Below are 443,526 nucleotides of genomic sequence, written 5' to 3' on the forward strand. Positions count from 1 at the left end.
ATTCGTCGCATCGACGTGGCGGCGCGAGGCGACGGCCGGCACAGTCACGCCATCGACACCGAGTCCGTTGCGTTTCAACCCTTCCAAGGAGCATCACCATGCTGATCCAGATCCTGACCCACACGCCCAAGTGGGTGTTCGTCACCTTCGCCCTGCTCGTCTGGCTCGGCGCCAGGCAATTGCTCGCCGGCAGCGTGAGCCTCACCCGTGTGACGATCATGCCGGTCGCGATGGCCGGCCTGTCGCTCTACGGCGTTGCTTCGGCCTTCGGCGATGCGCCCGCGGCACTGTCGGGCTGGGCCGCCGCGGCCCTGGTGCTGCTGGCTTTCGTGCTGCAGCGCGGCGTGCCGGCCACCACGCGCTACGACGCCGCGTCACGCACCTTCCACGTGGCCGGCAGCGCCGTGCCGCTGGTGCTGATGATGGGCATCTTCTTCACCAAGTACGTCGTCGGCATCCTGCTCGCGATGCACCCGCAGCTGATGCACCAGGCCTCGTTCGCGCTGGGCATCAGCACGCTCTATGGCGCCTTCAGCGGCATCTTTGCAGGCCGCGCCATCCGGCTGTGGCGCCTCGCCATCCAGCACGACCGCGCCGCGATCGCGGCCTGAGACAACAAGCACCCGGCAAGGAGCATCGCCATGGACACCACCACGAACGACGACATCGGCCGGCTGGCGCGCCGCCGCGCCAAGGGCAAGCTGGCCTGGTTCAGCCACGCGGCGGTGTACCTCGTGGTCAACCTGATGCTGGTCGCATTCTCCGTGGCCAGCGGGCGCAGCTGGGCGATCTACCCGGCGCTGGGCTGGGGACTCGGCCTGCTGCTGCACGGCATCTCGGTCTGGGCCTTCGCGCCGGGCGGCGGCATGCTGGAACGCATGGTCGAGCGGGAACGTGCCGCGCTCGCCCGCGCCCGGGGAGACCGGACATGAAAGCCTTCGGGCTGCGGAAGCTGACGCTGGCCGCGGCCTGCCTGCTGGCTGCGGCCGCGCAGGCAGCAACCCGCCTGACCATGCTGCGGCCACCGGCCGACAGCGGCCCGATCACGGTGTTCTATCCCACGGACGCGACCGCCACGCGCGTGCAGCGCGGGCCCTTCACGCTCACGGTGGCGGTCGATGCCGCACCGGTCGCCGGCAACCATCGGCTGATCGTGATGTCGCACGGCTCGGGCGGATCCGGCTGGGAGAATTCCGATCTTGCGCAAGCCCTGGTCGCGGCCGGTTTCACCGTCGCCATGCCGGAGCATGCCGGCGACAACTGGCATGACCACAGCGCGGTCGGCCCGCCGTCGTGGAAGCATCGGCCGCGCGAGGTGTCGCAGGCCATCGACGCCATGGCGGCGGATGCGCGCTTCGCGCCGCTGCTCGACGGGCAGCACGTCGGGATGTACGGCATGTCGGCCGGCGGCCTGACCGCGCTGGTGCTCGCCGGCGGAAGCTGGTCGCCCGCGCTGCTCGCCCGGCATTGCGAAGCCCACCTGGCGGAGGACTTTCCGACCTGCGTCGGCCTCAGCAGCGAACTCGACGGCAGCGCGCTCGATCCGGTGCGCATCGCGGTGGCGCGCCGGATCATCCATTACAAGTTCGACGAGGACACCACCTTGCAGGAGGGGCACGACGCGCGCATCGCCGCCGTGGTGGCCGCGGTGCCGATGGCGGCGGCGTTCGACATGCACTCGCTGGCGCATCCGCGCGTGCCGCTCGGCCTGGTGCGCGCCGGCCGCGATGCGTGGCTCGCGCCGCAGTGGCACATCGACGCGGTGCGCGCGGCCTGCAACGGCTGCGTGCTGCTGGCCGACATGAAGGACGCCGGCCACGGCTCGATCCTCTCGCCGCCGGTGCCCGATCTGCCGCCGCGCGCCGCGCGCCTGCTCGACGACCCGCCGGGCTTCGATCGCCGCACGCTCGACGGCGTATATGCAGCCATCGTGCGTTTCTTCGTCCAGAATCTGCAGCCATGAACGTCCTGATCCTGATCCTCAAGGCGGCGGTGGTGACCGTGCTGGTGGCCTCGCTGGCCGAGGCGCTGGTGCTTTCGTGGCTGCGGGGCCGCGCGAACTACGACTGGAAGGCGGCAGGCATCTCGGTGTTCGACTTCCTGGTGCGCGAATATCCGATCCGCATCCTGCTGCCGGCGGCCTTCTACACCGATGCCATGGGCTGGCTCTACGCACACCGCCTCTGGACCTTGCCGATGAACCACTGGTCGGGCTGGGTGGCCTGCTTCATCGGACAGGAGTTCTGCTACTACTGGTACCACCGCGCGGCCCATCGGGTGCGCTGGTTCTGGTGCACGCATGCGATCCACCACTCGCCGAACCAGCTCAATCTCTCGGCTGCCTACCGCTTCGGCTGGACCGGCCGGCTGACCGGCAGCCTGGTCTTCTTCATGCTGGCACCGCTGCTCGGCATGCCGCCCGGGATCATCCTGCTCATGCTGGCGCTCAACCTGCTCTACCAGTTCTGGATCCATGCCACCTGGATCCCGCGGCTGGGCCCGCTGGAATGGATCCTCAACACGCCGTCGGCCCACCGCGTGCATCACGCCTCGAACCTCGAATACCTCGACGGCAACTACGGCGGCGTGCTGATCGTGTTCGACCGCCTGTTCGGCACCTACATCGCCGAGCGCGCCGAGCTGCCCTGCCGCTACGGGCTCGTGACGCCGCAGACCACCTACAACGTCCTCGAGATCGAATTCGCGCATTGGCGATCGCTCTGGCGCGATCTGCGCTCGGCGCGCAGCCTGCGCGAGGCGGCCGGCTATTTCTTCATGCCGCCGGGCTGGTCGCCCGACGGTCCGGGCGAGACCACCGAAACGCTGCGCCGGCGCGCGGCCATCGCGGCGCCGAGTGCCGCGACCGGCGAGAGGGGCGTTGCGTTCGTGGACTCGGTCGCCGCCGAGCTGCCGACCGCGCAATGAACATCCGCTGGGGCGATGCCGCCCGCCACGCTCTTCAGGTCGCGGCCTTCTGCTGCGCGGTCGCGGTGCTGACCACGTCGATATGGCCGAACAGGACTTATTGGGAACAGGTCGGCTCTGCCATGTGCATCGGCTTCACCACCTGGGGCGTGATCGAATTCGGCCGCTATCTGGTGGACGAGCGCCACTGCCACCGCGACGGCTCGGGCGGTCACGGCTGGCCCATGGGCTGGCGCGGTGTGACCCTGACCGGGATCGGGATCCTCTGCGGGTTCTTCTTCGGCAGCAGGCTCAGCGACTTGGCCTTCGGCAGCAGCGTCGGATACTCCTCGCGCGACGGCGTCATCGGCCTGGTCATCACCGTGCTGTCGGGTGTCGTCGCCAGTGCCTATTTCCATTCACGGGGTCGCGCGGCCGCACTCGCCGCCAAGGCCAGCGCCGCGGAACGCGATGCCAGCGAAGCCAAGCTCAAGCTGCTCGAAACGCAACTCGAGCCGCACATGCTGTTCAACACGCTGGCCAACCTGCGGGCGCTCATCGCCACCGATCCGCCGCGCGCGATCGCGATGCTCGACCATCTCAACAACTACCTGCGCATGACGCTTGCCGGCTCGCGTTCGCTCTCGCATCCGCTGTCGGCCGAATTCGAGCGGCTCGGCGACTACCTCGAACTGATGTCGGTGCGCATGGGCCCGCGCCTGCGCTACAGGCTCGATCTTCCCGACGAACTGCGCGATGTTCCGGTGCCGCCGCTGATGCTGCAGCCGCTGGTGGAAAACAGCATCCGTCATGGGCTCGAACCGCAGATCGAAGGCGGCGAGATCGCCGTGCGCGCCCGGCGCGACGGCGCGCGCCTGGTGATCGAGGTGCGCGACACCGGCGTCGGCGTCGAGGCCGGCACGACATCGTCGGCAGGCGGCGGCTTCGGCTTGGCGCAGGTCCGCGAACGGCTCGCGACCGTCTACGGCACGCGCAGCACGATGGAGCTGAATGCGACCGCGGAAGGCGGGACTTGCGCCGCCATCACCTTTCCCTTGTCCTCCCCATGAAGCCGACCGCCCTCATTGCCGAAGACGAGCCTTTGCTGGCCCAGGCGCTGCGCGCCGAACTCGCTGCCGCCTGGCCCGGGCTGGACGTTCTGGCCACCGTCGGCGACGGCCGCAGCGCGGTGCGCGAGACGCTGCGGCTGCTGCCGCAGGTGCTGTTCTTCGACATCCGAATGCCCGGCCTCGATGGCCTGGGCGCCGCCGCCGAACTGGCCGACGCGTGGCCGACCGGCGAGGCGCCGATGCCGCAGCTGGTCTTCGTGACCGCCTACGACGAATACGCGGCACGCGCCTTCGAGGCCCAGGCGATCGACTATGTGCTCAAGCCCGTGCAGCCCGAGCGCCTGCGCCGTACCGTCGCGCGCCTGCAGCAGGCGCTGGATGTGCGCGACACCGCCGCCGTGCCATCCGACGAAGCACTGGCCGGCACGCTGGCGCAGTGGCGCAAGCTGCTGGCGGCGGCCGGTGAAGGCGCCGTCGCCCCGGGCGCTGCCACGCCGCTCAAGCTGATCGCGGCCAGCGAGGCCGGCTCGTCGGGCAGCACGGTGCGCATGGTGCCCATCGACGAGGTGCTGTATTTCGAAGCTGCCGACAAGTACGTGCGCGTGCTGACCGCGGCACACGAATACCTGATCCGCACGCCGCTCAAGCAATTGCTGCCGCAGCTCGACGCCGATCTCTTCTGGCAGGTGCACCGCGCGGTGGTGGTGCGCAGCAGCGCGATCGAGGCCGTGCACCGCGACGATGCCGGCAAGCAGCACCTGACCTTGCGCGGCCGCGGAGAGAAAATCCCGGTCAGCCGCCTGTATGCCCATCTGTTCCGCGCCATGTGAGCACCCATGAAAAAACCGGCCCCTTCGACAGGGGCCGGCTTCTCATGTGACAGCAGGCAAGCTGGTAGCGACTTGACGGCCGCTCAGCGCCAATGACGGTGCGGGCCGTAGTGGCGGTAATAGCCGGGCGCCGGGCGGTAGTACACCGGCGGCGCGTAGTAGACGGGTGCCGGGCGGTAATACACCGGCGGCGCGTAATAGGCAGGCGCGGGGGCGTAATACGTCGGTGCCGGCGCGTAATAGACAGGTGGTGCAGCCACGCCGACCGCAATGCCAGGGGCATTGATGCCGACCGACCAGGCCACGCCGGCGCTCGCCGACGTCGCCGCGAAGAGCGCGCCTGCGGCGACTGCACCGGCGGCGGCCCATTTGAAGAAAGTTGCACGAGTGGGGTTCATGGTGGGACTCCTGTATTGGAGGGCGGAAACCGCCCATGCCCGTATTGAACGCTGCAAGTGTCAACAAGGTGCACCTCGCTCTGTGAAGAACGTTGCAAGAAGTAACCCATCAGGGGGTACACCTAAAATGAACCGATGACATCCCCTGCAGACCCTGACACCGCCAAGCCCAGCAATTTCCTGCGCCATGTGATCGAGAGCGACATCGAACAGGGCGTCTACGCGGGCCGTCAGTGGGGCGGCACGCCCGGCGATGCCGCGCACCATGCCCAGGGCATGCACGACCCGGCCAAGGTGCGCATGCGCTTTCCGCCCGAGCCCAACGGCTACCTGCACATCGGCCACGCCAAGAGCATCTGGCTCAACTTCGAGCTGGCCAAGGACTATGGCGGCGTCTGCCATCTGCGCTTCGACGACACCAACCCCGAAAAGGAAGAGCAGGAATACGTCGACGCCATCCGCGACGCGGTCAAATGGATGGGCTATCACCCCGTGCTGGCCGACAATCCCGCGCGCCCGGGCGTGCCGAACCCGCACGTGTACTTCGCGAGCGACTATTTCGACTTCATGTACCGCGCCGCCGAGTACCTGGTCGAAGCCGGCCTCGCCTACGTCGACGAGCAGAGCGCCGACGCGATCCGCGCCACCCGCGGCGACTTCAACACCCCCGGCACCGACAGTCCCTTCCGCACCCGCACGCCGGCCGAGAACCTGGAGCGCCTGCGCGCCATGCGCAACGGCGAACTCGAGGACGGCGCCGCCGTCCTGCGCGCGAAGATCGACATGGCGAGCCCCAACATCAACATGCGCGATCCCGCGCTCTACCGCATCCGCCGGGCGACGCACCACAACACCGGCGACAAGTGGTGCATCTATCCGATGTACACCTTCGCGCACCCGATCGAGGATGCGCTGGAGCAGATCACGCACAGCATCTGCACGCTCGAATTCGAGGACCAGCGCCCCTTCTACGACTGGCTGCTCGACCGGCTGGCCGAAGGCGGCCTGATCGCCACGCCGCACCCGCGCCAGTACGAGTTCGCGCGCCTCAACGTCACGCACGTGATCACCAGCAAGCGGCGGCTGCGCCAGCTGGTCGAGGAAGGCCACGTCGAGGGCTGGGACGATCCGCGCATGCCGACCCTGGCCGGCCTGCGCCGCCGCGGCTACACGCCCGCGGCGCTGAAGCTGTTCTGCGAACGCTCGGGTGTCACCAAGTCAGGCGGCTGGATCGACTACGCGAGCCTCGAAGCCGCGCTGCGCGACACGCTGGACCCGGTCGTGCCGCGCGCGATGGCGGTGCTCGATCCGGTACGGCTCGTCATCACCAACTGGGACGAACTGATGGGCGCGGGCTTCCTGGACGACTGCTCGGCGCCCGTGCATCCGCACCAGCCCGACATGGGACGGCGCCACTTCAAGTGCGGCCGCGATCTGTGGATCGAGCGCACCGACTACGAGGACGTGCAGCCCAAGGGCTTCTTCCGTCTGTTCCCCGGCAACAAGGTTCGCCTGAAATACGGCCACGTCATCGAATGCACCGGCGGCACGAAGGACGCCGAAGGCCGCCTCGTCGAGGTGCAGGCGAAGCTGGTGCCGGACACCAAGAGCGGCACGCCGGGCGCGGATGCGATCAAGGTCAAGGGCAACATCACCTGGGTCGCGGCAGCGGATGCGCTGGAGGCCGAGGTGCGGCTCTACGAGCGCCTGTTCGCGGCACCGCAACCCGGCAGCGGCGAGCTGATGGACGAACTCAACCGCGCGAGCCTCGTCAAGGCCAGCGCGTACGTCGAGCCCTCACTCGGAACCGCCGAGGCCGGCGAGGCCTTCCAGTTCGAGCGGCACGGCTACTTCGTGGTCGACACCGGCGCGCAAGCCACGGGCCGGCGCGTGTTCAACCGCGCGGCGGGCATGAAGGACAGCTGGGGCAAGTAGCCAGCGGCGCGCCGGAGCTGCGGCCGGCCTCATGGCCGTCCGCTTCCTGATCGCGCGCGCTGCGCGTGCGCAGGGTTTCATCGATCAATGCGGCAACGGCTTCGTCAGATAGACCGCTTCGCGCCCGACGATCGGCGCCCGTGTCGGCATGAAGACCGTGCAGTCGTCGCAGGGCGCGCGGATCTCGTCCGGCCCATCGGTCGCGATGAGCTCGCCCTTGGCAAAAGTCTCGAAGCCGATCACCGGCCGCGCGAAGACGAAATCCACGGTCTTCACCATGCGTGTCTCCAGCAGCTCGAAACGCCGTTGCGGCCCGGGCGCAGGTGCCGCAGGATCGCGCTCGATCAGCCCGAAGCAGGCCAGGAAATCCATCGTCACCGCGATCGCCAGATCGGCCGCGGACTTCGCGAAGTGCTGGCCGCATTCGACGACCAGCGCCACGCCGGCCGTGCCCTCGGCCTCGCCGTGCCGGCCATGCTGGATCAGCGGCGTGCCCGAGCCGAGGCCCTGCGGCATCACCAGGTGCACGGCAGGCCGGCCGATCGCCAGTGCCGCCACGGCGTTGCGCTCGAAGGCGGGATAGACCCAGAAGGGCTCGACCGGCTGGCTGGTCGAATGGATGTCCAGGATGTGGTCGGCCGCCGCCACCACCGGGCGCAGTTCGCGGGCGCGGCGCAGTTCGGGGCTGTCTTCGGTGCCGCCCAGCAGTTCGTCGGACCAGATACGGTTCAGGTTGTGGACGATCTGGCGATTGTCGAAGGGCTTCTCGGGGTCGAAGGCGTCATAGGCCTCCACGTGGGCGAAGCTCACCGTCAGCGTGCCGATCTTCGGCCGCACGCCGGTGTCGAGCAGGTGGGTCGCGGCCACCATGCCACAGATCTCGTTGCCGTGCGTCAGCGCGTTGATCAGCACGTGCGGCCCGAGCCGGCCGGACGCGAAGCGATGGACGTAGTCGATGCCGGCGTTGCCCTGGCGATAGGCGGAGATATCGCGCGGGAGAACCTCGAAGGCGGGAGAACTCTGGGTCATGGGGTGCTTCTTCTCGGGAGCTGTTTCGAAAGACGGGTTCCCCGAGTTTCCTACACTCGCCCGTTCGGCAAGCCCCCATTTGCCTCGTAGACTCCCGCGTCGCCCGCACAACCATTCCAACGCCACGTCCTCATGCCCCTGACCGCTGACATGCGACGGTCGATCGACCAGATTCGCGACTACCTCTTCGGTGGCGGGTACCCCGACCCGATGAGCAACGCGGAACAGCTGTCGTTCCTGTTCTTCTTCTACCTCTTCGAAAGCATCGACGACGAGAACCAGCAGCGGGCCGCGATGCTGAACCAGCCCTGCACCAGCCTCTTCAGCGGCGACTGGACCTTGCGCAATCCGGCGACGAGCGTGATGGCCTCGTCGGTGCGCGAAGGCAGCCTGACCGCGACCGTGTTGCAGACCGGCACGCCGACCGTCCCGCGCAGCCTCTTTCGCTGGTCGGTCTGGGCGGCCGATCTGTCGGGCGATGCCCTGGTGCACTTCGTGCGCGACGAGGTGTTTCCCTTCTTCACCGAGATCGGCGAGGCGGGCGCGCACAACTTCATGCGCGGCGCGCGCCTGGGCATCAGCGAGCCGACGGTGCTGGCCCAGGTGATCAGCCTGGTGGATGGCCTGGGGCTGGACCAGGCCGACTCCGACACCAAGGGCGACCTGTTCGAGCATGTGCTGCGCCAGATCAAGCAGGCCGGCGAGCTCGGCCAGTTCCGCACACCGCGCCACATCATCCGCAGCATCGTCGAGATGATCGATCCGCAGGTCGGCGAGACCCTCTACGATCCGGCCGCCGGCACCGCGGGTTTCCTGGTCGCGGCCTACAACCACATCCGGCTCACCCACTCCTCGCCCGAGGCGATCGTGGAGGCCGAGGTCGAAGGCAAGCTCCAGCGGCGCGGGCTGGGCGACCGGCTGCAGCCCGATGCGCTGCGCACCTTGCAGGGCGCCACTTTCTTCGGCAACGACGTCGATCCGAAGATGGTGCGCCTGGCGACCATGAACCTCGCGCTGCGCGGCCTGCCGAACGTGCGCATCCTGCAGCGCAATGTGCTGACGACCGCGATCGACGAGGAGCGCCGGGCCGAACTGGGCTTGCCGGCCGAGGGCTTCCACGTCGTGCTGGCCAATCCGCCCTTCTCGGGCCGCGTCGACAAGGACCGCATCGTCGAGGAGGTCAGGATCGGCACCACCAGCAGCACCGAACTGCTGTTCCTCAAGTACATGCTCGACAGCCTGCGCCCCGATGGCCGGGCCGCGGTGATCGTGCCCGAGGGCGTGCTCTTCGGCTCGACCGCGGCCCACAAGACGCTGCGCCGCCAGCTGGTCGAGGACAACCGGGTCGACGCGGTGCTGAGTCTTCCGGGCGGCGTGTTCCAGCCCTACTCGGGCGTGAAGACCTCGGTGCTGTTCTTCCGCAAGGGAAGCCGCACGCGGCACGTGCTGTTCCTGCACACCGACGACGACGGCTACGAACTCGACGCCAACCACGACACGCCGATCGCGGCTGACGACCTGCCGCATCTCTCGAACGTCTACGCCCGGCGCGAAGAGGCATGGACCCGCTGGGAGGCGCGCGAACCCGCCGCCGAGTGGGACGAGAAGTGGTGGTTCGCCGACGCGGCCGCCCTCGGCGACAACGACTACAACCTCTCTGCCGGCCGCTACCGTCCGATGAGCGAGGCGCAGGCCGAGCACCAGAGCCCGCGCGAACTGCTGGACGAACTCTCGGCGCTCGAGGACGAGATCGCCAAGGAACTGGAGACCCTGAGGATCGCGATGCAGGAGTTCGGGCCATGAGCACGCCGGGCCGCCCCAAGGGCGAATACCGCAGCGCGCAGCGCGAAGGTACGCCAGTGAGCACGCCATGGGTCGCGCTGCGCGATGTCGTCGAACCCAGGCCCGGAACCCTGAACCCGGCCGCATGGCCAGACGATCCGTTCACCTATATCGACGTGGCCGGCGTCTGCAACAAGCAGAAGGCCATCACCGGTGCGCGCACGCTGAAGGGCGCCGAGGCACCGAGCCGCGCACGCAGGCAGATCCGCCACGGCGACGTGCTGGTGTCGACGGTCCGCCCGAATCTCAATGCCGTGGCGCTGGTGCCGGAATCGCTCGACGGCGAGGTGGCGAGCACCGCGTTCTGCGTGCTGCGCGCGACGCCGGCCGTGCTGCCGCAATACCTGTACTTCTTCGTGCGCTCGCGGCTGTTCGTCAGCCGCCTGTGCAAGCTGGTGGCGGGCGCGCTGTATCCGGCCGTGACGGATGCCCAGGTGCTCGCGCAGACGCTGCCCTTGCCCGACCTGCAGCAGCAGCGCCGCATCGTCGATCTGCTCTCGTGCGCCCAGAGCGTCCTGCGCTTGCGGCGCGACATCCAGAAGAACACGGCGCGGATGATTCCGGCCCTCTTCAACGACATGTTCGGCAACTCGATGACCAACCCGAAGGGCTGGCCCGTGGTGTCGCTGGGAAGCCTGCTCCAGGAGAGTCCGCAGAACGGGCTCTACAAGCACAAGTCGGCCTACGGCTCGGGCACGCCGATCCTGCGCATCGATGCCTTCTACGACGGCGAGATCTGCGACCTGACGGCGCTCAAGCGGCTGCGGCTGGACGACGACGAGGCCCTGCGCTTCGCGCTCGCGCCGGGCGACATCGTGATCAACCGCGTCAACAGCCCGGAGTACCTGGGCAAGAGCACGCTCATCCCGGCGCTGGCCGAGACCACGGTGTTCGAGTCGAACATGATGCGGCTCAGGCTGGACACCGCGCAGATCGATCCGCGCTACATGATCTCGATGCTGCAGACGCAGCGCGCCAAGCAGCACATCCGCGCCAATGCCCGGCGTGCCATCAACCAGGCGAGCATCAACCAGCAGGACGTGAAGTCGATGCCCGTGCTGCTGCCGCCCCTGGCCCGACAGAGCGCCTTCGCGCGCTGTGCGGATGCCACCACCGCCGTGATCGCCAAACAGGCGGAGGCGCTGATCGCCGCGGAAGCGACCTTCGAGGCCTTGTTGGCGCGGGTCTTTCAGCCGATGAAGGCGGCTGCCGGGACGGCCGCATCGGCTTGAGCCGCGGCGGCTAGTGCCCGCCCCCCAGATAAGCCGCCTTCACGCCCGGATCGTTGCGCAGCTTCTGCGCCGGTCCGTGCAGCGAGATGCGCCCGTTCTCCAGCACATACCCATAGTCGGCCACCCCGAGCGCCGCGACCGCGAACTGCTCGACCAGCAGCATCGTCACGCCCTCCTGCTTGAGCCGTTCGATGATGCGGAACACCTCGGCCACCAGGATCGGCGCCAGCCCCATGGACGGTTCGTCGAGCAGCACCACCTCGGGGTTGAGCATCACCGCGCGCGCCATGGCCAGCATCTGCTGCTCGCCGCCCGACAAGGTGCCGGCCAGCTGGGTGCGCCGTTCCTTCAGGCGCGGGAAGAGTTCCAGCGCACGCTCCAGGTCCGCGGCCACGTCGCCGCGCGGACGGCTGCCCGTGAGCCGAGGAAAAGCGCCCAGCGTCAGGTTGTCGGTCACCGTCATGGTGGCGAACACGCGCCGGCCCTCCGGCGAATGCGCAAGGCCCAGCTTGGCGATGTGGTACGACTCCAGCGTCTCGATGCGCTTGCCGTTGAGCGTGATCTCGCCCGCGGTCGCGCGGATCATGCCGGACACCGCGCGCATGGTCGTCGTCTTGCCCGCGCCGTTGGAGCCGATCAGCGTCACGACCTTGCCCTTGGGCACCTCGATCGAGATGCCGTGCAGCACCTGCACCTTGCCGTAGCCGGCGGAAAGATTGTGGATGGTGAGCATCTTGTCGGTCCTCACGCGGGCTGCGCGCTTGCTTCTTGTCCGCCCAAATAGGCCTCGATGACCTTCTCGTCGGTCTGCACCGCGGCGGGCTCTCCTTCGGCGATCTTCTGGCCGAAGTCGAGCACCGAGACGGTGTCGCACATGCTCATCACCACGTCCATGTGGTGCTCGATCAGGATCACGGTCACGCCGTGCTCGCGGATCTTGCGGATGATGGCGATCAGCTCCTTGATGTCGGGCGCGGTCAGCCCGGCCGCGGGTTCGTCCAGCAGCAGCAATTGCGGGTCGAGCGCCAGCGCGCGCGCGATCTCCAGCAGACGCTGCTTGCCGTAGGGCAGGTTGCGCGCCTCCTCTTCGGCGAAGTCGCCGAGGCCGACGAAGTCCAGCAGACCCTGCGCCCGCTTCACCGCGCCGGCACTCTCGCGCCGGTAGCGCGGCGTGTGGACCGCGACGTCGACGAAGTTGCTCGCGAACGTGTGATGCAGCCCGACCTGCACGTTCTGCAGCGCCGTCATCTCGCCGAAGAGCTGCACATTCTGGAAGGTGCGCGCGATGCCCGACAGTGCGATGTCCGACGAGGTGCGGCCCACCACCGAACGGCCGGCGAAGGAGATGGCACCGGCGGTCGGCACGTAGATGCCCGTCAGCACGTTCATCATCGTGCTCTTGCCGGAACCATTGGGGCCGATCAGGCCATGGATGGTGCCGCGCCGCACCACGAGGTCGACGTTGTTCAGCGCCTTCAGGCCGCCGAACTGCATCAGCACGCCCGCCGCCTCGAGCACGCGGTCGCCGGCGCCGGCCGCCTTCGCCACCGCATCGGCCGCCGGAGCGCCCTCCACCATGACGTCGACCTGTGGCTTCGGCCGGCGCAGGTTGAGCGCGCTGCGCACGAAGCCGACGATGCCGTCCTGCAGGTAGTAGACGACGAACAGCATGATCACGCCGAAGATCGACAGGCGCCAGTCGGTCATGGTCTCGAGCCAGAACGCGAGCCCCGCGAGCGCGACGCTGCCGGCGACCGGGATGGCCATCTGCACCGGCGTCGCGCGGCCGCGCCGGATCGCCACCACGGCCGTCGCGATGACCATCGCCGCCAAGGCCACCGACACGTAGCGGAACAGCACCACGTCGTCGAGCAGCTTGGGCAGCAGCACGATGATGGCCGCGCCGAGCAGCGAGCCGATGCGGCTCTTGCGCCCGCCCATGATCACCGCGAGCAGGAACAGCACCGTGAGCTCGAAGTTGTAGGTGTTGGGCGAGATGTACTGCTCCGAATACGCGTACAAGCTGCCTGCCAGCCCCGCGAAGCCGGCGCTGATGACGAAGGCATAGACCTTGTAGCGATAGACCGAGACGCCCATGCAATCGGACGCGACCGGGCTGCCGCGCAGCGCCTCGAATGCGCGCCCGAGGTGCGAGCGCAGCACGCGGTGCACGACGATCAGCGACAGCACCAGCAGCACGGCGACGAGCCAGAAGAACTCGCGCTCGTCCAGCTTGTGGCCGAACAGCGGCGGCTTCTCGAGCTTGATGCCCATCGGGCCTTCGGTGAGAAAGCTCATCTCGTTGATGAGGATCTGGATGATGGTGCCGAAGGCGAGCGTGACCATCGCCAGGTACGGCCCCGTCACGCGCAGCGCGGGCAGCGCAAGCAAGGCGCCGAAGACCGCGGTGACGCCGATGGCCGCGATCAGCGCCACCATCAGCGGCGCGCCGAGCTTGAACACCAGCACGCCCGCCGTGTACGCGCCGATGCCGAACAGCCCCGCGTGCCCCAGCGAGACCTGCCCCGTGTAGCCGACCACGATGTCCAGCCCGAACAGCAGGATCGCGTAGATCATGATGGTCTCGAGCAGGTGGATGTAGTACGGGTTGGCGATGGCGATCGGAAACAGCAGCAGGGCCGCGACGGCGACGATCGCGAGAAGGAGGTGACTCTTTTTCATGTTCTTGTGCGTGCGGGCGCGGGCCTCACACCTTCTTGATGGCTGTCTTGCCGAACAGCCCCTGCGGCCGCACCGCGAGCACGATCAGCAACAGCACCAGGCCCGGCACGTCCTTGTAGCCCGTGCTCAGGTAGAAGCCGGTGGTGGTCTCGGCGACGCCGAGGATGATGCCGCCCACCACGATGCCCATGCCGCTGGTCAGGCCGCCGATGATGGCGACCGCGAAGGCCTTGAGGCCGAGCACCGCGCCCATCGTGGCGCCGGTCAAGGTGAGCGGCGCGATCAGCACGCCGGCGAAGGCCGCGGTCAGCGACGACAGCGCGTACGAGAAGGTGATCACCAGCCCGGTGTTGATGCCCATCAGCTTGGCCGCGTCGCGGTCGTTGAAGGTCGCGACCACCGCCTTGCCGTAGATCGAGCGGCGGTTGAAGATCTCGACCGCCAGCATCATGAGGATGGCACCGACCACCACCAGGATCTCCATCGGCAGCACGTTGGCGTTGAGGAACTTGATCGGCGACTCCGGCAGCGGCGACGGGAACTTCAGGTCGTCGCGGCCCCAGACGTTCTCGGCCACGTTCTTGAAGATGATGCCGAGCGCGATGGTCGACATGATCCAGCCGAACTCCGACTTGATCTTGATGGCCGGCCGCACGGCGATGCGCTCGACCACCGCGCCCTGCAGCGCGCCGAACAGGCACACCAGCGGAATCATCAGCCAGTAGTTCACGCCCAGACCGACCAGCGTGAGGCCCACCAGCGCGCCGAGCATCAGCGCGTCGCCCTGGCCGAAGTTGAGAGTGTCGGAGGTGGCGAAAGTGAGCTGGTAGCCGAACGCGATGACGGCATAGATCATGCCCAGCGCGATGCCGCTGAAGATGAGTTGGGTCAGGATTTGCATGGCGGGCCTCGCGAAGCGTGACAACAAAAGGCGCCGCTGCGGACGATGCCGCGGCGGCGCCAGGCCTTGAGCGGGCTTATTGCTTGGGCATCAGCGCCGCATTGGCGGCCGGGTCCTTCAGGCGCACCTTGGAGGCGTTCTTCTGGTCGTCCGCGCTGGCGAACACCACGCGCCCGCTCTTGACTTCGCCGAACACCGGGATGTTCGCGGTGATGGCGTCATGGTCGGTCTTGGTGAAGGGCTTGTTGTAGGTCGTCACCACGCCCTCGACCGGCGTCGACAGGTCTTCCAGCGCAGCCCTGATCTTCGGGCCGTCGGTGCTGTTGGCCTGCTTGATCGCGGCGGCCAGCAGGTAGATCGAGTCGTAGCCCTGCGCGGCCGACACCGGCGAATCCATGCGGTTGTTCTTGGGCTTGAACTTGGCGATGAAGCTGTCGATGAAGGCCTTGCGCTTGGGCGTCGTCGGCTCCTGGATGAAGGTCTGCGGCATGCGCGCGCCCTCGCCGCCGGGGCCGGCGTTGTCGATGTAGTTGGCCATTGCGAGCGTCCAGCTGCCGACCATCGGCACCTTCCAGCCGAGCTTGGTCATGCCGTTGGCGATCTGCGCCAGCTCGGGGCCGATGCCGTAGGTCAGCACGACTTCGGCGCCGGCTTCCTTGGCCTTCAGCAGCTGGGCCGTCATGTCGACGTCCTTGATGTTGAACTTCTCGACCGCGACCGGCGTGATGCCCTTGGCCTTGAGTGCTTTCTCCAGGTCCTCGCGGCCGAGCTGGCCGTAGTTGGTGGAGTCGGCCAGGATCGCGACCTTCTTGTAGCCGCGGCGGGTGATCGCCTCTTCCACGATCATCGGTGCCTGGATGCTGTCGTGCGCGGCGTTGCGGAACACGTAGTTGTCGGGATCCTTGTCGAACTGGTGTGTGACGATGGAGCCGGTCGCCACGTTGTTCAGCACCGGGATCTTGGCGTCCTGGAAGAAGCGCTGCGAAGCCAGTGCCACGCCGGTGTTGATGTAGCCGACCGCGGCCACCACCTTTTCCTTGTTGATGAATTCCTGCGCGATCTGCACGCCGCGCTCGTTCTTGGCTTCGTCGTCGCGCTCGACGAGTTCGATCTGCCGGCCCATCACACCGCCGGCCTTGTTGATTTCCTCGGTCGCGAGGCGCACGCCGTCGCGCATGCTCACGCCCATCGAGGACGAACCGCCGGTGAACGGACCGTCGACACCGATCTTGATCGGGTCGGCGGCCATGGCGAAAGTGGCGAGTGCGGCCAGCGCGACGGCCGTGGCGAATTTCTTCGGAAAGCGGGTCAAGGTGTTGTCTCCTGCGGTGAATGGGATGCGTGCCGCGATTGTCTGTATCCGGACGTTGCCGCCTATTCGCATCATTGCGGGGATCGACTGCGTAATACTGCCTACGGGAAAACGCGGATGCGCCGAAGTGACGCTCATCCGGCGCCGCGGCGATCACAATCGCCGCCATGAAACCGAAGGCCAAGCTTCTCCTGCTGGCGGTGGCGCCGCTGCTGCTGGCGATCGTGCTGATCGGCGGACTGCTGGGCGTGGAGACGCAGCACCTCGAGCGGCAGCAGTCGCAGGTGCTGGAAGACGCCCTGCTCACTGCCAAGCGCGAGGAGCTGCGCAACTACGTCGCCCTGGCACTGACCTCGATCGACAACCTGTACGGCGCCGGCCGCGACGACGAGGCGGCCAAGGAACAGGCCAAGGCCATCCTGTCGAGCATGAACTTCGGCAACGACGGCTACTTCTACGTCTACGACCGCGAGGGCCTGTGCCTCGTGCATCCGCGCCAGCCGGACCTGATCGGCCAGAACCTCTGGGACCGGCGCGATGCCGACGGCACCTACATGATCCGCGAGCTGATCGCCCGTGCGCACGAGGGCGGCGGCTTCACGCGCTACCTCTGGCCGAAGCCTTCGAACGGCCGCGTCGAACGCAAGCTCGGCTACTCGGTCGAGCTGCCGCGCTGGGGCTGGATGCTGGGCACCGGCATCTACATCGACGACGTCGATGCAGCGGCGGCGCGCCTGCGCGGCAACCTTTTGGCGAGCGTGCGCCAGACGCTGCTCGGCCTGGCGGCCGTGGCCGTGCTCGCGGCGCTCGCGGTGTTCGCCGGCGGCCTGGTGCTGAACATCAGCGAGCAGCGCCAGGCCGACCGCAAGCTCAAGGCACTGGCGCACCGCGTCGTCAGCTCGCAGGAGGAGGAACGGGCCCGCGTCTCGCGCGAACTGCACGACCACATCTGCCAGTTGCTGGTGTCGATCAAGTACCGCTTCGAGCTGATCGGCCACCGGCTGGCCCATCCGGGCGACGAACCGGTGACGGCGATCGACACCGAACTCGGCGCCTTGTCGCAGGCGATCGGCGAAGTGCGCCGCATCTCCCACGACCTGCGGCCGGCGCTGCTCGACGACCTCGGCCTGCCGGCCGCGCTGGAACACATCGGCAACGAACTCGCCGAGCGCAGCGGCCTGAAGGTGCAGGTGTCGCCGCACCTGAACGAGGAACGGCTGTCCGAACTCCAGGCGGTGAGCCTGTTCCGCGTCGCGCAGGAGGCGCTGCGGAATGCGGAACGGCACGCACAGGCCAGCCGCATCGACATCCGCCTCGACGATGCCGGCGACCGGCTCGCGCTGCGCATCACCGACGACGGCCGCGGCTTCGACGTGCAGCACGTCGAGCTCAGCAAGGACCGCGGCATCGGCCTGACCAACATGCGCGAACGCGTGGAGCGCAACGGCGGCACCTTCCACATGGAGTCCCGTCCGGGCCACACCTCGCTGACCGCGAGCTTTCCGCTGACGGGTGCGGCATGAACGCAGAGACCGCCCTGCCCCGGATCCGGCTGGTGCTCGTCGACGACCACGCGCTGGTGCGCGACGGGCTGTGCGCGCGCCTGGCGGTGGTGCCGCATCTGCAGGTGGTCGGCGAGGCCGCCAGCGGCGCCGAGGCGCTGCAGCTGGCCGAGTCGCTGGTGCCGGACCTGATGCTGATCGACGTCGGCATGCGCGGCATGAACGGGATCGAGCTGGCCACCGCCTTGCGCGCACGGCATCCGTCGATCCGCGTGCTGATGCTCAGCATGTACGACAACCGCGAGTACGTGCAGAGCGCGATCCGCGCCGGCGCGCTCGGCTACGTGCTGAAGGAATCGCCGACCGAGGAGATCCTGGCCGCCATCGGCGCGGTGTGCGTGGGCGGCCGCTATTTCAGCGCCCAGGTCTCGGGGCTGGCGGCGCAGTCGGGCTCGGACGTGCCGCAGCTCACCGCGCGCGAGCACGAGGTGCTGGTGCTGCTGGCCCATGGGCGCAGCAACAAGGTGGTCGCGAAGGAGCTCGACATCAGCGTGCGCACGGTCGAGACGCACCGCTTCAGCCTGCGCCGCAAGCTCGGCGTGGACTCCGCAGCGGAGCTGCTGAAGATCGCCGTCACGCACGGCTGGACGACGTTGTAGGCCATCGAACGCCGCTCAGTCCGCGCCGGACGGCGCCGCCGGCGGCGCACCGCGGTCGGGCCGCGGATGCTTCTTCTGCGCCCGCGCTTCCTTCTTCGCGCGGCGCTCGGCTTCCAGCAATTCCCCGGCGGCCACCCAGGCGGCGAACTCCTGCGGCGTCTCGAGCGTGATGCGTCCGAGCTTGCCGCTGCGGAATTCGTTCATCACGATCTCGGCCGCCTTCTGGAGGTTGACGCGCCCTTGCCCGAGCAGCGCGCCGCGCTTGCGGCCGATGGCTTCCAGCAGCCGCTCGTCGGTCAGGCCATCGACCGCATCGAGGCTGAAGCGCGCCTGCACCAGGGCGGCATAGTGCTGCCTCAGGGCGTCGAGCAGCTCCAGCGCCACCTCTTCCTCATCGAAGGCATTGCGGCCAATGGCGCCGCTGGCGGCCAGGTTGTAGCCGCTCTTGGCGACGATGATGCGCGGCCACAGCATGCCCGGCGTATCCCACAGGTAGAAGTCGTCAGCCAGCGTGATGCGCTGCTCGAGCTTGGTGATGCCGGCCTCGTCGCCGGTCTTCGCCTTGCGCCCGCCGATCAGCGTGTTGATGAGCGTGGATTTGCCGACGTTGGGAATGCCGCAGATCAGCACCCGCATCGGCTTGGCCATGCCACCGCGCGAGGGCGCGAGTTCATGGCAGGCGTCGATCAGCCGGCGCGCGGGCGTGGTCTGGCTGGCATCCAGCCCGATGGCCCGCGTGGCGGGCCGGTCGTTGTAGTGCGCGAGCCAGAGCGCGGTGCGTTCCGGGTCGGCCAGGTCCTGCTTGTTGAGCACCTTGAGGCCCGGCTTGTGGCCGGTGAGATCGGCCAGCATCGGGTTCGCGCTGGAGCCCGGCAGCCGTGCATCGAGAAGCTCGATGACGACGTCGATGTCCTTGACCCGCTCGGCGATGGCCTTCTGGGTCAGGTGCATGTGACCGGGGAACCACTGGATGGCCATCGGGGCGTTCTTTCTTTCGGATTGGCTACGGATTGTCGCCGCAGCCAGGGCGGGCGCCCCGCCCGCTACGCGGTGCTCAGCGCCAGACGTAGTGACCGGGCACGCGATGGCCGTGCTGCCAATGCGGCGGAACCCAGCGCCGATGACGCCGGTGCTCCCAGCGAACCGGCACCACGTCCGCGCGATCGACGACGACGGTGCTGCGCTGCGAAGACGGCGCCGGCTGGGCCAGCGCGGTACCCGACACCAGGGCGCATGCGGCGAGTGCGAACAGGATCTTCTTCATTTGGCTTTCCTCATTGATTCTGGCGTGCCGGAATGGGCACACGCCGAAACTACCGCAGCCCCGGCACTTCAGCGTGTAGGCCAAGGGGCTATCGCCGCGTCACCGGACCGGGCGGGCCGTCGGCCTTCGTGCACCGGCACGCTGGTCCAAATGCTTACGCACAGCCGGCCGTTATGGGCGCAAAGTCGCATTGTGCTCAACGACGCGAAAAGGACAACGCATGCAGATTCAAGTCAACACCAGCAACGGCATCGAGAACAAGGACGCCCTGGAGCGCTGGGCCGACGGCGAAATCCGCCAGACACTGGGCCGTTTCGCAGCCGACGTGACGCGCGTCGAGATTCACCTGAGCGACGAGAACCACGACGCCAGCGGCGGCGGCGCCAGGCGCTGCGTGATGGAGGCCCGCCTCGTCCATCACCAGCCGGTGGCGGTGACGCAGCATGCGCCGAATCTCGACGAGGCCTTTCGCGGCGCATCCGACAAGCTCAAGCGGGCGCTCGACAGCGCACTCGGCCGTCTCAACAACCACCGCGACCGCGATTCGATCCGCAAGGATGGCGGCGCGGTCGCCGAATGACCCGCGGGACGGCGCTCAGCCGCGGCGCCGCGCCATCGCCTTGCCGACCTCGTTGCTGCCCTGGGCCGCGCCGCTCTGCGGCACGATCTCGCCGCTGCGGCCGGTCACCTCGGCCAGGCGCTCTGCGAGCTGCTCGGGCGCATCGGTGTCGAGGCCGATCCAAGCGCCGTTCGTCAGCGTGATGTGCGCGGCCTCGAAGGTGCCGGCGCCGGCGCAGAGGATGGTGCGGTTGGGCGCGTCCTGCGCGGCCAGCACCAGCATTGCGGGCACCACGGCTTCGGGCTGGAGCGCGGCGAGCACGTCCTCGGGCATCAGGTCCTCGGTCATGCGCGTCGCGGCGGTGGGCGCGAGGCAGTTGACGCGGATGTCGTTCTTCGCGCCTTCGATGCTGAGCGTCTGCATGAGTCCGACGAGCGCCATCTTGGCCGCGCCGTAGTTGCTCTGGCCGAAGTTGCCGTAGAGGCCCGACGATGAGGTGGTCATCACGATGCGGCCGTACTTCTGCGCATTCATGACCGGCCACACGGCCTTGGTGCAATGGACGGCGCCCATCAGGTGCACGTCGAGCACCAGCCGGAAATCGGCGAGCTCCATCTTGGCGAAGCTCTTGTCGCGCAGGATCCCGGCATTGTTGACGAGGATGTCGACCCGGCCCCATGCATCGACCGCCTGCTGCACCATCGCCTGCACGGCCTCGAAGTCGGTGACCGAGGCGCCGTTGGCGATGGCCTCGCCGCCGGCCGCCCGGATCTCGTCGACCACGGCCTGTGCCGCGCTCACCGAGCCGCCGGAGCCGTCGCGCGCGCCGCCGAGGTCGTTGACCAGAACCCGGGCGCCGCGCGCGGCCAATGCCAGCGCATGCTGGCGACCCAGGCCGCCCCCGGCGCCGGTCACGATGGCCACGCGGCCGTTGAAGTCGATGCTGCTCATGGAATGATTGCTTTCCGAAGTCGATGACGCGTGGCGTTTTACCTCAGAAAGCAGGCGCCCGGCCCGCAAGGCGTGCGGCTTCAGTCGTGCCGGCGACTCATCTTCTCGCAGTAGTCGAGCAGCAGATCGATCTCCGCCGACTTGTCGAAGAAGGCGTCGGCGCCCAGCGCCTTGGAGCGGGCACGCATGTCGGGCGTGGCGTAGTTGCTCAGCACGACGACCTTCTGATGGGCCGCCCGCCTGCGGCACGCATCGACCACCCCGAGCCCGTTGCCCTCCTGCAGGAACAGGTCGACGATGGCCATGTCCCAGCTGTCGCGGTGCGATCCCAGCCATGCCACCGCTTCGCTTTCCCCGCTGGCATGCGCGACCACCGTGGCGTCGGCGATGTCCTCGAGGAAGCCGACCAGGTTCTCACGGATCACTGCGTTGTCTTCGACCAGATAGGTCTTGAAAGTCATGGGGCGGTCGATCAAGGGACTGCGAACTGTCGGGATGGATGACGCCATCATGCAACCCGCTCGCTTCGCCGCGGTGGGCCATGTCGACCAATGAAGGTAGGCGCGGACCTACCCGAATCGCCGCCGCGCGCTCAGGCGGTGCCCTGGGCCACCGCCGCCGGCACCTCGGACCAGTGGTTCTTGAAGCCGAGCCGCGCGGGCGAGACGTACTGCTCGCGATAGACCTCGAAGGGCATCGTGTCGGTCTCCTCGATGCGCTTCTGGGCCGCGATCGACACCAGCGTGGCGCGCTCGAACTCGACCTCCGCCTCGGCCGACAAGGGCAGCGCCAGCAGCGTCTCGCGGGTCTGCGCGGACTGCGCGCGCACGAAGTCGATGAAGGAATTGCCGTGCGTCTTCGCCATCGCCTCCAGCACCCGTGCCGAAGGCAGGATCGCCGGCGCGTGCAGGGCCGCTTCGGCGGCGCGCACCGCCTCGGCATGCGCATTGCCGCCGTGCACGGCATCGAGCGCGGCCGCGATGGGCCCGAACTGCTCCAGCAATTCGGCACCCCACGCCACCAGCTTGAGGTCGCGCCCGCCGCGCTGCAGATGCAGGCCGGGCTCGCGCCCGCGCGCGGCGGTGAGATGCTGGTTGTGCGCGAGTTCGGCGATCTCCTCGCGCGTGTCGGGCGGACTGTCGGCCAGCAGGCAATGCAGGAGGAACACGTCGATGAAGCGCATGGTCTCGGCCGTGATGCCGACGGGCTCGAAGGGATCGAGGTCCATCAGGCGTACCTCGACGTATTCCACGCCGCGCTCGCGCAGCGCATGCAGCGGCCGCTCGCCGGGATAGATCACGCGCTTGGGCCGGATGGTGCCGTAGAACTCGTTCTCGATCTGCAGCAGGCTGGTGGCGAGCTGGTTGTAGTCGCCGCCGAGGTTGCGGATGCCGATCGCCTCGTAGGCCGGCCAGGGCCGCGTGAGCGCATCCTGCAGCGAGGCGCCGTAGCCGTCCAGGCTGTTGTAGCTCACGGCCAGCGAGGCCTGCGCCTCGCTCTGGTAGCCCAGCCGGCCCATGCGCAGCGAGGTGCCGTGCGGCATGTGCATGCTGCCTTCGCCCAGCGGCAGCAGTTCGTGCGGCCGGCCGTCGACGAAGGTCGAACACAGCGCCGGCGAGGCGCCGAACAGGTAGAGCAGCAGGAAGGCGTGGCGGCGGAAGTTGCGGATCAGCGCGAAGTACTGTTCGCTCGACACGTCGGGCATCGACCAGTTGTAGTGGATGCCCGAGATGGTCTGCATGCGCCGGCCGTAGCGATGGCTCAGGCCCATGCGGTAGACGCTCTTGGCGCGCCCGACATTGGACGAGCCGTAGCGGCCGATCGGAATGGTCTCGTCGGGTGGCAGGCCGCAGGGCATGCTCGAGACCCACAGCCTTTCGTCGCCGGCCTGCGCCAGCACGCGGTAGGTGAACTGGTGCACGCGCGTGAGTTCTTCCAGGGCGGCCTCGACCGTCGTGTGGGCACCGGTGATGAGTTCGAGCTGCGATTCGCTGAAGTCGGTCGTGATGTGCGGATGCGTGAGCGCCGAGCCGAGCGCCGCCGGATGCGGCGTCATCACCAGCTTGCCGTCAGGCTGGGCGCGCAGGCTTTCCTTCTCGATCCCTCGCCGGACTCCCTTCAGCCTCGCGGGCGAGAGCGCGTCGAGGCGCTCCTTCAGTTTGCTCATGTTCGTATGACCCATCGTTCTTTGTGGGGCTGGAAGGTAGCACGGGCGCAAAAGACTCGCAGGCGGGCTGGAATGGCCGCAAATCTCAGCCCAGCACGCGCAGCAGGAAGCGGTTCAGATCGGCGATTTCCTCCATGCAGACCGAATGCTCCATCGGATATTCGTGCCACTCGACGGCGTAGCCGAGCGCCGTCAGCGCATCGCGCGTGGCGATGGCGCGCGGGATCACCACCACGCCGTCGCGCTGGCCGTGGGCCAGGAAAATGGGCGTGTCCCGGTTGGACGCATGGCGCTCGGCGGCGGTGGTCGCGGCCAGCGGCAGATAGCCCGAGAGGCCGACGATGCCGGCCAGGCGCTCGGCATGGCGCAGGCCGGTCATCAACGCCATCGCGCAGCCTTGGGAGAAGCCGGCGATGACGATCCGGCGGGCGGGAATGCCGCGCGCCTTCTCGTTCGCGATCAGGGCTTCGATGGCCGCCTGGGAGCGGCGCAGCCCGGCTTCGTCCTCCCGCTTGACGAGATCGGTTCCCACAATGTCGTACCAGGCCGGCATCGCATAGCCGCCGTTGATGGTGACGGGAATCACCGGCGCATTGGGAAACACGAAGCGCACCGGACCGACACGGCCCAAGTCGAGTTCATTGGCGATCGGCACGAAGTCATTGCCGTCGGCGCCCAGGCCGTGCATGACGAGGACGGTGGCCGTCGGGTTCGGGCCGGTTTCGATTTCGATGGGAGGAAGTGACATGGCCCCGAAGTTACCGCAGAAATGGCGAACGGTGAGTCTGTGCGCGCGGCGGAAATCTGCTTCGAGGACGACGCGGATGCGGTGGCGAAGCGCTGGGCGAAGGATGTGGGCTGAGGCCGCGCGAAGGTCTGACAGCGGCATTAATGCCGCGCAACCCTGACGAATTGTTGCAGCGCAGGCGCATTGCGTCACGCGCGTCGCAGTATTTCGAAACATCAGGACTTTCCAGGCATGGACAACATCTGCGACGTCGCCGCGAGGCCGCGAAATCTTTCTCCCATCTCCCGCGGGCGCTCGAGGCGCACTCGCACCTTGCTCGTGCTGCTTGCCTTGAACGCAGGTTTCGGCACGATCGACGCGAACGCCGCCAACATCGCATCGACGCCCAAGGCGCCCGTCGCGACGCCGCCATCGGTCACACCGAGCACGAACCAGACCGACCTCAATGGCGGCGCGAGGTGCGCGCAACAGCTGGACAATCGAATGGTCGCCGTCGAACAGACGATCAACGGTGATTCCGCCGCTCTGCTGGCCACCCAGGCTGCGGCGGTAGCCGCCGATATCGTGGGTCTGGGTCTCGAATTGGCAGCGGACTCCACCGTCATCGTCACCAGTGCCGTGGATGCCGGCGTCGCCGCCCAGGTCGCGGCCGCGGCGGTCAATGCGGCAGGTGTAGGCGTCGCCATCAAAGCCGAGGTCGACAACACAGAATTGACCAACCTCGACGCCAAGGCACGCGGCCTGCCCAGCTGCGACCAGAAATTCGTCGGCACCGTGCAAGTCTCGGCCGGCGGCACGAACGTCACGGGCGATTCGATCTTCAACAACAAGCTCGCCGTGGCGGGCCAGCTCGACGCGGCAGGCGCCGTATCGGCCAACTCGCTCGATGCGGCGCAAGGCATCTCCGCCCTGGGAGGGCAGATCCGCCTCGGCAACCCTGATGGCACGACCTACGCACCGGGCATCACGCTCGGCGGCGGCGCGGTGTCCGGCCTCGGTGGAAGCGGCCACGCGCCGGCACAAACCGGCGACCCCGATGCCATTGCCATCGGCAACGCCAGCATCGCCAGTACAGCCACTTCCACTGCCCTCGGCACCGCTGCAAGGGCAACGGAAAACGACACTACAGCAGTCGGCGCAGGCGCACAGGCCACCAGTGCCGGCGCGACCGCCGTCGGATCCGGCGCCTTGGCGACCCAGGCCAATGCCTCCGCGCTCGGGTATGGCGCACATGCCAGCGGCACCGATTCGACTGCCATGGGCCAGGACAGCCTGGCCTCCAACGCCCAGGCTACCGCCAGCGGGCAGCGCGCTCGAGCCACAGGTCCGAAGGCCACCGCCAACGGGCAAGGCGCCGAGGCCACGGCTGCGGCTGCCACAGCGATCGGCCAATCGAGCCTCGCCGGCGCCGAGAACACATTGGCCATCGGCCAAGCCGCCCAGGCCACTGCGGCGGACGCCAGCGCCCTTGGCACGGGTTCACGCGCGACACAAGCCGGCACCGTCGCGGTGGGCAACTCGGCCCTGGCAACGGGCACGCGTTCGATCGCCGTCGGCGCGACAAGCACCGCGAGCGGAGACGACTCGATTTCGATCGGCAACGCATCGACCGCGGCTGCAGCAGGCGCGGTCGCCATCGGCAATGGCAGCCAGGCGCACACGCTCGACACGGTGATCGGCTACCAGGCCTCGGCCGCCGCCGATGGCGCATTCGTCGGCGGTGCGCGGGCCGGTGTCGCTTCGCCGGGCGGCGTTGCCATCGGCTTCAACTCGATGATTGCAACGTCGGCGCCTGCGGCCATTGCCATCGGCGCGCAGTCGAGCGTTGCGCCGGGCGCAGCCGGCGGCATCGCCATCGGACGCGACGCCCAGGCCTTCGCACCGCAGTCCGCGGCCTACGGTGCGGGGGCGGCAGCCATCGCCACGAACAGCGTGGCGCTGGGGGACAGCACAGTGGCGACACGCCCCAATACCGTGTCGGTCGGCAACCTGGGCGCCGAGCGGCAGATCACCAACCTCGCACCGGGAACATCGGGCACCGATGCGGTGAACGTCAACCAGCTGCAGTCCGTGGCAGCCAATGCATACCGCGGCGTGGCGATGTCCGCGGCGCTCGCGGAGAGCGCCCCCGAACTCAAGGCAGGCGAGACCGCAGGCTTCGCGGGCATCGGCTCGTACCACGGCTACGGTGCGATCGCGATCGGGCTGATCCACGTCGCATCCGATGCGCGCATGCGGTACAGCCTCGGCATGGGTATCACGGACAGTGGCGGCGGCGCGGTCGTACGCGCGGGCTTTTCCTATCGCTTCAGCGAGTGAGCGTCGCGGCGCGCGTGGACAGGCCGTCGTTCAAGCGCCATCCCTGACGCTGCCCGCGTGCAGACCTGGCGCTGCCGATGCACGCTGGATGCATTCAACGAACTGCCGCGCCGCCGGCGTCAGCCGATCGCCCTTGCGCCGGATCACGCAGACGCGCAGCGCCGGCAGCTTTTCCTTGATCTCCAAGCGCTTGATGCCGTGGTTCCTGAACGCGAGGCCGACGAGCGGCTCGACGAACAATCCCACCAGGTCCATGTGGCCGACCAGGCCGAGCGCCACTGTCACTGACTGACCCTGGATCACGCGCGCAGGCGGCGCCATCCCGAGCGGCGAGAACAGCGGCGCCACCGATTCGCGGTCGAGATCGCCATCGCCGGGCAGCACCCATTCGGCCGCATGCAGCAGGCGCAGCGAACCGCAGTGGCGCAGCGGATGGCGGGCGCGCGCACCGACCACGAGTTGCACGGGATAGAGCTCGGTGCTCTCGAAGTCCTCGCTCAGCGTGCCGGGCACCACGTGGGCGACGGCGAAGTCGAGATTGCCGTCGCGCAGGCGCGAGAGCATCCAGGGCAGCACCGCCTCGCTGAAATGCACCGCGACGGCCGGCAGGCGCGCATGGAATTCCTTGAACGCCACCGGCAGCACCGTGAGCGCGAAGGAGGTGCTGACCGCGACCGCGACCTTGCCGGTGGCGCCGTCGCGGATCTGCGCGATCTCGTCGCGCGCACGGCGCATGTCCGCCAGCAGCAGGCGCGCGCGCGGTGCGAAGGCCTCACCGTATTCGGTGAGCCGCACGCCCTTCACGCTGCGTTCGACCAGCGGCGCGCCGACCTCGCGCTCCAGCTCGCGCACGATCTTGGTCACCGCGGGCTGCGAGATGCCGAGCGCGCGCGCCGCGCCGCGGATGCTCATCTGTTCGACCACCGCGACGAAGGCCAGCAGTTGATTGGGTTTCATGAAAACCAAAAGTTATCGTAACCACCCAATTATTGTCTTTTCATGTGCGAGCCGACTCTCTAGCATCCCGGCGCGACAACCCCACGACACAGGACCTCGATGACCCTCACCCGCACGCGCCTCAGCCGGCGCCAGACCATCGCTGCGACCACCATCGGCAATGCGCTGGAATTCTTCGACTTCACGGTCTACGGCTTTCTCGCGCTGGTGATCGGCAAGCTCTTCTTCCCGACCTTCAATGCCTACGGCCAGCTGCTGCTGACGGTGGCGAGCTTCGGGGTCGGCTTCATCATGCGGCCGCTGGGCGGCATCATGATCGGCGCCTACGCCGACCGCGTGGGGCGCAAGAAGGCGATGACGCTGACGATCTTCATGATGGCGCTGGGCTGCGCCATGATCGCCTTCGCGCCGACCTATGCGCAGATCGGCGTCGCGGCGCCGCTGCTGATCGTGGCGGCGCGGCTCATCCAGGGCTTCTCGGCGGGCGGCGAAGTCGGCGCCTCCACCACGCTGCTGGTCGAGCACGCGACACCGGTCAACCGCGGCTACATGGCAAGCTGGCAATTCGCCAGCCAGGGCCTGGGCATCCTGATCGGCGCCGTGGTGGTGGGCATCCTGTCGACCGTGCTCGGACCGCAGGGCATGGAAAGCTGGGGCTGGCGCGTGCCCTTCTTTCTCGGCATGCTGATCGCACCCGTCGGCATGTACATCCGCCGCCACCTCGAGGAATCGCTCGAGATCAAGGACGAGCCGGCCGGCGCGGCACCGCGCCGCAGCAGCCTCGCCGAGGTCTGCGGCGACCACGGCAAGACCGTGCTCGCCGGCATCCTCACCACCATCGGCGGCACCGTCGCGGCCTATGTCGTGACCTTCTACATGCCCACCTACGCAATCCGCGAACTCGGCCTGCCGCCGCCAGTGGCGTTGTTCGGTGCCGCGCTGGTCGGGCTGCTGTCCTTCGGGCTGGCGCCCTTCATCGGCCGCTGGTCCGATCGCGCCGGGCGCAAGTCGCTGATCGTCTGGGCCCGCGTGGCGCTGCTGGTGCTGATCTATCCGGGCTTCTTCTGGCTCAATGCATCGCCCACGCCGGCCGTGCTGTTCACCGTGGTCGGCGTGCTGAGCTCGCTGCTGGTCATGCAGACGGTGCCGGGCATCACGATGCTGCCCGAGATGTTCCCCAAGCATGTGCGCGCCAGCGGCATGTCGCTGGTCTACAGCGTGGGCGTCGCGCTGTTCGGCGGCTTCTCGCCCTTCATCAGCGCCTGGCTGCTCAACGCCACCGGCAACAAGCTGGCGCCGGCCTGGTACCTGCTCGCGATGACGCTGGTGTCGCTGCTGGGCCTGCTGTGGCTCGAGGACTTCACCGGCAAGGACATCGATGCCGCCGGCGCCCACCAACCCGCTCACTGAACCGTTTCGAGGACCGACCATGTACAGCACGTCTGCCACCCGCCATTTCTCGGGCACCTATGCCGAAGCACGGCGCAAGTTCCTCGATGCCGCCGCCGGGCGCGGCGCGGGCATCGAATCCTTCGTTCTCGAAGGCCATCAAGGCGCCGCCGGCGAAACGCTGGCCATCGATGTCGCCTGCCTCGGCACGCCGGACGCGGACAAGCTGCTGATCGTCACCTCCGGCACGCACGGCCCCGAGGGCTTCTGCGGCTCGGGCTGCCAGATCGCGACGCTGAACGATGCCGACCTGCTGTCGCGCCTCGCGCAGGCGAACATCGCGCTGCTGCTGATCCATGCGGTCAATCCGCATGGCTTCTCGCACCTGCACCGCACCAACGAGGACAACGTCGACCTGAACCGCAACCACATCGCCTTCGATGCGCCGCCGCCGGCCAACACCGCCTATGACGGCGTCGAAGCCCTCGTGCTGCCGGCCAGCTGGCCGCCCACGGCCGAGGACGACGCGGCACTGGCCGCCTACATCGCGCAGCACGGCATGCGCGCCTTCCGCGCCGCGGTGACGGCCGGTCAATACCACTCGCCCGACGGCCTGTTCTATGGCGGCCAGGCGCCGGCATGGAGCAACCGCACGGTGCGCGGCATCCTGCGCAAGTACGGCGCCCGGGCCCGCCACATCGGCTGGATCGACATCCACACTGGCCTCGGTCCCTACGGCCACGGCGAGAAGATCTATCCGGGCCGCAATGCGCCGGCCGACATCGCGCTCGCGCACGCCTGGTGGGGCGCCGACGTCTTCGCGCCCTTCGACGGCCAGTCGGCTTCGGCCGACGTATCGGGGCCGGTGGTCTCGGCGGTCTACGACGAATGCCCGCAAGCCAGCGCGACGACGATGGGCCTGGAGTTCGGCACCCTCCCCGACCAGGAAGTGCTGACCCGCCTGCGCGCCGACACCTGGCTGCGCCGCCATCCCGAAGCCCCGCCCGAACAGCAGCGCGCCATCCGCCAGGGCGTGCGCGATGCCTTCTATTGCGACAACGACGAATGGAAGGGCATGGTGCTGGGGCAGACGCGCGTGGTGCTGCTGCAGACGGTGCAGGGCCTCAAGAGCGCCAAGCCGCTGGGGGGTGGCTGACTCTCACAAGAGCGCGGTGGCCTCCATTTCCACCTTGAGGCCGAAATGAAGCGACCCCGTCGGGATGACAGCCCGCGCGGGACGCGAGCTTCCGGCCCACTGCCGGTACAGCCTGTCGAAGGCCGGCCAGTTGGCGATGTCGTCCACATAGACCCGCACCTGCACCAGGCGGTCGACGCCTGAACCGGCCGCCAGCAGGGCCTCCCGCACGTTCGCCAGAACCTGCACGGCCTGGTCCTCGAACGAGGCATCGACCCTGCGCGTGCCATCGGGCGCGATGGGAAGCTGGCCCGAGATGAAAACCCATCCGCCACCCGTGCAGGCATGGCTGTAGTGGCCGCCCGGCTCGGCGAGCGAAGGAACCTCGACAGGGACCGGGCCGGGCGAACTGCCAGGCAGAGCGGCGTCGTCACCAGCCATGAAAGCGTCCCCAGGTCTGCACGGAGCCGTCCTCGGCCAGTGCGTGGTATTCGGGAAACTGCGCACCGGTGGCGCATGCGTGGTTGGGCCATATCCTCAGCCGTGTCCCCATGGGGAAACGGCTGACGATGTCGGTGTCCACCGGACCCTCGTGCGAGACGATGCCGTGCTCCTGGTTGGCGGCCGACAGCAGATAGCCCTCGAGGGGTTGTCCATCCAGGGTGCAGACCTGGCCGTAGCCGTAGTCGCGTTGCTGCCTGGCCGTGCCCGTGTCGCGGCTCATCGCCATCCAGCCCGCATCGACGATGGCCCAGCCCTTGTCGGCCTGGTGACCGATGACGGTGGTGAGCACGCTCAGCGCGATGTCCTCTTCGCTGCACACGCCGACATTGCGCATCACCAGGTCGAAGAACACGTAGACGCCGGCGCGCAGTTCGGTCACGCCTTCCAGCGATCGGGCCTCCAGCGCCGTCGGCGTGGACCCCACCGAGACGACGGGGCACGGCAGCCCGGCGCTGCGCAGCCGCTCTGCGGCCCGCACGCAGCCAGCGCGCTCCTGCTCGGCCAGGTCCGCGATCGCCTGCGGCGTGTTCAGCTCGTAGCTGGACCCCGCATGCGTCAGCACGCCAGCCAGACGCATGCCGCCCTCGTGCAGCACGCGGCCCACTTCCAGCAGACGCTCATCTTCCGGCTCGATGCCGGAGCGATGGCCATCCGTATCGATCTCGACGAGCACTTCGAAGGCATGCTCGTGTTCGCGGCCGAAGTCGACGATGGCCTGCGCGCCTTCGACGCTGTCGGTCAGGATCTGAAGCGCGCAGCCTCGCTGGCGCAAGGCCAGCGCATGGGCCAGCCGGTGCGGCGCCATGCCGACGGCATAGAGGATGTCGGCGACGCCCTGCGAGAAAAACTGTTCGGCCTCTTTCAAGGTCGAGACGGTGATGCCGCTCGCACCGGCATCGCGCTGCGCTGCGACCACATGGGCGCATTTGGTGGTCTTGACGTGCGGGCGAAGGCGCACGCCCAGCGCATCGGCGCGTGCCTGCATGCGTGCGATGTTGTGCTGCATCCGCCGCAGCGAAATGAGGGCCGCGGGTGTGTCCAGAGTGGCGAGAGTGTCTTGCATGGTGTTCGCTTCAGTCGAGGTAGTCGCCCTTGGCCTTGAGCGCCGGTACGTCCTCGCGGATGCCACGCGCGATGAGGCCGCTGACGGCGGCGGGCGTGGTATCGGCGGGCTTCGGCAGCTCGACGCCCAATCCTTCCATCTGTTGGCGCAGCGCGGTGTCGGCAACCGCATGTTGCAACGCGCTGGTCAACCGGGCCAGCACAGGCTGCGGCGTGCCGCGCGGGGCGAAGAATGCGTTCCAGGAGCGCACATCCAGCGGATAGCCGGCTTCGGTTGCCGTGCCGGTCCGGGGCAACTGCGCCAGGCGGGTCTTCGATAGAACGGCGATGGCCTTGATGCGCCCGCCGGCAATCTGCGGCAGCGCGGTCGTGGTCTGGTCGCACATGAAATCGGTCTGGCCACCCATGAGGTCATTGGCTGCGGGAGCCACGCCCTTGTAGGGGATGTGGGTGACGTTCTGACCGATGGACGACAGCAGCAGCACGCAGCCGTAGTGCGAGATGGAGCCGACACCCGCGCTCCCGTACGAGGCCTTGTCCTTGTTCTTCGCCACCCAGGCAACGAACTCGCGCAGGTTGCCGGCCGGAAGGTCGGCACGGGCCAGGAGCAGCATGGGCGCCGCGCCCGCAGGGCCGATCGGCGCGAAATCCGCAACAGGGTCATAGGCGAGCTTCTTGTAGAGGGCGACGTTGGCCACATGCGTGCCGATGCCTCCGAAGGCGATGGTGTAGCCATCGGCGTTGGCCTTGATGGCCTTGGTCAGCCCGATGACGCCGTTGGCGCCTCCCAGGTTCTCGATGACGATCGGCTGGCCCAGGTTCTCCCCCATCTTCTGTGCCACGGCACGTGCCAGCGCATCGCTGGGGCCGCCGGCCGGGAACGGAACGATCAGAGTCACCGCATGGGTGGGGAACGCTGTATCGGCCATGGCGGCCGGTGCGGTCAACAAAGTGGCACACAAGGCCGCAAGGCCGGCGATCAGGCGTATCGAGAGTTTCATGGCAATGTCGTGAATGGAAAAGAGGCGATCAGGAAGCGGCAAGGCGGAAGGTCCGCAGCCATGCCAGCGCGCCCTCCAGCGTGGGCGATTCAATCTCTGCGGGCGGTGCGCCCTGGGGACGCGGCAACCCCACGCGGTTGTGCCAGTAAGTCCGCAGTCCGACGCTGGCGGTGCCGAACATGTCGTAGCCCGACCCGGCAACGAATGCGGCGTCTCGTGGCGCCACGCCCAGCCGATCCAGCGCCAGTCGGTAGGGCCGAGGGTCCGGCTTGTAGAAGCCCGCTTCCTCGGAGCTGACAACCACGTCCCAGTCGATGCCCAACCGGGCTGCGGCACGCGCGCCCAACGCGCGCGAGCAGTTGGTCACCACGCCCAGCTTGCAGTGCGGCCCGAGCGCCCGCAGGAGTTCGGTCGCCCCGTTCCAGACAGGCAGTTCATCCCAATGGTCTTCCAGCGACTCGGGTGCACGTGCGGGCAGCCCCACGGTGGCGGCGGCTTGGCGCACGAGGTCTTCGTAGGGCACGTAAGCGCCGCAGCCATACGTCAGCCGCAGGTATTCCGCGCGCCAACGACGGCCCATGGGTTCGGAGCCCGCAGCAGCGTTCCAGACGCTCCAGGAGTCGAGCAGCGCGGTGAGCAGATCGAACAGCACGGCGCGGGGGTAATGGTCGCCCGTGGCGACGGCGGTGGAGGCATCTTGCATGCGGCCACTGTAGGTCCGGCAACCGCTTTGCGTTCTTCACTCTTGCGTCATCAATAGTTAAGATGAAGTGAACAATGCAGATCGAAGACCTCCGACTGGCCGCCGCGCTGCTGCGCGAACGCTCTCTCAGTGCCGCAGCGCGTTCGCTGGGCGTGACGCCCCCGGCCTTGTCGATGCGGCTGCGCAAGCTGGAAGCGACGCTCGGCCTGGCCCTGGCCCATCGCACCGCGCGCAAGTTGCAGTTGACCTCCGAAGGCGAACGGTTCGGCCGCGAGGCGTACGAGCTTCTGCAGAAGTTCGACAGCCTGCGCGAATCCCTGCAGGCCGATGACAAGCGGCTGACGGGCACGCTGAGAATCGCCGCGCCTTTCGGGTATGGACGCACGCATGTCGCGCCGGTGCTCTCCCGGTTCTCGCGCCTGCACCCCGGCTTGCGCCTGCAACTCGACCTGCGCGAGACCCCCTGGCCGGACCGGCACGATTCCGATGCCGTGGTGCACGTCGGGACGGTCAGGGACTCATCCTGGGTGGCACATCCCCTGGCAGCCAACGAGCGATGGCTGTGCGCGAGTCCTGCCTATCTTCGAGAGCACGGCACGCCGCGCAGCCCTTCGGACCTGGCCTACCACTCGTGCATCTGCATCCGCGAGAACGACGAGGACATGGCGCTGTGGCACGTGCGTTCCGTCGGCGGCAGCCGCAAAGGCGAGACCCTTCGCATCAACCCCGCGTTCATCACCAACGATGGCAGCGTGGCGCGGCAGTGGGCTGAGGACGGCATGGGCCTCGTGCTGCGCTCGCAGTGGGATGCGGCTGGGGCGGTCGCGGCCGGGCGCCTGGAACGCGTGATGGCTGACTGGACCTTCGGTGCCGCTCCGGTGGTGGTGCTCGTGCCGACGCGCAAGGGCCGCAGCGCTCGGACGCAGGCCTTCGTCAGTTTTTTGGTGGAAGCGGCATCGGCGACCGAGACTTGAAGTCGCAATGCCATGGGCGGCAGGATGGCGTCACCGCTTCGAGTAGATGGAAAGCTCCTGGGTCTCGCGCACGGCATCGAGGTCACGAACGGCCGTGACGCGCTCGATGGCCGCGATATACGCGGGCGGAAGTCCGCATTGCCTGGCGCCGTGCAACACGTGATGCATATACCAAGTGAAAGGTCTCAGCGCGGCGTCCTTCCTGGTTGCCAGGTAGGTCAGCGCCGAGGCGACGCCTGAATCGGTATCCACGCCGATTTCGAAGGCATCGTAGCCGTTGCCAAGGCCCTCGGCGCGATCCAGTGCCGGGCGGTCGCCGAGGGCAATGCGGAACAAAGCGCCATGGACAACATCCGTCGGCGCACCGGTGCGTTCACAGTCGGCCTTGCCGGACCCATCCCTGCCCACCTTGTCAAAGACCAGACGGTACCCGGCGACGCGGGCGGCCCCCATCCATTGGGCGGAGGGCGTCCGGTCCGCCGCCAGCAGGCGTGGTGCGCTCATGTTGGAGCCGTACGCGAAGTACAGGAAGGTCCCTGATTTCATCGGTTTGAGATCGGTGGATGTGCCCTCGATTGTGTGACCTCCGTTGTCTATCGCGCAGCCAGCTTGTCCATTCCGTTTGTGTCTTGCGGAAGAAGGCAGTCACAGACGGCCCGACACGCACTTGCAAGACACCAAGGATCGCCACGAGAGGTCGGCCCGCGACGCCGCGCCGGAGAAGAAGCGCAACGCGGAATGGAAGGTCAAGCGCAAGAAGGAAATGGACGCGGCTAACGGCAGTCGTAGCTGGCAGCGGCCTTGACCGACCCAGTTCCCGCATAGGTCGCCTTCTGCGGATACATGCACAGCGGCATGGCGATGCTGCCGTCCGCCGAGCTCACATCGATACGGATCGGTGCAACGCCTTGCTCCACCCAGTTGCGCAAGGCCAGGAAGAGTTCGTCGCGGCCGTTGACGTACTGCGGCAGCGGCACCTTGGCGCCGGCGAGGTTCGCGTTGGTGGAGGGGTCTATCGACGCGCTCGTCGAGAATGTGCTGTCGTGTGCGAGGCCGGGAATCAGGAACAGTCGATCGAAGGTCTGCACGGCGGCCGTTCCGCCCATCGTTGCTGCGACGCGCGAGAAGTAGTTGAGCGAGCCCTGGGGCATGATCTTGTCGTCGGCCAGGCCGTGATAGGTCAAGATCTTTCCGCCCGCATCCCGCCACGCGCCGAGGTCCGGATTGTCCGTGTTGATGTTGCTGAACGCGCTTTGCAAAGCAACGCCTCGTGCGGATGCGGCCGCCAGCGCTGCGTAGTCGAGCGACTTCCACTTGCTGGTTCCGTTGCCCGTCGCATTCGTGAACGTGTTGCCCGCGTAGGCCGGATCCTGGAGCTCCAGCGCCACCTGGTCGGTTGCGATCGGGAACGGCGTCGCGCCGGCCAACGACAGGGCCAGGTTGGTCCCGCGCGTCAGTCCCCACCAGAGCTGATCGGAACTGCCTTGCGCGGGGCCGGCGCCGTTGTCGGTCGAGGGATCGGGGAAAGTGCCTGTGATGGTCTGTCCGTACCAGATCTGGTTGATCACGCGCGCTTCGGCGAGGCTGACGCACGACGCATTGGCGCTCGCGCCCGTCACGCCGTTGCCGGCCACGCCCGCGCACAGCACGTTCGCGTCCTTCGTCGGGTCGTAACGGCATTGCAGCGGATCAGCCAGGAAGCCCAGGCCCAGCGTGTCGCACGACGTGACGGCCGCGCCGCTGACGAGGGCGATCTTCGACGCGGCCATCGGCGCGCCCAGTTCGCGCTGCATCGCCACCTGCGGGTAGAGCTCGGCCGTGATGAACTTTGTCCAATTGAAGGCCGGCGCGCCGGCCAGGATGCCGTTGAAGTCGTTCGGATATTTCTGGGCCAGCTTGAAGCCCTGGCGTCCGCCCGTCGAGAAGCCATCCCAGTAGGCATAGGTTGGCGCTTCGCCATAGTAGGCCTTGGCGAGCGCCTTGGTCTTCACTGCCATCTCGTGCAGGCTGCGCTCCGCGAAGTCCTGCCAGAGCACCGTGTTGATGGTGCCGTCGGGGTTCATCGCGAAAGAGCCGTTGTTGAGCAGCGCATGGCCGTGATCGGACGCCGCGACGACGTAGCCCTTGTTGACAGCCGGCAGAAACTGGGCGCGCGAGCCGATCTGCGCCGGGTCGGCGTGCGTGCCACCGGCCCAGCCGCCGCTGCCCATCGCGCGAATGACGTGGTTCCACGCCGACGGTGCAGGCAGCCACACCTCGATGCCGATGCCCGCCGAAGTCGACGGTGCACCGGTGGCTCCGGGGTTGCCGGGACCGACGAGCAGCTTGACGAAGCACATGTCCACGCCCGCGACCGGCGGCGTCGGAGACGCCGGCGTGCCGGAGAGCGCGATCGGGTCACCAGCCTTGAACGCATGCACGGCGAGCACTGACGTGTTGGCGTCGGGCTTGAAATTGGCGGCGATCGAGTCGTCGCAGGTGGGCTTCATCGCGACCGGCGGCGTTGTTGCAACGGGCGCCGATGTCATGGGCGAGACGACAAAGGGAAATCCGGCACCGCTGCCGCCACCGCCGCCACAGGCCGCGATCGTTCCCGCGACGGTCACCATCGCCAGCAGCTGCTTCCATGTCCTGTGCGTGGGCAGCACTACGCGGTTCAGGCCCCATCGGGCCGATGCTTCGTATTTCATTTGTCTCCTGTGTCTGGAATTACCGGGGGCCCGCGGAGTGTTCGAGATCCGCAGACAGGTGACAAATCGGAAATTGAAGCGAGCTATTCGAATTGCCTATGGCTGGTGGTCGGGATGGCGGCCAAGAAGCGAAGCATGCGCAAGGCGGAGTCGCGCGATTCCCCGTGCCGCGCGAGCACGCCGAGCCCGGGCATCGGCGGCACACCAGGCAGCGGCAACTCCGTTATCGCACCAGCGTCCAGCAGGTCGCGCACGAAGCTCCAGGGCACGAAACCCAGCAACCCTTCCTCGTCGAGCAGCCGGCGGATCAGCGTGTGGCTGCGCGTGACGACCGGATGGGTGCTGACGTCCGCGGGCGCCTGTTCGCATAAGCCGTCGAACACCTGCCGCGCGATCGAACCCGCAGGCGACAGCAACCATCGTTCACGCCATGCGATGCGCCACGTGACGCGGCGCATCGCCGCCAGGCGGTGGCTTGCTGCGCAGATCACGGCCAGCCGGTCGTCCTGCACGGGCATGAACGACCAGCCGTCAGGAAGCACGGCGGGCCGCCGACAGACCACGACGTCGACCTCACCCCGCGTCATGGCCAGCAGGAGATCGTCGCCTTCGGCCTCGCGGATCTGGATCCTGATCGCCGGCGATGCGCGGCAGAGCGCCGGCAGCGTGTTCAACAGAATCCCGTTCATCGCCGAGGCCGACGCCACGACCCGGACGACGCTCGCCCCTTCGTCCTGTCGCGCGAAGACGATCTCCGCGCCTTCCGCGGCGCCCTGCATCAACTGGCGCGCGACCGGAAGCAGGTCGAGGCAGGCCGGGGTCGGGCGGACACCGCGCGCATGTCGTTCGAACAGCGTCGTCTGCAACAGGCTTTCCAAGCCGGCGAGGGTTTGCGTTACGCTGGGCTGCGCCATCCCGATCTGCTCGGCGGCGCGCTGGACGCTGCCCAACTCCGCGACCTTGAGCAGGACCTGGATGTGGCGGAATTTGCCGCGCGCAAGTATTCGATTGAGAAGAACCGAGGCTGTCTCTCGCATGGAATTGATTCGAAATCAGAGGTTGGATGCGACGGCCCCGATCCTAGGCCCAACGCACATTCGCCGGCAGGATGGGCTGCGGCGCCGCGCAGCGGTCGTCACACTGCTGGGCCTTGTCACAACGGGCGCAGTGCGGGCGCCGAACGCCTGGGCAGGCGGCACGGGCATCGTCCGCCTCGTCGTCGCCGCACCGCCGGGCGGCTCTTCGGACCTGCTCGCACGTCGACTGGCCCGGGACATGCAGCCGGCCCTCGGGCGGCCGGTGATCGTCGAGAACCGGCCCGGCGCGGGCGGCGCCATTGCCGCGGCATTCGTCGCACGCGCGGCACCCGACGGAAACACGGTGCTTCTGTCGTCGTCCGGCGATGCCGTCCGTCAAGCGCTCCACCCGGAACGCGCCATCGACATCCGCACCGACTTCGTCCATGTCACGCAGGTCGCAGCCACCACGAACGTGCTTGTCGTGCATCCCTCGCTGCAGGCCCGAAGCCTGGCCGCACTCGTCACCGAAGCGCGTGCGCATCCGGGCCGGCTGTCGTACGCGAGTGCGGGGAACGGATCGTCGGGGCATCTCGCCATGGAAATGCTCAAGCAACGCGCGAACATCGACATGGTCCACGTGCCCTACCAGGGAGGGGCGCCCGCCTTCAACGAGTTGTTGAGCGGCCGTGCGCCCCTCATGTTCACCAATCCCGACCAGGCACTGCCATGGATCCGGCGGCAACGCGTGCGCGCACTCGCCGTGAGCAGTCTCCAGCGCATTGCGGTCCTCGACACAGTCCCCACCGTCAGCGAGTGCGGGTTCCCCGGCTTCGAGGCCACTGCATGGGCCGGGCTGTCCGTGCCACGGGGAACGCCTGCATCGCGGGTCGGCGCATTGCACGATGCGGCGTACATAGCGATGAACGGCGCCATGCGCGCGGAGGAATCAAGTATCGGCATTGATGTCGTGAGCTCATCTCCCGAGCGCTATGACGCATTCATCCGAAGCGAGGTCGGCAAATGGGCCGAACTGATTCGGCTGACCGGCCTCGATCTGGATTGAGGTCTGTGGCCTCACACATTCTGAAGGCCGGAGATGGCATCCATGAGTTTGAGCGGTCGACCGCCCTTGATGCATTTGAATGGCCCCTTTGCCGAGGCCGACTTTCCGCGCAACGGCGGACATCAGCCGCATGCCATCGGCATACGCCATCGATCACCCTCCCCGCTCGACCCACTGAGCGCGCCAGGCGGGGGCGTCGAAGGGATCGGCAAAGTATTGCGTCTCGCGCGACACCTTTCCATCCCGGAACTCCATGATGCTCACGGTGCAAACGCTCTGGCCCTCGTAGTCGATCACGTACTCGGTGACCCAGAGATGGCCTTCTCCCGTGATGCGCCGGACCACGAACCCCGATGGCTTGCCAGGATGATGGCTGCGAAGCGCCTGCAGGTTGTGGCGGCCGCGGATGAGCTCGCCCGATTGCGGGTACGCGCACACGGCATCGTCGTGATAGATCTCATGCTCGACGACCTGGTCGCCTGCAGCGGATGCAGCCCAATGCCGATCAATGGCCATTCGAAGGGTCTGCTGTTCCATCATCGATCTCCATTCGGTCCGGGTGAAGCGTGCGCAGCCTCACTGCTGGCGCGCGGCCAGTTCGCGGCATTTCTGCAGGTTGGCGTTGAAGCGCGCCGCCAGCCCGGGCTCGCAGGTGTCGCTGGTCGTCATGATGCGGCACATCCCCACCACCAGAAAATCGGACACGGCTTCGGTGCACATGGGATAGCGCGTCAGCGCCGGGTTGTCCTGCGACTTGAAGCCCCAGCTGTTCGAGAAGTCCAGCATGCGGCCCATCGCATTCTCGAAGTAGTCCCGATCGCGCTCCGTGATGGCCGTTTCCATCGCGGGAAGTTCCTGCCCCAGGAAGCCCATCGCAGCGGCCGGAAAACGGTCCGTGTCCTGCTGCGCGCCCGCGCCGGATGCGGCGACCGCGAGCAACAGGGGCGCGACGGCGCGCAGCGAACGGGCGAGGACGGGATGGCGTGCAGCAGATTCCATGGCGTGCGGTCTGGCGAGGGTTTCGATGGCCGCCCGATGCAGGGACGGACGGCCGCTGGAACGCTATTTGAACCGAAAGCCACGGGCCGGCCCGTAAACTCGGGCCATGGCTTCCAGACCCTCCAGAACGCCGCGCATGCTTGAGCGCGGCATCCTGTGCATCCTCATCGGCGCGGCGGTATTGCTCGCGCCGCGCTTCCTGTCGTCGCCCTCCTGGCAGGAGATGGTCGGCGGCGCCTATCTGGTCGGCTGGTTTGCGCTGGTGCTGGGCATTGCGCTGGTCGTGGTCGACCTGCTGCAGCGCACCGGGTCCGGGAGATCCTGACGCGGGCGAACGCCTAGACGGCCGCGCCGCGCTGCTTCGCGCGCAGCTTCTTCACCCACTCGACCGCCGCCAGCACCACGGCGCCGGCCACGATGCCGATGCCCGCATGGGCCCCCATCGAGCCCAGGCCGCCCCACGGGCCGCCTGCCTTCGCGGTCCACGCGTCGATCGCATGGCCGAGCGCCGGCACGCCATGCACCAGGATGCCGCCGCCGACCAGGAACATCGCGACCGTGCCGGCGATGGAGAGCGCCTTCATGAGCCAGGGCGCCATCCCCAGCAGGCCGCGGCCGAGCACGCGCGCGGCCGCGCCGTCGCGCCGGCTCAGGTAGAGCCCGGCGTCGTCGAGCTTCACGATCCCGGCGACCAGTCCATAGACGCCCACGGTCATGACGACCGCGATGCCGACCAGCACGATGAGCTGGGTCAGGAAGGGCTGCCCCTGCACCGTGCCCAGCGTGATCGCGATGATCTCCGCGGAAAGGATGAAGTCGGTGCGCACGGCGCCCTTGACCTTTTCCTTCTCGGCCGCGACGACGTCGATGGCCTCGTCCGCCGGGGCCCGCGCGTGGCGCGCAGGGTCTGCCGCATCCTCGCTGCCATGCAGGAACCTGTGCGCGAGCTTCTCGCAACCCTCGAAGCACAGGAAGGCACCGCCGATCATCAGCAGCGGCGTCACCAGCCAGGGCAGCCAGGTGCCGATCAAGAGCGCCGCGGGCACCAGGATCGCCTTGTTGACGAAGGAGCCCTTGCACACGGCCCATACGACCGGCAGCTCGCGGTCTGCCTTGACGCCCGCCACCTGCTGCGCATTCAGCGCCAGATCGTCGCCCAGCACGCCGGCCGTCTTCTTCGCCGCGACCTTGGTGAGCAGCGAGACATCGTCGAGCACCGACGCGATGTCGTCGAGCAGGAGCAGCAGGCTGGCGGCCATGATTCATCGTCCCAAAATCGTTGCAAGCAGGACCAGAAACACCGCGGATCCGGCTTGGCCGGGCCGCCGGTGTTGCCCCCTGCAAGGGGGAAGGCGAAGCGACACGAAGTGCGCGAAGCCTGGGGGTGTGCCTAGACTTCGCGTTTGAGGCGGATCTCCTCGATCTTCACGCCGCCGATCGCCGTCGTCTTGGCGGTCTTCATCTCGCGCTTGAAGCCGGCGAGTTCGTGAAAGCGCATCGCGCGGTCGTTGCGCAGCGGCACCCAGACCGTGACCAGCGTGCAGCCCTCCTCCTCGAGGCCGTCGCGCGCGGCATCCCACAGCGCCACGCCCACGCCCTTGCCCCAATGTTCGGGCTTGACGTAGATGGCCCAGATCTCGCCGGTGGTCGAGGGCGTCTTCGCATCGCGCGAGCGGTCGTAGCCGACGAAGCCGACGACCTCGTCGCCGAGCACGGCCACGTGCACCTGCGGTTCGCTGAATTCGATCGCCTCGCGCCATTTGGCCTCGCGCGTGGCCGGCGCCAGCGCGCGCAGCTGGTCGTCGGGCAGGATCCCGGCATACGCGGCCCTGGCGGCTGCGGCGTGGACTTCGGCGATGGCTTTGGCATCGTGCATCGTGGCGGGGCGGACTTCGTAATCGGACATGACTGCAGGGGAACGAGCGGTAAAGGGCCGTATTGTCGCCGCGCCGGTAAACTGGCCGCTGTATTCGCATCTATCCGGAGAATCATCATGGCCAAGAGTCAGCAGCGCAGCAACAAGGAAGCCAAGAAGCCGAAGAAGGACACCTCGCCGCCGAAGCCGCCGGGCGCCGGCATCGAACCGGTGCGCACCATCACGACGGCAGTCATTCCGCGCGGCAAACTCAAGAACAAGTGATGAGCGCGTCTGCGCAGCCCACGGCAACGCCTTCGCCACAGCCCCGCAATCCCTTGCACGGGCTCACGCTGGAGGCGATCGTGACGGCACTGGCCGCGCACTACGGCTGGCAGGACCTGGGCGAACGCATTCCGCTGCGCTGCTTCACCAGCGATCCGAGCGTCGCGTCCAGCCTCAAGTTTCTGCGCAAGACGCCCTGGGCGCGCGAGAAGGTCGAGAGCCTCTACCTCTTCATGCTGCGCGAGCAGCGCAGGCAATCGTCGGCCCGGGCGCCCCGATGAAGGCGCGCATCGAGCCCGGCGGTTTCAGCTTCGACACCGAGACCGGTCGCACGCTGCTGCAATCGGCCGATGCCGCGGGCATCGAGCTGCCCAGCTCGTGCCGCAACGGAACCTGCCGCACTTGCCTGTGCAAGCTGCTGGAGGGCGAGGTCCGCTACCGGATCGAGTGGCCCGGCATCAGCGTCGACGAGAAGGCCGAAGGCTGGATCCTGCCCTGCGTGGCCGAGCCGCTCGGCGACGTCAGGCTCGACGTGCCGTACGCGTACGCGGTGTTCTAGGATCTGTCGATCCGGTCGCGCCGTGCCAGCGCCGGAAACAGCCGGAACCAGGCGAGCGCCACCAGCATCGTGCCCACGCCGCCCAGCACCACGGAGCCGACGGGCCCGAGCAGCGCTGCCGTCGAACCCGATTCGAACTCGCCAAGCTGGTTGCTGGCACCGATGAAGATCGAGTTGACCGCGCTCACGCGACCGCGCATGGCATCCGGCGTTTCGAGCTGCACCAGCGTCTGGCGGATCACCACGTTGACCATGTCCGCGCCGCCCGAGACCGCCAGCGCGACCAGCGACACCGCGAAGTTGCGCGAAACGCCGAACACCACCATGCACAGGCCGAACAGCGCCACCGCCATCAGCAGCGCACGGCCGACGCGGCGCTCGATCGGCCGGCGCGTCAGCGTGATCGACATCGCGAGCGCACCGACCGCCGGCGCGCCGCGCAGCAGGCCCAGGCCCCAGGGCCCGGTGTGCAGGATGTCCCGGGCGTAGATCGGCAGCAATGCCACCGCGCCGCCGAGCAGCACCGCGAAGAGATCGAGCGACACGGCGCCGAGCACCGGCTTGTGCTTGCGGATGAAGTCGACGCCGGCCAGCACGGTCGACATCGTCACCGGTTCGCGCGGCAAGGGCGTGTAGACATAGCGCAGCCGCGCCGCGAGCACCGCCGCGATGACGAACAGCAGCACGCTCGCACCGTAGACCACGCCCATGCCCGCCACGAACAGGAGGCCACCGAGCGCCGGCCCGCCGATGATGGCGCCCTGCATGCCCGCCGAACTGAAGGCCATCGCGCGCGGCAGCATGAGCGGCGGCACGAGCAGCGGCGTCAGCGCCTGCTGTGCCGGCATCTGGAAGGCGCGAACCGCGCCCAGCACCAGCGACAGCCCGAGCAGCAGGTTGCGCGAATCGTGCGCGGCCTGCACAGAGATCAGCAGCACCAGCGCCACCGCGCCCTGCACGGCGAAGCAGCCTGCGAGGATGCGGCCCCGGTGATGGCGGTCGACCACATGGCCCGCCAGCAGCGCCAGCAGCAAGGCCGGCACGAACTGGTAGAGCCCGACCAGGCCGAGATCCCATGCGCTGCCGGTGAGCCCGTACATGTGCCAGCCGATCACGACCAGCAGCATCTGGCTGGCCGCAGTGCCGAACAGCCGTGCGACCCACAGCCGCATGAAGGGCCGCTCGCGCGTCAGGTCGGAAAAATTCGGTGAACCGGGCGAAACGGCGGCAACGGGCATCGGATCGAGGATAGCCGAGCCGGGCCTTCTAGACTTAGCGCCGGATGACAACCCTGCACGCGATCCACGAAGACCCCCATCTGCTGGTGCTCGACAAGCCCGCCGGCCTGCTGTGCGTGCCCGGCCGCGGCGAGGACAAGCAGGATTGCCTCAGCGCGCGCGCCCTGGCGCAGTGGCCCGACGCACGGATCGTGCACCGGCTCGACATGGCGACCAGCGGCCTGGTGCTGATGGCGCGCGGCGCGGCGATGCAGCGCGCGCTGGGTGAGGCCTTTGCACAGCGGCATGTGCGCAAGGGCTACGAAGCCATCGTCGATGGGCTGTTGCCGGTGACCGGCGAGTGGGCGCTGATCGACGCACCGCTGGCCGCCGACTGGCCGCGCCGGCCGCTGCAAAAGGTCGATGCGGGCGGCAAGCCGAGCCAGACGCGATGGCGCGTGAAGCACCGGCTGGCCGACCGTCATGCCAGCCATCTGTGGCTCGAGCCGCTGACCGGGCGCAGCCATCAGCTGCGGGTGCATCTGCTGTCGATCGGCCATCCGATCCTCGGCGACACGCTCTATGGCGACGAAGAGGCGCAGCGCCGCGCGCCGCGCCTGATGCTGCACGCGACATGGCTCGAGTTCGCGCATCCGGCCGACGGGCGGATGCTGCGTTTCGAGAGCCTGGTGCCCTTTGCCTGAAGCGAACTGCTAGCCCTTGACCACCAGCACCGGCACGCGCGAATCCTGCAGCACGCGCTGGGTCACGCTGCCGAGCAGCAGTTTCTCGATGCCGGTGCGCCCGTGCGAACCCATCACGATCAGGTCGGCTGCGATCGCGTTGGCGGTGTCGACGATGCCCTCGTGCACCACGTGGCCGTCGATCACGCGCTGGTCGCTGTGCAGCCCCTCGGCGGCCAGCGCCGCGACACCCCGTGCCAGTGCGGCATTGGCGCTGCTGGTCGCGGCCGCGAGATATTCGTTCTGCCCCAGCGCATAGTCCGCGCCGACACCGATGAAGGGATAGTTGTCCACCACGTGAATCAGCGTGATGCGGCTGCCGAAGGCGAGTGCCAGTCCGCTGGCCTTGCTGACCGCGAGCATGGACGTTTCGGACCCGTCGATCGGAACCAGGATGTGATTGAACATGGCAGACCTCATTTGTTCGCAAGGCTCGCAGCCGAACCGGGGCTCGAATTTACATCCAAGGCGGCCGCACGGCTGTAGGACGGCTACGGCCCGCCCCGGGGCCGTCAGCCGCCCTGAAAACCACCTGCGCGGCAGGTCAGGACCAGCGTGTCGCGCCAGCCCGGCTCGGCATCGGCGAGCGGCTGGATCGGCGTCGATTCGTGGATCACGCGTGCATCGTCGAGCAGCAGCAGCGTCCACGGCTCGGTCATGGTGAAGCGCTCGCCGCGCCGGCCCGCCGCTTCGAACACGCGCGTCTCGCCGCCCTTGACGTTGTGCCGGCCGACCAGCGCGACCGCCACCAGGTCGACGCCATCGCGGTGCGCGCCTTCCGGCGTGGGCCGGCCGATGCCGTCGGCGGTGTCGATGCGGAACTGGTGCGCCTCGATGTGCCAACGCTGCGCACCGCGCAGGCCGGTCGCGGCATCGCACAGCGCCAGCATCAGGTGGCGCCAGACGGGCTGCGCGACGGTGTTCGCCTCCATCGGCGCGAACCAGCGCTGCATGCCGCCATGCAAGGCGTTGTATTCGACCGGCTGCCAGTGCGCACGGTGCGGCACCTGCTGCACCGCGGCATCGTCGACCGTGAAGCAGGCATGGCGCCGGGTGCGGTAGTGGCCGCCGTCCTTGAGGTATTCGTCGAGCGGCAGATGGTCCCAGTCGGCATGCAGCGCATCGAGCTCGGCCAGCGGCGAGCCCAGCCACTCGGCCACGCCTTGCGGGCTCAGGACGGCATAGCCATCCTGCTGCAGGGTCGGAACCAGTCGATCGGGCGGCGTGAACGGAGGGCTGAAGGCCCCGCTCATGAAACGCTCATTGCGTCACCTTCACGCCCTTCCAGAAGGCCACGCGGTCCTTGACCATCTCGGCTTCGGGCTTGGGATCGGCGTAGTACCAGGCGGCGTCGGTGTTGAGCTCGCCGTCGACCAGCAGCGAGTAGTAGCTGGCCGTGCCCTTCCACGGGCAGGTGGTCTTGTGGTTGCTGAAGGTCACGTAGTCGCGATTGAGCGCACTCTCGGGAAAGTAGTGATTGCCTTCGACGAGCACGGTGTCGTCGCTCTCGGCGATGGTGGCGCCGTTCCAGGTTGCTTTCATCCGGTTTCTCCATGCCCGCCGATCGCGGGCAGTCCCCTCATTGTGCCGCGGGCGCCTGCAGCCAGTGCACGCTGAACAAGCGCTCGGGATCGGTCCACACCGCGGCCGGCCGAAAGCCTGCCCTGACGGCGAGCGCGCGCAGGCCTTCGACGGTGAACTTGTGCGAGTTCTCGGTGTGGATCGTCTCGCCCTCGTCGAAGGCGAAGCGCTGGCCGTCGAGCGTGACGGTCTGCGCGCGGCGGCTCACGAGGTGCATCTCGACGCGCCGCAGCGGCGAGTTGTAGAACGCCGCATGCGTGAAGCCGGCCAGATCGAAGTCGGTGTCGAGCTCGGCATTGGCGCGGCGCAGCAGGTTGAGATTGAAGGCCGCCGTCACGCCCTCTGCATCGTTGTAGGCGGCATGCAGCAGCGCCGGGTCCTTGACCAGATCGACGCCCAGCAGCAGCCCGCCGCCGCGCAACAGGCGGTGCGCGAGCTGCAGGAAGGCCAGCGCTTCGTCGGGGCTGAAATTGCCGAGCGTCGAGCCCGGAAAGAAGCCGACCCGCTGCCCCAGGACCTCGCCGCGCGCCGGCAGCACCAGCGGCATGGTGTAGTCGGCCACCACGGGCTGCACCGCGAGCCGCGGGTAGTCGGCGCGCAGGCGCTCGGCGGCCGCTTCGAGATGTTCGCCGGAGATGTCGATCGGCACGTAGCGCCTGGGCGTTTCGAGCGCATCGAGCAGCAGCCGCACCTTGGTGAGCGAGCCGGCGCCGAATTCGATGATCTCGGCATCGGGCCCGATCTGGGCCGCGATCTCGGGCGCGCACTCGGTGAGGATGCGCAGCTCGGTGCGCGTCGGGTAGTACTCGGGCAGATCGCAGATGCGATCGAACAGCGCCGAGCCCGCGACGTCGTAGAAGAACTTGGGCGAGATGCTGCGCGCGCCGAGGCTCAGGCCCGCGTACAGCTCGCGGCCGAAGTCCGACAGCGGCGCGGCGCGCTGCGCGGTGCGAAAGGCATGGAGGTTGAATGCAGTGTTGCCCATCAGAGATCCTTGGCGAGCCGCAGCCCCGAGAACTGCCAGCGCGCCGCCGGCGGGAAGAAATTGCGATAGCTCGGCCGCGTGTGGCCCGCGGGCGTGGCGACGCTGCCGCCGCGCAGCACGAGCTGGCCGACCATGAACTTGCCGTTGTATTCCGCCGCGATGCCCGCGAGCGGGCGAAAGCCCGGGTAAGGGTCGTACGACGAACGCGTCCATTGCCACACATGGCCGCTCATCTGCGTGATGCCGGGTGCATCGTGCGCGGCCTCCCATTCGAATTCGGTCGGCAGCCGCGCACCGGCCCACTCGGCATAGGCCGCGGCCTCGTAGAAGCTCAGCTGCGCCACCGGCGCCTCGGGCGCCATCGGCCGCACGCCGTGCAGGCCGAAGACCTGCCAGCCCGCCGCCGGCCCCTGGTGCGAGAGACGGGGGTCGTCCGGTGCCAGCCAGTAGGCGGGCGAGCGCCAGCCCTGCGCCTGCACGACCGCCCAGCCGTCGGAGAGCCAGAGCTCGGGCCGCTGGTAGCCGCCATCGGCGATGAACTGCGCGAACTCGCCGCCATTGACGAGCCGGTCGGCGATCGCATGCGGCTGCACCAGCGCCGCATGGCGCGGCGTCTCGTTGTCGAACGCGAAGCCCGGACCCCGATGGCCGATCTCGACCATGCCACCGGGCCGCGCCAGCCACTGCATCGCGGCCGGCGTCGTCGCCAGCCGCAGCGCCGGGCCAGGTGCGGCGCGGTACGCAGACAGCAAGGGATTGCACGACAGCGCATGCAGGATGTCGGTGACGATCAGTTCCTGGTGCTGCTGCTCGTGATGCAGCCCGAGCGTGACGATCGCCTCGATCGCCGGCCGGTCGCATTCGGCATCCGTCTCGAGCAACGCCAGCACGGCTTCATCGACATGGCGGCGATAGGCATGCACCTCGTCCAGCGAAGGGCGCGTCAGCAGGCCCCGCTGCGGCCGCGGATGGCGCGGGCCCAGCGCCTCGTAGTAGGAGTTGAAGAGAAAGTGAAAACGCGGATCGAACACGCGATAGCCCGCCGCATGCGGCTGCAGCAGCACCGTCTCGAAGAACCAGGTCGTGTGCGCCAGGTGCCACTTGCTCGGACTGGCGTCCGGCATGGACTGGATGCACTGGTCCTCCGCCGACAGCGACGCGGTCAGCGCCAGGCTTTCGGCGCGCACCGCGCGAAATCGCTCGCGCAGGTCGTCCGCGGCGGACGAAGCCGGCCGGGTGATATTCATGGGATTCCCGCTTTTCTTGTGTTGGATGGTTTTTTAGCCGATTCACACCGGCGAACGCCGTAGGACAAACGCGCGCCGCAAACCTGGATTCGAAGCAGCCAGGCAGCCGAAACCGACCACTGTGACACAAGCTTTCGCCGCCTGCCAGAGGCCTGCGTATCATCCCGCGCATGAGCATGACCACCACCTCCGGCCGCCCCCGCGTCGTCATCGTCGGCTGCGGCTTCGGCGGGCTGGAAGCGGCGCGCAAGCTGCAGGGCGCGGCCGTCGACATCACCATCGTCGACAAGACCAACCACCACCTGTTCCAGCCCCTGCTCTACCAGGTGGCGACCGCCGGCCTGGCCGCGCCGTCGATCGCCGCGCCGGTGCGCCTGCTGTTCCGCCGCCAGCCCAACGTCACCACGCTGCTCGGCGAGGTGACGCGCATCGATCCGCTCGCGCACGAGGTGCATCTGGCCGACGGCACGCGGCTGGGCTGGGACCACCTGATCGTGGCCGCGGGCGCCACACACAGTTACTTCGGCAACGATGGCTGGGCCTGCCTGGCACCGGGGCTCAAGACGCTGGCCGACGCCTTCGAGATCCGCCGCCGCGTGCTGATGAGCTTCGAGGCGGCCGAGATCGAGACCGACCCGGCGCGCCAGCGCGCGCTCCTGACCTTCGCCGTGATCGGCGCCGGCCCCACCGGCGTCGAGATGGCCGGCACCTTGGCCGAGATCGCGCGCCACACGCTGAAGGGTGAATTCCGCCGCATCGATCCGGGCAGCGCCGAAGTGCTGTTGATCGAAGGCGGTCCGCGCGTGCTGCAGGCCATGCCGCCATCGCTGAGCCAGCGCGCGATGGAGCAGCTGCAGCGCCTCGGCGTGCAGGTGCGCCTCAATGCGAAGGTGACGGACATCGATGCCACCGGCCTGCAGGTCGAATCGCCCTTCAGCGATGGCGGCGCCGGCAAGGGCAGCCACCGGATCGATTGCCACTGCGTGATCTGGGCAGCCGGCGTCGCCGCCTCGCCGCTCGGCCGCCTGCTGGGCGAGGCGACGGGCGCCGAGGTCGACCGGGCCGGGCGCGTCAAGGTGCTGCCCGATCTGAGCCTGCCCGGCCATCCGGACATCAGCGTGGTCGGCGATCTGGCGGCGGCATTCAGCCACCGCCGCGGCAAGGAGCCGACACCCGTGCCGGGCGTGTCGCCCGGCGCCAAGCAGATGGGCCGTGCCGCGGCGGCCAACATCCTGCGCCGGCTTGCGGGAAAGGCGACCGAGCCTTTTCGCTACCGCGACTACGGCAATCTCGCGACCATCGGCCGCAACTCGGCCGTCGTGGACCTCGGCACGCCGCTCGGACCGCTGCGTTTTTCAGGACGGATCGCGTGGCTGTTCTGGCTGTTCGCGCACGCCTATTTCCTGATCGGATTCCGCAATCGCATCGTCGTGCTGATGGACTGGGCCAGCGCCTACTGGAGCTTTCAGCGCTACGCGCGGGTCGTGGCGGACGTGCGTGCGAAGGCGGGTCCCGAGGCATAGACTTCGACCCGCGGCACCACGCCGCTTTTCAAACCGAAAGGGGACCCGATGACAACGATGGAGATTGCACGGAAACTGGTCGAGTTGTGCAGGCAGGGAAAGAACGCCGAAGCGCGCGACACGCTGTTCTCGCCCGACGTGGTCAGCGTCGAGGCCGGCGCCCCACCGGGGCAGCAACGCGAGGCAAAGGGCATCGCGGCCGTGAAGGCCAAGGGCGACTGGTGGTTTGCCAATCACGAGGTGCATTCCGCCTCTGTCACGGGACCATGGCCGCACGACGACCGCTTCGTGGTCGGCTTCCAGTTCGATGTCACGAACAAGCCGTCGGGGCAGCGGATGAAGATGGACGAGGTCGCGCTCTACACGGTCAGCGGCGGAAAGATCGTGCGCGAGGAATTCTTCTACGACATGGGGATGTAGCAGGCCGCGATCGCACCAGACCGCATCGTGCTGCGCCACGTCGTCGCACCGCATTGTCGGAGGACGCTCACGCTCGATGAGCACGGCACGCTCAGCCGGCCGCGTTCTCCGCCTCCTGCAACAAGCGCCACATCACCTTGCCGCTGCCGCTCTTGGGCAGCGCATCGACGAACTGCACCACACGCGGGATCTTGTAGACCGCCATGTTCTCGCGGCACCAGTCGATGATCTCTTGCGCGGTGGTGTCCTTGTGCGTCGCGCGCAGCACCACCACGGCCTTGACCGATTCGCCGCGGTAGGCGTCCTTCATGGAGATCACGCAGGCCTCCTGGATCGCAGGATGGCGGAACATCAGCAGCTCGACCTCGGCCGGCCAGACCTTGAAGCCGCTCGCGTTGATCATGCGTTTGAGGCGATCGGTCATGAAGAAGTAACCGTCCTCGTCCATGCGGCCCATGTCGCCGGATCGGAAGAAGCGCCTGCCCTCGAACTCGATGAAAGCCGCGGCCGTCGCATCGGGCCGCTTCCAGTAACCCTGGAACACCTCGGGCCCGTGGATGATGATCTCGCCCGATTCGCCGATCGGCATCTCGGCGAGCGTCTCGGGGTCGACCACGCGCGCATCGGTGCTCATGTAGGGAATGCCCAGGCATTGCTGCTTGGGATGCTCGAACGGATTGGAATGCGAGGGCGCCGCGGTCTCGGTGAGGCCGTAGCCTTCCTGGTACTTGAGGCCGTACTGCTCCAGCAGGCGCTGCGCCACGGCCTGCGGCATCGCGGCGCCGCCGCCGCCGATGTAGCTCAGGCTGCTCAGGTCGAAGCTGGCGAAGTTGGGGCTGCCCATCAGGTCGATGACCATGGTCGGGATGTTGGTCCAGCTCGTGACCTTGCGGCGCGAGATCAGGCGCCCCGCCACCTCGCGGTCCCAGCGCGGCATGATGATCAGCGTGCCGGCGACCAGGATCGCGGTGTGCATCATGCTCACCACGCCCGTGATGTGGAACATCGGCACCACGGCCAGCACCACCGCTTCGGACGAACCCAGGCCCCAGAGCTGGCCGGCGCAGGCGTTGTGCATCAGGCTCGAATGGTTGTGGACGCATCCCTTGGGCAGGCCGGTGGTGCCGCTGGTGTAGGGCAGGAGCGCCATGTCGTCGGCGCCGACGACATGCTCGGGCGGTGCATGCCCGGCATCGAGCGCGTCGGTCCATGCCATCGCCTCGCCGCCGTCCAGCGCGGGCAGCGGATGGCGCGTCAGCAGCCAGTCGCGCCAGGCCGGCGCGGGCGCCTCGTCACCGGTGACTTCGGGATCGAAGGCGTCGGTGAACTGCGTCACGATCAGGTGCGCGAGCCGATCCTTCGACGCCAGCGCGTTGCTGGCCCGGGCCAGCTCCGGCGCGAGGTCGCCGGTGGTGATCGCCACCTTCGCGTCCGGGTCGGTGATGTAGTGCTTGAGCTCTTCGGCCCGGTTCATCGGATTGACCGGCACCACCACCGCATTGGCGCGCAGGATCGCGAAATGCGCGATCACCAGCTGCGGGCAGTTCTGCATGTCGAGCAGCACGCGGTCGCCGCGCCTCACGCCGAGCGCATGCAGCGTGCCGGCCAGGCGCTCGGCTTGCGCGGCGAACTCGCGGTAGCTGATCTCGCGGCCGAAGAAGACCAGCGCGGCTTTGTCCGGATAGCGCGCGGCCGCGGTGGCCATGTTGTGCCACAGCGAGGTCGCCGGCACGGTGATCGAGCGCGGAAGGCGCTGGGGCCAGAACTTGTAATGCGGGCGGTCCATGGAATCTCCAAACGGTGTGGGAGCCTACGACGGCGCGCTGCGGCTTCGCATCGGGGAAGCCCCGAGCGCGTCGCGTCGGCGACTCCGCCGCACGGTCGAGCTCGCGCCGCCGGCCGACAGACGCGGCGGCCGATCTGCCGTACAAGAGCAGATTCTTCACCCACCCCCAAGGAGATCCCATGGCAGCAGACAAGCACGCAAGCGTTCACTGGGAAGGCGCCGGCAAGACCGGCAAGGGCCGCATCAGCACCGAGACCGGCGCATTGAAAGACGCGCCCTATGGCTTCGCCAGCCGTTTCGAGGACGACCAGCGCGGCACCAACCCCGAGGAAATCCTCGGCGCGGCCCATGCCGGATGCCTGACCATGGCCTTTGCCTTCGCGCTCGAAGGCGCCGGGCTCACGGCGACGTCGATCGACACCAAGGCCGCCGTGCGCCTGGCCAAGGACGGCGCGGGCTTCAAGATCGACCGCATCCAGCTCGAACTCGAGGCCGCAGTGCCGGGGCTCGACGAGGCGAAATTCCAGCAGCTCGCGGCCGGCGCCAAGGCCGGATGTCCGCTGTCGAAGGCGCTCGCGAGCGTGCCGGAGATCACCCTGAAGGCCACGCTGAAAAGCTGACGCGTGGATCGGCAGGCAAGGGGAACCCGCCGGCCATGGCAAGCTCCGACCGGTATGCGCAACCGCTCTCCCCTTCCCCTTCCGTCCCGACGCCTTGTGCTGCGCACGCTGCTGGGCGCTGCCGCGCTGCCGGCGCCGTTCGCGGCGCTGGCCGGCTTCAATTTCTTCACCAGCGAGTACACCGCCACCCGGCAGGAGCTGCAAGCCCAGATCGCCAGGCACTTTCCGGTGCAGCGGCGCTATGCCGAGATCTTCACCGTCGGCCTGCGCGATCCGCAACTCGGGCTCGACGCGCGCAGCAACCGCGCGGCGATCACCGCGGCGCTGTCCATCGAGAGCCCCTTGCTACGGCCGTCGCCGGTGGAAGGCATCGTCACGGTCAGCAGCGCGCTGCGCTACGACCCGGCCACCCGCGCGCTGCGGCTCGACCATCCGCAGGCCGAGCGCTTCGAACTGCAGGGCGTGACAGGGCGCGACGCCGAGCGGCTGCAGCAGATCGGCACGGTCGTCGCCCAGGAACTGTTGCGCGACCAGGCCCTGCGCACCTTCACCGCGCAGGAACTCACCGTGGGCCGCAAGACCTACGAGATCGGCGACATCACGGTGCAGGACGACGGCATCACGGTCCAGCTCAAATGACCCCGGAGACCCGATGAAGGATTTTCTTTCCCGCGCAGCCCTGCGCCGCGGCGCGGCACGCTGCGCGCCCTGGCTGATGGCTGCATCGCTGCTCGCAGGCTGTGCGGCCTCGGGGCGCGACGCGCCCTACCGGCTCGATCTGGAAGCGCACCGCGGCGGCCGCGCGCTCGCACCCGAGAACACGCTGACCGCGTTCTCCAACGCGGTCGGCATCGGCGTCACCACGCTCGAACTCGACATCGGCCTCACGGCCGACGGCGTGGTCGTGATCTCGCACGACATGGCGCTCAACCCCGACCACACGCGCGATGCGACCGGCGCCTTCCTCAAGGGCAAAGGGCCGCCGATCCATGCGCTCACGCTGGCACAGCTGCAGACCTACGACGTCGGCCGCATCGATCCCGCGAGCAGCTACGGCAAGCCCTTCCCCCATCAGGTGCCGCACGACGGCGAACGCATTCCGACGCTGGCCGCGCTGTTCGAGCGCATGCATCAGCTCGGCGCGAACCAGGTCCGCTTCAACATCGAGACCAAGGTCGATCCCACACAGCCCGATTTGACTGCGGCGCCGGAGCCGATGGTGCGCGCCCTGCTGGCCGAGATCGACAGGGCGGGCGTGGCATCGCGCGTGACGATCCAGAGCTTCGACTGGCGCACGCTCGCGCTGGTCGGCCAATGGGCGCCGCAATTGCCGCGCGCCTACCTCACGAGCGCGCGAACCGTGCAGGACAGCCGCTGGACCGCGGGCCTGCGGCTCGAGGACGCAGGCTCGCCGCCGAAGCTGGTCCGAAAGGCCGCCGGCGACGGCAAGGGCATGGTGGTCTGGTCGCCGTCGTTCAACGACCTCAGCGCACCGCTCGTGCAGGAAGCCCATGTGCTCGGCTTGCAGGTACTGCCCTGGACGGTCGACCGCCGCGCCGACATGGAGCGGCTGATGGACTGGGGCGTGGACGGCATCATCACCGACGATCCCGTGCTGCTGCGCGAGGTGATGAGCGATCGCCGCATCGCGCTGCCGGCCGCACTCGGCCGCTGAGCGACGCGGACCGGGCTCACACGTGGCGCGCGGCTCGCGTGCGCGGCGCGCCTGCGAGCGGCTGCCGGTCGGCGCGCGCGTGCAGCGTCTCGATGATGTGGCAATGCGCGTCGGTGCCGTCGCAGCAGTCGCGCAGCGCGATCAGGTCCTTCTCGAGCGAGCGCAGCTCGCGCAGCCGCTCGCGCACATGGCCCAGATGGGCGTCGAGCGCCACGCAGGCCGCATCGCAGTCGGCCTTGCGGCGCAGGTCGAGCCCGAGCAGCGTGCGCACTTCGTCGAGCGACATGTCCATCGCGCGGCAGAGGCGAATGAAGCGCAGCCGGTGCACGTCGGCATCGGTGTAGAGCCGGTAGCTGTTGTCGCCGCGGGCCTGCGGCGCGATCAGCGCTTCCCTCTCGTAATAGCGGATGTTGGCCGCGGTCACGCCGCTGCGGGCGGCGGCCTCGCCGATGCGGTAACCCTGCGCGGCGGGCGGCTTTGCGACTGACATGGCTTGACCTTCGAGTGGCTTCAACGTTTCCAATGGTGGCAGCTCCGGAGAAACCATGTCTGCAAATTGCCATCACGACGGTTGTCATGACCACGAACACCTGTCGGCCGCCGACACGCCACGCTACCGCCGCGTGCTGTGGATCGCGCTGGCGCTCAACGCCGCCATGTTCGCGATCGAGATCGGCGGCGGTTTCCGCTCCGGCTCGGTCTCGCTGCTGGCCGACGCGATCGACTTCTTCGGCGATGCCGCGAACTACGGCGTGACGCTCGCGGTGTTGTCGGCCGGCCTCGCATGGCGCGCCCGCGCGGCCGTGCTCAAGGGCGGCACCATGCTGCTCTTCGGCCTCTTCGTGGCGGGGCGGACGATCTGGTCGGTGATGCATGGCGTGCCGCCCGAACCGCTGACCATGGGCGTGATCGGCACCGTGGCGCTGGCGGTGAATCTGGGCGTCGCCGTGCTGCTCTACGCCTTTCGCGAAGGCGACGCCAACATGCGCAGCGTCTGGCTGTGCTCGCGCAACGACGCGATCGGCAATGTCGCGGTGATGATCGCCGCGCTGGGCGTCTTCGGCACCGGCACCGCATGGCCCGATCTCGCGGTGGCCGCGGTGATGGGCGCGCTGGCGGTCAGCGGCGGCGCGTCGGTGCTGCGGCAGGCGCGCGGCGAGCTCGGCCTTGCGCAGGGCGGCGACAGGCGAAGCCGCGTGTAACGCCGACGTTCGCGCGGCGTCCGATAATCGCCGGCGATGCCCGAACAATCCAGCTCCCCGACCTCGCGCGCGCGCGCCGGCAACGACGCACGCCGCGATGCCGGCGCCATCACCGATGTCGCCGGCATCGAGGTCGGCCATTTCAGCGACACGCGCCGGCCGACCGGTTGCACCGTGATCATCGCGCGCGACGGCGCGGTGGCCGGCGTCGACGTGCGCGGCGCGGCGCCCGGCACGCGCGAGACCGACCTGCTGGCGCCGGGCAACCTCGTGCAGCAGGTGCACGCCGTGATGCTGGCCGGCGGCAGCGCCTGGGGACTGGCCGCGGCCGACGGCGCGATGCGCTGGCTCGAAGAGCGCGGCGTCGGCCTCGACGTGCGCTTCGGCACGCTGCCGATCGTTCCTGCGGCCGTGCTCTTCGATCTGCCGGTCGGCGATGCGCGCATCCGGCCCGATGCGGCCGCCGGCTACGCGGCCTGCGAAGCGGCGTCCGGCGCCGCGCCGGCCGAAGGCAATGTCGGCGCCGGCAGCGGCGCGCTGGTGGGCAAGCTGTTCGGCCTGCATCGCGCGATGAAGGGCGGCATCGGCAGTGCATCGGTCACGGTGAACGGTGTCACGGTCGGCGCGCTGATCGCCTGCAACGCGCTCGGCGACGTGATCGACGCCGACACCGCGCAGATAGTGGCCGGCGCGCGCACCGAGGATGGCCATGCCCTGCTCGACACGCGCCGCGCGCTCTTGCGCGGCGACCTGCCCAAGCCGTTGCTGGCCGGAACCAACACCACGATCGGTGTGATCGCCACGGATGCCGTGCTGACCAAGGTCCAGGCCAACCGGCTCGCAACCGTCGCGCACGACGGCCTGGCCCGCGCGATCAACCCGGTCCACACCATGAGCGACGGCGATACGCTGTTCGCGCTCGCCACCGGCCGCGTGCGGCTCGAAGGCGACGCGCCCGGCATGACGGTGCTGAGCACGATGGCGGCCGAGGTGGTGGCGATCGCGACCGTGCGCGCGGCGCGCGCGGCGCGTTCGGTGCGGATCGGGGAGAGCTACTTTCCCTGCGCGTCCGATCTGGGCTGAGCGGCACGTCATGCACCGATCCATCCGCCTCTCCCTCCTCGCGATCCGCGACCTGCTCGCCTCCGCCGGGCCGATCGTGTTCATCGCCGTCGGGCTGCTGGTCGCGGTCTACTGGTGGCTGGATCCGCAGCCGCCCAAGCATGTGACGCTCGCGACCGGGCCCGCGGGCAGCGCCTATGCAGAGTTCGGCATGCGCTACGCGAGTGTCCTCAAGACCGAGGGCATCAGAGTGGATCTGAAGCCCACGGACGGCTCACTGGACAACCTGCAGTTGCTGCGCAACGGCGAAGCCGACGTGGCTTTCGTGCGCGGCGGGAGTGCCGATCCCGTGAAGGACGAGCAAGCCGGACTGACCTCGCTCGGCAGCCTGTTCTACGAACCGCTCTGGTTCTTCTATCGCACTGATGCGGCACGCAGGATCGACCGCAAGACCGCGACGCTGACATCGCTCACGCAGTTCAAGGACCTGCGCATCAACGTCGACAAGCCCGGCAGCGGCGTGCCCGACATCATGGACCGGATGTTCCGCGCCAACCACATGGACGTGAAGACGCTCGAGCTGTCGAATCTCGAACAGACACCCGCGACCGAGGCACTGCAGGCCGGTCTGCTCGACGTGGTCGTGCTGGCTTCGGCGCCGCAATCGCCCCTGGTGCAGCGCCTGCTGCGCGCGCCCGACATCCAGCTGATGGACTTCGGCCAGAGCGATGCCTACTCGCGCCGCTTCGCCTTCCTGCAGCCGGTGACCCTGCCGCGCGGCGTGGTCGATCTCGCGGCCGATCTGCCGCCGCATGACGTGTCGCTGCTCGCCGCAACGACCTCCCTGCTGGCACGCGAGCAGACGCACCCGGCGCTGCGCCAGCTGTTCGCGCAGGCCGCGCAGACACTGCATGGCGATGCCGGCTGGTTCCACCGCGCACGCGACTTTCCCAACACCCGCACCAGCGAGCTGCCGGTGAGCCCCGAGGGCGACCGCGCCATCAACGGCACGCCGGCCTTCTGGCAGCGCTACCTGCCCTTCTGGGCCAGCAACCTGGTCGAGCGCATGTGGCTGGTGCTGGGTGGGGTGCTGGTGCTGATGCTGCCGCTGAGCCGCGTGGTGCCACCGCTCTATCAGTTCCGTGTGCGGCGGCGCGTGTTCCGCTGGTATGCGCGGCTGCGCGACGTGGAGCACAAGCTCGAAACCCACACCCACGCCCCCGATGCCCTGCTGAAAGAGCTCGCAGAGCTCGATCGCGTGGTCAACAGGGTCGCCGTGCCGCTCTCGTACGCCGAAGAGCTCTACGCGCTGCGCAACAACATCGAGGCCGTGCGCCGCCGCGTGATCGCCAGCGCCCGACGCCCCGAGCCCGCCGCGCAAACGCCGCGCCCGACCGCGTAGTAACTCAGCACCCCGATCAAGGCCGGCGAAGCCCGGCCCTTCGTGAAACACCGCGGATCCGGCTTCGCCGGTCCGCCGGTGTTGCCCCCGGTAGGGGGTAGGCGCAGCGACACGAAGTGCGCGCAGCCTGGGGGCGAGCCTACTTCAAGGCTTTGAAGCGCATGCGGTGCGGCTTCGCGCCCTCTTCGCCCAGCCGCTTCTTCTTGTCGGCCTCGTACTCCTGGTAGTTGCCGTTGAAGAAGGTCCATTGGCTGTCGCCTTCGGCCGCCAGGATGTGCGTGGCGATGCGGTCGAGGAACCAGCGGTCATGGCTGATCACGAGCACCGAGCCCGCGAATTCGAGCAGCGCGTCTTCGAGCGCGCGCAGCGTCTCGACGTCCAGGTCGTTCGACGGTTCGTCCAGCATCAACACATTGCCGCCCGCGATCAACGTCTTGGCCAGGTGCAGCCGGCCGCGTTCGCCGCCCGACAGCGTGCCGACCTTCTTCTGCTGATCGGCGCCGTTGAAGTTGAAGCGACCCGCATAGGCCCGGCTCGCCATCTGGAACTTGCCGACGTTGATGATGTCGAGGCCGTTCGAGATGTCCTGCCACACCGTCTTGTCGTTCTCGAGCGCGTCGCGGTTCTGGTCGACGAAAGCCATCTTGACCGTCTGGCCGACCACCACCTCGCCGCTGTCCGGCTTTTCCTTGCCGGCGATCAGCTTGAACAGCGTCGACTTGCCGGCGCCGTTCGGTCCGATGATGCCGACGATCGCGCCCGCGGGCACTTCGAAGCTGAGGTTGTCGATCAGGAGCCGGTCGCCAAAGGATTTGCTGACGTTCTTGAACTCGAACACCTGATTGCCCAGCCGCTCCGCCACGGGGATGAAGATCTCCTGCGTCTCGTTGCGCCGCTGGTATTCGAAGTCGCTCAGTTCCTCGAAGCGGGCCAGACGCGATTTGCTCTTGGCCTGGCGCGCCTTCGGGTTCTGGCGCGACCATTCGAGTTCCTTCTTCAGGGCCTTGGCGTGGGCTTCCTCGCTCTTCTGCTCCTGCGCCAGGCGTTCGCCCTTCTGCTCGAGCCAGGTGCTGTAGTTGCCCTTCCAGGGAATGCCGCGGCCGCGGTCGAGTTCGAGAATCCATTCGGCCGCGTTGTCGAGGAAGTAGCGGTCATGGGTGATGGCCACCACGGTGCCCGGAAAGCGCTGCAGGAAGACTTCGAGCCACTCCACCGATTCGGCGTCCAGGTGGTTGGTCGGCTCGTCGAGCAGCAGCATGTCGGGCTTGCTGAGCAGCAGGCGGCACAGCGCGACGCGGCGCTTCTCGCCACCGGACAGCACGCCGATGTTGGAGTCCCAGGGCGGCAGGCGCAGCGCATCGGCCGCGATCTCGAGCTGGTGTTCGGAGTCGGTGCCTGCGGTCGCGATGATGGCTTCGAGCTCGGCCTGCTCGGCGGCCAGCGCGTCGAAGTCTGCGTCTTCCGCACCGTAGGCGACGTACACCTCCTCGAGGCGCGCCTTGGCCGCATAGACCGCGCCCATCGCCTCTTCGACCGATTGCCGCACGGTGTGATCCGGGTTGAGCTTGGGCTCCTGTTCGAGGTAGCCGATGGTGAGGCCGGGCATCGGCAGCGCCTCGCCCTCGATCTCCGTGTCGATGCCGGCCATGATCTTGAGCAGCGACGATTTGCCCGAGCCGTTCAGGCCGAGCACGCCGATCTTGGCGCCGGGGAAAAACGACAGCGAAATGTCCTTCAAGATCTGCCGCTTGGGCGGCACGGTCTTGCTGACCTTGTTCATGGTGTAGACGTACTGGGCCATCAGATTGCTTGCATTCAGAAGGTGGAGGAGTTGCGCGAGCACCCGGAAACGGGCGCGGCAAAGCGCCGATTATCGACTCATGCGACAATAGCGTCTGTTGCCGGGTCCAGTTGCCCGCAACGCCGGCTCTCCGCCGGGGACAAAGAAGGCCCTTCCTCCTCCAGGAAGACGGGCTCTCGGGCTCCCACTCCTGACCTTCATCTGCCCTTACTGGCCCGACGTCGACACGACGCCCGGGCGGGCCGATACCACCGCGCCGTGTAAGGCGCTTATTGAACTCAATGAACTTTGATGAACTGAAGCTGGCCCCGGCCATCTTGAAGGCCGTGCACGAGCAAGGCTACGAAACTCCCACCCCCATTCAGGCCCAGGCCATTCCCGCAGTGCTCGACGGGCACGACCTGCTCGGCGGCGCGCAGACGGGCACCGGCAAGACGGCGGCCTTCACCCTGCCGATGCTGCACAAGCTCTCGATGGCCCGCAGCGCCATCAACAAGTTCGGCGGCACCGGCATCCGCGCGCTGGTGCTGACTCCCACGCGCGAACTCGCAGCGCAGGTCGAGGAATCGATCCGCACCTATGGCAAGTACCTGCAACTGAGCTCCACCGTGATCTTCGGCGGCGTCGGCATGAACCCGCAGATCAGCAAGCTCAAGAGCGGCATCGACATCCTGGTTGCCACGCCCGGCCGCCTGCTCGACCTGCAGCAGCAAGGCATGCTCGACCTCTCGCAGGTGCAGATGCTGGTGCTCGACGAGGCCGACCGCATGCTCGACATGGGCTTCATCCACGACGTGAAGAAGATCCTCGCGCTGGTGCCGAAGGAAAAGCAGAGCCTGCTGTTCTCCGCCACCTTCAGCGACGAGATCCGCGACCTCGCCGCCACGCTGCTGAAGAACCCGCAGAGCATCCAGGTCACGCCGCGCAACACCACCGTGCAGCGCATCAGCCAGGTGATCCACCCGGTCGGCCGCGGCAAGAAGAAGGCGCTGCTCGCGCACATCATCAACGAGCACGACTGGAGCCAGGTGCTGGTGTTCACCCGCACCAAGTTCGGTGCCAACAGCGTGGCCGAATTCCTCACCAAGAACGGCATCGAGGCGATGGCGCTGCACGGCAACAAGAGCCAGAGCGCACGTACCCAGGCGCTGGCCGGCTTCAAGAGCGGCGATATCCGCGCGCTGGTCGCCACCGACATCGCGGCGCGCGGCATCGACATCGACGAACTGCCGCACGTCGTCAACTACGAGATCCCGAACGTCAGCGAAGACTACGTCCACCGCATCGGCCGCACCGGCCGCGCGGGCGCGAGCGGCGAGGCCGTGAGCCTGGTCTGCCTCGACGAGGAAGGCTTCATGCAGGAGATCGAGCGCTTCACCAAGCAGGACATCCCGGTCAAGGTGGTCGAGGGCTTCGGCCCCGAGGAAGGCGAACGCGCCGAGCCCATCGCGATGGGCCGCCAGACCATCTGGGGCGGCGCCGGCCGTCCGCCGAGCCGCGAAGTCATGCAGGCCGCGGCCAAGGCGGCACGCACCGAGATGCTGCAGCGCATGCGCGACAACAAGGCTGGCCAGGGCGAACGCTCCGGCGGCGGTGGTGGCAATGGCAGCGGCGGCGGTCAACGCCGCGGCGGCGGCAATGGCCAGGGCCAGGGTGCACCGGCCGGCCGCAACGCCGGCGGTGGCGGTCAAGGCCCGCGTGGCCAGGCGCCGGCACGCGGCCCGCAGGGACCGGCGCGCACGCCGCATCACGCGCAGCCCCATCACCATGCGCAGAACCATCTGCCGCACGAAGAACGCCAGCCACGCCATCACGGCAACACCCACAGTCCGACGCAAGCCGATGCCGTTGCGCATCTGCGCGCCGAAGCGATCGCGGGTGGAGAAGGCCAGCCGGATCCGTTGCGCACCAGTGTCGACAGCCTGGGCGGTGGCCGGGGTCGCCGTGGCGGCGGTGGTGGCGGCTACGGCGGCAATCGCTCCGGCGGTGGCGGCCGTTCGGGCGGCGGACGCTCGGGTGGCGGCTACGGCGGTGGCGGCGGCGGTGGTTATGGCGGCGGCGGCGGTGGTCGCTCCTTCGGTCGCTGAGCACGCGACCTTCCTGCAACACAAGGGCGCTTCGGCGCCCTTTTGCTTTCCGGCCGCGACGTGCAGGCTGCGTTCAGGCCATGCGCTTGCCGCGCTGCCGGTCGAACAGGTGCACGCATTCGCTGTCGATCACCAGGCCCACCGTCTGGTCGGGCTTGGCATCGACCCGCCCATGCACGGCCAGCGTGAGCTTGGCCTGCCCGACCTCCACCAGCAGTTCGGTCTCGGCGCCGGTCGGCTCGACCACGATAACCCTTGCCGGCACACCGCGGGCTGCATCCGCCAGCGTGATGTCGCCGGGACGCACGCCGTAGTGCACCGGCTGGCCTTCCGTCGCCGCGGTGCCGGCCGGCGCCGGCCATAGCGCGCCCTGTGCCTCGACACGCCAGCGCCCTTCGACGCGCCGCGCGACGCCTTCCAGCACGTTCATCGCCGGCGAGCCGATGAACTGGGCGACGAACAGGTTGTCGGGCCGGTCATAGAGCTCGAGCGGCGTGCCGATCTGCTCGACCGCGCCATCGTGCATCACCACGATGCGGTCGGCCATCGTCATCGCCTCGATCTGATCGTGCGTCACATACACGGTGGTGGTCTTGAGCCGCTGATGCAGCGCCTTGATCTCGGCGCGCATCGCGACGCGCAGCTTGGCATCGAGATTGGACAAGGGCTCGTCGAACAGGAAGACCTTGGGATCGCGCACGATCGCGCGCCCCATCGCCACGCGCTGGCGCTGTCCGCCCGAGAGCTCGCGCGGATAGCGCCCGAGCAACTGGTCGAGGTTGAGGATCTTCGCCGCATCCGCCACGCGCTGCTCGGTGACCGATTTCTCGGCATTGCGCAGCCGCAGGCTGAAGCCCATGTTCTCGCCGACCGTCATGTGCGGATAGAGCGCATAGCTCTGGAACACCATCGCGATGTCGCGGTCCTTCGATTCGAGCTCGTTCACCACGCGGCCGTCGATCCGGATCTCGCCGCCGGTGATGTCCTCCAGCCCGGCCAGCATGCGCAGCAGCGTCGACTTGCCGCAGCCCGACGGGCCGACCAGCACCACGAACTCGCCATCGGCGATCTCGAAGCCGAGCCGCTCGATGATCTGCGTCTTGCCATAGGACTTCTGAACGTTGCTGAAGCTGACGGATGCCATGTCATTTCCTCTCAAACCGATATTCGGGAAACACCGCAGAACCGGCTTTGCCGGGCTGCAGGTGTTGCCCCCTGCAAGGGGGTTGGCGTAGCGACACGAAGTGCGCGAAGCCTGGGGGGTTAGCTCTTGACCGCGCCAGCCGTGATGCCACCGACCATGTAGCGCTTGAACGCGTAATAGATCGCCGCAGGCGGGAGCGCATAGATCAGTCCCGTCGCCATCAACAGCTCCCATGGCGAATCGTCGGCCGCGAGGAAATTGCCGAGCGCCACCGCGAGCGTCACGCTGGTGTCGTTCGACAGCAGCAGGAAGGCGTAGAGGTATTCGTTCCATGCCAGCAGCAGGGCATAGGTGCCGACCGCGACCAGCGACGGCACCATCAGCGGCAGGTAGACCAGCCGGAACAGCTGCAGCGGCGAGGCGCCGTCCATGCGCGCCGCCTCGTCGAGTTCGTAGGGCAGCTTGTCCGAGGCCTGCTTCAGCACCCAGATGCAATACGGCGAGGCGATCGTCACCATCGCGAGGATCAGCGACCACTGGCTGTTGAGCAGTCCGTAGTTGCCCATGGTCTTGTACATCGGCACGGCCAGGAACGCGGCCGGGATGAAGTAGGTGAACAGCGCCAGGTTCATCACCGTGCGCCCGCCGCGCACGCGCAGCCGGCTGATCGCGAAGGCCGCCGTGGTCGCCACGAACAGCGTGATCGCACCGACCGCGAGCGCGATCGCCACCGAGTTGCCGAGCTGCACCCAGAAGTGGTCGAGATAGAAATGCTTCTGATAGAAGACCGTGCGGAAGTTGTCCAGCGTCGGCGACTTCGGCCACAGATGACCCGTCGTCGCCGTGCCTCGCGGCGAGATCGCGAACATCAGCATGTGGTAGACCGGGATGATCGTCCAGATCAGCACCGGGATGCCGATCAAGAGCAGCTTGGCTTCGGTGCCCGCGGATTTGAGGGTCCAGCGCTTCATTTCGACAGCCTCTTCATCATGAAATAGACAAGGGGCAGGACCAAGGGCATCGCGACCACGATCGACGCCATCGACAAGTCGACCTGGTCGAGTCGCAGATAGCGAATGCCGAGCGTGGCCAGCACATGCGTGAGGTCGGCCGGGCCGCCACCGGTCAGCAGATAGACGCTGTTGAAATCGCCCAGCGTCCAGATCATCGAGAGGATCAGCGAAGTGACGTAGAGCGTGCGCAGCGCCGGCCAGCTGATGAAGCGGAACTTCTGCCAGGAGCTCGCGCCGTCGACCGATGCGGCCTCGTACTGCTCGGTCGGGATCGCGAGCCGCCCCGCGACCAGGATCAGCGTCCAGAAGGGCAGTGACTTCCAGATATGCATCAGCATCGCAAAGCAGAGCGCGAGCGTCGGATCGTTGAGCCAGTTCGGTCCGTCGAGCCCGGTCAGATCGAAGATCGCGGTGTTGATCACGCCCCACTCGGGATTGAGCATGAAGCGCACCGACAGAATGGTCGGGATCGACGGCAGCGCCCACGGCAGGATGAAGATCCCCGAAAGAATCTTGATCCACCACCGCGACTCCACGAAGAAGCCCGACAGCACCAGCGCCACCACCATCTTGAGATTGATCGCGACCACCAGGAACAGGATCGTGTTGATCACCGACCGAAAGAAGATCGGATCCTGCACCAGATGCACATAGCTCTGCGGATGCCGCGCCAGCCAGAGGCCGTAGCACACCGGATAAAGCACGAACACCAGGAAGATGACGAGATAAGGCACGACCATCAGTCGCCCCCAGCGCTGCCAGCGATCGCTGCGCGCAAGCGGCAGCGTGCTGGTGACTACGGTGCTTGCAATGCTGCTCATGCAGTCTCCTTCCCTCGGCAATTCAATTCAAGAAACACCGCGGAACCGGCTATGCCGGGCCGCAGGTGTTGCCCCGGTAGGGGGTTGGCGAAGCGACACGAAGTGCGCGTAGCCTGGGGGCGAGCGTTACTTCCACACGAAGTGCGCGAAGCCTGGGGGGAGCTATGAGCCCGCTACGGTCTTGATGCGCGCGATCATCTCGTCGACCGCCTTGTCCACCGGCACCTTGTCGCTGACGATGCGGTTCATCGCCTTGGCCCACACGTTCTCGTTGTTGAGGATGGTGAACTTGTAGTTCCTGGTGAATTCGAAGGTCACCGTGCCGGCCGCGTACTGGTTGAACACCGACCTGCGGTGCGAATCGGCCTGCCAGAACGGCCGCGCCTGCCCGGCCTTCGTCACCGGGAACCAGCGGCCCAGCGAGCCTTCGACATACGGCGTCAGGTTCTCTTCCTGCAGCAGGAAGCTCACGAACTCCTTGGCGCGCGCCTTGTTCTTCGCGTCCTTGAACACCACGCCCGTCTTCACCGCCGTGCGGTAGACCATCTTGCTGCCGTCGGGCTTGTTCGGAAAGCCCGCGGTGCGGATGCGCTCGGTGTAGTTCTTCTTGGCTTCCTCACGCTGCTCGGCGGTGAGCGTGGTGTTGGTCATGTCGTCGAGCCACTTGGCCGGCAGCGAGATGGTCGCGTTGTGCGTCATCACGGTCGTCTTGTTGTGGAAGGCGACATTGTTGTCCGGGTCCTTCCAGCTGGTGGACGACGGCGGCGTGCAGCCCGTCAGGTAGGGCTTGGTGTAGTCCGTCATCGCATTGATCAGGCCGGCGCGCACGGACGGATCGTCGACCAGCAGCTTGCCGCTGTCGTTCACCAGCTTCACGTTGTACGCATCCATGAAGGTCAGGAACGAATAGAACGAGTCGCTCGAATCCACGCCCATCGGCATGCCGATGCCGAAGGTGCGCTTGCCGGTCTTCTGGCGGCTGGCCGGCTGCACCTTCTCGCACCAGAAGGACCAGTAGTCCTTCCAGTTGGTCGGGATGTCCGACTCCTTGAAGCCCGCATCGGCCAGCATGTCGATCCAGTATTCGATGTGCATCGTCTGCTGCTTGATCGGGAAGGCGTAATAGGCCTTCGACTTGGTCTTGTCGTTGTAGAGGAAGGTGGTCTCGACCGTGTTGGGCGCGAAGCGCGACTGCATCGGCGCGATCACGCTGCTCAGGTCTTCCAGCTTGCCGTCGAAGGCCCACTTGCCGGTGACCTGGAAGTCGTAGACGTCGGCATACGCGACGTCGGGCGGGCTGCCCGAATCGAGCGCGGACACCGTCTTGGGAATCATGTCCTGCACCGGGTACTGCGACAGCTCGACCTTGACGCCCTTGTGCTTGTCCTCGAACTTCTTGATGGCGGCGAACAGCGCGTCGTCCTCCGCCTTGTAGAAGCCCTTGACCCACCAGACGGTGAGCGTTTCCTGCGCCGCCGCGTGGCCCGCGACGGCGAGGCCGAGCGCCATCAGGACCGGGACCACGAATGCCTTGAGTTTCATGCTGTTGTCTCCTCTTTTTCGATGAAATGCTCGTTGCGCGAGCGGGGTGGGAAAAGCAAAGCGTGCAGCCGGCCCGGCGTAGGTTCAGGCGGCCTTGAGGCGCGGCGGCGGACGGCCGAGGCGCGGCAGGCGCCGGCGCGAGGCAAGCACTTCCTCGATGTCCGCGTTCGCGCCCTCGATGAGCTTGATGATGGCGCGCTCGGCACGCGCCGGGTTGTGCGCGATGACGGCGTCGAGCACGGCACGGTGCATCGGCAGCGACATCGCCGGGCCGTCCTTCTTGATGGTGGAGATCTCGAAGCTGGTGCGCAACAGCGCATGCAGCGCCTTGCTCATCTGCGCCAGCATGCGGTTGCCGGCGGCGCGCAGCAGGCCGTGGTGGAAGCGCAGGTCGAAGGTCACGTAGTCCCCGCCGAACTCGACCGCGTGCTTCATGCCGGCGAAGGCGGTCTCGATCTCCTCGATGTCGGCCGCCGATGCGCGCTCTGCCGCCAGCCGCACGGCCGCCGGCTCGACCACGCGGCGCAGATCCTGCAGGTCGCGCAGGAACTCGGGCGTGAGGCCGGCGCGGGCCTGCCAGGTGATGACGTCGGGATCGAACCAGTTCCACTGGTCTTCGGGCAGCACGCGGGTGCCGACCTTGGGCCCGGTGAAGATCAGGCCCTTGGCCACCAGCGACTTCACGGCTTCGCGCACCACGGTGCGGCTGACGCCGAACTCCTCGCACAGCAGCGGCTCGGCCGGCATCGGCGCGCCGATGGCGTAGCGCCGCGAGACGATCGCCTCACCGAGCAGGTCGAGTGTGCGGCCGTGGGTGTTCTTGGTCATGGTCGCGGCTTATCATATGATGATTGAAATTCGGCCCCGGCAGGACAAACCCTGATCCGTCGCGGTGCCATTCACAACCATGGAGACGTCGGATTGACATCGCTGGTCGCCATCGATTGGGGCACGAGTTCATTGCGCGGCGCGCTGCTCGATGGCAAGGGCCGCGTGGTCGAGGAACGCCACCATGCGCGCGGCATCCTCAGCGTGCCGGCCGGCGAATTCCCCGCCGTGTTCGAGTCCTTGTTCGGCGACTGGATGCAGCCCGCCGGCCGCTTGTGCCTGATCTCCGGCATGGCCGGCAGCCAGCAGGGCTGGGTCGAGGCGCCCTACTGCCCCTGCCCGGCCGGCCGGGTCGAGGTCGGCAGCCGGATCGTCGACATCGTGCCGGGCCGCATCGCGATCGTGCCGGGCCTCAGCGACATGCACGACGGCGTGCCCGACGTGATGCGCGGCGAAGAGGTGCAGATCCTCGGCGCCATGGCGATCACAGGCCTTGCCGACGGCCTGTTCGTGCTGCCCGGCACGCACAACAAGTGGGCCACGGTGAAGAAGGGCCGCGTGACGGGTTTCCGCACCTTCATGACCGGCGAGTTCTATGCGCTGCTGAGCCGGCATTCGATCCTCGCGCGCACGCTCGACGTGCAGGCACCGCTGGACGAAGCCGCATTCCTGCAGGGCGTGACGCAGGCCGACAACGGCCAGGGCCTGCTGCACAACGCATTCGGCGCGCGCACCCTCGCCTTGTTCGAGCGCATGTCGGCCGGCGAGCTGTCGAGCTATCTCTCCGGCCTGCTGATCGGCGAGGAGTTGCGCACGCAATCCACGCATGCAGGCGGCGAGCTGGTGCTGGTCGGCGCGCCCGCGCTGACCGAGCGCTACCTGCTGGCACTGCGTGCTTCCGGCGGCAGCGCACGCACGCTCGGCGCCGAGGCCACCTGGGCCGGGCTGCATGCGCTCTCGGCGTTCATCCCATCGAACAGAATCCGACCATGACCACCCCCTTCGACAAGTTCTCCGAGGCCATGCGGCAACTGCCGCTGGTCGCCATCCTGCGCGGCCTGACGCCGCCCGAAGCGCTGGCCGTCGGCGATGCGGTCCTCGGCGCCGGCTTCCGGCTGCTCGAGGTGCCGCTCAATTCGCCGCAGCCGCTCGAGAGCATCGCGCGGCTGCACGAGCGCTTTCCGACTGCGCTGGTCGGCGCCGGCACGGTGCTCGATGCACGGCAGGTGCGCGAGGTGCATGCGGCCGGCGGCGAGCTGATCGTCGCGCCCAACTTCGATGCCGAGGTCATCGCCGAAGCGAAGCGGCTCGGCCTCGTCGTGCTGCCTGGCGTGATGACGCCGACCGAGGCCTTCGGCGCGCTCGCGGCCGGCGCCACCGGACTCAAGCTGTTCCCGGCCGAGCTGGCGACGCCGGCGGTGGTGAAGGCGCTGCTCGCCGTGCTGCCGCCGGGCACGCCGCTGATGCCGGTCGGCGGCATCACGCCGCACAACATGGGCGACTGGCGCGCGGCAGGCGCGGCCGGCTTCGGCATCGGCTCGGCGCTCTACAAGCCGGGCAAGAGTGCGGCGGCGGTGCGCGAAGCGGCGATGGAATTCGTCGCTGCGTTCCACGGCAGCGTGCGCGCCTGATGCGCGAGGTCGTCACCATGTCCGCCGAATCCCACTACGCCAGCCCCCGCGTGCGCGCCCTGCGCGAAGACCTTGCGCTGGCGCTGCGCGCGGCCGCGCACCACGGCCTGTCCGAAGGCGTGTGCAACCATTTCAGCGTCGCGCTGCCCGGCGCGCAGGACCGCTACCTGATCAACCCGCGCGGCCTGCACTGGAGCGAGATCGGAGCGGACGACATCGTGCTGATCGACGTGCACGGCGAGGTGCTCGCCGGGCGGCATCGCGTCGAACCCACGGCGCTGTTCATCCATGGCGCGGTGCATCGCCTCACCGGCCATGCGGTGGTGCTGCACTGCCACATGCCCTATGCGACCGCGCTCACGCTCACGGCCGATTGCGCGCTCGACCCGACGCTGAGCCAGAACGCGATGCGCTGCATGAACCGCATCGCGATCGACGCCAGCTACAACGGCCTCGCGCTCGACGATCGCGAAGGCGAGCGCATCGCCGGCGCGATGATCGGCAAGGACATCGCCTTCCTCGCCAATCACGGCGTGATCGTGGCCGGCGCGAACATCGCGCATGCCTACGACGATCTCTACTACCTCGAACGCGCCTGCCTGCACCAGGTGATCGCGCAATCCACCGGCCGGCCGCTGGCGCCGGTCGATGCCGAACTCGCAGCGCGCGTGGGCGCGCAGATCCAGGGCGAGCGCGAGCAGTCGGACCTGTTCTTCGAGGCGCTGCGGCGGCTGGTGCCGGCGCCGCGCTGAGCGGCACCGCGCCTTCAGACCCCGCCGACCGCGGACCGCACCGCATCGGCCGCGGCAGCGATGCCTTGATCAGACAGATCGGGGGCGTCCACGCGCAGACGCGCAGGCCATGCCTGGAAATGACGCGCCTGCGAGCGCTCGTAGTGCGGGTCGTAGTGCAGCGCCATCAGCTCGGCGAACAGATGCGGCAGGTCGCCCGTGCGCGCCCAGGCCTGCCAGCGCTGCACCGTCTCCTTGCCCTGCAATTCCTTGAGCATGCCCAGCCGGCTGGCGAGCGCTTCGCGATCGTCGCCCAGGTAGGCATAGTCGCGCAGCAGGTAGGCAAGCCGCGCCTCGGGCGTAGCCACCACTTCGACACAGGGCGCCGCGCGCATCCGCGCCACCAGCGGCAGCGGCACCGAGAGCCGCCCGATGCGCGCGCTCTCGCCCTCGACATAGAGCGTGCGCGAAACATCGAGCGATTCGAGCACGCTGGCGATGCGCGTCTCGAAGCGCTTTTGCGAAGGCTGCGCAATGCCCGGCAACGCGCCGAGCAGCGAGCCCTTGTGGCTCGCGCAATCCTCCAGGTCCAGCACCTGTTCGCCACGCGCGGCCAGCTGCGCGAGGATGCGCGTCTTCGCGCTGCCCGTCGCACCGCAAAGCACCTGCAGTTTCAGTTGCGGAGAGAGCGCTTCGATCTGCGCCAGCACATGGTGGCGAAAGCTCTTGTAGCCGCCGGCCAGTTGCTGCGCATCCCAGCCGACCAGCCGCAGCCATGTGACCATCGAGCCGCTGCGCAGCCCGCCGCGCCAGCAATAGACCAGCGGCTTCCAGTGGGCGGGCCGGTCTGCGAAGCGCTCGCGCAGATGGCGGGCCAGGTTCGCCGCCACCATCGCCCCGCCCACGCGCCGCGCCTCGAAGGCACCCTGCTGCTTGTAGATCGTGCCGACGATCCGGCGCTCGTCGTCGTCGAGCACCGGGCAGTTGATCGCGCCCGGGATGTGGTCGAGCGCGAACTCGGCCGGCGAACGCGCGTCGATCAGCGTGTCGAAGGCATGCCGATCGGCCACGCGGACCGGCGGGCGATGCGTCACCGACATGCCGATGCGCGCGGCTGCGCCGAACCGCCCTGACAGGCACAATTCCGGGCAGCCCCGCACGACACCCGAAAGCTCATCTTCATGGAATCCATCGCTCTCACACAGTTCTCGCATGGCGGCGGTTGCGGCTGCAAGATCGCACCCGGCCTGCTGGCGGAGATTCTGGCACGCGCGCCGCAAGGCCTGGTGCCGCCCGAACTGCTGGTCGGCACCGAGACCAGCGACGATGCCGCGGTCTACCGGCTCAACGACAGCCAGGCCCTGGTCGCGACCACCGATTTCTTCACGCCCATCGTCGACGACCCGCACGACTTCGGCCGCATCGCCGCGGCCAATGCGCTGTCGGACATCTATGCGATGGGCGGCACGCCGATCATGGCGCTGGCGCTGGTCGGCATGCCGATCGCCAAGCTGCCGCCGGAGGTCATCGGCCGCGTGCTCGAAGGCGGTGCCAGCATCTGCCGCGAAGCGGGCATCCCGATCGCGGGCGGTCACAGCATCGACGTGCTCGAACCGATCTACGGCCTGGTCGGGCTGGGCCTGGTGCATCCTCAGCGCGTGCGGCGCAATGCGGATGCACGCGCCGGCGACCTGCTCGTGCTCGGCAAGCCGCTCGGTGTCGGCATCCTGTCGGCGGCGCTCAAGAAGGGCGTGCTCGATGCGGCCGGCTATGCCGAGATGATCCGCCACACCACGCAGCTCAACCGGGTCGGCATCGAACTCGCCGGCATCGGGGGCGTGCATGCGATGACCGACGTGACCGGCTTCGGGCTGGCTGGGCACCTGCTCGAGGTCTGCCGCGGCTCGAAGCTCTCGGCCGAACTGCGCCTCGCGGACTTGCCGATGATCGCGCGTGCCGTCGACTTCGCCAGGAAGGGCATCGTGACCGGCGCCTCGGCGCGCAACTGGCATGCGTATGGCGACCAGGTCCGGTGGCCTGCGGACGCGCAGGAATGGCAGCGCGCGCTGCTGTCCGATCCGCAGACCAGCGGCGGGCTGCTGGTGAGTTGCAGCCCGGATGCACTGGCGTCCGTGCTCGGCGCGTTCCGTGCGGCCGGGTTCCGGGATGCCGCGGCGATCGGCGAACTCGGCGCGCCGACCGACGCTGGCGCGACCCTCGGCTTTACCGCACGCTGAGCCTCAGCGGCCTTCCGCCGCGGCGCGGTCCGCGAGTTCCCGGATGCGCAAGTCAACCAGCGAACGCCAGCCCTTCAGCGCCGAACGCAGGCCGTACTTCGCCTCGACCTCCCGTTCGGCCTGGGCGCCGAAGCGCCGCCTCGCTTCGGAGGGCGGCCGCGGAATCTGCGCGCGCGGCTGCACCGGGCGGCGACTGCGAGGCGCGACCGCAGTGCGCTCGCCGGCGGCCCGTTCCGCCTCGAAGCGCGCGATCAGGCGGGCCGGGTCCTTCACCAGCAGCAGGTATTCGCGCTCGGTGAGCGGACGGCCGTTCGGGCTGCCGTACAGCGGCCAGTCGCGAACGTTGCCATGGAAGATCTTCTGGTAGCAGCCGACGCCGACCACGCACAGCGCCCCGTCCTGGCTGACGACATGGAGCCGCCGGAAGACCGTGCGGCCGCAGCCCGGGGCCTGGCAGGCGAAACGCTTGCTCTGTGCAACTTCCACCACCGCAAGGAGTTTCTTCGTGTCCACGGCCCCGGCCTTTGCCCACAATGCGCTTGTAAAAGTATGTGGTCGGTGCGGCCTTTTGTCCGCTGCACTTGTGGCTTAGGCCGGAAGAGGGGCATCGCCGCCGGCGCGGCGCCGCTTCAGCCGATCACTTCCGGCCACTCGGTGTGGAAGAACTTTCCTTCGGGCTGGTCGATGCGCTCGTAGGTGTGGGCGCCGAAGAAGTCGCGCTGCGCCTGCAGCAGGTTGGCCGGCAGGCGCTCGGCGCGGTAGCTGTCGTAGTAGGCCAGCGAGGCGCTGAAGGCCGGCACCGGAATGCCGTTGGAGACGGCCAGCGCCACCACCTCGCGCCAGCTCTGCTGGGTGCGGTTCAGCAGCTCCTTGAAGAAGGGGTCGAGCATCAGGTTGGCCAGCGCCGGCTGGTTGCGGTAGGCCTCGGTGATGCGGTTGAGGAAGCGCGCGCGGATGATGCAGCCGCCGCGCCAGATCGATGCGATGCCGCCGAAGTCGAGGCCCCAGCTCTTCTTCTCGCCCATGGTCTTGATGAGATCGAAGCCCTGCGTGTAGCTGATGACCTTCGACGCATAGAGCGCATCGTGCACCTTGGCGACCAGCTCTTTCTTCACACCGTCGAGCGCGGGCTTCGGCCCCTGCAGCACCTTGCTGGCCGCCACGCGCTGCTTCTTCTGCGACGAGAGCACGCGCGCCTCGACGGCGGCATTGATGGTGCTGATGACGACCGCATTCTCGGCCGCGTTGATCAGCGTCCATTGGCCGGTGCCCTTCTGGCCGGCCTTGTCCAGGATCATGTCGACCAGCGGGCGGCCGGTCTGCGGATCCTTCTGTTCGAGCGCCTTGCCGGTGATCTGGATCAGGTAGCTCTGCAGCTCGCCCTCGTTCCATTCGTTGAAGATCGCCGCCATCTCGTCGGTCGTGAAACCGGCCGCCTGGAACAGGCTGTAGGCCTCGCAGATGAGCTGCATGTCGCCGTACTCGATGCCGTTGTGGATCATCTTCACGTAGTGGCCCGCGCCGCCGGGACCGATGTGGATCACGCAGGGCTGGCCGTCGACCTTGGCCGCGATGCTCTCGAAGATCGGCTTCATCACCTCCCAGGTCGAGAGCGGGCCGCCCGGCATGATCGCCGGCCCCTTGCGCGCACCCTCCTCGCCGCCCGACACGCCGGCGCCGACGAAGCGCAGGCCCTTGCTCGCGAGGTGGGCATCGCGGCGCTCGGTGTCGGTGTAGAGGCTGTTGCCGCCATCGATGACGATGTCGTCTTTCTCCAAGAGCGGGATCAGCTGCTCGATCACCTGGTCCACCGGCGCGCCGGCCTTGACCATGATCTGGATCTTGCGCGGCCGCGCGAGGCTCTGCACGAAGTCCTCCAGCGTGTCGCAGCCGACCAGCTGCTTGCCCGGATGCTTCGCGACGAACTCATCCGTCGTCGCGGTGGTGCGGTTGAACACGCTGACCTGGAAGCCGCGGCTCTCCACGTTCAGCACCAGGTTCTGGCCCATCACGGCCAGGCCGATCAGTCCGAAGTCGCTCTTCTTTGCGGTCATGGTTCGTTGCGCGCGGCGGCAGCTCGCGCTGTGGGTTGAAGGAAGCGTCCATTGTGCCGGGCACGGCCGGGCGATGCGACGCCTCAGGGATACCCATGAGAGCCAGCATGTCCGTAGCTTGCTATGGTGTCACGCACCCCTGCCCGCCCGAGCGTGCGGTGCATCGCGCCTCTGCGGCGCCATCAAGGAAACAAGCATGGACAACAACCGACGCAAGATCCTGTGGGCCGGTGCGGCCGCAACCATGGCGCCGCTCGCGCCGATGGCGTGGGCCCAGGCCGGCAGCCTGAAGATCTCGCACCAGTTCCCCGGCGGCACGCTCACCGAAGGCGATTTCCGCGACCGCCTGTGCCGGCGCTTCGCGGCCGACATCGAGAAGCAGAGCAACGGCGCGCTCAAGGGCGTGGTCTATCCCGGCTCCTCGCTGATGAAGACCAACTCGCAGTTCTCGGCGCTGCGCAAGGGCGCGCTCGACATCGGCCTGGTGCCGCTCTCGTACGCAGGCGGCGAAGTCCCCGAGACCAACATCGGCCTGATGCCGGCCCTGGTGCCGAGCTACGAAGTCGGCGCCGCCTGGAAGACCGGCGAGGTCGGCAAGCTGCTCACGAAGATGCTCGACGACAAGGGCATCATCGTGCTGAGCTGGATCTGGCAGGCCGGCGGCGTGGCCAGCCGCGCCGCGCCGCTGGTGGCGCCCGAAGATGCCAAGGGCCAGAAGGTGCGCGGCGGCAGCCGCGAGATGGACATGATGCTCAAGGCGGCCGGCGCCTCGGTGATCTCGCTGCCCTCCAACGAGATCTATGCTGCGATGCAGACCGGCGCGATGGACGCGGCGATGACCTCCTCCACCAGCTTCATCTCCTTCAAGCTCGAGGAGATCGCCAAGAACCTCACGACCGGACGCAACAAGGCCTACTGGTTCATGTTCGAGCCGCTGTTGATGTCCAAGGACATCTTCGCCAGGCTGCCCAAGGCACAGCAGGACATCATCATGGCCGCCGGCGCCGCGCAGGAAAAGTTCGCCACCGATGCCGCGCGCGCCGACGACAAGATCGCGGCCGATGTCTACACCAAGGCCGGCGCCAAGGTGTTCGATCTCGACGAGCCGACGATGCGCAAATGGCAGGCGATCGCGCGCGACACCGCATGGAAGGACTACGCCGCGCACAACGATTCCTGCAAGGCGCTGATGGCGGCTGCGCAGAAGCTCCTGTGAGTGCGGGCGTCGAACGCCGGCCCGCGCCGGCCGGCCTCGGCGCTGATGCGATCGACCCTGCGACGCCGCGCATGCTGATGCCGCTGGCGCGCGCGCTGCATGCGCTCAACCGCGTGCTGATGGGCATCGGCATGGTCGCGCTGCTGGCCGCGTCGGTGGTGCTGACCACCAGCGTGGTCTCGCGCTACTTCCTCAAGGCCTCGACCGACTGGCAGGACGAGGCGGCCGTGTTCCTGCTGGTCGGCGCGACCTTCACCTGCGGCGCCTTCGTGCAGTCGATCCGCGGCCACATCGGCATCGAGGCCGTGGTCGGCGTCCTGCCGGTCGCCGCGAACCGTTTGCGCATGGCGTTGGTCGATGTGTTCTGCCTCGCCTTCTGCGCCTTCTTCGCGTGGAAGTCGTGGACCCTGCTGCACGAGGCCTGGGTCGACGGCCAGACCACGTCCTCGTCGTGGGCGCCGCCGCTGTGGATTCCCTACGGGCTGATGTCGATCGGCATGACGCTGCTCACATTGCAGCTGCTGGTGCAGGCCTGCGCGAGCCTCAACCGCCTTTCGGGCAAGGCACGGGCGCTCTGATGTCGATGCTTTCGCTCGGGCTCCTGTTCGGCGCCGTCACCCTGTTCGTGATGTTCTCGGGCGCGCCGATCGCGTTCGCGCTCGGCGGCGTCGCGGTGCTGTTCATGGCCTTCTTCATGCCGGCCTCCTCGCTCGACACGGTGACGCAGAACGTCTACGAGGAGATGTCCAGCATCACGCTGCTGTCGATCCCGCTGTTCATCCTCAAGGGCGCGGCGATCGGGCGATCCCGCGCCGGCCAGGACCTGTACGCGGCGATGCACGTGTGGATGCACAAGGTGCCGGGCGGCCTGGGCATCGCCAATGTCTTCGCCTGCGCGCTGTTCGCGGCCATGGCCGGCTCGAGCCCCGCGACCTGCTCGGCCATCGGCAGCGCCGGCATTCCCGAGATGCGCAAGCGCGGCTATTCGCCCGGCTTCGCGGCCGGCATCATCGCGGCCGGCGGCACGCTCGGCATCCTGCTGCCGCCCTCGATCACGATGATCCTCTACGCGGTCGCGGCCGAGCAATCGCTGGGGCGCCTGTTCCTCGCCGGCATCGGACCGGGGCTGCTGCTGGTGTCGCTGTTCGCGGCCTACGCCGTCGTCAACTACCGCAAGGAACATCGACGCGCCGTGCTCGCCTTCGAGCGCGACGGCACGGCCTCGGCGCTGCTCGATGACGAGCATTTCACGCTGCGCCAGAAGTTCGAGATGCTGCCGCGCGTGGTGCCCTTCGTGCTGCTCTTGATCGGCGTGATGGTCGCGCTCTACGGCGGCTTCGCGACGCCCTCGGAGACGGCCGGCCTCGGCGGCCTGCTGGCGCTGGCGCTGATCGCCGCGATCTACGGCGTCTGGCGCGTGCGCGACCTGGCGCCGATCCTCGGCCAGACGCTCAAGGAATCGACCATGCTGATGTTCATCATCGGCATGTCGCTCCTGTTCTCGTACGTGATGAGCTACCTGCACATCAGCCAGTCGACCGCGCAATGGATCGTCGGACTGCATTCGTCGAAGTGGGTGCTGCTGGCCGCGATCCTGGTGCTGGTGATCGTGCTGGGCTTCTTCCTGCCGCCGGTCAGCATCATCCTGATGACGGCGCCGATCTTTCTGCCGCCGCTGAAGTCAGCCGGCTTCGACCTGATCTGGTTCGGCGTGCTGATGACCATCGTGATGGAGACCGGCCTGATCCATCCGCCGGTCGGCCTCAACCTCTTCGTCATCAAGAACATCGCGCCCGACATCCCGCTCTCGGACATCGTCTGGGGCGTGCTGCCCTTCGTGGTGCTGATGCTGCTGGCGGTGGTGCTGATCTGCATCTTCCCGGGCATCTCGACCGTGCTGCCGGATCTGGTGATGGGGCCGCTGCCGGGCGGCTCCTGACCGCCCGGCCGGCACCTCTCGGCCGGGCTCAGTCGGAGGTGCTGAGGATCTCGCCGAAGCCCTGCCACAGCGTGCCGGTGAAGCGCGCGAGCTGGCCCTGCTTGACCAGCGCGTAGTCGGTCGGCGAGCTGTTCAGCGACATGCCGGTCAGCAGCAGCGGCAGCTTGAGGTTCTTGATGTTGGCGGCCTGCCGCATCACGTTCTCGCGCGTGAGGTCGTTGCCGCACTGCTTGAGGATCTGGACCATGATCTGCGCCGCCAGGTAGGCGTAGAGATTGGACGCGTCCTTCGGATCGCCCTCGCGGTAATAGCGGCCCATGAAGGCGCGCCATTCGAGCATCGCCGGGTCGTCCTTCCATTGCGGATCGTTTGGGTCCTTGTAGTACTGCACGGTGAGCAGGCCGACCGACTTGTCCAGCCCGGCCGGCGTCAACACCGAGCCCACCGAGGCGCCGACGTTGTTGATGATGTGCAGCGGCTTCCAGCCCGAGTCGAAGGCCTTGCGGATCGCCTGGGCCGAGAACTTTGGCGTGGTGATGTCGATGAAGGTGTCGGCACCCGATCCCTGCAGCGTGAGGATCTGCGAATCGACGGTCGGGTCGGTGACCTCGTAGCTGGCCTCGGAGACGATCATCTTCGCGCCCTTGGCGCCCAGCCCGTCCTTGACGCCCTTCAGCAGGTCCTTGCCGTAGTCGTCGTTCTGGTAGAGCAGCGCGATCTTCGCGTTGGGCTTTTCCCTCAGCAGGTACTTGGCGTAGATCGTGCCTTCGGCCTGGTAGCTCAGGTTGAAGCCGATGGTCCACGGGAAGTGCTGCGGGTCGGCCCACTTGGTGGCCCCGGTGGCCAGCAGCAGGTGCGGCACCTTCTTCGCGTTGACGTACTGGTGGATCGCCGAGTTGCTCGGCGTGCCCAGCGTCTGGAACAGCGCCAGCACCTCGTCCTGCTCGACCAGCTTGCGCACCTGCTCCACCGCGCGCGGCGGGCTGTAGCCGTCGTCCAGGCTGATCAGGTTGATCTTGCGGCCGTTGACGCCGCCGTTGTCGTTGACCATCTTGAAGTAGGCCTGCTCCAGCTTGCCGATCGTCCCGTAGGCCGATGCCGGGCCGCTGTAGGGCATGGTCTGGCCGAGCTTGATCTCGGTGTCGGAGGCGCCCGGACCGTATTTCTTCTGGGCGATCGCCGGGGTCGAAACGCCTGCAAGCACGGCGGCGCCGGCGATCAGCGTGGCGCGGCGGTTGTGACTGAACTTCATGGTTTCTCCTTCGCTGTCAGCAAACACAGATCGGTGCAGCCCGCGGGCCTCGCACCGGACGAGAACACGCAACGTTCAACGGCTGCCGCGCCATCGCCGAAGCCGCGCGGCGACGACGTGCAGCAGGCCGGCCACCCCGGTCGGCATGACATACATGAAGACGATCAGGAACACGCCGTAGATCGCCCAGGGCGCGGCCTTGGAGATCTGGTCGGCGATGTTCGGAATGAACTGGATGAAGACCGCGCCGTAGATCGCGCCCTGGATCGACGCCAGCCCGCCGACCACGACACCCACCACCAGCGAGATCGACAGGAAGAAGTTGAACGAGTCCGGCGCGACGAACTGGACCACGATCGCGCCGAGCGCGCCCGCGATGCCGGTGTACATCGCCGACACGCCGAAGGTCAGCGACTTGACCATGGCGATGTTCACGCCCATCGCCTTGGCCGCGATCGGCTGGTCGCGGATCGCGACCATGGCCCGCCCCATGCGGCTGCGCAACAGGTTCCAGCCGATGACGAACAACACCAGCAGGCACGCAAGCACGAAGAAGTAGAGCCACTGGTCTTGCGTGAGGCCGCTCCAGTCCGGCGCATCCGGCTTCACGATCACGATGCCCTGCGCGCCGCCGGTCCATGCTTCGAGATGCTTGTACTTGAGTATCTGCGGCATCGCCACCCCGAGCGCGAAGGTCGCAAGGGCCAGGTAGAGCCCCTCGAGGCGCAGCGCCGGCAGGCCGAACAGGAAGCCCGCCACCAGGCATACCGCGCCGGCCACCGGAATCGTCGCCCAGTAGGGCACGCCGAACTTGTTCATCAGGATCGCCGCCGCGTAAGCACCGATCGCGTAGAAGGCGCCGTGGCCGAGCGAGATCTGCCCGTTGTAGCCGGTGAGCATGTTCAGCCCCAGCAGCGCGATCGCGTAGACCAGCGCCAGCGTGAACTGGAACACGCGGTAGTTGCTGACGACGAAGGGCAGCACGCAGGCGACGGCGAGCACCAGCAGCCATGCGGCCAGCGGCGCCTTGCTCGAGGCGCGACGGACGGGGTCGTTGTGCATGGCCATCGTTCAGACCCGCGTGACATGGACCTTGCCGAACAGGCCGGACGGCCGGATCACCAGCACGCCGACGATCAGCACCAGCGCGACGGTGAGCTTGAGTTCGGTGCCGAGGATCATGCCGACCACGTTCTCGAGCACGCCGACGATGAAGCCGCCGAGCACTGCGCCGCCCGGGCTGTCGATGCCGCCCAGCAGCGCCGCGGCGAAGGCATAGAGCAGGATGCCGGCCATCATGTTCGGCTCCAGGAACACGGTGGGCGCGACCATGATGCCGGCGATCGATCCGATCGCCGCCGCGAGCCCCCAGCCCAGCGCCAGCATCCATCCGACGCGGATGCCCACCAGTCGGCTCGACACCGGGTTCTGCGCCGCCGCGCGCATCGCCAGCCCCAGCGGCGTGAAGCGGAAGAACGCGAACACCAGCGCCAGCACCACCAGCGTGATGCCGACCGAGCCGAGCTCGTGCGACGAGAAATACGAATTGCCGAACAGCGGCTCGGCCGGGAACGGACTCGGGAAGGGCTTGATGGTGTAGGAGAAGATCCAGCCCGCGAGGCTGTTGAAGATCACCAGCAGCCCGATGAACACGATCACCACCGACAGGATCGGCGCCTGCTCGACCGGCTGCACGATGATGCGTTCGATCAGCACGCCGATCACGAACGCGATCGTCACCGTGAGGAAGAACGCCGCCCAGTACGGCAGGCCGGCCTGCATCAGGCTCCACGCGATGTAGGTGCAGAACATCGCGAGTTCGCCCTGCGCGAAGTTCACCAGGTGCGTGGCCTGGTAGATCATCACCAGGGCCAGCGCCACGCTGGCATAGATGCCGCCGGTGGCCAGACCCGAAAACACCTGATGGAGCAGGACGTTCATCGCATCAATAGCCCAGGTACGAGCGCCGCACCGCCTCGTCGCTGCGGACCGCATCGGCGGTGCCGGAGATCACCACACGGCCGGTCTCCAGCAGGTAGGCGTGGTCGGCGAGGCGCAATGCCAGCGCCGCGTTCTGCTCCACCAGGAGCATGCTCACGCGGTCCTTCCGGTTGATCTCGCCGAAGATCTCGAACAGCTCCTGCACGATGCGCGGCGCGAGGCCGAAGGAAGGTTCGTCGAGCAACATCAGCCGCGGCCGCAGCATCAGCGCGCGCGACACTGCGAGCATCTGCTGCTCGCCGCCCGACAGCGTGCCGGCCTGCTGGCGTCGGCGCTCGCGCAGGCGCGGGAAGTAGCCGTAGATGCGCTCGAAGTCGCCCGCCACCTCGGCCTTGTCGCGCCGCGTGCAGGCGCCCAGGCGCAGGTTCTCCTCCACGCTGAGCTCGACGAAAGTGCCGCGCCCTTCCGGCACGTGCGCCACGCCCAGGCGCACGATCCCTTCCGTCGCGCGGCCGTCGATGCGGCCGCCGGCGAAAGCGATCTCGCCGCGCGTCTTCACCATGCCGCAGACCGCGCGCAGCGTCGTCGTCTTGCCCGCGCCGTTGGCGCCGAGGATGGCCGTGATGCCGCCCTCCTCGACGCCGAAGTCGATGCCGTGCAGCACCCTGCTCGCGCCGTACTGCGCATGCAGGCCGCGCACATCGAGCAGCCGGGCCATCAGGCGGGCTCCCCCAGATAGGCGCGGATCACCTCGGCATGGCCCTGCACCTCGGCCGGCGTGCCGTCGGCGATGACGCGGCCGAAGTCCAATGCCACCACCTGGTCCGACACCCGCATCACCAGGTTCATGTGGTGCTCGACCAGGAGCATCGTGAGCTGCAGCCGGTCGCGCACCTGCTGCAGCAGCGCGATCAGCGCGCCGACCTCCTCGTGGTTCAGTCCGCCCGCCGGTTCGTCGAGCAGCAGCAGCTTCGGCTCGCTTGCCAGCGCACGCGCGAGCTCGACGCGCTTCTGCGTGCCGAAGGGCAGATCCCGCACGCGGGTCTGCGCCACGCCGCCCAGATCGAGCAGCTCGACGAGCTGGTCGGCGCGGGCCGCCAGCACCTGCTCTTCGCGCCGCACCGAAGGCAGGCGCAGCGCGCCGGCGAAGAAGCCGCTGCGCGTGCGGCAATGGCCGCCGAGCAGGATGTTCTGGCGTGCGCTCATGGTGCCGAACAGCGCGAGGTTCTGGAAGGTGCGCGCGATGCCGAGCGCGGCGATGCCGTGCGCCGGCGTCGCCAGCAGCGAACGGCCTTCGAACAGGATGTCGCCCTCGCTGAAGCCATAGAGCCGCGACAGGCAATTGAACAGCGTCGTCTTGCCGGCGCCGTTCGGCCCGATCAACCCGACGATGCGGCCGGCAGCGACCGAGAAGGACACGCGGTCGAGCGCGGTGATGCCGCCGAATCGCATGGTCACGCCTTCGACGTTCAGCAGTTCGGCACGGTTCGCGGTCGACACGGAGTTCGGCTCCTTGCACGATGAACGAGCTCCCTGCGACGGCGAACGCGAGGCCCGGTCAGGACCGCGGCGCCGCCTGATACAACAAGATACCGGGATCGCGAAGAAGCCGAAGCGGGCTTACCCTTGCTTTGCGGCGCCGCGCGCCGCGGCTCGGCCAGAATGCGGCATGACCGATACGCACGCCGGATCCTCCCTGCTGCGGACCGCCGTGCTCGCTGCCGGCGCGATGCTCGCCTTCGCCGCCAACTCGCTGCTGTGCCGGCTCGCGCTGCAGCATGGCGGCATCGATCCGGCGAGCTTCGGCAGCATCCGGCTGGTCTCGGGTGCGATCACGCTGGCCGTCGTCGTGCGCCTTCGATCGGCACCGCCCGCCAGCCGCGCGAGCTGGCTCGCCGCGGCCATGCTGTTCGCCTACGTCGCGTTCTTCTCCTTCGCCTATGTCAGCCTGCCCGCGGGCACCGGCGCGCTGATCCTGTTCGGCGCGGTCCAGGTCACGATGCTCGGCGCCGGCCTGCGCGCCGGCGAACGCTTCGGGCCGGCCGGATGGTTCGGCCTGGTGCTGGCGATCGCGGGGCTGGCCTACCTGGTGTCGCCCGGCATCGCCGCCCCGCCGCTGCTGGGCGCCGCGTGGATGGCGGTTGCCGGCGTGGCCTGGGGCGTCTATTCGCTGCTCGGGCGCGGCGTGGCCGATCCGCTGGCGGCGACCGCACGAAACTTCGTGCGCGCCGCGCCCTTCGCGCTCGTGCTGAGCATCGTCTTTGCCGCCAGCGCGCATGCCGATCGCGCCGGCATCGCGCTGGCCATCGCATCCGGCGCCCTGAGCTCCGGCATCGGCTACGTGATCTGGTATGCGGCGCTGCCGCGGCTGTCCGCGATGCGGGCCGCGACGCTGCAGTTGTCGGTGCCGTTGATCGCTGCCTTCGGTGGTGTGCTCTTTCTTTCGGAGGCGATCACGCCGCGGCTGGCGGTGGCGTGCGTGATGATCCTTGGGGGGATTGCATTGGTGTTGACGGGCAAGGCGCGGACGTAGCGGCATTCACCCCGCGCTGGCGTACCCGCTACAGATCGAGCACCAGCACCGGCGACAACGCCCGCGAGACGCAGATCATCATCGACTTGCCCGCATCCCGCTGCTCCTGCGACAGCACATAGTCGCGGTGCTCGACCAGCCCTTCGCAGACTGCCGTCTCGCAGGTGCCGCACAGACCCTCGCGGCATGAGAAAGGCACGTTCATGCCATCGGCTTCCAGCACCTCAAGAATGCTGCGATCAGCGGGCACGGTCAGCGACTTGCCGCTGCGCCGCAGCTCGACGCGGAAGGCGCCGGCCGGCATCGCATCAGCGGCCGGTGTGGCGGGCGCGGTGAAGTATTCGAAATGCACCCGCGATGCCGGCCGGTGCGCGGCGTGGTCCTGCACCGCCTGCATCAGCGGCTGCGGCCCGCAGCAATAGACATGCTCGCCGCTGCCCTCGCCCGCCAGCCACTCGCGCACGTCGAGCACCGTGCCCGCGAGGTCGTCGAAGTGGAAGTGCACGCGCTCGCCATGTGCGCGCAGCGTCTCGTAGAAGGCGGTGCGCTGGCAATTGCGCGCCGCGTAGACCAGGCGCCAGGGCCGCGACTGCGCCTCGCACCAGCGGATCATCGCCATCATCGGCGTCACGCCGATGCCGCCGGCGATGAACAGGTAGCTGTCGGCCTTCGGATCGAGCGCGAAGTTGTTGCGCGGCGCGCTCACCGCCAGCTGCATGCCGCGGCGCAGCGACTGGTGCACGAAGGCCGAGCCGCCGCGTCCGTTGGCCGCGCGGCCAACGCCGACCACGTAGCGGTCGCGCTCGCGCCAGTCGTTGGTCAGCGAGTAGTGGCGCACCAGGCCGTTGGGCAGATCGATCTCGAGGTGCGCGCCGGGCTCGAAGGGCGGCAACGCCGCGCCGTCCGGCGCCTTGAGCTCGACCAGCACCACGTCGCGCGCCTCGGCCTGGACATCGGTGACCTGCAGCAGTTGCCGGCCATTGGACAGCGCGGGCATCGCCGATGCCATCAGGCCGCGACGGGCGCCGACTGGCTGCGCTCTTCCTGCAGCCGCTGGCTCAGCGTCCAGCGGAAGTGCGACAGCGGCGCATCGGCAGCGATCGCCAGCAGCTTGAGATCCGGGTCGCGGTCGAACAGCTTCTGCTGCGCCTCGATGATGGCCTTGTCCTCCATGAAGCCCTCGCGCAGGCTGTTGCACAGCGACAGCGCGATGTTGGGATCGTCGAGGTCGAAGTTGTGCAGGTAGTTCCAGAAGAAGTGCGTGCTGCGGCGCGTCTCGGGTGTCATGAACTGGCAGTTGCGGTACTGCCGCGCGCCGTCGATGTGGCCCTTCTCGGCGCCGGAGCCCGCGGGCGCGAACATCGATTCGAGGAAGAAGATGCCGGGCACGTGCATGTGGCCGATGTTGCGGCGGTCGACCTTGGCCGTCTTGTCGGGGATCACCTTCTGGTGGAAGGGCGGCGAGTCGCTGTTCATGTGCCAGCGCTCGACGCGAAAGCCGTTGGGCAGGCGCTCGATGTTCAGCGGCTTGGTCTGGTAGGCGTATTCCTCCGAGCCGCCGAGCGTCTTGGTGTGCACGAAAGCCAGGTGCGCGAAGTCGCTCAGGTTGTCGACGATCAGGAGCCAGTTGGCGTCGTAGTGCATGTACGCGGGCATGCCCTTCCAGCCCGGCTCGTGCAGCGGCGGGTAGTCGATGATGAGCGCAGGGTCGGCCTTGTCCGCATCGCCCATCCAGATCCACACCAGATGGTCGCGCTCGACCACCGGATAGCTCCTCACGCCGAGCTTCGGCGGGATCATGTCCTGTCCCGGGATCTGGATGCACTTGCCCGAGGGCTCGAACTTCATGCCGTGGTACATGCAGCGGATGCAGTCGCCTTCGATGCGGCCCATCGACAACGGCGCGCCGCGATGGCAGCAACGGTCGTCCAGCGCCACGACCTTGCCGCTCTCGCCCTTGTAGATCACGACCGGCTTCTCGAGGAGGGTGCGTGCGAGCCTGGTGCCGTCGATCAGCTCGTGGTCCCACGCGGCCACGTACCAGCAGTTCTTCAGGAAGATGTCATCGGTGTCTGTCGTCATGGAAGGTCTCCTCAATGGGCTTTCAGCTTAGCGATGCGGGTGCGCGCGATAAATCACCCGGGGCCGAACAAACTGTTCGGATCGCTGGACAATGACGCCATGAACTGGGATGACTACGACGTGTTCTGCCACGTCATCGAACACGGCGGCTTCTCGGCCGCGGCACGCGCGATGGACCGCCCCAAGTCGACCGTGAGCGCATCGATCGGCCGGCTGGAGACCGAACTGGGCACGCGCCTGCTCGAGCGCACCACGCGCCAGGTGCGCCTCACCGAGCCCGGCGAGACGCTCTACCAGAGCATCGGCGTGCTCTTCACCGGCCTGCGCGAGGCCCGCACCGACGCGCTGGCCCAGGGCGAGGTGGTGGCCGGCACGCTGCGCATCGCGACGCCCTACGAGTTCGGCGCCCATCACATCGGCCCGGTCGCCTGCAGCCTGATGGCGCGCTATCCGCAGCTCAAGGTCCGCATCGATGTCGAGCACCACGCGGTCAATCCGCTGGAGCACCGCTACGACATCGCGTTCGCGATGCTCGACGCCGGGCTGCCGGCATCGAGCGTGGTGCAGCGGCGCATGTTCACGCTCGAACGCGGCGTGTTCGCTTCGCCCGAATTGCTGCAGCGCCTGGGCGAGCCCGTGCTGCCGCAGGATCTGTCATCGCTGCCGCTCCTGTGCGGCTCGGCCGACACCAAGTGGACCTTCACCGCCGCCGACGGCACCAGCGAGGCCGTGCCGACGCCGACCTCGCGCCTCAACAGCGGCAACGCCGACGTGCGGCTGCAGGCGGCCTGCGCCGGCCTCGGCGTGGCGCGCATCACCGCCACCTTCTGCGAACAGGCGGTGCGCGCGGGCAAGCTGCGGCGCCTGCTGACCGACTACACCTGTGCGCCGCTGCGGGTCTATGCGTTGCTGCCGGGAAAGCGGCTGATGCCGGCGAAGGTGCGGATGTTCCTGGATGCGCTGGGCGAGCAGGCCGGGATCGAGATCTGAGGCTTTGCGCCCGCCCCTTCGCCACGGACCGCCTGCGGTGCTCGCTTCAGGCGGCATGGCCGGCAAGCCCTGTGCACGCGGGGGCCTCCGTCGCAGAGGGCCGCAGGGAAATGAGGGCATCGACCGCCACCGCGCGGCCGTCGGAAATCACCAATGGATTGAGGTCCAGTTCCTCGATGGCGTCCGCGCCATCGGCCAACAGTTCGCTGACCCGGGCCACGATCGACGCGACCAGGTCCACATCCACGGCCGGCGCACCACGAAACCCATCCAGCAATGCCCGGCCGCGCAGTCGGTCCAGCATGGCTCGTGCTGCTTCCTGCGATACGGGTGCGAGCGCGACCACGCTGTCCTTCAGCAACTCGACGAAGATGCCGCCGAGGCCGACCACCACGGTGGGACCGAACAGCGGATCGCGGCGGCCGCCGACGATCAGTTCAAGATCGCGCCGCACCATGGGCTGCACCAGGATGCCGTCGATCCGCGCATGAGGCGTGTAGCGCGCGACACTGGACAGGATCTCTTCGTAGGCGCGGCGCACCTGCTCGTCGCCGAGCACGTCGAGCCGGACGCCGCCCGCCTCGGTCTTGTGGGGGACATCGGCCGACTGCACCTTCAGGACGACCGGGCCACCCAGGCCGCGGGCCGCGTCGACGGCCGCAGCGACGTTCTGCACCAGGCGCTCCGGAACCACGGGGACGCCATAGGCGGCCAGCACGCGCTTGGCAGCGCTTTCGGTCAGCACGGTCGCGCCGGGCTGCATCATCGCCTCGAGCACACCGAATCCATCCGTCTCGCTCAGGCGCCGGGATTGCTGCCCTTGCAGCACGAATTGCTTCTCGTACAGGTGCCAGGCCCGAAGCGTGGCCATGCAGCGGTCCATCGACCGGAACAGCGCCAGGCAGGGGCTGGCTTCGACCTCGATGGCGCCGGGCCCGTCGAGCCATTGGGACAGCCAGACGCAGCAGATGGGCTTGCCCGTGTCGCGGCCGACAGGTTCCAGCGCCTTCAGACGCTCCACGCCCGGTGCGTAGGCATACGGATGTGGAATGACCAGCGCGCCGTAGGCGGGGTCGGCCAGCATGGCGCTCGCGCACTCCGGCAGCGAACGCGGGTTGCTGAGGATCTGGGCCGTGACGTCGCAGGGATTGCGCGCGGACCCGAACTCCGGAATGTGCGATCGCAGCAGGGCGCTCACCGCTTCGCCGGGTTGCGGCAGCGGCACATGATGCAACTCAGCCTTGTCGGCCACCATGATCGTTGCGCCACCCGAGGTCGAGAGGGCCGCGACGCCGGTCGCGCGCGGCCGTCCGGCCTTCGCGAAGAAGGCGGCGGTCTCGACGAGTGCCTCGAAGTCATCGACCTCCACGATGCCGTGGCCCTCGAACGCGGCGCGGTAGACCGCCGCCGAACCCGCCAGCGAGCCGGTGTGCGACATGGCAGCCTGCATGCCTTCCTCGCCGGTGGCGAGCTTGTGCACGATGACCGGCTTGCCGGCCTTCATGGCCAGGCGACCGGCTTGCAGCAGCCGTTGCGGGTCGGCCATTCCCTCGAACAGGCAGGCGATGACCCGGCAGTCCGGATCCTCCACCAGGTAGGCGATCTGGTCGGCCACATCGACGTCGCACGAATTGCCGGCCGTCAGCACGTGCGAGAACGCATGGCCATGCCGCGCGGCCTGCGCCAGCGCCAGGCCGAGGCCGCCCGATTGGCTCACGAGGCCGATGGTGGCGGGGTACGGCTGGTTCAACGCCGGCGCTTGCGCGAACGTCATTCGCAGGCGGCCGCCTGCGGACAGGATGCCGATGCAATTGGGGCCCAGGATGTGCATGCCGCTGTCCCGCGCGAGCCGGGCCAGCTGCTCCTGCAGTTCGCGGTGGTGCGGGTCGCCGGTCTCGGCGTAGCCTGAAGCGTAGACGATCGCGCCCTTGATCCCCTTGCGCGCGCAGTCGGATGCGACCTCGTACACCGCATCGCGCGGCACGGCGATGATGGCGCAATCCACCGCAAGGGGCAGATCCTCGATGGAGCGAAACACGCCCCTCGCAGCATCGGGACTCAACTTCGGATTCACCACGAACACCTGGATTCCGGAATCGGCAAGGTTGTGCGTGGTCCGGGCTCCGAACGAGGAAGGTTTGGAAGAGAAATCGATGACGACGACACTCCCCGGATCCAGAAGGGGTCGTAGCTCGGAGGCAGGAAAGAGACCGCGGCTTTGGGGCATGGAAGAAGAAGATGAATGAATGGAGGGTGTCTCTGGAGGCCGCACGGCTACTCGGGCTTGATGCCCAATGTCTGGATCAACTCGGCCCAGGTCTTCATGTCCGCACGGATGTCGTCCTTGAAGTCGGCAGGTCCGCGCCAATGGACGGTGACGTCGCGTTCGCCCCATTCCGCCTTGAACGCCGGATCCTGCGCGACGGCGCGGCTGGCTTCGGCGAGGCGATCCAGGACGGGTTGCGCGGTCTTCGCCGGCGCGAACACGCCCAGCCAGACACCCGGCCAACGATAGCGAGGCATGCCTTGCTCCATCAACGTCGGGACTTCGGGGAATGACGGGCTTCGCGTGGTCGACAGATTGCCGATGGCCCTGAGCTTTCCCGCTTTCGCCAGCGACTTCACACCCGGAACGGAAAAGAAGCCGCCCTGAATCTGGCCGCCGACGACATCGGTGATCGCCAGGGCTTCGCCTTTGTACAGCACCACGGGCATGTTCAATCCCTGCTCCTTGACCATGAGCTGGCTGAAGACCGCACCCGCGGAACCTGCCGCGTAAGTACCCAGCGCCCATTTCCCGGACGTCCTGGCTTGCGCGATGAATTCCTTCATGTTCGCGGCCTTCACCTCGGGATGAACCACGAAGATCAGACCGGTGGTGCCCAATTGCCCGACGGGCGCGAAGTCGCGTTGCACGTCGTAGGACATGTTGGCCGTGAGCGCGGGCAGCTGGATGTGCGTACTCGTCGTGAAGAGCAAGGTGTAGCCATCCGGATCGCTCTTGGCGACGACGCTCGCGCCGACCTGGGTGCTGGCGCCGGGCCGGTTTTCCACGATCACGGCCTTGCCCAGCGTGGCCGACAGCCGTGCGGCGAACAGACGCGCCCAGGTATCGGTGCCGCCGCCAGCGGCAAACGGCACGATCAGCTTGATCGGTCTGTCGGGGAATGCGGCCGATGCACTCCCGGCACCCAGCACGGCGGCCAGGAGCATCGAGCGGCGGCTCAGCTTGCGCACGGGATTCATGATTTCTCCTTGTCGTTGGTCATGTCCGGTCATCACATCGGTTCGCCCTGGAACAACTCGACCGTCGTCTCGAGACGGCACAGCGAGGATTCGAAATTGGGCATGAGCGTGCCGGCGATGCCTTCCACCGTCCAGCCTTCGGCCATCTGCGCGCTGCGCAGCGGACGGGGCTGGCTGTAGAGGATGATTTCGTTGCCCCGCACGCCGAAGATCTGGCCGCTGGCCGTGCAGGCGTCGCTGGCGAGGTAGACGGCGAGCGGCGCGATCTTGTGCGGGGCCATGAGGCGCTGGCGTTTCTCGGCCAATGCCTGCTGCTCGGGTGTGTTGCTCGGAATGGCGGCCACCATGCGACTCCACGCCACGGGTGCGATGCAGTTGGAGCGCACGCCGTGATCCTTGAGTTCGAGCGCAATCGAACGCGACAGGCCGACGATTCCCATCTTCGCGGCCGAATAGTTCGCCTGGCCGATGTTGCCGATGAGACCCGCGCCGGAGGTCATGTGCACCAGGCGCCCGTGCCGCTGCTCGCGCATGTGCGCCACGGCGGCGCGACTCACGTTGAAGCTGCCCTTGAGGTGAACGGAAAGCACCGCATCCCACTCCTCCTCGCTCATCTTGTGGAACATGCGGTCACGCAGGATGCCGGCGTTGTTCACGACCGCATCGACTCGGCCGAAATGGTCCAGCGCCGCCTGCACGATGCGGCCTGCTCCGGCGGCGTCGGACACGGAATCGGCATTGGCCACCGCGCTGCCGCCGGTCTGCCGGATGTCCAGCGCCACCGCTTCGGCGGCGCTGGCGTCCTGCCCCTGGCCGTTGAGGCTGGTGCCGAGGTCATTGACGACCACCCGGGCTCCGCGGCGGCCGAGCTCCATCGCGATCGCCCTGCCGATGCCGTTGCCGGCGCCCGTCACGATGGCCACCCGGCCCTGGACCGATGCATCGGCTGGTGTGCTGACGTTGCTCATTTCGACTGTCTCCGAAGGTCATTCTCTAAAATGGATGACCCATTTTCGAACAGCGGCGCTGCACCTGTCAACAGCGCGGCGGCCTCTTCGGCTTTTCGTTTGACGCTGGCATGCCGGCTCGGGCATACTAATTGGGTCACCCAAAATAGCGGCCGCTCGACAGACGGCGAAAGGCAGAAATTGAGCATCAAGGACAAGGCTTACCTGGTCGGGGCCTATGAGCATCCGACCCGGGAGGCAAAGGACAAGTCACTCGCGCAACTGCACGCCGAAGTGGCCAGGGGCGCACTGGAGGACGCCGGCCTCAGCCATCGCGACGTCGACGGATTCTTCTGCGGCATCGATTCGCCCGGCCTGGGTCCGATGTCGATGATCGACTACATGGGGCTGCGGGTGCGGCACCTGGACTCGACCGACATCGGCGGTGCCTCCTATCTCTCGCACGTCAACCACGCGTCGCAGGCCATCGCCGCAGGCAAGTGCAACGTGGCGCTGATCACGCTCGCCGGCAAGCCGCGTTCGTCCGGCTGGAGCGGAACGCAGGCGCGCACCTTCGGCGACGAGGCGCCCGACGCCGCGTTCGAGTACGCCTACGGCATGGGAACGGCCAACGTCTACGCCATGTCGGCAAAGCGGCACATGCACGAATTCGGCACCACCAGCGAACAGCTCGCCTGGATCAAGGTCGCCGCTTCCACGCATGCCCAGCACAACCCGCATGCCGTGCTGCGCAAGGTCGTCACGGTGGACGAGGTCGTCAATTCGCCCCTGGTGGCCGATCCCCTGCACAAGCTCGACTGCTGCGTGGTGAGCGATGGCGGCGGCGCGGTCATCGTGGCGCGCCCGGAGATTGCGCGTTCGTTGAAGCGTCCTTTGGTGAAGCTCATCGGCGCGGCCGAGACGCTCAAGGGCCTGGAAGGAGGCGACATCGACGTGACCCGCACAGGCGCCCTCTGGAGCGGCCCGCGCGCCTTCGAAGAGGCGGGCGTGAGGCCCGCCGACATCCAGTACGCGTCCATCTACGACAGCTTCACGATCACGGTGCTGATGCAGCTCGAGGATCTGGGCTTCTGCAAGAAGGGCGATGGCGGCCGCTTCGTGGCCGACGGCAACCTGATTTCCGGCGTCGGCCGCCTGCCCTTCAACACGGACGGCGGCGGCCTGTGCAACAACCACCCGCGCAACCGCGGCGGCATGACCAAGATCATCGAAGCCGTGCGTCAATTGCGCGGCGAGGCGCATCCCGCCGTTCAGGTGCCCGACTGCAGGCTGGCGCTCGCGCAAGGCCTGGGCGGCTTTCTCGCGGGCCGACATGGAAGCGCCACGCTGATCATGGAAAGGGAGTGACACGCATGACGACCATCGCCCGGGATCGCGAACTCCCCGCGCCCGCCATTTCCCCGGAGAACCAGCCCTTCTTCGAGGGCACGGCCCAAGGTGTCCTCCTGCTGAAATTCTGCGACGGCTGCGGGCGCCATCACTACTACCCGAGGACGATCTGCCCGCATTGCTTCAGTGACCGCACCCGCTGGATCGAGGCCAAGGGCTCCGGCAGCATCTATACGTTCAGCGTGTTGCGGCTGGGCACCCCGACGCCCTTCGCCCTGGCCTACGTCAAGCTCAGCGAGGGTCCGACGATGATGACGAACATCGTCGACTGCGACCTCGATGCCCTGGAGATCGGGATGGCCGTGCGACTGGTGTGCAAACCGGCCACGGATGGCACCATGATCCCGATGTTCACGCCGGGCGCCATCGCATGAAGCGCGAAGGTGAAGAACTCCGGGCGTTGCGCTCGGAGGTTCGCGCCTTCCTCGACGCCGAATTGGACCCGGACCTGCGTGCCCGCTTGCGGCGCGGCGAGTTCCCCCGGCGGCAGGACCTGGTGGACTGGCAACGCAAGCTGTGCCGGCGCGACTGGGGCGCACCCAACTGGCCGCGCGAACTCGGGGGTACCGGCTGGAGCGATATCGAGCAACTGGTGTTCCTGGAGGAGTGTTCCGCTGCGCCGGCGCCTGCGCCGCACGTGTTCAACATCACGATGCTCGGTCCGGTGCTGGTCCGCTTCGGCGCACCGGCCCAGCGAGACTTCTGGCTGCCTCGGCTGCTCTCGGCCGATGTGCTGTTCTGCCAGGGATTCTCGGAGCCGGGTTCCGGTTCCGACCTGGCCTCGCTGCGAACCTCCGCGGTCCGCGATGGCGGGGAATACGTCGTCCATGGTCAGAAGATCTGGACGACGTCCGCGCACTATGCCGACTGGATCTTCTGCCTGGTGCGAACGGATCCCGCCGCGAAGCAGCAACGGGGCATCTCCTTCCTCCTCATCGACATGAAGTCGCCCGGGATCACGGTGCGGCCCATCGTCTCGATCGACGGGCGGCACAGCCTCAACGAAGTGTTCTTCGACGGGGTGCGCGTCCCGGCCGCCAACCTGGTTGGCGAGGAGAACAAGGGCTGGGACTGCGCGCGCTTCCTGCTCGGCAACGAGCGCGCCAGCATTGCCGGCGTCGGCCGAACGCGCGAACGCCTGGCCTATGCCCGCGAACTGGCCTCGCGCACTGCGACGGGCAGCGGGCTTCTTGCCGACGATCCACTGCTGCGGGCCGAACTCGACCGGCTGGAGGCTGAACTGGAAGCGCTGGACCGCACGCAGTACAGACTGCTGAGCCAGCAGGATGCCGGTCCGGCCAAAGTGGCCGGCGCATCGGTGCTCAAGGTCAAGGGCACCGAATTGTTCCAGCGCGTGCTGCACCTGCTGGTGCAGATCACCGCCACCGCCGGACTTCGCCTGCCCGCCGACGAGGGATTCGGCGCGGATCCGCGCGAGCCGCTGGGTGTCGCCCATCTCTATTCCCGGGCCGCCTCCATCTACGGCGGTGCCAATGAAGTGCAGAAGAACATCCTCGCGAAGCACGTCTTCGACACCACGCCATGAGCACCCTGTCCCACGACGAACGGGCGTCGCTGGCCGACGCATTGAGCCGTGTGCTGGCGCGCCAGTACGGCTTTGCGAGCGGACGACGCCAGAATCTCGCCATCGCCCCAGAGCAATTGCCGCCGATCTGGTCGACGCTGTCCGAACTGGGGCTGCATGCCGTCATGGTGTCGCCGGATTTCGGTGGCTTCGGTGGCGGCGCGGACGAAATCCAGTTGGTGCAGCGGCAATTCGGGCGCTCTCTGCTGGTCGCTCCCTGGTTCCAGGTGGCGATCTGCGCCCATGCCGTCGCGCGCGCCGGCTCACCGACTCAGCAAGGCGCGTTGCTGCCGCCGTTGTCCGATGGCAGGGCAGTGATGGTTCTCGCTGACCGCGATGCCGTGGAACTCGACGCCGAGCCGAAGGTGACGCAGGCCCATGACACGGCACGCGGATGGCGCCTGGAGGGCCGCAAGACGGCGGTCCTGCATGCGGGGCTCGCCACCCACTACCTCGTTCCCGCAGTGACGCCCAACGGGGGCACAGGACTGTTCGTCGTGGATTCGAGCGCCGTCGGCATCGGGTGCCACCTGAGCCGGTTGGTGGACGGCTCATGGTCCGGCGATCTCCGTTTCGAATCCGTCGATGCGCAGCCGCTGGAAGGCTTGTCGCTGCAGCATCATGGCGAGGTGTACCGCTCGACGGAGGCACTGGCGATCGCAGGGGTGACGGCAGACGCGCTGGGCGCGTGCGAAGCGGCGCTGGAGATGACGGTGCAACACTTGCGCACGCGCAAGCAGTTCGGCCAGTCGCTAGGTGACTACCAGGCACTGCGGCATCGCGTCGCGGAGATGTACATCGAGCTCGAACAGGTGAAGAGCGCCTGCGACCTGGCGGCGGAAGCCGTCGAGGGCGTGGACAGCGTGCAGCCGACGCGCGGCACCGCCCAGGCCCTGCTCGTGATGTCGCAGTCCGCCACCTGGATCCTGCAGCAGGCGATCCAGCTGCACGGCGGCATGGGCATGACCGACGAGGTTGCCGTCGGCCACTGCTACCGCCGGATGCTGGTGCTGAATGCGCGCTGGGGCGACACGCGCGAAGCGCTGGCCCGCCTGCGCGGGGACGGGATGACCAAGGAGATGCCCGGTGTCGCTGGATCCTGAAACTCTGCGGGGGTTGAGTCTTCCTCTCGTCGAGCAGACCTACACCGAGCGCGATGTCATCCTGCATGCCCTGAGCGTGGGCTTCGGCCCCGACGAGACGGACGCCCGCGAGTTGGACTTCGTGTACGAGAAGGAATTGGCGGTCGCGCCTTCCTTCGCCCTGACTGTGTGCCACCGATCCATCGCAACCCTCGAACTGGGCATCGATTACAGGAAGGTGGTGCACGCGTCACAGGCATTGGCGTTGCACGCGCCGCTGCCGGCCCAAGGCACCTTGATGTGTTCGAGCCGGGTGACCGGTGTCTGGGATCTGGGTGAGCACAAGGGCGCCCTGTTGGAAATCGAGCGCCGGCTGCACGAGAAGCGCAGCGATCGGCTGGTCGCCACCACGCGCATGGGTGCTCTGTGCCGGGGGGACGGCGGGTTCGGCGGCGAGCCGCCCCCGCCGAGAAAGAGCATGCCGAACTCGGCTGCGCCTGATCAGGTGTTTCGCTGGCAGTCCTCGCCCGGGCAGGCAGCGCTGTACCGGCTGCAGGGCGACACCAATCCCCTGCACATCGATCCGGAGCGCGCCCGGCTTGCCGGCTTCGAACGGCCGATCCTGCATGGTCTCGCGACATTCGGCGCGACGGTGCGCGCCATCCTCGCCGTCGTCCTGGGCTATGCCGCCACCAGGCTCGAGGTGATCGAAGGCCGATTCACCGCGCCCTTTTTTCCCGGCGAGACACTGCAGGTGGAGATCTGGCGCAATGGCCCCGCGCTGCAATTCCAGGCGCGGGCTGTCGAGCGTGACGTCCTGGTCATTCGCGACGGCATGGCGTGCATCGCGGAATGAACACAGCACCTGCCCCGAGTTCGGCTGGTCCGGAACCTGCGGCTCGCGCCGGTGAACTGAGAAGGCGATTGCGCCGTGCTGCGGAAATAGGAGGACAAGCCCTCTACTTCTGCAACTTCCAGGCGCCGTCCACGATCCGCACCAGCACCTGCGACCGCTGATCCGATCCGTTGTGATTGGTCTCGCTCATGCTGAACACGGCCTCGGGCGTGACCACCTCCTTCATCGATTCCAGCGCATCGCGCAGCGCCGTCCGAAACTCCACCGTGCCGGGCTTGGCCTTCTTCAGCGCCTGCGGCACCGCGGCTTCGAGCCACATCACGGCCGTCCATGCCGAAGCACCGAACAGCGAACGCGAGCCGGTGCCGTTCGCTGCCTCGTAGCGCTTGACGTAGTCGAGCGCGGGCTTCTTCAGCACCGACGAATCCGGCAGCTGCTCGGCCACCAGCACCGGCCCGACCGTCATGTAGCCGCCCTCCACGCCCTTGCCGCCGACGCGCAGGAAGTCCGCGTTGGCCACGCCTTGCGTCTGATAGATCGACCCCTTGAAGCCGCGCTTGGACAATTCGATCGGCGGCAGCGCGCCCGGCGTGCCCGAGCTCATCACGTACACCGCATCGGGCTGCGCCGACAGCAGGCGCAGCGTCTGCGAGGTGACCGAGGTGTCGGTCTGGTTGTAGCGCTCGACGGCCACCACCTGAATGCCCTTGGCCGGCGCCATCTTCTCCAGCGTCTTGGTGTAGCCCTCGCCGAAGCTGGTGGCCAGCGCGATCACGCCGACCTTCTTCACGCCCTGCGCCACCATGTGGTCGAGCGCGAGGCTGACCGCGATCGATTCGGGCGGTGCCATGCGGAAGGCCCAGCGGCGCGGACCGTCCGGCGGGTCGATGATGGCGCCGCCGCCGGCCAGCGAGATCATCGGCGTCCTGGCCTGCGCTGCAATGTCGAGTGCCGACAGCGAGGTCGGCGTGAGCGAGGGGCCGACGATCACGTCGACCTTGTTCTCCGATGTCAGCTTGGTCGCGTTCTTGGCCGCGGTCGTGGTGTCGGATTCGTCGTTGAGGATCGTGACGTTGAGCTTCTGCCCCGCGATCTCGGTGGGCCAGAGCCTGGTGGTGTTGGCCTCCGGAATGCCGAGCGTCGCGCCGGGGCCGGTGGTCGAGACCATCACGCCGACGTTGATGTCGGCGTGCGCGGCGAGCGCGAAGGCCATCGCGGCCGCGAGGGCTGCCAGCTTGGGGATCGATGTCATGGTGATGTCTCCTTTTGGATTGAAACGCGGGGAAAAACTGGGGTCCGAGGCGATGGCGTTCAACGCGCCGCCACGGTGCCGAGGTAGGTCTCGACCACGCGCGGATCGCCGGCCAGCTCGGCGGCCGGCCCTTCGAGCACGATCTCGCCCATCTCGAGCACATAGCCGTAGTCGGCGACCGCAAGCGCGGCGCGTGCGTTCTGCTCGACCAGCAGCAACGTGACGCCGGTGGCGCGCAGGCTGTCGATGGTGCGGAACATCTCCTGCACCACCAGCGGCGCGAGGCCGAGGCTGGGTTCGTCGAGCATCAGCAGCGCGGGCTGCGACATCAGCGCGCGGCCGAGCGCGAGCATCTGCCGCTCGCCGCCCGACAGCGTGCCGGCGAGCTGCACGCGGCGCTCCTTGAGGCGCGGGAACAGCGCGTAGATCTTGTCGAGCGCCTCGTCCATTCCGGCGCGGCCCTGATGCCGCTGCCGCCATGCGCCCAGGCGCAGGTTGTCTTCCACCGGCATGCTGCCGAACAGCGCGCGCGTCTCGGGCACCAGCGCGATGCCGCGCATCACGCGTTCTTCGAGCGGCAGCTCGCCGATCGGCTCACCGTCGTGGCGCACCTCGCCGCGCATCGGCACCACGCCCATCAGCGCCTTCAGCAGCGTCGACTTGCCCGCGCCGTTGGGGCCGATGACGGTGACCACGCGCCCCGCATCGGCGCGCAGGTCGAGGCCGTGCAGCACTTCGGCGCGGCCGTAGCCGGCGTGCAGGTCGCTGACCCGGAGCATCTCGCGAGAGGTGTCTGTCGTCATGCTCATCAAGTGCCCAGGTAGGCCGTGCGAACGGCGGGGTCGGCCTGCACCTCCGCCGGCGTGCCTTCGGTCAGCTTGGTGCCGAACTCCATCACCACGATGCGGTCGGTCACGTCCATCACGAGGTCCATGTCGTGCTCGACCAGCAGGATGCTCAGCCCCTCGCTGCGCAATTGCCGCAGCACATCGGCGAGTGCCTGCTTCTCCTTGTGGCGCAGGCCGGCCGCGGGCTCGTCGAGCAGCAGCAGGATCGGGTCGGCGCACAACGCGCGCGCGATCTCCATCAGCCGCTGCTGGCCCATCGCGAGATTGCCGGCCTGATCGTGCATGCAGTCGGCGATGCCGATGCGGCGCAGTTGCAGCTCGGCCTCGCGGAAGAGGCGACGCTCCTCCGCGCGGTCCAGCCGCAGCATCGCGCCGAGCGGGCCCGCATGGCCGCGCAGGTGGGCGCCGAGCGCCACGTTCTCGAGCACCGTCATGCCGGGCAGCATCTTCACGTGCTGGAAGGTGCGCGCCACGCCGCGCCGCGCGATCTCGCGCGAAGGCAGGCCGCGGATCGGCGCGCCGCACAGGCTGATCTCGCCGGAGCTCAGCCGCAGCACGCCGGTCAGCAGGTTGAAGGTGGTGGACTTGCCGGCGCCGTTGGGGCCGATCAGCCCGAGGATCTCGCCGGCGCGCACCTGCAGGCTGACGTCGTTGACGGCCACCAGCCCGCCGAACTGCTTGCGCACGGCGCGCGCATCGAGCACCACCTCGCCGCGTGCCGGCCGCTCGCGCGCGGGCAGCGGCGGCGCATCGGCCCAGTCGCGCCGGCGTTGCAGGCGCGGCAGCCGCGCCTCGACCGCGGCCCAGAGGCCATCGCGCCCATAGCGCAGCGCCACCACCAGCAACGCGCCGAACAGCACCGTTTCGTAGTTGTTGGTGACGCCGAGCAGGCGCGGCATCCATTGCTGCAGCTGGTCTTCGAGGATCTTCACCACGGCCGCACCGGCCAGCGCGCCCCACACATGGCCGACGCCGCCGACCACCGCCATGAAGAGGTACTCGATGCCCATGTTCAGGCCGAAGGGCGACGGGTTGACCGTGCGCTGGAAGTACGCGAACAGCCAGCCCGACACGCTCGCCAGCAGCGCCGCCAGCACGAAGGCCATCACCTTCACGCGGAAGGTGTCGACCCCCATCGCCTCGGCCATGGTGGTGCCGTTGCGCACCGCGCGCAACGCGCGGCCCATGCGCGAGTCGAGCAGGTGCGTGGTCATCACCGCGGCCACGATCACCAGCGCCCACAGCAGGTAGAAGAAGTGCCTGCGGTTCTCCAGCGGGAAGCCGAAGATGCTGACCAGGGGCACGCCGGTCAGCCCGTCGAACTTGCCCAGTGCATCCAGGTTGCCGAGCAGGTAGTAAAGACTCAGGCACCAGGCGATGGTGGCGAGCGGCAGGTAGTGGCCCGACATGCGCAGCGTCACCCAGCCGAGAATCAGCGCACCCACTGCGGTCACCGCGAGGCCTGCTGCCAGCGTGAGCCACGGCGACAGGCCGTACTTGAGCGCGAGGTAGGCCGCCGTATAGGCACCGAGCCCGACGAAGGCCGACTGGCCGAACGAGATCAGCCCGGCCACGCCCGTGAGCAGCACGAGCCCGATCGCGACCAGCGTGTAGAGGCCGATGTAGTTGGCCTGCGTGATCCAGAACTCGGGCACGGGCAATTGCGGCAGGAGTGCCAGCGCGAGCACGAACAGCAGGAGGACGACGCGACGCAAGGTCATTCCTCCTCCTCGTCCGGCCCATGCTTGAAGCTGCGCCACAGCAGCACCGGCAGGATCAGCGTGAACACGATCACTTCCTTGAAGGAGCTGGCCCAGAAGGAGCCGAAGGATTCCAGCAGGCCGACGAAGAGCGCACCGAGCGCCGCGCCCGGATAGCTCGCGAGGCCGCCGAAGATCGCGGCGACGAAGCCCTTCAGGCCGATCAGGAAGCCGGTGTCGTAGGCCATCGTGGTGGTCGGTGCGATCAGCAGGCCGGCCAGCGCGCCGATGAAGGCGGCGAGCGTGAAGCTCAGCCGGCCGGCACCGACCGTCGAGATGCCCATCAGCCGCGCGCCCAGCCGGTTGACGGCCGTCGCGCGCAGCGCCTTGCCGCGCAAGGTGCGCTCGAAGAAGAGCCAGAGCCCGACCATCAGCGCGATCGAGACCATGAAGATGATCACCGCCTGCCCCGACAGCAGCACGGCGCCGAAGCGAAAGTCCGTGTCCCAGAAGCTCGGTGCGCGAAAGCCCTCGGCGCCGAAGAAGCCGAGGCCGAGCCCGGTCATCGCGAAGTGCACGCCGACCGAGACGATCAGGAGCACCAGCACGCTCGCGTCCGCGACCTTCTCGTAGGCCACGCGGTACAGCAGCGGCCCGAGCGGCGTGACGATGGCCAGCGTCAGCAGGCTCTGCAGCATCAGCGGCATCTGCTGCGCCGCGGCCCAGAGGCTGATCAGCACCACCGGCAGCGGCACCGCGAGCGGTTGGAGGAAGGCGCTCGCAATGCGGGCCGCGCTGCGGCGATGGCGCAGCGCGTCGATGCCGTCGAGCATCGACACGCCGAGCGCCAGCGCCAGCAGCAGCCAGACCGTGCCCGGCACCCGGCCGAGCTGCAGCATGGCGAGCGTCAGCGCGCCGTAGGTGGCGAACTCGCCCTGCGGCACCAGGATCACGCGCGTGACCGCGAACACCAGCACGATGGCCAGCGCGAGAAGTGCATAGATCGCGCCGTTGCTGCTGCCGTCGAGCAGCAGGATGCCGGCGATGGACAGGTCCATGGGCCGGCCGCGTCAGACCAGCGAGGCCGCGTCGATGCGGCCGCGCCGCAGGACGCTGGTGAACAGCATGCGTTCCAGCGCCTCCTTCGGCTCGAAGGCGCGGGCGTCGCGCGCGCAGGCGACGCGCACCTCGTCGGTGAGCGGCACGTTGGGGCCGCGCAGGCTGTCGGCCATCACCTGCACCTCGCAGGCGCGCTGCAGCGTCCACATCCAGCGGAAGGCATTGAAGACATTGCCGCCGGTGACCAGCATGCCGTGGTTGCGCAGGATCATCACACGCCTGGCGCCCAGGCTCGCGACCAGGCGCGGGCCTTCGTCGTCGTGCACGGTGATGCCCTCGAAATCGTGATAGGCCACGTCGCCGAACAGCTCGGCGCCGTAGAAGTCGTCATGCCCCAGGCCCTCGCGCTTGCACGCGATCGCCATGCCGGCCGTGGTGTGGGTGTGCATCACGCAATGCGCGTCGGGCCGCGCCGCATGCACGGCGCTGTGGATCACGAAGCCCGCGCGATTGACATGGTGCAGCGTCGGCTCGAGCGGCACGCCGTCGTGGCCGACCTTGACGAGGTTGCGCGCGCTGACCTCGTCGTAGTTGAGGCCGAAGGGATTGATCAGGAAGGCGGGCCGGTCGCCGGGCACCCGCACCGTGATGTGATTGAACACCAGCTCGGTCCAACCCAGCTGGTCGAAGACGCGGTAGCACGCCGCGAGTTCGACGCGCGCCTGCCATTCCTGGGGGTGCATGCCCTCGGGGCACAGCGCCTGGGCCTGGCCCACGATGTCTGTTTGCATGAAAGCGAGGTCTCCTCTGAACGCGACGGCTCTTGGGCGAAAGTCCCGGCCGTCTGTGAAATGCCGGGCCCAGCTTAGTCAAGCGGGTGCGTTCGATAAATCACCTGCGGCCGAACAAACTGTTCGGATTCCTGGCCAATCGGGAAATAACTGAAACGCAGCGAACGGGCGCGCCATCTAATAGCGAAACAAGCCATGCACAACGCCGCCCCCCAACCCACCACCGCCGATCCGGGCAATGCCTCGGACCTCGAACTCGCGCGCCGCGCTGCCGGCGGCGACACGCCGGCCTTCGAGTGCATCATGCGGCGCCACAACCAGCTGCTGTTCCGCACCGCGCGCAGCATTCTCAAGACCGACGAGGAGACCGAGGACGCGCTGCAGGACGCCTACCTGAGCGCCTGGCGCGCGATCGGCAGCTTCCGCGAGGACGCGCGGCTTTCGACCTGGCTGGCGCGCATCGTCATCAACGAATCGCTCGGGCGCCTGCGCCGCCGCGGCGCGCAGGTGATCCCGCTCGACACCGCCATCGATTCGAGCGGCGAATCCGCCGAGTCCTCGATCGCCGACGACCCCGACCGCCAACCGGAGCGACTCGCCATGCGCGAAGAAATTCGCCAGCTGATGGAGCGCCGCATCGACCGGCTGCCCGACATGTACCGCACCGTGTTCATGCTGCGCGCGGTCCAGGAGATGAGCGTCACCGAAACCGCCATCGCGCTGGAATTGCCCGAAGCCACCGTGCGCACCCGCTTCTTCCGCGCCCGCAGCCTGCTGCGCGAAGGCCTGTCGCGCGACTTCGACCTCGCGGTCGGGGACGCATTCTCTTTCGACGGCGCGCGCTGCGATCGCATCGTGGCGCGCGTGCTGGCGACGCTTTCCGCCGAGCGGGGATCCCCCCGCCCCTGATGCCCTTTATTTCACCCACGAGGAAAACAACCATGTCCTTCTTTCAAATGCCCACGCCCGTCGCCGCGCGACGCCTGTTCCTCGGCAAGTCCGGGCTCGTGCTGTCGGGCGCCGCGGTCGCGCTGCTGGCCGGCAACGAGGCGCTGGCGGCCAAGGCCGGCGGCGGCAGCGCCCATGACGTGCAGATCCTCAACACCGCGCTCGGTGCGGAGCTCGAGGCCATCGCGGCCTACCAGCTCGGCGCCGAAAGCAAGCTGCTCGAAAAGCCGGTGCTCGACCTCGCGGTGACCTTCCAGGGCCACCACAAGGAACATGCCGACCTGCTTGCCAAGACGGTCGCCAAGCTCGGCGGCAAGGCGGTCATCGCCAAGGCCGACTATCACTTCCCGGCCGACCAGCTGAAGTCGCAGGCCGACGTGCTGCGCTTCGCGGCCAAGCTCGAACAGGGTGCCGTGAGCGCCTACCTGGGCGCCGTGCCGTTGTTCGGCAACCGCGACCTTGCCAAGGCCGCGGCCAGCATCCTCGGCGACGAAGCCATGCATTGGGCGGTGCTGCGCCAGGCCCTCGGCGAAGCGCCGGTTCCTTCGGCCTTCATGTCGTGAAGTTGCATGGGGTGTTGACGGCCAGCGTGCTGGCCGTGTGCGTCGCTGCGCCCGCGTTTGCACTCGGGCCGGCCGACGCGGTGCGCGGCGAGCAGGTGTATGCGCGCTGCCAGGCCTGCCATGCGCTGGCCGTCGACCGGGTCGGGCCGCATCACTGCGGCCTGTTCGGACGGCTGGCCGGCAGCGTGCCCGGCTTTGCCTATTCGCCGGCCATGAAGAACTCGCACATCGTGTGGAACGACAAGACGCTCGACAGATTCCTCGCCAAGCCGCTGGCCATGGTGCCCGGCACGGCGATGACCTACGACGGCGTGCCGGACCCGCAGGAACGCGCCGACCTGATCGCCTACCTCAAGCATGCCAACGACACGCCGGAATGCGCGGCATTCTCGTCGGCCAAACACTGATCGCTCCCATGCTTCGAACCGCTGATTTCCCCGGCCCTGTCTTTCGCGACGAAGCGCCCGCGACGGCCGCACCAAGCGTGTCGGAGCGCATTCGCGCGCGCCTGCTGCAGGCCGGCCAGCGCCACCATGCCAACGACAACATCTCGGAATGGATCCGCGAGGGCGAGCTCGACGAACTGCAGGCCGAGGTGCGCGACCGGATGCAGGCGGTCCTCGACGCGCTCGTGATCGATGCGGCGAACGACCACAACACGAACGGCACGGCCGAGCGCGTGGCGCGCATGTTCGTGACCGAGGTGTTCCGCGGCCGCTATGTGCCGATGCCGGCGGTCACCGAATTTCCGAACACCTCGCGCCTGAACCAGCTGATGGTGGTCGGCCCGATCTCGGTGCGCAGCGCCTGCTCGCACCACCTGTGCCCGATCATGGGCAAGGTCTGGATCGGCATCCTGCCCAACGAGCACTCCAACCTGATCGGCCTCTCGAAGCACGCCCGCATCTGCGACTGGATCCTGAGCCGCCCGCAGATCCAGGAAGAGGCGGTGATGATGCTGGCCGACGAACTGGAGCGCCGCGTGAAGCCCGACGGCCTCGCACTGGTGATGAGCTCGGACCACTTCTGCATGCGCTGGCGCGGCGTGAAGGACCCCGAGGCCTCGATGACCAACAGCGTGATGCGCGGCGCCTTCCTGAACGATGCGGCGCTGCGGCGGGAATTTCTTTCGCTGTTGAGCGGCCGGGACGACTGAACGCATTCGCGCTGCGCGGGCCCTCCCCTGCGTCAGCGTGCCTGCGTGTAAGCCGGCGGTTCGGCCACCAGTCCCTGCTTGACGTGGCGCGTGGTCGCATCGGCCAGCACCTCGACCTGCCCGGCCTCGACCGCGGCCAGCGTCAGCTTCGCCACCGCGTCGGGCGAGGCCTTGTCGCCGGTGATGCCGCGCGTCATGTCGGTGTCCATGAAGGCCACGTGCAGGCTGGTGACCAGCGTGCCCAGCCCGCGCAGCTCGTTGCGCAGGCCGTTGCTCAGCGACCAGGTGGCCGACTTCGATGCGCTGTAGGTCGCGGCCGTCGGCAGGCTGAGCCAGCTCAGCGCCGACAGCACGTTGACGATGGCGCCGCCGCCATGAACCGCCAGCACCGGCGCGAACGCACGGCTCATGGCCCAGGTGCCGAAGAAGTTGGTTTCGAACTCGGCGCGCGCGGCCTCGAAGGCGTCCGGCGATCCGAGGAAGGTCGCGCCGCGCGAGATGCCCGCGTTGTTGACGAGCAGCGTGACATCGCCGCAGGCACGCGCCGCCGCAGCCACCTGTTCGGGCTGCGTGACGTCGAGCGCGACCGGCGTCACGCCTTCGAGCGTGACCGACTTCGGATCCCGCGCCGCCGCGTAGACCTTCCTCGCGCCGGCTGCCAGCGCCGCGCGCGCGAACGAGAGACCGAGGCCGCGGTTGGCGCCGGTGATGAAGACGACGGAGTCCTGGATTTTCATGAGGGTCTTTCGATGAGAGGAGAAATCAGGACGCAGGCTGCAGCCGCTGCAGCAGGCCGCGCGGGGTGCGCGGCCAGCCGACCCGGCCGAACCATGCGCCGCCGGCGATCGCCGAGGCGATGACGACGCCATACACCCCCAGCGCCAGACCTTGCGCGACGAACACGTGCACGAGTTCGCCGCCCCAGCGCAGCGCCAGCCAGCCGCCCAGCGCGGCGGCAGCGAGCCGGGCCAGGTTGCCGAGCACCGGCCACAACAGCCGGCCCGCGCCCTGCGAGGCGAAATACAGCACCAGCCCGATGCCGAAGAAACCGTAGAACGGCCCGACGGTACGCAGGTACTGCGTGCCGGCATCGAGCATCGCCGCGTCGCTGCCGAACAGATGCAGCCAGGGCTGCGGGAACAGCGCGGCCGCGAGCCCGATGGTCTCGGTCAGCACGAAGGCCAGCGCCGTGCCGGCCCAGGTGGCGCGCAGCGCGCGCTCGTGCTGCCCCGCGCCCATGCAGGTGCCGACCATCGCGACCAGCGGCGCGCCGAGGCCGAACACCAGCGGCACCATCAGGTATTCGAGCCGCGCCGCGGTGCCGTAGCCGGCGATCGCGTTGGGACCGAAGTGGCCCGCGAGCGCGGTCGCGATGCCGATCGAGACATTGGTGGCCAGGGTCGACACCGCGCCCACCAGCCCGACCTGGAGGATGTCGCGGAACAGCGGCCACCGGAATCGCGCGCCGGACCACGCCGGCCTGAGCAGGCTGCGGCGCGAGCGCAGGTAGAGCCACAGCGCGATCGTGCCGCCCAGGTAGTAGATCAGCAGTGCCACCGCGCCGCCCGCGATGCCCAGGCCCGGCACCGGCCCCCAGCCGAAGATCAGCAGCGGCGACAGCGGAATCAGCAGCACCACGCCGGCCACCGTCACGTTGGCCGGCACCGACATGTTGCCGGTGCCTCGGATCACCGCCGCCAGCGAATTGAAGAGCCAGACCAGCACCGCGCCGGCGAACACCACGTTCGAGTAGGTCACGGCCGCGGCGAGCGATGCGCCGGTGCCGCCCATCGATGCATAGAGCCAGCGTCCGCCGACCAGCAGCGCAAGCATGAACAGGAGCCCGAAGCCGAACGCGATCGCGATCGCATGCAGCACCAGCGCATCCGCATCGTCGCGGCGGCGTGCGCCGAGCGCGCGCGCGATCGACGAGGCGATGCCGCCGCCCATGGCACCGGCCGAGGTCATCTGCATCAGCATCACGATCGGGAACACCAGCGCCATGCCGGCCAGCGCATCGATGCCGAGCTTGCCGACGTAGAAGGTCTCGATCAGGCCGACCGATGCCTGCGCCACCATCACCAGGATGTTGGGTGCGGCCAGCCGCAGCAGCGTGGCGACGATCGGCGCCTCGAGCAGGCGCTGCGTGCGCGGATCGATGGCCGCGGCCGCGCCGATCGGGGAAGAGGCCGTGGCGGCCATCGCGGTGCGCATGCCGGCGACCTCAGGCGCGCGCGGCGGCCGGCGGAATGACCGGCGAGGCCGGCTTGGCGGGACGGCGGATCGCCATCACCAGCAGCGAAGCGACCAGGCAGGCGCCGCCGGCCGCGTAGAGCGCGGGCGTGTAAGTCAGCAGCAGCGTGCGCGCGAAGCCGGCGCCGTAGGCCGCGACCGCGGCGCCCAGCTGGTGCGCCGCGAAGATCCAGCCGAACACCAGCCCCACCTTCTGCGGCCCGAAGGCCGCGCCCGCGAGCTTGACGGTCGGCGGCACGGTGGCGATCCAGTCGAGCCCGTAGAACATCGCGAACAGGCCCAGGCCGTAGATGGTGAATTGCGAATGCGGCAGCCAGAACAGCGACAAGCCGCGCAGGCCGTAGTACCAGAAGAGCAGTTTGCGGTTGTCGTAGCGGTCCGAGAGCCAGCCCGACAGGATGGTGCCGACGAAGTCGAAGGCGCCCATCATCGCCAGCACCGATGCGGCCGGCACGGCGCCCAGGCCGTTGTCGCCGCACAGCGAGATGAAATGCGTCTGCACCAGCCCGTTGGTGCTGAGGCCGCAGATGAAGAAGGTGCCGGCGAGGATCCAGAAGGTGCGGTTGGAGAACACTTCGCGCAGCACCACGAAGGGTGTGCGGAAGGTCATCGCCGCCGGCGCGGCCACCGGTGCCGCGGGTTGCAGGCCGGGCTTTTCGCCGAAGGGCAGCAGGCCGATATCCGAAGGCCGGTTGCGCATGAAACACAGCGCCAGCGTGGCGATCAGCACGCAGCCGACGAAGATCGGCACGATCGCCGAGCGCCAACCCCAGTGCTCGATCATCCAGGCCGCGAACGGCAGGAAGGCCAGCTGCCCGGTGGCCGAGCTGGCGGTGAGCATGCCGATCACGAGGCCGCGGCGCGCGGTGAACCAGCGGTTGGCCACGACCGCGCCGAGCACCAGCGCGGTCATGCCGGTGCCGAGACCGAGCATCAGGCTCCAGAGGATGAAGAGCTGCCACAGCTGCGACGCGACCGTGACCAGCGCCATGCCGAAGCCGACCAGCGCCAGCCCGGTGCAGATCACCGCGCGCAGGCCGTAGCGTTCCATCAGCACGGCGGCGAACGGCCCCATCAGGCCGAACAGCGCGAAGCGCAGCGCCAGCGCCGACGAGATCTGCTCGGTGCTCCAGCCGAATTCCTTGCCGAGCGGCTGCAGCATCGCGCCGGGCAGGCCGAGCGCAGCCGACATCGTCAGCATGGTCAGGAAGGTGATGGCGGCAATGATCCAGCCGTAGTGAATGCCGCGGCGTTGCAGCCAGGCCGAGAAAGAGGTCGCGAACATGGGACTTCCGTGTGGGGGCGTGGGAGTGGGAGGATCGGGGAACGGGATGAAAGGCCGGCGGTGCGCGCTATCCGGCGTGCTCGCCCGCCGCATCGGCGCCGAGCAGCGGCAGGACATCGTCGATCAACGCATGCAGCGCGGCCACGCGCTCGATGCCGAGCTGCGCATTGAGCTTGTGCTGCGCCACCTTCCAGTGACGCTGGGCCTCGCGGCGCTTCGCCGCGCCGGCCTCGGTGATCTGCACCAGCCGGCTGCGGCCGTCGGCACCGGCACCGAGCGCCACCCAGCCGGCCGCGACCAGCGGCTGCAGGTTGCGGCTCAATGTCGAAGCCGTCATGTTCATTGCGGCGGCCAGCTCCACCGGCCGCATCGGACCGAGGTTCATGACGTTGGACAGCAGCGAATACTGCGTGGTCCGCAGGCCGCACTGCGCCACCTCGACGTCATACATCTGGCTGATGCGCCGCATGAGCTGGCGCACCTTGAAGCTGGTGCAGCCCTGGACCTTGACCTCGGTGTTCATGGATTATGATTGTACCTGCAACTATTGCATATGCAACTCTAAGGAGATTCCGTGACGCAGAACAATGCATTGGAGAACTGGCTCGCCGAGGAGCGCGAGGTCATGGCGCGGCTCGACGCCGGCCCGGGCCCCGGCGTGGCGCGGCCCGAACAGATCGCCGGCAAGACCGGCCTGGAAATGATGGAAGCGATGCTGCGCGGCGACATCCCCTACGCCGCGATCGCCAAGACGCTGGACTTCACGCTGATGTCGGTCGCGCCGGGGCGCGCCGTGTTCCAGGGCGCGCCGCTCGCGCAGCACCTGAATCCGCTCGGTACGATCCACGGCGGCTGGTTCGCCACCCTGCTCGACTCGGCACTGGGCTGCGCGGTCCACACCATGATGCCGCCGGGCCGCGGCTACACCACGGCCGAGCTCGGCGTGAACCTGGTCAAGGCGCTCACGCCCAAGGTGCCGCGCGTGCGCGCCGAGGGCAAGGTGATCCACTGCGGCCGGCAACTCGCGACCGCCGAGGCGCGGCTGGTCGGCGCCGATGGCACGCTGTATGCGCACGCCACCACCACCTGCCTGGTGTTCGAGATGGCGTCGCGCGGCTGACGCGCGACAATGCGCGCAGCAGAACCACAGGCCCCTTCGATGCGACTCCTCCACACCATGCTGCGCGTTGGCGATCTCCAGCGCTCGATCGACTTCTACACCGGCGTGCTCGGCATGCAATTGCTGCGCCGCTCGGAAAACCCAGAATACAAATACAGCCTCGCCTTCGTCGGCTACGAAGGCAATCCGGCCCAGGCCGAGATCGAGCTGACCTACAACTGGGGCACCGACAGCTACGAACTCGGCACGGCCTACGGCCACATCGCGCTCGGCGTGCCCGATGCCCATGCGGCCTGCGAGAAGATCAAGGCCGCCGGCGGCCTTGTCACGCGCGAGGCCGGGCCGGTCAAGGGCGGCACCACCGTCATTGCCTTCGTGACGGATCCGGACGGCTACAAGATCGAATTGATCCAGCGCGCAGAGACCGCGGCCGGCGGCGGACTGCGCTGAGCCGCCCTTCTCCGTCGTCTCAGTCTTCTCAGCGCCACTGCAGCAGCAGCGACCAGGGCTGGCGGCTCATGTGGCGATCGATGCAGCCGGGCGCGCCCACGGTGCAGCCCGAGGACAGATAGCTCGGGTCCAGCAGCCTCGTGCCCGGCGCGAAGTCGAGCCGGCGCCGGGTGACCGACTGCAGCACATTGCCGCCGATGGTGTCGAAGCCTGTGGCATCGACGGCCACGACGGCGTCGCAATGCATCGGCAACGCGCTGCCGCCGGTAGGGCGCGTGGCCAGCACCTCGCCGATCTTGTCGAAGCTGTCGAGCCCGGCCTCGGCACCGCGTGCCTGGCACACCAGATCGCCGACGCGCGGCGGCGTGCGCGTGATGTCGCAGGCGCGCATCGCATAGCGCGTGGGCCGGCCGGCCGCTTCGTCGGCGCCGGCCTGCCATGCGGCGCCGGCGTAGTCGACATGCGCCTCTGAAAAAACGAACTCGTCCGCGCCGAGCCCGGCCTGCCGCGCGAGCCAGCTGATGAAAGCGGCGGACCAGGGCGTGTCGATCACTGCGACGCGGTCGAGTGCGGTTTGCACGGCACGCAACTCGTTCGATTCGAGGCCCTGGTCGGGGCCCACGCCGAGGCCTTGCAGATGCGCAGCCGTGGCCTGATTCAGCGCCTGCTTCAGCAGCTGGCGATCGGCCGGCCGCAGCGCACCGAAGCGCACCAGCGAAGGCAGGCGGCCGTCCTCCGGATCGACGGCCTGCCAGTAGCCGAGCACGCGTTGCCATGGCGCCGGGCCGCGCCAACGGGTGCGCACGTCCTCGGCTTCCGAGTTGCCGGATGTGGTGAGCCGGCCTTCGGCGTCCATCGTCTGGCTGCCGAAGGCGATGTGTTCGCGTTGCGCGGCCGCGGCGAGTGCGAGGGCGCGCGGGGACGGCGCGATCCAGGCGGCGGTGTCGAGGCAGACCGATGCGGCCGAAGCGCCGCATGCTGGCACCAGCCAGAGTGCGACAGCCGCCACGGCGATGCGTGCCCACGGTGTCGGACTGAAAGCCTCGATGAATGGCATGACGGCGCAGGCAGCGGCCGCGCTCCGGCCTTCAGCAGCCGAGCAAATCCGCGAGGCCGCCGATATCCCGCGCATGCAGCGTGTTCTCCGCCCGCGGCGACACATCCTTCAGCTTCGACCCGAACTCGTACGGCCGCTCGATGTAGCCGGTGCGCAGCCCGCACACGCGGGCCGCCGCGAGGTCGTCATGGTGCGCGGCCGCCAGCATGACCTGGCTCGGCGTCACGTCGAACACCGCGGCCACGCCGAGGTAGGTGCGCGGATCGGGCTTGTAGGCCTTGAAGACCTCGGCCGACAGCACGCAGTCCCACGGCAGGCCGGCGCGCTTGGCCATGTCGGTCAACAGGCCGATGTTGCCGTTGGACAGCGTGCAGATGATGTACTTGCGCTTGAGCCGCGCAAGCCCCTCGACCGCGTCCGGCCACGCGGGCAGCCGGTGCCAGGCCTTGTTGAGATCGCGCTTCTTCGCCGCGTCGAGGTCGGTCACGCCGAAGTCCTCGAGCACGGTCCCGAGGATGCCCATGTGCAGTTCGTCGATCAGCGTGAAGCCGCCCTCGCCGGCCGCGAGGCGCTCCATCACGCCCTGCATCGCCGGCTGATAGCCCGCGCGCCAGGCCAGCGCGAAGGCGGCGCCGTCGATGCCGGGCAAGGCACGCTCGACCTCGGCCCGGATGCCGCCATACCAGTCGACCACGGTGCCGAAGACGTCGAAGGCGATGACCTTCAGTTCGCTGCCGTCGAAATCCGCGCTCATCGCACCGCCCTCTTCATCGCGCCAGCTTGCTCGCCTCGCGTGCGAGCGCCTCGATGCGCGCCCAGTCGCCGGCGGCAATCGCATCGGTCGGCACGATCCACGAGCCGCCCACGCAGGCGACGTTGGACAGTGCCAGGAATTCGAGCGCATTGCCGGCGTGAACGCCGCCCGTGGGGCAGAACTTCACGTCGCCGAACGGCCCCTGCCAGGCCTTGAGCATCGCCAGGCCGCCGGCCTGCACGGCGGGAAAGAACTTGAGCTCGGTAAGGCCGTCCTCCTGCGCCATCATGATCTCGCTGCCGGTGGCGACCCCGGGCAGCAGCGGCAGCCCGAGGTCATGGCAGGCGCGGCCGACGGCGCGCGTGTAGCCCGGGCTGACGCCGAACTTCGCACCCGCCAGTGCCGAGGCCTGGGCATCGGCGGCGCTGCGGATGGTGCCCGCACCGGCGACGGCCTCGGGCACTTCCTTGGCGATGATCTCGATGCATTCGAGCGCCTCGCGCGTGCGCAGCGTGACCTCGAGCATGCGGATGCCGCCGGCCACCAGCGCGCGCGCCAGCGGCACCGCGTCCTTGACGTCGTGCAGCACGATCACCGGAATCACCGGCGCGTCATGCATCACGTCGAGGGCGGTCAATCGATCGTTCACAGCCATGTGCAGGCTCCTTCTTCAGCGGTCAATGCATTGCGGCGCATGCCGGCGAACAGGTCGCGGCCGAGGCCGAATCCGTTGGCGGCGCGCAGCGCGTCGGGCAGCGCGGCGGGTTCGCGCGCGTCCCATTCGTCCTGCGGCAGCAGCACGGTCAAGGTGCCGGCCACCGCATCGAGGCGGATCAGATCGCCGTCGCGCACCTTGGCGAGCGGGCCGCCGGCCGCGGCCTCGGGCGAGACGTGGATCGCCGCCGGCACGCGGCCCGAGGCGCCGCTCATGCGGCCGTCCGTGACCAGGGCCACGCGGAAGCCCTTGCCCTGCAGCACCGACAGCGGCGGCGTGAGCTTGTGCAGCTCGGGCATGCCGTTGGCCCGCGGGCCCTGCCAGCGCACCACGCAGACCACATCGCGCTCGAGCTCGCCGGCGGTGAAGGCATGCTGCAGCGCGGCCTGCGAATCGAACACGCGCGCCGGCGCCTCGATCACGTGGCGATCGTCCGGCACGGAGGAGACCTTGATCACGCTGCGACCCAGGTTGCCGCTCAGCAGCTTGAGGCCGCCGGTGGCGCTGAAGGGCTGCGACGCCGGGCGCGCGACCGCATCGTTCTTCGATGGCGCGGCCGCATGCCATGTCAACGGCGCGCCCTGCGATGGATCGCCGGCCAGCACGGGAACGTTCGCGAACTCGCCGATGCCGCCGGCGCGCACCGTGAGCACGTCGCCATGCATCAGCCCGGCGCCGAGCAGCTCGCCGATCACGAAGCCCGGCCCGCCGGCGGCCTGGAATTCGTTGACGTCGGCGCTGCCGTTGGGATAGACCCGCGTGAGCAGAGGCACCACGTCCGACAGCTCGGAGAAATCGTTCCAGTCGATCAGGATGCCCGCGGCGCGCGCGACCGCAACCCAGTGGATCAGGTGGTTGGTCGAGCCGCCCGTCGCGAGCAGCGCGGCCATCGCGTTGACGATGACGCGCTCATCCACCATCTCGCCGATCGGCGGCACGGTGTATGCCGCTTCGCAGGCCCGACCCAGCACCGTGCGCACGGCCTCGCGCGTGAGTTCGTCGCGCATCGCATCGCCGGGCTGGATGAAGGCCGTGCCCGGCACATGCAGCCCCATCGCTTCGAGCAGCATCTGGTTGCTGTTGGCGGTGCCGTAGAAGGTGCAGGTGCCCTGCGTGTGATAGGCCTGCATCTCGGCATCGAGCAGGCCCTGCCGGCCCACCAGGCCTTGCGCGGCCTGCTCGCGCACCTTGGACTTGGCGCTGTTCGACATGCCCGAAGGCATCGGCCCGGCCGGCACGAACACGGTCGGCAGATGGCCGAAATGCAGCGCGCCGATCAGGAGGCCCGGCACGATCTTGTCGCACACGCCCAGAAGCAGCGCGGCATCGAACATGTCGTGCGTGAGCGCGACCGCGGTGCTCATGGCGATCACGTCGCGGCTGAACAGGCTCAGCTCCATGCCGGGCGTGCCCTGGGTCACGCCGTCGCACATCGCCGGCACGCCGCCGGCCACCTGCGCGGTGGCGCCGAGGCGGCGCGCTTCGTGCTTGACGATGTCGGGATAGCCCTGGTACGGCGCATGGGCCGACAGCATGTCGTTGTAGGCGGTGACGATGCCGATATTGGGCGCGCGCTCGCTCACCACCCTGAACTTGTCATTGGCCGGGATGCCGGCCACGGCATGCGCCACGTTGGCGCAGCCCATGCGGTCGGAGCCGCGGTCGCGGTCGCGGGTCTCGGCCAGCCGTTGCAGATAGGCCGTGCGCAGCGCGCGGCTGCGCACGCGAATGCGCTCGGTGACAGCGCGGAGGACGGGATGCATGTTCATGGGGTGCGTCGCTTTGCGGTGGCTGCGGGCCGACCCTGCATTCGGAACTAGTCGACCAGCCTGACCTCGACCCGGCGCGCCTGGGCGTCGTTGCCCGAGCCCGCGGTGACGGCCGGCTTCTTGAGCTCGATCTTGTCGGCCGGCACGCCCAGGCCGGTGAGCACGTCGCGCACCGTGTCGGCGCGCTTCCTGGCGAGCTGCTCGTTGAGCGCGGCGTCGCCGGTGGTGTCATGGAAGCCCGACACCTCTGCCTTGCGGCCGGCCTCGACGCCCTTGATCACCGCAGCCAGCGCCTCGGCCGCACCGGGCGCCAGGTCGGCGCTCGCGCTGGCGAAGTAGAAGTTCACGACGCCGCCGTCGACGCGGATGCTCGCGCCGTCGGGGATCACGACGGTCACGGTCTCGGTCACCTCGGCCACGGTGCTGGTGGCGGGCGCCGCGGCGGCGGCCACCGCCGGGACCGGCCCGTGCGGCGCGTGGGCGCGGTGGTAGAGCACGATGCCGACCACGAAGAAGATCACGAACGCGATCAGCCCGAGCAGGAAGGCGAGGACGAAGTTTTGCTGGCTGTCGTCGGCGGTCGATGGCATCGGTCGATCTCCGTAGGTAAGGGGTCGGTAAATAATGGTGCGGTGAACCATGACCGCCAAATTGTAGGCGTCGCCCCTTCGGGTCCGGGCGGCGACCCCGGCCCCCCCGGACTGGACCCCATGCCCAAGCCCCTGCGCGACCCCAAGCCGATGCTCGATCGCGTGATCGACGAATGGGGCGGCCACCACGATCTCTGGCTGTTCGGCTACGGCTCGCTGATCTGGCGGCCCGACTTCGACTTCAGCGAGCGGCATCCTGCGCGGGTCCATGGCTGGCACCGGGCGCTCAAGATGTGGAGCCGCGTCAACCGCGGCACGGTCGAGAACCCGGGCCTGGTGTTCGGCCTGCTGTCGGGCGGCAGCTGCCGCGGCATGGTGTTCCGCATCCCGATGGCCGAGGTGCTCGAGACGCTCGGCCGCCTGTGGCTGCGCGAGATGCCGACCGGCGTCTACGATCCGCGCTGGCTCGATTGCGACATGCCGCATGGCACGGTCCGCGCGCTGGCCTTCACGCTCTCGCGGCGCAGCCCGAACTTCACCGGCGAGCTGAGCGAAGAGCGCTACCGCCACATCTTCGCGAACGCGGCCGGCCGCTACGGCACCTCGCTGGACTATGCGCAGCAAACCCTGCTGGAGCTCAGGCGCCACGGCATCCACGATGCGGCGCTGGCGCGGCTGGTGCGGCTGGCCGAGGCGCATCTCGTGGCGCTGGCCGCTGCCCGCGGTGCGCCGGCTTCGGTATACCCTCCGGCTTCCGGATCCGAATTCCCGACGAAGGAGTAGCCATGTCCCCTCGCCTCTTCGCTTGCCTTGCCCCGCTGCTGGCCGCGGGCCTGCTGACCGGCTGCGGCGCCATGATGGGTTCGCGCGCAGACGCCAGCGCCGAGCTGATGCCCACGGCGGCCATCACGCCGAACCCGACCACCGGCAGCGTCAGCTTCACCGCGCTCGAGCATGGCGTGCGCGTCGCCGGCGAAGTACGCGGCCTGCAGCCGGGCACCGAGCATGGCTTCCACATCCACGAGAAAGGCGACTGCGGCGACAACGGCAATGCCTCGGGCGGCCATTTCAATCCGTCCGGCGGCACGCATGGCAAGTTCGGCGCGCCCGGCAGCCATGCCGGCGAGTTGCCCAGCCTGGTCGCGGATGCCGGCGGCGTGGCGCGCTTCAGCGTCGACGTGCACACCCTCTCGCTCACCGAGGGCGCGGCCAACAACGTGGTCGGCCGTGCGCTGGTCGTGCACCGCGACCGCGACGACTTCACGACGCAGCCGGCCGGCAACTCCGGTCCACGCATCGCCTGCGCGGTGATCACGCGGCGCTGAGCCGCGCCTTCAGCAACAGCTCGGCGCGCGCGAGCGCCTCGGGCGTGTCGATGTCGGTCACGATGCCGATGTCGTCGACCTCGACCTGCGCCACCGCACCGGCCTCTCGCAGCGCGCGAAGCACCGGCGCCGCGCCCTGGTTGCCGCCGAGCGCGGCCAGCGCCTCGCGGCAATCGGCCGCGAAGCCGACCGGGTGCCCGCGTTCGCCGCGGTAGTGCGGCTGGGCGGCACGCACCGGCGCGGCCAGGGCGCGCGCAACCGCCGACAGCGTGGCCGGCCGCACCAGCGGCAGATCGCCGGGCAGGATCAGCCAGCCCGCGGCATCGGCCGTCGCGCGCACTGCGGCGGCGATCGAATCCCCCATGCCGGGATGCCCCGCGTCTTCCAGATGCCACGGCAGGCCGCTCGCGCGCACGGCGGCCAGCGTGTGGCCGAGCACGGTGCTCGCGCCCAGCGCGGCCTGCAGTTTCGAACCGGTGCCGCCGGCCGCGCGAAAGCGTTCGCCGCGGCCCGAGGCGAGCACGATCACGGTGGGAAAGCGCGATGCAGGGTCAAGCTCCATGCCCGACAGTATCTCCGCTTCGCATGCGCAACAATGGCGCCATGAGCTCTCCCACCACGACGCTGGCCGCGCTGCGCAAGAGCTACGAGCGCGCCGAACTTGACGAGACCCGCAGCGCCGAGAATCCGCTGCTGCAGTTCGAGCGCTGGCTCGGCGAGGCGATCGAGGCCCAGGTGCCCGAGCCGAACGCGATGACCCTGGCCACCGTCGGCGGCGACCTGCGCCCGTCGACGCGCATCGTGCTCATCAAGGGCTGCGACGCGCGCGGCATCGTCTGGTACACCAACTACGAAAGCCGCAAGGGCCGGGAGCTGGCCGGCAACCCCTACGCGGCGCTGCAATTCCATTGGGTCGAGCTCGAGCGCGTGGTGCGCATCGAGGGCCGCGTCGGCAAGGTGAGCGAGACCGAGAGCGATGCCTACTTCGCCAGCCGGCCGCTCGATTCGCGCATCGGTGCCTGGGCCAGTCCGCAGAGCGAGGTGATCAGCGGGCGCGACGTGCTGGTGAAGAACGCGGCCGTGCAGGCGGCCCGGCACCTGCTCTCGCCGCCGCGGCCGCCGCACTGGGGCGGCTTCCGGCTGGTGCCCGACCGCTGGGAGTTCTGGCAGGGTCGCAAGAGCCGGCTGCACGACCGCCTGCGCTACCGCCTCGAAGACGGCGCCTGGGTCCGCGAGCGGCTGGCGCCGTGAGCGACGACGCTTCCAGCAAAGCCAGCACCGGCCTGCTGTGGGTCGTCGCTGCGGCCTTCTTCATGCAGACGCTGGACACCACCATCGTCAACACCGCGCTGCCCTCGATGGCGCACAGCCTCGACGTCAACCCGCTCGCGATGCAGCCGGTGATCGTCGCCTACACGCTGACGATGGCGATGCTCACGCCGGCCTCGGGCTGGCTGGCCGACCGCTTCGGCACGCGTGCGACCTACTTCGGCTCGATCCTGATGTTCGCGCTCGGCTCGGTGGCCTGCGCCAGCGCCCAGTCGCTGCCGCAGCTGATCGCGGCGCGCGTGCTGCAGGGCATCGGCGGCTCGATGCTACTGCCGATCGGCCGGCTCGCGATGCTGCGCAGCGCGACCGGCGAGCAGTACGTCGCGACCATCGCCACCGTGACCATTGCCGGCCAGCTCGGTCCGCTGCTCGGCCCGACGCTGGGCGGCTGGCTGGTGCAGGCCGTGAGCTGGCATGCGATCTTCCTGATCAACGTGCCGATCGGCCTGGTCGGCCTCTGGGCGGTACGGCGCTATGTGCCGGTGCAGCGCCTCGCGCAATTGCCGCGGCTCGACTTCGTCGGCTTCGCGCTGCTGTCGACCTGCATGGTTGCCTTTTCGCTCGCGCTCGACGTGCCGGCACGCACGCACCGCGCGGCCTGGTCCGGCGGCCTGCTCGCGCTGAGCGCGATCGCGGTGGGGTTCTACCTGCTGCATGCGCGGCGGCGGCCGGCGCCGCTGTTTCGCCTGGGCCTGTTTCGCGAACCGAACTTCAGCGTCGGACTGATCGGCAACATGGTCTCGCGCATCGGCATCAGCGCCTTGCCCTTCCTGCTGCCATTGCTGCTGCAGCTTCAGCTCGGCTACAGCCCGCTGCAGTCGGGGATGATGATGATCCCGGTGGCGCTGGGCGGCATTGCCATCAAGCCGCTCATCAGCGGGTTGCTGCGGCGTTTCGGCTACGACAGCTTCCTGCTGTACAACACGCTGATCGTCGGCGCCGCCATGATCTCCCTGGCGCTCATCAAGCCCGGCTGGCCGCTGTGGCTGCAGATCGTGCAGCTCGCCGTCTTCGGCGGCGCCGCCTCGATGCAATTCGCGGCCATGAACAGCATCACCCTGAAGGGCCTGAGCAACGAGGACGCCGGCAGCGGCAACAGCCTCTTCACGATGGTGCAGATGCTGGCGCTGGGCCTGGGCGCGACGATCGGCGGCGGCCTCGTCTCGCTGCTGTCGGACCACCTGGCCTCGACGGCGCTCGCGTTCCGCTACACCTTCGTCGCGGTCGGCATCATCACGCTGCTGTCGTCCGTGGTGTTCCGCTGGCTCGACGACGTCGAGTTCAAAGGCGGTTCGCCGGCGCCATCGCGATCGACCGCATGACTGCCTGCGCGGTCTTCACTCCGGCCGGATGTCCGCGGCCTTCGCCACCTTCTTCCAGCGCGCGATCTCGGCGGCGATGAAGTCGGCGAACTGCTGCGGCTTCATCGGCGCGGGCTCGGCGCCTTCCTTGATGAAGAAGGCCTTCATCTCGCTCGACTGGATCTGCTTGTTGATCTCGGCATTGAGCTTGTCCACCACCGCCTGCGGCGTGTTCGCCGGCGCCAGCACGCCCCACCACAGGTCCACCGCGCTGCCCTTGTAGCCGGACTCCTCGAGCGAGGGAATGTCGGGCGCGACCTGCGAACGCGTGGCGGTGGTCAGCGCCAGCGCGCGCGCATTGCCGCCGCGCACCTGGGTCAGGATCGACGGCGCGCTGGCCACCAGCACGTCGATCTGCCCGCCCAACAGGTCGGTGGTCGCCGGTCCCATGCCCTTGTAGGGCACGTGGGTCATCTTGATGCCGGCCGCGGCGGTGAACAGCTCGGTCGCGAAATGGTTGATGCTGCCGGCGCCCGAGGTGCCGTAGTTCAGCTTGCCCGGGCTGGCCTTGGCGGCGGCGACCAGGTCCTGGATGGTCTTGAAGCGCGAGTCCTTGTTGACCGTCACGAGCATCGGGCCCTTGGCCAGCATCGCCACCGGCTTGAAGTCCTTGATGGCGTCGTACGTGAGGTTGGTGCGAATGGCCGCGCCCGTGGTGAATGTGGACGACAGCACCACCAGCGTGTAGCCGTCGGCCGCGGCGCGCGCCACGGTGGCATTGGCGATCACGCCGCCGCCGGCCGGCTTGTTGTCGACCACCACCGGCTGGCCCAGCGCATCCTGCAGGCGCTTGCCGACGGCGCGCGCGAAGGTGTCGTTGGATCCGCCGGGGGCGCTGCCGACCACCAGCGTGATCGGCTTGTTCGGAAAGGCGTCGGCCTGCGCGAAAGCCACCGCCGGCAGCGCGAGCGCCGCGATCGCAGCCAGCACGCGCCGGCGGTCGGTGACATGATGAAACGCCATGGTTGTCTCCTGATCGGTCATGCACGATGCTAAGAACAGCCTGTGCGCCTTTCGACGATGTTTTGTCATTCGAAAGAAGAGTTTTTCTTGTGCTCGGCACGCGCGCGCGGCGGCACACTTCGTTGTCCAAGGAGAGCCTCATGCGACTGCCCACCGATGCCCGCGGCGTCTATCCCATCGCGCCGACCCCCTTTCTCGACGACGGCACCATCGACACCGCATCGATCGACCGGCTGACCGACTTCTACCTGGCCTGCGGCGCCACCGGCCTCACGGTGCTCGGGCAGCTCGGCGAAGCGCCCAAGCTCGAGCACGAGGAAAGCGTCGCGGTCGCGGCGCAGATGATCCGCCGCGCGCCGCAGCTGCCGGTGATCGTCGGCGTCTCGGCGCCCGGCTTCGCGGCCATGCGGGCGCTGACGCGCGAGGTCATGGAGCGCGGCGCGGCCGGCGTGATGATCGCGCCGCCCAACACCTTGCGCACCGACGAGCAGATCGTCGGCTACTACCGGCAGGCCGCGGAGGCGATCGGCTCCGACGTGCCCTTCGTGCTGCAGGACTATCCGCTGACCTTCTCGGTGCAGATGACGCCCGGCGTGATCCGACGCATCGTCGCCGAGATCCCCTCGTGCGCCATGCTCAAGCACGAGGACTGGCCGGGGCTGGAAAAGATCTCGGCGCTGCGCGGCTTCGAGCGTGAAGGCATGCGGCACCTGCCGATCCTGTGCGGCAACAACGGGCTCTTCCTCGACTACGAGATGGAACGCGGCGCCGACGGCGCCAACACCGGCTACGCCTTCCCCGACATGCTGTGCGACGTGGTGCGCCTGTCGGCCGCGGGACAGCGCGAGGAAGCGCACGACCTTTTCGATGCCCACCTGCCGCTCTTGCGCTACGAGCAGCAGCCGGGCGTCGGCCTGGCCGTGCGCAAGTACGTGCTGCAGCGCCGCGGGCTGCTGAGCTCGGCCGCGCAGCGCAAGCCGGCCGCGGTGCTCACGCAAGCGGCACGCGCCGAAGTCGACCATCTGCTCGGCCGCCTCGCACGGCACGATCCGCGGGCGCGGCTCTGAGACGGCCATGAGAAGCAAGCTCTTCGTTCCGGGCTCGCGTCCCGAACTGTTCGCCAAGGCATTGGCGGGCGATGCCGACGGCATCTCCTTCGACCTCGAGGATGCGGTCGCCGAAACGCGCAAGGCCGAGGCGCGCGAGGCGGTGCGCGCGTTCCTGAAGAATGTCGAGGCGGTCGGCCGCAAGATCCTGATCGCGCGCGTCAACGCACTGGACACGCCGCACTTCGCCGCCGACATCGCCTGCGTCGCGCAGCCCGGCCTGCACGTGATCAATCTGCCCAAGCCCGAGACGCCCGACCAGGTGCGCGCCGCCGCCGATGCCATCGAACGCGCCGAGCACGCGAACGGCGTGGTCGCGCCGATCGGCCTGCTGCTCAACATCGAGACGCCGAAAGCCCTGCGCGATGCCGCGGCGCTGGCCGCCGCACACCCGCGCGTGGTCGGCCTGCAGCTGGGGCTGGGCGACCTGTTCGAGCCGCTCGGCATCGACCGGCGCGAGGCCGCCGCGGTGCGGCAGGCGATGTTCGCGGTGCGCATGGCCGCGGGCGTGGCGGGTGTCTACGCCTACGACAGCGCCTTCGCCAACTTCCGCGATGTCGAGGGCTTTCGCGAGGAGGCCGCGCTGTCGCGGCGCCTGGGCTTCCTCGGCAAGAGCTGCATCCATCCGAGCCAGGTCGCGCTGGCCAATGCGGCCTTCCGCCCGACCGATGCCGAGATCGCGCATGCGCTGCAGGTGCTGGCGGCCGCCGATGCAGCCTCGGCGCACGGCGTCGGCGCCTATGTGGTCGATGGCCGGATGATCGACGCGCCCTTTGCCGCCAGCGCCCGCGCCGTCGTCGCGAACGCACGGCGCCTGGGCCTGCTGCCCGCCGCCGCGGCGCATCCGACGACGCACCATGAATGAGTCGACGCCCCTGCGCAATCCGTTGCCGCGCACCGGTCCGGCCGGTCCGCTCTCGGGCCTGCGCGTGCTCGACCTCAGCGCCTACATCGCCGGCCCCTACGGCTGCACGCTGCTGGCCGACCAGGGCGCGGAAGTGATCAAGATCGAGCCGCCCGCGGGCGACAACCTGCGCAAGTACCCGTCGACGCTGGAGGCCGAGAGCCGCGCCTTCCTCGGCGTCAATCGCAGCAAGCTGGGCATCGTGCTCGACCTCAAGGATCCCGCCGACCTCCAGGCGCTGCACGCGATGGTGAAGACGGCCGACGTGCTGGTGCACAACTTCAGGCCCGGCGTGCCGGCGCGGCTCGGCATCGACTACGAGCGACTGAAGGCCGTCAATCCGCGCCTGATCTACTGTGCGGTCACCGGCTATGGCGACAGCGGGCCGCTCAAGGCCAAGGCCGGCTATGACCAGGTGCTGCAGACCATGACCGGCATGTGCGCGATGCAGGCGGCGCCCGGGCAGCCGCCGCAGATCCTCTACGGCTCGGTGGTCGACTACTACGCCGCCGCGCTGGTGGCCGCCGGCGTGGCGTCGGCGCTGTACGAGCGCGAGAAGAGCGGCGAAGGCCAGGAGGTCGGCGTTTCGCTGCTGCGCTCGGCGCTCGCGATGCAGTCCGCACGCCTGGTGTGGGCCGAGGACGAGCCGCGCGAAGTCGGGCGCGACATGCGCTCGGGCGGCATCACCGGCATCCATCCGACGCGCGAGGGCCATCTCTACATCTCGGCCAACACGCCCCACTTCTGGCGCGCGCTGTGCGAGAAGACCGGCCTGGGTGAACTGCTGGCGACCGAGCGCTACGACAGCGTGCGCAAGCGCGCGCAGCACCAGGAGGAGATCGTGCCGCGCCTGCATGCGGCGCTGGCGGCGCACAGTGCGCTCGAATGGGAAGCCCTCTTCGGCGAGGAGGTTCCGTGCGCGGCGGCGCGCACGGTGGAGGACATGTTCGACTTCCCGCAGGTGCTGGCCGAGGACATGGTGGGCCGCTTCGCGCATCCGGTGCTCGGCAGCTACCGCGGCTTCACGCGCGCGGTCGCCTTCGGCCGCACGCCCGGACCGGACCCGTTCGCGGCGCCGACGCTGGGCCAGAACGACGATCAGTTGAAGCCCGCACGATGAACACGATGCGAGGCGCCTGAGGCGATGGACCGCATCGATTGCGCCGTGATCGGCGCCGGCGTGGTGGGCCTCGCGGTGGCGCGCGCACTCGCGATGGCGGGGCGCGAGGTCGTCATCCTCGAAGCCGAGAGCGCCATCGGCACGCAGACCAGCGCGCGCAATTCCGAGGTGATCCATGCCGGCATCTCGTACGCGCCCGGTTCGCTCAAGGGACGGCTGTGCGTGGCCGGCAAGGCCGCGCTGTATGCCTACTGCGCCGAGCGCGGCATCGGGCACCGGCGCATCGGCAAACTCATCGTGGCGACGCAGGCCTCGGAGCTGCCGGAGCTGGATCGCTACATCGCGCTCGGCGCCGCCAACGGCGTCACCGACCTGCGCGTGATCGGTGCCGCCGAAGCGCGCGCGATGGAGCCCGAGGTGCGCTGCGTCGGCGCGCTGCATTCGCCGTCGACCGGCATCGTGGACAGCCACGGCCTGATGCTCGCCTACCTCGGCGATGCCGAAGCCCATGGCGCGACGCTGGCGCTGCAGAGCCCGGTGCTGTCGGGCGACGCCACGCACGACGGCATCGTGCTGCAGGTCGGCGGCGACGAGCCGAGCACGGTGCTGTGCCGCACCGTGGTCAACGCGGCCGGGCTCGGCGCGCAGCGGGTGGCGGGCGCGATCGCCGGCATGCCCGCCGCGCTGATTCCGCCGCTGTATTTCGCCGTCGGCCACTACTTCACGCTGGCGCGCAAGTCGCCCTTCCACCATCTCGTCTATCCCACGGGCCGCGAGGGCGCGCTGCGCGCGCACGTGACGATCGACCTCGGCGGCCAGTGCAAGTTCGGCCCCGACCTGAGCTGGCGCGATGGCGTGGACTACCGCTTCGATCCCACGCGCGAGCCCGCCTTCCACGACGCGATCCGCCGCTACTACCCCGGCCTGCGCGACGGCGATCTGCAGCCCGGCTACACCGGCATCCGCCCGCGCCTCGCGGGCCCCGGATCCTCGATGCACAACGCGGCGACCGACTTCGTGGTGCAGGACGAAAGGCAGCACGGCGTCGCCGGCCTCGTGAACCTGTTCGGCATCGAATCGCCCGGCCTCACCGCCTCGCTGGCGATCGGCGAGCATGTGCGGCAGACCCTCGGCGAGGCACGCACCGGCGCATCCTGATGCCACAAGATTCCATCCCTCATACCACCGGCACGCAGCCGCCCGCGCTGGCCCTGCCGCCGCAGGCCTGCGACGCGCACATCCATGTGTACGACGCGCGCTTTCCCTCGATCGGCGACCCGGCCCGCGTGCTTGCGCATGCGACGGCAAGCGACTACCGCCGGCTGCAGGCGCGCCTCGGAACGGCGCGCACCGTGGTGGTCACGCCGACGGTCTACGGCACCGACAACCGCGTGACGCTGGACGCGATCCGGCAACTCGGGCACGCACAGACGCGCGGCATCGGCGTGCTGCATCCGGAGGTCGACGACGCGACGCTGCACGCGCTGAATGCCGGCGGCATCCGCGGCATCCGCTTCACGCTCTTCGATCCGGCCACGGCCGTGACGCGCTTCGACATGGTCGAGCCGCTCGCACGCCGGATCGCGCCGCTCGGCTGGCACGTGCAGTTGCACTGGCGCGCGGACCAGATCGTCGCGCATGCCGCGCTGATCGAGCGCCTGCCCTGCCCGATCGTGTTCGACCACATGGCGCGGCTGCCGCATCCGCAGGGCGAGGCGCATCCGGCCTTCGCCATCGTCGCGCGGCTGCTCGATGCCGGGCGCGCCTGGGTCAAGCTCTCGGCGCCCTACCTCGACGGCGGCACGCCGGAAGACGACAGCCGCGCGCGCGTCGTCGAGGCGCTGTGCCGGCACGCGCCCGAGCGGCTGGTGTGGGGCAGCGACTGGCCGCATCCCACCGAGACGAAGGCGACGCCCGACGATGCCGCGCTGCTCGATCGCTTCGGCGCCTGGGTGCCCGGCGCGGCGTTGCGACAGCGTGTGTGGGTCGACAACCCGGCCGCGCTCTACGGCTTCTGATGCCTCGCGCCCGCGCCCTCGCCATGACGCCGCCGAATCGCGAACTGGAAGGCCTCGAGCACGGCCTGGATGCGGCGGCTTTCCGCATCGGCGGGCCGGCACACCATCGCGATGTGCCGCACCGGCGCGTCCTTGCCGAGGCTGATCACCTGCAGCGGATAGGCCTGCAGCACCTCGTGCCGCAGGGTCGGAACCACCGAGACGCCGAGCCCCGCGGACACCATCGCCGCCACCGCATCGGTGCCCGGCAGATCGAAGGCGCAGCGCGTGCGCGGCGCGATGCGGTTGACGTGCTGCGCGGCGATGAGGCCGCCGGTGGTCACGCGATCGAAGCGGATCCAGTCGTGGCGCCGCAGCATCTCGACCGGCGAGCCGCGCCGCACGTGCGGCGGCGCGATCATCACGAAGGTCTCCTGCTGCAACGCGAACCAGTGCAGCCGGCTCGAGCCGCCCGACTGCGGGCGCACCAGCACCGCCGCATCGAGCCGGCCGGCCTTGACGTCGTCGAGCAAGGCGGCGGAGACGCCGCGCGCGATCTCGAACGCGAGGCCCGGCGCCTGGTCGCGCAGCACCTGCAGCGCGGTGGGCAGGAGCGCCACCTGCGCCGACTCGATGGTGCCCAGGCGCATGCGTCCGGACACCACGGTGTCCTCGCGCAGCCGCAACGCCTTCAGGGCATCGAGGGTCTGCTGCATCGTGCCGGCGACCTCCGCCGCGAAGGCGGTCGGCCTGGCCTGCCGCGCCGAGCGGTCGAACAGCGGCCGGCCGAAGTAGTCCTCGAGCTGCCGCATCTGCAGGCTGACGGCGCTGGCCGTGAGGTTCACTTCCTTCGCCGCGGCGGCGAAGGAGCCGTGACGCAGCACCGCCGTCAGGGTCTGGAGAAACTGGAGTTTCATGCGTCTTTCTTCGGCTCGATGGCCAGGGCCGGATTCTGCAGAAGTTTTCATCGTCCACAGAACAACCTCAGGAGACAAGCACCATGACAGAAGCATCCCTCACTCTGCGGCGCCGGCAGCTGCTGCTGGGCACGGCCGCGCTCGCCGCGCTGCCGGCCGCAGCGCAGGCGCAGGCCTATCCCACGAAGCCGATCCGCGTGATCGTTCCCTACGCGGCGGGCGGCGGCGCCGACGGCAATGCGCGCCTGCTGTCGCAGCCGATGGCGGCGCTGCTGGGCCAGACCCTCGTGATCGAGAACAAGCCCGGCGCGAGCGGCATCATCGCGGCCACCTCGGTGCTGCAGGCGCCCGCGGACGGCTACACGGTGCTCTTCGACACCTTCCCCTATGCGGTGAACGCGGTGCTGCGCAAGCTGCCCTTCGATCCGGTCAAGGACTTCACGCCGGTGTCGCAGGCGATCAACATGCCGAACATCCTGGTCGTGCCGAGTTCGGCGCCCTACAAGACCTTCAAGGAATTCATCGCCTACGCACGCGCCCATCCGGGCAAGCTGAGCTTTGCTTCGTATGGCGCCGGCGGCTCGGCGCATCTCGCGGGCGAGATGCTGCGCCGCGACGCCGGCATCGACTGGCTGCACGTGCCCTACAAGGGCGGCGCGCCGGCCATCACCGACCTGCTGGCCGGACAGGTGTCGGCCTACTTCGCGAATCCGGTGTCGGGCCTGAGCTACGTGAAGGCCGGCAGCCTGCGCGCGCTGGCGACCACCGGCGCGCAGCGCATGGAGGCCTTGCCCGACGTGCCGACCGTGATGGAGAGCGGCTTCAAGGACTTCGAGGTCGTCGAGTGGAACGGCTTCTTCGTCCCTGCGGCCACGCCGGCGCCCGTCGTCGAGCGCCTGTCGGGCGCGGTGCGCGACGCGATCCGGCAGCCCGAGACGCGCCGCCGGCTGCTGGCGATCGGCATCGAGCCGGTCGGCAACACGCCGAAGGAATTCGCCGCCTTCCTGCAGGGGCAGATCACGCGCTGGGCCGCGCTGGTCAAGACCAACCACATCACGATCGACTGACGCGGCCCGCGCCCTGAAGCCTCAGAAGTGCGTGGTGATGCCCACGTACAGACTGCGGCGCGTGCCGTACTGCGGCGCGCCGACACCGATGCCGGTGCCGTCGCGCAGCAGGTACGAGGTATCGAACAGGTTCAGGATCGCGATCCGCCCTTCGATGTCGCCGCCCGAGGGCTGTTTCCAGGTGTGGGTGTACGAGACGTTGGCCACCGTGTACGACTTGAGCGAGGCGCTGTTGGGCGCGCCGCCGTCGGGCGTGCTGCGCAGGCCGCTGCCGAAGATCAGGTCGCCGCTCACCCTGTTGCTGCCGAAGCGATAGCTCGCGCCGGCCGACACCGTGTAGGTCTGGTCATGGTCCAGGTACACGTAGTGGTTGGCGATGTAGGCCAGCTCGTCGGCGCCGAAAAGCGACTGGCTCGACACGATGTTGCGGCCCATCGCCTTCTGCCAGGCGAAGTTCGCATAGGCCGACCAATGATCGTCGTTGTAGCGCGCCGAAAGCTCGAGCCCGCGCGCAAAGCCTTTCTGGTAGTTGAAGGGCGACAGGATCAGCGCCTGCCCGAACTGCCCTTCGTCCAGCAGATTCGTGACTCGCTTGTAGTACGCATCGGCCGACAGCGTGAGCTTCGGACTCAGCCTGTGCGAGGCACCGACGTCGAGGTAATGCGTGCGCTCGGCCTTCACCGGATCGGAGCTCGGGATCTCGGGCTGGTTGCTGGTGCCCGCGTACAGGTTGATGCTCTGCTGCGAGGCCAGCTCCTGCGGCGGCGGCGTGAAGTAGCGCGCATAGCCCGCATGCAGCGCGGTGTCGTCCGAGAGCTTGTACGCGAGGTTGACGCGCGGGCTCCACTGGTGCTCCTTGGTGAAGGCATCGACGCTGTCGTAGCGCAGGCCGTAGTTCAGCGTGAGCTTCGGATCGATGCGCCATTCGTCCTGCAGATAGAGGCTGCCGAGCTGGCCGCGCTTGCCCGAGTCGTCGTTGATCAGGATCGGGTCGCTGCCGATCTGCGCGCCGCTGCTGTCGACCGGGAACACCCCGACCGCATTGATGCTCTGCGTCGACTGCCGCGTGTAGGCGGCGCCGAAGCGCAGCGTGTGCGCATCGCCGAGCTTGTACGAGCCGTCGAACTGCAGGCCGTTGGCCGAGTTCGATCGCAATGTGTCCGAGGCGACGCCGTTGTAGATCAGGTCGCCGATCGGATCGGGCGTGTAGTGCAGTTGGGAATACTGATGGAAGGCCGACACCTGGAAGTCCAGCGCGCCGAGGCTCTTCTGGAAGGACAGCGCGAAGAAACGCGTGGCCTCGGTCTGGCGCTCGCGCACGTCGCTCGAGGGCAATGCGTTGAAGCCGGTCGCCAGGTCGCTCACGCCGGTCAGCGACCAGGCCGGCGTCTGGCCCGGATGGGTCGGGATCTGGAACTGCCCGTTGTAGGTGCCGAACATCAGGCCGACGCGCGTGTCGTCGTCGATGAAATACGAGAGATTGCCGAAGCTGCGGCCCTGCCGGGTGCGGTCGTTCTGCGCATTGAAGCTGGGCAGCGGGTTCTCGATGCCCTCGGTGTTGGACACCATGCTGCCCGACAGGTAGTAGCTGAGGTTGCCCTTGGTGCCGTAGACCGAGCCGTTCTCCTCCAGCGTCTGGTGGCTGCCGAAGGTGAAGCCCAGCGAGCCGCCGGGCTTGCCGAAGCCCTCCTTGGTCTGGATGTCGACCACGCCCGCGGTGCGCAGGCCGTATTGCGCAGGCAAGGCGCCGGTGAGGAAATCGATGCTCTCGACATAGCGCGTGTCGAGCGACTGGCCGAAGCCCGAGATGCCCTCAGGCAGTTGCACGCCGTTGATGCGGTACTGCACGTTGCCGTGGTCGTCGCGCACATGCAGTGCACCGGAAGCCTTCGAATCCTTGGCCACGCCGGGCAGGGTCAGCAGCACGTCGTCGAAGGAAGCGGCGTCGCCCTTGCCGAGCGCATCGATGGCCGAACGGTCGATGCGGTAGACCGTGGTGCCGACCTGCGGCGACAGCTCGATGCGCGCCTTCTTCAGGCGCTCGGCCGTGACGTTCACGGCGGACAGGCTGTCGACCGGCGGCGAGATGGACAGGCCGGAGGGATTGTCCGCAGCCGGAGCCGCCGCGGGCGGCGCATCGGACTGGGCCAGCGCCGCGCAGGACGCGAGCGAGAAAACAGCAGCGCCGATCGCGCTGCGATGAAAGGAAAAGGACATGGAAGAACACTCGTTGAATCAAGGGGCAGCCCGCCGCCACCCGCAAACGCAGGTGCAGCTCGGCCGGACACGGGGGATTCAGCGAGTGGAAGGCGGGCCGCGCGCGTCGAACAGCGCGACCCATCGGGCGAGTGCCTCGCCCTCGAGATAGGAGAAGGTGGCGGCCGGCAGCACGACCGGCAACATGACCAGCGGCACGCAGAGTGCGGCCGAGCCGTGCGAGAGCTGGTCGTACAAGCGGCAGTCGGCACCGCTGTGGTGATCGAACAGCGCCGCCAGCCAGTGGTGGCGCGCCGGCAGCTGCTCGGCTGGATCGGCGTTCGGGCTGCCCACCTCATCCGTTGCCGGTGACGTGGTGTGCGTGCGCTCCGTCAGCGCGTTGTGGATCGTGCCGTGCACCAGCCCCAGCGTCGTCGCCAGCCACACGGCGAACGCCAGCGCACAGAGCAGTGCGCGGGTTCGGTTCGAGCGGGTGGGCAGATGCATGACGAGGCCCGCATTCTCCCACGGGCCTTGCCGCTACCTCTCGCCGCTTTCGACCTGAAATCGGCTGGGCAGGAGGGCCTGAACGACCTCGGGCCAGCTGCGCTGGCGCGCCCACAGGCGCATGGCTTCGATGGAAGGCGCGAGGAAGCGGTCCTGCTCGATGAAGGCAACGCGCTCGCGGATGGCGGCGAATTCGGCTTCGAGCAGCGGTGAACTTTTCGGGCCTCGTTTCAGCTCGATGCCTTGCACCGCCGCCATGGCCTCGATGCCGACGACCACCGCGGTGTTCTCGACCATCTCGCCCAGGCGTCGCGCCGCGAAGGTCGCCATCGACACGTGGTCTTCCTGGTTCGCCGAAGTCGGCAGGCTGTCGACGCTGGCCGGATGCGCGAGCGACTTGTTCTCCGACGCCAGCGCTGCCGCGGTGACCTGCGCGATCATGAAGCCGGAGTTGACGCCGCCATCGCGCACCAGGAACGGCGGCAGGCCCGACAGGCCGCTGTCGAGCAGCAGCGCCATGCGGCGTTCGGAGATGGCGCCGATCTCGCTCACCGCGAGCGCGATGATGTCGGCCGCGAAGGCCACCGGCTCGGCGTGGAAGTTGCCGCCGGAAATCACGTCGCCGTTGTCGAACACCAGCGGGTTGTCCGATGCGGCATTGGCTTCGATGCGCAGCACGCGCGCGGCATGCGCGAGGTTGTCGAGGCAGGCGCCCATCACCTGCGGGACGCAGCGCACGGAGTACGGATCCTGCACATGGCCGCAGTCGGCATGCGAGGGAACGATCTCGCTGCCGTCGAGCAGCGCGCGCACCGCGGCGGCGACGGCGATCTGGCCCGGCTGGCCGCGCGCGGCATGGATGCGCGCATCGAAGGGCTTGATCGAGCCCTGGATCGCCTCGAGCGAAAGCGCGCCCGCCATCAGGCCGGCCGCGAACACGTCCTCGGCGCCGAAGAGGCCGGCCAGCGCGAGCGCGGTCGACACCTGCGTGCCGTTGAGCAGCGCCAGGCCTTCCTTGGGACCGAGCACGAAGGGCGCGAATCCGATGCGCGCCAGCGCCTCGGCACCGCCGATCACTGCACCTTCGGGCGTGGTGACTTCGCCCTCGCCGATCAGCACGCAGGCCAGGTGCGCGAGCGGCGCGAGATCGCCCGAGGCGCCGACCGAGCCCTTGGACGGAATGCGCGGCAGCAGCCCGGCATTGCCGAGCGCGAGCAGCGCATCGACGATCTCCGGCCGTATGCCCGAATGGCCGCGCGCCAGGCTCACGGCCTTGGTCGCGAGCACGAGGCGCACCACGCCGGCGGCCAGCGGCTCGCCGGTACCCGCGCTGTGCGAGAGCACCAGGTTGCGCTGCAGCTCGGCCAGGCGCTCGTGCGGGATGAGGGTCTGCGCGAGCTTGCCGAAGCCGGTGTTGATGCCGTAGACCACGGCCCCCCCGTCGACGATGCTGCGCACCGTGGCCTGCGATGCAAGCAAGCGGGCATGCGCCGATGGATCGAGCGCGAGCCGCATGCCGCCGGCATGGATACGGCGCAGCAGGGGCAGGCCGACATGGCCCGGGAGCAGGGCGCCCTCCTCCGGGTTGCTTGCAACGGCCGATGGGTTTTCAGCAGCTTCTTTCATAATGTATGAGCCTGTATGTACAAGTAGGGTCTCGTCGATTCTGCCTCGAAAATCGCGCGCTGAACAGGCTTCGCATGACCGATCGGCGCAGCTGCGTTCGTGGGCATCTGCCGGCTTTCCGGCTTGACGGCCGCCGGAGGCCTCACTACATTACTAACCCGTCAGTCATTAACAATCCGATGCCCGCCCGCCGCTTCCTTGCCGACAAACTGTGCCCCGTGCGGGCCAAGCGCGAGCGTCGCAAGGAGGCGCGGCCCGGCGAACTGCTCCAGGCGGCGCTCGACCTGTTCGTCGAGAAGGGCTTCGCCGCCACCCGCTCCGAGGAAGTGGCCGCGCGGGCCGGCGTTTCCAAGGGCACCCTCTTTCTCTATTTTCCGAGCAAGGAAGAGCTGTTCAAGGCCGTCGTGATCGAGAACCTCGCGGGCCGCTTCACCGAGTGGAACCAGGAGTTCGAGGTCTTCGAGGGCAGCACCGCCGACATGCTGCGCTACTGCATGCGCATCTGGTGGGAGCGCGTGGGTTCGACCCAGGCGTCGGGACTCACCAAGCTGATGCTCGGCGAAGGCCGCAATTTCCCGGAGCTCGCCGAGTTCTATCGCCAGGAGGTGGTGCGTCCGGGCCATTCGCTGCTGCGGCGCATCCTGCGGCGCGGCATCGACAGCGGCGAGTTCGCGCCGATCGACGTCGATCATGCGATCTACGCCATCGCCGCGCCCATGCTGTTCCTGATGATGTGGAAGCACTCGACCCCGATCTGCATCGACGGCGAGGCCGAACTCGATCCCGAGAAGTACATCGCGCTGCAGACCGAGATCGTGCTCCACGGCCTGGTCGCACCCCGACCCTAGAATTGAAGGTTTGTCCCGAGTCCCCGAGGAAAAGCCCATGAACCCCACACCCACCCTGGAGCGCCTGCGCTTCAACATGATCGAGCAGCAGATCCGCCCCTGGGACGTGCTCGATCTCGAGATCCTCGACCTGCTGGCGCAGATCCGGCGCGAAGACTATGTGCCGCCGCCCCACCGGCCGCTCGCCTTCTTCGACATGGAGATCCCGCTGGAAGGCGCCAAGGGCGCCCGCGAACCGGGCCAGTGCATGCTGTCGCCGAAGGTCGAGGCGCGCATGCTGCAGGACCTGCATGTGCAGAAGACCGACTCGGTGCTCGAGATCGGCACCGGCTCCGGCTTCATGGCCGCCCTGCTCGCGCACCGCGCGGCCGAAGTGCTGACACTCGAGATCGACCCCGGCCTCGCCGCCATCGCCACGCAGAACCTGCGGCGCAACGGCGTGACCAACGTCGAGGTGCGCGTTGCCGATGGTGCGGTGCCGCTGCCCAGCGGGCCGACCTTCGACGTGATCGTGCTGAGCGGCTCGGTGGCGCGCGTGCCGCAAGGCCTGCTGGGCTCGCTGAAGATGGGCGGACGACTGGCCGCGATCGTCGGCGAGGAGCCGATGATGCGCGCCCACTTCGTCACCCGCGTCGGCGAAGGCAAGTGGGAAAGCACGCAGCCGTGGGACACGGTCGCGCCGCGCCTCTTGAGCTTCCCCGAGCCCTCGCGCTTCAACTTCTGAAGCCGGCCCGCCTCATGATCGAACAGATCCGCCCTGCCGAAGTCGCCGCCTGGTTCGCGCGCGATGCGAGCGCCGCGCCGGTGCTGCTGGATGTGCGCGAACCCTGGGAGCTGCAGACCGCCAGCGTGGTGCCGCAGGGCTTCGCGCTGGTCGCGATCCCGATGAACGAGATCGCCGGCCGCCTGGCCGAACTCGACCCCGGCCAGCGCATCGCCTGCCTGTGCCATCACGGCGCGCGCAGCCAGCGCGTGGCTGCCTTCCTGGCCCAGAGCGGCTTCGACACGGTGGCGAACATCGCCGGCGGCATCGATGCCTGGTCGGCCCAGCACGACACGTCCGTGCCGCGCTATTGATTCCATCCAAGGACCTGCATGCCCGTGCGCCGGCTTTCTTCTCTCTGCGCGGCGCTCGCGACCGCGTTCGCCGCAGCGATCGCATTGCCGGCCCAGGGCCAGAGCCTGATCGAACTCTACGATGCCGCACGCGATTACGACGCGAGCTACCAGGGCGCGCGCGCGCAGTACGACGCCAGTGTCGCGCGCGCGGCGCAGGCCAAGGCGGGCATCCTGCCGACCGTCGGCCTGTCGGCCGGCGACACGCGCACCCAGCTCGATGTCGACGTGCCCGGCAGCAACGTGTCGCGCGGCTTCAGCACGCAGACCGTCGGCATCAATGCCACGCAGCCGCTTTACCGGCCGGCGAACTGGGCCACCTACGAGCAGGGCAAGCGCCAGGCCGACATCGCACAGGCCGTGCTGACCGTGGCCGAGCAGGACCTGGTGGTGCGCGTCAGCCAGGCGTATTTCGATGTCCTCGGCAGCCAGGACAGCCTCGCGCTGGTGCGGGCACAGAAGACCGCGGTGGCCGAGCAGCTGGCCTCGGCCAAGCGCAATTTCGAGGTCGGCACCTCGACCATCACCGACACGCGCGAAGCGCAGGCGCGCTACGACCTCGTGATCTCGCAGGAGATCGCGGCCGAGAACGACCTGCAGGTCAAGAAGATCGCGCTCGACCAGCTGGTCGGCCGCGCGAACAGCGTGCCGGTACCGCTGGCCGCGCCGGTCGTGCTGCCCACGGTCTCGCCGGCGAACATGGAAGCCTGGGTGGCCCAGGCCGAGGAGGTGCATCCATCGATCCGGCAGGCCCGGCTCGGCGTCGACGTGGCCGGGCTCGAAGTGCAGAAGGCAGAGGCCGGCCACAAGCCCACGCTCGATGCGACCCTGGGCTACAACATCGCCAACAATCCGCAGGGCACCAGCACCACCACCGGCCGCTCGCGCATCAACGCCGCCACCGTCGGCGTGGTGTTCAATCTGCCGCTGTTCGCGGGCTACGCGACCGAGAACCGCATCAGGGAGACGCTGGCGCTCGAAGACCAGTCGCGCTCGGTGCTCGAAGGCACGCGCCGCAGCGTCACCCAGGCCACGCGGGCCGCCTACCTCGGTCTGGTTTCGGGTGCCGGCCAGGTCAAGGCGCTGGAAGCCGCCGAGTCCTCCAGCCAGAGCGCGCTGGACGCCAACAAGCTCGGCTACCAGGTCGGCGTGCGCATCAACATCGACGTGCTCAACGCGCAGAGCCAGCTCTACCAGACCAAGCGCGACCTCGCACTGGCGCGCTACAACGTGCTGCTGGGCCACCTCAAGCTGCGCCAGGCCAACGGCACGCTCAGTGCGGACGATCTGCAGGGCATCAACCTCGCGCTGGCGACCGGCGACCGCGCCACGCCCGAAAGCGCCGCCTCGCCGACGCAGCCCTCGGCCGCGACGCAGAGTCCGGTGCCGGTGCCGCAGAACACCATCCCGCGCGTGCCCCCGGTGCCGGTGCCGCCCTTCAATCCCGGTGCGCCCATGATGCCGGTGCCGCCACCGCCGCCGGTGATCGTCGCACCACCCGGCAGGTAGCGGTTCAGGGGCCGCCGCGGCGGTACGCGCCCGGCGCGCTGCCCGTCCAGCCCTTGAAGGCGCGCTGGAAGGCCGCGCTGTCCGCGAAGCCCAGCTCGCAGGCCAGCGTGGCCAGGGGCACGGTGCTGGTGTTGAGGCGCACGATCGCCATGTCGCGTCGCAGTTCGTCCTTCAACGACTGGAACGAAACGCCCTCGTTCGCGAGGCGCCTTTGCAGCGTCGACGTCGACATGTGCAGCGCATCGGCCGTCGCGGCGAGCTCGGGCCACGCGGGCTGCGTGTGCTGGAGGTGGTCCCGCACGCGCGCGCTGACGAGGTCGTCGCCGCGCCGGGGCACGATGACCTGGGTCTGCGCATCGGCCAGGAAGGTGCGCAGCGCGGCCTCGTCGCGGCGCACCGGCGACTGCAATTGCGCCGCATCGAACCAGAACGCCGAATGGCGGCATTCGAACTGCAGCGGCGCCGGAAAGACCTTGCCGTAGCTGGCCGCATGCAGCGGGCGCTCGAAGGCGAAGTCGAAGCCTACGGCAGGCAGCTGACCGCCCACCAGCCAGGCCAGCAGGCGCCAGAAGATGCGCAGCAACAGCTCGTGCAGAAAGGTCGGGCGCGCGACGGACGCCTCGGTGAAATGCAGGGCCAGACCCGCCAGCGCACCATCGTGCACCGGCACCAGCAGAAGGTCGTCCTGCAACAGGCGAAAGCTGCGCGCGATGCGGCGCATTGCCACCTCCAGCGTCGCGGCACCGATGGCCGAACGGATCACCAGCGCCAGGCTGCCGCGCCTGAGGGGCCGCGACAGGAAGCCCAGGCATTCGTCGTCGAGGCCTTCCATCAAGAGTCGGAACAGCGCCACATACTGGTCCGCGGTCACGCGCGCACCGACCTGATGAAGCAGTTCCGGCGCAATGCCGGCGCCGGCCAGGAAGGCGTAGCAGGGCTGATGGCGTGCCTGCACGCCGGACACCATGCCCTGCACGAAGACCATCGGAATCGTGACGGGAGGACGCAGCATCAAGGAGTGCCGAGCAAGGGATTGAGGTGTTTTGCCATGGGATCGACGCATTGCGCAATCGCGCGCGGGGCCGCCGGTTTCTACCATGAGCCCATAGCCAAGGAGACCTCGCAATCCCGGGGTCGAACGGAGACGCAGCATGTACCTCACCCAAGCCTTGCACCGCGCGGTGCAGCAGCATCCCGACCGGATCGCGGTGCGCTTCGGCGAACGACAGCGCACGTTCCGCGCGCTGGCCGATCGCGTCGCACGCCTGGCCGGCGCATTGCGCGCCCTCGGCATGCAGACCGGCGATCGCGTCGCGATGCTGTCGCTCAACTCCGACCGCTACCTCGAATACCAGATGGCGGTGCCCTGGGCCGGCGGCGTGCTGAACCCCTGCAACATCCGCTGGTCCGCCGCGGAGATCCTGTACTCGCTGGAAGACTCGGGCTCGACGCTGCTGCTGGTCGATGAGACCTTCCGTCCCATGGTCGAGCAGTTCCGCCACCAATCGGGCAGCCTGCGCCAGGTGATCCATTGCGGCGACGGCGATGCGCCGAAGGGCATGCACGGCTACGAGGCGCTGATCGCCGAAGCCGGCCCGATGGCCGACGCCCTGCGCCGCGGCGAAGACCTCGCCGGCATCTTCTACACCGGCGGCACCACCGGCTTTCCCAAGGGCGTGATGCTGAGCCACACCAACCTGTGCAGCTCGGGCCTGGCCCTGCGCGCCGAGGGCTTCGCGACGCCGGACGGCACCTACCTGCATGCCGCGCCGATGTTCCATCTGGCCGACATGGGCTGTGCGATGCCGCACTGGATCGAGGGCAACGCGCACGCGATCATCCCGGCCTTCCACCCCGAGCAGGTGCTCGACGCGATCGCGCGCGACCGCGTGACGCACACGCTGCTGGTGCCGACGATGATCCAGATGCTGGTCGACCATCCGTCGATGAAGAAGCCGCGCGACCTGGGCTCGCTGAAGGCCATCGCCTACGGCGCCTCGCCGATGTCGGAAGCGCTGATCGAACGCGCGATGGCGGCGCTGCCCGGCGTCGATTTCGTGCAGGCCTACGGCATGACCGAGCTGTCGCCGGTCGCGACCATCAACCCGGCCTGGTACCACCGGCCCGAGGCGCGCCATCGGGGCAAGCTGCGCTCGGCCGGGCGTGCGAGCTTCGCGATGGAGGTGCGGATCGTCGATCCGATGGACGAGGAAGTGCCGCGCGGCACCGTCGGCGAGGTCGTGGTGCGCGGCCCCAACGTGATGCAGGGCTACTGGAACAAGCCCGAGCTCACGGCCGCCGCCCTGCGCGACGGCTGGATGCACACCGGCGACGGCGCGTGGATGGACGAGGATGGCTTCGTCTTCATCGCGGATCGCCTGAAGGACATGATCATCAGCGGCGGCGAGAACGTCTACTCGGCCGAGGTCGAGAACGCACTCGCCCAGCATCCGGGCGTCGCCGCCTGCGCCGTGATCGGCGTGCCGAGCGACGAATGGGGCGAGGCGGTGCACGCGGTGGTGGTGCGAAGGCCCGGCAGCGATGCCGATGCCGCGGCGCTGATGGCGCATTGCAAGACGCTGATCGCCGGCTACAAGTGCCCGCGCAGCGTGGACTTCGTCGAGGCGCTGCCGCTGTCGGGCGCCGGCAAGGTGCTCAAGACCCAATTGCGCGAGCCCTTCTGGCAGGGCCGCGAACGGCATGTGGCGTGAACGCGCCCCTCTTCTTTTTTCTCCAGGAGTTTTCTCATGAGCCGTGACGTCTTCGTCGCCGGGGTCGGCATGATCCCCTTCACCAAGCCCGGGGCCCACGAGCCTTATCCGCAGATGGCCGCCAGGGCTGCGCGCGCCGCGCTCGCCGATGCCGGCGTCGGCTACGAGCAGATGCAGCAGGCCTACGTGGGCTACGTGTACGGCGACTCCACCGCCGGGCAGTGCGCGCTGTACGAAGTCGGCATGAGCGGCATCCCGATCGTCAACGTCAACAACAACTGCTCCACCGGCTCGACCGCCCTCTTCCTCGCGCGCCAGGCGGTGGCGAGCGGCGCGGCCGACTGCGTGCTCGCGCTCGGCTTCGAGCAGATGAGCCCGGGCGCACTCGGTGCCGTGTTCAAGGACCGGCCGAGCCCCTTCGAGCGCTTCGACCGCGCCACCGACGAGCTGGTCGGCCAGGGCGACGTGCCGCTCGCGCTGCGCTACTTCGGCGGTGCCGGCCTCGCGCACATGCAGCAGTACGGCACGCAGCTGTCCACCTTCGCGAAGATCCGCGCCAAGGCCAGCCGCCATGCGGCGAACAACCCGCTCGCGCTCTTTCGCAAGGTCGTGACGGAAGACGAGGTGCTCGCCGCGCCCGTGATGTGGCCCGGGGTGATGACGCGCCTCATGGCCTGCCCGCCGACCTGCGGCGCGGCCGCGGCCGTCGTCTGCTCGGCCGCTTTCGCCGAGCGCCATGGCCTCGACCGACGCGTGCGCATCCGGGCGCAGGCCATGACCACCGACCGGCCGATCAGCTTCGAGGCGCGCGACATGCGCGAGGTGGTCGGCTTCGGCATGGCCAGGGCCGCGGCCGCGCAGGTCTACGAGGCGGCCGGCATCGGCCCGCAGGACGTGGACGTGGTCGAGCTGCACGACTGCTTCGCCCACAACGAGTTGATCAGCTACGAGGCGCTCGGCCTGTGCCCCGAAGGCGGCGCCGAGAAGTTCGTCTGCGACGGCGACAACAGCTACGGCGGCCAGGTCGTCACCAACCCGTCGGGCGGGCTGCTGAGCAAGGGCCATCCGCTGGGCGCGACGGGCCTGGCGCAGTGCTACGAACTCACGCACCAGCTGCGCGGCACGGCCGACGAGCGTCAGGTCGAAGGTGCGCGGCTCGCGCTGCAGCACAACCTGGGTCTGGGCGGCGCCTGCGTGGTGACGCTGTACGAACGCGTCTGAACAAAAAGCAAGAAGGAAGCCCCATGATCGACAGGAAATGGATCGGCCATGCGCTGCCCGCATCGGTGCTGCCGATCGAGCGCAGCCGGCTGCAGTTCTTCGCCAAGGCGATCGGCGAGACCGATCCCGTCTACACCGATGCCGCGGCGGCGCACGATGCCGGCTATCCGGATCTGCCCGCGCCGCCGACCTTCCTGTTCGCGGCCGAGCTCGACTCGGGCGTGCTGGACCGGCTGCTCGCGGACCTGCAGATCCCGATCGCCAGGCTGCTGCATGGCGAGCAGAGTTTCAGCTTCCACCGGCCGGCCTGCGTGGGCGACACGGTCACCGTGCGCTCGACGATCGACGACATCTACGACAAGAAGAACGGCGCGCTCGAATTCGTCGTCAAGACCGCGCGCGCCACCAACCAGCGCGATGAGCTCGTAGCCGAGCTTCGCACCGTCATCGTCTGCAGGAACTGAACATGAAGCCCCTCGAATTCGACAAGGTCCGGATCGGCGACGAACTGCCGCCGCTGCAATTGCCGCCCGTGACCCGCACGACGCTGGCCCTGTTCGCCGGCGCCTCCGGCGACCACAACCCGATCCACATCGACACCGACGTGGCGCGCAAGTCCGGCATGCCGGACGTGTTCGCGCAGGGCATGCTGGGCATGGCCTGGCTGGGCCGCCTGCTGAGCGGCTGGGCACCGCAGAGCCGGCTGCGCCGCTTCGAGGCGCGCTTCCAGGGCATCACGCACCTGGGCAATGCCATGCGCTGCACGGGCCGCGTGGTCGAGAAGCTCGAACACGACGGCGAGCGCTGCGTGCGCATCGAGCTGCAAAGCGCCAACCAGTTCGGACAAACCAAGATCGTCGGCGAAGCCCTCGTCGCCCTGCCTTGAGGCATCTTTCAGGAGAACCCCCACCATGACACGCAAACTCGAAGGCAAGGTCGCCCTCGTCACCGGCTCGGGCCGCGGCATCGGCCGTGCGATCGCGCAGAAGCTCGCCAGCGAAGGCGCTCGCATCGTCGTCAACGACCTCGATGCCGAGCCGGCAGAAGAAGCCGTGCAGGCCATCCGCGAGGCCGGCGGCCAGGCCGTGGCCTGCGTGGGCAACGTCACCGCGCCGGATTTCGCCGAACGCTTCGTCGGCACCGCGGTCAGCGAATACAAGGGCCTGGACATCGTCGTCAACAACGCCGGCTACACCTGGGACAACGTGATCCAGAAGATGAGCGACGAGCAGTGGTACGCGATGCTCGACTGCCACCTGACGGCGCCCTTTCGCATCCTGCGCGCCGCGCAGCCGGTGATCCGCGCGCTGTCCAAGTCCGAAGCCGAGGCGGGACAGCGCGTGGTGCGCAAGGTGGTCAACATCTCGTCGGTCGCCGGCCTCTTCGGCAACGCCGGCCAGGCCAACTATTCGACCGCGAAGGCCGGCATCGTCGGCATGACGCAGACCTTGGCCAAGGAATGGGGACGCATGAACGTCACGGTCAATTGCGTGGCCTACGGCTTCATCAGGACGCGGCTGACCGTCAGCGCGGCGGGCGACGCCACTGCCACCATCGATGGCCGCGAGATCAAGGTCGGGGTCAATCCCGATTTGATGGCGGCGATGGAGCGCAGCATTCCGCTCGGCCGCGGCGGCACGCCCGACGAGGCCGCGGGCGCGGTGTACCTGCTGTGCATTCCCGAGTCCGACTACGTGAGCGGCCAGACGCTGATGTGCAGCGGCGGCCTCACCGGCATCTAGGCGAACACCATGCTGCCCCGACTCTTGCGCCATCCATGGATGGATGACGACATCGAAGCCTTTCGCGAACAGGTGCGCCGCTACGTCGCCGGCGAGCTGTCGCCGCAGCTCGACGGCTGGCGCCGCCAGGGCTTCATCCCACGCGAGGTCTGGCGGCCGTTCGGTCGGATGGGCTTCCTGCTGCCCGAACTGGCCGAAGCCTGCGGCGGCGCGGGCGCCTCGCTGGCCTACCAGCTGGTGGTGCAGGACGAGCTGGCCAAGGCCGAGGTCCCGGCCATCACCGGCGTGCACACGATCGCCGCCCACTACATCCTCGACTACGGCACCGAAGCGCAGAAGCAGCGCTGGCTGCCCAGGCTCGCGAGCGGCGAGATGCTGGCCGGCATCGCGCTCACCGAGCCCGGCTGCGGCTCGGACCTCAAGGCGCTGCGCACCCGTGCCCGGCGCGAGGGCGACGGCTATGTGATCGATGGCGCCAAGACCTTCATCACCAACGGCTTCACCGCCAACCTGCTGGTGGTGGCGGTGCGCACCGGCGATGCCGGCAGCCGCGGCGTGTCGCTGGTGGTGCTGGAGACCGAGGAATTGCCGGGCTTTCGCGTCGGCCGCCGGCTCGAGAAGCTGGGCCAGCATGCGTCCGACACCGCCGAGCTGTTCTTCGACGGCGTGCGCGTGCCGGCCGATCAGTTGCTGGGCGAGAAGGAAGGCCAGGGCTTCGCACAGCTGATGAGCCAGCTGCCCTATGAGCGCCTGCTGATCGCCGTGCCCGCGGCCGCGGTGATCGAGCGCGCGGTGGAACTGACGGTGGACTACACGCGCCAGCGCAAGGCCTTCGGCCAGCCGCTGGCCGACTTCCAGAACACCCGCTTCAAGCTCGCCGAATGCGCGACGCTGGCCCACGTGGTGCGCAGCTTCGTCAACGACTGCATCCAGCGGCTGCTCGACGGCACGCTCGACGACGAAGCCGCCTACATGGCCAAGTGGTGGTGCAGCGAGCAGCAGGGCAAGGTCGTCGACGAGTGCCTGCAGCTCTTCGGCGGCTACGGCTACATGGCCGAGTACCCGATTGCGCGGCTGTATGCCGATGCGCGCGTGCAGCGCATCTATGGCGGCGCCACCGAGATCATGAAGGACCTGATCGCGCGCAAGCTGTGCGCATGACACCGCCGCTCAAGATCCCGCGCGGCTTGCGACTTCGGCAGCGAGCCCGAAGGGTCGCTCTCAGATGTTCGGCGCAAGGCCGAGCGCCGTCGCCCAGCGCTCGGCCATCGCCGGCGAGTTGAAGCAGGTGGTCTCGTGGGTCGCGCTGCAGACGGCTCGCTCGAGCAGCTGGATGTCCGCCTCATGTTGCCGCGCCACATGGGGATCCTCGAAGAAGATCACCTGGTGGCAGCGGCGATCGAGCACCAGCTCGGCGATCTGCGCGTCGCCGCCCATGGGTCCGCTCAGATAGCGGGTGACCCAGGGCCGATCGGCCGGCCAGCCGCGCGACCATGCCATGTCGTTCAACAGGCCGCCCGTGGTTCCCGTGCCCACGCGTGCAGCGAAGCCGGACAGCAGGTCGAAGTGCTTCGCCGCGAAATCGACCATCCGCTGCTTGAGCGCGTCATGGGCGATCAACGCGACGGTGCGGCTTGCCAGCGGGCCGCGAAGATTGCCGCAGGGCTTGCGGGCGTGGGCGAGTTCCACGTCGATCCACTCGGCCGCACCGGCGGCGGTGGCCACATAGGGCTTTCCGTGAATCACGCACTGGCGCTTGAGCGCCTGCGTCTCGGGATAGAGCGACGAGGGGTCCACGGGATCGACGAAGTAGATGATCCCGTCGAGTTCCCCTTCCGCCTCCAGGCCGCCCGCGATGCACGACACCAGCCGCATGACGCCGCCCTCGGGGCCGTAGGGCAGCCGGACCAGCGGCGGGTAGGCGCTCAGCAGGCCTTGTTTCGCCAGCGCGTCGCAGGTGCCGCCGACTGCGTGCAGGCCAAGCCCGAGCGCCCGGATGCCGGGGTCGCACGCACGAGCCCAGCGCAGCAGGGCACCGTCCGATTGACGATGAAAACGGTGGGCGATCAGTCCAAAACGCATGCGGGTCACCAGTGAGCGCCGAACGCGCGCCGCAACTCGTCGATCGCCGCGTCCGTCAGAGACGGCGCAGTGCGGCCCGAGAGCAACCAGAGCCGCGCCGTCTCCTCGAGTTCTTCCAGCGTCGCCATCGCGGCCGCGGGCGAGTCGTGCCAGACATTCGGGCCGAGCCGATCGAGCATCACGGCGCGAATGGGCGTTCCCGCACCGGCATAGCGGCCGATGGCGGTCGCGACATGCTCCGCGGCCGTGGCATCGCCCGGAAGCGCACAGGGCACCAGCGGCACATGGCCGACCTTCATGACGAAGTACGGGGTGAGTGCGGGCAGCAGTTCCGCGCTTCTCGCGTGCGCTTCACCCGGTGTCAAAGTGAGTGCCACGCAATGCGTGCTGTGCGTATGGATCACGCACTTCGCGGGACATGCGGTGGCAGCCGAGGCCTCGTAGATCCTGCGATGCAATGCGATCGTCTTGCTCGCACGATCGCCGCCGATCTGCTCGCCCTGGCGGTCGAGCCTGGCCAGACGCGCAGGATCCAGAAAGCCCAGGCAGGCGTCGGTCGGCGTGATCAAAAAACCGTCATCGAGGCGCACGCTGACATTGCCCGCCGTGGCGTGCACGTAGCCGCGTTCGAACAGGCTGCGGCCGACGCGGCAGATCTCTTCGCGCGCGAATTCCTCGGTCAAGCTGCGTCTCCGATCACCGTGGTTCGTGACGCGTGCAGAGGTTGGCGCAAGGGAGCTGGCAGGGCGGAATGCATGACGATCGGCTTGTGGCGGGAGCACCCGACTGTAAGCCGCGAGCAGGACCTGCTCAACCTCACGCCGCAAACCGGCACCGGCGCGACCGCCGGGGCGCGCTCAGGGCCAGAGATGACCAGGCACCGTTTCGGCGTGGGCGCTGGCATGGCCGACCGGCGGCGCCTCGAAGGCATCGGCACCGACTTCGCGATGCCAGCGCAGCGCGGCGATGCCCGCGTCCGTCGCCAGGCCGCGCGTCGGCAGCGGGCCGCAGGCGTAGTCCACGATGGCTTCCAGTTCGTCAGGGCGCCCGGGCCGAACGATCGTCCAGAAGAAGAGGCCTGCCATGGGCTCGTCGACGATCAGTTCGAATTCGTTCTTCATTCTTGCCATTCAGTTAAATCGAATGACTACATTGGACCGGCGCAGGCGTGCGAGGGAAAGGCAGGATTTCACGACCGGCCGCGAATCGTCTGGCCGCTCACATCTCGCGCGCCGATGGCGCGAAAAAAGAGACGCTATTCGAGCCGCGGCTCGGCGCGTTCCTCGGTGCGCACCGGCGCGTTCTGCGCAATCGCGAGCACCGCCGCGGCGGTGCGTTCGGCCGCACCGCGGTTCGACGACGCGAAGGCCAGCGCGGCCTCGGCCATCGCCTCGCGGCGCTCCGGGTTCTCGACCAGCTTGAGCGCGGCGGTCACCGCATGCTCCATGTCCTCGACGCGCAGCGAGGCGCCGGCGGCGAGCGACAGCGCCGCAGCCTCGGCGAAGTTGAAAGTGGACGGTCCCATGATCACCGGACAGCCGCAGGCCGCGGCCTCGATCAGGTTCTGGCCGCCGAGCGGCTCGAAGCTGCCGCCCAGCAGCGCGACGTCGGCCAGGCCGTAGTACAGCGCCATCTCGCCGAGCGAATCGCCGAGCCAGATCTCGGCCGCGGCCGGCGCGCCCGCCGCGCTGCGCCGCGCCACCGCGAAGCCATGGGACTCGACCAGGGCCGCGACCTCGTCGAAGCGCTGCGGATGGCGCGGCACGATCATCCATTGCACGTCCTGCACCCGCTTGGCGATCGACTGCACCGCGTCGTGCGCGGGCGGCACCGGCGCGAGTGCGCCGAAGCGCTTGAGCACCTCGAGCAGCAGTTGCTCCTCGCCGTCGCGCGAGCTGGCGAACACGACCACCGGCCGCGGCAGCTGCGTGCGCAGCCGGGTCGCAGCGGCGAGCTGGCGCGCGTCGGGCGTGGCGTCGAACTTCAGATTGCCGTACACGCCCGCCACCTTGGCGCCGAGCGAGACCAGCCGGTGCGCATCGGGCTCGGTCTGCGCCCACACGGCGGCCAGCGCCGAATAGGCCGGCCGCGCGAGCCAGGACAGGCGCTCGGCCGCGGCCAGCGACTTCTCGTTCAGGCGCGCATTGGCCAGCACCAGCGGAATGCCGCGCTCGGCGCAGGCAGCCGCCATCTCGGGCCAGACTTCGGTCTCCATCAGCACGCCGATGCGCGGCTGGAAGCGATCGAGAAAACGCGCGACCGCGGCTGGCGCGTCCCATGGCTGCCACACCTGGAGGTCGCCGGGCGCGAGCAGCTTGGCGCCCTCCTCGCGTCCGGTGGCGGTGCCGTGCGTCAGCAGGATCGGGATGTCGGCGTACTGCCGGCGCAGCTCGTCGATCAGGATGCCGGCGGCGCGCGCCTCGCCGAGCGAGACCGCATGCACCCAGCACCAGCCGGTGCCGGTGGCGGCCGTGTCGTAGTGGCCGAAGCGCTCTTCGACGGCGAACGCATAGCCGGGTTCGGCCACCGCGCGGCGCCGCAGCTTGCGCCGCACCAGCGGCTGGGCCAGGGAAGTGAAGACGCCGTACAGGCGCAGCAGCAACGAACGCACGCTTGTCGGATCTCAGTGAGCGGCTTCCGCGAGGGTGGCGTCGGGCTTGACGCTCCTGAGCAGCGCGAGCATCTCGTCCTGGATGCGTTGCAGCGCGGCCTCGGTCTGGCCTTCGAAGCGCATCACCAGCACCGGCGTGGTGTTGGAGGCGCGGATCAGGCCGAAGCCGTCGGGCCAGTCGACGCGCACGCCGTCGATGGTGGAGATCTTCGCGGGCGCGGCGAACTTCGCGGTCTTGACGAGTTCGGCCACCAGCGTGTGCGGCTCACCCTCGGCGCAGGCGACATTGAGCTCGGGCGTCGAGAAGCTGGTCGGCAGCGCGTTGAGCACGTCGCTCGCGTTCGGGCTCTTGCTCAAAATTTCGAGCAGCCGGCAGCCCGCATAGGTGCCGTCGTCGAAGCCGAACCAGCGTTCCTTGAAGAAGATGTGGCCGCTCATCTCGCCGCCGAGCGGCGAATCGATCTCCTTCATCTTCGCCTTGATCAGCGAATGGCCGGTCTTGTAGATCAGCGGCTTGCCGCCCGCGGCCTCGATGGCCGGGCCCAGGCGCTGCGAGCACTTGACGTCGTAGACGATGGTGCCGCCGGGCACGCGCGAGAGCACGTCCTGCGCGAACAGCATCATCTGGCGGTCCGGGTAGATGTTGGTGCCGTCCTTGGTCACGATGCCCAGGCGATCGCCGTCGCCGTCGAAGGCCAGGCCCAGCTCGGCATCGCCGGCCTGCAGCGCGGCGATCAGGTCCTTGAGGTTCTCGGGCTTGCTGGGATCGGGATGGTGGTTGGGGAAGTCGCCGTCGACGTCGCTGAACAGTTCGGTGACCTCGCAACCGATCGCGCGCAGGATGCCCGGTGCCGAGGCGCCCGCGATGCCATTGCCGGAATCGACCACGATCTTGAGCGGCCGCGCCAGCTTGATGTCGCCGACGATGCGCTGCGTATAGGCCTCGGTCACATCGACCTTGCGCACGCTGCCGCCGGGCGCGAGCTTCGCGCTGTCGGCTTCCATCACGCGGCGCAGGCCCTGGATCTCGTCGCCATAGATCGCACGGCCGGCCAGCACCATCTTGAAGCCGTTGTAGTCCTTCGGGTTGTGGCTGCCGGTGACCTGGATGCCGCTGCGCGACAAGGTGTGCGCGGCGAAATAGAGCATCGGCGTGGTGACCGCGCCGACATCGATCACCTCGATGCCGGTGGCCACCAGGCCACGGATCAGGGCCTCGGCCAGGGCCGGGCCCGACAGGCGGCCGTCGCGCCCCACCGCCACCGTCTTCTCGCCAGCAGCGCGCGCCGCGCTGCCGAAGGCCTTGCCCAGGCCCTCCGCGACCTCTGCATCGAGGGTCATGGGCACCACGCCCCGGATGTCGTAGGCCTTGAAGATCGATGCGCTGAGCTGCATGGGCTTCCTCTGAATTTGCAAGAAAAATGAAGACCATTGTAGGCATGCGCTTCCTGCGGCCCGGCTGCGGCAGCCCGGTGCGGGCGCATCGAAGCCACATGTCCGAAAATGGCCAGTTCGCGCGGCGCGCGACCCTATCATCCGTTCATGTCCTCCACCCCCGCATCCAGCCCCGGCCTCGAGAACGACGCCTGCTACCTGGCGATGAAGGCGCACGACGCGCGCTTCGACGGCTCGTTCTTCACCGGCGTCACCTCGACCGGCGTCTACTGCCGCCCGGTCTGCCGCGTGAAGCTGCCGCGGCGAGAGAACTGCCGCTTCTTCCGCCACGCGGCGCAGGCGGAAGCCGCGGGCTTTCGTCCTTGCCTGCGCTGCCGGCCCGAACTCGCGCCGCGCGCGGCGAGCTGGTCGACCGAGGACGCCTCGCGCATCCTCGCGCTGCAGGCCGCGCGCCTGATCGACGAGCCCGATGCCTGGGCCGAGGACGGCCCCGGCGCGGCCGACATCGCGGCCCGGCTCGGCGTCAGCGACCGCCACCTGCGGCGGATCTTCGAGACGCAGTTCGGCGTCTCCCCGCTGCAATACCTGCAGACGCGCCGCCTGCTCGCCGCCAAGCAGCTGATCGCCGACACGCGCCTGCCGATGACGCAGGTCGCGCTGGCCAGCGGTTTCGCGAGCGTGCGGCGCTTCAATGCCGCCTTCGTCGGGCATTACGGCCTCAATCCGAGCGCGCTGCGCCGCGCCGGACCCTCGCGCCACGGCCGCGAAGGCGAGGCGGTCGAGGTGCGGCTGGGCTTCCGGCCGCCCTATGACGGCGAGACCATGCTGGGCTTCTTCGCCCGCCGCGCATTGGGCGGCGTCGAGGTGGTGTCCGGCACCGGCGATGCGATGCAGCTCGCGCGCACGCTGCGCGTCGTGCAGTCGACGCGGCTGCACACGGGCTGGCTGCAGCTTCGCTTCGATCCGCTGCGCGAGCAGCTGCTGCTGCGCGTCGGCGATTCGCTCGCGGCGGTGCTGCCGACCGTGATCAGCCGCGTGCGCGCGATGCTCGATCTCGATGCCGAGCCGATGGCGATCAACCACGCGCTGCATGCGGCCTTCCCGCATGGCGATGGCCTGCGCGTGCCGGGCACGGTCGACGGCTTCGAGCTCGCGGTGCGCGCGGTACTCGGCCAGCAGATCACGGTGGTCGCGGCACGCACCTTGGGCACGCGGCTGGTGCAGGCCTTCGGCGAAGCGCTGGCGACGCCCGTCGAAGGGCTCGACCGGCTGTTCCCGACACCGGCCGCCATCGCCGAGGCCAGCGGCGATGCGCTGGGTCAGCTCGGCATCGTGCGTCAACGGCAGGCGGCTTTGCTCGCGCTGGCGCGCGAGGTGATCGCAGGCCGGCTCACCCTGCATGCCGGCGCCGACGTGCCGGCCACCCTGGCCGCGCTGCAGGCGCTGCCCGGCATCGGCGACTGGACCGCGCAGTACATCGCGATGCGCGCGCTGCGCTGGCCCGATGCCTTTCCCTCCGGCGACGTGGCGCTGCAGAAAGCGCTCGGCGTCTCGACGGCGCGCGCCGCGGCCGAGGCCTCGCAGGCCTGGCGACCGTGGCGCAGCTACGCGGTGCTGCGCGCCTGGTACAGCCCCGCTCCCGCAACCACCACCGGCATTCCTGCCTGACAGCCATGAAATTCAAGACCTCCCACCTGCGCACCGCGCATTTCGACAGCCCGCTCGGCGGCATCACGCTGGCGGCCACCGACCAGGGCCTGGCCGGCGTCTGGTTCGACCAGCAGCGCCACTGGCCCGACATGACCGGCTGGGTGCCCGATGCCGATCATCCGGTGCTGCGCGAGGCGGCCGCGCAGCTGCTCGACTACTTCGCCGGCAAGCGCAAGCACTTCGACCTGCCGCTGGACCTTTCGCACGGCACGGCCTTCCAGCAGTCGGTGTGGCAGGCGCTGCTCGCCATCCCGCCGGGCCAGACCACCAGCTACGGCGCGTTGAGCGCCGGCGTCGGCAATCCCGCTGCGGTGCGTGCGGTGGGTGCGGCGGTCGGCCGGAATCCGCTCAGCGTGATCGTGCCCTGCCACCGCGTGCTCGGCACCGACGGCTCGCTGACCGGCTATGCGGGCGGGCTCGCTCGCAAGGCCGCGCTGCTCGAACTCGAAGGCGCCCGATGAGCGAAGGCGAGTGTGCGACCGCCGGCACGACCATCGTCGGCTCCCTCACGCAAGCACCGGGCGCGGCCCGGCCTGCACGCAGCGCCTGGCTGGTCGACCTGCTGCTGCTGGCCTCGCTGTGGGGCGCGTCCTTCCTCTTCATGCGCATCGGCGCGGCCGAGTTCGGCGCACTGCCGACGGCCGCGGTGCGGGTCGCGATCGCCGCGCTGTTCCTGTTGCCGCTGTTGTTCGCGCGCGGCCAGTGGCCCGCGTTGCGGCAGCGCTGGAAACCCGCACTCGCGCTCGGCATCCTCAATTGCGGCCTGCCCTTCGCCTTCTTCTCGTTCGCGCTGCTGACCGTCAACAGCGGCCTGGCGGCGGTGCTCAATGCAACGACACCGATGTTCGGCGCCCTGGTGGCCTGGGCCTTCTTCGGCGACCGGCCCGGTGGCTCGCGCAGCGCGGGGCTGGTGGCCGGCTTCGCCGGCGTCGCGATGCTGGCCTGGCGCAGCGCGGGCTTCCACTCGGGCGCGGACCCCACCGCGGCGCTCTGGGCCATCGCGGCCTGTCTCGGCGCGTGCATCTGCTATGCCTTCGGCGCCAGCCTCACGCGCAAGCACCTGACCGGCGTTCCCGCGCTGGCCACGGCGACCGGCAACCAGATCGGCGCCACGCTCCTGCTCGCGCTGCCCGCGTGGTGGCTGTGGCCGGCGCACATGCCGAGCCTGCACGCATGGCTGGCGCTGGTGGCGGTCGGCACGGCGTGCACCGGCCTCGCCTACGTGCTGTACTTCCGGTTGATCGAGAGCGCAGGGCCGGCGCGTGCGCTGACCGTGACCTTCCTGGTGCCCGTGTTCGCGCTGTTCTACGGCGCCGTGTTCCTCGACGAACAGATCACGCCGTGGATGCTGGTCTGCGCCGCGGTGATCGTGTGCGGCGTGGCACTGTCGACGGGCATGGTCGTGCTCGGCCGGCGCCGGCCCGCGGCGGCTACTGCATCGCGCCCGCCACCACGTTGATGGACAGCGCCAGCACCAGCATGTTGAAGGCGAAGGACAGCACGCCGTGGATCAGCGTGATGCGCCGCATCTCGCGCGAGGTGACCTGCACGTCGGACACCTGCGAGGTCATGCCGACCACGAACGAGTAGTAGAGGAAGTCGAAGTAGTCCGGATCGAGCTTGCCCGGAAAATCCAGCCCCGGGCCGGCGGCCGACTTCTCGCGCTCCTCCTGGTAGAAGCGGTGCGCGTAATGAAAGGCATAGATCGTGTGGATCATCAGCCACGACCCCGCCAGCGCGACCAGGCCGAGCGCAATGTGCGCGGCACGGTCGGAGCCGTGGAGCGGGCGCGCCTGCTGCAGCAGCATCACGATCACCACCACGCTGACGCCGACCACGGTCAGCATGATGCCGAGGATCACCGCACTGGGCTGATCGAGCGACTGCGCGCGCGACCGCGTGCGTTGCGCGTTCGACACCTCGGCCATCCACCAGGCCGGCAGCAGGTAGCTCGCGGCGCCGCAGCACCAGCCCAGCAGTCCGCGCGAGACACCATCGAGCGGCCATGGGATCAGGGCCACGAGAACGCCCACCACGGCGCCGGCCAGCAACCGGTGCCAGCCGGTCAGCCTGTAGAAACGGGAATGCATGGCCCGGACTGTAGCCGGGCTACCTGACTCAGGCCCCGGCGGCGAACTTCGCGAGCGCGATCAGCCCGCAGACGATCAAGAGCACCAGCACCAGCGCGATGGCAATCGTCGGCAGCACGCCGGCCTGATCGACGCGCCCGGCCGCGTCGGAGCGGCGGCCGCCGAGCCCGATGAAGGCCCAGAGCACGGCACGCAGATAGCGCAGGAATTTCGACATGGCAGCCTCGTTTTTCGTCGGTGGAGCGATAGGGATAATGTGACCCAACCCCGGCCATTATGAAAGACGCAGTGGGCACGGAAAAAAGCAGATCAGAAACCACTCGATGAAGCGCTATGAGCTGCTCGCCGCCGATGTCGAGGCCTCCATCCGCGGCGGTGTGCTGCGGCCGGGCGACCGCCTGCCCTCGGTGCGCCACGCGAGCACCAGCCGCGGGGTGAGCCCCTCGACGGTCTTCCAGGCCTACTACCTGCTCGAGGCGCGCGGTCTGATCCAGGCGCGGGAGCGCTCCGGCTACTACGTCTTGGCCGGCGCGCGGCTGGCACCGCCCGAACCCGAGCAGACCTCGCAGCCGAGCGATGCCTCGGTGGCGGTCGACGTCAGCGAACACGTGTTCGAGATCCTCGAGGCCAGCATGACGCGCGAGGTGGTGCCTTTCGGCTCGGCCTTTCCGAGCCCGCTCCTGTTTCCGCTCGCGCGCCTGGGTCAGGCCATGGCATCGAGCGCCAAGGCGCTCGATCCGTGGAGCACCGTCGACGACCTGAGCCCGGGCAATGCGCGGCTGCGGCGCCAGATCGCGCTGCGCTACCTGGCCGGCGGGCTGCAGGTGCACACGGACGAGATCGTGGTCACCAACGGCGCACTCGAAGCGCTGAACCTCTGCCTCGCGGCGGTGACGCGCCCCGGCGATGCGGTGGTGATCGAATCGCCCACCTTCTATGCCGCGCTGCAGGCACTCGAACGCATGGGCCTGCAGGCCGTCGAGGTGCCGACCCATCCGCGCGAAGGCATCGACCTGGCGGCGCTCGAACATGCCATTGCACGCCACCAGCCGAAGGCCTGCTGGCTGATGACGACCTTCCAGAATCCGCTCGGCAGCTCGATGCCCGACGAACGCAAGAAGGCGCTGGTCGAGCTGCTCGCGCGCCACGAACTGCCGCTGATCGAGGACGACGTCTACGCCGAGCTCTACTTCGGCGACAAGCGCCCCGTGCCCGCGAAGGCCTTCGACACGCAGGGCCTGGTGCTGCATTGCTCGTCCTTCTCCAAATGCCTGGCGCCCGGCTACCGCATCGGCTGGGCCGCGCCCGGCCGCTACGCGCGCGCGGTCGCGCGGCAGAAGCTGACCACCACGCTGGGCGCCTCGGCACCGTCGCAGCTCGCGCTGGCCACTTACCTCGAGCACGGCGGCTTCGACAAGCATCTGCGCCGGCTGCGCCAGACGCTGGCCGCGCAGCAATCCGCGTTCGCGCAGGCGGTGGCCCAGCACTTCCCGCCCGGCACGCGCGCCACGCATCCGGCGGGCGGCTACTTCCTGTGGGTCGAGCTGCCGCCGGGCGCCGATGCGCTGGCGATCCATCGGCAGGCGCTGGCGCTCGGCATCAGCGTCGCGCCCGGCCCGATCTTCTCGGCCTCGCGCGCCTTCACGAACTGCCTCAGGCTGAACTATGGCCACGCATGGGACGCGCGCAGCGAACAGGCGCTGGCCACGCTGGGACGGCTGGCCACGGCCGCCATCGCTTAGGGGCCTCGCGTGCGACTGCTCCGGTCGAATCCGGGCACACTGATGCTGTCCTTCGCATCGGCAATCGAGAACAATGACGACGTGGCCACGCGCGGCGCACCGAGGTGCCGCAGCGGCCGCACGACACGCATGAACATCCCACGCTTCCTTCACCAACCCCTGCGGCGCACCGCCCTGCTGCTCGCGGCCTGCGGCCTGTCAGCCGTCGCGCAGGCCGCCGCACCCTCGCCGGCGCCCGGCCATGTGCCGGACACCATCGAGCAGCGCGTCGCGGCCTGCATCGCCTGCCACGGACGCGAAGGCGCCAGCAGCGACCAGGGCTTCTTCCCGCGCCTGGCCGGCAAGCCCGAGGGCTACCTGTTCAACCAGCTGCGCAGCTTTCGCGACGGCCGCCGCTTCAATGCCGACATGGCCCACATGGTGCGGCACCTGTCCGACGACTACCTGCGCGAGATCGCCCATTACTTCGCCACGCTCGACCTGCCCTATCCCGCGGTCGCGACCACCAGCGATGCCTCGGCCGACACGCTCGCGCGCGGCAAGGCGCTGGTAATGCACGGCGATGCGGCGCGCGACATCCCGGCCTGCGTGCAATGCCACGGCGAGGCGCTCACCGGCGTTCAGCCGGGCATTCCGTCGCTGGTCGGCCTGCCGCGGCTGTACCTCTCGTCGCAGCTCGGCACCTGGGTTACCGGCGAGCGCCATGCGCTGGCGCCGGACTGCATGGCCGAGGTCGGCCGCAAGCTCACGACCGCCGACATCAATGCCGTGGCCAGCTGGCTGGCCGTGCAGCCGATGCCGGCCGATCCCCATCCGCTCGCAGCGCCGCGCGCGCCGCTGCCCCTGCGCTGCAGCGCGATGAATCCCTGAGGCCCTTCTTCATGCGACGCCTCGTCTATTCCCTGATCTTCCTCGCTGCACTCGTGCTGCTGGCCGTCGCCGCACTCGTCGCGCTCAACCTGCGCGGCGAGGACGCCGTGCCCGAACCCTCCGCCGCTTTCGTCGCCACGCCGGCGCAGATCGAGCGCGGCCGCTACCTCGCGCTCGCCGGCAACTGCGCGAGCTGCCACACGACGCATGGCGGCGCGCCCTTCGCGGGCGGCGTCGGCATCGAGACGCCCTTCGGCACCGTCTTCGCGAGCAACCTCACACCCGAGCGCAACGCCGGCATCGGCAGCTGGAGCGCGGCGCACTTCTGGCGCGCGATGCACAACGGCCGCTCGAAGGACGGCCACCTGCTCTACCCGGCGTTCCCCTATCCCAGCTTCACCCGCGTGACGCGCGAGGACTCGGATGCGATCTATGCCTACCTGCGCACCGTGCCGCCCGCGGCCACGCCCAACCGGCCGCACAAGCTGCGCTTTCCGTACGACACACAGGCCGCACTGGCCGTCTGGCGCGCGCTCTTCTTCACGCCGGGCAGCTTCGTCGCCGATCCCGCGCGGCCGGCCGAGTGGAACCGCGGCGCCTACCTTGTCGAGGGCCTGGGCCACTGCATCGCCTGCCACGGCACGCGCAACGTGCTCGGCGCCACCGAGGAGAAGCTCGGCCTCTCGGGCGGGCTCATTCCGGTCGAGAACTGGTATGCGCCTTCGCTCACCTCGAAGCGCGAGGCCGGCGTCGCCGACTGGCCACCCGAGGACGTGGTGGCGCTGCTGAAGAACGGCAGCTCGCCGCGCGGCTCGGTGATGGGGCCGATGGCCGACGTGGTGTACCGCAGCACCCAGCACCTGAGCGACGCCGACCTGCACGCGATGGCCGTCTTCCTGAAGCAGCTGCCCGACAGCACGCCGGGCACGGCGACCGCGGCCGACACCGCGCCGCAGCGCCGCGACGCCGGCCAGATGGTGCGCGGCAGCCGCATCTACGACCAGCGCTGCGCCTACTGCCACGGCGATGCGGGCCAGGGCGCCGAAAACGCCTACCCGCCGCTCGCGGGCAACCGTGCGGTGCTGATGGACTCGACCGCCAACCTGATCCAGGTCGTGCGCCACGGCGGCTTCCTGCCTGCGACCGCGGGCAACCCGCGGCCCTACGGCATGCCGCCCTTCGGCCATGTGCTCGACGACGACGACATCGCCGCCGTGCTCACCTACATCCGGGGCTCCTGGGGCAACGACGCGGCGCCGGTCAGCCGGCGCGACGCGATGCGGCGCTGAGAACGTCGCCGCGTGGCCGCCTGCGCCAACGCGGCCAAGCGTGTGGACAAATCACCACATGCGGGACAACGCGCCTGATGGGCCGTCGCAGTTCGCTTCACAATCGTGCGAACTTTTTTCGGACTCCCCGCCATGCAAGCGTCTCGCTTTTTCGGAATCCTTCTTCGAATCGGCCAGGGCATCGGCGCGGCGCTGGGCGTGCGGCGAACGGCCGAACCGGCGCCGCAGGTTTCGGCATTCGCCCCGACGTCGATCGCAGCGGCCACAAACACCACGGACGTGACGGAGCCTGCGGCGCTCGAAGCGCCGATGCCCGCGCCAGTGCTGGCGGTATCGCCCCGGCCTGCGCCGGCCGCACAGTCGAACGCTGCACCGCCTCTCCCCGCTCAGCCGGAGGCGGCAACGCCGCCCGCCAACAAGATGCGTTCGATCGAGGAGATCCGGGCCGACCTCGCGCGCCTGCGCCAGAACGCGAAGGAGCGTCACGCAGAACTGCTCGCGCAACGCGAAGTCGGCCTTGCGGCGACGGACTTGATGGACATCGCGCCGCCGCCGCCCGAGCCGCGCGAGAGCGCGTCGGACATCGCGTTCGCTGCGACGGCATTCGTGGACTTCGGCGATGTGAAGAGCCGCCGCGAGCGATAAGCGCTTCGCAAGCTCCTGCGCTGGCGCGCGACGCCGCACCGTGCGGGTTATTGGGTATGGCTGGAAAACTAACCAGTTCGTACATTCTTGTGCGGAGGAGGTCGGCCGGCCCTCGGTCGGCACGGCGCTCGCACCCGCATTCGAAAAAAGAGAACCCCAGATGAAGCCTGCAGCCGCGACCTCGGAACACCGCACGCTCGGTGTCGAGATGTCCGCGGATCTCGAGCTGCCCCATCAACGCTTTTCGCCGCGCGTGGAGCGAACGTTCGACGTGCTGCTCTCGCTGATGCTGTTCCTCGAACTGCTGCTGCTGTTCGGCAACACCGCGATGCGCGGGCTGCTCGGGACTTCATTGGTCTGGGCCAACGAGGTGGCCGAGTATTCGCTCACCAGCCTGGCCTTCATCGGCGGCGCGATCGCCTACCACCGCGGCCTGCACCTGGTGGTGCGCTTCGCCATCGACAAGCTGCCGGAGCGCTGGCGCGAGTACGTCGAGTGCGCCCGCCACTACTTTGTGATCGTGGTGGCCCTCATCGGCCTGCGCTATGCGGTGCCGATGTGGCACGAGGCCTGGAACACCCTGACCGTGGTGCTGCAGATCCCGAAGTCGTGGACCCTGCTGCCCTTCTTCATCGGCATGGCCCTGACCGTGGTCTTCGCGCTGGCCGAGTTGCGCCGGCACACCGCCCGGCAGCACGTCGTCGCCGTGCTGCTGGTCGGCGGCCTGACGCTGGCCTGGTTCCTCGCGCAGTACTTCACCGGTCCCTGGCTGGGCACGGCCGGCATCGGCTTCGCGCTGTTGCTGCTGCTGTTCCTGGTGTTCGCGGGCGTGCCGATCGCCTATGTGCTCTCGGTCACCGCCTACATCCTGATCTACAGCTCGGGCGAGGAGCCGATGGCCGTGTCGCTGGCAATGTCCAACGGCATCAGCAGCTTCATCCTGCTGGCGGTGCCCTTCTTCATCCTGGCCGGCAACGTGATGACCGATGGCGGCCTGACCAAGCCGCTGGCCGACTGGGTCACCGCGATGGTCGGGCGCATGCGCGGCGGCCTGCTGCAGGCGCTGGTCCTCGCGATGTACATCTTCTCCGGCATCTCGGGCTCGAAGATCGCCGACGTGGCCGCGGTCGGCACCACGCTCAAGGGCATGCTGAAGGAGCAGGGCTACGACCCGGCTGAAAGCGGCGCGGTGCTGTCGGCCGCCGGCATCATGGGCGAGACCATTCCGCCGAGCCTGGTGATGATGGTGCTGGCCTCGATCACGACGCTGTCGGTGGCCACCTTCTTCGTCGCCGGCGTGGTGCCCGCGGCGGTGCTGGGCCTGTGCCTGATGATCATGATCAACCGGCGTGCGAAGAAGTTCGACTGGCCGCGCTGCCCCGCGGTCTCCTGGACCGAGCGCACGAGGCTGAGCATTCGCGCACTGCCGGCGCTGATGGTGCCGATCATCCTGATCATCGGCATCGTCGGCGGCTTCGCGACCACGACCGAGGTGTCGTCGATCGCGGTGGTGTTCTCGATCGCGGTCTCGGTCTTCATCTACCGCGGCATGAACCTCAAGAGCTTCATCACCACGCTGGCCGATTCGGGTGCGATGGCGGGCATGGTGCTGTTCATGGTCAGCGCCGGCAGCGCCTTCTCGTGGACCCTGGCGATCAGCGGCCTGCAGCCGGTGGTGGCCGAGTTCCTGGCCATGTTCGGCGGCTCGGCCTTCGCGTTCGTGGCTTTCTCCATCGTGCTGATGGTGGTGATGGGCTCGATCCTGGAAGGGTTGCCTTCACTCCTGATCTTCGGCCCGATGCTGCTGCAGCTCACCAGGAACTACGGCATCGATCCGATGGCCTTCGGCATCGTGATCATCATCTCGATGGGCATCGGCACCTTCATACCGCCCTTCGGCGTTTGCTACTTCGTGACCTGTTCGGTGATGGACACCTCGGTCGAGAAGGTGACGCCGCGCTTTCTGCCCTACCTGGCCGTGCTGCTCATCGGACTGATCTGCATCGCCCTCTTCCCCGCCATCAGCCTGGCCTTGCCGCACGCGTTCAACCTTCACTGAGCGCACCCGTTTTCCGTTCCCACCGTCAACCTCACAGGAGTCACTCACATGAAGCCCTCGTTCCGCCTGTTGTCCACCGTCGCCGCGGCGGCGCTCGTGTGCTGTGCCAGCTCGAGCGTCCTGGCCCAGAGCAAGTTCGTGTTGAAGCTGGCGCACGCCGATTCGGCCGACCTCGGCACCTCGCGCAAGGCGGTGATGGCCGACACCTTCGCCAAGGAGGTCAAGGCCAAGAGCGGCGGCCGCATCGACGTGCAGATCTTCGGCGCAGGTGCCCTGGGCGGCGAGCGCGAAGTGGTCGAAGGCGTGAAGAACGGCTTCATCCAGGCCGGCCTCGCCTCGGGCGTGATGGCCAATTTCTTCCCCGGCGCAATGGTTACCGACATTCCCTACCTGTTCCCGAGCGACGAGGTCGCGGACAAGGTGATGGACGGCCCCTTCGGCCAGAAGCTGTCGGCGGACTTCAACGCCGCCACCGGCATGCACAACCTGTGCTTCGGCGAAGTGGGCTTTCGCCACTTCAGCAGCGGCAAGAAGCCGATCCATTCGCCCAAGGACCTGGTCGGCATGAAGATCCGCGTGCAGGAGACGCCGCTGTACGTCACCGAGATGAAGGCGCTGGGCGCGCAGCCGACGCCGATCGCATTCCCCGAGACCTACACCGCGCTGCAGACCGGCGTGGTCGACGGCCAGGAGAACCCGATCCCGACGCTCATCTTCGCCAAGTTCTACGAAGTACAGAAGAACGTCACGCTGGACGGCCACAACTACGGCATCGACTGGTTCGTGCTCAGCGACAAGTTCTACAAGTCGCTGCCGCCGGATCTGCTGAAGGTCGTCACCGACGCGGGCAAGGTGGCCTGCGCCGAGGAGCGCAAGGTCAACCGCACCTTCACCGCCAACGGCAACAAGACCATGGCCGACAAGGGCGTGACGGTGTACACGCCGACCGCCGCCGAGCTGGCCGAGTTCCGCGCCGCGGCCCAGCCGCCGGTGATCGAGTTTCTGAAGACCAAGATCGATCCGAAGCTGATCGACAGCATCCAGACCGCGGTCAAGGACGCCGACGCGAAAAAGTAGCCGACCATGGCAGCCAAGGCAGCAACGGTGGCTGCGCCGCTGCGTGCGTCCGGCGCGCAGGCCGAGGTCCCGCGGGATGCGCGGCGGGCCTATCGCACCAACGATCCGGCGCGCACGATGGCGGGCATCCTGGAGGTGGCGACCCACGAGTTTGCCGAGAAGGGCCTGAGCGGCGCACGCATCGACGAGATCGCCGCCGCCACCCGGACCAGCAAGCGGATGATCTACTACTACTTCGGCAGCAAGGAGCAGCTGTACGTGCGCGTGCTGGAGGAGTCGTACCGGCGCATGCGCACGATCGAGTCGGCGCTGCGGCTGGACGACCTGGAACCGCTGGAGGCCTTGCGGCGGCTCGTGGTCTTCACCTTCGATCACCACCAGCGCAACCAGGATTACATCCGGCTGGTGATGGCCGAGAACATCGAGCGCGGCACCTACCTGAAGCAGAGCAGGAACATCCGCCAGCTCAACGGATCGGCCATCGAGGCGGTGTCCGGGGTCTATGCCCGCGGCGTGGCCAGCGGGTTGTTCCGCCCCGGGCTGGACCCGATCGACATCCACGCGTCGATCTCGGCGCTGACCTTCTTCAACGTCTCGAACCAGCACACCTTCGGCATGATCTTCCGGCGCGACACACAGGCGCCGCAAGCCCTGCGTGCGCGGCGCGACAGCGTGGTCGAAATGGTGCTGCGCTTCGTCTGCGCCTCATGTCCGATTGCCGGAGAATGACTGCATCGCGACGACATGAAGGAAAGCGGATGCGAATTCTCTTGGCACTGACGGCGCTGCTGATCCTGGCCGGCTGCGGGACCACGCCGTATGCGCCATCGCCGTCGCCCTGCAGCACCGATCCCGGCGGCCGGGATTGCCAGATCGAGCGCTACCTCAACACCCAGTGAGGCCTGCACCATCCAGGCATTGCGGGTGCGCTCAGTTGCGACCCGACAGCACGATCGCAGCCAGCGCGACCGACACCAGCATGCCGCAGATGGAACCGATGAACCATCGGATGGTGGACCTGTAGGTCGTCTCGTCGTCATCGGCCACCAGCAGCGCGCGGTACAGCGTGTAGATCTGCACGACGATGGGTATCACCAGCACGATCAGTGCGATCACCGAATTCGCCGTCCAGTCGCCGGGTGCCTCGAAGGCCCAGTAGCGGACGAAGGAGAGCGAAAAGCCGATCATCACCGTGATGGCCGTGATGACGCCCTCGCGATAGCCGGCCGGCAGCGGCGCGCGGCGTCGCACATCGGGTGAAGGCACGGCGGCCTGTGGTTCCGGCGTTGTGCCTGCGTTGCTCATGAAAGACCTCCTTGGTTTCGTTTGGCGCGCAGCTTAGCGCGGCACCGGCCGCTCGCCAATCTGCTGGCGCCACATCGCGTGGTACAGGCCCTTGCGTTCGAGCAGCGTCGCGTGATCGCCGCTTTCGACGATGCGGCCCTTCTCGAGCACGAAGATGGTGCCGGCGTGCAGGATGGTCGACAGCCGGTGCGCGATCAGGATCGTGATCTGCGTGCTGCGCGCCGACACCTGGCGCACGGTGTCGGTGATCTGCTCCTCGGTCAGCGAATCGAGCGCGGAGGTCGCCTCGTCGAAGATCAGCAGGCGCGGCTGGCGCACGAGTGCACGGGCAATCGACAGCCGCTGCTTCTCGCCGCCGGAGAGCTTCAGCCCGCCCTCGCCGATCGCCATGTCCAGGCCCTCGGGCGATTTCTCCAGCAGATGGGCGCAGGAGGCCTGCACCATCGCGGTCGCGATCTCGGCATCGCTGACGTCCGGCTTCACGAGCTGCATGTTCTCGCGCACCGTGCCGGCGGCTCCTGCGTCACGAAGCCGATCTGCCGCCGCGCACGGTTGTAGCGCAGGTCGCGCGTCGAGATGTCGTTGTAGAACACCTCGCCGGCGGCCGGCGTGTAGAGCCCGACCAGCAGCTTCACCAGCGTCGACTTGCCCGAGCCCGAAGGGCCGACGAAAGCGATGGTGTCGCCGAGCCCGGCGGCGAAGGACACGCCGTCCAGCGCGTTGTCGGCCGCGCCCTTGTGGCGAAAGCTCACGTCGGAAAAGCGCACGTGCGTGATCGGCCCGGTGTCGATCGGCGATTCGGGCCGGCGCTCGACCGGCCGCTGCATCAGCGCATCGAAATTCAAGAGCGACGCGTCCGCCTCGCGCCAGGCCAGGATGATGTTGCCCAGCTCCTGCAGCGGCGTGAAGATGGCCACCGAGATGAACTGCATCGCGATCAGCTCGCCGGTGCTCAGCACGTTGCGGAAGATCAGCCACAAGAGCGCGAACAGGATCGCCAGCTTCAGCAGGCTCAGCGTCGCGCCCTGCAGAAAGGACAAGAGGCGGATGCGCTTGACCTTCTGCATCTCGAGCGCAAAGATGCGCGCCGTCTGCGCCTGCAGCCGACGGATCTCGGCGAAGGTCAGGCCCAGGCTCTTGATGAGCTCGACATTGCGCAGCGACTCGGTGATGAAGCCCGAGTTGCGGTTCGTCTCGCGCACGATCGAGCGTTGCTGGCTCTTGATCTCTCGGCTGAGCAGCCCGGTGAGCCCGCCCAGGAGCAGCACGCCGACCAGGAACACCGGCACCAGGATCCAGTTCTTCGCCACCGCATACCAGACCAGGAAGGCGACGCCCACCAGCGCCGCGAACACGGTGTTGACGAAGGTATTGATGAAGCGTTCGCAGTCGGCGCGCACCTTCTGCAGCAGCGACAGCACCCCGGTGACCAGTTCATGGTCGGTCTTGCCGGCGCGGTGGATCGCATAGCCATCGATGATCCGGCCGAAGATGATCGGATCGATCAGCGCCAGCACCTGGCTCACGCCGGCCAGCAGCAGCGCCCACAGGACGAGGCCGCCGTGCGGCCGCAGGTAGCGCCACAGGATGCGCATCGGTCAGGCGGATGCGCCGGCCGGCTTCGTGCCGACGAGCAAGGGCTGGTAGAACACGCCGTCGAGGCGCCGCACGCTGTCGAAGCCCGCTTCGCGCAGCAGCCCGCACAGCCGCGTGGTCGACACGGCGTAGTACCTGGAGCGCAGCACGTGCGTCGTGACTTGCGCGCTGGCGAGGTCTTCCTCGACGATGAAGAAGCCGAGGTCGTAGTGCTCGCCCTCGAAGTCCCAGACCTGGAACAGCACGTGACGCTTGCCGTTCTCCACCCGGGCGCCATAGTGCTTGACGAGGTTCGTGCCGCGCGCCTCGCGCTCATAGTCGCGCACGCTGATCAGGCAGCCGCCGCCGGGCTTCAGGCAGGCCGCGAATTGCCGGAACGCATGCAACAGGTCTTGGTCGCTCAGCAGATGCGGCACGGCGTTGTCGCACGCGACGAGCAGGTCGAAACCGCTGCCATGCGCCGCATGGGCCTCGCGCATGTCGGCGACACGGAAGTCGATGGCGAGGCCGCGCAGCCGGGCCTCCTCGCGGGCGCGCTCGATCGCCCCGGCCGACAGGTCGGCGCCGGTGACCGCATGGCCGCGCTCGGCCAGCGCAAGGGCCTGCGTGCCGATGCCGCAGGCCACGTCGAGCACGCGGCGCGTGCCCGGCCATTCGGACGCGACGAGCTGCGACAGCTGCTCGCCCTGACGGCGGATGCTCGCGTTCCAGTCGGGATAGATCAGGTGATAGAACGGCGCGAGCCCGTCGTAGAAATCCATCGTCGTCGGCAGCCCCGGCTCCGGCCGGCCTACTTGGGCTGCATCAGCTTCTTGAGCTCCTGCATGTGCTCGGCCGCACGCTGCGTGACGTGCGACATCGCGTCGGCCTGCGAGTTGCGCGCCAGCTCGGCCAGCTCCTTCATGTCGGCCAGCGTCTTCTCGAAGGCCTTGCGCACCAGCTCGGTCTGCTTCGACGGATCGCCGAAGCCGGCACCGCCCGCGACTTCCTGGATGCCCTGCAGCGTCTGCGTCAGCATGTCGGCCTGCTTGCGCGACAGCGCCTGCATGCCTTCGTAGGCCGCCTTGTTGGCATCGACCAGCGCCTGGATGTCCTTGCGCCGCGCTTCGGCGATGGCGGCCATGTCGATACCGGGCACCTTGAACTGCTCGATGATCTTCGTGACGTCGCCGAAGGGATTGCTTTCATTGGCCATGGAATGTCTCCTTGTCAACGGGTTTGCGGGAAGGGATTGCAAGAGGATGCCAACGAACGATACAGCCATTTGGGCCGCCTGAAACCTTGTGCCGCGCAAGGTCGCCCGCAGCGCCCTTGACCTTCCCATGATGGGAGGGTTGACACTTCCCTCATCCAGCGACAACGCTGCATGAAAGACAGGAGTGTGAGTTCGATGAGCAACAGCGTGGCACTGCCGGCCGCCGGCGGCACCGATTCCAGCGAATGGTCGCTGCAGATCGAGGGAATGAGCTGCGCGTCCTGCGTGGCGCGCGTCGAGAAGGCGCTGGCGCGCGTGCCCGGCGTCAGTTCGGCCACCGTCAACCTGGCGACCGAGAAGGCGCAGGTCCGGCTGGCCGACCCCGGGACCGCGGTGGCCGCGCTGATCGAGGCTGTGCAGGAGGCCGGCTACGCGGCGCATGCCGTCGACGAAAGCGCGAACGAAGCCGTGGCGCCGACCAGCGGCTGGGCCGGCAGCGGTCCCGTGGTCGCGGCCGCGGTCCTCTCGGTGCCGCTCGCGCTGCCGATGCTCGGCCTCCTCTTCGGCAGGGAATGGATGCTCGACGGCTGGCTGCAATTCGCGCTCGCGACGCCGGTCCAGTTCTGGCTCGGCGCGCGCTTCTACCGCGCCGGGTGGAAGGCCCTGCGCGCCGGCGCCGGCAACATGGACCTGCTGGTGGCGCTCGGCACCACGGCCGCCTACGGCCTGAGCCTCTACCTGCTCTGGAAGCACGCGGGCAGCGGCGGCATGCCACACCTCTACTTCGAAGCCTCGTCGATCGTGATCACCCTTGTGCTGCTCGGCAAGTGGCTGGAAACGCGGGCCAAGCGCCAGACCACCGAAGCGATCCGCGCGCTGAATGCGCTGCGGCCCGAGCGCGCCCGCGTGCGCCGCGACGGCATCGAGCAGGACGTGCCCATTGCCGAGGTGAAGGTCGGCGACCTGGTGGTGGTGCGGCCCGGCGAACGCGTGCCCGTGGATGGCCGGGTGATCGAAGGCCGCAGCGAGATCGACGAATCCCTGATCACCGGCGAGAGCCTGCCGGTCGCCAGACAGGCCGACGACCCCGTGACGGGCGGCGCGGTCAACGGCTCGGGCCTGCTGCTGCTGCGCACGACCGCCGTGGGCGCCGAATCGACGCTCGCGCGCATCGTGCGGCAGGTCGAATCGGCGCAGGCCGAGAAGGCGCCGATCCAGCGCCTGGTCGATCGCGTGAGCAGCGTGTTCGTGCCCGTGGTCATCGGCCTCGCGCTGCTGACGCTGCTGGGCTGGGGCTTCGCAGGCGGCGACTGGGAGACCGCGATCCTCAACGCGGTCGCGGTGCTGGTGATCGCCTGCCCCTGCGCGCTCGGGCTGGCGACGCCGACCGCGATCATGGCCGGCACCGGCGTCGCGGCGCGCCACGGCATCCTGATCAAGGACGCCGAAGCGCTCGAAGTGGCGCACGGCATCCGCGTCGTGGCTTTCGACAAGACCGGCACGCTGACCGAAGGCCGGCCCGAGCTGCTGGCCTTCGAGGCGGTCGATGGCGATGCCGCGGCCCTGCTGCGCGCCAGCGCCGCCATCCAGGCCGGCAGCGAACATCCGCTCGCGCACGCCGTTCTTGCGGCGGCGCAAAAGGCGGACATCGAGGTGCCGCGCGCGAGCGGCGTGCAGGCCGTGGCCGGGCGCGGCATGGAGGCCGTCGTCGAGAGCCGCGCGCTGCGACTGGGCAGCACCCGCTTCATGCACGAGCTGTCCGTGCCGCTGGGCCGGCTCGATGCGCGCGCATCGCAGCTGCAGGCCGAGGGACGCACCGTGTCCTGGCTGGCGGACGTGAGCGGGAGTCCTGCGCTGATCGGCCTGCTGGCCTTCGGCGACGCGCCCAAGGCCAGCGCGGCCGACGCCATCCGCGGCCTGCATGCGCAAGGCATCCGCACGGTGCTCGTCACCGGCGACAACCGCGGCAGCGCCGAGGCCATCGCCCGGATGCTGAAGATCGACACCGTGCGCGCCGAAGTCCTGCCCGGCGACAAGGCCACGATCGTGATGCAGTTGAAGGCCGGCGGCGAGCGCGTGGCGATGGTGGGCGACGGCATCAACGATGCGCCGGCGCTGGCCGCGGCCGATGTGGGCATCGCGATGTCGACCGGCACCGATGTCGCGATGCACGCGGCCGGCATCACGCTGATGCGCGGCGATCCGGCGCTGGTCGGCGATGCGATCGACATCTCGCGCCGCACCTACGCCAAGATCCGGCAGAACCTGTTCTGGGCCTTCGTCTACAACGCGGTGGGCATTCCGCTGGCGGCCTTCGGCCTGCTGAACCCGGTGATCGCCGGCGCGGCCATGGCCTTCAGCAGCGTGAGCGTGGTGGGCAATGCGCTGCTGCTGCGGCGCTGGAAAGGAAACGCGCGATGAACCACTCGGACACGGCGGCGGCGCCCTTCAACATCGGCCAGGCGGCGGCACGCTCGGGCGTCTCGGCCAAGATGGTGCGGCACTACGAATCGCTGGGGCTGGTGCCCCGCGTGAACCGCACCGACGCGGGCTACCGGCAGTACACCGACAACGACGTGCACACGCTGCGCTTCATCCGGCGCGCGCGGGCGCTCGGCTTCGGCATGGCGGAGATCGCGGAGCTGCTCAAGCTGTGGCAGAACAGGCGCCGCGCGAGCGCGGACGTGAAGCGCATCGCGCTCGCCCATGCGGCCGACCTCAGCCGGCGCATCGAGGAAATGGCCGCGATGAAGCGCACGCTGGAGCGCCTGGCCGACTGCTGCCATGGCGATCAGCGGCCGGATTGCCCGATCCTCGACGAGCTGGCGGACTGAGTCCGCCGCGCGGCTTCAGCGCGCCGGTTCGATCTGCGTGACCGTGAGGCTGCCGTCAACCATCTCGGCCTTGAAATGGACCTTGTCGCCGACATGCACGGCGTCGAGCATGCCGGGGTCCCTGACCTTGAACATCATCGTCATGCCGGGCATGTCGAGGTTCTTGAGCGGCCCGTGCCTGAGGGTGAGCAGGCCGCGGTCCTTCTCGACCTTGCGGACCTCGCCGTCGCTCAGGTCCGGCGCCTGCGCGTGGGCGATGCCCGCGAGCGCGAGCAAGGTCGCGGCGAGGATCTTCTGGTGAGGTTTCGGCATGAGGACTTTCGACAATGTCCGGCGCGGATCAGGCCGGCGCGAGTGTCAGCCGCACCGTGTGGCGATCGACCGCCACCGCATAGCCGAGATCGTCGGCGAGCGACTGCAACGCGATGACATCGATCGCCAGCTTGCGCGGCGCGCGGTGCGCCTGCTTCATCGGGTCCGCAGCGTCGGAGGCGCCGGGCGCCGCGGTGAAGCGCAATGCGTCGGCACCCTCGGCCTCGACGCGGATGGCGCTGATCTGCGGCGCACTGTCGTGCAGATAGCTCAGCGCGCCGAGGAACATGTAGCGCATGGCGGCGCCGGCAGGAAAGCGCGGCTCGGCCTCTTCGGGCTCGAGTCCGTCACCGACCTGGAGGCCGATGCCGCTGAACTCGAAGGCCGTGCGCATCAGCCCCGTGCACTGCGCCACCAGCGCGCTGCGGGTGATGCCGTCGTCGCTGACCGCGAGCTCCCAGTCGCGCAGCGAGCGCACGCCGCTGACCAGCGCGACGACCTGGTCCTCGACCAGGGCGATGCGCTCTTCCCAGGCCGCCTCGTCGACGGCCGGCGCCGAGGCCTGCCGCTTGAGCATGAGCAGGCCCATGCGGATCACCGACATCGGCGCGGCCATGTCGTGGCGCAGCGCCGGCAGCACGCGCGTGAGCAGCTCGTGACGCACGCCGGCGGCGATCCAGCTGCGGGCCCCGGGGGATGCCTTCATTGCGCGGCGTACGCCGCCAGGATGCGGTCGAGCGTTTCGAAGTCGATCGGCTTTTGCAGGTGGTGGTCGAACAGGCCGGCCTCGGAGGCCTCCGGCGATTCATCGGCCGCGAAGCCCGAGATGGCCACCAGCAACAAGGGCTTGCCCGCGGCGCCGGCACGCAGCCTGCGCGCGACCTCGTGCCCCGGAAAATCGGGCAGCGTGAGATCGATCAGCGCGACGTCGAAGGCCTGCTGCGCGGCCGCATCCATGGCCTGCTGCGCCGTGTAGGCACAACGCGCGCCGTGGTCCTGAAGCGCCAGCAGCTCCTGCAGAAGGTCAGCCGCGGCCTCGTTGTCGTCGACGATCAGTACGTTCACAGCACGTGCCTCGGAAAAAGCCTCAGAGTATCGGAGGCCAAAGCGCGAACGCGCGTAGGCAATTTGCCAATGTTGAAGCGCAGGGCCGATTTCGGTGCGACCCTGGCTGGCTGGCTGGCTGGCTGGCTTGCGCGGCGGCTCGCCATGGATCGGCCTGTTCACGGCATCTCGTGCTTGCGCTGCGCTCACTACACTGGACTGCCGCATCCACAACACCCTGCCCCCGCCATGGAAATCCTCACCCTGGTGACGCTGATCGTCATCGGCGCCTACATCCTCCGGGCCAGAGATCAGAGCCGCCGCATCGCCCTCCTGGGAAGCCATCTCGGCAAGTACCAGATCGAGCGGCTGATGGAAAGTCTGACCGAGGGCTACCTGCGCTGCCTCGGCGAAGACGATCCCGAGCGCCGCACGCAGATATGGCGCCTGCTGAACACGACGGAAGAAGCGCTGGCGACGCAGTTCAACAGCTTCGTCGCGGATTTTTCCCGCCTCGCCGAGGCCGACACGCGCGTCAGCAGGCTCGCCGTGGCCGTCCCCTATGCCGACCGGCTGTTCCCGGCCCTGACCTTCGACGCGCGCCGGGTTTTCGCGATCCATGCCCAGGGCATCGACAGCGCGGCAAAGAACAGCCTGGGCCGGCCACCGAAGAGCAATGCCTTCCTCATGTCGGCCGAGCTGTTCCTCATGCAGCACACCTGCCACTGGTTCTGCCGCTCGAAGACCGTCGCCTCCGCGCGCATGCTGGCCCGGCACAAGACCTCGTATGCGCAGTTGATCGACGCGGTGGCGCCGGAGACGCGCCGGGCCTACTGCGCGTTGATCGGGGCGCACGATGCGCCCTCACGCATGTAAGCTGCAGGTGCTGCTGTCGCGCCGGTGCCCAGGCCCGCCGGCCATGTCCTTGAAGGAGCCGCCCATGCCAGTCGTCTTCCGACCCGCTCATGCCGAGGAACTGGGACGCGCCGAGGAGCTCGTCGTTTCCAGCATCAACGACCTCTGCGAACGGCATGGCTTCGGCCGGATGGCCAGCTTGCGCCCGCCTCATTTCCAGAACTTTTCGCTGCAGGACGATCCGGATGGGCTGTGGGTGGCCGAAGAGGCGGGGCAGATCCTGGGCTTCACCCACAGCTGGGTCTGCGGTGACCTGTGGTTTCTCTCGGAATTGTTCGTGTCTCCGGCTCACCAGGGGCGCGGCATCGGCAATGAGCTACTGACGCGAGCGCTGGCGCATGCGCAAAAGGCGGCCAGCACCCGCAAGGCGCTGATCACATTCACCTTCAACACGGTATCGCAAGGGCTCTATATCCGGCACGGACTGTTCCCGCGGCTTCCGATCTACTTGTTGAAGGTCAATGCACAGACCTTGGCGCTTCATTTGCAAGGCACACAACTTCGCTGCGTTCCGCTCGAAGACACCGCTTCCGATCTGGAGAGCCTTGCCAGGATCGATGCCGGGGCCCTGGGCGTGTCGCGCGAGAAGCATCACAGGTACTTGATCCACGACCACGCGATGCGCGGCGTCATCCTCCATGCAGGCACCGATCGCGTCGGCTATGCCTACGTCAGTGCCGACGGGCATGTCGGGCCACTGGCGGTCACGCATCCCGAGGCTTGCGGCGAGGCGTTCCGGGCCGCGTTGCACCTGGCGGCGCAGAGCGGCGCGCCGAATGTGTCGGCATTCCTTCCCGGCGTCAGCGCGACGCTGGGTGTCGCCATCGCGCATGGGATGCGCATCACGCTTCCGATGGTGCTGATGTCCGCGCAGGCCGTTGGCGACTGGAACCGATACCTGCCTCGCAATCCGGGTTTCATGTGACTTCGGCGGAGTGGGCCGGGCCGTTTTCCATCCAGGACTCGCGCGACCCTGATTGATCTGCAGGCAGGTTTGTCTTAAGATCTATTAAAAATAGATCTTAAGACGCCATGCAAAACCCAGAGCCGCTCCAGACAACGCAGCGTCCGCAGCCGCAGTTGTCGGCGTTTCTCGGCATGGGATTCCGGCCGCTCTATCCGGCCGGCACCTTCTGGGCCGCCGCCTCGATCGGCATCTGGATCTTCGCGCCCCGGCTTGCATCGGGAACGCTGGCAGGACCGGCCTGGCATGCGCACGAAATGCTGTGGGGCTTCGTGGCGACCATGGCGGTGGGCTTCCTGATGACGGCCGGCGCCACGTGGACGGGCATCAACCCGATGCACGGCAAGACCCTGGCCCTGGCGTGCCTGCTCTGGGCGATCGCGCGCATCGGCTTCCTGTGCGCGTCGCCGCTGGGGTTCGTGATCGCTGCGGCCAGCGAACTGACCTTCTTCGCGCTGGCCGCTGCGGCGCTCGGGCGTGCCGTTCACACCGCCAGAAACCGGCGCAACTACGGGATCCCGTGGCTGGTCCTCGCGCTCGGCGCGGCGGACGGCCTCTATTTGCTGGCCGCCTGGCAAGGCGACTATTCGCTGCTGATGCAGCGTTTCGATGCAGGCTTGCTGTGCATGGCCGTCATCGCGCTGCTCATCACACGGCGGGTGATTCCGTTCTTCGCAATGAGAGCCGTCGAAGGACTGAAGATTCCGATGCACGAGCGCAGCGGACAGTGGCAGCTGGCAGCAGGCGCACTGGCCGTGCTGTTCACGCTGCTGCAATGGCATTTCGCGCTGGCACTGGCACTCGCATGCACGGCCTTCCTGTGCGGAGTGCAGTTGCTCGACTGGAAGCCGCTCGCGGTCCGGCGCCGCCCGATTCTCTGGATTCTCTATGTGGGCCATGCATGCCTGGGCATCGGGCTGCTGCTTGCCGCATTGCATTCCCTGGGCTTGATCGAGCGCGCGGCGATTCACGTCCACGTCCTTGCGATCGGCGGCTTTTCCGTGCTCATCGTGGGCATGATGACGCGCACCGCACTGGGCCACCTGGGCCGGCCCCTGGTGCTCGATCGGATGTCGAAGGCATGCTATTGCCTGATGCTGGCGGCATTCGTCCTGCGACTGATCGCGCTGGCGCTGTCGAACGCCAGCTGGGTCGCGCTCCAGCTTGCGGCCGTTGCGTGGATCGGCGCCTTCGCCCTCTATCTGTGGCGCTTCGTGCCGATGATGATTCGGCCCGTCCCCGAACGCGGCGGCCCGGCGAAGGTGCTGATCAAGCGATCGTGACGCCGGGCGCATGGTGGATTCGCATGACCTACGTCGTGACCGAGAGTTGCATCCGGTGCAAGTACACGGACTGTGTGCACGTCTGCCCGACCGACGCGTTTCGCGAAGGCCCGAACTTCCTGGCCATCGAACCCGACGATTGCATCGACTGCGCGCTGTGCGTGGCCGAATGCCCGGTCAACGCGATCTTTGCCGATCGGGACGTCCCGCCCGACCAGGCCCACTTCATCGAACTCAACGTGGAACTGGCGAGCCTCTGGAAGCCCATCGTTCGCAGCAAGGGCGCACTGCCCGACGCGGAAGAATGGGCCCAGGTCAAGACAAAGCTTCACCTGTTGGCGCGGTGACGCCGTGGTTGGCCATCTAGGCGGCGCCGGCGGGACGACCCGAGGCAACGATGCGCCTGGCCCGTTCGACGACGGGCTTGTCGACCATCTTGCCGTCCACGGTCGTCGCGCCGCCCCGGCTGGCCTCGAAGGCGGCGAGCACGTGCTGCGCCCACGCCAGCTCCGCGGGTGTCGGCTCGAAGGCCGCGTTGACCGCGGCAACCTGCCGGGGATGGATGCAGAGCTTGCCGCCGAAACCGAGCTGCCGCGAGCGCAAGGCGTCCGAGCGCATCCGCTCTGCATTGCTCAACTCCAGACTGACACCGTCGATCGGTGCAGCAAGCCCCGCGTGCACGGATTCCAGCGCGATCCGGGTGCGAATGCCTGTCATCGCCTCGCCCTCGTCCGCGATGCCACTTTCGACGGCGAAATCCACGCTTCCGAACGCCAGCCGCACCAGGCCCGGAGTCTTTGCAAATTGCCGCAGGTCCAGGTACGCGGACACGGTTTCGATCAGCGCGATGAGCGGCCGGCCGGGCAATGCACGGGCCGTGCGCGCGAGCGAGTCGCCATCGGCCTTGGCCAGCATCAGGCTGGCACCCGATGCCGACTGGAGCATGCGCAGGTCATCGTCGTACCAGCCGGTGTCCGCGGCATTGATGCGAACGATTGCGTGGCGTCCCGCAGCAAGCCAAGCGCCCACGGTTTCGCGCGCGGAAGCCTTGGCGTCGGGCGCGACGGCGTCCTCCAGATCGAGGATCACTGCGTGCGCACCGCTCGCCATGGCCTTGTCGAAACGCTCCGGCCGATCGCCTGGAACGAACAGCAGGCTGCGCGCGACGCGATCCATCGGGGCCTCGGTCGAAGACGACATCTCGCGAATTCGTGATCCGGCAGAAGCGCCGCTGTCCATGGATTGCGTGGTCGTGATGGCGTCCTTCAAGAAGCATTCCTTTCGTTCTTCGTTGGATGGTAGATGAGTTTGCTCGCAGGACGACCTCTCGTGCCTCGAGGTCCGCGCGCTGCCAGCGCCTTGCGCTCTCGCAGGTGCGGGTGCGGGTCCGATGCAATGTAGGGAAAATTTCGAGGGGAAAGCCCAGAAACGACAAGGCCCTCAGAGGTTTCCCTCTGAAGGCCGAAGTTCTGGCGGAGTGGACGGGACTCGAACCCGCGACCCCCGGCGTGACAGGCCGGTATTCTAACCAACTGAACTACCACTCCTGGTAGACAACGTTCGCTCCGATTGGAGCCAAGTGCTGTGACTTGTGCCCGCTTCACCTTGCAGTGAAAACTGGCGACCCTACGGGGATTCGAACCCCGGTAGCCACCGTGAAAGGGTGGTGTCCTAGGCCTCTAGACGATAGGGTCAAAACCTTAGGAACCGCGCTGCGATCAGCGCTTGTTCTTCTCGACGCCCTGATGGTGGAGGTAAGCGGGATCGAACCGCTGACCTCTTGCATGCCATGCAAGCGCTCTCCCAGCTGAGCTATACCCCCTCGGGTGTCGAGCCTCGAATTATAGCCTGAGAAATCAGGCTGTTTTCAAACGTGCCAACACTGTTTCACGAGAAAACAGCGCGAGCACCGCATCGAGCGATGGCGTCTGCGGCGTTCCCATCACGAGCACGCGCACCGGCATCGCGAGCACAGGCATCTTGAAGCCATGCGCCGCGAGCACTTCCTTGATGGCGGCTGCGATGCCGGCCTTGTCCCATGCGACGCCCGCGAGCTTGTCCGCCAGCATGGCGATCGCGGGGCGCACCGCGTCGGTCAGGTGCTGCGCGCGATCGGCTTCGCTTGGCGCCACGTCGGCGTAGAAGGCCGCGGCCCAGTTCGCGAGCGCGACCGTGGTGTCGCAGCGATCCTTGAAGAGTCCGCAGATCGCGGGCAGCCGCTCGTCGGCGGCGATGCCGCGCTGCTGCAGTTGCGCTGCGACCAGCGGCGCCAGCGCATCGTCGGCCATCGCCTTCAGATGCTGCGCATTGACCCAGCGCAGCTTCGCCTCATCGAACTGCGCCGCACTGCGGCCCAGATGATCGAGGTTGAACCACTCGATGAACTGAGCGCGCGTGAAGATCTCGTCGTCGCCGTGGCTCCAGCCGAGACGCGCGAGGTAGTTGACCATCGCATCGGGCAAATAGCCTTCGTCACGGAACTGCGTGACGGGCTTGGCGCCGGTGCGCTTGCTCAGCTTCTCGCCCTGCTCGTTCAGCACCGTGGGCAGGTGCGCGTAGACCGGCGGCTCCTTGCCGAGCGCGCGGAAGATGTTGATCTGGCGCGGCGTGTTGTTCACGTGGTCGTCACCGCGGATCACGTGCGTGATGGCCATGTCGATGTCGTCGACCACGACGCAGAAGTTGTAGGTCGGCGTACCGTCGGGGCGCGCGATCACGAGATCGTCGAGCTCGTCGTTGCTGACCTCGATGCGGCCCTTGACCTTGTCGTCCCACGCCACCGCGCCGCCCTGCGGATTGCGAAAGCGCAGCACCGGCTGCACGCCCGGCGGTACTGGCGGCAGCGTCTTGCCGGGCTCGGGGCGCCAGGTGCCGTCGTAGCGCGGCTTCTGCTTGGCCACCATCTGCCGCTCGCGCAACGCGTCGAGTTCGGCCACGCTCATGTAGCAGGGGTAGACCTGGCCCGCGGCCTGCAACTCGGCCAGCACCATCTTGTAGCGGTCCATGCGCTGCATCTGGTAGTACGGGCCCTCGTCATGATCGAGGCCGAGCCACTGCATGCCTTCGAGGATCACGTCGACCGCCGCCTGCGTGGAACGCTCGACGTCGGTGTCCTCGATGCGCAGGATGAAGTCGCCGCCGGTGGAGCGCGCGAAGGCCCATGGGTAGAGCGCCGAGCGGATGTTGCCGAGGTGGATGAAGCCGGTCGGCGAGGGAGCGAAACGGGTGCGGGTCTTCTGTGATGTCATGCGAGGGTGCCGAGGCCGCGCAACAAGTCGGCCTTGATGTCGTCGATATGGTCGAGCCCGACCGCGACGCGGATCAGGCCCTGACCGATGCCGGCCGCCTGCCGCTGCGCTTCGGACAGGCGCCCGTGCGAGGTGGTGGCCGGATGGGTGATGGTGGTCTTGGTGTCGCCGAGGTTGGCGGTGATGCTCAGCACACGCGTGCTGTCGATCACGTGGAAGGCGTTGGCGCGCGCGGTCTCGGGCGTGTCGTCGGACGGCGCGCCGCGCACGTCGAAGGACACGACCGCGCCGCCCTGCCCCGCCTGCTGGCGCATGGCCAGTTCGTGCTGCGGGTGCGAGGGCAAGCCGGGGTAGTGGACACGACCCACGCCGGGCTGCGTCTCGAGCCATTGCGCGAGCGCGAGCGCATGGGTGCAATGGGCCTGCATGCGGATGCCCAGCGTTTCGAGCCCCTTCAGCACGACCCACGCATTGAAGGGCGACAAGGCCATGCCCGCGGTGCGGACCACGGTGGCGAACACGTCGATCAGCTTCTGCGGGCCGCAGATCGCGCCCGCCAGCACACGACCCTGGCCATCGAGGTACTTGGTGCCCGAATGGATGACGAGGTCGGCGCCCCACTCGGTCGGCCGCTGCAGGGCCGGCGAGCAGAAGCAGTTGTCGACCGCCAGCAGCGCGCCCGCGTCGTGCGCCACGTCCGCCAGCGCGCGGATGTCGCACACGTCGGTCAGCGGATTGGTCGGCGTCTCGGCGAAGAGCAGCCTGGTGGTCGGCCGCACCGCGGCCTTCCATTCGGCGACGTCGGTCTGCGAGACGAAGGTCGTCTCGACGCCGAACTTGCCGAACTCGCGGCCGATCAGGTTGAGCGTGGAGCCGAACACCGAGCGCGAGCACACGACGTGGTCGCCCGCCTTGAGCAGGCCCATGCACATCATCAGGATCGCGCCCATCCCGCTCGATGCGCCGACGGCGGCCTCGGTGCCTTCGAGCGCGGCAAGGCGGCGCTCGAAACTGCTCACGGTCGGGTTCGAGGTTCGCGTGTACGTAAAGCCTTCCTCGGTACCGGCGAAGCGGCGCGCCGAGGTCTCGGCATCGGGCTGCACGAAGCTGCTCGACAGGAACAGCGCCTCGGAGTTCTCGCCGTACTGGCTGCGGTCGAGCGCGGTGCGCACCGCGAGGGTGTCGCGGTGCAGGCCGGCGGGCAGGGATCGGTCGGTCACGGGTGGTTCGACTTTCAACTCAGGTTGGGCAGCGCGAGGCGCGACGAGTCTTCCTCGTTCTCCTCGATGCGCGGGCGGTTGCCGTTCATGCGTGTGATGGCTTCGGTATCGATGTCGCCGGTCACGTAGACGCCGTCGAAGCACGAGGCATCGAAGCCGTCGAGCTTGAGCGCCGGCGCGCTCGGCGCGGCCTTCAGGATCGCGCGCTTCATGCCCTCGACGTCCTGGTAGATCAGCGCGTCGCAGCCGATCAGCTGGCGGATCTCCTCGATGCTGCGGTCGTGCGCCACCAGCTCGTCCTTGGTCGGCATGTCGATGCCGTAGACGTTCGGAAAGCGCACCGGCGGCGCGGCGCTGGCGAGATAGACCTTGCGCGCGCCCGCATCGCGCGCCATCTGCACGATCTCGCGGCTGGTGGTGCCGCGCACGATCGAGTCGTCGACCAGCAGCACGTTGCGGCCCTTGAATTCGCTCGCGATCACGTTGAGCTTCTGGCGCACCGACTTCTTGCGCACGCCCTGGCCCGGCATGATGAAGGTGCGGCCCACGTAGCGGTTCTTGACGAAGCCTTCGCGATAGGGGATGCCGAGCAGGTGCGCCAGCTGCGTCGCGCTCGGCCGGCTCGATTCGGGGATCGGGATGATCACGTCGATGTCGCTCGGCGGCACCGTCGACACCACGCGCTTGGCCAGCGTCTCGCCGAGATTCAGGCGCGCCTGGTAGACCGAGATGCCGTCGAGCACCGAGTCGGGCCGCGCGAGGTAGACGAACTCGAAAATGCAGGGGTTGAGCGTCGGCGCCTCGGCGCACTGCTCGGCATGCACCTGGCCCTGCAGGTCGATGAACACCGCCTCGCCCGGCGCGATGTTGCGTTCGAACACGTGGCCCGAGCCTTCGAGCGCCACCGATTCGCTCGCCACCATCACCGTGCCGTCGGCGTTGCGTCCCATGGCCAGCGGGCGGATGCCGTAGGGGTCGCGGAATGCGAGCAGGCCGTGCCCGGCGATCAGCGCCACGACCGCATAGGAGCCGCGCAGCCGGCGATGCACGTGGCGCACCGCTTCGAACACCGTCGCCGAGTTGAGCTGGCCGCCGCGTGTCGCCTGATCGAGCTCATGCGCGAGCACGTTGAGCAGCACCTCGGAATCGCTTTCGGTGTTGGTGTGCCGATGGTCGGTGGAGAACAGCTCGGCACGCAACGCATGCGCATTGGTGAGGTTGCCGTTGTGCACGAGCACGATGCCGAAGGGCGCGTTGACGTAGAAGGGCTGCGCCTCTTCCTCGCTGTAGGCATTGCCCGCGGTGGGGTAGCGCACCTGGCCCAGGCCGATATCGCCCGGCAGGCCCCGCATGTTGCGGGTGCGGAACACGTCCCGCACCATGCCCTTGGCCTTGTGCATGAAGAACTTGCGTTCGAGCAGCGTGACGATGCCGGCCGCATCCTGGCCGCGATGCTGCAACAGCAGCAGCGCGTCGTAGAGCAGCTGATTGACGGGGGCGCTGCTGACAACGCCGACGATTCCACACATGAACGTTTCCTCTCAGGGCAGGTAGCTTGCCAACTTTTCAGGCAGCGCGGGTTTCAGGCCCTGCAATGCCGCATCGAGAACAATGGCGCTGCGCGATTCGCGCCACCAGACGCTGTCGCTCAGGACCAGCAAATGAACCACGACCGCCAGCGCCAGCAGCGCGACCGCACCGCGCGCCAGGCCGAAGGCCGCACCCAGCAGACGATCCACCGGCCGAAGCCCGATCACCGTGACCAGTTTGCGAACCAGCGAGGCCACCAGCCCCACACCGAACGCGACGCCCACGAACACCAGCACGAAACCCGCCGCATAGCGCCATGTGGCCGCCGGATCGCCGAACGGCAGCCAGCGCGCCACATCCTCCGCAAACCACTGCGCGCACAGGAACGCGACCACCCAGCCCGCCAGCGAGATCACCTCGAACACCAGCCCTCGCACCAGGCCCAGCAGCATCGAGATCACCAGCAGCGCAACGGCGATCCAGTCGAGCGGTGCCACGTCAGCCAGCGGTGACTACAAGCTGAGGACGGCCGCGGGCAATGACAAGCCCTTGACGCGCCCCGCCGCGCGGTCGGCCTCGGCGCGCGAGCCGAAGGGACCGACACGCACACGCGTGCGCTCGCCGCCGGCCGTCTTCGTGACGGTGGTGAAGGTCTTGAGCCCCGCCTTCTCGAGCTTTTGCCGCACCTCGCGCGCCTTGTCGGCGTCGGCGAAGGCGCCGACCTGGACCACGAAGCGGCCAGAGTCCTCGGCCGCAGCGGCCGGCTTGGCAGCGGCGACCACGGTCGGGGCGCTCTTGCCTTCGAGCAGCGCGCGCGCCCGGCTTGCATCGTCGGCAGGCGAAGGCTTGGCGGGGGCCGGCTTGGGTTCGGGCTTCGACTCGGCCTTGGCTTCCGCTTTCGTCTTGGCTTCGGCCTTGGGCTCGGGCTTGGGATGCGGCTTGGTTTCGGGGGCGGGTGCGGACTCGGACTTCCCGTCGGGTGCCGGGAGCGAGGGCTTGTCGGGCGCGATCTCGGCGCCGTCGGCCGACTCCGTGATCATGTCGGGGCTGCTGCTGCGCGATGCGGCCGCCACGCGCGTGCTCGGCTCGGCGGCCTTGCCGGCATCGCTGCCGGGGGTCGGCGCCGGCGTCGATGCCGCAGCGGGTGCCGGCGCCGGTGTCGCAGGCAAGGGCAGCGGCTTGACCTTGGCCCGGTCGGGGATCTCGATCGGAATGTCGACCGCAATGGGACGCGGCTGGGTGTCGAACAGCAAGGGGAAGCCGATCACACCGACCAGCACCAGCACCGCGGCGCCCAGCAGCCTGTGGCGCGCGCGCCGGCGCATGGCCTCGATGCTCTCTGCCGGCGCCGAAGCGACGCTCGTGTTTCGCCCTTCGTTGCCCTGCGGACCGCGGGTGCGGAACTTGAAGAACGCCATGAAATTCGTTTTCCTGAGGGAGTACAGCGTGAGGTGGAAAAGGCGCCGGCAATCAGGCGGATCAGGAGCCGGACGACAGGTGCCTGGCGCGCAGACGGGGTGTTCCGTTTTCGAGCACGCCACCCACTGTGAAGAACGATCCGAAGACGACGATTCTATCAGCGGGGTTCGCCTGCTCGATGGCCGCCCGGAGCGCCGCCATCGGTGCCGCGTGCACGCTGCCCGAGGCATCGGCGCGCGTGTTCTGCGCCTGCCAGCGGGCGAGCAAGTCGGCGGCCTGCGCGGCCCGCGCAGTCGGCAGATCGGTGAAGTACCAGCGGTCGATCATCGGCCCGATGCGCGCGAACATCGGCGCCAGGTCCTTGTCGGCCATCACGCCGAAGACCGCGTGGGTGGTCGGATAGAAACCCATGGCATCGAGGTTCTCGGCCAGCGCCGCGACCGCATGCGGGTTGTGCGCCACGTCGAGCACCAGCACGGGCTCGCCCGGGACGATCTGGAAGCGCCCCGGCAGCTCGACCATCGCGAGGCCGGTGCGAATCGCCTGGGCAGTGACAGGCAAACGCGGGCGCAGCGATTCGAGCGCCGCCAGCACGCCGGCCGCATTGATCAGCTGGTTGGCGCCGCGCAGGGCCGGATAGGCCAGGCCGCTGTAGCGCCGTCCGCGGCCGCTCCAGCCCCATTGCTGCTTGTCGCCCGTCACGTTGAAATCGCGGCCCACGCGCCAGAGGTCGGCGCCGATGGCCTCGGCGTGGTCGATCACGCTCTGCGGCGGCATCGGGTCGCTGACGATCGCGGGCCGGCCGGCGCGCAGGATGCCGGCCTTCTCGAAGCCGATGCTCTCGCGATCGGGGCCGAGGAAATCCATGTGGTCGAGGTCGATGCTGGTGATCACCGCGCAATCGGCATCGATGATGTTGACCGCGTCCAGCCGGCCGCCGAGGCCGACTTCGAGAATGGCCACATCGGGCTTGCTCGCCGCCATGCACAGCAGAATGGACAGCGTCGTGAATTCGAAATACGTCAGCGCGACATCGCCGCGGCCGGCTTCCACTGTCTCGAAATGCCGCGCCAGTTCGACGCCGTCGACCGCCTCGCCCGCGAGCCGCAGCCGCTCCTCGAAGCGCACCAGGTGCGGCGAGGTGAACACCGCGGTGCGGTAGCCCGCACGCATGAGGATCGATTCGAGCATCGCGCAGGTCGAGCCCTTGCCGTTGGTGCCGGCCACGGTGATCACCGGACAATCGAAGGCAAGGCCGAGGCGCGCGGCCACGGCGCGGACGCGGTCGAGCCCCAGCTCGATGCTCTTGGGATGCAGGTGCTCGGCGTGCGCCAGCCAGTCGACAAGGGTTTTCATGGAGGCCGGCATTGTCGCCGACGCACGGCGCGGGCATCATCGCCGCATGACGACTCTCTATGGCATCACGAACTGCGACACGGTGAAACGCGCCCGCGCCTGGCTCGACGAACAGGGCGTGGCCTACCGTTATCACGACTTCAAGAAGGACGGCGTGCCCGAGGCCGAACTCGACCGATGGCTGGATGCGCCGGGCTGGGAAGCATTGGTCAACCGCCGCGGCACCACCTGGCGTCGACTTGACGACCCGACCCGCGCGGCGGTCGTCGATCGTGCATCGGCGCGCACGGTGCTGCTGGCCAACCCGAGTCTCATCAAGCGACCGGTGGTCAACTGGGGCCCGAAGGCCGGCGTTACGACTGGATTCGACGCCACGCAGTGGAAAGGCTACGCTGTGTAAAGGGCCGGAACCCGACCCGAGCGGACTCATCCAACCCGTTCAGCGGCGTACGCGCCCCCTCAAGGAGTTCTGACATGAGCAAGAAGATCGTTCGCAACATTCTGGGCCTTTCGCTTCTCGCGGCACTGGCCGGCGTCGCCACCATGGCGCAGGCCCAGCAAGTGATGGCCCGCGTCATCTCGGCCAGGCCGGTGGAAGAAGCCCCCGGCGTCACCCGCTATTCCGTGACCTACGAATACGCAGGCCGCCAGTACACGATCCACACCGACACCCGCCCGGGCGCCAGCATCCCGATCGAGGTCAACAACTACGGCGTCACCACCTCGCCCGTGGCGCCGCAACCGCAGCTGGTACCCGGCGGCGGACAGCCGCAGCAAGCCTGGAACGACGTGCAGCCGGAGCCCGGCGTCGTGGTGTCGGGCGACCAGGCGCCCGGCTACGCGCAGCCCGCACCGGCCTACTACCCCGCGCCGGTGGTTGTCCAGCCGGCCTACGCCTACGGCTACGCGCCCTATCCCTACATCTATCCGCCCATCGGGCTGTCGCTGAACCTCGGCTACTCGCGCGGCTGGGGCGGCGGCTGGCACGGCGGCCGCTGGCGCTGAGCGGCGCCTCGGGCCGGAGGGCCGGCCGGCAAGCCTAAAATCACGGGCTTTCCAACCATCGCACGGAGCGTCCGGCAACGGCGCGCTGCCGGTTGCCGACCGCAACCGGCGCCAGGCCCTCCTTCTTTCCAATGAGCACAACCGAATCCCTCCACAGCGTCGCGGTGTCGACCAAGGCCAACGTCTACTTCGACGGCAAATGCGTGAGCCACAGCCTCACGCTCGCCGACGGCACGAAGAAATCGGTTGGCGTGATCCTGCCTTCCACCTTGACCTTCAACACCGGCGCGCCCGAGCTGATGGAAGGCACGGGCGGCCGCTGCGAATACAAGCTGGCCGGCAGCGATGCATGGGTGGCCTCGGGCGCCGGCGAAAAATTCAGCGTGCCCGGCAACTCGAGCTTCCAGATCCGGGTGAGCGGCGAGCCCTACAGCTACATCTGCCACTTCGGCTGAACCGGGATCCGAGCATGTCCACCATCCTCCAGAACGTACCCGCCGGCCAGAAGGTCGGCATCGCCTTTTCGGGCGGCCTCGACACCAGCGCCGCGCTGCACTGGATGCGCAACAAGGGCGCCATCCCCTACGCCTACACCGCCAACCTCGGCCAGCCCGACGAGCCCGACTACGACGAGATCCCGCGCAAGGCGATGCTCTACGGCGCCGAGAAGGCGCGCCTGATCGATTGCCGCACCCAGCTCGCCGCCGAAGGCCTGGCTGCGCTGCAGGCCGGCGCCTTCCACGTGACCACGGCCGGCGTCACCTACTTCAACACCACGCCGCTCGGGCGCGCGGTCACCGGCACCATGCTGGTGTCGGCGATGAAGGAAGACGACGTCCACATCTGGGGCGACGGCAGCACCTACAAGGGCAACGACATCGAGCGCTTCTACCGCTACGGCCTGCTCACCAACCCGGCGCTGAAGATCTACAAGCCCTGGCTCGACCAGACCTTCATCGACGAACTGGGCGGCCGCGCCGAGATGTCCGCGTTCATGCAGAAGGCCGGCTTCGCCTACAAGATGTCGGCCGAGAAGGCCTACTCGACCGACTCCAACATGCTCGGCGCCACGCACGAGGCGAAAGACCTCGAGCACCTCGACAGCGGCATGAAGATCGTCCAGCCCATCATGGGCGTGGCGTTCTGGAAGGACGAAGTCGAAGTCAAGCGCGAAGAGGTCACGGTGCGCTTCGTCGAGGGCCGTCCGGTCGCGATCAACGGCGTCGAGTACGCCAGCCTGGTCGACCTGATCCTCGAAGCCAACCGCATCGGCGGCCGCCACGGCCTGGGCATGAGCGACCAGATCGAGAACCGCATCATCGAGGCCAAGAGCCGCGGCATCTACGAAGCCCCGGGCCTGGCGCTGTTGTTCATCGCCTACGAGCGGCTGGTCACCGGCATCCACAACGAGGACACGATCGAGCAGTACCGCGACCACGGCCGACGCCTGGGCCGTCTGCTCTACCAGGGACGCTGGTTCGATCCGCAGGCCATCATGCTGCGCGAGACCGCCCAGCGCTGGGTCGCGCGCGCGATCACCGGCGAGGTCAGCGTCGAGCTGCGCCGCGGCAACGACTACTCGATCCTGAACACCGTCTCGCCCAACCTCACCTACAAGCCCGAGCGGCTGAGCATGGAAAAGGTCGAGGGCGCGTTCACGCCGCTGGACCGCATCGGCCAGCTGACGATGCGCAACCTCGACATCGTCGACACGCGCGACAAGCTGGCGATCTATACGGCGACGGGCCTGCTGTCATCGACCCAAGGCGCTTCGCTGCCTCAGCTGAAAAACGACAACAAGGATTGACCAGGCAGGGTCAGACCACCACAGGCTCGGGCTCCAACCGGATGCCGAAGCGCTCGTAGACGCTGGTCTGGATGGCCTTGGCCAGCGTCATCACCTCGCCGCCGGTGACCGGGTCGGCGGCACCGCCGCGGTTCACCAGCACGAGCGCCTGCCGCTCGTAGACACCCGCATTGCCGACCGACTTGCCCTTCCAGCCGCAGGCATCGATCAGCCAGCCCGCGGCCAGCTTGATGCTGCCGTCGGCCATCGGGTAATGAACGATCTTCGGATCGCGCGCGATGATGTCGGCGCACTGCTCCGGCGTCACCGTCGGATTCTTGAAGAAGCTGCCGGCATTGCCGAGCACCCGCCAGTCGGGCAGCTTGGCGCGGCGGATCGCGCAGACCCAGTCGAAGATCTCCATCGCGCTCGGCGTGAAGTTGCCCGTCTCGGCCATCTTGCGTTCGAGGTCGAGGTAGCCCAGCACCGGCTTCCACGGCCGCGGCAGGCGCAAACGCACGCGCGTGATCAACGCCCGCCCCGCGAGCCCGAAGTCGTTGCCGCCGCTGGCCGCGTGCTTGAACACCGAGTCGCGGTAGCCGAAGGCGCACTGCGCAGCGTCGAGCGTGAAGCCGCGGCCGGTGTCGAGGTCGATCGCGTCGAGCGATTCGAAGCGGTCCTGCAGCTCGACGCCATAAGCGCCGATGTTCTGCACCGGCGAGCCGCCCACCGTGCCGGGAATCAGCGCCAGGTTCTCCAGGCCGGGAAAGCCCTGATCGAGCGTCCAGCGCACCGTGTCGTGCCAGTTCTCGCCGGCGCCGGCCTCGACGATCCAGGCGCGCGGGGTGGTGTCGACCAGCCTCAGGCCCTTGATCTCGACCTTCAGCACCAGCGGCCGGACGTCACCGGTCAGCACGATGTTGCTGCCGCCGCCAAGCACGAACTTCGGCGCGTCGCGCCACTGCGCATCCGCACGCAGCGCGGCCACGTCAGCCTCGCCGGTGATGCGAACCAGATGCTGCGCGCGCGCGACGATGCCGAAGCTGTTGTGCTGCTGCAGCGGTACGTTGTGCTCCACGATCATGGGAGAATTGTCGCATTCGCACGCCGCGCCGCATCGCGCGCAGCGCAATTCAACCCGTTGCCGCCGGAGCCTTCATGCCGTCTTTCGACACCGTTTGTGAACCCAACCTGCCCGAGGTGAAGAACGCGGTCGAGAACACCGCCAAGGAAATCGCGACGCGCTTCGACTTCAAGGGCACGGCCGCCGCCGTCGAGCTCAAGGACAAGGAAATCACCCTGACGGGCGATGCCGAATTCCAGCTGGTGCAGGTCGAGGACATCCTGCGCAGCAAGCTCACCAAACGCAGCGTCGACGTGCGCTTTCTCGACAAGGGCGCGGTCCAGAAGATCGGCGGCGACAAGGTCAAGCAAGTGATCAAGGTCAAGAGCGGCATCGAGAACGAGCAGGCCAAGAAGATCACCCGGCTGCTCAAGGACAGCAAGCTCAAGGTGCAGGCCGCGATCCAGGGCGACGCGGTGCGCGTGACGGGTGCCAAGCGCGATGACCTGCAGGCGGCGATGGCGCTGATCAAGAAGGACGTGCCCGACACGCCGCTGTCGTTCAACAACTTCCGGGACTAGGCCCGTCATGAAGCCGGTCCTTTCGGCATGGCTGCTGGCTGCAGCCTGCACGTTCGCGCACGCGCAATCCGTCATGCTGACCGGCACGATCGGCAGCCGCGCGATCCTCATCGTCAACGGCGGTGCACCCAAGACCGTGGCGGTCGGCGAGACCTACCAGGGCGTCAAGCTGCTGGCCCTGCAGGCCGAGCAGGCCACCGTCGAATCCGGCGGCAAGCGCGTCGCGCTGCGCATGGACACGCCGGTCAGCATCGGTGGCAGTGGCGGCAGTGGCGGCGGGACCCGCATCGTGCTGCCGGCGTCGAGCGGCGGCCATTTCACCACGCAGGGCGCCATCAACGGCCGGGCGGTCAGCTTCATGGTCGATACCGGCGCCACCACCGTCGCGATGTCGGCTGCCGACGCACAGCGCATCGGGCTCGACTACAGCAAGGGCCAGCCCATCCGCGTGAACACCGCCAACGGCGTGGCGCCGGGCTATCGCGTGCGGCTCGATTCGGTGCGCGTCGGCGATGTCGAGGTCTATGACATCGAGGCCATCGTCTCGCAGCAGCCGATGCCGTATGTGCTGCTCGGCAACAGTTTCATCAGCCACTTCTCGATGCGGCGCGACGCCGATCAGATGGTGCTCGAGAAGCGGTACTAGGCTCGCCCCCAGGCTAGGCGCACTTCGTGTCGCTTCGCCTTCCCCCTACCGGGGGCAACACCGGCGGACCGGCCAAGCCGGATCCGCGGTGTTCCTGGCATCGGGAGCACGTGGTCAACGACGGGCTCGATGTTCAAGCCATTGCCGCCGTCACCACGATCTCGATCTTGTAAGCCTTGTTCGCCATCGCCGCCTGCACCGTCGCGCGCGGCGGCGTGTGGCCGGCCGGGATCCATGCGTCCCAGACCTCGTTCATCGCGCCGATGTCCGCGATGTCGGCCAGGAAGATCTGCGTCATCAGGATGCGCGACTTGTCGCTGCCGGCCTCGGCCAGCAGGCGGTCGACCATCGCCAGCACCTGCGCGGTCTGGCCGCGGATGTCCTGCGAGGTGTCGTCGGGCACCTGGCCCGCAAGGTAGATCGTGCCGTTGTGAACGGCGGTTTCGCTCAGGCGCGGCCCGACGTGAAAGCGCTGGATGGATGCCATGGTCATTCCTTCTTTGTCGAGCCGAGTCTCGATTCGGTGCCGGCCGCAAGCCGGCGGATGTTGGCGCGGTGGCGCCAGATCAGGAGCAGGCTGATGACGATCAGCGCCAGCAGCACCGTGCGGTTCAGCGGCCAGGCGATGCCGCCGCCCAGCAGATAGTAGGCCGGCGCGAAGAAGGCGGCCACGATCGAGGCCAGCGACGAGTAGCGAAAGAAGACCGCGATGATCAGCCAGGTGGTGCCGGTCGCGAGCCCCAGCAGCCACTCGATCCCGATCAATGCACCGGCCGCGGTGGCCACGCCCTTGCCGCCCTTGAAGCCGAAGAACACCGGATAGAGGTGCCCGAGGAAAGCTGCAAGCCCGCCCAGCGCCGCGGTGTCCGGCCCCAGGTCGAAGCGGCCGCCGAAGTGCTGGATCGCGAACACCGGCAGCCAGCCCTTGAGCGCGTCGAGCAGCAGCGTCGCGAGCGCGGCGCCCTTGCGGCCCGAGCGCAGCACGTTGGTCGCACCGGGGTTGCCGCTGCCGTAGCTGCGCGGATCGGCCATGCCGAGCGACTTGCTGACGATGACGGCGAAAGAGAGCGATCCCAGCAGGTAGGACAGGACGATCGCGACGATCGAAGGAAGATGAAAACTCACGTTGTCTCCAGGCGCGCCGGACAGGCCATGCGCCGCTGAACCGGCGGGCTATTCTGCCAGCGCGCAGTGAACAGGCTGGGCGTCGAGCAGCTTCACGCAGACCTGCGGGTCGAGGCCCACGAGGTAGCCGCGCCGCCCGCCGTTGATCGCGATCCTCGGCAGTTCGAGGATCGTGGCCTCGACATACACCGGCATCGCGCGCCGCGTGCCGAAGGGCGAGGTGCCGCCGACCAGGTAGCCGCTGTGCCGATTCGCCGCCTCCGGCCTGCACGGCTCCACCGACTTGGCGCCGATCTGCCGCGCGAGGTTCTTGGTCGATACCGTGCGGTTGCCGTGCATCAGCACGATCAGGGGCCTGGCGTCCTGGTCCTGCATCACCAGCGTCTTGACTACCGTGAAGGGGTCGAGCCCGAGCACGGCGGCGCTGTGCTGCGCGCCGCCATGCTCGAGGTACTCGTAGGGATGCTCGGTGAATGCGATGCCGTTCGCCTTCAGCATCTGCGTGGCGGGCGTTTCGCTGACGTGGGTCTTGCGGCTGCTCATGAGAAGCGAGGACTGCCGCCGCCGCCGGGCCGTCCCAAGGCGAGCCGCGCCTCCCCCTTGGGGGGTGGCGAAGCACACGAAGTGGCAAGCCGGAGGGCTGACATCAGAAAGCGGGGTCGTGCATCTCGAGGCGCAGCTGGTCGATCTCGGCCAGAACTTCCGGCGGCAGGGTGGCCCCCCAGCTGTCGATGCTCTCGTCGAGCTGGGCGACCGAGGTGACGCCGAGGATGGTGCTCGCGACCTGCCACTTGCTGTTGCAGAAGGCCAGCGCGAACTTGGTCGGCGTCATGCCGTGCTCGCGCGCCAGCTGGTTGTAGCGCCGCGCCGCCGCCAGCGAGCCGGGCCGGCCCCAGCGCTGCTTGCGCACCGACTCGTAGAGGGTGATGCGCGCGCCGGCAGGCGCACCGGGCCCCGTGCTTCCGCCGGCGTCGTACTTGCCGGTCAGCAGGCCGTAGCCCAGCGGCGAGTAGGCCAGCAGCGAGACGCCGAGCCGGTGCATGGTTTCGTCCAGGCCGTTCTCGACCGTGCGATTGAGCAGGTTGTAGACGTTCTGCACCGTGGCCACGCGCGGCAGTCGATGCTCCTCGGCCAGCCGCACGAACTCGTGCACGCCGTAGGGCGTCTCGTTGGACAGGCCGATGGCGCGCACCTTGCCTGCCTCGACCAGCTTCGCCAATGCTTCGAGTTGCTCGCGGATCGGCGTGCGCGACGTTTCCTTGCACGGGTCGTAGTACAGGTTGCCGAAGGCCGGCACGTGCCGCTCCGGCCAATGGATCTGGTAGAGGTCGATCACGTCGGTCTGCAGCCGCCGCAGGCTGTTCTCGCACGAGGCGACGATGTCCTCGGCCGTCATGCCGCTGCCTTGGCGCACCCAGTCCATGCCGCGCGACGGGCCTGCGACCTTGGTGGCCAGCACCGTCTTCGCCCGCATGCCCGGATGCTTCGCGAACCAGTTGCCGATGATGGATTCGGTCGCACCGAAGGTTTCCTTGCGGGTCGGCACCGCATACATCTCGGCGGTGTCGATGAAATCCACGCCGCGCTCGAACGAGCGGTTCAGGATCGCGTGCGCAGTGGGTTCGTCCACTTGCTCGCCGAAGGTCATGGTGCCGAGGCAGATCGGGGTGACGTAGAGGTCGCTGTGGCCAAGCCGGATTTTTTTCATGGGCGAAATGCTAACGCGCCCGGCCGTCCGCCGCTGCCGAGTCACCCCGGAGGCAGGCCCGCCGTCGGGCGCTGCTTATCATCGGCCGCATGTACCAAGCCTTGCGCCCCTCCCGCAGCGAGTTCGTTCCCGTGCGCAACCTGCGCTATCACGTGCGCCTCTGGGGCGAGCCCTCGCCGGCGCGGCCGCCGCTGGTGCTGCTGCACGGCTGGATGGATGTCGCGGCCTCGTGGCAGTTCGTGGTCGACGCGCTGGCCGAGGCGCGCTGGGTGCTCGCGCCCGACTGGCGCGGCTTCGGCCTCACCGACGGCGGCGGCGTCGACAACTACTGGATGCCCGACTACCTGGCCGACCTCGACTGGCTGCTCGACCACTATGCGGGCGATACGCCGATCGACCTCGTCGGCCACAGCATGGGCGGCAACATCGCGATGCAGTATTCGGGCGTGCGTCCGCGGCGCGTGCGCCGGCTGGTCAACCTCGAAGGCTTCGGCATGGCGCCGCTGCGGGCCGACGAAGCGCCTGCGCGCTTCGGCAAGTGGATCGACCAGCTCAAGCGCCTGCACCGCGGCGAGATGGGACTCGCGACCTACCCCGAGGCCGGCGGCGTGGCCCGGCGCCTGATGAAGACCAACCCGCGCCTCACGCAGGACAAGGCCGACTGGCTCGCGGCCCACTGGTCGGTCGCCAGGCGTCAGCCCGATGGCCGCGAGGCCTGGGAAATCCTCGGCGATCCGGCGCACAAGATCATCAACGCCAACCTGTTCCGCGTCGACGAGACGCTCGCGCTCTATGCCTGCATCGCCGCGCCGCTGCTGGCCGTGGAAGCCTCGGACGACAGCCTCGGCCGCTGGTGGAAAGGCGGCTACACGCTGGCCGACTACCACGAGCGCCTGAAGACAGTGCCCGACGCGCGCGTCGCATGCGTCGAGGACGCCGGGCACATGCTCCACCACGACCAGCCCGCGCGCGTGGCGGCGCTGATCGACGCCTTCCTCGCCGGTTGAGCCGGTTCGCGCGGCCTTCTCCGACAAGCAAAGGATCACGGGTCGGGCAGACTTGTCGGGTTTTGCTCAAAGCCCCTTCATGAACAGCCCATCCGCGATCGATCCCGAGGACTTCCAGCGCCTGCTGAATCGCAATCTGAAGATCCCGATCATCGGCGGCCTGATCGGGGCGGTGGTCTTCGCGCTGCTCATCTTCTACCTGCTCTCGACGATCGCCTGGGTCGAACACACCGATCGCGTCACGCGCAGCGCCAGCGAGGTCCAGCGGCAGATCATCGATCTCGAAACCGGCATGCGCGGCTACCTGATCACGGGCGACACCAGCTTCCTCGAACCGTACGAAAGCGCCCTGCCCCGGGTCAGGATCGGCCTGGCGGCGCTCAGGACACTGGTCTCGGACAACCAGTCGCAAGTGGACCGCGTCGACCGCATCAGCGCGCTGCAGAACACCTGGAACGACTTCGCGCGCGAGATGATCGCGCTGCGCCGCGACGGCGGCGACTACCAGCAGCCGGTGGCGCTGGGCCGCGGCAAGCGGCTGACCGACGACGTCCGCGCCGAGTTCACCAACTTCATGAGCACCGAGCTGGCGCTGCGCTTCCAGCGCAACACCGAGGCGAACAACACCAGCTACGCGGTGGTCGGCGTGTTCGTCCTCTTCACCCTGGCAGTCACCGGCCTGCTGGCCTTTTTCGGACGCCGCCAGCTCATGCAGATGTCCCAAAGCTACGAAGGCGTGCTGCAGGGACAGGCCGCGCACGCCGAAATCCTTCAGCGGCAGGCCTGGTTGCGCACCGCGCAAACCGAGCTCACCGGCGAACTGGTCGGCGAGCTCGGCGCGCAGGAGATGGGCCGCAAGGTGCTGGCCTTCTTCGCGCGCCATGTCGGCAGCGTGGTCGGCGCGATGTATGTGCGCGAACGCCATGGCACGCTGCGGCGCGTGGCAAGCTACGGCTTCTCCGATGCGGCCGAAGCCACGCCGCAGGTGCTGTCCCCGAGCGAAGGCCTCGTCGGCCAGGCCGCCACCGAGAATCGGCTGATGCGGGTCGCGCCGGTCGAGGCCGCCTATTTCAAGGTCAACTCGGGCCTGGGCGGCAGCGCGCCGGCCGCGGCGCTGCTGCTGCCGGTGGCCAACGACGGCATCGTCAACGGCGTTGTCGAGCTCGGCATGCTCCAGGCCGTCGAAGAGCGCGGCACGGCCCTGCTGGAACTGGTGGCCGGCAACATCGGCAGCTCGGTTGCCGCCGCACGCTTTCGCGAGCAGCTGCAGGACGCATTGGCCGAAACCCAGCAGCTCAACGAGGAACTCCAGGTGCAGCAGGAAGAGCTGCGCACCGCCAACGAGGAACTCGAGGAGCAGTCGCGCGCCCTGCGCGCCTCGCAGGCCACGCTGGAGAACCAGCAGGCCGAGCTGGAGCAGACCAACAGCCAGCTGTCCGAACGCACCGAGGCCCTGGACCAGCGCAACGCCGCGCTGCGCCGCGTGCAGCAGGACCTCGAGGAGCGCGCCGACGAGCTGCAGCGCGCGAGCCGCTACAAGTCGGAATTCCTCGCCAACATGTCGCACGAGCTGCGCACGCCGCTCAATAGCGCGCTGATCCTTGCCAAGCTGCTCGGCGACAACACGCAGGGCAATCTGAGCGCGGAACAGGTGAAGTTCGCAGAGTCCATCTACGCCTCGGGCAACGACCTGCTGGTGCTGATCAACGACATCCTCGACATCGCCAAGGTCGAGGCCGGCAAGCTCGACCTGGTGGCCGAGGACGTCGCCATCGCACGGCTGGCAGCCAGCCTGGAGATGACCTTCACGCCGCTGGCGGCACAGAAGCACCTCGCCTTCCGGCTCGACGTGCGGCCCGGCGCGCCGGCCACGCTCGAGACCGACCGCCAGCGCGTCGAGCAGATCCTGAAGAACCTGCTGTCGAACGCCATCAAGTTCACCGAGCGCGGCGAAGTGACGTTGACCGTCTCCGGCGCGCCCGACGGCGGTGCGCTGTTCGCCGTGACCGACTCGGGCATCGGCATTCCACCGAGCCAGCAGGACGTGATCTTCGAGGCTTTCCGCCAGGCCGACGGCACCACCAGCCGCCGCTACGGCGGCACCGGCCTCGGCCTGTCGATCTCGCGCGACCTGACCCATCTGCTCGGCGGCGCGCTCAGCGTGCAGAGCGTGCCCGGCGAGGGCAGCACCTTCACGCTGCAGCTGCCGGCGCGGGCGCCGCAATCCAGGCAGCCGGCACCGCCAAGGCCCGCTGCCGGCACGCATCGCCCCGCCTTCGCCGCCGCGCCGATCGTGGCCCCCGCGCCGGCACCGGCGCCGCTCCAGCCGCCCTTCGCCGACGATCGCGCGCTGCCGCACGACCAGCGGCGCCGCGTGCTGGTGATCGAGGACGAGCCGCAGTTCGCGCACATCCTCTACGACCTCGCGCACGAGCTCGGCTACCGCTGCCTGGTCGCGCAGGGCGCAGCCGAGGGCTTCAGCCTCGCCGAGCAGTTCCTGCCCGATGCGATCCTGCTCGACATGCGCCTGCCCGACAGCCCCGGCCTGAGCGTGCTGCAGCATCTGAAGGACGATCCGCAGACGCGCCACATCCCCGTGCACGTGGTGTCCGCGCAGGACAACACCGAGGCCGCGATGCACATGGGCGCGATCGGCTACGCGCTCAAGCCGACCACGCGCGAACAGCTCACCCAGGTCTTCCGCAAGTTCGAGGAGAAGCTCACGCAGAAGGTCAAGACCGTGCTGCTGGTCGAGGACGATGCGCTGCAGCGCGAGAGCGTGGTCAGACTGATCGGCGACGAGGACGTCGTCATCACCGCGGTCGAGTCCGGCGAAGAGGCGATGGCGCTGCTGCGCACCCGCGTCTTCGACTGCATGGTCACCGACCTGCGCCTGCCCGACATGCAGGGCGCGGAGCTGCTCAAGCGGATGGCGACCGAGGAGATCTGCTCCTTCCCGCCGGTGATCGTCTACACCGGACGCAACCTCACGCACGCCGAGGAAGCCGAGCTGCTGCGCTATTCGCGCTCGATCATCATCAAGGGCGCGCGCTCGCCCGAGCGGCTGCTCGACGAGGTCACGCTGTTCCTGCACAAGGTCGAGGCCAGCATGTCGAGCGAACGCCAGACCATGCTGAAGACCGCGCGCGGCCGCGACCGCGTGTTCGAGGGCCGCTCGATCCTGCTGGTGGACGACGACGTGCGCAACATCTTCGCGCTCACCAGCGCGCTGGAGCAGCGCGGCGCGAAGGTGGAGATCGGCCGCAACGGCCGCGAGGCGCTCGAGAAGCTCGACCAGGTGCCCGACATCGACCTGGTGCTGATGGACGTGATGATGCCCGAGATGGACGGCCTCGAAGCCACGCGGCGCCTGCGCCAGGATCCGCGCTTCGGCAAGCTGCCGGTGATCGCCATCACTGCCAAGGCCATGAAGGACGACCAGGCACAGTGCCTGGCGGCCGGCGCCAGCGACTACCTCGCGAAGCCGGTCGACCTCGATCGCCTGTTCTCGCTGCTGCGCGTGTGGATGCCGAAGATGGAACGCCTGCCGTGAACCCTGCGAGCGAACCGCCGAGCGACACCGACATCGAGCTGCGGCTGCTGATGGAGGCGATCTACCTCAAGTACAGCCACGACTTCCGCGACTACACCGGTGCGTCACAGAAGCGGCGCGTGCTGTATGCGCTCGGCCAGCTCGACCTGCCGAGCATCTCGGCGCTGCAGGACAAGGTGCTGCGCGACCCGGCCGTCTTCAGCCGGCTCCTGCAATTCCTCACCATCCCGGTGAGCGAGATGTTCCGCGACCCGGCGTATTTCCTCGCGCTGCGCCGGCAGGTGGTGCCGGTCCTGCAGACCTATCCGTCGATCAAGATCTGGGTCGCCGGCTGCAGCACCGGCGAGGAAGTGTTCTCGCTCGCCATCCTGCTCGAGGAAGAAGGCCTGCTCGCGCGCAGCCGCATCTATGCCACTGACATCAACCCCACGTCGCTCGAAAAGGCGCGCCAGGGCATCTTCCCGCTCGAGGCGGTGCGCGGCTACACCGCCAACTACCAGCGCGCCGGCGGCCGGCGTGCCTTCTCGGACTACTACACGGCCGCCTACGACGCCGCGCGCTTCGACCCCGCGCTGTGCGCCGACGTGATCTTCGCCGACCACAGCCTGGCGACCGACAGCGTGTTCGCCGAGACGCAGCTCGTGTCCTGCCGCAATGTGCTGATCTACTTCAATCGCCAGCTGCAGGACCGCGCGCTGGGCCTTTTCCACGAGTCGCTGTGCCATCGCGGCTTCCTCGGCCTCGGCGCCAAGGAGAGCATCGACTTCTCCCGCCATGCCGCAAGCTTCGACGCGCTGTCGCGCGCGGAGCGCATCTACCGCAAGGCATCATGAAGCGCATTCCCCAGATCGCGCGCCGCATCGATGCCGCCGTGATCGGTGCCTCGGCCGGCGGCGTCGACGCGCTCCTGACCCTGCTGCACGAGCTGCCGACGCACTGGAAGCTGCCGCTGGTGGTCGTCATCCATCTGCCCGAAGGCCACGAGAGCCGGCTGGCCGATGTGTTCAGCCACCGCGTACCCTTCGCCGTGCGCGAAGCCGAGGACAAGGTGCCGGTCACCGATGGCACGCTGCATTTCGCGCCGCCGGGCTACCACCTGTCGATCGAGCGCGACCGCCGCTTCTCGCTGAGCTGCGAGCCGCCGGTGCTGTTCTCGCGGCCGTCCATCGACCTGTTGATGGCTTCCGCCTCCGATGTCTATGGCTCGGCCCTGGCCGGCCTGCTGCTCACGGGTGCCAACGAGGACGGCGCCGAAGGCCTGCTGCAGATCCACCGCGCGGGCGGCCTGACCGCGGTGCAGGACCCGATGGAGGCGCAGGTCGCCACCATGCCGCAGGCGGCACTGCGCCGCCATGCCCCCGACTTCATGCTGCCGCTGCGCGAGATGCGCACCCTGCTCCTGCGACTGGACGCCGCCCATGCACTTTGATGTCGAAAGCAAGCTGCTGATCGTCGACGACCTGCCCGAGAACCTGCTGGCGCTGGAAGCGCTGATCCGCGGCCCGGAGCGCCAGGTCTTCAAGGCGAACTCGGCCGAGCAGGCACTCGACCTGCTGCTGGCGCACGAGTTCGCGCTCGCGATCCTCGACGTCCAGATGCCGGGCATGAACGGCTTCGAACTGGCCGAGATGATGCGCGGCACCGAGCGCACGCGGCATATCCCGATCATCTTCGTGAGCGCGGCCGGCAGCGAGATGAACTACGCCTTCACGGGCTACGAGAGCGGCGCGGTCGACTTCCTGCAGAAGCCGCTGGACGCCCACGTGGTGTGCAGCAAGGTCAGCGTGTTCGTCGATCTGCACCGGCACCGCAAGGCGCTCAAGCGCGAGATGGAGGCGCTGGCCGCCTCGAACCGCCAGCAGGAGCTGCTGGTGCAGAAGCTGCAGTGCGCCCAGTGCGAACTCGAACGCGCGGTGCGCATGCGCGACGACTTCATGTCGATGGTCTCGCACGAGCTGCGCACGCCGCTCAACACGCTGTACCTGGAGACGCAGGTGCGCAAGCTCCACCTCGCCAAGGGCAACCTCGCGCCCTTCGACGCCGAGCGGCTGCCCGCGATGATCGAGCGCGATCAGCGCCAGATCCGCAGCATGGTGCGGCTGATCGACGACATGCTCGACGTCACCCGCATGCGCAGCGGCGCGCTGTCGATCGAGCCGAAGCCGATCGGCCTGTCGGCGCTGGCGCGGCGCGTGACGGAAAGCCTGGCCCAGCAGGCCGAAGCCGCCGGCTGCGCGATCGGCGTCGATGCCGAGGACGGCGTCGACGGCACCTGGGACGAGTTCCGCATCGAGCAGGTGCTGACCAACCTGCTGACCAACGCGCTGCGCTACGGCGGCGGCCGGCCGGTGCAGGTGTCGGTGCGGCAGGTGGGCGACAGTGCGCAGATCAGCGTGCGCGACCAGGGCATCGGCATCGCGCCCGAAGACCACGCGCGCATCTTCGAACAGTTCGAGCGCACCGACGACAGCCGCAAGCACGCGCCCGGGCTCGGGCTGGGGCTCTTCATCACGCGCCAGATCGTGCGCCTGCACGGCGGCGAGATCACGCTGGAGAGCCGCCCCGGCGAGGGCGCGCTGTTCCGCGTGAGCCTGCCGCTGCAGCCCCCGCCGCAGACCGGCTGAAGCCCGCCGAACGCCGCCGCGGGAAGACGCCGCGGCCATGAGAAAATGCACGGTTTCCCCCGAACACCGTCAGGACACTCCCATGGATGCAGAACAAATCAACCAAATCGGCGCCACCCTTGCGGACCTGAGCGCCCGCACGGTCGATTTACGGAGGTATCTTTGACTACGATGCCAAAGCCGAACGCCTGAGGACCGTGGTCGCGTCGCTCGAAGACCCGACCGTCTGGAACGACCCCAAGAAGGCCCAGGACCTGGGCCGCGAGAAGAAATCCCTCGACGACGTGGTGGTCACGCTCGACCGGCTCACCAGCGGCCTCTCGGACAACACCGAGCTCTACGAGATGTCGAAGGAAGACGGCGACATGGACGGCCTGCAGTCGATCGCCGACGACGCGGCCACGCTCGAGGCCGACATCAAGCAACTCGAGTTCCGCCGGATGTTCAACAACCCGGCCGATCCGCTGAATGCCTTCGTCGACATCCAGGCCGGCGCCGGCGGCACCGAGGCCTGCGACTGGGCCAGCATGCTGCTGCGCCAGTACCTCAAGTACGCCGAGCGCAAGGGCTTCAAGACCCAGATCGAGGACGAGACACCGGGCGACACCGCCGGCATCAAGGGCGCGACCATCAAGGTCGAGGGCGACTACGCCTTCGGCCTGCTGCGCACCGAGACCGGCGTGCACCGGCTGGTGCGCAAGTCGCCCTTCGACTCCTCGGGCGGACGGCACACCAGCTTCGCCAGCATCTTCGTCTACCCGGAGATCGACGACTCGATCGAGATCGACATCAACCCGTCCGACGTGCGTGTCGACACCTTCCGCGCCAGCGGCGCCGGCGGCCAGCACATCAACAAGACCGACTCGGCCGTGCGCCTGACTCACCTTCCGACCGGCATCGTGGTGCAGTGCCAGGACGGCCGCAGCCAGCACAGCAACCGCGACGTCGCCTGGAAGCGGCTGCGCTCGCGCCTGTACGACCACGAGATGCGCAAGCGCCAGGAAGAGCAGCAGAAGCTCGAGGACAGCAAGACCGATGTCGGCTGGGGCCACCAGATCCGCAGCTACGTGCTGGACAACAGCCGCATCAAGGACCTGCGCACCAACGTCGAGGTGTCGGCCACGCAGAAGGTGCTGGACGGCGATCTCGATGTGTTCATCGAAGCCTCGCTCAAGCAGGGCGTATAGCGTGGCGCACATCCCCAAGCTGCGCGCGCCGGGAACGGAAGCGCTGATCTTCGACATGGACGGCACCATGGTCGACTCCATGCCCTGGCACGCCAGGGCGTGGGTCGAGTTCGGACGCCGCCGCGGCCTGGCCATCGACATCCCCGACTTCATGCGCCGCACCAACGGCCGCACGGCCTTCGAGTGCGCCTGCGAGCTGATGGGCCGCGAGGTCAGCGAAGCCGAGAGCGCCGAGATCACGCACCAGAAGGAATCGATCTACCGCGAGCTCTTCGGCGCCGAGTTCCGCGAGGTCGCGGGCTTTCGCGCGTTCGCACGCGCGGCGGCCGCGCGCGGCCTGAAGACCGCGGTCGGCACGGCCGGCGACAAGCACAACATCACCTTCACGATGTCGCTGCTGGCGCTCGATCCGCCGCCGCTCGCGATCGTGGGCGGCGACGAAGGCCTGCCCGGCAAGCCGCAGCCGGCGATCTTCCTCGAAGCCGCGCGCCGCATCGGCGTGTCGCCGTCGCGCTGTATCGTGTTCGAGGACGCGCCCTTCGGCATCGAGGCCGCACGCCGCGGCGGCATGCAGGCGGTGGCGATCTGCAGCAGCCACAGCGCCGAACAACTCGCGGGGCCGCACGTGATTGCGGCCGTGCGTGACTACGAAGAACTCGCAAACTCAAAATTTCTGGAGACACTCGATGCTGTTGCGTGATGCTCAAGGCCAGCCCGTCGCGATCCGTCGCGAGGACTATGCCGCCCCCGCCTACTGGATCGACACCGTCGAGCTGACCTTCGACCTCGATCCGGCCAAGACGCGCGTGCTCAACCGCATGCGCCTGCGCCGCAATCCCGACGTGCATGCGCAGCCGCTGCGCCTGGACGGCGACGAACTCAACCTCGCGCGCGTGCTGGTCGACGGCCAGGGCGCGTCCTTCCGCATGGAGGCCGACCAGCTCGTGATCGACAACCTGCCCGAGACCTTCGAGCTGGAGATCTTCACCACCTGCTGCCCGGCCAAGAACACCAAGCTCATGGGCCTGTTCGTCAGCGAGGACACCTTCTTCACCCAGTGCGAGGCCGAGGGCTTCCGCCGCATCACCTACTTCCTCGACCGGCCCGACGTGATGGCCAGCTACACGGTCACGCTGCGCGCTGCCAAGGCCGCCTATCCCGTGCTGCTGTCGAACGGCAACCTGGTCGAGCAAGGTGAGCTGCCCGAGGGCCGCCACTTCGCGAAATGGGTCGATCCTTTCAAGAAGCCGAGCTACCTGTTCGCGCTGGTCGCCGGCAAGCTGGTAGCGCGCGAGCAGCGCATCCGCGCGCGCAACGGCCGCGACCATCTGCTGCAGGTCTACGTGCGCGCCGGCGACCTCGACAAGACCGAGCACGCGATGAACTCGCTGATCCACTCGGTGACCTGGGACGAGGCGCGCTTCGGCCTGCCGCTGGACCTCGACCGCTTCATGATCGTCGCCACCAGCGACTTCAATATGGGTGCGATGGAAAACAAGGGCCTGAACATCTTCAACACGAAGTACGTTCTGGCCAACCAGGCCACGGCCACCGATGCCGACTACGGCAACATCGAAAGCGTCGTCGGCCACGAGTACTTCCACAACTGGAGCGGCGACCGCGTGACCTGCCGCGACTGGTTCCAGCTCTCGCTCAAGGAAGGCCTCACGGTGTTCCGCGACCAGGAGTTCAGCCAGGACCTGTGCGCCGACGCCTCGGCGCGCGCCGTCAAGCGCATCGAGGACGTGCGCGTGCTGCGCACCGCGCAGTTCCCCGAGGACGCGGGGCCGATGGCGCATCCGGTGCGGCCCGACAGCTACATCGAGATCAGCAACTTCTACACCGTCACCATCTACGAGAAGGGTGCCGAGGTGGTGCGCATGATGCAGACGCTGGTCGGCCGCAAGGGCTTCGAGCGCGGCATCACGCTGTACTTCGAGCGCCACGACGGCCAGGCCGTGACCTGCGACGACTTCGCGCAGGCCATCGCCGATGCCAACCCCGACTCCGACCTCGCACGCCTCCTGCCGCAGTTCAAGCGCTGGTACGGCCAGGCCGGCACGCCGCGCCTCGCGGCCCAGGGCGTGTACGACGCGCAGGCCCGCACCTACACGCTGAACTTCATCCAGAGCTGCCCGCCGACGCCGGGCCAGCCGGTGAAGGAAGCCTTCGTGATTCCGGTCAACCTCGGCCTGCTGAGCGCCGACGGCCGCGAACTGCCGCTGCGGCTCGAGGGCGAACAGAGCGCCAGCCAGGGCACGCGCACGCTGGTCCTCACGCGCGACAGCGAGCAGGTCGTCTTCGTCGACGTCGATGCCGAGCCGGTGCCCTCGATCCTGCGCGGCTTCAGCGCGCCGGTGATCCTCGACCACGACTACAGCGACCAACAGTTGCTCACGCTGCTGGCCAACGACCCCGACCCCTTCAACCGCTGGGAAGCCGGCCAGCGCCTGGCGCTGCGCTCGGCGATGCAGGCGATCAACGCGCCCGCCGCCGACGGCACGCAGGCGTTGCTCGGCGATGCGTACATCGAAGCGATGCGCCGCGTGCTGCGCGATCCGAAGCTCGATGCGGCGTTCAAGGATCTGGTGCTCACCCTGCCCTCCGAGACCTACATCGCCGAGCACCTGGAATCGGTCGATCCGCAGCGCGTGCACGCGGTGCGCGAAGGCATGCGCGCGCAGCTGGCCACCGCGCTCTTCGCCGAATGGGAAGAGGCCTATGCACAGAACCACGACACCGGCGCCTACCGGCCCGACCCGGCCTCGTCGGGCCGCCGCGCGCTCGCGGGCCTGGCCCTCGCCCACCTGTGCCTCGCGGCGCGCGCCTCGGGCGATGCCGTGTGGCCGGGCAAGACGCTGCAGCGCTTCAAGGACGCCGGCAACATGACCGACCGCTTCAATGCGCTGAGCGCGCTGGTCTCCTCGGGCCATGCATTGGCAGCGCAGGCGCTGGCGCGCTTCCACGCCATCTTCAAGGACGAGGCGCTGGTGATCGACAAGTGGTTCTCGCTGCAGGCCGGCGCGCCCGACCGCGGCGGCGACATCCTGCCGCTGGTCAAGCAGCTGATGAAGCACCCCGACTTCTCGATCAAGAACCCGAACCGCGCGCGCAGCGTGATCTTCAGCTATTGCAGCGCCAACCCCGGCGCGCTGCACCGGCCCGATGCCGCGGGCTACGTGTTCTGGAGCGACCGCGTGATCGAGCTCGACGCCATCAACCCGCAGGTGGCCGCACGGCTCGCGCGCGCGCTCGACCGCTGGAGCAAGCTGGCCGAACCTTATCGCAGCGCGGCGCGCGAGGCGATCGCGCGCGTGGCCGCCAAACCCGACCTCAGCAAGGACACGCACGAAGTCGTTACCCGGGCGCTGGCGGGCTGAGCCTCGGCCGCGAACCATTTCTCTTTGATTCATCCATGGCTCAACACCACAAGATTTCACTCACCCGCTACCTCGTCGAACAGCAACGCGCCGACGGCCTCATCCCCGGGCAACTGCGCCTCCTGCTCGAAGTCGTCGCGCGCGCCTGCAAGAGCATCAGCCAGGCCGTCAACAAGGGCGCGCTCGGCGGCGTGCTCGGCACGGCCGAGAGCGAGAACGTGCAGGGCGAGATCCAGAAGAAGCTCGACATCATCGCCAACGAGGTGCTGATCGAGGCCAACGAATGGGGCGGCCACCTCGCCGCCATGGCCAGCGAGGAAATGGACAGCATCTACGTGGTGCCCAACCGCTACCCGCAGGGCGAATACCTGCTGCTGTTCGATCCGCTCGACGGCTCGAGCAACATCGACGTCAACGTCAGCATCGGCACCATCTTCAGCGTGCTCAAGAAGCCCGACGACACACCCGGCGTGCAGGAGGCCGACTTCCTGCAGGCCGGCAGCCGGCAGGTCGCCGCGGGCTACTGCATCTACGGCCCGCAGACCACGCTGGTGCTGACCGTGGGCGCCGGCGTCGCCATGTTCACGCTCGACCGCGAGCAGGGCTCCTTCATGCTCACGCAGGAGGACATCCAGATCCCGGCCGACACGAAGGAATTCGCGGTCAACATGAGCAACATGCGCCACTGGGACGCCCCGGTGAAGCGCTACATCGACGAATGCCTGGCCGGCAAGGAAGGCCCGCGCGGCAAGGACTTCAACATGCGCTGGATCGCCAGCATGGTCGCCGACGTGCACCGCATCCTGATGCGCGGCGGCGTCTTCATGTACCCGTGGGACAAGCGCGAGCCCGAGAAGGCCGGCAAGCTGCGCCTGATGTACGAGGCCAACCCCATGAGCTGGCTGGTCGAACAGGCCGGCGGCGCGGCTACCAATGGGCGCAAGCGCATCCTCGATCTGGCGCCATCGAAGCTGCATGAACGGGTGGCCGTGGTGCTCGGCTCGAAAAACGAGGTCGAGCGGCTGACGGGGTACCACGAACCGCTATAATCGCGGGCTTAGCCGGTGTAGCTCAGTCGGTAGAGCAGCTCATTCGTAATGAGAAGGTCGGGTGTTCGATTCATCTCTCCGGCACCAATATAGATAAGGCTCTGTTGCTATCAAAATGGTAGCAACAGAGCCATTTTCTTTGGCGATGTAACGGCCGATGTAAGAGAATTTCGGAGCCCGGTAGCTTGGCATCAAGAGCCCTCATTGCCGTGGTCAACGCGGGTAGATGGGCCAGCCTTTTCGGTGTCGCGCATACACCACGAGTTCCTTTCTTCGCCCGCATTCAAAGGCAGACGGCGCATCTGTTCACGTGGCTCTCGCTTCTCACCCGGCAGAATCAGCCCATGACCAGTTCGGGCGCCCTCCCCCTTGACCACGCCGCCACGCAAGCCTGCCACGTCGCCCAGGCAGGCAATCGGGCGTCCGCATCGAGCGGCACGGCCGACGACGACGCGCATAGCCGCTTCGGCGCCGCCGCCAGCATCTTCGACAGCCTCGATACCCGGCCACTACATATGCGGCTACGCCGCCGGCCGTGGTGGAAGTTCTGGTGAACGCGAAAATGCCTCGCCTGCTGGTCGCCGCTCTGTTCGCTGCGCTGGTGTTGCCCGTGTCCGCCCAACCGAAGGTCTACCGCTGCGAGACGAACGGCAGGGTCGCCTACTCAGACGCGCCGTGCGTCGGCGCAAAGCCGGTGGACGTGACGCCCACGCAAGGCATGGACCGGATGGGCGGGCAGTCTCGGAAGGGACGCGAAGTGCAGAACGACGAGTTCAACTCGATATTCGACAGCGCAACGGGCCCGCTGCACGGCCGGTCGCACGAGGACATGAATGTGATGCGGCGTCGCGTGAAGCTGCCAACCAGCGACCAAACGCAATGCACGCGGCTCGACGGCGAGCTTCCTCAGATTGAGGAAGTAGCAGCGCGCGCCACAGGCGCGGCCAAGGCCCAAGCCGACGTTGACCTCTACAAGGCTCGCAAGCGCTTCTTTGACCTGAAATGCTGATCGACGGCCACCGTCGATGAAAGCGAGGAGAGCTGTATCGTCAGCGGATTTGGGAAAGGATCAGCGTGGACAATCAGAGTAACCCCGAGGGGGCGGCCAAACTCGGAGCAGGAATGCCCCCGCTGCCTCTCGACGCCAGTCTTCGAAGCAAGAGGGACCTTGGCATTCGTCTCGGAGTTCATGGCCCGAGAGAGCCGCGCGGCAAGCAAATCGCAGACGGGTTTGTGCGCTTGGTCGACAAGACGGTTCTCGAATATCAAGCCACGCGCGAAAGAATGTTTCGGTACATCTGTGGAGATGGCTATCGACTCGACTACCACCGGGCGGAGGATCATTGGGAATCTTGCGTCCAATCCCTTCATCGCGCGGTCAACTACCTGATCCGGCTTCGCGGCATGGGATACAGAGATGCCGACGGTACGCCGCTTGTACCGCGTGCCCGGGCAATGGATGTACTCAGCGAATCTTCCATCTCACGAATTAAGAAGTTTCGTGACCTGCTGGAGCATCTTGACGATGACATCATTGACCAGCGATTCCCTCCTGATGCCGACCCCGTTCATAAGCTGTTGTGGGACAGGGCAGTTCTTGGCGGCGCAACCCTCGCATATTCGGATGTTGCGCGGTGGAGTACTCAATTGTTCAACATCGCTGGCCCATTGAGCTACGTGACCATGAGGACGGGCCCCGTGGAACCGGATTGATCAGGGGGTAAGAACGTTTATAACCGCGGATGGACGTCGTCGAACTGACTGATAAGGAGCACGCCCTGAGACTGCTAGTGATTAATCTGAAAAACAGGCTGCGGACGATTGGTCGGGCCTGAGCACCGACCATGGCTCTGACGATTCGAGGCACCAAGCCCACCAGCGTCTTCGGGCTCAGTCGTGCGGACGAAAACAGCGCGAGCTTTGCAATGGGCTGGGTCTTGGAGCAGTGCCCGGCGTTCCGACAGATCGTGCTGAATGCAGTATTTGGTCAGCACCTGGCTTCGGGAGACTTGGCGATCACTCTCCAGAAGCACGGCGACGATCGAGGCTACACCGACATCGAAGTTCAAGCTGGCCATGAATTTCACGTCCTGTTTGAAGCTAAGCGCGGGTGGGAGGTGCCCGATGTCATTCAGTTCGAGCGATATCGCCCGCGAATGACGGCCGGGGGCGCTTTACACAAGCGCCTTGTTTCGATTAGTGCAGCGGACGCCGACTACGCGCGCCGACGCCTGCCAGGCGCCATCGGCGACGTTCTGCTCCATCATCTGTCTTGGAGCGATCTACAGCGTATGTCGACGCACGCGTCGACCCGTTCTGGAAGTCTCGAGCAAAGACTGTGGTTGCGCCAATTCGCGCAGCATCTTCGGGAGTTTGTGTCCATGGAACGATTGACTGATAACAAGGTATTCGTCGTCTCACTTGGCTTGTCGCCAATGGTCGAAGGCGGCTCGCACACTTGGATCGACGTGGTCGAGCAGGACGGAAGCTACTTCCACCCCGTTGGCCATCATTGGCCAGTGCAGCCCCCAAATTACATCGGCTTTCGTTACAGCGGGAAGCTGCAGTCAGTGCATCACATCGATAGCTTCCAAATTGCCGACGACCTCACCGTGATCAACCCGCTATGGGTCAAGAACGACCGTGCCAACTTCGTATATCGCCTCGGCCCAGCCATGCGTCCAGCGCGAGAGATTAAGAACGGCAACGTTGTGCGAGCGATGCGCGTTTGGTGCGCGATCGACACTCTGCTTTCCGGGCAGTTCGACACCCTCAGCGCTGCGCGTGATGAGACGCAACGTCGGTTGGCCGAAATGTTATGAACCTAGACCCACCTGGGAGATCAGGTTTGCCAGTTGGCTGAAGAGCGCATGCATTCTTCGCATGAAGTGGACATTTTTGTCGTTCGACTTGCCAGACTCAGTTTGGCAGTCCGCTGCAGGGGCAGAACAATTGATTGCTCGGCAACTGTCGCGTTTCAGCCCAGCCGAAGTTTCTTTGGCAACACCTACAACGGCCAAGTCAAAGATTGAACATGACTCTGCAACAGCTATCCGAGCATGCCGTGAATTCGTGTTAGCCAGCCGGACACCTCACCCGCGCCGTCACTTTGAGTCAGCCTAGCGCTTGTCATTTTTTCCGCTGCATCACGGTTCAGCCGCTTTTTGGCCTGACTGACCTTGTTGCGCAACTCCTTGTCGTCCATAAGCACGTCGGCCCAGGGTTTCGAACCGGCGGATGCTTCATGCACGGCCTTGGCCACTATCAACGGCAAGTCACACGTTCCGGTAAAAGCGACCGTTATGCCGTCCATGCCTTCAGCGATCGCGTCGGCATGAAGGTAGTTTTCCAATTCGCGCTTTGTGGTGATGACAGCCCACGACTTGTCTGTGCGTGAGTTGACCTTGTCATATTCCCCCTGGTACTTCGGGGGCGTGTCGTCGTCGCGATCGTAGATATGCACCTCCGGCAGGCCTAGGTTGCGCAGGTAGTGCTTGGCAACCCATTGCTTTAGCGAACTACCACCGAGAGGGACTAAGGCCACACGCGTGTCGCTTGTGAAGTCCACGACGTTGGGCATGGAGGACTTGAGCATTGCGCCAATGCGCTCCAAAAATTCGATGTCGTTTGGCCCCTCAACAAAAACCAAAACTTGGACGCGCCGATCGGGAAGCACGCCAAGCTCGTTGGCGATCACGATTAGATCGTTTTCATCCTCGCAGTGGAAAACCGCCGCCGTCCCGTCGGACTGTTTGCGCACGCATCGCAGGCTGTCGCTGGGCAGAAGGCCCGCCAAGCCAGGCGTGTGCGACGTGACTAATACCTGCGTGTTGTCATCGGCAGCGAGTTCCTTCAGCGCTTGGACAAGAAGCCGTTGGTTGTCGGGATGCTGCGACGTCTCCGGCTCCTCGATCGCGTAGATGACGCTCAGCGCGCCTCTTTCGTTACGCCGACGCTCGGCCTCGGCGCGGAAGAAGTTCAGGAGAATGAGCCGGCGCACGCCGCTACCGCGTTTGTTGATGGGTATCCCGTTGTCGCCCATCAGGCCGAACTTGAAGACATCCCATTTAGGATCTGCTTTGAAGAATGGCGTCAGCTCGCTCGCCAAGCGGCTGTCCATCTCATTGAGCTTTGCGAGCGTGCGCTTGGCCACGTCCTCCGCTCGCACTCTCACCGCGTCCTCGATCTTTTTCAAATCATCGGCCAGCTCCTTGAGGGCTTGTGTTATAGCGAACTTGAGCGGGTTCTGGACCTCTTCGTCGCCATCCTGGCTCGGTCGATCCGAGCGGAAAATGGCGTACATCGGCAACTGCAATTTAAGTTGATCCCACACCTTTTTCGCGTCCTCTTTGTCGAGGGGAAGCAACCTGCGTTCCAGCGTTAACGGCTGACAGGCGTCTCGGATCGCCTGGCGAAGGCTCCCGTTAATCGTGAGATTAATCGCCGCTTGATCGATACCGAGCTTCTTGACCCTGGCTTTCAAGTCAGCGTTCTTCAGTGTGAGCAGGTCACTAGCGTCTGCATTCGTCGGATGCATCGCCGCGGCGTAAATAGATTCCTTCGGCGTTTCGCCGGTCGTATCCCACTCCTTGACGAGTTCCAGTTCGCCGTTCTCATTCAAAAGCTGCTCGGCAGTCAGCGAGGTAGGAGCAACGGCGTCGAGCACCATTTCGGTGGGTAAGTTTACGAACGCACAGCCGATGCGAATAGTCGAATCAGCGCCATGTACGCACACGTCCCCACGTTCCGGCCTCCCATCATTGAAGAAGATTTCCAGGGCTTCCAGAATTGTTGATTTTCCAGCGTCGTTCTTTCCGATGAATGCGGTTAGTTGATCGATGCCTATGCGGGTGGCGTGGTGGTATCCACGGAAATTTTCCAAGGTTACAGCTGCGAGTTTCATGGTGTCCTTCGATGGTGTCGGGTGCCTAGCCGTATACGGTCGCAGCTAATCTTTTGCGCGCCGGTACTGAGTAACCCACCGAATGATCTCTGAGCCATCGACCTCGCCAACGGGTACGTCCTTCGAGTCTTCCTTTTCGAAGGCGCCCCACGTGGCAATCAACGCGGTTTCGAATCTCGCTTGGTAGTCGATTGGAGGAACGCCAAGAAACCAAGGGAAGGCTTCGCCGCTGTTCAGATAGGCCTCCGAAAGCGGCCACCACGAGTCGCGAGGTGCGAACGAGGGGTAGCAAATCACGTCCTTCTTAGGCGCAAACGAGTGATTAAACCTGTCCGAGCCCATATCGTCCGAACTATCGTGCGATACGGTGCCGTCGTGAAGCGACACTTCGTCCTTGGTCTTAACCAATTCCATGACTCTGGCCAGCGGCAGTTCCTCAGCACCCACGATCCAGACATCGAAATCCTTCTCAGGAAGCAACGGATGCAGATGCAGTCTGTGATCCATGTCGAGCGGCGTGGTGCCGGCAACTACACGCTCCGCCCACAGTTTCCAGTCGTCGAGCGACCCGGCGGGTTTCGCTTTGGCGCGACGCGCATCGTTATTGTTTTCCCGAGCGCAGGCAACACCGGTGAGTCCGTCGAGATGGCCGCAAACTACCCCCTCGTATACCAGGGAGGCAGGGGTGGGATGCAGTTGCAGTGAGGCCCCCTTCATTCCGAGGCGTCCGATTAGTTCACCGCTTCCGTCATTCAAGGCATACACCGCACCGCCTGCGCAATTCACCCGGCCAAGCAATTCCTTGTCATCAATTTTTTTCCAGTCATCGGCGTTGATGGCAATGTAAGTCTGTTGATCGTCGAGACACGTCGTGATGCGAATGGTACTAGTTGGACACAGGCTGGCGACCAGCCAAGCAAGCTGAATGCCCCGACGTCCTTCAAGATCCTTGGGTGACTCCGCTGTGACTTGGAACAAGGCGTCAAACGGGCCGTTCTTGTTGTTGGCATTCACGAGAGCAGTGAGTTTGGCGTTCGGCAATTTGACACTAACCCGCGTGCCCGATCGGGCGAGAGTCTCGTCGCGATCTGGCCGAACTAGCGCAGGCCGTGAAGCCAGCCCTTCGTCGAAGCGCAACTGCCAGTTCACCATACTTTCACCGTTTGCAGGTTCGAAGCGCCGGGTCGTCACTCGAACCTCGTCTCCGAGCATGAAGATCGAAAAGAAACCAATCCCGAACTTCCCGACCGGTTTGAAACCTGCCTTCGCTAAGCCGGGCAGCTCCTGTCTCATCGTGTCGCTCGCCCAAAGCGACGCACCGAAATCAAGCAGCACGTTTGTGAGTACGTGGCGACTCATGCCGATGCCTGTGTCCGTCACGTCGAGCCACCACATGCCCGGTTCTGCCGCGCGAACATTGACATGGATCTCGCCTTCGCGGGGACCGACCCCGTTGAGCGCACGCAAAGCAGCAACGGCGTCCAAACCGTTTTGAAGCAGCTCCCTCAGCGGCGCGGCATAGCTCTCGCCGTAGAGCGCCGCACCCCCGAGGCTGGCGATAAGTCGCGTCGCGTCTCCAATCCTGGGGGAGACATCGACTGGCTCCCAACCCCGGACCGGCACATGCCTTGCAAAAGCATCGGCTGACTCGACTCCTAGGACGTTACCTGCGGCAAACAACGTTCGATTTTCTTCGCGCAGGATCGCGTTGGCACTTCGCAGTTCGCGGTCGACCATCCGAGCCGTGTCGAGTGCAAGCCACCAGGCCGCCCGCTCGTTCGGGGCAAAACTTGCGCCGGAGGCCAACCTCAGTTCACCGGCAGCCGTCCGAGTGGCCTGTCCCATCTTCGCCTGAAAGCGCCAGTGGTCGGCTGAGATGCCCTGGGGCTTGCGCAAAGCAAAAAGAAACCATGGTGCGCGTGCGGCGTCCATGTGTGCGGCGTCCGCCGTCCTAAGCAAAAGTGCAATCTTTAGCGAATCGACTTCCCAGGCTGCAGGAGCTAGAAATGAGGGGCACGAGACGCGCCGCCCTGCAAACGTCGCAGCAACCTTGTCTGGAGACCAATGATGGCTCGCTGCAATCTCGCCGATCGAGTCGCTGTAATACTCGCGAAGAGCCTGGTTCTCAATCAGATAGAAACGGTCTCCTTGAGCGTCGACTTGCCAGTAGATGCCAGGCAGTCGTTGGGCCTGCTCCGCATGCAGGTGGCGCAATACCTGAAAGATGGCGGACTTCTCCGCCTCGCTTCCAGCAACCGGTTCAAGACCCTGGCTCCTCTGCGCGACGAAGTCCTGCCAATGCACAGACTGCTTAATCTCCGATAATCGACCTGGATAGGCAGCAAGCACGTGGGCCGCATCGTGAAGTAAGAAGGCACCGCCCAGGACGTAGGCTTCGGCCGGGTTTAATGGATATTCACTGCCCGCGATCTCCTGCGCGATCCGCCAGAGGGCATCCAGGTGGGTGATGTCATGAACGGTAAGCCCGGGGAGTTCGCTGCCCAAAGTAGCCACCAGATCAGCGACACGGCCACGAAAAGATAGGAATGACTGCCTTAACATTTCCCGGGGCATATCGAGGCCATCGCCCTGGGGGGCGAGCGCGGTGCGCCAAAGCGGCACGTTTTCCAGAGGATTGCTCATCGAATGCGGAGGGTTTGTTGTATCGGCAGCAGTTGTCCACACGTCTTGCTCGGGCGGCGTTTTTTGGCGCGCCGCCAGGCACGAGCCGCTGGCCCGTAGTGGATGGGGTTAAGAAACGCCACGATCAAACTCTCGACATGGCGCTTTCAACCAGACCTGCAACGTCCTTAAATTTGTCATAGATCGCAGGTTTCTCACCAACCGCCAGTGCCTCGAAATGCGCTCGCCCGCATTCGATCTTTGCGCTCTCGACGCCGCGCAGATCCGTTGCAAACAGGCTGCCTTTTGTCTCGACGACAAAATAAACTCGATCGCCGTCTGGCATGGTCACCAGCACGGCCCAGTCCGGGTTGTAGCTGCCTAAAGGCGTGGGCACCTTGAACCAGCCAGGCAACTTGGCGTAGATCTTGATGGCATCGTTCTTCTCCAGCTGATCGGCGAAGTCGCGTTCAACATCTGAGTCGTACACCACGTGCTGGTACACCGAGCGCTTGGTGTCCTGTAGCATGTTCCTCAGATAGCCGGTTAGCTCTTCTTTCTCGAATAGCTCCTGAGCATAGTAGTCGTCGCCGCCCAGCCTCTGGTAGCGAATGCCGTCTACCAACGCGATGCGCTTGCACCGATCAATGGCGTCGGCCACGATTTCGATGAACTGCTGTGGGTTGCGTTTGAAGTCGTTCAGGCGCTGGCTTTCGACCAAGATACGGCCGATGCTGCGGCGCGTGATCTGGGTACGGTTCTGCAACTCGGTCAGAATATCCGGCAGCTCGATGTCGTCCTCACGGAGCACAACGGTCTCGGCACCTACGCGCTCCACAGCATTCACGCCTGCCTGGCCTATCTCCATTCCTGCCTTGCGCCACTGCAGACGCGTCTTGCTAATGTGCGGGGCCTGGATAACCGCGCCGATGCAGTCGCGGATCAGCTTCTCGTTGTCGAACTGCACACGATAGGTGGTTCGAAACTTGATGCGGTCCCACAGCGCCCTGAACTCGGGGCTGTCCAACACGGCGCGGCGCACTGGCACCTGCCGGCGTTCGTCGGCGTTCTTGATCTCCAACTTGCCGGCCACCTTGCGCAGCATATCCACTATCTGCTGGCGCTGAGCCTCCATTTCCGGCGGCAGGGTCAGTGTATTGTTCTTGATCGCCTGTCGCAGAGTGTCTTGCACCTTGCCCTTAGCGTCGATTAGTTTCTGCGCGCGCAGGTGCTCCGCCAGTACCTTCGAGGCATCGAAGCCTAACGGCTTCTGCGTGCCGTCGATCTGCTGCACAGCCACTCCGGCAAACAGTTGGTTCGGCACCACGCCGAACTGGAAGCCGTCGTCTTCGATCTCTTTCTGCAGGTTGTCGGCAAACTGCTGGTAGCTCTCATTGGCGACCACCGTCAGCGTGTTCACCTCGAAGCCGCGGAGGCGCTGGCCGTCCTGATTCACGCACAGACGCAGGCCGCGACCGATGGTCTGGCGACGCCAGCGCTCGGTCTCGCGGGTACTGAAATTGCAGATCTGGAAGACGTTGGGGTTGTCCCATCCTTCCTTCAGCGCCGAGTGGCTAAAGATGAACTTCAGCGGCGACGAAAAGCTCAGCAGCTTTTCCTTATCGCGCATGATGAGGTTGTAGGTGTCATCGTCAGCGGCCGTGCTGCCGCTGGTGTCCTTCACCATCTCGACCATCTTGCCGCCGACTTTCTTCTTGTCGATAGAGAAGTAGCCGTTGTGCACCTCGTTGGCGGCTGCGCTCAGATCCACCTCGGTGAACAGGCTCTGGTAATCGGGGTGCCGGGCCCAGCGCTTGTACTCTTCCTCGAAGATTGTCGCGTACAAGCCCTTCTGTGCATCGCCCTGTGCGTCGTAAACTCGATACTTGTCCACCGCGTCGATGAAGAACAGGCTCAGCACCTTGATGCCCAGCGGACGCAGCCGCTTTTCCTTGTCCAAGTGTTCCTTTATCGTGCGACGGATCATTTCGCGTTGGATAGCCAGCGGCTCCACACCACCCCAGCTGTCATCGACCCTCAGATACTGCTGGCCGCCAGGCACATGTAGTTCCAGCAACGCTTCTTGCCTTGGACTTTTCGACCCGGCGCGGATCGTGCCAACGCGCAGGTTGGCGTAGATTTCACGGCCAGTGGTCTGCTCCAGATCGTCGCCATCCTGAACAATCGCTTCCTTGCGTTGCACGCTGCCCGCGCGACTCAGCACGTCAATCTCCAAGGTTGCGGTGATGGCACCGCGCTTGTCGCTCACTGCAAGCAGCTTAACGTAGGGCTTGTTGAAGCCGTGGTCTACCGTGGCCGAAGCCACCTCGATCTGCTTGACAAGCTTTTGCTCGTAGGCGTCCACCGCGTCCAGCCGGTAGACCATGTTGTGCTTGTCCACGTGAGTGGCCGAGTAACGCAGCGTACATAGCGGGTGCATTCGCGTCATGGCCTTTTTTCCGCGCCCATCGATACCTCCGTCGACGCTTTGCGGTTCGTCCACGATCAAGATGGGCCGCGTGGCTCGCACAAGATCGATGGGCTTTTCCCCACCAGTCTTCTCACTCGCCCGGTACATCACATTCTTCGACTTCTCCCGGCGCAGGGCCTCGTTGCCTTCCTCGGCCGCCGCCTCCTGTTCGTCGCCGAACTTATTGATTGCTCCGACCGTGATCACCATGATCTGCACATTGGGGCTGGTCGCATAGTTGCGCACCTGGCCCAGCTTGGCCGAGTCGTACTGGAAAAACTCGTAGCCCTTGGCGCCTGGATACAGCGCCTCAAAGTGGTCACGGGTAATTTGCAGCGTCTTGTTGACGCCTTCCTTGATGGCGACCGAAGGCACCACGATCACGAACTTGGTGAAACCGTAGCGGCGGTTCAATTCAAATGCTGTGCGCAGATAGACGTAGGTCTTGCCGGTGCCGGTTTCCATCTCCACCGTGAAGTCGGGCGACAGTTTGGTAGTGGGCGGGAGGCCATTGCGCAATTGGACCGCGCGCAGGTTTCCTTCGATTTCTTCGTCCAGCAAGGTCAGTCGGTTGCCGATGCCGCCCTGCTCCGTGGCCAGCATGCCCGCCAAGGCGCCCTGTGCGGCGGCGTCAGGTTCATCGCGCCGTGCGGCACGTACTGTCACCGTAAACTCGGTACGGCAAATCTCTTGGCCATGGAAAAGATTGCACACCGCCTCGATGGCGGCCGACTGGTATGGCAGGTCGGCTTCGAAATGAAGTTTCATGGGCGCGCTCTAGTCATAGGCTTCGCACTTTGGCGACGCCGTGCTGTTCCAGGATCGCGGCTAGATTGGTCTTGGCCACGTCGTCCACGAAAGCAATATCGCGGAACACGCAGGTCACGTCGCCGGCCGTTTGCAGGGCCTTATGCCAGGCCACGATGCCGAGCGCCAGCGGCTCTGAGTCCGCCGCCGTGATCTGTATGTCCAGGCAGGCCAGCAGCACGCCGCCGCCGATGCTGTGTACGGTCTTGCCGACGATTTCCTTAACCGAGATCGGCACACACAGATCCAATCCTAGCTTGAGAAGCAACTCGTAGAGCACATCGTCGTCGCTACGGCCGGCGTCCACGTGATCGATGTGGTCGAAGAGAGTACCCGCCAGATTGTCACGGGACGGTGTCCACGCGCGGATGTTCGACTCCGCCAGCCTGAAGCTCCGAAACCCGAGGTCGCCACCGAACAAAGGCTGCGCATCTCGCTGCGCCTTCGCAGCCCTGCGCAGTCGTTCCCGCGTAATGTCCGCGATCGTCTCAAGTTCTCCGCTGCGCTGCTCAAGTGGCTCAGGTAGTTGGACAAGGACGAACCGCCGATTGCCTCCATCCTCGACGTTCGCGTTGTAGACCGCGTGCCCAGTAGTTCCGGAGCCAGCAAAGAAGTCTAGGATCAAGTCGCCCTCGTTGCTATCCGTCGCCAGCCGAATCATCCGATCAATGAGCTTGGTTGGCTTTGGGGTGTCGAAGGATTCACTCTCTGGAAACAGCGCCCTCAGTTCATTCTTGGACGTTCGATTGCTACCGACATCCTCCTTCTTCCAGAGCGTCCTGGGTGTGAGGTCCGCCACTTCTGACAAATACCGCTTGATGCTCGGACGCGCATCCTTCTTGGGGCCCCACCAGACCCTACCTTCCGCATCAAGTTCGCGCAGCTTCTCTTCCGAAACTCGCCAGTAGCGGCCGGGAGGCGGCGAAAACTGCCGACCCGTAGGACCAATGATGGTGTACTTCCCCTTCGAATATGGTTTGTTTGCGAATGGGTCACCTGGAATCCATTTGCCTATTGGATCGTTGTCAGGGTTTGAGTAGATCGAGTTCGCCTCGTCAGTGCGCGGCAATTTGCTGGGGGACCACTCTGGGCTCTTTGAGTAGACCAGCACGAAGTCGTGATCTTCGGAAAACTGGCGCGCTGTGTTTCTCGGAGAGTCGGCCTTCTCCCAAATCACCGTGGCAGAAAAATTTTCGGGACCAAAGACCTCGTCCATAGCGTCTCGGAGATGGTGAACCTCTCGATCACCTATGGAGACAAAGATCACACCGTCGGAACGCAGCAGATTCCGAGCGAGCTGTAGGCGCGGGTAAATCATGTTCAGCCAGTCGGTGTGGAAGCGCCCGCTAGCGTCGGTGTTGCTGCTTATTCTTCGACCCCCTTCCGCCTGCCCGGTCAACTCCAGGTAGTTCTTGATGCTGTCCTGGAAGTTGTCGGGGTAAACGAAGTCCTGGCCCGTGTTGTATGGCGGATCGATGTAGATCAGTTTCACCTTGCCGGCATAACTCTTCTGCAGAAGTTTGAGCACTTCCAGATTGTCGCCCTCGATCATCAGGTTCTGAGTGCTGTCCCAGTCCACGCTCTCTTCCGGGAAGGGCCGCAAGGTGCCGGTGCTGGGCGTCAACGCCAATTGGCGGGCGGCGCGCTTGCCATGCCAGTTGAGGCCGTACTTTTCGTCGGCGTCAGTCACGGTGATGTCGCCGACCAGACCCTTCAGAACGTCGACATTGATGGCAGGGCCCTTGACACCTTCAGTCACTAGTTCGGGGAACAATGCCCGCAATTGGGCCAGGTTTTTGGCCAGGAGATCCGCGCTTTGACTTTCGGGTGCGCCGGGTTCGATCTTTTCAATGGGCATGGGAATGTGTCAGCTTCGCTAGTTCTTGGGGTCTTGGGGGGCAGTAGGCTGGGCTTGCTCTGGAGATGGTCCGGCTTTCGCCGGTAACGGCGTAGGGAGGTCATCGGCGAACGTCGCCTGCAGCCCGCTTACGCGATGCACAACCGCCTGGCGACCGGTCAGCACGGCCAGCATCATGACAGCCATCACCATCAAGCCGTTGCAGTTGCGCAGCGCGTCGACGATCAAGGACACCGGGTAACCCCTGGCCTGCCTCTGCAGCGCGTGTATGCCCCCATGCACAAACGAATTCAACGCGACTGCATTGTTGTCCTTGAAAGCAAGCAGGCCGATCAATGGCTGTGCGGCTCCGGGCTTGTCGGCCAGTTGCTTGAGCATGTCTGCCAGCATCGGCAGTTTACCGGCGGCGGCCTCGGTCTCCTTCGTCAGCGGAGCACTTAACTTGGCGATGGCCAAATCGCTGGCCGCGTACAGCAACCAGACCGCACGGGTCAGCGCTTCATGTTGAAGGCGCATGATGCTGAGTGCGGTGGTGGGTAAGCCGCCGGCTACGAGCACGCGCAGGGCGCGCCCGTGTTCGAGCGCGACGCTGGCTGCCGACACGCTAGCGCTGATCCGGTCCGAGTTGTCGTAGGGCCGGTAGCTGACCGCGTCGATGGCGCTCATCAGCGCTTCGTCGAGTTCTTCGGCGCGGCCAAGCGCCTGGTTTAGTGCGTCGGTGGTGTCTACGGCCTGGTGGTCAGAGTTCACCATCAAGTTGCTTCTCCCGCCAGCACCCTCTGCAAGTCCTGCAGTTCTGTTTGGCCGGCTCGGATCTCTTGGTTCAGGGTCACCTGGCGCGCCAATTGCCGTTCTTTCGCGGCCTGGGTGCGGAGCTGCTCCACCTTAGATTGCAGCTGCCGGCATTGCTGCAAGGCGGCGTGACGGGCTAAGGCATGTTCCCGAGTCAGGCTGGGTTGGAATCGGCCAGTCTCGCGGGCGATGTCCAGCGCATCCACGGTGTCCAGCCAGCCCTGGTACAGCGCGTACAGGTTTGACTGTGGTTGACGGGCGAGCGCCAACGCAGAGAGGAAAGCCTCGCCGCCGCCATCGGCCGGCACGACGACGGCCATCAAGTCACCATCCAGGATCATTTCGTCCGCTTCGTTTTGTGACGCACGCAGATGCGCCAGAGACAGGCTGACACCGGAGTCGGAGGCGGTCAGGAGCAGCGTCGGGTATGGCACAGCGCGGTGCAGCAATTCAACCAGACGGCCGAGCTTGGCGCCTGTTTTGAGCGCCAAGCTCAGTACGGCCAGTTCAACGTATTGCCGCTGTGCGTCCTCAAATGCCGGCACACCGATGAGGTGCGGCTTTAGCGCGGCCAGCCACCTGATTTCTTCCACCCCGTCTTGAATCTGACGGTTGTCGAGCGCAGTGGCCGCGCCATGCTCGGCCAACAGCTTCTTGGGCACGCGCTGGTCGACACGCGTGGACTCTGGCAAGCCCAAAGCCCGAATCAGTTTCCCAACGGTCATTCAGCCGCCGCCGTTGCTGCGATCCCAGGGGCCTCGCTGGCGCTCGGCAGTACCACGAGATAAGCCAGGACCTCAAAATCGTTCATGCCGGCGAACTCACCCTTCATGACATGTGTACCCCCCGGCATGAACAGGCTAGCGATGGCGCGCTCTTCGTTCTTACCAACGACGGAGGCCACGGCGGATGCCAGGAGACTTTGGGCATGGCGCATGTCGTCGCCGTTGCGGGTCGCTTTGGCGTAGCGGGCAACCGCGCCCGCGTCCGGCAGATCGCGGCCCATGCACAGGCGCTTGAGCCGATCAAGCGCGTGCTTCGCCTGGGTGTAAGGCAAAAGCACAGTTCCATGGTCGCCTACGTGAACTAAGTAGACCGGAGCGAGTGGGTAGCTGGGGTCAACGATCTTCTCGGCTGCGGCCGCCTCTGCGCGCAGACAGAACAGGATACCCGGCGTTACGTCGGCATCATGTGTCGTGGTGACGGCACAGGCGCCCAGCGGCATGGTTTCCAATTTGCCAGGGTGAGCCTTAAGGAAGCGGGCCAGGTCGATACGAAAGTCAGTCAGCGTCAGGTCGGTGATGGATACGCCGCTGGACAGGTCCTCCAAGTCAATCACCGCATCTTGCAGCTTCAGCAGCTGCTTGCGACGGTACTCAAGGTCGTTCATCGGGTCGCCGGACTGCTGTTCGATGATGTTTTCTTCCCCAGTGGCCGAAATGTCGAGCAGTACCATGCGCCCGCTGACGCGCTGTTCCAAATTGATGTATTCCTCCAACTCCATGTTGGGCCAGAAGTTGGCTAGTTGGATCGAGGTGTTGGATGAGCCGAGGCGGTCGATTCGGCCGAACCTTTGGATGATGCGGACCGGGTTCCAGTGGATGTCATAGTTGACCAGGCAGTCGCAGTCCTGAAGATTCTGGCCCTCACTTATGCAGTCGGTGGCTATCAGCAAATCAAGTTCGCCTTCTTGTGCCAAGCTCGCAGGGCGCTCCTTGGATCGGGGCGAGAAAGTAGTCAAGATCGTGGACAGATCCCTGCGCAGGGACGGCAGGGTTGATCGGTTGCCGCCGGAGCCGGTGACCAGGGCGGTTTCGACCTTGAGATTGGTCTTAGCCCAGCCGGCCAAGTGGTCGTACAGGTACTCGGCCGTGTCGGCAAATGCGGTGAACACAATCACCTTGCGGTTGCCAGCGTTAATCGGGTTGCGCACCTTCTCAGCGATCAGGTCGCGCAGTTTGTCAAGCTTGTCGTCGCGAGTGGCATCAACCTGTAGCGCGGCGGCGTTCAGGGTAGCAAGACGGTTGCGGTCTTCCGTCAGGTCTTGACGCCAGCGCACCAAGTCGAGGTCGCTGAGCAACACCTTGATCTTTCGGCCGACCAGCAGCGGCTCGAACAACGGGTCGTCAATGTCTACGTCGGCGATGTCAAGCTCTTCAAACTCGTCTTCCGCGCCTTCGCTACTGGACGTATGAGACTGCAGGCGCGCGAGCGTGGCGTCAACATCCTTGAGCTGCCGGCCCACGGTCAACGCGAACGAGAACACCGAACTCTCCATGCGTTTGAGCAAATTCACCCGCAACAGGTGGATCAAACTCTCTTCCCGGTCAACTTGGCGAAAGATGCTTTCGCCGCCCCGGATGGCGGTACTGTATTTCTCGTCGTAGGCGGCGAGCTTGCTGTCTTTGACATACCGCAGCGGCGCGTAGCTGGCCAATTTGAGACGCCGAATTTCGGCATTGATTTCTTTAATCGATTGAAACTCCCCGGCCTTGTCAACATCGGCCTTGATGTTGATCGGTGGGAGGCGGCTGGGGAAGCGCCCCGTCTCTGCGGTGCCGTAGTATTTCTCAATGTGCCGGCGCGATCGCGCAATAGTCAGGTGGTCCAGCAGCGAGAAATAGTCGAAGCCCAGCATCTCGACCAGCAGTTGCGGAGTCTTCTCACACTCAGCTAGTTCCAGCCAGCGGTTGAAGGCCTTCTGCGCTCGGCGGGCGGTGCTGTCGATGCTGGCGATCCCGTGGTCGAACAGCGCGGTGTCGTCGCCTTCAGTAACAAAGGCAATCTGGTTCTTCAGGTCGGCCAGCCGGTTGTTGACCGGCGTGGCCGACAGCATAAGAACGCGGGTCTTGACGCCTTCGCGAATGATCTTTCGCATAAGGCGGTCATAGCGCGTCTCCGCTCCCTGCTTTGGAGCCTTCTTGTTGCGGAAGTTGTGCGACTCATCAATCACCACCAAGTCGTAATTGCCCCAGTTGACGTGCGTAAGGTCGATGTCGCCCGAGAGGCCGCCGTCGCGAGACAGATCGGTGTGGTTGAGGACATCGTAGTTCAAGCGGTCGGAGGCCAAAATGTTGCGCTGATCGTTGGCCTTGTAAAGTGTCCAGTTGTCGCGCAAGCGCTTAGGACACAGCACCAGAACGCGGTCATTGCGCAACTCGTGGTACTTAATGACGGCCAGCGCCTCGAAGGTCTTACCCAAGCCCACGCTGTCCGCAATGATGCAGCCGCCGTAGCGCTCCAGCTTGTCAATGGCACCCACCACGCCGTCTCGCTGGAACTTGTACAGCTTCTTCCATACGACCGTGTCGCGAATACCGGTAGCAGCTTTGACGATTCGATCCTCATCCATATCCTGGCTGTCTGCCTGAAACAGGTGGTACAGCACGTTGGCGTAGACACTCATTGGATCGCGCGGTCTGGCCAACACGTCGAGCTGCTCAATCAGCGCCTTGTGAGCTTCAGGTTGAGCCGCCAAAGCAGCCCACTGCGCATCAAACCACTTGGCCAACATTTGGCCTTCCTGAGCCGTTTCGGAGGCCTGGATGAAGCTCAGTGGATTGCCGGGCGTAAGGCCTAGACCATCAGTAGTCAGGCCAAATGAGCCATGAATTGCCTGTAGCGGCTCTCCGTCCGGCGCACGTACTACCGTCAAGCCTTGCGGAATGAGCCCGGGGGCGCGCCGAACCTCGGCCTTTTCGCGCAACCATTCGGCCAGCAACTTTGCCAGCCGCGGAGACTGAAGTCGATTCCTTGCGGGTCGATCGGCCGCGGACCCCAGAACACCCAGGTCTGCCTGTTCGTGCGGCAGCACGAGGCGAGCAGCGGCCAATATGTTTGCGCCTTCACGGACCGCTTCGAAACCGAACAGCGAGAGGGCGGGCGTCACAAGATCAAGACGATGACCAGGAGCCAACTGTGGCGCGACCAAGTCAGCGACGCGGTCGATTCCCGAATTGCTAATGAACTTCACCGGCTTGAACCTCCTATCGGCGCACTCGGCCGAGAATGCATGTTACATGGCGTGACGACTTGACCCTGGGCCGGTAGGGCTCAAGATTTTCGATACCGACGATCGGATCGAAGGTGCGCTCCCGGTCCGCGCCGGCAGCGCCGGCGTCGCCTCGCAGGTCATCCCGCAGAGCGGCGCCTCCCTCGTAGGTCAATGAAATCCTCCCCGGGTCGGCTAGGTCTCGATCGATTGCCTGCCGCCCCAATCCTCGGCATGAAGCTCACGCTCTCCTGTCAATTTGAGGGCGTCCTTCTGGCCCAAAAATATCCCCATCACGTGAAGCGCTTCGCATGGGGTTTGGGTATGTTCCGTAATGCCTTTCCCCGTCGTCACGAACAGAGTAAATTCGCATTTGACGGGAATCAATCGTGGATTCTTGGCAAGGTCGTCGTCGGAGAGTGGTTCATCACGACTGATGGTGGCACCTTTGATTCGAAATTTGACTTCGATCGCTTTTTCATTGGGGATAATTGTGGGCTTCTCGACCGCATCAAACCCTACCTCAAGTACTTTGCCCTGTGGGCGGGTCACACTTATCTGAGCCCCCGTTACAGCACCCTGCTTTGCGCCTTCGTTATTCACCAATGCCGAAACGATGCCTAATTCGGAATCCGTTGCGAGAATCACACCGGTTATCTTTGAGTCGCTGGGAGTAAGCGCTAGTTTGACTGCCGGTAGCACGGCCCCTATTACCGCAACAAGGGCGGTGAGTAACGCCAGAGTGGTTTGACTAAAGCCGATGTTTCGTTTCCAGGTCAAATCAGACTTGCAGTGCTTACATTGCTTCGCCCCAGGGGCGATAGGCTCTTGACATACGGGGCACTCCCTTGGCGATGGGTCTGACTTACAGGCTTTTCACAACTTCGCGTCTGGTGCAATCGATTCACGGCAGAACGGGCATGGCACCGTGCTCGGGGAGGCGGCCAACTCCGTCTGTTCGTTAACCAAGGTCGTCTCGGGTGAACCGTTAGCATCTGTCGATTCGATGGTCATTGCGATCTCCTTGTCGCTCATTGTGCTCTCGGTTCTGCTCTCATGCCCATTTTGAAAATCTCCCAAAACCCGACGACTCTCATTGCTTAGGTTACTTGTACTTTCTCTTATAAATTAGCTGCGCCATTTCCCTGTAAAAAAGTGGCTTTATTCGTTCATGACATCCAAGTCCATAAGGAAGGATAACCGTCTTGTCGTTGCCAGTGACGGTGTAAATTTCAAGTCTGCAACGCGCGTCTTGTGAACTGATTTCGATCTCCGGAATATCTGGCGGAAAAGGAATTTCGTCATTGTTTTTGCCCTTCAGTTCCACGAGTTTGGACTTTCCGGCCTCTACCACCGTAGCGGCGCTTTGAAACTGCGACTTCAAAATTTCGGCGTGCAATTTCCCCACATTGCTTATTTCCAGGAGTGCTCCATCAATCACCCCGTCTTTTTTGCCAGTATTTTTGACGAACAGTGTGAGCGTTGCCGGCGTTTGTTCCGCGGCAACAACTGTTATTTCAAAGCGAGAATTCGCAGGCTTCATTGCGTCGCCAATCACCGGGACAAGCGAACCCAAGACCGAGATCAGCGCAATTAGAAGCGCAAGAGTTGTGTGGGAAATCGTTAAATGGCGTTTCCAACTTAAATCGGACCGACAGGTCTTGCAGATCTTTGCCCGGGGGTCGACCGGTTCCCGGCAATTCGGACAGATTGCTGTGAGTCGAATTCGCAGTACTTTGGGGTTGGAGTTGGGGCTCGGCATCTTCTCCTCCTCGGCTTGTAAGACGACGATTTTGCTCCGCTAGGTCGTCGGTTTGCAACAAAATTCACCATATGATCCGCGGCAGTTCGGACGCATTTGGCGCTGATCGAAAGGTCAAATCCTTCACCAATTACTTCAGCTCACGTATGCGTCCGATATACCGGTGCACTAGAAAAAAAAGAGCCGAAGCTCCTTTTACGTGGGCTGGGCGATTAGCTATTTTTGAGTCTTTTCCTTGGGAGCATGTATCTCGCTTTTCAGTCGCTCGCCAAGAGGATCACTTACCCAGCCGTCCAACAGCAGCCCTACAAGCATCGAGCTAAAAGGACTTGAGCAAGCGAGTTTGAATTTCTCTACAACCGGCCTGCCGCTCCCCCCGACGCCAGCGAGCCTACCGCGCTGTTCGGTCAAGCTCGGTTCAGGCGATGCGTCCTCTGTTGCTTCAGTGGCCATGGGCGTTCTCCTCGTTCGCATTTTGCTCTCGGCCTGCGGGGCTGAGCAATTAAATATCTCTCTGAAATTTCGCCAAATTCCGAATCGGCTTACCATATGCACCCGATATACGAACTATTCGGTGCTCTATGTCCGCTCTTACCATTGAACAATTCCAACAAGCTCTGCGCCTTTGAAGGTCAAGAAGTCGGTCAATCAGGATTTGATTGATCAGATCAATAAGACCTTGGGTGATCGACACTACGCCGACGCAGGGTATGGACAAGATGGGAGGCGAGTCGCGCAAAGGCCGCGAGGTCCAGCACGACAAACTCACGACTTTGCTCGACAAGGCGACGCGCCCGCTGCACGGCCGATCGCACGAAGAGATGAGCGCTACGGCGCCGAGTCAACCCGCCGGGCTGCGATCAGCAGCAGTGCTCTCGCCTCGACGGCCTTCTTCCGACGCTGGAAGTCGATGCTGGGCGAACTGCGGGTAATGCGAAGGCCAGAGCCGAAGTGGGTCTCTACAGGGCCCGCGAGCAGTACTTGGATCTGAAATGCAGACGCGCGTCACGAGATAGTGACTTGCCGGACTGCCCTCCTATGAGCCCCTCAAGGCATTGGGTTAATCCGGTGATGCCAGCCACGCCGCCGCGAGCAAGCACGCTTCGAATTTAGCCCTCTGTGCGGCGCGATCGGTAGCCCTTCAGCTCCGCCTTGGCCCCTACTATTCCCGCGGCTTGCCCCCGCTGTCCCCGGCATGTTCTTGCAGTTCCGCGAGCGCCGTTCTCATATCCGAACTACAGCCCATTACATGACGATTGGTTCGCATCTCCATTGGCAGACGCCCGATGCGTTTTTGCACTTCGCCGCAAAATTGAATCACGTCACGTCGACGGTGCGGATCCAACGACGCAACGTGGGTTTTCACAAAATCTAGTACGCCGCTTGCCACGCGATAAGGATAGTATTTCTGCTCGTGCAAAGTTTGCTTAAGCAAAATCCCCTTTGCCTCCTTGTACTTCTCATAAGAAATGTCAACATTACTCTCTCGGGCAGCCTGGACCAGGAGAAAGCGAGCAAAGTGATTGTCAATTTGATAGGTGTCGTAGTTGGACAGCTTTGCAAATGCATACGCCGACTGGAAATATGGAGCAATTTCAGTCAAATTATCTTCGAAAGAAAGTCGCGCGATCGCATATTGCAGCCAATAGTGCGGGTTCTTTCTCGTAAAAGGGGATGTCTGTATTGCCTCATAAAATCTGATCGTGGCACCACGGAGGCCTGACCTCGGAAGCATTTTCTGAAGCGCGCTGAAGCTCATCACGCTTCTAATAAAAAAATCATATTCTTTGCCAACTGGACGCATTTCATAAGCTCGAAAGTACATTTCGATTAACACATCGACCACTTCCGCCGCATCGCCCAGGCTCGTCAAATAGTATTCTGCAAGAACAGAAGACTTTAACCTGATATGCCCGGATGAGTCATCCCACAGAAACTTAACGCTTTCTCGATCTGCATTTGACAGGCGAACAAGTGGGGACCCTCTAAGTAAATCATTCAGTAACCGTCGATCGCTTGACAGTCCACTTCCGCGAATGACAAAAGCAGCAATTGCAATTCTCCGAACGTTAGGCCTTATTGAGCTAAATAGTTCGGTGACTTTCGCAGCGATATGCGGCGACTGGTAGAGTTTTAAAAGAACTTGGTGAAGTTGGGAGTCGCACTCCGACGTAATCAGGCGAAGCTTCTGAACGTCCGACCATCCAGAGAAATCGGCCCAAAGTCCAAAATTATCAATTAACTTAACAATTTCTTGGGATTCCGATTTTGTGAGGCGATTGAGATCGAAGGATGCAACGCTCTGGGTACGCAGGGCTTGTTCAAGACGATCTAGGAACGCTTCGTGCACATGAGTTCGAACCGTGAGCAAGAAGCGAAAATTTCTCCCAGTCCTGCGTATGGACAGGAAATCGATGAAGTCCAAAAGCGGGATGTAGTTATCGATCAGAACCACCGTGTTGCCCGCAAGGCTCAATGCACGAAGACCTTCTTTGCGAGCGTCCTTCGTGTCCGATGAGACCTTGAAAACGTTCCACCCCTGAGCTGCCAATGCTGCGGAAATCTGCTCCAAGGCGACGGTCTTTCCGTTGCCCAGGTTCGATGTAATCACGATATCCTGCTCATCCCTCAAACGCTCTTCAATTTTGAGTTTCGAGATTCGATCAACAACGTAATATCGATCCGGATCGACTAAAGAGTTGCTGGGAATTAGTAGCTTTTCCAGTGTGCCGTAAAGAAAAAGCTTCTCAATGTCGGAATTTGTGGGAATCCTTCCCACGGGCACAGCCTCGACTTTTTCAAGTGCAACAAATGTCTCTATCTTGGTTTGAGGTCTGTATTTCTTTACAATCTCTGCGATTTGAGTTGCAAAATTTTCAATGCCAATAGAACAAACTTCTCCAAAGATCGGCAGGAAGACGTCGTCGGGTGTAGTGCCGCCGCCTTTCGGCGGTGACGTAATAAAGAACGTTTTATCCTTGGTGTCCTCTGAATGCACAATCCTTTGAATGTCCAGATCGTACATCGAATAACCAACAAAAATGATGGCCCGGGCTAAACGAAAGTCCTGCCTGAACACGCTGCTCCAGGTTGACGTAGTAAATGCATCATTCAAATAGCTCGATGCCGTCAGCTTAAATCCGCCCACTAGATCCAATGCCGATAATCGGTTAATCAAACCGTTGATATGCAAACAAACACGCGCGTTGGAGAGAAATTTCTCTGGCGCGTCGTCTAGCGTCACCGAAGCTAATGCCTTGCCAACCTCTGAACCACTCTTTTCCAAAAGGTCGTCATAGTTGGTGGTGTAGATTCGCTGCCATGGAAGATTCAACAACGCCGTGTGATGATTTGACGGCGTCCTGATGGTGAACACGTCCCGGCACAACTCTGCGAGCTTGGCGGCTCCGAATTTTGTTTCGTAGAGCTGTGAGGCCAGTGCAAGATTGTCGTCTTCTGTTGTTACGCCGGCTTGCTCATATAAATAGCGAGCAAACGCTCTTCCCGTCATTGGCGAGCTATTTAGAAGATTTTTAGCTCCGAAAGAAAATCCGGAGCCGACGAAGAGCACGGCGTTTCCGTCAATGGCGTGCTCTATAGCTTCTGACAATTCCAATTGTAAATCTCCGGACTGTTGCGGATGGTGCCGATTCAGCGTGTCGCATTGCATTCAAAGAGGTCGGAAGGCACGTCGACAGCCTGCTTGCGACGCGCAAGCAGGGTGTTGCGCAGAGCTTGCGAGTATGAATTCCGATACTACTGGGCAAAGTCACTCAGTGGCAGCAGCCGGCCGGCCCCAAGGCTCACGCTCCTGCCGCCGCCGGCCGCGATCACCTTGTCATCGCGCTTGGCCGTCAAGGCCTTCCAGAAGCGTGTACCAGCGCTCTTTCTTGCGCTCAGAGTTGCGTCCGAACATGGTCGCCAAGCCGCGGCCGAGCGGCGCTACCACTTCGGTGACTTGCTTCGCGCTGACCAGGATCGAGGTTGTCGGTCGCATGCAGCGACGCCGCCATCCTGCTCACGGCGCCCGTGAGGCGGTTGACCGCGCCGCCCACCGACGCGCCGCTGGGGTCCGCGGTCTTGTCGGGACTCGCGTTGTCCACCTTCGCGCCGACCGCTCACCGCAGAGGCCGATGAGGCGGCGCGGAAGCTGCCGCTTGCACGGGACATGATCAAGCAGCTTCGGAACGCCTCGGTTGCGGCGCCCGCCGCCGCAGCGCCTGCTGCAATGCTGGGCAGGTTCGACGACATGCAGCGTCACGCCCTGAACTCATTCGTGCATGGCGGCATCCACGCGCTGCGCCGCCACCAGGACGGCTTCCCGGTACAGCTCGTCCAGCAGCTGATCGAGTGTTCGAACGGCTTGGTCACGATCAGCACCATGATGCTGGCCATCCTCACCAGCGACCGACTGTTGGCGACCCGGATGAACAGGGTTCACGTCAGCTTCGAGGACTGTCTCACGCCCATCCTGCCGTCGTATTGAGGCGCTCGCTTCTCCCTGACGATCGCGTTCGGCGGCTTGTCGGTCGGCAGGCCTTTGAAGGACGGATGGCGGATGCGCCGACCGGCGTCCGGTGAACGCCACCTCCGGAACCAGACCGATTCGTGAGCCCCATGGTGCTCCGAGTCATCAAGTAGCGTTCAGTCAGAACTTCCAGTTCAACCTGGCCTTGAACCCATGGTCCTCGAGCCCGTCGCCGAACTGCCCCGAGTGGGACGCGCTGAGCGCGAGGTTCGGCCGCAGCAGCGTCTTGAGGCCCGCCTCGAGCACCGCAACGTACTTCCAGCGGCCGCGTTCCACCGTGAAAATCAGGCGGCCCGCGAATGCCTGGGTGCTGTCGATCGGCGTGCTGTCACCGAAGGCATGGCGCCAGCCGAGCATGCCGCGCAGCTGGATGCTTCGCCGAGTTGCGTGCTGGTCCGCAGGCCCAGGTTGTAGAACATCGTGTCCATGCTGCCGCCTTGGCCGTACTGCCGCGCCAAACCGCCGCGCTCGGCGTATTGGCGTCGGTTGCAGGCGCATGTAGGCCGGGGCGGGAAGGGCTCCAGCGCATCGCGCTGGCCTGCTTCGCCGAACAGCTGCGAGGTTCTGGGGACGTAGTCGGCGTGCAGAGTGTCCTCGAAGCCCGCAAACAGGACTGGCGGCTGGTCTCAGTATTGATGCAGCTATGGCTCGCGCCCAGGCACCCTGCGGGCCGCTGCCTGTTGAGCGATAATAAGGGGCTCCGCTGGCCGGAGCCCCTTCTCGCTGTATTTCAACGGATAGAATTCGGCCCTCCGAAGGCTGAGATCCAGGTTCGATTCCTGGCGGCGGGACCATATTTAAGTCCGAGACGGTCCACCACCGTCCGGACTTTGTCGATCAGGGCAGGTAGGTGTCTTGGCAATCTTGGAGCGTCCAGTCCCTCCACCAGCTGCAGGCGGTGCTGATCTCGGTGGCAATTGGCCCGGGTTCGGACCTTTCAGGAGGCTAGCGCCCGGCGTCCTGCCAGCCAGACGTCGACGTCGCTCTTGAGCCAGCCCACGGCCTTGAGCCCGAGCTTCACTGGCGGGGGGAACTCGCCGAGGGCAATCATCTTGTAGATCGTGGAAGGCGACAGCCCGGTGGCGGGCCGTAGGTCGTTGCGGCGCAAGATGTGATTGGCACTCATCATTGACCGATTTGAGGCATCCTGGGGGGATGACTCTGCTACGGCCAATTTCTGCATTCGAGCCCTTTCGACATCGCGTGTACGGTTGATGCGCCCGGCGTGGTCGCGAAGCATTTCTATGAGCTCATTCAGCTGCTTCAGGCGCTCTTGCGTGTGGCGGCGCAGGAGTTCGGTCCGCTCAATTTCGAGAGCAAGGTCGTTGGCTTGCAAGTCCATCGGGCTTTGATTCAAGAATGTAGCGACGATCCTGTTGCGTGCGCTCTTCAATAGTCGTGCAGCACAGCGGTCGTCGAATACGCCGGCCTACGCGCCCCCGCGATCTCACCGTCGGCTAAGCGCACGTGCAGGAAGTTCGAGGCGCCTCCATTGTCGAACGATTCGGGCCCCACCAGGTCGACCGCTTCCAAGGGTGGTAAGCGATCTTCACGCCGAAGCCTGATTGCGATCGACGCCGCTGATGTACAGGCCGCGCAGTCCCGGTGTGCATGTCGCGAACGCCCTAAGTGATACTCAAGCGGTGAACATACTGCGGGCCTTGGACAATGAGCGTCGACTGGACAGAGGACGAGCTACGTGCGGCCGTTGAGGCTTACCTGGAGATGGCTGAGCGGGACCGGCGGGGAGAACCTCTGGTCAAGGCGCCCGTCTACCGGGAGCTTGCGGGCAAGTTCGGGCGCACGCGCAAGGCGTTCGAATACAGGATGCAGAACATATCCTATGTGCTGACGCTCATGGGGCGAGGCTGGCTACCTGGGCTGGTGCCAGCGAAAAACGTCGGCATGAAGGTCGCCGCGCAAATCGAGCGGCTTATCACGGAACTTGAGGGGCGTCCTAGTGCGCCCCGCGCGGCTGAGGCGATCGAGGTAAGAGAGCGCCTCAAGCGCCTCCCCACAGCGCCTCCAAAGGGGACCGCCAAACCGAAGGCATCTGTGACCTCGGTGACGATCTTCGCTCGTGATCCCGACGTTAAGGCCTGGGTGCTCGCGCGCGCGGCGGGCAAATGTGAGGCGTGTAGTGGCCCAGCGCCATTCGTCACTGCCGACGACCTTCCGTTCCTGGAGGTCCATCACGTCCGCCAATTGGCGGACCAAGGCGCCGACCTAGTGACCAACGCGGTCGCGCTCTGTCCGAACTGCCATCGCAGGCTCCACTATGGCAAGGACGCTCACGAGTACAGGGAAAAGCTGTTCCAGCTCGTACCCGAGTTGACCCGGGAATAGCGATCACGCGAACTAAGCTCGATCCCGCCTGAGTGCGGATGACCAGCGCGCAGCGGCCAGCTAACCGATCTTCCTCGCGATATCGACCGGCGCGCTAGTTGACCGTCCGTGAGCCAATTCTTCCTCTGACTGATGAATCGCCGCGGCCAGGGCGACGAGACGACCGGCGACTTCCTCCGGCTCGGAAGCCAGCCGTGTGAGTGCCGTGGTTCCGATCGAGCCGCCGCTGTAGTGCACGTTGACGAAGTGCGCCAGCTCTCCGGGAACGTCCTGGCCGACATGTCGTAGGGCTTCCGCGATCGAGCCGTGAAGCGTCGGCTCCGTAATATCGTGGCCGCCGTCTGCAAGTCGCGCTTCTCGCAGCAGTTCACGATTGCCGTCGATGATCTCGCCGATCAGGAAGCCTTGAGAGTCGTGTTTTAAAGTGGTCGCCGCGTTCAGCCCCTCATGCGCAGGCGCACGATGATCGCGTCCATAAATCGATCACGCTGCGGCACGGGCGGCGGCGCGCGATCGACGCGACGCGGGGCAATGCGCGGAACCTGGCTCGACGCCTGCGCGACACGCGTGGAACGCTTCTCCGCGATCGCCGTAGTGGCGAGGCGCGACTTCTTCAGCAGAGCCTCTATCTCGGCGGTCTGCCGTGCAGATCGGTCGGGGATCACTGGCCGGCCTCGCTTTCTTCTTGGGGCAGCACCTGCACCAGCAGCGCCTCGCCGGGCTGCAGCGCGTAGAGCACCGGATCGCGCTGGGCATCGGCGCCGAAGTCAGGCGCCGCCTGGTCGTGGAGGTCGGCGTGCGTGATCCAGACGCGAAAGATGAGCGTCACTTTCTCGTCGGCCTGCAGCGTGACGTACTGACCGGCACAGGGCTGGGGCTGGCCGGCGGCCTGATCGAACGCCACGCGCATGCACAGCGCGGGCGGAGCCCCATCCTCGACCGCACCGGCGGCGAGGGCGAGCGCCTGCGCGTCGGCATCGATAATCTTGAAGCGCGCTTGACCGAGGCGCACGACCTCGGGCTCTGCCGCGTCGGCTTCGGCCCACGTGCCAGGGTTGTTGTCGTCGTAGGGCTGGCCGTCGGCGTCCAGGGCGAGGCGGTCCAGCAGGTCCGCGGTCAGAGCCTTCACTTCATCGGTGGGCTCGGGGTCTTGATGTTCGTTCGTCATTGATGTGCGCCCCGCGGGCCGGGTTGGTTCAAAAGGGCTTGGAGTGCGCGGGCAATCGCGGCACTGGCGGCATCGTTGCGCCCCGTATAGGCCTGTAGCGCCTTGGCGATGTCGGCGCGGCTGGCCGGCGGCGGCAGCTCCGCGCCGCGCTGGTGAGGCTGAACCACGATGCGGCGGGCACGCTTCGGCAACATAGCCTCGGCATCGCGCTGGGCGACGATGAACACCTTGGGCTTGGCCTTGCCCGGCTTGTCGATCCGCGCGCGATCAGCCTCGATCATCTGCGCGACGCGCTGGCGCAGGCCCACGCTGTACTGCAGATCGGTCATGACGCGCGTCAGGTGCTTGCAGCAGGCGCCGTCCAGCGTCGGATTGGTGAGCTTCGGAAAGCCGTGCTCTGCCCGGCCCGATACCCAGCCTCCCGCCGTCGCGACGAAGCGCAAGAAATAGCGGAAGTGCTCGCAATCGCACTCAAAGCGCAACGCGCCGTCCTTCAGCAGCCACTGGGCAGCCTGCGTCGAGGTGCCGGGCCGCGCAAGCGCTGCGGCGTACTGCACGAACTCGATGTTGACGTGATGCCGGCTCACTTTGGAGCGCGGTCCGCTGTCGGTCACGAGGTGCACCTTGCCGACCACGAGGCGCGACGGCAGAGAGTAGCGAATCTCGGCCTTCGCACGATCGATGTCGATGGCACGCGACAGGCCCAGCGCTTCCTTGGCGGTCAGACCTTGGCGCGCCTTGTCGCCGAGCGCCGCCACGGTCTTCTTGAACTCGCGCAGGTCGGCCGGCGTGATCGGCCGCACCTGTCCGCCCAGCGTGGTCGTCAAGAGGCGCGCGGGGCTCAGGCGACCCGCCACTTCGTCCGGCTGCAGGATGGTCCGTGCCTGTCGGCGCGAATCAAGTTCACGCATGCGCCGCCGATTCAGCGCCTGGATGGCGTTGCCAACGAGTGGTGCTGTCACGAGATGCACTCCCCGATCACCTCGGCGAGCGTGCGGCCACCGAGAACGCGGTCGGAGCGCATCTGCCGGTGCTCTTCGTGCGTCGAATCCAGTTCCATCACGAGCGCGTCAAGGCGCCGCAGGAGCGTGTTGACAGGTGCAGTGCCAGTGCGCTCGAACTCGCGCACAGCCTCTGCCAGGAAGTGCTCGAATCCAGCGATCTCGACGAGGCGACGCAGTTGGCTCGTGCACTGCCGCGCCAGACTTCGAGCCCGCTTGTGGTTGCGCACTGCTTCGACCTTTTCGGCCATCGTCGGATTGATCGGGGGAAAGTGGCGATCTTTCTGTTTCATGGTTCTGGTATCTACGCGCGCACATACACGCGTTGGACTGAAATAAATGCTTGAAGGCGCGGCTATTCGCGAGCTTCTGCGGCGTGCTGCGCCGCAATCAGCGGCTCGAACTCAGCGATGCCGGCCAGCACCGACTCGTCGCCGGTCTCGCCGAACTCACGCAGCGGCCGCATCAGTGCCTTGACCTCGGCGATGCGGACTTGGACCTGCCCACGGCGTTCCTCGCGGCTGGGGCCAACCGCGCCGACGTTCAGAGCCGCGATCTGATCCGCGCTTAGGCCAGCGGCTTGCAGAAGCAGGCGACGCTCTTCGGCGCTGGTGACCTGTTCGGGCGGCGGCCGGCGCAGCGAATCGGCTTGGCGGCTCAGCGTGTCGAACTCCGCCTGCAACATACCGAGGCGCTGGCTCACAGCATTGCGCAGCGGCTGCAGTTGGTCGCGACGCGCCTTGACGATGCGGTCGTGCTCGGCTTGGTCGGCGCGAGCCTCAACAAGCGCAGCTTCCGCGTCTTCGGCCATGCGCTTGAGCACAAGAACAACTTTCTCCGTCGTCGGGCTGTCGCCAGCACTTGCCACCGCCCCGTTAAGCAGGCTGCGGTAGCAGGCGAACTCGACGGCGCGCACGATGGTCGCGCGAGCTGCAGCGGCTTCGCGCTGAACCGAGTTGTTCTTGAGGATTTCCACGACTTCATCAATCCGGTTCGCCGACAGGCGATCGGCGGTAGTCAGTGGGCTGCGAGCAAAGGCACAGAAAGCGGTCATATCGAGCGTTGCGTGGTTGATACGGGGTTGGTGTTCGGCCAACGGCTTGAGCGCCGCCACGGGGCCGGCATCGGCGAGCCCGAGGTGGCGGGCCGTCGCCCGAAGGACGGCGAACATCACTCGACCTCCTGCACGATGCTGGTCTCGATGAAGGCCTCGATGTCGGAGCGGCGGTAGCGCACCGCGCCGCCGATGCGGCAGTGCACGGGGCGCCCCGCGCGGCGGTGGTAGCGCCAGTCCTTGAGCGTCTCGGCAGACAGCTTCATCAGCGCGGCTGCCTCGGGCTCGGTCAGCATTGCGGCAAGCGGCGCCTCATCGGCGGTAGTAGTTGCGGGCTTCATGTGAATCGGAATTAGTCGGGATGCATCGATGGTCAACTGCTCGCGACGGCGCGCGTCGGTGCTTTTTCCATTTCGAGTGAGCGCGATCACCCGGCGCCGGAAGCGTCATTCGCGGCGATCAGCGCAAGGCGTTCGCGCTGCCGGGCATCCTCGTCGTCGTGGCGACGGAGCGCGATACCGACCTTGAGCGCAGCGCCTTCCAAGCGGTCGATCGCGTCGAGCACTTCCTCTTTGCCGCCATGCCCACTGCGCAGACGCCCGGAACGTGCCACGCACGCCTCGACGGCATGCAGGAGCGCCCGGATGTCGGCGGTACCTGCGCCGACCACGCGCTCGTCGGTATCAAAGGCGTCCGCGACCCGCTCCGCCGCCGCCGTAAGGATCGAGCGCACTGCGCGAATAGCGGAATAACGCCGCACTGCACGCAGGTCGCGCTCGGGGTCATCGCAGCGGCCCAAGAGGTAGTCCACGCTCACTGCCAATGCATCGGCGGTCGCGATCAACATGTGCAGCGGCGGCGGACGCTTGCACTGCTCCCACTGACTGAGTTGGGCTGAATTCTTGTAGCCGAGTGCCTTCGCGAGTTCGTTCTGTGAAAAGCCGTTGAGTTCACGCGCCGCGACGAGCCGCTTGGCGATGACATTCGCCGCCAGCCCGCGCTCGGTCGTGAACATGTTACGGGCTACCTCATGAGGGCCATCGACTTCGAGCGCTTCGGCGATTTCGTCGGCAAGTGCGCGGCGACCAGCAGGCGCCAGAAGGCCGGCAAAGCGCTTGCCGGGGGCGGCGAAGTCGCCGTCGTGATCATCGGCGGTGGGCGCGGCGGCGGGGGTGGCAGGGGCGGAGGCAAGTTCGAGCATGGCGATGGCTTTGACGATGGGGTTGAAGCGGGTGGGGAAATGAACGCGATCACGCGCGGCACTCGGCTGACGGATTTCCGTGGTGCGTTCACGAACGCGCAGCACGTTGATGGTGCTGGCAGTCATTGCGGCATGCCCCGGCTCCGAGAGACAGTTGCCGCGGATTGAACGGGCATCTGGCCTTCCCAGTCGGTGATCTGCTGGTACTTGCCGTTGAAGTGCAGTGGCACGAGTCCCTGCGCGCCATTGCGGTGGGCCACGATCTCCAGTTCGGAGAAGCCCTCGAAGGCGGGTTCGCGCTTGGACAGCGGGTGCGCCCAGTCAGTGAAGAGCAACGCAATCTGGTCCGCCGCCGCCTCGATCGCGCCGGAGTCGCGAAGGTGGGTCATCGTGGGGCGGCCATAGTGCTCATCGGCCTTCCGGCTCATTTGCGACAACACGACGACCGCGATGTCCATATCCATCGCGAAGCTCTTGAGGCCGTTCACGATCACGTCGAGTTCGCGGTTGCGGTTCTCTTCGCCCGCACCGGCCATGAGTTGGAGAAAGTCGACGAACAGCACGTCGAGGCCGTGCCGGCGCTTGACCGCCAGTGCCTTGCGGCGGATGTCGAGCAGGCTCAGGCTCGATTGATCGTCATGGATGAGGCGCAGTTCGCCGAGACGTTGCGCGGCTTCCGAAACGGCGGTCCACATGTCGTGGTCCTTGGGGTCGGCGCGCATGATGCGGCCGAGGTCGTAGGAGCCAGCGGCGGCGGTGTGCCGGTGCATCAATTGGCTGACCGGCATTTCCTGCGACATGAACAGCGTGCTGTAGCCCCGTGCCATATTGCGGGCTAGGGCCAGCGCCAGCGCCGTCTTGCCGTTCTTCGGACGCGCCCCGATCACCATCATTTCGCCGCGGCGCAGGCCGCCGTTGAGCAGCCGGTCGAGGCCAACGAGGCCCGTCGGGATCGCGGGGTTCTTGCCCTCACTCAGGTCGTTCAGCAGCGCGAGGTAGTCCACAAGCGACGCCGTGATGTGCTGCGGTTCGCGCTTGGCCTTGGTCGTCGCGAGCTTGGCGAGCAGCATCTGGGCAGCGTCGATCTGCTCGGCGGCCGTACCGGCCGACGCCGCGAGTTCAACAATCTGCTGGCCGGCGCGCATGAGGTCGCGTTGACGGTACCGCTCGGCAACCACGGCTGCATGGCGGCGGATGGTGGTCGCCGACGGCACGTACTGGGCGAGGTCGTGGAGGCGCACAAGGTCGTCTTGCGTGGCCTTGCCATCTGCGCGCATGGCGTCGAACGTGGCGATCACGTCGAAGGCCTGCCCAGCAGCGGCCATCGACTGGATCGTGCGGAATGCGTCCGCGTGGAACGGCGCGTAGAACATCGTCGGTGCGAGGTCGCTCACGCGGTTCAGTGCGTCGTTGTCGAGCAGCACTGCGCCGATCACCGCGGCCTCGGCTTCGAGGCTATGGGGCACCATGCCGAGCGCGTGGGCGCGTTCAGTTTTCATACGCGCCTTCCACGACCTTCACGAGGTTCTCGGACTTGCACAGCCAGTCCAGCGAAACCTCGAAGACCTTCCGGCCGTTGCTCGGAGTCGTTCGGCCGCACAGGAAGTCGGATGCGGCCACGTACTCGAAGTAGCGGCGCCACCAATCGAGGTTCTGCCGATCGGTCTTCTCGCGCCACCGCGTGCGCAAGGCCTGCTGGCGAGCCGGCGTCCATTCGCGCACGCGCCGCGCCGCCGGCAGCACCTCGTGGTAGAGGTCGATGATCTTCTGGTGCGGGCAAGTGTCGGCCGCAGCCGAGGGCTCTGCGGCAGCAGAGTTGTTGCTCTCTTCTTCTTCCTTTCCCTTCCCCTCCTCTCCCTTCCCTTCCGTGGTCGAGGCCGCGTCGATGATTCGACGATCGTTCGACGAGTGTTCGCCGAGCGCTACGAGAGTCGTCGCCGGTTCGTCGGAGAGCGCGCGGAGCGCAGTAGCCGCCTCGGCGGGGAATGGCGGATGCTTGAAGGACGGCTTGTCGATGCGCTGGTGATGCCAGCCGGTGACGTGCCAGAACGTCTTGCCGCCGGCCTCGTAGGCCGTCAGCAGGGTTTGACCAAGCATTTCGGCAACGAGGGCTTCTACTTCGGTCGCGGCAATGTCGTCCGACGGGAAGACCTCCGCCTTGAGCGTGCGAGCGCTGGCGGGGTGGTTGCCACCATCGTCACAGAAATTCCACAGGCCGATGAACGCGAGGCGCGCGAGTGGCGTGAGGCTCATCACCTGCTCGCTGGTCCACGTTTCCGGCTTGATCGTGCGGATTCGAGCCATCAGGAGCGCCCCTTCGCTACCGTAGCGAACGGCACACGAGCCTGCTCGGGAACATGCAGGTTCTTGGCGCGAGCGAACGCGTTCAGATAGCAGTTGGCTAGCGTGCGATCGTTCTGGGCAATCGCACGCTCATGTGCAGCCGTGAAGCAGTCGATGCGGTGTTCGCGCGATGGGTCGATGTGCCACAGGAAGGCCTCGATTTCGTCGAGATTCCTGAAGGTGCGCACGCAGCGCGAGCGGGTCAGCAGGAAGCGCGTGCGGCCGTCGATGGCGACTTCGAGGTCGAGCTGCCAGCCCATGTTCGCGAGGCGCGCTTCGAGCGTGACGAGCTGCTTATCGGGAAAGGCGCTCAGGCGGGCTGCGGTGCCGATCGGCACAGTCGCACACGTGCTCTCGTCGTGGGGGCACGAGCGATCCTTGTGGGGCGTCACCAGTGTGGCTGGGACGCCCTCTTTTTTTGCCGCACCATTGGCGGGCTGGGCTTCGGTGGCGCGGCCGAGGTTGCCGACGAGAATGAATTTCTCGGGCATTACGCAACCCCCAGTACGCGCTTGAGGTCGGCGACCGGCCACGCGAGGCGGCCGTTGATGCGCAGGGGACGCACCGGGCCGTTGTCGTTGCAGGAATGCAGGCGCAGGGTCTGCGGCCGGCGGTTGAGATAGTGCGCCGCAGCTTCCGTGGTCACCGTCGGGCTGGTGACTTCGTGCAGCTGGCAGAAGACTTTGGCGCGCGGCGCGCACTCCGCCTTCGCCAGGTTGTCAGCCGCAATGATGGTCGGCGGGATTTTGATCTGCGTGTTCATTTGTCGCTCCAGATTCACAACCAATCGCCTCTGTTGGTTGGCGTTGATGTAGGAGCGATCGTCGGCGGCCAGAAACCCGCGTTTTCCGTGTTGTGAATCGCGTGAAAACGTGAAAATCTGCGCCGCCGTCGCAGGCGAAAAAAAGCCCGCGTGAGGCGGGCCGCAGTGGTTACTTGGATGCTCGCGGAGGTCGTGTTCGCATCAGCAGATCGCCACCGCGGCGAGGGAGAACGTCCAGTTCCCCCTCGCGGACCAGCTTCACGATTACGTTGTCTACGCCGCTCGCGGATGTCGTTCCGCGCCAGTCAATGACCAAACTCTTGATGTCCGCGCGCTTGGCCTTTTTGCCGACCTTTGGCAGTGCGGCAAGAATGAATTCGCGGATCGTGCTGGGCTCTCTTGCCCGAACCTGCGGACGCGATCGACGGGTCTTGTACCGATCGAGCTTTTCGGGCGGTTTGTATCCCATCGTCTCGGCTTTCGCCAACGCGTCGAACACCTGAAGCAGGGCGCGCTCCGCAGGCTTGGCGTTTTCGGGCAACTCGTTCAGCTTGAGCGCGACCAGATCCCGAGCGATGCCGATGGCAGCCTTCCAGCCCGCCTCGTAGCCGGCGACCGAAGAAGCAGCAGATTGATCACGCGTCATCGTGTCTTCAAACGCGCGCACCACCGTGTCGACCAGCCGGCCGACGCCCTGTGTAGCCTCATGCCCGGCGGCGGCAAGTCCAAGCTTTGCCACAACATCGTTGACCGCGCCCTGCGTCAATCGCTCCACATCCGCCGCAGTCCAGCCTGGGTCAACCTGTTTGCCACCAATCACAGCCTCTACCTCCTTCTGTTCTCGCGTCTCTCAGTCCCAGCGTTCCCGGCCCGCGGCCTTGTCGATCGCGTCCTGCATTTCCAATCCGGCCAACGCCCACTCAGCGGCAGCCATCGCGACATTGCCATAGGCCGTTGCGGCGCGGTTGAATAGGTCCAGCATCGCGGCGTCGCCCTGATACTTCTCGTGCAGCGGCGCGAGACGGTCGTAGAGGTCGTCGGCGAAGTAGTCGGCGCTGCCGTCCACCAGCGAGTTCAGGAACGCCACGTCTCGCGCTCTATCGGCCGCGGCATGCACTTCCGCCGCGCGTGCGAGCAGGTCCATCATGCCGGCATCGCCCCGCCCGGCATGCTGTGCTCGCAACAGGGCGAGCCGGCCGGCAACATCAACGGCCAGCGGGTCGGCCTCGCCGCGGACAAGCGCGGCGAGCCATCGGGCGTTACGCTCGTAGCTCATCAGAGCCAGAGCGGGAACATACCTGTGCCCGCCGACCCGGCCGTCGCCTCCGCGGCGACTGGAGTTTGGCACGCTTGGCAGCAATGTCCTCCCGCTTGGACCGATCGAGCGTGGCGTCGGCTGCGCGATCAAGCAGGTAGGCGCTCCGCATCAGCGCCTCGGAAGTAGCGGCAATGGTGTTGGTGTGGTTCGCGTAGGTCATCTATTTCATCGTGTTGCCGCAAGAAGGGCCGCTGCGGCTCCGGCTATGGCCTTTAGGCCGATTTCTTCTGGTGGATCGACACCACCTTGCCGCCGCCCTGCTCTGCCGCCTCGAAGTCGAACGGCACGCCGGCCTTCTCCAAGATATGCCGCTCAATCAGCGAAAGAAACGGCCGTAGCGCATCGACACTGCGCGGTCGATACCCTTCGGCGGTCGCACTGGGCTTATGCCCCATTACCTGCGCAATAGCGCCAGCAGGCGCCCCGGCGGCCTCTCCCAGCAGCGAGAACGAGCGACGCAGGCCGTGAATGGTTAGCCCATCAATGCCGGCACTTTCGAGCGCCTTGGAGTGGCTCGCGCGCGTGTCTGCAATTCGGCCGGTCTTGCTGCTGGTGGATGCGAACACGAAATCATTGACGCGTGGAAGTGTCGCCAGCAATCGCCCGAGGTACGGCGTCAGAGGAATGGTGCGCGTCGCGTCCACCTTGTCGGCGATCGTGAGCTTTTTCCATCGAAAGTCGATGTCGGCCCACCGGAGCGCAGCCAATTCCTCGCGGCGAGCGCCGGTCAGTAGCAAGGCGCGCAGGTACACGGACGCCGTGTGGTTGCCCAGTTCCTCCACTCCGCCCCACCATCCGGGCAACTGCGCGCCTTCGAGTGCATCGGTCCGACGAGTGTTGGCGGGGAGCACTTCAACAATGGATGCGGCCTTGCCTGCGTCGCGATCAACGACCGAGCGGTACGCTGGCCGAGCGGAACACCAGCGCAGGAACCCGCGAAACATCATCAGGGCGCGAGCGGCTTGGTGCTTCCCCGCCTTGGCCTCGCGGTCGTACCAACTTTTCAGCGCGTCCTCATTCACATCGGCCAGCGGCAGTGCGAGCAGCGGGTACAGCGGACCGGGCCGAGTAAGGCCCTTCCCTCTCTTCTTCGCGACGCCGCCGGCCGCCGACATCGCTTCAAGGTCGGCCCGATAGCGGGGCTTCCACGCGGCGCGCCGCTTCGGCGAACCCTCGGCGAGATACGTCGGCCATACGTCGCCGACCGTCACGGCTTCGAGGCGCTCGGCCTCGCGCTGGGCAACATCCTTTGCGATTGCTTCGGCCTTGACCGCGCGCGGATCGCGGCCTTCGTCGATCAGGCGTTGCAGTTCGCGAGCCTTGGCCTGCGCGTCGGGAATACGCCATGCCGTCGCGTCACCGATCGTGACGCGCAAGCTCTTGCCCTGGTAGACGCCCTGGAAGATGAAGGCGGGCGCGCCGCGTGGTGTCACCCGAAGTCCGAGGCCCGGTGTCTTGGCGTCCCACAGGAACGCTTGGCCCCTGTCGGATGGGCACGTGAAGCCAGCGACACGCGGCGCAGTGAACGAGATTTTTGCCATGCGGCGATTCTCTTACATCGGCGTCGATGTAACGCAGGATGTAAGAGATTTTTTGAAATCGAGATCAATAATCACGAATCCTTCGAACCCGATTTCCTCGTTTTCCCTCTGATGTACAGAGTGAAAATCAACAAACTTCAACTTTCATCTATTCCCGCTTTTCCTCATTCGTAATGAGAAGGTCGGGTGTTCGATTCATCTCTCCGGCACCATTCAAAAGTCTCGAAACGCCCTGTTCATGCGGGTTTCGGGTGATCCGAAGGTCTCCAGTGTGGTAGTTTCTGTGGAAGCTATCCCTGTGAGACTTTTTTTCGGCCCTCTTCAAGTGACCATCAAGTACACGTACCCGCGTGGCGGGACGACGATCTACCAGCGGCCTGTGCCCAAGGCACTTCACGACCGCTACCCCGGCAAGACAATCAAGAAGGTCCTCAAGACCACGGACCCCGTGAAGGTGGCCCGCATGGTGGCCGACCTGAACCGCCAAGTGGAGGCCGAGTGGGCCGGGCTTTTGGCGTCGCCGGAATCTTCCCCGAAGGCGCTCAAGGTTCATGCTGATGCGCTCCTCAGGTCGTATGGTCTCGCCCCGCACGCACCAGACAACGACCCTCGCGCCATCGAACTGCTACACGACCACATCGAGAACAAGCTCATGCGTTTCGCAGGTGGCGACGAGCGGTTGTACCAGGACGCCGACCCTGCCGAGTACCTCACAGCCGTCGAACAGGAAGCCGGCAAGCGGCTACACGGCAAACCACGGGACACCATCGAAGATGCCCTGCGGGTGTACCTGGAGACGCACAAGAAGCGCGACGACAAGAAGTTCGCCATTTACGCCCGGCGGGCCTTCGCCACATTGACCGCCGTCGCAGGCGACAAGGACATAGCCGCGTTCACTCGCGCAGATGCCCATAGCTACGTGAAGGCCGCGCTCGATAACGGGGTGAAAACAGGCACCATCCGGCGGCGCATCGGTGTCTTCACGGCTGTGTGGGGCGCGTACAGGCGGGAACGAGACCCGCTGCGCACCGACCCCTTCGAGAGACTCGCCATCGCTGGCGACGGTGAAGACGCAAAGCCCCGCGTACCATACACCGCCGACCAGTTGCGAGCACTCTACGTCGCTTGTCGCGCTAAGGACGATGAGCGCCGCTGGATCATCGCTATGCTGATCGATACAGGGTGCCGATTGGCTGAAATCGCGGGGCTCGCGCTGGCCGACATCAAGCTCGATGATGAAGTGCCTCACGTGGTTATCAAGCCGCATCCGTGGCGCAGCCTCAAGAACGCCGCCAGTCAGCGCACCGTTCCTCTGGTGGGTGCGTCGCTGTGGGCCGCACAAAGGGTCCATGAGCGTGCTGTGAAGGGCCAGCGTTTCGCCTTCCCTCGCTACACCAACGACACGGAATGCCGAGCTACTGCCGCGTCCGCCGCGCTTGTTGGTTGGGTACGTCGCATCCCCATCGACCGAGTACTGCATGAACTTCGCCACACGATGGCCGACCGACTGCGCGAGGTCCAGTGCCCGCGGGCTATTCAGTTTGCGATCGACGGACACGCATCTCAGGACGTGGGGGACAGCTACGGCATCGGGTACTCCCTCCGGGTGAAGGAGGAGTGGCTTGCCAAGGTCGCTCTGTAAGAAGATGCGCTGGATCGCTGCGTACAGTTGCGGCGGCTGCGCTAGCCGCGTCAGCAATGGTGTCAAATCGGTATAGAAGCCAGCATCACGAGGTTCATCAATGGAAATAGTCATAGGTCTCGTCATCTTCGGAGCTTCGTGGTGGGCGTTGAACATGGTTTTCTCGAAAGTCGCCGGCCGAACGATGGGTTTCTTCGAGGGCTTGTTCTATCCGGTTGCCCTCGCTCTGTTCGGGGCCTGGGTGATCAGCCAGCTTGGACCTTCTGAAGAAGAGCGGTTCAGTCGAGACGTGAAGGAATACGGCCGATTGGAGCAGTCGGTGGAGACTCGCGAGCGGGCCCAGCAGCTGTTGGAGGCGTGCATCCGCGAACGCAGAACATCAGACCCCGATTGCCAAGCGGCGCAAGGAAGGTGATAGGCGCCCCAAGGTCTGCACCTTGTGTTCACAGATAGTCTCACCAGTGGATCGAAATGACACAGGGGGCGCCGGCAAGGACTTCGGGCGGTTTTGCTGAGCGGCCGTAGCTGTGGATTCTCGGGAGCTTGATCCCTGGACCTTCATGCTGAAACGCGGACCTCAGAGTCCGTAAACCCAATGCTGGCGCGGCCTGAGGCGCAAAGCTGTTGCCTGTAGGTGTTGATTTTCAACAGTTCCACTCTGGCCTCCCCGGGATCCTCTTCACGAGCCCCTTCGAGAGAACCAGAGAGGTCCTTCGTGGACTCACGAGGGTCCCCTGTCGGTGCGCAACTCAAGCCCCGCCGAGGGCCGGGGTGAGGCGCCGCTACCTCATGACTGCCCCGTGGGCCTCTTCCATGCGCTTTGCTACGGTGCGCCGGAGCGCTGGCGGAAGGGTGCGGGCAAGTGCCGCCGCCTGCCGAAGATGAACCTCGATGGCTTGAAGGTCGAGGGCCTGCTGATCGCGGGGCTCGTAGTCGAGCCCTCCGTGCGAGTGGCCTTCGCCACCTGACCCCTGATAGAACTTCCTGAAGACCTCCGGGAAGTCCTTCATCATCCAGTTGCGATATGAGTACCGCGTCTTGCCGGGGATGTCCTTGGCGATCTCCGCGAACGACTTTACCCGGCCGCGCCCCGCGTGATGCTGTTTCGTGGCGATGTAGGCCCGGAAGACCTCCCGTAGCTCGGCGGACTTCAACGGCATACCGTGCTCAAGGTTGGCGCTGGCCGCTGCCCACTGAGCCGCATGCTCCTTCATGGGCGTCACTATGACCTCTGTCTGGGTCTCCCCGAGGAAGCGCAAAGCCGCAAGCCGGTGAGCGCCATCGATCAGCATAAGCACGCTGTCCACCCGGGCAAGTCGGATGGGCTCCATGCTGGTCCCGGCGCCGTAGATCGCCGCGTACTTCTTCACCATTGCAGCGTTGATGCGCTTGCGCACTTGCCAAGTGTCGCGGGTCACGATGTCCGCGAGGAGCACCGTGGAGGTATCGAGAAAGGGGTTGTGTGTCATGGTCTGTGTGGTGTGATGTTTGTCTGGATCAGGCGCTGAGGGCGCGCCCCTGGGTGAGTCGAGCGTGGTCCCGGAGGATGCGGTCGAGGGCATGACCCTCGGACATCTGCATGGCCTCGCGTCGTTCGTAGGTCTCCCGCATGACCTTGAGGTAGCGGTACGCCTCGCTCGAAAGCGGGTAGCTGCGGATAATGGGCCGGCTCGCGAAGCGGGCAACGATGTGGCTGGTGGTGTAGTTGGTCATATGCGTTTTGATCTCCGCGTGGTCTATGCGGTGATGACGTTGAAGCCGCCCTCCTGGAGCGCCTTCAGGATTGCCACTGTGGGCATCGACGAGGCCGCTTCGCAGGCCAGTGCGTGAATGCGTCGGCCGCGCTCGCCTTTGTCCAGCATCGTTCGGAGGATGTCGGCTTTGCCGAAGCCGTGCGACGTGGCAGTTGCGAGGAGCGAATCCAAGACGCGGCGGGCGGTGGCCTGTCCCTCGGGTGTCGATCTCGGGTCCCCGTAAGCGATGCCCGCGACGAGTGCCAAAAGGCCAGCCGGAGAGAGCATTTCCTGGCCGCCGATCTTCGAGGTGAGGGGCTGCGTGTGATTCGAGTTCATGGTGATGGTCGGGTGTGGTGGTGATGGAGGGTTCTGTCGTGGAGGTCGGTCGCTCACTACTTCGTCGTCGGAAACCTCCTGATCTCGGAGACCCAGAAGCCGGAAGCTGTGAGGGCTATCCCTTGGGCCTCCATCTCGGGCGCCGTGAGGCATCGCCTTTGGTTGCCCGCGTGGCGTCCGATGCGGTGGCGGTCGAAGGCGTGGGTGCTGTTAAAGAAGTCGCCGCACGTCGGGCACTGGTTGCGGTCGCCAGTGAGGCTCGGGTGCGAGCGCCGTGGAGATGCGCCTGGAGGGGTCGGCGCGGTGGCGGCGGTGGCGGCGGTGTCGATGGTGGTCATGGTGTGATGTGGATGCGGATGTGAATGGGAAGGGTCGGTGGAGCGGGAGGTCGCGCCTCGGGTGGCGCTCCTCTCCGAATGAGGGGGTTAATCGTTTCGGCCGTTTTCTGACGTTGACGCGGCTACCCCCTTGGCGAGTCCTGATCGCGTCTCCTGGGCCGTCACCCTTGGGTTGCGCAGGGCTTTCCCAATCGGTGGATGAATCGCGTGGCGGTCTCTTCTGAATGAAGGGGGCAATCGCCGCCACTGTGTCGAAGGTGCCGGATCGCGTTGGCTGCCTGTCCGGGCTCGTGCCGCGTGGGGCTCTCCTAATGGACGTGTTAAATGCCTGGGCGTCGGGCACGGCCCTCGGTTGCGGCCGACGCCAAGAAGGCGCTTGCCTACAGTGCAGACTTATGCCCGCCCGTCCGCCCCATACCGAAAGGGTCACGCGAAAACACGGTCGGGCTCCCTCTGGGAGACACCGCGCAAAATGCCTATACGAAATCCAATTGTTTTCGGTATATTCAAGCTCTTGCCAAATGAGGAACCTGATGCCCCCGAAGTCCAAGCCCCTCCGTGCCGCGATCTACGCCCGCGTCAGCACGAACGACCAGAACTGCGAAAATCAACTACGCGATCTGCGGGCCGCTGCGGAGGCTCAAGGGTGGCCCGTGGTGGCGGAGTACGTGGAGGCGGGCGTGAGCGGCGCCAGGGGCCGCGTTGATCGTCCGAGGCTCGATGCCATGCTCCAAGCAGTGGCGCAGAAGAAGATCGACATGGTGATGGCGTGGTCCGTTGACCGCCTTGGCCGTTCGATGATCGACCTCATGCATACCCTCCAGGCCGTGCGCGAGAAGGGCGCCGGGATGTACCTCCACCAGAACAAGCTGGACACCACCACCAAGGACGGCCGTGCGATGTTCGGCATGCTCGGCATCTTCGCGGAGTACGAGCGCGAGGTGATTCAAGAACGGGTGAAGGCGGGGATGGCCCGAGCCAAGGCAAGCCCGACTCCCGGCAAGCTCGCCATCGGGCGCCCGAAGGTGGACGCCAGCGTAGAGCGTCGCATCGTTGCCCTGAGGAGACAGGGCATGGGCATCCTGAAGGTCGCCCGCGAGGTGGGCTGCGGGGTCTCGACGGTGCAGCGCGTGATGGCCGCTGGCGCGTGAACGGTAGACGATGGTGAAGAAGCTCCCTACAAGGCCAGACTCTCCGCACTCCGAGGCCACCGACTGGATAGCCGCGATGGCTGCCCGCTTGGCGCACCTAAAGGACGCCGATGAGGCAACCGTGTGGGAAGCCATCGTGCCGCTGTTCCTGGAGGTGTACGGGGCACCATGCGACAGGAATAATGCCTATCACTGTGCTCTGGCTGGTGCCGTCGTCGCCGCAGTGAAGAGCGAACTAAGCGAGTCCTAAGGGGCTACCGGGGCGCTGATGTGGCGGCAGCGGGGGACGGGGGGGGAAGTTGCGCCCCGATTTCTTCGAGGGGGCTCTCAGACTTTTTCGCCGAAACCGCGATGGCTGACCAGCGGCACACTCCGGGCACAATGCTCCTCAAACAACCGGAGCAGGAGCAATGCCACAACAGTTCGAACAGCGGACATACGTGTCTGAAGAAGTCGTTGAGGTGCGATTCAACCCCCGTGGTTCGATCTTGAATCACATGGGCGATTTTGCCGACTATATCGTGGACAAGGACTTGTTCAAGCACTGGGCGCTCGAACCGGGAATGATCAAGTTCAAGGACGCGCCAGGAGAGCCGCAACAAGTTCATGCTTTTCTGTCGCACCGAAACGCGGGGTTCGTCGCCATCAGTCCTCCGACACAGAACTTTTTCCGTGACAAGGCGATTCAGTACTGGCAGGCAGTAGCGGCGAATCCGTTATTCAAGGTTCCCAAAATAATCCGCATCGGTATGCGCAATCGCTGTTTTACGCGCGTTAACAAAGACTTCGCCGGTATCGAGAAGGCTCTTTACTCGTACCTGTACCGCCCCGAGGCTATGGAAGACCTTTCGCCGTTTCGCACCGACCATCAGGCGGTTTTTAACTTTGCCAAGGGCGAGATCAAAACAAACGTCACGATCGGGCCACTCAAGAAAAAAGAAGCTGCAGCGCTCTTCAATTTCAAGTCCGAGCATTTCGCACATGAAGGGGTTTACATCGATCTCGATGTGTACATTGATGAGCCGAAACAAGAATCGAAGACCGTCGAAGACTTCATCCGAAACACCACGAAAGAGAGTTGGGCTCGCATCGAGAACTTGCTTTCAAAGATGGGTGCGTAAATGGCCATTACTCGCCGCGTCACCAACATCACCGAAGACTTTCTAGCCGAGGACGCCTCCGACTCGATGGGAGGCACGCAGGGTGCGTTTCCTACACCATCACTCAATGAGATAAAGGCAGACGTTGCTACCTCTTCGATTCCGGAGCCTGGCCCCCTCCATGCCCCTCAGCGGGCAAGCAACGCATCGACGGCCCTGAGATCCTCGCAAGAGGAAATCGCTGAACATTTCTCTGGCAGTCTCCGCGCCTGGCTTGGGCACCACGCATGGAAACTTATCTGTGGCGCCGCCGCCCTGATCGTTGGTGTCATCGTCATTGCATACAACGGCGGCGAACGATTGGCCAAGATCGATGCCAAGCTCGACGTGCTTGATCGCGATGTCAAAGAGGCGCGAACAGAGATCAGAGGCAGCACGGAAAGGATAGTGCGGTTGGAAGCAGGATCGCCTCCGAAGGGCGCCGCGGGCACAGGCCCGTCCCCGCAGTCAAGCCAGCAGACTGTGTCCAGGCAGGCGGGGCCTTCGGCTTCCAAGTAAGCCGCGCACGGTTTTCATCTGTGGTAACTTCGGTGGTAATTGAAACCCCCTGCCCCACTGACGGGCCTTATAGATCAACTACTTAGCTGTGGTGCCGGAGTGCCGCCAAGCATCTCTCCGGCACCAAATGAAGGGGACAGGCTGTCATGGTCTGTCCCCTTTCTACTGTCACTGGCGCGTAACTGCGAGCAGATTATCGAGCCTCGCGGCCGCGAACTGCAAGCCTTCCGGCGCTACGTGGGCATGCCTCTCCACCACTACGTGGGCATGCCTCTCCACCATTGACTGCGTTTTCCAGCCCCCGAGGCGCTGGAGTTCATGTGTCAGCGTGCCTGCCTCACGGTGCCACGTCGCGAAGGTATGCCGCAGATCGTGCCAACGGAAATCCTCGATTCCGGCACGCATCAGGGCATTCCGCCACGCCTTGGTGTTGACCTGAACAATCGGCTTGCCTTCGTAGGTGAAGACGTGGGTGCGACGGTCCCCCTGCCGCCGCAACAACACCTCCATAGCCGAATCGTTCAACGGCACAGCATGCGGCTGTGCTCCAAGACTCGATGTCCGGAGCAAAGCTATTCCGGCGTACCGCCCTGTGTCGATTTCGTCCGCCCCGGCTTGCGCGCATCCCGCGTTTCGGCGCGACGCTCGCCAGCGACTGCAGCCCTGTCCGCGCCGATTGCGCCGCCCTCTGCCCTCTTGGGCTCGTCGCAGCCTTGCTTTTTCACCTGAATCTCCTCGCAGGACGATTGCTTCATCTTCCGGGGGCGATGGTCCTAGACGCGGTTAAAGGCGCGGCAACTTTTTTGCCTGTCAGGGTCTGGAGGCCCGTCAAACGCGTTGCGACTACAGCGCACGCTTCGCATGGGCCGTATAAGCGGCTTCCCTTCAGGCGCTGAGCCTTGTCCAGTGCTTCGCAATCTCCCGCCGCGTCGTGATCCACGCGCCGCCACGCCGCCGCATGTGATCCAGGATCCGCTGCAACGCAACGATGCGCCCCGGCCGCCCGATCATGCGCAGATGCAGCCCGACCGAGAGCATGCGCGGCACGCGCTCGCCCTCCTCCCACAACCAGTCGAAGGCATCGCACACGTATTCGACAAAACTGTTGGCCGTGTCGAAGCGCTGCGTGTGCTGGAACTGCATGTCGTTGGTGTCGAAGGCATAGGGCAGCACCAGGTGCGAGCGGCCTCCGACATCGACGAAGTACGGCGTGTCGTCGTTGTACGCATCGCTGTCGTAAAGCATGCCCTGCTCGACCAGCAGCTTGCGGGTGTTGGCGGTGCGCACCGAGCGGGTGTGCCAGCCGACCGGGCGCTCGCCGGTCACGCGTTCGATGGCGTCGAGCGTGCGCTGGATGCAGTCGCGCTCGGTGGCTTCGGACATGCCGGCGTGGCTCTCCCAGCGGTAGCCGTGGGCCGACACCTCGTGGCCGCGCGCGAGGGCATCACGCGCGAGCCAGGGCGACACTTCGACGGCCTTGCCGCATGAACTCAGCGTGAACTTGCCTTCGTAGCGGTCGAACAATTCGGCGATGCGCCAGTAGCCGACGCGGGTGCCGTACTCGAAGTGTGTTTCGATGCAGGGATCGTGCACGCCCTGCTGGTCGATCACCTCGTACACCGCCTCGTTGCGTCCGTCGCCATCGCCGAGCGAGAACTCGGCGCCCTCCTCGAAGTTGACGACGAAGGAAACAGCCACGCGCTGGCGGGCCGGCCATTCGATGGACGGCAGGCGCCGGCCGTAGCCGAGAAAATCGCGCGCCAGAAGATCTTTCTTCGCTCATGGATCAGAAGGTCCTGTTCGGTTCGGCCATGGAGCAGCGACAGCGCGATCAGCGGCGCGAAGGCCCCCGTCGAATTCACCCCGACCGGCGTGCCTCGCAGTCAGCCTGTGGTCATCCACCCTCGCTTACAAGTCGCTCGGCAGGGCGAGGAGCGCGGCGGTGAACAACAACGAATTCGACGAGGCCGTGGCCGGCTTCTACAAGGCCGCGACAGGCAGCCTGCGGTGGGTCGAGGCCCTGGCGCTGTTCCGCGAGGCTGTCTCGGCATTCGCTGTCTACCTGCATGCGGTGGACAGGACGCGGGACTGCGTCGTCTTCGGCTACAACGCGTCCGACATGCCGGCAGAGGCGGAGCTCGACTACATCCGGACCTTCCACCGGATCGATCCCAGAGCCAGGCTTCTTCTGCAGCTCGAACCCGGGGAATGGGTTCACTGCTGGGAACACTTCGACGACGATTTCGTTTCGAAGGACCGCTTCTACCAGGACTTCCTCATCCCCTACGGCGGCCGCTATGTCAGCGCGATCCAGCTCGTGCGCGACGATTCGCTGAGTGTGATTCTCGGCGTGCATCGCGGCCTGGGAAGTCCCCGGCTCGACGCCGGCGAGATCGCGACCTGTGCCCGCCTGGCGCGCCACCTGGCGGATGCGCTCGACGTGCAAGGCAAGCACCTCCAGCTGGCGCAGCAAGGCTGCGTCGGGATCGAATTGCTCGCCCGGCTGCGCGCGCCCGTGGTGCTGATCGACGTGCAGCGGCGCGTGCGGCACGCCAACCCCGCAGCCCGCGCGCTGCTCGCCAGGGACGACGCGATCGGCAAGAGCGGCGGTCGCCTGCGTTGCCACCGCCCGGCGGACGACAGCGGGTTGTCGCTGGCCTTGCACCGGCTGCTGTCGACACCGGATGGAGACGCGGACGCCGTCGACCGGATTTTTCTCAAGGCTCGGTCGGCCAGCCCCGGCGCCGTGGTGGGCCTCTATCTCTATGCCTTGCGTCCGAAGAACATCCTGCATGCCTTCGGCAGCGAGACGCTCGCCATGCTGCTGATCCACGAGTCCGGAAGCCATCTGCAGCTCGACCCCTTCCTGGTCGCCGCCGCATTCGACCTCACGCCGGCCGAGGCGCGTGTGGCCGTTGCCACGGCACGCGGCGAGTCACCCGAGCAGATCGCGCGCAGCCATCGGATCTCCGTGTTCACGGTGCGCGCGCAACTCCAGGTCATCTTCCAGAAAACGCGCACCGCTCGCCAGCAGGAACTGATCAGCCTCCTCGCAGCGTTGCCGATGGCGGCGCTGGGTCTGCAGGCCTGATCCCGCTCGCCTGCGTCGGCATAGTTCAATTGAAGGATGTGCCGCTGCGCGGCCGGCAGTAGCCTCGCCGGACCCAAGCGGCCGGCGCCGCGCATGTCGAAAGGAGTCCGCCATGAGGAATCTCGTTCTGCTCCTCGCCCTGGTGGCTTTCCAGCACCACGTGCTGGCGGCCAACCCCTGCGCATCGCTGCCCGACCAATGCTCCGGCACGGTGGACTGCAAGACAAAAAGAGACGCCAAGGCCGCCTGCTTCAAGGACCAGTCCGAGCAGAAGACCAAGAGCCAGGACCCCAATCTCAAGGGCCGCACCTCGGACGGCCAGCCGCGCGGCATGGAGGCCACCGGCACCTACCGGCAGAGATGATCCGACCATGAACAGGCAAGTCGCCCGCCTCGCCGTCGGCATGCTCGGTGCGATGCTCGCGGCGCTCGGCGGCAACGCGCGCGCCGAGCCGACGATGCAGGAAGCCGTCAACTTCATCGAGAACCTGAGCCATTGCGCGATCGAGATCGGAGGCCAGAACATCGAGCTTCGCGACGTGTCCTGGTTTTCGGAGTCGAACGGCGGCAGCGGTCCGGACGGCAAGGACCAGCTCTGGTTCGTGACCGATGACCCGCCCGGCCATCGGGACCGCTATGGCTTCGCGCTGTCCAACATCCACCACATCAACCAGAGCGCGCGTGACGACACGCGCATCCAGCTGGTCTGCAATGCCGGCGATTGCGTCACGCTGATCCCCCAGGGCAACTACCGGAACGCGCAGCACATGCACCAGATCCGCTTCATGTGCGACCCCGACATGACCGGCAGGATCGGCAAGGCCCTGGACTACTACATCAGCAAGACGCCGAAGAAGACGCCCTGGTGATCGCTCGGCCGGACGCGCTCGATGTTGTTGCCGCGCGCGGTTCGGACCGGCGCTTCCGACAGGCCGCGGACGCCGCGCCTAGTCGAGCCGCGCCCCCAGGCTGCGGACCAGCGCGCGATTGCGCCGCCGGTCCTCGGCCGCTTCCCGCGCGAAGGCCTCGACGCTGCCGTGCGCCGCGATGTTGTGCGCCACGCGCAGCCGCGCGATCAGGAGTTCGCTGTCGAGCGCGCGGTTGATCTCGGCATTGAGCCGCTCCACCACCGCAGCCGGTGTGCGCGCCGGCGCGAAGATGCCGAACAGCGACACGAGGTTGGCTTGCGGATAGCCGAGCTCGGCCAGGGTCGGCACCTCGGGCAGCACGTCGAGCCGCTCGGGCGCACCGACGGCCAGCGCACGCAGGCGGCCTGCGCGCAGATACTGCAATTGCAGCGCGGCGACGTTGGTCGACAGCACCTCGAACTGCCCGCCGAGCGCGTCGTTGAGCTGCTGGCCGCCGCCCTGGTAAGGCACGTGCGTGATCGCGGTGCGGCTCTGCATGCGCACCTGCGCCAGCACCATGTGGCCGACGGTCGCCACGCCCGAGCTGGCCCAGCGCACCGCGCCCGGATTCGCGCGCGCCTGCGCGATCAGGTCGTCGAAGCTGTGTCCCTCGAAGGCCGGCGTGGCGGCCACCAGCACCGGCGTGCGCATCACGCTCGCGACGGGCACGACGGTATGCAGCGGGTCGGCGGCGGTGTGCACGAGCAGCGGATGCAGCGTGACCGGGCTCAGCGCGGAAAAGGCCAGCGTGTGGCCGTCGGGTGCCGAGCGGGCCAGCGCCTCGATGCCGACACTGCCGCCGGCGCCGGCCCGGTTCTCCACCACCACCGGCTCGCCGAGCGCGGGCGCGAGTTGCTCGGCCAGCGCACGCGCCGTCGCATCGCTCACGCCGCCTGCGGGATAGACCACCAGCAGCCGTATGGGCCGACTCGGCCAGGGCGCGGCTTCCGGTGCCGCACGCAACGCGGGTGCGATGCCCTGCAAGGCCGCGCTGCCCAGCGCCAGCCGCGCGAGATCGCGGCGCCGCAGGCTCATCGTGCCGCGAGCTCGCGCAGCAGTGCCGCGAAGTGGCGCGCCGGAAGGTTGTCTTCGTCGTTGCGGCGAACGAGCGTGATCGGCGCATCCAGCGCGCCGCTGCCGGCCAGCGCGCAGTAGGTGATCGCGTGCGCGTGGGCGCCGGTCATCGAGGCCGGCACCACCGACAGCCCGACGCCCGCGGCGACGAGGTTGAGGTTGGTCATCATGCGATCGACCTCGGCCACCACGCGCGGCTGCAGCCCCTTCGCGTGGCACAGCGCGAGCAGGTCGGCATAGAGGCCGGGTGCGCCGGGCCGGCGCACGAGGATCAGCCCTTCGGCACACAGCTGCGCGAGCGACAGCGGCCGCGCGCGCTTGCCCACGCGCGCGAGCGCATAGCGATGGTCGCTCGGCATCGCGACCACGACGGGCTCGCGCAGCAGCGTCTCGAACAGCAGCCCCTCGGGCCGCGCGACCGGCACGCGCAGGAGGCCGCAATGCAGGCGGCCGGCCGCCAGCGCCTCGGTGAGTTCGGCCGCGTTGTTCTCGCGCAGCTGCAGCTCGACCTTGGGATAGCTGCGGCGAAAGGCGCGCAAGGCCTCGGGCATGAAGCGGTGGGCCGCGGCCGAGCTGGTGAAGCCGACCGACAGCGCGCCCTCCTGCCCTTGCGCGACGCGTGCCATGCGCTGCTGCATGGCCTCCATGTTCTGCAGCATGCGCGTGGCCTCGATCTGGAACTGGCGGCCCGCCTCGGTCAGCGCGACGCCGCGCGGATGGCGGCGGAACAGCTCGACGCCGAGCTCGCGCTCGAGCGCCTTGATCTGCTGGCTGAGTGGCGGCTGCTGGATGCCGAGATTTTCAGCGGCGCGTGTCATGTGGCCGGTCTCGGCCACGGCCGCGAAGTAGCGAAGCGGTCTCATCTCCATATTTTTTTCATATCGAAAGTGGCTCTTTATTTTATTTGACGCTAAGTCACCCCGCCAACTATCTTCGGCCCGCCCTTCATTCAAAGAGGCCCTGCGAGGCCTTGCGCCGGAGACACACACCATGCGCCTGTCGCGCCTTTCTTCATCCTTGCGTTCGATGCGCCATGCCGGCGCATTCCTGTGCATCCTCGGCCTGTCCGCGATGCTTGCCGCCTGCGGCGGCGGGGGCGGCGGAGGCAACGACTTCGCGCTGCTGCCGCCGTCGAGCGGCACGGCCACGCCGCCTGCCGGCGGCTCCGGGCCGGATGAACCCGTGACGCCGACCGACACGCCCGTCGTGCCGGTCGCGAGCTGCGCCTCGCTCGCCGGCATGGCCATCGGCGCCGGCCAGATCGGCCTGCCGACGCAGGGCGCCGTCGTCACCAGCGCCAACGCCATCGCGGCCGCCGATGCCGGCAACGTGTCGGGCGACTACTGCCAGCTGCGCGGCACGATCCAGCCGGTCGATCCGCAGGCGCCCGCGATCACCTTCGCGGTCAACCTGCCGGACGCATGGAACCGCAAGGTGATCCACTTCGGCGGCGGCGGCTTCGACGGCGTGCTGATCGACGGCACCGAGCCCGTGCGCTTCGGCCCGGCCGACAAGCCGACGCCGCTGGCGCTCGGCTACGCCACCTTCGGCGACGATGCCGGCCACCAGAGCAGCAGCATCACCGACGTCTGGGGCTGGTGGCGCGCTTGCATGGCTTTGGCATCTGGAAGTTCATCAAGTACATCAAGGAGGAGCTCTTGATCGTGCTGGGCACCTCGTCCTCCGAATCCGTGCTGCCGCGCATGATGGAGAAGATGGAGAACCTGGGGGCGAGGAAGACCTGCGTGGGGCTGGTGATCCCGACGGGGTATTCGTTCAACCTGGACGGCACGTCGATCTACCTGACGATGGCGGCGGTGTTCATCGCGCAGGCGACCAACACGCAGATGACGCTGGTGCAGGAGATCACGCTGCTGGCGGTGCTGGTGCTGACGTCCAAGGGCGCGGCGGGTGTGACGGGCAGCGGCTTCATCGTGCTGGCGGCGACGCTGTCGGCGGTGGGGCACGTGCCGGTGGCGGGGCTGGCGCTGATCCTGGGGATCGACCGGTTCATGTCGGAGGCGCGCGCGCTGACGAACCTGATCGGCAACGGGGTGGCCACGATCGTGGTGGCCAAGTGGACGAACGAGCTGGACGAGGCGCGGCTGCAGGCGGGGCTCAACAACGAGAGCTGGATCGAGGCGCAGGAGCCCGAGGAAATCGTCAACGCGAAGACCACGCACGTGGCAAGCTGAGGTCCGCGGCACGATCCCGTCATCACGCAGGAGACATCCATTGAACACCGTCCCTTTCATCGCCCGCCTCGCCTCTGCACTGTCGCTGGCCATGCTCGCCGCGCACGTTCCGGCACGGCCGATGCAGCCCGCCACACAGCCGCAAAGCACGACCTGCCCCGCCACCGTGCCGGCCGACGCGCACTGCTACAACGGCCGCGACCGCGAGGGCGCGTTCTACTGGATCGCGATCCCCGCGCACTGGGATCGTCACGTGCTGGTCATGCATGCGCACGGCGGCCCCGAAGTCGGCGCGCCGACGCTCGAGCGCGGCGCCGAGGACCTGAAGCGCTGGTCCGTGATGGTGAAGGCCGGCTACGCGTGGGCCGGCTCGACCTACCGGCGCGGCGGCTACGGCGTGACCATGGCCGGCGAGGACACCGAACGCCTGCGCCGCCTCTTCGTGCAGCGCTTCGGCCAGCCCGAGCGCACCATCCTGCATGGCCAGAGCTATGGCGGCGGCGTCGCATCCAAGGCGGCCGAAACCTACGGCCCGGTGCCCGGCGAGCGTCCTGCCTACGACGGCGTGCTGCTGACCAGCGGCGTGCTCGGCGGCGGCGGCAATGCCTACGATTTCCGGCTCGACCTGCGCGTGGTCTACCAGTACGTGTGCCACAACCATCCGCGGCCCGACGAGCCGCAGTACCCGCTGTGGCAGGGCCTGCCGCTCGGCTCGAAACTCACGCGCGCCGAGCTGGCGGCGCGCATCAAGGCATGCACCGGCGTCGGCCTGCCGGCCGCGCAGCGCACGCCCGAGCAGCAGGCACATCTGAAGACCATCCTGTCGGTGGTGCGCATTCCGGAACGCACGCTGGTCTCGCACCTCAACTGGGCCACCTGGCTGTTCCAGGACCTGACGCAGAAGCGCCTCGGCAACCGCAACCCCTTCGGCAATGCGCACGTGGTCTACAGCGGGTCGAGCGATGACGCCGCGCTCAACGCCAGCGTGCTGCGCTACCAGGCCGATCCGCAAGCCGTCGGTGCGCTGGCCGGTGACAGCCGCCCGACCGGTCGGCTGCGGCTACCGGTGCTGACGCTGCATGCGATCCACGACCCGACGGCCTTCGTCGAACTCGAAAGCGCCTACCGCCAGATCGTCGACAGCGCGGGCGCTTCGCAGTGGCTGGTGCAGAACTTCGCCGACGAGTCCGAGCACAGCTACCTGAGCGACGCCGAATATCCCGCGCTCATGCACGCGCTGCTCGACTGGGTCGAGCACGGCGACCGGCCGACGCCGCAGAAAGTGGCGCAACTGTGCATGCAGATGGAGCCGACCTTCGGCAAGGGCTGCCACCTGCGGCCCGACTACCACCCTGCGCCGCTCGCGACGCGCGTGCCGGCCGCAGGCCGCGACGACTGAGCGCCGCGCGGACGCCTAACTTGCCACGTCCTCGTTCCACGTCGCGGGGTCGGCCGCCTTGGGCTCGCTCCACAGGCAGGGCCCGCACATGGTGGATCTGTAGACCACCTGGCCGGCCTTCGTGCCCGTGACGACGGGCGTGCCGCCGCAGACTTCGCAGGTCTGGGTGTAATCGGGTTCGTAGCGATCGATCGAGGTGATGGGGTCCATGGCGGCGATTGTGAAGGACGCAGTGGTCCGCCACATTACAACAAGCGCGTGTGCCCTGCATGACGCGGGGCACCGCGGCATGCGGCGCGCGGCGCCCTAGCTGCCGGGCCTCGCCTCGAACGAGAAACCGACGCCGTAGACGGAGCGGATCCACTCGTGCCCCGGCGCCGCGGTCGCCAGCTTGCGGCGCAGGTTCTTGACGTGGCTGTCGACCGCGCGCTCGGTCACGTCCAGCGCATCGTCGTAGGCCAGTTCGAGCAGCTGGCCGCGCGAGAAGATGCGCCCGGGGGATTTCGCCAGCGCCTGCAGCAGCCGGAACTCGCTGCGCGTGAGCTGCAGCGTGGCGCCTTCGAGCGCGGCGTGCCGGCGCGTCTCGTCCAGCGCCAGCGCGCCGGCCTGCGCGGCGGTCGTCGCCTCGGCGCCGCCGGCAGCGAAGCGGCGCAGCACCGCGCGCACGCGCGCCACCACCTCGCGCGGCGAGAAGGGCTTGCAGATGTAGTCGTCGGCGCCCAGCTCGAGACCGATCAACCGGTCCACTTCTTCGACCCGCGCCGTCAGCATGATGATCGGATGACTCGAATGCGCGCGGGCCTCGCGCAGCACGGCCAGGCCGTCCAGCTGCGGCAGCATGACGTCGAGCAGGCTCAGGTCCGGCGGCGCGGCCCGCATGCGCTCGAGCGCCGTGCGGCCATCCATCACGTGCTCGGTCTCGAAGCCCGCATGGCGCAGGTAATCCTGCAGCACCGAGGCGATGTCCTGCTCGTCCTCCACGATCAGGATGCGCGTCATGCGTGGCCTCCCAGCGGCAGGACCAGGGTGATGCGCAGCCCGCCCAGCGGCGAGGCCGAGGCTTCGATGCCGCCGCCGTGCGCCTCCACGATCGTGCGGCAGATCGACAGGCCCAGGCCCGATCCGCCGGAGGCGCGATCGCGCGAGGCCTCGGCGCGGAACAGCCGGTCGAACAGGCGGGGCATGTCCTGCGGCGCGGGGCATGGCGCGCTGTCGTCGAAGCGCAGCACCAGCCGGCGCCCGTCTGCGGTCTCGGCCACGCTCGCATCGATGCGCAGGCAGCCGCCCGCATCGGTGTAGCTCAGCGTGTTCTCCAGCAGGTTGCCGAACACCTGATGGAGCTGCCGGCTGTCGCCGTCGACCACCGTCTCCCAGACCGCGCTCGACGGCCCGACGCCGGGCGCCTCGATCGCGATGCCGCGCTGTTCGAAACGCGCGCGCGTGGCGGCCAGCGCTTCGGCCAGCACCGTGAGCGGAAAGACCGGCGCCCGGACCGGCGCCTGATCCTCCGCCTCGTGCATGCTGCTTCGAAGGTCGTCGACCAGCTGCGCGAGACGCATGACCTGCCGGTGCAGGCGCAGGGCGGTCTTGTCGTCGAAGCTGCGCACGCCGTCCTGCAGCGCCTCGATCTCGGCGCGCATCGCGGCCAGCGGCGTGCGCAGCTCGTGCGCCGCATTCGCGAGCCAGGTGCGGCGCGAGGCGTCGATGGTGTCCAGGCGCTCGGCCATCGAGTTGAAGGTCCGGCCCAGCAACGCGAGTTCGTCCGAGCCTCGCACCGGCACGCGCGTGCCGAGCCGCCCGCGCGCCACGCTTTCGGCGCCCTGCATCAGGTCGTCGATCGGCGCGAACCAGCGCCGCGCCAGCAGCCATGACATCGCCAGCGCGAAGATCAGCCCGGCCACGCCGGTGAGCATCACGAAGCCCGATTGCCGCGCCAGGAAGGCGCGGTCGGCCTCGCTCTCCAATCCCTTCAGCGGCGACAGCACGAGATAGCCGATGGTGCGGCCATGCTGGCGCAGCGGCAATCGCGCGGCGTCCGCCAGATCGCCGGTGGCGCCGGCCACCGGCTTGCCGGCCGCATCGAGCAGACCGAGACGCTGGTAGACCGAGTCGGGCGAATCGGGCAGCTCGCGGGCGCCTTCGAAGAACCCGGCCACCGGCGGCGGCGGCGGCGGCGGCCAGTTGCCGAAGCCGGGCGGCAGCTGACGCGCGTACCAGGGCGGCAGCCGGCGATCGGCGGCATCGTTCGCCACGCCGTCCGTCACGCTGGCGCCGAGGCCGATGTCGCCCATCTCGATCCGATGCCAGGCCTCGACGTCGCGCAGCCTGTCCCAGTTGCCGCGGCCCGCGTAGTGCACCTGCAGGATCTGCGCCAGCCAGTCCATGCGCCGGATCTCGATCTCGGCCACATAGGGACCGAGCCCGCGCTTCAACCCGAAGATGGAGAAGCCCGCAAAAATCAGCAGCAGGACCACCAGCAAGGTCGCCAGGGCCAGGAAGATCTTTTTCGAGAGTGTCAGAGGATGCATGGCGGCGGGAGCGCCGACGGCCGAGGCTCGGCGGGAGCCCGGCCGGCGCGGCCCGGATCGATGGTGCACCTCAATTGTCGGGCACCCCGGGACCGTCGGCGACGCTGATGCCGGAGCCTGCGAGTTGCGGCGGCAGGGTCCGCGCCGTGCGACGCTCCGGCTGGGCGGAGACGACGATGGGCAGCGCTGACCGTTCGATGGCCATGATCGGCGCCAGCGTCGACAGGCTCTCCGGCGCGTTCGCCTCGACACCGCCGCCGTGGTCCTGGCAGGCGGTGACCGAGAAGAGCGCCGTGCAGGCCATGCTGCGCAACGCATGCGAGGCCCATGGGGCGGGTGCGTTCCCGCGCGGCGCGTCGGACTTCGGAGGCGCTGCGCCCTGCAGCGGAAGGCGCAGCGTCAGGCCCAGTCCGCCCAGCACCGACGGCGCCGCGTAGATGCGCCCGCCGTGGCGATGGGCGATCCGCTCGCACGCGAGCGCGCTGGCCGACAGGCCACGGTCCTTCGCATCGAGGAACTGCGCGAGCTGCGGCCGACCCTGGGCCGTGTCCGATTCCATCCAGCGCACCACGGCCTGCGATCCTTCGGCGCACGCGAGCACCCGCAGCGTCGCGCCCTCGTCCAGCACCTGCGACGCATGCCCGGCGATGCGCACGAACAGCGCATGCATGTCGTCCTCCGCGACGCAGACGATCAAGGCCTCGCGCGGAAGGCGGATGTCCAGATGGATGCCGCCGCGATGCAGGCTGGGCCCACAGCTGCGCGACATCGCATCCAGCAGCAGGCGCAGGTCTTCGGGCCGGCTTGGCGCGGCCTGCGGCGCGCGAACGGTGTCGACGGCGGACGGCATGGCCGAGGCCGAGGCCGCCACGTTGGCTGCGAGCGAGCGCCAGAACGCGACGAGCACGAGGACGACGATGAGGGCAAGCCCGATGCTGCCGGTGTCCATGTCGGAAGCTCACTGATGCGGCGCGGACCTGGACGACAGCGTGTCGTCCGGGTTTCGCGCACAGATGCCGTTGACACGCTCGCCGCGCCGCTCGAGCAGCTGCGCGGCCGCGCCCTCCTCCTGGCCATCGCAGGCCTCGCGCATCCCGGGCGGCGGCAGGTTCTCGCCGAACGCCATCGGCGGCGGCGGCGGTGGAGGTGGAGGTGGAGGTGGCGGCACGATGACGCAGCCTTGAAGCAGGGCGGCGCACGCGACCGCGCCGCAGATCGATGTCAGTTTCATGAGAGTCCCTGGTGGTCCAGCACCGAGTGAAGAAGCGAATGATCTCCATCAATCTGGGAGGAACTTGGGCGATGCCGCAAAGCGCCCGATCCCGCGATCTGCAGGACTTTTGTGCCGCTGATCGACCCATTGCAAGCCGCCGCTGCTTCGTACATTCGGAACCAGACAACTCATTCCGAAGAGAGGCCATGGCTTTCATCTCACTCAGCGCAGCGCTGCGACCGACCTTCCTCGCGAGGGCGTGGTGGCCTTCGGGCAAGGACGCGCTGGCCCGCTTCCACGCCTCCGGCATCGGCCTGGCCGGCGGCATCGGCGTGCTCGGTGCCGGCGGATGGACCGTGTGGGGCGCGCTCGGAGCCGCCGGGCTGCTCGGCGCCGGCGTGCTCGCCGATCGCCAGCGCCTGCGCCAACAGGCCGCCGCGCACGGCGCGACCGCCAGCTTCGTCGCCGGCACCGACCGGCTCGGCCGCGACCTGCTGCCGGTGTGGAGCGCGCACATCGAAAGCTCGCGCGCGCAGATGGAGGACGCCGTGGCCGCGCTCACCCAGCGCTTCGCCGGCATCGTGGACCGGCTGGACCAGGCGCTCAAGGCATCGATGCAGGGCGGCGACCAGGGCGTGGCCGGCGTCTTCGAGCGCAGCGGCCTCGAACTGCGCGGCGTGCTCGATTCGCTGCGCGCCGCGATGGCCAGCAACGGCGCGATGCATGCCGAGGTGCAGAGCCTGGGCCGCTTCGTCGACGAGCTGCAGCAGATGGCGCTCGAGGTCGCGAGCATCGCGGCCCAGACCAACCTGCTGGCGATCAATGCGCGCATCGAGGCTGCGCATGCGGGCGACAGCGGACGCAGCTTCGGCGTGCTGGCGCAGGAGGTGCGCAAGCTCTCGGCCATGTCGGCCGAAACCGGCAAGCGCATGACCGAGAAGGTGAAGATCATCAGCGCCGCCATCGCCGCGGCGCGCGACAGCGCGCAGGCCTCGGCACAGCGCGAGGCGGCATCCGCGGTCGCCTCCGAAGCCGCGATCAACGGCGTGCTGGCCCAGTTCCGCAGCGTGACCGAAGTGCTGGAAGCCTCCGCCGACGTGCTCAAGCAGGAAAGCGTGGGCATCCAGTCCGAGATCGTCGAAGCGCTGGTGCAGCTGCAGTTCCAGGACCGCGTGAGCCAGCGCATGACGCACGTGCGCCACAGCATCGAGCGCCTGCCGGTGCTGCTGGCCGACAGCAGCCAGCACTTCGAGCGCGCCGGCACGCTGCAGCCGATCGATGCCGCGGCACTGCTGTCCGAACTCGAGAAGAGCTACGCGATGGCCGACGAGCGCGCCACGCACAGCGGCGACGCCGGCGCCGCGACTCCCGCGGCCGCCTCCGGCGATGTCGTCTTCTTCTGATCCCCTCCCCGGAGCCCCCAGGAAACATCATGGCCAAGACCATCATGATCGTCGACGATTCCACCTCGCTGCGGCAGGTGGTGAGCATTGCCCTGCGGGGCGCCGGCTACGACGTGATCGAGGGCTGCGACGGCGTCGATGCGCTGAAGAAGCTCGGCGGCCAGAAGGTGCACCTGATCATCAGCGACGTGAACATGCCGAACATGGACGGCATCAGCCTGGTGAAGAAGATCAAGGAGCTGCCGGCCTACAAGTTCACGCCGATCGTGATGCTGACCACCGAGTCGCAGGAGGGCAAGAAGCGCGAAGGCCAGGCCGCCGGCGCCAAGGCCTGGATGCTCAAGCCCTTCAACCCGCCGCAGCTGCTGGCGGTGGTGCAGAAGCTGGTGCTGCCATGAGCGCCGCGCCGGGCCGCCCCAGGCAAGCTCGCTCCCGCCTGGCGGGAAGGCGCGAAGCGCCAAGGGTGCACCAATGAGCGTTTCGCATGCGATCGAGGGCGAGATGACGATCTATCGCGCCGCCGAGCTGCGCACCGGTTTGCTGGCCGCGCTGGCCGGCAGCGAGGGCGACATCGCGCTCGACCTGTCGGCCGTCACCGAGATCGACAGCGCGGGCGTGCAGTTGCTGATCGCTGCCGCGAAGAGCGCATCGGCCGCGCAGCGCGCGCTGCACGTGTGCGCCATCGCGCCGGCCGTGGCCGAATCCCTGCGCTTCCTCGGCCTCGATGCGAGCGCGCTGCTGCAGGAGCCCGCATGAACTTCGACGACGCGCTGCCGACCTTCTTCGTGGAGGCCCGCGAACAGCTGCAGGACATGGAGGCCGCGCTGCTGCGCATCGCCGGCGAGGACGACACGACCGAAAGCGTCAACGCGATCTTCCGCGCCGCACACACCATCAAGGGCTCGGCCGGATTGTTCGGCCTGGATGCGCTGGTGGCCTTTGCCCACGTGGTGGAGAGCCTGCTCGACGAAGTCCGCAGCGGCACCATCGCGCTCGGCGAGCCGCTGATCGAGCTGCTGCTGGCCTGCGCCGATCACATCGGCCGGCTGGTCGACGCGGCCGAGTCGGGCGGCCGCGCGCTCGCGGCCGAGGACGAGAAGAACGGCGCCGCGCTGCTGGAGCGGCTGCACGACCACCTCGGCGCCGGCGACCAGGCGCCCGCCGCCGGCCCGGTCGCCGCCCGTGCGGACGGCGACGCCGGCCGCTGGCACATCGCGCTGCGCTTCGGCGACAGCGTGCTGCGCAACGGCATGGACCCGCTGTCCTTCCTGCGCTACCTGGCGACGCTGGGCACGATCGAGCACATCGTCACGCTGCACGACGGCGTGCCCGTGCTCGAAGCGCTGGACGCGGAATCGTGCGGACTCGGCTTCCGGATCCTGTTCGCCAGCGAGGCCGGACGCGCCGCCATCGAGAACGTGTTCGAGTTCGTGATCGACGATTGCGAACTGCGTGTCACGCCCGCGCCCGGCATCGAAGCCGCGCCGCAGACCGCATCGCCCGCACAATGCGCGACAGCATCGGCATCGGCATCGGCACCAGCACCGAAGCCGCCGCGCGACGCCAAGGCGCCGGAAAGCCAGTCGGTGCGCGTCGATGCCGACAAGCTCGACCGGCTGATCAACCTGGTCGGCGAACTGATCATCGCCGCGGCCGGCGCCAACCTGATCGCGCGGCGCACGCGCCATGTCGAGCTGCAGGAAAGCCATGCCACGCTGTCCGAGCTGGTGGAGGAAGTGCGCGACAGCGCATTGCAGCTGCGCATGGTCAAGATCGGCGCCACCTTCGGCCGCTTCAATCGCGTGGTGCACGATGTGGCGCGCGAACTCGGCAAGGACATCGCGCTCAGCGTCAGCGGCGAGGACACCGAACTCGACAAGACCGTGGTCGAGAAGATCGGCGACCCGCTGATGCACCTGGTGCGCAATGCCATGGACCACGGCATCGACGCGCCCGAGCTGCGCGCTGCGCGCGGCAAGCCGCCGCAGGGCACGGTGGCGCTCAATGCGTACCACGACTCGGGCAGCATCGTGATCCAGGTCAGCGACGACGGCGGCGGCCTCGACCGCGACCGCATCCTGGCCAAGGCCGTCGAGCGCGGCCTGGTCGAGGCCGGCCGCAGCCTGAGCGACGCCGAGATCTACGCGCTGATCTTCGAGCCCGGCTTCTCCACCGCCGCGCAGGTGACCAACCTGTCGGGCCGCGGCGTCGGCATGGATGTGGTCAAGCGCAACATCAGCGCGCTGCGCGGCAGCGTCGGCATCGACAGCCGGCCGGGCCAGGGCACCACCGTCACCGTGCGGCTGCCGCTCACGCTGGCGATCATCAACGGCTTCCAGGTCGGCGTCGGCAAGTCGGTGTTCGTGGTGCCGCTGGACGTGGTGGACGAATGCGTCGAGTTCGCCGCCGAAGCGGACCACGACTACATCGACCTGCGCGGCCAGGTGCTGCCTTTCATCCGCCTGCGCACGCTGTTCGAGGTCGCGGGGCCGCCCGCCGCACGCCAGAACATCGTCGTGGTCAAGCACGCCGGGCAGAAGTTCGGCCTGGTGGTGGACATGCTGATGGGCGAGGCGCAGACGGTGATCAAGCCGCTGTCGAAGATGTTCGCCCAGGTGCAGGGCATCAGCGGCTCCAGCATCCTGGGCAGCGGCGATGTGGCGCTGATCCTCGACGTGCCGATGCTGATGCAGCAGGCCACCCGCGTGCTGGCGGCCACGGGCCATCCGCTTTCTTCCCTCTCTTCCTCCGCAGCAGTCGCCGTTCCGGCCTGAGGCGACCTCTCCAGACTCCAGAAAGGACAACCATGTTCAGCAACTTGAAGATCGGCGTGCGGCTGATCGCGGGCTTCGTGCTGGTGGCGGGCATCAGCGCCGTCGTCGGCTTCATCGGCATCAGCAACACCAGCCAGATGAACGAGAAGGCCGACGACATGTACAACAACGAGCTGATGGGGCTCTCGCACGTCAAGGAAGCCAACGTGCACCTGATCTACGCCGGCCGCGCGCGCTCCAACTACCTGCTGGCCACGTCGCAGGAAGAGCGCGACAAGCAGCAGGCGCAGATCGACAAGAGCAGCGCCGCGATGAAGGACTTCATCGAGAAGGCGCAGCCGCTGTTCGCCAACGCGCGCGCCAAGGAGATCTTCTCGACCTTCAACAGCCTCGCGCAGGAGTACCAGCGCGACATGCAGCGCGCGCTGTCGCTGGCCGCGACGCGCAAGTTCCAGGAACGCGACGACGCGCTGATGCAGGCGATGGACCAGGTGCGCGACAAGGCCGACAAGCTGGACACCATGCTGGACGAGCTGATCGAGCAGAAGGAAGCGGGCGCCCGGCGCGCGGCGGAAGAGACCGACAACCTCTACCGTGCCAGCCGCACGACCATGATCGGCATCATCGCCGGCGGCGTGCTGTTCGGCATCGCGCTCGGCTTCTTCATCAGCCGCGGCATCACCCGGCCGCTGGCGCGTGCCGTCGACGTCGCCAACCGGCTGGCCGAGGGCGATCTCACGGTGCAGGTCGAATCCACCAGCCGCGACGAGACCGGCCAGCTGCTGCAGGCGATGCAGAACACGGTCGCGAAGCTCTCGCGCGTGGTGACCGAAGTCAACAGCGGCGCCGAGGCGCTGGCCGGCGCGTCCGAGGAAGTCAGCGCCACGGCGCAGTCGCTGTCGCAGGCCTCGAGCGAACAGGCCGCCGGCGTCGAGGAGACCAGCGCATCGATGGAACAGATGACCGCCTCGATCTCGCAGAACACCGAGAACGCGAAGGTGACGGACGGCATGGCGACCCAGGCGGCCGGCGAGGCCGGCGAAGGCGGCGAGGCGGTGAAAGCCACCGTGCTGGCGATGAAGCAGATCGCGCAGAAGATCGGCATCATCGACGACATCGCCTACCAGACCAACCTGCTGGCGCTGAACGCGGCGATCGAGGCGGCGCGCGCCGGCGAGCATGGCAAGGGCTTCGCGGTGGTGGCGGCCGAGGTGCGCAAGCTGGCCGAGCGCAGCCAGGTCGCGGCGCAGGAGATCGGCACCGTCGCCAGCTCCAGCGTCGAGCTGGCCGAGAAGGCCGGCCGGCTGCTCGACCAGATCGTGCCCAACATCAAGAAGACCTCGGACCTGGTGCAGGAGATCACGGCGGCCTCCGAGGAGCAGTCCTCCGGCGTCGGCCAGATCAATTCCGCGGTCACGCAGCTGAGCCAGACCACGCAGCAGAACGCGTCGAGCTCCGAAGAGCTGGCCGCCACGGCCGAGGAGATGAGCAGCCAGGCCGAGCAGCTGCAGCAGACCATGTCCTTCTTCAAGCTGGCCGGCGCCCCGGCCGCACCGGCGCGCGGCAAGCCGCAAGGCAAGCCGGCCGCGGCGAAGAAGAGCGCCGCCGCGAAGAAAGGCACGGGCGGCGGCTTCGCGCCGGTGGGCGCCCTCGCCTTCGCGGGCGTCGATGCGCCCGACGAATCGCAGTTCGCCAGGTTCTGAGGAGCCGGCGCGATGAATGCATTGGCTCAGACCGCCCGGCTCGCCGGCGGCGCGCCGGCCTCCGCAGAGCCGGCCCAGTACCTCACCTTCATGCTGGCCGGCGAGGCCTTCGCGATCGGCATCCTGGCGATCAAGGAGATCATCGAATACCACAGCCTGACCGAGGTGCCGATGATGCCCGCCAGCGTGCGCGGCGTGATCAACCTGCGCGGCGCGGTGGTGCCGGTGATGGACCTGCTGGCGCGCTTCGGCCGCCCTTCGAGCGAGGTCAGCAAGCGCACCTGCATCGTGATCGTCGAAGTCGAGACCGGCGGCGAGCGCCAGGTCATCGGCGTGATGGTCGATGCGGTCAACGAGGTGCTGGACATCGCACCGGCCGACATCGAGCCGCCGCCGAACTTCGGCGCCCGCATCCGCAGCGACTTCATCCAGGGCATGGGCAAGGTGAAGGGCCGCTTCGTGATCCTGCTCGACGTCGACCACGTGCTGTCGCTGGACGAGGCGGGCGCGCTCGCCGCGCTCCAGGCCGAAGCGCAGGACGAGCCGGCCCACTGAGCCGGCGCCGCGCCGTGGTGGACAACACCCTCACCGACATCGAGTTCGGCCGCTTCCAGCGCTTCATCCACGAGGCCGCGGGCATCACCCTGTCGCCGGCCAAGAAGGCGCTGGTGTGCGGGCGGCTCTTCAAGCGGCTGCAGGCCCATCGGCTGAACAGCTACACCGACTACCTCGCGCTGCTGGACAGCGGCCGCGCGGCGGCCGAGGTGCAGACCGCGATCGACCTGCTGACCACCAACGAAACCTACTTCTTTCGCGAGCCCAGGCATTTCGAGCTGCTGCGCACGGTGGCGCTGGCCGCTGCATCGCGCCCGCAGCCGCTGCGCGTCTGGAGCGCGGCCTGCTCGACCGGCGAGGAGTGCTACAGCATCGCGATGGTGCTGGCCGACTGCCTGGGCGCCACGGCCTGGGAGGTGGTCGGCACCGACATCAGCAGCCGCGTGCTGCAGCGCGCGCGTGCCGCGCACTATCCGCTGGAGCGCACGCGGCACGTGCCGCCGGCCTACCTGAAGCGTTTCTGCCTGCGCGGCCTGGGCGAACAGGAAGGCACGCTGCTGGTCGAGCGCCCGCTGCGCGAGCGCGTGCGCTTCGCGCAGGTCAACCTCAACGCCGGGCTGCCGGCCCTGGGCAGCTTCGACATGATCTTCCTGCGCAACGTGATGATCTATTTCAACGGCGACACCAAGCGCCAGGTGGTGGCGCGCGTGCTCGCGCTGCTCAAGCCCGGCGGGCACTTCTGCATCGGACACTCCGAGACCCTGAACGAGATCAGCACCGCCGTGCAGCAGGTGGCGCCGTCGATCTACCGCAAACCGTGAACAGGCACGGACGACCCTGCGCATGAATCCGATCAAGGTGATGGTGGTCGACGACTCGGCCGTGGTGCGGCAGGTGGTCGCCGGACTGCTCGGCGCGGCGGCCGGCATCGAGGTGATCGCCGCGGTGGCCGATCCGCTCCTGGCCATCGAACGGCTCAGGCAGCAGTGGCCCGACGTGATCGTGCTCGATGTCGAGATGCCGCGCATGGACGGCATCACCTTCCTGCGCCGCATCATGCAGGAGCGGCCGACGCCGGTGGTGATCTGCTCGACCTTGACCGAGAAAGGCGCCAGGACCACGCTCGAGGCGCTGGCCGCCGGCGCGGTGGCGATCGTCACCAAGCCCCGGCTCGGCCTCAAGCAGTTCCTGGTCGAGGCCTCGGACGATCTGGTGGCCACGGTGCGCAGCGCGGCGCAGGCCCGGGTGCGGCGCATCACCGCGCGCGAGACGGCGCCGGCCGTGCCGGTGGCGCGGCACACGGCCGACGTGATCCTCGCGCCGCAGGCGGCGCGCGCGATGGTGCAGACCACCGAGCGCGTGGTCGCCATCGGCACCTCGACCGGCGGCACGCAGGCGCTGGAGGAAATCCTCACCGCGCTGCCGCGCGTCTCGCCCGGCCTCGTGATCGTGCAGCACATGCCGGAGAAGTTCACCGCCGCCTTCGCGGCGCGGCTCGACGGCCTCTGCCACATCGCGGTGAAGGAAGCGGAGCACAACGACCGCGTGGTGCCCGGCCGGGCGTTGATCGCACCGGGCGGACGGCACCTCGTGCTCCAGCGCAGCGGCGCGCAGTACCGGGTCGAAGTGGTCGACGGACCGCTGGTCAACCGGCACCGGCCGTCGGTCGACGTGCTGTTCCGCTCGGTCGCCAAGAGCGCCGGCATGAATGCGCTGGGCGTGATCATGACCGGCATGGGCGACGACGGCGCGGCCGGCCTGCTCGAGATGCGCAACGCCGGCGCCCGCACGGTCGCGCAGGACGAGGACAGCTGCGTCGTCTACGGCATGCCGCGCGAAGCGATCAAGCGCGGTGGTGTCGAGCGCACGGTGGCGCTGGGGGCGATGGCGCAGGAGATCCTGAAGCAGCTGTAGAGGCACCCAGCGGCCGACGAGGCCGCCGATGCGCCGCTACAGCAGGTCCTTCAGCTTCGCGCGCAGCCGGCTGATGGCCTGGCTGTGCAGCTGGCAGACGCGCGACTGGCTCACTTCCAGCACAGCGCCGATCTCGCGCAGGTTCAGCTCTTCCTCGTAGTAGAGGTTGAGCAGCAGCTGGTCGCGTTCGGGCAGCGAACCGATGGCATCGATCAGCTGATGGCGAAAGCCGCTCTGCAGCAGCTGCTCCAGCGGATCGTCGCTGCTGCCGCGCGCACTGCGCGCCTCCTGCGCGTTGGCGTCGAGGAAGTTGCTCTCGGATTCGCCCTGCGAGAAGTCCTCGACATACAGCAGCTGGCAGCCCTGCACTTCCTGCAGCAGGCCCTGGTAGGCCTCCAGCGTCATCCTGAGTTCCTTGGCGATCTCGCCCTCGTTCGGCGCGCGGCCGAGCCGGTGTTCGAGCGCCTGGACCGCCTGCTCGACCTTGCGCGCCGAGGCGCGCAGGCCGCGCGAGCCCCAGTCGGTGGCACGCAGTTCGTCGAGCATCGCGCCGCGGATGCGCTGGCTGACGAAGGTCTCGAACTGGGCGCCGCGGTTGTCCTCGTAGCGCTTCGATGCATCCAGCAGGCCGATCATGCCGGCCTGGATCAGATCGTCGAGCTCGACGCTGGCGGGCAGCTTGGCGATCATCTGCAGCGCGATGCGCCGCACCATCGGCTGGTGCTGCTCCAGCAGGTGCGACTTCTCAATGGTTCCCTGTGCGGTGTACACGGCTGTCCTGTTCCTTCTCCATGCGCCGTCTCAGACGGCGGCTGTGTTCGAAGCTTGTGCGTCGCGGGCCGGCGGCGGCATCGCGCCGGGGCCCCTGTCCGTGCGGCCCGCGGGCGGCGGCCGCAGGGCGGCGGCGCGCCAGGGCCACTGGCCGATGCCGGCCGCGATGCCGCGGAAATCGACGGCCGCCGGACTGGCGGGAAATGCCTCCACCACGGTCTGGTGCAGGCGCTGCGCGTCCTGCAGGTGCCGGTCGGCGCGGACCCCTCCGGCAGGCTGCAGCGAGACGGCGAGGTAGCGCCGGCTGGTGTCGACCAGGTTGGTCATCACCTGCGCGGCTTCGTCGCCCGCACCGACACCGTTGACGAGCAGCCGAAGCTGCTTGAGCGCGTGCGCGTAGTGCAGCCGCTTGATGCCCGCATAGGCCGCGGTGATGGATGCCGGCTGCGGCCGGAAGACGAGCACCAGGTCGTCCGCCTGCCGCGCCAGCATCGACAGGCAGCCTTCGCCGTCGAGCGCAGCGTCGATCAGGATCAGGCTGCCCTGCCACAGCGTGCGCGGGTCCAGGCCGGCCGGCTGCGCATCGGGGCGTGCGGGCAGCACGCCGACACCGCAGTCCGACAGTGCCACGGCCTCTTCGCAAGCCAGGCGGCGGCCGGCGACATCGGCGAGCGTGCCCGATGGCGCGATCGACCACAGCGCGCAGGCGGATGCCGGTGTCGCGTCGTGCTCGTCCAGCAGCAGCACCTGCTTGCCTTGGTGGACCAGGGCCGCAGCGAGGTTCATCGCGGTCGTGGTGGCGCCGACGCCGCGGCCCATCCCGGCTACGGCGATCACGCGCGTGGGCGTGCGCGCCAGCAGGCGCCGCAGTCCATCGGCCTGGTCGGTGACCAGTTTGCTCATAAGACAAGCTCCGCTCTGCGGGCTGCGGTGCGAGCGCCTTCGGGCGGCCGGGCGGCGCTCATCGGTGCACTCCGGCTTTCATGGCGCGCGCCTCACCCATGCTGCGCCATCGCCTCGGAGCGGCGGGTCGGTGCGGTGGATTCGGTGCCGAGCGCCTCGAGCAGCAGGAACAGCTTGCCGACGCCCACGTACAGCGCGTTGCCGGTGAGCGGCCGGCTGGAGCGCACCGGCCGGCCGGTGAGCTGGTTCAGCAGCATGCGCGTGCGGTCGGCCCATTCGCCCTTCGCGTGCAGCAGGCGCCACACGGTGGTCGTCACCTGGCCGGCGATCAACAGGCGCTTCATCATGTGCGGATCGCCCGGCTCGCCGATGCCGCCGACCTGCTGCACGCCCTGGCGGATCAGGCGAAAGCACGGCTCCGCCTCGGCGGCCCAGGCCTGCCACTGCGCGAGCTGCTGCGCGGCGACGCCGCCGACGATGTTGGTGAGCAGATAGCCCTGCGCGAGGACCTTGCGGCCCTGCGCATCCATCACGCGCGTCACGGCGCAGCGCAGCGCGGGCAGCGCGGCGTCGCCGGCATCGGCCACGGCCGCGCCACGCAACACCACTTCGGCCTGCGCCTCGCATTGCAGCGCCGGCTTGCCGCGAAAGGCCACCGGATGCGGCGGCGCGAAGTCCCAGTCCATGCGCGCCAGCGTGCGCGCGGCGCCGGAGCGCGGATCGATCACGCCGGTGGAGCCCGGTGCGCGCGCCAGCCACTGCTGGCCCTGGGCCTGCCACTGCACCATGAAGTCCGCGCCGGGCAGCTTCGACAGCAGGTGCACCAGCGGCTTGCCGAAGTCCTGCTCGCGCAGCCAGGGGATCTGGCGCATGCCGGGCTTGCGCTTCGCGTCCGCGGCGCTTCCGCCCGCGGTCGCGGCGGTCGAGAGCCACTGGTTCGGCGCGGCCAGCGGCAGGCCGCTGCGATCGGACAGCATCAGGCTGCCCTGGCATTCGTAGGCATCGACACCTTCGTTGGAGCGCAGCCCGACCTGGCCGCACAGCGCCAGCACATGGGTCTCGCAGCCCGCGGCGATCTCGCTGCGCGCATGTAGCAGCAAGTCCCGCAGCACGGCCTTGTGGCCGGTGTCCTCGTCGGCCGCCTGCCGCCAGAGGCGGCGCGCCGCCTCGAAGCCGATCTGCGCGCCGGCCAGTGCGCCGGCGGCGGTCGCGAGTTCCTGCGCGTCGTGCGCCATCGCGCGGATCAGGTTCTGGTACTGCACGCGCAGCCGGTCGGTCTCGGCCTGCGCCTGCACCACCTGTGCCGAAGGCGCGGCGCCCGCGGGCTCGTCCTGCAGGTCGATCTCGGCCGGCACGAAGAGCGGGTTGTGGCGCCGCGGCTGGAACACGCTGTCGACCAGCTGCGCGCGGTCGGCCAGCATCAGGTTCTCGGGCACCTTCTGGCCGCTGGAGATGTAGTGCACCGGCAGCCGATGGCGGATCACCGTGTCGATCAGCGCGCCCGGATGCGTGGCCTCGTCGACCTTGGTGAAGATGCAGCCGGCCAGCGCATTGCCGCCACCGCCGTTGCGGTAGGCATGCACCACTTCGTTGAGCGTGTCGCCGTGGCTGGTCGCATTGAGCAGCAGCAGCCGCTTCACCGGGCGATGGCTGTTGCACAGCATCGCGATCTGGTCGGAGACGGCGCGGTCGCGCTGGCTCATGCCGACGGTGTCGATCAGCACCATGTGCTTGTCGCGCAAGTCCTGCAGCACCAGGTGCAGGTCGGCCGCGTCCTTCACCGCATACACCGGCACGTCGAGGATCTGGCCGTAGATGCGTAGCTGCTCGTAGGCGCCGATGCGGTAGCTGTCGGTGGTGACCAGCGCCAGCTTGTCGGCACCGAAGCGCATGACGCAGCGCGCGGCGAGCTTGGCGGTGGTGGTGGTCTTGCCGACGCCGGTCGGCCCCATCAGCGCGTAGACGCCGCCCTGCGCAAGCAGCGCATCCTCGTCCTCGTGCACCGGCACCGCGCGGATCAGCTCGGCGCGCGCGAAGGCCATGCCCTGCGCATAGCTCTGTCCGGTCGGCAGTTTCTCGAGCATGGCCTTCGACAGGCGCGCACTGAAGCCGGCGCCGAGCAGCGTGCGCAAGAGGCGGCCGCGCACCGGGTCGCGGCGCTGCTTGTCGTTCCAGACCACGCTCGCGAGCTGCTCCTCGATCATGCCGCGCATCGAATGCAGTTCGTTGAGCACCGTGTCGGCGGGCGCGGGCTGAACCGGCGGCGCGAGTGCCGGCGCGGACGTGGCGCCTTCCAGCGCTTCGGCCACGTCGCCATGCGCCATGGCCACGATCTCCACGCCGTCGGGCAGCGCACGGTTGGTCAGCACGATGGCTTCCGCGCCCAGGGCCTCGCGCACGAGGCGCAAGGCCTCGCGGCTGGTGGTCGCGACGAATTTGCGTGCGGCGGTGCGCACGTCGGTCGGGATGCTCAAACTCTTCCTCCAAGGGTGGCGGTGATCTTGATGTTGCGGGAGTCAGGGATCTCCGCATGGGACAGAACCTTCAGCTGCGGCAGGCTGCGGCGCAGGAAGCGCGACAGCAGCACGCGCAGCGGATGCTGGACGACCAGCACCGGCACCAGGCCCATCTGCTCCTGGCGCGCGATCGCGGCCTGCGCCTGCTGCAGCAGGCTGTCGGCAAGGCCCGGCTCGATGCCGCTGCTGTTGGTCATCGCCTGCTGCAGCACGCCGTCGAGCGAGCCGTCGAGGCCGATCACCTGCAGCTCGGTATCGCCCGGGAACAGCTGCTGCGTGATCGCGCGGCCGAGGGCCAGGCGCGTCAGCGACGTGAGTTCGGTGGCGTCCTTGACGCTCGGCGCATGCTCGGCCATGACGTCGAGGATGGTGCGCATGTCGCGGATCGGCACCTGTTCGTCGAGCAGGTTCTGCAGCACCTTGTGCAGCGTGCTCAGCGTGACGATTTTCGGCACCAGGTCTTCGGTCAGCTTCGGCGCGGTCTTGGCGATCTGATCGAGCAGCTGCTGCACTTCCTGGCGGCCGAGCAGCTCGGCGGCATGGGTCTGGATCAGGTGGTTCAGGTGCGTGGCCATCACGGTGCAGGCATCGACCACCGTGTAGCCGTGGATCTGCGCCTGCTGGCGGTGCGTGCCGTCGATCCAGATCGCGGGCAGGCCGAAGGCCGGGTCCTTGGTCGGCGTGCCGGGCAGCGTGCCGTTCACCTGGCCGGGATTGATCGCCATCCACTGGTTCGGGAAGGCCTCGCCGCGGCCGATCTCCACGCCCTTCAGGCTGACGATGTAGGCATTGGGACTGATCTCGAGGTTGTCGCGAATGTGGACCACCGGCACCAGGAAGCCGATCTCCTGCGCGACCTTCTTGCGGATGCTCTTGATGCGGCCGAGCAGCTCGCCGTGCTGCGACTGGTCGACCAGCGGGATCAGGCGGTAGCCGACTTCCATGCCCAGCGGATCGACCAGCGCGACGTCGTCCCAGGTCGCCTCGGCCGGCTCGGCGGCCGTCGCGGCCGCGGCCTGCACCGCAGCGTCGGCGCGCTCGGCGGCCGCGAGCGGCTTGCGCAGCAGGATGCGGCGGCCGAGCCAGCACAGGCCGCCGGCGATCAGCAGGAAGGCCAGGTTGGGCATGCCCGGGATCAGGCCCATCAGGCCGATGATGCCGGCCGTGAGGAACAGCACCTGCGGGTTGGAGAACAGCTGGCCGGTCAGCTGGCTGCCGACGTCCTCGTCGGTGGTGACGCGCGACACGATCACGCCGGCGGCGGTCGAGATCACCAGCGCCGGGATCTGCGCCACCAGGCCGTCGCCGATGGCCAGCAGCGTGTAGGTCTTGCCGGCAGCCGAGAAGTCGAGGCCGTGCTGCACGACGCCGACCACCAGCCCGCCGATGATGTTGATGACCATGATCAAGAGGCCCGCGACCGCGTCGCCGCGCACGAACTTGCTGGCGCCGTCCATCGAGCCGTAGAAGTCGGCTTCCTGCGCGACCTCGGTGCGGCGCTTGCGGGCCACGTCCTCGCCGATCAGGCCGGCGTTGAGATCGGCGTCGATCGCCATCTGCTTGCCGGGCATGGCGTCGAGCATGAAGCGCGCGCCGACCTCGGCGATGCGGCCCGCGCCCTTGGTGATCACCATGAAGTTGATCAGCACCAGGATGATGAAGACCATCACGCCGACCGCGAAGTTGCCGCCGACCAGGAAGTGGCCGAAGGCCTCGATCACCTTGCCGGCCGCGTCGGGCCCGGTGTGGCCGTGCAGCAGCACCACGCGCGTCGACGCCACGTTGAGCGACAGGCGCAGCAGCGTCGAGAACAGCAGCACCGCGGGGAAGGCCGCGAAGTCCAGCGCCTTCATCGTGTACATGCTCACCAGCAGCACCATCACCGACATCGCGATGTTGAAGGTGAACAGCAGGTCCAGCAGGAAGGGCGGCAGCGGCAGCACCATCATGCTCAGGATCATGATGATGAGCACCGGGCCGGCCAGTCCCTTGAACTGGGTGCCGGAGAACATCTGCGTCGGCAGACGCATCAAGTTGGCCATCGCGTTCATGCGGTCTTCAAGGAATATTGGAGCGATTCGGGAATCGCGAGATCGGTCGGCGTGCGCGGCGCCTCGCCGCCTTCGCTCTGCCAGCGCTTGAGCTGGTAGACCCAGGCCAGCACCTCGGCCACGGCGGTGTAGAGGCCGCCCGGGATCTCGTCGCCCAGCCGCGTGTGCTTGTAGAGCGCGCGCGTGAGCGGCGGCGCCTCGAGGATGGCGACGTTGTTCGCCGCCGCGATCTCGCGGATGCGCGCAGCCACCAGGTCGGTGCCCTTGGCCACCACGCGCGGCGCGCGCATGTCGCTGTCGAGGTACTTGAGCGCGACCGCGAAGTGGGTCGGGTTGGTGACGACGATGTCGGCCTTGGGCACCTCGGCCATCATCCGGCGGCGCGCCATCTGCTGCTGCTGGCGGCGGATCTGCGCCTTGATGTGCGGATCGCCTTCGCTTTCCTTGTGCTCCTGGCGCAGATCCTCGCGCGACATGCGCAGCTTGCGGTAGTAGCTCCACAGTTGGTAAGGCACGTCGATCAGCGCCACCAGCAGCAGCGTGGCCGCGATCAGCGCGCAGTTGCGCGCCACCAGCATCACGGTCTGCGGCAGCGCGGCGCTCACCGGCTGCGCCATCAGCGCCATCACGGCCTCGAGGTTGCCGACGATCACCTTGTAGGCGACACCGCCGATCAGCATCGACTTGACGAGCGCCTTGACCAGATCGGCCAGCGTCTGCGTGGAGAACATGCGGCCGATGCCGGCCAGCGGATTGAGCTTGCCGAAATTCGGCGCCACCGACTTGGTCGAGAACAGCCAGCCGCCCAGCATCATCGGCGCGACCACGGCCGCCACCACCATCATCGCGAACAGCGGCGCCAGCGCCAGCAGCGCCTGCAGCGCCATCAGGCCGGTGCGGGCCAGCATCTGCGAGGGATCGAAGGCCGTGGCGCGCTCGAACTGGAGGCCGTGGCGCAAGGCGCCACCGAGGCTGCCGCCGAGCGAGCCGGCGCCGAACCACAGCCCGGCGATGGCGGTGCCCAGCATGACGAAGGTGGTCAGCTCGCGCGAGCGAGCCACGTTGCCTTCCTCGCGCGCCTTCTCCAGGCGCCGCGCGGAGGCGGGTTCCGTTTTCTCGAGATCGCTTTCCTCAGCCATTCATGCTCCGAAAGAGCGCCGGCGAAGGACGCCTGCTCATGACTGATTATTGGATTCGGTGCGCCGGAACAATCGACCGATCAGGGCCGACTTCGTCCTCCTTCTCGCTCAATCGGCTGCATGTCGCGCAGCCTCAGAAACCGAGGCTTTCGAGCAGGTCGTCGACCTGCGCCTGATCGGTCACCGCCTCGGGATTGCCGGGGACGATCTGCGGGCCGTTCTGCAAGCTGGTGCTGACGGTGCTGACGGCCTCCGGGCGCCTCTCGATCGGCGCGTTGTCGATCAGCACCTGCAGCAGCTGCGTCTCGACGTCGTTGACCACTTCCATCATCTTCTTGATGACCTGGCCGGTCAGGTCCTGGAAGTCCTGCGCCATCAGGATCTCCATCAGCTGGGTGTTGATGCCGCCGGTCTTCTGCGGCACCTCCTGCAGGTAGCCGCGCGTGTCGCGCACCAGCTCGCGCGCGTCGTTGAGCTCGATCGGGCTGGCGAACCATTCGTCCCAGCGCTTGCTGAGCGCCTTGGCATCCGCCGCCAGGCCTTCCTGCAGCGGCTGCGCGGCATCGACCGCATTGAGCGCGCGGTGCGCCGCCCGCTCGGTCATGGCAGCGACATAGTTCAGGCGGTCGCGCGCATCGGGGATCGCCTGCGCGGCCTTGGCCACCTCCTTGTCGAGCCCCAGCTCGCGCAGCCCTTCGCGCAACTGGCGCGTCAGCTGCCCGATGCGGCCGAGCAACTGTTCGGCGGTGTTCCCCTGCTCCACGGTTTCGAACGCGTCGCGGTTCATGTCAGGCCGCCTCTTTGTGGAGCTTCTCGAAGATCTTGGTGATCTTCTCCTCCAGCGTCGCCGCGGTGAAGGGCTTGACCACGTAGCCGTTCGCGCCCGCTTGCGCGGCGGCAATGATGTTCTCCTTCTTGGCCTCGGCCGTGACCATCAGCACCGGCAGCTTGCCGAGCGCCGGATCGGCGCGGATGGTCTTGAGCATGGTCAGCCCGTCCATGTTGGGCATGTTCCAGTCCGAGACCACGAAGCCGAAGTTGCCGCCGCGCAGCTTCTCGATGCCGGCGGCGCCGTCCTCGGCTTCGTCGACGTTGAGGAACTCCAGCTCCTTCAACAGGTTGCGCACGATGCGGCGCATGGTCGGGAAGTCATCCACGACCAGTATCTTGATGCTCTTGTCGATCACGATTTCTCCAACGGTTCAGTTCACTTCAGTTCGTCGTCCGGTGCGCGCGCGTCAGACCCGGTTCGCGCGCGCGCCGAAGGTGCGCAGATGCGCCAGCACGCGGCGGCACATCTCCGCCAGCGGCGCCACTTCGTCCACGGCGCCGAGCGCGATCGCCTCGCGCGGCATGCCGAAGACGACGCAGCTCGCCTCGTCCTGCGCCAGCGTGTGCGCGCCGGCCTGCCGCATGCGCAGCAGGCCTTCCGCGCCGTCCCGGCCCATGCCGGTGAGGATCATTCCGATGGCGTTCTTGCCGGCATGCCGGGCCACCGAATCGAATAGCACGTCGATCGAGGGACGGTGGCGGTTCACCGGCGGCGCCTGGTCGAGCTGGGCCACGTAGTTCGCGCCGCTGCGGCCGAGCGACAGGTGATAGCCGCCGGGCGCGATGTAGGCATGGCCCGGCAGCACGCGCTCGCCCTGCTCGGCCTCCTTGACGCCGATGCGGCACAGGCCGTCCAGGCGCTGCGCGAAGGACTTCGTGAAGCCGGCCGGCATGTGCTGCGCGATCAGCACCGCGGGCGAATCCGGCGGCAGCGGCTGCAGCACTTCGCGGATGGCTTCGGTGCCGCCGGTGGAAGCGCCGATGATGATCAGCTTCTCGGTGCTCAGGAGCGGACTGCGCAGCAAGGCCTCCTGCGGCAGCTCGGGCGCGGCCTTCGCCGAGACGGCATGGCGCGCCGGCAGCAGCCGCGCGGCGGCGGCGGTGCGGACCTTGCCGGCGATCAGTTCGGTGTAGTTGAGCAGGCCGTCGCGCACGCCCAGGCGCGGCTTGGTGACGAAGTCGATGGCGCCGAGCTCGAGCGCGCGCAGCGCGATCTCCGAGCCGCGCTCGGTCAGCGAGGACACCATGACCACCGGCATCGGCCGCAGCCGCATGAGCTTCTCGAGAAACTCGAGGCCATCCATGCGCGGCATCTCGACGTCCAGCGTGAGCACGTCGGGATGCGTGGCCTTGATGAGGTCGCGCGCCACCAGCGGGTCCGCGGCCGTGCCGACCACCGTCATGTCGGGCTGGCTGTTGATGATCTCGGTCATCACGCTGCGGATCAGCGCCGAGTCGTCGACGCACAGCACCTTGATCTTGTTCGGACTCACCAGCTTCCCCTTCTTCGGGCTGCGAGCAAGACATCGCCGGCCACGGCCTTGTTCTTTTCCGCGCCTGGGGCAGCGTGCAGTCCCGACAGCTTGCGCAGCAGCTCGCCCTCCTCGCGCTGGATCAGCTGGACGTCGGTCTGCGCGCGCAGCTTGCGCACGACGGCCTTGCCGGTGATCGGCAGGAAGCACACCCGGCGCGCATGCTGGCCGCGCAGGTCCTGCGCAGCGATCGCGATGCGCTGCGCCTGCAGATAGCGCAGCACGAAGTCCGCGTTGCGGTCGCCGATGTTGAGCGTGGTCATGTTGGCCAGCACCGCGGCGCCGCCGAACACCTTGGCCGAAAGACGTTCGCGCAGCGCGCCGGCGCGGACCATCTCGCGGATCAGCACGTCCATCGCATAGGCGCCGTAGCGCATCGCGGCGCCGGCATCGCGGTTCGCGGGCTCGCCGTCCTCGGGCAGCATGAAGTGGTTCATGCCGGCGACGCCAGCCTCGGCATCCAGCAGACAGGCCGCCACGCACGAGCCCAGCACCGTGCTCAGCACGGTGCCGGTGGTGGTGACGTAGTACTCCGACGGCAGCAGCTTGACGGCCATGCGGCCGACATCACGGTCGAAGTAGTGGAGGCTGGCCACCGAGCCCGGTTCCGCTGCGCTCATGAGGTGCCTGTGCCCGTGCCCGGGCCGCGGCCGCGCGCCAGCGCATAGACCGTCTGGCCCAGCGGCTTGAAGTTGGGGTCGACCAGCGATGCGTTCTCGGAGTGGCCGGCGAACAGCAGCCCGCCCGGCTTGAGCAGCGGCGCGAAGCGACCCAGCACTTTCTTCTGTGTCGGCTTGTCGAAATAGATCATCACGTTGCGGCAGAACACGGCGTCCACCGGCTCCTTCACCGACCACGAGGGATCGAGCAGGTTGAGCCGCGCGAACTTGACCATCGCAGCCACTTCCGGGCGGATGCGCACGCGCCCGGCATTGGCACCCGTGCCCCTGTTGAAGAAGCGCTTCAGGCGCTCGGCCGAAAGCCGGTTGACCTGTTCGAGGCTGAAGACACCGGCCGAGGCCTTGGCCAGCACGGCGGTGTCGATGTCGGTGGCGATGATGCGCGCCGTGCTCGCGCGCTCGCCGAGCGCCTCGATCAGGGTGATGGCGATCGAATACGGCTCCTCGCCCGTCGATGCGGCCGCGCACCAGACCGTGACAGGCTCTCGTGCCTTGCGCACGTGCTCGGCCAGCGCCGGGAAGTGATGGGCCTCGCGAAAGAACGAGGTCAGGTTGGTGGTCAGCGAGTTGATGAACGACTGCCATTCGTCGCCGTCGCTGCTGGATTCCAGCAATTGCAGATAGGTCGAGAACTCCGGCAGCCGCAATTCGCGCAGACGCCGCGAGAGCCGGCTGTAGACCATCTGGCGCTTCTGCTCGCCCAACGCGATGCCGGCACGGCGATGGATCAGCGTCCGGATCTTCGCGAAGTCGCTGTCGGTGAAGAGGAATTCGGAGTTCACGGGCGCTGTCGATGAGGGCATTTCAATGTACATGGCGGACATCTCGCGCAATGGCCCGATCAACGTGACAAAAGCCCGGCAGATCGCGCGACGTCATGCTCAGCCCGGTGCCTCGGAGGTGTTCACGCCCTGCGTCCATGCCATCGCCCAGAGGTGCGCCGCATTGACCTGTTCGGCACTGAGGAACAAGGCTTCCGACAGGCGCGCCGCATCGCGGGCGTCGCGTTCGCAGGTTTCGGCGAGCGCGAGGAAGGGGCCGTAGATGCCGCCGCGCGCGAGGATCGCCTGCTGGACCGATTCGGTGAGCTGCACCTTGGCCAGCACTTCTTCCATCGGCACGCCCAGCAGCTGGTCGATCAGGGAAAACATGCCGACCACGAAGAGGTTGTCGGCGTCTCCGGCCGCCAGCATGCCCTGCCCCATCAGCTCGACGAAGCGGCCGCGCAGGATGGCCTGCTTCATCAGGTAGGGCGAGGCGGTCCGGGCATTGCTGGTGGCCAGCAGCAGCGAGAGCCAGCGGAACAGCGGCGAGTAGCCGAGCATGGACACCGCGTGCCGCAGCGAATGGATTTCGACACCGACGCCGATGGCGGGCGAGTTGATGTGCCGCAGCAACTGGTAGGTCAGCACCGCATCGTGCTTGAGCGCGGACTCGATCTCGCGCACGTCGTCGTTGCGCCGGATCATCTGCATCAGCCGCATGATCAGGAGCGACTCCGGCTGCAGGACCTGATCGGTCTTCTTCAGCTGCGGCGCCGCCATGGCGCCGCCGACGAAGATCTCCAGGCGGCGCGCGGCGCAGGCGGCGAACTCTTCCCAGTTCGCGATCTGCGTCGCGATCAGGCGGACCGGCGCCGTGCCCGGCACTTGTGCGCCGCGCACCTCGGCGACGATGTCCGCGGCGCCGCTGCCGACATCGAAGTGCGTGACCAGTGCGCGCAGCTCCGCTTCGATCGGGAGCGCCTGGCTGCGGCACAGCATCACGCCGTAGCCCTGCTCGCGAAGGAACAGGAGCGCACCCTGCACGTCCGGCTGCGCGAAGTCTTCCGGTCCCACGCACAGCACCACGTTCTCGGGCGGCAGCGATTGCAGTTCGTCCAGCAGCAGCGAGTCGGCATCGATGTCCAGGAACAGCGCCGTGCGGCCCAGTCGCCAGCCGGTCTTGCGGTCGTTGAGATGCATGGCCACGCAAGCCACAAGCGCCCGCAGGTGCGCGGCGGTGCCGGCCGCCTCGCCACCCGGCGCCGCGCACCAGGCCAGCCGATAGCCGATCGCCTGCTTCTGCGGATCGAGCAGCGGCGTGGCGCTCAGGTAGCCGGCTTGGCCCGGCGCATCGCCGCGGCTGCGCGGCGGCGCGCCCGATCCGTCGTGCACCACGGCGCCTTCGGACTGGCGACGAAAGAAGTCGAATCGCATCACATCCCCTTGTCGTATCTCGCCACGTGCGGGCTCAGGCCGCCACCGCGTCCATCCGGGCCGCGCCTGCCAGCGCCGCGGCGCCCGCCGCCCGCGCGCGCTGGATGCGCGGCATGGCGCCGACGTCGACGATGAAGGCGACGCTGCCGTCGCCGAGGATCGTCGCGGCCGAGATGCCGGGCACCTTGCGGTAGTTGGTCTCGAGGTTCTTGACCACGACCTGGTGCTGGCCGAGCAGTTCGTCGACCAGGAGCGCGAAGCGCGCATCGTCGGCCTGCACGATCACCAGGATGCCCTGCGTCGGATCCGTCTGCGCGCCGCCGACGTCGAAGACGCGGTGCAGCTCGATCAGCGGCAGGTACTCGCCGCGCACCTTGATCACGTGCCCGTCGCTGGTGATCGAGTGCAGATGCTCCGACCGCGGCTGCAGCGATTCGATCACGTAGCTCAGCGGCAGGATGTAGGCCTCGCGGCCGACCTTGACCGACATGCCGTTGAGGATCGCCAGCGTGAGCGGCAGCACGATGCGCGTCGTGGTGCCATGGCCGCCGCGCGAGACGATCTCCACGTGGCCGCCCATTTCCTGGATGTTGCGCTTGACCACGTCCATGCCGACGCCGCGGCCCGAGATGTCGGTGATCTGCTCGGCGGTGGAGAAGCCGGGCGCGAAGATCAACTGCCAGACTTCCTCGTCGGGCATGGCGTCGTTCACCGGCAGGCCTTGCTGCAGGGCCTTGGCAAGGATCTTCTCGCGGTTGAGGCCGGCGCCGTCGTCGCTGACCTCGATCACGATGTTGCCGCCGTGGTGCTGCGCGGAAAGCAGCAGTTGGCCGGTCGCGTCCTTGCCCTTGGCCAGGCGCTCCTGCGGCGTCTCGATGCCGTGGTCGAGGCTGTTGCGCACCAGGTGCGTGAGCGGGTCCACGATGCGCTCGATCAGGCCCTTGTCGAGTTCCGTTTCCTTTCCGAAGGTGTCCAGGCGCACCTGCTTGCCGAGCTTGGCGCTGACGTCGCGGATCACGCGCGGGAAGCGGCTGAACACATAGTCCATCGGCATCATGCGGATGGACATCACGGACTCCTGCAGATCGCGCGCGTTGCGTTCCAGATGGCCGAGGCCGCTGAGGAAGCGCTCGTAGGCCACCGGGTCGAGCATGGTCGCGGCCTGCGTCAGCATCGACTGCGTGATGACGAGTTCACCCACCAGGTTGATGAGCTGGTCGACCTTCTCGACGTCGACGCGGATCGAGCTCGATTCCCTGGCGCCGGCGCCTGCGTTCGGTGTCGCGGGCGACGGCGGCGCGGGTCGGGCCGCGGCAGCGGAAGCCGCGACCGCCGAGGACGCGGCGACAACTGCGGGTTCGGATTCGACGGGCGCTTCGGCAGGTTCCGCCACGACGCCGATGTCGATCTGCGATTCGTCGATCAGGAAGCAGCACACGGCCGTGATGTCGTCGGGCTGGCAGCTGGTTTGCAGCACGACGGTCAACTGGTCGCCGCTGCGCGTGCGCGACAGCACGCGGCCGAGGTTGCCGAGTTCGTCGGCGAGCAGATCGCATTCGCTGTCGGACAGGCGGGTGAAGCGCACCTGCAGTGCCCTGTCGCCCGCCGGTGCGGGCGCGGGTGCAGGCGCGGCAACGGGCGCCGGTGCGGGTGCGGCCTGCCGATCGCCGCTCTCGAGCGCGAGTTGCTGCAGCACTGCGCAGATGTGCGCGACTCTCTCAGGCTCGGGTTCTTTGCCGGCCTGGTAGGCAGTCAGTTGTTCTTGCAAGGCGTCCTTCGTTTCAAGAAATGCATCGATCATCGGAGCGCTCAGGCTCAGCTGGCCGTGGCGTGCCCGATCCAGGAGGGTTTCCAGCAAGTGCGTGGTGTCGGTCAGCGCGACGAAGCCGAAGGTGGCGGCACCACCCTTGATCGAGTGGGCCGCGCGGAAGATGGCGTTGAGCTGTTCGCTGTCGGGTGCCTCGACGTCGAGTTCGAGAAGCAATTGCTCCATCTGCGCCAGAAGCTCGATGGCCTCGACGAAGAATGCTTGTGAAAACTGACTGAGATCCATGGGGTGCTCCGAGGCCGGACCTTGATGCCGGTAGGGTGTCTTGCGCTCAGTTCGCCCGTGCCGGCGACTTGAACGAGGTCAGCTTGACGTTGTCTCTGGCAGGGTCCGCATTCGTCAATGTGCTGATCCGGGTGGTCTGTGCATCGCCGCTGTTCTCGCGCTCGATGCGTTCCTGCGTGCGGTGGTTGAGCACGATGACGCTGATGCGCCGGTTGATCGGGTTGCGCGGATTGACCTTGTCGAGGTGCATGCTGTCGGCCAGGCCCATCACGCGAAGCACCTTGTCCTCGTTCATGCCGCCCATCACCAGTTCGCGCCGCGAGGCGTTGGCCCGGTCGGCGGACAGCTCCCAGTTGCCGTAGGACCGGTCGCCGTTGGTGTAGACGATCGCGTCGGTGTGGCCCGACAGCGTGATCTTGTTCGGCAGATCGTTGAGCGCGGGCCCGAGTTCGCGCAGGATGGCCTGCATGTGCGGCACCACGCGCGCGCTGGCCAGGTCGAACATCGGGCGGTTGTCGCTGTCGACGATCTGCAGGCGCAGGCCCTCGGTCGTGATGTCGATCAGGATCTGCGAGCGGAACTGCCTGAAGACGGGACTCTTCTCGATCAGGTCGTCCAGGCGCTTCTTCATGATGGCCAGCCGGTCGGCATCGGCCGCGTCGTCGCTCTGGCTCTGGCGGTCGCCGTCGCTGTCGCTGTCGGCATTCTTGACTTCGCCGTCGGTTTTCACCACGTCGTCGCCGCCGCCCGGAATCATGCTGGTGCTGAGGCTGCTCTTCTCACCGCCGGCCAGCGCGACGCGCAGCGGCATGCGGAAATGCTCGGCGATGCCCTCGAGCTGCTTGGGCGAGGAGATCGACAACAGCCACATGACGAGAAAGAACGCCATCATGGCCGTCATGAAGTCGGCGTAGGCGATCTTCCAGCCACCGCCGTGACGGCCGCCGCCGCTGGGCGCCACGCGCTTGACGATGATCCGGGCTTTCTCTGCGCTCATGGCCGGGCACCCGTGGACTCAGCGGGCCTTGACTTCCCGAACGTGGTCATCCAGTTCGGTGAAGGAAGGCCGCTCGGTCGAGAACAGCACCTTGCGGCCGAACTCGACGGCGAGCTGCGGCGCGTAGCCATTCAGGCTCGCGAGCAGGGTGACTTTTGCGCACTGGTAGATCTTCATCGCCTCTTCGACCTTCTGGTCGATCAGCGAGGCCAGCGGCGAGACGAAGCCGTAGGCCAGCAGCACGCCGAGGAAGGTGCCGACCATGGCGTGCGCGATCAGCGCACCCATCTCGGACGGCGGCAGGTTGGCCGAGCCGAGCGCATGGACCACGCCCATCACGGCTGCCACGATGCCCAGGGCCGGCAATGCATCGCCCACACGGGCCAGGCTGTGCGCGGGCACTTCGGCTTCATGCCGGATGGTTTCGATTTCGTGGTCCATCAGCGCCTCGATCTCGAAGGCGTCGGTGTTGCCGCTGATGACCAGCCGCAGGTAGTCGCACAGGAACTCCATCACACCCGCATCGGCCATGATGCTCGGGTAGCGGCCGAAGATCTCGCTTTGCGAGGGATCGTCGACATCGGCCTCCAGCTTCATCATGCCGTCCTTGCGCGCCTTGGCCAGGAGTTCGTACAGCAGCGCCAGCAGGTCCATGTAGAGCTGGCGGTTGTGCCTGGACGAGCGCAGCAGGAGCGGGAGCTCCTTGATCGTCGCCTTGATGGTCTTGCCGTTGTTGCCTGCCACGAAGGCACCCAGCGCGGAGCCACCGATCATGAGCAGCTCCACGGGCTGGAACAGAACGCCGAAGTGCCCGCCCATGAGGCCGTAGCCGCCGAAGACGGCGCCCACCACCACGAGATACCCAACCAGAACCAGCACGTGCGTCCCCTTTTGCCATCAGGCGTCAAAAATCAAAACATGGCGCCAGGCACATGGACCACGTCAGTGGATCCCTGCGCCAGCCGCCGACGGCTCGGCCGCGAACCCGGCGCCTGCCGGCGCAAGATCGGCAACCGCTTGCTCCGCGACGCGCTTGGCGCCGCGTGCCTTGCCTGCCCGGGACGGTGGGCGGCAGAGAACACAGACATAACCACTCTTGTTGTCGTGCGCATGGGCGACGAACAGGCCCTTGCAACGCGTGCAGCCGCTGAGCTGCAGCATGTCGCTGTCGAAGAAACGCACCATCGTGTAGGCGCGGGTGAAGTCGAGCACCACCTCGCCACCGGCCGATTCGATCTGCTCGAGGTACAGCCGATAGCTCTTGATCAGGGCCTGAAGCTCGCCCTGATCCGCCTGATCCAGCATGAACCGGTAGATGTTGTAGAACATCGACGAGTGGATGTTCGCCATCCAGGTCATGTACCAGTCGGTGGAAAACGGCAGCAGTCCCTTGGGCGGAGAGACACCCTTCAACTCCTTGTAGAGCCGGATCAGGCGCTCACGACTGAGGCCCACCTCGGCTTCCAGGAACTGAAGGCGTGCGCCCAGTTCAATCAGCTCGATGGCCAACTGAACCTGGCGGACTTCGCCCAGGACGCTCTTGGAGCTCATGCCAGCGCACCCACACCCTGCATCTGGCGCGCGGCCATGAGGATCGACATGTGCGCGTGCTGCAGCGTCGCATCCTTGCCTTCGCCGACCACCGCGAACATCGGATGGTCGTCCAGGCGAAAGCTGCAGAGCAGGAAGTTCGACGCGGCCAGCTTGACGATCTGCGTCAGCGACATGTTCGCCAGCAGGTCGGCCAGCTCCTTGCCGACGCCCAGGCGGAGCATCGCTGCGGCCCGGTCCTGTTTGACGAGTTTTTGCGCAAGCAGCATATAGGCCAAATTGATGTCGCTGATTTCTTTTGAAATCTCGCCATGAATTCCGCTCCTCTCGTTTTCCATTTCCACTCCGCACTCCATTCATCGAAACCGAAGTTTAAACACAAAATTTAACATGTTTAACAAAGGTAACTAAGCCATCTTGGAAAGTGAGACTTATCTGACATCACCGAGAGAACCTGTCCGACACAACCAACTCGTCGACACTCTGGATGTAGTCCTAATTCATTCAAAATTCCACTCACCCAGGTCTCATTAGTTTTTAGAAAAAAAGTATTATTTCAAATTTAGTAACAAAAAGTACTAGTCTTAATTAGCCAAGCATTTGCATGATGGTTTTATTAAAGGAAACAAAACGTATCAATTCAAAAAACAGCCGTCAACGCCGCGCCCGGAGTCCGCGTCGCACTTTCTTTCTTCTCTCCCTGCCTATATCGGCAGGTCAGTCGAAAACTGTAGGGCTCGCCGAAGATTTGGCCGCGGCGTCGAGGCCATGGAGCCAGGCCATGATCTCGGCCACGGCAAGGTACAGCCGGGGCGGGATCTGCTGGTCGAGGTCGACCTGCATCAGAAGCCGCACCAGATCGGGCGATGCATGAACGTACAGGCCGTTCGCCCGCGCCTCGCGCATGATCGATTCGGCCACCACCCCGTAGCCCTTGGCCACGACCGTCGGTGCCCCGGCAGGGTCGGGACGAGACAGTGCCACGGCACTTTGGCGATCGTCCATTGCGCTGCTCATGGCCGAGGCATTCCGGTGATCTGGAGATCCTGGAGCCGAAGACCGATCGTCTCGAGGCGGCGAGCCAGTGCACGGCCCTCCATCCGCAGATCGGCCAGCGTGCCCGGGTCGCTGGCCGCGACCTGCGCCTGCACCATCGGTTCTGCGAGGCTCAGCCGCACATCCACGGCGCCCAGCCTCGGCAAGCTGAGCGAGAGCGTCGTCGTCCAGCGGCGCGCAGGCGCTTCGTCCGCCGCACCGGCATGCCGGCCCGCGGCCTCGTCTTCGTTGTCTTCGCGGATGGACCACGCCATGGGTGCGCCGGGCCATGCCTCGCCGCTCCAGCGGAAGACGGCCGTGGCCAGAAGATCGAGCTGCTGGTGGACGATCGTCGCCGCCTGGGGATGAATGATGTCGGCAGGCGCCAGCGCCCTGGCCGCCCCGCTCGTCGCCGACACGCCTTCCGCGCCAGGCGCGGTGTCGGCCAGGCGATGCAGCGCCGCGGTGTCCAGCGCCGTTCCCGTCGCCATGGCATCGGTCTGGCGATAGGTTGCCTGCACGCGCACCGCATCGGCGCGAAGGGCGCCGACGGCAGCGTGCGTTTCGGAAGGCGATGCAGCGACGCGTGGCGCGACGGCGCCGCGTTCCTCGGTCACGCCGGGCGGACGCGCGGCGGCCGGCGACGATGCGGCAGACTCGATGGACGCCGGTGCGTCGGCCGCTTCGGAGAGCAAGCCGGAGATTGCACCGGGGCCGCCATCGGCGACCGGCCATGCCGGGCTCGCGCCCGGCGCCGCGCGCACCGGCGTACCGGCCGCCGTCGCCTCGACGGGCGTTGGCATCGGTCGCGAAGACGCCGCAGCGGGCGCGCCCCAGGCCGCCTGCGGCTCCTGTGCGAGTTGCGCCAGCGTGCGCTGGCCGGCAGCGAACTGGGCCAGATGCGATTCGTAGAAGAGCCCGCTCACGGACACTGCTCGCGCCAGCGTGGACGCGAGCGCTTCGGCCGACGGCGTACTCGCGGAAGGCCAGACCGGCGCGGCGTCGCGCACCGGTCCCGCATCCGCCCGGATTTCCGCCAGCAGGACGCCAATCGCGCGTGCCGCCACGGAAAGCTGCGCGGCAGGTGCCGGCGCCATGGCCGGCTGCGATCCGGCAGACGCGTCGGCGGCAATCTGCCGATCGAGCGCGGCGTTGGAAAGCAGGCGAGTGTCGTTGTCGACCTTCTGGGCCTGGATCACCGGCCCCGGTCCCGCGATCTCGACCTCGGACTTGATCGCCAGCACGTCCAGCCGCTGCGAAAGCTTCGCGGCGAGCAGCGTGTCGATCAGTCCGGTCAATCCTGTCATAAGACAACCTCCGCCCTGCGGGCTGCGGTGCGAGCGCCTTCGGGCGGCCGGGCGGCACTCATGACGCGAGTGCTCTGCTCAATGCGGCAGCCCGTAGATCTTGTCCAGATTCTTCTGCTGCTGCAGGAAGGACATCCTCGCCACCAGCTTTTCCAGCTGCGGCTTGACCAGTTGGCAGACCTCGTCCTGATCGGCATGGATGCGTTCCATCAGCCGCCGCGCTTCCTGCATCTGCTCCGAGTCCAGCAACTCCATGGGTTCGACGACCTTCAGGCGTTCGACGATCCCCGCACATTGGATCTCCAGTTCGGGAAGCCGGCCCCACTCCTTCGCGCGAGCCAGCTTCACCATGAGTGCAAGGCACGCGGCGAGTTGGCTGTAGCAATGAATGACCTCACTTCGGGTTGCCATTTTTCTCCCTGTCTGCTGTTCGGCTGTCATGTCGGGCAGCGTTGTCCTGTAGTAGTTGATCAGTGGCCGGGACGGACGACATCGATTTCACGCCATGCCGAGGCGACGTTCTCGAGCAGCCGGTCGGCTTCGTCGAGCGCGCCGGCGTCGTTGCGCAGGTTGGCCCGCAGAAGACGCTGGTTGATGTAGTCGTAGAGCGCCGCCAGGTTGCCGACCAGCTCCGCACCACCGGCGCCCGCTGCCTTGGCATCGAGGCTGGCCTTGAGCCCGCCGTCGATGATGCTGATGGCATGCGAGATCGCCTTGCCCTTGGCCGGCACATCGCCGCGGGCCATGTGGTGCCGCGCCATCGCGAGCGCCGTCTTGGCGCCGTCGAACAGGAGGCAGATCAGCTGATGCGGCGATGCGCTCATCGCACCGGTTTCCACGCCGACTTGCGCGTAGGCGCTGGCGCCGGTTCGATAGGTGTGGGGTGTGTACATCGAGGGCTCCGGACGGGTCTTACTTGTTCATCGCAGCGAACTGCTGCGTGAGGTAGGTCATGGTGTTGTTCATGCTGCTCATCAGCACGTCGAGCTGATTGAACTGCGCGCGATAGCGGGCCACCGTGTCGTCGACGCGCGCCGACATGGCCGTGTACTGGTCGTCGAGTTGCTTGAGGGTGGTGTTGATGCCGTCCGTCGCGGTCTTCAGGGCACCGCCGCTCGAGGTCACATTGGTGACCAGGGCGCTCAGTTGCTTGCCATAGCCGGCCGTGCTGCCGTCCGCGCTGGCGAACAGGTGCGAGACGCCCTCGAGGTTGTTCGCCAGCGCGGCGTTGAGCTTGTCGGAGTCCACCGCCAGCGTGCCGTCCTTCTGGAAGGAGACGCCGATCTCGGACAGCACCTTCATGTCGTTCGGACCGCCATCCTGGGGCGTGGTCAAGGTCTGCCGGATGCGCGTCTGGAGGTTGCGCAGCGTCGCGTCGCCGAGCAGCGGAGCCGCCTGCTTGGTGTCTGCGTTGTAGGCCGTCAGCGTGGCGGCCATGCCTTGCAGGCCGTTGAAGGCCTTCACGAAATCGTTGACCGCCGACGCCACCGATGCGGTGTCCGTGCTCAGGTTCACGTTGCTGCTGCCGATCTTCGCCACGTTCAGCGTGGTGCCCTGGATCGCCTCCTTGACCGTGTTGCTGGCGCTGGTGATGGCGATGCCGTTCACCGTGAGCTGCGCATCCTGGCCCTTGAGAGTCTGCTGCATGCTCTGGGCGCCGGCCGGGTCGTTGCCGAGCAGGTTCTGCAGCGTGGTGTCGCCGGTCACGGAGATCTTCATGCTCGACGCCTGGCCGGTCTGCGTGGAGGTCAGCACCAGACGGTTGGGCGTGCCGCTGCCGTCGTTGACGATGCTGGCCGTGACGCCGATCTTGGCCTTGTTGATGGCGTCGCGGATGCCTTCGAGCGTGTCGTTGCTGGCGTCGATCGTGATGGGGGCCGCCGTGCGGGTGGTGTCCGGCGTGAAGCCGGCACCGGTGTACTTGCCGGTCGCCGCGTCGAAGCTGCCGCCGGTGATGGTGCCGAAGTCGAAGCTGATGGTGCCGTGGCCGATCACCGTCTTCGCGCTGGCCTGGCCCGTCGCGACCAGCGCCTGCGACTGCGCCATCTGCGTGACGTTGATCGCGTAGCTGCCGGCGACCGCGGTCGTGTCGGTCGTGGCGGACAGCACGTCCGACGCGCTGGAGCTCGCCTTGACGCCCTGGAACAGCGAGGGTGCGGACAGCTTGTCGGCCGCGGCCTGCAGCGTGTTGAGCGAGCTCTGCAACTGCCCATAGGCCGACAGCTTGGTGGTGTAGCTCGTCTGGCGGCTCTGCAGGTCGACCAGCGGCTGGCTTTCCGCCGTCTGGAGCTGCGTGAGCAGGGTGCTCAGATCGAGACCCGATCCGACGCCGATGCTGCTGATGGTCATGGTGCGATCATTCCTGTCATTGAACGCGTGCCGGCCGCCGGGGCCATGGCGCGCGATTGAAAATTCGTTGCGCTTCGCTGTCCTCTGCGGTCTCGGCCCGCGAGACCCAGACCGCAGAGGACAGCGCAGGCGGCTTCGGGCCGAAACCCGAACGCCTGCACCCAACCTTGCCCTTCCCTTTCGGGAAGGGCCTGACGCGTCCTGCCGTTTAGCGCAGGAGCGAGAGCACGCCCTGCGTGGTCTGGTTGGCCTGGGCCAGCACCGAGGTGCCGGCTTGCTGCAGGATCTGCGCGCGGGTCATGTTCGACACTTCCGTTGCGTAGTCGGCGTCCTCGATGCGCGAACGCGAGGAAGACAGATTGGTCACCGTGGTGCCGAGGTTGGAGATCGTCGAGTCGAAACGGTTCTGCACCGCGCCGAGCGAGCTGCGCAGGTCGTCGACCATCTTCAGCGCGGCGTCGATCGTCTTCATCGGGTCGACCGACGAGGCACCGGCGAACTGGGCGGTCGGGGTGGCCGTGCTCAGTTCGATGGCGGTCGGGGTCGTGTCCGTGGCGGTGGCGCCGCCGTTGGCGATCGAAGCCGCGGTGATGTCGAAGTTCTTGCCTTGCACCGTCACGTAGCCCGTGGCCGCGCCGTTGGCATCCACGCCGACCTTGATGTGCTGGTTGGCGAGCGTCACCGCAGGCGTCACGCCGTTGTCGGTGTCGGTGAAGCCGACTTGCGCGGTGTTGAGCACGACCTTGCCGGTGGTGTCATCGACCGAAGCGGCATAGAAGTCGCTGCCGGACTGGACGACGAAATTGGCCGTCGCAGCACCGTTCTTGTCGAGCACGTTGTGCAGGCTCAGCGAGCTGCCGCTGACGCCGAGGTCCGTCGCGACGGCCGACAGGTCGACCGCGGCGGGCGTACCGCTCAGGTTGGTCTGCGTGATCGCCGCGCTGGTCGGCAGCGCGTTGTTGGCCACCGAAAAGCCCTTCAGGCCGAGTGTCGAGGTGTCGATCTGCTTGAGGTCGATGTTGATGGTTTCGCCGTCGTTGGCACCGACCTGGATGCTCAGCGGCTTGGCGCCGGCCGAGAGAACCTTCACGCCGTTGAAGTCGGTCTGCTGCGAGGTGCGATCGATTTCAGCCAGGCGCTGCGTGATTTCGTCCTGGATCGACTTCAGGTCGGAGGGCGAGTTGGAACCGTTGGCGGCTTGCACGGCCAGTTCGCGAACGCGCTGCAGATTGTTGTTGACTTCGGTCAATGCACCTTCCGTCGTCTGCGCCAGCGAGATGCCGTCGTTGGCATTGCGCTGTGCAACCGTCAGGCCGTTGATGTTGGCCGTGAAGCGGTTGGCGATGGCCTGACCGGCGGCGTCGTCCTTGGCGCTGTTGATGCGCAAGCCCGACGACAGGCGCTGGATCGCGGTGTTGAGCGATGCCTGCGACTTGTTCAGGTTGTTCTGCGTGAGCAGGGAAAGTGAATTGGTGTTGATGACTTGCGCCATTTTCGACTCCTGATTGACAAAGGTTGTGGAAACCGGCACGAGGCCGTAACGCTGGACCCGCTCTTTGTGGTGAGACTCAAGCCATCGTTGAGTTAGTTATCGGCAGGGGTTTCCAAACATTTAGGGGGGCCGTCAAAAAAGCGCACGCTCACCCTGCGCGGGCCGGTCAGGCTGGCAGGTTCATCACTTCCTGGTAGGCCGCGACCAGGCGATTGCGCACCTGCAGCCCGGTCTGGAAGGCCACGTTGGCCTTCTGCAGGTCGACCATCACGTCGTTCAGCGCGACGCCGGGCTTGCCCAGCTCGAAGGCTTCGGCCTGGCCGTAGGCCTTCTGCTGCGCGCCGCTGATGTTGTCGATGGAGCGCTTGAGCTCGGCGGCGAAGCCACCCGGCTCGGCGCCGGCAGCGGAGGCCGGGCCGGCGGGCGGGGCGAAGCCTGCCTGGAGCGCGGTGGCGCGCATCTGCTGCAGGACGGACTCGATGGCGGAGATCGACATGGCTGATCTTTTCCTTGTGGCTTTCGGGTTGGCATGGAAGCACCGAGGCACTTCCGGGTGCCGTCAGCGTAGCAGCGCAAGGCCTTTCGGCATGCCGCCAACTGATGGCAAAAGCCCCGGCTGTTCGACCAATCGAAATCGCATCGGCTGCAGACAATGAACGCCGAAACGAACAGCCTGCCAGTGACACCACCAGCCCCGCGGCATGACCTCTGAACATCGACGACTCCCCTTCCTCTCCATGACCATGGCCCGCCTGGCACCTGTCGTCATGGGAGTCCGCGCATGAGTTCGACGGCCACTCTGGACGGGGCCGCGACGCCCGCGCCGCAGCTGTTCGACAAGCTGCGCGCGCAGCCCAGGCTGCCCCTCATCGTCGGCGCGGCAGCACTGGTGGCGGCGGCCGCCGCCTTCATGCTCTGGAGCCGCGCCCCTGACTACAAGGTGCTCTACACCAACGTGTCGGACCGCGACGGCGGCGCGATCATCGCCTCGCTGCAGCAGATGAACGTGCCCTACAAGTTCGCCGAGGGCGGCGGCGCGATCCTGGTGGCGAGCGACAAGGTGCCCGAGGTGCGCCTGCAGCTCGCCGCGCAGGGCCTGCCCAAGGGCGGCGGCGTCGGCTTCGAACTGATGGACAACCAGAAGTTCGGCACCAGCCAGTTCGCCGAGCAGGTCAACTACCAGCGCGCGCTCGAAGGCGAGCTCGCGCGCTCCATCGAATCGATCGGCACCGTCGAATCGGCGCGCGTGCACCTGGCGCTGCCCAAGCCCTCGCTGTTCGTGCGCGACCAGAAGAAGCCCTCGGCCTCGGTGGTGCTCAACCTGCAGCGCGGCCGCAGCATCGACGAAGGCCAGGTCAGCGCCATCGTCCACATGATTTCCAGCAGCGTGCCCGAGCTCGACGCCAAGAGCGTGACCGTGGTCGACCAGCGCGGCAACCTGCTGTCCGCGGCCAACAGCGGCGCGCGCGGGCTGGACGTGAGCCAGCTCAAGTACACGCAGGAGATCGAGCAGGGCTACGTGCGCCGCATCGAGGCCATCCTGCAGCCCATCCTCGGCGCCGCCAACGTGCGCGCGCAGGTCGCGGCGGAGATCGACTTCTCGGTGGTCGAGAACACCGACGAGAAATACCGCCCCAACCAGGACCCCGCCTCGATGGCGGTGCGCAGCCAGCAGTCCAGCGAATCGAGCCAGCATGGCGGCACGCCGCCGGGCGGCATCCCGGGCGCGTTGACGAACCAGCCGCCGACCAATCCGAGCGCGCCGATCCTCACGCCCAAGCCGGCCAACGGCACCGCCGCACCCGTGCCGCCCGGAGCGCCCGGCGTCCCTGCCAGCGCCACGACCACCACCACCACCGCGCCGGCCGGCCCCGGCAGCACGCGCCGCGACGTGACGACCAACTACGAACTCGACCGCTCGATCCGCCACGTGCAGCAGGGCGCGGGTGCCGTCAAGCGCCTGTCGGTCGCGGTGGTGGTCAACGACCGCGAAGTCGCCGACGGTTCCGGCAAGAGCACGGCGCGCGCCCTCACGCCCGCCGAGCTCGACCAGATCAGGAACCTCGCGCGCGAGGCCGTCGGCTTCAGCCAGGAGCGCGGCGATTCGCTCAACGTCGTCAACAGCACATTCGCCCAGGAAGACAAGGAGCCGCCGGCACCGCAAGTCCCGTTCTGGCGCGACCGCGAGAACCTCGACCTCGGCAAGTCCATCGCCCCCTACCTGCTGCTCGCCGGCCTGGCCCTGTTCGCCTGGCTTGCCGTGCTGCGCCCGCTGATGCGCAAGCACCTCGCGCCGCCGCCGCCACCACCACCACCCGCCCCCGTGGCCGCGCCGCCGGCACCGGTCGAGGCGCCGACGCAAGCGCAGGCGCCGGCGCCCGAAGAAAGCCTGCAGGACCGCGAAGTGAACCGCCAGAAGGCCATCATGGACTACGCACACCAAACCGCCGACCGCGATCCGAAGCTGGTCGCCGCGCTGATTCAGCACTGGATGAACACGCCATGAGCAGCGAACCGGGAACCCGCAAGAGCGCCATCCTGCTGATGGCCCTGGGCGAAGACCGCGCCGCGGCGGCGCTGGCGCATCTGCCGACCTCCGAGGTGCAGACGCTGGGCATCGCGATGTCCAAGCTGAGCCAGGTGTCCAAGGACGAGCTGATGTCGGTGCTCACCGAATTCCGCGAGGAGACCGAGCAGCTGTCGGCCCTGCACCTGGGTTCGAGCAGCTACATCCGCGCGGTGCTGAAGAAGGCGCTCGGCGACGACCGCGCCAGCAACCTGCTGGAAGACATCCTGCAGCCCGAGGAACCGCACGGCGGCATCGAGCGCCTCAACGAACTGGAGGCCGGCGAGGTCGCCGAGCTGGTGCGCGACGAGCATCCGCAGATCCTCGCCACGCTCCTGATCCACCTCGACCGCATGAAGGCGTCGGAGGTGCTCGAGAAACTGCCGGCACGCCTGCGCCACGACGTGGTCATGCGCATCGCCACCTTCGGCGGCGTGCAGCCGGCGGCGCTGCACGAGCTCACCGACGTGCTGACCGAGATGCTGTCGGGCCAGGGCCTCAAGCGCAGCCGCCTGGGCGGCGTGCGCACCGCGGCCGAGATCGTCAACCTGATGACCACCGCGCAGGAAGAAGAAGCCATCGCCCACGTGCGCGAACAGGACGAAGCCCTGGCGCAGCGCATCGTCGACGAGATGTTCGTGTTCGAGAACCTGCTGAGCCTGGAAGACCGCAGCATCCAGCGCCTGCTCAAGGACATCGAATCCGAGTCGCTCATCATCGCGCTCAAGGGCGCGCCGCAGGAGCTGCGCGACAAGTTCCTCAACAACATGTCGCAGCGCGCCGCCGAGACGCTGCGCGAGGACATGGAGCTGCGCGGCCCGGTGCGCGTGTCGCAGGTCGAGGCCGAGCAGAAGGCCATCCTGCAAGTCGCGCGCCGTCTCTCCGAGGCCGGCGAGATCGTGATCTCCACGCCGGGCACCGATGACTTTGTCTAAGCAGCCTTCCCCATCGGGCGCGCGAGCGCGCCTGGCCTCCGCCTACGTGCCCACGCGCGCAGGTGACGCGGGCAAGGCCGCGAAGCCCGTCGTCTCCGCCTGGGAGCGCTGGGAGATGGGCACGCTGAACGAACCGGCACCCGCGACGCTCGCCATCCGCAGGACGGACGCCGCGAGCGTGGCCCTGCCGGCCATCGCGAAGGCATCGGTCGACGAAGCCGAACTGCGCCGCCTGCGCCTGGAAGCACGCGCCCTCGGCGAGGCCGAAGGCCGGCAGGAAGGCTGGACCCAGGGCCATGCCGAAGGCCACACCGCAGGGCTGGCCACGGGCCTGGCGGCCGCCAGCGCCCATGCCGAACACCTGCGCGCGCTGGCCGCGACGCTGCCGGCCGCACTGCAGCGCGCACAGAGCGAACTGGCCGATGCGATCCTCACGCTGGCCCTCGACGTTGCACGCCAGGTGGTGCACCGCACGCTGCGCGCCGAGCCCGAATGGGTGCTGCCGCTGGTGCAGGACCTGCTGCATGCCGAGCCCGCGCTGCAGGGCGAGCCGCGCCTGCTGCTGCATCCCGACGATGTCGCGCTGGTGAAGAACAGCCTGGGCAACGAACTGCAGATCGCCGGCTGGCAGGTGCGCCCCGACGACACCATGGCGCGCGGCAGCGTGCGCGTGCAATCGGCCAGCGGCGAGATGGATGCGAGCCTCGAGACGCGCTGGAAAAGCGTGACCGCCGCACTGCGCCGCGACGTCGACGCATCATGAGACACACCCCCAGGCTTGCCCACTTCGTGTGGCCGCCCACCCCCTTGCAGGGGGCAACACCGGCGGCCCGGCCAAGCCGGTTCCGCGGTGTTCCCCGAAAAAGCCCAGCTTGCGAAGCGCTGCGGAGGCACTGAACTGATGCCAACCGTCCAGCCCAATCCCCACCTGCAATCCTGGCTCGGCACGCTGGCCCAGGCACGCAGCGACGTGAGCCGCTGCACGACCACCACGACCTCGGGCCGCCTCACGCGCGCCGTCGGTCTGGTGCTCGAGGCGGTCGGCCTTCAACTGCCGGTCGGCAGCGACTGCCTGATCGAGCTGCCGCCCGGCTATCCGCTGCGCCATGCCGAGGCCGAAGTGGTCGGCTTTGCCGGCGACCGCCTGTTCCTGATGCCGCAAAGCGAAGTGGCCGGCCTCCTGCCCGGCGCGCGCGTGTTCGCGCGGCCCGGCCTGATGGAACGCGGCGCGGTCGGCGATGCCCACACCAAGCGGCTGCCGGTGGGGGAAGGCATGCTGGGCCGCGTGGTCGATGCCGCCGGCCGTCCGCTCGACGGGCTCGGTCCGCTCGACATCAGCCGCAAGGTGCCGCTGTCCTCGGCGCCGATGAATCCGCTGTCGCGCGCGCCGATCGATTCGGTGCTCGATGTCGGCGTGCGCGCCATCAACGCCATGCTCACCGTCGGCCGCGGCCAGCGCATGGGTCTCTTCGCCGGCTCCGGCGTCGGCAAGAGCGTGCTGCTCGGGATGATGGCGCGCTACACCAGCGCCGATGTGATCGTGGTCGGCCTGATCGGCGAACGCGGCCGCGAAGTGAAGGACTTCATCGAGAACACGCTCGGCGAGGAAGGCCTGGCGCGCGCCGTCGTGGTCGCTGCGCCGGCCGACAACTCGCCGCTGCTCAGGCTGCAAGGTGCCGCCTATGCGACCTGCCTGGCCGAGTACTTCCGCGACCAGGGCCGGAACGTGCTCCTGATCATGGATTCGCTGACCCGCTACGCGATGGCGCAGCGCGAGATCGCATTGGCCGTCGGCGAGCCGCCGGCCACCAAGGGCTATCCGCCCTCGGTGTTCGCCAAGCTGCCCGCGCTGGTCGAGCGCGCCGGCAACGGCGCGCGCGATGCCGAAGGCCGCGGCGGCTCCATCACGGCCTTCTACACCGTGCTGTCCGAAGGCGACGACCAGCAGGACCCGATCGCCGACGCGGCGCGCGCGATCCTCGACGGCCACGTGGTGCTGTCGCGCACGCTGGCCGAAGCGGGCCACTATCCGGCGATCGACATCGAGGCCTCCATCAGCCGCGCCATGACGGCGCTGATCACGCCCGCGCAGTTCGACACCGTGCGGCGCTTCAAGCAGATGCTGTCGCGCTACCAGCGCAACCGCGACCTGATCAGCGTCGGCGCCTACGCGCCCGGCCACGACCTGCAGCTGGACCAGGCGATCGCGCTTTATCCGCGCATCGAGGCCTTCCTGCAGCAATCGATGACCGAGCGCACCGACTATGCGGGCTCGATCGCGCGCATGGCCAAGCTGTTCGAACCCGCCTGACCGCACCGCAAGGATTCCGCATGCCCCAGCGACTTCCCCTCGACACGCTGACCGACCTGGAACGCACGCAGACCGACGACGCCGCGCGCCGCCTCGGCACGCTGCAGACCGCGCGCATCACCGCCGACCAGAAGCTGGCGCTGCTGCAGCAGTACCGCCGCGACTACTACGACCAGCTGCAGGCGCTGATGATGCAGGGCCTGCCGACGGCGAAGTGGCGCAACTACCAGAACTTCCTCGCCACGCTCGACGGCGCGATCGACCAGCAGCGCGCCATCGCGGCCCAGGCCGCGAGCCGCGTCGACCACGGACGCGTCGACTGGCAGGACCACAAGCGCCGGCTCAACTCCTTCGACACCCTGGCCGAGCGCGTGCGCCGGCAGGAGCTGCTGGCGCAGGCCAAGAACGAACAGCGCGAGAGCGATGAGCGATCGGCGCGCAAGTTCTTCGACCGCCCCGCCCACCCGATCCCCTGATGCTTTCCGGAGCCGCCATGCCTTCCATGATCCTGCCCGCCGCCCCTGCGAACGTGTCCGGCCCGACGGCCTCGCCTTCGGGCGCGCGTGGACGCACTGCCGATGATTCGCAAGGCGGCAGCTTCGGCGCCGCGCTGGACCGCGTGCGCACCACGGCCGCATCGACGAAGACGCGCGAAGACGCGTCCGCGCTTCCCGAAGCCGAAGCCGCCGACGCCCACAAGCCGCAGCGCGCCGCGGGCAGAAAGAGCGAGCTGTCCGCGGCCGACGTGATGGCGCTGCTCGCGCCGGCGGTGCTGCCTGTGGTCGCGGCCCCGACGCCGGCGCTGCCCGGTGCGGCGACGCCATCGCCGGGCGCAGCGAACGCGAAGAGTGCCCCGGCCGATGGCGTGCTGCCGCAGGCCGTGCACGATGCCTCGCAGCAGATGGCTTCGTCGCAGGACCTGGCCACGGCCACGCCGGCGGCCGATGCAGATCCGGCATCGAAGGCCGATCCCGCGCCCAAGCCCGACGCCGCGCAGGACGTGGCCAAGGCCGCGCAACCCGGATCGCCGCTGGATACCGGCCTGCGCGCCGAACTCGCCAAGACGATGCCACCGTCCGACGCCAGCAAGGCGACAAGCGCCGCGCCGCCCTCGTCGCCATCGCCCGCCCTGCCCACTGCGGCGAACACGGCGCAGCCGCCGAACGCGAGCGCTGCATCGTCCGTTGCCGCAGCACCCTCGGCCGCCAATACCGCTCCGGCCAACGCCGCGAAGACGGCTGCAAGCGCCCCGATCGAAGCCGCCACCGCCAAGCTCGCCGCCGCGCCCGAGGCCTCGACCAGCGACGGCGCCGATGCCGCCGCGACGACCGGCGCGCAGCCGCTGCCGCCGCTGCAGGCCCTGGTGCCGACGGCGATCGAACGGCAGACCGTCACCACGAACACCACGCCGGTGCTGACGGTGGCGCCGCCCGTCGGCAGCAGCGAATGGGGCACGGCGATCGGACACCAGATGATCCGCATGAGCACGAGCGGCCAGCATGTCGCCGAACTCAACCTCAACCCGGCGGGCCTCGGCCCGCTCAAGGTCACGCTGACGCTCGGCGACAACCAGGCGCAGGCGATGTTCGTCTCGGCCCACGAAAGCGTGCGCCGTGCCGTCGAGGCCGCGCTGCCGCAGTTGCGCACCACGCTCGCCGACCAGGGCATCAGCCTGGGCCAGACCTCGGTCGGCGCCGAGGCGCGCCAGCCCGGCCAGGGCAGCGCCTTCGAACAGCAAGCACAGCAGCAGGGCCGCCCATCGAACACGCCGGACTATCCGGGCACTGCGCGCCGCGATGCCCTCGCCGCATCCGCCGCAGTGCCGGCTGCGCGGCCGAATGCCGCGCATGCATCGAGGGCCGGCCTCGACACCTTCGCCTGACCACCCGGCGCGCGGCCGCGCGGCAATGACGGGATCTGAAGCGCTTTTCCCCGCTTGATCGCTCGTTCGTCCGCCGGCCTGTTCGCGAAGAATAGACCCGACCCGTTATTCAGCTCCATCATGGCTACCTCTCCTCCAGTCGCACTCGAAGCTCCTCCTGCCCGCTCGCCGAAACTGCTCATCCTTGCGTTGGTGATCACGATCGGACTCCTCGCCGCCGCCACGGCCGGCTACGTGGTGGTGCTGCCGAAACTCAAGACCGCGGAGGTGGCCGCGCCGGTGCCCGAGAAGCCGATCTTCATCGCGCTCGAGCCGCTCACCGTCAATCTCCAGGGCGAAGGCCGCCCGCGCTTCCTGCACATCGGCGTCGCGCTCAAGGTGCACGGCGAGAAGGCCAAGGCGCAGATCATGGAATTCATGCCCGAGCTGCGCAGCCGGCTCTTGATGCTGCTGGCCAACCGCACGCCCGACTCGCTGGTCTCGCCCGAGGACAAGACCCGGCTGGCCGACGAGATCCGCGCCGAGCTGGACCGTCCGCTGGGCGACGACCTGAAGCCGCAGGGCATCGCCGGCGTTTCCTTCAACACCTTCGTGGTGCAGTGACCGCGTCCGGGCAAGCGATCCATGGCCTATGAACAGGTCCTCTCGCAGGACGAGGTCGACGCGCTGCTGCAGGGCGTCACCGGCAGCACCGACCAACCCGCGGCGCCCGCGCCGGTGCGCGATGGCCTGCCGGCCTACGACCTCGGCGCGCCCGACCGCGTCGTGCGCAGCCGCATGCACACGCTGGAGGTCATCAACGACCGCTTCGCGCGCGGCCTGCGCAGCGCGCTCCTGAACTTCATGCGCCGCAGCCCCGACATCTCGGTCGGGCCGGTGCAGATCCAGCAGTACGGCGAATTCGTGCGCCACCTGCCGGTGCCGGCCAACATCAACATGGTGCACATGAAGCCGCTGCGCGGCACGGCACTCTTCGTGTTCGATCCGAAGCTGGTGTTCCTGGTCGTCGACAACCTGTTCGGCAGCGACGGCCGCTACCACGTGCGGGTCGAGGGCCGCGACTTCACGCGCACCGAGCAGCGCATCATCAAGCGCCTGCTGGACCTCTCGCTGCAATGCTACGGCGACGCCTGGCAGCCGGTGTATCCGCTGAACTTCGACTACGTGCGCGCCGAGATGCACGGCAAGCTGGCCAACATCGTGGCGCCCAACGAGGTGGTGGTGAACACCACGCTGCAGATCGAGTTCGGACCGATCGGCGGCTTCCTGCACGTGTGCATTCCCTACTCGATGATCGAGCCGATCCGCGACCTGCTGTCCAACCCGATCCAGGACGAGGTCGAGGTCGACAAGCGCTGGGTCACGCAGATGTCGCGCCAGATGCAGAGCGCCGACGTCGAGCTGCGCGCCGACTTCGTGACGCTCTCCTCCACCATCGGCGAGGTGCTCAAGCTCCAGGTCGGCGACGTGCTGCCCATCGAGCTGCCGACCACGGTCACCGCCAAGGTCGACGGCATCCCGGTGATGGAGTGCGGCTTCGGCATCTCGAACGAGCGCTACGCGCTGCGCGTGCAGCACATGATCACCCACCAAGACAGCGATTCGAAGAACGACCATGACTGACAACACCTCCTCCGCCGGCGACGCGGACGACTGGGCCAGCGCGCTGGCCGAGCAGACCGCGGCCGCCGCGCCGGTCGCCGCACCCGCACCGGTGGCAGCACCGGCCACCGCGCAGGTCTTCCAGCAGATCCAGGAAGCGGCACCGCCCGCGCCCGGCACGGTGACCTCGCCCGTCGATCTCACGCGCGTGCTCGACGTGCCCGTGCAGCTCACCGCCGAGATCGGCCGCACCCGCATCACCATCAAGAACCTGCTGCAGCTCTCGCAGGGTTCGGTGGTGGAACTCGACGGCCTCGCGGGCCAGCCGCTGGACGTGCTGATCAACGGCTACCTGATCGCGCAGGGCGAGGTGGTGGTGGTGAACGAGAAGTACGGCATCCGGCTGACCGACATCATCACGCCGTCCGAACGCATGCAGAAACTCGCGCGCTCATGATCCCTGCAAGGCACCGGCCGCAGGCACCGCGCGCGCTGGCGTGGATCGCGGCGCTGGCCGCCCTCCCCGCGCAGGCCGCGCTGCCGACCGTGCACACGCCGGTCGCGGAGGCCGCGCCGGCGGTCGGCGCCTCCGGCATGCTGCAGGCCGGCGTCGGCATGCTGGTCGTGATCGGCCTGATCTTCGCGTGCGCCTGGCTCGCGCGCCGCTTCGGCCTGCAGCGCTTCGGCGGCGGCCAGCTGGTGAAGGTGCTGTCCAGCTCGATGGTCGGCCAGCGCGAACGCGTGGTGGTGGTCGAGGTCGGCGCGACCTGGCTGGTGCTGGGCGTGACCGCGAGCCAGATCAACACGCTGCACACGCTGCCGGCCCAGGCCTTGCCGAACGCGCTCGCCGCAGGCGACGCGCCCGCGCGCACGCCGATCGACCTGTTCGCGCAGAAGCTGCGCGAATCGCTCGGCGGCAAGCAGCGTCCGGCCGCATGAGCCGCAACACCTTCCTGCGCGGCGCGCTCCTGCTGCTCGCCGCCGCACTGCCGATGGCCGCCTGGGCGCAGGGCCTGCCCGGCCTGACCAGCACGCCCGGCCCCGGCGGCAGCCAGACCTGGTCGCTCAGCGTGCAGACGCTGGTGCTGCTGACTTCGCTGTCCTTCCTGCCCGCGCTGCTGCTGAGCATGACCAGCTTCACGCGCATCCTGATCGTGCTGGGCCTCTTGCGCACCGCGATCGGCACGCAATCGTCGCCGCCCAATCAGATCCTGGTCGGGCTGTCGCTGTTCCTGACCTTCTTCGTGATGTCGCCGGTGTTCGACAAGGTCTACACCGACGCCTACAAGCCGCTCTCGGAAAACAAGATCAGCGCCGACAAGGCATTGGAGCGCGGCATCGAGCCCTTCAAGACCTTCATGCTGCGCCAGACGCGCGAGAACGATCTGGCGCTGTTCGCGCGCCTGGCCAAGGTGCCCGACATGCAGGGCCCCGAGGACGTGCCGCTGCGCATCCTGCTGCCCTCCTTCGTCATCAGCGAATTGAAGACCGCGTTCCAGATCGGCTTCACCATCTTCATTCCCTTCCTCATCATCGACCTCGTGGTGGCCAGCGTGCTGATGTCGATGGGGATGATGATGGTGCCGCCGGCCGGCATCGCGCTGCCCTTCAAGCTGATGCTCTTCGTGCTGGCCGATGGCTGGCAGTTGCTGATCGGCGCGCTGGCGCAGAGCTTCTACACCTAGCCGCGAGGACCCGCCGATGACACCCGAAACCATCATGTCCATGGGCTCGCAGGCGATCCGGGTCTCGCTGCTGCTCGGTGCGCCGCTGCTGCTGGTGGCACTGGTCGTCGGCCTGGTGATCAGCATCTTCCAGGCCGCCACGCAGATCAACGAGGCCACGCTGTCCTTCATCCCGAAACTGCTGGCCGTGTTCGTCACCCTCGTGATCGCCGGTCCCTGGATGCTCGGGCAGATGCTCGACTACATCCGCGCGCTGTTCGCGAGCATCCCGCAGCTCGTGGGCTGATGCCGCCGGTCTTCTCGGTCACCTCGGCCCAGCTGACGGCGTGGCTGGTCGCCTTCCTGTGGCCCTTCGTCCGCATGCTGGCGCTGGTCAGCACCGCGCCGGTCTTCGGCGAGACCTGGGTGCCGCGGCAGGTCAAGGTCGCGATCGCGGCACTGCTCGCGCTCGTGCTCGCGCCCACGCTCGGGCCGCTGCCTCCGGTGCCGGTGGTCTCGGTCGGCGGCATCTGGATCCTGGTGCAGCAGGTGCTCATCGGCGTCGCAATGGGCTTCACCATGCGCATGGTCTTCGCCGCCGTGATGGCGGCGGGCGAGTACATCGGCCTGCAGATGGGCCTGTCCTTCGCGTCCTTCTTCGATCCGATGAGCGGCGGCTCCACCATGGTCGTGGCGCAGTTGCTCAACATGCTGGCGATGCTGATCTTCATCGCCGTCGATGGTCATCTGCTGCTGGTGTCTGCACTGGCTGACAGCTTTCAGACGCTGCCCATCGCCGACGCGCCGCTGGCCGCGCAGGGATGGATGTTCCTGGTGCTGGGCGCGAGCCGGATTTTCTCGACCGGGGTGATGCTGTCGCTGCCGCTGGTGACGGCGCTGCTGACGCTCAATCTGGCGATGGGCATCCTCAATCGGGCTTCGCCGCAGTTCAGTATCTTTGCGGTCGGGTTTCCGCTGACGCTGCTGGCGGGGATCGGGATGATGGGGTTGCTGATGCCGCAACTCGGCGCATTCCTCCAGCCGCGCTTTGCGGATGCGCTGGCTTCGCTGCTCGGGTTGACCCAGGCGTTGCATCGCTGAGTCCTCGGTAGGATGGCGTCATCCCTCATTCGTTCAGCCGCGCACGCACAAGGTCCTGCTCATGAACTTCGGCATCCTCGTTTTCAATGAAGTCGAAGAACTCGACTTCGTAGGCCCCTGGGAAATGCTCACGATGTGGAGCAAGTTCGCCGACGGCCCGACCCCCTGCCTCATCGTCAGCCAGTCGCCCGGTCCGGTCCGCTGCTCGAAGGGCCTGTCGATCAATCCCCACGTGTCCTTCGCCGATTGCCCGCCGCTCGACCATCTGCTGGTCCCCGGTGGGCAGGGCACGCGCCGCGAAGTCGACAACCCGGTGCTGGTCGACTTCGTCGCGCAGCAGGCCAGGCATTGCCAGGCCGTGCTGTCGGTCTGCACCGGCGCGTTCGTTCTGCATGCGGCCGGGCTGCTGTCAGGCAAGAAGGCGACCACGCACTGGGGTTCGCTCGAACGCCTGCGCGCGCTCGGCGACGTGACGGTCGTGGAAGAGCGCTACGTGCAGGACGGCAAGGTGTGGTCATCGGCGGGCGTGTCCGCCGGCATCGATCTGATGCTGGCCTTCATCGCCAGCGTCGGCGGCGAGGAAGCCGCGGGCAAGGTGCAGTTCGGCGCGGAGTACTACCCGTCGTCCGTGCGCTACGGCGGCTTCGAGAAGCACGCGCAGGCGCCGGCCTATCTCCGGGGAACGAGAGAAGGCTGAGTGGTGCCGGTGTCGGACTCCACCTACCTTGCGCCCCGCTGCTTGCCGCTCGCTCTCGGGCTGCATGGATCTAGCGTGGTTCCTCAACCCAAGGAGCCGCGATGAACCCACCCGACAAGGACAAGGACCTGCAAGGCGAAGGCAACTACGACGCCACGCGCCGCTACGACAAGGCGCAGCGCGAATTCGCCGAGGCCGGCAAGGTCGAGCCGGCCGCGCGCGCGGCCAAGCCCCGTGACGCGGCCGAGGCCGAAGACATGAAGCGCGCCGAAGAGGTCGGCAAGTCGCACGCCAAGGGCGAGGACCCGGCGCTCAAGGATCCGCGCCTGGTGCCGAAGCAGCCCTGAGCGGCGCTCGGCACGCCGCGCACCTCGCCACGACTCGGCGATCGCGTCGTTCAGGCCACCTTGCGCGCGCGCTCGGCGAACTGGTTGACGGGCCGCGCGAGGCCGAGGTTCTCGCGCAGCGTCGTGCCTTCGTACGCAGTGCGGAACAGGCCGCGCCGCTGCAGCTCGGGGATCACGAGGTCGACGAATTCGTCGAGCGACTGCGGCAGCACCGGCGGCATCACGTTGAAGCCGTCGGCCGCCTCGTTCTCGAACCATTCCTGCATCTGGTCGGCGATGGTCTGCGGCGTGCCGACGACCACCCAGTGACCGCGCGCGCCCGCGAGGTACTCGTAGAGTTGGCGCACCGTGAGCCGGTCGCGCCGCGCCAGTTCGAGCACCACGTGGGCGCGGCTGTTGCGGCCGGCAGGCGGCTCGGGGATGTAGGGCGGCGGCGCGTCGAGGTCCCAGGTCGACAGGTCTTCGCCCGGCCAGAAGATCTGCAGCGTGTTCAGGCCGACCGAGGGATGGATCAATGCCTGCAGCTCGGCCCACTTGGCCTGTGCCTCTTCCTCGGTGCGGCCGATGACCGGCGAGATGCCCGGCAGCACCAGCAGCTGATCGGGCCCGCGGCCATACCTGGCCAGCCGGCCCTTCACGTCGCGGTAGAAGGCCTGCGCTTCGGCCAGGCTGGTCCAGGCGGTGAAGATGGCCTCGGCCGAGGCGGCCGCGAGTTCGCGCCCGGGCTCCGACGAACCGGCCTGCACGATCACCGGATAGCCTTGCGGCGGGCGCTCGAGGTTGAGCGGGCCGCTGACCTTGAAGTACTTGCCCGCATGGTTCAGCGCATGCAGCTTCGCCGGATCGAAGTAGCGGCCCGAGGCCGGGTCGCGCGAGAAGGCATCGTCCTCGAAGCTGTCCCACAGGCCCTTGACGACGTCGATGAACTCGTGCGCCTGCTCGTAGCGCACGGCCGGATCGGGATGGCGGTCGAGCCCGAAATTGCCGTGCACGTTGTCGGCGCCGGTGGTCACCACGTTCCATGCCGCGCGGCCCTTGCTCAAGTGGTCGAGCGAGGCGAACTTGCGCGCCAGCAGGAAGGGATCTTCGTAGGTGGTCGATGCGGTGGCGACGAAGCCGATGTGCGTCGTGACCGCGGACAGCGCCGCCCACAGCGTCACCGGCTCGAAGTAGGACACGCGGCCCTGCCGGCTGAAAGCCTCGTCGTCGCCATGGAAGCCGACGCCGGGGCTGTCGGCCACGAAGACCTGGTCGAACAGGCCGCGCTCGGCGGTCTTCGCGACCTCGATGTAGTGGTCGATGTTGACGCCCGAGTCCGCTTGCGAACCCGGATGGCGCCAGGCGGCGACGTGATGGCCGGTGGCCATGATGAAGGCGCCGAGGCGCAGTTGACGTTGCGTCATGGATTTTTCCAGGCGGTGAAGTGGTGTTCGAGCCGCTGCAGCAGCCAGTTGAAGACGAGGCCGAGCGAGGTGATGGCGATGATCCCGAAGTACATCTGCGGGATCTGGAAGTTGTATTGCGAATAGATGATCAGATAGCCCAGCCCCGCCTTCGCGCCCACCATCTCGGACGCGACCAGCACCAGGATGGCCGAGGCGCTCGCGAGCCGGATGCCGACGAAGACCGCGGGCACCGAGGCCGGCAGGATCACCTTGCGGAACAGCTGCATCGGCGTCGCGCCCATGGTGCGCGCGGACTTGATCAGCAACGGGTCCACCTGCTGCACGGCGGCGATGGTGTTGAGCAGCAGCGGCCACGAGCACGCGTAGACGACCAGCGCCACCTTCGACACCTCGCCGATGCCCAGCACCAGGATGAACACCGGCAGCAGCGCCAGCGGCGCCGTGTTGCGCAGGACCTCGATCAGCGGATCGAGCCGGTCGGCCAGCCGCCGGTACCAGCCGATGGCCAGGCCCAGCGGGATCGCATAGGCCACCGCGATCAGGAGGCCCGCCAGCGCGCGGAACAGGCTGGCGCCGGTGTGCTCCGCGAGCTGGCCATTGAGCGCCAGGCTCCATCCCGCGGCGAGAACTTCGGACAACGGCGGCAGGAAGGTCGGATCGGTCAGATCCAGCCGGGGCAGGACCTCCCAGAGGACTGCGAGCAGCACGAGGATGGCCGTGCGGTCCAGCGCTCGGGCGAGCCAGCGCACGGGCCGCAGCGCCGTCGCGCGCCATGGCACGGCATCGGGCGGTGCGGAAGTCTGCAGCGTGTGGTGCAGGGTCTGTTGGGCACTAGACATGGGCGATCGCCTCTTGGTTGGATGGAATGGAAGGGCTGGATGGCGCGTCCTGCAGCAGGGTCCAGATCTGGTGCCGCACGCTGCCGAAGAGCGGCAGCGAACGCACGTCATCGGCCGCCTGCTTGAGCGCCGCGGGAACCTCGAACACCTGCCGGATGCGGCCGGGCCGCGCGCTCATCACCGCCACGCGCTGGCCGAGCACGATGGCCTCGTCGATGCCGTGCGTGATGAAGACGATGGTCTTGCCGGTGGCGCGCCAGATGCGCAGCAGCTCGACCTGCAGGTTCTCGCGTGTCTGCGCGTCGAGCGCGGCGAAGGGCTCGTCCATCAGCAGCACCTCGGGCTCGCAGGCCAGGCTGCGCGCGATCGCGACGCGCTGCTTCATGCCGCCCGACAGTTCGTGCGGATGGCGGTTGCCGAAGGCCGAGAGCCCGACGAGGTCGAGGTAGTGCCGCGCCCGCTCGCGCCGCACGGCGGGCGCGACGCTCGCCACTTCGAGCCCGAATTCGATGTTCTGCAGCGCCGTGCGCCAGGGGAACAGCGCGTATTGCTGGAACACGATCGCGCGGTCGCGGCCCGGCCCGCTGATCGGCTTGCCGTCGAGCAGGATGCGCCCGGAGGTCGGCGAAGTCAGCCCGCCCAGCAGATCGAGCAAGGTCGACTTGCCGCAGCCGCTCGGGCCCACCAGCGTGAGGAACTCGCCGGCCTCGACCTCGAGCGAGATGTCCTCGAGCGCCGTGAAGCGCTGCGCCGGGCCGCCGTCGTCCGGGCGGACCACGAACTCCTTGCGCACTTTTTCGAAGCTGATGCGCGAGGTCATTTCGCCGCCACGCCCACCGCTTCGGTGCGGTATGGATTGAATTCGTTGGTGTAGAGCGTGGCTGCGCGCAGCTGGCCGGGTTTGAGCACGCCGTCTTTCACCAGCCAGTCGATCCAGACCTGCAGTTCCTTGTCGGCGATCAGCCCGCCCTTGCCGGCGACGCCGGTGCTCTTCCAGTACTTGATGGTCGAGTTGTCCTCGTTGCGCTTGCGCTGGGCGATGATCCTGTCGAAGCGCGCTCGCACTTCCTCGGGCGGCGAATTGCGTGCCCACTCGATGGCGCGCGCGGTGGCCTCGACGAAGCGGCGCGCGGTGTTGGGGTTGTCCTTGATGAACTTGTCGCGCAGCACGTAAGTCCCCGCGCTGAAGTTGCCGTACAGGTCGAGGTCGGAGAACAGCTTGCGGATGCCGCCGCGTTCCAGCGCCTTGTCGCGCAGCACGCCGCCCAGCGTCGTCAGTTCGACCTGCCCCTGGCGCAGCGCCTGCTCGCCGCTGACCGGCGGCACCACCACCAGCGTGACCTGCTGGATCTCGGCCGGCGTGAGGCCGCCGCGGGCGAGGAACTCGCGCAGCATGAACTCGTGGTGCGCGCCGAGCGTGTTGACGGCGACCTTCTTGCCGATCAGGTCGCGCGCGCTGCGGATCGGGCTGTCGGCGCGCACGAAGTAGCCGTTCCAGGTGGTGTCGTCGACGCCGTAGTAGGCGATCACCGGCTTGATCGGCGCATGGGCAGCGATCAGCTTGGCCACCGCGCCGTTGAAGGCGCCGCCGAAATCGATGTCGCCGGTCACCACGGTCTGGATGTCCTGCGGGCCGCTGATGGTGTTGCCGATCCACTTGAGCTTGACGGGCGCGAGATAGCCGAGGTCTTCGGCCAGCTCGGGAAAGGTGACCTGGCCGGTCCAGCCCTGGTAGCGCAGTTCGGTTTGTTCGGCGGCAGCCGAGGCGGCAAGGCCCAGCCACAGCGCGGCGAGAAGAAAGGGACGCAAGAATTTCATGGAGGGGGTGAACGCGTGGTTCCGGCGATGAGGGGGTGTGAAGGCGCGACGATCAGGCAGCGCGTGCGAGGTCGGCGCCGATGCGTCCGTCGTTGACGGCATCGGGGCGCCGGCGCGTTCGGCTGCGCTGTCCGTCCACCGACACCGCGGGCTCGCCTTCGATCGTGACGCGGCGCACGACGCGCGGCTGGTCGCCGTAGTCGTTGATGGCGTAGTGCTGGGTCGCGCGGTTGTCCCAGATCACCACGTCGTCCTTCTGCCAGGTCCATCGCACCGTGTTCTCCAGCGCGATCACGCGGCTTTGCAGGATCTCGAAGATGCGTGCGGACTCGGCGCTCGGGAGCCCCGAGATCTTGCGGATGAAGTGGCCCAGCAGCAGCGCGCGTTCGCCCGACACGGGATGCACGTGCACCAGCGGATGCTCGGCCTCGTACACGGCGGAGGCGAACACGTCCTGGTAGTGCCGCAGCCGTTCGGGGTCCACCACGTCGCGGCCGCCGGCGTAGTCGTACGCGTTGCTGTGCACCGCCCACAGGCCATCGGCGAGCGTGCGGAGTTCGGCGGGCAGCTGCTCGTAGGCGGCCGCGGTGTTGGCCCACACGGTATCGCCGCCATGGACCGGCAGCGTGACGCCGCGCAGGATCGAGATCTTCGGAAAGGCATCGACGAAGGTGACGTCGGTGTGCCACGAATCGGCACGGCCGCCGCCGCGCGAGGCATCGAGCTCCAGCAGCTTCAGGCCTTCGACCGCGGGCACGGTCGGATGCGGCACGACGCGGCCGAAGCGCGCGCCGAAGGCCTCCTGCTCGCGGTCGCCGAGCTGCGTCTGTCCGCGGAAGAACAGCACCTTGTGCCGGACGAGCGCCGCATGGATCGAGGCGATCACCTCGCCATCCAGCCGCGCGCTCAGCTTGACGTTGAGGACCTCGCCGCCGATGCGGCCGGCGACGCGGCGAATATACAAATCGCCGAAAGAGGTATCGATGTTGGTTGCGGTGACAGTGCTCACGGACGGTGCTCCTTGGGTGGAGCGCCGAAGTCTAGGGAGCCATCACGCAATCACGAACCACTCAATTGCGATATGCAAAGAGCGCAACTGTCCGAGCCGCGCGCACGCCGCGCTACAGGTAGTTCATCAGCGAGATGCTGCTGAGCTTGGCGAAGGTCAGCTGCGTGGCCTGCAGCGAGGTCTGCCGCTGGTAGAACTCGGAGATCGCGCTGGCCGGATCCAGGTCCTGGATGGACGAGAGGTAGCTCTTGTCCTGCAGGTCGCGCGTCGCGCCGCTGGTGTTGAGCGCGTCGAGCTCGTTCTGGCGCGAGCCCACCGACGACAGGATGGTCAGCACGTTGTCGTGCGCATTGCTGACCTTGACGTTGGCGGTGCTCAGCGCGTTGAGCAGCTTGGCCTGCGCCGCGTCGCCGCCGCCTTCGAGCGGCGTGCGCAGCGCGCTGACCAGCTGGCCGATGGCGGCGAAGATGTCGGTGCCGGCGTTCCTGGCCGTCGAGACGTCGAAGCTGTCGCCGTCCGCCGGCTTGCCGCTGATGCTGATCTGCAGGCCGCCGAAGGCGATCGGCGTGTCGGGTGTGAACGCGCCGGTGGCCGCGACGACCGGCGGCGTGTCCTTGGTCGTCACCGTGTAGTTGCCGCCGGCGAAGCTGATGGTGAAGTCCTTGCCGTAGTTGGCCGCGGTCGCATCGGTCACGCCGATCGCGCCGAACACGCCGGAGCCGGTGTTGCCGGCCGCGCCCGAAGCGACATAGCCCGCGCCGCCCTGCACCGACTGGAAGACGGTGCGGCCATCGTCCGAGGTCGACATCTGCCGCGCGACATCCACCTGCATCAGCCGCTGGCCCTGGTCGCCCACGTACTGCACGCCGCCGCCGGCCGTCGCGGCGAAGGGCGCGTTGGCGCTCTTGAAGCCGCCGAACAGGAACTGCCCGTTGCCGTCGTCGGAGTTGGCCACGCCGACCAGCTGGTCGAGGTTGCTCTGGATGGTGGTCGCGAGCGAGTTGCGGTCGGCATCCGACAGCGTGCCGTTGCCGGCCTGCACGGTGAGGGTCTTGATGTTCTGGAGGATCGAGGTGACGGAGTCCAGCGCGCCTTCCTCGCGCGACAGCGAGAGCATCGCGTGGTCGCGGCTCGATGCGTACTGCGCCGACTCGGCCAGCGTCTGGCTGACGCCGAGCGAGCGCGCCGCGCCGACCGGGTCGTCGCCGGCCGTGAGGAACTTGGAGTTGGTCCCGAGCTGCTGCTGGACCTTGAACAGCGCCTGCTGCTGCTGCCCCATCGCGTTGAGGCTCTGCTCGTAGAAAGACTGGGTGCTGATGCGCATCGCGGCTCCTGGGATCTGGGTGTTGCGGGGGATCAGGCGCTGATGCCGAGGATCGCGTCGAACATGGTCGATGCGGTCTGGATCACCTTCGCATTGGCCTGGTACATCTGCTGGTACATCAGCAGGTTGGCGGTTTCCTCGTCCTGGTTGACGCCGGAGATGGACTGCTGGCTGGCCTTGATCTGGCTGGTCACGCTGTCCTGCGTGGCACCGGCGACCTGGATCTCCATCGCGCGGTTGCCGACCTCGCTGACCAGCTGCGCATAGGCGCTGTTGAAGGTGGTGGTGCCGTTGCCCATCGTGGCCTTGCGCTGCAGCGCGCCGAGCTGCAGCGCATTGCTGCCGTCGGACACGCCGGAGACGTTCTTGCCGACGGTGAAGGTGTCGCCCTGCGCGGGCGCGCCGGTCATGCTCACGCTGATGCCGCCGAAACTCATCGCCGCGCCGGCCGAGTAGGGCACGGCAGCGCCCGCGGCATAGGTGGTGGCCGTGCCGTCGGCCAGCGTCACCGTGACCGGGGATGCGGCCGGGAAGCCCGACAGCGTCTGGCTCGCGGCGTCGTAGCTCAGCGTCACCGTGGCGGCCAGCGGCGAGGCCGGATAGCTCGCATCGACGCTCGCGCCGCCGAGCGCGCCGCTGCCCTGGTTGCCGACGGTGTTGCCGGTGGAAAGCGGCGATGCGGCGGCGACCTTGGCCGGGTCGCGCACCAGCACGTCGAGGTCGCGCGCGCCGGCGCGCGTCGGCTGCACGAGGAAGGTGTCGCCGGCCTGCGCGGTGCCGCTGGTCGCGGCGACCGTGACGCCGTCGAAGCTGATCGGCAGGCTGGTGAAGCTGCCCATCGACTGCTTGTCCGACAGCCGCGTCACCGAGTAGTTGAGCGTGCCCGCGACATCGCGCACTTCCACCGAATAGTCGCTGGTCGTGAGCTGCGATGCATCGGAGAGCGTCGCGCCGAGCACGAGGTTGCCGGTGTTGCCTGCATTGGACAGCACGCCCGGCGTGGCCTGGGTGAAGAAGTCCTGGCCCAGCGTGCCGTTCAGATCGACGCCGAGCTTGTGCTGCGCGTTGACCGCATCCGAGATCGACATCGCGAGCCGGCCGATGGCGTTCTGCGTCGGGATCAGCGTCTGGCTGCGGAAGGCCATCAGGCCGCCGAGCGAGCCGCCGGTGATGGTGTCGTCGCTGATCTCGCTCGTGTTGCCCGCGTAGCCGACCAGGGACAGGGCCTCGCGCGTCGGATCGGCCGCGGACGGCCCGGCCACCATCTTCGCCGCCTGGTCCCCCACCACCAGCGACTGGCCGGTGGCGATGAAGACGTTGTACTTGCCGTTGTCCTGCTGCAGCACCTTGACGTCGACGATCTGGCCGAGCTGGCTCACCAGCTGGTCGCGCTGGTCGAGCAGGTCGTTGGGCGGCTGGCCGCCGGCCATGTCGCTGAGCATGCTGATCTGCTTGTTGAGGCTGGCGATCTTGCTGGAGTAGGTGTTGATCTGGTCGACGCTGCCGCCGATCTGGTCGTTGATCGACGAGTTCAGGTCGCTCAGATACTGGTCGGTGGAGCGGAACTTGCTCGACAGCGACTGCGCCGAACTGATGAGCTGCTGGCGCGCGGCCGGATCGGCGGGCGTGTCGGCCACGCCCTGCATGCTGGCGAAGAAGCTCTGCATCAGCGGCGTCAGGCCCGAGGTCTTGTCGGCCAGCAGCGTATCGACGCGATTGATCTGCGTGCTGTTGGTGCTGAGCGCGGCGGAGGCCGACTGCGCCGCGGCCAGCTGCGCGGTGAGGTAGCGGTCGTAGCTGCGCGACACGGTGCTCACGTTGGCACCGCTGCCGATGAAGCCCGAGCCGCTCGAGATGGCGCCGGCGCTGGCGATCTCGGCGACCTGCCGGCTGTAGCCCGGCGTGTACACGTTGGCGGTGTTGTGGGCCGTGGTCACCAACGCGGTTCGGGCCACGTTGAGGCCACTCAGACCCGTGAGGAACAAGCTTCCGGACATAAGGCTTTTACCTGTGAGAGTGATCTGGATCGCGGCATCGATCGCATCGATGCCCTGGTCCTGTATATCGGCAACGGCGCCGAAAAATGAAGGCCGGCGCGGGCACTCAGGCGGCCCGCAGGCTGAAGACGCCGACCGCCTCGACGAGGCTGCCGGCCTGCTCCTGCAGCGAGGCGGATGCTGCGGCGGCCTCTTCCACCAGCGCCGCGTTCTGCTGCGTGACCTGGTCCATCTGCGTGATCGCCTGGTTGATCTGCTCGATGCCCGAGGTCTGCTCCTGGCTGGCCGCCGTGATCTCGCCCATGATGTCGGTCACGCGCTTGACGCTGTCCACGATCTCCTCCATCGTGCGGCCCGCCTCGGCCACCTGCTTGCTGCCTTCCTCGACCTTGTCCACCGAGTCGCCGATCAGGGTCTTGATTTCCTTGGCCGCGGCGGCCGAGCGTTGCGCGAGGTTGCGCACTTCCGATGCGACGACGGCAAAGCCCCTGCCCTGTTCGCCGGCGCGTGCGGCTTCGACCGCGGCGTTGAGCGCCAGGATGTTGGTCTGGAATGCGATGCCGTCGATCACGCCGATGATGTCCACGATCTTGCGCGAGGACGCATTGATCGAGCCCATGGTGTCGACCACCTGGCTGACGACACTGCCGCCCTTGACTGCGACTTCCGAAGCCGAGACGGCAAGCTGGTTGGCCTGGCGCGCGTTGTCGGCGTTCTGCTTGACGGTGGAGGTGAGTTCCTCCATCGACGCTGCCGTCTGCTGCAGCGAACTCGCCTGCTCTTCGGTGCGCGAAGAAAGATCCTGGTTGCCGACTGCGATCTGCCCCGAGGCCGTCGCGATTGTGTCGGTCGAAACCCGGATGCGCCCGATCACCTCGGTCAGCTGGCGCTGCATCTGCTTGATCGAATGCAGCAGGCTGCCGTCCTTCGCCGAGCGCGCCTGCACCTCGTCCGTCAGGTCGCCGCCGGCGATGCGGCCCACCACCGCCGCGGCATAGCCCGGCTCGCCGCCCAATTGACGCGCCAGCAGACGCGCCACGACCACGCCCAGGCCCACGCTGCCGACGATCCCGGCCAGCGCCAGCGCCGCCATCAGCAGCCGCGAGGTCCGGTAGGTCTCGCCCACATCGTCGACGCTGGCCTTGGCGCGCTGGTCGCTGTAGACCACCATCTTCCTCAGCACGTCCTCGAGCACGCGCGAATCCTTCAGCAGCTTGTCGCTGTCCTCGGTCACCTGGCCATCGAACTGCGAGCTGTCCAGCGACTGCCTGGAAATCAGCGCCACGAAGTCCAGCATGCGCTTCCTGAACGGCGGCATCAGGCTCTCGTACTGCTTGAAGAGCGCCTGTCCCTCGTCGCTGTCCTGGAGCAGCGGCCTGGCTTGCGCGAGCTGCGCTTCGAGGCCTTCCAGCGCGGACTTCAGCGCCTTTGCGCCGGTGTTGCGGTCGCCGCGCGTGGAGGCCGACAGCAGGCTCATCTGGGCGCGGCTCGCATCGATGAGGTCGATGTGGGCCTCCTGCGCAGCCTTCAACGCATGCAGCTCGTTGTCGTAGAGGCTTTCGGTCAATGCATTGATGCGCCCCATGTGGAAGATGCCAAGCGCACTGATGGCGCCGCCCACCGCCGCGACGACCAGGAAACTGAGGATCAGCCGGGCGCTCACGCGAAGCTGTTGGAACCATTGCATTTTCATTCTCCTGCGTAGCGTCGTGTCATCCTAGAACTCCGTCCAGTCGCCGGCCGCGCCTGCAGCGAGCGCAAGCTGGGGCTGCGATCCCGCGCCCTTTTCGCGTTGCGCGGGCAAGGCCTTGGCGCGTGCCTTCGCGGGCGTCCGGGGCGCCGCACCGGCGATCGGCACGATGCGGGCGAGCGGCGAGGCGCCATGTGTGCCGGCATCGAGCTTGAACACACCGACCACGCTCGACAGGCTGGCAGCCTGCTCCTGCAGCGAGGCGGCCGCCGCTGCGGCCTCTTCCACCAGCGCCGCGTTCTGCTGCGTGACCTGGTCCATCTGCGTGATCGCCTGGTTGATCTGCTCGATGCCCGAGGTCTGCTCCTGGCTGGCCGCCGTGATCTCGCCCATGATGTCGGTCACGCGCTTGACGCTGTCCACGATCTCTTCCATCGTGCGGCCCGCCTCGGCCACCTGCTTGCTGCCTTCCTCGACCTTGTCCACCGAGTCGCCGATCAGGGTCTTGATTTCCTTGGCCGCCGCGGCCGAGCGTTGTGCGAGGTTGCGCACTTCCGATGCGACGACGGCAAAGCCCCTGCCCTGTTCGCCGGCACGGGCCGCCTCGACGGCCGCGTTCAATGCCAGGATGTTGGTCTGGAACGCGATGCCGTCGATCACGCCGATGATGTCCACGATCTTGCGCGAGGACGCATTGATCGAGCCCATGGTGTCGACCACCTGGCTGACGACACTGCCGCCCTTGACTGCGACTTCGGAAGCGGACACGGCAAGCTGATTGGCCTGGCGCGCGTTGTCGGCGTTCTGCTTGACGGTGGAGGTGAGTTCTTCCATCGACGCCGCCGTCTGCTGCAGCGAACTCGCCTGCTCTTCGGTGCGCGAAGAGAGATCCTGGTTGCCCGAGGCGATCTGGCTCGACGCCGTCGCCATGGTGTCGGTGCCCGAGCGCACCTCGCCGACCACCTTCGCCAGGCTCGCATTCATGTGCTTGAGCGCCTGCATCAGCTGGCCCGTCTCGTCGCGGCTCGCCACTTCGATGTGCGAGCTCAGGTCCCCGCCGGCCACCGTCTCCGCAACCTTGACCGCGTGGCCCAGCGGCCGCACGATGCTGCGCGAGATGAAGAACGCGAAGGCGCCGCCGGCAATCACCGTCAGCAGGGTCAATGCCAGCCTCAGGTTGAAGCTGCGCGCGTTCGCCGCGTCGATGGCCTGGCTCTGGTCATCGATCGCCTTGCGCTCCATCGCCAGCAGGTCGAGCACCCGCCCTTCGTAGGCCTTCGCGGCCGGCGTGAAGACGTCCTTGAAGACCCGCTCCGTCTCTGCCGCGTCGCCGGCCGCCTTGGTCTTGCCGACCAGGTCCTTGGCCGTCTGGTACTTGGCGCGCAGGTCGACGATCGACTGGAAGGTCGTCTTCTCGACATCGGCCACCAGCAGCGCCTGGACCTTGGCCATGGTCTCGCTGCCTTTCTTCACGCTGTCGGAGATCACGTCGGCGAAGGTGACGGGCAGCGTCTCGTCGGAGGTCTTGGCGATCATCGAGGTGCGCGCGATGGCCGAGTAGGTCAGCACATACCAGTCGGCGATGAGCCGCTCCTTCGCCAGCGGACCCTGCATCATGTGGCGCGTGGCTTCCGCGTTGTTGCGGGCGCTGACGAGCGCGAAGGCGGACGAGAGGATGGTCAGGCCGAGGACGATGGCAAAGCCGGTCGCCAGGCGCGTGCCGATGCGGAGGTTGGAAAGAAAGTTCATGGCGCGGATCCGGTGTTCGAGGTGATGGCGGGCAACTTCAGGCAATGGCTTCGACGAGGCCCATCTCGTCGCTGGACATGAGGCGGCCGATGTCGACCAGGATCAGCATCCGCTCATCGACCGTGCCGAGGCCGATCAGGTAGTCGGTGTCCAGCACCGAGCCCATCTGCGGCGCCGGCTTGATCTGCTCGGGCGTCAGCGTGATCACGTCGGACACGCTGTCCACCACCATCCCCACCACACGGCCTCCGATGTTCAGCACGATCACCACCGTGAACTGGTCGTAGCTCGGCGTGCCCAGGTTGAACTTCACCCGCATGTCGATGATCGGCACGATGATCCCGCGCAGGTTCACCACTCCCTTGATGTACTCCGGCGCGTTCGCGATCCGCGTCACCGCGTCGTACCCGCGCAGCTCCTGCACCTTCTGGATGTCGATGCCGTATTCCTCCGCGCCCAGCGTGAAGGAAAGGAACTCCAGCGGCTTGTCCGCGCGTGCCGTCGCCGGGGCCGCATGCTCCGCGGCCGGCTTCGGTGTGTCTGTGGTCTTCATCAGCATCTCTTGTGCCTCCGGTTTGAATCTGTTGTCCGTTGTCCGCACCGCGCCGCCTGGTGGGGCTCAGGCTCCGGAGGTTCAGGTCGAACAGGGGCCTTTTCTCTCCAGGGAAACGGGTGCTGCAGAGGGGTTATCGGCAGCTGCGGGCCATTCTTGAAGGTCGCCTCGAAATTCAGTCCAATCGGAACTCACCCACCACCAGCGACAGACCACCGGCCTGCTCCTGCAGCGAGGCGGCCGCCGCTGCGGCTTGTTCCACCAGCGCCGCGTTCTGCTGCGTGACCTGGTCCATCTGCGTGATCGCCTGGTTGATCTGCTCGATGCCCGAGGTCTGTTCCTGGCTGGCTGCCGTGATCTCACCCATGATGTCGGTCACGCGCTTGACGCTGTCCACGATCTCCTCCATCGTGCGGCCCGCCTCGGCCACCTGCTTGCTGCCTTCCTCGACCTTGTCCACCGAGTCGCCGATCAGGGTCTTGATTTCCTTGGCCGCCGCGGCCGAGCGTTGCGCGAGGTTGCGCACTTCCGATGCGACGACGGCAAAGCCCCTGCCCTGTTCGCCGGCGCGTGCGGCTTCGACCGCTGCATTGAGCGCCAGGATGTTGGTCTGGAATGCGATGCCGTCGATCACGCCGATGATGTCCACGATCTTGCGCGAGGACGCATTGATCGAGCCCATGGTGTCGACCACTTGCGACACCACGCTGCCGCCCTTGACCGCGACCTCGGAAGCGGACACGGCAAGCTGATTGGCCTGGCGCGCGTTGTCCGCGTTCTGCTTGACGGTGGAGGTGAGTTCTTCCATCGACGCCGCCGTCTGCTGCAGCGAACTCGCCTGCTCTTCGGTGCGCGAAGAAAGATCCTGGTTGCCCGAGGCGATCTCCCTCGACGCCACCACGATGGAATCGGTCGATCCCTTGATGCGCCGCACCAGTTCGGTCAGCGTGTCCTCCATCTCGCCCATGCCGTTCAGCAGCCGGCCGAAATCACCGCCGCGTTCGGTCGCGAATTCCTGGCTCAGATCGCCCGAGGCGACGGTCTCCGCAATGAGGATCGCCTCGTCGATCGGTTGCACGATGCCGCGCGTGAGCCGCCATGCCAGCAGCGCGCCCAGCGCCAGTGCGAGCGCCGCCAGCGCGAGCAGGTTGCGCCGGCCCGAGCGGTGGAGTTCATCGATGGCCGCGGCCGTCTTGTCGATCTCGGCCTGCTGGTGGCTCAGCATGCCGCGGATGCTGGCGTCGTAGCTGTCGAGCAGCGGCACCAGTTGGCCATCGGTGCGTTGCGCGGCCTCGGCCTGCCGGCCCTGCGCCTGCAGCTTGAGGATGTCGTTGCGCAAGCCCACATACTCGGCACGGCGCTTGCGGATGCCCTCGGCCAGCGCGAGTTCCTCGGGCGAGGCCAGCATCTCCTCGAGCTTCTTCTGCGTCGCCGAGATGGCCGCGCTGGTCGTGCCGATGTTCTTCTGCAGGTAGGCCTGCACCTCGGGGTTGTCGCTCTTGAGCAGCGCGAAGGTGCGCACGCTGTTGTTGCTGGTGGACTGCAGCCATGCCGCGGCCAGGCGCTCCTTGGCGAGCGAATGCTGCGCCATCTCCTGCGTCGCATCGCCCACGGCCTGCAGGCGCAGCACGCCGACGGCCGCGATGCCGGCGGCGAGCGCCAGCACCAGCGCGAAGCCCATGCCGAGTTGAGTGCCGATCTTCCAGTTCTTCATCCTTGCCTCCTCCTTCAGAAATCCCGCGCCGGCTTCGATCGGCCGGGTCGCTAGGCCGCGATCTTCTCGATCAGGCCCATGTCGTCGCTCGACATCAACCGATCGATGTCCACCAGGATCAGCATCCGCTCATCGACCGTGCCGAGGCCGATCAGGTAGTCGGTGTCCAGCACCGAGCCCATCTGCGGCGCCGGCTTGATCTGCTCGGGCGTCAGCGTGATCACGTCGGACACGCTGTCCACCACCATCCCCACCACACGGCCTCCGATGTTCAGCACGATCACCACCGTGAACTGGTCGTAGCTCGGCGTGCCCAGGTTGAACTTCACCCGCATGTCGATGATCGGCACGATGATCCCGCGCAGGTTCACCACTCCCTTGATGTACTCCGGCGCGTTCGCGATCCGCGTCACCGCGTCGTACCCGCGCAGCTCCTGCACCTTCTGGATGTCGATGCCGTATTCCTCCGCGCCCAGCCTGAAGGTCACGACCTCCAGCCGCCTTGCGTGGGCATCGCCGCGCGAGGCCGCCGCGTCTGCGGGGCGTTCGAGGCTTTCGATCTGTGGCATGGGATTCCTTGGTCTGGGTCCGTTCCTAGACGAACTTCTGCATGATCCGAACCAGCTTCTGGCTGTACTGCGGATCGGTCGCGTAGCCGGCGCGCTGCAGGCCGTGTGCGGCCTCGGTCGGGTCGCCGGTGGCGATCACGTTGGCATAGCGCGGATTGCCGGTCATGAATTTCGCGTAGTCGGTGAAGGCCTCGTCGTACGAGCCGTAGGCGCGGAACTTCGCGCGCACGCGCTGCGGCACGCCGTCCACGTACTCGGTGGTGGTGGTCTCGACCACCGGGCCCTGCCAGCCGCGGTCGGCCTTGATGCCGAACAGGTTGAAGCTCTGCGTGCCGTCGTCGCCGCGGATCTCGCGCTTGCCCCAGCCGGACTCGAGCGCGGCCTGCGCGAGGATCAGCGGCGCAGGCACGCCGCTGGCCGCGCTCGCCGCCTGCGCGGACGTGCCCATGCGGCTGACGAAGCTGTCGACATGGCTTTGCAGCGAGGCCATCGCACCGGATGCGGCGCGGTCGTTGTTGAGCTGGTAGGCGCTCAGGTCGGCGCGCCCCGTTGCCATCGGCGGCGTCGGCGACGAGCCGAGCGGAATCCCCGACGGCGGCCGGATCGGCAGCCCCGGCCGCGGCGCGAGCGACATGCCAGAGGCGCGGGCATCGCCTTCGGCCTCCGGCGTGCCCGATGCCGGCGCGCGGCGCAGCTGCACCAGCATCGCCTCGGCCAGCCCGAGACCTCGGCCCGACAGGTTCTGCGCCAGCTGCTGGTCGAGCATCGAGGTGTAGAGCTTCTGGTTGCTGTCATCGAGCAGGCCGCTCGACGGCGTGGCCTCGCGCATGCTCTTCAACACCATGTTCATGAACAGCGCCTCGAACTGCCGCGAGACCTGCTTGAGCCCTTCCTCGGGCGAAGTGCGCGCGGTGCGCCGCAGCGCATCGACGCCCTGCACGTCGAGCGCGAAACGCTGGTCCAGCGCGCCGCTGCGGTTCGCCGCATCGGTGCCGATCGACGCGTTGAGGGACGTCATCGCCATGCCGTCCTCAGATGACTTCGAGCTCGGCGCGCAGCGCACCGGCCGTCTTCATGGCCTGCAGGATCGACACCAGGTCCTGCGGATTGGCGCCCAGGCTGTTCAGGCCCTTGACCACGTCGGACAGCGAGGCGCCGCCGCGCACCATCTGCAAGGCGCCGCCGCCCTGGTTGACCGAGATCTGCGAGGTCTGCGCGGCCACGGTCGTGCCGCCCGCGAGCGCGTTGGGCTGGCTGACCACCGGCTCGGTGTTGATGACGACCGAGAGATTGCCGTGCGCGATCGCGCAATCGCTCACCCGCACCGCCTGGTTCATGACCACCGAGCCGGTGCGCGCATTGATCACCACGCGCGCCCCGGCCTGCACGGGCGTCACCTCGATGTTCTCCAGCCGCGCGAGGAAGCCGACATGATCCTGCAGCGCGGGCGCGCGCACGCGGATCTGGCGCGCGTCCATCGCATCGGCGGTGCCGGCGCCGAACTGGCGGTTGACGGCCTCGACCACGCGTTCCGCGGTGCCGAAGTCGGAGCGCGTGAGCTCGAGCGAGATGGCGCCGTCGCTGCCCAAGGCGGACTCGACCGTGCGCTCGACCAGCGCACCGCCCGGGATGCGGCCGGCGCTCAGCTGGTTGATCTGCACCTTGCTGCCGTTGGCCGAGGCGCCGGCGCCGCCGACCACCAGGTTGCCCTGCGCGATCGCGTAGGTTGCGCCGTCGACGCCCTTGAGCGGCGTCATCAGCAGCGTGCCGCCGCGCAGGCTCTTGGCATTGCCCATCGAGGACACCGTCACGTCGATGTTCTGCCCCGGCCGCGCGAACGACGGCAACGTCGCCGTCACCATCACCGCAGCCACGTTCTTCAGCTGCATGTTCACGCCGGCCGGGATCGTGATCCCGAGCTGCTGCAGCATGTTGTTCAGGCTCTGCGTGGTGAACGGCGTCTGCATCGTCTGATCGCCCGTGCCGTCGAGCCCCACCATCAGCCCGTAGCCGATCAGCGGGTTGTCGCGCACGCCCTGGATGCTGGCGAGCTCCTTGAGGCGCTCTGCGTGCGCGGGCAATGAAAGCGTGGCCGCGCAAAGCAACAGGGGGACGAGACCGCTGCGCACGTGGCGCCTAAAGACATCGAGCACGAAGTTCATGATCAAAACGGCATGACGTTTAAAAAGAAGCGCTGCATCCAGCCCATCGTCTGCGCTTCATCGATATAGCCCTTGGCCGTGTACTCGATGCGCGCATCGGCCACCAGCGTCGAAGGCACCGTGTTGTTGCCCGAGACCGTGCGCGGATTCACCACGCCCGAGAAGCGGATGAACTCCGTGCCCTGGTTGATGCCCATCTGCTTCTCGCCGCTGACCAGCAGGTTGCCGTTGCGCATCACGTCCGTCACCGTCACGGTGATCACGCCGTTGAAGGTGTTGTTGGCATTCGCGCCGCCCTTGGCATCGAGCACGTTGCTGCCGTCGAGCTTGGCGTCCTGGCCGTCGAGCAGCCCGCCCAGCAGCTTCGGGATCGCGCCGAAGGCTGCGCCGACGCTGCCCTTGCGGCTCACGTTCGCGCCCGAGTTCTTGCTCGCGTTGACCTTCTCGCTGATCACGATGGTCAGGATGTCGCCGACGTTGCGCGGCCTGCGGTCCTCGAACAGCGCGCTGCCGCCCGGGCCCTCCTGGAAGATCGCACCGTTGGCCCGCCGCGGCGCCATCGCCGCATACGGGTCCGCGCGCGCCGTCATCGGCTGATGCACCAGCGGCTCGCGCGGAAGCTGCGCGCAGCCGGAGGCCAGCGCGAGGACAGCCACCGACATCGCGAATCGCCCTGAGGTGTGCATCAGAGCTGCCCTAAGCGTTGCAGCATCTGGTCGGACGCCTGCACTGCCTTGCTGTTGATCTCGTACGCGCGCTGCGCCGCGATCATGTTCACCAGCTCTTCCACCACGTTGGTGTTGGAAGCCTCGATGTAGCCCTGGCTCACGATGCCGGCGCCGTCGAGCCCGGGGTTGACCTGGTTCGGCGGCCCCGAGGAATCGGTCTCGGTGTAGAGGTTCTCGCCCATGCTCTGCAGCCCGGTCGGGTTGAGGAAGGTGGCGAGCTGCAGCTGCCCGACCTGCACGCTGGCGGTGGTGCCGGCCTGCGTGACCGTGACGATGCCGTCGCGGCCGATGGTGATGCCGGTCGAGTTCTGCGGAAGGGTGATCGCCGGCTGCACCGGAAAGCCGCTGGCCGTCACCAGCTGCCCGTCCTTGTCGGGCGTGAACGAACCGTCGCGCGTGTAGGCGGTCGTGCCGTCGGGCATCAGCACCTGGAAGAAGCCGTTGCCATTGATCGCGATGTCGGTCGGGTTGTCGGTCTTGGTCATGTTGCCTTGCGCATGGATGCGCTCGGTCGAGACCACGTGCACGCCGGTGCCGACCTGCAGGCCCGAGGGCAGCCGCGTCTGGTCGGAGGTCTGGCCGCCGACCTGGCGCAGGTTCTGGTACATCAGGTCCTCGAACACGGCGCGGCTGCGCTTGAAGCCGGTGGTGCCGACGTTGGCCAGGTTGTTGGAGACGACGTCGAGCTGGGTCTGCTGGGCTTCGAGGCCGGTCTTGGCGATATAGAGGGAACGCAACATGGGGAATCTCCTGCGGAGCGGGTGAACGGACGGCGGACGGGATGCGGCCTCAGCCGTACGCCAGCCATTTGTTGGCCGACTGCGCGTTGGTGTCGGCGGACTGGATCGACTTCATCTGCATCTCGAAGCTGCGACCGTTGGCGATCATGGCCACCATGGCCTCGACCGGGTTGACGTTGCTGCCCTCGACCACGCCGGAGACCAGCGTGACCGCTTCGTCGGCCGGCGCCGGCGGCAGGCCGTCGCGCATGCGGAACAGGCCGTCCTCGCCGCGCACCAGGTCGGCGTTCGGCGGGTTGACGAGCTTCAGACGCCCGACCTCGCCGACGCCGACGTTCGGATCGCCCGCGCCGCGTGCGGTGACGAGGCCGTTCTCGGCGACGGTCGCGGTGGAGCCGGGCGGGATCACCAGCGTGCCGCTCTCGCCCACCACGGGGCGTGCGCCCATGGTCATGATCTGGCCGTCGGCGCCCACCTGCAGGTTGCCGACACGGGTGTAGGCCTCGCCGCCGTCGGGCGTCTGCACCACCAGCCAGCCCTCGCCCTTGACCGCGACGTCGAGCGCGCGGCCGGTCTCGGTGAGCGGGCCGTGGGTGAAGTCGGCGCCGGGCGTGGTGGCGACGACGAAGGAACGCGTGGGCGTCTCCTCGCCGACCACCGGCACCGCGCGGAAGCTGTTGATCTGCGCGCGGAATCCCGGCGTCGAGACGTTCGCCATGTTGTTGGCGACCGAGGCCTGCTGTTCCATGGCCTGCTTGGCGCCGCTCATGGCGACATACAGCATTCGATCCATTGCGCGGGTCCTGCGGCGGTCAGCCGATGTTCATCAAGGTCTGCATGACCTCGTTCTGCGTCTTCACGGTCTGCGCGTTGGCCTGGTAGTTGCGCTGGGCGACGATCAGGTTGACGAGTTCGGACGTCAGGTCGACGTTGGAGGATTCGAGCGCGCCGGCCTGCAGCGAGCCCTGCTTGGTGCCTTCGGCGGGCGTGCTGGTCAGCGCCTGGCCGGAGGCCGCGGTCTCGGCCCAGACGTTGTCGCCCTTGGGCTCCAGGCCGTTCGGGTTGGCGAAGGACGACAGCACGACCTGGCCCAGCAGCTTGGTCTGCTCGTTGGAGAACTTGCCGGTGATGGTGCCGTCGGGATTGATCGCGAACGAGGTCAGCTCGCCGGAGGTGTAGCCGTCCTGGTTCAGCTTGCTCATGCCGTTGAGGGTGCCGAACTGCGTGGTGCCGGAGAGGTCGACGCTCATGGTGAGCGGCGCCGAGCCGTTGGTGAAGCTCAGGCCCGCGATGTTCAGCTTGCCGCCGGCCGGCGCCGTCATGTTGCCGTTGCTGTCGAAGGTCATGCCCGAGAGTGCGGCGCCGCCGTTGAGCGGCGCGCCGTCCGCGGTGCCGTAGGCGTCCCAGCTGTTGGCGCCGGTCTTCACGAAGTAGACCGCGAGGTCGTGCGAATTGCCCAGCGAGTCGTAGACCGGGCCGATGGCGTTGGAGTAGCTGAAGGTGTCGTTGTCAGCGGGGTCGAAGGGCGTCTTGGTCGGCACCGTGCTGCGCGCGTCGAGGTTGAACTCGGCATTGACGGTGGTGGTCGCGCGCGGCGTCATGGCCTGGGTGGGAATCTGGATCGGCGCCGGCGTGCCGCCGCTGATGCCGCCGTTGGCGTTGACGCCGTAGCCGGTCAGCCGAAGTCCGCCCGCGTTGACGATATAGCCGTTGTTGTCCTTGGTGAACTGGCCGTTGCGCGAGTACATGACCTCGCCGCTGGCGCTGCTCAAACGGTAGAAGCCGTCGCCGTTGAGGATCGCGACGTCGAGCGGGCGGCTGCTGGTCTGCGTCACGCCCTGGGTGAAGTTCTGCACCACGCCGCCCACCGCGACGCCGAGGCCGACGCGCGAGCCCGCGTACACGTCCTGGAAGGTGGCGGCCGCCGACTTGAAGCCGATGGTGCCCGAGTTGGCGATGTTGTTGCCGATCACGTCGAGATTCGCTGCGGCCGCGCCGAGGCCGCTGACGCCCTGGGAGAAACTCATGATTAGTCCTTGTTATTCAATGCAATGGAGAAGCGGCCTGCAGCGCGAGGACTGCCGCCAGGGGGAAGTTGCTTGCGAGAGCGGAAGGAATTCAGAGGAACATGCGCACGTCGGCCAGGCCGATGCTCCTGCCCGATGCCAGCTCCAGCGTGACGCCGCCCGACGCCTGCTTGACCGCGGCCACGGTCGAGAACGAGAGCGCGGTCGCATCGACCGCGGTGCCGCCGTTGGTCGCCGCCACGGCGTACTGGTAGGTGCCGGCCGCCACAGCGTTGCCGGCGTCGTCGAGGCCGTCCCAGCTCGCGCCGGCGACGCCCTGCGGCTGGGTGCCGAGGTCGAGCGTGCGCACCGTCCTGCCGGATGCATCGGTGATCGTCACCTTGACGTCGGAGGCCGAGCCGGCGAGATCGACGGCGAAGGGCGTGGCCTTGTCGGCCGTCACGTTCAGCTCGCTGCTTGGCGACAGCACCGAGTAGCCGATCAGCGAGGCCGACTGCAGCACCTGGTTCGAGCCGGTCTGATTCACCAGGCCGGAGAGCGTGCTGTTGAGCTGCTGGATGCCGCTCACGGTGCTCATCTGCGCGAGCTGCGAGGTCAGCTCGGCGTTCTCCATCGGGTTGAGCGGATCCTGGTTGTTGAGCTGCGTCACCAGCAGCTTGAGGAAGCGCTGCTCGGTGTCGTCGTTCGAGACGGTGGTGGCGCTCGCCGCCGCGCTGGCGGCGTTCAGTCCGGTGATCGAGGAGGTGTCGGAGATGGCCATGGGGCTTTGCTCTTTGTCCGGGGTTGGGTTTACTGGCCGATGCTGAGCGTCTTGACCATCAGCGTCTTGGCGGTGTTGAGCACCTCGACGTTGGCCTGGTAGCTGCGCGAGGCGGAAATCATGTTGGTCATTTCCTCGACCACGTTGACGTTGGGCATGGCGACGTAGCCCTTGCCGTCGGCCTGCGGGTTCTTGGGGTCGTAGACCATCTTGAAGGGCGACGGGTCCTCGACCACGCGCGCAACCTTCACGCCGCCGACCTCTTGCGAGCCGGCGGCATCGACCTCGAAGACCACCTGCTTGGCGCGATAGGGCTGGCCGTCGGGGCCGGCCACGCTGTCGGCATTGGCCAGGTTGCTGGCGGTGACGTTCATGCGCTGCGACTGCGCGGTCATCGCGGAGCCCGCGACGCTGAAGATGTTCATGGCACCGGGAGAAGGCATGTGCGGCTCCGGCGCTTACTGCTGCACCGCCGACAGCAGCGACTTGATCTTGGCGCTGATGACGGTGAGGTTCGATTCGTAGCGCAACGCGTTGTCGGCGAAGTTGACGCGCTCGACGTCCATGTCGACGGTGTTGCCGTCGATGCTCGATTGGGTCGGCACGCGGTATTGCAGTTCCTCGTCGGGCGCGGCCTGCGCCTGGCCGGCCAGGTGGCGCGCGGAGGTGGTGGCCATCTGCACCGACTGCGACATGCGTCCCTGTTCGACGGCCTGGCTCAGCCGGCTGCTGAAATCGAAATCGCGCGCCTTGTAGTTCGGCGTGTCCGCATGCGCGATGTTGGAGGCCAGCACGTTCTGGCGCTCCACCCGCAGATTGAGGGCTTCGCGGTTGAAGCGAAGCGCCGCATCGAGCTTGTCGATCATTGTGTTTCCACCATTTGAGGCATCGCTTCCGCACGGGGCATGGCGACTGATGGAAAGCGAGTCTATGCATGCATCGCTTTGGCAATGGCTCGAACAAAGGGGGTTTTCGCCCACACTTCGCAACTTCGATCGGCGCCGCGGCTTCCTAGAATGACCCAGCCCCGGTGTCTCCGCACTTGCCTGGAGACGCACCGGCTTCGCAACCCCTCACCGATCGAAGATGGACATGCCCCTGCCCTGGTCCCGCCTCGTCTGCCTCGCCCTGCCGGCGCTCGTGGCGGGCCTCGGCACGGCCTCTGCGGCCGAGCCGCTCGCCGGCCCGGCGCGCGCCGCCGTCGACGAGTTTCTCAAGGTCCAGACCGCCGGCCTGCCGGGCAAGGTCCGCATCACGGTCGATGCGCCGGGCTCGGGGCCGCTGCCGGCCTGCGATGCGCTCGAGCCTTTCGTGCCGCCGGGCGCGGCGATCTGGGGGCGGGTGTCCATCGGGCTGCGCTGCCCGGGCGACAGGCCCTGGACGCGCTTCGTGCCCGCGCATGTCGCGGTCGAGGGACGCTACTTCGTCGCCACGCGAACGATCGACAGCGGCAAGCCGCTGGGCGCGGGCGACGTCGCCGAGCGCAGCGGCGATCTCACCCGCCTGCCGCGCTCGGTCGTCACCGACGCCGCCGCGCTGACCGGCGTGGTGGCGGCCAACCGCATCGCCTCGGGCGCGCCGCTGCGCCGGGAACTCCTGCGCGGCGCGACCGTGATCCAGCAGGGCCAGACGGTCCAGGTGGTCGCCGAAGGCCCGGGTTTCGTCGTCAGCACCGAGGCGCGCGCGATGACGCATGCCGAGGTCGGCGCGATGGTGCAGGCCAAGACGCGCGACGGCCGCATGGTCAGCGGGCTGGCGGATGCCGAGGGGCAGATCCGGCTGACGCAGTAGGCCGCTCGAATTTCCTGGACAACTCGCCTAAAGTTCCGGCACAAGCCGCCGATATAGAGGTCAGCCCTTTGAGGAACCACCGTGAAAATTGATCAATCCGCCACTTCGGCCACGCCCCCCGCCCGCCCGGCCAAGGCGGGTTCCGCACCCGCAGCAGGGACCGACGCCGCTGGCGGCACCAAGGATGCAGCGCAGATGTCCGCGCAAGTTCACTCCCTGCCCAGTGCGCCCGGCGGCGACTTCGATGCCGCGCGCGTCGCCGCGATCCGCGACGACATCCGCGCAGGCCGCTACCAGGTCCATCCCGAGCGCATCGCGGACGGCCTGATCGACAGCGTGCGCGACCTGCTCGGGTCGAAGAAGAAGGACGCATGAGCGCCGCGCCGGGCCGCCCCAGGCAAGCCCGCTCCCGCCTGGCGGGAAGGCGCGAAGCGCCAAGGGTGCACCAATGAATATCCTGCTGTCGCACCTGCAGGCCGAATGCGCCTGCGCGGAGGAACTGCTGGAAGCCATGGACCGGGAACAGGAGGCCATGACCGAAGGCCGCTGCGCCGAGCTCGAATCGATCAGCGCGCGCAAGGTCGATCTGCTGGACCGCATGGCCGAACTGGACCTGCAGCGCGAGGCCACGCAGATGGCGCTGGGCTTCGGGCCGGGACGCGCGGGCGCCGATGCGGCCGCGGCCGCGAGCGGCGACGCCTCGCTGGCTGCATGGGCCGGGCTGCTGGTGCTGGCCGAAAGAGCCAGGGCACGCAATCGCCGCAATGGCTCGATGGTGAACAGCCATCTCGATTTCACTCGCAAGGCGCTGCACTTCCTGCATGCGGGGCGGCAGCCTTTCTATGGGCCGGACGGCACGGCCCGCGCTGCGAGCGGGGCGGGGACGCGGCTGGCCTTGGGTTAGGCGCTCGCATCGGCGTGCCGCGTGGCGCGCTGGCTGCCTATGATCGCCGGCAAGGAGCCCGCTCATGAACGCAGCAATGATCGAACAGGCCGGCGCGACGCCGGTCTACGGACAGCTCGCCGACCCTCGCGCGGCGGAGGGCTGCCGGTTGATCCAGGTCACGGCAGCCGCCTTGAGCCACGTGACGAAAAGCCGCGCCTCCGGACAACACTACAGCGCTGCAGGCGGACAGAATTTCGTCCCGGGCATCGACGGCACGGGCGTTCTCGAAGACGGCCGCCGTGTCTACTTCCTCCTGCCCGAGTCGCCGCATGGCAGCATGGCCGAGTTGTCGGTGGTCGACCCGGCGCATTGCATCGAGCTTCCCGGCAATGTGAGCGACATCACGGCAGCGGCGATCGCAATCCCCGGCATGTCATCGTGGGTCGCGCTCAAGGAACGCGCCCGCTTCGCTGCGGGCGGCACCGTACTCGTCAACGGAGCCACGGGCGTGTCGGGGGGTCTTGCCGTGCAGGTGGCCAAGCGCCTGGGCGCACGAAGCGTGATCGCCACCGGCCGCAACGCCGAGGCGCTCGCGCGATTGGCGTCCCTGGGCGCCGATCTCACGATGTCGCTCAACCAGGAGGCCGATGCGCTCGACAAGGCGCTCAAGGCCTCGTTCCGGAACGGCGTGGATGTCGTCCTGGACTATCTCTGGGGGCCGAGCGCCGAGGCCATTCTGGTCGCTGCCGCCAAGGCCGCGCCGGAGGCGGTGCCGATTCGCTACATCCAGATCGGCTCGGCCAGCGGGCCCGACATCACGCTCCCGAGTCCCGTGCTGCGCTCCTCGTCGATCGAGTTGCTCGGCAGCGGCATCAACAGCGTCCCGCTGCCGCGGATCAAGGACGCGATTCGCGACCTCTTCGCGTCAGCCGCCGCCGGCGAATTCGAAGTGCCGGTGCAGGCGGTTGCGTTGCAAAGGGTCGGCGAATTCTGGGATCGGCCCGAAGGCTGTCCCCGCATCGTGTTCACGATGGACCGCCAGGTCTGAGCCGCTGCGACTGTGGGTAGGCAAGGTTGTTGACCTTGCCACCCCCACTTCATCGAGGTCGACATGGCCGGCATGCTGAACGCCTGCACATCGCCCTGACGGCAGGATGCGGCGTCGCGTCTCTCAGGCTTGCAAACGCTCCGGTCCAGCGGGCGAACCGCTGCAACCAGTTGCCGGGCCCCTCTCACGGGCGCACATATCGCAAGTGGGTAGCGGCTGAACCATCCAGAACGCTGTCGATGCGAAACTGCGGCACGGACTCCTGCAGGTTCTCGAAGAGACGCCGCCCGCCGCCGAACAGCACGGGTGCCAAGGCAATCTCCAGTTCGTCGACGACACCCAGACTCAGGTACTGCTGGATCACATCCGCCCCACCCGCGATGCGAATGTCGCGACTGCCTGCGGATTCTCGAGCCAGCGCCAGGGCACGCTCCGGCCCGTCGTTGACGAAGTAGAAGGTCGTCCCGCCGGGGCGCACCCAAGGGTCGCGCTTTTCATGGGTCAGAACGTAGACCGGTGTGTGAAACGGCGCGTCCTCCGGCCAGGCGATCTCGCCCTGGTCGAACATTCGCTTGCCCATGATGTTGGCGCCGATGCGCTCGACGGTGCGGCGAACCAGGTCATTGACCGGGCCGGTCTCTCCCCCTGATCCGAGCTTGAGGACGTTCTCGCGAAAGTACTGTTGCTTGAGGATCCAGGCCATCATCGCGCCCCACTTCGCGCCCCAGTTCTTGTACTCGGGTTTGCCCATGGTCATTCCTTCCGGGGCCATGTAGCCATCGAGGCTGAGTCCGATGTTGACGAATACCTTGCTCATGATTGTCCTTTGCGTGTTCGAGCGTCGGCCTGACGCTGGCGCCGAGCTTTCCATGGCCCCACCGGTGTGGCCATCGAGCAAGCCTCAGGGCCAGAATGACTTCTGGCCGGCATCTACCGTTGTGTACGCCGTCCACAACTATATCCTGAAAGTGAACGCCGTCCACAGGACTTTCAGGCAGGAGACGCGGGAAGACCGCAAGTTGATGGGCGGAGCCTAGAAGTTCGCCGTCGTGGTGGTGTGGTATCCGGTAAGCCTGCCGCCCTGCGTCGCCTCGGCGCCGCGTGCCTTGCGGGTTGAGAAGAGCAGTGTTGCGGCCATCACCCCGAACAGCGCGAGCAGCGTCCAAGCGCCGAAAGCGTAGACCAATCCAATCGGCAGGAGAACGGCGAAGAGGAGAAAGAGTGCCCTGAACATCGCATCAGTTTGCCTCCCCGAGGCCGCCTTGTACCGTGAAGAAGTGGACGCACGGCATGGAAGTTGGCCGAACGCGATGGAGGCGGGGAGCCTGGGCACGGAGGTCCTGGAGGGATTTCCGGGGAGACGTCACTCTGCTGCGCACTCCAGAGAGAACAGTGGCAACTCGGCTTGCCGGCTCAGCCACACGCCGCCGCCCACCTCCTGAAAGTGCCGAGACAGCCCGGCTCGGTACACCTCGGCGCTGTGGCGAAAGATGTGCGGGTCGGTCAGGTCCTCATCGACGATGTCGCGCGCATAGTCCTCGCGCGTCACGGCCTCCACATACAGGGCGCCCTGACTCAGCAAATTCAGGTTGCGCAGAGCGCGCTTCACATCCGGCGGGCTGAGATAGGGCAGCACGCCCTGGCAGATGACGAAGTCAAAGGGCTTCCTGGCCTGGTAGTCCACCACCGAGCCGCGCTCCCACCCGTAGCGCCCGCACAGGTATTCGCTGAACTCGACGCCGTGGTAACTGGCCAAGGGGAATTGCCGCGCCACGATGTCGCGCCAGAGCCCGATGCCGCAACCCACGTCCAGCACTCGCCTGACGGGCACGCGCAGGTATCGCAGGTAGGCGCAGACAAACGCGCCCAACCGTTCGACATGCTGGGGGTCCACCACCTTGGTCTTCTTGTCGAAGTAGTAGCGTCGGTAATAGGCTTCGTCGAAAGTCGCGGCGACGGCTGATTCCATATTCACACTCCTCGTCGGGCGCTGAAATGTTGCTGGGCAGAGGCAGCCGTGATGCCCTCTGTGTTAGAAATGCCGCTGACCTCCCATGCGTTCGCATGGGGCAACGGCCGGTCGTCACAGGGTAGCAGTTGTTTGAAGCCAGAATGAGTGCCGCAGATTTTCTCCTCGCGCCAGAAATCCAGAAGTTGCTGAAGGTCGTTTTCGCAGCACCGACCCACAGGTTTTCCGTCGCGGAGCTCGCCAGGAAGACGAGATTGGATGCAGACGAAGTTGAGCGGACACAGGAGCATCTCGTCCAGAGCGGCATTCTGACCAGGCACAAGTCGGAAGCCGACGAACCTGAAACGGTCGAGGCGAACATGTCGTTCGTTTTCTACAACGAGCTTCGGTCTCTCGCGCTCAAGTCGTTCGCTGCCGCCGAACCCCTGCGTACGATGCTGCGTTCAAAGTTCAGGGATTCTGTTCTGCGCGCCTACATCCTCGGAGAAGGCAAGGACGCCACGATTGAACTGCTCGTTGTGCACGGCCAGCAGGTCCCCGATGAAGCGGCAATGTCAGCGGCCTGCCGGAAGGTCTCGGCAGCTATCGGCCGGCACCTCCAGGTCCACGTCATTTCCAGCAAGCGTCACGCCGCGCTCGCCATACGCGACGACCTTGGCCGGAAACTGGCTGCGCCCACTGCGTTCGAAATCATTGCAGAAGGTGAAACCAAGGCAAAGCGTGGCATTGAACGCGGAGGCTTCCTGCAGAGTGCCAAGGAAAAGCTGGTGGCCCTGGCCAGGTAGCAACGGTCTCATTGGGCGGTGTTCGCGCGCTCGGTCTACGACACACTTCTCGCATGAACGACAAACTGCTGGCGCTGCGACTTTTCGTGCGCGTCGCCCGAACGGGAAGCTTCTCGGCTGCGGCGCGAGAGCTAGATCTTTCACAGCCGTCGGTATCGCGCATCATCGCGGCGCTGGAAAGAGACGTTGGCGGGGCGTTGATTACCCGCACGACGCGGGCTGTCACGCTGACGGACGTCGGCAACGAATATCTGGCCCGTATCGAAGCCATCCTGGCGTCCCTTGAGGAAGCCGATCACGAGGCACGTGGATCGAGGGAACTGCGTGGGTCACTGCGTGTGGCCATGCCTGCAAGCTTTGGCGTGCGCGAAATCATCCCCGTGATGCCGGGCTTTCTGGCGCGCCATCCTTCGCTGAACGTCAGCTTGTTGATGAGCGATCAACGGCAAGACACCATCAAGGAAGGTGTCGATGTCGCACTTCGCCTCGGCGAGTTGGCCGATTCGAGTGCCACCGCGCGCCTGATCGGCCGAACGCAGCGAGTGCTCGTGGCGTCGCCGACTTATCTGAAGGCGAGGGGCACGCCCAAGACGCCCGCAGACCTGGCTGCGCACGCGGGCATCGTCGGGCCTGCTGGAACGAGCGCCGGCACATGGTCCTTTCAGAAGGATGGCCAAAGCGTGGTGATCCGCATCAACAGTCATCTGACCGTATCCGTCAACGAAGCGGCGGTCGCTGCCGCCGTGGCGGGAATCGGTGTCGTGACCACAGCTCTGTGGGGATGTCGGGCCGAACTCGCGCGCGGCTCGTTGATTCAACTGCTTCCCGATTGGAAGATGGGCGAGGTCGAAGTCCATGGCATGTTCACGCCAGGTCGACAACCGAAGCCCTCGGCACGCGCGCTCGTCGAGTACCTGATCGCGGAACTTCGCCGCTAGCAGATCGATCGGCTCAATGTTCGGTGGGGTGAGCGATCCATTTGGCGAATAAGTCTTAGTTGTCGGCGCACCTACTCATGCGTTCATCGATCGACGACAGTCCATCCAGACGCCGACGTGGCGCCGTCAATCGATAGGACATCAATTCATGACCACACTGACCGGCAAGGTTGCCATCGTCACCGGCGCCTCCAAAGGGATCGGCGCCGGAATTGCCAGGCTTTTCGCCAATTCCGGCGCCTCCGTCGTCGTGAACTACGCGACCAGCAAGGAAGCAGCGAATGCCCTCGTCGCCGAGATCAAGCGTTCCGGCGGCAAGGCCGTGGCCATTCAGGCCGACTTCTCGAAGACCGCCGATATCCAGCGACTGTTCGAAGAGTCGAAGCGCGCCTTCGGCGCTCTCGACATCCTGGTGAACAATGCGGGCGTCTACGCCTTCGCATCCCTACAGGATTCCACGGAGCAAGAATTCCATCGCGAGTTCAGCACGAACGTGCTCGGCGTGATCACTGCAACGCAAGAAGCGGCGAAGTACATCGGCCCGAACGGCGGCAGCATCATCAACATCAGTTCCATCGCCAGTGTCGGCTACATGCCCAACTCGGTGATCTACGCGGCATCCAAGAGCGCTGTGGACTCCGTCACGCGCGTGACCTCGATCGAACTCGCACCGAAGAAAATCCGCGTCAACAGCATCGCACCGGGTGCCACTTTCACTGAAGGCATCGCGGCTCTGGCTTGGCCGCAGGAGGCCGTCGACACCATGGTCGCGACGATCCCGTTCGGTCGTCCTGGCATGCCGGACGACATCGCTCGCGTGGCGCTGTTCCTGGCCTCCGATGATTCGGCCTGGGTGACCGGCGAACGGATCACGGCCTCTGGTGGCCAGCGCGCCTGATCGGCCCAGGATGGTCAGACGACGTCAAAACAACGGCGTCAACCTTTGACCTGACAATGCTTCACCTATTGCCCCGCGGGCGCCCTTCTGCTCAGTCGAAGGTCATGTTTGCCAGACCCCACTTGCCTTGCGGTTCTCCCAAGTCAGCGGCCTTCTTCAGCCACTCCCGTGCGGCGGCCTTTTCCGCATCTTTGTTGCCACCGGAATCGGCGTGGAACAGATCGTAATGGGCCAGTGCCACTTTGAGAGCGGCCCAGGAGTTGCCTGCAGCCGCGGCCTTCTCGGCGGCGCCTATCGCGTCGCGGGTGAACTCCATGTAGCGCGCATTGTCGTATTCGAAATATCTGTACGAGTCAGCGAATCCGAACATCGCAATAAAGTCGCCGTCCTCGGCTTGTCGGCGATACCCCTCTCTTGACATGCGTGCCCACTCTTGACTCTTGGCCGATTGTCCAGCGGCACTGCCAATGACATACATGAAGTGCTGGCTTTGCGGGTCGCCTCCTTCTGCGCCGCGCTGATAAAGGGAGATTGCTTCCGGTGCGAAGTCGTTGCCACGCATGGGGTACCCGTTGAGCGCCCACAGCCCCAAGCCGCGTGGGTCGTTGAGGTCGGCCGCTTTCTTGATGAACTTCATCGCCGTTGGCTTGTCGCTCCGAACGCCAGACCCGGCCAGGTACATGTACCCCAGTTGGGATGCAGCGCGGCCATCACCTGCATCCGCAGCCTTGCCGTACCAGGCCGCGGCCTGCGCATAGTCGATGGGCAGGCCGTGGCCCAGTTCGAAGCGCCGGCCGAGTGAATACATGGCTGAGGCGTCGCCGCCTTCGGCGGCTTTGATGGCGGCCGCCAGGGCATCGGCCTTGCGTTGCTGCGCCTCTTTGGCGCGCTGCGATTCACGCTGTTGCGCGTCGGCGGTGAGTTGTACGGGGCCCAGGACCACGTCGATGCGTTTGCCTGTGCCCCCGACGACTGAAAAGCCTTGCTCAAACGTCCTCTCTCGCGAGTCATCCACCTGCTTGACGGCTCGCAGTTGAATGCGGCCCTCCAGCACCGTGATGTCGACCGGGCATTCGCCTTTGAACCGGCCGTTGAGGGTGATTGCGGCACCCACGTTGTCGCCTTCACAGGCCACCCGCAAAACAGCGCGTTCCGCGGCTGTCGCAGCGCCGGGTCCGCCGGCCGTGGCAGCCCCTTTGGCCGGCCGGGTTTGCGCGGCCAGGTCGAGTGGCAAGACCAGTGCGGCTTGCACCAGTGCCAGGCCAAGAAGGTGATGGCGGAGACGGTTTGTCATTTGCAATGTGGGGGATGGTGCGGCTTGCAGGAGCGGTGCAGAGGTTGTAAGTGCTGCCCAAAGAATGCGGACATGGACACTCAGAACTTGATGCCGCTCCAGAAGCGCCGAATGTCGCGGTTCCAGGTCACAGCGCCGGTGTTGCCCGGCTGCAGCTTTTCACCGCAGCTGTAGAGCCAGCCTGTTTTTTGGCCCCAGGCTGCTACGCGCAGGCTGGTCAAAGTCACCATGTCGCGCGTCAGGCGAATGGGCTGCTTGCAGTTCACCAGGGCGATTTGCGCGTCCAGGTCCTTGTCGGCGAGCGTGGTGTCCTGGCTCTTGCCGTCGCACAGCCAGTTGCCCTGCTTGGTTTGCCAACAAAAGGCCAAGGCCTCGGGCGTTTCGGCCGCAGCAACGCCGTCTGCTGTGGTGGCTGCGGCAGTCCGGGTGTTGTCGCCGGAGCCGGTGCGCGCGGCCCCAACTGGCTGCATTCTTTGAGGAGATGCGCTGGCGGCAATCACCACGTCGCGCTGTATCGGCTGCGGGCTTCGCGGTGTCGGGTCCTGGCTCTCGCGCGCCGTCGTTGCTGGCGCCGGCGCGGTGGCCCCCGCGATGGGTGGAGGGGGCGTTAGCCGTACCGGCGGTGGCGGCGCTGAAACTTGGCGTTGCTGTTGCTGCAAAGCGGAACGCTGGGCTTCCAGCCGCGCGCGTTCCTGCGCAAAACGTTGCTGGTCACGCGCAATGTTGGCGGCCACCTCGGCTTGTTGTGCATCGAAACGGCGTGCGTTCGCCTGCTCCATCGCGCGTCCGGCCGCCTGGTTGCGCAGCGATTGCGAGAGCAGCCCGGCAAACAGCGCCGCACCTTCGGCCGTGCTCATCCCGCTGTCCGCATCGCGCGCGGCTTGTGCCTGCCGCTCCGTCTCGCGCAGACGCGCTTCGGCGCGCTCGAGTTCTTTCTGACGGCGCTCCAGTGCCAGCAATTCTTCTTCGAGTTGCTTCTTTTCGGCCGCGAGCCCTTCTTCAGCCAGGCGCAATTGGCTCTTCGCATTCGTTCCGTTGGCCACCTTGCGCGCCACTCGAAGTTGTGCCTCGGAGCAGGCGAAGTCGCGGGCCTTGGTGCAGCGGTTGGCGTCGAAGAGGGCCTGGTCGAAATCGGCCTTGTCCATTTGGTCGAGCTGGTCGGTCATCTTCAACAGGTCGTCGACGCTCGAATTGGCGGCTTGGGCCGGACCCAGGATGCTCACTGCCGCGATGGCGATGGCCAGTGCCTGAATATCACGGCGAAGAAAGGACATGGGAGGCTCGAAAATTCAATACACGAACCTGCATTATTGGTACAAATTCTTGCCAGCCTTCGGGAGCAATGCGCACAAACGGCAACTCAATGGGCGGCCAGGCGGGAACATCCGAAATATGTGGAGTTTCATGTCTGGCTTTCGAGTGCGACCACGTCGCAGGTGCAATGGACTGTAGGGACGAGGTCGTTCCGCAACATACCCTGTTCATGGGGGAGGGGCCGCAGTTGTTCACCGCAGTTTGCTCGGGAGAAGCCCCGTCTTTCAGCGGAGTCCATCGCGGTTGAGTGCGACCACGCTCAGTGAGGTGTCGGCGGACGATTGTGCGGACCGGCTCGGGACACCACTTGCGAATCATCGCGTGCGTCTGCATCCGGCCGAAGCGCCTGCCGCTGTAGATCGAGCACCCGATCGCCGTCGTCCGTGAAGCAAGTCGCACCGACGCGCCCGGTCTGAATCAGGGGATCGTCGATGCTTGCCTTCCAGCCGGTGGATGTGCGAGGGGCGAGCGGTCTACGACGACGAGGCATTCGGAACCAGCAGGTACTTCTCCCCCGTCGCGTGCTTCGAATAGACCGCGATCTCGGCCAGCCCGAGCGCACCGGCCAGCGACACCTGCTTGGTATAGCGGCTCGCAAAGGTGGTCTTGATCTCCGCAGCGACGCGTGCCTTGAGTTTCCCGGCACCCTCGGCACCGATCTTCTGCAGGAAGGGGAACAGCAGCCACCCGCCCATCCCCCAGGCCATGCCGAAGCCGCGCGTGAATTCGGTCGGGCCGCGGTCGAGCCCGCCGTAGATGTAGACCTGCTTGTGCGTGCTCGAGCCGTAGCGGCTGTACGTGGTCGCGCTGCGGTTGATCGCTGCTTCCATGCAGGTCAGGATCTGGCCCGCGAGCTTGCCGCCGCCGATCGCGTCGAAGGCCAGCGTCGCGCCGGTGGCGGCCAGCGCCTCCGTCAGGTCCTGCATGAAACCCGGGGCGCTGGCATCGCACACGTGCGTCGCGCCCAACGCGCGCAGGATCTCGGCCTGTTCCTGCCGGCGCACGATGTTCACCAGACCGATGCCGTCCTGGAGGCAGATCCGGTTGAGCATCTGGCCGAGGTTGGAGGCGGCCGCCGTGTGCACCAGCGCCTTGTGCCCTTCGCGCCGCATCGTCTCGACCATGCCGAGCGCGGTCAACGGATTGACGAAGGCCGATGCGCCCTCGGCCGCCGTCGTGCCTTCGGGCAGCAGCATGCAGCCGGCGACGTCCAGGCAGCGGTACTGCGTGTACATCGCGCCGCCGATCATCGACACCGTCTTGCCCATCAGCGCCTGCGCCGCGGGGGATGCGCCCGCGGCGACGACCACGCCCGCACCTTCGTTGCCGACCGGCATGGACTCGTCCATGCGGCCGGCCATGGCCTTCATCATCGCCTCGGGAATGGGGGCGGTGACCACCGGCCTGGATGGGCTGCCCGACGCCTTGGCGGTGCGCAGATCGGCGGCGCCGAACAACAGGCCGAGGTCGGACGGATTCATCGGCGCGGCCTCGACGCGCACCACGACCTCGGTCGCGGCCGGCTGCGGCAGCGGCACCTCTTGCAGGGACAGTTCGAGCTCTCCGGTGTTCTTGACGAGGGAACGCAATTCAAGCGTCGTGGCAGGCAGCGTGCTGGACATGGTCGTGTCTCCGTGCAGGGGGGCGTGCCAGTATAGGGACGACGCCTCAGCCCTGCTGCTCCCATGCCAGCCGGCACGATCCCCTGGGCAGCAGCACGTGCCGGTAGGCGCCGGGCGTGAGCGACATCCGGACCTGCTCGGTCACGCCCTGGTACGCGCCGAGCGGCGTGTCGGCCTGGAACAGGTCGGGGTCGAGGTAGCGGTGATCCGCGCTGCCGTTCGCCGTGGCCTGCGCATAGCCCTTGTCGAACAGGCCGAGCGTGTAGAGCCAGACCGACAGCCGCGTCAGCGACACGTGCACGCGGTAGCTGCCGCCCTCGCGCGCGCGGCGCATCAGCGCGGCAACGATGCCGGTCGTCAGCAGCCAGGCACCGAGGTAGTCGTTGACGACCAGGATGGCCGGCAGCTTCGGCGCGCTTTCGCTGCCCTCGAGGGTGACCACGCCCGAGACGCAGCCCGCCGACTGGTCGAAGCCGGGCCGGTCGGCCCACGGCCCGGTCTGGCCGTGCAGGCTGATCGTCGCATGGACGATGCCCGGCCGCACGGCGGCGGCCTCGTGCGGCGAGAGGCCGCGCCCGGCGAGGAAGCCGGCGCGCCGGTTGGCATAGAACACGTCCGCGCCGCCGAGCAGCCCGCGCATGGTCGCCGCGCCATCGGCCGAGGCCACGTCGAGCGTGGCCGAGCGCACGCCGACGTTCGCGGTCGCGTACAGCAGGTCGATCTCGAAGTCGGTCGGGCGCCAGATGTTGAGCACGTCGGCGCCGTGCAGCGCCAGCGCGCGTCCCGTGCCGGCGCCCGCGATCACGCGCGCGAGCCCGAGCGCGCGGATGCCCGACAGCGGCGCCTGCGGGTGGGGCGTGAACGGGATGGGGTCGGATTCGCCGATCTTCTCGATCTCGATCAGCGGCAGGTCCTGCAGCGCGTCGAGGTAGTGGCGCTCGGCCAGGAACTCCTCGGCCGAGCGGATCATCGGCATCACCACGCCGGCCTTCGCGCCGGCCACTTCGAGTTCGGCCGCGTTCCATCCGCGGATGGCCGCCGCAACGGCCTTCGGATCGTCGGCGCAGCCGAGCAGCCGCAGCGTCGAGGTCTTGAGCCGCGGATAGAGATTGAGCGGCATCACCCAGCGGCTGTCGCGCGTCTCGTAGAACGCGAGCGAGAACGGCGTCTCGGGATCGGCCGGGTTGCGCGGCGGATAGCCGTTCAGCAGCTCCCAGCGGCGGTCGTAGAACGGGCAGAGCCGGTGCGGCGCCTTGCGCAGGTCGACCTCGATGTCCTGCCCTGCCCCGCCGCGCGCGCGCCACAGCGCGGCCATCGCGATCGACTTGGCAGCGAGGCCGATGCCGGCGGCCGACGCGATGCGGAAGACGCTCGGGATGATCGGGTCGCGGCCGATGAATTCGATGCGCCCGCCGCTGTCCTGCGGCGCCATGCCGATGCCGGCGAGCACGCGGCCGAGATGCGCATGCGGGTCGAAGCCGTCGCTGTGCGTGAGGCGGTTCGCGAGCGCGTCGCGCACGGCTTGCGTGGCGGCCGAACTCATGATCGTTGCGCGTCCAGCACCGCCAGCACCTGCAGGATCGCAATCTGCCGCGCGTCGCGCTCGGCCTCGAGCGCGGCGCGCGTGTGGCCGCCGAAGGCCGCGTCGCTCTGCGCGAACAGCGTCTTCGAGGTGGCCTCGTCGAACGCCACCGGCGCCTCCATCGAACGCCAGCGCGCCTCCATGCCGGGCCCGAACTGGCGCACGAAGCCGCGCATGCCGTCGTCGCCGCCGCCGAGGTAGAACGACGCGAACGGCCCGCCCACCGCCCAGCGCAGGCCGACCGAGTGCGTGACGATCGAATCGAGTTCGCCGACCGTGACCACGCCCTGTGCGACCAGCGACACGCACTCGCGGAAGATCGCCGCCTGCAGGCGGTTGGCGACGAAGCCGCCGATTTCCTTGCGCACGACCTGCGGCGTCTTGCCGAGCGCGGTGTAGAACGCGACCGCATCCTGCACCGCCTCGGGCGAGGTCTTCGCACCCGGCACCACCTCGACCAGCGGGATGATGTGCGGCGGGTTGAACGGGTGGCCGATCAGCATGCGCTCGGGCGCGTCCATGTCCCGGGCCTGCGCGCTCGCCGGCATCGCCGAACTCGACGACAGCAGCAGCGCGTGCTTCGGTGCAGCGGCGGCGACGCGCTGCCACAGATCGCGCTTGAAATCGATGCGCTCGGGGCCGTTCTCCTGGACCAGATCGGCGTTGGCGACCGCACGCGCCAGATCGGGTTCGAAGCTCAGGCGCTCGTGGCCGCTCGCGATCGAATCCGGGCTCAGCCCGACGGCGCGCAAGGCGTCGGCGGCGCGGTCCACGTAGCCGCGCACCTCGGCGTCGACGCCGGCGCGCGGATCCTGCACGACGACCTGGAGGCCGTTCGCCAGGAACAGCGCGACCCACGACGCGCCGATCACGCCGGCGCCGATCACCGTGACGTTCTGAAAGCGTTGCAAGCTGTCCATCGACCCCTCCTCGGTTCAGCGCGCCAGATAGTCGTGCACCACGGCCGCCGCCGGCAGCGACAGGTCGGCCACGATGTGGCTGGCCGAGACGACCTCGCGCACCGGGAAATCGGCCATCGGCGCGAGCACGTGCTCGAACAGCTGCAGGCGCGCCGGCCCGTGCCAGGCGCCCTTCACTTCGACGTTGCTGATCTGCATGCGCACCAGTTCGCAGATGCGCATGCTGCGGTCGTAGCCGCGCATCAGCTTGAGCATGAAGGTCGGCACGCAGATCTCGGCCTTGGCATCCTCGGGGGTCATCGGCTGGTGCTTGTAGCCCATGGTCGCGACCGCGATGCGCAGGCTGCCGTAGTCGAGCGTGCCCACCAGCGTGTCCGAATCGACGTAGAGCCTGGGCGCGCCGAGCTTCTTCGGGTACGCGCTGACCTCGCGGCCGCTGGCGATCGCCGGGTGGTTGTCCACGTACATCGCCTGCAGGTACTCGCCGCGCTCCTGCCCGAGCTTGACGACGACCGCCTGCCCGCACTCGGTGTAGTCGCCGAGGCCGGTCGTATCGGGCATGCGCATGATCTCGAAGCGCACCAGCGGATCCTCGATCTCGAGCGGCTCGGGCACGACCTTGCGCAGCGCCGCCGCGTCGGTGCGGTAGGTGATGTTCAGGTATTCGCGGTTGTGGAAGCGGTACGGCCCACGCGGGAACGCGCCCGCACCGAGCGGCGTGCTCACCTGCTGGAGCAGTTCGTCGATCTTCATGACGATCCGCTCGCGTAGTGCTCCCGCAGCACCTTCTTGTTGATCTTGCCGACGCTGGTCTTGGCGATGGCCTCGACGCAATGGATCGTCGCAGGAATCGAGAACTTCGAGATCACGCCGCTCGCCACGAACTGCTGCAGGTGCGCCTTCAGCGCGGCCTCGTTCGCCTCGGCCGCGCAGCCGGCCTTCGCGACGACCAGCGCAATCGGCCGCTCGCCCCACTTGTCGTCCTTGACGCCGAAGACGGCCGCCTCGGCGACCGCCGCATGCTGGCCGAGCAGGTCCTCGATCGCGATCGAGGACACCCATTCGCCGCCGCTCTTGATCACGTCCTTGAGCCGGTCGGTGATCTGGAGGTAGCCCTCGGCATCGATGCAGCCGATGTCCTGCGTGTGCAGGTAGCCGCCCTCCCACAGCGCCTGCGACGCCGATGGATTGTCGTGGTACGCCTGCGCGAGCCAGGGCGCGCGCACCACGATCTCGCCGGTGGCGACGCCGTCGTGCGGCAGCGGCTGCATGTCCTCGTCGACGATGCGCAGCTCGACCAGCGGCGCCGGCAGGCCGGACTTGCAGCGCAGCGCGATCTCCTCGTCCAGCGTCTGCGGCGGGCCGCCCGGCTTGAGCTGCCCGTTGGTCAGTATCGGGCCGCTCTCCGACATGCCGTAGCCCGCCCAGACATCGATGCCGCGTTCGAGCGCCGCCCTGCACAGCGCCTTCGGGAGCGCGGCGCCGCCGATCACCATCTTCCAGCCGTGCAGGTCGCCGGCCTCCGCGGCCGGCACCGCGAGCAGCATCTGCAGGATGGTCGGCACGCAGTGCGAGTAGCTCACGCCCTCGGCCTGCCGCAGCTTCAGCAAGGTCTTCGGTTCGTAGCGGCCGGGGTAGACCTGCTTGATGCCCATCGCGGTCGCGACATACGGCAGGCCCCAGGCATGGACGTGGAACATCGGCGTGATCGGCATGTACACGTCGTCGCGCCGCAAGCTCTGGCCCGGCGCGCTCGCGGCCATGAAGCCCATGGTCGCGAGCGTGTGCAGCACGAGCTGGCGGTGGCTGAAGGACACGCCCTTGGGCAGGCCGGTGGTGCCGGTCGTGTAGAACAGGGTCGCGCGCGTGTTCTCGTCGAAGTCGGCGAAGTCGAAGGCGCTGTCGGCCTGGCCGAGCAGGCGCTCGTACTCGCCCGCGTAGCCGGCATCGGGTGGTGCGCCGTCGTCGCTCAGCAGCACGAAGGCCTTCACCTTGTCCAGCTTGTCGCGGATGGCGTCGAGCACCGGCGCGAACTCGGCATTGACCAGCACCAGCTTCGCGCCCGAGTGGTTCAGCGTGTAGGCGATCTGGTCGTTCGACAGCCGCACATTCACCGTCATCAGCGTCGCGCCCATCATCGGCACCGCGAAATACGCCTCGAGGTAGCGGTGGCTGTCCCAGTCTATCACCGCGACGGTATCGCCGTGCGCGATGCCGAGCCCGCGCAGCGCGCTGGCGAGCCGCGCGATGCGCAGGCGGAATTCGGCGTAGCTGTGACGGCGCAGGTCGCGGTAGACGATCTCCTGCGCGCGGGCATGCGCCATCGGCGCGTGCAGCAGCTGCTTGATCAGCAGCGGATAGCCATACGCCGTGGCTGCGCCTTGAATCAATGCGCTCATTCGAGTGCCTCCGTCAGGCCGTAGGCCGCCATCTGGGCCTGGAATTTCGCCACGTCGTGGGCAAGGATCACGATGTCGTGCGTACGGCCTTCGCGGTCCTTCACGTGGTCGTGCAGCAGCGCCTCGGCGCGAAAGCCCAGGCCCTCGAACACGCCGATCGCGCCGCGCTGGTCGACCGTCATCTGCGCCATCAGCTTCTCGACGCCGAGCTCGATCGCGAGCGCGAAGGCTTCGTGCGTGAGCTGGCCACCCAGGCCCTGGCCGCGCGACCCGGGCTCGAGGATGACGCGCAGTTCGCCGACATGGCGCGACCACGAGAGCGCATCGCGCACGATGGTCGCGCAGCCGAGCACCGCGCCATCCCGCACGGCGAGCACGGTGGTGATGCCGCCGCGCCGCGTGGCGTCCATCCAGGCGGCGACGACCTTGGGCTGGCTGATGTCGCGGCGCAGGAACAGCAGGTCGTGCGCCGACAGCTTCTGTGCGAACGCGAGCACGGCCTCGCCGTCGTCCGGCGTCAGCAGCCGGAACACCACCTCGCCGCCGGCGCACGCGACCGTGCGCGGGTAAGAACGGTTGTTGGTCATGTCGAACGCTTCCCCAGCCATGCGTCAAGCCGCGGCCACAGCCGCTTGACCGCGTTTGCCCCGGCCACGACGCTGACGTGGCCCCCTTTCAGCACGATCTCTTCCTTGTCCTTCGAGCCGGCCATCGCGACCAGCGGCCTGGCAGCGCCGTAGGGCACGATGTGGTCGTGCTCGGCCACCGCATGGAACAGCGGCACCTTGATCCTCGACAGGTCGACCTTCTTGCCGCCGACCACGAGTGCGTTGCGCAGCAGCTTGTTCTCCCACATGAATTCCTTCGTGGTCTGGCGGAAGAACTCGCCCGGCAGCGGCAGGATGTCGCTGGCCCAGCGATCGAACATGCGGTAGCCCTTGACGAACTCGTCGTTCCACAGGTTGTCGAGCAGCTGCACCTGGCCGAGCACGCGATCGGCCGGCCGCAGCATGTCGAAGGAGCGGTAGATCATCTCGGGCGGCGCGTTGCCGACCGTGTCGACCAGCTTGTCGACATCGAAGTAGCGCCGGTCGCTCCACTTGGAAAACAGCTTCATCTCGCTGAAGTCGATCGGCGTCGTGAACACGGCGAGATTCTTCACCGGGCCGTCGGGATGCAGCGCGGTGTAGATCGTCGACAGCACGCCGCCCATGCAGTAGCCGACGAGCGTCACGTCGTCGACACCCGTGGCCTGCTGAACGCGCCGGATGCTGTCGGGGATGAAGTCCTGCGTGTAGTCCTCGAGCCGCAGGTTCTTTTCGCTCGGACGCGGCGCGTTCCAGTCGATCACGAACACGTCGTAGCCCTGCTTCAGCAGGAACTCGACCAGGCTCTGCCCCGGCGCCAGGTCGAGGATGTAGCCGCGGTTGGTCACGGCCATCACGAGCAGCAGCGGCACGCGGTAGATCTCGTCCGTCAACGGCCGGTAGTGGTACAGCGCCAGCGTGCCGCGCTGGTGGATCAGGTCGCGCGGCGTCATGCCCAGCGCCGGGCCGCCCGAGGACATGTACTCCAGCCCCTTGATGCTGCGTTGCAGCGCGCGATCGACCTCGGCACTGATGCGGGCGGCGATCGAATCGCTGTCCGTCGCGGCCGCGCTCATGTCGCGCCCTTTCGGCCTCGCTTGCGCGCGGGCGCGGAGGGTGCCGCAGCCGCCACGGTCTCGACCGGCTCTTGCGGCGGCTTGCGCGTGCGCGGCGGCGCGGGCAGCGCGGCCGAAGTGCCGCCGCCCGCCATGCGGTCGAGCGTCGCCTGCATGCCGATCATGCGGTCCTCGATGGACTGCAGCCGGTCGGCGAGCGCCAGGATGTCCTTGCGGCTCGGCAGGTTCAGCGCCTCGACATAGAGCTGCGTCAGGTCCTGCGCCAGCTTCTTGGAGAACAGCGCCGCGCCCATCGCCTTGTTCGCGCCTTGCGCGAACTCGTCCGACTTCAGCAGCGTGGGCGCGTAGGCATTGACGCTCTTCTCGATCTGCGAGGCCATCTCGCGCACCAGCGCGAACGCATCGAGCGACGAGGGCTCCGCCATGGCCGGTCCTTCGGAATCAGAACACGGCCGTCAGGCCGCCATCGACGGCGATGGTCTGGCCGGTGATGAACGAACAGGCATCGGAAGCCAGCAGCGCCGTCACGCCCTTCAGATCCTCGGGGCCGCCGGTGCGCTTGAGCGGCGCCATGTTGGTGGTCTGGTCGTGCTGGTTCTCCATGATGTACTTGGTCATCTTGGTCTCGAAGTAGCCCGGCGCGATGGCGTTGACGTTGATGTCGTGCTCGGCCCACTCCTTGGCCAGCATGCGCGTCATGTTCACGACCGCGCCCTTGCTGGCGTTGTAGGCGATCGTCGGCGTGCCGGCAGGATAGCCGCCGGACAGGCCCTGGACCGAGGCGATGTTGATCACCTTGCCCTGGCGGCGCGGCACCATGCAGCGGCGTCCCACTTCCTGCGTCGCGACGAAGATCGCGCTCACGTTGAGCGTCATCACCTTGTTCCACGCATCCAGCGTGTGCTCGGTGGTCGGCGCGCCCCAGCTGGTGCCGGCGTTGTTGACGAGGATGTCGATCGGGCCGAGCGCGGCGATGACCTGGTCGACCATCGCGGGAATGCCTTCGAGATTGCTCATGTCGCACACCACGGGCAGCGCCTCGATGCCCATCGCCGCGAGATGCGCCTTCGCGTCGGCCAGCTCGTCGGCCTTGCGGGCGGTGATCACGACCTTGGCGCCCAGTTCACCCAGCGCCTCGGCCATCTGCAGGCCCAGGCCGCGCGAGCCGCCGGTGACCAGCGCGACGCGGCCGCTCAGGTTCTGAAGTCTTGCAAGACTCATGATGTCGTGTCTCCGTGATGACGATGAACGATACGCTTTTCGCGTTGCATCGGGCACATAGGCTACGAACGTGGGCCGCCTTTCGGAAGGTTCGATGGAGCCGGCTTGCGGGTTGATTGCGGACAACTCAGGGTAAGTTCTCCCCTGTGTGCGAGGCGCGGAAATCCGACGGGTTCTTGCGGGTCCAGCGCGACAGCGCATGGCGGAAATTCGCCGCGTCGCTGTAGCCCAGGCGGCTCGCGATCTCCTCGTTCGTCATGCGGGTCTCGCGCAGGTAGCCGATGGCCAGGCGCATGCGCACGTCGGCCAGGATCGACCGGTACGAGGTCTCTTCGGCATCGAGCTTGCGGCGCAGCGTGCGCGGGTTCAGGCGCAGCGCCTCGGCCATCGCCTCGATGCCGGGGAAGCGGCCCGGCTGCCCGACCAGGATGCGGCGGATCTCGGCCGCGATGCCGCCGGCCTGGTCGACCTCCGCCAGGCTCTTCTCGCACATCTCGCGCGCCATCGCATTGGTGATCGGATCGGCGAAGGGCATCGGCTCGGCCAGCCAGTCGCTGTTGAAGCGCAGCTCGTCCACCGGCTGCCCGAAGTGCACCGGGCACTTGAAGACCTTGCGGTAGGCCGGCGCATGCGGCGGCGCGGGGTACGACAGCCGAACCTGCGAAAAGCGGAAGGCGGCGCCGTAGAGATCGGTGGTGATGGTCAGGTGGCTGGAGAGCTGGAACTCGGTGACGAAGCGGTAGAACGCATTGGTCGGGTCGGGCGCGAGCACCGGCCGGTAGCTGAAGATGACTTCGTCGTCGCTCTGCCTGACGCTCATGTCGGCCGCCGGCCCCATCACCCGGTGATGCTTCACCGCGAAGTCGACGCTGTCCGCATGCGTCGGGCTGCTCAGCAGCGCATAGCCGTACATGCCGTACGCGGTGACGTGCATGCGCTGGCCCGCCTGCAGGGCCACGGCAGGATCGGGCGACAGGCGCATCGCATTGCGGCACACGGTGAGCATCTGCCGGTAGGAAACGCGCGTGGCGGCGGCGTTCAGCCGGCTCTCCGCCAGGCCGCTGCCGGCCAGCACCTCGGCCGCCGGCACGCCCTTGTCGACCAGCACGCCGACCAGCGCCGCGATCTTGTGGGCCGGATAGATGCGGTGTTCGAAGCTGGGTGTCGCGCGCTGCATGCGATCGGCTCCTTTGTCCGCAACGAACCCTGCAAGCGGTCCGAGCGCACCTTCCGCTGCGGGGTGCACCGCGTTTAGATTGCGCGTCATGCAGCCAAGCATAGCCGTGGCCGCTGCAAAAAAACACAGGAGACAACGATGAGCACACGAGCCCTCGATCCGACCGGCAAGGGCGTCGCGTCGCGCGCCGGCGATGCCGTCGAAGCGGTCTACGCCAAGGTCAACTGGCGCATCGTTCCCTTTCTCATGCTGTGCTATGCGGTCGCGTTCCTCGACCGCATCAACATCGGCTACGCGCAGTTGCAGATGAAGCAGACGCTGACCTTCAGCGATGCGACCTACGGCTTCGGCGCCGGCATCTTCTTCATCGGCTACTTCCTGTTCGAGGTGCCGAGCAACCTGCTGCTGGCGAAGATCGGCGCGCGCAAGACGCTGCTTCGCATCATGCTGATCTGGGGCATCGTCGCGACGGCGATGGCCTTCGTCGAGACGCCGATGCAGTTCTATGTCGCGCGCTTCCTGCTCGGCGTCTTCGAGGCGGGGTTCTTTCCCGGCATCATCCTGTACTTCACGTACTGGTATCCGTCGGCGCGGCGCGGCCAGATGATCGCGCTGTTCATGACCGCCACCGCCATCTCGAGCGTCGTCGCCGGCCCGCTGTGCGGCGCCATCATGAAGTACGCCAACGGCGCAGGCGGCCTGCACGGCTGGCAGTGGCTGTTCATCGTCGAGGGGCTGCCCGCCGCGGTGCTGGGCATCGTGGCCTACCTCTACCTGCAGGACAAGCCGGAGGACGCGAAATGGCTGTCGCAGGACGAGAAGAAGACCCTGCGCTGGCAGCTCGATCACGACGAGAAGGATGTCGAGTCGGCGTCGCACACCGGGCTCGGCCAGTTGTTCGCCGATCCCAAGGTCTATGCGCTCGCGCTCGCCTACTTCCTGCTCCTGGGTGCAACCTACACGATGGTGTTCTGGATCCCGAGCCTGATCAAGAGCTGGGGCGTGGCCGACCTGCTGATGGTGGGCCTGTGCGCCGCCGTGCCGCAGCTGTGCGGCATCTTCGCGACCGTGTGGATCGGCCGCCATTCCGACAAGCATCGCGAGCGGCGCTGGCACTACATGGCCTGCGTGGCGGCCGCGGCAGCGGGCATGGGGATCATCGCGCTGTCGCAAGGGAACCTGGCCGCGTCGATGGCCGGCCTGACGCTGGCCGGCATCGGCTGGATCGCGGCCACGCCGCTGTTCTTCACGACCACGACCGAGTACCTGTCGAAGGCGAGCGCAGCCGGCGGCATCGCGCTCATCAGCAGCCTGGGCAACCTCGGTCCCGCCGCCGGCCCGTCGGTCACCGGATGGCTCAGCGCGCGCACCGGCAGCCCGGTCTACAGCATGCTGCTGGTGATCGCCTTCTACGCGCTCTCGGGGATCATCCTGCTGCTGTGCGTGCGGCCTGCGAAGACGCACGCGCAGCCTGCCTGAAGCAGCGGCTTCACATCGAGCGCACTTCGAGCTGGTTGTCGACCGAACTCACGCCGGTCTGGGCCTTGGCGATCTCGCTCGCGCGCGCCTTCGCGGCGGCGCTGGGTGCCGGGCCGCGCAGGCTCACCGCGCCGCCCTTGGTGTTGACGTCGATGCGCACGGCGCTGAGTTCCGGATCCTTGGCGAGCGCGGTGGACACCGAGGCGGTGATGGCCGCATCGTCGACCGTCGCGACCATCGCGTTGCCCGCGTTCTTCAGCGCCTGGCCCGCAGCCGCCGCGTCGCGCTGCACGTCGGGCGACTTGATGAAGGCCTCGGTCTTGTCGCGCGCGGTCTCCGCCAGCTCGGCCGCCTTGTTGGCGCCGGCAGCCACCGCGTTTTCGGCCTTTTGCACGTCGGGGTCGGCGCTGCGCGATGCCGTGCCCTTGCCGGTGCGGTCGTCGCAGGCGCCGAGCGCGAGCGCGGCGCACGCGATCACCAGTGCGTACGAGATGCGTGACTTCGGTTTCAAAGCATGGATCGTCATGAGGTCCCTTTCGCCTGTCGCAGGCTGTTGCGACCTCAGCTTAGGCGGCCCTGCCCGTCCTCGCGCGCCGCCGAAGCCGCAACCGGCTGTAGGACGATGGTCAGCTCAGGAGACGAACTGGTAGTACAGGTTCTGCGGATGCTTCGCCTGCGCGAAGAAGAACCAGCGTTCGGCCACCAGGCCCGGTATCTGCACTGCCAGCGCCAGCACGAAGACGAGGGTCGACTGCGAACTCATCGCCCACAGCAGCAACACGCAGGGCAACGCGAAGCCCAGCACGATGAAGGCCAGCTTGATCTGCTTCAACGCCGAGCGGCTGGCGCCGTGGAAGAACTCGCGCGTGTTGAACGAGCCAGCCGACATGCCCATCGATTTCTGCATCAGCTTCGGCGCCCGGATGCCGGTGGCCGACTGCAGCGTGGAGCGCGGCGTCAGCGCGGCATTGCGGCGCAAGGCCAGCGTGCGCGTGAACCACGCGATCGCCGTGACCGCGAACGCGCACGGTGCCGTGAGCTGCAGCAGCGCGTGCTCGCCCATCAGCGCCGCCAGCGCGCTCGCGAGGATCAGCCCCGACGAGAGACCGATGAGCGCGAAGTTGACCAGCGTCAGCGGCTGCGCCCATTCCTGGATGAAGCGCAGGCAGGCATAGATCATCGCGGTGCAGTACCAGAGCAAGGCGCCGATGACGAGCGCGGCGAGCGGCAGCGCCATGCTGTCGATGCCGTTGCGCAGCGCCAGCCACCACAGCGCGACCACGGCGATGAAGGCCGGCAGCACGATCACCTCGCGCGACAGCCACGAGGTGCGCCACATCATCGCGGCGCGCCAGGCGCGCTCGGGCCGGCCCAGGTGGCCGAATGACGCACCGAGCCCGACCAGCAGCAGGACCTCGGCGACGATCAGTGCGGTGCTCGCAAAGGCCGGCGCGAGCGACAGGCCCGCCAGCACGGCCAATGCGAGCGTGACGACCAGCCCCTGCGCGGCACCGGCAATCGTGGTGAAGATGACGACCGAGAATGCCGGGTTCATGACAGCCCACCCAGCTTCGGGTCGATCTTGCTCGCGCCGCCCGCAACGTCGGTCACGCGCCGCGGCAGATACTGATTGGCCGGGTTGGTTTCCCATTCGGGCATCAGCGAATAGCCGCCGCGTTCGCGGATCGCGATCGAGACTTCCGAATTCGGATCCTTGACGTCGCCGAACAGCCGCGCGCCGGTCGGGCAGGCCTTCACGCAGGCGGGCTTGCGGTCTTCCTTGGGCAGCTTCTCGTCGTAGATGCGGTCCACGCACAGCGTGCACTTGGTCATCACCTGGCGCTCTTCGTCGAGCTCGCGCGCGCCGTAGGGACAGGCCCAGGCGCAGTACTTGCAGCCGATGCACTTGTCGTAGTCGACCAGCACGATGCCGTCTTCCTTGCGCTTGTAGCTGGCGCCGGTCGGACAGACGGGCACGCACGGCGGGTCTTCGCAATGCAGACAGCTCTTCGGGAAGTGGATGGTGTCGGTGCCCGGGAAGGCGCCGGCCTCGTAGGTCTGCACGCGGTTGAAGAAGGTGCCGGTCGGGTTGGCGCCATAGGGCTGCTCGTCGGCCAGGGGGCCGGCGCTGCCCGAGGTGTTCCATTGCTTGCACGAGGTCACGCAGGCATGGCAGCCGACGCAGACGTTGAGGTCGATCACGAGGGCGAGCTGCTTGGCGAGCGTCTCGCCCTGCTCCGCGCGCACGCTGGCATGACTCCCTCTCCCTCTGGGAGAGGGCTGGGGTGAGGGCACCCCCGCCTTCATGGCGATCGCACCCGATCCACCGCCGCCGCCCTCACCCCAGCCCTCTCCCAGAGGGAGAGGGAGCGAGGCAGGCGCCATCAAGTCCTTGAGCCACTGAATCATTTCTTTCGTCCCGCAAAGTAGGTCAACACGCTCGCCGCCTTGCCCAGCACGCCGGGCACGACCGGCATGCTGGCGAACTGCGGATAGCTTTCCGCAGGCTCTTCGGGCTCGGCCGGGCGGATGCGCACGCGCACGTCGTACCAGCCGGCCTGCCCGGTGACGGGGTCCGAGTTGCTGATGGTCTTGCCGCCCTTCGGCCCGTCGAAGGGCAGCTCCTCCGAGATCAGGTGGTTGAGCAGAAAGCCCTTGCGCGCTTCGTCCGCGCCGGGCGCGAGCTGCCAGGCGCCGTCGGCCTTGCCGATCGCGTTCCAGGTCCATACGGTGCCGGGCTCGACGGCCTCGCTGTAGCGCAGCATGCAGCGCACCTGGCCCCACTGGCTCTCGACCCAGCACCAGCCGCCGTCGGCGATGCCGGCCGCCTTGGCGGTGAGCGGGTTCACGTGCAGGTAGTTGTGGCTGTGGATCTGCCGCAGCCACGCGTTCTGCGAATCCCAGGAGTGGTACATCGCCATCGGCCGCTGCGTGATGGCATTCAGCGGGTAGGCGGCGAGATCGGTCGCATCTTCCTCGAGCGGCGGATACCAGAAGGGCAGCGGATCGAAGTAGGTGTCGATGCGCGCGCGCAGTTCGTCGGGCGGCTGGCGGCCCGCGCTCTTGCCCTGCGCCGCGAGGCGGAAGCTCTGCAAGGTGTCGGAGTACAGCGCGAGCTGGACCACGTCGTTCTTCTGGCGCCAGCCCTTGTCCTTGGCGAAGTCCAGGTACTCGCGGTTCCAGTTGCGCATGTAGTGCATCGTCTCCGGCATGTGGTACTGGAAGACGCAGTTGTTCTTCGCGTAGGCCTCCCACTGCTTCGGATTGGGCGCGCCGCGCAGGTGCTCGGTGCCGTCCTTGCCGCGCCAGCCCATCAGGAAGCCGATGCCGGGTGCGGGCTGGAAATTGACGACGAAGTCGGGATAGTCGGCGAACTTGCGGCCGCCCTCGGGCGTGGTGAAGGCCGGAAACTTGAGTCGCGATGCGAGCTCGATCAGCACTTCCTGGAACGGCTTGCACTGCCCTGTCGGCGGCAGCACCGGGATGCGCACCGAATCGACCGGCCCGTCGAACTCGGAGATCGGCCGGTCGAGCATGCTCATCACGTCGTGGCGCTCGAGGTAGGTGGTGTCGGGCAGCACGAGGTCGGCGAAGGCCACGGTCTCGCTCTGGAAGGCATCGCACACCACGATGAAGGGGATCAGGTGTTCGCCCTTCTCGTCCTTGCGGTTGAGCATCTCGCGCACCGCCGAGGTGTTCATGCTCGAGTTCCAGGCCATGTTGGCCATGAAGATCAGGAGCGTGTCGATGCGGTAGGGATCGCCCTTCACCGCGTTGGTGATGACGTTGTGCATCAGCCCGTGCGCCGACAGCGGATGCTCCCACGAGAACGCATGGTCGATGCGGATCGGTGAGCCGTCGGGATTGATCGCCAGCTCCTCCGGGCTGGCCGGGAAGCCCAGCGGCGCGGCGTTGAGCGGCGTGTTCGGCTGGATCATCTCGGGCGAGTTGAAGGCGCGGTAGTTCGGCACGATGTGGCGCGGGTACGGCGCCTTGTGGCGGAAGCCACCGGGCGCGTCGATGGTGCCGAGCACGCTCATCAGCACCGCCAGCGCACGGATCGTCTGGAAGCCGTTGGAGTGCGCCGCGAGCCCACGCATCGCATGGAAGGCGACCGGGCGCCCCTGCGTCGTCGGATGCACCTTGCCCCAGGCATCGGTCCAGGGGATCGGCAGCTCGAAGGCCTGCTTCAGCGCGGTCTCGCCCATCTCGCGCGCGAGCTTGCGGATGCGATCGGCATGGATGCCGGTGATCGCCTGCGCCCACTCGGGCGTGCAGCTGGCGACGCGGTCGCGCAGCAGCTGGAACGAAGGCGCGACGCGCGTGCCGTCGGCCAGCGTGTAGTGGCCTTCGAGCGCGGGATCGCAGCCGTCCGCGATGCCTTCGGGATAGGCCGGCTTCACCGTGCCATCGGCCTTGTCCCAGATCAGCTTGTTGTGCGGCTCGCGGCCATCGCCCGGCGGCCCGCGATCGGGGTCGAAGGCGAACAGGCCCTGGCGCTCGCAATCGTCGAGCACCACCAGCTGCGGCGCGTTGGTGAAGCGCTTGAGGAAGGCATGGTCGACCAGGTCGCTCGCGATCAGCTCGTGCAGCAGCGCCATGAAGAGCGCGCCGTCGGTGCCCGGCTTGATGGGGATCCATTCGTCGGCGATGGCCGAGTAGCCGGTGCGCACCGGGTTGATCGAGATGAAGCGCCCGCCCTGGCGCTTGAACTTGCTGAGCGCGATCTTCAGCGGGTTGCTGTGGTGGTCTTCGGCGGTGCCTATCATCACGAACAGCTTGGCGTGATCGAGGTCGGGTCCGCCGAATTCCCAGAAGCTGCCGCCGATGGTGTAGATCATTCCCGCGGCCATGTTGACCGAGCAGAAGCCGCCATGCGCCGCATAGTTGGGCGTGCCGAACTGGCGCGCGAAGAGGCCCGTGAGCGCCTGCATCTGGTCGCGGCCGGTGAAGAGCGCGAACTTCTTCGGATCGGTGGCGCGCAGCTTGCCCAGCCGCTCGGTGAGCATGTCGAAGGCGCGCTCCCAGCTGATGGGCTCGAACTCGCCGGCGCCGCGCTCGGTGCCCGGCTTGCGCAGCAGCGGCTGCGTGAGCCGCGCGGGCGAGATCTGCTTCATGATCCCCGACGAACCCTTGGCGCAGATCACGCCCTTGTTCAGCGGATGGTCGGGATTGCCGTCGATGTAGCGCACCTCGGGGCCGTTGTCGCCCTCGCGCAGGTGCACGCGGATGCCGCAGCGGCAGGCGCACATGTAGCAGGTGGTGGTCTTGACCTCGGTGCCCGCCGTCGGCGTGGGCGAGGCCAGCGGATCGTGCACGGGCTCGCGCGAAAGAAAATCGAACACTGGGCAACCCTTGTTGGCGCGTGCGTGGGGCACGCCGGCCAGGGATCAGAGCCCTGGTCTTCGCGCGATCTTAGACAAGAGTGCTCAAAGGAAAAAGCGGAGAATACCGGTCAGAATGATCGACAAAACGAATCAGTGGACGCCGCCGAGGCTGCGGCTGAACCTGCGCCACCTGGAAGTGTTCGTCGCCACGGCGCGTGGCGGCAGCACGCGCGCCGCGGCCGACCGCATCGCGCGCTCGCAGTCGGCCGCCAGCACCGCGCTGGCCGACCTCGAAGGCTCGCTCGGCGTCGAGCTGTTCGACCGCATCGGGCGCCGGCTGCAGCTCAACGAGAACGGGCGCGCGCTGCTGCCCCGCGCCCAGGCGCTGGTCGAGCAGGCGGCCGAGCTGCAGGCCCTCTTCAGCGAGGAACATGCGGCGCCGCTGCGGGTCGCGGCCAGCTTCACCATCGGCGAATACCTGCTGCCTGAACTGATCTCGGAATGGACGCTGCGCCATCCGCAGAGCCAGGTCCAGCTGCGCATCGGCAACACCAGCGAGGTGATCGAGGCGGTGGCCGGCTTCGACGTCGACGTCGGTTTCATCGAAGGCCCGCAGACCCATCCCGGGCTCGCGGTGCGGCCCTGGCTCGACGACGAACTCATCGTCGTCGCCGCGCCCGGCCATCCGCTGGCCGGCAGCACGGCCACGCTGCGCCAGCTGGCCGAGGTCACCTGGGTCATGCGCGAGCACGGCTCCGGCACGCGGCTGGTCACCGACGCCTGGCTGATCCGCAACCTCGCGCACGTGCGCGTGGGCTTCGAGCTCGGCAGCACCGAGGCGATCAAGCGGGTGGTCGCGGCCGGCGGCGGGCTCGGCTGCCTGTCGCGTCATGCGGTGGCGCAGAGCATCGACGACGGGCGGCTGGTCGAACTGCGCACCCGGCTGCCGCGGGCGGTGCGCACGCTGGCGATCGCGCTGCACACCGAGAAGCGCCTCGGGCGCGCGACCACCGACTTCCTGCAGCACTGCAGGGACGCGGCGCCGAAGCCGGGGCGGTCACGCTGAGCTGGGTTTGCTCCGCGCGGAGTTCCCTGTCGTCAAGGGCGATTCGAACGGGGCGCGTCCGCGTTACATCGCCTATGGCGACGCTACCGGCGAGGGGTAGGAGGTCGGCACGAGCCGCCATACATCCTGATTCCCGCACGCTCCCACAACAATGAACGCGACCGGATTGCCGCCCTGATAACCCAGGCACATGCCTGTCGACACGTTCGTGATCATCCCTTCGAACTGGGTGTTGACGAGTGTCTGGGTACCACCAGTCCGCAACAGTGTCCACGTCGCGCGCGCCCCGCCAGGGGGAAATGGGACGTTCGTTTGAGACCCATCACTCCACACCGGAGAGCCCCATGCGCTGTCGGAACCGAGATTGAACCATTGCCTGCGTGAACTGTCGTACCCCGTCGCTGCGAGGATTCGAAACGGCGCGGAGCCGTCGACTTGAGGGATATAGGCCTTGTCCTCGGCTGCGTGACGAAAATAGAACTTCTGAAGAGTGTCCGAATCGTTACAAGTCGCGGTGCGATAGATCGAAACGCGAGGACCCGTCTGCATGCGGACGCACAGGCCATTGAGCTTGTTGACGATATGGAATGGCGTGGTGTTCAGATCAGGTGCCGCCAACGCCAGGAGCGGAGTCACTAGGCTCATCACCATGAAGGCCAGTCGATTCAAAAGGGATCCGAGTTTCATGACGATGCGCCTCCTTATTGCTGCGACGAAGGCGTGAAGTAGGTCGTCGGCTCGAGCCGCCATACGTCCTCGTTCTGGCATGTACCCGAGACAATCTGAGTTCCCATTGCCGGATTGTGATCTTGATAACTCAGGCAATTGTGCGTGGACGCATTGAAGATCAGTCCCTCGAATTGCGTATTGACCAGGTTTTGCGTGTCCAGTTTTCGCGTGAGATACCAGTATGCGTTTCCACCCTCACCTCCAAGGGCAGGAAACTGAATATCCGTAAGGAGGTTGTAAACGAAAGAACCCGGTGCGGCATCGGCATTCAAGTTGTACCACTGCCGTGGCGTGAACTCGATGCTTCCTGCATCGAGGACGCGAACGGGCTCGCTTCTGCCTTCCAATTGAGGAACATACGGCGTGTCTGCGGCGTGGTCGAAGAAGTAGAACTTCTGAAAAAAATCAGTGTCGCTGCACTTCGCGGTCCGAAACAGCATGGCATCCGTACCCTTGTATCCGTCTTCGTATTTCTGGATGCAAAAGCCGCGCAGTTTGTTGACGATGCGAAACGGCGTTGTATTGAGATCGGGCCGGAACTGCGCTGAAGCGAAGGCAGGAACGGCGGCGGCGATGACGCAAAGCAGGAGTCGACCCAAGTCCCGCTGGGTCAGCGCTTCTCGGGCTGCTCGAACGCAACGGCCTGGTGCGCGACACACCACCTCCATGAACCTGCCCGCCTGCGCGCTGCGGCGCGGTCGAAGAGGCGGATGGTGTTGGGATCTGGTGTGCGGATCGATGCTGCGCGGAACGCGCGCAGCCCATGCTCGCAGCGATGCGAGCCGCGATGGACTTCTCATAGGTGATAGCTCCCTGTTGTGGCCTGTTTTTTTGTGGACAGCGCGCAATTGCATTGCATGCGAATCCGGCGCCAATATAGGTGGACCGGACTCTGACTACAAGCAGGGAGAAAGTTCTCAAAGGATCCGCAGATGCGCGGACCTCGCCGTCCCATTCAACGGCCGCGGATGCGGGCTTGCAAGCCGTCGACCGCGTGCAGCGTCAAGCCGCCGCGAGCACTGCCAGCGCTACCGACGCAATGCGCGAAACAAGCGAGTCCGCACGCGAAGTCAGCACCACCGGCACGCGCGTGCCGAGCACCAGTCCCGCGCATTCGCCGCCGCCGATGTAGACGAAGCTCTTGTAGAGCATGTTGCCGGCATTGAGGTCCGGCATCAGCAGCAGATCGGCGTCGCCGCTGACTTGCGATTCGATCTTCTTGATGCGCGCGGCCTCGGCCGAGATCGCGTTGTCGAAGCCGAACGGGCCTTCGACACACGCGCCGGGCCATGTGCCCTGCCGTGCCATCTCGACCAGCGCCTGGGCATCGACGGTCGCCGGTATGGCGGGGTTGACCGACTCGACGGCCGCGACGATGCCGACCTTGGGCTGTGCGATGCCGATCTTCTGAAGCAATGCGATCGCATTGCCGAGGATGTCGCGCTTGGTGGCCAGCGTCGGCGCGATGTTGACCACGCAGTCCGCCAGGCCGAGCAACTTGGGATAGCGCGGCAGATCGAACAGGAAGACGTGGCTGATGCGCGTGTCGCCGCGCAGGCCGGCGTGCCGGTCGACGATGGCCGACATCAGCTCGTCGGTATGCAGCGAGCCCTTCATCAGCGCGCCGACCGCGCCTTCGCGTGCCAGCGCGACCGCGCGCCGCGCAGCATCGGGCGCCGCGCTGCCGGTGTCGACGATCTCGAAGCCGGATGCATCGACACCCGCTGCCTCCGCGGCCCGCGCGATGGCCTCGCGCGGGCCGACCAGCACCGGCTGCGCGAGCCGCGCATCGGCGATGCGCGCAGCTGCGTCCATCGCCGTCGCATCGCACGGGTATGCCAGCGCGATGCGCGTCGCCTTCGCACCCTGCTGCGCGCGCTGCACCAGCGCGGCGAGCCGGGGATGCGGGTCAGACATAGTCTTTGTACTTGTCCAGGAAGCGAACGGGCTTGGACAAGGCATCGCGGCGGAACGGATCGCCCAGTTCGCGCGTGCACATGATCTCGATGACCGTGGTCTTGCCCTCGTTCATCTGCATGTCGATGGCCTTCTTGAGCGCCGGACCCACGTCCTCGAGCTTGTCGACCACGATGCCCTCGGCACCCATCGCCTTGGCAATGCCCGAGAAGCTTTCGCTCTCCAGTTCACCGGCGACGAAGCGGCGGTTGTAGAAGTCGACCTGGTTCTTCTTCTCCGCGCCCCATTGGCGGTTGTGGAACACCACGGCCGTGACCGGGATGTCGTGGCGCACGGCGGTCATGATCTCGACCATGCTCATGCCCCAGGCGCCGTCGCCCGCATAGGCGATGGCCGGGCGATCCGGCGCCGCGCACTTGGCGCCGATGATGGTGGGCAGCGCATAGCCGCAATTGCCGAAGCTCATCGGTGCGAAGAAGCTGCGCGGCTCGTCGAAGCGCAGATAGCTGTTGGCGATCGCGTTGATGTTGCCGATGTCGGTCGACACCATCGCGCGCGGCGGCATCGCCTTCTCGAGTTCGCGCAGCACCTGGCGCGGATGCAGCCAGTTGCCCTTTTCCTTTTCGGCTTCGGCGATGGCGTCGAGGCTGAAGGGATCGCGCTCATGGGTCCACTCGGTGAGTTCTTTTTCCCACGCATCCTTCTCGGCCTTGATCTTGGCGGCGCGCTCGGCCTTAGTGGCGTCGCAGGCGAGTTTCTTGCCTTCGAGGCGCTTGAGCAGCGCGACCGCGGCGGCCTTGGCATCGCCGTGGATGCCGACGGTGATCTTCTTCACCAGGCCGAGGTTGGTGTGGTCGGCTTCGACCTGGATGATCTTGGCATCCTTCGGCCAGTAGTCCATGCCGTGCTGCGGCAGCGTGCCGAAGGGGCCCATGCGCGAACCGAGCGCGATGACCACGTCGGCCTGCGAGATCAGCTTCATCGCCGCCTTCGAGCCCTGATAGCCCAGCGGGCCGGCCCACAGCGGATGGCTGGCCGGGAACGAGTCGTTGCGCAGATAGCCATTGGCCACCGGCGCGCCCAGGCGCTCGGCCAGCGCCTTGCATTCCTCGACCGCATCGCCCATCACCACGCCGCCGCCCGACAGGATCACCGGGAACTTGGCGTTGGCCAGCAGCTCGGCCGCGGCATCGAGGCTCTTCTCGCCGCCGGCGCCGCGCTCCACGCGCATCGGCTTCGGGATCTCGGTCGTGATCTCGCCGTAGAAGTAGTCGCGCGGGATGTTGAGCTGCGTCGGGCCCATCTCGGAGATCGCGCGGTCGAAGCAGCGCGCGGTGAACTCGGCCATGCGCTTCGGATTGACGACGTGGCCCTGGTACTTGGTGAACTCCTGGAACATCGGCAGCTGGTTGGCTTCCTGGAAGCCGCCGAGGCCCATGCCCATGGTGCCGGTCTCGGGCGTGATCATCACCACCGGGCTGTGCGCCCAGTAGGCCGCCGCGATGGCCGTCACGCAGTTGCTGATGCCGGGGCCGTTCTGGCCGATCACCACGCCGTGGCGGCCGGAGACGCGCGCATAGCCGTCGGCCATGTGGGCGCCGCCCTGCTCGTGCACCACCGGGATCAGGCGGATGCCGGCCGGCGCGAAGATGTCCATCGCGTCCATGAAGGCCGAGCCCATGATGCCGAACATGTCGGTCACGCCGTTGGCGACCATCGTTTCGACGAAGGCTTCGGAGGGCGTCATCTTCTGCACGCCGGTCACGGCGGCCCGGGCTGCGGCGGCGGGGGGTTGCTTGCTCATGGAGGTCTCCTTGGGGTCAGGGGTGGTGGTCGCGGATCTATCAAAAGTTGGAACCGATGGTTCCGGAATTCGTACCGGCGAAATATAGGCGCACAAAGCCTTGTCGTCAACAAATTACAAAAAATGGGACGATACGTCTTGTTTTTTGTAAAAACAACTATGATCCACCCCATGAAAGTCGTCAAGGGTCTGAAAGCCGAAGCGCCGGAACCGGGCGGCGACACGCCCGCGCTGCGGCTCTTCGCGCTGCTCGAAACCATCGCCGCCAAGGACCAGCGGCATGCGCTGCAGGACCTGGTCGAAGCCACCGGTCTGCCCAAGCCCACCCTGCACCGCATGCTGCAGCAGCTCGAAACCGCGGGCCTCTTGCAGCGCGAAGGCGACGGCCGGCACTACGGCATCGGCACGCGGCTGCGGCGGCTGGCCGAGAACCTGCTGCTCAACGACAGCCTGCACGGCGCGCGGCACACGGTGCTGCGCCAGCTGGTCGAGGAAGTGGGCGAGAGCTGCAACATCACCTCGCTCTCCGGCAGCGAGGTCGTCTACCTGGACCGCGTGGAGACCGCCGCGCCGCTGCGCTTCTACCTGCATTCCGGCTCGCGCGTGCCGGTGCATTGCTCGGCCAGCGGCAAGATCTTCCTGACGCAGATGAGCCCGGCCCAGCGCAGGCGCCTCCTGGCCAACGCGCCGCTCGATGCCTACACGCCGCAGACCCTGACCGATCTGGCGCAGATCGAGCGCGAGGTCCAGCGCGTGCGCAAGGACGGTTTCGCGCTCGACCAGGAAGAGTTCCTGCCCGGCCTGCTCTGCATCGCGACGCTGGTGCCGTCCCCGGACGGCCCTTCGAACCTCTGCGTCGCGGTGCAGGCGCCGGTGATGCGGCTCGACGCCGCGAAGGCGAAGCTGCTGCTGCCCGCGCTGCAGCGTGCCGCGCTGGCGCTGAGCCGCATCGATGCCGATGCCAATGGGCCCCGTGTCCTGCGTTCGATGGAGAGATGAAATGACCGATACCGCCGCGCTGAAACCCGACCGGATGCTTGCCGTGCGCGAGGTGTTCGGCATCGACAGCGAGCTGAAGGTACCGGCCTTCGGCGAACGCGACGAGCACGTGCCCGAGATCGACGCGGTCTACCGCTTCAACCCCGACGTCACGCTCGCCATCCTGGCCGGCTTCACGCGCGACCGGCGCGTGATGGTGCAGGGCCTGCACGGCACCGGCAAGTCGACCCACATCGAACAGGTCGCGGCGCGCCTGAACTGGCCCTGCGTGCGGCTCAACCTCGATGGCCACATCAGCCGGCTCGACCTGGTCGGCAAGGACGCCGTCGTGCTGCGCGACGGCCAGCAGGTGACCGAGTTCCAGGAAGGCATCGTGCCCTGGGCGCTGCAGCGCCCCGTGGCGCTGATCTTCGACGAGTACGACGCCGGCCGGCCCGACGTGATGTTCGTGATCCAGCGCATCCTCGAGCGCGACGGCAAGTTCACGCTGATGGACCAGAACAAGGTGCTGACGCCGCATCCTTTCTTCCGCCTGTTCGCGACCGCCAACACGGTGGGTCTGGGCAACCTCAACGGGCTCTACCACGGCGCGCAGCGGCTCAACCATGCGCAGATCGACCGCTGGAACATCGTCGCCTCGCTGAACTACCTGCCGCGCGACGAGGAAGTGGCGATCGTGCAGGCCCGCGTGCCCTCGCTCGCTGACGACGCCGGCCGCGCGCTGGTCCGGTCGATGGTCGCGGTGGCCGATCTCACGCGCCGCGGCTTCGCGGCCGGCGACCTGTCGACGCTGATGTCGCCGCGCACCGTCATCACCTGGGCCGAGAACATCGAGATCTTCCGCGACCCGGCGCTCGCGTTCCGCCTGTCCTTCGTCAACAAGTGCGACGACGCCGAACGGCCGCTGGTGGCCGAATACTTCCAGCGCTGCTTCGACCTCGAGTTGAAGGAGTCGCACCAGCTGACGAGCCCGCAAGGCTGAGCGCGCCATGACCGAGGCGCAGCGCCGCGTTCGGCAGGAAGAGCAGGTCGCAGAGTTGTGCGCCGGTGTCGTGCGCGCCTTCAGCGGCGAGGCCGACCTGCACTTCCGCGGCCAGCGCCTGCACCGTGGCCGCACCCCGCTGCCCTGGTTCGCGCCGCACCTGCATCCCTCGCCCGACACCGATGACTTCGCCTCCTTCCGCGGCGCGGCCGACGGGCTCGCGCTGCGCCTCACCGCCTCCGACGCGGACCTGCATGCACGCCTGCGCCCCGAAGAGCCGGTGGCGCGCATGGTGTTCGAAATGCTGGAGCAGTTCCGCGTCGAGGCGCTGGCGCCGCAGGATCTGCCCGGCATGCAGCGCAACCTGCGGCACCGGCACGAACAGTGGTCGCTGGGCTTCCATCACGCCGGCATGACCGACAGCGCACGCGGGCTGCTGCTCTATGCGGTAGCGCAGATCTGCCGCGCGCGCGTCAACGGCCAGCAGGTGGTGGAAGAAACCGAGGACATGCTGGAGGCCACGCGCTTCGCGCTCTCGCCGCTGATCGGCCACGCACTGGCCGCACTGCGCCGCGCGCGCTTCGACCAGGCCGCGTATGCGGTCCATGCGCTGTCGATCGCGCACACCGTCGCGGGCATGCTGCACGCGGCCCACGACGAGGCCGAGGATGCGCACGACGATGCCGATTCGGACAACAAGCGCAGCGTCTTCAGCCTCGTCGCCGACATGGACCAGGAGATCATCGAGCGCTTCACGACCGCGGTCTCGGGCCGCAGCGCGGTGCTCGACGATGCCGACGGCGCCTACCGGATCTTCACCGAGGCCTACGACCGCGAGCACGCAGCCGCATCGCTGGTGCGCCGGGATCTGCTGGCGGAATTGCGGGACAAGCTCGACCGGCGCGTCGCCGCGCAGGGCGTGAACGTCGCGCGCCTGGCGCGCACGCTGCGCGCACTGCTCGCCGAGCCCGCGCGCGACGGCTGGGACGGCGGCCAGGAAGAAGGCCACATCGACGGCCGGCGACTCGCCCAACTGGTCGCCTCGCCGACCGAACGGCGCCTGTTCCGCACCGAGCGCCAGGAGCCGGCAGCCGACTGCGTGCTGAGCTTCCTGATCGACTGCTCCGGCTCGATGAAGGAGCATGCCGAATCGGTCGCGATGCTGGTCGACGTGATGGCACGCGCGCTCGAACAGGCGGGCGTGGCGAGCGAGATCCTGGGCTTCACCACCGGCGCCTGGAACGGCGGCCGCGCGCAGCGCGCCTGGCGGCGCGCCGGCAAGCCCGCGCACCCGGGCCGCCTCAACGAGCGCTGCCACATCGTGTTCAAGGATGCCGACACGCCGTGGCGGCGCGCGCGGCCGGCCATCGCGGCGCTGCTCAAGGCCGACCTGTTTCGCGAGGGGCTCGACGGCGAAGCGGTGGACTGGGCCTGCGCCCGCCTGCTCGCACGCACCGAGGAACGCCGGCTGCTCCTGGTGATCTCCGACGGCTCGCCGATGGACAGCGCGACCAACCTTGCGAACGACGCGCACTATCTCGATCACCATCTCAAGGACGTCGTCGCGCGACGCGAGCAGGCCGGCGGCGTGGCGATCGCAGGCGTCGGCGTCGGGCTCGACCTGAGCCCGTACTACAGCCGCAGCCACGTGCTCGACCTCGCGGCTTCCACCGGCAACACGATCTTCCGCGAGATCACCGAACTCATCGCCGGACAACACCGGCGTTGACGGCCCGCCCGCCGCCGGCTCGCCTGCCCCGGGTTGACAGCATCCTCCGCGCGGCCTAGAGTTGTTCCAAATCTTCGGACAGAGTTCTATTATTCAGGACAGCCGAAGCACAGGATTCCATGGACTCCACCCTCGCCAAGGGCCTCACCGTGATCGAATGGATGGCCCGTCAGCAGCGCGATTGCCGCGTGACCGACCTGGCCCAGGCCTTCGGCCTGGGGCGCAGCAATGCGCATCGCACGCTGCAGACGCTGGTCGAGTGCGGCTGGGCGACACAGGATGCAGCCACCAGCACCTACCGGCCGAGCCTGCGCCTGTTCGAGCTCGGCGCGCTGGTGGCCGAGGTCGCCGACATCACCGGGCTGCTGCGGCCGCATCTGGCGGCGCTGGCACGCGCCACCGGCGAAACCATCCATCTCGCGACGCTCGACGGCGCGGAGATCGTCTACCTCGACAAGTTCGACAGCCCGCTGCCGGTGGCTGCGTACTCGCGCATCGGCGGCCGGGCGGCGGCCTACTGCGTGGCCTCGGGCAAGGCGCTGCTCGCGGCCGCCGGGCTGGACGCGGCGGCGCTGCACGAGCGCCTCGGCAGCAGGCTGATCGCACACACGCCCCACAGCATCGTCGACTTCGGCGCCTTGCAGGCCGAGCTCGAGCGCACCCGCGCGCGCGGCTATGCCGAGAATCGCGAAGAATGGCGCCTCGGCGTCTGCGGCCTCGGGACGCCGGTTTTCAACGCGCGCGGAGAAGCGGTCGCGGCACTCGGCATGAGCGTGCCCTCGATCCGCTTCACGCGCACCCAGGCCCGCGGGCTCGCCGAACAGGTCATGGCCTGCGCACGCGATGCCAGCATCACGCTGGGCTACCGGTGCGAACCGGTGCTCGCGACGCGTCTGCCGACGCCCACCACCAAGAGAAGGAGACTGGAATGAATCGATTTGCACCGTGGCTGCGTGCCGTGCTGCTGGCCTGCGCGGCGACGTCCGCCATGGCGATGCCCTTCGCCGCACAGGCCGAGGGCGCCGGCGACTATCCCACCAAACCGATCCGGCTGATCGTTCCGTATCCGCCCGGCGGCGGCACCGACGTGATCGCGCGCATCATCCAGGAACGCAGCGCGGCGCTGCTGGGGCAACCTTTCGTGATCGACAACCGCGGCGGCGCGGCCGGCTCGATCGGCACCGACATCGTGGCCAAGTCGGCGCCCGACGGCTACACCGTGCTCTTCACGCTGTCCTCGCACACGATCAATCCCAACATCTATCCGAAGCTGCCTTTCGACACCGAGAAGGACTTCGCGCCGGTGGTGATGGTGGCTTCGCTGCCGCAGATCCTGGTGTCGAACACCGACTTCCCGCCGCACAACGTGGCCGAGCTGATCGCGCTGGCCAAGGCCAAGCCGGGCAGCCTCTCCTTCGCCTCGGTGGGCAACGGCTCGCCCGGCCATCTCGCGGGCGAGATGTTCAAGCTGCGCACCGGCACGCAGATGACGCACGTGCCCTACCGCGGCGGCGGCCCCGCCGTGACCGACGTGATGGGCGGCCAGGTGCCGCTGCTGTGGGTGTCGATCCCGGCTGCCGCATCGTTCGTGAAGTCCGGCAGGCTCAAGGCCTTCGCGGTATCGACCAAGAAGCGCAGCGCGGCCTTCCCCGACGTGCCGACCATGCAGGAAGCGGGCATCCCCGACTTCGAGGTCGACTCCTGGTACGCGATGTTCGTGCCGGCCAAGACGCCGCGCGCGATCATCGACAAGCTCAACAAGGTGATGAACACCGTGGTGCACGAGCCCGCGGTGCAGGAGAAGCTGCTGGCCCAGGGCGCCGAAGGCGTCGGCGGTACGCCCGAGCAGCTCGGCAAGGTCGTGACGAAGGAACTCGCCGGCTGGGCCAAGCTCACCAAAGAAGCCAACATCAAAGTGGACTAGAGCTCGCCCCCAGGCTGCGCGCACTTCGTGGTGAATCACGCTCGCCCCCAGGCTGCGCGCACTTCGTGTCGCTTCGCCAACCCCCTACCGGGGGCAACACCGGCGGCCCGGCGGAGCCGGTTCCGCGGTGTTTCCCGACTAGAGAGTCCCCTAACTATGACGACCATGGAAACTTCAACACCTTCTCCTGCAGGCCCGATCGCCGAACTCGTCGCGCGCGCGCGTGCGGCGCAACGCATCTATGAAACCTGGTCGCAGGAACAGGTCGACATGGCGGTCACGGCCGCCGGCTGGGCCATCATCGAGCCGACGCGCAACCGCGAGCTGGCCGAGCTGGCGGTGGCCGACACCGGCGTCGGCAACGTCGAGGACAAGGTCGCCAAGAACTACCGCAAGACCTTCGGCCTGCTGCGCGACCTGAAGGGTGCGCGCTCGGTCGGCGTGATCGCCGATCACCCCGCGCGCGGCATCATCGAGATCGCGCGGCCGGTCGGCGTGGTGTGCGCCATCACGCCCTCGACCAACCCGGGCGCGACGCCGGCCAACAAGATCATCAATGCGCTCAAGGGCCGCAACGCGGTGATCGTCGCGCCCTCGCCCAAGGGCTGGTCCACGGCGGCACGCCTGATCGAATTCATCCACGCGCAGTTCGACCGCATCGGCGCACCGCGCGACCTGGTGCAGCTCTTGCCCTCGCCGGTCAACAAGCAATCCACCGCCGAGCTGATGCGCCTGTGCGACCTGGTGGTGGCGACCGGCTCCCAGGCCAACGTGCGCGCGGCCTACGCCAGCGGCACGCCGGCCTTCGGCGTCGGCGCGGGCAACGTGGCCGGCATCGTGGACGAGACGGCCGACCCGGCGCTGGCGGCCGATCGCATCGTGCGCTCCAAGACCTTCGACAACGCGACCAGCTGCTCGTCGGAGAACAGCCTGGTGGTGGTCGATGCGGCCCGGCCCGCGCTGATCGCCGCGCTCGAGGCGCGCGGTGCGGTCATGCTCGACGGCCCGCAGAAGGCCGCGCTGCAGGCGCTGATGTGGCCCGAAGGCAAGCTGTCGCCCGCGGTGATCGGCAAGTCGGCCACGCAGATCGCCGAACGCGCGGCCGAACAGGATGCGGCCGGACGCGAGGCCTGGCGCGCGATCGCCGCGCGCAAGCCGCGCATCCTGATGGTGGCCGAGGACGGCGTGGGCCATGAACATCCCTACTCCGGCGAGAAGCTCAGCCCGGTGCTCGCGATCTATGCGGCGCGCGACTTCGAGGACGCGGCATCGATCGTCGCACGCATCTACGCCTACGAGGGCGCGGGCCATTCGGTGGGACTGCACAGCGCGAAGCCGGAACGCGCGCTGACGCTGGGCCTGACGCTGCCGGTGTCGCGCGTGATCGTCGACCAGGCGCACTGCATCGCCACCGGCGGCAGCTTCGACAACGGGCTGCCGTTCTCGCTGTCGATGGGTTGCGGCACCTGGGGCAAGAACAACTTCTCCGACAACATGAACTACCGCCACTACCTCAACATCACGCGCGTGTCGCGGCCGATCCCGGAGCAGATGCCGGGCGAGGAGGAGATCTTCGGCGCGTTCTTCGCGCAGCATGGTGCGGCGTGAGGCAGGCGCCTGCCACCGTCCATGAGCTGATCGAGCGGCAGGCGGCCGCGCGGCCGCAGGCGACCTATGCGGTCGCCACGCAGGACGATCGGCAGCTCGGCTACGGCGAACTGGCGCGCGGCTGCCGCAGCGTCGCGGCGCTGCTGCGCAGCCGTGGCGCGCAGCGGGGCGACACGGTCTCGGTGGTGATGCCCAACGGCCTGCAGACATTGCGCGTGCTGCTCGGCGCGATGCACGGCGGACTGTGCGTGAACCCGGTCAACCTGCTGTCGCAGCCCGAGCAGATGCGCTACGTGCTCGCGCATTCCGATTGCCGCGTGGTCTGCGTCGCACCCGAATGGGAAGAGCGCGTGCGCGGCATGCTGGCCGGGCTCGACCGCGCGGTGGACGTGATCGTGGTCGACCCCGATGCGGCCGCACTGCCGGGCGAGGCGCAAGTGCCTGCGCTCGCCGATGCATCGCCGCCCGCGCCCGGCGACCTCGCGCTGCTGATGTACACCTCCGGCACCACCGGCATGCCCAAGGGCGTGATGCTGAGCCAGCGCAACCTCGCGGCCAATGCGCAGGCCATCAGTGCCGAGCACGAACTCGGCGCCGCCGACCGCGTGCTGGCCGTGCTGCCGCTCTATCACATCAATGCCTTCGCCGTGACCATGCTGGCGCCGCTCGTGCAGGGCGGCAGCCTCGCGATGGCGCCGAGGTTCTCGGCCGGCCGCTTCTGGGAACAGGCCGCGCACACGCAGTGCACCTGGATCAACGTGGTGCCGACCATGATCTCCTACCTGCTCGAAGGCGAGCGGCCGCCGGCGGCGCAGACGGCGCGCATCCGCTTGTGCCGCTCCGCCTCGGCCGCGCTGCCGCCCGAGCACCATCGCGCATTCGAGCAATTGTTCGGCATCGGCATCGTCGAGACCATGGGCCTGACCGAGACCGCGGCGCCCGCCTTCTCGAATCCGCTCGCCCCGGCCGCGCGCAAGCTCGGCTCGGTGGGCCGCGCCTCGGGCTGCGAGGCGCGCGTGATCGATGCGGCGCTGGCCGAAGTGTCCGACGGCACGACGGGCGAGCTGGCGATCCGCGGCCCCAATGTGATGCTCGGCTACTACAAGAACGAGGAAGCGACGCGCGCGAGCTTCACGCCCGACGGCTGGCTGCGCACCGGCGACCTCGGGCACCGCGACGCCGACGGCTTCTTCTTCGTCACCGGCCGCATCAAGGAACTGATCATCAAGGGCGGCGAGAACATCGCGCCGCGCGAGATCGACGAGGCGCTGCTGCAGCATCCCGCGGTGCTGGAAGCCGCCTCGGTCGGCGTGCCGCATCCGCACTACGGCCAGGAGATCGGCGTGTGCATCGTGCTGCGCGAAGGCCAGGCCTGCACCGAGGACGAACTGCGCGCCTTCTGCGACACGGCGCTCGGCCGCTACAAGACGCCGGGCCACTTCCGCTTCGTCACCGACCTGCCGCGCGGGCCCTCCGGAAAGGTGCAGCGCCTCAAGCTGCTGCCGCTGTTCGAATGACCCCCGAGCTGCTGACGCCACCGCTGGCGCCAGCCCTGCTCGTCTACAGCCTCGGCGTGGTGTTCGCGGCCGGCATCGTGCGCGGCTTCGCCGGCTTCGGCTTCTCGGCCATCACGGTGGCGGGCATCTCGGTCGTGATCTCGCCGGCGCTGGTGGTGCCGGCGATCTTCATGCTCGAGGTGCTGGCCAGCCTGAGCCAGCTGCGCGGCATCGCGCGCGACATCGACATGCCCTGGCTCGGCTGGCTCGCCCTCGGCAACCTGCTGTGCATTCCGCTCGGCGTGGCGCTGCTGGCCTGGCTGCCGGAAACACCGCTGCGCCTCTTGATCGGCGCGCTGCTGATGGCGGCCGCCATCCTGCTGCGCAGCGGCCACGGCGCGAGCCTGCAGCCGACGCGCGCGGTGCGCCTCGCGGCCGGCATGGTGTCGGGCTTCATCAACGGCGTGGCCGCGATCGGCGGCATCGCGCTCGCGGTGCTGCTGAGCACGGCGCAGATGGCGCCGGCCACCTTGCGTGCGACGCTGATCGCGCTGTTCCTGTTCACCGACGTGGTGTCGCTCGTGAGCGCGGCGCTCATGCCTTCGGGTGCGCACATGGCCGGTGGGCTGCTGGGTGTCGGCACGTTGACGTGGGCGCTGTGGCTGGCGCCGGCGATGCTGGTCGGCATCTGGGTCGGGCAGCGCTCGTTCGCCGGTGTGTCCGAGGCGCAGTTTCGGCGGCATGTGTTGAATCTGCTGATTGCGTTGGCGGGGGTGAGTGTGGTGCGGTCGGTGATGGGGTTGTTTGGGTGAGGCTGGGGATCGATGGGGCGGAGTAAGACGATCATCGACTCTCTGTCTTTCTCCCTCTCCCTCCGGGAGAGGGTTGGGGTGAGGGCGCCGGGCGGTTGATTTGTATGTTGCGTTTCTTGTTGAGTCCTGAGGCCGGGACTCGCCCCGGCAGGCGACTTACTTTCTTTTGCTTCGCCAAAAGAAAGTAAGCAAAGAAAAGGCGACCCCACTGCGCGTGTCCCTCCGCTTCGCTGCGGGCAACCTGCGGTGCTCGCTTCAGGCGGGGTCCGCGCAAACTCGCTTCGCTCAAACACGCGCGGCCCTGATCCGCCTGAAGCTGCGCTCCTCGGCACGCGCAGAGGGGATGAGGGTCAACGCGCCTTGGCGCGTCCTTGTGTGGGGCGGTGCGAGTGCGGAGATTGCGTGGATGGATCGGGTCGAGATGATCATCGGCCGTTGACTCCGATGATCGACGAGTTGTAATTAGCAATTAGCGGCCTCGATACTCGACCGCAGTCGGCTGTTCAAAGGCCGAGCGAAGCGACGGCCCGAGAAACACAAATACGCGCCATGGCGCGTTGAATTCCATCCCCTCTGCGCGCGCCGAGGAGCGCAGCTTTTCGCGGATCAGGGCCGCGCACTGTTTGAGCGAAGCGAGTTTGCGCGGACCCCGCGAAAAGCGAGCACCGCAGGTTGCCCGTAGCGAAGCGGAGGGTCGCGCGCAGTGGGGTCGCCTTTTCTTTGGTTACTTTCTTTTGGCGAAGCAAAAGAAAGTGACTCGCCCGCCGGGGCGAATTCCCGGCCGACGGCCTCACATCAAGCGCAACGCACAGAGCAAAGGCCCGGTGCCCTCACCCCCGCCCTCTCCCGGAGGAAGAGGGAGCAAGAGAGGGATCAGCGACTGCGCGCCGCACCGCCCGTCGCGACGACCCAGCAGCACGCCCCCCCGGCTCATGCCCCGACCCGGCAGCCTTGTCCGAAGCAGCCTGCAAACTGTCACGCACCAGCTTCGCCGTGCTCGCCAGATGGTCGAGCAGCAGTTGCACCGCCTCCTCGGTCTTGCGCTCGATCGCCGCTTCCATCAGCGCCTTGTGCTCGTCGCGCACGCGCACCACCTCGCGCGCGTTCGACAGCCGGCTCAGGTGGCGGTAGCGGTCCGCCGCATCGAAGAGCTGTCCGCAGTAGCCGAGCAGCCAGCTCGAACCGCAGGCGGCCAGCAGGCTCGCATGAAAGGCGCGGTGCGCGTCTTCCCATGGCGCGTTGATCTGCGGCTCGGCACCGCCCGGCGCCACGCGGTGCAGGCGCGAGAGCCGGTGGTAGGACAGCAGCACGTGCTCTTCCCACGCGCGGTCGCCGTGCGCGATCGACTGCCGCAGCGCCAGCTCGTCGAGCCAACCGCGGGTCTTCGTGAGTTCGTCGAGATGCGCCTCGCTGACCGGCGTGACGTGGAAGCCGCGCTGGTCGCTGTGGCTCACGAGACCGTCGCGCGCCAGCCGGTGCAGCGCCTCGCGCATCGGGCTCAGGCCGATGTCGTAGCGCGCGCAGAGCTGTGCGATGTGGAGCTTGCGGCCCGGCAGCAGCAACGCGTGAATGATCTCCTGGCGCAGGCGTTCATACGCCACGGAAGACAGCGTGCCCGCCGCGCTGCTCGGGGGTTCGGATGGGTTGTTCATGAGGCCTGGGTTCCCTGCGGGTTGCCGGGATTCTGTCATTGCGACTCTGGAAATAAAATCGATTTACCGTTGACCATAAAAATAATATCGATTATCTTGCAGCCCACGCAAATTCTTGGAGACAGCCCGATGCAGCATTCCCTGGACATTCACGCCGGCGCCACGGAGATCCAGACTCCGGCCGATTTCCGCTGGCCCGGCGGCAAGCGGATCGCGGTGTTCCCGCGCGTTTCGTTCGAATGGTGGTCCGATGGCAAGTGGCCCGGCATCGGACCGATGGGCAACCCGCTGCGCCAGGGCTTTCCCGATCTCAACGCGATGAGCTGGGCCGAGTACGGGCACCGGCGCGGCATCTTCCGCATCCTCGACGTGCTGGAGCGCAACCAGGTGCGCGCCACCTTCAACGTCAGCGGCATCCTGGCCGAACACTATCCGCAGGTGATCCGCCGCATGGCCGACGCCGGCCATGACGTGGTCGCGCATTCCTACACCATGGACGTGATCCCGGTGTACCTCGACGAAGCCGAGGAGCGCGCCAACATCGAACGCACCACCGCGCTGCTGGAGAAGGCGATGGGCCGCCGCCCGCGCGGCTGGATCAGCCCGCGCAGCACGCCCGGCCTGCGCACGCCGCGCATGCTGCTGGAGGCCGGCTACGACTGGCACGGCGACACGCTGAACGACGACCTGCCCTACGTGATGCGCTATGGCGACCGTTCCATCGTCGCCTTCCCGAACAACACCGAGGTGAACGACCTGCCGCATTACATGCGCTACGGCAACTCGCCGCGCGACATGGTCGCGCTGTTCGAGGACTGGCTCGACTGCGCGCGCAACCACGAGACCGGCGCGGCGCGCATCGACCCCGCGATCCATGCGCACGTCTCGGGCCGGCCGCTCGCGATGGCGGCCTACGAAAAGATCATCCGGCTGGCGAAGAATGCGCCCGACGTCTGGATGGGCACGCGCTCGGAAGCCGTCGACCACCTGCGCGCGGTGGTCGGCGCCCCGGGACCGAAGGCATGAAGCTCGGGCTGGAGGGCCGCACGGCCGTGGTCTGCGCCTCGTCCGACGGCCTCGGCAAGGCCTGCGCGATGTCGCTGGCGCGTGAGGGTTGCGCCGTGCTCATCAATGGCCGCGATGCCGACCGCCTGCAGGCCGCCGCCGACGAGATCCGTAGCGCCACCGGCGCCACCGTCAAGCCGGTGCGCGCCGACCTCAACACCGAGGCCGGCCGCAGCGTGCTGGCCGCCGCGGGCACCGGCGCGAGCATCCTGGTCAACAACAATGCCGGGCCCGAGCCCGGGCCCTTCCTCGGCTTCGAGCGCGAGGACTGGGAAGGCGCGATGGAGGCCAACTTCTATGCGCCGATGTTCATGATCAAGGCGCTCCTGCCCGGCATGCGCGCGCGCAGGTTCGGCCGCATCGTCAACATCACCTCGGCGCGCGTGAAGTCGCCGACGCCGACGATGGCCTTGTCGACCGCGCCGCGCACCGCACTGACGGCGCTGACCCGTTCGCTCGCGCTGGACGTCGCGGTCGACAACGTCACCATCAACAACCTGCTGCCCGAACGCTTCGGCACCCACCGTCAGGTGGAGATGGCCGATCGCATGATGAAGGAACGCGGCATCGGCCGCGACGAGGCGATGGCGGTGATCGCCGAGACCATTGCGGCCAAACGCCTGGGCAAGCCCGAGGAATTCGGCGACACCTGCGCCTTCCTGTGCAGCGTGCAGGCCGGCTACATCTCGGGCCAGAACCTGCAGCTCGACGGCGGTTCCTATCGCGGCCTGATCTGACCCATCCCTCCACCTCTTCCCATCTCTTCTCTTTTCTTCTCCCATGAAATTCGTCAGCTTTGCATCGAGCGCCCAGAAGGCGCCGCGCCCCGGCGTCGTCGTCGACGAGCGCTTCGTGATCGACCTCGCCGCCCTTCCCGATGCACCCTTCGACAACAGTTCCCTGCTCGGCCTGATCGAGGCCGGCGACGCCGGCCTCGCCTGGGTGCGCGCCGTGCTCGCGCAGCCGCACGAGCGCATCGCGCTCAACCACGTCCATCTCTTCGCGCCGATCCCGAAGCCGCGCAAGAACGTGTTCTGCGTCGGCTGGAACTACCTCGCGCACTTCGAGGAAGGCGACAAGACGCGTGCCGCCAAGGTCGACCTGCCCGATCGCCCGACCTTCTTCACCAAGGCCAGCACCGCGGTCGGCGGCCCCTACGACCCGATCCCGATCGACGACACGATCACGCTGAAACTGGACTGGGAGGCCGAGCTTGGCGTCATCATCGGCAAGCGCGGCAAGAACATCGCGCAGGCCGCGGCGATGGACCACGTGTGGGGCTACACCGTGCTCAACGACGTCACCGGCCGCGACATCCAGCGCCAGCACGGCAACCAGTGGTTCAAGGGCAAGAGCCTGGACGGCAGCTGCCCGATGGGGCCGTGGATCGTCACCGCCGATGCGCTCGATCCGGCAGACCTGAAGATCGCCTGCAGGGTCAACGGCGTGGTCAAGCAGTCGTCGAGCACCTCGCATATGTACTTCCGCATCCCGCGCATCCTCGAGGAGCTCTCGCACGGGCTGACGCTGGAGCCGGGCGACATCATCGCCAGCGGCACGCCGGAAGGCGTCGGCCATGCGCGCGTGCCGCCCGAGTTCATGCAGCAGGGCGACGTGATGGAAACCGAGGTGATCGGCATCGGCACGCTGCGCAACGTCATCGGGCCGGCCCGCGGCTGACCCGCCCGCGCGCGAAAAAAAGAACGACAGGAGACAAAGACATGATCAAGTTCCGACTGCCGCGCCTGCACGGATTGCGGCCCGCGCGCTGCCTGGCCGCGCTGGCGTTCGCGGCGCTGGGCACGGCGGCGCTCGCCGCCTACCCCGATCGTCCGATCCGGCTGGTCGTGCCCTTCCCGCCCGGCGGTCCCAACGACATCATCGCGCGCCTGCTGAGCGAGAAACTCACCGGCGCGCTCGGCAAGCCGGTGGTGATCGACAACGTGCCGGGCGGCAGCACGATCATCGGCACGCGCCAGGTGGCCGAAGCGCCGGCCGACGGCTACACCGTGCTGATGGTGTCGCCGAGCCACGTCATCAATCCCGGGCTGCGGCCCGACATGCCTTACGACCTGCTGCGCGACTTCGCGCCGGTGATCGAGGTCGCGGTGTCCCCCAACGTGCTGGCCGTCAATTCGGCGACGCCGGCGAAGAACGTGGCCGAGCTGATCGCACTGGCCAAGGCGCATCCCGGCGAGATCAACTACGGCTCCGGCGGCACCGGCACCGCGACGCACCTGGCCGGCGAGCTGCTGTGTTCGATGGCCGGTGTGAAGATGAACCACATCCCCTACAAGGGCGACGCCCAGGCGACCGTCGACCTGCTGGGCAACCAGATCAGCTGGAAGTTCGGCACCATCCTGTCGATCAAGCAGCATGTCGACGCGGGCCGCCTGCGCGCGCTGGCGGTGAGCGGTCCGCGGCGCGTGCCCGCGATGCCGAACGTGCCGACCGTCGCCGAAACCATTCCGGGCTTCGACGCCACCTCGCTCTACGGCGTGATGGTGCCGATCCGCACGCCGGCGCCGATCGTCGAGCGATTGAACAAGGAGATCGGCAAGATCGTGGCCTCGGAATCGTTCCGCAAGATCCTCTCGGAAGACGGCGCGGAGGTGGTCGGCGGCACGCCGCAGCAGTTCGGGCAGAACCTCGCGCAGGCGATCGACAAGTGGAAGACCGTGATCCGCAACGCCGGCATCAAGCTGCAGTGACTGCGACGGTGCACTGCTGACCGAGAACGGACGCGAGCCGCAAAGCTTCAAGACCGAGCATGGCGACGAGGACGACGAAGCCTCGTCGGCCGCGGATTCTTCCGTAGCGCCAAACAGCGCTTGATCTTTCGAGCTTCGTCGATATGATCCGCCCGCAATAACAGCCCCCAAGGGGCAAGGGACGGGATCATGACAAGCTCATCGGCTGCGGCCATGGTGCGGCCGCGCCATGCGCGGGGCCTCCTCACTCACTCTCTCTGTGTCTTGTGCCGCTGGGCTGTGTCCGGCGCGCTGCTCCTGCTTGCCGCCGTGTCGCACGCCGGCGCGGGCCCGCTGCGGATCGTCCCGGGTCTGGAGGAACCGCTGGTCGCGACGGGCCCGACTTCGCGGTCCGAGGACGCGGCACTCGAAGCCGCACTGGCGCGGTTCGCGCAGCCGCCAAGCGCGCCCAGCGATTTCGCCGATGCGGCCAGGCCATTGACCGCCTTCCTTGCCGACCATCCGCGCTCCGCCTGGCGCATGGCACTCCTGACCGACCTGGGAATCGGCTACTACCACGCGGGCTATTTCTCGAAGGCCATGACGGCATGGGCGCAGGCCTGGCAGCTCGGGCGCGGCGCGACGCAGCCACCGGCAAAGGCCCTGGCCGATCGCGCAGCCGGCGAACTGGCACGCATGCACGCCCGCCTGGGGCACGCAGCCGAGCTCGATGCCCTGTTCTCCGACATGGGCGATCGTGCAGTCGGCGGTCCCGCGACGGAGATGATCGCCGGCGCACGCGAGGGGCTGTGGTCCTTTCGAAACGACTACGGCACCGCCTACCTGTGTGGCCCGATGGCGCTGCGCAATCTGCTCACTTCGATGAATGCGCAGCCGGCCAAGATCGCGCTCATGAACGCCCAGCGCTCCGGACCGCAGGGCTTCGACCTGGACCAGCTATCGCAGCTTGCCGCCAAGGTCGGCCTTGCGCATCGGGTCGTTCTCAGGACGCCGCGGCAAGCGATCCCTGTCCCCTCCGTCGTGCACTGGAAGTTGCACCACTACGCCGCCATCGTCGAAGAGAAGAACGGCCGCTACCACGTGCAGGACCCCACCTTCGCGAGCGGCGACGCATGGCTGACGCGGGCCGCGATCGACGAGGAATCCAGCGGCTATTTCCTGGTGCCGCACGCGGCGAGCGCGGATGCGGGCTGGCGCAGCGCGAGCGTCGACGAAGCCCGGCGGGTCCATGGCATGGGCCAGACGGCGAACAACGAACCGGGCAACACGATGCCGGCATCGAAGGGCCTGTATCCCGTCAGCTGCGACCGTATGTGCGAAGTCAATGCCAAGACCATGCTCGTGAGCCTGAACCTCAACGACACGCCCGTCGGCTACACGCCGCCCAAGGGGCCGCCGGTCCAGGTCCGGCTCAGCTACAACCAGCGCGAGGCGGGCCAGCCCGCGGTCTTCGGCTTCTTCAACGTCAGCCCCAAGTGGTCCCTGAACGTGCTCTCGTGGATCGAGGACGATCCGGCGCAGCCGGGCATCGGCGTCGTTCGCCACGTGGCCGGCGGCGGCTCTCTCGGGCCGCTGGACTACCTGCCTGGCGCCTACACGCGGGCCACGGGAACCTTCGGCCCCGAGCGTGAGAGCCGATCGATCCTGGCGCGCATTCCGGGCACGGGCGCGGCGTCATCGTACGAGCTGCGCATGCCCGACGGCAGCAAGCAGGTATTCGCTCATGCGGACGGCGCGACGACCCGGCCGCGCCGCATGTTCCTCACGCAGATCGTCGATCCGGCCGGCAATGCATCGACCTTCAACTACGACGCGCAGCTTCGCCTGATCTCGATCACCGATGCGGTCGGCAGGAACACGGTGTTCGCCTACGAAGCCCCATCGTCGCCGCTGCTCGTGACCCGGATCACCGACCCGTTCGGCCGGCATGCCGACCTCGGCTACGACGGCCAGGGCCGCCTCGCCTCCATCACCGACGTGATCGGCATCACCTCGTCCTTCACCTACGACGCAGGCGGGCTCGTCAACGCGATGACGACGCCGTACGGCACCAGCCACTTCCGCTACGGCCAGGACATGACGGTCAACAGCCGCTACCTGGAGATGACCGATCCGCTCGGTTTCACGGAGCGCGTGGAGTTTCGCCATTCCGCGCCGGGCATCGGCGGCAGCGAGTCCCCTGTGCCGGTCATGCATGGATCGCTTCAGAACATCTACCTGCAATACCGCAATAGCTTCCACTGGGACCCGCATGCCCATGCGGTCGCTGCGGGCAACTATGCGGCGGCGCGGCTCACGCATTGGCTGCATGACCCCAGCGGCCTGACCTCGCCCATCGCCGAGAGCACCAAGGCGCCGCTGGAGGGGCGCGTGTGGAATCTCTATCCGGGGCAGAGCGCGTCGTATTACGAGGGCTCCTCGGGCATGCCGAATCAGGTCGCGCGCGTGCTGGATGGCGGCGCGACGCAACTGACGAGCTTCGATCGCAACGCGTTCGGCAAGCCGGTCTCGGTCACCGATCCGGCGGGGCGCACATCGTTGTTCTCGTACGCCGATGGCGGCATTGATCTGCTCGCCGTGCAGCAGCGCACCGCCGGTGCGGGATCGGCGACGCTGGCCACGTTCACTTACAACGGCCAGCATCTGCCGCTCTCCCGCACCGATGCCGCGGGTCAGGTCACGCACTACGCCTACAACGCGGCGGGCCAACCCGTCAGCGTGACCGATCCGCTGGGCAACACCACCCGCTACGTCTACGACGAGGCCGGACGGCTCCTCACCGTGCTCGACGCCAAGGGCGCCGCGCGCCTGAACCTGAGCTACGACGCCTTCGATCGCGTCGCCAGCAGCACCGGCTCCGAGGGGTACACGCAGACTTACCAGTACGACGCGCTCGACCGCCTCACGCAGATCGGCTACCCCGACGGCACGACCACGCAGCACACCTACGACAAGCTCGATCGCGTCGCCTCCAAGGACCGGCTTGGGCGCATCACGCGCTACGCCTACGACGCGAATCGGCAGCTCATCTCCATCACCGATCCGCTCGGGCAGACGACCGCCTTCGGCTACCACGAGAACGGTACCTTGCGCAGCATCACCGATGCCAAGGGCAACGTGACCTCCTGGGACATCGACGTGCAGGGCCGCCCCGTTGCCAAACACCATGCGGATGGCAGCACCGAGACCTACGGCTACGAACCCCTGAGCGGACGGCTGAAATCGGTGACCGACGCGCAGGGGCAGACGCGGGCGATGACCTACACCGTGGACGACAGGCCAGCCTCGCTCGGGTACCTTGGCGCACGCACGTCGACGCCCGGCGTCACCTATGCCTATGACGCCGTCTACCCGCGGCTCGTGTCGATGACGGATGCGAACGGCGTCACCGCCTATGCCTACAACCTGGCGGGCAGCCCCGGTGCGAACCAGCTCGCCATGATCACCAGCCCCGTGGCCGGGCAGCCAGGACTGACCGATACGGTGGCCTATGCCTACGACGCACTGGGCCGCGTGACCGAGCGAAATGTCGACGGCGCGACCGACAAGCGCAGCTTCGACGCCATCGATCGCCTGGCGTCGGTCGAGAGTGCGCTGGGCCGCTTCGACTATCGCTATGTCGACGCGTCGGATCGGGTCTCGGCCATCGTGGGCGCCGACGGCCTGCAGACGGCGATGCGCTACTACGGACCCCAGGGTGACGAGATGCTCAAGCAGATCGCTTACACCAGCGCGACCGGCGCGCCGCTGGCAAGCTACGCGTACACCTACGACGCCAACCACAACGTTCTGAGCTTTGCCGATGCGCTGCCCGGCGAGACGCTGTCGGCCCTGTCGCCGATGGGCGCAGGCGATCCCGGCGACAGCGGCGTGCCGCTTGCGGCCGTGCGATGGCTGGCATCGATCGCCGCGCCGGGTGCCTTCGCGGCGCTCCTCATCGCACTGGCCCTCGCAATCGCGACATGGCGCACGACGAACCGGCGCTCCGTGCATATCGGGGTGCCGCTGGTGGCCCTTGCGCTGATGGTCAGTTGCGGAGGGGGCGGCAACGGTGGCTCCACGGGCGGCGTGAACTGGGGCAGCGGAGCGAGCGGCAGCGATGGGACGAGCAACAGTTCGGGCACGAACAATGGCGCTGCCACGGCCAACAGCGCCGACGCGGAAGCCGGGCCCGGCACGACGAGTGGTGCGGGTGCGAACGGCGGTACGAGCGGCATCACGCCTGCGCCGAACCCGAATGCGCGCCTGACCCGGTATCGCTACGACGACACGGATCGATTGATCGCCGCAAGCAGCGCATTGAACGTACCCGGCGCGCCGATCCTTGCCTCGTATGCATATGGCTACGACAAGGCGTCGAACCTGGTGTCGATGAACGGCAATGGCATCGTCCGAGATCTGGATGTCACCGCGACCAATGCCCTGAGCGCAGGAACCTACGATGCCGGCGGCAACCCGCTGAAGCTCGGCGCCGCGACATACGGATGGGACGCCGCGAACCGGCTGGTCAGCCACACCGTCAACAACACCGACAGCAGCTTTGTCTATGACGGCCAGAGCCGGCTCGTGCGCATCATCGATCGGCAAGAGGGTGTCGTGGTGGCCGACAGGTCCTATCTATGGTGCGGGCTCGAACGCTGCCTGGAGCGCGACAACATGAAGGCGGGGGCGCCGGTGAGCAAACGGTATTTTGCCCAGGGGGTGGTGCAGGATGGCGTTCCCTTTCGCTATATCTCCGACTCGCCGGGCAGCGTGCGGCAGTTGGTCGATGCGAACGGCAGGGTCAGGGCGCGCTATAACTACGGGCCGTATGGCGATAGGAACAAGATGAGTGGCGATGTCGATGCAGACTTCGCGTTTGCCGGGTTGTTCGAACACACGCTAAGCGGGCTGGATCTTGCGGTGTACCGGAGCTATGACGCCCAGCGTGGGCGTTGGTTGAATCGGGATCCTATTGGCGAGGCGGGCGGGCTCAATTTGTACGCATATTTGCATGGGAATCCGATAGACGATATCGATCCTGAGGGGCTTGCGGGCTGCATCGTCAGCTTCCCCGACTATCCCATCGATACGGGTTTCGGGTTCTCGTCCACGAATCTAGGTGGTCATGACGGCATCTTGAGCTACGACTCTCAAGGGGCCACGAGATACTATGAATACGGCAGGTACGCTCCGACTGATCCTCTGGTGATCGGCGACAAGAGACCAAAGGACGATGGAAACGTCAGGCGTGTGCTAGTTCCCGATTTGCAAATTGATCCTCGTACCGGTCAGCCGACCCCGAAGTCGATGGACGCTTTGCGCAAGGCCTTGTCAGAACGAGCGGGTGACCACACGAAGACCGGCTTGACGTGCGAGGCGGACGCGGATGAGAAAAAGATCAACAAATATGCGGAGGACTATGCGAAGAGTGTCAGCCGACCCAAATACAGCTGGACGCCGTGGTCCTCGAATCAATGTCGTGACTTCGCTGGTCGCGCGCTTGGAGTTGGCAAATGACCGGCCTTGCTAGTTGGCGCCTTGCTGCAATTTTGTTGGCGTGCGTCTGCGCGGGCTTGTCCTACAGAGTGCTTGATCAAGGAGTCAGCCATACGTATCTAGACGCGAGTTTGGCCTCGTCAAACGAACACTTCAAACTCCTATCAAGTCTTCTTGAGCACCAGTGGCAGGGCATGACGAAAGATGAAGTCGAGCGTAGGCTGGACACATTTGTGCGAAGCCGCCCCGTGGGATCAACGTTGCTGAAGCAAGATCCTGCAACGGGGGCAATCTTGCTCGAAGGCCTGACCTTCGAATTTGCAGATGGAAAACTCACAACGGTCCATTGAGAGCCGCGATCGGCATGCCACTGATGACACTTTGCGCTGATGGTCAGTTGTGGTGAGGGTAGCGGTTCGGCTGCACCCGGCGGCGGGGTTGTTGTGACACTCCCTGCGCCGAACCCGAATGCGCGCCTGACCCGCTATCGCTACGACGACACGGATCGATTGATCGCCGCAAGCAGCGCATTGAACATACCCGACGCGCCGATCCTTGCCTCGTATGCATATGGCTACGACAAGGCGTCGAACCTGGTTTCGATGAACGGCAATGGCATCGTCCGAGATCTGGATGTCACCGCGACCAATGCCCTGAACGCAGGAACCTACGATGCCGGCGGCAACCCGCTGAGGCTCGGCGCCGCGACATACGGATGGGACGCCGCGAACCGGCTGGTCAGCCACACCGTCAACAACACCGACAGCAGCTTTGTCTATGACGGCCAGAGCCGGCTCGTGCGCATCATCGATCGGCAAGAGGGTGTCGTGGTGGCCGACAGGTCCTATCTATGGTGCGGGCTCGAACGCTGCCTGGAGCGCGACAACATGAAGGCGGGGGCGCCGGTGAGCAAACGGTATTTTGCCCAGGGGGTGGTGCAGGATGGCGTTCCCTTTCGCTATATCTCCGACTCGCTGGGCAGCGTGCGGCAACTGGTTGATGCGGGCGGCAGGACGAGAGCACGATACGACTTCGAACCGTATGGTGGTAGGAACAAGGTAGGTGGCGATCTCGATACCGACTTCGCGTTTGCCGGGTTGTTCGGGCACGGGTCGAGCGGGTTGAATCTTGCGGTGTACCGAGGATATGACCCGCAGCGAGGGCGGTGGTTGAACAGGGATCCTATCGAAGAATTGGGAGGTTTAAACTTGTTCTCCTATGTCGATGGAAATCCATGGACAAAAAAAGATCCGCTTGGTCTATGGGCGATAACCTTCGAGGGTTATGCACCACTGGGCGGGGGTATTATTTTTGGTCGAGATCCAGACACCGGTGGACTGTTCGCCACCGGAAGATTTGGCCTCGGTGTAGGCGGCGGAGCTAGCTTTGATATAAACGGAGGGCGACCTGGCGGCGACAGTGCCAAGACATGTCATGCCGGCGTGGGGCTCGGTTTGTTTGCCTGGGCTGGCGGTAACATTGGCCCATTTCAAGGCGCGATCAACGGGAATTTAGGAACAAACAACAATTATGCGACACGGTCAATTCAGGTAATTGATCCTTCGAGCGGAGATGGTATCTCCATTGCGCCGTCCAATCAAAACTACGGTGGTATTGCTCCCTCATGGAGCGTCGGCAACAGTTGGGGATTTCATGGAGGGGGTTCTGCTGGAGCAGAAGCAACTCTCTACAGGGCAGGACAATAAGATGCGAAACATCAAGATCTGGACATGCGTAGTACTGATTGTTTTGCTGGCATCATCAGTCATCGGTTATTGTTTTGCCATAACAAGCGATGCATATCGAACACTCGACTCTTCTATCAAATCTTCTCCGTATATCAAAAATAGATTTGGAGAAAATTTGACTATGTCTTTGGATTATTTTGGTTACTCGATAAGATTTTCCGGCTCCAGTGGCCATGCCGAATTCAACGCCTCAATCAAGGGAACCAGAGATGCCGCGAATTTAAGCGCAATTCTTGAGAAAAACGATGTTTGGCAAATTTCATCCATGAGGATAAATGGCAAGCAAATTTCCTTGAATCGCTAGGAAAACACGTTGAGGCGAGGTAACTCTGCTCGCGAAGAGCGCTTGGCCCCTTAGGCCGCTCTGCAGGCCAACCCAGGCCGAGCGCAGGCGAACCAATAAGCCGGATGCATTCAACCAGGTTCGCGGATCGCGTTCAGCAGCCCTTTACAGCAACCCCGACATCCGCGCAGCCGCACTACGCAGCGCATCGATACGCTCCACCGCATCATCCAATGTCATGCGCGCCGTCGGCGCATGCACCGCGATCGCGGCGCGGACCTCACCCGACGCGGCGGCCACCGGCACCGCCACCGCGATCAGCCCGGCGATGAACTCCTCGCGGTCGCACGAATAGCCCTGCTTCGCGATCGCATCGCACTCGGCGCGCAGCTTGGCGGCCGAGGTGATGGTGTTGGCCGTCATGCGCGTGAGCGTGATGCGCTCGATCAACGCATCGCGCTCGGCAGGCGGCAGCCGCGCCAGAAAGAGCTTGCCGCTGGCCGTGCAATGCAGCGGCACGTGCGAGCCGACATCGAGCGTGAGCCGCAGGGGCCATTGCGCCTCGACGCGGTCGAGGTAGAGCACCTGCACGCCGTCGATGGTGGTGAAGTTGCAGGTCTCGCCGACCTGCCGCACGAGCTCGGCCAGCACCTCGTGCCGCAGCCCGCGCACCACGCCATGGTTCAGCGTGTCGAAGGCCAGCTGCCGCAGCGCCGGCCCGACGCTGAACGAACGCTCGTCCACGTCGCGCGCCAGGAAGCCGCCGGCCAGCAGCTGCGCGCAGATGCGATGCGCGGTGCCCTTGGGCAGCGACAGCCGCGCGGCCAGATCGGCCAGTGACAGCGCGCGGCCCTCGTTGGCCAGGAGCGCCAGCAGGCGCAGGCTGCGCTCGGCCGACGAGCCCGAAGCGGACTCTTCGGGCGGCGACGTGGGCGCCTGGGAAAGCACGGCGGCAGCGGAGCGCGCGGAACGCGTCATACGGGTAAACCTCTAAAGTGGAACATTGTGTTCCGAAAATACATGACCTACGATGCGGCCACTCGATCCAACGACAGCGATTGTTCCATTGCCGGGGTTCTTCTGAATGAGTGAAGCGTTCGACTACATCGTCGTGGGTGCCGGTTCCGCCGGCTGCGTGCTGGCCGGCCGGCTGAGCGAAGACCCGGGCACGCGCGTGTTGTTGCTGGAGGCCGGGCCGGCCGACCGCTCGCTGTGGATCCACCTGCCGATCGGCTATGGCAAGACGATGTGGAGCGCCACCTACAACTGGCGCTTCGAGACCGATCCCGATCCGAACATGAACGGCCGCCGCATCTACTGGCCGCGCGGCAAGACGCTGGGCGGCTCGAGCGCGATCAACGGCCTGATCTACATCCGCGGCCAGCGCGAGGACTACGACCACTGGGCCGCGCTCGGCAATGCCGGCTGGGGCTATGAGGACGTGCTGCCTTACTTCATCAAGTCCGAAGGCAATCAGCGCGTCGGCAGCGCATACCATGGCGTGGCCGGGCCGCTGAGGGTCTCGGACATCGCCGCGAAGCACGAGCTGATCGAGGCCTTCATCGACGGCGCACAGCAGATCGGCGTGCCACGCACCGACGACTTCAACGGCGCCGCGCAGGAAGGCGCCGGCTACTACCAGCTCACCACCTTCAAGGGCTGGCGCTGCAGCACGGCCAAGGCCTATCTCGTGCCGGCCAGGCACCGGCGCAACCTGCGCATCGAGACCGACGCTTTCGCGGCCGGCCTCGTGTTCGAAGGCCGGCGTGCGGTCGGCGTGCGCTACAGGCAAGGCGGCGAGATGAAGACCGCGCGCTGCAATGCCGAAGTGCTGCTCGCGGCCGGCTCGATCCAGTCGCCGCAATTGCTGCAGCTCTCGGGCATCGGGCCGCGTGCACTGCTCGAGGCGCGCGGCGTCGCGGTGCTGCACGACCTGCCGGGCGTCGGCGAGAACCTGCAGGACCATCTGCAGATCCGGCTCGGCTACGAGTGCACCAAGCCGATCACCACCAACGACCAGCTCAATTCGTGGGTCGGCCAGGCGAAGCTCGGCATCGAATGGCTGCTGCACCGCACCGGTCCGCTCGCGGTCGGCATCAACCAGGGCGGCTGCTTCATGCGCGCGCTCAAGGATGCGCAGGGCCAGCCGGTGGCGGCGACGCCCGACATCCAGTTCCATGTCGCCACGCTGTCGGCCGACATGGCGGGCGGCAAGGTGCATCCGTACTCGGGCTTCACCTTCTCGGTCTGCCAGCTCAGGCCGGAGTCGCGCGGCCATATCCGCATCCGCTCGCTCGACCCCTTCGAGCCGCCCGAGATGCAGCCCAACTACCTGGCGACCGAACTCGACCGCGCGACCACCGTCGCCGGCGTGAAGGCGGCGCGCGCGATCGCCAACGCGCCCGCGATGCGGCCCTACGTCAAGCGCGAGGTCAAGCCCGGGCCGGACGCGGGCAGCGACGAAGAACTGCTCGCCTTCTGCCGCGACAGCGGCGCCACCATCTTCCATCCGACCGGCACCTGCCGCATGGGCAGCGACCCGCTGGCCGTGGTCGACGCGCGGCTGCGCGTGCACGGCATCGGCGGCCTGCGCGTGATCGACTGCTCGGCGATGCCGACGCTGGTCTCGGGCAACACCAACGCGCCGGCCGTGATGATGGCCGAGAAGGCGGTCGACATGATTCGCGAGGACGCTGCGAACGGCCATTGATTTGCGAGAGAGAGAGAACCGGAGCCCGCGAGGCGCTTCACAACAACGACACTTCACTGGAGACAACGCATGAGTGCAATCGACGAGAAAGTGATCCGCAGGGTCGTCCTGTCGGCGATCGTGGGCGCCACCATCGAGTGGTACGACTTCTTCCTCTACGGGGTGGTGGCCGGCATCGTCTTCAACAAGCTCTACTTCCCCGGCAGCGATCCGGTGGTGTCGACCTTGCTGGCCTACACCACCTTCGCGGTCGGCTTCGTGACGCGGCCCCTGGGCGGCGTGATCTTCGGCCACTTCGGCGACCGCATCGGGCGCAAGAGCATGCTGATCATGACGCTCATGATCATGGGCGTCTCGACCTTCCTCATCGGGCTCTTGCCGACCTACGCGCAGATCGGCGTCGCGGCACCGCTGCTGCTGCTGCTGCTGCGCGTGGCGCAGGGCATCGGCCTGGGCGGCGAATGGGGCGGCGCGGTGCTGATGGCCTACGAGTACGCGCCCAAGGCCAAGCGCGGCTTCTATGCCTCGCTGCCGCAGGTCGGGTTGGCCATCGGCCTGTGCCTGGCCTCGGGCGTGGTCGCCCTGCTGTCCTCGCTGCTGACCGACGCGCAGTTCCTGGCCTGGGGCTGGCGCATCGCCTTCCTGCTGTCGGGCGTGATGGTGGGGGTCGGCATGTACATCCGCCTGCGCGTGCAGGAGACGCCGGAGTTCTCGGCCCTGAAGGCGCGCAACGCCGAACTGCGCATTCCGTTCATGGACATGCTGCGGCGCTATCCCGGCAACATCCTGAAGGGCATGGGCGCACGCTACATCGACGGCGTCTTCTTCAACGTGTTCGCGGTGTTCTCGATCAACTACCTCACCAGCACGCTCAAGCTCAGCCGCACCGACGCGCTGCTGGGCGTGATGGCCGCGGCCGTGGTGATGTGCTTCACCATTCCCTACTTCGGCCGCATGTCGGACCGGCACGGCCGTCCGCGGGTCTACATGTGGGGCTCGATCATCACCGCGCTGTCGGCCTTCCCCGGCTTCTGGCTGATGACGCACAGCGGCGGCAACGTGCTGCTGGTCTGGCTGGCGATCGTCGTGCCCTTCGGCATCCTGTATGCGGCGATCTATGCGCCCGAGGCGGCGCTGTTCTGCGATCTCTTCGATGCCAAGGTGCGCTACACCGGCATCTCCTTCGTCTACCAGTTCTCGGGCATCTTCGCTTCGGGCATCACGCCGATCATCGCGACCGCGCTGCTCAAGTCGGGCGGCGGCGATCCGTGGCAGATCTGCTGGTACGTGGTGTTCGCGGGGGCGGTGTCGGCGGCCTGCGCGTGGCTGATCGGGCGTTCGCCCGAACCGGAGGAAACCGAGCTGGGCGTGCCCGCGCTGCAAGGCGGTCGCGCGGGGCGATAGCGCTGGCCCTTCGGGGCGTCCGCCTCAGGCCATGGCAGAGGCGATGGTCTGGAAGTCCTGCTCACGCAGCAGCTTCCAGATCCGCGCCCGGAAGTCGACGAAGCTGGGCAGATCCATGACGTCCTCGATACGGCGGTGCTGCGCCCAGCCCTGTGCCCTGCGCGTGTCCGCGATGTCGATGTCGGCGACGATGGCGCCTGCGTTGCGGCTCATCACCACCACGCGGTCGGCAAGGTAGACCGCCTCCTCCACCGCATGCGTGATGAACAGCACCGTGCGCGGCGCCATGGCGCACAGGCGAAGCAGCTCCTCCTGCATCACGGTCCGGGTCTGCGCATCGAGCGCACCGAATGGCTCGTCCATCAGCAGCACCTGCGGCTCCAGCGCGTAGCTGCGGGCAATCGCCACCCGTTGCTGCATGCCGCCCGACAACTGGTGCGGATAGGCGTCCTCCCTGCCCTGCAGGCTCATCAGCTCGACATAGTGCCGCACGCGTTCGGCGCGCTCTGCGTTCGCCATGCCCTTGCAGCGCAGGCCGAAGCCGATGTTCTCGGCCACGGTTTTCCACGGAAAGAGCGCGAACTGCTGGAACACCACTGCGCGGTCGGGCCCCGGTCCGTCGACCTCGGTGTCGCCGACGGTCACGCGGCCTGCGGTCGGCGCATCGAGGCCCGCCGCGAGGCGCAGCATCGTCGTCTTGCCGCAGCCGGAGGGACCGACGATGGCGACGAACTGCTGGTTCGGAATGTGGAGGTCGATGTCCTTGAGCACCGCGCTGGCCGTGCCGTTGCGCGTGAATACGCGCTCCACCTTGCTGAAACGGATGTCGCTCATGGACGGATGTCTCCTGGTTGGGCGCGCTCAGGCGCTGTCGCGCGGAATGATCGAGAAGCCGAGATCGATCACCGGCTGATCGATCTTCTCGCCGCGCAATTTGCGCAGCGCCAATTCGGCCGTGCAACGCCCGATCTCGCGCTGCCGCACGTGAACGGTGGTCAGCGCCGGGCTGATCGCGCGCCCCAGCGGCGTATCGTCGAAGCCGGCCACTGCGATGTCCTGCGGTACGCGCAGTCCGAGGCGCGCGGCTTCGAGCACGAAGCCGGCGGCGATCATGTCGCTGGCGATGAAGATGGCCTGCGGCCGCTTCCTTCCCGGCGGCAGCGCGTGGATTTCCTGTGCCAGTTCCGCCCCGCTCTCCAGCTCCATCGGCGCGGAGCGGATCCACGCCTCGGTCGCCGGCAGGCTGGCTTCGGCGAGCGCCTGGCGAAAACCTTCCTCGCGACTGCGCGTGCGTTCGTTGTCGGTCTGCGTGCCGCCGTGATAGGCCAGGCGCGTGTGGCCCTTCGAGATCAGGTAGCGCGTCATGTCGCGTCCGGCCTGGAAGTTGGAGAAGCCGACGGCGAGGTCGATCGGCTCCGGCCCGATGTTCCAGGTCTCGACCACGGGCATGCCGATGCGGCGCAGCAGCGTGCGGGTGGCGCGCGTGTGCGTGAAGCCGGTCAGGATCACGGCGTCGGGCCGGTAGCCGAGCAGCCCGCGGATCAGTTCCTCTTCGCGCTCGGCGTCGTAGCCGCTGTGGGCGATGATGAGCGAGAAGCCGCTCTCGCTGAGCACGTCGTTGATGCCGTGGATGGTCTCGGCAAACACCGAGTTGGCGATGTTGGGCAGCAGCAGCGCCACCAGCTTGCTGCCGCGGCGCGACAGCGCCCGCGCCGTGAAGTCGGGCACGTAGCCGAGCTCGGCCGCGGCCCGCTGCACCGCCGCGCGCGTCTCGGCCGTCACCGAGGCGTGGTTGGCCAGGGCCCGCGACACGGTGATCGGCGACACGCCGGCATGGCGCCCGACGTCGCGCATGGTCAGCGAGCGCTTGGGCTTGCTCATGCGCCGAATCCGTCGCGGATGACGCGCATGAAGTTCTCCGCCACGCGGCGCCCGTCGTCGAAACGCTCCTCCCAGACCGCGAGGCCGTCGGCATGGTCGGGCGCCAGCAGCTGGCGCGAGAAGGCCTCGACGCCGACGATGCCGGCGTAACCGAGCGCCGCCGCATGGCGCGCCCAGGCGGCGAGATCGAGCGATCCTTCGAACGCGTCGCCGCGATGGCTCTGGTCGAGCTCCAGGTAGGCCAGCCGCGGCAGCGCGGCCTCGATCATCGCCAGGGGATCGGATTCGTCGATGCTCATGTGGAAGGTATCGAGATGCAGGAACACGTTGTCATGGTCGACGGCCGCAAGAAACTCCAGGCCGCGGCGCGTGTTGTACATCAGCGGCGTCTCGTACCGGTTCACCACTTCGAGCGCCAGTCGCACGCCGGCCGCTTGTGCATGTCCGGCCACTTCGTGCAGGCTTTCGGCCGCGCGCAGGAAGGCGTCCGCCGCCAGCGGGCGGGCCGCCTTGTGGATCGGCCCGTAGAGCACGCCGCCGATCTGGTGCGATCCCATGTCGCGCGCCAGGCCGATGGCCTGCTTCAGGTGGGCCACGCCGCGCGCACGCACCGCGGCATCGGCATCGCCGATGTCCTTGTCGGGCGACAGGCCGCAGGTGTTCATCGCCTCGAGGCCGCGGGCGGCGAAGGCGCGCGCGAGCGCCGGCGCATCGATGTCCTCGAAGCGGCGCAGCGGAACGACCACGTGGTCGTAGCCGATGGCCGCGGCGTCGTCCAGCGTCGGACCGATTGCCCCGGCGCGCCAGTCAGGGCCCCACACGGCGGCGTGGATGGCGGTGCGGATCGTGCTCATGACATGGCCGTTCCCGCCGTGGCGAACAGCGCCCGAACGCCGGCCAGCGCTGCCGCGTCCTGCGCCTCGCCGATCGCCTCGCCCGGATCGCCGCGCATGGTGTAGCCGCCGTCGACCGGGATCACGGCGCCGGTGATGAAGCCGGAGGCCGGCAGCGCGAGGAAGGCGATCGCGTGCCCGACCTCCTCCGGCAGGCCCCAGCGGCCGGCCGGCGCGCGGTCGGCGTAGCGCGCGTAGTCGAGCATGCCGGCGTCGAGCCGCGCCTGCAGCGTCTCGGTGAGGATGTAGCCCGGCGCCACCGCGTTGACGGTGATGCCGGCGCGCGCAACCTCGACCGCCAGCGAGCGCGTGAAGCCGTTGATGGCGTGCTTGGCAATGGCATAGCCGCTGCGGAACGGCAGGCCCAGGAGGCCGAGTACCGAAGAGATGTTGACGATGCGTCCGAAGCCCCGTGCCGTCATGCCCGGAATCACCGCCCGGCTGCACAGGAAGGCGCCGCGCACGTGCACGTCGAACATCTTCTGCACGTCCTCGATCGGCATGGTGGCGACCGGCGCCAGGCGCGGCGTCATGATGCCGGCACAGTTGACCAGCACGTCGATGCGCCCGAGCGCCGCACTGCACGCGGCGACGGCGGCCTCGACCGCGGCAGCGTCCGCGACGTCCGCCTGTGCCGACGCAGTGGCGACGCCGAAGCGATCTGCCAGCACCCGCGCGCTGCGTTCGGCGTGGGTCGCATCGAGGTCGAGCAGCGCCACCGAGGCGCCATGCCGCGCGCATGCCATGGCGCTCGCCAGGCCGATGCCCTGTGCGCCGCCGGTGACCAGGCAGGCCAGGCCGCGGAGGCTGTCGCCGCCCGTGTTCACGAATGCACCGTCCCGCCGTCGACGTTGATGATCTGGCCGTTGACGTAGCTCGATGCGGGTCCGCACAGGAACTCGATCACGGTCGCCACCTCGCGCGGCTGCGCGAAGCGCCGGATCGGGATCTCGTTCATCAGCTTGTCGCCGCGGTCGCCGATCAGGGCGGTGGTCATCGGCGTCAGGATGATCCCCGGCGCGACCGCGTTGACGTGCACGATGGGGGCGAAGCGACGCGTCATCGCGCGCACCATGCCGGCGATCGCGCCCTTGGCCGCCGAGTAGGCGATGCGGTCGAGGCCGCCGCGACGGTAGGCGAGCGAAGCCGCGTAGACCAGGCGCGCGGGCAGCGCGGCGCCGGCGCCGCAGCGTTCGTGGAACAGGCGGCCGAGCTGATAGCCGTTGCGCACGTTGGCCGCCATGGTGGCATCGAAGCGCGAGAGATCCTCCAGGTCGTCGAGGTCGGGCAGCGACAGGCCCGCGAGGTGCACCACCGCGTAGGGCATGCCGCCGTCCTCGAGCGCACGCACGCAGGCCGCGTGGTCGGCCAGGTTGTTCAGCTGCGTGTGCAGCCGTTCGCCGCCACCGAGTGCGGCGAGCGCACGCTCCAGCGCGTCGGCCGACATGTCGGCCAGCCGCACGCGCGCACCGGCTTCGAGGAACACGCGTGCAGTCTCGATGCCGATGCCGCCGGCGCCGCCGGTGACGAGGATGGTCTTGTCGTCGTAGAAGCTCACGAGGCGCTCACGGTTTGCCGGGCTTGCCTTCGGCGAAGGCCTTCAGCTTGGGATTCTTCTCGATGTAGTCGAGCACGGCCGGATTGATGTAGGTCTTGGCGTCGGGCACGCTGGGAATCGTGCCGGCGGTCTTGAAGAACTCGGCCAGCCGCGTGCTCTCCTTGTCGATCATCGAGGGTCCGCCGCTGCGATCGAAGGCCTTGAGCTGCTCGGCCAGGTTCCAGTAGTCGCGCGTCTCGACCTCGCCGGTCATCTCGTCCGGCGACAGCACGACGCCGCCCTTGTCGTAGAACTTCTTCATCGCCGCCAGCGTCTTGGCGCGGTCGTTGCGCATGACGTTCATGCCGCGCAGGTACATCGCGGCGAAGCGCGCGACGGTGTCCAGGTTGTCCTTCAGGTATTCGGGGCGCACCACCATGTTGGCCGTGACCATGGCGCCGGCGTCCTTGCCGTTGCACAGCAGCTTGCCGCCGTTGCTCTCCAGCCGCGCGAAGTGCGGATACCAGATGGCGGCCACCGGAATGTCGCTGCCCTTGAAGGCATCGACGATGGCGCCCGGCGCGATGTTGACCGCCTGCAGGTCGCCGCCCTTCAGCCCCAGCTTGGCAAAGCAGGACTGGGCTGCGTAGTCGGAGGTCGAGTTGGCCGGCACCAGGTATTGCTTGCCCGTGAGCGCCTTGACCGGATCGGCCTTGATGGCCGCGAAATCCTTCTCGCGCGCGACGACGCCGTTGGCGCGCGAGTCGTCGATCAGGATCAGTACCGACTGCAGGTTGAAGCGCGCCGCGCCGAGCAGGGCCGGCGGGCCGCCCAACAGGCCGATGTCCCAGGTCTTCGACGGAATGGCTGCGACCTGCTGCGCACCGGCCGTGAAGGAGGTCATGTTGCCGGGCTTGAGGCCGGCATCGGCCCACCAGCCGGCGTCGTCGGCGAGCTGAAGCGGAACGCCGTGGATGGTGACCTGGTAGCTCACGTTGACGGCCTGCGGCTCGGCCGCGAGCGCGTTGCCGGCGAGCGCGGCGAGGGCCAGTGCGGCGGCGGCGACGCGGCCGGCGACGAGGAAGCGCTGAAGTCGGGTCTGTTGTCTCATGTCGATCTTTCTTTGGAGGATGTGAAGATTCCCGCGGTGCCGGCACCCGGGTGCGGTTTCAGCCGGCGACTGCGCCCAGTCGCCGTTGAACGAAGCGCTCGAACCGCCGGAACAGCCAGTCGAGCAGCAGACCGACCAGGCCGATGGCAAGCATGCCGACCAGGACGATGACGATGGTCCGGTTCATCTGGCCGCGGACCATGATGTAGGCGACCCCCGAGGCCGCGACGATCAGCTCGGCGCCGACCAGCGACTGCCAGGCGTTGCCGGCGGCCACGCGCAGCGCCGACACCACGGCCGGCATCGCGCTCGGCAGGATCACTTCGAGCAGGATGCGCAGGTTGCGCGCGCCGAGCATGCGTGCGGCCTCGAGCAGCTTGACGTCGACCAGCCGCGCGCCGCCATAGGCGCCGATCACGCAGGCCGGGAAGGCGCCGGCGAAGATGATCAGCACCGGGCCGCCGAAGCCGGTGCCGAACCACAGGACGGCGAACGGCACCCAGGCGATCGGCGCGATGAAGCGCAGCACGTTGAACGCCGGCTGCACGGCCGCATCGAGGCCCTTGAACCAGCCCATCGACAACCCCAGAGGAATGCCCACGGCCACGCTCAACCCGAAGCCCGAGCCGAAGCGCCCGAGGCTCGCCAGCAGGTGGCCCTGCAGCGTGCTGCCGGCGAAGGGCTCGTGCAGCATCGACACGAAGCCGGACAGCACGGCGAAGGGCGTGGCGAGCGTGCTCGCATCGCCGATGCGCACCGCCGCGAGCTGCCAGGCCGCGATGAACGCGGCGATGCCGAGCAGGCCGATCCAGCGCCGCGGCGGCACGTCGGCGGCGATCATGGCGGCCCGATGCCGCCGCGCCGTCCGCTGCCCGGCGCCGGACGCGGGCGCGCTCAACGCGTGCTCCACGGCATCACCCGCCTTTCGATCCAGCCCAGCAGCGCACTGCTGAGCATGCCGAGCACCGCGACGGTGGCCATGCCGACCAGGATCATCCCCGGGTAGACGTCGTCCTTGGCGGCGGTCAGCACCTTGCCGACGCCCCAGATGGCGCCGAGCAGCTCGGCGGCGACGATCACGGTCCACGAGGTCTGCAGCGCCAGCCGGAGGCCGATCATGATGTGCGGCATCGCGCCCGGGAAGATCACGTGCCGCAGCCAGGTCCAGCCGCGCGCGCCGTTGACGCGCGCGGCGGCCAGCAGCGTGCGGTCGATCTGCTCGACGCCGGTCATCGTGTTGATCACCAGCGGAATGGAAGCCGCGAGCGCCATCACGAAGAGCTTCGAGTTGTCGCCGAGCCCGAACCACAGCAGGGCGAGCGGAATCCAGGCCAGCGGCGGCACCGGCCGCACGAAGTTGAAGATCGGCGACAGGAAGTCGCGCCAGAACGCCGACAGGGACATCGCGAAACCCAGGCCGAGCCCGATCGCGACCGCGAGCAGGAAGCCGCGTGCCACCAGCCAGCTGCTGGTGAGCACGTGGCGCGCCAGGTCGCCGCCGGCATAGTTGCCGAAGCTGATCTGCCGCAGGGACGCGAGGAAAGTCTGCGGATCGGGAAAGCGCGTGCCGTCGACCCAGCCCGCCGGGCCGGTGGCAAGCCACCACAGGGCCAGCAGGCACAGCACGGAGCCGACGCGGATGGCCCGCATCCGCAAGGTCGAGGGTGCATTCATGACGATCCTTTCCTATCCGGCAGCCGGCTCCACGGCAGCGCCGAGCCATGCGGCCGCGAGCTGTTCGTAGCCTGCCGCGAGATCGCGCTCGAACGCCGCGTCGTCCGAAGTGCCGGCCAGCCATGCCGCGGCCGGCGCCATGAAGAGCGTGCGGCCGACCGCGAAGCCCTGGATGAACGGACGGCCGCGGCTCGCCGCCAGCGCCGCCAGCAGGTCATCGCGCGTGCGGCCGCCGCCCAGCAGCAGGATGCCGCGGCACATGGCGTTGTCGTGCCGGATCGCCGCCTCGATCGCTTCCCAGGCCGACGGGTCGGTGAATGCAGGCAGCTTCCACCAGTCGGGCTTGACGCCGAGCGCCTGGATGGCGCGGATGCGTTGCACCACCGACCGGGCGTCGGCCTCGGTGTCGGGATGAACGAGTTCCAGCAGCAGCTCCATCTCGTACATCGAGGTCGCCTGATAGAGCTCGCGCAGCCGTTCGTTCTGCAATTCCCGTGCGGCTGCGTCCTCGCGCGGCACCAGGCACTTGACGATCTGGTGGCGCGGCCAGCGCGACAGCAGCACCGCCGCCGGCAGGTCGTCGCGCAGCCGCAGCGGCGCCGGACCGGTGTGCTCGATCTTGCGGCCGACCCATGCGATGTCGGCGCCGATGCGCAGCAGCGCGTCTTCGCCCTCGACATCATCGAAGAGCACGCCCAGCCGCGGATGCCGCGGCGCGAGCCGCAAGGCGACCTCGGCGATCAGGGTCTTGAGACGGGCGATGCTGCGGCCGGGCGCGCGCGGCAGCGACTCGAAAGGCGCGACGTGGTCGGCCGCCATCACCAGCACCGGCGACGGCCGGGCCCGCCGCGTGGTCGCGCGGTGCAGGTAGGCCAATTCCTCGCTGCGGTGCAGCGCGTGGTCGTGCTGGCCGCCGGCCAGGAACCACTCGAGTTCGATCGCCGTCGGCGAAGCCGGCGAGCATCCGTGGCGCGACACGACCAGTGCGCCGGTGGCATTGCCGCGCCGGCAGCACTCGGGCCACGGCATGTCGCGCAGCCAGCCGGAAAGGAAGCCGGACAGGAAGCCGTCGCCCGCTCCCAGCACATTGAACACCTCGACCTGAAAGCCCGGACCGACGATGCCGTCCTCGATCGACGCCGGGATGGGACCGGGAAACACCGCGCAGCCGGCGGCGCCGCGCTTGAGCACGATCGGCGCCCGGGTCAATGCACGGACCTTGCGCAGCGCCCGGATGGTATCGATGTCACCGCCGGCGATGTGAATCTCCTCCTCGGTGCCCACCACCAGGTCGCAGTCGGGCAGGTAGCGCTGGCTGGCGCGCGTGACCGCGTCCGAGTCGACATAGCGGCTTTCGCCGCCGTCCCTGCCGACCAGGCCCCAGAACACGGGCCGGTAGTCGATGTCGAAGACGACCTGGGTGCCGCGCGCCTTGGCATGCCCGATGGCCGCGCCGATGTTGCCGGCGGCATGGGTCGTCGTCAGGTGGGAGCCCGACACCAGCAGCGCGCGCGCGCCGCCGATGTAGTCCGCCGAATAGTCCTGGGGCGAGATGGCCATGTCGGCGCAGTTCTCGCGGTAGTGCAGCAGCGGGAAGGTCTCCTTGTCGCGGATCCCGAGGAAGGCCACCGCGGTCAGGCGCTCGCGGTCGGTCACGACGCAGGCTGTATCGACGCCCTCTCGCTGCAGGCTCTCGCGCAGGAAGCGGCCGTTGTGATCGTTGCCCACGCGGGTGACGTGACCGACCCGCAGGCCCAGCCGCGAGGTGCCGATCGCGATGTTGGCGGGACAGCCGCCGACGTAGCGCGAGAAGGTGGACACGTCTTCCAGACGTGCGCCGACCTGATCGCCGTAGACGTCGACGATGGTGCGGCCCATGGTGATCAGGTCGAGAGAGCGGGAGTTCGTCATTGGCAAGGGCTTGGCACGCGGAAAAATGGTATCGATGTCATATTGAACCGCGGAAGGCGCCGCCGGGCCATCCGGGAAGACCCCGAAAGGGCGCTCGGTCCCGGAAAGTCAGTAGACCGCGGCCACCGGCGTATGGCCACCCGTGCCGCCGGCCTCGGCGATCGAGGCCGCGAGGTCTTCGAGGTAACGCCCGACCACCGGCTCGTGCGTGAGGTTCAGCATCAGGTGGATGCCCGCGGGTTTCGTGACGTAGCCGGTCAGCCAGCCGCGCTGGAGCAGGCCCTGCCCCACCGCGCCGATGTCGTGCCGCTCGGAACCGTAGGCGACGATCGACAGCTCGGGCCGACCGAGCGTGTGCATGCCCAACTTCTGCACGCCGGCCTCGATGGCGCGGCGTGTCGCCAGCACGCGCTCGGTGATGCGCAAGTAGCCGTCCTCGCCCAGGTAGTTCATGACCGCCCAGGCCGAGGCGATGGCGCCGCCCGCGCGCGTGCCGACCAGCGTGTTCGTCATGTACTGGCCGCGCGGCCAGTTGTCGAGGCGCCCTTGGCCGCATAGCCGTACTTGTGCAGGTCGGCCGAGATCGAGCGCACGCCCGGCACGCTGAAGTCGAAGGCCGGGTGCGCGCTGTAGGGCAGCACGATGCGCGGGGTGCTCTTGCCCGCACCCCGCTCGCGCGCCGCATCGCGCGCCGCCTTCACCGCCAGGAAAATGCTCTCGGTGCCACCGGTGGTCATCGCGCCGCGCGCGGCCTCGCTGCCGTGCAGCAGGCCGAGGCCCATCGCCACCACCTCGGATTCGAACTTCGCCAGGCCGTGGAAGGCGCGCAGCCCGAGGCCGTTCTCCGAGAAGTACATCAGGCAGGCCTTCTTCGCGACCTCCAGCACGTCGTCGCCCGCGTAGTGCACGAAGGCCGGCGCCCGGCCATCGCGCCAGGCCACGTCCTTCTCGCCGGCGGCCTTCAGCTGGGGCTCCAGTTCGGCCCAGGGAACGCCCTGCTTGGGCAACTGCATCGTCGTCATCGTCTCAACCTTCCTTTCCGCCCCAGTGCACGATCCGGTTCTCCAGCGCGCGGGCGATCAGGTCGAGCGAATAGCCCAGGATCGCCATGATCAGCACGCCGACCAGCATGGTCACGCCCAGGCCGATGCTGACGCGGATGCTGGTGAAGATGCCCGGCAGGCTGGCCGGAAAGATCACGCGCCGGAAGATCATGCTGCGCGAGGCGCCGAGCGCCATCGCGGCCTGCACCTTGCGCAGGCCCACGCCGCGCACCGCCTGCATCGCGCTGATCGACAGGATCGGGAACAGCGCCAGCACGATGATCACCACCTTGGCCACCTCGCCGATGCCGAACCAGATGATCAGCAACGGCAGCAGCGCGAGCTTGGGCATCGGGCGCGTGATCTCGATCGGCGGGTCGAGCACCGCCTTCACGGTCTCGTTCATGCCCATCCAGAGGCCGAGCGGCACGGCCACCAGCACGGTCAGCACGAAGGCGAGGCCGAAGCGCATCAGGCTGATGCCCAGGTGGCAGGCCAGCGTCTTGCCCCGGTAGCCGTTCTTCATCAGCATCAGGAAGGTGTCGAACACCGAGCCCGGCGAAGGCAGGAACAGCGCCGCCACCAGCGGCTTGCCGTCGAAGAGCGGCGCCGTGATCAGGAACCACAGCAGCAGCAGCCCGCCGCCAGGTTGAGCCAGCGCGAGCGCTGCGATCCGGCGTTGCCGCGCTTCATCGCTCGACCTCCTGCTGCTGCGCGGCCAATGCCTCTTCGCGCAGGAGGCCGAAGATCTCGGCCTTCATGCGCATGAACTCGGGGCTCGCGACCACGGCCGGGTCCTTGCTGAGCGCGAACTCGGGCCCGAAGCGCGCCTTGATGCGGCCCGGCCGCGCCGACATGACGACGATGTCGGTGGCCAGGAACAGCGCCTCCTCGATGCTGTGGGTGATCCACAGCACGGTCTTGCGGGTCTCCTGCCAGATGCGCTTGATCTCCTCCTGCAGCAGCTCGCGCGTCTGGGCGTCGAGCGCGGCGACGGGTTCGTCCATCAGCAGGATCTCGGGCTCGTTGGCCAGCGCCCGCGCGATGCCCACGCGCTGCTGCATGCCGCCGGAAAGCTCGTACGGATAGCGCCTGGCCGGTGGTCGCGGTCTCGAAGCCGGCCAGGATGTTCAGCAGCGTGCTCTTGCCGCAGCCCGAGGGCCCGAGCAGGCAGACGAAGGCGTTCTGCGCGATGTCGAGCGTGATCGGCTCGAGCGCCTGCACCGCGTCGGCCCCCTGGCCGAAGCGCTTGGACACCGCATCGAATCGCGCCTTCGCCGCCGTGGAGCCCGCCTGCATCGTCAAGCGGCGATCTTGGCGACGAAGCTGCCGTCGATCAGGCCGCTCATGTCCTTCGGATCGTTCTTGAAGGTGGTGGCGATCTTCTCGAAGTCCTTCAGGAAGGCGAGCACCAGCTCGGGATGCTGCTTCTTGAACTCGTCGCGCATCAGGAAGGCATCGAACATCACCAGCCCGGTGGCATTGAGATCGCCGGTCTTGAACAGCACGGTGCCGCCGTCCTCGACCAGCTTCGGGATGATCGGCACCCAGATGTAGCTGGCATCGATCTCGCGCCGCGACCATGCCGAGGCGATGGTGTCGGCCTTCATGTTGATGAGCTGCACGTCGTTGACGCCGAGCCCCGCGTTCTTGAACGCGGCGAGCGCCGAGAAATGCACCGAGGTGTTGAAGGGCAGGCCCACGCGCTTGCCCTTGAGGTCGGCCAGCTTCTTGATGTTGGCACTGTTCTGCACCACCAGCGCCTCGCTGTCGGTGATGTTCTTGTAGACGTAGACCAGCGAGGCCTTCACGCCGTTGGCGTAGCCGACCACCATCGGGCTGGAGCCGACGTTGCACATGTCGAGGCTGCCGCCCGCCATGGCCGAGATCACCTCGGAGCCGGCGCGCACGGTGACGAAGTTGACCTTGGTGCCGGGACCGAAGGTCTCGGCCATCGAGTTGCTGGCGCGGATGTAGTTCTGGACGTCGATGCTGCCGAAGGTGCCGAGGTTGACCTGCTTGTCCTGCGCGAAGGCGCTGCCGGCACCGGGCAGCGATCCGCCGGCGTGGCTACATGCGCCCCTTCCACGGCACCAGCCGCCGCTCGACCCAGCGCATGAGCAGGTCGAACATGTAGGCCACGACACCGATCACGATGATGCCCATGATGACGATGTCGGTGCGCAGGAAGTTCGATGCATTGAGCACCATCTGCCCGAGGCCGACATTGGCCGCCACCATCTCGGCGGCGACCAGCGTGGTCCAGCCGAAGCCGATGGCGATGCGCATGCCGATCAGGATGTCGGGCAGCGCCGAGGGCAGGATCACGTGGCGGATCACCTGCATGTAGCTCGCGCCCATCGAGTAGGCCGCGTTGATCTGCTCCTGCGAGGCGCTGCGCATGCCCGCGCGCGCGGCCAGCGCCAGCGGCGCGAAGCAGCTCAGGAAGATCAGCAGCACCTTGGGCACTTCGTCGATGCCGAACCAGATGATGATCAGCGGCAGGTAGGCCAATGGCGGCAGCGGGCGGTAGAACTCCAGCGGCGGATCGAAGATGCCGCGCACCACGCGGCTCATGCCCATCGCGATGCCAAGCGGGATCGCCGTCAGGCAGGCCAGGATGAAGGCCGAGAACACGCGCAGCATGCTGGCCGTGAAGTGCTGCGCGAGCGGCTTGTCGTTGGCCTGGCCGGTCAGGTAGTCGTAGAACTGCTGGAACACCGCCTGCGGCGAGGGCAGGAAGAGCGGCTTGACCAGGCCCAGGTTGGTGACCAGGAACCACAGCACCAGCAGCGCGATCACCGTGACGACGCTGATCGTGGCGCTGTTGCCAGCGCCCGGCACCTTGAACGAGCTGGTCTTGAGCTGCGCGGGAGCACCTGCGGCCGGCGGGACCGCGATGACGGCGGGTTGTGCGACCTCAGACATGATCGGCCTCCGCAGTGGCGCGAGCCGCAGGCTCGCGGTGGTGGATGATGGAAAGCACTTCTTCGCGCATGCGGATGAACTCCGGCTCCGATTTGACGCGGCGCGCGTCGCCGTGCGAGAGGAACTGGCGCGAGAACGGCACGTTGTCGTAGACGTGCGAGATGCGTCCGGGGCTGGGGCTCATCACGATCAGGCGGGTGGCGAGGAACAGCGCCTCTTCGACCGAGTGGGTGATGAAGAACACCATCTTGTGGGTCGCCGACCAGGCACGCAGCAGGATCTCCTGCACGGTCTCGCGGGTGAACGCGTCGAGCGCGCCCATCGGCTCGTCCATCAGCAGCACCGCCGGATCGGAGGCGAGCGCGCGCGCAATGCCCACGCGCTGCTGCATGCCGCCGGAGAGCTCGTAGACGGCGTTGTCGCCGTACTTCTCGAGGCCCACCAGCGCCAGCTTCTCGGCCGCGACGCGGTCGCGCCGGGCCTTGTCCACGCCCGTCAGGCGCAGGCCGAGCGCGACGTTGTCGCGCACGTTGAGCCAGGGCATCAGCGCGTGCTTCTGGAACACGACCCCGCGGTCCGCGCCCGGGCCGACCACTGGCTTGCCATCGAGCAGGATGTCGCCGGTCGAGGCCGGCAGGAAGCCGGCGATGCAATTGAGCAGCGTCGTCTTGCCGCAGCCCGAGGCGCCGAGCGCGACGACGAAATCGCCGTCGCGCATCGTCAGGTTCACGGGCGCGAGCGCTTGCAGCGTGCCGCCCTTCACCGCGTAGTTGACCGTCAATTCACGGATGTCCAGTGTTGGCATCTCAGCGCTCCATGCAGAAAACCAGTGACCCATACCCTGCGAAACGTCGCGCCCCTTCGCGAAACACCGCGGAACCGGCTTTGCCGGGCCGCTGGTGTTGCCCCCGGTGAGGGGGTTGGCGAAGCGACACGAAGTGCGCGCAGCCTGGGGGAGTACGTTTATTTGCCCATCGCCTTTTGCACGTAGGTCGTGGTCACGAAGTCCGCGTAGCTCGGCTTGACTTCCTGGATCCGGTTCTGCTCCTTGAGGAACGCCGCGGTGTTGGTCATCGCCTTCGCGGCGCCGCCGCCCAGCCAGGCGGGCGAGGCCTGTTCGGCCAGCGTCGGGAAACGGTAGAGCGCCATCGCCGCGGGCACGTTGGCGGCATCCGCCTTGGTCCACTTGGCGACCGCCTTGACCTGCGGCGAATCGGCCGTCCACTTCGCGGTGTTGCTGCGGTATTCCTCGTCGGCCTTGGCCAGCGCCTTGACCAGCGCGACCATGAAGCCTTCGTTGGCCGCGGCCCATTTCGAGCTGACGACCATGCCGTCGAAGGTCGGATAGCCCTTCTTGCCGATCGAGCCCGAGGTCGCGATGACCTTGCCGTTGGCCTTGATCTTGGTCAGCACCGGATCCCAGATGAAGGCGGCATCGATGTCGCCGCGCTCCCATGCGGCAGCGACTTCCGGCGGACGCAGGTTCATCACGTTCACGGTCTTGGCATCGACGCCCTCGGCCTTCATGTCGACCATCAGCTGGTAGTGCGAGGTCGAGACGAAGGGCGTGGCGACCTTCTTGCCCGTGAGGTCCTTGACGCTGTTGATGTTCGAGCCGTTGCGCGCGACCAGCGCCTCGGCGTCGGCGATGTCGTCCAGGATCCAGAACAGCTTGATGTCCTGGCCCTGGGTCGCCGCCGCGGTGATGCCGGCCGAGCCGACCTCGCCGATCTGGACGTCGCCCGAGGCCATCGCGCGGATCACGTCGCCGCCGCCGCCGAACATGCGCCAGTTGATCTTGTAGCCGGTCGCCTTCTCGAGTTCGCCCGATTCCATGACGATGCGGTACGGGTCCAGCATGTCCTGGTGGGCGATCGTGACCTCCTTGGTCTGGGCGAATGCGGCACCGCAGAACATCGCGGCAGCCAGGGCGGCGTATCGAAGCATGAGACGAGGCACGTTCATCTGTTTCTCCTTTAGGTGAACTGGAAGCGACTTTGCACCCAAGCAGCGCGGGTCGGAAGGGCCAGCCTGCGCGTTGGCATGGAGCCAGGGGGCTGGGATTTACCCTTGTTGTGGTGCGCTGGCGCTGGGCGCCGCACGGTGGCGGTGCATTGCGGGCCGGTCAATGCGGCCGGCTGGCAGGCGCCCGCTTCTCGCCGCGCGCCTGCGCCAGCTCCTCCACCGCCAGTCCCAGCGCCCGGATCCCCGCCGGAATCTGCGCCGAAGCGATGGACGACAGGCGCAGCCGGAAGAAGGGACACGGATACGGCGGCTTGGCGAAGAACACGTCCCCCGCCTCGATCAGCACCCCGTGGCTGCGCGCCATCAGCGACAGCTCCGCCGCATCGACCCAGGTCGGCGCCTGCACCCACAGCGAGGCGCCGCCCTGCGGCATCGTGAATTCGAAATCGGGCAGATGCTCGCGCAGCGCCTGCGCGGCCAATGCGAGCCGCTCCTGCATCGCATGGTTGACGCGCCGCGCATGCGACTCGTGATGGCCGAGCGACAGGAAGAGCGCATAGGCATGCTGCAGGAAGGCGCTCGGGTGCCGCACCATCGCATGCCGGATCACGCGCAGTTCCTTGATCAGCGCGCGCGGCGCCACGATGAAGCCCAGCCGCAACGCCGGCGACAGGCTCTTGGACACCGAGCCGACGTAGATCACGCGGCCGGTCTTGTCCAGGCTCTTCAACGCCGGCATGGGCGTACCTTCATAGAGGTTCTCGGCCTCGTAGTCGTCCTCGATGATCACGAAGTCCTGCAGCTCGGCCTTGCGCAGCAGCCACTGGCGGCGCTCCAGGCTCAGCGTGGCGGTGGTCGGGCTCTGGTGCGAGGGCGTGACGAACAGATAGTCGGCGGCCGGCAGCGCATCGACCACCAGGCCCTCCTCGTCGACGTCGATCTCGACCCACCTGGGCTTGCGCAGCGCGAAGCTGTTGCGCGCATGCGGATGGCCGGGCTCCTCGAGGCCAACGCGGGTGCTCTCGTCGAACAGCGCATCGGCCAGCAGGTAGCAGGCATGCTGCGCGCCGAGGGTGACGAGGATCTCCTCCTTGAGCGCGAACACGCCGCGCTTGGGCAGGAGGCGCGTGCGGATCTGCTCGATGAGGTCGGGCACGTCGTCGGTCTCGAAGTCGGGCGTCCAGTGCGGCAGTTGCGAGCGCGCGAGGCTGCGCGCGCAGCATTCGCGGAAGTCCTCGGTCGGGAAGAGCTGCGGATCGTAGGTGCCGTAGACGAAGGGATAGGGATAGTCGCGCCAGCGCTCCGGCTTGGACAGCGTGGGCCGATCGAGCAGCGAGCGCCGCACGCGCGCCGACCAGTCCGGCGGCAGGCCCGACTGGCCGCTGCGGCCCACCAGCGGCTCGGCCAGCGCGGCCGACAGCGGCCGCGCATTGGCCGCCACGAACACGCCGCTGCGCGGGCGCGCTTCGAGAAAGCCTTCGTCCATCAGCTGCAGGTAGGCCGAGGTCACGGTATTGCGGCTCAGGCCGAGCAGCGCCGCGAGTTCGCGCGACGAAGGCAGCGGCGCGCCGGGGGTCAGGCGGTCTTCGAGGATGGCCTGGACCACCGCGGCGCGCAGCCGGCCCTGCAGCGGCAGGCCGGGTTGGTCGGGCAGCGCGAAGAGCTGGGCCCATTGGGTCGATCGCGGATTCGGCATGGTGCGGGAAGTTTAGAACCAGTCGGGTCCACTGGCTCGGTCGAATCCCCGCATCTGGCCCTATCGCTCCACGCGCCGGCTCCCTACCCTTGACCCCATTCATCTGAGGAGTTTCCGCGTGACCGCATCCACCACCGCCCCCGTGACCACTGCCACCCTGGCCGCTTTCAGCGACGCCTGGAACCGCCACGACATCGACGCACTGATGAGCTTCATGAGCGAGGACTGCGTGTTCCAGACCGCCGGCGGCGCCGAGGCCTGCGGCACGCGGATCACCGGCACCGCCGCCGTGCGCCGCGCCTTCGCCGCCGCGTGGGAAGCCGTGCCCGATGCGCAATGGCGCAACGGCCAGCACTTCGTTCACGGCGACTTCGGCACCTCGCAGTGGACCTTCACCGGCACCGCCGCGGACGGCAGCCGCATCGAGACCGACGGCATCGACGTCTTCACCTTCAAGGACGGCAAGATCCAGCTCAAGAACGTGTTCCGCAAGGCACGCCCCAACCTGCCCGCCGCCAAGTAGTCCATTCCGGGAGCGTTCATGACCACGACCGGCACCGCGCAGTTCGCCAGCGGACCCGCCTCGCCCGCGCGCAAGCCCTACGACCCGCGCTACGACCCTCTGGTGGCGCCCGACCCCGGCGCCGGACGCGCCTACGCGCCCACCTGGTGGGTGGCCAGCGCCGGCACGCCGCCGGAAGACGACGGCCCGGTGATGCGCGACATCGATGTCGACGTGGCCATCATCGGCTCGGGCGCGACCGGCATGTCGACCGCGCTCTACCTCGCGCAGGAGCACGGCATCGCCGCGACGGTGCTGGAGGCCAACCAGGCCTCCTGGGGCTGCTCCAGCCGCAGCGGCGGCCAGGGCCAGAACGCGAGCGGGCGCCTCAAGCGCTCGCAGTGGATCGCGCGCTGGGGCATCGACGTCGCGCGCCGGCTCGATGCCGAGATCCGCGGCGGCTTCGAGAACTTCAGGCACCTGACGACGCAGATCGATTGCGACGCCTACGACGGCGGCCATCTCTTCCTTGCGCACCGGCCCGAGAAGCTCGCGGGCCTGGAGAGCGAAGCGCGCGTGATGCGCGAGCAGTTCGGCTACGACACGCGCATGCTCACGGCCGAGGAAGTGCGGCGCGAGTACTGCGACGAGCGCGAAACCGCCGGCGCGATGCTCGAGGCCGAAGGCGTGGGCATCCATCCGCTGAAGTTCACCTTCGGCCTGATGCGCAAGGCGCGCGCGCTCGGCGTGAAGGTCCATACCTCGAGCCCGGTACAGGGCTGGCAGACCATCGACGGCGTGCACCACCTGCGCACGCCCGGCGGCACGGTGCGCGCCAGGCGCGTGGCGGTGTGCACCGGCGGCTACACGGGCCAGGGACTCAATCCGCTGCTGCGCAACCGGATCATGCCGATCCTCTCGAACTCGGTGGTCACGCGGCCGCTGACCGATGCGGAACTGGAGGCGACCAACTTCAGGTCGCTCACCTTCCTCACCGACACGCGCACGCTGCGCTTCTACTACCGCCTCCTCAAGGGCAACCGGCTGCAGCTGGGCAGCCGCAGCTCGGTCAGCGGCGCCGATGCGGAAGACCCGGTGCACCTGAAGCTGCTCACCGATGCCATCGCGCGCAAGTTCCCGCCGCTGGCCGGCATTCCGATCGAGTACTCGTGGTGGGGCTGGGTCGACGTGAGCCACGACATGATGCCGCGCATCACCCAGCCCGATGCGGGCAAGAAGATCTGGTATGCGGTCGGCTACGGCGGCAACGGCGTGTCGTTCTCGACCTGGGCCGGCAAGCGGCTGGCCGAGCGCGTGGCCGGCAAGGACGGCGGCCGCGAAGTGTTCGAACTGCCGATCTACAAGTCGCCGCTGCCCTTCCCCAACGTGCTGGGCCTGGTCGAGTCGCCGGCCTTTGCGCCCTTCCGCCGCATCGGCCAGCGCATGCTCTACAAGTGGTACTGGCTGCGCGACGAGAAATAGGCGTCGGCGCACCGGGCTCGCGCATCCGCGCGGCCAACGCATTGCGGTGGTGCACAACAGGACAAACCCGCGATTTCTGGCCCTGCGGGTCGCGTGGACGTGGCTCTTCGCCGGCATCGATGGAACGAATATCTTCGACCTCGCGGCCGTTATGGTCGATCATCTTTGCCGAAGAACTTCACGAGGTGTCCGTCATGTCGCATTCCCATCCCACCCGCCGCACCGCTGTGCTCTCGTCGGTCGCACTGATGGCGTCGGGCTCGCTGCTGCCCCTGGGCGCACTGGCTCAGCAAGCCAAGCGCGGCGGCACGCTGGTCATCGGCAGCACGCAGACGGCCCGGCACCTGAACGGCGCCGTGCAATCGGGCGTCGCTACCGCCGTGCCCTCGACGCAGATCTTCGCCAGCCCGCTGCGCTTCGACGACAAGTGGAACCCGCAGCCCTATCTCGCCGAATCGTGGAAGCTGGCCGAGGACGGCAAGTCGCTCACGCTCAACCTGCGCCATGACGCCCTGTTCCACGACGGCAAGCCGGTCACCTCGGCCGACGTCGCCTTCACCGTCATGGCGATCAAGGCCAACCACCCGTTCCAGACCATGATGGGTCCGGTCGAGAAGGTCGACACGCCCGATCCCTACACCGCCATCATCCGCATGAGCACGCCGCACCCGGCGATCGTGCTGGCCATGTCGCCGGCGCTGTGCCCGATCCTGCCCAAGCACATCTACGGCGACGGCCAGGACCTGAAGAACCATCCGCGCAACAGCACCGACGTGATCGGCTCCGGCCCGTTCCGCGTGACCGAGTTCAATCCCTCGCAGCGCGTCGTGATGGAGCGCTTCGACAAGTTCTTCCTGCCCGGCAAGCCCTACCTCGACAAGATCGTCATCAACATGGCGCCCGACATCGCCACGCTGGTGCTGAGCCTGGAGCGCGACGAGATCCAGATGATTCCTTTCGTCACTGCGGCGACCGACCTGCGCCGGCTGCAGTCCAATCCGCAGATCGCGCTCACGGCCAAGGGCTACGAAGGCATCGGCGCGCTCAACTGGCTGGCCTTCAACACCGCGAAGAAGCCGCTGTCGGACGTGCGCGTGCGCAAGGCGATCGCCACCGCGGTCGACAAGAACTTCATCGTCAAGGCGCTGATGGGCGGCTTCGCCACCGTGTCGGACGGCCCGATCGTGGCCAGCAGCCCGTTCGCGACCACCGACCTGGTGCGCTATCCCTACGACCTCAAGAAGGCGGCCCAGATGCTCGACGACGCCGGCTACAAGGCCGGCGCCGGCGGCGAGCGCTTCAAGCTCACCGTCGACTACCTGCCGGGCGGCGACGACCAGCAGAAGACCGTGGCCGAGTACCTGCGCGGCCAGCTCAAGAAGGTCGGCATCACGGTCGAGGTGCGCGCCTCGGCCGACTTCCCGGCCTGGGCCAAGCGCATGGCGACCCATGACTTCGACATGTCGATGGACGCGGTGTTCAACTGGGGCGATCCGGTGATCGGCGTGGCGCGCACCTACCTGTCGACCAACATCAAGCCGATCGTCTGGACCAACACGCAGTCGTACAACAACCCGAAGGTGGACGAGCTGCTCAACACCGCAGGCGGCCTGGTCGATCCGACCCAGCGCAAGGCCTACTACGCAACCTTCCAGAAGATCGTGACCGACGAGCTGCCGATCCTGTTCATCAACCAGATCCCGTACCACACGGCCACCGTCAAGAAGGTTGCGAACGTGCCCACCACCATCTGGGGGCCGATGTCGCCCTTCGACGAGGTCTACTTCAAGTAGCCGCCCATGAATCTCGCGCGTCAATTGTTTTTCCGCGTGCTTCAGGGCGTGGCCCTGGTGCTCGCGGTGGTGGTCCTCAATTTCGTGCTGGTGCACGCAGCGCCGGGCGACCCGGTGGAAACCATCGCCGGCGCCAGCGGCGGCATGAGCCCCGAGCTGCGCACGCAGCTGCGCGCGCAGTACGGGCTGGACAAGCCGCTGCCCGTGCAGCTCGCGGTCTACCTCGGCAAGGTGGTGCGCGGCGACCTCGGCTACTCGTACTTCTTCAACCTGCCCGTGAGCTCGATGATCGCCGAGCGCGTGCCCGCCACGCTGCTGCTGGTGCTGAGCTCGGTGCTGATGGCCTTCGTGGTCGGCACCACGCTCGGCGTGCTGTCGGCGCGCAAGCCCAACGGACTGCTGTCGCAGTGCATCACGGTGCTGAGCATGATCGGCTTCGCCGCGCCGGTGTTCTGGATGGGCATCATGCTGATCATCCTGTTCGCCTCGCTGATCCCGATCCTGCCGGTGTCGGGCATGCGCGCGGCCGATGCGAGCGGCGGCGGCGTGATGGACATGCTGGACGTGCTGCAGCATCTGGTGCTGCCGATGGTGACGCTGGGCCTGGTCTACCTCGCGCAGTACAGCCGCCTCGCGCGCTCGTCGATGCTCGACGTGCTGGGCGCCGACTTCATCCGCACCGCGCGCGCCAAGGGCCTGGCCGATCGCGTGGTGCTCTACAAGCACGCGCTGCGCAACGCGCTGCTGCCGGTCGTGACCGTGCTCGGGCTGCAGTTCGGCAACGTGCTGGCGGGCGCGATCCTGGTCGAGACGGTGTTCAACTGGCCCGGCCTCGGGCGCCTGGCCTTCGACTCGGTGCTGCGCCGCGACTACCCGACCATCCTCGGCGTGCTGCTGTTTTCCTCGGTGGTGGTGATCGTGATGAACCTGCTCACCGATGTCTGCTACCGCCTGATCGACCCACGGATCAAAACCTCATGAGCTCCCCCGCGATCATTTCGCCCGCCGCCAAGCCCCGCGCCGTACCCAAGGTCGAGCATCCGACCGTCGAGGCGATGCGCATGTTCGTGCGCAACCCTTCGGCGATTGCCGGCATGGTGATGCTGCTCATCGTGCTGGTGGTTGCCATCGCCGGCCCGTGGGTCTATCCGGCCGACCCCTTCGAGATCAAGGCCGCGCCGCTCACGCCGCCCTTCACCGAGGACGCCTGGCTCGGCAGCGACTACCTCGGCCGCGACGTGCTGACCACGCTGATCTACGGCGGCCGCGCGACGCTGCTGGTGGGCGCCGTGGCGGCGCTGCTGTCGGTCGCGATCGGCATCACGCTCGGCGCCTTCGCGGGCTACTACGGCGGCAAGGTCGACGCCATCCTGATGAAGATCACCGAGTTCTTCCAGGTGCTGCCGGCGCTGCTGTTCGCGATGGTGGTGGTGACCCTGTTCTCGCCGACGCTGCTCACCGTCACGATCGCGATCGGCATCGTCAGCTGGACCGGCACGGCCCGGCTCACGCGCGCCGAATTCCTGAAGTACCGCGGGCTGGAATTCGTGCGCGCGGAGCGCGCCATCGGCGCGCGCGACGCCCGCATCATCTGGAAGGTGATCCTGCCCAACGCGCTGCCGCCGCTGGTGGTGTCGGCCACGCTGGCGGTCGGCGTGTCGATCCTGTTCGAGGCCGGCCTGTCCTTTCTCGGCCTCGGCGACCCGAACCAGATGAGCTGGGGCCTGATGATCGGATCGAGCCGCCAGTACGTGCTGTCGTGCTGGTGGGCGGTGGCCTTTCCGGGCGCGGCGATCTTCGTCACCGTGCTCGCAGTGAGCCTGATCGGCGATGGGCTCAACGACGCCCTCAACCCGAAACTGAGGGAGCGTTGATGAGCACCGACAAAGCCAATGCCATCCTGCGCGTGCAGGACCTGCACGTCGAATTCCGCACGCGCCGCGGCCAGGCGCTGGTGCTCAACGGCGTCGACTTCGAGATCCGCGCCGGCGAGACGCTGTGCGTGGTCGGCGAATCGGGCTGCGGCAAGAGCATGACCGCGCTGGCGCTGCTGCGCCTCATCCCTTCGCCACCCGGCCGCATCAGCGCCGGCCGCGTGATGTTCCACGACGAGGACCTGGTCGCCGCCGACGAGGCCCGCATGCGCGCGGTGCGCGGCAACCGGATCTCGATGATCTTCCAGGAGCCGATGACCTCGCTCAACCCGGTGTTCACCGTCGGCGACCAGATCGGCGAATCGCTGCGCCTGCACGCGGGCCTCGATGCCGGCGCCGCGCGCCAGCGCGCGATCGAGATGCTGCAGCAGGTCGGCATTCCCGCACCCGAGCGGCGCGTCGACGAGTATCCGCACCAGCTCTCGGGCGGCATGCGCCAGCGCGTGATGATCGCGATGGCGCTGGCCTGCCGGCCCGACATCCTGATCGCCGACGAGCCGACCACCGCACTCGACGTGACGGTGCAGGCGCAGATCTTCGACCTGCTGCGCGACCTGCAGCGCGACAAGGGCACGGCCATCATGCTGATCACGCACGACATGGGCGCGGTGGCCGAGATGGCCGACCGCGTGATCGTGATGTACGCGGGCCGCGTGATCGAGCAGGGCAGCACCGAGCAGGTGCTGTCCGAGCCCGGCCATCCCTACACGCGCGGGCTGATCGACTGCCTGCCCGAACTCGGCAGCAGCGTGGCCGCGAACCACGGCGAGCGCGAGGCGCTGGCCGAGATCGCGGGCGTGGTGCCGTCGATCTGGGAGCTGGGCGCCGGCTGCGCCTTCCGCGAGCGCTGCCCGCATGCGATGCCGCGCTGCGCGACCGAGGTGCCGCCGATGTTCCAAGTGGACGGCCTGGTGGCGCCGACCGATGCGGCGATGCCGCACGGCGCGGCCTGCTGGCTGCATGCCGAAGCCATGGCGGAGGCCGCATGATGCCGGTCACGACCGATACGCTGCTGTCCGTCAGCGATCTGCAGGTCCACTTCCCGCGCAAGACCGGCTGGGGCAAGCCGGCCGAGGTGGTGAAGGCGGTGGACGGCGTCTCCTTCGACATCCGGCGCGGCAGCACGCTCGCGGTGGTCGGCGAATCGGGCTCGGGCAAGACCACCACGGCGCTCGCGGTGATGCGCCTCGCGCCGTTCACCGCCGGCCGCATGCAGCTCGGCGACACCGACCTCGGCGCGCTGCAGGGCGAGGCGCTGCGCCAGGCGCGCACGCGCATGCAGATCATCTTCCAGGATCCGTTCTCCTCGCTGAACCCGCGCGAACGCGCGGGCGCCGCGGTGCGCGCGCCGCTCGACCTGATGAAGGTCGGCACGCCGGCCGAGCGCACGCGCCGCGTGGCCGAACTGTTCGAGCAGGTCGGCCTGCGGCCGGAACAGCAGCACCTGTTCCCGCACCAGTTCTCGGGCGGTCAGCGCCAGCGCATCAACATCGCGCGCGCGCTCGCCACCAATCCGGAGCTGGTGGTGTGCGACGAGCCGGTCTCGGCGCTCGACATCGCGATCCGCGCGCAGATCCTCAACCTGCTGGCGCGGCTGCAGCGCGAACTCGGGCTGACCTACCTCTTCATCTCGCACGACATGGCGGTGGTGGAGCACATCTGCGACGACATCGCGGTGATGTACCTCGGCCAGATCGTCGAGCGCGCGCCGCGCCGCGCCTTCTTCGCGCAGCCGCTGCATCCCTACAGCGTCGCGCTGATGTCGGCGGTGCCGACGGTCGGCGGCGGGCGCCGCCGGGCGGCGCAGCGCATCAAGCTCACGGGCGATCCGCCGAGCCCCATCGATCCGCCCGCGGGCTGCCGCTTCGCCGGCCGCTGCCCGGTCGCCGAGCCGGCCTGCGCGGCCGAGCTGCCGCCGCTGCGCGAAGCCGCGCCCGGCCACTGGGTGCGCTGCCGCCGTGTCGACCTCGTCGACGGCCTGCCGCGCCCTCCCCTGCGGATGCCCGAGGCCTGAAGCTCTCTTCGTTCTCCTTTCTTCTTTCGATATCGCCATGAGTTCCACCACCGTCTACCCCGCCCGCAAGATCATCACGATGAACCCGATGCAGGAGAGCGCGACGCACGTCGCGGTGCGTGACGGGCGCGTGCTGGCCGTCGGCACGCTGGCCGACATGCAGGCCTGGGGCGCCTTCGAGCTCGACACGCGCTTCGCCGACAAGGTGCTGATGCCCGGCCTGGTCGAAGGCCACTGCCATCTGAAGGAAGGCAGCATGTGGGACTGGGCGTACCTCGGCTGGTTCGACCGGCGCGATCCGCAGGGCAAGGTGTGGAGCGGCCTGCGCTCGATGGACGCGGTGGTCGCGCGGCTCACCGAGGTCGCCGCGCAGATGGATGCCGAAGGCCGGCCCGCCACCGAGCCGCTGATCGCCTGGGGCTTCGATCCGATCTACTTCGGCGGCGAGCGCATGACGGTCGCGCACATCGATCGCGCCAGCGTCACGCGCCCGATCGTGATCAGCCATGCCAACGGCCACCTGATGAACGTCAACAGCGCGATGCTGCGGCTGGCCGAGATCACGCGCGACAACGAGGTCGAAGGCGTGGTCAAGTTTGCCGGCGGCGCGGCGGACGGCGAACCCACCGGCGAGTTGCAGGAGCCGGCCGCGATGTTCCTGGTGCTGCGCAAGATCGGCAACGCCGGGCTGCTGGCGCCGATGACCGAAGCCGGCGTGCGCTCCTTCGGCCGCCTCGCCTGCCTGCAGGGCGTGACGACGGCGACCGACCTGGTCAACGCGCTCACCGAAGTCGATTGCGGCGTGCTCGAGACGGTCACGCAGGACGACGACTTCAGTGTCCGCATCCTGCCCGCGTTCAAGGCCTTCCATGGCACGCATGCCGCGGCGCTGGGTGCCGAGCACGTGCGGGGCCTGATGCCGCGCAACACCGACCGGCTGCGCTACGGGCTGGTCAAGATGATGCTCGACGGTTCGATCCAGGGCTTCTCGGCGCGGCTGCGCTGGCCCGGGCATTTCAACGGCGCGCCCAACGGCATCTGGGTCACCGCGCCGGCGCAGTACGAGACCGACTTCGAGACCTACCACCGCGCCGGCCTCACCATCCACACGCACACCAACGGCGACGAGGCCAGCGAGGCGGCGATCAACGCCATCGAGCGCGTGCTGGCGCGCGCACCGCGCGCCGACCATCGCCACACGCTGCAGCACGCCCAGATGATCGATGCGCCGCTGTTCCGCCGCATGGCCGCGCTCGGCCTGTGCGCCAACCTCTTCACCAACCACATCTGGTACTGGGGCGACCAGCATTACGAGATGACGATGGGCCCCGACCGCGCGAACCGCATCAATGCCTGCGGCAGCGCGCTCGCCGCCGGCGTGCCGCTGGCGATCCATTCGGATGCGCCGGTCACGCCGCTCGGGCCGCTGTTCACCGCGTGGTGCGCGGTCAACCGCGTCACGCCCAAGGGCCGTGTGCTGGGCGAAGCCGAACGCCTCAGCGTGCCGCAGGCGCTGCGCGCGATCACGCTCGGCGCGGCCTGGACGCTGAAGCTCGACCACGAGATCGGCAGCATCGAATGCGGCAAGCGCGCCGACTTCTGCGTGCTCGAGGACGATCCGCTCGCGATGGACCCGGCCAAGCTGAAGGACGCGCGCGTCTGGGGCACCGTGCTGTCGGGGCGCGTCTTCGAGGCGCGCCGGGGCTGAGCGGCATGGCGCCGCAGCAGCCACAGCGCCGGCTGCCGCTGACGGTGATCGGCGGCTTTCTCGGCGCCGGCAAGACCACGCTGCTCAACCACTGGCTGCGCGGGGCGCGCGGACGGCGCATCGCGGTGCTGGTCAATGACTTCGGCGCGCTCAACATCGATGCCGAACTGATCGCGACGGCCAGCGGGGACACCATCGCGCTCACCAACGGCTGCGTGTGCTGCCAGATCGGCGACGACCTGTCCCGCGCGCTGATCGCGGTGCTCGACGCGGCGACGCCTTTCGACGCGGTGGTGATCGAGGCCAGCGGGGTGTCGGATCCATGGCGCATCGCGCAGCTGGGCATGGCCGATCCGGGGCTGAATCTCGACGGCGTGATCGTGCTGGTCGATGCGGGCGCGGTGCGGGACCAGGCGCGCGATCCGCTGTTGACGGACACGTTGGAGCGGCAGCTGCGCGCGGCCGATCTGATCGTGGTGAACAAGACCGACCTCGTCGCGCCGGAAGAACTCGTGCGCGTGCGTGAATGGATCGCGACGATTGCGGGGAAGACGCCGCAGCTGGAGACGACGCAGTCGCATGTGCCGATGACATTGCTCGAGGGGCTGGTGCTGCCAGGGGGGCATGGGCGTGGTGGTGGGCATGACCATGACCATGACCATGACCATGACCATCACGATCACGATCACGATCACGATCATCCGCATGATCATGGCGAGTTGTTCGACACGTGGTCCTGCAGGCCCGGGCGCGTTTTCGCTGCGGCATCGCTGCGCGAATGGCTGCGGGATACGCCGGCTGGACTGCTGCGACTGAAAGGTTTGGTGCGCACGGGCGCGGACCAGTGGTCCGAGATTCAGTTTGCAGGCAGGCACGGCTCACTGCGAGCGACCGAGGCGCCAGCGGGCGGTGCTGCAGTGGTGGCGATAGCGCTGCGCGGGCGGCTGCCGCGGGAAGCGCTGGAGCTCGTGCTCGGAGATGTCTCGAATTGACTTGCTCCCTCTCCCTCTGGGAGAGGGCTGGGGTGAGGGCGCTGGGCGCTTGTTCTGGGCGTTGTTGTTGGTTTGAGGCCGGAGCCGGGAATTCGCCCCGGCGGGCGACAAGTGCGATTGGCAACGGAAGCGCCACTCGGTTGTCTTGGCTGTTCTCCAGCCAAGCGAAGCGACGGCCCGGAAGAACACAAATACGCGCCACGGCGCGTTGACCCCCATCCCCTCTGCGAGCACCGCAGGTTGCCCCGTAGCGAAGCGTAGGGGTCGCGCGACAATGGGGTCGCCTTTCTTTGGTTACTTTCTTTGGCGAGACAAAGAAAGTGACTCGCCTCCCGGGGCGAATTCCCGGCTCCGGCCTTTGATCAGACGCAACGCACAAAGCAAAGGTCCGGCGCCCTCACCCCAACCCTCTCCCAGAGGGAGAGGGAGCAAGAACCAGATCGCCGGCCAGGCTGGCCAGCACCTCCGGCTCGATCGTCATCAACGCCGGATAGTGCGTGTGGTCGCACCCGAGCTTGACCCCCGCCCCCGCCCGCACCGCCGCCCGCGCCGCCTTGCTGAACTCGAAGCGAACGAAATGCACCGCGGAGGTCTTCTCGTCGTTCTCGCGATCGAGGTCCTCGTCGGCGATCGCGTAGACGCGGTCGTGCCCTTCGACCTCGACGAACACGCGGTCCTCCACGCCGATCAGCCGCGCCAACTCGCGCTTGCGCTCGTGCGGGTCGGGGTACTCGATCAGCAGCGTCGCCTTCCAGTTCGTGCCGTCGGGCACCAGCGCGGCATAGGCATCGATCTCGCCCTGAATTCCTTCTTCGTCGAAGATCTTCTCGATGTGCAGCATCTCCTGGATCTGCCGGCGGATCGTGCGCTCGTCCTCGAACTGGATGCTGATGTGTTCGCCCAGATGCGCCGTGCGCAGCCTGCGGTGCGCGATGAACTCGGCGGTGCTGCTCTTGCGGATCTTCGCGTAGGCCTCCAGCGTCATCAGACTCTCTTTGGTGATCGCCATCGTGTTCACTCCAGGCCGTAGGCCATGCGCATCAGGCTCAGCGGATGCTGCAGCCGCGCGGCCGGCAATGCATCCTGCGCCATGCCCTGCGCGATATGGTGGCCGGCCAGCGCGCAGTCGGAACTGATGTAGTCGGGCGCGTCCTTTGCCATCGCCTTGAACACCGGCTTGCCGATCTTCATCGCGATCGGATGCGTCGCCGTCTTCACGCCGTAGGTGCCGGCATGGCCCGAGCAGCGCTCGACGGTGTTGAGCTGCACGCTGACCGCCTGCCCGATCAGCTTGAACATCTCCTCGGTCTTCTTGCCGATCTTCTGCACCCGGCCGTGGCACGGAATGTGGTAGCTCACCTTGCCCAGCGGCGTGCTGAAGTCGGTCTTCAACAGGCCGTCCTTGTGGCGCGCCACCAGGTACTCGAAGGGATCGAACATCGCCTGCTGCACGCGCTTCACGTCGGCATCGTCGGGGAACAGCAGCGGCAGCTCCTGCTTGAACATCAGCGTGCACGAAGGGATGGCCGACAGGATCGCAAAGCCGTCCTGCGCGTACTTCGCAAGCACCGGAATGTTGGCCTCCTTGTGCTTGGCAACACCGTCGAGATCGCCGAGTTCCAGCTTGGGCATGCCGCAGCAGCTCTCCTTGTCGACCACGACGTAGGGGATGGCGTTGTGCCGCAGCAGCTTGATCAGGTCGAAGCCGATGCCGGGCTCGTTGTAGTTCACATAGCAGGTCGAGAAGATCGCCACCTTGCCGGGCGTGCGCTCGCCGTCCACCACCGGCCGGGCGACATCGTCGGCGGGCGCGCTCCAGCGAAAGCGCTTCGTCGCCAGGTCGGGCAGCCACGCGTCGGGATGCACGTGCAGCGCGCTGTCGAGCAGCTTGCGCACCGGCCGCGTCCTGTTGAGCGCATTGACCGCCTGCACCACGACCGGAATGCCCGCGAACTGGCCGTGGGTGTCGGTCGAGGCCAGCAGCTTCTCGCCGGCAGCGACTTCGCCGCGCTTGAACTTGATGGCCTTGGCGCGCAGCATGATGTGCGGGAAGTCCACGTTCCACGGATGCGGCGGCACGTACGGGCACTTGGTCATGTAGCAGAGGTCGCACAGGTAGCACTGGTCGACCACCTGCGCGAAATCCTTCTTCGCCACGCCATGCACCTCGCCGTCCTCGGTCGCATCGACGAGATCGAACAGGTTCGGGAATGCCTGGCACAGACTCACGCAGCGCCGGCAGCCGTGGCAGATGTCGAACACCCGCTCCATCTCCTTCTCGCAGGCGGCCTGGTCGTAATAGTCCGGGTTCTTCCAGTCCACCGGATGGCGCGTCGGCGCCTCGAGGTTGCCTTCTCGATTGCTCATGGATTCCCTTGCGTGGATCGCCGCAACCCGTGTCGCGGCGTCATTCGTGAAACACCGCGGAACCGGCTTGGCCGGGCCGCTGGTGTTGCCCCCTGCAAGGGGGTTGGCGAAGCGACACGAAGTGCGCGAAGACTGGGGGTGTGCCTAATCCGTCAATGCGTCCAGGGCCTTGGTGTAGCGGTTGGCATGCGAGCGCTCGGCCTTGGCCAGCGTCTCGAACCAGTTGGCGATCTCGTCGAAGCCTTCCTCTCGGGCCTGCTTGGCCATGCCCGGGTACATGTCGGTGTACTCGTGGGTCTCGCCAGCCACTGCGGCCGTGAGGTTCTGCCGGCTCGATCCGATCGGCAGCCCGGTGGCCGGGTCGCCCACCGCTTCGAGGAATTCCAGATGGCCGTGCGCATGGCCGGTCTCGCCTTCGGCGGTGGAGCGGAACAGCGCCGCCACGTCGTTCTGGCCTTCGATGTCGGCCTTGTTCGCGAAATACAGGTAGCGTCGGTTGGCCTGCGATTCGCCTGCGAAGGCGTCCTTCAGGTTCTGCTCGGTTCTCGATCCTTTCAAGCCCATGTCGGTCTCCTGTGGAGGGGTTGGTCTGTACAAACGGAACCGTCGCTGTCGTTCATCGTGGGACAGCGGCGCAAGCGGGAGCCTACGCCTCGGCGCGCCGATCTCCAAATACAAGGCTTCAATAGGGTCCATTGAGGCAGGCAATGACGTCCCCACCTGCCCATCAGAGCAGTAGCGGCGGCCCGGGGCGGCCTCGCACAATGAAGCCACCCAAGGAGATCCGATGTCCGACACTTCTTTTGTTTCACCCCTGGCGCAGCTTTCCGCGGCGATGGTCGACGCGGTGGCCGCTGCATCGCGCAGCGTGGTCGCGGTCCATGCGGGCCGCGCGCGGGCGAGCGGCTTCGTCTGGCGCGACGGGCTCGTCGTCACCTGCGACGAGGCGCTGCCCGAAGACGAAACCGTCGAGCTCGTGCTGCCCGGCGGCGCCAGCGTGCAGGCCGCGGTGGCCGGCCGCGATCCCGGCACCGACATCGCCCTGCTGCGCATCGAGGCGGCGGCGCTGGCGCCCGTGACGCTCGATGCCGCGCCCGCGGCGCAAGCCGGTGCGATCGCACTGGCCGTCGGCGCCTCGAACGGCAGTCCCTTGTCCGCAGCCGGCACGGTCTCGCTGGCCGGCCCGGCCTGGCGCAGCCTTCGCGGCGGCGACATCGACACGCGGATCGAACTCGATCTGATGCTGCGGCGCAGCGCCGAAGGCGGCCTGGTGGTGGATGCAGGTGGCCGCGCATTCGGCATGGCCGTGTTCGGCCCGCGCCAGCGCGTGCTCGTGATCCCGGCGGCGACGATCGAGCGCATCGCCTCGCTGCTCGCCACCCACGGCCGCGTGCCGCGCGGCTACCTCGGGCTGGCCCTGCAGCCGGTGAAGCTCAACCCGTCGGGCGTCGGCGCGATGGTGATGAACGTGGCGGCGGACGGCCCGGCAGCAGCGGCCGGGCTGCGCCAGGGCGATGTGATCGTGGCATGGAACGGCCAGCCGGTCCGCAGCATCCAGATGCTGCTGCGCGCGCTGGGCCCGGCCAGCGTCGGCACGGTTCTCACGCTCACGCTGCAGCGCGCCGGCGAGCCTGCCGAAGCGAGGCTCACCGTCGGCGAAAGGCCCGCCGATTGAGCCCGAACGCCGCCGCCGAACCGGTCGTGATCGCGCTGGCGATCGCGGATCCGGTGCTGTCAGAACGCATCGCGGCCGCGCTGGCCGATGTGCCCGGCCTGCGCCTGGCGCAAGCCGGCGAGGCCGCCGACGCGGCGCTGGTGCCGGCCGATGCGGCGACGCCCGCGGCGCTGGCCGATGCGGCGCTCAGCAAGCGCGAGCTCGAAGTGCTGGCGCTGATGGCCGAGGGCGCCTCCAACAAGGCGATCGCGCGGCGCCTGGGCATCTCGGTCCATACCGCCAAGTTCCATGTCGGCTCGCTGCTCGACAAGCTCGATGCCACGGGCCGCACCGACGCGGTGGCCCATGCCGTGCGGCAGGGCGTCATTCATCTGTGAGGAATCCATGTTCGACGAAACGCACAGCAGCGCGCCGCCAGAGGGCGCACCCGAGGCCCGCGACGAAGCGCCGCTCGATGCCTACTCGCGCGTGGTTTCCGCGGTGGCCGACCAGGTCGGGCCGGCCGTGGTCCGCGTGGAAAGCCGCCGGCCCGGCCGGCGCGGCGGACTCGGCTCCGGCGTGGTCATCGCCGGCGACGGGCTGGTCCTGACCAACAGCCATGTCGTCGCCGGCGCGCGGCGCGTGCGGCTGGGCATGGCGGAAGGCGGCGACACCGATGCCGAGGTGCTCGGCGACGATCCCGCCACCGACCTGGCCCTGCTGCGCGCCGAACTGCCGCGCCGCGCGGTGGCGGCCGTGCTGGAGGATTCCAAGGTGCTCAAGCGCGGGCACCTGGTGGTGGGCATCGGCAATCCGCTGGGCTTCGAGTCGACGGTCACGGCCGGCATCGTGTCGGCGCTGGGGCGCTCGCTGCGTTCGCAGAGCGGCCGCCTGATCGACGATGTGATCCAGACCGATGCCGCGCTCAATCCGGGCAATTCCGGCGGCCCGCTGGTGGCGGCATCGGGCCGGGTGGTCGGCATCAACACCGCGATGATCGCGGGCGCGCAGGGCCTCGCGTTCGCGGTGTCCAGCAACACGGCGCGCTTCGTGATCGGCGAGTTCATCGCCCACGGCCGGGTGCGGCGCGCCCACCTCGGCATCGCGGCGCAGACGGTGCCGCTGGCGCGGCGCATCGCACTCGCCACCCAGTCAGGCACGCATGGCGTGCGCGTGGGCGAGGTGATGGCCGGCGGCCCGGCGGAGCTCGCCGGCCTGCGCGTCGGCGACATCATCGTGGCGCTCGATGGGATCATGGTCGCCGGTGCCGACGACCTGCTGCGCCTCCTCAACGCGGACCGCATCGGGCATGCGGTCCAGGTCTCGCTGCTGCGCGACGGCCGGCGCGTGACGCGGACGGTGACGGCCCAGGAGCGCGTGCAGCCGGCCTCCGCATCGGGCTCGCCGGGCTGAGCGCGCGAGCGCTGCGCCGCGCTCAGGGCGCGAGGTCGTCGGCGCCGGCGTCGGGGTAGGCCAGCACGCGGTCGATGCGTTTGCCGTCGAGCGCCACCACCTCGAAGCACCAGCCCGCGCATTCGATGCGCTCACCGGCGGCAGGCAGTTGCCCCGAGACGAACATCAACAGGCCGGCGACGGTGTTGTAACGTCCGCGCTCTTCCTCGGGCAGCTCGCGGATGCCGAGCCGAGCGCGCAGTTCCGATACCGGCATCAGACCGTCAAGCTCCCACACGCCATCGTCACGCTCGCGAGCCCAGGCCTCGGCATGGGTGGCGACCTGCAGTTCGCCGGTGATGGCCTCGAGCAGGTCGCGCGGTGTCATCAGGCCCTGCACCACGCCGTATTCGTCGACCACGAACACCAGGCGGCCGGCGCGCTCGCGAAACTGTTCGAGCAGTTCCATGCCGGTCAGCGTCTCCGGCACGAACACGGCCGGCTGCGCCGCGTGCTCGATGGCTTCGGCATGCGCGGTGCCGAGCGTGAGCAGGTGCGCGACGCTGATCACGCCGACCACGTCGTCGAGCGAATTGCGGCACACCGGATACCAGGAGTGGACGAGATTGAGCGCGCCCGCGGCCGACACCTGCTGCAGCGCCTGCGCGACGGTGAAGGAGGCTTCGAGCCATTCGATGTCGGCACGCGGAATCATCAGCGAGGACAGTCGGCGGTCGTCGAGGTGGAACACATTGCGCACCATCTGGTGCTCGTGCATCTCGATGACGCCGGCATCGACACCCTCCTCCAGGCTGGCGGAGATCTCTTCCTCGGTCACGACGCGCGCCGCGTTGGAGTCGATGCGCAGCAGCTTCAGCGTGGCGGCAGTCGCGCCCGACAGCAGCAGCACGAAGGGCTTGGCGGCAGTGGCGAGGCTGCGCATCGGCCGCGCGACGAAACGCGCCACCGGCTCGGGATAGAGCTGGCCGATGCGCTTGGGAACGAGCTCGCCGAAGATGATGGTGAAGAAGGTGATGCAGCTCACCACCACCGCCGTCGACGCAATGCTGGCCGTGCGCGCGCCCATGCCGATCGTTTCCATCCAGACCGAAAGCGGTGCCGCGAACGCGGCCTCGCCCACGATGCCGCTCAGCATGCCGATCGAGGTGATGCCGATCTGTACACTGGACAGGAACTGGGTCGGATCCTCCATCAGCTTGAGCGCCGCGGCGGCGCCCGCATCTCCGGTTTCGGCGAGCGCCATCAGGCGTGCCCGGCGGCTGGTCGAAAGCGCCATTTCGGACATCGCGAACGCCGCATTGAGCGTCGTCAGCAAGGCCAGCAGGAGAACATCCATGTAGGGGGGAGAGAATGGGGACCATGGCACTTTACTTGATCGGTGACGTGCAGGGCTGCGACGAAGCGTTGCAACGCCTGCTCGACGAACTCGCTTTCTCCCCGAGCCGGGACGCGCTGATCGTGCTCGGCGACCTGGTCAACCGCGGTCCGGCATCGGCCGAGGTGCTGCGGCGCATGCAGCGCTACGGCGCGGCCGCGCAGAGCCTGCTGGGCAACCACGACCTGCACCTGCTCGGCATCGCCCACGGCGCACGCAAGGCCGGCCGCAAGGACACGCTGCAGGGCGTGCTGGATGCACCCGACAGCGAGGCGATGCTCGACTGGCTGCGCCACCAGCCCATGGCGCTGCACCGGACGCTGGACGGCGGCGAGCTGCTGATGGTGCATGCCGGCGTGCTGCCGCAGTGGGGCGTGGCCGATACGCTGTCATTTGCGGCCGAGGTCGAATCGGTGCTGCGGGGCCCGGCGCTGGAGGATTTCCTTCAGACGATGTATGGCAACGAGCCCGCGCAGTGGGACGATGCACTCACGGGCAGCATGCGCCTGCGCGTGATCGTCAACGCACTCACGCGGCTGCGCTTCTGCACGGCCGAAGGTGTGATGGAGTTCGAGAGCAAGGACGGCGCAGGCACCGCGCCCAACGGCTTCATGCCCTGGTTCGACGTGCCCGGACGCGCGAGCGCCGCGGCCACGATCGCCTTCGGCCACTGGTCGACGCTGGGCTGGGTTTCGCGGCCCGACCTGATCTCGACCGATACCGGCTGCGTCTGGGGCGGCTGCCTGAGCGCGGTGCGCATCGGCGCGACGCCGCAGGCGCGCGAGCTGATTCAGGTGAAGTGCCCGGAGGCGCAGAAGCCGGGTTGACCGGCAACCTGCCTGGCGAAAGACTCAGCTCGGTTCGCTGGTCTTGAACAGCGCCGCGACCTTGCGCTTGGTCTTGATGTTGCTCGAGATGCCCCGCGCCGGCGCGGCCTTGGCAGCGGCCTCCCAGGCCGGCTCGGCCTCGCGCTCGGGCGCTTCGTAAGGCTGCTCGAAGAAAGGATCGCGCGGCGCGCTCGGCGCGCGGTGCGGACGGCCGCCACCGCTACCGCCGCGCAGCGGCCGGGCCTCGGCGCGCTCGCGCGGGCGGTCGAGCGTGTCGAGCACGTCGCGCGCATCGCCGGCCTCGCCTTCGTCGCGCCAGTGGCGGCGGCCGTCGTTGATGCGGCCGCGCGGGCGGTCTTCCTCGAACTCGATGGGTTCGAGTTCGATCTTGGTCTTGAGCAGCTTCTCGATGTCGGCCACCAGCCGCACGTCGTTGCCGCCGCTGGCGAAACTCACGGCCAGGCCCGATGCGCCGGCACGGCCGGTGCGGCCGATGCGGTGCACGTAGTCTTCGGCGTTGAACGGGATGTCGAAGTTGAAGACGGCCGGCACGTCCTTGATGTCGAGCCCGCGCGCGGCCACGTCGGTGGCCACCAGCAGGTCGACTTCGCCGGCCTTGAAGGCTGCGAGCGCCTTGAGCCGCTCGTCCTGGCTCTTGTCGCCATGCAGCGCGGTGGTCTTCAGGCCCTCGCGTTCGAGCGAACGCGCGAGCCGGGCGCAGCCGAGCTTGCTGTTGACGAAGACGAAGGCCTGCGTGAGGCTGCGCTGGCGAATGATCTGCTTCAATGCCCGGCGCTTGTCGTCGTCGCTGACGCTGTAGAAATGCTGCTCGACGGTGGAGGCCGTCTCGTTCGGCCGCGCCACCTCGACGGTGACCGGGTTCTGCAGGTAGCTGCCGGCCAGGCGCTTGATCTCGGGCGAGAAGGTGGCCGAGAACAGCAATGTGGTGCGCTGCTTGGGCAGGTAGGAGAGGATGCGCTGCAAGTCGGGCAGGAAGCCGATGTCGAGCATGCGGTCGGCCTCGTCGAGCACCACGTACTCGACCTGGTTGAGCACCGCGTTCTTGGCCTCGATGTGGTCCAGCAGCCGGCCCGGCGTGGCGACCAGCACCTCGACGCCCTTCTTGAGCTCGAGCGTCTGCGGCTTCATGTCGATGCCGCCGAACACCACCATGCTGCGCAGCTGGGTGTACTTGGCATAGAGCTTGACCTGCTGCGCGACCTGATCGGCCAGCTCGCGCGTGGGCAGCAGCACCAGCGCACGCACCGGATGGCGCGCGGGCGAGGTGGAGCTGTTCTCGTGCTTGAGCATGCGCTGCAGCAAGGGCAGCGAGAAGGCGGCCGTCTTGCCGGTGCCGGTCTGCGCCGCGCCCATCACGTCCTGGCCTGCCAGCACCACCGGAATGGCCTGTTCCTGGATCGGCGTCATGGTCTCGTAGCCCATTTCGGCAACGGCGCGCGCGAGGGGTTCGGCCAGGGAAAGATTGGAGAAGGAGCTTGTCATTGAGCCTTCCATTGTCGCACTGCCGCAAAAAAGGGGCGTGACAGCCTCGTTACCGTCCCAATTTGCCCGGAATGGCGCGAATGGCCCGCCTTGTCGGCCGCTACCCGCCGCCGCCCGCCGCAGCCATGGGATATCCACGAATCAAGTGCGGCTTTATATTCCGGATCTCCCTGACCCCTTGTCCATACCGCACCTCCGTGAACAACATAGAGCCGCCGCGCAGCGTATTCATCAGCTACGCGACTCCGGACAAGGACCGGGCGAACGAGATCTGCGGATACTTGGAGGGGCTCGGCCATCGGTGCTGGATTGCGCCGCGCGACATCCAGCCCGGCAGGGACTACGGCGAGGAGATCATCCGCGGGATCGAGGACTCCCGCTGCCTGGTGCTGGTGCTGTCCGCCGCGGCCAATGCCAGCCGGTTCGTCAAGCGCGAGGTCGAGCGCGCGGTCTCGAAAGCCAAACCGATCTTCCCCGTCCGCGTGGAAGACGTTCTGCCATCGCCGGCGCTCGAGTTCCACCTCGCATCGATCCAGTTCCTCGACGCGTGGAAGGGCGTCATGAAGACGCACGTCGAGGAGCTTTCCCGTGCCATCTCAGAGAAGACCGACAGCCCGGTCGCGCCGCAGCCGCGGCCGCCGGTGCGCCCGCGATGGAAGCAGCCCGCTGCCGTGGCGGGGGCGCTGGGTGTCGTGGTCGTGCTGGTCAGCCTGTCGGCGGTCCTGTCACGCCGCCCGGCGCCCGTGAGCCCGGTCACGCCCACGCCGCAGGCCTCGCCGACCGCACAGGCCACGTCGCGCGCGGATCGACCGCAGAGCAAGCAAAGGGAGCCCAAGGCGCAGGCGCTGTCGTGCCGTCCCGGCGAAGGAGCGACCTTGCGTTGCGACGTGGCCGAAACGGGCCGGATCAAGGTCCGCTCGAAGGCTGGCGAAGAACTGGTCGTCGAAGCCGGGACCGGCGAAGCCTCGAACCGGACGTCCTTCAAGACGTCGATCCGCGAGACCTTCGTACCTTGGCCAGGGCCCGGCGCCACCGCCGAACTGGCGTCGGCGGAGGGTCCATGGGGGCCGCCGCAACCGCTTCCCAATCTCGTGGATCGCCCCACCGCCGCGTTCATCGCCGCGGGCGCGGCCGGCAAGCCGCCACTCGCGTACACGATCTATCGCAACGACAACTGGAAGTTTCTTTTCTTTGCGCCACCCGAGACCGCGGACGTCGAGTGGACCGTGGACAACAAGGGCTTCCAGCGCGTCGAACCCATGCCATGGCAACAGCAAATGGGCGGGCCCTTCTGGATCGACTCGACCGACCCCAAAGGCATGCATCTCTCCCTGCGTTGGCGCAAGGCGGGCGACGAATGGTCCGCGCCGGCCGAGTACAGCTTCGATACCGGCAAATCGCGCGGCAAGGTGGCTGCGTCACTGGCCGACCCGGCCAAGCAGATCGCCTGCCGCCGTACCCCGGCCAAATCGACCTGGACGATCTGCAAGGCCGCCGGAAGCTATGCGCTTGGCGAGATCTTCCAGGCCTTGCGCTGGGGATTGAGCGATTCCAGCCTGGCGGACGCCTCGGCCTATGACTTCGACGGACTATCGGCCAGGCTCCTGGCGGCGGTCCCGCCGCGACCGAATTGCGATGAGCGGCAGACGAGCTGCGTTGACAGCAGGAATGCCGCGGAAGGGGCGCGCCGCTCACTGGACTATGACCTCAGGAACACCAAGCCGACACTCGTGAGCTGGCAACGCGCAGGCGCCGACTACCGTTCCGATTTCCTGGTGATCGACAGCACCGCCGCAGAAGTCTTCTTCAAGACCACCCCGCTCGGCGGCGGAGAGGCCACCCTCGTGCGCATCCCTGTCGGAACGCGTTGATCCAGCCGAGCACCCTTTCTTTCCATGCCCACGCCTGCGACGAGTTCCTCGCCTCCCAAGCCCCACGCGGCCCTGCGCATCGGCGTCGTCGGCCATCGCCACGATGCCTCGCGATTTCCCCCCTCGATGGCCGCGACGCTGGAGGCGCGCATCGCCGAGCTCCTGCAGGCTTTGGGCCATGCCGCCGAGTCCGTTCGACAGGCCGACGCCAATTGCTTCTCGCCTGCACGCGCCAAGCTCATCGTCGTGAGTGCATTGGCAGAAGGTGCGGACCGATGCGGCGCCCGCGTGGCATTGCAGCGCGGGCTGGAACTGCAGGCGATCCTTCCCTTCGAGCGCGCGGAATATGCGAAGGATTTCGAGGCCCCCGACTCTGCGGACGAGTTCGCCACGATCCTGGCTCAGGCCTCGCGCGTGCTCGAGTTGCCCGGCTCGCGCGACAGTGCCGATGCGGCCTACGCTCTGGCAGGGCTGGTCGCCATCAGGAACGTCGATGTCCTGATCGCCCTATGGGACGGCGGCCCTGCCGCCGGTCCCGGTGGCACCGCGGACACCGTCGGGCGCGCGCTCGCGCTGGGTGTGCCTGTCGTCCACCTGGACATCTTCGACCGCGAGCCTGCGAAGATTCGCTGGCTGGGCTGGCCCGAGCCTTCTTCGCACGAGCAGGTGGCGCCGGCGCCGGAGCGCATCTTCCAGGGCAACGCGACGCCGATGATCACTGCGCTCATGCGCCCGCCCTCGTCGCGATCTCACGCATCGGCGCACATCCCCGAATTGCCGGAAGGCCGCGCCCTGACAGACTACCTTGGCGAGCGCATGTGGCGCTGGCGCTGGCGTCCCGAGCACGCCATCTTCCAGTTCCTGTTCGGCGGCCGCGCCATGCGCTGGACGGACATTCGCGCCGGCGATTACCTCGCGGATTCGAAAGACGGCTGGACCTTGGGCGGGGCGGACGGCAAAGGCAGCATGCACGCGACCGAGGCGATGCAGACCGTGCTCTGGCCGCGCTTCGCGTTCGCGGACAACCTGGCCGAGCACTACGGGCAGAACTACCGCAGCGGCTACATCAGCAACTTCGCTCTGGCGGCGTGCGCGGTGATCTTTTCCATCGTCGGCTTCGTCTTCCCTTCGGTGACCACGGCGCTTGCATTCGCCGAGTTGGTCTTCTTGCTACTGATCGTCTGCAACACATCGATCGGCAACCACAGGCGCTGGCATCGGCGCTGGCTGGACTATCGCCATCTGGCCGAGCGGCTGCGCAATCTCCATTTCTCGGCCATGCTGGGCGATCTGGACCTCATCCCTGAACCCACGAACATCGCCACGCCGAGCTGGGTCGCATGGTACGTGCGCGCGTCGGCGCGCGAGACGGGGATACCCGGCGTTGTCTTCGATGCGCAGAAGGTGTTCGGCTTCGGCCGGGAATTCTCGTCTGCGCAACTCGATCCGCAGATCGACTATCACGAGCGCAACACGCATCGCCTCCATACCGCGGAGCATCGCTTGCACCTCGGCGGCATGACGTTCTTCAGTCTCTCGATCGTCGTTTGTTCGCTTCATCTCCTGCACGCCGGCGTGGAGGCCGTTCTCAAGCACCCATGGGGCACTTTCGTTCACCCCTTCAGCGCGCTTGTCCACCATTGGGGCGAATGGATCCACCAGTACGGCGTCCTGCTCACCATCTCGCTTCCAGCCGTCGCCACCGCCATGTACGGCATCAAGACGCAAGGGGAGTTTCGCGCGCGCGCCGAGCGATCGCGGCGAACCTGCGCAGAGCTGACGACGATCAAGGAATCACTGGAGGCGCCGGGCTATACGTTCCATTACCTCCAGCACCAAGTCGACCGAGCGGGCTCGGTCATGCTGGATGACCTGGCGGACTGGCGCATCACCTACGGCCGCCGCAGGTTGGAGAACCCCGCATGAGCCGGGCGCGCTAGAGATTTCTTGCGCCGAAGGTGTCGCAGTCCTGGATGCTGCCGTTCTTGTAGCCGGCCCCGAACCAGCGCTGCCGCTGCGCGCTCGTGCCATGCGTGAAGCTGTCGGGCACGATGGCGCGGCCGGCGGCGCGCTGCAGGGCATCGTCGCCGATCTTCTGCGCCGCGTTCATGGCCGCCTCGATGTCACCGGGATCCAGCCAGTGCTTGGACTCCTGCGAATGCTGTGCCCAGACACCCGCAAAACAGTCGGCCTGCAGTTCGACCCGCACGCTGAGCGCATTGGCCTGCGTCGGGCTCATGCGCCCGCGCGCCTGGTCGACCTTGGCGGTGATGCCCAGTTCGTCCTGCACGTGGTGGCCGACCTCGTGCGCGATGACGTAGGCCTGCGCGAACACGCCGGGCGCGCCGAGCTGGTTCTTGAGCGTGTCGTAGAAGCCGAGGTCGATGTAGACCTTCTTGTCGCCCGGGCAGTAGAACGGCCCCATCGCCGACTGGCCGGTGCCACAGGCGGTCGGCGTGGCGCCGCGGAACAGCACCAGCCGCGTCGGCGTGTAGGTTTCGCCGCTGCGCTGGAAGATGTCGCTCCAGACCACCTCGGTGTTCTTCAGGATGGTCGAGACGAAGGCCGCCTGCTCGTCGTTGGCCGGCGGCTTGTGGGCCGGGCCCTGCTGCTGGACCTGCGGCGCGGGCGAACCGCCGCTCAGCAGCCCCAGCACGGTCAGCGGATTGATGCCGAAGACCCAGCCCGCGATCAACGCCACCACCACGGTGCCGATGCCGACGCTGCGCCCGCCGATCGGCAGCCCGAAGCCGCCGCCACCACCGCCGCCTTCGTCGCGGCGGTCCTCGACGTTGTCGGATTGCTCGTTGCCTTCCCATCTCATGACGATCTCCTGTGCCGCCCCCGCGGCCGTCGCATGGATGGTACGCGCTCAGCGCGCGACGACGTAGCCCACATGCATCACGCCGGCCGGCGCCACCGGGGTCGAGGGCACGGACGGCGCTTCGGTCTCGGCGGCGGCGGTGGCCGCCGGCGCCTTCGACGCCGGCTGCGTCCGCGCGGCCTCGGCGTAGAAGGCCTGCGCCTTGCTCACCTGCGATCGGGTGACCATCGCCATCGCCGCCATCTGGGCCAGCACGATGACCGCGAGAGTCGCGATCAGCAGCAGGCGGTAGGGGTGCGTCTCGCGCAGGGTCTGCAATATCGGCATCGTGTCGCTCCTTGGCCGCGCCTCGTGCACGGACTCGGGGCGATGGTGCCGGGCGCCGGCACGCGGCACAGGTGGTGGCGGGCGCGAGGCGCTGTAGGACCGGGCCGGTGTCCGGCCTCAGGCTTTGGGCAAGGTCACCCCGCGTTGCCCTTGATATTTGCCGCCGCGGTCCTTGTAACTGGTCTCGCAGACCTCGTCGCTTTCGAAGAACAGCACCTGGGCGCAGCCCTCGCCCGCATAGATCTTGGCCGGCAGCGGCGTGGTGTTGCTGAACTCCAGCGTGACGTAGCCTTCCCATTCGGGTTCGAAGGGCGTCACGTTGACGATGATGCCGCAGCGCGCATAGGTGCTCTTGCCCAGGCAGATGGTGAGCACGTTGCGCGGGATGCGGAAATACTCGACCGTGCGCGCCAGCGCGAAACTGTTGGGCGGGATGATGCAGAACTCGCCGTGCATGTCGACGAAGCTCTTCTCGTCGAAGTTCTTCGGGTCGACCACCGTGCTGTGGATGTTGGTGAAGACCTTGAACTCGGGCGCGCAGCGGATGTCGTAGCCGTAGCTCGAGGTGCCGTAGCTGATGATCCGGTGGCCGTCCCGTTCTCGGATCTGGCCCGGTTCGAAGGGCTCGATCATGCCGGTCTGCTCGGCCATGCGCCGGATCCACTTGTCGCTCTTGATGGACATAAAAAAATCACCCCCAGTCTGCGCGCACTTCGTGTCGCTTCGCCAACCCCCTTCCAGGGGGCAACACCAGCGGCCCGGCAAAGCCGGCTCCGCGGCGTTTCCGGAAGGATCTCGCTGCGCTCGCTGGGCCGGGGATTGTGGCATGGGCGAAACCTTCGCCCGGTGGTTCAGCCCGCTTGCGAGATCACCGTGCGCTCGACCAAGCGGTCGTCCCCCAGCACGATCATCGAGAACAGCAGCTCCTCGAGGCTGTTCGCCAGCGAGGTCTTGCGCGCGAGCAGCGGCGTGGCCTTCGGGTCGATGACGATGAAATCCGCCTCGCAGCCCGGCTGCAGGTTGCCGATCACGCCATCGAGCCCCAGCGCGTGCGCCGCACCGGCGGTATGGCGCCACCAGAGCTGCGAGGGCGGGATGCTGATGCCCGGCTTGGTCTGGCCCTCGCGGCCCGCGTAGTAGGCGGCCAGCATGGTCGCGAAGGGGCAGAAGCTGGTGCCGCCGCCGACGTCGCTGGCCAGCCCATAGCGATAGCCGATGCGGTCGGCGCCCTCGAAGTCGAAGAAGCCGCTGCCGAGGAACAGGTTGCTGGTCGGGCTGACGGCCGTGGCGGTCTTCGTCTCGCGCATCAGCCGGCGGTCGTCATCGTCGAAGTGGATGCAGTGCGCGTAGACGGCGCGCTCGCGCATCAGGCCGAAGCCCGCATAGACGTCGAGGTAGGAGCGCGCCCTGGGAAACAGCTCGCGTGCCCATTTCACCTCGTCCTTGTTCTCGGCGACGTGCGAATGGACCCAGGTGTCCGGGTACTTCGCGGCCAGTTCGCCGGCGCCGCGCAGCTGGGCATCGGTGCTGGTGGGCGCGAAACGCGGCGTGATGGCGTAGCCCAGCCGGTCCACGTTGTGCCATTGGCGGATCAGCGCCTCGGTGTCTGTCAGGCTACGTTCAGTGTCGTCGCGTACACCGTCCGGTGAATGCCGGTCCTGCAACACCTTCCCCGTGATCATGCGCAGCTGGCGCCGCTTGGCCGAGGCGAAGAAGGCCTGCACCGAGGCCGGATGCGAGGTCGCGAAGGTCAGCGAGGTGGTGACGCCGTTGCGCATCAGCTCGTCGAAGAACACCTCGGCCACCTCGGCCGCATGGGCCGGGTCGGCGAAGCGGCTCTCGGCCGGGAAGGTGTAGTTCTCGAGCCAGGGCAGGAGGCCGTCCGACGGCGCGCCGATGATGTCGGTCTGCGGGAAGTGGATGTGCATGTCCACGAAGCCCGGCGCCAGGATGCGGCCCGGCCAGTGGGTGACGGCCACGCCCGCATGGCGGGCCGCAACCGTTGCGTACGCCCCGGCGTCCTGCACGCGCTGGCGGCCGGCCGCGTCCGGTCCGACCACCAGCAGGCCGTCCTCGTCAAAGACCGGCCGGCCGGTATCGTCGAATCGCAGAAGTGAGGCACGGTACGCTTGCATGGGCACGGAGGGTAAGCCAATCGGATCGTCACGCGATGCGCGCACGCGTATGGACTTTATATGGCCGGCACAGCTGCATGCAAAGAATTGCCGAAAGGCGGTCCTTGTGCACGCCTGCGCGCCGCCTGAAGCCCCGGACAATGGCATGCGCGCCGAATGCGCCCGCCCTCTCGAACATAATGCCGCCACCTTAGGAAACTCCATGAACCCACGCGACGCTGCGAGGAGCCTGCCCCAGCGATGAAAGTGCTCCTCATCGGCAACTATCTGCCGGACGGCCAGACCAGCATGCAGGCTTTCAAGCGAGTTCTCGAACGCGAACTGCCGCGCCTGGGCTGCGAACTGCGCGTGCTCACGCCGGCGCAGCACGCGTTGCGCGTGTCCCGCGCATCCCGGCTGTGGAAGTGGCTCGGCTACGTGGACAAGTTCGTCCTCTTCCGCCCGGCGCTCGCGGCGGCGCTGCGCTGGGCCGACGTGGTGCACATCTGCGACCACTCCAATGCCATGTACGTGCCCTGGGTGCAGCGCAAGGCCAACCTCGTCACCTGCCACGACGTCATCGCCGTGGAGGCTTCGCTGGGCATGGTCGAAGGCTGGCAGGTCGGCTGGAGCGGCAGGCTGTTCCAGCGGCTGATCGCCCGCGGGCTGGGCAAGGCCGAGCTGGTGGCCTGCGTCTCGCACCTGACGCAGCGCGCGCTGCTGGCGCTTCACATCGTTGATTCGCAGAGGATCACGACGGTGCTGAACGGGCTCAACGATGATTTCACACCGGTCGCGCCCGACGAAGGCGCTCGCCTGATCGCCCGCTTCGGCCTCTCGCCACAGGACCGGTTCCTGATCCACGTCGGCATGGACCTGCCGCGCAAGAACCGCCGCACCGTGGTCCAGGCCTTCCTCGCGCTTCAGCAGCGCGCCGCCGCCAGCGGCACGCCGGCCGTCGTTCAGCGGCTGCTCTTCGTCGGCCCGTCGCTGGAGCCTTCACTGGCCGAGCTGGTGCAGCAGCACGGCATCGCCGATCGCATCGACACGGTGAAGAACGTCTCGCATGAAGAACTGCGCGCGCTCTACGCCAGTGCCACCGCATTGCTTTTTCCCTCGCTGCAGGAGGGCTTCGGCTGGCCGGTGATCGAGGCCCAGGCCTGCGGCTGCCCGGTCTTCACCTCCGACCTCGCGCCGATGAACGAGATCGGCGGCCCCGGCGCCGTCTACATCGACCCCAAGAACCCGGCGGCCATCGCCGAGGCGATCGAGCGCGCCGCGCCACGGCTGCCCGAGATGCGCAGGCTGGGCCTGGAGAACGCGGCCGGCTACACGGCCGCGCAGATGGCATCGAACTACGTCGCGATCTACCGCCGCCTGGTCGACGCGCGCAAGGACGGCCGATGAAGATGAAGAGGCTGCTGGCGCTGGCCGTGGTGATCCTGCCCTGGACGCTCAAGCGCTGGGCCCTGCAGCGGTTCTGGGGCTATCAGCTCGCGGATACGGCACGCATCGGGCTCTCCTATGTCTTCCCGGGCGAGTTGGTGATGGCCGAGCGTGCCTTCATCGGCCACTTCAATGTCGCGATCCACCTGGGCCGGCTGGAGTGCGGTGAACACTCGATCATCAACCGCTCGAACTGGATCACCGGCCACTCGCCGGATGGCGCCCACTTCACCCACCGGGCCGACCGCGATCCCACGCTGGTAGTCGGCGCGCACGCGGCCATCACCAAGTCGCACATCATCGACTGCACCGACCGCGTCGAGATCGGCGACTACACCACGCTCGCCGGCTACCACTCGCAGCTGATCACGCACGGCATCAACGTGGCCGACGGCCGGCAGGACTGCAAGCCGATCCGCATCGGCGCCTATTGCCTCATCGGTACGCGCGTCACCGTGCTGGGCGGTGCCGCCCTGCCCGACCGCTGCGTGCTCGGTGCCGCCTCGGTGCTCAACAAGGCGCACACCGAGGAGCTCTCGCTCTACGCGGGACAGCCGGCCGTGCGCATCAAGGCGCTGTCGGCCGACAGCCGCTACTTCACGCGCGAACGCGGCTTCGTGCACTGAGGGGGCCGCCGAGGCCGCGGCGCCGCAGCGCCCGGCTCAGCCCGCCCGGCGTGCGATGCGCCCCTGCACGCCCTCGACCAGCCAGTTCATCTGCAGGATCTGCGCGTCGCTGAGCGCGCCGCCCTTCGGGATCACGACGTGTCCCTCGTTGTCGCGCACGTCCGTCACGGCGCGAAAGGGCTGCAGCCGCCCGGCGGCGATGTCCTGCTGGCGCGCCAGCACCTCCTGCTGCACCGCCTTCGGCACCTTCGGCCCGAAGTCGCCGACGCGGATCATCCCTTCCTTGACGCCGCCCCAGACGTCGCCGCTCTTCCAGATGCCGTCGAGCACGGCGCGCGCGCGCTGCGTGTAGTAGCCGCCCCACTGGTGCGTGACGGCAATGATCTGCGCATCGGGCGCGACCTTGCGCATGTCCGAGTGATAGGCCACGGCCATCTTGCCGCGCTCCTGCGCCGCGGCCATCACCGCGGTCGAGCCGGTGTGGAAGGAGATCACGTCGACGCCCTGGTCGAACAGCGTCATGGCGGCATCGCGCTCCTTCGGTGGATCGAACCAGGCGTCCAGCCACACCACCTTGACCACCGCCTTCGGATCGACCGAGCGCATGCCGAGCGTGAAGGCATTGATGCCCTGCAGCACCTCGGGGATCGGAAAGCCCGCGACATAGCCCGCGACATGGGTCTTCGTCATGCGGCCCGCGGCGATGCCCGCAAGGTAGCGGCCTTCGTAATAGCGCGCATTGGCGGTCGCGACGTTGGGCGCGGTCTTGTAGCCGGTGATCGACTCGAACTTCACGTCGGGGAAATCGCGCGCCACCTTGAGCGTCGGCTCCATGTAGCCGAAGCTCGGCGTGAAGATCAGCTTGTTGCCCTGGCGGGCAAGATCGCGGATCACGCGCTCGGCGTCCGGCCCCTCGGGCACGTTCTCGACGTAGGTGGTCTTCACGCGGCCGGGCAGCGCGGCCTCGACGGCCTGACGGCCTTCCTCGTGCTGGCGCACCCAGCCGGCATCGGTGATGGGCGCGACATAGACGAAGCCGATCTTCAGCGGCGGGGCCGCCGGCGCGGACTGGGAAAAGGCGGATGAAATGCAACAAGCGGCCGCAAACGCGGCTGCGAGGTTTTTGTACATGGTGGTCCTCTACATGGCCCCTGAAATGAAAACAGGCGCTGCGGGGCAGCAGCGCCTGGGTGGCATTTTAACGGCCGGCGTGGCGAACGCCGATGCGGCCGATTCAGGTGAAAACTTCGAACACGTCGTTGAGCCGGTCGACATAGGCGCGCTTGGCCGCTGCCTCGGCGAAGCTGCCCTCGAAGCTGTTGGCCGCCAGTTGCCAGGCATGCTGCGCCGTGAGCCCGGTGGCGGCGAAGGTCTCGGTGAAATTCTGGTTCATGTAACCGCCGAAGTAGGCCGGGTCGTCCGAGTTGACGGTGGCGACCAGGCCGGCATCGAGCAAGGCCCGCAGGTTGTGCTGCGCGAGGTCGGGGAACACGCAGAGCTTGAGGTTCGACAGCGGACACACCGTGAGCGGAATGCGGTCCTGCGCGAGCCGCTTCATCAAAGCCGCGTCGTGCACGCTCTGCACGCCGTGGTCGATGCGCTCGACCTTGAGCACGTCGAGCGCGCTCCACACATAGGCCGGCGGCCCTTCCTCGCCCGCATGCGCGACGAGGTGCAGGCCCAGTTCGCGGCAGCGCGCGAACACGCGCGCGAACTTCTCGGGCGGATGGCCGAGCTCGCTCGAATCGAGGCCGACGCCGATGAACTTGTCGCGAAACGGCAGCGCCTGTTCGAGCGTTGCGAAGGCATCTTCCTCGCTCAGATGGCGCAGGAAGCACAGGATCAGCGCCGCATCGACACCCAACCCGGCCTTGGCCTCGACGCAGGCGCGGTGCAGCCCGTCGATCACCGTCTGCATCGCGACGCCGCGCGCGGTGTGCGTCTGCGGGTCGAAGAACATCTCGGTGCGCAGCACCTGGTCGGCCGCGGCGCGTTCGAGATACGCCCAGGCCATGTCGTAGAAATCCGGCTCTTTCAGCAGCACGCTCGCGCCGGCGTAGTAGATGTCGAGAAAGCTCTGCAGGTTGGTGAAGGCATAGGCGCGGCGCAGATCCTCCACGCTCGCGTACGGCATCGCTACGCCATTGCGCCGCGCCAGCGCGAAGATCAGCTCGGGCTCCAGCGAGCCTTCGATGTGGATGTGCAGTTCGGCCTTCGGCATCGCGCGCAGCAGCGCGGGCAGGCGAGCGAGATCGATGGGTTTGACGTTCAACGTGGAATCCTCCAAAACAAAAGGGTCGCCGCAGCGACCCCTTGAGACACCCTGCCCGTAGTCAGGGCCCCTTTCGGGAAACACCGCGGATCCGGCTCAGCCGGTCCGCAGGTGTTGCCCCCGGCAGGGGGTGGGCGAAGCGACACGAAGTGCGCGAAGCCTGGGGGCGAGCTATTTCTTGTCGCCAGGGACAGTGCCTTCCACGCCCTTGACATAGAAGTTGATGCTGGTCAGGAACTTGTCGTCCGCCACCGCGTCCTTGGCGACCACTTCCTTGCCGTCCTGGCCGACGATCGGGCCCTTCCAGATCGAGAAAGTGCCATCCTTCAGGCCCTTCTTGACTTCGTCGACCTTGGCCTTGGCCTCGGCCGGTACGTCGTCGGCGATCGACACCAGGTCGATCGCGCCTTCCTTCACGCCCCACCAGCTCTGGCCCGTGGCCCACTTGCCGTCGAGCACGTCCTGCGTGGCCTTGATGTAGTACGGCGTCCAGTTGATCACGGCCGAGGCCAGGTGGGCCTTCGGGCCGTAGGCGGTCATGTCCGAATCCCAGCCGAAGGCGCGCTTGCCCTTTTCCTGCGCCGTCTTCAGCACGGCCGGCGAATCGGTGTTCTGGAACAGCACGTCGGCACCGCCGTTGATCAGCGCCGTGGCGGCCTCGGTCTCCTTCGGCGGGCTGAACCATTCGTTGACCCACACCACCTTGGTCGTGATCTTCGGATTGACCGACTGCGCACCCAGCGTGAAGCTGTTGATGTTGCGCAGCACCTCGGGGATCGGCACCGACCCGACGACGCCGAGCGTGTTGGTCTTGGTCATCGAACCCGCAACGATGCCGGCCATGTAGGCGCCCTCGTAGGTGCGGCTGTCGTAGGTACGCATGTTCTCGGCCGTCTTGTAGCCGGTGGCGTGTTCGAACTTCACGTCCTTGCTGTCGGCGGCGACCTTGAGCATCGGCTCCATGTAGCCGAAGGTGGTGCCGAAGATCAGCTTGTTGCCCTGGCTCACGAAGTCGCGGAACACGCGCTCGGCGTCGGCGCCCTCGGGCACGCTCTCGACGAAGGTGGTCTTGATCTTGTCGCCGAATTCCTTCTCGAGCGCCTTGCGCGCCTTGTCGTGCGCGAAGGACCAGCCGCCGTCGCCGACCGGGCCGACGTAGGCGAACGCGATGTTCAGCGGCGCGGCAGCGGGCGCGGGCGCTGCGGCAACGGTCGGTGCCGGGGCGGCGGGCGCTGCGGCCGGTGCCGCCGCCTCGTCCTTCTTGCCGCAGCCCACGAGGGCAGCCGAGGCGACCGCCGTGAGGGCAGCCAGCTTGAGCAGGGAACGCTTGTTCAGATCAGTCATTGTCGAATCCTCGAAGGACAGGTTGCGGAGCACGAAAACGAAACGCGATTATGAGCCGGGGTAGAACGGTTTCCCTATCGACGCCGGCATGTTGATGCGGATGAACGCGGGGTTGCGGGAGATCAGCGCCAGCACCACGATCGGCGCGATGTAGGTCAGCATGCTCAGGAACTGGCTGGGCACGTTGATGCCGGTGCTCTGCAGGTAGAAGCCGAGCATCGAGACGCCGCCGAACAGGTAGGCGCCGAGCAGCACGCGGATCGGCCGCCAGGTCGCGAAGGTGGTGAGCGCCAGCGCGATCCAGCCGCGGCCGGCCACCATGCCTTCGACCCACAGCGGCGTGTAGACCGTCGACAGGTAGGCGCCCGCGAGCCCGCACAGCGCGCCGCCGGCGATCACCGCCATCAAGCGGATGCGCCGCACCGGGTAGCCCAGCGCATGCGCCGACTCGGGCGACTCGCCCACCGAGCGCAGCACCAGCCCGGCGCGCGTGCGGTACAGGAACCAGACCAGCCCGAAGGTCAGCGCCACCGCGAAATACACCATCGGGTGATGCCGGAACAGCGCCGGCCCGATGAGCGGGATGTCGCCCAGCACCGGCAGCGCATAGGACACGCTCTCGGGCAGCTTGGCCTGCACGAAGTTGATGCCCGCGAAGGCCGAGAAGCCGACGCCGAACAGGCTCAGCGCGAGCCCGGTCGCGTACTGGTTGGTGTTGAGCCAGATCACCAGCACGCCGAAGAAGGCCGCCAGCAGCGCGCCGGCCGCCATGCCGGCCAGGAAGCCGAGCCAGGTGCTGTGCGTGACGACCACGGTGGCGAAGCCGGCGATCGCGGCGCACAGCATGATGCCCTCGGCGCCGAGGTTGACGATGCCGGCCTTCTCGTTGATCAGGAGGCCCAGCGCCGCGATCGCCAGCACCGTGCCGGCGCTCAGCATCGAGCCGATGAGGAGTGCATAGGATTCCATGATCAGATCGCTCCTTCGGTCGTGACCTGGGTCACGGGCACGGGTGCTGTGAGCGGCGTGCTCGCTTGCAGCGACGAGGTGCCCGATGCGGGCGCAGCCGGCAGCGCCTTGGGCGCCGCCTTGCGCTTGAGCCGATACACGATCAGCGTGTCGCAGGCCAGCAGCGTGAACAGCAGCAGCCCCTGGAACACGCCCGTCAGCGACTTCGGCAGCCCGAGCCGCGACTGCGCGAGCTCGCCGCCGATGTAGAACATGCTCATCAGGATCGCCGAGAAGATCATGCCCACCGGATGCAGCCGCCCGACGAAGGCGACGATGATCGCGGCAAAGCCGTAGCCCGCCGGCAGGTAGGGCGTGAGCTGGCCGATCGGGCCCGCGACTTCGAGCGCGCCCGCGAGGCCGGCCGCGCCGCCCGAAGTCAGCAGCGCGATCCACACCGCGCGCCGCGCCGAGAAGCCCGCATAGCGCGCGGCCGCCGGCGCGAGGCCGCCGACCTGCTGCGCAAAGCCGGCGCGCGTGCGGAACAGGAACACCCACAGCGCACCCGCGCCGCACAGCGCGATGATCAGCCCGATGCTCACGCGCGAGCCCTTCATGAGGCGCGGGATCTGCGTCACCGCCTCGAAGGTCTTGCTCTGCGGGAAGTTGTAGCCGTGCGGATCCTTCCACGGCCCGGCGACCATGTAGCCCAGCAGCAGGATCGCCACGTACACCAGCATCAGGCTCACCAGGATCTCGTTGGCATTGAACTTGTCGCGCAGGAAGGCGGTGATGCCGGCCCACACCATGCCGCCGAGGATGCCCGCGAACAGAATCGGGACCACGATCCAGGGGCCGGTGTTCTTGTCGGCCAGCAAGGCCACGCCGCCGGCCACGATGGCGCCGAACACGTACTGCCCTTCGGCACCGATGTTCCACACGTTGGCGCGAAAGCACACGGCCAGCCCGAGCGCGATGATCAGGAGCGGCGTCGCCTTGACCATCAGCTCGCCCAGCGCATAGCCGCTCTTGATCGGTTCCCAGAAGAAGACCAGGAGGCCCTTGACCGGATCCTTGCCGAGCAGCGCGAACAGCACCATGCCGATCACCACCGTGACCAGCAGCGCCAGGATCGGCGAGGCGTAGCTCCAGAAGCGCGAGAGCTGCGGGCGGGGTTCGAGCTTAAGCATGGGCCACCTCCGTGTTCGTGTCGGCGCGGCGTGGCGACGCGGCGTCCCACAGGCCGCTCATCCATTCGCCGATCTGCGGCACCGTGGCCGCGGCGCGGTCGATGGACGGCGAGAGCCGGCCCTTGGCGATGACATAGAGGCGATCGCTGATCTCGAACAGCTCGTCGAGCTCCTCGCTCACCACCAGCACCGCGCAGCCGGCGTCGCGCAGCGCGAGGATCTCGCCGCGGATCAGCGCCGCGGCGCCCACGTCCACGCCCCAGGTCGGCTGCGAGACGATGAAGATCTTCGGACTGGCATCGATCTCGCGGCCGACGATGAACTTCTGCAGATTGCCGCCCGACAGCGAACGCGCCGCCGCACCCGGACCGCCGGCCTTGACGTTGAAGCGCTGGATGATGCCGGCCGCATGCTGCTGCAGCGCACCGGTGCGGATCCAGCCACCCTTGCCCACCGCGTTGCTGCGCGTGAGCAGCATGTTGTGCGCCAGGCTCAGCGTCGGCACCGCGCCGCGGCCCAGCCGCTCCTCCGGCACGAAATGCACGCCGAGCGCGCGGCGCCGTCGCGGCCGCAGGCGCGCGGCCGGCTGGCCGAACACTTCGATCATCGCCGGCTCGGCGCGCGTGTCCTCGCCGGACAGCGCATAGAGCAGTTCCTTCTGGCCATTGCCCGACACGCCCGCGATGCCCACCACCTCGCCGGCCTTGACCTCCAGCGAGATGCCGTCGAGGTCGACGCCGAACTGGTCCTCGCGCGCCAGCGCCAGCGCTTTGACGCGCAGCGCCACCGCGCCCGCGCGCACCGGCCGGTGCTGCAGCGGCGGTGGCTCGGCGCCGATCATCAGCCGCGACAGCGACTCGTTCGATTCGTTCTGCGGGTTGCACACGCCCGTCACCTTGCCGCCGCGCAGCACGGTGCAGGCGGTGCACAGCTCGCGGATCTCGTGCAGCTTGTGGCTGATGTAGAGGATGCTGCAGCCTTCGGAGGCGAGCTTCTTCAGCACCACGAAGAGCTTGACCACCGCTTGCGGCGTCAGCACCGAGGTCGGCTCGTCGAGGATCAGCAGCTTGGGATCGGTGAGCAGCGCGCGGATGATCTCGACGCGCTGCATCTCGCCGACCGACAGCGTATGGACCGGGCGCGAGGGGTCGATGTCCAGCCCGTACTCGCCGGCCTTGGCCGTGATGCGCCGCGCCACCTCGGCCAGCGCCAGGCTCTTGTCGAGCCCGAGCCAGACGTTCTCGGCCACGGTCAGCGTGTCGAACAGGCTGAAGTGCTGGAACACCATGCTGATGCCCAGCGCCCTCGCCTCCTGCGGGTTGCGGATATTGGCCGGCTGGCCGTTGAACATCACGCTGCCTTCGTCCGGCTTGACCGAGCCGTAGATGATCTTCATCAGCGTGGATTTGCCGGCGCCGTTCTCGCCGAGCACCGCATGGGTCTCGCCGGGACCGACGGTGAGCGATACGTCGCTGTTGGCGACCACCGCGGGATAGCGCTTGGTGATGTGCGCGAGCTGGAGTCTGTGGATTGTCATGCCTGTGCCTGGCCTGTGGGTTGTCGTGGAAGCCCTGAATCGCGCCCTGCGCGATCGCTGATTTTCGTCAATGTCCGACCACTATCCTCCGATATAGATGAACTTGAAGAGGAACACGCCGCCGATGAGCCAGACCATCCAGTGCGCCTCCTTGGCGCGGCCGGTGAACAGCTTCAGCACCGCGTAGGTGATGAAGCCGAACGCCAGGCCATTGGCGATCGAGTAGGTGAAGGGCATGGTCAATGCGGTCACGGCGGCCGGAATCACTTCGGTGGTTTCGTCCCAGTCGAGTTCGGTCAATTCCCTAAGCATCAAACAGGCCACGAAGAAGAGCGCGGGCGCCGTCGCATAGGCCGGCACCGAGCCGGCCAGCGGCGAGATCACCAGCGAGGCGAGGAACAGGATCGCCACCGTGAGCGCGGTGAGGCCCGTGCGCCCACCCGCCTGCACGCCGGCGGCGCTCTCGACATAGGCCGTGGTGCTGGAGGTGCCGAGCAGCGAACCGGCGAAGATCGCGCCGCTGTCGGCCAGCAGCGCCTTGTTGAGCCGCTCCATCTTGCCCGGCACCAGCAGCCCGGCACGGCGAGCCACGCCCATCAGCGTGCCGGTGGCGTCGAACAGCTCGACCAGGAAGAACACCAGGATCACATTCAGGATGCCGCCGGACAGCGCCGCCTTGATGTCGAGCTGAAGGAAGGTCGGCGCGATCGAGGGCGGTGCCGAGAACACGCCATTGAACTTGTTGCCGGCGAAGAAGAAGGACAGCACCGTGACGAGCACGATCCCGATCAGGATCGCGCCGCGCACCTTGAGCCGGTCGAGCACCACGATGACGAAGAAGCCGATCGTCGCCAGCACCACCTGCGGCGTGTGCAGGTCGCCCAGCGTCACGTAGGTCGCCTTCGACGGCGCCACGATGCCCGCGTTCTTGAGCGCGATGATGGCCAGGAAGAGCCCGATGCCGACCGTGATGGCGATGCGGATCGAATGCGGGATGCCGCGGATGATCAGCTCGCGCAGCCCGAACAGCGTGACCGCCAGGAAAAGACAGCCCGAGATGAACACCGCGCCGAGCGCGGCCTGCCAGGTGAAGCCCATTTGCAGCACCACCACGTAGGCGAAGTACGCGTTGAGCCCCATGCCCGGTGCGAGCGCGATCGGGTAGTTGGCATAGAGCGCCATGATCGCCGTGCCGAGCGCGGCGATCAGGCAGGTGGCGACGAACACCGAGTCCTTCGGCATGCCCGCATCGCCGAGGATCGACGGGTTGACGAAGATGATGTAGGCCATCGTCAGAAAGGTCGTGAGCCCTGCCAGCAGCTCCGTGCGCACCGTGGTGTCGTGCTCCTTGAGCTTGAACACCCGTTCCATCCAGTTCATTTTTCCTGTCTCCGTTTTTATGTGTGTATCTCGATCCGTGCGGCGCTAATTTGTGTGGGCCGCTGCGGGATTGCTGGGAGGCGGCCGCAGGGATGCGGCCACCGACTTGATGCGCTCGCGCAGCCAGCGCGCCGAACTCGACGAATGCGTGCGCTCGTGCCAGAGCTGGTAGTACATGAGCCGCGGCAGCACGACCGGGCATTCGAGGATCTTCACGGGCAGGCGCGGGATGAAGCGCTCGCAATACTGGCGCCCGGTCGTCAGCACCAGCAGGCTGGAGGCGACCATGTCGGGTATCAGCCCGAAGTGGGCGCAGCGCGCCGTGATGTTGCGCTGCATGTCCAGCTCGTCGAGCATCTGGTCGACGATCCCGCGCGCGCCCGGGTGCGTGGGCGTCGGTGCGATGTGCTCGGCGGCGAGCCAGGTGTCGGCGTCCCAGCCGCGGCGCACGGCCGGATGGTCCTTGTTGACCAGCGAGACGATCTCGTCGCCGAACAGGCGCGACATGTGCAGGTCCTCGGGCGGCTTGAGCCAGTTGCCGATCACCAGGTCGACGTGGCCGAGCGACAGGTGCGCGTGGTAGTCCGAGTCCGGCGACAGCGGATGGATCTCGATGCCGCACAGCGGCGCATTGCTCTTCACCTGCGCCACCAGCGTCGGCAGGAACAGCGGATCGAGGTAGTCGCTGGCGGCGATGCGGAAGGTCGTGACCGCGGTCTGCGGTTCGAAGCCGCGCGCATCGGAGAACAGCACCTCGGCCGAGCGCAGGATGGCCGCGCTGGGTTCGATCATGCGCAGCCCTGCATCGGTCGGCACCATGCCCGCGCCGGAGCGCACCAGGAGCGGGTCGCCCGACAGCTCGCGCAGCCGCTTGAGGGCGGCCGAGACGGCGGGCTGGTACATGCCCAGCCGGATGGCGGCGCGAGAGACGCTGCGGTCGGTCAACACGGTATGAAGAATCCTGATGAGATGAAGATCGATCTTGTCGAACAAAGCCTGATCACGCATGGCTGCCCACCGGTTGCTGAATGTGCGGGCAGTTATACAGCGCTGCATTCACATGGAACGGCTTTCAGTTCGACAAGGAGGCCTGGACCGCCGTGATCGCACGCAGGATCGACTCGCTGGTGGCCGGCGCCTTCAGCGGCGGATCCACCTTGTGATCGGCTGCGGCGGACACCGCATCACGGATAGCGAAGAAGACCGAGAACGGCAGCAGGAGCGGCGGCTCGCCGACGGCCTTGCTGCGGTGGATCGAGTCCTCGAAGTTCTGGCCTTCGAACAGCTGCACGTTGAAGACCGGCGGGCAGTCGTTGGCGGTCGGGATCTTGTAGGTGCTGGGTGCGTGCGTGGTCAGGAGGCCGGTCTTCGGATGCCAGACCAGCTCTTCGGTGGTGAGCCAGCCCATGCCCTGGATGAAAGCGCCCTCGACCTGGCCGATGTCGACCGCCGGGTTCAGCGACTTGCCGGCATCGTGCAGGATGTCGGCGCGCAGCAGCTTCCATTCGCCGGTGAGCGTGTCGACGACCACCTCGCTGACGGCGGCGCCGTAGGCGAAGTAGTAGAAGGGCCGGCCCTGCATCGTGTCCTTGTCCCAGCTCAGGCCGGGCGTGGCGTAGAAGCCGTCGGACCAGAGCTGCACGCGGTCGAGGTAGGCCTCGCCGACCAGCGTGGCGAAGGGCAGCGAGCGGCCGTTGACCTCGACCTTGTCGTTGACGAAGCGCACCGACGCGGCATCGCCGCCATGCCGGCTCGCGGCGCAGTCAGCCAGGCGCTCGCGCAGCTGGCGCGCGGCATCCTGCGCGGCCTTGCCGTTGAGGTCGGCGCCGGTCGATGCGGCCGTGGCCGAGGTGTTGGCGACCTTCTGCGTGTCGGTGGCCGTGACGCGCACGCACTCGAAGCTCACGCCGAGCTCGTGCGCCACCACCTGCGCCACCTTGGTGTTGAGGCCCTGCCCCATCTCGGTGCCGCCATGGTTCACCAGGATCGAGCCGTCGGTGTAGATATGCACCAGCGCGCCGGCCTGGTTGAAATGCTTGACGTTGAAGGAGATGCCGAATTTGAGCGGCGCCAATGCGATGCCGCGCTTGAGCACCGTGCTCTTGGCGTTGAAGCCGGCGATCTCTTCGCGCCGCGCGCGGTAGTCGCTGCTGGCTTCGAGCTGGGCCACCAGCTCGTGAATGATGTTGTCGGTCACGGTCTGGCCGTAGGGCGTGACGTTGCGTTCGGCCTTGCCGTAGAAGTTGACGCGCCGCACGTCGAGCGGATCGCGGCCCAGCACGCGCGCCACGCTGTCCATGATGTTCTCGATCGCGATCGCGCCCTGCGGGCCGCCGAAGCCGCGGAAGGCCGTGTTGCTCTGCGTGTTGGTGCGGCCCGAGTAGCCATGCATCGACACGTCGGGCAGCCAGTAGGCATTGTCGAAGTGGCACAGCGCGCGCGTCATCACCGGCCCCGAGAGATCCGCCGAATGCCCGGCGCGCGACACCATCGAGATCTCGGCGCCGAGAATGCGGCCCTCGTCGTCGTAGCCGACTTCGTACTCGTACCAGAAGCAGTGGCGGCGGCCGGTGATCATGAAGTCGTCGTCGCGGTCCAGCCTGAGCTTGACCGGGCGCTGCAGCTGCCGCGCCGCGACCGAGGCCACGCAGGCGAACAGCGCCGACTGCGATTCCTTGCCGCCGAAGCCGCCGCCCATGCGCCGGCATTCGACATGCACTTCATTGGCATGCAGGTGCAGCGCATGCGCGATCAGGTGCTGCATCTCGCTGGGGTGCTGGGTCGAGCAGTAGACATGCATCGCGCCGCCCTCCTTCGGGATGGCGTAGCTGATCTGGCCTTCGAGGTAGAACTGCTCCTGGCCGCCGACGTCGAAGCTCGCCTTCAGGCGGCGCGGCGCCTTCGCGATCGCGGCCTGGGCGCTGGCCGCGTGCGTGTTGCGCGCGAGGTGCATCGGCGGCAGCACGTACTGGCCCTTGGCATGCGCGTCCTGCGGCGTGAGCACGGGCGGCGCGGCTTCGATGTCGAGCGCGGTCCTGGCGCGGGCCGCGGCGCGGCGCGCGGCGTCCCGGGTCTCGGCGATCACCGCGAACACCGGCTGGCCGAGGTAGCGGATGTCGCCGCTGCACAGGATCGGGTCGTCATGGATGATCGAGCCGCAATCGTTGCTGCCCGGAATGTCGGCCGCCGTGAGCACCGCCACCACGCCGGGCATCGCGCGGATGTCGTCGAGCTTCATGTCCTTGAGCCGGCCGTTGGCCGCCGGCGACAGGCCGAGCGCGCAATGCAGCGTGCCCGCGAGCTCGGGGATGTCGTCGATGTAGGTGGCCTCGCCGGCCACGTGCAGGTGCGCCGATTCGTGCGGCCGGCTGATGCCGACGCGCGCGCCGTTGTCGTGCGCCTTGGCCTCGGCGCGCGCATCGATGCGCGCGGCCGTGTTCTGGAGATAGTCGGCGAAGGCTTCCGCGGACTGGAACATGCGGGGGTCCAAAGGTTTGTTCATCTCAGGCTCCTTGTGCTGCGCTGGTCTGGTGCGGCATGACACTCCAGACGCTGACGGCTTGCGCCGGCAGTGGGTCCGCCACGCGGGTCTCCAGCCACAGGCGCTGCAGCAGGTTCTGCGCCACCTGCAGGCGGTAGTCGGCACTGGCCCGCATGTCGCTGAGCGGCTTGAAGTCCTGCGCCATCGCGAGCTTGGCGGCGTTGACGCTGGCCTGCGTCCAGGGCTTGCCGACGAGTGCCGCCTCGGTCTGCGCGGCGCGCTTCACGGTGGCGGCCATGCCCCCGAAAGCGAGGCGCACTTCGTTCACGATCTCGCCGTCGAGCGCGATCGCGAAGCCGGCGCACAGGGCCGAGATGTCGCAGTCGAAGCGCTTGCTGATCTTGTAGACGCGCACCTCGCGTTCGAGCGCCGCGAGCGGCACCGCGAGACCCTGCACGAACTCGCCGGGCTCGAGCTGGTTCTTCATGTAGTCGAGGTAGAAATCGGGCAGCGGCATGCGGCGCACGCGCGCGCCGCGGCGCAGCTCGATCTGCGCATCGAGCGCCATCAGCATCGGCGGCGAATCACCGATCGGCGAGCCGTTGGCGACGTTGCCGCCCATGGTGCCGGCGTTGCGGATCGGCGGCGAGGCGAAGCGCAGCCAGACGTCGGTCAGGCTGGGCACGCGTTGCGCGAGCGCGCGGTAGGCATCCTCGAGCGTCGCGCCGGCGCCGATGTAGAGCTCGGCCGCGGCGCCGCTGCCGCGTTGCTCGATCGTCTTCATCTCCGCCACGTCGCCGACGTAGAGGATGTCGCCCAGGTCGCGGAATTGCTTGTTGACCCACAGGCCGACGTCGGTGGAGCCGGCCAGCAGCTGCGCGCGCGGATTCGCTTCGCGCAGCGCGGCCAGCTCGGCCAGCGTGGTGGGCGCATGGAAGCGGTCCACGCGCTGGCCCAGCGGCGCCGCGTAGTCGAAGGTCGCGTCATGGCGCAGGCTCGTCAGCGCCTCGACCACCGGCGCGGTATCGAACCGCACCGCCGGCAGGTCGAACATGCGCTGGCCGGCATCGAGGATCGGCCGGTAGCCGGTGCAGCGGCACAGGTTGCCCGAGAGGTCGTCGGCCAGCTGCTGGCGCGTCGGCTGGGTACCGCTGTCCTGGTGATGCTCGTAGGTCGACCACAGCGACATGATGAAGCCGGGCGTGCAGAAGCCGCACTGCGAGCCATGACAGTCGACCATCGCCTGCTGCACCGGATGCAGGCTCTGCACCGCGTGCTTGTCGTGCAGCGCGGGATCGCGCGTCTTGCCGCACTGCGCCTTCAGGTCCTCGACCGTGAACAGCGCCTTGCCGTGCAGCGTGGGCACGAACTGGATGCAGGCATTGACCGTCGAGAGCCGCAGGCCGCCGACCGCGCGCGTATCGCCGGGCTCGGCCAGCTCGCCGATCACCACCGTGCAGGCGCCGCAATCGCCCTCGTTGCATCCTTCCTTGGTGCCGGTGCAGCGCGCGTCCTCGCGCAGCCAGTCGAGCACCGAGCGGGTCGGATGCACGCCGCTCACGTCGACGATCCGGCCGCGGTGGAAGAAGCGGATGGGTTGGGTGCTGGGGGTCATGCTCATGCTCGTGGTGGCGCTCGTTGGAAGGATCAGAAATCCGGCCATTGGAAGTTAGTGCTTTGACGCCCCGAATGCATACCCGCTCGCCCATAGCGGCTATGTGGTGGCCGGTATGGGGCCCCGGGGAAAACCCTGAGGGTCAACCCTCATTGTGGCGCCGTGCGGCGCGTCGGCAAAGGGCGTTCGATGCCGAACGCCCGATCGAGCCGCGCGCGAAGGCACTAGGGGCGGACGGCGGTGATCTTGCGGATCGCGTTGTTGGCGAAGTCGGCCACGTAGAGGGTTCCGCTGGCATCGACGGCGACACCGGTCGGGGCGTCGAAGGACGCCGCACCGTCGATGCCGTCGGCAAAACCTCCGTTCGGATCGCCGGCCAGGGTGCTGACCACACCGGCGGGCGTGATCCTGCGAATCAGGCTGTTTCCGTAGTCCGCCACATAGACATTGCCGCCGAGGTCGACGGCCACGCCGTAGGGGTGGCGGAACGACGCGGTGCCGGCGGCGCCGTCGTCCGAACCCGGCGCTCCGGAGCCCGCCAAGGTGCTGACCATGCCATCCGGCGTGATCTTGCGGATCCGGTTGTTCGAATAGTCCGCCACGTAGACATTGCCTGCGGCGTCCACGGCCACTCCATAGGGGTCGCGGAACGACGCAGCGCGACCGGCGCCATCGTCCCCACCCAGTGCGCCCGAGCCCGCGAAGGTGCTGACCACCCCGTCCGGCGTGATCTTGCGGATCAAGTGATTGCCGGTGTCCGCCACGTAGACGTTGCGCTTGGCGTCCACGGCCACGCCGGCCGGGTAGTAGAACGATGCCGCGCTGCCGGCGCCATCGAAAGAGCCAGCGGCCCCGGAGCCTGCCAAGGTGCTGACCACGCCGGCCGGCGTGATCTTGCGAATGGCGTGGTTCAGGTAGTCCGCCACGTACACCATGCCAGCGTCATCCACCGCCACGCCTTCCGGCGCGTTGAACGATGCCGCGCGGCCGGTGCCGTCGGCGAATGCCGCGCTCGTCGAACCCGCCAGCGTGGTGACGGCGCCGCCCGGCGCGATCACGCGAATGTTGTTGTTGATCATGTCTCCCACATAGACCTTGCCGGCAGCATCCACCGCCACGCCGACCGGTTCGCTGAACGACGCGGCGTCGCCGACGCCGTCGCGAGCGCCCGGTCTCATCGCACCGGCCAGCGTCGTGACCTGCGCGGACACCCCCGCGCAGGTCACCGACACGCTCGTCACATCGGCTGCCGCCGAACCGCTGCCGTCGCGCACCGTGCAGGCGGACCACGCGGGTTGCGTGCCCACCGTCACCGCATAGGCCGCGCCGAAGGCGACGGACGTTGCGAAACTGAACGGGCCATCGGCCGTCAGCGCCAGCGCGTCGCCGCCGTTGTCGAGCAGGACCACTTGCGCCTCGGGCGGCAGTCCGGAAAGCGTGCCGCCGATGGTGTGGCGAGCCGCCGGAGGCTCTGTCTGCGATGGTTCTGGCGGCGTTGCAGTCAGCTGGGTCGCGGGCGGCGGCACAGGCTCGACCCGGTTTTCGGCAGGCGGCGAACTTCCGCTCGACGACGCGACGGCGAAGAACGGCGTCCCGCTACCACTGCCGCCGCCGCCGCAAGCGGTCAACAGCAGGCACACCGAAGCCACAAGCCAGCGGATCGTGTACTTGTTCATCGCGTTCTCCTCGTCTGCAGCGCAACGAAGGTCGTGCGGCGCTGTACGCACGCATGCAAGCTCAGCCGCAGCGCGCGGCGGGGCGTGTGTCGAACAGGCTCATGAGCCGGCCCATGAGACCCGCCCCCAGCGACGAACGCGCCGACGCGCCGACGCCCGGGCGATGGTGGCGGGTCACCTGGTCGCAAGCCCTGTCGCCGGTCGCGGGCCGCGCCCTCGGGCCGGCCAGGATCACCGATGCGAGGTAGGCGGACTGTCCGGCAGCCTTGGATGCGGCACTGAGTTCGCTCCAGCATTCCGTGCCTTGCGCTTCGCACGGCGCGTCCAGCTGCTTGAGCAGCGAGCGCGTCACGTCGACCAGCGCGCTGGCGGAGGTCAGACAGAAGTAGGCCGATTGCGCCGGCCGGTTGTGCTGCGCCACCTCCGCGGTACGGATGGTGTCCATCCACCCGTCCGTCGGCGCCGAGAGATCGCCGGCGGACGGGAAGCAGCGAACCCATTCCGCCGAGCCCGACACTTCGCACAGCATCTGTTCGAGGGTGTCCAGCACACGCTGGATCAGTTCTTTTTCGGCGGTTTTGATGGCCACTGCAAACTCCCTGAGCGTCTATGCGAAGAAGGTCTTCGCGGTGATGTCTTGATGTTTGTCAGTGTTGTCTTTTTCCTTGCTTTTCGACAGGCCCGGAAGAGCCATGCGGCGGGCCAATCCACGGTGGATCCATGCGCGGCGGGCCATTGGCCCTGGGGTCAGGCAGTGCCGTGGACCAGCCGCTCGAACACGTCAGCCGAACCCATCTGCCCGCCCTTGAGCATGATCTCCATGCCGTCGAGCGCCGGCACGTCGCTGTGCAACCGGCACAGGCCGGTGCCGGGCCCCAGCGCAGCGAGGTACGACAGCCCCCAGGCATCGAGCGCCTGTACGGCATGGCTCGAGGTGTCGCCGCCGGCGACGCCGACACGCGCAAGCGGCGCCAGCGCCAGCACGCGGGCCAGCAGGTCGCCGCCGGCGCGCGCGAGTCCACGCGCGTCCACGGGCGCGTCGCCGGCCGAGGAAGTGCCCGGCCGGCGCGTGCACGCGAGCACGTTCTTTCCCGCGGCGAGCAGCTCGGCGATCCGCCCGGCCATGACCGCGCGCTGCGCCGCATCCGGCTGCGCGAGCTGCGCCGGATCGAGCCACACGGTGTCGTACGAGTGCGCGGCAACGATCTGCCGCTCGGTCACGGGCGACAGGCTGCCGGCCAGCACCAGCACCGGTCCGCGCGCCGGCGCGATCGTGGCGGCCGCCGGCGGACGCGCGCGCAACTGGCCCGCGATCGCCTGCACCACGCTGCTCGGGCCGACCGTGAGCAAGGAATCCTCGAGCGCACGCGGCCAGAGAAGCGCCCCGATGGATGCGAGTTGCGCGTCGTCCGTCACATCGAACAGCACCGCTTCGGGCCGGCCCGCAAGCAATGCTTCGAGATCCTCGCGCAATGCGCCGGGCGTCTTGCCATAGGCCGTATACGGCAACGAGCGCACACCCGTCAGCCCCTGCAGCGCAAGATGGCGCCGCAGATCGGACTCGTGCATCGGCGTGACCGGATGACGGCTCATCGTCGGATGGCGATCGATGCGAAACACCTCGCCGCCCGCGCCGGCCGCAGCGAACAGATGGCCGAACACGCAGAAGCGCTCGATGCCGGGCTGCCCGCCGACGATCGCGGCCCACGGCTGCGACACCGCGGCGCGCAGCACATCGACGGCGACGCCGATGCTGCCGACGGCCGGTGCGCTGTCGAAGGTCGAGCAGGTCTTGTAGTGCAGCACGCGCGCGCCGAGCGTCTCGAACAGCTTCGCGATCGGCGCCAGCTCGGCGCGCATCTCGGCGGGATTCATCGCACGCGCGGCCCCCGCGATGCCGACGCAATCGAGCGGCCCCGCGCGTTCGAGCCGCGCCGCGTCGGGCGGCCTCAGGAACAGCAGCGTGCGCAGGCCGGCGCGCGCAGCCGTGCCGAGCGTGTCGGTCGCGCCGGTGAAATCGTCGCCGTAGTAGAGGATCGCCGGGGCCAATTCATGCCCGCCCGAAGAACGCCAACGCGCGTGCAAGCTCCGGCGCCTCGCGTGCCCGGTCCGCCAGCGCGACGCCGTCGCGCGCCGCGGCCCAGGCCTGGCGGATGCTGGCGACGCCCGCTGCCGCGCCACCGGGATGCGCGAGGATCCCGCCACCCGACATGAAGAGCAGGTCGTCGCTGCCGATCGCGGTCCAGGTGGCAGGCACGGTGCCGGCCCATTGGCCTGACGAGAAGGCCGGCATCACGGCATCGTCGCCCCCCTCGCACAAGGGCGCGAGGCAATCGCGCGCCGATTCGATCACCTCGCTGTCGGGCTGCGCGAACTTGCCCTGCAGTCCGTGCACGTGCATGTGATCGACGCCGGCCAGCCGCCACAGCGTTTGATACGCCTGGAACGAGATGCCGAGCAGCGGATGCCGCGACAGCGCGCCGTAACCGTTGCGATGGCCGTGCAGCGCCAGCGCGGTATGACGACGCAGCGTCTGGATGGCCGAGAAGCCGCACCAGTTCAGGCTCGCCATCACGCAGTCGCCGCCTTCGCGCTCGACGAGGTCGGCATGGCGGCGCATGGCATCGGTCTCGTCCGTGATGTTGAACGCGACCATCACGTTGCGGCCGGTGCGCTCGCGGTGTTCGCGCACCACCGCCATCACGGCCGGCACGCGCTCGGCGAGCGGCGCATGGTCGGGGTCGGCGCAGACTTCGTCGTCCTTGATGAAGTCGACGCCGGCGGCGCAGAGTCGGCCGACCAGCGCCGCTGTCTCGGCTGCCGACAATCCGACATTGGGCTTGACGATGGTGCCGACCAGCGCGCCCTGCGCGACGCCGATCGCGCGCCGCGTCCCCGCGACACCGACGCGCGGCAGCTCGAAGCGCGCGCGGTACGAGGCCGGCAGCTGCATCGATTCGAGCCGCAGTCCCGTGACTTCACCGAGATCGTAGAGATTGCCCGCGACGGTGGCTGCCAGCGTCGGCAGGTTGGCGCCGATGTTGGCGACCGGGAACGAGATGTCGATCTGCGCGCGCCGCCACGGGCCGCCCCTGCCCTTGCGTTCGAGGAAGGCGTTGGGCAGCGACGGCACTGGCGCGGCTTCGCGCTCGACCACCGACTCGACCACCGCGCGCGCGCGTTCGCGCAGCGCATCGGTCTCGCCTTCGACGCGAACGAAGGTGCCGCTCGACTGCTCGCCCGCCATGACT

General features: G+C 67.4%; 433 protein-coding genes, 5 tRNA genes and 4 pseudogenes (1 of these 442 only partly in view). 189 read left to right on the forward strand and 253 right to left on the reverse strand.

Annotation, left to right across the window (positions count from 1 at the left end; translation table 11 throughout):
* The first annotated feature begins 98 nt into the window (after positions 1 to 98).
* From E5P2_RS16760 to E5P2_RS16785, 6 genes are read left to right on the forward strand one after another with little or no spacing between them, the layout of a single operon-like run.
* Positions 99 to 611 (forward strand): DUF6622 family protein, encoded by a 513-nt coding sequence (locus E5P2_RS16760; protein WP_162568249.1) that lies wholly within the window; start codon positions 99 to 101, stop codon positions 609 to 611.
* Between the two features lie 30 nt (positions 612 to 641).
* The gene (locus E5P2_RS16765; RefSeq protein WP_162568250.1) at positions 642 to 932 is read left to right on the forward strand and encodes a 2TM domain-containing protein; all 291 of its coding nucleotides are present in this window, start codon (positions 642 to 644) and stop codon (positions 930 to 932) included.
* Positions 929 to 1,963, forward strand: coding sequence for an alpha/beta hydrolase family protein (locus tag E5P2_RS16770; RefSeq protein ID WP_162568251.1), 1,035 nt, complete (start codon positions 929 to 931; stop codon positions 1,961 to 1,963). The genes E5P2_RS16765 and E5P2_RS16770 overlap by 4 nt, the downstream gene beginning before the upstream one ends.
* The gene (locus E5P2_RS16775; protein WP_162568252.1) at positions 1,960 to 2,925 is read left to right on the forward strand and encodes a sterol desaturase family protein; all 966 of its coding nucleotides are present in this window, start codon (positions 1,960 to 1,962) and stop codon (positions 2,923 to 2,925) included. Before E5P2_RS16770 ends, E5P2_RS16775 begins: the two co-directional genes overlap by 4 nt.
* Positions 2,922 to 3,974 carry a sensor histidine kinase gene (locus E5P2_RS16780; protein ID WP_162568253.1) on the forward strand — a complete coding sequence of 351 codons (1,053 nt, stop codon included), beginning with the start codon at positions 2,922 to 2,924 and terminating at the stop codon, positions 3,972 to 3,974. Before E5P2_RS16775 ends, E5P2_RS16780 begins: the two co-directional genes overlap by 4 nt.
* Entirely contained in the window at positions 3,971 to 4,804 is an 834-nt protein-coding gene (locus tag E5P2_RS16785; protein ID WP_162568254.1) for a LytR/AlgR family response regulator transcription factor, read from the forward strand. Before E5P2_RS16780 ends, E5P2_RS16785 begins: the two co-directional genes overlap by 4 nt.
* An 83-nt stretch (positions 4,805 to 4,887) precedes the next feature.
* On the opposite strand, the gene E5P2_RS16790 is transcribed toward E5P2_RS16785, so the two are convergent.
* Positions 4,888 to 5,202, reverse strand: coding sequence for a hypothetical protein (locus E5P2_RS16790; protein ID WP_162568255.1), 315 nt, complete (start codon positions 5,200 to 5,202; stop codon positions 4,888 to 4,890).
* A 135-nt stretch (positions 5,203 to 5,337) separates the two neighbouring features.
* Here E5P2_RS16790 and E5P2_RS16795 point away from each other — a divergent pair, with 135 nt between their 5' ends.
* The gene (locus E5P2_RS16795; RefSeq protein WP_162568256.1) at positions 5,338 to 7,137 is read left to right on the forward strand and encodes a glutamine--tRNA ligase/YqeY domain fusion protein; all 1,800 of its coding nucleotides are present in this window, start codon (positions 5,338 to 5,340) and stop codon (positions 7,135 to 7,137) included.
* 84 nt (positions 7,138 to 7,221) lie between these two features.
* Here E5P2_RS16795 and E5P2_RS16800 read toward each other — a convergent pair whose 3' ends face one another.
* Positions 7,222 to 8,166: a succinylglutamate desuccinylase/aspartoacylase domain-containing protein gene (locus tag E5P2_RS16800; protein ID WP_162568257.1), complete on the reverse strand. Its 945-nt coding sequence runs from the start codon at positions 8,164 to 8,166 to the stop codon at positions 7,222 to 7,224.
* Positions 8,167 to 8,298: 132 nt separating this feature from the next.
* On the opposite strand from E5P2_RS16800, the gene E5P2_RS16805 reads away from it, so the two are divergent.
* The gene (locus E5P2_RS16805; protein WP_162568258.1) at positions 8,299 to 9,969 is read left to right on the forward strand and encodes an HsdM family class I SAM-dependent methyltransferase; all 1,671 of its coding nucleotides are present in this window, start codon (positions 8,299 to 8,301) and stop codon (positions 9,967 to 9,969) included.
* Positions 9,966 to 11,240, forward strand: a complete 1,275-nt coding sequence (locus E5P2_RS16810; RefSeq protein WP_162568259.1) for a restriction endonuclease subunit S — start codon at positions 9,966 to 9,968, stop codon at positions 11,238 to 11,240. The genes E5P2_RS16805 and E5P2_RS16810 overlap by 4 nt, the downstream gene beginning before the upstream one ends.
* 10 nt (positions 11,241 to 11,250) lie before the next feature.
* Here E5P2_RS16810 and E5P2_RS16815 read toward each other — a convergent pair whose 3' ends face one another.
* The 4 genes from E5P2_RS16815 to E5P2_RS16830 form a co-directional block, all read right to left on the reverse strand.
* On the reverse strand, positions 11,251 to 11,973 hold the full coding sequence (locus tag E5P2_RS16815; protein WP_162568260.1) for an ABC transporter ATP-binding protein: 723 nt from the start codon (positions 11,971 to 11,973) through the stop codon (positions 11,251 to 11,253).
* An 11-nt stretch (positions 11,974 to 11,984) separates the two neighbouring features.
* Complete coding sequence (locus E5P2_RS16820) at positions 11,985 to 13,922, reverse strand: branched-chain amino acid ABC transporter ATP-binding protein/permease (protein ID WP_162568261.1); 1,938 nt, start codon at positions 13,920 to 13,922, stop codon at positions 11,985 to 11,987.
* Between the two features lie 25 nt (positions 13,923 to 13,947).
* Positions 13,948 to 14,823 carry a branched-chain amino acid ABC transporter permease gene (locus E5P2_RS16825; protein WP_162568262.1) on the reverse strand — a complete coding sequence of 292 codons (876 nt, stop codon included), beginning with the start codon at positions 14,821 to 14,823 and terminating at the stop codon, positions 13,948 to 13,950.
* Positions 14,824 to 14,899: 76 nt separating this feature from the next.
* On the reverse strand, positions 14,900 to 16,072 hold the full coding sequence (locus E5P2_RS16830) for an ABC transporter substrate-binding protein (protein ID WP_174259942.1): 1,173 nt from the start codon (positions 16,070 to 16,072) through the stop codon (positions 14,900 to 14,902).
* A gap of 230 nt (positions 16,073 to 16,302) precedes the next feature.
* Between E5P2_RS16830 and E5P2_RS16835 the strand changes: the two genes are divergently transcribed.
* Positions 16,303 to 17,658: a cache domain-containing protein gene (locus tag E5P2_RS16835; RefSeq protein ID WP_162568263.1), complete on the forward strand. Its 1,356-nt coding sequence runs from the start codon at positions 16,303 to 16,305 to the stop codon at positions 17,656 to 17,658.
* Entirely contained in the window at positions 17,655 to 18,296 is a 642-nt protein-coding gene (locus E5P2_RS16840; protein ID WP_162568264.1) for a response regulator, read from the forward strand. The genes E5P2_RS16835 and E5P2_RS16840 overlap by 4 nt, the downstream gene beginning before the upstream one ends.
* Positions 18,297 to 18,311: 15 nt before the next feature.
* Here E5P2_RS16840 and ylqF read toward each other — a convergent pair whose 3' ends face one another.
* Both ylqF and E5P2_RS16850 read right to left on the reverse strand, forming a co-directional pair.
* Complete coding sequence (gene ylqF / locus E5P2_RS16845; protein WP_162568265.1) at positions 18,312 to 19,274, reverse strand: ribosome biogenesis GTPase YlqF; 963 nt, start codon at positions 19,272 to 19,274, stop codon at positions 18,312 to 18,314.
* A 76-nt stretch (positions 19,275 to 19,350) separates the two neighbouring features.
* Positions 19,351 to 19,560 carry a hypothetical protein gene (locus tag E5P2_RS16850; protein ID WP_162568266.1) on the reverse strand — a complete coding sequence of 70 codons (210 nt, stop codon included), beginning with the start codon at positions 19,558 to 19,560 and terminating at the stop codon, positions 19,351 to 19,353.
* A 220-nt stretch (positions 19,561 to 19,780) separates the two neighbouring features.
* On the opposite strand from E5P2_RS16850, the gene E5P2_RS16855 reads away from it, so the two are divergent.
* A complete protein-coding gene (locus E5P2_RS16855) occupies positions 19,781 to 20,140 on the forward strand; it encodes an HPF/RaiA family ribosome-associated protein (protein WP_162568267.1) in 360 nt (119 codons plus the stop codon).
* Between the two features lie 15 nt (positions 20,141 to 20,155).
* Here E5P2_RS16855 and E5P2_RS16860 read toward each other — a convergent pair whose 3' ends face one another.
* The 4 genes from E5P2_RS16860 to E5P2_RS16875 all read right to left on the reverse strand — a co-directional run bounded on the left by E5P2_RS16860 (position 20,156) and on the right by E5P2_RS16875 (position 23,985).
* The gene (locus tag E5P2_RS16860) at positions 20,156 to 21,070 is read right to left on the reverse strand and encodes an SDR family NAD(P)-dependent oxidoreductase (protein ID WP_162568268.1); all 915 of its coding nucleotides are present in this window, start codon (positions 21,068 to 21,070) and stop codon (positions 20,156 to 20,158) included.
* Positions 21,071 to 21,150: 80 nt separating this feature from the next.
* Complete coding sequence (locus E5P2_RS16865) at positions 21,151 to 21,531, reverse strand: response regulator (protein WP_162568269.1); 381 nt, start codon at positions 21,529 to 21,531, stop codon at positions 21,151 to 21,153.
* Between the two features lie 131 nt (positions 21,532 to 21,662).
* Positions 21,663 to 23,237, reverse strand: coding sequence for a glutamate--cysteine ligase (gshA, locus tag E5P2_RS16870; protein ID WP_232080726.1), 1,575 nt, complete (start codon positions 23,235 to 23,237; stop codon positions 21,663 to 21,665).
* A gap of 85 nt (positions 23,238 to 23,322) precedes the next feature.
* Complete coding sequence (locus E5P2_RS16875; protein WP_162570525.1) at positions 23,323 to 23,985, reverse strand: alpha/beta hydrolase; 663 nt, start codon at positions 23,983 to 23,985, stop codon at positions 23,323 to 23,325.
* Between the two features lie 330 nt (positions 23,986 to 24,315).
* Here E5P2_RS16875 and E5P2_RS16880 point away from each other — a divergent pair, with 330 nt between their 5' ends.
* Entirely contained in the window at positions 24,316 to 26,304 is a 1,989-nt protein-coding gene (locus E5P2_RS16880; protein ID WP_232080727.1) for a YadA family autotransporter adhesin, read from the forward strand.
* A gap of 30 nt (positions 26,305 to 26,334) precedes the next feature.
* Here E5P2_RS16880 and E5P2_RS16885 read toward each other — a convergent pair whose 3' ends face one another.
* The gene (locus E5P2_RS16885; RefSeq protein WP_162568272.1) at positions 26,335 to 27,261 is read right to left on the reverse strand and encodes a LysR substrate-binding domain-containing protein; all 927 of its coding nucleotides are present in this window, start codon (positions 27,259 to 27,261) and stop codon (positions 26,335 to 26,337) included.
* 99 nt (positions 27,262 to 27,360) lie between these two features.
* On the opposite strand from E5P2_RS16885, the gene E5P2_RS16890 reads away from it, so the two are divergent.
* A complete protein-coding gene (locus E5P2_RS16890) occupies positions 27,361 to 28,671 on the forward strand; it encodes an MFS transporter (protein WP_162568273.1) in 1,311 nt (436 codons plus the stop codon).
* A 19-nt stretch (positions 28,672 to 28,690) separates the two neighbouring features.
* Positions 28,691 to 29,806: a M14 family metallopeptidase gene (locus E5P2_RS16895; RefSeq protein ID WP_162568274.1), complete on the forward strand. Its 1,116-nt coding sequence runs from the start codon at positions 28,691 to 28,693 to the stop codon at positions 29,804 to 29,806.
* A 3-nt stretch (positions 29,807 to 29,809) separates the two neighbouring features.
* On the opposite strand, the gene E5P2_RS16900 is transcribed toward E5P2_RS16895, so the two are convergent.
* From E5P2_RS16900 to E5P2_RS16915, 4 genes are read right to left on the reverse strand one after another with little or no spacing between them, the layout of a single operon-like run.
* A complete protein-coding gene (locus E5P2_RS16900; RefSeq protein WP_162568275.1) occupies positions 29,810 to 30,226 on the reverse strand; it encodes a RidA family protein in 417 nt (138 codons plus the stop codon).
* Positions 30,216 to 31,352, reverse strand: coding sequence for a DSD1 family PLP-dependent enzyme (locus E5P2_RS16905; protein WP_162568276.1), 1,137 nt, complete (start codon positions 31,350 to 31,352; stop codon positions 30,216 to 30,218). The genes E5P2_RS16900 and E5P2_RS16905 overlap by 11 nt, the downstream gene beginning before the upstream one ends.
* Positions 31,353 to 31,362: 10 nt before the next feature.
* On the reverse strand, positions 31,363 to 32,352 hold the full coding sequence (locus E5P2_RS16910) for a tripartite tricarboxylate transporter substrate-binding protein (protein ID WP_162568277.1): 990 nt from the start codon (positions 32,350 to 32,352) through the stop codon (positions 31,363 to 31,365).
* Positions 32,353 to 32,380: 28 nt separating this feature from the next.
* On the reverse strand, positions 32,381 to 33,055 hold the full coding sequence (locus tag E5P2_RS16915; RefSeq protein WP_162568278.1) for an HAD family hydrolase: 675 nt from the start codon (positions 33,053 to 33,055) through the stop codon (positions 32,381 to 32,383).
* 74 nt (positions 33,056 to 33,129) lie between these two features.
* On the opposite strand from E5P2_RS16915, the gene E5P2_RS16920 reads away from it, so the two are divergent.
* Entirely contained in the window at positions 33,130 to 34,029 is a 900-nt protein-coding gene (locus tag E5P2_RS16920) for a LysR family transcriptional regulator (RefSeq protein WP_162568279.1), read from the forward strand.
* Between the two features lie 30 nt (positions 34,030 to 34,059).
* Here the strand turns inward: E5P2_RS16920 and E5P2_RS16925 are convergent, their stop codons facing one another.
* The 3 genes from E5P2_RS16925 to E5P2_RS16935 all read right to left on the reverse strand — a co-directional run bounded on the left by E5P2_RS16925 (position 34,060) and on the right by E5P2_RS16935 (position 37,756).
* Positions 34,060 to 34,575, reverse strand: coding sequence for a gamma-glutamylcyclotransferase family protein (locus tag E5P2_RS16925; protein ID WP_162568280.1), 516 nt, complete (start codon positions 34,573 to 34,575; stop codon positions 34,060 to 34,062).
* A 227-nt stretch (positions 34,576 to 34,802) separates the two neighbouring features.
* Entirely contained in the window at positions 34,803 to 36,719 is a 1,917-nt protein-coding gene (locus E5P2_RS16930; RefSeq protein WP_232080728.1) for a tannase/feruloyl esterase family alpha/beta hydrolase, read from the reverse strand.
* A gap of 83 nt (positions 36,720 to 36,802) precedes the next feature.
* Positions 36,803 to 37,756, reverse strand: coding sequence for a LysR family transcriptional regulator (locus E5P2_RS16935; protein WP_162568281.1), 954 nt, complete (start codon positions 37,754 to 37,756; stop codon positions 36,803 to 36,805).
* Here E5P2_RS16935 and E5P2_RS16940 point away from each other — a divergent pair.
* A complete protein-coding gene (locus tag E5P2_RS16940) occupies positions 37,755 to 38,801 on the forward strand; it encodes a tripartite tricarboxylate transporter substrate-binding protein (protein WP_162568282.1) in 1,047 nt (348 codons plus the stop codon). The two genes, E5P2_RS16935 and E5P2_RS16940, sit on opposite strands and share 2 nt — an antisense overlap.
* A 153-nt stretch (positions 38,802 to 38,954) precedes the next feature.
* Here E5P2_RS16940 and E5P2_RS16945 read toward each other — a convergent pair whose 3' ends face one another.
* Both E5P2_RS16945 and E5P2_RS16950 read right to left on the reverse strand, forming a co-directional pair.
* Positions 38,955 to 39,338: a nuclear transport factor 2 family protein gene (locus E5P2_RS16945; protein WP_162568283.1), complete on the reverse strand. Its 384-nt coding sequence runs from the start codon at positions 39,336 to 39,338 to the stop codon at positions 38,955 to 38,957.
* A gap of 39 nt (positions 39,339 to 39,377) precedes the next feature.
* Positions 39,378 to 39,800 (reverse strand): hypothetical protein, encoded by a 423-nt coding sequence (locus E5P2_RS16950; RefSeq protein WP_162568284.1) that lies wholly within the window; start codon positions 39,798 to 39,800, stop codon positions 39,378 to 39,380.
* 136 nt (positions 39,801 to 39,936) lie between these two features.
* Between E5P2_RS16950 and E5P2_RS16955 the strand changes: the two genes are divergently transcribed.
* Positions 39,937 to 40,125, forward strand: a complete 189-nt coding sequence (locus tag E5P2_RS16955) for a hypothetical protein (protein WP_232080729.1) — start codon at positions 39,937 to 39,939, stop codon at positions 40,123 to 40,125.
* Between the two features lie 13 nt (positions 40,126 to 40,138).
* Here the strand turns inward: E5P2_RS16955 and E5P2_RS16960 are convergent, their stop codons facing one another.
* Complete coding sequence (locus E5P2_RS16960) at positions 40,139 to 41,059, reverse strand: DUF808 domain-containing protein (protein WP_162568286.1); 921 nt, start codon at positions 41,057 to 41,059, stop codon at positions 40,139 to 40,141.
* A 131-nt stretch (positions 41,060 to 41,190) separates the two neighbouring features.
* On the reverse strand, positions 41,191 to 41,706 hold the full coding sequence (locus E5P2_RS16965; RefSeq protein ID WP_162568287.1) for a GNAT family N-acetyltransferase: 516 nt from the start codon (positions 41,704 to 41,706) through the stop codon (positions 41,191 to 41,193).
* Positions 41,707 to 41,793: 87 nt separating this feature from the next.
* On the opposite strand from E5P2_RS16965, the gene E5P2_RS16970 reads away from it, so the two are divergent.
* From E5P2_RS16970 to E5P2_RS16980, 3 genes are read left to right on the forward strand one after another with little or no spacing between them, the layout of a single operon-like run.
* Positions 41,794 to 41,940 carry a hypothetical protein gene (locus tag E5P2_RS16970; protein ID WP_174259880.1) on the forward strand — a complete coding sequence of 49 codons (147 nt, stop codon included), beginning with the start codon at positions 41,794 to 41,796 and terminating at the stop codon, positions 41,938 to 41,940.
* The gene (locus E5P2_RS16975; protein WP_162568288.1) at positions 41,940 to 42,221 is read left to right on the forward strand and encodes a VF530 family DNA-binding protein; all 282 of its coding nucleotides are present in this window, start codon (positions 41,940 to 41,942) and stop codon (positions 42,219 to 42,221) included. The genes E5P2_RS16970 and E5P2_RS16975 overlap by 1 nt, the downstream gene beginning before the upstream one ends.
* Positions 42,218 to 42,499 (forward strand): 2Fe-2S iron-sulfur cluster-binding protein, encoded by a 282-nt coding sequence (locus tag E5P2_RS16980; RefSeq protein WP_162568289.1) that lies wholly within the window; start codon positions 42,218 to 42,220, stop codon positions 42,497 to 42,499. The genes E5P2_RS16975 and E5P2_RS16980 overlap by 4 nt, the downstream gene beginning before the upstream one ends.
* On the opposite strand, the gene E5P2_RS16985 is transcribed toward E5P2_RS16980, so the two are convergent.
* Positions 42,496 to 43,737, reverse strand: coding sequence for an MFS transporter (locus tag E5P2_RS16985; RefSeq protein ID WP_269475685.1), 1,242 nt, complete (start codon positions 43,735 to 43,737; stop codon positions 42,496 to 42,498). The two genes, E5P2_RS16980 and E5P2_RS16985, sit on opposite strands and share 4 nt — an antisense overlap.
* A 44-nt stretch (positions 43,738 to 43,781) precedes the next feature.
* Here E5P2_RS16985 and E5P2_RS16990 point away from each other — a divergent pair, with 44 nt between their 5' ends.
* The gene (locus E5P2_RS16990) at positions 43,782 to 44,420 is read left to right on the forward strand and encodes an RluA family pseudouridine synthase (protein WP_162568290.1); all 639 of its coding nucleotides are present in this window, start codon (positions 43,782 to 43,784) and stop codon (positions 44,418 to 44,420) included.
* A 9-nt stretch (positions 44,421 to 44,429) separates the two neighbouring features.
* Here the strand turns inward: E5P2_RS16990 and E5P2_RS16995 are convergent, their stop codons facing one another.
* The 5 genes from E5P2_RS16995 to egtB form a co-directional block, all read right to left on the reverse strand.
* The gene (locus E5P2_RS16995; RefSeq protein WP_162568291.1) at positions 44,430 to 44,867 is read right to left on the reverse strand and encodes a universal stress protein; all 438 of its coding nucleotides are present in this window, start codon (positions 44,865 to 44,867) and stop codon (positions 44,430 to 44,432) included.
* A gap of 104 nt (positions 44,868 to 44,971) precedes the next feature.
* On the reverse strand, positions 44,972 to 45,712 hold the full coding sequence (locus E5P2_RS17000; protein WP_162568292.1) for a 2OG-Fe dioxygenase family protein: 741 nt from the start codon (positions 45,710 to 45,712) through the stop codon (positions 44,972 to 44,974).
* Between the two features lie 7 nt (positions 45,713 to 45,719).
* Complete coding sequence (locus tag E5P2_RS17005) at positions 45,720 to 46,001, reverse strand: DUF427 domain-containing protein (protein WP_162568293.1); 282 nt, start codon at positions 45,999 to 46,001, stop codon at positions 45,720 to 45,722.
* Between the two features lie 37 nt (positions 46,002 to 46,038).
* Positions 46,039 to 47,025, reverse strand: a complete 987-nt coding sequence (gene egtD, locus E5P2_RS17010; protein ID WP_162568294.1) for an L-histidine N(alpha)-methyltransferase — start codon at positions 47,023 to 47,025, stop codon at positions 46,039 to 46,041.
* A complete protein-coding gene (gene egtB, locus E5P2_RS17015) occupies positions 47,025 to 48,272 on the reverse strand; it encodes an ergothioneine biosynthesis protein EgtB (RefSeq protein ID WP_162568295.1) in 1,248 nt (415 codons plus the stop codon). The genes egtD and egtB overlap by 1 nt, the downstream gene beginning before the upstream one ends.
* Positions 48,273 to 48,448: 176 nt before the next feature.
* On the opposite strand from egtB, the gene E5P2_RS17020 reads away from it, so the two are divergent.
* Positions 48,449 to 49,795 (forward strand): NAD(P)/FAD-dependent oxidoreductase, encoded by a 1,347-nt coding sequence (locus E5P2_RS17020; RefSeq protein ID WP_443083556.1) that lies wholly within the window; start codon positions 48,449 to 48,451, stop codon positions 49,793 to 49,795.
* Between the two features lie 48 nt (positions 49,796 to 49,843).
* On the forward strand, positions 49,844 to 50,215 hold the full coding sequence (locus tag E5P2_RS17025) for a nuclear transport factor 2 family protein (protein WP_162568297.1): 372 nt from the start codon (positions 49,844 to 49,846) through the stop codon (positions 50,213 to 50,215).
* Between the two features lie 91 nt (positions 50,216 to 50,306).
* On the opposite strand, the gene E5P2_RS17030 is transcribed toward E5P2_RS17025, so the two are convergent.
* Positions 50,307 to 52,001, reverse strand: a complete 1,695-nt coding sequence (locus E5P2_RS17030; protein WP_162568298.1) for a long-chain fatty acid--CoA ligase — start codon at positions 51,999 to 52,001, stop codon at positions 50,307 to 50,309.
* Between the two features lie 179 nt (positions 52,002 to 52,180).
* Between E5P2_RS17030 and E5P2_RS17035 the strand changes: the two genes are divergently transcribed.
* The 3 genes from E5P2_RS17035 to E5P2_RS17045 all read left to right on the forward strand — a co-directional run bounded on the left by E5P2_RS17035 (position 52,181) and on the right by E5P2_RS17045 (position 54,296).
* Positions 52,181 to 52,621 carry an OsmC family protein gene (locus E5P2_RS17035; RefSeq protein ID WP_162568299.1) on the forward strand — a complete coding sequence of 147 codons (441 nt, stop codon included), beginning with the start codon at positions 52,181 to 52,183 and terminating at the stop codon, positions 52,619 to 52,621.
* A 96-nt stretch (positions 52,622 to 52,717) separates the two neighbouring features.
* Complete coding sequence (locus tag E5P2_RS17040; protein WP_232080730.1) at positions 52,718 to 53,260, forward strand: DUF1439 domain-containing protein; 543 nt, start codon at positions 52,718 to 52,720, stop codon at positions 53,258 to 53,260.
* A 13-nt stretch (positions 53,261 to 53,273) separates the two neighbouring features.
* Positions 53,274 to 54,296 (forward strand): glycerophosphodiester phosphodiesterase, encoded by a 1,023-nt coding sequence (locus E5P2_RS17045; RefSeq protein WP_162568301.1) that lies wholly within the window; start codon positions 53,274 to 53,276, stop codon positions 54,294 to 54,296.
* A 16-nt stretch (positions 54,297 to 54,312) separates the two neighbouring features.
* Here the strand turns inward: E5P2_RS17045 and E5P2_RS17050 are convergent, their stop codons facing one another.
* Positions 54,313 to 54,786 (reverse strand): Cd(II)/Pb(II)-responsive transcriptional regulator, encoded by a 474-nt coding sequence (locus E5P2_RS17050; protein ID WP_162568302.1) that lies wholly within the window; start codon positions 54,784 to 54,786, stop codon positions 54,313 to 54,315.
* 55 nt (positions 54,787 to 54,841) lie between these two features.
* On the opposite strand from E5P2_RS17050, the gene E5P2_RS17055 reads away from it, so the two are divergent.
* Genes E5P2_RS17055 through E5P2_RS17065 form a run of 3 tightly spaced genes read left to right on the forward strand, consistent with a single transcriptional unit; the run spans position 54,842 to position 57,962 of the window.
* The gene (locus tag E5P2_RS17055; protein WP_162568303.1) at positions 54,842 to 55,498 is read left to right on the forward strand and encodes a cation transporter; all 657 of its coding nucleotides are present in this window, start codon (positions 54,842 to 54,844) and stop codon (positions 55,496 to 55,498) included.
* A gap of 36 nt (positions 55,499 to 55,534) precedes the next feature.
* On the forward strand, positions 55,535 to 56,581 hold the full coding sequence (locus E5P2_RS17060) for a P1 family peptidase (RefSeq protein ID WP_162568304.1): 1,047 nt from the start codon (positions 55,535 to 55,537) through the stop codon (positions 56,579 to 56,581).
* A 10-nt stretch (positions 56,582 to 56,591) separates the two neighbouring features.
* Positions 56,592 to 57,962 carry a TAXI family TRAP transporter solute-binding subunit gene (locus E5P2_RS17065; protein WP_162568305.1) on the forward strand — a complete coding sequence of 457 codons (1,371 nt, stop codon included), beginning with the start codon at positions 56,592 to 56,594 and terminating at the stop codon, positions 57,960 to 57,962.
* Between the two features lie 139 nt (positions 57,963 to 58,101).
* On the opposite strand, the gene ettA is transcribed toward E5P2_RS17065, so the two are convergent.
* A complete protein-coding gene (ettA, locus tag E5P2_RS17070; RefSeq protein WP_162568306.1) occupies positions 58,102 to 59,763 on the reverse strand; it encodes an energy-dependent translational throttle protein EttA in 1,662 nt (553 codons plus the stop codon).
* A gap of 281 nt (positions 59,764 to 60,044) precedes the next feature.
* Between ettA and E5P2_RS17075 the strand changes: the two genes are divergently transcribed.
* Positions 60,045 to 61,850, forward strand: a complete 1,806-nt coding sequence (locus tag E5P2_RS17075; protein ID WP_162568307.1) for a DEAD/DEAH box helicase — start codon at positions 60,045 to 60,047, stop codon at positions 61,848 to 61,850.
* A 73-nt stretch (positions 61,851 to 61,923) separates the two neighbouring features.
* On the opposite strand, the gene E5P2_RS17080 is transcribed toward E5P2_RS17075, so the two are convergent.
* From E5P2_RS17080 to E5P2_RS17100, 5 genes are all read right to left on the reverse strand, one after another.
* Entirely contained in the window at positions 61,924 to 62,994 is a 1,071-nt protein-coding gene (locus E5P2_RS17080) for an ABC transporter ATP-binding protein (RefSeq protein WP_162568308.1), read from the reverse strand.
* Positions 62,995 to 63,113: 119 nt separating this feature from the next.
* The gene (locus E5P2_RS17085; protein ID WP_162568309.1) at positions 63,114 to 63,965 is read right to left on the reverse strand and encodes a carbohydrate ABC transporter permease; all 852 of its coding nucleotides are present in this window, start codon (positions 63,963 to 63,965) and stop codon (positions 63,114 to 63,116) included.
* On the reverse strand, positions 63,962 to 64,828 hold the full coding sequence (locus E5P2_RS17090) for a carbohydrate ABC transporter permease (RefSeq protein WP_162568310.1): 867 nt from the start codon (positions 64,826 to 64,828) through the stop codon (positions 63,962 to 63,964). The genes E5P2_RS17085 and E5P2_RS17090 overlap by 4 nt, the downstream gene beginning before the upstream one ends.
* Positions 64,829 to 64,990: 162 nt before the next feature.
* Entirely contained in the window at positions 64,991 to 66,370 is a 1,380-nt protein-coding gene (locus tag E5P2_RS17095; protein ID WP_162568311.1) for an ABC transporter substrate-binding protein, read from the reverse strand.
* An 84-nt stretch (positions 66,371 to 66,454) separates the two neighbouring features.
* Entirely contained in the window at positions 66,455 to 67,198 is a 744-nt protein-coding gene (locus E5P2_RS17100) for a FadR/GntR family transcriptional regulator (protein WP_162568312.1), read from the reverse strand.
* Between the two features lie 93 nt (positions 67,199 to 67,291).
* Here E5P2_RS17100 and E5P2_RS17105 point away from each other — a divergent pair, with 93 nt between their 5' ends.
* From E5P2_RS17105 to E5P2_RS17115, 3 genes are read left to right on the forward strand one after another with little or no spacing between them, the layout of a single operon-like run.
* Positions 67,292 to 68,191, forward strand: coding sequence for a 2-dehydro-3-deoxygalactonokinase (locus E5P2_RS17105; protein WP_162568313.1), 900 nt, complete (start codon positions 67,292 to 67,294; stop codon positions 68,189 to 68,191).
* Positions 68,188 to 68,829, forward strand: coding sequence for a 2-dehydro-3-deoxy-6-phosphogalactonate aldolase (locus E5P2_RS17110; RefSeq protein ID WP_162568314.1), 642 nt, complete (start codon positions 68,188 to 68,190; stop codon positions 68,827 to 68,829). Before E5P2_RS17105 ends, E5P2_RS17110 begins: the two co-directional genes overlap by 4 nt.
* 17 nt (positions 68,830 to 68,846) lie before the next feature.
* On the forward strand, positions 68,847 to 69,581 hold the full coding sequence (locus E5P2_RS17115) for an aldolase (RefSeq protein WP_162568315.1): 735 nt from the start codon (positions 68,847 to 68,849) through the stop codon (positions 69,579 to 69,581).
* Positions 69,582 to 69,595: 14 nt separating this feature from the next.
* Here E5P2_RS17115 and mnmH read toward each other — a convergent pair whose 3' ends face one another.
* Positions 69,596 to 70,660, reverse strand: a complete 1,065-nt coding sequence (gene mnmH, locus E5P2_RS17120) for a tRNA 2-selenouridine(34) synthase MnmH (RefSeq protein WP_443083518.1) — start codon at positions 70,658 to 70,660, stop codon at positions 69,596 to 69,598.
* Between the two features lie 81 nt (positions 70,661 to 70,741).
* On the opposite strand from mnmH, the gene selD reads away from it, so the two are divergent.
* Positions 70,742 to 71,797, forward strand: coding sequence for a selenide, water dikinase SelD (gene selD, locus E5P2_RS17125; RefSeq protein ID WP_162568316.1), 1,056 nt, complete (start codon positions 70,742 to 70,744; stop codon positions 71,795 to 71,797).
* A 3-nt stretch (positions 71,798 to 71,800) separates the two neighbouring features.
* Here selD and E5P2_RS17130 read toward each other — a convergent pair whose 3' ends face one another.
* Positions 71,801 to 72,310: a hypothetical protein gene (locus E5P2_RS17130; RefSeq protein ID WP_162568317.1), complete on the reverse strand. Its 510-nt coding sequence runs from the start codon at positions 72,308 to 72,310 to the stop codon at positions 71,801 to 71,803.
* A 116-nt stretch (positions 72,311 to 72,426) separates the two neighbouring features.
* Positions 72,427 to 73,851: a decarboxylating NADP(+)-dependent phosphogluconate dehydrogenase gene (gnd, locus tag E5P2_RS17135; RefSeq protein ID WP_162568318.1), complete on the reverse strand. Its 1,425-nt coding sequence runs from the start codon at positions 73,849 to 73,851 to the stop codon at positions 72,427 to 72,429.
* Between the two features lie 196 nt (positions 73,852 to 74,047).
* Here gnd and dctP point away from each other — a divergent pair, with 196 nt between their 5' ends.
* The 3 genes from dctP to E5P2_RS17150 are packed head-to-tail and all read left to right on the forward strand — an operon-like array spanning position 74,048 to position 77,006.
* On the forward strand, positions 74,048 to 75,067 hold the full coding sequence (gene dctP, locus E5P2_RS17140) for a TRAP transporter substrate-binding protein DctP (RefSeq protein ID WP_162568319.1): 1,020 nt from the start codon (positions 74,048 to 74,050) through the stop codon (positions 75,065 to 75,067).
* Positions 75,064 to 75,645 carry a TRAP transporter small permease gene (locus E5P2_RS17145; protein WP_443083519.1) on the forward strand — a complete coding sequence of 194 codons (582 nt, stop codon included), beginning with the start codon at positions 75,064 to 75,066 and terminating at the stop codon, positions 75,643 to 75,645. The genes dctP and E5P2_RS17145 overlap by 4 nt, the downstream gene beginning before the upstream one ends.
* Positions 75,645 to 77,006 carry a TRAP transporter large permease gene (locus E5P2_RS17150; RefSeq protein ID WP_162568320.1) on the forward strand — a complete coding sequence of 454 codons (1,362 nt, stop codon included), beginning with the start codon at positions 75,645 to 75,647 and terminating at the stop codon, positions 77,004 to 77,006. The genes E5P2_RS17145 and E5P2_RS17150 overlap by 1 nt, the downstream gene beginning before the upstream one ends.
* 28 nt (positions 77,007 to 77,034) lie before the next feature.
* Here the strand turns inward: E5P2_RS17150 and E5P2_RS17155 are convergent, their stop codons facing one another.
* From E5P2_RS17155 to E5P2_RS17175, 5 genes are all read right to left on the reverse strand, one after another.
* A complete protein-coding gene (locus E5P2_RS17155; protein ID WP_162568321.1) occupies positions 77,035 to 78,258 on the reverse strand; it encodes an ABC transporter substrate-binding protein in 1,224 nt (407 codons plus the stop codon).
* Between the two features lie 75 nt (positions 78,259 to 78,333).
* Entirely contained in the window at positions 78,334 to 79,320 is a 987-nt protein-coding gene (locus E5P2_RS17160) for a branched-chain amino acid ABC transporter permease (RefSeq protein WP_232080731.1), read from the reverse strand.
* Between the two features lie 9 nt (positions 79,321 to 79,329).
* Positions 79,330 to 80,199, reverse strand: a complete 870-nt coding sequence (locus tag E5P2_RS17165; RefSeq protein WP_162568323.1) for a branched-chain amino acid ABC transporter permease — start codon at positions 80,197 to 80,199, stop codon at positions 79,330 to 79,332.
* Between the two features lie 4 nt (positions 80,200 to 80,203).
* Complete coding sequence (locus E5P2_RS17170; protein WP_162568324.1) at positions 80,204 to 80,917, reverse strand: ABC transporter ATP-binding protein; 714 nt, start codon at positions 80,915 to 80,917, stop codon at positions 80,204 to 80,206.
* On the reverse strand, positions 80,917 to 81,651 hold the full coding sequence (locus tag E5P2_RS17175; RefSeq protein ID WP_162570530.1) for an ABC transporter ATP-binding protein: 735 nt from the start codon (positions 81,649 to 81,651) through the stop codon (positions 80,917 to 80,919). Before E5P2_RS17175 ends, E5P2_RS17170 begins: the two co-directional genes overlap by 1 nt.
* 217 nt (positions 81,652 to 81,868) lie before the next feature.
* Between E5P2_RS17175 and E5P2_RS17180 the strand changes: the two genes are divergently transcribed.
* A complete protein-coding gene (locus tag E5P2_RS17180) occupies positions 81,869 to 82,732 on the forward strand; it encodes a DMT family transporter (protein ID WP_162568325.1) in 864 nt (287 codons plus the stop codon).
* A 28-nt stretch (positions 82,733 to 82,760) separates the two neighbouring features.
* On the opposite strand, the gene E5P2_RS17185 is transcribed toward E5P2_RS17180, so the two are convergent.
* Both E5P2_RS17185 and E5P2_RS17190 read right to left on the reverse strand, forming a co-directional pair.
* Entirely contained in the window at positions 82,761 to 83,729 is a 969-nt protein-coding gene (locus tag E5P2_RS17185) for a PDR/VanB family oxidoreductase (protein WP_162568326.1), read from the reverse strand.
* 11 nt (positions 83,730 to 83,740) lie between these two features.
* Positions 83,741 to 84,814 carry an aromatic ring-hydroxylating dioxygenase subunit alpha gene (locus E5P2_RS17190; protein ID WP_162568327.1) on the reverse strand — a complete coding sequence of 358 codons (1,074 nt, stop codon included), beginning with the start codon at positions 84,812 to 84,814 and terminating at the stop codon, positions 83,741 to 83,743.
* 99 nt (positions 84,815 to 84,913) lie between these two features.
* Here E5P2_RS17190 and E5P2_RS17195 point away from each other — a divergent pair, with 99 nt between their 5' ends.
* A complete protein-coding gene (locus tag E5P2_RS17195) occupies positions 84,914 to 85,804 on the forward strand; it encodes a LysR family transcriptional regulator (protein WP_162568328.1) in 891 nt (296 codons plus the stop codon).
* Positions 85,805 to 85,850: 46 nt separating this feature from the next.
* Here E5P2_RS17195 and E5P2_RS17200 read toward each other — a convergent pair whose 3' ends face one another.
* The 3 genes from E5P2_RS17200 to E5P2_RS17210 are packed head-to-tail and all read right to left on the reverse strand — an operon-like array spanning position 85,851 to position 90,018.
* Positions 85,851 to 88,031: an acetate--CoA ligase family protein gene (locus E5P2_RS17200; protein WP_162568329.1), complete on the reverse strand. Its 2,181-nt coding sequence runs from the start codon at positions 88,029 to 88,031 to the stop codon at positions 85,851 to 85,853.
* 47 nt (positions 88,032 to 88,078) lie between these two features.
* Complete coding sequence (locus E5P2_RS17205; RefSeq protein ID WP_162568330.1) at positions 88,079 to 89,050, reverse strand: Bug family tripartite tricarboxylate transporter substrate binding protein; 972 nt, start codon at positions 89,048 to 89,050, stop codon at positions 88,079 to 88,081.
* Positions 89,051 to 89,082: 32 nt separating this feature from the next.
* On the reverse strand, positions 89,083 to 90,018 hold the full coding sequence (locus E5P2_RS17210) for an SDR family NAD(P)-dependent oxidoreductase (RefSeq protein WP_162568331.1): 936 nt from the start codon (positions 90,016 to 90,018) through the stop codon (positions 89,083 to 89,085).
* 180 nt (positions 90,019 to 90,198) lie between these two features.
* Between E5P2_RS17210 and E5P2_RS17215 the strand changes: the two genes are divergently transcribed.
* From E5P2_RS17215 to E5P2_RS17235, 5 genes are read left to right on the forward strand one after another with little or no spacing between them, the layout of a single operon-like run.
* On the forward strand, positions 90,199 to 91,365 hold the full coding sequence (locus E5P2_RS17215; protein WP_162570531.1) for a thiolase domain-containing protein: 1,167 nt from the start codon (positions 90,199 to 90,201) through the stop codon (positions 91,363 to 91,365).
* Positions 91,366 to 91,370: 5 nt separating this feature from the next.
* Complete coding sequence (locus tag E5P2_RS17220) at positions 91,371 to 91,781, forward strand: Zn-ribbon domain-containing OB-fold protein (RefSeq protein WP_174262677.1); 411 nt, start codon at positions 91,371 to 91,373, stop codon at positions 91,779 to 91,781.
* Positions 91,778 to 92,953, forward strand: coding sequence for an acyl-CoA dehydrogenase family protein (locus E5P2_RS17225; protein WP_162568332.1), 1,176 nt, complete (start codon positions 91,778 to 91,780; stop codon positions 92,951 to 92,953). Before E5P2_RS17220 ends, E5P2_RS17225 begins: the two co-directional genes overlap by 4 nt.
* Entirely contained in the window at positions 92,950 to 94,095 is a 1,146-nt protein-coding gene (locus E5P2_RS17230) for an acyl-CoA dehydrogenase (protein ID WP_162568333.1), read from the forward strand. The genes E5P2_RS17225 and E5P2_RS17230 overlap by 4 nt, the downstream gene beginning before the upstream one ends.
* Complete coding sequence (locus tag E5P2_RS17235) at positions 94,079 to 94,930, forward strand: MaoC/PaaZ C-terminal domain-containing protein (protein ID WP_162568334.1); 852 nt, start codon at positions 94,079 to 94,081, stop codon at positions 94,928 to 94,930. The genes E5P2_RS17230 and E5P2_RS17235 overlap by 17 nt, the downstream gene beginning before the upstream one ends.
* 103 nt (positions 94,931 to 95,033) lie before the next feature.
* On the opposite strand, the gene E5P2_RS17240 is transcribed toward E5P2_RS17235, so the two are convergent.
* From E5P2_RS17240 to E5P2_RS17260, 5 genes are read right to left on the reverse strand one after another with little or no spacing between them, the layout of a single operon-like run.
* A complete protein-coding gene (locus tag E5P2_RS17240; protein ID WP_162568335.1) occupies positions 95,034 to 96,182 on the reverse strand; it encodes an ABC transporter substrate-binding protein in 1,149 nt (382 codons plus the stop codon).
* A 59-nt stretch (positions 96,183 to 96,241) separates the two neighbouring features.
* Positions 96,242 to 96,985 carry an ABC transporter ATP-binding protein gene (locus E5P2_RS17245; RefSeq protein WP_162568336.1) on the reverse strand — a complete coding sequence of 248 codons (744 nt, stop codon included), beginning with the start codon at positions 96,983 to 96,985 and terminating at the stop codon, positions 96,242 to 96,244.
* 5 nt (positions 96,986 to 96,990) lie between these two features.
* Complete coding sequence (locus E5P2_RS17250) at positions 96,991 to 98,751, reverse strand: branched-chain amino acid ABC transporter ATP-binding protein/permease (RefSeq protein ID WP_162568337.1); 1,761 nt, start codon at positions 98,749 to 98,751, stop codon at positions 96,991 to 96,993.
* The gene (locus E5P2_RS17255; protein WP_162568338.1) at positions 98,748 to 99,788 is read right to left on the reverse strand and encodes a branched-chain amino acid ABC transporter permease; all 1,041 of its coding nucleotides are present in this window, start codon (positions 99,786 to 99,788) and stop codon (positions 98,748 to 98,750) included. Before E5P2_RS17255 ends, E5P2_RS17250 begins: the two co-directional genes overlap by 4 nt.
* Positions 99,789 to 99,800: 12 nt before the next feature.
* Complete coding sequence (locus E5P2_RS17260; protein WP_162568339.1) at positions 99,801 to 100,580, reverse strand: class II aldolase/adducin family protein; 780 nt, start codon at positions 100,578 to 100,580, stop codon at positions 99,801 to 99,803.
* Between the two features lie 195 nt (positions 100,581 to 100,775).
* Between E5P2_RS17260 and E5P2_RS17265 the strand changes: the two genes are divergently transcribed.
* Genes E5P2_RS17265 through folE form a run of 4 tightly spaced genes read left to right on the forward strand, consistent with a single transcriptional unit; the run spans position 100,776 to position 103,247 of the window.
* A complete protein-coding gene (locus tag E5P2_RS17265; RefSeq protein ID WP_162568340.1) occupies positions 100,776 to 101,489 on the forward strand; it encodes an RNA polymerase sigma factor in 714 nt (237 codons plus the stop codon).
* Positions 101,490 to 101,521: 32 nt separating this feature from the next.
* On the forward strand, positions 101,522 to 102,091 hold the full coding sequence (locus E5P2_RS17270; RefSeq protein WP_162568341.1) for a ferritin-like domain-containing protein: 570 nt from the start codon (positions 101,522 to 101,524) through the stop codon (positions 102,089 to 102,091).
* Positions 102,092 to 102,105: 14 nt separating this feature from the next.
* Positions 102,106 to 102,498, forward strand: a complete 393-nt coding sequence (locus E5P2_RS17275; protein WP_443083557.1) for a c-type cytochrome — start codon at positions 102,106 to 102,108, stop codon at positions 102,496 to 102,498.
* Positions 102,499 to 102,506: 8 nt separating this feature from the next.
* Positions 102,507 to 103,247, forward strand: coding sequence for a GTP cyclohydrolase I (folE, locus tag E5P2_RS17280; RefSeq protein WP_162568342.1), 741 nt, complete (start codon positions 102,507 to 102,509; stop codon positions 103,245 to 103,247).
* Positions 103,248 to 103,279: 32 nt separating this feature from the next.
* Here folE and E5P2_RS17285 read toward each other — a convergent pair whose 3' ends face one another.
* From E5P2_RS17285 to E5P2_RS17300, 4 genes are all read right to left on the reverse strand, one after another.
* The gene (locus E5P2_RS17285; protein WP_162568343.1) at positions 103,280 to 103,984 is read right to left on the reverse strand and encodes an SDR family oxidoreductase; all 705 of its coding nucleotides are present in this window, start codon (positions 103,982 to 103,984) and stop codon (positions 103,280 to 103,282) included.
* Positions 103,985 to 104,009: 25 nt separating this feature from the next.
* Complete coding sequence (locus E5P2_RS17290) at positions 104,010 to 105,461, reverse strand: MATE family efflux transporter (protein WP_232080732.1); 1,452 nt, start codon at positions 105,459 to 105,461, stop codon at positions 104,010 to 104,012.
* A gap of 10 nt (positions 105,462 to 105,471) precedes the next feature.
* The gene (locus E5P2_RS17295; RefSeq protein WP_162568344.1) at positions 105,472 to 106,785 is read right to left on the reverse strand and encodes an MFS transporter; all 1,314 of its coding nucleotides are present in this window, start codon (positions 106,783 to 106,785) and stop codon (positions 105,472 to 105,474) included.
* 67 nt (positions 106,786 to 106,852) lie between these two features.
* Positions 106,853 to 107,308 carry a MarR family winged helix-turn-helix transcriptional regulator gene (locus E5P2_RS17300; protein ID WP_162568345.1) on the reverse strand — a complete coding sequence of 152 codons (456 nt, stop codon included), beginning with the start codon at positions 107,306 to 107,308 and terminating at the stop codon, positions 106,853 to 106,855.
* Between the two features lie 102 nt (positions 107,309 to 107,410).
* Between E5P2_RS17300 and E5P2_RS17305 the strand changes: the two genes are divergently transcribed.
* Both E5P2_RS17305 and gloA read left to right on the forward strand, forming a co-directional pair.
* Positions 107,411 to 107,905 carry a PaaI family thioesterase gene (locus tag E5P2_RS17305; protein WP_162570535.1) on the forward strand — a complete coding sequence of 165 codons (495 nt, stop codon included), beginning with the start codon at positions 107,411 to 107,413 and terminating at the stop codon, positions 107,903 to 107,905.
* A gap of 39 nt (positions 107,906 to 107,944) precedes the next feature.
* A complete protein-coding gene (gloA, locus tag E5P2_RS17310; protein WP_232077099.1) occupies positions 107,945 to 108,355 on the forward strand; it encodes a lactoylglutathione lyase in 411 nt (136 codons plus the stop codon).
* A gap of 28 nt (positions 108,356 to 108,383) precedes the next feature.
* Here the strand turns inward: gloA and E5P2_RS17315 are convergent, their stop codons facing one another.
* From E5P2_RS17315 to E5P2_RS17335, 5 genes are read right to left on the reverse strand one after another with little or no spacing between them, the layout of a single operon-like run.
* Positions 108,384 to 109,412: a DUF2272 domain-containing protein gene (locus E5P2_RS17315; RefSeq protein ID WP_162568347.1), complete on the reverse strand. Its 1,029-nt coding sequence runs from the start codon at positions 109,410 to 109,412 to the stop codon at positions 108,384 to 108,386.
* A gap of 31 nt (positions 109,413 to 109,443) precedes the next feature.
* A complete protein-coding gene (locus E5P2_RS17320; protein ID WP_162568348.1) occupies positions 109,444 to 110,166 on the reverse strand; it encodes a haloacid dehalogenase type II in 723 nt (240 codons plus the stop codon).
* Positions 110,167 to 110,179: 13 nt separating this feature from the next.
* Positions 110,180 to 110,821, reverse strand: coding sequence for a bifunctional 4-hydroxy-2-oxoglutarate aldolase/2-dehydro-3-deoxy-phosphogluconate aldolase (eda, locus tag E5P2_RS17325; RefSeq protein ID WP_162568349.1), 642 nt, complete (start codon positions 110,819 to 110,821; stop codon positions 110,180 to 110,182).
* Positions 110,812 to 112,650 carry a phosphogluconate dehydratase gene (edd, locus tag E5P2_RS17330; protein ID WP_162568350.1) on the reverse strand — a complete coding sequence of 613 codons (1,839 nt, stop codon included), beginning with the start codon at positions 112,648 to 112,650 and terminating at the stop codon, positions 110,812 to 110,814. The genes eda and edd overlap by 10 nt, the downstream gene beginning before the upstream one ends.
* 47 nt (positions 112,651 to 112,697) lie before the next feature.
* Positions 112,698 to 113,240 carry an OmpA family protein gene (locus E5P2_RS17335; protein ID WP_162568351.1) on the reverse strand — a complete coding sequence of 181 codons (543 nt, stop codon included), beginning with the start codon at positions 113,238 to 113,240 and terminating at the stop codon, positions 112,698 to 112,700.
* Positions 113,241 to 113,360: 120 nt separating this feature from the next.
* Here E5P2_RS17335 and E5P2_RS17340 point away from each other — a divergent pair, with 120 nt between their 5' ends.
* Both E5P2_RS17340 and E5P2_RS17345 read left to right on the forward strand, forming a co-directional pair.
* A complete protein-coding gene (locus tag E5P2_RS17340; RefSeq protein ID WP_162568352.1) occupies positions 113,361 to 114,023 on the forward strand; it encodes a gamma-glutamylcyclotransferase in 663 nt (220 codons plus the stop codon).
* Between the two features lie 2 nt (positions 114,024 to 114,025).
* A complete protein-coding gene (locus E5P2_RS17345; RefSeq protein WP_162568353.1) occupies positions 114,026 to 114,565 on the forward strand; it encodes a superoxide dismutase family protein in 540 nt (179 codons plus the stop codon).
* Here E5P2_RS17345 and E5P2_RS17350 read toward each other — a convergent pair.
* Positions 114,552 to 115,127, reverse strand: a complete 576-nt coding sequence (locus E5P2_RS17350; protein WP_162568354.1) for a nucleotidyltransferase family protein — start codon at positions 115,125 to 115,127, stop codon at positions 114,552 to 114,554. The genes E5P2_RS17345 and E5P2_RS17350 overlap by 14 nt on opposite strands.
* 41 nt (positions 115,128 to 115,168) lie before the next feature.
* Here E5P2_RS17350 and pdxH point away from each other — a divergent pair, with 41 nt between their 5' ends.
* Positions 115,169 to 115,816 carry a pyridoxamine 5'-phosphate oxidase gene (gene pdxH / locus E5P2_RS17355; protein ID WP_162568355.1) on the forward strand — a complete coding sequence of 216 codons (648 nt, stop codon included), beginning with the start codon at positions 115,169 to 115,171 and terminating at the stop codon, positions 115,814 to 115,816.
* Entirely contained in the window at positions 115,813 to 117,216 is a 1,404-nt protein-coding gene (locus E5P2_RS17360; protein WP_162568356.1) for a DHA2 family efflux MFS transporter permease subunit, read from the forward strand. Before pdxH ends, E5P2_RS17360 begins: the two co-directional genes overlap by 4 nt.
* Positions 117,217 to 117,231: 15 nt before the next feature.
* Here E5P2_RS17360 and E5P2_RS17365 read toward each other — a convergent pair whose 3' ends face one another.
* Positions 117,232 to 118,218 (reverse strand): Bug family tripartite tricarboxylate transporter substrate binding protein, encoded by a 987-nt coding sequence (locus E5P2_RS17365; RefSeq protein ID WP_162568357.1) that lies wholly within the window; start codon positions 118,216 to 118,218, stop codon positions 117,232 to 117,234.
* Between the two features lie 140 nt (positions 118,219 to 118,358).
* On the opposite strand from E5P2_RS17365, the gene E5P2_RS17370 reads away from it, so the two are divergent.
* From E5P2_RS17370 to E5P2_RS17390, 5 genes are read left to right on the forward strand one after another with little or no spacing between them, the layout of a single operon-like run.
* Positions 118,359 to 119,285, forward strand: a complete 927-nt coding sequence (locus E5P2_RS17370) for a dihydrodipicolinate synthase family protein (protein WP_162568358.1) — start codon at positions 118,359 to 118,361, stop codon at positions 119,283 to 119,285.
* Between the two features lie 7 nt (positions 119,286 to 119,292).
* Entirely contained in the window at positions 119,293 to 120,189 is an 897-nt protein-coding gene (locus tag E5P2_RS17375; RefSeq protein WP_162568359.1) for an HpcH/HpaI aldolase/citrate lyase family protein, read from the forward strand.
* Complete coding sequence (locus E5P2_RS17380) at positions 120,182 to 121,348, forward strand: CoA transferase (RefSeq protein ID WP_162568360.1); 1,167 nt, start codon at positions 120,182 to 120,184, stop codon at positions 121,346 to 121,348. The genes E5P2_RS17375 and E5P2_RS17380 overlap by 8 nt, the downstream gene beginning before the upstream one ends.
* Before the next feature lie 24 nt (positions 121,349 to 121,372).
* Entirely contained in the window at positions 121,373 to 122,506 is a 1,134-nt protein-coding gene (locus E5P2_RS17385; RefSeq protein ID WP_162568361.1) for an NAD(P)/FAD-dependent oxidoreductase, read from the forward strand.
* Entirely contained in the window at positions 122,506 to 123,366 is an 861-nt protein-coding gene (locus E5P2_RS17390) for an amidohydrolase family protein (protein WP_162568362.1), read from the forward strand. Before E5P2_RS17385 ends, E5P2_RS17390 begins: the two co-directional genes overlap by 1 nt.
* Here E5P2_RS17390 and E5P2_RS17395 read toward each other — a convergent pair.
* Positions 123,354 to 124,262, reverse strand: coding sequence for a LysR family transcriptional regulator (locus tag E5P2_RS17395; RefSeq protein ID WP_162568363.1), 909 nt, complete (start codon positions 124,260 to 124,262; stop codon positions 123,354 to 123,356). The genes E5P2_RS17390 and E5P2_RS17395 overlap by 13 nt on opposite strands.
* 83 nt (positions 124,263 to 124,345) lie before the next feature.
* Here E5P2_RS17395 and E5P2_RS17400 point away from each other — a divergent pair, with 83 nt between their 5' ends.
* Positions 124,346 to 125,329 (forward strand): tripartite tricarboxylate transporter substrate binding protein, encoded by a 984-nt coding sequence (locus E5P2_RS17400; protein ID WP_162568364.1) that lies wholly within the window; start codon positions 124,346 to 124,348, stop codon positions 125,327 to 125,329.
* A gap of 21 nt (positions 125,330 to 125,350) precedes the next feature.
* On the opposite strand, the gene E5P2_RS17405 is transcribed toward E5P2_RS17400, so the two are convergent.
* The 3 genes from E5P2_RS17405 to hutH form a co-directional block, all read right to left on the reverse strand.
* Complete coding sequence (locus tag E5P2_RS17405; protein WP_162568365.1) at positions 125,351 to 127,546, reverse strand: TonB-dependent receptor; 2,196 nt, start codon at positions 127,544 to 127,546, stop codon at positions 125,351 to 125,353.
* 78 nt (positions 127,547 to 127,624) lie between these two features.
* On the reverse strand, positions 127,625 to 128,032 hold the full coding sequence (locus E5P2_RS17410; protein WP_162568366.1) for a hypothetical protein: 408 nt from the start codon (positions 128,030 to 128,032) through the stop codon (positions 127,625 to 127,627).
* Positions 128,033 to 128,065: 33 nt separating this feature from the next.
* Positions 128,066 to 129,658, reverse strand: coding sequence for a histidine ammonia-lyase (gene hutH / locus E5P2_RS17415; RefSeq protein WP_162568367.1), 1,593 nt, complete (start codon positions 129,656 to 129,658; stop codon positions 128,066 to 128,068).
* A gap of 179 nt (positions 129,659 to 129,837) precedes the next feature.
* Here hutH and E5P2_RS17420 point away from each other — a divergent pair, with 179 nt between their 5' ends.
* The 4 genes from E5P2_RS17420 to E5P2_RS17435 are packed head-to-tail and all read left to right on the forward strand — an operon-like array spanning position 129,838 to position 133,131.
* Complete coding sequence (locus E5P2_RS17420; protein WP_162568368.1) at positions 129,838 to 130,506, forward strand: TetR/AcrR family transcriptional regulator; 669 nt, start codon at positions 129,838 to 129,840, stop codon at positions 130,504 to 130,506.
* A 37-nt stretch (positions 130,507 to 130,543) separates the two neighbouring features.
* The gene (locus tag E5P2_RS17425; protein WP_162568369.1) at positions 130,544 to 131,230 is read left to right on the forward strand and encodes a protein-L-isoaspartate O-methyltransferase family protein; all 687 of its coding nucleotides are present in this window, start codon (positions 130,544 to 130,546) and stop codon (positions 131,228 to 131,230) included.
* Between the two features lie 14 nt (positions 131,231 to 131,244).
* Complete coding sequence (locus tag E5P2_RS17430) at positions 131,245 to 131,583, forward strand: rhodanese-like domain-containing protein (RefSeq protein ID WP_162568370.1); 339 nt, start codon at positions 131,245 to 131,247, stop codon at positions 131,581 to 131,583.
* Positions 131,584 to 131,601: 18 nt separating this feature from the next.
* Positions 131,602 to 133,131, forward strand: a complete 1,530-nt coding sequence (locus E5P2_RS17435) for a TolC family outer membrane protein (protein ID WP_162568371.1) — start codon at positions 131,602 to 131,604, stop codon at positions 133,129 to 133,131.
* Positions 133,132 to 133,135: 4 nt separating this feature from the next.
* Here the strand turns inward: E5P2_RS17435 and E5P2_RS17440 are convergent, their stop codons facing one another.
* Entirely contained in the window at positions 133,136 to 134,143 is a 1,008-nt protein-coding gene (locus E5P2_RS17440; RefSeq protein WP_162568372.1) for an AraC family transcriptional regulator, read from the reverse strand.
* A gap of 139 nt (positions 134,144 to 134,282) precedes the next feature.
* On the opposite strand from E5P2_RS17440, the gene E5P2_RS17445 reads away from it, so the two are divergent.
* From E5P2_RS17445 to E5P2_RS17470, 6 genes are read left to right on the forward strand one after another with little or no spacing between them, the layout of a single operon-like run.
* Positions 134,283 to 135,842: an acyl-CoA synthetase gene (locus E5P2_RS17445; protein ID WP_162568373.1), complete on the forward strand. Its 1,560-nt coding sequence runs from the start codon at positions 134,283 to 134,285 to the stop codon at positions 135,840 to 135,842.
* Positions 135,843 to 135,878: 36 nt separating this feature from the next.
* Positions 135,879 to 137,063, forward strand: a complete 1,185-nt coding sequence (locus tag E5P2_RS17450) for a lipid-transfer protein (RefSeq protein ID WP_162568374.1) — start codon at positions 135,879 to 135,881, stop codon at positions 137,061 to 137,063.
* Between the two features lie 23 nt (positions 137,064 to 137,086).
* The gene (locus E5P2_RS17455) at positions 137,087 to 137,527 is read left to right on the forward strand and encodes a MaoC family dehydratase N-terminal domain-containing protein (RefSeq protein WP_162568375.1); all 441 of its coding nucleotides are present in this window, start codon (positions 137,087 to 137,089) and stop codon (positions 137,525 to 137,527) included.
* Between the two features lie 2 nt (positions 137,528 to 137,529).
* Positions 137,530 to 137,949, forward strand: coding sequence for a MaoC family dehydratase (locus E5P2_RS17460; RefSeq protein WP_162568376.1), 420 nt, complete (start codon positions 137,530 to 137,532; stop codon positions 137,947 to 137,949).
* A gap of 25 nt (positions 137,950 to 137,974) precedes the next feature.
* Entirely contained in the window at positions 137,975 to 138,805 is an 831-nt protein-coding gene (locus tag E5P2_RS17465) for an SDR family NAD(P)-dependent oxidoreductase (RefSeq protein ID WP_162568377.1), read from the forward strand.
* Positions 138,806 to 138,814: 9 nt separating this feature from the next.
* A complete protein-coding gene (locus E5P2_RS17470; RefSeq protein WP_162568378.1) occupies positions 138,815 to 139,966 on the forward strand; it encodes an acyl-CoA dehydrogenase family protein in 1,152 nt (383 codons plus the stop codon).
* A gap of 60 nt (positions 139,967 to 140,026) precedes the next feature.
* On the opposite strand, the gene E5P2_RS17475 is transcribed toward E5P2_RS17470, so the two are convergent.
* The 5 genes from E5P2_RS17475 to E5P2_RS17495 all read right to left on the reverse strand — a co-directional run bounded on the left by E5P2_RS17475 (position 140,027) and on the right by E5P2_RS17495 (position 144,893).
* A complete protein-coding gene (locus E5P2_RS17475) occupies positions 140,027 to 140,887 on the reverse strand; it encodes a methylglyoxal synthase (RefSeq protein WP_162568379.1) in 861 nt (286 codons plus the stop codon).
* 5 nt (positions 140,888 to 140,892) lie between these two features.
* Positions 140,893 to 141,570, reverse strand: coding sequence for a class II aldolase/adducin family protein (locus E5P2_RS17480; protein ID WP_162568380.1), 678 nt, complete (start codon positions 141,568 to 141,570; stop codon positions 140,893 to 140,895).
* Between the two features lie 174 nt (positions 141,571 to 141,744).
* Positions 141,745 to 142,008, reverse strand: coding sequence for a hypothetical protein (locus E5P2_RS17485; protein ID WP_162568381.1), 264 nt, complete (start codon positions 142,006 to 142,008; stop codon positions 141,745 to 141,747).
* Positions 142,009 to 142,142: 134 nt separating this feature from the next.
* A complete protein-coding gene (locus tag E5P2_RS17490; RefSeq protein ID WP_162568382.1) occupies positions 142,143 to 143,498 on the reverse strand; it encodes a 3-deoxy-D-manno-octulosonic acid transferase in 1,356 nt (451 codons plus the stop codon).
* A gap of 12 nt (positions 143,499 to 143,510) precedes the next feature.
* Positions 143,511 to 144,893, reverse strand: coding sequence for a phosphomannomutase/phosphoglucomutase (locus tag E5P2_RS17495; RefSeq protein WP_162568383.1), 1,383 nt, complete (start codon positions 144,891 to 144,893; stop codon positions 143,511 to 143,513).
* A gap of 147 nt (positions 144,894 to 145,040) precedes the next feature.
* On the opposite strand from E5P2_RS17495, the gene E5P2_RS17500 reads away from it, so the two are divergent.
* The 3 genes from E5P2_RS17500 to E5P2_RS17510 are packed head-to-tail and all read left to right on the forward strand — an operon-like array spanning position 145,041 to position 148,062.
* Complete coding sequence (locus E5P2_RS17500; RefSeq protein ID WP_162568384.1) at positions 145,041 to 146,561, forward strand: DNA-3-methyladenine glycosylase 2 family protein; 1,521 nt, start codon at positions 145,041 to 145,043, stop codon at positions 146,559 to 146,561.
* Positions 146,562 to 146,566: 5 nt separating this feature from the next.
* Positions 146,567 to 147,064, forward strand: a complete 498-nt coding sequence (locus E5P2_RS17505; RefSeq protein WP_162568385.1) for a methylated-DNA--[protein]-cysteine S-methyltransferase — start codon at positions 146,567 to 146,569, stop codon at positions 147,062 to 147,064.
* On the forward strand, positions 147,061 to 148,062 hold the full coding sequence (locus tag E5P2_RS17510; protein ID WP_162568386.1) for a DMT family transporter: 1,002 nt from the start codon (positions 147,061 to 147,063) through the stop codon (positions 148,060 to 148,062). Before E5P2_RS17505 ends, E5P2_RS17510 begins: the two co-directional genes overlap by 4 nt.
* Here E5P2_RS17510 and E5P2_RS17515 read toward each other — a convergent pair.
* Positions 148,034 to 148,693, reverse strand: a complete 660-nt coding sequence (locus tag E5P2_RS17515; protein ID WP_162568387.1) for a DUF1345 domain-containing protein — start codon at positions 148,691 to 148,693, stop codon at positions 148,034 to 148,036. The two genes, E5P2_RS17510 and E5P2_RS17515, sit on opposite strands and share 29 nt — an antisense overlap.
* Positions 148,694 to 148,721: 28 nt before the next feature.
* Positions 148,722 to 148,910 carry a DUF2970 domain-containing protein gene (locus E5P2_RS17520; protein WP_162568388.1) on the reverse strand — a complete coding sequence of 63 codons (189 nt, stop codon included), beginning with the start codon at positions 148,908 to 148,910 and terminating at the stop codon, positions 148,722 to 148,724.
* Positions 148,911 to 149,016: 106 nt separating this feature from the next.
* On the opposite strand from E5P2_RS17520, the gene E5P2_RS17525 reads away from it, so the two are divergent.
* From E5P2_RS17525 to E5P2_RS17560, 8 genes are all read left to right on the forward strand, one after another.
* Positions 149,017 to 150,435: an aminotransferase-like domain-containing protein gene (locus E5P2_RS17525; protein WP_162568389.1), complete on the forward strand. Its 1,419-nt coding sequence runs from the start codon at positions 149,017 to 149,019 to the stop codon at positions 150,433 to 150,435.
* A gap of 129 nt (positions 150,436 to 150,564) precedes the next feature.
* Positions 150,565 to 151,305, forward strand: a complete 741-nt coding sequence (locus tag E5P2_RS17530; protein ID WP_162570536.1) for a c-type cytochrome — start codon at positions 150,565 to 150,567, stop codon at positions 151,303 to 151,305.
* An 11-nt stretch (positions 151,306 to 151,316) separates the two neighbouring features.
* Positions 151,317 to 152,594 carry a c-type cytochrome gene (locus E5P2_RS17535; protein WP_162568390.1) on the forward strand — a complete coding sequence of 426 codons (1,278 nt, stop codon included), beginning with the start codon at positions 151,317 to 151,319 and terminating at the stop codon, positions 152,592 to 152,594.
* Positions 152,595 to 152,726: 132 nt separating this feature from the next.
* Positions 152,727 to 153,239 (forward strand): hypothetical protein, encoded by a 513-nt coding sequence (locus tag E5P2_RS17540; RefSeq protein ID WP_162568391.1) that lies wholly within the window; start codon positions 152,727 to 152,729, stop codon positions 153,237 to 153,239.
* 160 nt (positions 153,240 to 153,399) lie between these two features.
* Complete coding sequence (locus E5P2_RS17545; RefSeq protein ID WP_162568392.1) at positions 153,400 to 155,298, forward strand: TRAP transporter large permease; 1,899 nt, start codon at positions 153,400 to 153,402, stop codon at positions 155,296 to 155,298.
* Positions 155,299 to 155,346: 48 nt separating this feature from the next.
* Positions 155,347 to 156,375, forward strand: coding sequence for a TRAP transporter substrate-binding protein (locus tag E5P2_RS17550; protein ID WP_162568393.1), 1,029 nt, complete (start codon positions 155,347 to 155,349; stop codon positions 156,373 to 156,375).
* 6 nt (positions 156,376 to 156,381) lie between these two features.
* Positions 156,382 to 157,104 carry a TetR/AcrR family transcriptional regulator gene (locus E5P2_RS17555; protein WP_162568394.1) on the forward strand — a complete coding sequence of 241 codons (723 nt, stop codon included), beginning with the start codon at positions 156,382 to 156,384 and terminating at the stop codon, positions 157,102 to 157,104.
* A 29-nt stretch (positions 157,105 to 157,133) separates the two neighbouring features.
* Positions 157,134 to 157,274 carry a hypothetical protein gene (locus E5P2_RS17560; protein WP_162568395.1) on the forward strand — a complete coding sequence of 47 codons (141 nt, stop codon included), beginning with the start codon at positions 157,134 to 157,136 and terminating at the stop codon, positions 157,272 to 157,274.
* 31 nt (positions 157,275 to 157,305) lie between these two features.
* Here the strand turns inward: E5P2_RS17560 and E5P2_RS17565 are convergent, their stop codons facing one another.
* The 4 genes and pseudogenes from E5P2_RS17565 to E5P2_RS17580 form a co-directional block, all read right to left on the reverse strand.
* Entirely contained in the window at positions 157,306 to 157,680 is a 375-nt protein-coding gene (locus tag E5P2_RS17565; RefSeq protein ID WP_232080733.1) for a hypothetical protein, read from the reverse strand.
* Between the two features lie 33 nt (positions 157,681 to 157,713).
* Positions 157,714 to 159,275, reverse strand: a pseudogene (locus E5P2_RS17570) (ABC transporter ATP-binding protein).
* Between the two features lie 3 nt (positions 159,276 to 159,278).
* The gene (locus E5P2_RS17575) at positions 159,279 to 160,037 is read right to left on the reverse strand and encodes a class I SAM-dependent methyltransferase (RefSeq protein WP_162568396.1); all 759 of its coding nucleotides are present in this window, start codon (positions 160,035 to 160,037) and stop codon (positions 159,279 to 159,281) included.
* Positions 160,038 to 160,066: 29 nt separating this feature from the next.
* On the reverse strand, positions 160,067 to 160,471 hold the full coding sequence (locus E5P2_RS17580) for a phasin family protein (protein WP_162568397.1): 405 nt from the start codon (positions 160,469 to 160,471) through the stop codon (positions 160,067 to 160,069).
* Between the two features lie 195 nt (positions 160,472 to 160,666).
* Here E5P2_RS17580 and E5P2_RS17585 point away from each other — a divergent pair, with 195 nt between their 5' ends.
* Both E5P2_RS17585 and cueR read left to right on the forward strand, forming a co-directional pair.
* Complete coding sequence (locus E5P2_RS17585) at positions 160,667 to 162,892, forward strand: heavy metal translocating P-type ATPase (protein WP_232080734.1); 2,226 nt, start codon at positions 160,667 to 160,669, stop codon at positions 162,890 to 162,892.
* Positions 162,889 to 163,305: a Cu(I)-responsive transcriptional regulator gene (gene cueR / locus E5P2_RS17590; RefSeq protein WP_162568399.1), complete on the forward strand. Its 417-nt coding sequence runs from the start codon at positions 162,889 to 162,891 to the stop codon at positions 163,303 to 163,305. Before E5P2_RS17585 ends, cueR begins: the two co-directional genes overlap by 4 nt.
* Positions 163,306 to 163,320: 15 nt before the next feature.
* Here cueR and E5P2_RS17595 read toward each other — a convergent pair whose 3' ends face one another.
* Genes E5P2_RS17595 through E5P2_RS17605 form a run of 3 tightly spaced genes read right to left on the reverse strand, consistent with a single transcriptional unit; the run spans position 163,321 to position 164,682 of the window.
* The gene (locus E5P2_RS17595) at positions 163,321 to 163,617 is read right to left on the reverse strand and encodes a copper-binding protein (protein ID WP_162568400.1); all 297 of its coding nucleotides are present in this window, start codon (positions 163,615 to 163,617) and stop codon (positions 163,321 to 163,323) included.
* A gap of 28 nt (positions 163,618 to 163,645) precedes the next feature.
* The gene (locus tag E5P2_RS17600; RefSeq protein WP_162568401.1) at positions 163,646 to 164,323 is read right to left on the reverse strand and encodes a hypothetical protein; all 678 of its coding nucleotides are present in this window, start codon (positions 164,321 to 164,323) and stop codon (positions 163,646 to 163,648) included.
* Positions 164,320 to 164,682: a response regulator gene (locus E5P2_RS17605; RefSeq protein ID WP_162593395.1), complete on the reverse strand. Its 363-nt coding sequence runs from the start codon at positions 164,680 to 164,682 to the stop codon at positions 164,320 to 164,322. The genes E5P2_RS17600 and E5P2_RS17605 overlap by 4 nt, the downstream gene beginning before the upstream one ends.
* Positions 164,683 to 164,910: 228 nt before the next feature.
* Between E5P2_RS17605 and E5P2_RS17610 the strand changes: the two genes are divergently transcribed.
* From E5P2_RS17610 to fdxA, 4 genes are all read left to right on the forward strand, one after another.
* Positions 164,911 to 165,537 carry a hypothetical protein gene (locus E5P2_RS17610; RefSeq protein ID WP_162568403.1) on the forward strand — a complete coding sequence of 209 codons (627 nt, stop codon included), beginning with the start codon at positions 164,911 to 164,913 and terminating at the stop codon, positions 165,535 to 165,537.
* A 43-nt stretch (positions 165,538 to 165,580) separates the two neighbouring features.
* Positions 165,581 to 166,501 (forward strand): GNAT family N-acetyltransferase, encoded by a 921-nt coding sequence (locus E5P2_RS17615; protein WP_232080735.1) that lies wholly within the window; start codon positions 165,581 to 165,583, stop codon positions 166,499 to 166,501.
* A 107-nt stretch (positions 166,502 to 166,608) separates the two neighbouring features.
* Positions 166,609 to 167,823, forward strand: coding sequence for an NnrS family protein (locus E5P2_RS17620; RefSeq protein WP_162568404.1), 1,215 nt, complete (start codon positions 166,609 to 166,611; stop codon positions 167,821 to 167,823).
* A 23-nt stretch (positions 167,824 to 167,846) separates the two neighbouring features.
* Positions 167,847 to 168,170: a ferredoxin FdxA gene (fdxA, locus tag E5P2_RS17625; RefSeq protein ID WP_162568405.1), complete on the forward strand. Its 324-nt coding sequence runs from the start codon at positions 167,847 to 167,849 to the stop codon at positions 168,168 to 168,170.
* Positions 168,171 to 168,186: 16 nt separating this feature from the next.
* Here the strand turns inward: fdxA and E5P2_RS17630 are convergent, their stop codons facing one another.
* The 10 genes from E5P2_RS17630 to folC form a co-directional block, all read right to left on the reverse strand.
* Positions 168,187 to 169,062 (reverse strand): HpcH/HpaI aldolase/citrate lyase family protein, encoded by an 876-nt coding sequence (locus E5P2_RS17630; RefSeq protein WP_232080736.1) that lies wholly within the window; start codon positions 169,060 to 169,062, stop codon positions 168,187 to 168,189.
* 231 nt (positions 169,063 to 169,293) lie between these two features.
* A tRNA-Asp gene (locus E5P2_RS17635) sits at positions 169,294 to 169,370 on the reverse strand.
* A 71-nt stretch (positions 169,371 to 169,441) separates the two neighbouring features.
* Positions 169,442 to 169,517, reverse strand: a tRNA-Glu gene (locus E5P2_RS17640).
* A 52-nt stretch (positions 169,518 to 169,569) separates the two neighbouring features.
* Positions 169,570 to 169,645: transfer RNA gene (locus tag E5P2_RS17645), tRNA-Ala, on the reverse strand.
* Positions 169,646 to 169,679: 34 nt separating this feature from the next.
* Positions 169,680 to 171,071, reverse strand: coding sequence for a glutamate--tRNA ligase (gltX, locus tag E5P2_RS17650; protein WP_162568406.1), 1,392 nt, complete (start codon positions 171,069 to 171,071; stop codon positions 169,680 to 169,682).
* The gene (locus E5P2_RS17655; RefSeq protein WP_162568407.1) at positions 171,068 to 172,291 is read right to left on the reverse strand and encodes an O-succinylhomoserine sulfhydrylase; all 1,224 of its coding nucleotides are present in this window, start codon (positions 172,289 to 172,291) and stop codon (positions 171,068 to 171,070) included. Before E5P2_RS17655 ends, gltX begins: the two co-directional genes overlap by 4 nt.
* Positions 172,292 to 172,305: 14 nt before the next feature.
* Positions 172,306 to 173,820, reverse strand: a complete 1,515-nt coding sequence (purF, locus tag E5P2_RS17660) for an amidophosphoribosyltransferase (RefSeq protein WP_162568408.1) — start codon at positions 173,818 to 173,820, stop codon at positions 172,306 to 172,308.
* A gap of 12 nt (positions 173,821 to 173,832) precedes the next feature.
* A complete protein-coding gene (locus tag E5P2_RS17665) occupies positions 173,833 to 174,318 on the reverse strand; it encodes a CvpA family protein (protein ID WP_162568409.1) in 486 nt (161 codons plus the stop codon).
* A gap of 15 nt (positions 174,319 to 174,333) precedes the next feature.
* A complete protein-coding gene (locus E5P2_RS17670; protein WP_162568410.1) occupies positions 174,334 to 175,239 on the reverse strand; it encodes an SPOR domain-containing protein in 906 nt (301 codons plus the stop codon).
* A 61-nt stretch (positions 175,240 to 175,300) separates the two neighbouring features.
* The gene (folC, locus tag E5P2_RS17675; protein WP_162568411.1) at positions 175,301 to 176,608 is read right to left on the reverse strand and encodes a bifunctional tetrahydrofolate synthase/dihydrofolate synthase; all 1,308 of its coding nucleotides are present in this window, start codon (positions 176,606 to 176,608) and stop codon (positions 175,301 to 175,303) included.
* Positions 176,609 to 176,642: 34 nt separating this feature from the next.
* On the opposite strand from folC, the gene E5P2_RS17680 reads away from it, so the two are divergent.
* From E5P2_RS17680 to argG, 4 genes are all read left to right on the forward strand, one after another.
* Positions 176,643 to 176,996 carry an ArsC family reductase gene (locus E5P2_RS17680; protein ID WP_162568412.1) on the forward strand — a complete coding sequence of 118 codons (354 nt, stop codon included), beginning with the start codon at positions 176,643 to 176,645 and terminating at the stop codon, positions 176,994 to 176,996.
* 74 nt (positions 176,997 to 177,070) lie between these two features.
* On the forward strand, positions 177,071 to 177,601 hold the full coding sequence (locus E5P2_RS17685; protein ID WP_162568413.1) for a hypothetical protein: 531 nt from the start codon (positions 177,071 to 177,073) through the stop codon (positions 177,599 to 177,601).
* A gap of 131 nt (positions 177,602 to 177,732) precedes the next feature.
* Positions 177,733 to 178,056, forward strand: a complete 324-nt coding sequence (gene ppnP / locus E5P2_RS17690; protein ID WP_162568414.1) for a pyrimidine/purine nucleoside phosphorylase — start codon at positions 177,733 to 177,735, stop codon at positions 178,054 to 178,056.
* A 14-nt stretch (positions 178,057 to 178,070) separates the two neighbouring features.
* The gene (argG, locus tag E5P2_RS17695; RefSeq protein WP_162568415.1) at positions 178,071 to 179,408 is read left to right on the forward strand and encodes an argininosuccinate synthase; all 1,338 of its coding nucleotides are present in this window, start codon (positions 178,071 to 178,073) and stop codon (positions 179,406 to 179,408) included.
* Between the two features lie 10 nt (positions 179,409 to 179,418).
* On the opposite strand, the gene murB is transcribed toward argG, so the two are convergent.
* The gene (gene murB / locus E5P2_RS17700; RefSeq protein WP_162568416.1) at positions 179,419 to 180,471 is read right to left on the reverse strand and encodes a UDP-N-acetylmuramate dehydrogenase; all 1,053 of its coding nucleotides are present in this window, start codon (positions 180,469 to 180,471) and stop codon (positions 179,419 to 179,421) included.
* Between the two features lie 74 nt (positions 180,472 to 180,545).
* Between murB and E5P2_RS17705 the strand changes: the two genes are divergently transcribed.
* Entirely contained in the window at positions 180,546 to 181,031 is a 486-nt protein-coding gene (locus E5P2_RS17705) for a YajQ family cyclic di-GMP-binding protein (protein WP_162568417.1), read from the forward strand.
* 7 nt (positions 181,032 to 181,038) lie between these two features.
* Positions 181,039 to 181,677 (forward strand): retropepsin-like aspartic protease family protein, encoded by a 639-nt coding sequence (locus E5P2_RS17710; protein ID WP_162568418.1) that lies wholly within the window; start codon positions 181,039 to 181,041, stop codon positions 181,675 to 181,677.
* A gap of 133 nt (positions 181,678 to 181,810) precedes the next feature.
* Here E5P2_RS17710 and E5P2_RS17715 read toward each other — a convergent pair whose 3' ends face one another.
* From E5P2_RS17715 to E5P2_RS17730, 4 genes are all read right to left on the reverse strand, one after another.
* Entirely contained in the window at positions 181,811 to 182,164 is a 354-nt protein-coding gene (locus E5P2_RS17715; RefSeq protein ID WP_162568419.1) for a RidA family protein, read from the reverse strand.
* A gap of 2 nt (positions 182,165 to 182,166) precedes the next feature.
* Positions 182,167 to 182,802 (reverse strand): glycerol-3-phosphate 1-O-acyltransferase PlsY, encoded by a 636-nt coding sequence (plsY, locus tag E5P2_RS17720; RefSeq protein ID WP_162568420.1) that lies wholly within the window; start codon positions 182,800 to 182,802, stop codon positions 182,167 to 182,169.
* A gap of 48 nt (positions 182,803 to 182,850) precedes the next feature.
* Complete coding sequence (locus tag E5P2_RS17725) at positions 182,851 to 183,345, reverse strand: aminoacyl-tRNA deacylase (RefSeq protein ID WP_162568421.1); 495 nt, start codon at positions 183,343 to 183,345, stop codon at positions 182,851 to 182,853.
* A 103-nt stretch (positions 183,346 to 183,448) separates the two neighbouring features.
* Complete coding sequence (locus E5P2_RS17730; protein WP_162568422.1) at positions 183,449 to 184,510, reverse strand: aldo/keto reductase; 1,062 nt, start codon at positions 184,508 to 184,510, stop codon at positions 183,449 to 183,451.
* An 89-nt stretch (positions 184,511 to 184,599) separates the two neighbouring features.
* Between E5P2_RS17730 and E5P2_RS17735 the strand changes: the two genes are divergently transcribed.
* The 14 genes from E5P2_RS17735 to E5P2_RS17800 all read left to right on the forward strand — a co-directional run bounded on the left by E5P2_RS17735 (position 184,600) and on the right by E5P2_RS17800 (position 200,132).
* Complete coding sequence (locus E5P2_RS17735) at positions 184,600 to 185,517, forward strand: alpha/beta fold hydrolase (protein ID WP_162568423.1); 918 nt, start codon at positions 184,600 to 184,602, stop codon at positions 185,515 to 185,517.
* Between the two features lie 79 nt (positions 185,518 to 185,596).
* Complete coding sequence (locus E5P2_RS17740) at positions 185,597 to 189,070, forward strand: response regulator (RefSeq protein WP_162568424.1); 3,474 nt, start codon at positions 185,597 to 185,599, stop codon at positions 189,068 to 189,070.
* Between the two features lie 50 nt (positions 189,071 to 189,120).
* Positions 189,121 to 189,903 (forward strand): CheR family methyltransferase, encoded by a 783-nt coding sequence (locus E5P2_RS17745; protein ID WP_162570540.1) that lies wholly within the window; start codon positions 189,121 to 189,123, stop codon positions 189,901 to 189,903.
* On the forward strand, positions 189,900 to 190,499 hold the full coding sequence (locus E5P2_RS17750) for a chemotaxis protein CheB (RefSeq protein WP_162568425.1): 600 nt from the start codon (positions 189,900 to 189,902) through the stop codon (positions 190,497 to 190,499). Before E5P2_RS17745 ends, E5P2_RS17750 begins: the two co-directional genes overlap by 4 nt.
* Positions 190,489 to 191,694, forward strand: coding sequence for a hybrid sensor histidine kinase/response regulator (locus tag E5P2_RS17755; protein WP_162568426.1), 1,206 nt, complete (start codon positions 190,489 to 190,491; stop codon positions 191,692 to 191,694). The genes E5P2_RS17750 and E5P2_RS17755 overlap by 11 nt, the downstream gene beginning before the upstream one ends.
* Before the next feature lie 82 nt (positions 191,695 to 191,776).
* Positions 191,777 to 192,881, forward strand: a protein-coding gene (gene prfB, locus E5P2_RS17760) for a peptide chain release factor 2 (RefSeq protein WP_162568427.1) whose coding sequence is annotated in 2 segments (ribosomal slippage) — positions 191,777 to 191,857 and positions 191,859 to 192,881 — 1,104 coding nt in all. Because the reading frame shifts where the segments join, the coding sequence is not laid out codon by codon here.
* 1 nt (position 192,882) lies between these two features.
* Positions 192,883 to 193,581: an HAD family hydrolase gene (locus tag E5P2_RS17765; protein ID WP_269475687.1), complete on the forward strand. Its 699-nt coding sequence runs from the start codon at positions 192,883 to 192,885 to the stop codon at positions 193,579 to 193,581.
* Positions 193,568 to 196,261: an aminopeptidase N gene (gene pepN / locus E5P2_RS17770; RefSeq protein WP_162568429.1), complete on the forward strand. Its 2,694-nt coding sequence runs from the start codon at positions 193,568 to 193,570 to the stop codon at positions 196,259 to 196,261. The genes E5P2_RS17765 and pepN overlap by 14 nt, the downstream gene beginning before the upstream one ends.
* A 35-nt stretch (positions 196,262 to 196,296) precedes the next feature.
* On the forward strand, positions 196,297 to 197,310 hold the full coding sequence (locus tag E5P2_RS17775; RefSeq protein WP_162568430.1) for a class 1 fructose-bisphosphatase: 1,014 nt from the start codon (positions 196,297 to 196,299) through the stop codon (positions 197,308 to 197,310).
* A gap of 11 nt (positions 197,311 to 197,321) precedes the next feature.
* Positions 197,322 to 197,397: transfer RNA gene (locus E5P2_RS17780), tRNA-Thr, on the forward strand.
* 257 nt (positions 197,398 to 197,654) lie between these two features.
* Positions 197,655 to 197,864 carry a hypothetical protein gene (locus E5P2_RS17785; protein ID WP_162568431.1) on the forward strand — a complete coding sequence of 70 codons (210 nt, stop codon included), beginning with the start codon at positions 197,655 to 197,657 and terminating at the stop codon, positions 197,862 to 197,864.
* Positions 197,861 to 198,319 carry a DUF4124 domain-containing protein gene (locus E5P2_RS17790; RefSeq protein ID WP_232080737.1) on the forward strand — a complete coding sequence of 153 codons (459 nt, stop codon included), beginning with the start codon at positions 197,861 to 197,863 and terminating at the stop codon, positions 198,317 to 198,319. Before E5P2_RS17785 ends, E5P2_RS17790 begins: the two co-directional genes overlap by 4 nt.
* A 65-nt stretch (positions 198,320 to 198,384) precedes the next feature.
* Positions 198,385 to 199,023: a hypothetical protein gene (locus tag E5P2_RS17795; RefSeq protein ID WP_162568432.1), complete on the forward strand. Its 639-nt coding sequence runs from the start codon at positions 198,385 to 198,387 to the stop codon at positions 199,021 to 199,023.
* A 131-nt stretch (positions 199,024 to 199,154) separates the two neighbouring features.
* A complete protein-coding gene (locus tag E5P2_RS17800; RefSeq protein ID WP_162568433.1) occupies positions 199,155 to 200,132 on the forward strand; it encodes a hypothetical protein in 978 nt (325 codons plus the stop codon).
* A gap of 227 nt (positions 200,133 to 200,359) precedes the next feature.
* Here the strand turns inward: E5P2_RS17800 and E5P2_RS17805 are convergent, their stop codons facing one another.
* From E5P2_RS17805 to E5P2_RS17860, 12 genes are all read right to left on the reverse strand, one after another.
* The gene (locus E5P2_RS17805; protein WP_162568434.1) at positions 200,360 to 202,213 is read right to left on the reverse strand and encodes an ATP-binding protein; all 1,854 of its coding nucleotides are present in this window, start codon (positions 202,211 to 202,213) and stop codon (positions 200,360 to 200,362) included.
* 45 nt (positions 202,214 to 202,258) lie between these two features.
* Complete coding sequence (locus E5P2_RS17810) at positions 202,259 to 204,856, reverse strand: HD domain-containing protein (protein WP_162568435.1); 2,598 nt, start codon at positions 204,854 to 204,856, stop codon at positions 202,259 to 202,261.
* Positions 204,857 to 204,980: 124 nt separating this feature from the next.
* Positions 204,981 to 208,073, reverse strand: coding sequence for a type III restriction-modification system endonuclease (locus tag E5P2_RS17815; RefSeq protein WP_162568436.1), 3,093 nt, complete (start codon positions 208,071 to 208,073; stop codon positions 204,981 to 204,983).
* Positions 208,074 to 208,086: 13 nt separating this feature from the next.
* Complete coding sequence (locus tag E5P2_RS17820) at positions 208,087 to 209,970, reverse strand: site-specific DNA-methyltransferase (RefSeq protein ID WP_162568437.1); 1,884 nt, start codon at positions 209,968 to 209,970, stop codon at positions 208,087 to 208,089.
* A gap of 18 nt (positions 209,971 to 209,988) precedes the next feature.
* On the reverse strand, positions 209,989 to 210,723 hold the full coding sequence (locus tag E5P2_RS17825) for a DUF6988 family protein (protein WP_162568438.1): 735 nt from the start codon (positions 210,721 to 210,723) through the stop codon (positions 209,989 to 209,991).
* Positions 210,723 to 211,487 carry a DUF4391 domain-containing protein gene (locus E5P2_RS17830; protein WP_162568439.1) on the reverse strand — a complete coding sequence of 255 codons (765 nt, stop codon included), beginning with the start codon at positions 211,485 to 211,487 and terminating at the stop codon, positions 210,723 to 210,725. Before E5P2_RS17830 ends, E5P2_RS17825 begins: the two co-directional genes overlap by 1 nt.
* Entirely contained in the window at positions 211,484 to 214,735 is a 3,252-nt protein-coding gene (locus E5P2_RS17835; protein WP_162568440.1) for a helicase-related protein, read from the reverse strand. The genes E5P2_RS17830 and E5P2_RS17835 overlap by 4 nt, the downstream gene beginning before the upstream one ends.
* A 213-nt stretch (positions 214,736 to 214,948) precedes the next feature.
* Complete coding sequence (locus E5P2_RS17840) at positions 214,949 to 215,533, reverse strand: hypothetical protein (RefSeq protein ID WP_232080738.1); 585 nt, start codon at positions 215,531 to 215,533, stop codon at positions 214,949 to 214,951.
* A 96-nt stretch (positions 215,534 to 215,629) separates the two neighbouring features.
* A complete protein-coding gene (locus tag E5P2_RS17845) occupies positions 215,630 to 215,767 on the reverse strand; it encodes a hypothetical protein (protein WP_162568442.1) in 138 nt (45 codons plus the stop codon).
* Positions 215,768 to 215,858: 91 nt separating this feature from the next.
* Entirely contained in the window at positions 215,859 to 216,515 is a 657-nt protein-coding gene (locus E5P2_RS17850; protein WP_162568443.1) for a zinc ribbon domain-containing protein, read from the reverse strand.
* 216 nt (positions 216,516 to 216,731) lie between these two features.
* A complete protein-coding gene (locus E5P2_RS17855; protein WP_162568444.1) occupies positions 216,732 to 216,968 on the reverse strand; it encodes a hypothetical protein in 237 nt (78 codons plus the stop codon).
* Positions 216,969 to 217,677: 709 nt separating this feature from the next.
* The gene (locus E5P2_RS17860) at positions 217,678 to 220,131 is read right to left on the reverse strand and encodes an SIR2 family protein (RefSeq protein ID WP_162568445.1); all 2,454 of its coding nucleotides are present in this window, start codon (positions 220,129 to 220,131) and stop codon (positions 217,678 to 217,680) included.
* 507 nt (positions 220,132 to 220,638) lie between these two features.
* Between E5P2_RS17860 and E5P2_RS17865 the strand changes: the two are divergent.
* A pseudogene (locus E5P2_RS17865) lies at positions 220,639 to 221,001 on the forward strand (DUF6988 family protein); the annotation flags it as partial.
* A gap of 162 nt (positions 221,002 to 221,163) precedes the next feature.
* On the opposite strand, the gene E5P2_RS38160 reads toward E5P2_RS17865, so the two are convergent.
* A complete protein-coding gene (locus E5P2_RS38160) occupies positions 221,164 to 221,400 on the reverse strand; it encodes a hypothetical protein (RefSeq protein WP_162568447.1) in 237 nt (78 codons plus the stop codon).
* Positions 221,401 to 221,762: 362 nt separating this feature from the next.
* Between E5P2_RS38160 and E5P2_RS17875 the strand changes: the two genes are divergently transcribed.
* Positions 221,763 to 221,837, forward strand: a tRNA-Arg gene (locus tag E5P2_RS17875).
* A 143-nt stretch (positions 221,838 to 221,980) separates the two neighbouring features.
* Here the strand turns inward: E5P2_RS17875 and E5P2_RS37770 are convergent.
* Positions 221,981 to 222,385 carry a helix-turn-helix transcriptional regulator gene (locus tag E5P2_RS37770; protein WP_232080739.1) on the reverse strand — a complete coding sequence of 135 codons (405 nt, stop codon included), beginning with the start codon at positions 222,383 to 222,385 and terminating at the stop codon, positions 221,981 to 221,983.
* A gap of 326 nt (positions 222,386 to 222,711) precedes the next feature.
* Between E5P2_RS37770 and E5P2_RS17890 the strand changes: the two genes are divergently transcribed.
* Positions 222,712 to 223,389: an HNH endonuclease gene (locus tag E5P2_RS17890; RefSeq protein ID WP_162568449.1), complete on the forward strand. Its 678-nt coding sequence runs from the start codon at positions 222,712 to 222,714 to the stop codon at positions 223,387 to 223,389.
* 437 nt (positions 223,390 to 223,826) lie between these two features.
* Here the strand turns inward: E5P2_RS17890 and E5P2_RS17895 are convergent, their stop codons facing one another.
* The 14 genes from E5P2_RS17895 to E5P2_RS17960 all read right to left on the reverse strand — a co-directional run bounded on the left by E5P2_RS17895 (position 223,827) and on the right by E5P2_RS17960 (position 233,778).
* A complete protein-coding gene (locus E5P2_RS17895; RefSeq protein WP_162568450.1) occupies positions 223,827 to 224,054 on the reverse strand; it encodes a hypothetical protein in 228 nt (75 codons plus the stop codon).
* Entirely contained in the window at positions 224,051 to 224,557 is a 507-nt protein-coding gene (locus E5P2_RS17900; protein ID WP_162568451.1) for a hypothetical protein, read from the reverse strand. The genes E5P2_RS17895 and E5P2_RS17900 overlap by 4 nt, the downstream gene beginning before the upstream one ends.
* Positions 224,554 to 225,468 carry a hypothetical protein gene (locus E5P2_RS17905; RefSeq protein ID WP_232080740.1) on the reverse strand — a complete coding sequence of 305 codons (915 nt, stop codon included), beginning with the start codon at positions 225,466 to 225,468 and terminating at the stop codon, positions 224,554 to 224,556. Before E5P2_RS17905 ends, E5P2_RS17900 begins: the two co-directional genes overlap by 4 nt.
* A gap of 47 nt (positions 225,469 to 225,515) precedes the next feature.
* Complete coding sequence (locus tag E5P2_RS17910; RefSeq protein WP_162568453.1) at positions 225,516 to 225,809, reverse strand: hypothetical protein; 294 nt, start codon at positions 225,807 to 225,809, stop codon at positions 225,516 to 225,518.
* 104 nt (positions 225,810 to 225,913) lie between these two features.
* A complete protein-coding gene (locus E5P2_RS17915; protein WP_162568454.1) occupies positions 225,914 to 226,729 on the reverse strand; it encodes a hypothetical protein in 816 nt (271 codons plus the stop codon).
* Complete coding sequence (locus E5P2_RS17920; protein ID WP_162568455.1) at positions 226,729 to 226,953, reverse strand: helix-turn-helix domain-containing protein; 225 nt, start codon at positions 226,951 to 226,953, stop codon at positions 226,729 to 226,731. Before E5P2_RS17920 ends, E5P2_RS17915 begins: the two co-directional genes overlap by 1 nt.
* Positions 226,954 to 227,039: 86 nt before the next feature.
* Positions 227,040 to 227,939, reverse strand: coding sequence for a helix-turn-helix domain-containing protein (locus E5P2_RS17925; protein WP_162568456.1), 900 nt, complete (start codon positions 227,937 to 227,939; stop codon positions 227,040 to 227,042).
* Complete coding sequence (locus E5P2_RS17930) at positions 227,936 to 229,312, reverse strand: replicative DNA helicase (protein WP_232080741.1); 1,377 nt, start codon at positions 229,310 to 229,312, stop codon at positions 227,936 to 227,938. The genes E5P2_RS17925 and E5P2_RS17930 overlap by 4 nt, the downstream gene beginning before the upstream one ends.
* On the reverse strand, positions 229,302 to 230,117 hold the full coding sequence (locus tag E5P2_RS17935; protein WP_162568457.1) for a hypothetical protein: 816 nt from the start codon (positions 230,115 to 230,117) through the stop codon (positions 229,302 to 229,304). The genes E5P2_RS17930 and E5P2_RS17935 overlap by 11 nt, the downstream gene beginning before the upstream one ends.
* On the reverse strand, positions 230,117 to 230,647 hold the full coding sequence (locus E5P2_RS17940; RefSeq protein WP_162568458.1) for a hypothetical protein: 531 nt from the start codon (positions 230,645 to 230,647) through the stop codon (positions 230,117 to 230,119). The genes E5P2_RS17935 and E5P2_RS17940 overlap by 1 nt, the downstream gene beginning before the upstream one ends.
* A complete protein-coding gene (locus tag E5P2_RS17945) occupies positions 230,647 to 230,919 on the reverse strand; it encodes a hypothetical protein (RefSeq protein ID WP_332107551.1) in 273 nt (90 codons plus the stop codon). Before E5P2_RS17945 ends, E5P2_RS17940 begins: the two co-directional genes overlap by 1 nt.
* A 169-nt stretch (positions 230,920 to 231,088) precedes the next feature.
* Positions 231,089 to 231,739, reverse strand: coding sequence for a hypothetical protein (locus tag E5P2_RS17950; protein WP_162568459.1), 651 nt, complete (start codon positions 231,737 to 231,739; stop codon positions 231,089 to 231,091).
* Between the two features lie 30 nt (positions 231,740 to 231,769).
* Positions 231,770 to 232,195: a hypothetical protein gene (locus E5P2_RS17955; RefSeq protein WP_162568460.1), complete on the reverse strand. Its 426-nt coding sequence runs from the start codon at positions 232,193 to 232,195 to the stop codon at positions 231,770 to 231,772.
* A 254-nt stretch (positions 232,196 to 232,449) separates the two neighbouring features.
* Complete coding sequence (locus E5P2_RS17960) at positions 232,450 to 233,778, reverse strand: tyrosine-type recombinase/integrase (protein WP_162568461.1); 1,329 nt, start codon at positions 233,776 to 233,778, stop codon at positions 232,450 to 232,452.
* Between the two features lie 325 nt (positions 233,779 to 234,103).
* Between E5P2_RS17960 and E5P2_RS17965 the strand changes: the two genes are divergently transcribed.
* Together E5P2_RS17965 and E5P2_RS17970 are read left to right on the forward strand one after the other, a co-directional pair.
* Complete coding sequence (locus E5P2_RS17965; RefSeq protein WP_232080742.1) at positions 234,104 to 235,420, forward strand: tyrosine-type recombinase/integrase; 1,317 nt, start codon at positions 234,104 to 234,106, stop codon at positions 235,418 to 235,420.
* Positions 235,421 to 235,520: 100 nt separating this feature from the next.
* Positions 235,521 to 235,835: a hypothetical protein gene (locus E5P2_RS17970; RefSeq protein ID WP_162568463.1), complete on the forward strand. Its 315-nt coding sequence runs from the start codon at positions 235,521 to 235,523 to the stop codon at positions 235,833 to 235,835.
* 367 nt (positions 235,836 to 236,202) lie between these two features.
* Here the strand turns inward: E5P2_RS17970 and E5P2_RS17975 are convergent, their stop codons facing one another.
* The 4 genes from E5P2_RS17975 to E5P2_RS17990 are packed head-to-tail and all read right to left on the reverse strand — an operon-like array spanning position 236,203 to position 237,830.
* Positions 236,203 to 236,889: a ParB N-terminal domain-containing protein gene (locus tag E5P2_RS17975; RefSeq protein WP_162568464.1), complete on the reverse strand. Its 687-nt coding sequence runs from the start codon at positions 236,887 to 236,889 to the stop codon at positions 236,203 to 236,205.
* A gap of 28 nt (positions 236,890 to 236,917) precedes the next feature.
* A complete protein-coding gene (locus tag E5P2_RS17980; protein ID WP_162568465.1) occupies positions 236,918 to 237,133 on the reverse strand; it encodes a hypothetical protein in 216 nt (71 codons plus the stop codon).
* A gap of 23 nt (positions 237,134 to 237,156) precedes the next feature.
* Positions 237,157 to 237,492 carry a hypothetical protein gene (locus E5P2_RS17985; protein ID WP_162568466.1) on the reverse strand — a complete coding sequence of 112 codons (336 nt, stop codon included), beginning with the start codon at positions 237,490 to 237,492 and terminating at the stop codon, positions 237,157 to 237,159.
* A 56-nt stretch (positions 237,493 to 237,548) separates the two neighbouring features.
* On the reverse strand, positions 237,549 to 237,830 hold the full coding sequence (locus tag E5P2_RS17990) for a hypothetical protein (RefSeq protein WP_162568467.1): 282 nt from the start codon (positions 237,828 to 237,830) through the stop codon (positions 237,549 to 237,551).
* Positions 237,831 to 238,363: 533 nt separating this feature from the next.
* On the opposite strand from E5P2_RS17990, the gene E5P2_RS17995 reads away from it, so the two are divergent.
* The 3 genes from E5P2_RS17995 to E5P2_RS18005 all read left to right on the forward strand — a co-directional run bounded on the left by E5P2_RS17995 (position 238,364) and on the right by E5P2_RS18005 (position 240,639).
* The gene (locus E5P2_RS17995; protein ID WP_162568468.1) at positions 238,364 to 238,981 is read left to right on the forward strand and encodes a recombinase family protein; all 618 of its coding nucleotides are present in this window, start codon (positions 238,364 to 238,366) and stop codon (positions 238,979 to 238,981) included.
* 410 nt (positions 238,982 to 239,391) lie between these two features.
* A complete protein-coding gene (locus E5P2_RS18000) occupies positions 239,392 to 240,102 on the forward strand; it encodes a hypothetical protein (protein ID WP_162568469.1) in 711 nt (236 codons plus the stop codon).
* Positions 240,103 to 240,639 carry a hypothetical protein gene (locus tag E5P2_RS18005; protein ID WP_162568470.1) on the forward strand — a complete coding sequence of 179 codons (537 nt, stop codon included), beginning with the start codon at positions 240,103 to 240,105 and terminating at the stop codon, positions 240,637 to 240,639.
* Between the two features lie 168 nt (positions 240,640 to 240,807).
* Here E5P2_RS18005 and E5P2_RS18010 read toward each other — a convergent pair whose 3' ends face one another.
* Both E5P2_RS18010 and E5P2_RS18015 read right to left on the reverse strand, forming a co-directional pair.
* A complete protein-coding gene (locus tag E5P2_RS18010; protein WP_269475688.1) occupies positions 240,808 to 241,209 on the reverse strand; it encodes a tyrosine-type recombinase/integrase in 402 nt (133 codons plus the stop codon).
* Between the two features lie 315 nt (positions 241,210 to 241,524).
* Positions 241,525 to 242,337, reverse strand: a complete 813-nt coding sequence (locus E5P2_RS18015; protein ID WP_232080744.1) for a polysaccharide deacetylase family protein — start codon at positions 242,335 to 242,337, stop codon at positions 241,525 to 241,527.
* A 244-nt stretch (positions 242,338 to 242,581) separates the two neighbouring features.
* On the opposite strand from E5P2_RS18015, the gene E5P2_RS18020 reads away from it, so the two are divergent.
* From E5P2_RS18020 to E5P2_RS18030, 3 genes are all read left to right on the forward strand, one after another.
* Entirely contained in the window at positions 242,582 to 243,730 is a 1,149-nt protein-coding gene (locus tag E5P2_RS18020; RefSeq protein ID WP_162568471.1) for a helix-turn-helix transcriptional regulator, read from the forward strand.
* A 112-nt stretch (positions 243,731 to 243,842) separates the two neighbouring features.
* Positions 243,843 to 244,094, forward strand: a complete 252-nt coding sequence (locus E5P2_RS18025) for a hypothetical protein (protein WP_162568472.1) — start codon at positions 243,843 to 243,845, stop codon at positions 244,092 to 244,094.
* A 7-nt stretch (positions 244,095 to 244,101) separates the two neighbouring features.
* The gene (locus E5P2_RS18030; protein ID WP_162568473.1) at positions 244,102 to 244,599 is read left to right on the forward strand and encodes a hypothetical protein; all 498 of its coding nucleotides are present in this window, start codon (positions 244,102 to 244,104) and stop codon (positions 244,597 to 244,599) included.
* 78 nt (positions 244,600 to 244,677) lie between these two features.
* Here E5P2_RS18030 and E5P2_RS18035 read toward each other — a convergent pair whose 3' ends face one another.
* Together E5P2_RS18035 and E5P2_RS18040 are read right to left on the reverse strand one after the other, a co-directional pair.
* Entirely contained in the window at positions 244,678 to 245,673 is a 996-nt protein-coding gene (locus E5P2_RS18035; protein ID WP_162568474.1) for a Bug family tripartite tricarboxylate transporter substrate binding protein, read from the reverse strand.
* Entirely contained in the window at positions 245,670 to 246,581 is a 912-nt protein-coding gene (locus E5P2_RS18040) for a LysR substrate-binding domain-containing protein (protein ID WP_162568475.1), read from the reverse strand. The genes E5P2_RS18035 and E5P2_RS18040 overlap by 4 nt, the downstream gene beginning before the upstream one ends.
* 370 nt (positions 246,582 to 246,951) lie before the next feature.
* Between E5P2_RS18040 and E5P2_RS37775 the strand changes: the two genes are divergently transcribed.
* From E5P2_RS37775 to E5P2_RS18055, 3 genes and pseudogenes are all read left to right on the forward strand, one after another.
* Positions 246,952 to 247,374 (forward strand): tannase/feruloyl esterase family alpha/beta hydrolase, encoded by a 423-nt coding sequence (locus E5P2_RS37775; protein WP_332107569.1) that lies wholly within the window; start codon positions 246,952 to 246,954, stop codon positions 247,372 to 247,374.
* Positions 247,302 to 247,907: pseudogene (locus tag E5P2_RS18050) on the forward strand (cation:dicarboxylate symporter family transporter); the annotation flags it as partial. The gene E5P2_RS37775 and the pseudogene E5P2_RS18050, both read left to right, overlap by 73 nt.
* Positions 247,908 to 247,998: 91 nt before the next feature.
* On the forward strand, positions 247,999 to 249,306 hold the full coding sequence (locus tag E5P2_RS18055; protein WP_162570547.1) for a hypothetical protein: 1,308 nt from the start codon (positions 247,999 to 248,001) through the stop codon (positions 249,304 to 249,306).
* A gap of 15 nt (positions 249,307 to 249,321) precedes the next feature.
* Here E5P2_RS18055 and E5P2_RS18060 read toward each other — a convergent pair whose 3' ends face one another.
* The 5 genes from E5P2_RS18060 to E5P2_RS18080 all read right to left on the reverse strand — a co-directional run bounded on the left by E5P2_RS18060 (position 249,322) and on the right by E5P2_RS18080 (position 253,065).
* Positions 249,322 to 249,516: a hypothetical protein gene (locus E5P2_RS18060; protein WP_162568476.1), complete on the reverse strand. Its 195-nt coding sequence runs from the start codon at positions 249,514 to 249,516 to the stop codon at positions 249,322 to 249,324.
* Positions 249,517 to 249,612: 96 nt separating this feature from the next.
* The gene (locus tag E5P2_RS18065) at positions 249,613 to 250,305 is read right to left on the reverse strand and encodes a response regulator (RefSeq protein ID WP_162568477.1); all 693 of its coding nucleotides are present in this window, start codon (positions 250,303 to 250,305) and stop codon (positions 249,613 to 249,615) included.
* Complete coding sequence (locus tag E5P2_RS18070; protein ID WP_162568478.1) at positions 250,302 to 251,834, reverse strand: ATP-binding protein; 1,533 nt, start codon at positions 251,832 to 251,834, stop codon at positions 250,302 to 250,304. The genes E5P2_RS18065 and E5P2_RS18070 overlap by 4 nt, the downstream gene beginning before the upstream one ends.
* A 70-nt stretch (positions 251,835 to 251,904) precedes the next feature.
* A complete protein-coding gene (locus E5P2_RS18075; RefSeq protein WP_162568479.1) occupies positions 251,905 to 252,783 on the reverse strand; it encodes a hypothetical protein in 879 nt (292 codons plus the stop codon).
* 9 nt (positions 252,784 to 252,792) lie between these two features.
* Positions 252,793 to 253,065 carry a hypothetical protein gene (locus E5P2_RS18080; protein ID WP_162568480.1) on the reverse strand — a complete coding sequence of 91 codons (273 nt, stop codon included), beginning with the start codon at positions 253,063 to 253,065 and terminating at the stop codon, positions 252,793 to 252,795.
* A 188-nt stretch (positions 253,066 to 253,253) separates the two neighbouring features.
* Here E5P2_RS18080 and E5P2_RS18085 point away from each other — a divergent pair, with 188 nt between their 5' ends.
* From E5P2_RS18085 to E5P2_RS18120, 8 genes are all read left to right on the forward strand, one after another.
* A complete protein-coding gene (locus E5P2_RS18085) occupies positions 253,254 to 254,450 on the forward strand; it encodes a methyl-accepting chemotaxis protein (protein ID WP_162568481.1) in 1,197 nt (398 codons plus the stop codon).
* Positions 254,451 to 254,479: 29 nt separating this feature from the next.
* The gene (locus E5P2_RS18090) at positions 254,480 to 254,848 is read left to right on the forward strand and encodes a response regulator (RefSeq protein WP_162568482.1); all 369 of its coding nucleotides are present in this window, start codon (positions 254,480 to 254,482) and stop codon (positions 254,846 to 254,848) included.
* Positions 254,849 to 254,921: 73 nt separating this feature from the next.
* Positions 254,922 to 255,206 (forward strand): STAS domain-containing protein, encoded by a 285-nt coding sequence (locus E5P2_RS18095; RefSeq protein ID WP_162568483.1) that lies wholly within the window; start codon positions 254,922 to 254,924, stop codon positions 255,204 to 255,206.
* The gene (locus tag E5P2_RS18100) at positions 255,203 to 257,224 is read left to right on the forward strand and encodes a chemotaxis protein CheA (protein WP_162568484.1); all 2,022 of its coding nucleotides are present in this window, start codon (positions 255,203 to 255,205) and stop codon (positions 257,222 to 257,224) included. Before E5P2_RS18095 ends, E5P2_RS18100 begins: the two co-directional genes overlap by 4 nt.
* 32 nt (positions 257,225 to 257,256) lie before the next feature.
* The gene (locus E5P2_RS18105) at positions 257,257 to 258,927 is read left to right on the forward strand and encodes a methyl-accepting chemotaxis protein (RefSeq protein ID WP_162568485.1); all 1,671 of its coding nucleotides are present in this window, start codon (positions 257,257 to 257,259) and stop codon (positions 258,925 to 258,927) included.
* 12 nt (positions 258,928 to 258,939) lie between these two features.
* Positions 258,940 to 259,482 (forward strand): chemotaxis protein CheW, encoded by a 543-nt coding sequence (locus tag E5P2_RS18110; protein WP_162568486.1) that lies wholly within the window; start codon positions 258,940 to 258,942, stop codon positions 259,480 to 259,482.
* Positions 259,483 to 259,496: 14 nt separating this feature from the next.
* Positions 259,497 to 260,303, forward strand: coding sequence for a CheR family methyltransferase (locus E5P2_RS18115; protein ID WP_162568487.1), 807 nt, complete (start codon positions 259,497 to 259,499; stop codon positions 260,301 to 260,303).
* Between the two features lie 22 nt (positions 260,304 to 260,325).
* Positions 260,326 to 261,396 carry a protein-glutamate methylesterase/protein-glutamine glutaminase gene (locus E5P2_RS18120; protein WP_162568488.1) on the forward strand — a complete coding sequence of 357 codons (1,071 nt, stop codon included), beginning with the start codon at positions 260,326 to 260,328 and terminating at the stop codon, positions 261,394 to 261,396.
* 36 nt (positions 261,397 to 261,432) lie between these two features.
* Here E5P2_RS18120 and E5P2_RS18125 read toward each other — a convergent pair whose 3' ends face one another.
* From E5P2_RS18125 to fliE, 23 genes are all read right to left on the reverse strand, one after another.
* On the reverse strand, positions 261,433 to 262,167 hold the full coding sequence (locus E5P2_RS18125) for an RNA polymerase sigma factor FliA (protein ID WP_162568489.1): 735 nt from the start codon (positions 262,165 to 262,167) through the stop codon (positions 261,433 to 261,435).
* Positions 262,168 to 262,197: 30 nt separating this feature from the next.
* Positions 262,198 to 263,070 (reverse strand): MinD/ParA family ATP-binding protein, encoded by an 873-nt coding sequence (locus E5P2_RS18130; protein ID WP_162568490.1) that lies wholly within the window; start codon positions 263,068 to 263,070, stop codon positions 262,198 to 262,200.
* A gap of 92 nt (positions 263,071 to 263,162) precedes the next feature.
* Positions 263,163 to 265,544 (reverse strand): flagellar biosynthesis protein FlhF, encoded by a 2,382-nt coding sequence (flhF, locus tag E5P2_RS18135; protein ID WP_162568491.1) that lies wholly within the window; start codon positions 265,542 to 265,544, stop codon positions 263,163 to 263,165.
* Positions 265,541 to 267,637 (reverse strand): flagellar biosynthesis protein FlhA, encoded by a 2,097-nt coding sequence (flhA, locus tag E5P2_RS18140; protein ID WP_162568492.1) that lies wholly within the window; start codon positions 267,635 to 267,637, stop codon positions 265,541 to 265,543. The genes flhF and flhA overlap by 4 nt, the downstream gene beginning before the upstream one ends.
* The gene (flhB, locus tag E5P2_RS18145; RefSeq protein ID WP_162568493.1) at positions 267,634 to 268,776 is read right to left on the reverse strand and encodes a flagellar biosynthesis protein FlhB; all 1,143 of its coding nucleotides are present in this window, start codon (positions 268,774 to 268,776) and stop codon (positions 267,634 to 267,636) included. Before flhB ends, flhA begins: the two co-directional genes overlap by 4 nt.
* A gap of 133 nt (positions 268,777 to 268,909) precedes the next feature.
* Positions 268,910 to 269,563 (reverse strand): protein phosphatase CheZ, encoded by a 654-nt coding sequence (gene cheZ, locus E5P2_RS18150; protein WP_162568494.1) that lies wholly within the window; start codon positions 269,561 to 269,563, stop codon positions 268,910 to 268,912.
* A gap of 1 nt (position 269,564) precedes the next feature.
* Positions 269,565 to 269,963, reverse strand: a complete 399-nt coding sequence (gene cheY, locus E5P2_RS18155; RefSeq protein WP_162568495.1) for a chemotaxis response regulator CheY — start codon at positions 269,961 to 269,963, stop codon at positions 269,565 to 269,567.
* A gap of 51 nt (positions 269,964 to 270,014) precedes the next feature.
* Positions 270,015 to 271,040, reverse strand: coding sequence for a protein-glutamate methylesterase/protein-glutamine glutaminase (locus tag E5P2_RS18160; RefSeq protein ID WP_232080917.1), 1,026 nt, complete (start codon positions 271,038 to 271,040; stop codon positions 270,015 to 270,017).
* A gap of 56 nt (positions 271,041 to 271,096) precedes the next feature.
* On the reverse strand, positions 271,097 to 271,759 hold the full coding sequence (gene cheD / locus E5P2_RS18165; RefSeq protein ID WP_162568496.1) for a chemoreceptor glutamine deamidase CheD: 663 nt from the start codon (positions 271,757 to 271,759) through the stop codon (positions 271,097 to 271,099).
* Entirely contained in the window at positions 271,756 to 272,661 is a 906-nt protein-coding gene (locus E5P2_RS18170) for a CheR family methyltransferase (protein ID WP_443083558.1), read from the reverse strand. The genes cheD and E5P2_RS18170 overlap by 4 nt, the downstream gene beginning before the upstream one ends.
* A gap of 39 nt (positions 272,662 to 272,700) precedes the next feature.
* Positions 272,701 to 274,017, reverse strand: a complete 1,317-nt coding sequence (locus tag E5P2_RS18175) for an EAL and HDOD domain-containing protein (RefSeq protein ID WP_162568498.1) — start codon at positions 274,015 to 274,017, stop codon at positions 272,701 to 272,703.
* 34 nt (positions 274,018 to 274,051) lie between these two features.
* Complete coding sequence (gene cheA / locus E5P2_RS18180) at positions 274,052 to 276,070, reverse strand: chemotaxis protein CheA (protein ID WP_162568499.1); 2,019 nt, start codon at positions 276,068 to 276,070, stop codon at positions 274,052 to 274,054.
* Positions 276,071 to 276,116: 46 nt separating this feature from the next.
* Positions 276,117 to 277,067 (reverse strand): flagellar motor protein MotB, encoded by a 951-nt coding sequence (gene motB / locus E5P2_RS18185; protein ID WP_162568500.1) that lies wholly within the window; start codon positions 277,065 to 277,067, stop codon positions 276,117 to 276,119.
* 18 nt (positions 277,068 to 277,085) lie between these two features.
* Positions 277,086 to 277,946, reverse strand: coding sequence for a flagellar motor stator protein MotA (gene motA, locus E5P2_RS18190; RefSeq protein WP_162568501.1), 861 nt, complete (start codon positions 277,944 to 277,946; stop codon positions 277,086 to 277,088).
* A 63-nt stretch (positions 277,947 to 278,009) separates the two neighbouring features.
* Complete coding sequence (gene flhC, locus E5P2_RS18195) at positions 278,010 to 278,618, reverse strand: flagellar transcriptional regulator FlhC (RefSeq protein WP_162568502.1); 609 nt, start codon at positions 278,616 to 278,618, stop codon at positions 278,010 to 278,012.
* Complete coding sequence (gene flhD / locus E5P2_RS18200; protein ID WP_232077478.1) at positions 278,615 to 278,956, reverse strand: flagellar transcriptional regulator FlhD; 342 nt, start codon at positions 278,954 to 278,956, stop codon at positions 278,615 to 278,617. Before flhD ends, flhC begins: the two co-directional genes overlap by 4 nt.
* A gap of 379 nt (positions 278,957 to 279,335) precedes the next feature.
* Positions 279,336 to 279,635, reverse strand: a complete 300-nt coding sequence (locus E5P2_RS18205; RefSeq protein WP_162568504.1) for an EscU/YscU/HrcU family type III secretion system export apparatus switch protein — start codon at positions 279,633 to 279,635, stop codon at positions 279,336 to 279,338.
* On the reverse strand, positions 279,632 to 280,960 hold the full coding sequence (fliK, locus tag E5P2_RS18210; RefSeq protein WP_162568505.1) for a flagellar hook-length control protein FliK: 1,329 nt from the start codon (positions 280,958 to 280,960) through the stop codon (positions 279,632 to 279,634). Before fliK ends, E5P2_RS18205 begins: the two co-directional genes overlap by 4 nt.
* Positions 280,961 to 281,038: 78 nt before the next feature.
* A complete protein-coding gene (locus E5P2_RS18215; protein WP_232080747.1) occupies positions 281,039 to 281,401 on the reverse strand; it encodes a flagellar protein FliT in 363 nt (120 codons plus the stop codon).
* Between the two features lie 29 nt (positions 281,402 to 281,430).
* Positions 281,431 to 281,853: a flagellar export chaperone FliS gene (fliS, locus tag E5P2_RS18220; RefSeq protein ID WP_162568506.1), complete on the reverse strand. Its 423-nt coding sequence runs from the start codon at positions 281,851 to 281,853 to the stop codon at positions 281,431 to 281,433.
* Positions 281,854 to 281,872: 19 nt separating this feature from the next.
* A complete protein-coding gene (gene fliD, locus E5P2_RS18225; protein ID WP_162568507.1) occupies positions 281,873 to 283,309 on the reverse strand; it encodes a flagellar filament capping protein FliD in 1,437 nt (478 codons plus the stop codon).
* A gap of 208 nt (positions 283,310 to 283,517) precedes the next feature.
* Positions 283,518 to 284,801, reverse strand: a complete 1,284-nt coding sequence (locus E5P2_RS18230; RefSeq protein ID WP_162568508.1) for a FliC/FljB family flagellin — start codon at positions 284,799 to 284,801, stop codon at positions 283,518 to 283,520.
* 166 nt (positions 284,802 to 284,967) lie between these two features.
* Positions 284,968 to 285,297, reverse strand: coding sequence for a flagellar hook-basal body complex protein FliE (gene fliE, locus E5P2_RS18235; RefSeq protein ID WP_162568509.1), 330 nt, complete (start codon positions 285,295 to 285,297; stop codon positions 284,968 to 284,970).
* 285 nt (positions 285,298 to 285,582) lie between these two features.
* On the opposite strand from fliE, the gene fliF reads away from it, so the two are divergent.
* From fliF to E5P2_RS18310, 15 genes are all read left to right on the forward strand, one after another.
* Positions 285,583 to 287,307, forward strand: coding sequence for a flagellar basal-body MS-ring/collar protein FliF (gene fliF / locus E5P2_RS18240; RefSeq protein ID WP_162568510.1), 1,725 nt, complete (start codon positions 285,583 to 285,585; stop codon positions 287,305 to 287,307).
* Complete coding sequence (gene fliG / locus E5P2_RS18245) at positions 287,304 to 288,302, forward strand: flagellar motor switch protein FliG (RefSeq protein ID WP_162568511.1); 999 nt, start codon at positions 287,304 to 287,306, stop codon at positions 288,300 to 288,302. The genes fliF and fliG overlap by 4 nt, the downstream gene beginning before the upstream one ends.
* Entirely contained in the window at positions 288,289 to 289,065 is a 777-nt protein-coding gene (fliH, locus tag E5P2_RS18250) for a flagellar assembly protein FliH (RefSeq protein ID WP_232080748.1), read from the forward strand. The genes fliG and fliH overlap by 14 nt, the downstream gene beginning before the upstream one ends.
* 138 nt (positions 289,066 to 289,203) lie before the next feature.
* Positions 289,204 to 290,613, forward strand: coding sequence for a flagellar protein export ATPase FliI (gene fliI / locus E5P2_RS18255; RefSeq protein WP_162568512.1), 1,410 nt, complete (start codon positions 289,204 to 289,206; stop codon positions 290,611 to 290,613).
* 20 nt (positions 290,614 to 290,633) lie between these two features.
* Positions 290,634 to 291,089 carry a flagellar export protein FliJ gene (fliJ, locus tag E5P2_RS18260; RefSeq protein WP_162568513.1) on the forward strand — a complete coding sequence of 152 codons (456 nt, stop codon included), beginning with the start codon at positions 290,634 to 290,636 and terminating at the stop codon, positions 291,087 to 291,089.
* Positions 291,090 to 291,106: 17 nt separating this feature from the next.
* On the forward strand, positions 291,107 to 292,495 hold the full coding sequence (locus E5P2_RS18265; RefSeq protein ID WP_162568514.1) for a flagellar hook-length control protein FliK: 1,389 nt from the start codon (positions 291,107 to 291,109) through the stop codon (positions 292,493 to 292,495).
* A gap of 120 nt (positions 292,496 to 292,615) precedes the next feature.
* Positions 292,616 to 293,098: a flagellar basal body-associated FliL family protein gene (locus E5P2_RS18270; RefSeq protein ID WP_162568515.1), complete on the forward strand. Its 483-nt coding sequence runs from the start codon at positions 292,616 to 292,618 to the stop codon at positions 293,096 to 293,098.
* A 21-nt stretch (positions 293,099 to 293,119) separates the two neighbouring features.
* Positions 293,120 to 294,118 (forward strand): flagellar motor switch protein FliM, encoded by a 999-nt coding sequence (gene fliM, locus E5P2_RS18275; protein ID WP_162568516.1) that lies wholly within the window; start codon positions 293,120 to 293,122, stop codon positions 294,116 to 294,118.
* Positions 294,111 to 294,554, forward strand: a complete 444-nt coding sequence (fliN, locus tag E5P2_RS18280; protein WP_162568517.1) for a flagellar motor switch protein FliN — start codon at positions 294,111 to 294,113, stop codon at positions 294,552 to 294,554. Before fliM ends, fliN begins: the two co-directional genes overlap by 8 nt.
* Positions 294,551 to 295,036, forward strand: coding sequence for a flagellar biosynthetic protein FliO (gene fliO, locus E5P2_RS18285; protein ID WP_162568518.1), 486 nt, complete (start codon positions 294,551 to 294,553; stop codon positions 295,034 to 295,036). The genes fliN and fliO overlap by 4 nt, the downstream gene beginning before the upstream one ends.
* 53 nt (positions 295,037 to 295,089) lie before the next feature.
* Positions 295,090 to 295,782, forward strand: a complete 693-nt coding sequence (gene fliP, locus E5P2_RS18290) for a flagellar type III secretion system pore protein FliP (RefSeq protein WP_174259945.1) — start codon at positions 295,090 to 295,092, stop codon at positions 295,780 to 295,782.
* Positions 295,783 to 295,798: 16 nt separating this feature from the next.
* Positions 295,799 to 296,068 carry a flagellar biosynthesis protein FliQ gene (gene fliQ, locus E5P2_RS18295; protein WP_162568520.1) on the forward strand — a complete coding sequence of 90 codons (270 nt, stop codon included), beginning with the start codon at positions 295,799 to 295,801 and terminating at the stop codon, positions 296,066 to 296,068.
* Positions 296,068 to 296,862 (forward strand): flagellar biosynthetic protein FliR, encoded by a 795-nt coding sequence (gene fliR / locus E5P2_RS18300; protein WP_162568521.1) that lies wholly within the window; start codon positions 296,068 to 296,070, stop codon positions 296,860 to 296,862. The genes fliQ and fliR overlap by 1 nt, the downstream gene beginning before the upstream one ends.
* A gap of 61 nt (positions 296,863 to 296,923) precedes the next feature.
* Positions 296,924 to 297,559: a DJ-1/PfpI family protein gene (locus E5P2_RS18305; RefSeq protein ID WP_162568522.1), complete on the forward strand. Its 636-nt coding sequence runs from the start codon at positions 296,924 to 296,926 to the stop codon at positions 297,557 to 297,559.
* A gap of 101 nt (positions 297,560 to 297,660) precedes the next feature.
* Positions 297,661 to 297,906 carry a hypothetical protein gene (locus E5P2_RS18310; RefSeq protein WP_162568523.1) on the forward strand — a complete coding sequence of 82 codons (246 nt, stop codon included), beginning with the start codon at positions 297,661 to 297,663 and terminating at the stop codon, positions 297,904 to 297,906.
* A 50-nt stretch (positions 297,907 to 297,956) separates the two neighbouring features.
* Here E5P2_RS18310 and E5P2_RS18315 read toward each other — a convergent pair whose 3' ends face one another.
* The 21 genes from E5P2_RS18315 to flgB form a co-directional block, all read right to left on the reverse strand.
* Positions 297,957 to 299,309, reverse strand: a complete 1,353-nt coding sequence (locus E5P2_RS18315; RefSeq protein ID WP_162568524.1) for an LLM class flavin-dependent oxidoreductase — start codon at positions 299,307 to 299,309, stop codon at positions 297,957 to 297,959.
* Positions 299,306 to 300,151: an ABC transporter permease gene (locus E5P2_RS18320; protein WP_162568525.1), complete on the reverse strand. Its 846-nt coding sequence runs from the start codon at positions 300,149 to 300,151 to the stop codon at positions 299,306 to 299,308. The genes E5P2_RS18315 and E5P2_RS18320 overlap by 4 nt, the downstream gene beginning before the upstream one ends.
* A complete protein-coding gene (locus E5P2_RS18325) occupies positions 300,144 to 300,971 on the reverse strand; it encodes an ABC transporter ATP-binding protein (protein ID WP_162568526.1) in 828 nt (275 codons plus the stop codon). The genes E5P2_RS18320 and E5P2_RS18325 overlap by 8 nt, the downstream gene beginning before the upstream one ends.
* Entirely contained in the window at positions 300,968 to 301,969 is a 1,002-nt protein-coding gene (locus E5P2_RS18330) for an ABC transporter substrate-binding protein (RefSeq protein ID WP_162568527.1), read from the reverse strand. Before E5P2_RS18330 ends, E5P2_RS18325 begins: the two co-directional genes overlap by 4 nt.
* 52 nt (positions 301,970 to 302,021) lie before the next feature.
* On the reverse strand, positions 302,022 to 302,978 hold the full coding sequence (locus tag E5P2_RS18335) for a TauD/TfdA dioxygenase family protein (protein WP_162568528.1): 957 nt from the start codon (positions 302,976 to 302,978) through the stop codon (positions 302,022 to 302,024).
* Between the two features lie 112 nt (positions 302,979 to 303,090).
* Positions 303,091 to 304,302, reverse strand: a complete 1,212-nt coding sequence (flgL, locus tag E5P2_RS18340) for a flagellar hook-associated protein FlgL (RefSeq protein WP_162568529.1) — start codon at positions 304,300 to 304,302, stop codon at positions 303,091 to 303,093.
* A gap of 32 nt (positions 304,303 to 304,334) precedes the next feature.
* On the reverse strand, positions 304,335 to 306,299 hold the full coding sequence (gene flgK / locus E5P2_RS18345) for a flagellar hook-associated protein FlgK (RefSeq protein WP_162568530.1): 1,965 nt from the start codon (positions 306,297 to 306,299) through the stop codon (positions 304,335 to 304,337).
* 106 nt (positions 306,300 to 306,405) lie between these two features.
* The gene (locus tag E5P2_RS18350; RefSeq protein WP_162568531.1) at positions 306,406 to 307,986 is read right to left on the reverse strand and encodes a methyl-accepting chemotaxis protein; all 1,581 of its coding nucleotides are present in this window, start codon (positions 307,984 to 307,986) and stop codon (positions 306,406 to 306,408) included.
* Positions 307,987 to 308,016: 30 nt separating this feature from the next.
* Entirely contained in the window at positions 308,017 to 309,738 is a 1,722-nt protein-coding gene (locus E5P2_RS18355) for a methyl-accepting chemotaxis protein (RefSeq protein ID WP_162568532.1), read from the reverse strand.
* A gap of 37 nt (positions 309,739 to 309,775) precedes the next feature.
* A complete protein-coding gene (locus E5P2_RS18360) occupies positions 309,776 to 310,291 on the reverse strand; it encodes a chemotaxis protein CheW (RefSeq protein ID WP_232080749.1) in 516 nt (171 codons plus the stop codon).
* Between the two features lie 175 nt (positions 310,292 to 310,466).
* Positions 310,467 to 312,005 (reverse strand): methyl-accepting chemotaxis protein, encoded by a 1,539-nt coding sequence (locus E5P2_RS18365; protein ID WP_162568533.1) that lies wholly within the window; start codon positions 312,003 to 312,005, stop codon positions 310,467 to 310,469.
* 50 nt (positions 312,006 to 312,055) lie between these two features.
* Positions 312,056 to 312,574 (reverse strand): chemotaxis protein CheW, encoded by a 519-nt coding sequence (locus tag E5P2_RS18370; RefSeq protein WP_174262679.1) that lies wholly within the window; start codon positions 312,572 to 312,574, stop codon positions 312,056 to 312,058.
* A gap of 25 nt (positions 312,575 to 312,599) precedes the next feature.
* Positions 312,600 to 313,592, reverse strand: a complete 993-nt coding sequence (gene flgJ / locus E5P2_RS18375; RefSeq protein WP_232080750.1) for a flagellar assembly peptidoglycan hydrolase FlgJ — start codon at positions 313,590 to 313,592, stop codon at positions 312,600 to 312,602.
* Between the two features lie 13 nt (positions 313,593 to 313,605).
* Complete coding sequence (locus E5P2_RS18380) at positions 313,606 to 314,736, reverse strand: flagellar basal body P-ring protein FlgI (protein WP_162568535.1); 1,131 nt, start codon at positions 314,734 to 314,736, stop codon at positions 313,606 to 313,608.
* 2 nt (positions 314,737 to 314,738) lie between these two features.
* On the reverse strand, positions 314,739 to 315,422 hold the full coding sequence (locus tag E5P2_RS18385) for a flagellar basal body L-ring protein FlgH (RefSeq protein WP_162568536.1): 684 nt from the start codon (positions 315,420 to 315,422) through the stop codon (positions 314,739 to 314,741).
* Positions 315,422 to 316,204, reverse strand: coding sequence for a flagellar basal-body rod protein FlgG (gene flgG, locus E5P2_RS18390; RefSeq protein WP_162568537.1), 783 nt, complete (start codon positions 316,202 to 316,204; stop codon positions 315,422 to 315,424). Before flgG ends, E5P2_RS18385 begins: the two co-directional genes overlap by 1 nt.
* Before the next feature lie 49 nt (positions 316,205 to 316,253).
* Entirely contained in the window at positions 316,254 to 316,997 is a 744-nt protein-coding gene (locus E5P2_RS18395) for a flagellar basal body rod protein FlgF (RefSeq protein WP_162568538.1), read from the reverse strand.
* A 19-nt stretch (positions 316,998 to 317,016) separates the two neighbouring features.
* Positions 317,017 to 318,231, reverse strand: coding sequence for a flagellar hook protein FlgE (flgE, locus tag E5P2_RS18400; RefSeq protein WP_162568539.1), 1,215 nt, complete (start codon positions 318,229 to 318,231; stop codon positions 317,017 to 317,019).
* Between the two features lie 91 nt (positions 318,232 to 318,322).
* The gene (locus E5P2_RS18405; RefSeq protein WP_162568540.1) at positions 318,323 to 318,991 is read right to left on the reverse strand and encodes a flagellar hook assembly protein FlgD; all 669 of its coding nucleotides are present in this window, start codon (positions 318,989 to 318,991) and stop codon (positions 318,323 to 318,325) included.
* Positions 318,992 to 319,020: 29 nt separating this feature from the next.
* Complete coding sequence (gene flgC, locus E5P2_RS18410; RefSeq protein ID WP_162568541.1) at positions 319,021 to 319,434, reverse strand: flagellar basal body rod protein FlgC; 414 nt, start codon at positions 319,432 to 319,434, stop codon at positions 319,021 to 319,023.
* A 15-nt stretch (positions 319,435 to 319,449) separates the two neighbouring features.
* Positions 319,450 to 319,857, reverse strand: a complete 408-nt coding sequence (flgB, locus tag E5P2_RS18415; protein ID WP_162568542.1) for a flagellar basal body rod protein FlgB — start codon at positions 319,855 to 319,857, stop codon at positions 319,450 to 319,452.
* A gap of 226 nt (positions 319,858 to 320,083) precedes the next feature.
* On the opposite strand from flgB, the gene flgA reads away from it, so the two are divergent.
* The 4 genes from flgA to E5P2_RS18435 all read left to right on the forward strand — a co-directional run bounded on the left by flgA (position 320,084) and on the right by E5P2_RS18435 (position 322,716).
* Positions 320,084 to 320,782, forward strand: coding sequence for a flagellar basal body P-ring formation chaperone FlgA (gene flgA, locus E5P2_RS18420; protein WP_232080751.1), 699 nt, complete (start codon positions 320,084 to 320,086; stop codon positions 320,780 to 320,782).
* Between the two features lie 81 nt (positions 320,783 to 320,863).
* Positions 320,864 to 321,157 carry a flagellar biosynthesis anti-sigma factor FlgM gene (gene flgM, locus E5P2_RS18425; protein ID WP_162568544.1) on the forward strand — a complete coding sequence of 98 codons (294 nt, stop codon included), beginning with the start codon at positions 320,864 to 320,866 and terminating at the stop codon, positions 321,155 to 321,157.
* Positions 321,158 to 321,230: 73 nt separating this feature from the next.
* Entirely contained in the window at positions 321,231 to 321,686 is a 456-nt protein-coding gene (locus tag E5P2_RS18430; RefSeq protein ID WP_232080752.1) for a flagella synthesis protein FlgN, read from the forward strand.
* A gap of 64 nt (positions 321,687 to 321,750) precedes the next feature.
* Positions 321,751 to 322,716, forward strand: coding sequence for a quinone oxidoreductase family protein (locus E5P2_RS18435; RefSeq protein WP_162568545.1), 966 nt, complete (start codon positions 321,751 to 321,753; stop codon positions 322,714 to 322,716).
* Between the two features lie 184 nt (positions 322,717 to 322,900).
* On the opposite strand, the gene E5P2_RS18440 is transcribed toward E5P2_RS18435, so the two are convergent.
* The 3 genes from E5P2_RS18440 to E5P2_RS18450 form a co-directional block, all read right to left on the reverse strand.
* Positions 322,901 to 323,533: a dihydrofolate reductase family protein gene (locus E5P2_RS18440; protein ID WP_162568546.1), complete on the reverse strand. Its 633-nt coding sequence runs from the start codon at positions 323,531 to 323,533 to the stop codon at positions 322,901 to 322,903.
* Positions 323,534 to 323,749: 216 nt separating this feature from the next.
* Positions 323,750 to 323,950, reverse strand: coding sequence for a hypothetical protein (locus E5P2_RS18445; RefSeq protein WP_162568547.1), 201 nt, complete (start codon positions 323,948 to 323,950; stop codon positions 323,750 to 323,752).
* Positions 323,951 to 324,079: 129 nt separating this feature from the next.
* On the reverse strand, positions 324,080 to 324,685 hold the full coding sequence (locus tag E5P2_RS18450) for a class I SAM-dependent methyltransferase (protein WP_162568548.1): 606 nt from the start codon (positions 324,683 to 324,685) through the stop codon (positions 324,080 to 324,082).
* A 143-nt stretch (positions 324,686 to 324,828) separates the two neighbouring features.
* Here E5P2_RS18450 and E5P2_RS18455 point away from each other — a divergent pair, with 143 nt between their 5' ends.
* The 3 genes from E5P2_RS18455 (at position 324,829) to E5P2_RS18465 (ending at position 327,306) form a co-directional block, all read left to right on the forward strand.
* The gene (locus E5P2_RS18455) at positions 324,829 to 325,470 is read left to right on the forward strand and encodes a hypothetical protein (RefSeq protein WP_162568549.1); all 642 of its coding nucleotides are present in this window, start codon (positions 324,829 to 324,831) and stop codon (positions 325,468 to 325,470) included.
* 53 nt (positions 325,471 to 325,523) lie between these two features.
* The gene (locus tag E5P2_RS18460; protein ID WP_162568550.1) at positions 325,524 to 326,408 is read left to right on the forward strand and encodes a LysR family transcriptional regulator; all 885 of its coding nucleotides are present in this window, start codon (positions 325,524 to 325,526) and stop codon (positions 326,406 to 326,408) included.
* 148 nt (positions 326,409 to 326,556) lie between these two features.
* A complete protein-coding gene (locus E5P2_RS18465; RefSeq protein ID WP_162568551.1) occupies positions 326,557 to 327,306 on the forward strand; it encodes a glucose 1-dehydrogenase in 750 nt (249 codons plus the stop codon).
* A gap of 91 nt (positions 327,307 to 327,397) precedes the next feature.
* Here the strand turns inward: E5P2_RS18465 and E5P2_RS18470 are convergent, their stop codons facing one another.
* The 12 genes from E5P2_RS18470 to E5P2_RS18525 form a co-directional block, all read right to left on the reverse strand.
* A complete protein-coding gene (locus E5P2_RS18470; protein ID WP_162568552.1) occupies positions 327,398 to 328,600 on the reverse strand; it encodes a tetratricopeptide repeat protein in 1,203 nt (400 codons plus the stop codon).
* A gap of 80 nt (positions 328,601 to 328,680) precedes the next feature.
* Positions 328,681 to 329,874: a hypothetical protein gene (locus tag E5P2_RS18475; protein WP_162568553.1), complete on the reverse strand. Its 1,194-nt coding sequence runs from the start codon at positions 329,872 to 329,874 to the stop codon at positions 328,681 to 328,683.
* Between the two features lie 513 nt (positions 329,875 to 330,387).
* Positions 330,388 to 331,536, reverse strand: coding sequence for a zinc-binding dehydrogenase (locus tag E5P2_RS18480; protein ID WP_162568554.1), 1,149 nt, complete (start codon positions 331,534 to 331,536; stop codon positions 330,388 to 330,390).
* Between the two features lie 46 nt (positions 331,537 to 331,582).
* Positions 331,583 to 333,079, reverse strand: coding sequence for a CoA transferase (locus E5P2_RS18485; protein ID WP_162568555.1), 1,497 nt, complete (start codon positions 333,077 to 333,079; stop codon positions 331,583 to 331,585).
* Positions 333,076 to 334,038 carry a 3-hydroxyacyl-CoA dehydrogenase NAD-binding domain-containing protein gene (locus tag E5P2_RS18490; RefSeq protein WP_162568556.1) on the reverse strand — a complete coding sequence of 321 codons (963 nt, stop codon included), beginning with the start codon at positions 334,036 to 334,038 and terminating at the stop codon, positions 333,076 to 333,078. Before E5P2_RS18490 ends, E5P2_RS18485 begins: the two co-directional genes overlap by 4 nt.
* 15 nt (positions 334,039 to 334,053) lie before the next feature.
* Positions 334,054 to 334,791, reverse strand: a complete 738-nt coding sequence (locus tag E5P2_RS18495) for an acetoacetate decarboxylase (RefSeq protein ID WP_162568557.1) — start codon at positions 334,789 to 334,791, stop codon at positions 334,054 to 334,056.
* Positions 334,788 to 336,437 carry a fatty acid--CoA ligase gene (locus tag E5P2_RS18500; RefSeq protein WP_162568558.1) on the reverse strand — a complete coding sequence of 550 codons (1,650 nt, stop codon included), beginning with the start codon at positions 336,435 to 336,437 and terminating at the stop codon, positions 334,788 to 334,790. Before E5P2_RS18500 ends, E5P2_RS18495 begins: the two co-directional genes overlap by 4 nt.
* Positions 336,434 to 337,024 carry a GNAT family N-acetyltransferase gene (locus tag E5P2_RS18505; protein WP_162568559.1) on the reverse strand — a complete coding sequence of 197 codons (591 nt, stop codon included), beginning with the start codon at positions 337,022 to 337,024 and terminating at the stop codon, positions 336,434 to 336,436. The genes E5P2_RS18500 and E5P2_RS18505 overlap by 4 nt, the downstream gene beginning before the upstream one ends.
* Positions 337,021 to 338,100, reverse strand: a complete 1,080-nt coding sequence (locus E5P2_RS18510; RefSeq protein WP_162568560.1) for a PHA/PHB synthase family protein — start codon at positions 338,098 to 338,100, stop codon at positions 337,021 to 337,023. The genes E5P2_RS18505 and E5P2_RS18510 overlap by 4 nt, the downstream gene beginning before the upstream one ends.
* Positions 338,097 to 338,525: a hypothetical protein gene (locus E5P2_RS18515; protein ID WP_162568561.1), complete on the reverse strand. Its 429-nt coding sequence runs from the start codon at positions 338,523 to 338,525 to the stop codon at positions 338,097 to 338,099. Before E5P2_RS18515 ends, E5P2_RS18510 begins: the two co-directional genes overlap by 4 nt.
* Positions 338,526 to 338,541: 16 nt before the next feature.
* On the reverse strand, positions 338,542 to 339,324 hold the full coding sequence (locus tag E5P2_RS18520; protein WP_197908591.1) for an SDR family oxidoreductase: 783 nt from the start codon (positions 339,322 to 339,324) through the stop codon (positions 338,542 to 338,544).
* A 124-nt stretch (positions 339,325 to 339,448) separates the two neighbouring features.
* Positions 339,449 to 340,498: an AraC family transcriptional regulator gene (locus E5P2_RS18525; RefSeq protein WP_197908514.1), complete on the reverse strand. Its 1,050-nt coding sequence runs from the start codon at positions 340,496 to 340,498 to the stop codon at positions 339,449 to 339,451.
* Between the two features lie 138 nt (positions 340,499 to 340,636).
* Between E5P2_RS18525 and E5P2_RS18530 the strand changes: the two genes are divergently transcribed.
* The gene (locus E5P2_RS18530) at positions 340,637 to 341,977 is read left to right on the forward strand and encodes an MFS transporter (protein ID WP_162568563.1); all 1,341 of its coding nucleotides are present in this window, start codon (positions 340,637 to 340,639) and stop codon (positions 341,975 to 341,977) included.
* 10 nt (positions 341,978 to 341,987) lie between these two features.
* Here E5P2_RS18530 and E5P2_RS18535 read toward each other — a convergent pair whose 3' ends face one another.
* From E5P2_RS18535 to E5P2_RS18550, 4 genes are all read right to left on the reverse strand, one after another.
* Positions 341,988 to 342,503: a BON domain-containing protein gene (locus E5P2_RS18535; RefSeq protein WP_162568564.1), complete on the reverse strand. Its 516-nt coding sequence runs from the start codon at positions 342,501 to 342,503 to the stop codon at positions 341,988 to 341,990.
* Positions 342,504 to 342,608: 105 nt separating this feature from the next.
* Positions 342,609 to 343,532: a dimethyl sulfoxide reductase anchor subunit family protein gene (locus tag E5P2_RS18540; protein ID WP_162568565.1), complete on the reverse strand. Its 924-nt coding sequence runs from the start codon at positions 343,530 to 343,532 to the stop codon at positions 342,609 to 342,611.
* On the reverse strand, positions 343,529 to 344,284 hold the full coding sequence (locus tag E5P2_RS18545; RefSeq protein ID WP_162570555.1) for a 4Fe-4S dicluster domain-containing protein: 756 nt from the start codon (positions 344,282 to 344,284) through the stop codon (positions 343,529 to 343,531). The genes E5P2_RS18540 and E5P2_RS18545 overlap by 4 nt, the downstream gene beginning before the upstream one ends.
* Before the next feature lie 98 nt (positions 344,285 to 344,382).
* Positions 344,383 to 347,322 carry a molybdopterin oxidoreductase family protein gene (locus E5P2_RS18550; RefSeq protein ID WP_162568566.1) on the reverse strand — a complete coding sequence of 980 codons (2,940 nt, stop codon included), beginning with the start codon at positions 347,320 to 347,322 and terminating at the stop codon, positions 344,383 to 344,385.
* Positions 347,323 to 347,437: 115 nt separating this feature from the next.
* Here E5P2_RS18550 and E5P2_RS18555 point away from each other — a divergent pair, with 115 nt between their 5' ends.
* A complete protein-coding gene (locus E5P2_RS18555; protein ID WP_162568567.1) occupies positions 347,438 to 348,370 on the forward strand; it encodes a LysR family transcriptional regulator in 933 nt (310 codons plus the stop codon).
* Between the two features lie 72 nt (positions 348,371 to 348,442).
* Here E5P2_RS18555 and E5P2_RS18560 read toward each other — a convergent pair whose 3' ends face one another.
* The 4 genes from E5P2_RS18560 to xsc all read right to left on the reverse strand — a co-directional run bounded on the left by E5P2_RS18560 (position 348,443) and on the right by xsc (position 352,820).
* Complete coding sequence (locus E5P2_RS18560; RefSeq protein WP_162568568.1) at positions 348,443 to 349,057, reverse strand: hypothetical protein; 615 nt, start codon at positions 349,055 to 349,057, stop codon at positions 348,443 to 348,445.
* A gap of 14 nt (positions 349,058 to 349,071) precedes the next feature.
* Positions 349,072 to 349,698: a hypothetical protein gene (locus E5P2_RS18565; protein WP_232080753.1), complete on the reverse strand. Its 627-nt coding sequence runs from the start codon at positions 349,696 to 349,698 to the stop codon at positions 349,072 to 349,074.
* Positions 349,699 to 350,101: 403 nt separating this feature from the next.
* Entirely contained in the window at positions 350,102 to 351,016 is a 915-nt protein-coding gene (locus E5P2_RS18570; RefSeq protein ID WP_162568570.1) for a bifunctional enoyl-CoA hydratase/phosphate acetyltransferase, read from the reverse strand.
* Positions 351,009 to 352,820, reverse strand: a complete 1,812-nt coding sequence (gene xsc / locus E5P2_RS18575; protein WP_162568571.1) for a sulfoacetaldehyde acetyltransferase — start codon at positions 352,818 to 352,820, stop codon at positions 351,009 to 351,011. Before xsc ends, E5P2_RS18570 begins: the two co-directional genes overlap by 8 nt.
* A gap of 159 nt (positions 352,821 to 352,979) precedes the next feature.
* On the opposite strand from xsc, the gene E5P2_RS18580 reads away from it, so the two are divergent.
* The 8 genes from E5P2_RS18580 to E5P2_RS18615 all read left to right on the forward strand — a co-directional run bounded on the left by E5P2_RS18580 (position 352,980) and on the right by E5P2_RS18615 (position 362,370).
* Positions 352,980 to 353,819, forward strand: coding sequence for an IclR family transcriptional regulator (locus tag E5P2_RS18580; RefSeq protein ID WP_162568572.1), 840 nt, complete (start codon positions 352,980 to 352,982; stop codon positions 353,817 to 353,819).
* 1 nt (position 353,820) lies between these two features.
* Positions 353,821 to 354,801 (forward strand): AAA family ATPase, encoded by a 981-nt coding sequence (locus E5P2_RS18585; RefSeq protein WP_162568573.1) that lies wholly within the window; start codon positions 353,821 to 353,823, stop codon positions 354,799 to 354,801.
* Between the two features lie 7 nt (positions 354,802 to 354,808).
* The gene (locus E5P2_RS18590; RefSeq protein ID WP_162568574.1) at positions 354,809 to 356,530 is read left to right on the forward strand and encodes a cobaltochelatase CobT-related protein; all 1,722 of its coding nucleotides are present in this window, start codon (positions 354,809 to 354,811) and stop codon (positions 356,528 to 356,530) included.
* 119 nt (positions 356,531 to 356,649) lie between these two features.
* Entirely contained in the window at positions 356,650 to 357,462 is an 813-nt protein-coding gene (locus tag E5P2_RS18595) for an IclR family transcriptional regulator (protein ID WP_162568575.1), read from the forward strand.
* Positions 357,459 to 358,454 (forward strand): tripartite tricarboxylate transporter substrate binding protein, encoded by a 996-nt coding sequence (locus E5P2_RS18600; protein WP_162568576.1) that lies wholly within the window; start codon positions 357,459 to 357,461, stop codon positions 358,452 to 358,454. Before E5P2_RS18595 ends, E5P2_RS18600 begins: the two co-directional genes overlap by 4 nt.
* A 156-nt stretch (positions 358,455 to 358,610) precedes the next feature.
* Complete coding sequence (gene sauS / locus E5P2_RS18605; RefSeq protein WP_162568577.1) at positions 358,611 to 360,062, forward strand: acylating sulfoacetaldehyde dehydrogenase; 1,452 nt, start codon at positions 358,611 to 358,613, stop codon at positions 360,060 to 360,062.
* Positions 360,059 to 361,579 carry an AMP-binding protein gene (locus tag E5P2_RS18610; RefSeq protein WP_162568578.1) on the forward strand — a complete coding sequence of 507 codons (1,521 nt, stop codon included), beginning with the start codon at positions 360,059 to 360,061 and terminating at the stop codon, positions 361,577 to 361,579. The genes sauS and E5P2_RS18610 overlap by 4 nt, the downstream gene beginning before the upstream one ends.
* The gene (locus E5P2_RS18615) at positions 361,576 to 362,370 is read left to right on the forward strand and encodes a sulfite exporter TauE/SafE family protein (protein ID WP_162568579.1); all 795 of its coding nucleotides are present in this window, start codon (positions 361,576 to 361,578) and stop codon (positions 362,368 to 362,370) included. The genes E5P2_RS18610 and E5P2_RS18615 overlap by 4 nt, the downstream gene beginning before the upstream one ends.
* 830 nt (positions 362,371 to 363,200) lie before the next feature.
* On the opposite strand, the gene E5P2_RS18620 is transcribed toward E5P2_RS18615, so the two are convergent.
* On the reverse strand, positions 363,201 to 364,022 hold the full coding sequence (locus E5P2_RS18620) for a GntR family transcriptional regulator (protein ID WP_162568580.1): 822 nt from the start codon (positions 364,020 to 364,022) through the stop codon (positions 363,201 to 363,203).
* A gap of 129 nt (positions 364,023 to 364,151) precedes the next feature.
* Between E5P2_RS18620 and E5P2_RS18625 the strand changes: the two genes are divergently transcribed.
* The 8 genes from E5P2_RS18625 (at position 364,152) to E5P2_RS18660 (ending at position 375,328) form a co-directional block, all read left to right on the forward strand.
* Positions 364,152 to 365,048 (forward strand): polysaccharide deacetylase family protein, encoded by an 897-nt coding sequence (locus E5P2_RS18625; RefSeq protein WP_162568581.1) that lies wholly within the window; start codon positions 364,152 to 364,154, stop codon positions 365,046 to 365,048.
* Positions 365,045 to 365,824: an SDR family oxidoreductase gene (locus E5P2_RS18630; RefSeq protein ID WP_162568582.1), complete on the forward strand. Its 780-nt coding sequence runs from the start codon at positions 365,045 to 365,047 to the stop codon at positions 365,822 to 365,824. Before E5P2_RS18625 ends, E5P2_RS18630 begins: the two co-directional genes overlap by 4 nt.
* Before the next feature lie 43 nt (positions 365,825 to 365,867).
* Positions 365,868 to 366,767: a fumarylacetoacetate hydrolase family protein gene (locus E5P2_RS18635; RefSeq protein ID WP_162568583.1), complete on the forward strand. Its 900-nt coding sequence runs from the start codon at positions 365,868 to 365,870 to the stop codon at positions 366,765 to 366,767.
* Positions 366,768 to 366,808: 41 nt separating this feature from the next.
* Positions 366,809 to 367,798, forward strand: a complete 990-nt coding sequence (locus tag E5P2_RS18640; protein ID WP_162568584.1) for a tripartite tricarboxylate transporter substrate binding protein — start codon at positions 366,809 to 366,811, stop codon at positions 367,796 to 367,798.
* A 189-nt stretch (positions 367,799 to 367,987) separates the two neighbouring features.
* Complete coding sequence (locus E5P2_RS18645) at positions 367,988 to 373,297, forward strand: RHS repeat-associated core domain-containing protein (RefSeq protein WP_162568585.1); 5,310 nt, start codon at positions 367,988 to 367,990, stop codon at positions 373,295 to 373,297.
* Positions 373,294 to 373,626, forward strand: coding sequence for an Imm58 family immunity protein (locus tag E5P2_RS18650; RefSeq protein ID WP_162568586.1), 333 nt, complete (start codon positions 373,294 to 373,296; stop codon positions 373,624 to 373,626). The genes E5P2_RS18645 and E5P2_RS18650 overlap by 4 nt, the downstream gene beginning before the upstream one ends.
* Positions 373,627 to 373,719: 93 nt before the next feature.
* On the forward strand, positions 373,720 to 374,982 hold the full coding sequence (locus tag E5P2_RS18655; protein ID WP_162568587.1) for an RHS repeat domain-containing protein: 1,263 nt from the start codon (positions 373,720 to 373,722) through the stop codon (positions 374,980 to 374,982).
* A 1-nt stretch (position 374,983) separates the two neighbouring features.
* Complete coding sequence (locus tag E5P2_RS18660; RefSeq protein ID WP_162568588.1) at positions 374,984 to 375,328, forward strand: hypothetical protein; 345 nt, start codon at positions 374,984 to 374,986, stop codon at positions 375,326 to 375,328.
* A gap of 144 nt (positions 375,329 to 375,472) precedes the next feature.
* Here the strand turns inward: E5P2_RS18660 and E5P2_RS18665 are convergent, their stop codons facing one another.
* Positions 375,473 to 376,285: an IclR family transcriptional regulator gene (locus tag E5P2_RS18665; protein ID WP_162568589.1), complete on the reverse strand. Its 813-nt coding sequence runs from the start codon at positions 376,283 to 376,285 to the stop codon at positions 375,473 to 375,475.
* A gap of 106 nt (positions 376,286 to 376,391) precedes the next feature.
* Between E5P2_RS18665 and E5P2_RS18670 the strand changes: the two genes are divergently transcribed.
* Together E5P2_RS18670 and E5P2_RS18675 are read left to right on the forward strand one after the other, a co-directional pair.
* Complete coding sequence (locus E5P2_RS18670; RefSeq protein ID WP_162568590.1) at positions 376,392 to 378,017, forward strand: GMC family oxidoreductase; 1,626 nt, start codon at positions 376,392 to 376,394, stop codon at positions 378,015 to 378,017.
* Between the two features lie 69 nt (positions 378,018 to 378,086).
* Positions 378,087 to 379,421 (forward strand): MFS transporter, encoded by a 1,335-nt coding sequence (locus tag E5P2_RS18675; protein WP_162568591.1) that lies wholly within the window; start codon positions 378,087 to 378,089, stop codon positions 379,419 to 379,421.
* 24 nt (positions 379,422 to 379,445) lie between these two features.
* On the opposite strand, the gene E5P2_RS18680 is transcribed toward E5P2_RS18675, so the two are convergent.
* The 19 genes and pseudogenes from E5P2_RS18680 to pdxR all read right to left on the reverse strand — a co-directional run bounded on the left by E5P2_RS18680 (position 379,446) and on the right by pdxR (position 396,060).
* Complete coding sequence (locus E5P2_RS18680; RefSeq protein ID WP_162568592.1) at positions 379,446 to 380,255, reverse strand: ABC transporter ATP-binding protein; 810 nt, start codon at positions 380,253 to 380,255, stop codon at positions 379,446 to 379,448.
* A gap of 27 nt (positions 380,256 to 380,282) precedes the next feature.
* Positions 380,283 to 381,302, reverse strand: a complete 1,020-nt coding sequence (locus tag E5P2_RS18685; RefSeq protein ID WP_162568593.1) for a LacI family DNA-binding transcriptional regulator — start codon at positions 381,300 to 381,302, stop codon at positions 380,283 to 380,285.
* Complete coding sequence (locus tag E5P2_RS18690; protein WP_162568594.1) at positions 381,299 to 382,156, reverse strand: sugar phosphate isomerase/epimerase family protein; 858 nt, start codon at positions 382,154 to 382,156, stop codon at positions 381,299 to 381,301. Before E5P2_RS18690 ends, E5P2_RS18685 begins: the two co-directional genes overlap by 4 nt.
* Positions 382,153 to 383,022 (reverse strand): SDR family NAD(P)-dependent oxidoreductase, encoded by an 870-nt coding sequence (locus E5P2_RS18695; protein ID WP_232080755.1) that lies wholly within the window; start codon positions 383,020 to 383,022, stop codon positions 382,153 to 382,155. Before E5P2_RS18695 ends, E5P2_RS18690 begins: the two co-directional genes overlap by 4 nt.
* Positions 383,019 to 383,753 carry an SDR family NAD(P)-dependent oxidoreductase gene (locus tag E5P2_RS18700; protein WP_162568595.1) on the reverse strand — a complete coding sequence of 245 codons (735 nt, stop codon included), beginning with the start codon at positions 383,751 to 383,753 and terminating at the stop codon, positions 383,019 to 383,021. Before E5P2_RS18700 ends, E5P2_RS18695 begins: the two co-directional genes overlap by 4 nt.
* A gap of 7 nt (positions 383,754 to 383,760) precedes the next feature.
* Positions 383,761 to 384,843, reverse strand: coding sequence for an ABC transporter substrate-binding protein (locus E5P2_RS18705; RefSeq protein WP_162568596.1), 1,083 nt, complete (start codon positions 384,841 to 384,843; stop codon positions 383,761 to 383,763).
* 58 nt (positions 384,844 to 384,901) lie between these two features.
* Positions 384,902 to 385,741: an ABC transporter permease gene (locus E5P2_RS18710; protein ID WP_232080756.1), complete on the reverse strand. Its 840-nt coding sequence runs from the start codon at positions 385,739 to 385,741 to the stop codon at positions 384,902 to 384,904.
* Positions 385,738 to 386,517, reverse strand: a complete 780-nt coding sequence (locus E5P2_RS18715) for an ABC transporter permease (protein ID WP_162568597.1) — start codon at positions 386,515 to 386,517, stop codon at positions 385,738 to 385,740. The genes E5P2_RS18710 and E5P2_RS18715 overlap by 4 nt, the downstream gene beginning before the upstream one ends.
* A gap of 12 nt (positions 386,518 to 386,529) precedes the next feature.
* Positions 386,530 to 388,428, reverse strand: coding sequence for a bifunctional 5-dehydro-2-deoxygluconokinase/5-dehydro-2-deoxyphosphogluconate aldolase (locus tag E5P2_RS18720; protein WP_162568598.1), 1,899 nt, complete (start codon positions 388,426 to 388,428; stop codon positions 386,530 to 386,532).
* A 108-nt stretch (positions 388,429 to 388,536) separates the two neighbouring features.
* Positions 388,537 to 388,941, reverse strand: a complete 405-nt coding sequence (locus tag E5P2_RS18725) for a hypothetical protein (RefSeq protein ID WP_197908516.1) — start codon at positions 388,939 to 388,941, stop codon at positions 388,537 to 388,539.
* Entirely contained in the window at positions 388,938 to 389,450 is a 513-nt protein-coding gene (locus tag E5P2_RS18730; protein ID WP_197908519.1) for a hypothetical protein, read from the reverse strand. The genes E5P2_RS18725 and E5P2_RS18730 overlap by 4 nt, the downstream gene beginning before the upstream one ends.
* 4 nt (positions 389,451 to 389,454) lie before the next feature.
* The gene (locus E5P2_RS18735; RefSeq protein ID WP_162568599.1) at positions 389,455 to 390,054 is read right to left on the reverse strand and encodes an ABC transporter permease; all 600 of its coding nucleotides are present in this window, start codon (positions 390,052 to 390,054) and stop codon (positions 389,455 to 389,457) included.
* Positions 390,055 to 390,160: 106 nt separating this feature from the next.
* A complete protein-coding gene (locus E5P2_RS38295; RefSeq protein ID WP_162568600.1) occupies positions 390,161 to 390,535 on the reverse strand; it encodes an ATP-binding cassette domain-containing protein in 375 nt (124 codons plus the stop codon).
* Between the two features lie 82 nt (positions 390,536 to 390,617).
* A pseudogene (locus E5P2_RS38300) lies at positions 390,618 to 390,770 on the reverse strand (putative 2-aminoethylphosphonate ABC transporter ATP-binding protein); the annotation flags it as partial.
* 2 nt (positions 390,771 to 390,772) lie between these two features.
* The gene (locus E5P2_RS18745) at positions 390,773 to 391,618 is read right to left on the reverse strand and encodes a taurine ABC transporter substrate-binding protein (RefSeq protein ID WP_162568601.1); all 846 of its coding nucleotides are present in this window, start codon (positions 391,616 to 391,618) and stop codon (positions 390,773 to 390,775) included.
* A complete protein-coding gene (locus tag E5P2_RS18750; protein ID WP_162568602.1) occupies positions 391,542 to 392,399 on the reverse strand; it encodes an ABC transporter permease subunit in 858 nt (285 codons plus the stop codon). The genes E5P2_RS18745 and E5P2_RS18750 overlap by 77 nt, the downstream gene beginning before the upstream one ends.
* A complete protein-coding gene (locus E5P2_RS18755; RefSeq protein ID WP_162568603.1) occupies positions 392,392 to 393,204 on the reverse strand; it encodes a taurine ABC transporter ATP-binding protein in 813 nt (270 codons plus the stop codon). Before E5P2_RS18755 ends, E5P2_RS18750 begins: the two co-directional genes overlap by 8 nt.
* 158 nt (positions 393,205 to 393,362) lie before the next feature.
* A complete protein-coding gene (tauA, locus tag E5P2_RS18760; RefSeq protein WP_162568604.1) occupies positions 393,363 to 394,364 on the reverse strand; it encodes a taurine ABC transporter substrate-binding protein in 1,002 nt (333 codons plus the stop codon).
* 160 nt (positions 394,365 to 394,524) lie between these two features.
* Positions 394,525 to 396,060, reverse strand: a complete 1,536-nt coding sequence (pdxR, locus tag E5P2_RS18765) for a MocR-like pyridoxine biosynthesis transcription factor PdxR (protein ID WP_162568605.1) — start codon at positions 396,058 to 396,060, stop codon at positions 394,525 to 394,527.
* A gap of 118 nt (positions 396,061 to 396,178) precedes the next feature.
* Here pdxR and E5P2_RS18770 point away from each other — a divergent pair, with 118 nt between their 5' ends.
* From E5P2_RS18770 to E5P2_RS18810, 9 genes are all read left to right on the forward strand, one after another.
* Positions 396,179 to 396,583, forward strand: a complete 405-nt coding sequence (locus E5P2_RS18770; protein WP_162568606.1) for a nuclear transport factor 2 family protein — start codon at positions 396,179 to 396,181, stop codon at positions 396,581 to 396,583.
* 18 nt (positions 396,584 to 396,601) lie between these two features.
* Positions 396,602 to 398,044: an NAD(P)/FAD-dependent oxidoreductase gene (locus E5P2_RS18775; protein ID WP_162568607.1), complete on the forward strand. Its 1,443-nt coding sequence runs from the start codon at positions 396,602 to 396,604 to the stop codon at positions 398,042 to 398,044.
* 248 nt (positions 398,045 to 398,292) lie between these two features.
* The gene (locus E5P2_RS18780; protein WP_232080919.1) at positions 398,293 to 399,837 is read left to right on the forward strand and encodes an ABC transporter substrate-binding protein; all 1,545 of its coding nucleotides are present in this window, start codon (positions 398,293 to 398,295) and stop codon (positions 399,835 to 399,837) included.
* Between the two features lie 6 nt (positions 399,838 to 399,843).
* On the forward strand, positions 399,844 to 400,818 hold the full coding sequence (locus E5P2_RS18785; protein WP_162568609.1) for an ABC transporter permease: 975 nt from the start codon (positions 399,844 to 399,846) through the stop codon (positions 400,816 to 400,818).
* A complete protein-coding gene (locus E5P2_RS18790) occupies positions 400,815 to 401,711 on the forward strand; it encodes an ABC transporter permease (RefSeq protein ID WP_162568610.1) in 897 nt (298 codons plus the stop codon). The genes E5P2_RS18785 and E5P2_RS18790 overlap by 4 nt, the downstream gene beginning before the upstream one ends.
* The gene (locus E5P2_RS18795; protein ID WP_162568611.1) at positions 401,711 to 402,760 is read left to right on the forward strand and encodes an ABC transporter ATP-binding protein; all 1,050 of its coding nucleotides are present in this window, start codon (positions 401,711 to 401,713) and stop codon (positions 402,758 to 402,760) included. The genes E5P2_RS18790 and E5P2_RS18795 overlap by 1 nt, the downstream gene beginning before the upstream one ends.
* A complete protein-coding gene (locus E5P2_RS18800) occupies positions 402,757 to 403,785 on the forward strand; it encodes an ABC transporter ATP-binding protein (RefSeq protein ID WP_162568612.1) in 1,029 nt (342 codons plus the stop codon). The genes E5P2_RS18795 and E5P2_RS18800 overlap by 4 nt, the downstream gene beginning before the upstream one ends.
* A 37-nt stretch (positions 403,786 to 403,822) precedes the next feature.
* The gene (locus E5P2_RS18805) at positions 403,823 to 405,493 is read left to right on the forward strand and encodes an amidohydrolase (protein WP_162568613.1); all 1,671 of its coding nucleotides are present in this window, start codon (positions 403,823 to 403,825) and stop codon (positions 405,491 to 405,493) included.
* 5 nt (positions 405,494 to 405,498) lie between these two features.
* Complete coding sequence (locus E5P2_RS18810; protein ID WP_162568614.1) at positions 405,499 to 406,485, forward strand: CobW family GTP-binding protein; 987 nt, start codon at positions 405,499 to 405,501, stop codon at positions 406,483 to 406,485.
* Between the two features lie 397 nt (positions 406,486 to 406,882).
* On the opposite strand, the gene E5P2_RS18815 is transcribed toward E5P2_RS18810, so the two are convergent.
* The 3 genes from E5P2_RS18815 to E5P2_RS18825 all read right to left on the reverse strand — a co-directional run bounded on the left by E5P2_RS18815 (position 406,883) and on the right by E5P2_RS18825 (position 409,416).
* Positions 406,883 to 407,494 (reverse strand): DUF3501 family protein, encoded by a 612-nt coding sequence (locus E5P2_RS18815; RefSeq protein ID WP_162568615.1) that lies wholly within the window; start codon positions 407,492 to 407,494, stop codon positions 406,883 to 406,885.
* A gap of 5 nt (positions 407,495 to 407,499) precedes the next feature.
* A complete protein-coding gene (locus E5P2_RS18820) occupies positions 407,500 to 408,852 on the reverse strand; it encodes a (Fe-S)-binding protein (RefSeq protein ID WP_162568616.1) in 1,353 nt (450 codons plus the stop codon).
* Positions 408,853 to 408,996: 144 nt separating this feature from the next.
* Positions 408,997 to 409,416: a rubrerythrin family protein gene (locus E5P2_RS18825; RefSeq protein ID WP_162568617.1), complete on the reverse strand. Its 420-nt coding sequence runs from the start codon at positions 409,414 to 409,416 to the stop codon at positions 408,997 to 408,999.
* Positions 409,417 to 409,639: 223 nt separating this feature from the next.
* On the opposite strand from E5P2_RS18825, the gene E5P2_RS18830 reads away from it, so the two are divergent.
* Genes E5P2_RS18830 through E5P2_RS18840 form a run of 3 tightly spaced genes read left to right on the forward strand, consistent with a single transcriptional unit; the run spans position 409,640 to position 411,919 of the window.
* Positions 409,640 to 410,527, forward strand: a complete 888-nt coding sequence (locus E5P2_RS18830; protein ID WP_162568618.1) for a S1C family serine protease — start codon at positions 409,640 to 409,642, stop codon at positions 410,525 to 410,527.
* Positions 410,524 to 410,904, forward strand: coding sequence for a response regulator transcription factor (locus E5P2_RS37780; protein WP_162568619.1), 381 nt, complete (start codon positions 410,524 to 410,526; stop codon positions 410,902 to 410,904). The genes E5P2_RS18830 and E5P2_RS37780 overlap by 4 nt, the downstream gene beginning before the upstream one ends.
* A gap of 7 nt (positions 410,905 to 410,911) precedes the next feature.
* Positions 410,912 to 411,919 (forward strand): S1C family serine protease, encoded by a 1,008-nt coding sequence (locus E5P2_RS18840; RefSeq protein WP_162568620.1) that lies wholly within the window; start codon positions 410,912 to 410,914, stop codon positions 411,917 to 411,919.
* Positions 411,920 to 411,941: 22 nt separating this feature from the next.
* On the opposite strand, the gene E5P2_RS18845 is transcribed toward E5P2_RS18840, so the two are convergent.
* Positions 411,942 to 413,255: a hemolysin family protein gene (locus E5P2_RS18845; protein ID WP_162568621.1), complete on the reverse strand. Its 1,314-nt coding sequence runs from the start codon at positions 413,253 to 413,255 to the stop codon at positions 411,942 to 411,944.
* Between the two features lie 23 nt (positions 413,256 to 413,278).
* Between E5P2_RS18845 and E5P2_RS18850 the strand changes: the two genes are divergently transcribed.
* A complete protein-coding gene (locus E5P2_RS18850; RefSeq protein ID WP_162568622.1) occupies positions 413,279 to 414,121 on the forward strand; it encodes a symmetrical bis(5'-nucleosyl)-tetraphosphatase in 843 nt (280 codons plus the stop codon).
* Between the two features lie 24 nt (positions 414,122 to 414,145).
* Here E5P2_RS18850 and E5P2_RS18855 read toward each other — a convergent pair whose 3' ends face one another.
* Positions 414,146 to 415,624, reverse strand: coding sequence for a DEAD/DEAH box helicase (locus E5P2_RS18855; protein ID WP_162568623.1), 1,479 nt, complete (start codon positions 415,622 to 415,624; stop codon positions 414,146 to 414,148).
* An 80-nt stretch (positions 415,625 to 415,704) separates the two neighbouring features.
* Between E5P2_RS18855 and E5P2_RS18860 the strand changes: the two genes are divergently transcribed.
* Complete coding sequence (locus tag E5P2_RS18860) at positions 415,705 to 417,495, forward strand: toll/interleukin-1 receptor domain-containing protein (RefSeq protein ID WP_162568624.1); 1,791 nt, start codon at positions 415,705 to 415,707, stop codon at positions 417,493 to 417,495.
* 24 nt (positions 417,496 to 417,519) lie between these two features.
* Positions 417,520 to 419,421 (forward strand): hypothetical protein, encoded by a 1,902-nt coding sequence (locus E5P2_RS18865; protein WP_162568625.1) that lies wholly within the window; start codon positions 417,520 to 417,522, stop codon positions 419,419 to 419,421.
* Between the two features lie 10 nt (positions 419,422 to 419,431).
* Here the strand turns inward: E5P2_RS18865 and ypfJ are convergent, their stop codons facing one another.
* From ypfJ to guaD, 4 genes are all read right to left on the reverse strand, one after another.
* Positions 419,432 to 420,319 (reverse strand): KPN_02809 family neutral zinc metallopeptidase, encoded by an 888-nt coding sequence (gene ypfJ / locus E5P2_RS18870; RefSeq protein ID WP_162568626.1) that lies wholly within the window; start codon positions 420,317 to 420,319, stop codon positions 419,432 to 419,434.
* 48 nt (positions 420,320 to 420,367) lie between these two features.
* Positions 420,368 to 420,646: a hypothetical protein gene (locus E5P2_RS18875; RefSeq protein ID WP_162568627.1), complete on the reverse strand. Its 279-nt coding sequence runs from the start codon at positions 420,644 to 420,646 to the stop codon at positions 420,368 to 420,370.
* A gap of 117 nt (positions 420,647 to 420,763) precedes the next feature.
* Entirely contained in the window at positions 420,764 to 421,330 is a 567-nt protein-coding gene (gene dcd / locus E5P2_RS18880) for a dCTP deaminase (RefSeq protein WP_162568628.1), read from the reverse strand.
* 167 nt (positions 421,331 to 421,497) lie between these two features.
* The gene (gene guaD, locus E5P2_RS18885) at positions 421,498 to 422,781 is read right to left on the reverse strand and encodes a guanine deaminase (protein WP_162570558.1); all 1,284 of its coding nucleotides are present in this window, start codon (positions 422,779 to 422,781) and stop codon (positions 421,498 to 421,500) included.
* A gap of 240 nt (positions 422,782 to 423,021) precedes the next feature.
* Between guaD and E5P2_RS18890 the strand changes: the two genes are divergently transcribed.
* Together E5P2_RS18890 and E5P2_RS18895 are read left to right on the forward strand one after the other, a co-directional pair.
* Positions 423,022 to 424,167 carry a glycosyltransferase family 4 protein gene (locus E5P2_RS18890; protein WP_162568629.1) on the forward strand — a complete coding sequence of 382 codons (1,146 nt, stop codon included), beginning with the start codon at positions 423,022 to 423,024 and terminating at the stop codon, positions 424,165 to 424,167.
* Positions 424,164 to 424,832 carry an acyltransferase gene (locus E5P2_RS18895; protein WP_197908521.1) on the forward strand — a complete coding sequence of 223 codons (669 nt, stop codon included), beginning with the start codon at positions 424,164 to 424,166 and terminating at the stop codon, positions 424,830 to 424,832. The genes E5P2_RS18890 and E5P2_RS18895 overlap by 4 nt, the downstream gene beginning before the upstream one ends.
* A gap of 36 nt (positions 424,833 to 424,868) precedes the next feature.
* On the opposite strand, the gene E5P2_RS18900 is transcribed toward E5P2_RS18895, so the two are convergent.
* From E5P2_RS18900 to E5P2_RS18965, 14 genes are all read right to left on the reverse strand, one after another.
* Positions 424,869 to 425,963, reverse strand: a complete 1,095-nt coding sequence (locus tag E5P2_RS18900; protein WP_162568630.1) for a BMP family ABC transporter substrate-binding protein — start codon at positions 425,961 to 425,963, stop codon at positions 424,869 to 424,871.
* Between the two features lie 103 nt (positions 425,964 to 426,066).
* A complete protein-coding gene (locus tag E5P2_RS18905; RefSeq protein WP_269475693.1) occupies positions 426,067 to 427,104 on the reverse strand; it encodes an adenosine deaminase in 1,038 nt (345 codons plus the stop codon).
* A gap of 171 nt (positions 427,105 to 427,275) precedes the next feature.
* Positions 427,276 to 428,448 carry a BMP family ABC transporter substrate-binding protein gene (locus E5P2_RS18910; protein ID WP_162568631.1) on the reverse strand — a complete coding sequence of 391 codons (1,173 nt, stop codon included), beginning with the start codon at positions 428,446 to 428,448 and terminating at the stop codon, positions 427,276 to 427,278.
* A 48-nt stretch (positions 428,449 to 428,496) separates the two neighbouring features.
* Positions 428,497 to 429,417 (reverse strand): ABC transporter permease, encoded by a 921-nt coding sequence (locus E5P2_RS18915; RefSeq protein WP_162568632.1) that lies wholly within the window; start codon positions 429,415 to 429,417, stop codon positions 428,497 to 428,499.
* A 2-nt stretch (positions 429,418 to 429,419) separates the two neighbouring features.
* Positions 429,420 to 430,586, reverse strand: coding sequence for an ABC transporter permease (locus E5P2_RS18920; protein WP_162568633.1), 1,167 nt, complete (start codon positions 430,584 to 430,586; stop codon positions 429,420 to 429,422).
* Entirely contained in the window at positions 430,579 to 432,123 is a 1,545-nt protein-coding gene (locus E5P2_RS18925; RefSeq protein WP_162568634.1) for an ABC transporter ATP-binding protein, read from the reverse strand. The genes E5P2_RS18920 and E5P2_RS18925 overlap by 8 nt, the downstream gene beginning before the upstream one ends.
* Before the next feature lie 81 nt (positions 432,124 to 432,204).
* The gene (locus E5P2_RS18930; RefSeq protein WP_162568635.1) at positions 432,205 to 433,503 is read right to left on the reverse strand and encodes an NCS2 family permease; all 1,299 of its coding nucleotides are present in this window, start codon (positions 433,501 to 433,503) and stop codon (positions 432,205 to 432,207) included.
* A 45-nt stretch (positions 433,504 to 433,548) separates the two neighbouring features.
* Entirely contained in the window at positions 433,549 to 434,511 is a 963-nt protein-coding gene (locus E5P2_RS18935; protein WP_162568636.1) for a LysR family transcriptional regulator, read from the reverse strand.
* A 64-nt stretch (positions 434,512 to 434,575) separates the two neighbouring features.
* Positions 434,576 to 437,005: a xanthine dehydrogenase molybdopterin binding subunit gene (gene xdhB, locus E5P2_RS18940; RefSeq protein WP_162568637.1), complete on the reverse strand. Its 2,430-nt coding sequence runs from the start codon at positions 437,003 to 437,005 to the stop codon at positions 434,576 to 434,578.
* A 1-nt stretch (position 437,006) separates the two neighbouring features.
* The gene (gene xdhA / locus E5P2_RS18945; RefSeq protein WP_162568638.1) at positions 437,007 to 438,605 is read right to left on the reverse strand and encodes a xanthine dehydrogenase small subunit; all 1,599 of its coding nucleotides are present in this window, start codon (positions 438,603 to 438,605) and stop codon (positions 437,007 to 437,009) included.
* Positions 438,606 to 438,823: 218 nt separating this feature from the next.
* Positions 438,824 to 440,275, reverse strand: coding sequence for an NHL repeat-containing protein (locus E5P2_RS18950; protein WP_197908523.1), 1,452 nt, complete (start codon positions 440,273 to 440,275; stop codon positions 438,824 to 438,826).
* Between the two features lie 61 nt (positions 440,276 to 440,336).
* Positions 440,337 to 440,864 (reverse strand): hypothetical protein, encoded by a 528-nt coding sequence (locus tag E5P2_RS18955; protein WP_162568639.1) that lies wholly within the window; start codon positions 440,862 to 440,864, stop codon positions 440,337 to 440,339.
* Between the two features lie 158 nt (positions 440,865 to 441,022).
* A complete protein-coding gene (locus E5P2_RS18960; RefSeq protein WP_162568640.1) occupies positions 441,023 to 442,324 on the reverse strand; it encodes a four-carbon acid sugar kinase family protein in 1,302 nt (433 codons plus the stop codon).
* 1 nt (position 442,325) lies between these two features.
* Positions 442,326 to 443,526, reverse strand: partial view of a ribulose-bisphosphate carboxylase large subunit family protein gene (locus E5P2_RS18965; protein WP_162568641.1) — the 3' portion only. 74 nt of this gene lie beyond the right edge of the window; only the last 1,201 of its 1,275 coding nucleotides appear in the window; its start codon lies off the right edge, out of view — the gene reads right to left on this strand; its stop codon occupies positions 442,326 to 442,328.

The sequence above is a fragment of the Variovorax sp. SRS16 genome (assembly GCF_901827165.1).
Classification (GTDB): Bacteria; Pseudomonadota; Gammaproteobacteria; order Burkholderiales; family Burkholderiaceae_C; genus Variovorax.

Bases quoted from the DNA above. Each gene is read 5' to 3' on its own strand.
- E5P2_RS16900 (WP_162568275.1), bottom strand. From the start codon at position 30,226: ATGGCTGGTGACGACGCCGCTCTGCCTGGCAGTTCGCCCGGCCCGGTC.
- E5P2_RS18545 (WP_162570555.1), bottom strand. From the start codon at position 344,284: ATGAAGGCGGGGGTGCCCTCACCCCAGCCCTCTCCCAGAGGGAGAGGG.
- E5P2_RS17995 (WP_162568468.1), top strand. From the start codon at position 238,364: ATGCCCCCGAAGTCCAAGCCCCTCCGTGCCGCGATCTACGCCCGCGTC.
- E5P2_RS18440 (WP_162568546.1), bottom strand. From the start codon at position 323,533: ATGAGCAAGGTATTCGTCAACATCGGACTCAGCCTCGATGGCTACATG.
- E5P2_RS17150 (WP_162568320.1), top strand. From the start codon at position 75,645: ATGTCGATGCTTTCGCTCGGGCTCCTGTTCGGCGCCGTCACCCTGTTC.
- E5P2_RS16765 (WP_162568250.1), top strand. From the start codon at position 642: ATGGACACCACCACGAACGACGACATCGGCCGGCTGGCGCGCCGCCGC.
- E5P2_RS16985 (WP_269475685.1), bottom strand. From the start codon at position 43,737: ATGCCCGTTGCCGCCGTTTCGCCCGGTTCACCGAATTTTTCCGACCTG.
- E5P2_RS17050 (WP_162568302.1), bottom strand. From the start codon at position 54,786: ATGTCAGTCGCAAAGCCGCCCGCCGCGCAGGGTTACCGCATCGGCGAG.
- E5P2_RS17555 (WP_162568394.1), top strand. From the start codon at position 156,382: ATGGCAGCCAAGGCAGCAACGGTGGCTGCGCCGCTGCGTGCGTCCGGC.
- E5P2_RS17905 (WP_232080740.1), bottom strand. From the start codon at position 225,468: ATGCGTGAACTTGATTCGCGCCGACAGGCACGGACCATCCTGCAGCCG.
- E5P2_RS18365 (WP_162568533.1), bottom strand. From the start codon at position 312,005: ATGAAGAACTGGAAGATCGGCACTCAACTCGGCATGGGCTTCGCGCTG.
- E5P2_RS18540 (WP_162568565.1), bottom strand. From the start codon at position 343,532: ATGAACCCGGCATTCTCGGTCGTCATCTTCACCACGATTGCCGGTGCC.
- E5P2_RS17285 (WP_162568343.1), bottom strand. From the start codon at position 103,984: ATGAAAATCCAGGACTCCGTCGTCTTCATCACCGGCGCCAACCGCGGC.
- E5P2_RS17445 (WP_162568373.1), top strand. From the start codon at position 134,283: ATGTACCTCACCCAAGCCTTGCACCGCGCGGTGCAGCAGCATCCCGAC.
- E5P2_RS18950 (WP_197908523.1), bottom strand. From the start codon at position 440,275: ATGAACAAGTACACGATCCGCTGGCTTGTGGCTTCGGTGTGCCTGCTG.
- fliS (WP_162568506.1), bottom strand. From the start codon at position 281,853: ATGTACACACCCCACACCTATCGAACCGGCGCCAGCGCCTACGCGCAA.
- E5P2_RS18825 (WP_162568617.1), bottom strand. From the start codon at position 409,416: ATGGGCTTGAAAGGATCGAGAACCGAGCAGAACCTGAAGGACGCCTTC.
- E5P2_RS18815 (WP_162568615.1), bottom strand. From the start codon at position 407,494: ATGGCGATCACCAAAGAGAGTCTGATGACGCTGGAGGCCTACGCGAAG.
- E5P2_RS18600 (WP_162568576.1), top strand. From the start codon at position 357,459: ATGAATCGATTTGCACCGTGGCTGCGTGCCGTGCTGCTGGCCTGCGCG.
- murB (WP_162568416.1), bottom strand. From the start codon at position 180,471: ATGATCGTGGAGCACAACGTACCGCTGCAGCAGCACAACAGCTTCGGC.
- E5P2_RS18350 (WP_162568531.1), bottom strand. From the start codon at position 307,986: ATGCAATGGTTCCAACAGCTTCGCGTGAGCGCCCGGCTGATCCTCAGT.
- E5P2_RS16785 (WP_162568254.1), top strand. From the start codon at position 3,971: ATGAAGCCGACCGCCCTCATTGCCGAAGACGAGCCTTTGCTGGCCCAG.
- E5P2_RS18055 (WP_162570547.1), top strand. From the start codon at position 247,999: ATGCTCGCCGCGCACGTTCCGGCACGGCCGATGCAGCCCGCCACACAG.
- E5P2_RS17405 (WP_162568365.1), bottom strand. From the start codon at position 127,546: ATGTCCTTTTCCTTTCATCGCAGCGCGATCGGCGCTGCTGTTTTCTCG.
- E5P2_RS17250 (WP_162568337.1), bottom strand. From the start codon at position 98,751: ATGACCTTGCGTCGCGTCGTCCTCCTGCTGTTCGTGCTCGCGCTGGCA.
- E5P2_RS17110 (WP_162568314.1), top strand. From the start codon at position 68,188: ATGACCACCCCCTTCGACAAGTTCTCCGAGGCCATGCGGCAACTGCCG.
- xsc (WP_162568571.1), bottom strand. From the start codon at position 352,820: ATGAGCAAGCAACCCCCCGCCGCCGCAGCCCGGGCCGCCGTGACCGGC.
- E5P2_RS17000 (WP_162568292.1), bottom strand. From the start codon at position 45,712: ATGAGCGGGGCCTTCAGCCCTCCGTTCACGCCGCCCGATCGACTGGTT.
- E5P2_RS17470 (WP_162568378.1), top strand. From the start codon at position 138,815: ATGCTGCCCCGACTCTTGCGCCATCCATGGATGGATGACGACATCGAA.
- E5P2_RS18590 (WP_162568574.1), top strand. From the start codon at position 354,809: ATGACCGAGGCGCAGCGCCGCGTTCGGCAGGAAGAGCAGGTCGCAGAG.
- E5P2_RS17265 (WP_162568340.1), top strand. From the start codon at position 100,776: ATGCACAACGCCGCCCCCCAACCCACCACCGCCGATCCGGGCAATGCC.
- E5P2_RS16905 (WP_162568276.1), bottom strand. From the start codon at position 31,352: ATGCAAGACACTCTCGCCACTCTGGACACACCCGCGGCCCTCATTTCG.
- E5P2_RS17270 (WP_162568341.1), top strand. From the start codon at position 101,522: ATGTCCTTCTTTCAAATGCCCACGCCCGTCGCCGCGCGACGCCTGTTC.
- E5P2_RS17960 (WP_162568461.1), bottom strand. From the start codon at position 233,778: ATGGCAAAAATCTCGTTCACTGCGCCGCGTGTCGCTGGCTTCACGTGC.
- E5P2_RS18445 (WP_162568547.1), bottom strand. From the start codon at position 323,950: ATGTTCAGGGCACTCTTTCTCCTCTTCGCCGTTCTCCTGCCGATTGGA.
- E5P2_RS16820 (WP_162568261.1), bottom strand. From the start codon at position 13,922: ATGAAAAAGAGTCACCTCCTTCTCGCGATCGTCGCCGTCGCGGCCCTG.
- ettA (WP_162568306.1), bottom strand. From the start codon at position 59,763: ATGGCCCAGTACGTCTACACCATGAACAAGGTCAGCAAGACCGTGCCG.
- E5P2_RS17465 (WP_162568377.1), top strand. From the start codon at position 137,975: ATGACACGCAAACTCGAAGGCAAGGTCGCCCTCGTCACCGGCTCGGGC.
- E5P2_RS17090 (WP_162568310.1), bottom strand. From the start codon at position 64,828: ATGAGCAGCATTGCAAGCACCGTAGTCACCAGCACGCTGCCGCTTGCG.
- E5P2_RS17515 (WP_162568387.1), bottom strand. From the start codon at position 148,693: ATGCATTCCCGTTTCTACAGGCTGACCGGCTGGCACCGGTTGCTGGCC.
- E5P2_RS17915 (WP_162568454.1), bottom strand. From the start codon at position 226,729: ATGTTCGCCGTCCTTCGGGCGACGGCCCGCCACCTCGGGCTCGCCGAT.
- tauA (WP_162568604.1), bottom strand. From the start codon at position 394,364: ATGAACGTGCCTCGTCTCATGCTTCGATACGCCGCCCTGGCTGCCGCG.
- E5P2_RS17240 (WP_162568335.1), bottom strand. From the start codon at position 96,182: ATGACATCGATCCCCAAGCTGGCAGCCCTCGCGGCCGCGATGGCCTTC.
- E5P2_RS18635 (WP_162568583.1), top strand. From the start codon at position 365,868: ATGAAATTCGTCAGCTTTGCATCGAGCGCCCAGAAGGCGCCGCGCCCC.
- E5P2_RS17245 (WP_162568336.1), bottom strand. From the start codon at position 96,985: ATGACGACAGACACCTCTCGCGAGATGCTCCGGGTCAGCGACCTGCAC.
- E5P2_RS17935 (WP_162568457.1), bottom strand. From the start codon at position 230,117: ATGGCTCGAATCCGCACGATCAAGCCGGAAACGTGGACCAGCGAGCAG.
- flgL (WP_162568529.1), bottom strand. From the start codon at position 304,302: ATGCGCATCAGCACCCAGTCTTTCTACGAGCAGAGCCTCAACGCGATG.
- edd (WP_162568350.1), bottom strand. From the start codon at position 112,650: ATGAACATGCATCCCGTCCTCCGCGCTGTCACCGAGCGCATTCGCGTG.
- E5P2_RS18370 (WP_174262679.1), bottom strand. From the start codon at position 312,574: ATGCCACAGATCGAAAGCCTCGAACGCCCCGCAGACGCGGCGGCCTCG.
- E5P2_RS17530 (WP_162570536.1), top strand. From the start codon at position 150,565: ATGAACATCCCACGCTTCCTTCACCAACCCCTGCGGCGCACCGCCCTG.
- E5P2_RS18530 (WP_162568563.1), top strand. From the start codon at position 340,637: ATGAGCACACGAGCCCTCGATCCGACCGGCAAGGGCGTCGCGTCGCGC.
- E5P2_RS16865 (WP_162568269.1), bottom strand. From the start codon at position 21,531: ATGACTTTCAAGACCTATCTGGTCGAAGACAACGCAGTGATCCGTGAG.
- E5P2_RS18755 (WP_162568603.1), bottom strand. From the start codon at position 393,204: ATGCCAACACTGGACATCCGTGAATTGACGGTCAACTACGCGGTGAAG.
- E5P2_RS18315 (WP_162568524.1), bottom strand. From the start codon at position 299,309: ATGACGCAACGTCAACTGCGCCTCGGCGCCTTCATCATGGCCACCGGC.
- E5P2_RS17205 (WP_162568330.1), bottom strand. From the start codon at position 89,050: ATGAATCCCGTGCGCAAGCTGAGCCGCCGCTCGATGCTCCTGGCCGCC.
- E5P2_RS17990 (WP_162568467.1), bottom strand. From the start codon at position 237,830: ATGACCACCATCGACACCGCCGCCACCGCCGCCACCGCGCCGACCCCT.
- E5P2_RS16925 (WP_162568280.1), bottom strand. From the start codon at position 34,575: ATGAAATCAGGGACCTTCCTGTACTTCGCGTACGGCTCCAACATGAGC.
- E5P2_RS17680 (WP_162568412.1), top strand. From the start codon at position 176,643: ATGACGACTCTCTATGGCATCACGAACTGCGACACGGTGAAACGCGCC.
- E5P2_RS18725 (WP_197908516.1), bottom strand. From the start codon at position 388,941: ATGACGAACACGCTGGTCGGCACGCGCGCGGGCGGCGCCATCGCCTCG.
- E5P2_RS18715 (WP_162568597.1), bottom strand. From the start codon at position 386,517: ATGAATGCACCCTCGACCTTGCGGATGCGGGCCATCCGCGTCGGCTCC.
- E5P2_RS16770 (WP_162568251.1), top strand. From the start codon at position 929: ATGAAAGCCTTCGGGCTGCGGAAGCTGACGCTGGCCGCGGCCTGCCTG.
- E5P2_RS17345 (WP_162568353.1), top strand. From the start codon at position 114,026: ATGTCCCCTCGCCTCTTCGCTTGCCTTGCCCCGCTGCTGGCCGCGGGC.
- E5P2_RS17715 (WP_162568419.1), bottom strand. From the start codon at position 182,164: ATGGCATCCATCCAGCGCTTTCACGTCGGGCCGCGCCTGAGCGAAACC.
- E5P2_RS17395 (WP_162568363.1), bottom strand. From the start codon at position 124,262: ATGAAACTCCAGTTTCTCCAGACCCTGACGGCGGTGCTGCGTCACGGC.
- E5P2_RS16780 (WP_162568253.1), top strand. From the start codon at position 2,922: ATGAACATCCGCTGGGGCGATGCCGCCCGCCACGCTCTTCAGGTCGCG.
- E5P2_RS17170 (WP_162568324.1), bottom strand. From the start codon at position 80,917: ATGGCCCGGCTGCTCGATGTGCGCGGCCTGCATGCGCAGTACGGCGCG.
- E5P2_RS17430 (WP_162568370.1), top strand. From the start codon at position 131,245: ATGATCGAACAGATCCGCCCTGCCGAAGTCGCCGCCTGGTTCGCGCGC.
- E5P2_RS18640 (WP_162568584.1), top strand. From the start codon at position 366,809: ATGATCAAGTTCCGACTGCCGCGCCTGCACGGATTGCGGCCCGCGCGC.
- E5P2_RS18625 (WP_162568581.1), top strand. From the start codon at position 364,152: ATGCAGCATTCCCTGGACATTCACGCCGGCGCCACGGAGATCCAGACT.
- fliG (WP_162568511.1), top strand. From the start codon at position 287,304: ATGAGCAGCGAACCGGGAACCCGCAAGAGCGCCATCCTGCTGATGGCC.
- E5P2_RS17545 (WP_162568392.1), top strand. From the start codon at position 153,400: ATGAAGCCTGCAGCCGCGACCTCGGAACACCGCACGCTCGGTGTCGAG.
- E5P2_RS17930 (WP_232080741.1), bottom strand. From the start codon at position 229,312: ATGAAAACTGAACGCGCCCACGCGCTCGGCATGGTGCCCCATAGCCTC.
- E5P2_RS18035 (WP_162568474.1), bottom strand. From the start codon at position 245,673: ATGAGCCTGCGGCGCCGCGATCTCGCGCGGCTGGCGCTGGGCAGCGCG.
- E5P2_RS18750 (WP_162568602.1), bottom strand. From the start codon at position 392,399: ATGTCTGAGGTCGCACAACCCGCCGTCATCGCGGTCCCGCCGGCCGCA.
- E5P2_RS18205 (WP_162568504.1), bottom strand. From the start codon at position 279,635: ATGAGCAGCGCAATGGACGATCGCCAAAGTGCCGTGGCACTGTCTCGT.
- E5P2_RS17080 (WP_162568308.1), bottom strand. From the start codon at position 62,994: ATGGCATCCGTCAGCTTCAGCAACGTTCAGAAGTCCTATGGCAAGACG.
- E5P2_RS16805 (WP_162568258.1), top strand. From the start codon at position 8,299: ATGCCCCTGACCGCTGACATGCGACGGTCGATCGACCAGATTCGCGAC.
- E5P2_RS18690 (WP_162568594.1), bottom strand. From the start codon at position 382,156: ATGAGCACGATCCGCACCGCCATCCACGCCGCCGTGTGGGGCCCTGAC.
- fliO (WP_162568518.1), top strand. From the start codon at position 294,551: ATGATCCCTGCAAGGCACCGGCCGCAGGCACCGCGCGCGCTGGCGTGG.
- E5P2_RS16950 (WP_162568284.1), bottom strand. From the start codon at position 39,800: ATGGAATCTGCTGCACGCCATCCCGTCCTCGCCCGTTCGCTGCGCGCC.
- E5P2_RS18080 (WP_162568480.1), bottom strand. From the start codon at position 253,065: ATGAAACTGACATCGATCTGCGGCGCGGTCGCGTGCGCCGCCCTGCTT.
- E5P2_RS18910 (WP_162568631.1), bottom strand. From the start codon at position 428,448: ATGACTGATCTGAACAAGCGTTCCCTGCTCAAGCTGGCTGCCCTCACG.
- hutH (WP_162568367.1), bottom strand. From the start codon at position 129,658: ATGAAAGAAGCTGCTGAAAACCCATCGGCCGTTGCAAGCAACCCGGAG.
- E5P2_RS17890 (WP_162568449.1), top strand. From the start codon at position 222,712: ATGAGCGTCGACTGGACAGAGGACGAGCTACGTGCGGCCGTTGAGGCT.
- E5P2_RS18475 (WP_162568553.1), bottom strand. From the start codon at position 329,874: ATGTCCTTTCTTCGCCGTGATATTCAGGCACTGGCCATCGCCATCGCG.
- flgA (WP_232080751.1), top strand. From the start codon at position 320,084: ATGCCCCTGCCCTGGTCCCGCCTCGTCTGCCTCGCCCTGCCGGCGCTC.
- E5P2_RS17985 (WP_162568466.1), bottom strand. From the start codon at position 237,492: ATGAACTCGAATCACACGCAGCCCCTCACCTCGAAGATCGGCGGCCAG.
- E5P2_RS18930 (WP_162568635.1), bottom strand. From the start codon at position 433,503: ATGAACTGGATGGAACGGGTGTTCAAGCTCAAGGAGCACGACACCACG.
- E5P2_RS17060 (WP_162568304.1), top strand. From the start codon at position 55,535: ATGCCCGAACAATCCAGCTCCCCGACCTCGCGCGCGCGCGCCGGCAAC.
- E5P2_RS17825 (WP_162568438.1), bottom strand. From the start codon at position 210,723: ATGGTGAACTCTGACCACCAGGCCGTAGACACCACCGACGCACTAAAC.
- E5P2_RS17595 (WP_162568400.1), bottom strand. From the start codon at position 163,617: ATGCCGAAACCTCACCAGAAGATCCTCGCCGCGACCTTGCTCGCGCTC.
- E5P2_RS18645 (WP_162568585.1), top strand. From the start codon at position 367,988: ATGACAAGCTCATCGGCTGCGGCCATGGTGCGGCCGCGCCATGCGCGG.
- E5P2_RS17045 (WP_162568301.1), top strand. From the start codon at position 53,274: ATGAAGGATTTTCTTTCCCGCGCAGCCCTGCGCCGCGGCGCGGCACGC.
- E5P2_RS17190 (WP_162568327.1), bottom strand. From the start codon at position 84,814: ATGACGACAGACACCGATGACATCTTCCTGAAGAACTGCTGGTACGTG.
- E5P2_RS17755 (WP_162568426.1), top strand. From the start codon at position 190,489: ATGCACTTTGATGTCGAAAGCAAGCTGCTGATCGTCGACGACCTGCCC.
- E5P2_RS17435 (WP_162568371.1), top strand. From the start codon at position 131,602: ATGCCCGTGCGCCGGCTTTCTTCTCTCTGCGCGGCGCTCGCGACCGCG.
- E5P2_RS17200 (WP_162568329.1), bottom strand. From the start codon at position 88,031: ATGCCCCAAAGCCGCGGTCTCTTTCCTGCCTCCGAGCTACGACCCCTT.
- fliE (WP_162568509.1), bottom strand. From the start codon at position 285,297: ATGTCGATCTCCGCCATCGAGTCCGTCCTGCAGCAGATGCGCGCCACC.
- E5P2_RS18665 (WP_162568589.1), bottom strand. From the start codon at position 376,285: ATGACGCGTTCCGCGCGCTCCGCTGCCGCCGTGCTTTCCCAGGCGCCC.
- E5P2_RS18230 (WP_162568508.1), bottom strand. From the start codon at position 284,801: ATGGCGCAAGTCATCAACACCAATTCACTTTCCCTGCTCACGCAGAAC.
- sauS (WP_162568577.1), top strand. From the start codon at position 358,611: ATGACGACCATGGAAACTTCAACACCTTCTCCTGCAGGCCCGATCGCC.
- E5P2_RS17550 (WP_162568393.1), top strand. From the start codon at position 155,347: ATGAAGCCCTCGTTCCGCCTGTTGTCCACCGTCGCCGCGGCGGCGCTC.
- E5P2_RS17160 (WP_232080731.1), bottom strand. From the start codon at position 79,320: ATGCACAACGACCCCGTCCGTCGCGCCTCGAGCAAGGCGCCGCTGGCC.
- E5P2_RS17400 (WP_162568364.1), top strand. From the start codon at position 124,346: ATGACAGAAGCATCCCTCACTCTGCGGCGCCGGCAGCTGCTGCTGGGC.
- E5P2_RS17340 (WP_162568352.1), top strand. From the start codon at position 113,361: ATGCCCAAGCCCCTGCGCGACCCCAAGCCGATGCTCGATCGCGTGATC.
- E5P2_RS16965 (WP_162568287.1), bottom strand. From the start codon at position 41,706: ATGTCCGATTACGAAGTCCGCCCCGCCACGATGCACGATGCCAAAGCC.
- E5P2_RS16910 (WP_162568277.1), bottom strand. From the start codon at position 32,352: ATGAAACTCTCGATACGCCTGATCGCCGGCCTTGCGGCCTTGTGTGCC.
- E5P2_RS38295 (WP_162568600.1), bottom strand. From the start codon at position 390,535: ATGCAGCAGCGCGTGGGCATCGCGCGGGCGCTGGCCAACGAGCCCGAG.
- E5P2_RS18085 (WP_162568481.1), top strand. From the start codon at position 253,254: ATGGCTTTCATCTCACTCAGCGCAGCGCTGCGACCGACCTTCCTCGCG.
- E5P2_RS17485 (WP_162568381.1), bottom strand. From the start codon at position 142,008: ATGAAGAACGAATTCGAACTGATCGTCGACGAGCCCATGGCAGGCCTC.
- E5P2_RS17565 (WP_232080733.1), bottom strand. From the start codon at position 157,680: ATGAGCAACGCAGGCACAACGCCGGAACCACAGGCCGCCGTGCCTTCA.
- flgG (WP_162568537.1), bottom strand. From the start codon at position 316,204: ATGTTGCGTTCCCTCTATATCGCCAAGACCGGCCTCGAAGCCCAGCAG.
- E5P2_RS17315 (WP_162568347.1), bottom strand. From the start codon at position 109,412: ATGCCATTCATCGAGGCTTTCAGTCCGACACCGTGGGCACGCATCGCC.
- E5P2_RS17390 (WP_162568362.1), top strand. From the start codon at position 122,506: ATGCCACAAGATTCCATCCCTCATACCACCGGCACGCAGCCGCCCGCG.
- E5P2_RS17710 (WP_162568418.1), top strand. From the start codon at position 181,039: ATGAAGCCGGTCCTTTCGGCATGGCTGCTGGCTGCAGCCTGCACGTTC.
- E5P2_RS17670 (WP_162568410.1), bottom strand. From the start codon at position 175,239: ATGGCGTTCTTCAAGTTCCGCACCCGCGGTCCGCAGGGCAACGAAGGG.
- flgJ (WP_232080750.1), bottom strand. From the start codon at position 313,592: ATGACGTCCCTCAACGCGTCGATCGGCACCGATGCGGCGAACCGCAGC.
- E5P2_RS16855 (WP_162568267.1), top strand. From the start codon at position 19,781: ATGCAGATTCAAGTCAACACCAGCAACGGCATCGAGAACAAGGACGCC.
- xdhB (WP_162568637.1), bottom strand. From the start codon at position 437,005: ATGAACAAACCTTTGGACCCCCGCATGTTCCAGTCCGCGGAAGCCTTC.
- E5P2_RS17295 (WP_162568344.1), bottom strand. From the start codon at position 106,785: ATGTTCGCGACCTCTTTCTCGGCCTGGCTGCAACGCCGCGGCATTCAC.
- E5P2_RS18935 (WP_162568636.1), bottom strand. From the start codon at position 434,511: ATGCGTGATCAGGCTTTGTTCGACAAGATCGATCTTCATCTCATCAGG.
- E5P2_RS17115 (WP_162568315.1), top strand. From the start codon at position 68,847: ATGTCCGCCGAATCCCACTACGCCAGCCCCCGCGTGCGCGCCCTGCGC.
- E5P2_RS17970 (WP_162568463.1), top strand. From the start codon at position 235,521: ATGGAAATAGTCATAGGTCTCGTCATCTTCGGAGCTTCGTGGTGGGCG.
- E5P2_RS18360 (WP_232080749.1), bottom strand. From the start codon at position 310,291: ATGAAGACCACAGACACACCGAAGCCGGCCGCGGAGCATGCGGCCCCG.
- E5P2_RS17730 (WP_162568422.1), bottom strand. From the start codon at position 184,510: ATGAAAAAAATCCGGCTTGGCCACAGCGACCTCTACGTCACCCCGATC.
- E5P2_RS18355 (WP_162568532.1), bottom strand. From the start codon at position 309,738: ATGAACTTTCTTTCCAACCTCCGCATCGGCACGCGCCTGGCGACCGGC.
- E5P2_RS16935 (WP_162568281.1), bottom strand. From the start codon at position 37,756: ATGCGAGAGACAGCCTCGGTTCTTCTCAATCGAATACTTGCGCGCGGC.
- E5P2_RS18800 (WP_162568612.1), top strand. From the start codon at position 402,757: ATGATGCCGGTCACGACCGATACGCTGCTGTCCGTCAGCGATCTGCAG.
- E5P2_RS16945 (WP_162568283.1), bottom strand. From the start codon at position 39,338: ATGGAACAGCAGACCCTTCGAATGGCCATTGATCGGCATTGGGCTGCA.
- E5P2_RS18650 (WP_162568586.1), top strand. From the start codon at position 373,294: ATGACCGGCCTTGCTAGTTGGCGCCTTGCTGCAATTTTGTTGGCGTGC.
- E5P2_RS17725 (WP_162568421.1), bottom strand. From the start codon at position 183,345: ATGAGCAGCCGCAAGACCCACGTCAGCGAAACGCCCGCCACGCAGATG.
- E5P2_RS16915 (WP_162568278.1), bottom strand. From the start codon at position 33,055: ATGCAAGATGCCTCCACCGCCGTCGCCACGGGCGACCATTACCCCCGC.
- E5P2_RS17440 (WP_162568372.1), bottom strand. From the start codon at position 134,143: ATGCTGCGTCCTCCCGTCACGATTCCGATGGTCTTCGTGCAGGGCATG.
- E5P2_RS18270 (WP_162568515.1), top strand. From the start codon at position 292,616: ATGGCTACCTCTCCTCCAGTCGCACTCGAAGCTCCTCCTGCCCGCTCG.
- E5P2_RS16975 (WP_162568288.1), top strand. From the start codon at position 41,940: ATGAGCGCGTCTGCGCAGCCCACGGCAACGCCTTCGCCACAGCCCCGC.
- ylqF (WP_162568265.1), bottom strand. From the start codon at position 19,274: ATGGCCATCCAGTGGTTCCCCGGTCACATGCACCTGACCCAGAAGGCC.
- E5P2_RS18130 (WP_162568490.1), bottom strand. From the start codon at position 263,070: ATGAGCAAACTGGTCACCGACCAGGCCGATGGACTGCGGCGCCTGCTG.
- E5P2_RS18890 (WP_162568629.1), top strand. From the start codon at position 423,022: ATGAAAGTGCTCCTCATCGGCAACTATCTGCCGGACGGCCAGACCAGC.
- egtD (WP_162568294.1), bottom strand. From the start codon at position 47,025: ATGGGCAACACTGCATTCAACCTCCATGCCTTTCGCACCGCGCAGCGC.
- E5P2_RS16760 (WP_162568249.1), top strand. From the start codon at position 99: ATGCTGATCCAGATCCTGACCCACACGCCCAAGTGGGTGTTCGTCACC.
- E5P2_RS16875 (WP_162570525.1), bottom strand. From the start codon at position 23,985: ATGTCACTTCCTCCCATCGAAATCGAAACCGGCCCGAACCCGACGGCC.
- E5P2_RS18515 (WP_162568561.1), bottom strand. From the start codon at position 338,525: ATGGCGGAGCCCTCGTCGCTCGATGCGTTCGCGCTGGTGCGCGAGATG.
- E5P2_RS17945 (WP_332107551.1), bottom strand. From the start codon at position 230,919: ATGAACACGCAGATCAAAATCCCGCCGACCATCATTGCGGCTGACAAC.
- E5P2_RS17500 (WP_162568384.1), top strand. From the start codon at position 145,041: ATGTCCTCCACCCCCGCATCCAGCCCCGGCCTCGAGAACGACGCCTGC.
- E5P2_RS18460 (WP_162568550.1), top strand. From the start codon at position 325,524: ATGAACGACAAACTGCTGGCGCTGCGACTTTTCGTGCGCGTCGCCCGA.
- E5P2_RS18670 (WP_162568590.1), top strand. From the start codon at position 376,392: ATGAGTGAAGCGTTCGACTACATCGTCGTGGGTGCCGGTTCCGCCGGC.
- dcd (WP_162568628.1), bottom strand. From the start codon at position 421,330: ATGTCCATCAAGAGCGACAAGTGGATCCGGCGCATGGCCGAGCAGACC.
- E5P2_RS18900 (WP_162568630.1), bottom strand. From the start codon at position 425,963: ATGTACAAAAACCTCGCAGCCGCGTTTGCGGCCGCTTGTTGCATTTCA.
- E5P2_RS18810 (WP_162568614.1), top strand. From the start codon at position 405,499: ATGGCGCCGCAGCAGCCACAGCGCCGGCTGCCGCTGACGGTGATCGGC.
- E5P2_RS18265 (WP_162568514.1), top strand. From the start codon at position 291,107: ATGCCTTCCATGATCCTGCCCGCCGCCCCTGCGAACGTGTCCGGCCCG.
- eda (WP_162568349.1), bottom strand. From the start codon at position 110,821: ATGGCTGTGAACGATCGATTGACCGCCCTCGACGTGATGCATGACGCG.
- E5P2_RS18095 (WP_162568483.1), top strand. From the start codon at position 254,922: ATGAGCGTTTCGCATGCGATCGAGGGCGAGATGACGATCTATCGCGCC.
- fliI (WP_162568512.1), top strand. From the start codon at position 289,204: ATGCCAACCGTCCAGCCCAATCCCCACCTGCAATCCTGGCTCGGCACG.
- E5P2_RS18175 (WP_162568498.1), bottom strand. From the start codon at position 274,017: ATGCGATTCGACTTCTTTCGTCGCCAGTCCGAAGGCGCCGTGGTGCAC.
- E5P2_RS17290 (WP_232080732.1), bottom strand. From the start codon at position 105,461: ATGCGCACCGCGATGGCCGCCACGGCCTCTTCCCCGATCGGCGCGGCC.
- E5P2_RS17410 (WP_162568366.1), bottom strand. From the start codon at position 128,032: ATGCATCTGCCCACCCGCTCGAACCGAACCCGCGCACTGCTCTGTGCG.
- E5P2_RS18490 (WP_162568556.1), bottom strand. From the start codon at position 334,038: ATGGACAGCTTGCAACGCTTTCAGAACGTCACGGTGATCGGCGCCGGC.
- E5P2_RS17365 (WP_162568357.1), bottom strand. From the start codon at position 118,218: ATGGCGTTTCATCATGTCACCGACCGCCGGCGCGTGCTGGCTGCGATC.
- cueR (WP_162568399.1), top strand. From the start codon at position 162,889: ATGAACCACTCGGACACGGCGGCGGCGCCCTTCAACATCGGCCAGGCG.
- E5P2_RS18615 (WP_162568579.1), top strand. From the start codon at position 361,576: ATGACCCCCGAGCTGCTGACGCCACCGCTGGCGCCAGCCCTGCTCGTC.
- E5P2_RS16930 (WP_232080728.1), bottom strand. From the start codon at position 36,719: ATGAAATACGAAGCATCGGCCCGATGGGGCCTGAACCGCGTAGTGCTG.
- E5P2_RS17055 (WP_162568303.1), top strand. From the start codon at position 54,842: ATGTCTGCAAATTGCCATCACGACGGTTGTCATGACCACGAACACCTG.
- E5P2_RS17185 (WP_162568326.1), bottom strand. From the start codon at position 83,729: ATGCCCGCGCTGTCCAATGGCCGGCAACTGCTGCAGGTCACCGATGTC.
- fliK (WP_162568505.1), bottom strand. From the start codon at position 280,960: ATGACAGGATTGACCGGACTGATCGACACGCTGCTCGCCGCGAAGCTT.
- cheD (WP_162568496.1), bottom strand. From the start codon at position 271,759: ATGAGCGCAGCGGAACCGGGCTCGGTGGCCAGCCTCCACTACTTCGAC.
- folC (WP_162568411.1), bottom strand. From the start codon at position 176,608: ATGCCGGCCTCCATGAAAACCCTTGTCGACTGGCTGGCGCACGCCGAG.
- E5P2_RS18585 (WP_162568573.1), top strand. From the start codon at position 353,821: ATGACCGATACCGCCGCGCTGAAACCCGACCGGATGCTTGCCGTGCGC.
- E5P2_RS17600 (WP_162568401.1), bottom strand. From the start codon at position 164,323: ATGAAGGCATCCCCCGGGGCCCGCAGCTGGATCGCCGCCGGCGTGCGT.
- E5P2_RS17705 (WP_162568417.1), top strand. From the start codon at position 180,546: ATGCCGTCTTTCGACACCGTTTGTGAACCCAACCTGCCCGAGGTGAAG.
- E5P2_RS17535 (WP_162568390.1), top strand. From the start codon at position 151,317: ATGCGACGCCTCGTCTATTCCCTGATCTTCCTCGCTGCACTCGTGCTG.
- E5P2_RS17165 (WP_162568323.1), bottom strand. From the start codon at position 80,199: ATGAACGTCCTGCTCCATCAGGTGTTTTCGGGTCTGGCCACCGGCGGC.
- E5P2_RS18850 (WP_162568622.1), top strand. From the start codon at position 413,279: ATGGCACTTTACTTGATCGGTGACGTGCAGGGCTGCGACGAAGCGTTG.
- E5P2_RS17375 (WP_162568359.1), top strand. From the start codon at position 119,293: ATGAGAAGCAAGCTCTTCGTTCCGGGCTCGCGTCCCGAACTGTTCGCC.
- flhC (WP_162568502.1), bottom strand. From the start codon at position 278,618: ATGAGCTCCAAGAGCGTCCTGGGCGAAGTCCGCCAGGTTCAGTTGGCC.
- E5P2_RS18560 (WP_162568568.1), bottom strand. From the start codon at position 349,057: ATGAAACTCGGATCCCTTTTGAATCGACTGGCCTTCATGGTGATGAGC.
- E5P2_RS18720 (WP_162568598.1), bottom strand. From the start codon at position 388,428: ATGACGAACTCCCGCTCTCTCGACCTGATCACCATGGGCCGCACCATC.
- E5P2_RS16850 (WP_162568266.1), bottom strand. From the start codon at position 19,560: ATGAAGAAGATCCTGTTCGCACTCGCCGCATGCGCCCTGGTGTCGGGT.
- pdxH (WP_162568355.1), top strand. From the start codon at position 115,169: ATGAGCTCTCCCACCACGACGCTGGCCGCGCTGCGCAAGAGCTACGAG.
- E5P2_RS16920 (WP_162568279.1), top strand. From the start codon at position 33,130: ATGCAGATCGAAGACCTCCGACTGGCCGCCGCGCTGCTGCGCGAACGC.
- E5P2_RS18100 (WP_162568484.1), top strand. From the start codon at position 255,203: ATGAACTTCGACGACGCGCTGCCGACCTTCTTCGTGGAGGCCCGCGAA.
- E5P2_RS17920 (WP_162568455.1), bottom strand. From the start codon at position 226,953: ATGAAGCCCGCAACTACTACCGCCGATGAGGCGCCGCTTGCCGCAATG.
- E5P2_RS17785 (WP_162568431.1), top strand. From the start codon at position 197,655: ATGACCAGTTCGGGCGCCCTCCCCCTTGACCACGCCGCCACGCAAGCC.
- E5P2_RS17030 (WP_162568298.1), bottom strand. From the start codon at position 52,001: ATGGACCGCCCGCATTACAAGTTCTGGCCCCAGCGCCTTCCGCGCTCG.
- E5P2_RS17810 (WP_162568435.1), bottom strand. From the start codon at position 204,856: ATGAGCAATCCTCTGGAAAACGTGCCGCTTTGGCGCACCGCGCTCGCC.
- E5P2_RS17220 (WP_174262677.1), top strand. From the start codon at position 91,371: ATGACGACCATCGCCCGGGATCGCGAACTCCCCGCGCCCGCCATTTCC.
- mnmH (WP_443083518.1), bottom strand. From the start codon at position 70,660: ATGTCGGTGACGCATCGCCCGCCGGTCCGCGTGGCCGATCGGCATGCC.
- E5P2_RS17155 (WP_162568321.1), bottom strand. From the start codon at position 78,258: ATGAAGTTCAGTCACAACCGCCGCGCCACGCTGATCGCCGGCGCCGCC.
- E5P2_RS16970 (WP_174259880.1), top strand. From the start codon at position 41,794: ATGGCCAAGAGTCAGCAGCGCAGCAACAAGGAAGCCAAGAAGCCGAAG.
- E5P2_RS18120 (WP_162568488.1), top strand. From the start codon at position 260,326: ATGAATCCGATCAAGGTGATGGTGGTCGACGACTCGGCCGTGGTGCGG.
- E5P2_RS18450 (WP_162568548.1), bottom strand. From the start codon at position 324,685: ATGGAATCAGCCGTCGCCGCGACTTTCGACGAAGCCTATTACCGACGC.
- E5P2_RS17425 (WP_162568369.1), top strand. From the start codon at position 130,544: ATGAACCCCACACCCACCCTGGAGCGCCTGCGCTTCAACATGATCGAG.
- E5P2_RS17230 (WP_162568333.1), top strand. From the start codon at position 92,950: ATGAGCACCCTGTCCCACGACGAACGGGCGTCGCTGGCCGACGCATTG.
- E5P2_RS18830 (WP_162568618.1), top strand. From the start codon at position 409,640: ATGTCCGACACTTCTTTTGTTTCACCCCTGGCGCAGCTTTCCGCGGCG.
- E5P2_RS18305 (WP_162568522.1), top strand. From the start codon at position 296,924: ATGAACTTCGGCATCCTCGTTTTCAATGAAGTCGAAGAACTCGACTTC.
- argG (WP_162568415.1), top strand. From the start codon at position 178,071: ATGTCCACCATCCTCCAGAACGTACCCGCCGGCCAGAAGGTCGGCATC.
- fliD (WP_162568507.1), bottom strand. From the start codon at position 283,309: ATGACCATCAGCAGCATCGGCGTCGGATCGGGTCTCGATCTGAGCACC.
- E5P2_RS18380 (WP_162568535.1), bottom strand. From the start codon at position 314,736: ATGAACTTCGTGCTCGATGTCTTTAGGCGCCACGTGCGCAGCGGTCTC.
- E5P2_RS37770 (WP_232080739.1), bottom strand. From the start codon at position 222,385: ATGGACTTGCAAGCCAACGACCTTGCTCTCGAAATTGAGCGGACCGAA.
- E5P2_RS17505 (WP_162568385.1), top strand. From the start codon at position 146,567: ATGAAATTCAAGACCTCCCACCTGCGCACCGCGCATTTCGACAGCCCG.
- E5P2_RS18685 (WP_162568593.1), bottom strand. From the start codon at position 381,302: ATGAGCAAGCCCAAGCGCTCGCTGACCATGCGCGACGTCGGGCGCCAT.
- E5P2_RS18495 (WP_162568557.1), bottom strand. From the start codon at position 334,791: ATGAAGATCGACGAACTGCTCCAGCAGGTGAGCACGCCGCTCGGTGCG.
- E5P2_RS18920 (WP_162568633.1), bottom strand. From the start codon at position 430,586: ATGCTTAAGCTCGAACCCCGCCCGCAGCTCTCGCGCTTCTGGAGCTAC.
- E5P2_RS16840 (WP_162568264.1), top strand. From the start codon at position 17,655: ATGAACGCAGAGACCGCCCTGCCCCGGATCCGGCTGGTGCTCGTCGAC.
- E5P2_RS17800 (WP_162568433.1), top strand. From the start codon at position 199,155: ATGGCTCTGACGATTCGAGGCACCAAGCCCACCAGCGTCTTCGGGCTC.
- dctP (WP_162568319.1), top strand. From the start codon at position 74,048: ATGGACAACAACCGACGCAAGATCCTGTGGGCCGGTGCGGCCGCAACC.
- E5P2_RS18430 (WP_232080752.1), top strand. From the start codon at position 321,231: ATGAATATCCTGCTGTCGCACCTGCAGGCCGAATGCGCCTGCGCGGAG.
- E5P2_RS18485 (WP_162568555.1), bottom strand. From the start codon at position 333,079: ATGAGTTCGGCCGCCACGCAAGCCGTGCGCGACGCGCTCGCGAACCGC.
- E5P2_RS17210 (WP_162568331.1), bottom strand. From the start codon at position 90,018: ATGAGCAACGTCAGCACACCAGCCGATGCATCGGTCCAGGGCCGGGTG.
- E5P2_RS18595 (WP_162568575.1), top strand. From the start codon at position 356,650: ATGGACTCCACCCTCGCCAAGGGCCTCACCGTGATCGAATGGATGGCC.
- E5P2_RS17925 (WP_162568456.1), bottom strand. From the start codon at position 227,939: ATGACTGCCAGCACCATCAACGTGCTGCGCGTTCGTGAACGCACCACG.
- E5P2_RS16835 (WP_162568263.1), top strand. From the start codon at position 16,303: ATGAAACCGAAGGCCAAGCTTCTCCTGCTGGCGGTGGCGCCGCTGCTG.
- E5P2_RS18385 (WP_162568536.1), bottom strand. From the start codon at position 315,422: ATGCACACCTCAGGGCGATTCGCGATGTCGGTGGCTGTCCTCGCGCTG.
- E5P2_RS18070 (WP_162568478.1), bottom strand. From the start codon at position 251,834: ATGCATCCTCTGACACTCTCGAAAAAGATCTTCCTGGCCCTGGCGACC.
- E5P2_RS18865 (WP_162568625.1), top strand. From the start codon at position 417,520: ATGCCCACGCCTGCGACGAGTTCCTCGCCTCCCAAGCCCCACGCGGCC.
- E5P2_RS18805 (WP_162568613.1), top strand. From the start codon at position 403,823: ATGAGTTCCACCACCGTCTACCCCGCCCGCAAGATCATCACGATGAAC.
- E5P2_RS17035 (WP_162568299.1), top strand. From the start codon at position 52,181: ATGGCAGCAGACAAGCACGCAAGCGTTCACTGGGAAGGCGCCGGCAAG.
- E5P2_RS17685 (WP_162568413.1), top strand. From the start codon at position 177,071: ATGAGCAAGAAGATCGTTCGCAACATTCTGGGCCTTTCGCTTCTCGCG.
- E5P2_RS17560 (WP_162568395.1), top strand. From the start codon at position 157,134: ATGCGAATTCTCTTGGCACTGACGGCGCTGCTGATCCTGGCCGGCTGC.
- E5P2_RS17510 (WP_162568386.1), top strand. From the start codon at position 147,061: ATGAGCGAAGGCGAGTGTGCGACCGCCGGCACGACCATCGTCGGCTCC.
- fliJ (WP_162568513.1), top strand. From the start codon at position 290,634: ATGCCCCAGCGACTTCCCCTCGACACGCTGACCGACCTGGAACGCACG.
- E5P2_RS17525 (WP_162568389.1), top strand. From the start codon at position 149,017: ATGAAGCGCTATGAGCTGCTCGCCGCCGATGTCGAGGCCTCCATCCGC.
- E5P2_RS18395 (WP_162568538.1), bottom strand. From the start codon at position 316,997: ATGGATCGAATGCTGTATGTCGCCATGAGCGGCGCCAAGCAGGCCATG.
- E5P2_RS18435 (WP_162568545.1), top strand. From the start codon at position 321,751: ATGAACGCAGCAATGATCGAACAGGCCGGCGCGACGCCGGTCTACGGA.
- gloA (WP_232077099.1), top strand. From the start codon at position 107,945: ATGCGACTCCTCCACACCATGCTGCGCGTTGGCGATCTCCAGCGCTCG.
- E5P2_RS18405 (WP_162568540.1), bottom strand. From the start codon at position 318,991: ATGGCCATCTCCGACACCTCCTCGATCACCGGACTGAACGCCGCCAGC.
- E5P2_RS18065 (WP_162568477.1), bottom strand. From the start codon at position 250,305: ATGACGCGCATCCTGATCGTGGAGGACGAGCAGGACATCGCCTCGGTG.
- E5P2_RS17630 (WP_232080736.1), bottom strand. From the start codon at position 169,062: ATGGACAGCGGCGCTTCTGCCGGATCACGAATTCGCGAGATGTCGTCT.
- E5P2_RS18555 (WP_162568567.1), top strand. From the start codon at position 347,438: ATGATCGACAAAACGAATCAGTGGACGCCGCCGAGGCTGCGGCTGAAC.
- E5P2_RS37775 (WP_332107569.1), top strand. From the start codon at position 246,952: ATGGCCATCGGCGCCGGCCAGATCGGCCTGCCGACGCAGGGCGCCGTC.
- E5P2_RS17850 (WP_162568443.1), bottom strand. From the start codon at position 216,515: ATGCCGAGCCCCAACTCCAACCCCAAAGTACTGCGAATTCGACTCACA.
- E5P2_RS17815 (WP_162568436.1), bottom strand. From the start codon at position 208,073: ATGAAACTTCATTTCGAAGCCGACCTGCCATACCAGTCGGCCGCCATC.
- E5P2_RS16825 (WP_162568262.1), bottom strand. From the start codon at position 14,823: ATGCAAATCCTGACCCAACTCATCTTCAGCGGCATCGCGCTGGGCATG.
- E5P2_RS17005 (WP_162568293.1), bottom strand. From the start codon at position 46,001: ATGAAAGCAACCTGGAACGGCGCCACCATCGCCGAGAGCGACGACACC.
- fliH (WP_232080748.1), top strand. From the start codon at position 288,289: ATGACTTTGTCTAAGCAGCCTTCCCCATCGGGCGCGCGAGCGCGCCTG.
- E5P2_RS17610 (WP_162568403.1), top strand. From the start codon at position 164,911: ATGGAAATCCTCACCCTGGTGACGCTGATCGTCATCGGCGCCTACATC.
- E5P2_RS17460 (WP_162568376.1), top strand. From the start codon at position 137,530: ATGAAGCCCCTCGAATTCGACAAGGTCCGGATCGGCGACGAACTGCCG.
- E5P2_RS17975 (WP_162568464.1), bottom strand. From the start codon at position 236,889: ATGACACACAACCCCTTTCTCGATACCTCCACGGTGCTCCTCGCGGAC.
- E5P2_RS17820 (WP_162568437.1), bottom strand. From the start codon at position 209,970: ATGCCCATTGAAAAGATCGAACCCGGCGCACCCGAAAGTCAAAGCGCG.
- E5P2_RS18660 (WP_162568588.1), top strand. From the start codon at position 374,984: ATGCGAAACATCAAGATCTGGACATGCGTAGTACTGATTGTTTTGCTG.
- pdxR (WP_162568605.1), bottom strand. From the start codon at position 396,060: ATGCCGAATCCGCGATCGACCCAATGGGCCCAGCTCTTCGCGCTGCCC.
- E5P2_RS17255 (WP_162568338.1), bottom strand. From the start codon at position 99,788: ATGGACCTGTCCATCGCCGGCATCCTGCTGCTCGACGGCAGCAGCAAC.
- E5P2_RS17020 (WP_443083556.1), top strand. From the start codon at position 48,449: ATGACCACCACCTCCGGCCGCCCCCGCGTCGTCATCGTCGGCTGCGGC.
- E5P2_RS17855 (WP_162568444.1), bottom strand. From the start codon at position 216,968: ATGGCCACTGAAGCAACAGAGGACGCATCGCCTGAACCGAGCTTGACC.
- E5P2_RS18525 (WP_197908514.1), bottom strand. From the start codon at position 340,498: ATGCAGCGCGCGACACCCAGCTTCGAACACCGCATCTATCCGGCCCAC.
- E5P2_RS16810 (WP_162568259.1), top strand. From the start codon at position 9,966: ATGAGCACGCCGGGCCGCCCCAAGGGCGAATACCGCAGCGCGCAGCGC.
- E5P2_RS17180 (WP_162568325.1), top strand. From the start codon at position 81,869: ATGACCGATACGCACGCCGGATCCTCCCTGCTGCGGACCGCCGTGCTC.
- E5P2_RS18925 (WP_162568634.1), bottom strand. From the start codon at position 432,123: ATGACAATCCACAGACTCCAGCTCGCGCACATCACCAAGCGCTATCCC.
- E5P2_RS18620 (WP_162568580.1), bottom strand. From the start codon at position 364,022: ATGAACAACCCATCCGAACCCCCGAGCAGCGCGGCGGGCACGCTGTCT.
- E5P2_RS17540 (WP_162568391.1), top strand. From the start codon at position 152,727: ATGCAAGCGTCTCGCTTTTTCGGAATCCTTCTTCGAATCGGCCAGGGC.
- fdxA (WP_162568405.1), top strand. From the start codon at position 167,847: ATGACCTACGTCGTGACCGAGAGTTGCATCCGGTGCAAGTACACGGAC.
- E5P2_RS18730 (WP_197908519.1), bottom strand. From the start codon at position 389,450: ATGACGACGATGCAGTTGCCCAAGCAGGGCGTTCCCTGGGCCGAACTG.
- fliF (WP_162568510.1), top strand. From the start codon at position 285,583: ATGAGTTCGACGGCCACTCTGGACGGGGCCGCGACGCCCGCGCCGCAG.
- E5P2_RS17845 (WP_162568442.1), bottom strand. From the start codon at position 215,767: ATGACCATCGAATCGACAGATGCTAACGGTTCACCCGAGACGACCTTG.
- E5P2_RS17370 (WP_162568358.1), top strand. From the start codon at position 118,359: ATGCGACTGCCCACCGATGCCCGCGGCGTCTATCCCATCGCGCCGACC.
- E5P2_RS17095 (WP_162568311.1), bottom strand. From the start codon at position 66,370: ATGAAACTCAAGGCATTCGTGGTCCCGGTCCTGATGGCGCTCGGCCTC.
- E5P2_RS18215 (WP_232080747.1), bottom strand. From the start codon at position 281,401: ATGACAGCCGAACAGCAGACAGGGAGAAAAATGGCAACCCGAAGTGAG.
- fliP (WP_174259945.1), top strand. From the start codon at position 295,090: ATGGCCGCCTGGGCGCAGGGCCTGCCCGGCCTGACCAGCACGCCCGGC.
- gltX (WP_162568406.1), bottom strand. From the start codon at position 171,071: ATGACATCACAGAAGACCCGCACCCGTTTCGCTCCCTCGCCGACCGGC.
- E5P2_RS16980 (WP_162568289.1), top strand. From the start codon at position 42,218: ATGAAGGCGCGCATCGAGCCCGGCGGTTTCAGCTTCGACACCGAGACC.
- E5P2_RS17775 (WP_162568430.1), top strand. From the start codon at position 196,297: ATGGCTCAACACCACAAGATTTCACTCACCCGCTACCTCGTCGAACAG.
- E5P2_RS38160 (WP_162568447.1), bottom strand. From the start codon at position 221,400: ATGCTCGGCTGGCGCCATGCCTTCGGTGACAGCACGCCGATCGACAGC.
- E5P2_RS18580 (WP_162568572.1), top strand. From the start codon at position 352,980: ATGATCCACCCCATGAAAGTCGTCAAGGGTCTGAAAGCCGAAGCGCCG.
- E5P2_RS18675 (WP_162568591.1), top strand. From the start codon at position 378,087: ATGAGTGCAATCGACGAGAAAGTGATCCGCAGGGTCGTCCTGTCGGCG.
- flhD (WP_232077478.1), bottom strand. From the start codon at position 278,956: ATGGAAAACGAGAGGAGCGGAATTCATGGCGAGATTTCAAAAGAAATC.
- E5P2_RS17380 (WP_162568360.1), top strand. From the start codon at position 120,182: ATGAATGAGTCGACGCCCCTGCGCAATCCGTTGCCGCGCACCGGTCCG.
- E5P2_RS17305 (WP_162570535.1), top strand. From the start codon at position 107,411: ATGGCGCGGCTCGACGCCGGCCCGGGCCCCGGCGTGGCGCGGCCCGAA.
- flgB (WP_162568542.1), bottom strand. From the start codon at position 319,857: ATGATCGACAAGCTCGATGCGGCGCTTCGCTTCAACCGCGAAGCCCTC.
- E5P2_RS16860 (WP_162568268.1), bottom strand. From the start codon at position 21,070: ATGAGCAGCATCGACTTCAACGGCCGCGTGGCCATCGTGACCGGCGCC.
- selD (WP_162568316.1), top strand. From the start codon at position 70,742: ATGGAATCCATCGCTCTCACACAGTTCTCGCATGGCGGCGGTTGCGGC.
- E5P2_RS17900 (WP_162568451.1), bottom strand. From the start codon at position 224,557: ATGACGAACGAACATCAAGACCCCGAGCCCACCGATGAAGTGAAGGCT.
- gshA (WP_232080726.1), bottom strand. From the start codon at position 23,237: ATGAGCAAACTGAAGGAGCGCCTCGACGCGCTCTCGCCCGCGAGGCTG.
- E5P2_RS18535 (WP_162568564.1), bottom strand. From the start codon at position 342,503: ATGACGATCCATGCTTTGAAACCGAAGTCACGCATCTCGTACGCACTG.
- fliR (WP_162568521.1), top strand. From the start codon at position 296,068: ATGCCGCCGGTCTTCTCGGTCACCTCGGCCCAGCTGACGGCGTGGCTG.
- E5P2_RS18040 (WP_162568475.1), bottom strand. From the start codon at position 246,581: ATGGAGATGAGACCGCTTCGCTACTTCGCGGCCGTGGCCGAGACCGGC.
- E5P2_RS18875 (WP_162568627.1), bottom strand. From the start codon at position 420,646: ATGCCGATATTGCAGACCCTGCGCGAGACGCACCCCTACCGCCTGCTG.
- E5P2_RS18895 (WP_197908521.1), top strand. From the start codon at position 424,164: ATGAAGATGAAGAGGCTGCTGGCGCTGGCCGTGGTGATCCTGCCCTGG.
- E5P2_RS17175 (WP_162570530.1), bottom strand. From the start codon at position 81,651: ATGCGATTCGGCGGCATCACCGCGCTCGACCGCGTGTCCTTCTCGGTC.
- flgE (WP_162568539.1), bottom strand. From the start codon at position 318,231: ATGAGTTTCTCCCAGGGCGTCAGCGGCCTCGGCGCGGCCGCAGCGAAT.
- E5P2_RS17385 (WP_162568361.1), top strand. From the start codon at position 121,373: ATGGACCGCATCGATTGCGCCGTGATCGGCGCCGGCGTGGTGGGCCTC.
- flhA (WP_162568492.1), bottom strand. From the start codon at position 267,637: ATGAACGCGATGGCCAACTTGATGCGTCTGCCGACGCAGATGTTCTCC.
- E5P2_RS17955 (WP_162568460.1), bottom strand. From the start codon at position 232,195: ATGAGCTACGAGCGTAACGCCCGATGGCTCGCCGCGCTTGTCCGCGGC.
- E5P2_RS17495 (WP_162568383.1), bottom strand. From the start codon at position 144,893: ATGCAGCTCAGCGCATCGATCTTCAAGGCCTACGACATCCGGGGCGTG.
- E5P2_RS17735 (WP_162568423.1), top strand. From the start codon at position 184,600: ATGTACCAAGCCTTGCGCCCCTCCCGCAGCGAGTTCGTTCCCGTGCGC.
- E5P2_RS17750 (WP_162568425.1), top strand. From the start codon at position 189,900: ATGAAGCGCATTCCCCAGATCGCGCGCCGCATCGATGCCGCCGTGATC.
- E5P2_RS17260 (WP_162568339.1), bottom strand. From the start codon at position 100,580: ATGCAAACAGACATCGTGGGCCAGGCCCAGGCGCTGTGCCCCGAGGGC.
- E5P2_RS18310 (WP_162568523.1), top strand. From the start codon at position 297,661: ATGAACCCACCCGACAAGGACAAGGACCTGCAAGGCGAAGGCAACTAC.
- E5P2_RS18025 (WP_162568472.1), top strand. From the start codon at position 243,843: ATGAGGAATCTCGTTCTGCTCCTCGCCCTGGTGGCTTTCCAGCACCAC.
- fliM (WP_162568516.1), top strand. From the start codon at position 293,120: ATGGCCTATGAACAGGTCCTCTCGCAGGACGAGGTCGACGCGCTGCTG.
- E5P2_RS16890 (WP_162568273.1), top strand. From the start codon at position 27,361: ATGACCCTCACCCGCACGCGCCTCAGCCGGCGCCAGACCATCGCTGCG.
- E5P2_RS17075 (WP_162568307.1), top strand. From the start codon at position 60,045: ATGAACTTTGATGAACTGAAGCTGGCCCCGGCCATCTTGAAGGCCGTG.
- E5P2_RS16800 (WP_162568257.1), bottom strand. From the start codon at position 8,166: ATGACCCAGAGTTCTCCCGCCTTCGAGGTTCTCCCGCGCGATATCTCC.
- E5P2_RS18860 (WP_162568624.1), top strand. From the start codon at position 415,705: ATGGCCCGCCTTGTCGGCCGCTACCCGCCGCCGCCCGCCGCAGCCATG.
- E5P2_RS18160 (WP_232080917.1), bottom strand. From the start codon at position 271,040: ATGACCGAGATCATCAACAGCCAGCCCGACATGACGGTGGTCGGCACG.
- E5P2_RS18845 (WP_162568621.1), bottom strand. From the start codon at position 413,255: ATGGATGTTCTCCTGCTGGCCTTGCTGACGACGCTCAATGCGGCGTTC.
- guaD (WP_162570558.1), bottom strand. From the start codon at position 422,781: ATGCAAGCGTACCGTGCCTCACTTCTGCGATTCGACGATACCGGCCGG.
- flhB (WP_162568493.1), bottom strand. From the start codon at position 268,776: ATGGCTGAGGAAAGCGATCTCGAGAAAACGGAACCCGCCTCCGCGCGG.
- E5P2_RS18790 (WP_162568610.1), top strand. From the start codon at position 400,815: ATGAGCTCCCCCGCGATCATTTCGCCCGCCGCCAAGCCCCGCGCCGTA.
- E5P2_RS18780 (WP_232080919.1), top strand. From the start codon at position 398,293: ATGGCGTCGGGCTCGCTGCTGCCCCTGGGCGCACTGGCTCAGCAAGCC.
- E5P2_RS17335 (WP_162568351.1), bottom strand. From the start codon at position 113,240: ATGCCATCGACCGCCGACGACAGCCAGCAAAACTTCGTCCTCGCCTTC.
- E5P2_RS18105 (WP_162568485.1), top strand. From the start codon at position 257,257: ATGTTCAGCAACTTGAAGATCGGCGTGCGGCTGATCGCGGGCTTCGTG.
- E5P2_RS17025 (WP_162568297.1), top strand. From the start codon at position 49,844: ATGACAACGATGGAGATTGCACGGAAACTGGTCGAGTTGTGCAGGCAG.
- E5P2_RS18465 (WP_162568551.1), top strand. From the start codon at position 326,557: ATGACCACACTGACCGGCAAGGTTGCCATCGTCACCGGCGCCTCCAAA.
- E5P2_RS18030 (WP_162568473.1), top strand. From the start codon at position 244,102: ATGAACAGGCAAGTCGCCCGCCTCGCCGTCGGCATGCTCGGTGCGATG.
- E5P2_RS16830 (WP_174259942.1), bottom strand. From the start codon at position 16,072: ATGGCCGCCGACCCGATCAAGATCGGTGTCGACGGTCCGTTCACCGGC.
- E5P2_RS18705 (WP_162568596.1), bottom strand. From the start codon at position 384,843: ATGAGACAACAGACCCGACTTCAGCGCTTCCTCGTCGCCGGCCGCGTC.
- ypfJ (WP_162568626.1), bottom strand. From the start codon at position 420,319: ATGAGATGGGAAGGCAACGAGCAATCCGACAACGTCGAGGACCGCCGC.
- E5P2_RS18060 (WP_162568476.1), bottom strand. From the start codon at position 249,516: ATGGACCCCATCACCTCGATCGATCGCTACGAACCCGATTACACCCAG.
- E5P2_RS17350 (WP_162568354.1), bottom strand. From the start codon at position 115,127: ATGGAGCTTGACCCTGCATCGCGCTTTCCCACCGTGATCGTGCTCGCC.
- E5P2_RS16895 (WP_162568274.1), top strand. From the start codon at position 28,691: ATGTACAGCACGTCTGCCACCCGCCATTTCTCGGGCACCTATGCCGAA.
- E5P2_RS18505 (WP_162568559.1), bottom strand. From the start codon at position 337,024: ATGACCAACAACCGTTCTTACCCGCGCACGGTCGCGTGCGCCGGCGGC.
- egtB (WP_162568295.1), bottom strand. From the start codon at position 48,272: ATGAATATCACCCGGCCGGCTTCGTCCGCCGCGGACGACCTGCGCGAG.
- E5P2_RS18820 (WP_162568616.1), bottom strand. From the start codon at position 408,852: ATGAGCAATCGAGAAGGCAACCTCGAGGCGCCGACGCGCCATCCGGTG.
- E5P2_RS17575 (WP_162568396.1), bottom strand. From the start codon at position 160,037: ATGGATTTCTACGACGGGCTCGCGCCGTTCTATCACCTGATCTATCCC.
- E5P2_RS18075 (WP_162568479.1), bottom strand. From the start codon at position 252,783: ATGGACACCGGCAGCATCGGGCTTGCCCTCATCGTCGTCCTCGTGCTC.
- gnd (WP_162568318.1), bottom strand. From the start codon at position 73,851: ATGACCGCAAAGAAGAGCGACTTCGGACTGATCGGCCTGGCCGTGATG.
- E5P2_RS16955 (WP_232080729.1), top strand. From the start codon at position 39,937: ATGCTTGAGCGCGGCATCCTGTGCATCCTCATCGGCGCGGCGGTATTG.
- E5P2_RS18855 (WP_162568623.1), bottom strand. From the start codon at position 415,624: ATGACAAGCTCCTTCTCCAATCTTTCCCTGGCCGAACCCCTCGCGCGC.
- E5P2_RS18000 (WP_162568469.1), top strand. From the start codon at position 239,392: ATGCCACAACAGTTCGAACAGCGGACATACGTGTCTGAAGAAGTCGTT.
- flgK (WP_162568530.1), bottom strand. From the start codon at position 306,299: ATGTCCGGAAGCTTGTTCCTCACGGGTCTGAGTGGCCTCAACGTGGCC.
- E5P2_RS18795 (WP_162568611.1), top strand. From the start codon at position 401,711: ATGAGCACCGACAAAGCCAATGCCATCCTGCGCGTGCAGGACCTGCAC.
- E5P2_RS17615 (WP_232080735.1), top strand. From the start codon at position 165,581: ATGTCCTTGAAGGAGCCGCCCATGCCAGTCGTCTTCCGACCCGCTCAT.
- E5P2_RS17065 (WP_162568305.1), top strand. From the start codon at position 56,592: ATGCACCGATCCATCCGCCTCTCCCTCCTCGCGATCCGCGACCTGCTC.
- E5P2_RS18915 (WP_162568632.1), bottom strand. From the start codon at position 429,417: ATGGAATCCTATGCACTCCTCATCGGCTCGATGCTGAGCGCCGGCACG.
- E5P2_RS17745 (WP_162570540.1), top strand. From the start codon at position 189,121: ATGGAGGCGATCTACCTCAAGTACAGCCACGACTTCCGCGACTACACC.
- E5P2_RS17830 (WP_162568439.1), bottom strand. From the start codon at position 211,487: ATGACCGTTGGGAAACTGATTCGGGCTTTGGGCTTGCCAGAGTCCACG.
- E5P2_RS16795 (WP_162568256.1), top strand. From the start codon at position 5,338: ATGACATCCCCTGCAGACCCTGACACCGCCAAGCCCAGCAATTTCCTG.
- E5P2_RS18330 (WP_162568527.1), bottom strand. From the start codon at position 301,969: ATGAAATTCTTGCGTCCCTTTCTTCTCGCCGCGCTGTGGCTGGGCCTT.
- E5P2_RS16940 (WP_162568282.1), top strand. From the start codon at position 37,755: ATGGAATTGATTCGAAATCAGAGGTTGGATGCGACGGCCCCGATCCTA.
- E5P2_RS17910 (WP_162568453.1), bottom strand. From the start codon at position 225,809: ATGGCCGAAAAGGTCGAAGCAGTGCGCAACCACAAGCGGGCTCGAAGT.
- E5P2_RS18320 (WP_162568525.1), bottom strand. From the start codon at position 300,151: ATGTCTAGTGCCCAACAGACCCTGCACCACACGCTGCAGACTTCCGCA.
- E5P2_RS17580 (WP_162568397.1), bottom strand. From the start codon at position 160,471: ATGGCCAATGAAAGCAATCCCTTCGGCGACGTCACGAAGATCATCGAG.
- E5P2_RS17420 (WP_162568368.1), top strand. From the start codon at position 129,838: ATGCCCGCCCGCCGCTTCCTTGCCGACAAACTGTGCCCCGTGCGGGCC.
- cheZ (WP_162568494.1), bottom strand. From the start codon at position 269,563: ATGAACCGCGACGCGTTCGAAACCGTGGAGCAGGGGAACACCGCCGAA.
- E5P2_RS17320 (WP_162568348.1), bottom strand. From the start codon at position 110,166: ATGAGCGCGGATTTCGACGGCAGCGAACTGAAGGTCATCGCCTTCGAC.
- E5P2_RS17455 (WP_162568375.1), top strand. From the start codon at position 137,087: ATGATCGACAGGAAATGGATCGGCCATGCGCTGCCCGCATCGGTGCTG.
- E5P2_RS16790 (WP_162568255.1), bottom strand. From the start codon at position 5,202: ATGAACCCCACTCGTGCAACTTTCTTCAAATGGGCCGCCGCCGGTGCA.
- E5P2_RS17450 (WP_162568374.1), top strand. From the start codon at position 135,879: ATGAGCCGTGACGTCTTCGTCGCCGGGGTCGGCATGATCCCCTTCACC.
- fliN (WP_162568517.1), top strand. From the start codon at position 294,111: ATGACTGACAACACCTCCTCCGCCGGCGACGCGGACGACTGGGCCAGC.
- motB (WP_162568500.1), bottom strand. From the start codon at position 277,067: ATGAGCGCAGAGAAAGCCCGGATCATCGTCAAGCGCGTGGCGCCCAGC.
- E5P2_RS18470 (WP_162568552.1), bottom strand. From the start codon at position 328,600: ATGACAAACCGTCTCCGCCATCACCTTCTTGGCCTGGCACTGGTGCAA.
- E5P2_RS17100 (WP_162568312.1), bottom strand. From the start codon at position 67,198: ATGACCAAGAACACCCACGGCCGCACACTCGACCTGCTCGGTGAGGCG.
- E5P2_RS18325 (WP_162568526.1), bottom strand. From the start codon at position 300,971: ATGACCTCGCGCATCAGCTTCGAAAAAGTGCGCAAGGAGTTCGTGGTC.
- E5P2_RS17585 (WP_232080734.1), top strand. From the start codon at position 160,667: ATGAGCAACAGCGTGGCACTGCCGGCCGCCGGCGGCACCGATTCCAGC.
- pepN (WP_162568429.1), top strand. From the start codon at position 193,568: ATGCTGTTGCGTGATGCTCAAGGCCAGCCCGTCGCGATCCGTCGCGAG.
- xdhA (WP_162568638.1), bottom strand. From the start codon at position 438,605: ATGAGCATGACCCCCAGCACCCAACCCATCCGCTTCTTCCACCGCGGC.
- E5P2_RS18480 (WP_162568554.1), bottom strand. From the start codon at position 331,536: ATGTCCAGCACGCTGCCTGCCACGACGCTTGAATTGCGTTCCCTCGTC.
- E5P2_RS16815 (WP_162568260.1), bottom strand. From the start codon at position 11,973: ATGCTCACCATCCACAATCTTTCCGCCGGCTACGGCAAGGTGCAGGTG.
- E5P2_RS17475 (WP_162568379.1), bottom strand. From the start codon at position 140,887: ATGCGTTTTGGACTGATCGCCCACCGTTTTCATCGTCAATCGGACGGT.
- ppnP (WP_162568414.1), top strand. From the start codon at position 177,733: ATGAGCACAACCGAATCCCTCCACAGCGTCGCGGTGTCGACCAAGGCC.
- purF (WP_162568408.1), bottom strand. From the start codon at position 173,820: ATGTGTGGAATCGTCGGCGTTGTCAGCAGCGCCCCCGTCAATCAGCTG.
- E5P2_RS17740 (WP_162568424.1), top strand. From the start codon at position 185,597: ATGAACAGCCCATCCGCGATCGATCCCGAGGACTTCCAGCGCCTGCTG.
- E5P2_RS17520 (WP_162568388.1), bottom strand. From the start codon at position 148,910: ATGTCGAAATTCCTGCGCTATCTGCGTGCCGTGCTCTGGGCCTTCATC.
- E5P2_RS18510 (WP_162568560.1), bottom strand. From the start codon at position 338,100: ATGAGCGCGGCCGCGACGGACAGCGATTCGATCGCCGCCCGCATCAGT.
- E5P2_RS16995 (WP_162568291.1), bottom strand. From the start codon at position 44,867: ATGTTCAATCACATCCTGGTTCCGATCGACGGGTCCGAAACGTCCATG.
- E5P2_RS17620 (WP_162568404.1), top strand. From the start codon at position 166,609: ATGCAAAACCCAGAGCCGCTCCAGACAACGCAGCGTCCGCAGCCGCAG.
- E5P2_RS18840 (WP_162568620.1), top strand. From the start codon at position 410,912: ATGTTCGACGAAACGCACAGCAGCGCGCCGCCAGAGGGCGCACCCGAG.
- E5P2_RS17085 (WP_162568309.1), bottom strand. From the start codon at position 63,965: ATGAAGCGCTGGACCCTCAAATCCGCGGGCACCGAAGCCAAGCTGCTC.
- E5P2_RS18570 (WP_162568570.1), bottom strand. From the start codon at position 351,016: ATGTCTGACCCGCATCCCCGGCTCGCCGCGCTGGTGCAGCGCGCGCAG.
- E5P2_RS17195 (WP_162568328.1), top strand. From the start codon at position 84,914: ATGAACTGGGATGACTACGACGTGTTCTGCCACGTCATCGAACACGGC.
- E5P2_RS16885 (WP_162568272.1), bottom strand. From the start codon at position 27,261: ATGAAACCCAATCAACTGCTGGCCTTCGTCGCGGTGGTCGAACAGATG.
- E5P2_RS17805 (WP_162568434.1), bottom strand. From the start codon at position 202,213: ATGAAACTCGCAGCTGTAACCTTGGAAAATTTCCGTGGATACCACCAC.
- E5P2_RS18455 (WP_162568549.1), top strand. From the start codon at position 324,829: ATGAGTGCCGCAGATTTTCTCCTCGCGCCAGAAATCCAGAAGTTGCTG.
- folE (WP_162568342.1), top strand. From the start codon at position 102,507: ATGCTTCGAACCGCTGATTTCCCCGGCCCTGTCTTTCGCGACGAAGCG.
- E5P2_RS16775 (WP_162568252.1), top strand. From the start codon at position 1,960: ATGAACGTCCTGATCCTGATCCTCAAGGCGGCGGTGGTGACCGTGCTG.
- E5P2_RS16990 (WP_162568290.1), top strand. From the start codon at position 43,782: ATGACAACCCTGCACGCGATCCACGAAGACCCCCATCTGCTGGTGCTC.
- E5P2_RS18775 (WP_162568607.1), top strand. From the start codon at position 396,602: ATGACCACGACCGGCACCGCGCAGTTCGCCAGCGGACCCGCCTCGCCC.
- E5P2_RS18090 (WP_162568482.1), top strand. From the start codon at position 254,480: ATGGCCAAGACCATCATGATCGTCGACGATTCCACCTCGCTGCGGCAG.
- E5P2_RS18785 (WP_162568609.1), top strand. From the start codon at position 399,844: ATGAATCTCGCGCGTCAATTGTTTTTCCGCGTGCTTCAGGGCGTGGCC.
- fliQ (WP_162568520.1), top strand. From the start codon at position 295,799: ATGACACCCGAAACCATCATGTCCATGGGCTCGCAGGCGATCCGGGTC.
- E5P2_RS17940 (WP_162568458.1), bottom strand. From the start codon at position 230,647: ATGCCCGAGAAATTCATTCTCGTCGGCAACCTCGGCCGCGCCACCGAA.
- flgC (WP_162568541.1), bottom strand. From the start codon at position 319,434: ATGCCTTCTCCCGGTGCCATGAACATCTTCAGCGTCGCGGGCTCCGCG.
- E5P2_RS18005 (WP_162568470.1), top strand. From the start codon at position 240,103: ATGGCCATTACTCGCCGCGTCACCAACATCACCGAAGACTTTCTAGCC.
- E5P2_RS17300 (WP_162568345.1), bottom strand. From the start codon at position 107,308: ATGAACACCGAGGTCAAGGTCCAGGGCTGCACCAGCTTCAAGGTGCGC.
- E5P2_RS18110 (WP_162568486.1), top strand. From the start codon at position 258,940: ATGAATGCATTGGCTCAGACCGCCCGGCTCGCCGGCGGCGCGCCGGCC.
- E5P2_RS16960 (WP_162568286.1), bottom strand. From the start codon at position 41,059: ATGGCCGCCAGCCTGCTGCTCCTGCTCGACGACATCGCGTCGGTGCTC.
- E5P2_RS18680 (WP_162568592.1), bottom strand. From the start codon at position 380,255: ATGAGCGACATCCGTTTCAGCAAGGTGGAGCGCGTATTCACGCGCAAC.
- cheA (WP_162568499.1), bottom strand. From the start codon at position 276,070: ATGGATCTCAGTCAGTTTTCACAAGCATTCTTCGTCGAGGCCATCGAG.
- E5P2_RS17980 (WP_162568465.1), bottom strand. From the start codon at position 237,133: ATGACCAACTACACCACCAGCCACATCGTTGCCCGCTTCGCGAGCCGG.
- E5P2_RS17225 (WP_162568332.1), top strand. From the start codon at position 91,778: ATGAAGCGCGAAGGTGAAGAACTCCGGGCGTTGCGCTCGGAGGTTCGC.
- E5P2_RS18630 (WP_162568582.1), top strand. From the start codon at position 365,045: ATGAAGCTCGGGCTGGAGGGCCGCACGGCCGTGGTCTGCGCCTCGTCC.
- E5P2_RS18500 (WP_162568558.1), bottom strand. From the start codon at position 336,437: ATGAGCGCATTGATTCAAGGCGCAGCCACGGCGTATGGCTATCCGCTG.